This window comes from Filomicrobium sp. (genome assembly GCF_025698805.1).
Lineage (GTDB): Bacteria > Pseudomonadota > Alphaproteobacteria > Rhizobiales > Hyphomicrobiaceae > Filomicrobium > Filomicrobium insigne.
Window position 1 is genome coordinate 115,344 of the sequence record NZ_JAILWT010000002.1, and the last position, 461,373, is coordinate 576,716.

A 461,373-nucleotide genomic window follows, 5' to 3' on the forward strand; every position below is an offset into this window, starting at 1 on the left:
AAATTCACGGGCAAGGGCTACGGTGTTGAAAAGACGATCGCCTGCTCGTTCGCAGACACTGCTCTTAAGCGTTCCATCGCTCGCTGGGCGCGCGAAAAGGGCGTGAAGCCTCACGTCGGACCGACCCATCACAAAACGAAATCAGACCGTGACCTCCTGGTTAAGTGCAAAGCCTGGGCACGCGTCTGTAAGTAAACTCAACGCAAGAGCACGAAAACAATTAGAGGGCTCGCAACCGATTCAATCTGGTTGCGAGCCCTCAGCTTATTTCCGGTCGCGAGCATTGCGGCCAATCTCAGTGATTGTTCAGAGATTCCTGCTTTTGAGCCGCAATCGCGTCCTTGTCGTTGACGCTGGCATATTCCAGCGTCGCGTCATCGACATATGCCGTATTGCCGGAGGGCGCGAAATCAGGCCCGAGGACATCGACAATCGTTGGGTTATCCTGCGTTCCCTTGTGAAGCGACCAGCCTTCGACAACCTGCGCACGCGATGAGTATTGCGCGTCCTTCTCAAGAAGCAGTTCGTGCAAACCCTTGAGCTTATAGTGGGGAACAGCCGCCATGAGATGGTGTGGCAAATGGTAATCCATGCCAAACGGGAACACGGCATAACGCACGAACGGATTAACAAGGAAAATGCGCGAATTCGTATAACGACCCCGATCGGCATTGCCATGCTGGACCCACTCCCGCAGAATCATGAATAACGGAAACGTCGAGAACAAGGGCAGGATCCAGAAAAGCCCGAAGTAGCCCCACATAGGCATACCGCCGCTGTAGTATTCCCCGAGGGTCAAACCGCTGTACAAAATAGCCATGAAGGACAAACGGCTGATAGCGGTCGCGCGATGCGAAATGATCGGGTCAAGCCGGCTCTTCGCGAAGGCGTCGTCAGGGATCACAGCGTAGTAGACGACGAGCACAGCTGTAGCGACGACGATGATGCCCATCGCCCAAGTCGTCATGGAAGCTGAATCTGCGTATCCGAGCTCTCCCGCAGACAACAAAGCGATCACGGCGAAGGGCACCATTACGGCATAGAGCACACCCCAACGGATCGCCCAGGGCGAACCTGGAGACTTAGGATCTGCATAGGGATTGGTGTCTACGCCCAAAGCGCTGTAGCGCGCGCGCGCCGCAATATAGCTAACCAAGAGAACGGGATTGAGCTGCCGGATAATCCCCCAAACGAGATCGATGTGCGCAACAGGGAAATCCAACCAGTGACCGGAATCTTTGGCTTGCGAGAAATTCGGATCACGCTCCGGATCATTGACGAATTGATGATGCGCAAGATGATGCAGCCGAAACGCATACGTAGACGTGTAAATCGGAAAGGCACCGAACCAATCCGAGGCCAGTTCGTTCAATTTGCGATTCTCAAAGAGAATAAAGTGCGTGCCTTCGTGCACAATTCCCCCGAGTTGGTGCTGGGAAGCCCCAATGACGAAAACCGCTACAACGACCATTGGAATATTCCACCACCATCCGAGTCCCTCCCACGCAACAACGGAGAAACTCCAGACTGTAAGAACAATAGTACCAATGATGATGGCCCATACCTGCGCGATGTACGCAAAGTTGGTGTAATTGTCGCGCTCTTTGAGCGACCGGATCACAGCACGATAATCGCGCTTCGTGTCCATATCTACGTCAGCATCAATACCGTTTTGGACGGCCGTGCTCTGAGATCCCATGACAGTACCCCGAGATCGTTTCTTCACTTCATTAGGCGCCGGGATTTGTGTCCCCGATCAGCGCCCTGGTCTAGCCCCATTACATCAACGTCTTAAAACAAAATATTAAACCTGCATCTCATTAAATCACATGCTTGGCTTAACGTGCGGGCTCTTGCCGCATCAAAAACTCGTGTAGCTGCGCGTTCTAGCCTTCGGCATCTGCCGAAAGTTCCCAGATCAACAAAGTTGTACGCAGCACTAGCCCCTCGCATCGGGTAAAACCGCGTGTAAATGGTGTTTGTTCCATCGCGGACAGACCATTCCAGACTTGGATTAAATGGCCCTTGCCATATTGAACCGCCATCCGCGGTTTTAAAACTTCTGCGACTCCGGCAAACGCAGTGCGAGAAAAAATCCTCTAGCGCGCATTCAAAACCGGCAATTAAAATGGGGGGCGGTAACGCATGAATCTCAGGTCCATTTCAGCAGAACTTATCGGCTCGTTCAGTTGTGTTGCGGCGCTTTTCGCCGCCATCTTATTCGCGGAACCCGCTGGCGGCGGCCTCGTCGCGACGGCGCTGGCACCCGGTCTTGCATTTATCGCCATGTCCTATGCCGTTGGCCACGTGTCCGGCGGCCACTTCAATCCCGCCGTAACACTGGGCCTCGTGGCGGGAGGGCGCTTTGCGCCCGCCCAGGCCCTTGGGTACATCGCAGCGCAACTGGTCGGCGCAATCGCAGCCGCAAGCTTGATCTATGTCATCCGGGCTGGAGCAAGCAGCGGCGACTGGCCGACGTTATCCGCAGCCGCGAGTACTTTTGGCGGTAAGAGCCAGTTTTCGTTGATGAGTGTGATGCTTATCGAATGGCTAACGACAGCACTGCTCGTCATCGTCTTCATGGGGGCCACATCCAGCACCGCGCCCTCAGGCGTCGCGCCCTTGGCGATCGGCTTTTCCATCACCATGTTCCACATAATGGCGTTGGCGGTGTCTAACGCTGCGCTTAATCCAGCGCGCGCTACGGCAGCGGCAATTTTCACTGACGCACATGCTCTGGCTCAGCTTTGGGTGTTTTGGGTTGCCCCAATTCTCGGAGCTGTGACGGGCGGCCTTATCGCCCGATGGCTTAACGAAGAATAGCCACTCTAAAGAGCTTTATGGCTGCATGATTGATCCAGCATATGAAGCTGGGAAGCGATTGATGACAATTCCGCAACGAAAATCCCGTGGCAAATAAGCATAAGATACGGGTTTTTCTTGCGTTGTTGAGGCCCATGTGCAATTGCCATTAACAACTCGGGCGCAGAGGGTAGACCAACATTTTCCCTTACCGAGACCTCAGCCTTCATATCGAATGCTCGCTTGTCTCAAAAAATTTCTGCGCTCCCGACGGCAGGTCCGTGTCGATTGTCCAGGCGTGCCACGTCCGAAATTGGAGTAAATGACTTTTGACGACACTGACATTTGCTGAGCTCGGCCTGAGCCCAAAGGTCCAGGCGGCGGTCGATAGCTCAGGTTATACAACGCCGACACCCATTCAGGCGGCCGCTATTCCCGTTGCTATTCAAGGCCGCGATATACTCGGTATCGCACAAACCGGTACCGGCAAAACCGCATCTTTCACTTTGCCGATGATTTGCCGTCTTGAGACCGGACGAGCGCGTGCACGTATGCCGCGATCCCTGATCCTCGCGCCAACCCGTGAACTTGCCGCACAGGTCGCACAAAGCTTCGAAAAATACGGCGCCAACAACAAGCTCAACTTGGCGCTGTTGATCGGCGGCGTCTCCATGGACGAGCAGACCAAAAAGCTAGATCGCGGCGTAGATGTCCTCATTGCCACGCCCGGCCGCCTGATAGACCATTTTCAGCGCGGCCGCGTCATGCTGATGGGTGTAGAAATACTCGTCATCGACGAAGCGGACCGCATGCTGGATATGGGCTTCATTCCCGATATCGAGAAAATCTGCAAACTCCTTCCGCCGCGCCGTCAGACGCTGTTCTTCTCTGCGACGATGCCACCAGAGATCACGCGCCTCGTGGATCAGTTCATGAATGATCCTATGCGCATCGAAGTGGCCAAGCCGGCAACCACCGCGACAACCATCACGCAGCTGTTCCGGTATTGCCCCGATGGCGAAGACTGGGCCAAACGCGAAGTCTTGCGCGAATTGATGCGCTCTGACGACGTGAAGAACGCCATTGTCTTTTGCAACCGAAAACGCGATGTCGCCATTCTGCACAAGTCACTGCTGAAGCACGGTTTCAATGCCGGAGCGCTGCATGGTGACATGGACCAGAAGAGCCGCACCGAAACACTCGATAAATTCCGCTCTGGCGAAATCACAATTCTCGCAGCGAGCGATGTGGCTGCACGCGGGTTGGATATCCCGGCCGTTAGCCACGTTTTCAATTTTGATCTGCCCTGGCAATCCGACGATTACGTTCACCGCATTGGCCGAACGGGCCGGGCAGGCCGCGAAGGCAACTCAACGTCCCTCGTGACGTTCGAGGACCTGAAGCTCGTGAGCGACATTGAAAAGATCACCGGAACAACGGCGAATTGGATCGGCGAACCTCCCTCCGAGGAGGACATGGCCGACAGCTCTTCAAAGAAGCGCCGCCGCGCACGCGGTCAACGTTCCCCCGAGCGTGGACGTGGGAGCGGCAGAGGAGCTCCAAGACCGTCGCGCAGGAGTTCAAAAGACGAGCAAGCCGTGACCGAACAACCGGTCATGCTAGAAGAAACCGACGCCAAACAAAAGGTCTCAAAACCGAAGCGTGCGCGCAAGCCCGATGCCCCGCCTAAGGCTGCCGCCAAAACCGAAGAGACCGCGTCAGAACCCATCAAAAAGACCGACAGCACCCAAAAGCGCCAACGCGCTATCGCGAAATCCAGCGACGGGAGCGATTTGGTAGCCCCTGCGCAGGGCTTCGCGGACAACATTCCGGCTTTCCTCCGTCGCCCGGTACGTCGGCCAAGCCGCACAGCGACCCCGAAGACCGACCCGGCCCGTGCAAAGGTGCCGAGCGAATAACGCGAAAGAGGAGCAAAACCGATTTCGCTAGAATGAGCTTCCCGGCTGCAGCAGGAATTCCGCTTCCTGCTCAGTAGAATCGCGCGCAAGAATCTTGTTGCGATGAGGAAACCGCCCGAAGCGGGCAATGACGTCCCGATGGGCGACGGCATATTGCGTATAAACATCGTTCCCGAGCGCCCTGATTAGGGTAACGGCCTGCTCCTGATCGGCGATAGATTCACTGTGTTCAAAGGGCAAATACATAAAAACGCGTTGGTCGGTGCTTAAGCCATCGTCACGATCAAACCCGCGCGCAACGACGGCCTTGGCCAACCCGAGCGCACGTTCGTCATACGCAAAGGCACGCTCCGTACCCCGATATAAATTGCGCGGAAACTGATCGAGAGCGACAATCGCAGCAAGAGCAACATATGGGCTCGTCAGCAACACCGCATCAGGTTTACCGAAAATCTCGTCTGGAAGGTCTGAGAACTGCGAGACTATCTCCGCATCAACCTCAGTTGGAGGTTGGAACCAGTCTTTGGGACTGAGCGTATCGAACCAGAATTTGACGACCCTCTGTGCCCAGGAATCCTCGGCAATCTCCGAACCCATTGTACGTGCTCCACGCCAAAGACCAGCAGGTCAGGAAACCTTCAAAGCCGCTAATTTGTCCGCGGCCGCAGGTGCCAGATTGACGCTTTCACCGCAGCCGCAGGCGCTTTGCTGATTGGGGTTGTTGAATACGAAACCGAATGAAAGCTTGTCCTGGACATAGTCCATCTCTGTGCCAAGCAAATACATAATGGCCATCGGCTCGATAAGCAGCTTCACGCCCTTGTCTTCCACAACCTCATCGAACTTGTCCTGAGATTCCGCCCAGGTCATCGTATATTCCATGCCTGCGCAGCCGCCCTTTTTTACGCCGAGCCGCAAGCCGACGATATTGGGCTTCTGAGCCATGATCTCGCTAACGCGCTTCGCGGCGGCATCAGTCAAGGTCATCACCTGAGGACGGGGTCTAGAACTCGTCATGATAGGTAAAATTCCAGTGCTAAATCCTGTATCGGCTACCTCTAATATAGGGGCCACAACCGGATTCTAAAACATGTTCAGTGCCAACCGCGCTTCGTCCGACATCCGGCTCATGTCCCAGGGCGGATCAAAGACGAGATTAACCTTCACATCACCGACACCAGCCACAGCGCGCACGGCATTATCAACCCACTGAGGCATCTCGCCAGCCACGGGACATCCCGGTGCTGTGAGCGTCATATCAATCTCCACGTCACGATTGTCGGCAATATCAACCCGATAGATCAGCCCAAGTTCGTAGATATCCGCTGGAATTTCCGGATCGTACACCGTCTTGAGCGCGGCCACCACGTTGGCCGTCATCTCGTCCAGTTCTTCCTGAGACAAAGACGACCCGGCAACCGGCGTTCCGCCATCCGCAACACTCGGCACAGAAGACTTCACACCCGTTTCAGACACATCGCCCGGCTGCATTTCAGTCGCTTCCACGGATGGCGAAACCACGTCATCGGTGATTGACGTATCGTCCGTCATGTTCCTCACCTCCAATTCAAGCGAACAAGGCCCGGGCACGCTCAAGCGCTTCAGCAAGCGCATCGATTTCTGCCTTCGTGTTGTACATCGCAAAAGAGGCTCGACACGTTGCCGTCACCCCAATGCGCTCCATAAGCGGCTGTGCACAATGGTGCCCTGCACGCACCGCAATGCCCGACCGGTCAATAACCGTCGAAACATCATGCGGATGCAGCCCCTCGACGCTGAAGGAGACGATCGCACCCTTGCCCGGTGCCGTACCATGGATCGTCAGCCAGTTGAACGGCGCCAACCGTTCCTTGGCGTAAGCCGCAAGCTCCGCTTCATGCGCAGCGATGCGATCGCGCCCCACATCCATCATGTAATTAAGCGCCGTACCGAGACCAATAGCCTCCACGATCATCGGCGTTCCCGCCTCGAACTTGTGCGGGCTCTGAGCATAGGTAACCTTGTCACGCGTCACGATCTCGATCATCTCGCCGCCGCCCTCGTAAGGCGGCATCCGATCGAGGTGTTCCGCCTTCGCGTAGAGTACTCCGATACCTGTAGGGCCGTATGTTTTGTGCCCCGTAAACGCGTAGAAGTCGCAGTCTAGATCCTGCACGTCCACCGGCATGTGAACAGCCGCTTGACTGCCATCAACCAGCACCGGGATGCCACGGGCGTGCGCAATCTCGATCACCTGCTTGATTGGCACGATGGTCCCAAGCACGTTCGACATGTGCGTAATGGCGACCATCTTCGTCTTAGGCCCCAGAAGGGCTTCGAACTCATCAATTAGGAATGAACCGTCGTCTGCAATCGGCGCCCACTTCAGCACCGCGCCCCGGCGTTCCCGATGGTAGTTCCAGGGGACAATATTGGAGTGGTGCTCCATGATCGAGAGGACGATCTCATCGCCCTCGCCGACCACCATGCCACCGAACGACTGAGCGACAAGATTGATCGCCCCGGTCGCATTTCGCGTAAAGATAATCTCGTCTGAACTCGGCGCGTTTAGGAATTTCCGAACCGTCTCACGCGCTTCCTCAAATTTGGCTGTCGCCGTGTTCGAGAGGTAATGCAGACCGCGATGCACATTCGCATATTCGAAGCGATAGGTGTGGTCCATCACCTCGATAACCTGACGGGGTTTCTGCGCCGAAGCCCCGTTATCAAGATAAACGAGCGGCTTGCCGTAAACATCACGACTCAGGATCGGAAAGTCGGCGCGAATTTTTTCGACGTCGTAACGGTGATCCTCTGCCGCTCCAACCGCTGCTGCTGTCGATTCACCGCTCATTCTGACCTCTCTGCTTTAGCGTTGTATAAAAGCTGCGCTTGAATAGGGATTGCCATCAGTCAGCTTGCAACCAACCGCGCGCAAACATCTTCAACGCTTCTGCAACGGGCTCGTCTTCCACCGTTTCAATTGCTTCGGCGATAAACGACTCCGTCAGCAACACACGCGCTTTCTCCTCGGGAATACCGCGGGATCGGCAGTAAAACAGCATCTCTTCATCGATTTCTGCAACCGTCGAACCGTGCCCACAAGCCACATCGTCGGCGAAGATCTCAAGCTCCGGCTTGGAATCGAATTCCGCATCCGGGGACAGCATCATGGCCTGTGCCATCTGCTTGCCGTCGGTCTTCTGAGCAGCCTGCTGCACGACGATCTTGCCCTGGAAGATGCCCCGGGCGTGCCCATCGAGAATACCCTTGAAAAGCTCCCGGCTTTCACATCCCGGCACAACGTGATCGACAACAAGCGTCGTATCGATGTGATCGCCACCGCGGCCCAGAAATGCGCCGGACAGATTGAGCTTGGCGTCCTCGCCATCGAAAGTCGCGAAGATCTGGTTCCGCGCCAACGCGATGCCCTGCGTCTGCTGGAAACCGCGATACTCGGCCTCTTTCCCGACCCGCACCATCCAATTCGAAAGATGCGTCACCGCACCCTTGTCGACCGCGCACTTCACGTGCGTCACGTAAGCCTTGTCGCCAACAACGATCTCGCTGGCCGTATTGATCTGTCCTTCGTCCGTAACGCCAGGCAACGAAACGAAAGCTTCGACGATCGTCACTTTGGCGCCTGCACCGACATCAATCACATGCCGGACGGTCGCGGAGAACGCTTCCTTCCCGGCACGTACGTGCACGATGAGCACTGGCTTGGCGAGCTCTGCGCCATCGTGAATACGGACAACAGCTCCGTCACTCATGAACGCGGTATTGAGCGCAAGAGTGGCATCGTCCTTGGGACCCGACGTGCGCGTCAGTCCGGTCTTGCTTTCGCCATTCACCAACGCTGAGGACAAGGGCGAAAACTCCAAGCCCTCGAGGTCCATTGGCGTCGAAAGTTTTGGCCGGTATGCGCCGTTGACGAATACGATCTTGTGCGCGTCGAGCGAGGCCAGCGATCCGAGCGCAACGATAACGTCCGCGATCGTCAACTCCGTGGAATCGCCGATACTCGGCGGAAGTGCTTCCTTCAGCACCTGCCGCAGATCGGTATACTTCCACTCCTCGATACGCCGGTGCGGCAGTCCGAGATTTTCAAATCTATCCGCGGCTTCGCGACGCGCCTTCTGCACGTCTGCACCACCCGGCAAAGTGTCGGCGACAGACTGAAATGCCTCAAGCAAGCCTTGTTCGGCCTTCGTTTTCATCACTGCTAAATTCATTCCGCGCCTCCCGCGCGCACCCGATTAGTAAATCCCGAACTCGGCTCACGCACGATGGTCGCTCCAACAGTCGCGCCCATTAGGCAGCCTGGTATTCGGCGTAACCTGACTTCTCCAGTTCAAGAGCCAGCTCTTTACCGCCCGAACGCTGGATCTTGCCATCCGATAGAACGTGCACCTTGTCAGGCACAATGTGATTCAACAGACGCTGATAGTGCGTGATCACCAGCATCGAACGCTCAGGCGAACGCAGCGCATTCACACCATCGGAAACGACCCGCAGTGCGTCGATGTCGAGACCGGAATCCGTCTCGTCGAGTACGCATAGCGTCGGCTCCAGCAAAGCCATCTGCAGAATTTCGGAACGCTTCTTCTCACCACCGGAGAACCCGACGTTCACCGGCCTCTTCAGCATTTCCACATCGATATTGAGCTCAGCGCCCTTCTCCCGGACGAGCTTCATAAATTCCGGTGTCGTCAGCTCGGGTTGACCGCGCTTCGTGCGAACCGAATTAAGTGCTGTGCGCAGGAACGTAAGACCCGCGACTCCCGGGATCTCCATAGGGTATTGGAACGCTAAAAACACACCTTCAGCCGCGCGCTCATCCGGCGACATATCCAGAATAGACTTGCCGTTCCAGAGGATATCACCTTCGGTGACTTCGTAATCATCACGGCCCGCGAGGATGTATGCCAGAGTGGACTTACCCGACCCGTTGGGCCCCATGATCGCGTGGACTTCACCCGTTGGAACCGTCAGGTTGATCCCCTTCAGGATCGGCTTGTCCTCTTCGATGATCTTCGCATGCAAATTCTTGATCTCAAGCATTTTACAGTCTGTCTCCGTATCTAAGTCCTGAGTGGCGCGCTTCCATCGCGTCCGCACCAAATCCTTGCGCCGCACCAAGACGGCGGTTCATTTTTCTTCGTCAAACATCGAGCGGTAAGGCTTGCCGTTCCAGCGCCACTCCCAGGTCCCTTCGGTCTTGGACTTGGCAAAGGCCGTGAATGCCCAGACGCATGCCAGCACCACAGCAGCCCAAGCCAGCAATCCCACCGTGCGAGTTGCGTCCGTCAGCGACAGTAAAAACGGCAAAGAAGCTAGAGGTAACGCCAGGGAGAAGGCCAGCGTGACAAGCCAGCCTTTCCAGTTCGTCGGCGTGGCGCCATAGCCATGCCTCTTAGGCTTAAACCAATACTCGCCCATGCGATGCCTCAGCCAACGCTTCCTTCCAGCGAGATCCCGATCAGCTTTTGCGTTTCCGCCATGAACTCCATGGGCAACTGCTGCAGCACATCCCGCACGAAGCCGTTGACGATCAACGTCACTGCTTCTTCTTCTGAGAGCCCGCGCTGCATGCAGTAAAACAGCTTGTCGTCCGAGATCTTCGAGGTGGTCGCCTCGTGCTCGAAGTGCGCAGACGAGTTCTTCGCCTCGATGTATGGCACCGTGTGCGCACCACACCGATCGCCGATCAGCAGCGAGTCGCACTGCGTGTAGTTTCGCGAATTGGTCGCCTTGCGATGCGCCGAAACGAGACCGCGGTACGTGTTCTGCGAAACGCCGGCTGCGATACCCTTCGAGATAATACGGCTCGACGTATTCTTGCCGAGGTGGATCATCTTCGTGCCGCTATCGATCTGCTGATGCCCGTTGGAAATCGCGATCGAATAAAACTCGCCGCGTGAGTTATCGCCACGCAGAATACACGAGGGATATTTCCACGTGATCGCCGAACCGGTCTCGACCTGGGTCCAGGAGATCTTCGAGTTCTTGCCGCGACAGTCGCCGCGCTTCGTCACAAAGTTATAGATGCCACCCTGACCGTTGGCATCGCCCGGATACCAGTTCTGCACCGTCGAGTACTTGATCTCCGCGTCATCGAGCGCAATGAGTTCGACGACGGCCGCGTGCAGCTGGTTTTCGTCGCGCATCGGCGCCGTGCAGCCTTCGAGGTACGAAACGTATGACCCCTTCTCGGCGATAATGAGAGTCCGCTCGAACTGTCCGGTTTGCTTCTCATTGATACGGAAGTACGTCGACAATTCCATCGGGCAGCGCACGCCCTCCGGAATGTAGACGAACGAACCATCCGAAAAGACTGCCGAGTTGAGCGCCGCATAGAAGTTATCAGACTTCGGCACCACCGAACCCAGATACTTCTTCACCAGATCAGGATGATTACGCAGAGCTTCCGAGATCGAGCAGAAGATTACGCCCGCTTTCGCCAGCTCTTCCTTAAACGTGGTCACAACCGAAACCGAGTCGAACACGGCATCGACCGCCACGCGTGAATTCTGCACGCCCGCCAGGATCTCCTGCTCTTTCAGAGGAATACCAAGCTTTTCATAGGTCGCGAGCAACTCAGGATCCACCTCTTCGAGGCTTCTGGGACCCTCCGCGTTCTTCGGTGCAGAATAATAATAGAGGTCCTGAAAATCGATCTTTGGATAGCTAACTCGAGCCCATGTCGGCTCCTTCATCGCTTGCCAGCGCTCGAACGCATCCAGTCGCCAGTCCAGCATCCACTGCGGCTCGTTCTTCTTCTCCGAAATGTAGCGGATCGTATTCTCGTCGAGCCCCTTCGGCGCCTTGATCGATTCGATCTGCGTCTCGAAGCCGTACTTATACTGGTCGACGTCGATCTGCTTGACCTGTTCGATGGTCTCGACCGTTGCCATTGCCTTCTCCTCACTTCACTTCTTTTAGGGCGAGCCCCCGGCCCACCACGTTGTTGTCCGTTCCGTTACGCGACCCTTCGCGCAACGCTCGCGCGCCCGGCGACATCCGCCCAGGCGATTAGAAATCGTTCGACATCCTCTGCCGTATTCGTCCACCCAAGACTGATCCGGATCGCGGACTGCGCTGTCTCGGGCTCCAATCCCATCGCTTCAAGCACGTGACTTCGGCCGACCTTGCCTGACGAACATGCGGCCCCCGAACTCACGGCGATTCCGGCCAGATCAAAGCCGATCACGAGGGTCTCCGCGCGACACCCCGGCAGAACAACCGTGCTCGTATTGGCGAGCCTGTCGACGTTCTGGCCAATCACCGACGCATTGGGGGTCTGCGCAGTAACGCCTTCTTCCAATCGGTCACGCAACGCGCTCAACTGCTCGAAAGCAGCAAAGTCTTCGCTCGCCGCACGTGCCGCGGCACCAAAGCCCGCAATCCCAGCGACATTTTCCGTACCGGCACGCCGGTTCTGTTCCTGTCCGCCCCCGGTGAGCAGCGGCACAAAACGTGCACCATCGCGAATGACCAGTGCACCAGTCCCCTTCGGCGCACCGATTTTGTGCCCCGACACAACCAGGTAATCGGCGCCGAATTCCGCAAGATTGATCGGCATGCGTCCCGCTGTTTGGACAGCGTCACACAAAACCGCGACACCCTGCGCGCGCGCCATTTGAAACAGCACTCGACACGGTTGAAGAACGCCCGTTTCATTATTCGCCATCTGCAATGCGAAGAGAGTCCGTCCGCCAGACGCGGCTGCAGTCTCCAACACCCGCGCGCAGGCCTCGGCATCAATCACACCATCGGGGCCAACACCAACCTCGATGACTTGCACACCCCGGTCGGCCGCGCGCCGTGCAGCGGCCAATACTGAGGAATGCTCAACCTGGGACACGATGATCGTATCCCAGCCCATCGCCAGAACAGCACCGGCACCCTCAGTCCCGCTCGCCGTGAAGACCACTTCGCCAGGCACCGCCCCAACGAGCGCGGCCACATCCCGGCGCGCTGCGTCTACGAGCGAACGCGCACGACGCCCTTCGACATGAACCGAGGACGGATTACCGAAATCCTCCAAAGCCGCGATCACAGCCATCTTGGCTTCCTCGCGCAGGGGCGCCGTCGCGTTGAAATCAAGATATGTCCGCGAGACTGTCATTCTGCTGCCGCCACACTTTTCGCCAGAACGGGCTGTGCCAATTTTTCTTCTGGAATCCCGTCCACAACCTCCTGAAGCGTCACCACAGAGAGGAAAGCTGCGATATGCGCGCCCATCGCGTGCCAAAGCTCGTGGGTCAGGCAACGCGCTTCACCCAAACAGCCGCCATCAGGTCCATCCGTGCAGCGGGTCATCCGCGTGCCTTCGTCAACCGCTCGGAGAATCTCGATGACGGTAATCTCGTTTGCGGGACGCATGAGACAGTACCCGCCAGCCCGTCCCCGCACGCTATCCACGAGACCAGCCCTGCGCAGGCGCCCAAAGATTTGCTCCAGGTACGCGATCGAAAGCTGTTGGCGCTCGGCAACAGCCGACAGCGGAATTGCGTCCGCGCCGCCATACTTTGCCAAGTCGGCCAATGCCATGACCGCGTATCGTCCCTTAGTGCTCAGTTCCATTAAACCGTCTCGGAATAATCGCCCTTCGCGCGCACCCCACTCCGTCCGCAAGGTCGGTAGGGCAGCCTCTTGCGCATAAGGCTCATCCATGTGCTAAGAACGCTCGCTCGGAGCTGCCAAAACGAGGCTGGTACTTTCGAACAGTTCTAAACTTGGTTTGAATATGAAAATTCCGAGCCACGAAGTCAAGTATTGGCAGATCAGTGCTACGCCTAAGGTTGCATCGAGGCTCGTAGCAGCCCATTCAGTGTCTGGAGAGTCTTCGCGGGATGCGCTGTCGCTACGGCTACTTGGACCGCGTCGCACACAGTCCCGATAACAGAATTTGGCTACGGAGCCGGTACAACGGCAGCAAAATGCGCCGTTCGAGCGCAATAAGGTTACGTAGCATTCACACAGGATACGCGATCACACATGCCCGAATTGATCATTAACGGACCCGCAGGCCGCCTGGAGGCGCGCTACCACCACGAGTCGGCCAGCGATAGCCCAATCGCCCTGATCCTGCATCCGCACCCGCAGTTCGGCGGAACGATGAACAATCAGGTTGTCTACAGCCTTTACCACACGTTCGTAGAACGTGGCTTTTCGGTGCTTCGCTTCAACTTCCGCGGAGTTGGCCGTAGCCAGGGCTTCTGGGATGGTGGCCCAGGCGAACTCGCCGATGCCGCATGCGCACTCGACTGGCTTCAGCTTGTAAAGCCCGACGCACGCAGTTGCTGGATCGCCGGCGTTTCATTCGGCACCTGGATTGCCATGCAGTTGCTGATGCGCCGCCCCGAGGTCGAAGGCTTCATCTGTGTCGCACCGCCATCCAACTTGTATGACTTCTCATTCCTCGCCCCCTGCCCCTCATCTGGCCTCATGATCAATGGCGACATCGACAGGGTTGTGCCATCCAGCTCCATCGCGGAATTGACCGGTAAGCTCAAAACCCAGCGGGGCATTAAGATCGACCATGAGATCGTGCCCGGCGCCAACCACTTCTTTGAGGGCAAGATGGACGAACTGACCGACATCGTCGGTCGCTACGTCGACATGCGGATGACGCAGATCCCGAAAGAGAAAGAAAAAGCGAAGGCGAGCAAAGAACCTCCGCCGCCTGCCCCCGCGGAAGTTGAGCCGGGCGACGAAGAAGAATAAAAAATCCGCACAACGACGAATAGAGCAAATCCCGGCCCAAATGGCCGGGATTTTTTCTTAGCTCAAATGCTCGCAGGATCTACGAGCACCCCACCAGACGCAGGAAAGCGCACGCCCGTCGTCCCGGGAAACGTAATGGGCAAGCCCTTCAGAGATCTTACCGCCATAAATGCCCACGCCTCGGCTTCAACGCTGTCCCCGTTTAAGCCGGCCACCTCCGCACTGAGGACTTCTCCAGGCAAACGCTCCTGAAGCATGGCCATGAGCGTTGGGTTTTTCCGGCCACCGCCCGAGATGATCCACGCCAGCGGCGCCTCCGGCATAAGCGATCGTGCGCGTGCGATTGTTTCAGCCGTAATGGCCGTCAAAGTTGCTGCGCCATCCTCGATAGACATCCCCGCGACCACATCGAGCGAGAATGTATTGCGATCTAGCGATTTCGGGGCGGACAGCTCCAAATAGGGATACATACAAAATTGCGCGACAGCCGCTTCATCGACGCGTCCCTGCGCGGCTAATGCGCCGCCGATATCACAAGCGCGACCAGCCTTCGCGCGCACCCAATCGTCGATAAGCGCATTCCCAGGCCCCGTATCGAAAGCAATAAGATCGCCTTGGGCGCTGATCCACGTCACATTGCCCACGCCGCCAATATTCACGACGACCGCTGGCCGCGGGGCAAGTTCCGCCAACAGTGCCCGATGATAAACAGGCGCTAAGGGAGCGCCCTGGCCACCTAGCTCCATGTCCCGTGCACGCAAATCATAAACAACCGGGCGGTGCGTCAATTTCGCCAACAAGGCCCCATCGCCAATTTGCACCGTCAAATGATCTTCTGGCCGGTGAAGCACCGTTTGTCCGTGAAAGCCAATGACATCAATATCTGAACGGACAAGGCATGACTTTCGCAGGAAGGCCGACACCGCGCTCGCATGGAGTTCCGTCAGCTCCCGCTCGATATCGGCCAACAGCCCCGGGCGTTCGCAACGCCCGTTGATTGAACGGGCTTGGTCGATGCCTGTCGCCAAACGCTCTCGCATCTCCGGACTGTAGTCAAACGTCATGGAAGCTCCGCTGCGCACAACGCGCTCCCCGTCCGTTTCGATCATGGCCACGTCGATGCCATCCATCGACGTCCCGCTCATAAGCCCCAGCGCCCGTATCATCTCGCGCATATCACCTTGCCCAATCGCGCCTTCCTGTGCATGGTCCCGCACGATCTCTAGATCCAGTCACCAACTCGCCCCTCAAACGGGACCCCAAAAAACAGCGACACCGAAGTAATGTCACAGCCAAAATCGGAATTCCTAAAGATCCTCACCGAACGCGGGTTCATTCACCAGTGTTCCGACAATGAGGCCCTTGATGATCTGGCCAGCCGCAACGAAGTGATCGCTTATGTCGGCTACGATTGCACAGCACCGTCGCTGCACGTCGGCCATCTGATTTCGATCATGATGTTGCACTGGCTTCAGCATACCGGCAATAAGCCCATCGCGCTGATGGGCGGCGGAACTACGCGCGTCGGAGATCCCTCGGGTAAGGACGAAACGCGCGTTATGCGCCCGGTCGAGGAAATCGAAGCCAACAAGAACACGATCAAAGGCGTCTTCGAGCGCTTCCTTAAATTCGGCGATGGCCCTGGCGATGCGATCATGATCGATAACGCCGAATGGCTTGCGCCGCTCAACTACATCGATTTCTTGCGCGATGTCGGCCGCCACTTCTCGGTCAACCGCATGATGAGCATGGACTCTGTCCGTTTGCGTCTGGAACGCGAGCAGGAGCTCTCGTTCATCGAATTCAACTACATGCTGCTTCAAGCCTACGATTTCGTGGAATTGGCCCGGCGCTACCGCTGCAACCTGCAGATGGGCGGATCCGATCAATGGGGCAACATCGTCACCGGCATCGACCTTGGTCGCCGCATGGGCACCCACCAACTCTTCGGCCTGACCTGCCCGCTGCTCACGACAGCGTCCGGCGCAAAGATGGGCAAAACGGCTTCCGGAGCTGTGTGGCTCAATGCCGAACAGCTCTCGCCCTACGACTACTGGCAGTTCTGGCGCAATACCGAAGACGCTGATGTTGGCCGCTTCCTGAAGCTCTTCACATTGTTGCCGATGGATAAAATCGCACGCCTCGGCGCTCTTGCCGGCAGCGAGGTAAACGAAGCCAAAAAGATCCTGGCAACGGAAGCAACAGCGCTCATCCATGGCCGCGACGCCGCAACGAAGGCCGCTGAAACAGCGCGGATCACCTTCGAAACTGGTGCTCTCGCCGAAGACCTCCCCACCGTGGATATTGCAAGGCAGGATTTGGATGTTGGACTGGGAGTACTTGCCGCATTCGTCTCCGCCGGGCTCGTCAAATCCAACGGTGAGGCCAGGCGTCAGATCAAAGGTGGTGGCCTAAGGGTCAACGACACCGCCGTTGCTGACGAGTCTGCAACACTGACGTCAGCAGACCTCTCAAATGAGGGCGTTATCAAATTGTCGCTTGGCAAGAAGAGACACGTCCTGCTGCGTCCAAACTGAACACAGCACATAGCGACGGCGGAGTGCGCTAGTTCTTCGCCGGAGAGGTCTCCGAAGACCAACCATCCACACCCGATTTCGTGGGGGAGTTTCCTCCCCCACGACCGGCATCAGCCGGACTGCTGGAGGAGCGCACCGCTGCTCCGTAATCGCCGCCGCCAGTACGCCCTTGCCGAGGCTGGACGCTCGGAGCCTGAGGCGTCAGCTGGAACATTTCACGGAAAATACCTGGCGCAATCATCGACAACGGATGCACCACGACTTGTGGATTGTCCATCGAGCCCTGAATTGCGTAGGTCACGCCGAAGATACCTTCCTGACGCGGACCTGACAGCAACTCGCCAAGAACAGGAATGGCGCCAAACGCATTGTTGAGCCCCTGTAGCGGCACATAGGTTCCCCCAAGCTCCAACATCTGCCGGCTGTAATCGACCTTGCCGCGAACTGTGGCGCCCTGGAGGGGGCCGCGTAAATACGCGTCCTCAAGCACGAACTGGCCATAACCCACCGAAAACGGTGCGCGCATCCGGTCAAACTGAAAGACCTGCCGCACCATTCGCCGTTTCGCGGTACGCCCCCCATCAATCGATGGTCCGGTAGCATCCGCGCTGCCAGCAACCTCCGAAATAACCGGGTCCCCAAGAACCTGGAAATTATCGACCCACAAAATTCCCGTTTTCTGAGCAGGTCCACGTCCATCGAGATTAACCTCGAGACGCATCGAACCTTGAGTCATGTTGGGATAGAAGCCAACGAGCTTGAACGCTTCACCGGCATCACGCGATGTCGCCAAAAGTTGCCGCCCGTTCGAGCGGTCATTGCGCAACGCGACATCTAACGCCTGCCCGCCGCTGAGCTTCCCCTTAATGTCAAGTGCCGAGAGCTGACCGTTCCGTTCTGAGAGCTTAAGTTTCACCCCCCGCAAATTGACGTCACCGTAGCCCAGAACATTGTCAATTTCGGCGGTTAGGTCGACCCCGGCTTGCTTCTTCTGACGCTCACCCTGCGTCCGCGCACCCGGAATGGAATAGAGTGTGCGGAAGAACGCTCGCCCGTCATATGTCGGACCTTTCGCACGTATCTGCCATACGTTCTTCGAGTCGAGCTTTCCGCTGACTTCTAGCCGCGTAACGAGGTTGAGCCAGAACTTCGGAAACGAAAAACTGACAACCTGCTTCTTCTGCCCAAGCCCGATCACCCCTTCGATGCTCAGATCGTCGCCTTCAAGCCGGAAGTTCTTAAGCTCGCTACGGCCTGACGCATCCTTGACCACATCAAATTCAAGAAACGCACTACGCCCGGTCGGCTTGCGCCACGCAATTTCTTCTATCGCGACGTCGGTGTTGGTCAGATCAGCGCGGAGCCGCACATCGGACTGCGTATTTGAGTGCGGCTGAACAGTTACTTCAACTGCCACGTCACCATGCAATCCATCCCCGAGATCCAACCCGAGTTGTCTGCGATCCGCTTCATCGAGCGTAGCCGTAACGCGAATAGGCGGCTGTTGGGCGTCGGTCGCCCCAAAAATACGTTGCCAATTGAGCTTCGCTAACACGCCCTCGATAAGAACCTCGCCTTGCGCATCGACAGCAGTCTCGCTCAGATCAAAATTGATCGTCGCACCCTTGAGGTCGTATTCGCCGAGCAGATCTTCCGCGCGCCCATCGGTCAAGCGCGCCTTGGCTTTGATTCTGACGTCCTCCGCCTGGAGGTCCTTCAACAGAGGAAAGCTCAGAGTGACGGTACTCGCCACTTCACCGGAGATATTATCAGGTAACGCTTCAGGTTTTCTGAGGTGGTCAAACGCCGGCAATTCAAGCAACGCCAGCATGGCCCCTACTTTGCCGCCCGTTGCAAATGCGACTTCGCCAACCGGTGGCGTTCCATACACATCAGCAATCGTGAAGCGTCCCGATTTGAGACCTAACACGTGGTCAGAACTCACGGGCATCGAGCCATCGGGCACAATCACTTCCAGAGCTTGATTCTCAAGCTTAACTAAAGTGCGCGACAAGGTGATCGGCGCCGTGCCCTCAACGGGCATCATAACGACGTTTTCCAGCGTCGACGCCAAGCTCATCCGATACGTGTCTTGGCTGTCAGGATCCGCTTGTGCGAGATATCGCCCATTGAGGTATCGATATGTCCCCGATTGCAGCACACCATCATGGATCCTGCGGCCAACCCACTGCCGAGCATCCTCCGCCATACCGCGGGGCCAAAGCACTTTCATCGTCGCGATCGGCATCGCGCCAATTTCAGCCTCGAAGTGAGACCCCGCACTCGAGCCCGTGGTAGCAAGTTCGCCCATTAAAGAGACATGCCCACCGCCGGCAGCAATTTCGAACCGATCGAATTTCAGAAGCCCTCGCTCAGGCGCAACCGTTCCCTGAGCATGCCACTTATCAACCGGAAGAGGTGGGATACCAAATTCGGTCGCGCCCAAAACACCTTGCTCGGCAGCAATATCAAAACGCCATCCGCTTTCTTCACCGCTACCCTCACTTTGAGCGACATGCGCCAGCGTCCCCCCGAGCGTTAGGCTGCTGTCGCCCCAACGCAAGTTGGAGGATGCAAGGATTACGCGTTCTGTGGTTGCGTCATACTTGAACGTGAACAATCCTGAATCGACTGTAAAAGGGACCTCCGAGAAACCCGCCAAATCAACACGGCCTTCTCCGATTTCGACCGTTGCTTCACCACCCGCTACGCTACCCTTCTGGTTGAAATCAATCCGGCCGTCGCTCGCAATCGGAATATCAAAATGCTTAAGCACCGCCAATTGCGGCAACGCATCGCCAAGCCATCTCGGAACAAGTCCACGGATCGACGTGGTGAGTGAAATTCCCTTGTCGTCCTGAACGTCCTCCGCTCTGAACGACAACGTCCAAATTTGTCCCTGCGAAGAAATGCGCGCCGAACCCGAAATGATGCTCCGGGTATCGTGATGATCCATATCAACGCTGAACCGTGGCACGCGCCAAACACTCGCCTGTCCGCCCGTATCCAGGACGACCGTCGCATCTCGAAGGCCAATCTCCCGAAGGTAAGATGTGGCTCCGCCTCCGCGTCGCGCGCGTTCCGAAGCCAATTCGACAATACTCGTAAAATCTACGGTCTGCCCGGACGGCTGCGCGCCAGCAGCAACCGTATCCGCGCCCGGCCACGACCGACGCGCGGGAACCGGGGATGGCGCGATGATGCTATCGGAAAGGTCACTTGGAAGGCCAGCCGAGCCACCCGGTGAAAACTTGAGCGATAGACCAGCTTCTTCCGAGTAGAACAGAAACAAGCGCGGTTCGATCAGTTCGACACGAGACGGCGTCGCCTGCAGGCGCCAAAGCGCCGCATAGTTCAACTCCATCGCGGCTTGCGGAGCAGCCACGACGAGATCGCCGTCACGTTCAGAGAATTGCAGGTTCTCTAGCCTGAACTCCAGCGCACCATTGTCCGTTAATGTCACGACAATATCGTCGATCGCTGCATCAAGTCCGGTGAGCTCGGCATTGATGCCCTGCTCCACAGATTTGACGAGAAAGTTCAGAGACACCGGCCCCTGCAGAAGGCGGAAATACAAGAGGCCAACCGAGAGCAGAACGAGCAGAACGACCGGGATGAGGCTCAGACCGCAAAACTTCGCGGTTCCCCGAAGCCACCCCGAGCGCTCTCCATCCGGAAGTTCGCGTGGGCGAACGGGGCCACGAACCGGCTTACGTCGTGGCGCACGCTGCTGTGGCGAATTGTATTGTCGAGGATACCCCTGTCGACGATCCACCCGTCACCTGCTCCGACTATTCACACTGGCACGACTACGGCACCAACAGGTCGCAAATCCGATTCTTCAGGAGCATCACGCACTGAACCTGAAGTAAGCGCGCAATACCCTTCCAAACCGAAGCCGACTATGATGTTTCCGATGCCAACCCACAGGCGCTCTGTCTCGCGCCATCCCCGAAACGGTTCCTTACATAAGAAACCATCCGCACCAGCCTTCGATTAGACCAGATGTGTTGGTCAAAAAACGACGAAAGAAAGGCACTTATCCATGGCTCAAGAAGGTGATCGCGCACCGGACTTCGAACTTTCCGACAGCGACGGCAACACCGTCACTCTGTCAGACCTGAAGGGCCAGCAGGTTGTCCTCTATTTTTACCCGAAAGACGACACACCAGGATGCACCACCGAAGCGCTGGACTTTACTGCCCTGAGCGAGAAATTCGCCAACACCGGCACAATAGTGCTCGGCATTTCACCCGACAGCCCCAGCAGCCACTGCAAATTCCGCGACAAACACGGGCTCACCGTGCGCTTGATCTCCGATCCCGAACAAACAGCGGCAAACGCCTATGGCGTCTGGGTCGAGAAAAATATGTACGGCCGCAAGTTCATGGGTATCGAGCGAAGCACGTTCTTGATCAATAAAAACGGCAAGATCGCCCGCATATGGCGCAAAGTTAAGGTGAAGGAGCACGCCGCCGAAGTCTTGGCTGCTGCCCAAGAGTTGGCACAATAGTTCGGCCTTCTACGCTAGCCTTCCGAAGTCCAGGCGATCCCCCATTTCCACAACTTGTCGCGCTGAAGCCCGCGTGACCTGCTAGGGGAAACATGCTAGAGGCTGAACAAGGGAAAACCGCTTCGGGTTGAAATAAATTTGGAGACGCGTAACCCCTTACGCGCCATTGCACGCGTTCCTGTTGCGTTGAGGTGGAGATCTTTGACGTCATGCTGCCGAATTTTAAAAAGAATGAGACCGAACCACCCAAGCCACCCGCCACACCGAGTGCCGGCGCCCCTTCCCAACCAGCTATACCCCGTTCTGCTACTGCAGGCGCACCCACCAACGGTGACCGTCTCCCGCCATCCATTATCGGCCCGGATTTGACAATCCATGGCAACCTGAGTTCCAAGGGTCAGGTCCAGATCGACGGCGACGTTGAAGGCGACATCCACGGGACCCACATCATCGTCGGCGAACGTGCCCGCATCACCGGCGGCATTCTCGCAGACGAAGTAGTTGTGCGGGGACATGTGATGGGCTCAATCCGCGGCCGTCGCGTTATGTTGCAGGCTCAAAGCCACGTCGAAGGTGACATTTATCACCAAGCCCTCGCCATCGAGCAGGGCGCCTTCTTCGAAGGCAAGTCGCGGCGAAGCGAAGACCCCATGGCGAACGTGACGGAAAGCGAAATGCCCCCGATGCTCGCACCCACTCCGAATTCAGTCGGCTAAAGCCGGCACTGGCACCAATCATGACAAGGGACTTGCCGATAACGCGGCAGGTCCTTTTTTGTTAAGCTGTAGGAGAACAATTTCGGATCTAACCGGAGCCCCGAAACGCTACAGGATCACCGGCAATGTCCGCAGATATCGAAACCGTTGTTATCGGCGCAGGTGTGATCGGCTTAGCGATCGCACGCGCGTTCACGGACGACGGTGGCGAAGTCATGGTCCTTGAACGGCACAAGCTGATCGGCGCCGAAACCTCTTCACGCAACTCCGAAGTCATCCATGCCGGGATTTACTATCCACGCGACAGCATGCGCGCCCGCTTTTGCGTAAGGGGCAAGGACCAGCTTTATAATTTTGCGCAGCAGGCCGGTATTCCCGTCAAGCGCTGCGGAAAAATTCTCGTCGCAACGTCTCCGGACGAAACTCCGCAACTTGATCGGATCTCGGCGGCTGGAAAAGCCAACGGCGTCTCGGATTTGTGCAGCTTGAGTCCTAAGGAAGTGCGGGAGCTTGAGCCCGACATTGCCTGCGTCGCAGCCCTCCATTCCCCATCCACGGGGATAATCGATGCCCACGCCCTGATGCTAGCGCTGGAAGGATTGATCGAAGCTGGAAACGGTCAAGTTGTACTGAATGTCTCCGTCGAGAATTTGTCACAAAACGCGCAGGGTAATTTCGTCGTCACTACGCAAAGTTCAGACGGCGAAACGACGACGCTCACGGCACACAATCTGATTATTGCAGCCGGCCTCGAAGCCCAACATCTGGCCGCTTTCATTCACGGAAAAACGAATGGCAGCTACATGCCCCCGAAGCGGTATCTCGCCAAGGCACACTACTACACGCTGTCGACCCGCGTGCCGTTTAAGCACCTGATCTATCCCGTCCCTCCCCAAGCAGGGCTCGGCATTCATCTCACGCTCGATATGGCGGGTCAGGCGCGCTTCGGCCCCGATCTTACTTGGATCGACCAGGTGGATTACACTTTTGATGACGCGGACGGACGACGCCAAGCCGATTTCGAAACCGCGATCCGCCGATACTGGCCCTCGCTGCCTCAAGCCTCTCTACAGCCAGGGTACACAGGAATACGGCCCAAAATTCATCCTCCCGGAACCTCAACGGCGGACTTTGCAATTCACGGCCCCGAGATACACGGCATCCCGAGACTTATCGGACTCTACGGAATTGAAAGCCCAGGCCTGACCTGCTGCCTATCAATCGCTGACCATGTCAGAAAATTGATCGGCTAAACGTTTAACTGCGATGCCCCGTCGCGAGCCGCCGCTCGAGCCACGCTGAATAGCGGCTCATCCCGAAACAAAAAATCCAGAACACAAAGCCGGCGAAGACATATCCCGTCGCCGCCGTTTGGGGCGAGAACCACTTGGCATCGGACGCAACCGCTTGCTGGACGATCCCCAAAAGATCGAACAACCCGATAATCAATACGAGACTGGTATCCTTGAAGAGCGCAATGAACGAGTTGACGATACCCGGAATGACGAGCTTCAGCGCCTGAGGCAGGATGACGAACCCCATCGTCTTCCAATAAGAGAGGCCTAAAGCCTCCGCAGCCTCGTACTGCCCGCGCGGAATGGCTTGCAATCCACCGCGCACCACCTCCGCCAGATACGCCGCCGAAAACAAAGCAACGCCGATCAAAGCCCGCAGCAACTTGTTGATCGTAAGATCCTCGGGCAGGAATAGTGGCAGCATCACCGACGCGAAAAAGAGCACCATTACCAGCGGAACGCCGCGTACAAACTCAATGAAAAAAATCGCGGGCCACTTGATCAGCGGCAAATCCGAACGCCGCGCTAAAGCCAGAATGATACCGAGCGGAAACGATATCGCGATGCTCACACAGGCGACGACTAAGGTGACAAGCAGCCCACCCCAACGTGAGGTTGGCACAACCGGCAAGCCAAGTGGTTCGGCGCCAGTCAGCAGGAAAAACGCGACGACCGGAAAAACGAGGAGCATATAGGCCGTCAGCCAGATTTTGCCCGGCACCCCCGGCAACATCAGGGGAACAAGCCCGACCAGAGCAAGAACATAGGTGAGATTAACTCGCCAGAGTTCTTCCGTAGGGTAGCGCCCGTACATGAAGATCTGGAGCTTCGCGCTGATAAACGGCCAGCACGCCCCGGCTCCAACCACGTCGCACGCAGATCCGTCAGTACCGGTATACACCGCGTGCCAGACAGCCCAGTCGAGAAACCCCGCGATCACCCAATAGGCCAGAGCGCCGCCTAAGAGGGTCAAGCACGTGTTGCCCCAACTCGAAAACAAGTTTTGATGAAGCCACTGCGTGATTGCGTTCAAGCCTGACGGGCCAACGGGCCTGGATCGGTTAACGGCGGCGCTGCGTACGGGATTCGTTGCCATTTCGCGCTCCTACCGCTCCACCAGCGCCATGCGCTGGTTAAACCAATTCATGAAGAGCGACGTCAGCAAGCTGAGCACGAGATAAACCGACATCGTAATCAAAATGACTTCGACCGCTTGGTTCGTTTGGTTGAGAACCGTCCCAGCAAAAACGGACACAAGGTCAGGGTAGCCGATCGCAACGGCCAAGGACGAGTTCTTAGTCAGATTGAGATACTGATTAGTCAGCGGAGGTATGATGATGCGCATCGCCTGCGGAAAAACGACAAGCCAAAGAATTTGACCTGGTTTGAGCCCAAGAGCGGCAGCCGCTTCCCGTTGTCCCGTAGGGACGCCCATAATTCCAGCGCGAACGATCTCAGCAATGAAAGCACTCGTATAAAGCGACAGCCCCACCAGCAGCGCGATCAGCTCGGGCAACAACGCAATGCCACCAGTAAGGTTGAAGCGGCCCTGAACCGGTGGGTCGAACGACAGCGGCATACCCATGAGCAAAAAGGCAAGGAGAGGAATGCCGACGATGACACCGAGGCTAGGCAGTAGGATCGGCATTTGCCGGCCCGTCTGAGTATGTCGCCAGCGTGCCCAAACCCAATAAGCGATGACACACATCGCCGCTACAAACAAAGAAGCGACAACGACACCGAAGCCCGGCTCCCAATGGACTGCGGGAACATAGAGACCGCGCGAATTGAGGTAGCTCGAAAACGGCAGCGCGAGACTTTCACGCGGTGACGGGAGCGTTTTCAGAACCCCAAAATAGACAGCAAACAACATGAGCAGCGGAGGCAGATTCCGCAGGATCTCGACGTAGGCCGTCGCGAGCTGCGCAATAAGCCAGTTCTGCGAAAGACGTGCTGCGCCGATCATAAAGCCGACGGTCGTCGCGAAAACGATCCCGAGCACCGCAACGAGCAGTGTATTGAGAAGCCCGACCCAAAAGGCCCGGGCGTAGGTCATCGTATTTTCGTAAGGGATTAGGGACTGAGAAATATCGAAGCCGGCAGTACGGTCCAGAAACCCAAAGCCGGACGCAATCCCCTGAGCCTCCAGATTGTTGACCGTGTTAAGAACAGCGCCGTAAACGAGCCATGAGATCAAAGCGACGACGATGACCTGAAAAAGGATGCCCCGCACCTTGGGGTCATAGAAATAGTCAGTGAGTTGCCGTGTTTGCTTCACAGCTCCGTCGCGCCTAGCTAGTTTCGCCACCGTGGCCGCCCCTAACGCCCTTGGTGGGATGCACGCAGATGCCTCCCACCCCTTACACCCAATAAAGCCACCACAATTTCGAGTGGCCCGGCGTTACCGGATCGGCGGTGCATACTGCAATCCGCCGTCCTTCCAGAGTGCGTTCTGACCGCGCGCGATCCCAAGTGGGGATTGCGCACCGACATTGCGAGCGAAGCTATCGCCGTAGTTTCCAACAAGCTTGATGATTTGAAACGCCCAATCGTTATCGAGTCCGATCGCAGCTCCGAATGTGTCTTCTTTCCCAAGCAGACGCCTGATCGACGGGTTGTCCGAGTTCAGCATTGAATCCACGTTCGATTGGTTCACGCCGAGTTCCTCGGCATTGAGCATCGCATTGAGAGTCCATCGAACGATATTCAACCACTGCGGATCGCCCTGTCGCACAACCGGACCAAGCGGTTCCTTCGAAATGATCTCCGGCAAAACAACATGGTCATCGGCTTTGCCCAACGTCAGCCGGATCGCATACAGCTGCGAGACATCCGTCGTGAAGGAATCACAGCGCCCTGCGTTGTAGGCTGCGATCGTCTCCGGCAGCTTCTCGAACACGACCAGTTTGTATTCCATCTTGTTGGAGCGGAAATAGTCGGCGAGATTCTTCTCTGTCGTCGTGCCGGCCTGCACGCAGATGCTTGCCCCCGACAATTCCTTGGCGGATACGACACCAAGCGACCGTTTCACCATGAACCCTTGGCCGTCGTAGTAGTTGATGCCGGCAAAGCTCAAGCCAAACGATGTATCCCGGCTCATGGTCCAGGTCGTGTTACGTGAAAGAACGTCGATCTCACCCGATTGAAGCGCCGTAAACCGCTCCTTCGCCGTGAGCGGTACGAATTTGACCTTGTTCGGATCCTTGAAGATCGCGGCCGAGATCGCTCTGCAAAGATCGACGTCGAGTCCCTTCCAATTGCCCTTGTCGTCGGGCGCGCCAAATCCGGCAAGCCCCGTGTTGACACCACAAAAAAGCTGACCGCGAGATTTCACGGTTTCCAGCACCGATGATTGTTGAGCCGCTGCTGGCGTTGCGCAAAAGAGCACGCCTGCCGTCAGCGCCGCTGCCACTCTCACCAATTGCTTCATCCGATCTCTCCTCCCGCGTTCACAACTGAACAATTCAAAATGGCCTGTGATTTAGAGCCCAGACTGTATGGCCTTGGTGCTGAACCTCCGTGGCGAGCTTAAGGCCGGAGTTTACTTAGTGCTCGAGTATCTGGGACAAAAAAGTACGTGTACGGTCCGACTTTGGCGATGCGAAAAACTCCGCTGGCGGCGCAACTTCAACGATCTCTCCAAAGTCCATGAAGATGACCCGGTCGGCGACCGCCTTCGCAAACCCCATTTCATGAGTGACGCAAAGCATCGTCATGCCTTGTTCGGCCAATTCGATCATGACGTCGAGCACCTCCTTGACCATTTCCGGATCGAGTGCAGACGTCGGCTCATCAAAAAGCATGATGCGCGGATTCATGCATAGGGCCCTGGCGATCGCGACCCGCTGCTGCTGTCCCCCCGAAAGCTGACCGGGAAATTTATGCGCCTGTTCCGGGATCTTGACCCGCTCGAGATAGGTCATCGCGACCTCCTCGGCCTTAGCGCGCGGCATCTTGCGTACCCATTGCGGAGCCAAGCACAAGTTATCCAACACACTTAAATGCGGGAACAAGTTGAAGTTCTGAAACACCATCCCGACTTCGGATCGGATCTTGTCGATCTGCCGAAGATCGTCGGTAAGCTGATGACCATCGACAATGATCTGCCCCTCCTCATGGGGCTCAAGTCGATTGATACACCGGATCAACGTCGATTTGCCGGACCCGGAAGGCCCGCAAATGACGATGCGTTCGCCTTCTTCAACCTCCAGGTTGATATCCTTGAGGACGTGAAAGTCACCAAACCATTTATTGACCCCGACCATTAAAACAGCCGGTAACCCCGCGTCGGCAGTGGATGCATCAAGCCGGCGTGATGGCACTATAAAACTCCCATTTTCAATCGGACCGCCAGGACGCCGAAGAAGCTATCCGCCGTACCCGGCCAGGTTCGCGCTGAACTATGCCGAACCCAGCCCCAAGAGGCAAACAAACACGCAGCAAAATCAACTGCACTCCGTTTGGACAGAGAGCCGGCGACCAAGAAAGACGAGGGCGGGATCAACATCGGGCAGCTCCCGAAGCACCTCAAATCCATTACGCAGATAGAAGGTGCGATTGCGGGATCGATATCCAGTGACGACATGAATTCCTGCGACGCCTGCTGCCTCCGCATCGGCTACAAATAAATCGATCAAACGCCCTCCCAGCCCTGCATTACGATAACTCGCATCCAAATTGATATGCAGGTGAGCTGGATAAGCAGGCGTGAGATCCGCAAACGTCTCAAAAAATGCAATGTCAGAAAATCGGGGAGATAAAGCCGGGTCTTCAAGACAACCCGCAAGGTAGCCAACGGCCTGCCCCGAACTAACGGCCACATAAAACCACTCGGGATAGTGCTCCAGATAGCGGCCAAGCCACCGGTCACGGAAAGCCTCCCGCACAGATGCACTCTCGAAGTGCTGAGTGGCGCTCGCCGCGAAAAAGATAGCATCGATGTCTGCGACAAGGTCCTCCGGTCGCATCACCTCCAACCATCGCTTAAGTTCTATTGGTCCCGTCCCAGACATCCAATCACCAGCCGTGCCCGACGTGCGCCACCGGAAGCAACGCGATTAAATCTCCTATGGCTTGAGCAAAACGAAAAGTTGCAGAGCCTTCTAACGCTTTGCTCCCACCCGCATCACCACCTTGGAGTTCGCTAGCGCAGCATTCGACCACGCACGCGCAACAACCAAACCACAGCTCGAAGCCATGCAAATCCGGCATATCAGCCGTGCAACAGCACCAATAACCTTGCGCCGCAACATTGGCATACCATATACCAATCACAAGAGATGATCGAGCAGCTACCCAGGGGGGTAGCCCAACTGGTCACCAAATTCGCAAAGGAAAAGGCCATGTTGAATTCTGCCACACATCAGAGCCACCTAGCGTTGGGCCGGGTAAAGCACACTGTTCCTCAGCCCCAGAAAAGCTGGGTCTCTGCAGCAATTGAGGGCTTGAAGTCGGGCCGCGCCGCGCAGCATGCTTATTCGCACTTGCGCGCTCGAGGTGTACCGACCCAGGAAGCCGGACGGCTCGTCGTAGATAAGTATTTCGGCCACAAAGCCTAATTGCGACGGCGAGGCCCGACGCTTGGTTTCACTGAAAAAACCGAAAATGTACGGGCTTGTCGGACAGGCCCGTTTTTTTATCCAACGTAAGATTTCCCGAAAGGGCTCCGCCCTCCAACTGCTCTACGCATCAGTTCGCGGTCGCGTAGACCAGCTTTTCGCGAAAATCAGCCGGAAGATCAGCTGGAATCGGTATTGCTTCGACTGGACTTGTAGCATCCGTACGATAAACCTGAACGCGCCCGTAGTTAGGGCTGAAAGGCTCTGACGGGTCATCCGGCTCATTGGCCTGACGGCTCAACGGAAGCGCTTGGCTTTCCATGCCGTCTGCTTCCATCCGCACGCGGCGGTGAGCCGTCGGCTTGCCTTCAGCCGTATAACCGGCAAGGCGCGTTGGTCCCTCGCCAGGCCAAGAATCCGACAGCTGAGCAGTATTAGCCGCACACGCCGCCAACGGAATGGTAAGCGCCAGCACCGCACCGCGCAGCATCCGGCGCTTACGACGCAACGGCATAATGCCGGAACACAACAAACACATACAATTACGCCCTTAGATACGCACAGGCCTCCCCAACAAGGAAACGCGGCCCGCGAAACAAACTCGTGACCATCAGGCACACCGCCGCTCTAACCTTCGGCGAACGGCAAGACAGACCTGAATGCTCCCTATGCAATCACGAACGTAGTTAATGCCCGCCTAAAAGCCGTGCGTATCTGACCCAAATTTCCTGAGGCGGAGTGGGCGCGGATGAAGAAGTTAGCGGGAGTGGGCGGTTAGCCGGCTCCACCGAGCAAACCACTGGCGCGAATACCATCGAACATCGCTTGAACGGCAATGCCTGAGAGGAGCAACCCGACGACCCGCATGAGAACACGCTGCGCTGTGACACCCAGCGCAGCTGAGACCTCCGGTGCTAGGAGCAACAGCACGAGCGTGATCGCCATCACCGCCAAAAGTCCCAGGAGAACCCCAATAATTAAGAGAGTGTTTCCCCCGGCATTGGCCGCGAGCAAAATGCCCCCACTCATTGCGCCAGGACCGGCGAGCAACGGCGTCGCCATTGGAAAAACCGCAAGGTCGTGCTTTTCAAGCGCCTCCTCGCCTTCCGGGACGGTGAGCTTAAAGCCAGTCCCCAACGGGCTGAAAATCATATCCAGCGCGATCAAGGCCAGAACGGCTCCGCCGGCTGTTTGAAGCGCGGCTATAGAAACCCCTAAACGGGCTAGCAACGGCTGCCCTAGAAGCGTGAACACAAACAGGATAAGTGTCGCCAGAAATGCCGCGCGAAGGGCCATGATATTACGCTGGGATCTCGGCAAATTCGCCGTGAACGTAGCGAAAAGTACAGCCGCCTCGACCGGCCCGACGGTCGCAAAGAACGTAGCGAAACTGGCGAGCATGATCTCGAACACGAGGAAGCTCCATCGTCTGACAGCTGCTCTGAAGGGATCTCTACACTTAAGTGGGCACAGAGGACAGAACTGCTAGCAATCTGCCGCGAATGCTGCCAAGCTATTGAAATTTAATAATTTTATTATCAAGAGCGACCAAATCGGTCTACCATCTACTCTGTATCTGACAACGAGCCAACAGACACAAAAGGAGTGATGCATGTCCGATACGGATTTCAGCCGCATGCTAACGGGCTATACACTGACGACAGCCGAAATTCTTTATCGCCTACCCGATCATCCCTCGCTTCTGCAAACCTATCTCTGGCAGGATTACGATCTCCATCCCAAGTTTCCAAAACTGAAGAGCTTTCTGGACTTTTGGGAAGCAAACTTGGACGGCAAGTTATACAAAGTATCCGTCAATCACCGCCACCTCGTTAGCCCAGCGGAGTTGAAGCTGGTAGGCAACGAATTCAAGCTTCACTAACCGCGAACATTTTCGGGCTGACGGCACAGCTATGCGTCGATGGCAAAAAACTCGCCACCGCTCCACACACCCAGCGTGCCGTCCCTCGCGTCAAAGGCTTCGGCCAACGCGAGCAAATCATAAGTAACGGCGCGCGAAACCAAGGCTTCGAGCCGCCCGCGCACGGTCACGTAGGGCTTGCACCCACCATTTTGCACATCATAGCCGAACCGAAGTGGCCGGTCGGGTCCACAAGCAACAATATCGTCAACGTTTGTCCGGAATAGCAGAGTTTGGTCCGCGCCCGCGCCCCTACATTCCATTTCGACAGCCAGAAATGGCGCGTCCTCTACGACGACATCAACCTTCTCAACCGGAGTCACGAGATAGTGGCGGCCGTCCTCGTCTCGCCGCAAAACGCGGGCAAAAAGCTTGACGAGCGGCATGCGACGAATTGGACTATCCTGATAATACCAAGTTCCGTCGCCACCGATCTTCAGCCCGATATCCCCACAATATGGTGGATTCCAAAGCTCAACCGGAGCCGCGACGTTAGCACCAGATCGCGTCAACAGCTCTGCCAAGCCATTGATCCTATTGCCGCCGCCGTTCTGCTGCATCGAACCTATAAACCTTTTCCTTTGTGCAACATCACAGCCCTTACGTAACATTCACTTGACCCGAACTTTACAGGGCTTGATCGTGTTTAACTTAGTCTGACCGGAATCTTTGCGTTATCCAGATGAGCCACCGGATCCCCGACTGGCACCGATACGAGCAATCTAGGCAGCGTTAAATGACAAATATCATTCAGACCGAAGAAGCGATCGTTCCCAAGCTCGAAGCTGCGGCCGAGCGCGTACAAAAAGCTCACCGTGCCGCGGGCAGCGTGATCTTTGGTCAAGAGATGGTCATCGAACGCGCGCTGATCACCATTCTATCAGGCGGTCACGCTCTGCTGATTGGTGTGCCCGGCCTCGCCAAAACGTTGCTGGTCGAGACACTCGGCCGTGTCCTGGGCCTGGACGCCACGCGTGTGCAGTTTACGCCTGACCTCATGCCGTCCGACATTATCGGCTCGGAAGTTCTAGACGAAGTCCCCGGCCAACAACGCTCGTTCCGCTTCATCAAGGGGCCGATCTTCACGCAGTTGCTGATGGCCGACGAAATTAACCGCGCTTCGCCTAAAACACAGTCTGCATTGCTGCAGGCCATGCAGGAACATCACGTCACCGTAGCAGGTGTCCGCCATGATGTCCCCACCCCCTTCCACGTGCTCGCAACCCAAAACCCGCTGGAGCAGGAAGGCACCTATCCGCTCCCCGAAGCACAGCTCGACCGCTTCTTGCTGCAGATCGACGTCGGCTACCCCGACCTCGCTGCGGAGCGTCGCATGCTGTACGCCACCACCGGTCTCGATGACAGTCCCGTTCAGTCTGTGCTCTCCGCCAACGATCTTCTGTCTATTCAGCGGTTAGTTCGACAGATGCCGGTTCCCGACCGCGTCGTTGAAGCCATTTTACGATTGGTGCGCTCCGCGCGCCCTGGAACGGGGGCCAACGAGGAAACCGACCAGTTCATCGCGTGGGGCCCGGGGCCCCGTGCAAGTCAAGCATTCATGCTCGCAATCCGCGCCAAGGCGCTTATCGATGGTCGGCTCGCCCCCTCCGTCGAGGACGTCGTCGCGCTCGCTGACCCAATCTTGAAGCACCGTATGGCCTTGTCGTTCTCTGCACGCGCTGAGGGCAAGGATATCAGTGGCATTATCGCCCGTCTGGCCGAGGCGGCTGCGGAGTAAGCGGATGATCCGGTTCACGAGGCAGACGGCCGCAACCGCCGGAAGCCCAACATTTACCGCTCTGGAAGCGGCATCTCATGAACTGGCAGATCGGTTGCCCGACCTCATGATCGAAGCCCAGCGCATCGCGCACACGGTGGCCCACGGCATTCATGGCCGTCGCCGTGCCGGCCCGGGGGAGACCTTCTGGCAATTCCGGCAGTACCAGCCCAACGATTCCACGACGCTGATTGACTGGCGGCGCACCGCAAGCGCGACACATGTCTATGTGCGTGAACGCGAGTGGGAAGCGGCACATACCGTCTGGCTTTGGCCCGATCTCTCTCCGTCGATGAACTATTCCAGTGCGCTTGCGCCGATGACCAAGCGAGATCGCGCCGTCATTCTCACACTCGCGATCGCTGAATTGCTAGTACGCGGTGGCGAACGGGCCGGTCTGTTGGGCGTGATGCCGCCAACGGCCAGCCGGCGTGCCAGCCGCCGCATCGCTGAAGCCATCGCCGTCCACGGTCACGAAGCGGCTCTTGCTGGCGGTTTACCGCCCAGCGCGCGCCTCTCGAATTTCTCCGGCCTCATCCTGATCAGCGATTTCCTCGACCCCTTGGACGTTATCGCCGAACGCCTCAAGAAACTCGGTTCGAGCCATGTTACCGGCCACCTTATTCAGGTGCTCGATCCCTCCGAAGAGAGTTTACCTTTCACCGGCCGAATGGAATTCGTGGATCCGGAAGACGGTGAACACTGGATCGCCGACCGTGCCGAGAGCCTGCGGGAGCGTTATCAAGCCAAACTAAATGCTCATCGTGATGGCCTGCGCGAAATTACGCGCAGACTTGGCTGGTCGATGATGGTGCACCACACCGACCGTCCGGCTTCCGAACCACTGCTCAATCTCATCATGCAACTGCAGCAGGGAGCGGCAAGCTACCGCTGGCAAACAGCCGGTGTTGGAGGCGCCCCATGACGCTCGGCGCTCTGGCCTTCCTCAATCCATGGCTGTTGCTTGCCCTCGGTACATTGCCCATCATCTATTGGCTGCTGCGCACCGTTCCCCCGCGCCCGCAGCAACTCACATTTCCCCCGACGCGTATTCTCGTCGGGCTTGAAAACCGTGAAAAGACACCCGCGAAGAGCCCCTGGTGGCTGCTGCTGATCCGTTTATTGGCAGCCGCTCTTGTCATCCTTGCGTTGGCTGAACCCATCCTAAATCCGGAACGCAACGCACCACTCGCTGGCGATGGACCTGTCGCAATCGTCGTTGACAATGGTTGGGCCTCAGCACCGGATTGGACCGCGCGACAAGCAATGGTCGACCGGATGATCTCCACGGCAGAGTCGCAATCGCGTCCTGTGGTGATCGTTCCAACCGCGTTTCCAGCGCAGACCTTCGAGGCCAAGATCGAAGCGCCGGCGCAAGCGCGTGCGACGGCACGGGCGATGATGCCCCAACCCTTCGCACCAACGCGCAACGCCGCGGCAGAAGCGCTGTCTAAAACTCTGACGGCTGCCGACGCCAAGGGCGTCAGCGTCATATGGCTCAGCGATGGCGTGGATCATAAGGGCGAGACAACAACCTTCGCCGAGATGATGAACGGCTTGGCAACAAGCGGAACGTTCACGGTCGTCGATGACCCGACCGGGTCCGCGCCGCGCGCGCTCGTAGGCAACGTCGGCACCGGTGGCAAACTCGAGGCTCGGGTTCTTCGTACTGGAACCAACGGGCCTGCGAACGGAATTCTTCATGCCTATTCGACACGCGGTGCCCAACTCGGCTCCGCTCAATTTACCTTCAACAGCGGCGCTTCCGAAACGAAGGCGACCTTCGAGCTTCCCTTAGAACTGCGCAATCAGATCACGCGCATAGCAATTGCCGACTCGCGATCAGCCGGTGCCGTTAGCCTCTTGGATGCGCGATCCCAATGGCAACGCGTCGGCCTCATCTCAAGCGAAACGAGCGAGCAAGCACAGCCGCTTCTGGCGCCGTTCTATTACATCGAGAAGGCGTTGGCCCCGACCGCCGAGATCGTGAAACCTCGCGACGCCAACCTAGCAGCTGGCATCGATCAGGCCCTCGCGCAAAACGTCAGCATCTTGATCTTCGCCGACATCGGTACGTTGACACCGGAGGCGGAAGATCAAGTGAGGACATGGATCGAAAAGGGGGGCGTCCTCGTGCGCTTCGCTGGCCCGCGCCTTGAAAAGGGCGGCGACGATTTGCTTCCGGTTCCCTTGCGCATTGGTGGTCGCACACTCGGAGGCGCGCTCTCGTGGTCCACACCGCAGAAGCTGGCCCCCTTCGACGAGAACAGTCTCTTCGCGGGCCTGACCATCCCCAATGACGTTGTCGTAAATCGCCAGGTTTTGGCCGACCCCGCGCGCCTGACACCTGAGACGCAAGTCTGGGCTCGCCTCGCAGACGGCACACCGTTGGTCACCGCAGACCGGCGCGGCGATGGCATGATCGTACTGTTCCACGTCACCGGAAACTCGGACTGGTCGAACCTGCCGATATCAGGTCTATTCGTTGAACTCTTAAAGCGCGTATCGACGTTGGGCCGACTTGGCGGCAGCTCGGAAACAACGGACGCCCAAACGTCTGCCAACGGGGAAGAGGTCGCATCCGACACGAGCACGTTGGCGCCTCTACAAACACTCGATGGTTTTGGCGTTCTCACACCACCGCCTCCCGCATCGCGCGGCGTGGAAGTTGCAAAGTTCGCCGACACCACCGCGAGTTTGGAACACCCACCCGGCTATTACGGCTCGCGCGGCAGTCCCCGTGCCATCAACATCATTCGCAGCAACGACACGCTTGCACCAATTACGTCTCTGCCCACAGGGGCCGCACACCGCAGCTACGAGAATGCAGAGGCGGAACCCTTGAAACCCTGGCTCCTTGCTGCGGCTTTCGCTCTGATACTCGCCGACATGATCGCAGTGCTTCTCCTGCAATCAGGGGGACGCCTGTTCGGACGCTCCGGTCCCGCCGTCGCGAGATCCGTTGTGGCGATGGCTGTAATCGCAACGAGCCTTGCCGCGACGTTCCATGCCGCTCCTGCATTTGCTCAAGCAGGAGTGCAAGCGCCTCGGCAAAATTCCGCGACCGACGATGCCAAAGCGATGGCTGCCACGAGCAAGGTGACGTTAGGTTATGTCGTCACCGGCGATGCCCAAACTGACGATACGAGCCGCATTGGTCTTGCTGGTCTCTGCCGGGTTCTCGCCTTGCGCACCGCTGTGACTCCAGGCGATCCCATGCCGGTCGATGTCGTGAAGGACGAACTCGCTTTCTATCCTGTCCTCTACTGGCCCGTTTTGGATTCAACCCCCACCCTCCCGGAAGAAACGCTTGCCAAGATCGACGCATACATGAAGCAAGGCGGGATGATCGTCTTCGACACGCGCGACCAAGGCCGCGGAATGCCCGCCGGACTGGGATTTCCCGGCAGCGAATCCTCAGCTCTCCAGAGAATATTGGGCAAGCTTGATATCCCGCGCCTCGAACCGGTGCCGCAGAACCACGTCCTTACCAAGTCGTTCTATCTGCTGCGCTCCTTCCCCGGGCGTTGGGATAGCGGGCAGCTTTGGGTTGAAGCCGGTGGCGTCGCGTCTGCCGAAAGCAATCGTGAGGCACGCCGCGCTGATGGCGTTTCAACGATCCTCATAACGTCCAACGATTTTGCTGCCGCCTGGGCTCTCGATGCGAACGGACGCCCGCTGTACCCCACCGTTCCCGGTGGCGAAGGTCAGCGCGAGATGGCCTTCCGGACCGGCATCAATATCGTCATGCACGCGCTGACAGGCAACTACAAAGCCGATCAGGTGCACGTGCCCGCGCTGCTTGAGCGTCTCGGTCAGTAAGGAAGCTAATGAACTGGTCAGTAGATTTCGCTCCCTTCCTTCCACCGGAGTTCTTCTGGATCGGTGGCGCTCTTGCGCTTGCACTCATCGCCTTGATGCTTATCCGCAAGACGCGCGGCGCACCCCTTCGCGCGCTCGCCGTCCTCGCCATACTTGCCGCACTTGCAAATCCGACGTTACGCGAAGAGCAACGCGACAGCCTCGCGAACGTCGCAATTGTGGTCATGGACGAGAGCACTAGCCAGGCGCTCGAAACACGGCCCGAACAGACCCGCGCCATCCGCCAGGACCTCGAAACCAAACTCGGCAAACTGCCGAACCTCGATGTCAAATGGATCACCGTGAAGTCGCGCTCCGATGGAAAATCGGATGGGACGCGATTATTCCAGGAACTGAATGCGGCACTCGCTGACACACCTCCGGATCGCATCGCCGGCGTGATCATGGTCACTGACGGTCAGGTGCACGACGTTCCTGAGAACGCAGCAGCACTCGGCTTCGAAGCGCCAGTACACGCATTACTCACTGGCCGCCCCGATGAATTCGATCGCCGCATAGAGATCATAACCGCACCACGCTACGGCATCGTCGGCCAGTCTCGGCCGATTGAATTGCGTGTGGTCCAAGCCGGCAAAACTGACGATAAGGACAAGACCGTCACGCTCAAAGTACGTCGCGAAGGCCAACCCGACGAGACACGCCGCACGGTGATTGGCCGCACGGAAACCTTCGACCTCGCCTTCCCGCATGCCGGTACGAACATTCTCGAAGTCGAACTCGAACCGGCACCAGGAGAATTGACTCAGGCAAACAATCGCGCAGTCGTCGCGGCTGAGGGCGTGCGCGAAAATCTACGCGTATTGCTCGTCTCCGGCGAACCACATGCCGGCGAACGGACATGGCGCAACTTGCTCAAGTCGGATGCCGCCGTCGATCTCGTCCACTTCACCATTCTGCGTCCGCCTGAGAAGCAGGACGGCACGCCGATCAACCAATTGTCATTGATCGCCTTCCCGACGCGCGAACTATTCTCGGAAAAGATCAACGACTTCGATCTGATAATCTTTGACCGCTACCAACATCGCGGCATTCTGCAGCTCGGCTACTACGACAACATCGCCCGTTACGTCACCGAACATGGCGGCGCTGTTTTGATCGCGGCAGGCGACGATTACGCAGGCAACGTTAGCCTCTACAGGACGCCGCTCTCACCGATCATCCCGGCGCGGCCAACGGGCCGCGTTGTCGAGGAACCCTTCAAGGCCAGCACCACTGACGATGGCATCAAGCATCCCGTGACCCGAGACCTGCCGGGCCTAAAGGGTAAAGATGGCCAGCCGTCGTGGGGCCGCTGGCTGCGCCAGGTCGAGGTTCAACCCACCAGCGGCAATGTGATCATGAAGGGCGCTGGTAACGAACCGCTTCTGATCCTAGACCGCAAGGGCGAGGGACGCGTGGCCTTGCTAGCCTCCGATCAAGCATGGCTTTGGGCCAGAGGTTACGAGGGCGGCGGACCACATACGGACCTACTCCGCCGTCTGTCGCATTGGCTGATGAAGGAGCCTGACCTTGAAGACGAGCGTCTGATCGCCACTGCAACCGGCCTCAACCTGTCGCTGGAGCGCCGCTCCATGGGCGAGAATATTGCCCCGGTTGAATTGAAAACGCCGGGCGGAGAAACCCGCGAGGTGACGCTCGAACCCGCCGGTCCGGGAGTCTGGCGCACAACGCTCGAAGTGAAGATGCCCGGTCTTTACAAGGCCGAAACGGAAGCCGCACCACCTGCCGGCAAGCTTACCGCCGTCGCCCATGCGGGTGCGGAAGACGTTCGCGAAATGAGCGAGGTCACCGCGACCGACAAAAAGCTGGCCCCGATCATTGAGGCCACAGGGGGCGGTGCGTTTTGGACCAAGTCGTCCGGCCTTTTGGCCTCAGCCGAACCTGACGCCGTCAACCTGCCCCGTATCTCCATGATGAGCAACGCACGCGTGCTGGCAGGCTCCGGCTGGTTGGGGCTCAAGGATCGCGAAGCCTACGTCACGCATGGCGTGAAACTCACGCCGATGTTCACCGGCCTGATCGCATTGGCTGCACTTCTGGCCCTACTTTCCCTCGCCTGGTGGCGCGAAGGCCGTTAGCCGCTTTTTTCGAGCACTATTGTCATCCCGGCATTTATTGCCGGGATCCAACCTACGTCAGAGTGTCTGCGGAAGACGTGGGGCAAAACGCGATAGTTGGCACTTGCTGAACCTTGGATCCCGCGAACAAGTCGCGGGATGACGAATCCAGAAACCAAAGCCGGTTCCAGCAAATTACTCCGGCATGAACGGAATGTCCGTCGCCTCTGGTGTACACCCGAGCTGCGTGAGCAAACAATGTACCTGCCCGCGATGATGCGTTTGGTGATTGAACAAATGCACGACGCAGACCCAACGCGGCTTCGTTAACTCACGCCCTATCGATCCCGAATACCACGTCAGGTCGCCCGAAAGCATCTCTGGCGTCATCGCCTTCGTCCAATCACTAATAATCTGATCGAAAGCCACGCGCTCACCGCAAAGCCCATCCCAATCGTCGAACTGAGCAAGGGAGTCCGGGATCGAAGCAGCCGTCGGCTTCGGCGTCCCCGCCAAACGGCTCATCCAAATCTGATCCCCCCAAAGCAGATGATTGAGGGTGGCGTGTATTGAACCAAAGAATGCGCCTCGCTTCGCCTTTCGCTCATCATCCGAAAGCGCACTTGCTGCATCATACAGGCTCTTGTTTTGCCAACAGTTGTAGCGCGCAAACAAGCGGGCGTATTCGGGCGTGATCATCCATCGTTCCCTTATCTTCTGTTCGCTTTCATCCGATTGCCCTTTGCAAAACAGGGCAATGTCTATAACAATTTGGCTTATTCCGAGGGGCGCCGGACAACTGGCTGAGATCGCGCTAAAGGCTTATTGCTTCATAGCAGCCGTGCGAGCACCCTTTGAACCTGATCCGGGTCATGCCGGCGAAGGGACGGACACGACTGTACCTCCTTTTTCGCCTGACTCGCATTTGTCATCACCGCGCCGTCAGCCCGTTTGGCGACGGCGCCAGCGCGGATTTCACCGGCCCAACAGCGGGCCTGAAGCCGCAAGGCGAATGGAGAGCTAGTATGAATAAAATCACGCGCACTGCCGATCTAATGGTCCCGAAGGTGACGACCGGACCCATCGCAGGCTCGCGCAAGGTCTATTCCTCACCGGAAGGCCATTCTGACGTCCGCGTCCCACTCCGCGAAATCGCTTTGACCGATCCCGCCGAGCCAACCTTCCGCGTTTACGACACCTCCGGCCCTTACACTGAATCCGACGCGGCAATCGACGTGGAGCAGGGCTTGCCCCGCATTCGGACCTCCTGGATTGAGGAGCGCGGTGGCGTTGAGTCTTATGAAGGCCGCGAAATCAAGCCGGAAGACAACGGCAATGTCGCCGGTGCCGCGTTGGCGCGCGACTTCCCCAACAAGCAAAAACCTCTTCGCGGGGCGAACGGAGCTCCCGTTACGCAATTGGAGTTCGCACGCGCAGGCATCATCACGAAAGAGATGATCTACGTCGCCCACCGCGAAAACCTGGGCCGTGAGAAGGCCCTGGAACGTGCCGCCAGTGCGCTTGCCAACGGTGAAAGCTTTGGTGCCGCAATCCCCGAATTCATCACGCCCGAGTTCGTACGGGACGAAGTTGCGCGCGGCCGCGCCATCATCCCCGCCAACATCAATCACCCTGAACTCGAGCCGATGGCAATCGGCCGTAACTTCCTCGTCAAGGTGAACGCCAACATCGGCAACTCCGCCGTCACCTCCTCCGTCGAGGAAGAGGTCGAGAAAATGGTGTGGTCGATCCGTTGGGGTGGCGACACGGTCATGGACCTGTCCACAGGACGCAACATCCACAACACGCGCGAATGGATTCTCCGCAACTCGCCCGTCCCGATCGGCACAGTGCCGATCTATCAGGCTCTCGAAAAATGCGGCGGCGACCCCATCAAGCTCACCTGGGAACTTTACCGCGACACGCTGATCGAGCAGTGCGAACAAGGCGTCGATTACTTCACGATCCACGCGGGCGTCCGCCTTGCCTACATCCATCTGACCGCCGAGCGCGTCACCGGCATCGTCTCGCGTGGCGGCTCGATTATGGCCAAGTGGTGCCTTGCGCATCACAAGGAAAGCTTCCTGTACGAGCACTTCGACGAGATTTGCGACATCATGCGCGCCTACGACGTGTCGTTCTCGCTCGGAGACGGCCTCCGCCCCGGTTCGATCGCCGACGCCAACGACCGTGCACAGTTCGCCGAACTCGAAACCCTGGGTGAACTGACCAAGATTGCCTGGGACAAGGGCTGTCAGGTCATGATCGAAGGCCCTGGGCACGTGCCCATGAACAAGATCAAGATCAACATGGACAAGCAGCTCGCCGAATGTGGCGAGGCGCCGTTCTACACCCTCGGCCCACTAACGACCGACATAGCACCCGGCTACGACCACATCACATCCGGCATCGGCGCCGCCATGATCGGTTGGTTCGGCACAGCAATGCTGTGCTACGTCACGCCAAAGGAGCATTTGGGTCTCCCGAACCGTGATGACGTCAAGACCGGCGTGGTGACATATCGGATCGCGGCACATGCCGCCGACCTCGCCAAGGGACATCCAGCGGCTCAGCTCCGGGACGATGCACTTTCCCGGGCCCGTTTCGATTTCCGTTGGCAGGATCAGTTCAACCTCGGCCTCGATCCCGATACGGCACGGGCATTCCATGACGAAACGCTGCCCAAGGAAGCCCACAAGGTCGCGCACTTCTGCTCAATGTGCGGACCAAAATTCTGCTCGATGAAAATCACGCAGGACGTCCGCGACTACGCCGCAACCTTGAACAGCAAGGAAGCGGGCATGACAGAAATGAGCGAAAAGTTCCGGGAAATGGGCGGCAACGTCTACGTCGATGCGGAACAGGCTGACGCCGAAGCGATCAAACAGAGCAATCGATCGCTAGGTTAAGGCACACGCCCATAGCCGGCACGGCATTCCACACCCAACGAATGCCGTGCTCGGCAGATACAAAAAAGTATGTAAGATTAACATCAGGGCGGCACCTTTTTCGGTCCCACCACTCAAAAAGAATACGAAAAATCAATTTTAAACGGCTAAGTACGGCAGGCGTGTCGTCCCTCCTGCCGTAAACGCCGATCCGGCTATGCAAGTGCATGCCCGGCGGTTAAAACGGAGGAAACACATGCGTTTCAAAGTCTTTTCTGCGTGCGCGGCCTTGGCCACCGTCATGGCGACCAGCCCAGCTTTGGCGAACTGCGACGATGGCGAAATCGTCATTAAGTTCAGCCACGTCGTAAAAGCGACAGGCCACCCCAAAGGCGACGCCGCCACGCTCTTCGCTGAACGCGTGAACAAAGAGATGAACGGTAAGGCCTGCATGGAGGTCTTCCCGAATTCTCAGCTGTTCGACGACGACAAGGTGATGGAAGCCCTTCTCTTGGGCGACGTCCAACTCGCAGCACCCTCGCTTTCCAAATTCGAAGCCTACACGAAGAAATACCGCCTCTTCGATCTCCCGTTCCTCTTTGCTGACCTCTCGGCCGTTGATCGCTTCACAAACAGCAAGTCAGGCAAAGACCTTCTCAACGTCGTAGCGGATAAAGGCTTTATCGGCTTGGGATATTGGAGTTCTGGGCTGAAGCAGTTTTCTGCCAGCAAACCGCTCATCGAACCCACCGATGCAAAGGGTTTGAAGTTCCGCGTGCAAACATCGGACGTGGCCGTCGCCATGATCGAAGCGCTTGGAGCCAACGCGCAAAAGCTGGCATTCAAAGAAGTCTACGGCGCGCTGCAGACCGGCGTCGTTGACGGCCAGGAAAACACTTGGTCGAACATCTACACGCAAAAGTTCTTTGAGGTTCAGGACGGCATCACCGAAACGAACCATCAACTGCTCGCGTACTTGCTCGTCACGTCAAAGGAATGGCTGGACGGACTTGATCCGGATGTTCGCGAACAGTTCCTGAAAATTGCTCAGGAAGTGACGCAAACGGCCAACGACAACGTCGTCAAACAAGAAGCCAAGAACCGCCAAAACATTCTTGATGCAGGCAGCAAGATCCGTACGCTAAGCCCAGAACAACGCAAAGCCTGGGTCGATACGATGAAACCGGTCTGGTCCAAATTCGAAAATGACATCGGCAAAGATGTGATTGATGCCGCTGTGGCGGCCAACAACAGCTAACGCGACAACAAGTGAGAGGCGCCCCGACGGGGCGCTTTTTCGCTATGCCAACAGGCCACCAATTCGGCCTTGAGGGGGAGAAACGCATGCAGACGCTGTCGCGATTTATCACGCGGCTCGAGGAAAACATTCTCGCTCTGCTCTTGGCGTCCATTACGCTGATTTCCTTTACCCAGGTCATCATGCGTTATGTCTTCAATTCGGGTTGGAACGGAGCTCTGGAACTCACCCGCATCCTGTTCGCCTGGATGATTTTGTTCGGGATGAGCTATGGCATCAAAGCCGGAACACACCTTGGCATTGATGCCGTCGTCCGCCTGTTTCCCAAACCCATTTACCGCATCACGGCCTTGTTCGCCGCGCTGGCTTGCATCCTGTACGCGGTCATTTTGTTCAGTGCGGACTGGATGCAGGTGCTCGGCGCGAACACGCGCGGCGGCGCCATGGATTACTGGACGAAGATGTACAAGATCGGGATCGGCCTGGATGATCTGCGCTATCCGGAATGGGTGCAGCAAACCTTTGGCCTTCAGGATCGCGTTCACCGTTGGGTTTCCTACCTGATCTTACCCGTCGGCCTGGCATTGCTCGCCTTTCGTTCCCTCCAAGCCTTCATCGACATCGCGCGTGGCAAACGTGAAACGATTATTGCCAGCCACGAAGCGGAAGATCTCGTGGCATCGACCAAACAATCCATTCGCGAATAAAAGCGCATCGGGGTGAGGCAATGGAAGCAGGGATCTTATTTGCACTCGTTCTCGGTATGCTGTTGTTCGGTGTGCCGATCGCCGTTGCCCTCGGTCTTTCCAGCGTTCTGATCATCGCATTTTTCTCTCGCGACTCGATGTCGTCCGTCGCATTGCAACTGTTCACCAGCTCACAGAACTATACGCTGCTTGCAATTCCCTTCTTCATTCTCGCGTCTACCTTCATGTCCACGGGCGGTGTGGCGCGCCGCATCATCCGTTTCGCGATAGCTGCGGTCGGGCATATACGCGGTGGCCTCGCCATCGCGAGCGTATTTGCCTGTATGATGTTTGCGGCTCTATCGGGATCGTCACCGGCAACTGTCGTCGCAATCGGCACCATCGCCATCGCCGGCATGCGTCAGGTCGGATACACGAAGGAGTTCGCCGCAGGCGTTATCTGCAATGCCGGCACGCTCGGCATCCTCATTCCGCCTTCAATCGTTATGGTGGTCTACGCGGCCGCAACTGACGTGTCGGTCGGTCGAATGTTTCTGGCTGGCGTCCTCCCTGGCATTCTCGCTGGACTGATGCTGATGATCGCCATCTACATTATGGCGCGCGTCAAAAACTTTCCCGCGGAAGAATGGAAGGGATTTCACGAACTCATCTCAGCAGGCAAGGACGCCGCCTGGGGCCTGTTCCTCATCGTTATAATAATCGGAGGCATTTACGGAGGTGCTTTCACACCGACAGAAGCCGCAGCCGTCGCAGCAGTCTACGCTGGCTTCGTCGCTCTCTTCATTTACCGGGATATCGGCCCACTCAAAAACGTCCCTTGGCTTCTGGAAGGAACCGACCATCGCACGCGTGTCGGCTTCTTTGCCTCTGTCTACGCAGGATCTTTTTTTCTCGTTTTCCTAATCTTGTCGTTCTTTTTCCTGCCCGGCGCCGGGCTCGATAATCGAGCGCTCATTGGGGGTAGCGGTGCAATAATTATACTCTTCGCTTACCCTATGCTCCGCGATCCGGAAAGCAGCATAAGCGGCATCCCGCTCACGCTACTAAAAGGCCTCCCGCCCTGGGGGCGCAACACGTGGCTCATCGTGAAAGTCTTCTTCCCGGCGCTCTTTCATGCTGACACGCGCGCATCTATGGTCGACTCATCGAAAACCATCGTCATGCTGATGTTCATCATCGTGAACGCGCTGCTTTTCGCACACGTATTGACCTCGGAGCGTATCCCTCAGGCAATCACGGAATGGATGATAGGAGCCGGCTTCAACTGGTTCACGTTCCTGATTGCAGTGAACCTCTTGCTGCTTGTGGGCGGCCAGTTCATGGAGCCCTCAGGGCTTCTCCTGATCGTTGCCCCAGTCGTCTTTCCCATCGCAATGGAGCTTGGGGTGGACCCGATCCACCTCGGTATCATCATGGTCGTGAACATGGAAATCGGCATGATCACACCACCCATCGGCCTGAACCTGTTCGTTACCTCCGGAATAACCGGAATGAACTTGATTCAGGTCGTCCGAGCCGCTTTGCCGTTCGTTGCAGTCCTCGTGGTGTTCCTGATTATAATCACCTACATACCGATCATCTCAACGTTCCTGCCAACGCTTTTGATGGGGCCGGAGATCATCGTCCGCTAGCTTCCCGTTTCCAGCGCTTCTTGCACTTCCTTCGCCTTGGACCTCTTGAGCTTAGGCTGGAGAACAATGGCAAGGAACGCGATGCCGACAAGAGCGGCAATGATGCCGAGCGTCGTAATCGACGCCCCGGAGCCCATAAAGCGAACGGCGTAGTCGACAATAAGCTGGTACTTGGTCACAGCCAGCGCGGAACCGACGACACCGGCGATGCGTGCAACCGTCTCAATATCCTTGTCGACATCGCGGAAGAAGAAGAACAGCAACAACAGCGCCCAACCGCCGAAGGTCAACATCAACGGCCAAGAGATCGACCGATAGACGGAGTCGAGAGCCGTTCCATAAAGCAAGCCCGACGACTGCAGAAATGCCAAGTTCATGATTGGGAAGAACAACATCGCCACCGCCCCGACCAAAACACCGCGTTCGATCTTAATGATCCAGGGCCCATAGTTTTCGGCAATGCCGCGACGGCGGATCGCCAGCAGCGGGGCAATAAGAAATACCACCAAAAGGAAGAAAATCTTGAACGGCAGCAGCGCCTTGTGAACCTTCACCATCAACGAACGGTTGGCCTCAGGCTCGAACATATTCCGGATAGCCAATCCGAACTGCTTCTGAGCTTGGCAACACGTCGCCGCGTCGACCAACGTCTGAGTTGCAAAGCAATATCGTCGCGACAGTTGCTCAGGGGGCGTCTCGATTAAGGGATCGGGTTCGCAATTGCGCACAAACTGCGACATGCCAGCGCGCGCTTTGCTGCGCGCCACCACATCGCTCAACGCCGTCATCACAGGAACCCGCAGACACGATTGCTGCGCCGAATTGCAGCCCGGCGGATCGCCCGGATCTTCAGCCAGAACTTCTGGTTTTACTTCCCAAATGGAACGAAGTTGCCCACCGCCAAGGCCCCAGCCCGCGCCGACGGATATGGCGGCGACGAGGAGCAGGCCTAATGTAAAGCGCAGCTTGCCCCAGGAGACATGCCGCCAATACATGTCTACGAAGACGCACGATGGCACATAGAACGCCACCAGCGCCAACACACCAAACAGCGGGAAAAAAATAAACAAGTGGCTGTAGAACGTCGCGAGCGAAATCCACGCATCGCTTTTCGCCTGATAGCCAAACTCATAGTAAAGGGCACCGGTCGTGGCGATAAAGGTTGCCCCGAGTATTGTAAAAGCGACTGCAACAAAGATACGCGCGCCTAAAAGCATGGCGGTTTCCCGTGTCCCTGAACTCCCGCAACAGTCATTGTTTGAAGCGGGTTGCTATCCCCGTGACAAGGGCCCGGCAAACATTCCGTGTCCCCCTGAAGCCCCGAAGCCACAACTTTCGACAAATATGCCCAGCCCTAGGGCCAATTGAGGACCACCGAGTTAGTTTTCATAGATCTCGCGACGTGGCGAAGGCCAAACGTATCCACGCGCCCCGCAAATGCTTCTGGACTGGGGTTTGATTAATGTCTCACGCTACATTTCTGAAGGGCTTTATCTCTACTGCCGCCTTCGGAGCGGCGCTGGCATTGGTCCTGTACCTACTCAATACGCGATGGTTTGGCTTTTACGGGCCCGCCACAACGACTCTGGCAATAATCATTCCGCTGATATGGATACTGACGGCCCGCTACCACAGCCTAGGTCTGCGGCGGTGGCCGCTATGGGTCTTTGCTGCCGCCGTCGCAATCCCTGCCATTGTACAGATAGCATACTGGACTGTTTTCTTTTCAAACAAAGACGCCGCAATCCTCCTCGCAATCGGGCGCACCATGATCCTTGAGAAAACGGAAGCGTTTCTAATCTGGCCCGCATTGGCAATCGCAGCCTTTGGCATTTGGCTGGTGTCGCGTGCCCTCGTACACGACTGATATTTCAAACCCTTAGCTATCCCCGCCGCGCAGACCAGCCAAACAATTTCAGCCATGGAACCGCCAGGGCTCAACACGGGTTGTCGTCACACAGTCTACGCTGTGGGATGGGCAAAGGAGAGATGTTATGTCCGCATTGATCCCGGGTAGCCGCGTGTTGGGAGGCATCGCCGCTTTAGTAATGTTAGGCCTTGCCTCAACTTCCGTCAGCGCGCTCCCTCTCAATCCAGCGGTCTCGTCGACCAAGAGTACAGCTGAGAATGATAGCCTTCTACTGAAGGTCGGCCGGCGTTATTACTATGGCGACGGAGATTACTACGCCTATCGGCCGTATCGCTATTATCGGTATCGTCCCTACAGGCGGTATGGGTACGTATACAGCGCCACGCCCTATTACTATGACGACGATTACTACTATCGCCCCTATGTGAGGCGACGCTATCGGGGCGGTCTTTATATTCGGGCTCCCTTCGTGGACCTCTACATTCCCTGAGGGTCGAGCTCAGTGACGTATTTCAGACGCGCAAGCCACAAAAGTTCGCGCGTAACCTCCATGTCGCCCCAAAATCAGCACCAAAACCTCAAATTGTAGGCCACGGTCATCATAGCGCCGAAAAGACGTGATGCTGCTCGACAGGTATCACGCTCACAGGCATGCTGCCCGTGATTCGATGGGAAGAGTCCGTGTCGAGGGTTATCCCTCCTGGACTTAGGGTAATATGGAGGTTGAACGTGTTTGGTCGTAGCGCGAATCAAGATCAGAAGCCCCATGAACAGCCGCTACCTTCAACGTCACACGCAACCCCACCTCAACCGCCCAGTCCCCCGGCTTTTCCATTACCTTCTCAACAACAACAGCCTGCTGGAAACCAACAATCACCGACATCCACGTCGATCATTGGTGACGATCTCGCTATCGTCGGCCAGAAGATCACAATTGTTTCCCAGAGCCGCGTGCACATCAACGGCAACATCCAAGGCGACATTAATGGCAAGGAAGTCGTCGTGGGCCGTAGTGGTAAGGTCACCGGGGTCGTGACCGCACATTCTGTCTCAGTGGAGGGTGAAGTCGACGGTGCCATTCGCGGCAGCAGCGTTACACTCACCTCAACGGCGCGGGTCGAGGGCGACATCCATCACCGTACGCTATCGATCGCCGAAGGCGCACATTTCGATGGCCGAGTGCGCCGTCCAAAAGACGACGCGGAACTCAGCCCGAACTTGGACGTCGCTTCGCTCACTGCTGCTTCAACCAGCAACTAAAAAACAACGATCGAGCCAACACACATCCAAATCAGCCGCGGCAACTAGAGGCCGCGGCCGCGTAACTGTGGCAAAACCGTCTGGCAAGCCATATCAACGCGTATGTCCTGGCCGATAAGCCGGCAGACCTCTTTCTTCACGTTCGGGTTCTTACGAATAGCGTCTGCCGAAACCCGCATTCCATATTCCGCCGCCACCTCAGCGACCCGCTGATCTTCGCAGTACGGCGTTGAGATCCAATTCCCGCCAACCAGTTGGCTGCCGTTACGGCATTCGATACGCGCGTCAGCTGTCGCGCCGAAGCACGTTATTCCCACCAGGCCCAACGCAAACACCAGCATTGGGGTCCTAATTCGTTTTTGCCATGGTTTCATAACTTTCGCCTCCATCTGACGGTGAGCCGACAGAAATTCAGAGCGGAGCTCTGTGCACGTCCAATTGCAAATTCAGCCACTCGGAAAGGTTAAAGTTGCTGCGGCACTGCGGCGTGCAGTCGCGGCTACATCCAAAGTTAAAATTTAAAACGCTGTCTTTTCAAAGATATGCACCCATCAGTTAAATTTAATGGGATTATTTCAGCGTTGACGGCCACATTTCGCGGTGGTCACGTTCGCCCCGTCAGAACAGGTACACATGTTTACAGGTGGGTACGCTCTAATAAGGGCCACGGCAGCAAAGAGTTCTGACGAGTAGCTAAGGGTACATGTGAGGTCATCACTCCGCACCTGCACTGAGGGTACTTTCTAAATTGCTTGATCCTTGGTTTTGGCAACCGGGCCGATCCCCGGTTGGGGGAGATTTTGTGCGCCTGAGCTCTGCCGTGTTTGAGAAAAGGAACGTAACATGCGCAAGCTGATTACAGGGCTGTTCGTCGCTGCTATGTCTTTCGGGGTTGTGGAAGCTCAAGCCTCACAGCAAACCTGGAAATGCGTCGGCGCTTCTTACGTCTGCGGTGGGGCTTCTAAGTCGAAGCTCGGAACGAGCGCCCCCAAGCAGCCGTCCGCAAGCTACAGCACGAAAAAGAAGACCAAAAAGTACAGTGCTAAGAGCTCCGGTAAGAAGACCTATTCCAAGGCAGCCAAGAAATCAGGTTCGTCTAAAACCGCCTATCGCAGCACCGGTCACAAGGCATCCGGCAAGGCGTCCTATTACTGGCAGCCGCAGCGCGTCGCATCCGGTGGCTGGTTTAACCCCAACGCCATGACCGCTGCTCACAAAACGCTGCCCTTCGGTACGCGTGTACGTGTGACCAACCATCACAATGGTCGCTCCGTCGTCGTGAAGATCAATGATCGTGGTCCCTACGTGAAGGGCCGCATCATCGACCTGTCCAAAGCCGCTGCTCACTCGATCGGCATGCAGAACGCAGGCGTTGTACCGGTCAGCATCGAGGTTCTCGGCAAGAGCTGAGCCTAAACAATAAAAAAATCACGAAGACTCTGGGGCGGTGGAACGACGAGTTCCCCGCCTTTTCTTATGAACTTTGCGCCGGACGTAGCATCGTTTCACGCCCACCACATTGACGGCACATAAATCGCTCATCGTGCTGACAATCGAACTCACGATTAAAAATTGCGAGATATTCCGTGCTTGGCGTTTGCCAAGGGCCCGCAAGTAACGGTATTTTCCCGCAAGAAGACAATTCCATTCCGGCTTTTCGCCGGCACCGATCTTGCGCCTCCAGCCCGGCACGTTAATGAGCGATATTCCTCGGCCTTCCCATCGCGACACGGCAATTGCCATACTTCGCACAGCAATGGTCGAGAAGAAGCTGACACAGTCCGAACTCGCTGACGCTGCCGACTGTCATGAAAAAACGGTCCAGAACCTGCTCGCGGGCCGCTCAGTCAGGGACCAGACTCTCTTTGACGTCTGCATGGTGCTGGGCCTTGAGTACGCTGACATAAAAGCCGCTTGGACCGGCTCTGTAGTCTCCGGTCCCATGGAACTTCGTGGTGACGGTGGGCTCGCAGCTCCCGTTTACATGGGCGCTTACACACGGGCAGCGGTCGACCACTACATCGGGTCTTACCTCACTATCCGTCCGGCGTTTTCCAAGCCCGATCTCATTATCGCCTACCGGACACAGATCGTTTGGGACCCAGACTGGCCCAGCCTCTTGTTCGAAGAATTCGATCGGCCGGATGTGAACTTCCAGCATCGGGGAAGGATCTACGTCCCCGCATCCTCGATGTTCATTCATCTCGTGTCATTGACCAAAGGCGCGATGCGTATGGTGATGGTCTCGCAGCTCGATCAAACCGACTATATGCGCGGCATCATCTCCACGCTGAACCGGCAGGGCGCCATGCTCGTGCCCGTTGCGTCACCGATCGTCTATGTGAAAACGGAAACGATAAGCCCTGATCAGCTTGGCGAGATTACATCGGCATCAAAGCACTACGCCAAGTACGCGGAAATTCTGGCCGAGACGGTTCATCAAGGCTACGCCCGTCTCGTCGCCGGCCCCTAAGCGATTGCTGGAACTCAGCCGGCGATCCGATCCCGGGGCTGAGCCTCTCCGGCTTCGCCGCCCTGCGTAGCCGCTTCATCACGGGCATCGAGAAAACGCGCCTTGAGGTCGACAGTCGATTTTACGCCGACATCCGCACGATGCCGGTCTAGCCATTTACTGGCTTCCAGCCTGCCGGCCCGCTGCAAATACATAAAGGTTTCCCAATCCGGTTTGATCTTGGACTCCGGGCTAAGAGAGCTTGTGTAGCGGCCAGCCTCGATGTGGTGGAACCGATGCTTGACCAAACGCGCAAGCCGGCCGCGAAGCCCGAAACGTCCAAAGTGGCCAACCGCCTCACGCGCTGTCTCGATAATCTCGACATCGCGGATCAACGGCGCATTAAACGTCAGCCTGTTGGCATGATCCGCAATTTCTCGCACGCCCGTTGGCAACCCTGATTTCGCCGTAGGATTGAGCTGAACGATCAACGTATCGTTCACAGGGCTCTCACCGGCTAACGTTACGATATCGGGGTTGGCTGAAAAGCCGCCATCCCAATATGCTTTGCCATCGATCTCAACGGCATGATGGATCGTAGGCAAGCACGCTGAAGCCAGCACACTTTCGATTGTGAGTTCGTGATTGCGAAACAAACGCGCACGCCCCGTCGCAATCTCAGTCGCTGCAATCAACAATTGGATGGGTGATCCATCTCGCAAGGCATCGAAGTCGATCGCATCGGTCAGAATCCGGCGCAACGGATCGAAGCCCAACGGATTAAAGTCATAGGGTGACCACAAACTGGCAACCTGCGTGAGTGCAGGTGAACGGCTGAGACTGTAGAGAAATGGATTCATCCGCAGGAGATCAGGTACCCCTGATTTGTAAACGGACTCCCAAACTTCATGCAGTTTAGCGCGTGCCGCCACGCGACCGCCGTTGACCAATCCGCCTGCGAGAGCAACCGCATTCACTGCTCCGGCACTGGTCGCGCTAACCCAACCAATCTCGATATTTTCTTCTTCGAGAAGCCGGTCCAGCACGCCCCACGTAAAAGCACCGTGGGCTCCCCCACCCTGCAAAGCCAGATTAATGGTCAACTGATTTTTAAAAATGCGCACGATTGCGGAGCACCCCCTTCATAAGGCCTTCAACGGCAATGACTAGTGAAGACTACGGACGAACAATAATGCCCATCCAGACCCAGACATGGACGCAGATCGGCCCGTGAGGGCTTGCCCTTAGTGAACTGAAATACGGTTTCCAACCGCCACGCGTCTCTCACCATAGATCAAGAATGGCGCACTGTGCGATCAACTCCACTGCGACACACTAGGTCTTCACAATCACGTTGCCGAGAGACCATAGCTATCAAGATCTGCGCTAGGCATATCCACGCACTATTCCGCCGAACAAAGGCAAATCCTGCTGGAGTGACAAATGGTCTTCGAAGTCATCGACAGTATCTCCCTCGCGTCAGGTGAGGCGAACGAGGATCGCTACGGACATTGCGGCGGACTAATGGCATGGGTCATCGATGGCGCCACTGACGTCTTAGAAACACCACTGATCGGCAGTGGGACCGACGCCGCTTGGTTTGCGGAAGCAGTTCACCGCACTATCTCAACCGCCGCACTAATGCCGCCGGAGCACCTCGACGACTTTCCGGCGCGGATATGCGAAACCGTCGCTGCTGCATTCGATCGCGCAATCACGCGCCAACCTGCCGGCCGGCATGAATATCCGTCTGCGACAACAATGATCATTCGCGCCAATGGTGATCGCGTCGACTATGTCGCGGTTGGTGACTGCGCGTTGATCGCACAAGCCGATGGGAACACGCACACCGTCGGGCTAGGAGGCGCGGAGGCCGGTGATCGGTCGACGGCAAAAGTCGTTGTTAGCCTTCAAGAGCAGAATGCAACTGCCTCACACGACGAGGTGAAAGCGCTCATATGGCCGAAGATTCGAAAACGCCGCGCAAAAATCAATTTGCCGGACGGATACGGTGCTCTGTCCATAACACCACCGCCGCCGAAGTTTGTCGCAACCGGTAGCCTCGATGTCACGCCAGGTGATCATATCTTGATTGCAAGCGATGGCCTCACGCGCTTGAGCGAACTTTACCAACGTTACAAGCCAAACGAATTGATCGACGCCGCAATCACACGTGGCCTAGAGGCGATCGTAAGAGAACTACGCGAAATCGAAATTGCGGATGCGTCTTGCAAAAGCCATCCACGTGTCAAAGCAACGGACGACGCCACCGGAATACTCCTGAAGATCATTTGATCTCGGCGCAATCAAAAATAAGATAACTTTTATTCCGCAGCTTCTTTGATGATTGACTCCAGAAGTTTGTCGACATTCTCCAGCGCTTTGCTGGAAGCTTCCCCTTTCCCTGCTCCCGGTCGGCGATACCCGACATGAACGACACCGGGTTCGGCGGCCGTTTCGTAGACAAACACAATGAACGGGCAAAAGCCGACGTTGGTAGGATCCGCCTCCATCATCTCCCGCGACAGCTTCGCCGAGCAGAATAAAAAGAATTTGGAACCGGTATAAATCGTCTTTGTCGAACCGACATCTCCACCGGTTCGCTCAAGCATTTTGTTCACCTCGCCGCTGTAGTCGATCGTCAATCCCTGATTGATGATCGCACTCTCGACATAAGCGGCAACATCAGCGAACGACTCCTGCGTTGAAACGCTGTTGAACTCTGACGCGCGTACAGCCTGAGGCAGAAAAAACGTTGCCATGAGAATGAGGTGAAACAGCCGTTTCATTTTCTTGTTCTCCGCATTGTCCTGCCCTCGCAACAACCGGCCCGCGGGCACTCACTGTTCGATACCGAGATCCGCAAATTTAAATCGTAGAGACTCCAACGTCTCACCGTTGACACCTTTAATTGTCAGCGCCACCTGCGCGCGCTCCCAGTCAATATCAACGAGACCAAAATTCGCCTCGCTGAATAACGCCGTAAGCAGCTCATCGGTTCTCCCGTCGCGTGACGGCCCATAGGGCCGGTTAAGCGAACTCGCTGTAAGTTCGGGCACGACCTGGCTGCCATTCACTGTCGTATAATAAATCGCCGACGCATGCCGGTCTCCCGAAAGCAGGATCGTACCCCTGGCGCCGACATCTCCCAAGAGCTGCAAAAGACGTGCGCGTTCCTTCGCCAGATTGCCCCAGCGTTCAAAGCCATGACCTTCCGACAAAACCTGTATCGATGAGATCAGGAGACGTATCTTGGCTGGCTTCTTGAGTTCTGCCTCGAGCCACTGCCATTGCGCTTCTCCGAGCATCGTCTGGTCCGGGTCGAAGGACGGTTCATAACGCCCCCAGAACGGGAATAGGTCGCCTTTGACCTTGAGAGCACTCCGAAAGGAACGCGTGTCGAGCATGATAATCTGCACGCGCGCATCATCGGGCCCAAAATATCGCGAATAATAAATCCCACCTGCAGGCTGAGGCGGTGCCATTTTCCAGAAATCGAGAAAGAGCTCAGTCGATAGCTCCCGATGCTGGAAATCCGCGCCTCCGTCATTAAGACCGTAATCGTGATCATCCCATGTGGCGAGAAACGGCAACGCGGCACGCGCTGTTGCGAATTCGGGTTGAACGGCCTGCATGCGATAGGCCTCGATCAGCTCATCCCCACCTGGGCTTTTGATATCCCCATAAACATTGTCGCCGAGCATGAGAAAAAGCTCTGGCCTTTGCTTGAGCCCAAGAACACCTTCCCAAATGGGCTGCGGGTGCAATTGGCTGAGACACGATCCAACCCCGATGCGAGTGAGCCGAGTTTGAGCATCCAATTCGAGCCAGGGCGTTTGCAGCGCAACAGATGTTTCTCGTACAGCTTCGGGAAAATCGGCTTGAGAAGCGGAAACTTCGGGCGTCCGCACCTCGATCTCCGCCGGCATCGATACTGAGCGCGTTGCCGTATCGCCGTCTGAAACGGCCGAGACAATTAGCAGGACCCCGACAACAAGCATCACCAACGGAATGCCAACAGCAAACCAAATCATATTCGAGGAACGAGACTTAGCTACTTGCAGTGTATTTCCCGAATTCGGAGAGGAGTGTGGAGAAGAGGTGTCGGGATCGTCACGCACAAATCGGTCCTCAACTCAGGTCATGCAGCGCCACTCGCGGTTCTAAAATCGCGAGGCGATATCGCAACAAAGTAGGTGCTCAACCGCAAATCAGTGTGACAAGGGCGGAGAGATCCGCCAGCAGAGCGTCCCCACGCACCGCTATGAGATAAAGGCCCCCGGCGATCACCAGTCCGACGACAGCGAAGACCACGCGCCGAACCCACGATGGCATAGCGAGATCGCCGGAAGTCACGATCCGATCGTCAGCATGGTTGTTCATGGCTCTGCCACTCCACGTAGGGGCGATGCACCCGCTGTCGCCATCTGCGGATTCAACCGCGCCACTGGCCGCTCTACGATAGGCCAGTGAACGATCGCAGCAAATAGCCCAAGCGCGATCGAGATCCACCACATCGCATCATAGGACTGGAAGCGATCATAAATCGCGCCGCCAAGCCACACACCCAGAAACGATCCGATCTGATGCGAAAAAAAGACAACGCCGTAAAGCATGGTCAACCATTTCGCCCCGAAAAACGTTGCGATCAGCCCACTGGTTAGCGGAATGGTCGACAACCATAGGACGCCGAGGAGACCACTGAGAATGATAATCGTCGGCCCATTCATAGGCAGATACAGGAAGCCGAAGAAGATGAAGACGCGGCAAATGTAAATGAGGCTGAGCCCGTAGCGCTTTGGCAGTCTGCGGCCCCATTGACCTGCGAGATAGGTCCCCAAAAGGTTACCCACACCGACAGCCGTCAGCCCCCATACACCGATCTCAGGACCCAGCCCCTGATCCGCAACGAACGGCGGCAAATGCGTTGCGTAAAAGATGACGTGAAATCCGCAAACAAAAAATCCGAGATTGAGGAGCCAGAAACTCGGCAGCCGCATCGCTTCCCGGAAAGCCTCGCCTGCCGATTGAGCCGAACTCTGCGTCGCCTCGTAAGTCGCACCTCCGCACAGCGGCCATACGAGCAACAGAATAATCATCGCTGTGCCCGCAAGCACGATGAGGCTTGTCTGCCAGCCCAGCGCCTCCATCAGCAGATGAGAATACGGCAACGCCAGAAGCAGCCCGATGCCTGCACCAATGCCAACCGTCGCGATTGCAGCCGTCCGCTCTTCCGGCGGAGCTGCCCGGCCGACGGCTCCAACGGTCGCGTTGATGCCCGCTCCGGCGACCCCAAGCCCCAAGGCAACGCCAGACCAGATCAGATCCATTTCTGTCTTGGCCCAACACATCAGCAGCATGCCAACCGCCGTCGACACCGCACCGAACACAATGACGCGCCCCGCACCATACTTGTCAGATATGATCCCGAGAAATGGGGCGGCCATGCCCCATACAAGATTAGCCAGCGCAATCGCCAGCGCGAAAGCTTCGCGGCCCAAAGACAACGCCTCGGAAACCGGAACGACATAAAGTCCCATAACCTGCCTGAGACCCATGCCAATCGCGGCAATACTTGCCGCAGACAGAACGAGCAGCCAAAGCGGGCGCGCGTGGAATGGTTTACGCGCCTCAAGGACGGTCATTTTGATGCTCCGGTTTCAATTTGGTGCGACGAGAGTTCAGTCCGTTCGAGTTCGACGATTGGGCCGTTGTTTTTCTTGAGCCCCCGGCCGACAAGATCAATCCGGTCTACGTCCTCTCGGCGCGTAAACCTCAGCAAATTATATCGCGCAAGCACGCCAACGTCCTTTGCAATCGCATAGGAACCCGACGCAATTCCTATAACGGGTATTTTCCCACGTTTACCATCCGCATAAGTCCGCATATTGCGGTGATTATGCCCATGCAAAACGAGCTCGGCGCCATGCTGTTCTAATACCTCTCGAAACTCGTGTGCATCAACGAGTGCACGCCTCGGCGAAGCCTGCCCAGGCAACGGTGGATGGTGTATCAAAACAACACGGACGAGACCGTCTGCACGTAATTTATCGAGAATTCGTCCAAGCGCCGAGCGCTGCTTTTGGCCAACACGACCCGCCGCTACGAACACCGGAGTGGGAATTGCCGAATTGACCCCAACCAACGCGACATGACCAATTCGCCGCACATAAGGAAAGCCACTGTCACCCACTGAAAAAGCGGCACCGTAGCTGTCCGGCGACATGTAGTCGGCCCAACGCTGCACCCCCTCGTCACGGCGCATCGGCACATAGATGTCGTGGTTTCCGGGAATGACACTGACAGCGTCGGGTGAGCCCAGATTTTCTAGCCAGAGACGCGCAGCGGCCAGTTCTTGCGGCAACCCAACGTTCACGAGATCTCCGGTCACGGCGATATGATCCGGCGTCTGCGCCTTCATATCGGCAACGATATCTGCGACGACATCGGCCCGGCACACCCGTTTGCGCGAGCGATGCCAATTGATATAGCCAAGTGCGCGCTTCACATTCCAATGACGCGGTCCGAATCCCGCAATGGGCGAAAGGTGGACATCTGAGATGTGCGCGATCGTTACAGTGTTTTCTCGTACCACCAGCCTGCTCCAGACGGCCCAAATTCATTGCCAGCGAACGGATCTACGTAAAAGGATTAGCCCGTGCCAATATCCTGGATTTTGAAACGCGCGCGCCAATCTTACTGGCGCATGACCCGCCCCCTCACCATCGGTGCTCAAGGGTGTGTCATAGCACCGGACCGCCGAATTCTTTTGATCCGCCATACCTACAGGCCGGGTTGGCACTTTCCGGGAGGCGGCGTTGAAAAGAACGAGACCATCGAGACGGCACTAGCCCGAGAACTGAAAGAGGAAGCCGGCATTCAAATGACGGGGCGCCCCCAACTCTTCGGCATATATGCGAATTTTCGCTACTTTCCCAGTGATCACATTGCACTCTTCGTAGTTCGGGAATGGCAGCAACCCGTCGCCCCGAAGCCAAATTTTGAGATCGCCGAACACGGCTTTTTCTCGATAGACGCCCTGCCAGAACAAATCCACGCCTCAACACGCGCCAGAATTGACGAAATCAAAGGATCTGTATCCGTGGCAGAACTCTGGTAGACAATCCACCTCTACCCACCCGCCAATCGAGCGAAAGAAGCGACAAGAAAAAACCACCCTGAGGACCACACGCTCGTGAATAACCAGCTTAAAGTTGAAGCAGCTCCCGTCATCACCCGACCGGCAGAGCTTTCTGATTTGCCGGAAATTTCGCGCTTACACGCACGCGCATTCGGCCCCGGACGGTTTGCCCGTACGGCTTATCGCGTCCGCGAAGGCCGCACGCCGGTTTCTCCCTATTGTCGTGTTGCCGTTGCAAACGGAGCCATCATCGCGGCCCTCCGTTTCACGGAGATCTCGATTGGCGGAACCACGAGAGCACTACTTCTCGGCCCACTCGCCGTTGATCCGGCTTTTGCCAATAGGGGCTATGGGCGTCAGTTGATCGCTGAAGGCTTAGATTTGGCCCGTGCGAACGACATAGCCCTCGTCATCCTTGTCGGCGATGAGCCCTATTACGCGCGGTTCGGGTTTAAGCCGCTTCCGCCAGGAAGCATCACATTCCCGGGCCCCGTCAATCCGGCACGCATCCTCGGCCTGGAACTTCAAACCGGCGCAGCAGCCAGTTTCCACGGGTTGATCCAAGCCGCCTAAGCTGAAGAACAGCGGCTGGGATCACCGGATCGTCTAACCTCAATCCTCGAACGGATCACGCATGAGGATCGTGTCGTCGCGTTCTGGCGAAGTCGAGAGTAACGTCACGGGGCACTCAATGAGTTCCTCGATATGACGCACGTACTTGACGGCCTGCGCCGGCAAATCCGCCCACGTTCGTGCACCACGTGTGGAAGCTGACCAACCTTCGAACGTTTCCCAAATAGGACGCACGCGCGCTTGCGAGTTTTGTCCTGCCGGCAGACGTTCGATGCGCTCACCGTCGATCTCGTAACCGACGCAAACCCTAACCTCGTCAAAGCCATCGAGAACATCGAGCTTCGTCAACGCGATGCCATCGATCCCACCGACCTTGATCGCTTGTCGCGCGAGCACGGCATCGAACCAGCCACAACGACGTGCCCGTCCCGTGACGGTGCCAAACTCGTGGCCCCGCTCACCCAACGTCCGACCAATCTCATCCGTAAGTTCGGATGGAAATGGTCCAGAACCCACACGCGTCGTGTAGGCCTTGGCAATGCCGAGAACGTATCCAAGATTACGAGGACCAATGCCCGATCCCGTCGCCGCCTGCGCCGCCACCGTGTTCGAAGAGGTGACGAACGGATACGTGCCGTGATCGATATCAAGCAGAGTGCCCTGAGCACCCTCGAACAGAATGCGCTTACCTGCGCGGCGAGCGCTATCCAACAACTCCCACGTGACGTCCATGAAGGGCAGGATCTTCGTCCGCACTTCAGAGAGCTCCGCCATTAGCGCGTCTGCGCCCACCTCAGGCTTGCCCAGCCCGCGCCGCAAAGCATTATGGTGAACGAGAATGCGTTCAACCTTTGGACCGAGGGTGTCGAGGTTTTTCAAATCGTTGATGCGGATGGCACGGCGGCCAACCTTGTCTTCGTACGCAGGTCCAATCCCGCGTCCGGTCGTGCCGATCCGACCGCCTCCCGCAGCTTCCTCGCGCATTTGGTCCAGCTCTCGGTGAAGCGGAAGGATGAGGGTCGCATTCTCTGCAACGCGCAGGTTATCTGCCGAAACGTTCACACCCTGCGCCCGCAGCCGTTCGATTTCGTCGCACAGCGCCCACGGATCGATCACCACGCCGTTGCCGATGATCCCCATCTTTCCTCCGCGCACGACGCTGGAAGGCAACAGCGACAGCTTGTACGTCTGCCCGCCGATAACCAGAGTATGGCCGGCGTTATGACCTCCCTGAAATCGAACGACGATGTCGGCGCGTTCCGACAGCCAATCAACAATTTTGCCCTTACCTTCGTCACCCCATTGGGCGCCAACAACCACGACGTTCGACATCTCGACCCTTCGTAAAAACACCGAAAGCCCCGGCACATGCCGGGGCTTTGAGATACTATAGTGCGTTCTGCCCCGTCTGAAAACGTTTATGAGTGCGACAGACGCTCTACAAGCCGTACAGAGAAAAAAACGCTTTTATAATCAGAATTTAAGAACGCGCTTCCCGTCGCATGCGCATGCCACTGATGGCAAGAACTATGCCGATAAGCCCGACCAGCACGTTGGCTATATCCAGTCCGAGTTCCAACAACTTCATATTGTTGAGCTTTTCCTGGCGCGTTCCACCGCCCTCAACACGCCGGGCCTGCGCGAAACTATCGGCGCCTGGTGAAGCCTGCGGTCGGGACGCCGAACGCTCCTGCTCCGGTGCCGCATTCTCTTCGCCAACGATCCACGAATAGCGCGCCAGCGCATCGCCTTCATGCATCAGTCTGTAGCCAAGCACGCCCGCCGCGACGGCAAACAGGATGAGCCCCAGGAAAATGTATCCGCGCCTGCCCATTCGAGCCTCCCCGATTTACGTAGTCTTGTTACTGGCCGTACATAATCTCGCGTGGCGACGGCCAAGCGACCTTATATCCGAAGTCAATGACCTTCTCTTCATCGACGTCAATCTGACTGTCCCAACTTATGATGCCGCGCTTGTCTTCGAGATTCTGCCGTGTCGGCTTATTCGCTCCGATGAACTCGACCGTAATTCCTTGCTGCTTAGACACTGGCAATTGATCGAGAACAGACAGAGTGATGGCGCGCTCGTGAAGGTTTTTCACACTGATTTTGAATTCACGCCGATCATTACGGGACGAGGAAATCAGACCACTCTCGCCTTGAACCTCTCCTGCAACCGCATAGCGGACACGCACGAGGTCGTCGGTCCCAAAACCAAGTTCCACCTCTTCGTTACCGCTCACCAGCGGCAACCGTCCCGTTCCGACGAACGTTTGATCGCGGAACAGCGAGACCTGTCCCGGCAACAGCGCCTCACGATCGGGTAGCTTAAATTTCGCGTAGAGATAGGCCGTAGGGTCAAGCTTGGGTACGGTCTTCACAACGAGCTGCGGCGCAACGGTATTTTGCGTGAGCTGCACGCGTTTGGTTTCACCCGTATCGGGAACTGAAGTTCGCTCCGAGACGCGATAAAGCGCCTGGAAGGGCGCGTTCTCAACGGTTGCCAGTCGCTGCTGCACTGCAACTTTGCGCGCGACCGCACCCATACGTTCGCGCGAATCCGCAATAACGGCTTCTTCTTGGGGACGGTTTCCGGCATCACCACGACGCTCCATCATCACTTGCGGAGCAGGAGAAGGGGGTGGAAGCGGCTTCGGCTCGACTCTGAAGTCAACAGTAATAGGCGTGAGCTCGGGAGCTGAAGATCCGGCCTTGGGTCGCGTCGTCGAGAGCGTCAACGATACGTCCTCCCAAGCCTCCCCGGTGCGTTGGGTAATGGTAGCACGCCGGACGAGATCCAGGCTTGGCTCAACGGTCTTCGAGCCTGTCGAAAGCCGTGCGTCGTACGACGGCTGCCAGGATGCGCCGCGCACCTGATAACGAACGATCATCTCGGCATCGAGCGCCGTTTGCGCCGCAACCGAGACCTTGATCTCTGTTCGCTCCTCCCTTTTGGGGGCCAGCAGAGCAAGCTCCTTTTGCAGATCTGCGATACGCCGGTCGAGATCTCGAATTTTGACGTTGGCCTCAAGGCGACCGCTCTGTGCGTCGTTCATGCTCGTGCCGATCAGCGCAAAAAGCGCTGACCAATCTTCGCGCGGAACCAAGGCGGACGCACCGGGCTGCGCAGGCTGGTTTGGCAGAGCCGCGAGGTTTTCAATGAGCCTGACTTGAGTGTCATATGCGGAGATCTGACCCTCGATAAGGGTCCTTTGATCCTTGAGCTTCTCGATTTCATCATCGATACGACGACGGGTCGAAGCCGCCGCTTGCGCATCGTCACGAGAGATGAAGATGCGACGGCTGTCGACCGCACCAATTTCCAAGACGCCGCTGGCCTTGCCTTCAACGCGTATTGAACTTGTATCAGCCTGTGCAGGCAGATCCTCGAATACGAGTGTCTGCGCACCGCTGTCCAACTTCACTTTGGCAACGCGCGTCACTTCCGCACCGGAGGGAAAGACCAGCACGCTATCGATCCGCGAGGGAACCTTTATGTCTTCCGCCACCGCTCCCGCGACGGTAACGACGGCAAAAAGGCAGGTGAAAGCAGCGCGCAGCATTGAGTGCCCCTCGTAGTGCTAAGTTTGTTCGGATCGGCCCGAGAAAATATCCCCTCGTGCGGCCTCAAGGCGACCGCATTATGACGACCGGTCCGAAAGGAGCATCAAAATCTTAGTCGGCGCGCCCGCACAACGTGTTTGAGCTGGGAAACCTGCTTCAATACCTCATCAGAAACGGCATCATCGAGCGCGACAACGGTAACGGCTTCGCCGCCAGGGGTCTCGCGCCCCAGGTTAAACGTCGCAATGTTGACCCCGTTTTCTCCCATCAGCGTCCCAAAGTTGCCGATGAAGCCGGGTTTATCCTGGTTGCGCACAAACAGCATATGCTCGCTAAGAGCGAAATCCATATCGATATCACGCACCTGGATAAACCTTGGCCGTCCATCGACGGAGATCGTTCCCGCTACGGACCGCTCATAGCTATCCGTCTTCACCGTCAATTTGACGAAACTCTCATAAACATCGTGCTGAGAACACGTCATCTCTTCAACGGCGATCCCGCGTTGAGCTGCGTTGTGGGCGGCAGACACCATATTCACGTCCGGCATGGACGGACGCAGCAATCCACCCAGCGCCGCAGCGGTCAGCGGCTTCACATTAAGCCCGGCAGCCTCACCGCAATATTCAAGCCGAACACCCTTGATCGCCACGTCCGTTAACTGCCCGGCAAACGAGCCGAGCTGCTCTGCGAGCGTAACGTACGGCATCAATCGCGGCGCTTCTTCCGGCGTAATCGAAGGGAAGTTGATGGCGTTGGTAATCGCTCCCTTCAAAAGGTGGTCTGACATCTGCTCTGCGATCTGCAGTGCGACCTTCTCTTGGGCCTCGCCGGTCGACGCACCGAGGTGAGGCGTACAAATGACGTTGTCGAAGAGGAATAGCGGATGATCTGTTGCCGGCTCATGTTCAAAGACGTCTAGGGCCGCTCCCGCAATGTGTCCGGCACGCAATGCGCTTGCGAGAGCCCCCTCATCAATCAAACCTCCGCGCGCACAATTGATGATGCGAACGCTCGACTTCGTCTTCGCAAGAGCCTCCGCTGACAGGATGTTGCGTGTCTTATCTGTAAGCGGCACATGAAGAGAAATGAAATCCGCGCGCGCCAACAACGCGTCGAGTTCGACCTTCTCGACTCCGAGAGCCACCGCACGTTCTTCCGTTAGAAACGGATCGTAAGCGATCACGCGCATCTTGAGACCGATGGCCCGGTCGGCAACGATTGCACCGATGTTTCCGCACCCGATCACACCAAGTGTCTTGTTGAACAACTCAACACCCAGGAATTTCGACTTTTCCCATTTGCCGGCATGCGTTGAAGCATTCGCCTGCGGGATCTGGCGCGCAAGAGCCATCATCATCGAAAGGGCATGCTCCGCCGTCGTGACCGAATTACCCGAAGGCGTATTCATCACGATGATGCCTTTAGCCGTCGCAGCCTTGACGTCGATATTGTCGACGCCAATTCCCGCGCGCCCGATCACCTTGAGGCGATCCGCAGCCGCGATGACTTTCGATGTCACCTTGGTGGCCGAACGCACGGCAAGTCCGTCGTACGCGCCAATCACTTCCAGGAGACGCTCCGGATCTTTTCCAAGCGACGGGTCAAACGTCACGTCAAGGCCGCGATCCTTGAAGATCTGAACGGCGGTTTCAGAAAGCTTGTCCGTAATGAGGACCTTGGCAGTAGTCATGGATGTTCATCCTAAGAAACGAAACAAAAGGGGAGACACTCAGGGGCCATCCGCGGCCACACGCTGCGTTCAGCTTTCGCGGATGAGATCGGCTATACACCGCTCAAAAGCCCAGTCGAGCCACGGCAGCAGCGCCGCCACATCGGCCGTTTCGACCGTGGCTCCAGTCCAGATGCGCAAACCTGGAGGCGCATCCCGATAAAACGAGATGTCCTTCGCAGCATCTTCAGCATCAAGCAGCGACGCGATGCCTTTGGCGAACTTCGCCTGCCCATCACGATCCAGAGACATCACGCGAGGATCAACGATCTTCAAGCAAACCGAAGTGTTGGAATAAGTTGCCGGATCGTCAGCAAGATTGGCGACCCAATCCGTTGCGTTGACCCAATCGATGAGCACGCGAGCATTCGCATCCGCCCGGGCCATCAAGCCCTTGAGACCGCCTTGATCCAGGGCCCACGCCAAAGCATCGAGATAATCTTCAACGGCCAGCATCGACGGGGTGTTGATCGTCTCGCCAACGAAAATGCCGTCGATGAGCCGGCCATCCTTCGTGAGGCGAAAGATCTTCGGCAACGGCCAGCGAGGGTTATAGGACTCGAGTCTTTCGACTGCGCGAGGGCTGAGGATAAGCATGCCATGCGCCCCCTCGCTCCCCAGCACCTTCTGCCAAGAAAACGTAAGCGCATCGACCTTGCCCCAGTCGATGGGCTGCGCGAAGGCACCCGACGTCGCATCAACCAGGGTTAACCCCGAACGATCCGCCGCGACCCACTCAAAATTGGGAATACGCACACCTGACGTGGTGCCGTTCATCGTGAAAACGACATCGCGCGAGAAGTCTACTGCACTGAGGTCCGGCAACCGGCCGTAATCAGCTTCCAGGCGACGTACATCATCCAGCTTGAGCTGATTGACGATGTCGCTGACCCAGCCTTTGCCGAAGCTCTCCCAGGCTAGGACATCGACACCGCGCTCACCGAGAAGCGTCCACATTGCCGCTTCGAAGGCACCGGTGTCCGAAGCAGGCATGATGCCGATCCGGAAATCGTCCGGCACTTCAAGAACAGCCCTGGTCCGATCGATAGCGAGCTGAAGGCGCGCCTTACCTTCGCGCGCACGGTGGGATCTGCCGAGAAATGCGTCCTTGAGAACCGCGGGGCTCCAGCCTGGACGCTTGGCGCAGGGGCCCGAAGAAAAATGCGGATTAGCCGGCCGAACGGCAGGCTTAGCAAGTGTCGTCATTGTACACTACCCTTCCAAGTAGCAGCCTCCCGTTGGGGGGAGGTGTCCCACTGACGACAATGACAGATCTGATCCGGGTCCGGCAATCTCAACGTTAGGATCATACGACCGACGGGCGACCAGCGCTTTACACCCGTTTAAACATCAAAGCGGGGCAACCGGTCATCCGGTTACCCCGCTCGCATCAGGCCCGTCCGCATATGACCTGACGTCAAAAACCTATTTAGCGATAACAACCGCTGTCAGCGTAGACCATGACAGGCAAGCTTTAAGGTTTATTTAAGCCTCGCCCATCACGCAGCCTCTTGCGAGGCCGCAACACGAACCGCTTCACAAATGTCACCGACGACCGTACCCACGAGCTGTTCGTCATCGCCCTCGGCCATAACCCGGATAACCGGCTCAGTTCCAGAAGGCCGAATAACCAACCGGCCAGTGTTCCCCAGCCGCGTCTGCGCCTTCTCGATCGCCGTTTTCACCCGCTCATCCTCAAGCGGCTTCCCGCTGGCAAATCGAACGTTCTGCAGAACCTGAGGGACAGGTTCAAAGCGCTGGCACACATCGGACACGGGCCGATCGGCAGCCACAGCCACCGCAAGTATCTGCAGCGCTGAAACCAAGCCATCGCCCGTCGTTGTAAAGTCCGACAACACAATGTGGCCGGACTGCTCCCCACCGACATTGAAGCCATGCTTGCGCATGTGCTCCACGACGTAACGGTCACCGACAGGTGTGCGCTGCAGCCCGAGCCCCAGCTCACGCAAATGCCGCTCTAATCCGAGATTGCTCATGACCGTCGCAACGATGCCGCCCGCAGCCAGACGGCCGCGTCGATGCCAGCTCTCCGCAATCACCGCCATGAGCTGATCGCCGTCGACGATACGTCCCGTCTCGTCCACGATCACGACACGGTCGGCATCCCCATCCAGAGCAATGCCGATATCTGCACGCACCTCGTGAACCTTTTCAATCAACGCTTCCGGCGCCGTCGATCCACACTTCAGATTGATGTTACGGCCATTGGGCTCAACGCCAATCTTGATAACCTCAGCTCCGAGCTCCCACAGCACTTCCGGAGCCACCTTGTACCCGGCGCCATGAGCGCAATCGATGACGATCCGAAGTCCGTCGAGCCGCAGGTTTCGCGGCAGCGTCCGCTTAGCGTATTCGATATAGCGCTCTTGCGCACTCTCCACCCGCGTAGCACGGCCGATGTCGTCGGCGGCAGCAAGAAGCTCTGCAGAATCTTCATCAATCAGCTGTTCAATACGCAGTTCCGTCTCATCAGATAGCTTATAGCCATCCGGATCGAACAACTTGATGCCGTTGTCATCGAACCTGTTGTGTGAGGCTGAGATCATCACACCAAGGTCGGCACGCAGCGACCGTGTCAACATAGCGACCGCCGGCGTCGGCATCGGCCCAAGTAGAAAAACGTCCATGCCAACAGACGTAAAGCCAGACATCAACGCCGCTTCCAACATATAGCCGGACAGTCGCGTGTCCTTACCGATCACGACCCGCGGACGATGGGAGTGAGTGCCGTTCTGAAAAACCTTACCGGCCGCCATCCCGACCTTCAGCGCAACTTCCGACGTCATCGGGTGCCGGTTGGCCAAACCGCGAATACCGTCTGTACCGAAATATCGTCGTGACATGGTTCCTACCTGTTCCTGCCGCGCTGAAAAGCGACCATCACGCGTAAGCAATATAGCCGTGCACTAAAGCGCATCATTACGTTGGACGAATGACAACGAAATATCATCCATGTGTTGGATGTCATACGACGTTTAAACAGGATCTCATAACCATCCCCTGCTTTAGAGCGCCGGACTACCCACGGATTAGTTGCAGCAGCAAAGCCTTAAGATATCCATCCCGTCTCGGATCTGGATTTCAATTGTCCAACACGCTTAATAGCCGAAATCCATGAAGAAAAGTTGGCCAACGGCCCTGGCGAGCCCTCAGGGGCTGACCACCGCGATGGAATCGTAGATACCTCAACAAAAGATCCAGCAATCGTCGCGGCTCGCTCCATCACGATCCGCGATGCGCCCAGCCGGCTCCGGATTTCACCAAGAGCCAGATAGGGAGTGAAAGTAGGATGGGATATTTCCTCGCTGTCGCGAACCGCAAGGGTGGTGTGGGCAAATCCACCGTCTCTGTCATGCTGGCGCACGCATTCGCCGTGTGGGGCGGTAAGCGGGTTTTGCTTATCGACCTTGACGCACAGTCCAACTCGTCTTTGATCCTGACCGGAAACGCCCAATGGATTGAGGCCCAAAGGACCTCAAAGAATGTCGCCGCCTACATCGAAGACAAGATGTACGGACAAAACCCAATCTCGGACTACATCCAACGCGGCGTGGGCGATATCGAAACCGATGACGGCAAAGCCCCACCGATCGATCTGCTCGCCGGTTCTCTGCGTTTTGAGGATATGCAGGACGAGCTCATCTCGCATTACTCTCTCAGTGCCCGCTCCTTCCGCATCGCCAAGGAACGCTGCGCCGAGCACTTCAAACGCGCGCTAACCTCCTCAGGGAGGCTGGCTGACATCATTATTCTTGACTGCGCGCCAGGCATCTCCAACGCAACCGCTGCGGCGTTGCGACTAGCGAACAAAGTCATTGTCCCCTTCCGCCCCGACTCCGTCTCGGAATTTGCGGTCGACAAGATTTCGACGATCATCGAGGGCAAGAATGCGCAAGGCGTCGCTGAAATCCCACCAACCGAGCGTCGGTATCGCTGTCTGGCAAATTATGTGCGCCCAGGCGGGCAGGACCAGATTTACATCGAAACGATTTCAGCCGACCATCCCACGCTGAATACTCAGTTACCCATGCTGCCGGATCTGGCGAACGCCTTCTATTGGGCTGAAGAACGTCAGACACTGACAGAAAAGTACGCGTCAGCGCTTTCGCCAATGAACGCGCTTTACAAAGAATTGTCCGCGTCGCTTCCCCTCTGACATCGCGGAAACGGAAACAATGAACGAAACCAAGAAACTCTCCGGCCCCGCCAAGGATCGCTTTTTCAAGCGCTTTTTCACGGAAGCGGGTGGATTAGATGAGCCGACGGCAGACCGCCTGACGGAATGCTCGAAGCAGGTCTTTTCATCAGTGCGCGTGCGCAAGAACGTAGAAGCGCTCAACACCGACAGCACAGCGACCGCGCCCAAGAAGCCATCAACTGACACCCAGGGCACGAGTGGCAAACAAAGCGAACCAGCCTCACGGTCTCGCAAAACAAAGACGCCTCAACCCGTCGCCTCCGAGCCGGCCGTCACCGAACCGGTAAAGACCGAGGTTTCTCTGGCTGAGCAACTTCAAGCACCGCCTCCCGAAACCACCGGGGAAGCAGACCCCTTCGTCTTCGGCCTCGTGCCGGTTTACAAGCGCGAAGGGGCCGAAGGCCTTCTCGTTAAGCTGGCTGAAATCAGATCTGTTGCGCACCTGCGGGCCATGGCGAAGGCCCAGCAGATCGTTTTAGCTCGCGAATTGCGGACGGGTGATATCGACGTCGTCACGCTGCGCGCGGCAATCCTTGAAGCCGTCGAAAAGCGTGTCGCTGACCGCCGCGCTGTTTAACGCCTCACGCTACCGGATTGGCTCAGCCAAGGCGCGCTCATCCCCGAAGAGCGCCGCCATCCAGACTGCGATCGCTTGGCGAGTCGCCGCCACATCATGCACGCGAACGATCTGCACCCCCTGCGCGACGGACGAGAGCGCCGCCGCAATGGATCCCGGCACCCGCTCGCGCGCGACATCCACATTGCAAAGCTGACCAATCAGCTTCTTGCGTGACGCCCCTAACAGCACCGGCACACCCAACGCGTGATAAAGGCTCATCGCCGAGAGCACCGCAACGTTGTGATGCAACAGCTTTGCAAACCCAATCCCGGGGTCAACGATCAATTTGCTGCGGGGAATACCTACAGCTTCACAGGCATGAATTCGCCGCTCAAGAAAGTCGAAAACGTCTATGACAACGTCGTCATAGACAGGGTTGTCGTTCATCGTCTTCGGATCACCGATCGCGTGCATCAGCATGACGGGCAATCCTGTTTCCGCCGCCGTACGTAAGGCATCCGGATCGTACGTCAGAGCCGAAACATCATTGAGAATGTCCGCACCCGCCTCGGCCGCCAGCCGCATGACCTTGGCCTTACGAGTATCGACAGAAATCAGCTTGTCCGTTTTGTCTCGCAACGCTTCCAGCACGGGCAGAACGCGCTTGAGTTCATCGTCGACCGCCACAGCATCGGAGCCGGGACGCGTGGACTCGCCGCCAATGTCGAGGATGTCGGCCCCCTCGTCCGCCAGCTTAAGCGCGTGATCAACGGCAGCCTGTACGGTGTCGTGCTGCCCTCCATCCGAAAAGCTATCTGGCGTCACGTTCACGATCCCCATGATACGGGGACGGTCCATGGAAAGCCCGCCGATACGGGAACGCGGTGTGCCCAGGGCTTCGAATAAATCCGAAGCCGGCAAGGTATGTCGCCCCCAATCACGCTCGAAGAATTCAGATAAGCCGGTCATACGCCGCTCAACGCGCGCACCGTTGCGTTCGATAATCTCCAAAGCTGTGAAGGCCAACGGCCCACCGGCCAATGGCATGCCGCCCCACACCTCCTCCTCGGAGGCCTTCCCACCGTTGGGAATAAACCCGATCGGACGCAGATAAATGGATCGTTGCATACTTCCAGCCTCGTTGTGGTCCTGGACGTAGATCCCGCGACCAGTCGTCAATTGCAAGCCGCCCATCCACGCTTTGGCAAAAAAGAAGCGGCCGCGAGAGACAATCTCGCGGCCGCTTTGATACCAACTCATGGCGGATTTAGATACTTAACCCGGCTGTGGCTCCATGCCGCCCGTATCGGGGTCGGGTTCCTGCCGCGGCCGTACTGCCCGACCGGCTGTCGGTACAGCTGAGCCAGCCGAACCGCCTTCCGAGCCTTCATCATCGGTCCGTCGTACGATCTTCTCGCCACGCAGAAGTGCGTCCACCTCGGCTCCGGAGATGGTTTCATATTCCATCAACGCTTGAGTGATCGCTTCGAGCTTGTCACGGTTGGCCGACAAGACTTCCCAAGCCTTGTTGTAGCCTTCCATGATGATCCGCCGGGTTTCCTCATCGATAACCTTCGCGGTCTCCTCGCTCATGTTCTGCTGTTGCGTGATGGAATGGCCGAGAAACACCTCTTGCTGATTTTCATTGTAGAGCAGCGGCCCGAGCTTCTCGCTCATGCCCCATTCCGTGACCATCCGTTTGGCAATGTTGGTTGCCTGGGTGATATCGCTGGAAGCACCCGTATTAAGGTGATCCTTGCCATAAACGAGCTGCTCCGCGACACGACCACCGAACGCCATGGCGATCTTGCCCTCGCACCATTCCTTCGAGTAGCTGAGCTTGTCGCGTTCCGGCAAGCTCATGGTCACACCGAGCGCACGTCCACGCGGGATGATCGTAACCTTGTGGAGCGGATCATTGCCCGGCACGAGCAGGTTGACGAGCGCATGCCCCGCCTCGTGATACGCGGTCGCGAGTTTCTCTTCCTCGGTCATAGCCATAGAACGGCGCTCAGCACCCATCATGACCTTGTCCTTGGAATCCTCGAACTCGGATTGCGTAACGAGACGTTTGTTGCGTCGTGCCGCCAGAAGCGCGGCTTCGTTCACGAGATTGGCGAGGTCGGCGCCAGAGAAACCTGGCGTTCCACGCGCAATAACGCGAGCGTCGACGTCCGGAGCAATCGGCACCTTGCGCATGTGAACGCGGAGGATCTTTTCGCGTCCCAACACATCGGGATTCGGCACAATGATCTGACGGTCGAAACGGCCTGGACGCAGAAGCGCAGGGTCAAGCACGTCAGGACGGTTGGTTGCTGCGATGATGATGACGCCTTCGTTCGCTTCAAAGCCGTCCATCTCGACGAGCAACTGGTTCAGCGTTTGCTCACGCTCGTCGTTACCACCACCAAGGCCCGCACCACGATGCCGACCGACCGCATCGATTTCATCGATGAAGATGATGCAGGGTGCGTTCTTCTTCGCCTGCTCAAACATGTCGCGGACGCGGCTCGCACCGACACCCACGAACATCTCAACGAAGTCCGAACCCGAAATAGTGAAGAACGGCACGTTGGCTTCACCAGCGACCGCACGTGCGATAAGCGTCTTACCGGTGCCCGGAGGGCCGACGAGCAGACAGCCGCGCGGAATACGACCGCCCAGCCTCTGGAACTTCTGCGGGTCGCGCAGGAACTCGACGATTTCCTGAAGATCAGTTTTTGCCTCGTCAACACCAGCGACGTCATCGAACGTCACGCGTCCATGCCGCTCCGTAAGAAGTTTGGCGCGCGACTTTCCAAAGCCCATCGCACGGCCGGAACCTGACTGCATCTGACGCATGAAGAAAATCCACACCGCAATCAACAGCAGCATGGGGAACCAGTTGAGCAGCACGCTCATGATGGAAGGGACGTCCTCGTCGCGCGGGGCAACCTTAAAATTAACGTCCTTCGCACGCAGGCGCTCAACGAGGCCGGGATCTTCAGGCGCGTAGGTCTGGAACGCACCACCGGCATCTTTCATGGTGCCGGAAATCCGGTTACCTGCGATTGTCGCATCCGCCACCTTGCCCGCCTCAACTGCGGTCAGGAACTCCGAATACGTAATCTCGTCACCGCGCCGGCTCTGCGCAGGATTATTGAACAGATTAAATAACGCCGCCAACAGAACCAGGATTGCTACCCAAATGGCGAGCTTCTGGAAATTTGAGTTCATTTCTGTTCCTTTTGAGCCCGGCGACGGGGGCGTTGCCTGGGCTGTCACATCGGCAGCACGCCTGAGCGAATGCCGACGACCCTCTCGATTACTGCGTAAAGATAGGAGTTTGCCAGGCTATTGCCAAGTTAGACATCAAACACCTTGCCTTGGCCAAAGTGATGATGGGTTACAGGCGGAAAACCCCGCCGAGACAAGACTTGTGCTCCAATATGGGCAAGAAACAGGCCAAAACAATGCGGGCCGACACCCTAGAGTGCCAATGATTTTGGACGATCCTCGCTTAACAGCCCCTTTCACGTAGCTACTCGAGGCTTCCCGCCAGACACCTCCACACCAAGAAATGCAGCCTCGGTTAACCGGCCCTCGCCAGATAAGTTCACGTCCAACGCCCCAAGATACGGCACCGCAACGAGCCGTGCCTCCAACCATAGGGCAGGTAAAGTCGCGGCTGCGCGTGCCGGCAAACCAAAGTCTGCCAAATCTGGCCTCTCACGCTTCAACTGAGCCCATCCGTCAGCTCCAAGAGCCGCAACATAGATAGGATCAGACAGATCAGGGCTAGCGGTGAGCCGGAATCTGCGGTCCCAAATCTCACTCTCACCTGCGTGCAGATAGCGTATCGGCAAACCATAGCTACCCGCTTCGCGGAAAATCCGCACAACAGGCTCGTTCGCTCCGCGTTGCCTCGCCACCTCGATAATGCAACCGCCCAAGGTTGTTGAGGCCATCTCGGCGTTCGCGGCCGCAGTGTCAGCCAAGCTGTCGACAAGCGTCTCGATTTGCGACAACTCCGGATCCGACGCGTCTCCGCCCATTCTGCTCAAAATGGCCTGAAGTCCGCGCACCGCGACCTCGCCCGCATCGCTGAATGCTGCGAGTTTAACGGTGGCATACGCGCCCTCGTTGAAGTTCGCGTTGGCCTCAATCCATTGTCCGGCCGCCTCCGCCACCAGCGCCTGCACACGTTGAAGACGCCGCGCGCTCCGGCCGAGCGCACGGGAGGTAAGTCCCAGCGATGCCAACATCTCGCGGGCTTCGCGCAACCGAACCCGCTCAAAGCGCACATCATCATTGCTGGGATCTTCGATCCACGTTTGTCCATCAGCCTCAAGCGTTGCCTTCAGGCGCGCCTTAGGAACCTCCAAAAGCGGCCTCACGAGCCAGATGCCATCATCCCGCTCGGTCATAGGCATAATACCAGAAAGCCCCTGGATACCGCTCCCGCGTGCCAGCCGCATAAGCAGCGTTTCAGCCTGATCGTCCTGCGTATGAGCTGTAACAAGTGCTGCCCGCGCCCCTTCGCCTTCGGCGCGATGTCGCATCTGTAATCGGGAACGCTCCGCAAGGAGTCCCATCAAGAGCCTGTAACGCTCTTCGCGTGCTGCAGCTTGCACCCCGCTCACAGGCTTCTTACCATCCCAGGTCAGAATGACATGCCCGAAACCGAGCTGAGCGCTGACTTGTCCCACCACCTCAGCCTCATGGCGGGACTCAGGCCGCAATCCATGATCGACGGTGGCAACGAGGACCTCGGGCCTTTGTCCTTCCTCTAATGTTCCGCGCCAGCGCGAAACCAAGTGCATCAGCGCCATGCTGTCGGAACCACCGGAAACGGCAAGCACGAGAAGAGAAAACCCCGTCAACGACGCCAGCAAGAGTGCAATTTCCCGATCAGAGATCGGCGCGTCATCGTTGCCGTTCGCCGTCATGGCATAACCTGCTAGCACCCGGAGCGGCTGCGCTCCGCTGCAGCACGTTCCCGGATATGTTGCGGGGCATTGGGGAACTGAGACGTCAACTCGGAATACGACGAGCAGGCTGCATCCCGCTGCCCAAGCCTATCGAGGCTCATAGCAAGCTTTAACAGACTGTCGGGCGCTTTGGAGCTTTGGCGATAATTCTCGTAGCCTTTCAGGAACGCCGAAGCGGCCGCCTTATACTGCGAGCGTACAAAGTGCGTTTCCCCGAGCCAGTACTGAGCATTTCCAGACAGCGGATCGCTAGGATACCTATTCAAGAAATCTTCGAACGAGGCTTCCGCCGCACCGTAGTCCTGCTGCAGGAGATAGCCATAAGCCGTCTCGTAAAGCTGCTTGGGGTCACCCCCACCCATCGGAGCAGCTGCGACCTGCTGCGCACCAAATCCGCCGTGATTGCCATTGACGTTGGGATTGGTATTGGCAGAGACATTGGCATCCTGACTTAAAAGTCCCCCAATGGGATCTTCCGGAGCAACGTCACTGGTAATCGTCGTCGAGCCAAAGCCACCAAAGTCCTGAAGTCCCGAATCCGACGTATTGGCTGCCACCGCGGGCTGAGAACCCGCTCCACCCATGCCCCGCGGTGGCGCGATGGCTTGGGTGCTGAACCCACCCGAGGACTGCATTTGCCGGGAAAGCTGTTCCATCTGCGCCGTCAGCGCACGAATTTGAGTTTCCATCCCATCGAGACGCGCCGCGTCACTGCCGGACAAGCCGCCGCCCATCCCCGCGCCGGGCACCGTCCCACCACCGGATCGTGACATGCTCTCCAAAGTGCCGATCACAACCCGCATATCCACGAGCTGTTCTTCGAGCTGCTCGACACGCTTCGTAAGCGCCGCGACACTGTCGCCCTGTTGCGCGCCAGCTCCTGAAGAGAAGCTTGCGGCGAGCGCGCCACCAACAAGTGCGATGGCAAATGGCGCGCGGCGGCAATATCGAAGCATTGTAGAAACCATAACTGACCCGCTCATCCCCTAAAGATCTACGAAGTGTTCGTTGTAGCCCTTGGCGCGCGACAGAAGAGCATACCCTCCAGGCCTATCCGCTGCACCGCAGGCCCCATCCGGTCGCCGTCAATAGCACCCCACAATAGCTCGGAAAAGCCAATCAACGCGAGGCGCTTATAGCCTTACCAACTTGCGGGCCCATCACGTTCTTTGGGCCTGTAGTAGCTTTGCCCAATTAAAGGTTGGGAATGGTCTACGCGGCGCTCCAGCACAATCGTAACTGCGCGGCGATTCTGAGCAGCACATTGCGCACTGGAGCAATCCGCGACCCGTTCGCTACGTCCCATGGCAACGACCCTGACGCGATCAGGCGCTATGCCTTCCTCAATCAGCCTGGCGCGCACAGCTTCCGCACGCCGTGCGGAGAGGATCCTGTTGCCGTCTTCGTCCAATGGCTCGTCCGCATGTCCGGCCACGAGAGCACGAACGCTTGTATCCTGCCGCTTGAGCCAGCTCGCTTGTCCGCGCAGCACATTCCGCGCGTGCGCACCAAGATCCGTGCTCCCTTTGGGGAAGAATACACGATCACCAACTGAGCTACGCAAAAGGGTGCTGAGCCGTTCACTGGGAACAAGTTCGACATCTGCATGCGCGGAAGCTTGCGACTGAGAAGAGTTGGCTCCAGGAAGCCGTTGCGGCTGAGAAGAGTTGGCTCCAGGAAGCCGTTGCGGCTCCGTGACTTGTGGGCTCTCCGGGCGGCCATCGCCCATCTGAGAATAGATACGAGCCAGATATTGCCTCGCCGATTCAGCCTCTACCGACTGTGGAAACCGACCAACGAGGCTCTCAAAAGTCATCTGCGCTTCAAGGTGACTGCCGGCCCGATAGGCAGCGATACCCTTGTCCAGCAAAGGCGTCGGATCCGAAATGTGGGAGGACAGCCCACCGCCAACGCCAGTAGAGCCTGTAACTGTAGGTTGTTCGTCCGCGCGAAGAGGCCCTCCTGTTGCGAGCACCAAAGCCGCTAACAGAATCGCTGCACCCTTCACCTTGATTGCTGGAACAGACCGCCACATTTTCTTCGCCCGCTAACGATTGTTGCTCCTGCCCCAACCATCATCACCTGCTGACAAAGTGCGTTGAGTTTGCGGCCAAAGTATGCGGTCATCCGTATGCTCACAGCTTGCTTTTCAACTGCCGCAACACTGTAGCCTAAACGCATCGCACCGGCGGCGAGCACAATCGCACTCGCAAAAACGCCGGTGCAATTACTGTGCGCTGACTTAGCCCGCAACCCGCGAATTCAGCACCGTCTGTGCGCGCCGGTTCTGAGACCAGCACGAAATGTCATTACAAACGGCAACCGGGCGTTCCTTACCGTACGAAATCTTCCTGATCCGCGACGCGTTGATGCCAGCCCGTGCGAGATAGTTACGTACGGTCGTGGCGCGACGCGCACCAAGCGCGATGTTGTATTCGCGCGTACCACGTTCGTCGGCGTGGCCTTCGATCGTAATCGTGTACTGCGGATACTGCTGCAGCCACTGTGCCTGCTTCCGTAAAATCTGCTCAGCCTCGGGCGTCAAATCTGAGCTGTCTGTCGTGAAATAGACGATGTCGCCGACGTTGACACTGAAGTCACGCTGCGAGCCTGGCACCGCGGCACTACCGGGCCCCAATTGAGCTCCGTCCGGCTGCATTTCATTGCTTGCACAGGCCTGCAGCAAGCCGACGGTCAGCACGATGGCTAGCCCACGTGTCAAAGCACGTAAAAAATGCATGCTGGCCATAGAATTTCCTTCTCTGTTCCCGGATCGCCCGAATGGCTCTGAGCCGGCATAGCTTGCGATCTCGCCCTCGGGAATTCCCCAAGCGTTACCGCACTTAATCGTTTCATTGTACGAAATTGTGACCGATTCCAGCGCCGGCTGAAGACAGAGTTGCGTTTTGCGCACAGACGAATTGTCATCTTGAGTAGCTTTTCGTCACCGCCAGTTCTCAGGGTACGTGATCTCTAAGGTCAGAAAAATGAGCGCGATCTGGCGATCAACCCGGATGTGGAAAAGTCTTTTTCCTTAGGGGGGATATAAATACGGCCGGCCAAAGCCAGCCTCTCCAATGAGTCATTGGCGTCCATAAAACGGACGACCCTAGTTCTTGTAGAAACAGACGCTCCCTAAAACGCGAAGAAGGCCGAACTACCACCGCATCTCGCGAGGGCAATTCAGCCTTCTAACTCTTCGCTTACTCCCGAGAAGGGAGCAAACGCCAAGTGCTCTTAGCGAGCAACCTGGGTCTGTGCTGGAACCTCAGCACCGAGCTTCATCGGCGTGTGAGGAACTTCGCGACGGCATGCGCCGAGAGCGACAGCAGCAACAACAGCAGCGATTACGAGAGCGCCCTTCATTGTCATATTCTCCTAGTTTAATCCCTTGGCAAATGCCAAACCTAGCGAGCCACGTGCGCGGTTGCCGGAACATCGGCACCGAGCTTCATCGGCGTATGGGGAACTTCTCGACGGCAAGCCCCCAGCGCGACAGCGCCGACAACCGCCGAAAGGATGATCAGCCCCTTAACACCCTGCATGGCCTTCTCTCCTGATGCATGATCGGCACTAGCCGAATACTGGGGTACCGGTGGAGCGAGTTTCGATCAAGAAGCGAGGCAGTATGTGCACTGTTTTCCCCCCTGCTTGATGCGAAAATACCACTCCGTGTTCAAGGTTCACCAGTGTGCCCACAACGCGCTCACATGACAGTGGATAGCACTGAGGATACGGGATTTTCCCACCTCTGATGCTCCCGGAGCCCAGGCCTCAATTTGAGGTAGATAAGTTAAATTCAGGTTAAGCGGTGTCCCGGTCTGCGTCAGTTCAAAAGAGGCGACCACGCCGGGTCTGACGCAAAGGAAGGCGTTTGTACGATTCGCTCATTGTAGCCGGTGATGTCGACTGAGATGAGCCGCGGACCACCATTCTGCCCCTGCGATTCTCGAAAGAACATGAGCACACGTCCGTTCGGCGCCCAGGTCGGCCCCTCATTGTGGAAGCCTTCGCTCAAGATGCGTTCCCCCGATCCATCTGGGTGCATGACACCGATCAGGAAGCGTCCCATAAGTTGCTTAGTAAACGCGATGTAATCCCCACGCGGCGACCACACGGGCGTCGAGTATCGGCCTGAGCCAAGGCTAACCCGATGAGCGCCACTGCCGTCTGCGTTCATGACGTAGAGTTGCTGATTCCCCTCCCGATCCGACTCGAAAACGATGCGATCACCGTTCGGAGAATAGCTCGGACCTGTATCGATGGCATCGGACGCTGGCGTGAGCCGACGATTCTGCCGTGTCCGCAGATCCATCTCAAAGATGCTCGACCCGCCTCCTTCTTGCAGGCTCATGATGATGCGTTGACCATCGGGTGAGAACCGTGGTGCGAACGTCATGTTGGGAAAATCACCCACCGACTGACGTTGCCCGGACTGAAGGTTCATCAGATAAACGCGGGGGTTCCCACCACCGTAGGACATGAATGCAATCTCTTGCCCGGAAGGAGAAAAACGTGGTGTGAGCACAAGCTCATTACCGCTGCTAAGCCGACGCACGTTGTGCCCATCCTGATCCATGATCGCCAAACGTTTGACGCGTTGCTGCTTCGGCCCGGTCTCATCGATGAACACGACCCGGGTATCGAAGTAACCGGTTTCACCGGTGAGCTTCTGGTAGATCTGGTCCGCAATAATGTGCCCCAGCCGGCGCCAATTTTGACCGGAAGTCGAAAAGCGCTGCCCAGCGAGCTGGCGCCCCGTCGAAACATCCCACAGGCGGAATTCCGCTGTAATCCGTTGCTCGGAGGCTTCGACGACCCGGCCGACGACAAGCGCGTCGGCACGAATAGCCCGCCAATCAGGGAAACGTGGTGCTTGATTGATGTCGCTCACTTGCTCCAGATAAGAAGCAGGCGCCAGGGTCTGGAACAGGCCTGAACTGTTGAGGTCACCCGCAATGACCCCAGCGAGATCGGATCCAAGCTGATTGTCTCCTCCTAGAAAGGCCGGAATCGCAATTGGGATCGGCGCGATCGTCGCCTGCCGCTGCGTACCGCGCAAGCCACCCTCATCCTGCGCCCACGCAGAACCACCAACGAGGGCCAATCCGACCAACACCGTAAGCCCAAGCGCCATAAAACGACCCATGGCAGAGGATCTGCGTTGGGATGCAATTGCAGCGCGATCTGCACATCGGGCTGACGTCATTACGAAAATCCTTCTTGTGTTCTGGCACCTGGCAACGGGTCCCACGAGTGGGACCTTAATGTGGCCGCTCAAAGCATGTGTCTCGGATCGAAGTCCCAAATGATTGTCCGCCACGCGGTATAACGGTCTCGCGGAAGATTAAAGGGCGCGCATTCAGTAACAGCAGCAAGAGCCGCGCGCGCGGCAGCCTGAAAGACCGGATCTGAGCGTCCGTTTTCAACCGTTGGCGGGCCATCCAACGACCCGTCCTCGCGCAACCGCCATCGGACCGTTACCACAATAGCCTCGATACCACCGCCGCCACCTGGCAGCCGCCAGCAATTGCGCAACTGGGCACTGATCTGCCCTTTCAGCAAATCAGCCTCCCGCGCGGTCAACTCATTGCCACGGCCTTCGCGCTCGCCGGCAGTCGGTCCCTCATAATCGGTTGGCTTGCTGGGCGCTTGACCAGAACGCGGAGAACCCCGCTTTTCCGGCGTCTTGTCGATGAGCGCCGCCATGCGATCGGTGAAGGATTCCTTGTTCTTAGCCTCTTGACGTCGCTTTTCCTCAGCGAGCTTCTTTTTACGCTCTTCCTCCCGCTTCTTCCGGGCAGCTTCCTTCTTTTTCTGCTCCGCCTCTTTCTTTTTGCGTTCAGCCTCTTTTTTCTTACGCTCCTGTTCCGCCTTTGCCTTCCGCTCCGCCTCCAATTTCGCAGCTTCTTCAGGAGTGGGCTGTTGCGGTGGCAAAGCCGCAATCTGTTCGGCGATCGGATCCGGCTTTTCCAGCGGAGACGGCTTATCGGGCTTTTCCGCCTTTTCCGGCTCAGTCTTTTCAGGTTCAGGTGGAGGTGCGGCCGCCGGTGGCGGTTCAGCCATTTCAGGCTTCGGTTTGGGCGCTTCTTTCTTGGAAATCTGAGGCTCGGGCTTTTCCTGCTCTTTCGCTTCCAATTCCTTGGCTTGCGGATCGCCCTGCTTCAGCCGCGTGAATTCCGAAACCGTAACCAATTCCGCTTCAATCGTCGGCGATTCCGGCATGGGAAGTTCGGACGTTGAATGAAAGTTCGCGACCGCCCAGGCCAAAAGACCCGCGTGAAGCAAGAGGGAGATAGCGAGTCCGAAGTACACCGCTCCTCAGCCCCCCTCCTCAACCTCAGTTACGAGGGAGATCTTTTTGAAACCACCGGCGCTGATGCGCCCCATAACCCGTGCGACAAGACCATAGTTGGCCCCCTTATCCCCGCGCACAAAGATGGTTTCGTCGTAACCGTTGGCCGCAATCGCTTCGAGCTTGGGCTTAATTTCGTCGAGTTCAACCTTGGACTCGCCGATGAAGACATCCCCCGTTGCCTTCACCGAAACCGCCAAAGGCTCTTTGCTCGACTGAAGCTGCTTCCCCCGGGCCTGCGGCAATTCAAGAGGAACGCCGACCTGCAGCAAAGGGGCTGCCACCATGAAGATGATCAGCAGCACCAGCATCACGTCCACGAATGGCGTAACGTTGATCTCGGCCATCGGTGCACTGCGCCGCGAGCGGCGTCGCCGCCCGGTATTCTGATGGACTGATTTGATACTCGCGCCCATTCTCGAATTCCCTCACTGGCCAACGCCCCAGCCAAAAAACCAGATTAACTGCGCACGTCGATCTGACGAGACACGATGGCCGCAAACTCGTCGGCGAACGCTTCCAGACGATGCGACACCCGCGTCGAATCAGCTGAAAACTTATTGTAGAAGATCACGGCAGGAATAGCGGCGAGAAGCCCCAGCGCGGTCGCGAACAACGCTTCGGCGATACCTGGAGCAACGACCGCCAGATTCGTATTCTTGGAAATAGCAATCGCTTGGAAAGCGGTCATGATACCCCAAACCGTACCGAAAAGACCGACGAACGGAGCCGTCGCGCCAACGGTGGCCAGGAAGAGAAGACGGCTTTCTAAACGTTCCATCTCACGGCTGATGGTGACATCCATCACCTTTTCGACGCGCAATTGAATCCCCCCGAGCGCGCGCGCATTGCCCTCGACCGAACGCTTCCACTCGCGCATTGCCGCGACGAACAGAGCCGCCATGGCGATTGTGTGTCCGCGCGCCAGCGCGTTGTAGAGCTCATCTAGCGATTGGCCTGACCAGAACAGTTGCTCGAACTTGTCTGTTTCCCGCTGCGCCCGTCGAAAGGCGAAGAACTTCTCGACAACGATGGCCCACGACCAAACCGAAGCCAGAACCAATCCGACCATAACGATCTGCACGACGATATGCGCCTGCAGGAACAGCTCGAGAAACGAGAAACCTGCTGCCGGAGCAGCGTGTAAGTTCTGCGTCGTCAGCTCGGTCGGATTCATATTTTCAATTGCTCGCTGTTGAAATCTCTGGGAAGCACACCGGGAAGGGCAGGCAGATGCGCGCTAGGCACCCACCTTGATCCAGCTTTCGATGTGCTCATCGCCTGAGTAAGGCTCCCCGTATTAGGCACCGCTTCTTGCTGGCCAATATGACAAAACAAGGGCTTTAACCGGTACGATGGCCCCAATATAGCGGGTCATTCACCTTGGACGCATCATCGAGCAACCGCCTTACCCGATACGAATTGCCGCGCATCCACGCCTTTTTCCGCGATTTAGCAACTTAGTGCTTATCAGCGCGCTATGAGAGACCGGCCCGGACGAGTTCCCCCAGCCGGAGGGGCTTTCCCGACATCGCTACGAGAACCACGGTCACTACAGCTTCGAAAATCGTCACACCGTCCCGAGTAATTCGCTGGTCCAGCGTTACAGACGCTCCCCCCAGCTCGCGAACACTCGTTTCCACCTGCAGCAAATCATCCATCCGAGCTGGCCTGCGAAAATCAAGCGTCATACGGCGAACGACAAAAGCAGCAGGCTCACTGCTTTGCGATCCGTCAATCAAACCACGCGCATCAATACCGCTAAGGCGGAGGAAGTCTGTGCGACCGCGCTCACAATAGCGCACGTAAGAGGCATGATAGACCACCCCGCCTGCATCCGTATCCTCAAAATAGACCCGGACGGGCAGCACGTGGCGACGTCCATTTTCATCATCGATGATACGCCCGGCAACGTCGGGCCACGGCGTTTCGCCCATCTCTAAGCTCCCATGATATCGAGCGCGACAATTTCTGGCGGCACGCCGAAACGGATCGGCAATCCGCTACAGCCAAGCCCACCAGAAACGACCAAATTCCTATCGCCATCGACGATATGACCGTAAAGGAATCGGCGCCCATAACGTGATGGCACAACCGGCGCATATCCGAACAGACGGACCTGCCCGCCATGAGTGTGCCCCGATATCGTCACCGCCACACGATCCGCCAAATCTCCCATTTCTGCAAAGATATCCGGCTCATGCGCCATCAAAACAACCGGCGCGTCATCCGTCACCTGAGCAAGTGTCGCGGGCAGGTCATGAAGGCCTTCGTACGGAATGGGCGGGTATTGTCCATCGGCACGCCAGGGAGGAAACAACGCCCATTGATCTGCCAAGCCGGCAAGCCAAAACGCTCCATTCTCTGTTTCAAGACGCACGCTATCGTTTTGATAAACAGCAATTCCGACATCCTGAAGTGCAGTACCAACGACCGTCGGACCTGACCTTCTGGTCTGCGCTTCTTCATCCGCCCACCAGTCATGGTTGCCTAGAACCGCATGCACACCGAGCGGAGCCTCTAATCCTTTGAGGACATTGGCCCAATCGCCATTTAAGATCGGTTGCGCATAAGGTATGAGGTCTGAGATCCGTGACATGCGACGGCTGGCGATAAAATCGCCAAGCAGGAGCACTACGTCCGGCTTGAGCGCATTCGTCCGCGCCACAATCTGATGAACGCGAGCAAGGCCCATCCAAGGATCGCAAACGTGCAGATCTGCAATAACAGCCGCGCGCAATCGCAGGCCTTGCGGCCAGGACTTGGGGCGCAACTCGTAGCGACTGACGCGCAGGCGAAACGGCTCGGCCAGCGCATAACCGCCAAACAGCGTTCCGCCGGCGGCCAACGCCAAGCCGCCTTTCAAGAATGTTCGTCGCGTAAGCAGCTTAAAGCCCCGTTCGTCATGTGCTTATGCCCGATAAAACCGTCCCCGGCATGGGGCGTCATCTAACGTAAAAGTTAAGCAAGAACCGTGCCCCTACCGCGCCGACAGAACCCTTTTCCGGCCGAGAAGAGAATTCCCGACAAGTATGGAAAACAATTTGTTAAGAGCCGGATCACGGTCGCGTTCTAACGTCCATCAAAGCGCGCCGCTTTGATCGTCCTCGCCGCCCCCGGCGTCATCATCGAACAAGGGCAAGTCTGGAACGGACTGGCGCTTCGGGCCCGAAAGACCGAGATGGCGGTACGCCTTAAGCGTCAACACACGCCCGCGTGGGGTGCGGCCAATGAAGCCCTGCTGCAACAAATAAGGCTCCACAATCTCTTCAAGCGCGTCGCGAGGCTCAGAGAGAGCCGCGGCCAGCGTCTCGATCCCGACGGGTCCCCCATCGTAATTGTGTACAATGCACGCCAGATAGCGATGGTCGAGTGCATCGAGCCCCTCGTTATCGACTTCCAGCATCCGCAACGCCTTGTCGGCAACTTCCGCATCAATTGCCGGGCTTCCTGCCACATCGCTGAAATCGCGCACGCGCCGCAAAAGGCGCCCTGCGATACGCGGCGTCCCACGCGCCCGGCGGGCAATTTCTCTCGCTCCCTCGGGCAACATTGGCGCTCCAAGAACACGCGCTCCGCGCTCTATAACCCGCTGCAACTCTTCCACAGAATAGAAGTTCAACCGGATGGGAATCCCAAAGCGGTCACGCAACGGATTGGTCAGAAGCCCAGCGCGGGTCGTGGCTCCGACGAGAGTGAATTTAGCCAGATCAATCCGCACAGACCTCGCCGCCGGTCCTTCACCAATCATCAGATCGAGCTGGAAATCCTCCATAGCAGGATAAAGGATTTCCTCAACCGCCGGATTGAGCCGGTGGATCTCGTCGATAAACAAAACATCGCGATCTTCCAGGTTCGTCAAAAGCGCTGCAAGATCGCCAGCCTTCGAAATCACCGGCCCGGACGTCGCGCGAAAACCAACTCCCAATTCTCGCGACATAATTTGCGCAAGCGTTGTCTTGCCCAACCCTGGAGGCCCAGCAAACAACACGTGATCAAGGGCATCCCCGCGCGATCGGGCCGCCTGTATGAAGATCCGCAAGTTGGCGCGCGCCTGCTCCTGCCCGATAAACTCGTCGAGCGACTGCGGGCGGACGCTAGCTTCGAATTCATCCGCACCTTGCTTCGCCGATGTCACCAAGCGTTCAGTCATGTCCAGGTCTCGAAATTCCCCGTCTTCGCTCAGATCTCGGGCGGCTAGCTGTTAATTTCGCCCGGACTTGAACACCTTCCGGGCACCTCTTGCTAGCTCCTAGCATGATTTGCCCGAAACCCTATCCTCGGCCGAAAACTACGCGCTGATGAGCTTGTACCCCGTTGCAGGTCTAACTTGCATCTACCATGTCTTGAGATGGGGAAGATGAAAACATCCGCCCCTGTAAGCTCAGCATGAAGGAAACCATCATGTGTGACTATTCCCTTGAAACCTATCGCACGACACCGGCACGCACCGGCGAGACTTACGAAACCTACCGCTTCCCATCCAGTACGGTTGGCTTCGTTGACGCGGGCGACAAGGAAACGGCGGTCTGCATGTCCTGCGACACGCGTCTCATCATCGAACAGATACCCGAGTTCGTACGTGAGAAGCTGGGCATCGGTCCCCGCGAAGAGGTGACCTTCGTGCGCCTCGAAGAGGGCCCACATCGCGATGGTGTGCGCTTTGCCAATGGCCAGGAAATCAATCTTCAACGCCTAGGGCCAGGGGTGAAGGCATACGTACTTGATGCCCTCGACGGCGAAACGAAGATCGTTAAAGAGGCGGCCACGACCACAGCCTGAGATGGCCGCGCGTCGGTAGCCTTATCGATAAATAAATGAAACTTGGACCTGAGGGCGGATCTGCTTTCCGCCCTTATCTTCGGGATTTTGCGCCGCCGAAACTGGCTCACCCTTCTAGAATACCGCCCGAGATCAACGCGTAACGAACCGCGAGCGATATTAATCCGCCCAGAAAGGCCAGTGGCGCGAAGAGATCCTGATACGGCATATGCAGAACGATCGCTGCGAGGAAAAAGCCAACCACACCGGCAACCGCCGCCTCGATCCAACCGAGCTGACCGCGCAGCAAAATCAAGACGGCAACGATGATGGCCGCGACCGTGGCAGGCGCGACAGACCATAGAAATGCCGAAACGCTGGCGACCCCTGCTGGAGGCAGATCAGCAGGCAACAAAGCCGCAAGCCCTAAGAGTGGCGCAAGGCCAAGTACAATGGCAACGGCAAGTCCGCCGAAGAAAGGACCGACAAGCATATATCCAAGAAACGACCAGAATGCCCGCTGTAGATTGCTGGCTTTATCCATAACGAATTCCCCAGTTGGTCATTGTGACAGCCCCGGCTAACGCGCCAATTCCTTCAGCCCCCGCCGCAGCAATTGCGCCGTATCGGCCTCCCCGCCAAGCTCCTGCGAAGCAACCGCAACAGCTTGCGCAGCCTGAGCTGGCGCATAACCCAGATTTGTGAGTGCGGATATTGCCTCCGCCACGGCGTTTCCTTCGACCGCCGACATCGTCACGCCGCCGGCCTCAGCACCAGCTGGCGCACCTTTGAGTCCGGCAACCGATAGGCCGGGCGCCTTGTCTTTCAGCTCAGCAACAATGCGTTGTGCCAGTTTCTTGCCGACACCCTGCGCTTGCTCAACCGCACCCCAGTTTCCCAGCGCGACAGCATTTGCGAGATCCTGAGGGCTCAAAACACCGAGAACGGCCAGCGCAACCTTCGCACCGACGCCCTGCACATTCTGTAAGGTCCGAAACCACGTCCGCTCGACCTCGCTTGCGAAGCCGTAAAGTCGGATCGCGTCCTCGCGCACATGAGTATCGATCGTCAGGCTTGCTTCTTCCCCGACCTTCAGCCCCCTAAGCGCGCGTACCGACGCCTGTACTTCATAGCCTACGCCGTTGACGTCTAGAATGAGGAAGCTCTCGCCGATAGCGTCGACCTTCCCACGCAATTTGCCGATCATGTCGTCTCCTATGACGCCGCTGCACGCAGCGCGCGCAAAGCCCGTGCTTGTGGGCTCGTACGATGATTGGCATGGCAAATAGCAATGGCAAGCGCATCCGCCTCGTCGGCACTGCCGAACTTCGCTTTCGGCAACAGGAAACCGATCATCGCCTGGATCTGCTTCTTGTCCGCATGGCCAGTCCCGACCACCGACTTCTTGATAAGGTTGGGAGAGTATTCCGACACGCGAAGCCCTCTCATCGCAGGGGCCAGCAGCGCCATGCCTCGGGCCTGCCCAAGCTTCAGCGTCGCGCGCGCATTATCGTTGACAAACGTCTCTTCAACGGCGGCCTCTTGCGGAGAGAAACTGGCGATAACCCCACAGATTCCCTCGTAAATCTCACGCAGGCGGAATGCCAACTCCTCGTCGTTGGTAGACGCTATATGTCCCGACGCGACGTAGGTGAGGCGCACCCCGTCGCTTTCGACGACTCCCCAGCCGGTACGCCGCAAGCCTGGATCGATACCGATAATGCGTGCAGTTCTCTGTGACATGATCTTTGGCATATCACAGCTTCTGATTCGCGAGCTTACGCACGCATACGCGCAGCCCCTTCTTCCGGAAGGATGATGCCGGACAGCCTCTTATGCGGCGGTCAACTTGCTCAGAACTTCTTCCGAAACTTCGAAGTTGGCATACACGTTCTGCACGTCATCATCGTCTTCAAGCGTGGAAATCAGCTTGAGAATGCTGTTGGCATGGTCTTCGTCAACTTCAGTCGAAAGGTTGGGCCGCCAGACCGCCTTGACGCTCTCTGCCGCACCAAGCTTCTCTTCCAGCGCTGACGCAGCGCTGCCGAGATTGTCGAAAGTGCAAGTGATCAAGTGCCCGCTATCATCGGAAGCGGCATCATCCGCGCCCGCTTCGATAGCTGCTTCAAGGATGTCATCTGCCGAACCAGCTTCTGTTGCGTAGCGAATTTCGCCCAAGTGATCGAACATGTGCGAGACCGAACCCGTTGAACCGAGATTGCCGCCATGTTTACTGAACGCGGCACGTACCGCAGCGCCGGTACGGTTTCGGTTATCAGTTAGAGCTTCAACGATCACGGCCACGCCGCCTGGTGCATACCCCTCATAGCGGACGCTTTCAAAGGTATCAGCGTCCGCACCCTGCGCCTTCTTGATGGCTCGTTCGATGTTGTCCTTCGGCATGTTTTCCGCGCGCGCAGCCTGAATGGCCAAACGTAACTTGGGGTTCATGCCTGGATCTGGCGAACCGCTTTTGGCCGCCATCGTGATTTCACGCGCGAGCTTGGTGAACGCCTTCGCCCGGGCAGCGTCCTGCTTGCCCTTGCGGTGCATAATGTTCTTGAACTGTGAATGGCCGGCCATTCCTTGCGCTCCTTGGGCTCTGCAACGGCGTCGCGTGCGTCCCGGTCTCAATAGGACAGACGCAAATCGCGGCAAACGCCGAATATTGACTGTGGTTGCCTGTTTCTGCGCGAGGTAAGCCGTGCCGGTCAAGGGCCCAAGGTCCTGCCTCTAACGGAATAGGCCGTTCAACTGAGCCAGAATTCCGGCTCGGAAGATTGCAGAACACCACCCAAACGCACAGCCTTGACCCGTGTCGCCAAGCCCGTGCGGTCATCGATTTCAACCGCTAGACCTGAAACCGTCGCCGGTCCGTCGGATGGTTCAAACCGCTGCCGCGGGATCCGTGTCCTGAAGCGATTGATGGGCTCCTCCACCTGCATACCCAGAACAGACTCGTAATCGCCGCACATCCCAGCATCCGACATATATGCCGTACCGGACGGAAGAATGCGCTCATCCGCAGTCGGTGCATGCGTGTGTGTACCGACGATCACACTAGCCCGTCCGTCAAAATAATGCCCGAACGCCTGCTTCTCACTCGTCGTTTCAGCGTGAAAATCAATCAAAATGACATCTGCGCCTTGCCCCAAAGGACAGGCCTCAATCTCAGCATCCACAGCGTTGAAAGGACAATCCATATCAGCCATGAAGACACGTCCGAGCACGTTGACGACAAGCACGTCGGCGTCGTTCCGTGCCTTGAAAAGCCCCGCCCCGCGCCCCGGCGTTCCCTTGGGAAAATTGACGGGTCGGATCAACCGGTCATGCCGCTCAATGTAGACGAGCGTTTCCTTTTGATCGAAAGCATGATTACCGAGCGTAACGACATCGGCTCCGGCATCAAGAAGCTCCGTCAGAATGGATTCGCTGATCCCGAAACCGCCGGCCGCATTCTCACCGTTTATGACCACGAAATCGAGATCATAGCGCCGCCGCAGCTCCGGAATGGCGGCAATCGCCGCCTTCCGTCCTGACCGCCCAACAACATCACCGAGAAATAAAAGCCGCATCCGTCAGTCGCCGCACCGGATCGGGCCACTGGGTGTCAGCACCCAATCAACGCGCTGGTCATAATTGTCGTGTGGCACGGCATCAACTTTCATCTCATCAAGAGCGAGGCCAACCGTCACGACAGACTTCTTCGCCTTCAGTTCCGCGAGAGTGCGATCGTAAAAGCCGCCGCCATAGCCGACACGGTAGCCGCGCGTGTCAAAAGCTAAGAGTGGAACCAGGACGACGTCCGGAATAGCTACCGGGGCGTCATCCCGCGGCTCCATGATGCCCCACATTGCCTCTTTCATGTCGTCGCCCGGCTTCCAGGCCCGGAAAATAAGGGGCTTCGCCTTCCCGACCATGACCGGCAGCGCCAACGTGCACCCCTCGTCCATCAAACGCAGCATCAGCGGCGTCGCGTCGAGTTCCTCGCCAAAGGGCGCAAAACCTGACACGACAGATCCCGGAGCGGGTTGGCAAAAACTGAGCCCGTGTTCTGCTAGACGTTGCGCCACCTCTGCCCCGGATTCGAGAACAACGCGCGCACGCGTCTTCTTACCCGCAAGGCGCAATTGCTTTTTCGCCTCTCGCAGCTCCTGGTCGTCTAAGTTTACGTCGGTAAAAGTCATTCTTTCCCCTTGAAGCAAAAATGGCAGGAACAATCCATGCCAAAAAGCACTACCGTCTCATTCCACGTCGTCGGTGAATGAGCTCCACATGCTCGCGCAACAGTGAGCGTGCGACCCTTGCTTCAAGGAGCCGCGAAGGCCGTCGGAACGTTTTGATCTCGCCGGGTCCCTACAATGTAGGTGGGCGCCGTATATCCGGGACCACGGTCCCGGTCAGGGACAGCTCCCTGGCGGATCTTATAGGCCCTGGAGATTCGTTGTTCCTAACGCACCCCGCAGCGACGCTTAATGTAGGCGATTGAGAACTAATGTTAAAGTGGGATGCGTGAGGAGGAAATTCGGAGACGCGCATCAGATTATTGGCTTGAGCTAAAACAACGAGCCCCGCCCACCACCTTACAAAAATAGCGGCTGTCTCTATGCGAATACCTAGGACGCGGCTTTTACCTCGGCTGCGGAGCTAGCCTCCCGAACAATCTCGGAATCTTGACGCGTTTTGAGTTCTTCGCGCAAATCGAAAAGTTCGTCAGCCGTCACCAGCGCCGCCATCATAAGCAGCCGGATATCCCCAACTTGACCAAATTCCTTGGCGAGCCGCTCGACCTTGTCACCTACAAAATTTGCAAGTTCGCCCAGGCGCTGCTCTTGGCCATCTGCGCAGTCTAACTTGTATAAACGCCCATTAATGGTCGCTTGGACCTGTCCCATGGCCACCCCGCTGAAATTTGCTGCTTGGCAGCAGCGGACACTCGAATACGGGAGCGAATCACGACTTTTTCTCAAGTAATGTATGAAGAGAATCGAGTACCCAATCAATGCGGTTAACCGCATTCTCATTGATCGCCTCAAGCTCAGCGATCCGTTTCTTTGCCGCCGTAAGCTCTGCGCGCAGACTATCACGCTCCTTTTTAAGGGCCCGTGCTTCAGTTTCGAGCTTCTTCAGCGTTACCCCTGATTTGCTCGCCTTGCGGGCGGTTTTTGCAGGGGCCGCACGTTTGGTTGTCTGCTGGTCCTTCTTGGCCATAAGCCCACCCAAATTCCGCTGTCGGAGCGCTTTTGCCAATCATGCGCGGCCACTTTCCCGAAGGATAGTCGATATCCACAAAACAATGACTAGCGAACCAACCTTCTAACTCACCGTATTCCAACGATCCGGCAGCCCCGCTTCCCCCTCAGAATACGTGAGCGCTACGTAAACCTACGGGGCACCGCTGCGCACACTAGGGGACACGCTCTAACAGCGTCAACGAACAAAGCCGTCGCCGTCAATCATACTTCCAAAGTGCGACTTTAAGTGCGGCAATAATGTCTATTACACATTGACAGTAGTGGCTCCGCCTAAGTTAATTGGGCCGCTTCAACTAAGCTTACCCGTCTTTTTGCCCTCTGATCAGTCGCGTCGGTTCAATACGACCGATGCGATGAGTAGCCACGAAGAAGTTCTGCAACCGCTCCGGGAGAAAAACAAAATGACTGTCAAAGTCGCGATCAACGGTTTTGGACGCATCGGCCGCAACGTTCTGCGCGCCATCGCCGAAAGCGGGCGCCAGGACATCCAGGTCGTGGCCATCAACGATCTCGGACCGGTCGAAACCAACGCGCATCTGCTGCGCTTTGACTCTGTGCATGGTCGTTTCCCAGGCGAAGTCAAAGTCAACGGGGACTCCATCGATATTGGCACCGGCCCCATCAAAGTGACCGCAATTCGCGACCCAGCCGAACTGCCGCACGCGGAACTTGGCGTTGATATTGCCCTGGAATGCACAGGTATTTTCACCAAGCGTGAAAAGGCTGCCGCCCACCTCAAGGCAGGTGCCAAGCGCGTGCTCGTCTCCGCACCGGCCGAAGGCGCCGACATCACCGTCGTCTATGGCGTGAACCACGACAAGCTGACGGCGGATCACCAGGTCGTTTCGAACGCCTCCTGCACGACGAACTGCTTGGCCCCTGTTGCCAAGGTTCTGAACGACTTCGTCGGCATCCAGAAAGGCTTCATGACGACGATCCACGCTTACACGGGCGATCAGCCGACGTTGGATACGATGCACAAGGATCTCTATCGGGCGCGCGCGGCTGCTTTGTCGATGATCCCAACCTCTACGGGCGCGGCAAAAGCGGTCAGCCTTGTGCTGCCGGAACTTGCCGGCAAGCTCGACGGCGTTGCCATCCGCGTACCCACGCCGAACGTTTCCGTTGTCGACCTCAAGATCGTCGCCAAGCGCGAAACCAATGCTGAGGAAATCAACGCGGCCATTGTCGCGGCTTCTTCTCAGCAACTCAAAGGCATCCTCGGCACAACGGCACTCCCCAACGTATCGATCGACTTTAACCATGACGCCCATTCAGCGATCTTCCACCTTGATCAGACGAAGGTCATGGATGGAACGTTGGTGCGCGTTCTGGCCTGGTATGACAATGAGTGGGGCTTCTCGAACCGCATGACGGACACTGCCGTCGCCATGGGCAAGCTCATCTGAGCAAAAATATTGCGGGACAGCCAAGTCGGAACCAATCGGCCTGACTTGGCTTTGCCACACCGTGACGCTAAGTCGTCAAACCAAAATTCAGATAGCAGGTTGTCCACGGAGGACGTCCAAAATGACCGAAAGACTTGAAGACATCGCGACCGCAATGGTTGCCCCTGGAAAAGGCATTCTCGCCGCGGACGAAAGCACCGGCACAATCAAAAAGCGCTTCGATTCAATCGGCCTCGAATCCACCGAAAACGCCCGTCGCGATTATCGCGAAATGCTGTTTCGCACCGAAGAAGCGATGCGAAACTACATTTCCGGCGTCATTCTCTTCGACGAAACCCTGCGACAGAAAGCAGCAGACGGGACGCCGCTCGCCGAACTCATCAGGTCTTCCGGCGCAATCCCGGGCATCAAAGTGGACAAGGGCGCAAAACCGCTCGCACTGAGCCCGGGCGAGCAGATCACAGAAGGCCTCGATGGCCTGCGCGAACGCCTCGCCGAATACTATGACCTGGGAGCCCGCTTCGCGAAGTGGCGCGCCGTAATCACCATCGGCGACGGCCTGCCGACTTGGAATTGCGAGAACGCCAACGCCCACGCACTGGCCCGCTACGCGGCCCTTTGCCAGGAAGCGAAAATCGTTCCGATCGTCGAGCCGGAAGTCCTGATGGACGGACCGGGCGCAACCCACGACATCGACCGCTGCTATGACGTAACCCACAAGGTGCTGCGCATCGTCTTCCGCGAGCTGCACGCCGCCAACGTCAATCTCGAAGGCATTGTGCTGAAGCCGAACATGGTCATCGCCGGCCAGAAGTGCTCAAAGCAGGCAAGCCCCAATGAAGTGGCGGAAAAGACTGTCAAATGCCTGAAGGCAACCGTCCCCTCCGCTGTCCCTGGCATTGCATTCCTGTCAGGCGGGCAGTCTGGCGAAGAAGCGACACGACATCTCTCCCTCATGAATGAAATCGGCAACCTGCCCTGGGCTTTGACCTTCTCGTATGGTCGCGCCCTTCAGGCAGCCGCACTGCAGGCTTGGGGCGGCAAAAGTGAAAACGTCGCCGCTGGCCAACGTGCGTTTGCTCACCGCGCCAAGATGAATTCGCTGGCTGCGCTCGGCAAATGGCAGGACAAACTTGAGGAAGCCGCCTGAGATCAGCGGTCTCGGCAAGGCTGAAGAGCTTCAACAAAACAAAAGAGGCGAGCGGTCATCCGCTCGCCTCTTTGCTTTTTTAGCAGAAGAAGAACCCATCAATCCTTCGGCTGCGCGACGACGCGCAGATATGGAAGCGGCGACTTCCAACCTTCAGGAAATTTCTGCTTGGCTTCTTCGTCCTTGACGGCAGGAACGATGATAACGTCCTCGCCTTGTTTCCAGTTCACCGGCGTCGCAACCTTATGCTTCGCTGTGAGCTGGCAGGATTCCAGAAGGCGCAGAACTTCATCGAAGTTGCGTCCCGTGCTCATCGGATAAGAAAGCATTGCCTTGATCTTCTTATCAGGACCGATGATGAAAACGTTGCGCACAGTCTGGTTATCCGCAGCAGTACGACCTTCCGAGCTCGAACCGGCATCGTCAGGCAACATATCGTAAAGCTTGGCGACCTTGAGATCCTTATCGCCGATCATCGGATAGTTGACGGCATTGCCCATAGCCTCCTGGATGTCCTTTTTCCAAAGAACATGCTGCTCGACGGGATCAACACTGAGTCCGATGATCTTGGTATTGCGCTTCGCAAATTCGTCAACGAGACCAGCCATATATCCTAGCTCAGTCGTGCAGACGGGCGTGAAATCCTTAGGGTGCGAAAACAGCACGGCCCAGCCATCACCCATCCATTCATAGAAATGGAGCGGGCCCTCAGTCGTATCGACTTCAAAGTCAGGAGCCGTTGATCCGATGCGTATTGACATTGGTCTACCTCTCAACACTCATTATGGCTTCCTCCCTCCACGGTGACGGGACTTCCATCACTGTGATGCGACGAGAGAAAGAATTTGCGCGAACACTTAACCGTGAACGTACCAATCAAGCTGTCTGCTCCGGACAACCAATATATTTGCCTTGTCCGAAAGTTGCTTCGCCGGAAGACGCATCCTTAGCACGACTTAGCACAAAGTGCAGATGTAGCACCGCGAAGACAGCTTTGAACCGACGAAAAAATATTCCGGCGCAGAGCAAACTTAACTGGCCTTGCATGGCCCCTATTCTGCCGTTTTCACGTCAGAGTTAGGCACAATTGGAAGTAACTGAGAAAAATATGGGCGCCCCACTCCAACCACGCAATTGCCAATTCTATCTCGTTCTGACCGTCGGGCCTGATGGCCAGGCGCTTGAGCGGTTGCAACCTGTCTTGGCGCATAAGGCACCGGCATCGATCCTCGTCACACCGGCGGAAGGATCGACGCTCGAGCCTCAGGAGGCACTCCCCATCGTCCAAGCCGGTCAAGCGGGCGGGGCCGCCGTTCTCATTGCGAACGATCCACAGCTGGCCCGCACAATCAAAGCTGACGGCGTCCATCTCGATTGGTCTGAGGATATTGATCAACGCTACGAAGAAGCGCGAGAAATTCTTGGGCAACGTTTTATCGTGGGTGTCGATGCCGGACGCTCGCGTCACCATGCCATGTCGCTGGGTGAAGCCGGCGCCGATTACGTCGGCTTTGGCATCCCGTCATTCGTCGAGGACCGCCTCAAGGCTAAGGAACGCCAACGAGAACTAATCGCATGGTGGGCCGAGATCTTCGAGATTCCCACCGTTGCTTTCGACGTGGAAGATCACGAAGCCGCAGCAGGTCTGGCAAAAGCCGGCGCTGATTTCGTCGCACGTCGCTTACCGCCAGGACTATCTCCCGCCGACCTTCAGAATTGGGCAACCCAATGCGAAGTGGCGACTGAGATGCCCCCCATAAACGAATAAGACGAGAACTGCAGCAGAGAGATAGGCAATGTCACCGCGCTCTATCGGCATACTCTTCCTGGGTGTCGTCGCTCAGATCAACGCGGCGCACGCCGAAACCAGTTCCTGGTCATTCCGGCCACCCGGGACTGAAACAAAACCATCCGTCGCCAAGACGGAGGCGAAGCCCAAAAGCAAGACCACAAGCACCCACTTCAAGAAGCAGGTGCCAGGCCCCGAAATAAAGGACTCGGCAGGCCCCAAACTCAACGCCACTGGGGAAGACGCATATATCGCTTTCGACCAGGGCAAATACCTAACCGCGTTAAAGCTGGCCGAAGCCGCTGCCGCGAAAGGCGAAGCGGCGGCTCACACGTTGATCGGCCGCATTTACAGTGAGGGGCACGGCGTTCGTCCTGACAACGAAGTCGCCGCGCGGTGGTATACGCGTGGGGCAGAACTGGGCGACGTCAATTCCATGTTCGCCATCGCCATTATGCTAGCGGAAGGGCGAGGCGTCGAAAAGGACCTCGCAGCCGCGGCCACCATGTTCGAAAAGGCCGCGCAAACGGGACACCCGGAAGCAAACTACAATCTCGGTTTGCTGTTTCTGAACGGCACCGGCAAGCCAGAGAACCCCTTGAGAGCTGCCAAGCACATCGCATACGCTGCAGAGCAGGGCGTCGCCGCGGCACAATACGATCTAAGCGCTCTTTATCAGAGTGGCACCGGCGTCGAACCGGACGCTTATCAGGCGGCAACCTGGATTTCACGTGCCGCCGCTCAGGGAATGGCAGCAGCGCAATATGACTATGCTGTCATGCTGTTGAGCGGCAAGGGCATCAACAAGGACGAACCCAAGGCGATTGAACTGCTGACAGCCGCCGCCGAGAAGGGGATCCCTGGCGCACAGAACCGCCTCGCGTATGTGTACGGGCAAGGCGTTAAGGTGAACAAAAGCCAGATCGAAATGGCAAAATGGCGCTACATCGCCAAAGCCAGCGGCTTCGAGGATAAGAAGCTTGATGAGGTCGTCGGCAAGCTACCAGCCGATATCCGCACCAAAGCCGAGCAAGCTGCCGTGTCCTGGCGGGAACAAGTCGAAGTGGCTATGCCAAGCCAGTAGGGGCATGACGTTTTGCCCGGACCGCTTGCCAAGCCCCTTGCTTGCCGTTAGAGGCTTAGCCACTAGCAAAACCCATGTTGTCGAACCAGTTCGACAGGTTTCTGATCAGCACGTGATCGTGCGCGCCGGCCCTAGCCGCGCTGCTCCCTCATATTGCGTGCGCCTCTTTCATTCGCCTGGATTAAATCGAATGCCCGCATCTGCCCTGATGAATGTCATGATGACCGCCGCACGCAAGGCCGGGCGTAGCCTGTCGCGCGACTTCGGTGAGGTCGAGCAGCTTCAGGTCTCGGTCAAAGGGCCCGCCAATTTCGTTTCAGCCGCCGACCACCGCGCTGAGGACATCATTTATAAGGAGCTCCTCAAAGCTCGCCCTGGCTACGGGTTCCTGATGGAGGAGCGCGGCCTCGTCGAAGGTGTCGACAAAACACATCGCTGGATCGTCGATCCATTGGATGGAACAACGAACTTTCTCCATTCCATTCCCTTGTTCACGATCTCCATCGCGCTGGAACGGGAAGGTCAGCTCGTCGCGGGCCTCATTTACAATCCAATCTCAGACGAACTTTACACGGCCGAAAAAGGCAAAGGTGCTTTCCTCAACGATCGGCGCAGGCTGCGCGTAGCTGCGCGGCGCAACCTGAACGACACAGTCGTCGCCACTGGAATTCCGCACCGTGGCCGTCCGGGCCACAAACTCTTCCGCCGGGAACTGACCGCCACCATGGAGCATGTTGCCGGCGTTCGGCGCACCGGATCAGCCGCGCTCGACCTTGCGTGGACCGCGGCCGGTCGCTTTGATGCTTTCTGGGAGCGCAACCTAAAACCGTGGGACATGGCGGCCGGTATCGTCATGGTACGCGAGGCAGGCGGATTGGTAAGCGACCTGTCAGGCGCCGATCAGATGTTGGAAAACGGTCATATCCTCGCAACAAACGGCACGCTGGCAAAAGAACTGCTTCCTGTAATCCAGTCGGCACAGGATACTGCCGTATAAAGCATAGTTCGGTGTGTATCTCGCGAAAACCGGGCGTCAGAGAAGATCTGAGCACGATGTTGCCCGTTTCCGCAGGCAAGAGGGTAGGATAAGGTCCGCCGCATCGACAGGCCGAAACTGCGGAGACTTGTAGATGGCAAAGAAGCGAAGGTCGGAATACGGCTCCGCGCAACTGCATCGATCACTGACACCGCCAGGCGTCTTCTTGATCCGGATGCTGATATTCCTGACTCTGGTGGCTTTCATCGGAGCCATCCTCTACCAGCCGCTCCTTGAAGCGATCATGCACAATCCGGCACTGAACGGCTTGATCCTCGCCGTGCTGGTGTTCGGTATCTTCTACGCTTTCGGCCAAGTCATCAGGCTCTATCCCGAAATCCGCTGGGTGAATGCATTCCGGATTGCCGATCCCGGAATTTCAATTTCACACCAGCCGCGCCTTCTATCGCCTATGGCGACGATGCTGCGCGACCGCACCGGGTCACTCTCGCTCTCAACGGCATCCATGAGCTCAATCATGGATTCGATCGGCTCTCGTCTTGATGAAGCCCGCGACACCGGACGCTATCTTGTCGGCCTTTTGATTTTCCTCGGCCTGCTCGGCACCTTTTGGGGTTTGCTGGAAACGATCAAGTCCGTCGGCACCGCGATTGGCACCATAAGCACCGGCGCGGAAAACACCGGTCAGTTATTCGGCGACCTCAAAGCGGGTCTCGTCGCGCCACTACAAGGCATGGGAACGGCCTTCTCGTCATCACTGCTTGGTCTTGCGGGCTCCCTCGTTCTGGGGTTCCTCGAGCTACAGGCCAGCCAAGCGCACAACCGGTTCTACAACGAGTTGGAAGAATGGTTGTCGGGTATCACGGAATTGACCCCCGGTACGAGCGCAGACGCCGTCAACCGCCAACTGTCAGCAACGCTTTACGATATGCAGCGCGTGCTCGAAGAGCTCAACGAGCGAATGAGCCAGAATGGCGGCATCGTACAGCAGGCAGGAGCGGGTGAGGAAACAGTCGCGGAACTCGCACGGGGCGTAAATCAACTCGTGAACCAGATGCGGGCCGAACAGAAAGTGGTTCGCGAATGGGTGGATGAGCAGGCATCCCAGCAGGCCCTCGTCACAGACTCTCTACGCGAACTGGCACAGAACCTGGGCCGCCGGAAAGGTTAGACCATGGCGCACGGGCGCGGGCGACGCGGAGCCGAATATTCTGAGTTCTGGCCTGGGTACGTTGACGTCCTGTCGACGTTGCTCCTCGTCATGACGTTCTTGATGTCCATCTTCATGCTGGCGCAGTTCTTCGCAACACAGGAAGTAACGGGCAAGGACACCGCTCTCAAACGCCTCAACCTGCAGATCGCGGAACTGACCAACTTGTTGTCCCTTGAGAAGGGCCGCACCAAACAAGCCGAGGACGAACTTGCAGCTCTGCAAGCGACCCTTGCCTCATTGCAGGAAGAAAACCAGAAACTGAGCGGCTCTGCGCTATCCGGCGATGAAGCAGCAAAACTTGCTCAGGGCAAAATCGTTTCCCTAACCGAAGACCTCGAAAATCAGAAAGATATCTCTTCCGAAGCCCTCGCAAAAATTGATCTTCTTAATCAGCAAATTCTCGCGTTGCGCCGACAGATCGCTGCGTTAAACGATGCTCTCGAAGCCAGCGAAGCAAAGGACCGCCAGTCTCAGGACCGCATCAAGGATCTGGGCGAACGCTTGAACGCAGCCCTCGCCCGCCAGGTGCAGGAGCTCAAACGCTATCGCTCGGATTTCTTCGGACGCCTACGTGAACTGCTGGCAGGCCGAAAAGATATCCGCGTTGTCGGCGACCGCTTTGTATTCCAATCAGAAGTACTCTTTCCTTCGGGAAGCGCAGACATGTCCGTCGAGGGGTTGGCTGCGATGGACCAGCTAGCCTCCGCCATCAAGGAACTTGAGCGCCAAATTCCCAGCGAAATCGACTGGGCGCTACAGGTTGACGGTCATACGGACATTCAGCCGATCGCAACCGCTCAATTCCCCTCGAACTGGGAGCTTTCGACCGCGCGTGCCATTTCAGTGGTGCGCTATCTCGTAAGCCGCGGCGTCTCGCCAAAGCGACTCGTTGCAGCCGGTTATGGCGAGTTTGCACCCATCGAAACGAGCCAAGACCTCGAATCTATGCGCAAGAATCGTCGCATCGAGTTGAAGCTAACCAACCGCTAAACCTGCGGTTGCCAGAGGTCTGAGGCTTACCGTGCACCTGCCGTAAGTGCCGTTATATCGGCCTTTCCGCACTGCAACAGATGGGCCGTATACGGTTGCAAGTGGCACATTCAGGCCACTAACCACCGTACTTTGCTGCCACACTTAACTAAAAATTTGAACTTTCATTCGCTTTCGTCGCATACCCGGTGTCTGCAACTGCGTTATCGTTTTGTCATATTTCGCAAGGAATGGCTGGAAGAGTCGAAAAATTTAGCGGAAAAGACTATCTTATTGTGCAGTGCGCAATGCGAACGGCAATGCTGCACACGACACTCGAAGGATACCGCGATGAACTACCAAGCCTACGAGATTGCGCATGCGATGCTTTCGCCGTGGCGCGCTCTGGCGCAGGGAATGAAGCTGCAGCTTCAGCTCCCCTACAATCCTCTAGCCTATACACACTTCGGTAAGTCTGCCGCAGCCGCCATTGACGTGTTCGAAAGCGTCACTCGCCGCTACGGTAAGCCGGAGTGGGCTATCGAAACGACCAGAATTCATGGACTGACGGTACCCGTCGACATCGACGTAGTCCTCTCAAAGCCGTTCTGTAATCTCGTACATTTCCGTCGGGACCCGTCGGAGGCCGGCAAGCGTTATGATCCGAAGGTGCTGATCGTCGCACCGATGTCTGGACATTATGCGACGCTTCTGCGCGGCACGGTCGAAGCCATGCTTCCCGAGCATGATGTCTACGTCACCGATTGGATCGATGCCCGCGAAGTCCCTGTTACTGAAGGCAAGTTCGACCTCGACGACTTTATAGATTATCTGATCGACTTCATCCACTTCATCGGCCCCAAAACCCACGTCCTTGGCGTTTGCCAGCCTGCCGTTCCAGCTCTTGCCGCTACGGCACTCATGGCCGCCGATGACGACCCGATCCAGCCGTTGACGCTCACTCTGATGGGCGGCCCGATCGACACGCGCCGCAACCCAACAGTCGTCAACAAGCTCGCGGAAGAAAAGCCGATCGACTGGTTCGAGCAGAACGTGATTTCATACGTTCCCTTTCCCAATCCAGGCTTCATGCGGCCGGTTTATCCTGGCTTCGTACAGCTCTCCGGCTTCATGACGATGAATCTGGAGCGGCACACGAAAGCGCACTTCGAGCTGTTCGAGAACCTGGTTAAGGGGGACTGCGACTCCGTCCGCCAGCACAGAACCTTCTACGAGGAATATCTCTCTGTGATGGACCTCACCGCCGAGTTCTATCTGCAGACTGTGAAAACAGTTTTCCAGGAACACGGCCTACCGAAGGGCACGATGAAGCACCGCGGTCGGACTGTCGATTGCAGCGCCATTGAACGCACCGCGCTTCTCACCGTGGAAGGCGAACGCGACGATATCTCGGGGCTCGGACAGACCGAGGCGGCTCACGATCTGTGCAGTTCGATCCCTCCGGATGAGCGCTACCACTACGTTCAGCCGGGCGTCGGCCATTACGGCGTTTTCAACGGCACGCGCTGGAGAACCGAAATCCAGCCCCGCATTCGCGAGTTCATTCGCACAACCGAGTTTAAGCGCCGCACCTCAACGGGTGTCGGATTGCCCTATCGGAGCTTGCAGGACATCCGTGAAGACGTCATCGAGTGGGATGGAAACGAAGAAGTAGTGACAGAAGCAAAGCAAAGTTGACGCGTTCAAGCCCCCTAGGGAACCACAGCGCTACATCACTCGGCCGCTTCGGCCTCGTGCCCCTCGAACTGTAATGATGCCAGCCGGCTGTAGAGCCCTCCGGCCTCAATAAGATCGCGGTGCCGACCGGTTTCCACAATGCGCCCCTCGTCAAGAACGAGAATGCGATCAGCCTTCTTTACGGTGGCGAGCCGGTGAGCGATGACGAGCGTGGTGCGGCCCGCCATGATGCCTTCCAGTGCACGCTGAATTGCGGACTCGCTTTCCGCATCGAGCGCGCTCGTCGCCTCATCGAGAAGCAGGATCGGGGCATCTTTTAAGAACGCGCGTGCGAGCGCGATGCGTTGCCGCTGACCACCGGATAACAAAACACCCCGTTCGCCCAGCTGCGCGTCATAACCTCCCGGCAGCGCCTGAATAAATTCATCAGCCTGGGCAGCGATCGCCGCACGCTTGACCGCCTCCAACGTTGCATCAGGTGTCCCGTAGCGAATATTCGCTGCGACCGTATCGGCAAACAGAGCAGTGTCCTGAGGGACCAAAGCCATCCGCTGCCGCAACTCCGTCAGAGAAGCCGTCTTAATATCCACGCCATCGACTTTGATAAGCCCGGACGACGGATCATAAAATCTCAGAAGCAGAGAAAAGATCGTTGATTTTCCAGCACCCGACGGCCCCACGAGAGCAACATTTTCACCCGCCGAAATGCTCAAACTGATATCGCGAAGCGTGGCATCGGCCCCACCTTCCGCATACGAGAAGTTGACCCCTTCAAAGGCAATGTCACCACGTGCCGGTGTCACAAGCGGCGTAGGCTGCGCCGGTGAATTTATCTCAGGTTGAACAGCCAGGAGTTCCGTTAAGCGCTCCGCAGCACCCGCAGCCTGACTGATCTCACCCCAAACTTCTGACAATGCCGTCAAAGCCGCGCCGGCAAAGATCGCATAAAGGACGAACTGTCCCAACGTGCCGCCGCTCAATTCGCCTGAAACAACCTTGCTGGCGCCAAACCACAACACACCAACAACACTGACAACGACCAGTAGGATCGCCAGCGCCGTCAGGCCAGCGCGGGCAACGAGCCTTTGGCGCGCGGCTTCGAAAGAGGCCTCGACTTCCTGGGAGTAGCGCCCGGCGACTTCGGTCTCATGGCCGAAGGCCTGCATCGTTTTGACGGCCCCCAGGTTCTCCGCCGCGTATGCAGACGCGGTAGCGAGACTGTCCTGCGCTTGACGTGACAGGCGGCGAACAACCCGACCATAGGCCACCAGCGGCACAACAATCGCTGGAATGGCAACAAGTACGAGTAAGGAAAGCTGAAAGCTCGTGACCATCATCATGATCAATGCACCGATCAGCATGATGGTGTTTCGAGCTGCCTGACTAAGTGCAGTCCCGGCCGCCGCCTTGATTTGCGTAGTATCGGCCGTCAACCGGCTCATGACCTCGCCCGAATGAGAACGGTCGAAGAAGGAGGGGCCAAGCTTGGTCAAATGCGCAAAGACATCCGCTCTCAGGTCACTGACGACACGTTCACCCAGCCAGTTGACGTAGTAGAAGCGCGCTGAACTGGCGACGGCAAGTACCGCGCCAATAATAATCAGCATCGCAAAATACTGACCAATAAGCGTGCCATCTGCGCCGCCAAAGCCGTGGTCAATCATCCGCCGAACAGCCAGCGGCACACTCAGCGTCGCCAAAGCGGAAACCACGAGAGCAACACAGGCAAGGATGAGGAAAAGTTTGTATCGCCGAAGATAGGGTTTCAGACCCAGAAGCGGTTTGAGCGAGCGTCGCCGGGTTGCTTCGCCATCCTGCTCTGTTTGTGTCTTGGTCACGTCGGCATAGCCTGTCATTTTTCGCGCCCGGCGGACGTCTGCAGCCAGAAGCTGCCCCCCAGATACCTAATTACTTATGCAGATATGCCCGACCAACTCCCTGATCTCAAGTACCGTGAGCTCCCATGCGCCGCAGGTGACGTCATGTCGCCGTCACAAACGACGACTTGTGCACGGCCGCAATAAGGATTATGAAGACCCACGAATTTCCTGAGCAATGCCGATCTATGGCCCTTGCAGCTCCCATTTTGGGATGCCGCGCCTGCGAACATTTGGACTAGACCGATGAACAAAGATCCCGATTTTCACCCGCATTACCATCAGATCAAAGTCGTCATGACGGATGGCAGCGAGTTCGTCACGTATTCGACCTATGGTGCTGAAGGCGATACGCTTGCCCTCGATATCGACCCGTCGACGCACCCAGCCTGGACCGGCGGTGACCAAAAGCTCACGGACCGTGGCGGCCGCCTGTCTCGCTTCAAGAAGAAGTTCGACGGCCTATTCTAAGACTGCGCAAGTCTGAAGACACCACTCAACAAAAAGCCCGGCAGCAAAAGCTGCCGGGCTTTTTAATTTAATAGCGAGTACGACTGGGAAATCAGTTCCCGAAGGCTTGGCGGAGCCGTGACATCTGCTGAATCACCGGATTGGCCGGGATCACATCCTCTTCAGCTTCGGCTTCCGCCGTGTCCATCGCCATAGCACGGTCCAGCTGGACAATCCGATCGTGCAAAGCAAAGCTCGCTTCGATCAGATTGCGCAGGCCTTCCGGCAAATTCTCATAGCCCTTTGTGTGCTGAGGGCGACCAACAGCCTGTAGCTTCACCCGACTACGCTTCTTGCGCGCATCTTCGGGAGAAATCTCACCTTCCTTCAGCGCGCGGCGGATCAGAAGCCATGATGCAAGGTCAAGCAAACGGGTCGTCAGGCGCATGCTCTCGGTCGCGTAAAGTACCGTGGACGTACCCTTGAGAGCCTTGGCATCAATGCGTCCAGCGCCGTCGAGATAAGCAGCGGCTTCTTCTACGAGCCTCATACCTTGCCGGAACACTTGGTCGAACTGTTGGGAAGCCTGAAACTTCTCTCCAAAGAGGACCGTCACGCCGCTGGACTCAGCAGCATCGAACGCATAAGGGCCGTTGCTCATGACACACTCTGACACAACCAGTTACAAATTGATGACGTCACTATAACGCTAAACGTAGTGAGGCCATAGTTAACAACCGCGCCAAAATAGCGGCAGGCTCAAAAAATGTGAGTGGATTAAAAAAATGAGCCGCTCGAAGGGCGGCTCAAAAAGTCAACAGGGAGGCGTCAAACAGAGTGGACAGTACCACTCAATCCAGAAGCACTGGATGCGCCAAACTATAGGCACCCCATACCTAACAACTGCCTAACGCTGAGTTCGAAATTGATACTATCTGTAATCACTCAATTGAGAGGTCAGTCGTTGCTAACGATTGCTTTACCATATCCTCAATTTTCACCTACCCCCCACGATAAGCATACTCCGACTAGCTTTTGAAAATGGCACTCGCCGCCTGTTCGTGCGCCCGCTTAACTTCAAGCTCCGTCCGAACCCTGACGATTTCTTCTTCCAGTGCTGTGATCCGCGCCTGAAGTTCATCGATCGAAAGTGCTGTCAGATCTTGTTTGAACGCCTCGACCGGCCGACGTTGTGCTTCATCCCAATCCATCATCGCCTCCTTCATAACGCGCGACTTGCTGGCTCATCATGCTGGCATGCCGCAAGGCTTGCCTCAACCATCGCGCTCGGGCATTCCTGCCAGGAGAATTGAAAAGACCAAATGAACCGCGAAGGACCACAGCATGACCGGCATCCCGCAATCCATGAACTTCATCAACTGCAGCGACAAGGGTGGTCCCGAGGTTCTGAAGCTAGACTCGATGCCGACACCGGAACCAGGCCCAGGGCAGGTGCTGATCAAGGTTGAGGCGGCAGGCGTCAATCGCCCCGATCTCTTACAACGTCAGGGCTTGTATCCTGCCCCCAAGGGTCACAGTGAGACCCTTGGGCTTGAAGCGGCTGGTACGGTGGTGGCCCTTGGCCCGAACACACATCACTTCAAGCCCGGCGACAAAGTCATGGCGCTGCTCAACGGCGGCGGTTACGCGCAGTATTGCCTTGCCGAGGAGGCGACATGCCTGCCAATACCTGACGGCCTGCCCATGATCCAAGCCGCCGCCGTGCCAGAAACCTTCTTCACGGTCTGGCACAATGTCTTCGAACGCGGCGGACTGAAGGCCGGCGAATGGTTCATGATCCACGGTGGCACATCCGGTATCGGTGTCACGGCCATCCAACTCGCCAAAGCCTTTGGTGCGAAGGTCATCGCCACAGCGGGATCGGATAGCAAATGCCAAGTCTGCAGCGAGCTCGGCGCGGATGCCGCGGTGAATTACAAAATGGACGACTTCGTCAGTGTCGTGAAAACTGTCACGGACAAACGCGGCGTCGATGTCATCTTGGACATGGTCGGCGGTGACTACATCGCCAAAAACATCGCCTCACTTGGAGACGATGGACGCCTCGTCAATATTGCCTATCAGAAGGGATCAAAGGCCGAAGTTGATTTCATGCGGGTCATGCTGAAGCGTCTGACGATTACCGGCTCCACACTTCGGATACGCCCAACTGACGTCAAAAGCCGCATTGCTCGTTCCCTCGAACAAAACGTGCTCCCGTTATTGGCTGACGGAAGCATCAAGGTCGTCATGGACTCGACCTTCCCTCTCAACGAAGCAAGCAAAGCCCATGCGCGCCTCGACCAAGGCGAACACATCGGCAAAGTCGTCCTGACGGTGTAGCGGGCGCTATAAGCTAGGTGGAGGGTCGCAAACGTGGCCCCTCCCAACGGGGGCCTACCAGCGCAACTCAGTCATAGCTGCAATAGGTCGGGCAGCAGGATCGGGAAATAACGTTTCGAGCTGGGCGGCATCCAAAACCGCTCCCCTTACCATATGCACGGCACTGGCAACGTAGACCGCTGCGATGTCTGCTGCGACGGCACCGGCGATATCCGTTTTCACGCCATCGCCGATAGCAAGCAAACGGTCCCGCGCGATCGGATGACCCTTGAGCGCAGCAAGCCGTTCCTCAGCCATACTGTAGATCGGCGCAAATGGCTTTCCGGCATAGGACACGTCTCCGCCGAGTTCCTCATAGGCGTTCGCCAACGCGCCTGCGCAATAGATGATACGCCCACCCCTTTCGACCCTGACATCGGGATTAGCGCACACCATCGGAAGCGTACGCTGCGCAAGACCAGAAAGCAGCTCCGCATAGTCAGTCGGAGTTTCACTCGTATCGTCGAACAAGCCGGAGCAAACGACGGCCTCAGCGCTTTCCGCGTCAACCAATTGAACATTGAGCCCGCCGTAGAGGCCAAGGTCCCGTTCGGGTCCAAGATGGAAGATCCCTTTTGAACCGAACGCTTCGATCAAGTGTCGTGTCGCGTCGCCCGACGTAACGATCACGTCGTAGGCATTGCGTGGAACACCAATCTGATCGAGCTGCGCCTGAACCCCCTCCATCGTCCGTGGGGAATTCGACAACAACAGTACCAGCCCGCCTTGGTGTCGGAAATTCTGACACGCAGTGACGGCCTCCGCATAGGGCGTAACGCCGTTGTGCATGACACCCCAGATGTCGACGAGCCATGCGTCCGTTTCAGCAGCAAGGGGCTCGATCGATCTGATTAGAGAGATCGACGCATGAGGGGAGGCTGTCATAGAGCTGTTACCGGAGATACTTGGAGAAGACACGTCGCGCAGAGTGCGGCGACGACAAAAGCCGCCACCGCACTAGCCTGGAACTGCAATAAAGATCAAGCCGCGACGTGACCGTTCTTCCCGGATTCGAGCGCGCCGCGCTTCACCGGTCGCGGCCCGCCAAACATATGGCCTTGGCCAAACAGAACGCCGAAGCCGAAGATGCGGGCGGCAACCTGCTCGTCGTCAATCCGGCCAACTACGAGCGTAAGCCCGATGTCAGCCAAATGGCGGCAAATATCCCGAGCCGGAATAAGCGTCTCGCCAGCCATCAAGCCATCGAGAAATACACTTGCATCAAGCTTGGCAAAGTCGAACCCGATAGCTTTGAGCTCCGCGAAATCCATATCGAGGTCCGTGACAGACCCAATCGCGTAGCGGAACCCGAGACTGGCCAGATCAGCCAACGTCGCGCGTTCCCGTTCTCCGAAGGCACGAACATCGGCCTGCGAGAAGGTCATAACCAGCTGACCGGAAAAGTTCTCACGGGCACGGTAAGCATTCTCGACGCCGTCCAGGAATTTGTCCGCGTTGAGGGACTCGCCGCTGATCTTCGAAAAGAGCGATCCTTGCCGTCCACGGCACTCAAGTTGCAAGGCCACCTGAGACGTCCGCTCAATATTGACCCGATCAATAATCGGCAGAATGGCGCGGCCCGCGTAACCGTCACGGTCGTCATAGACGTCCAGCACGTCACCGCGCTCATCGCGCAGCCTCAGGGACACTTCGAAATGACGCGGCTTGCGGTCCTTGAGGGTGAGAATCGGCTCCAGCAGAACATCAACCCGGCCGGCCACCAAAGCATCTTTAATCGACTGAATACGCACCTCACGGCCCGCAGGGGCTCCGCCACGCACAGGTTGATCCGTAGATCGCATCGAGTTTGCTGCCGATTTCAAGGCATCGACGGACTGGTTCACGGCTCCTTCCGAACGCCGGCGTCCAAAACCACCGTTCGCGGCTTCTGCAGCATTTACCTCGTCCGCAAGCTTCTTGATCATCGCCTGCAGCATTTCTACGTCGCCTTCCCGCGCACGGACTGCTGGCGTCGACGCGGCCAAGTCAGACGACCCGGCCGCGCGCGATTTTCCATCATCAGAGGAGAGAGAAGGAGAATTGCGCATGGGAGGCGGCTTGGCCAAATCTGCCGATAAGGGGGGCGGCACAACGGGCTGATGACCACGCACCCCATGACCTGGACTATCCCGGCGTGGCTCTGGCCGTGATGCAAACTCCGGCAATGCAAAGTCAGCTGTGCCAAATTCCGGACGATCCACGGGCGCGCCATCACCCCGGCGCCGAAGCCGGGGTGGAGAACCAACAGGTTTCGCCGAAAATCTGGGGTTGGCGTTGCGAGAACCACATCCACTGAGTTGGCGCCCAACTGCTCAATCTGATCTTCCAGTTGGGAAATCTGCGACTTCATCGCATAGACGGCCCTGCGCCCGCGCACGATCGCGTGCAGCGCCATCAAACAAATGAGAATCACCACGGACATCGTAAGTGACGTCCACACATCCAGACCGCCGTGCAGATGCGCTGCAGTGCCCAACGCAAACGTAAACAGCGCCATAGACACGAGAACAAGGGCTTCCGCAAACCGCCCTTTGCCGGCCGGCCTGGTCCTTCTTCCTTGCTGTGTCACTTCCATAACCTGAGGCCTCATCGACCGCGTAATTCCGATTCGCTTGCTTAGAAGCATCGGAAGACCTGTGAAAAATGGCAACGCTCCTAATCAACCCTGTCACCAGATTTCTTTAACTAGCGGCGACCTTTGCGCTACGTGACAGCGTCGATTGGCGGAAGTGCAACACTCATGCGGCCTACAGACCACTTTCCGAGCATTTAGCAATCCAAGCTCTACTCTTGACCTCAGGAGAGAGATTTCAAAGCCCCAAGCGCCCGGTCGCGAATGTCCGTCAGCTCGTCGATTGTCGCGATAAGCGACGGTGCTACGATCATCGTGTCGTTGATTACGCGCACATAAAGATCGTGATCATGGAAAGCCCGTTGCAGTAATTCATAACCGCGCACGCCCGGACCACGCGCTGATGGCTCAATATCGATGCCGCACATCAATCCGATCGGGCGGATATCGAGAACGATGGGCATGGATTGCATTTCCATCATCACGTCCGCAAACACCTCTTCCAATGTGCTGGCACGTTCGAACAACGCCTCATCGCGATAGATATCGAGCGTCGCCATCGCCGCTGCAGTCGCGAGAGGATGACCGGAATACGTATATCCGTGGAAGAACTCAGGCGCGTGTTCCGGTCCGGTCATCAGGGCTGCATGGATATCCCCGCACACAAGCGTGCCTGCAAACGGAACGGCACCGTTCGTCACGCCCTTCGCAAAGGCAATGATGTCTGGCGTAAGCCCATACCGCTCCGAAGCAAACCCATATCCCGTGCGGCCAAACGCCGTGATCACCTCATCGAAAATCAGAAGAATGCCGTGACGCTTGGTAATCTCGCGCAGCCGCTCCAGATACCCCTTGGGCGGCGGCAGGCACCCCGTCGACCCCGCGATCGGCTCGACAACAACCGCCGCGATATTGCTGGCGCCATGCAGCGCAACGAGTTGCTCAAGCTCATCGGCAAGTTCACGGCCCCACTCCGGCTCACCTATAGCAAACGACTGATGCTCCCGGTCATACGTACACCGGAGATGATCGATACCTGGGAGCAGCGTCCCAAAATCCCGCCGGTTTGCGGGCACACCACCCACCGACAAGCCGCCGAACCCGACACCGTGGTACCCGCGCTCCCGCCCGATAAAACGGGTGCGTTGGCCTTCTCCGCGTTGCCGGTGATACGCGAGCGCGATTTTCATCGCGGTATCCACGGCCTCACTGCCTGAATTTGAAAAGAAGACGTGATCCAGCCCCACCGGCGCGAGCGCTGTCAGCCGATTGGCCAGCTCAAACGCCTGCGGATGCCCGAACTGAAAAGCTGGAGCATAATCGAGGCGGTAAGCCGCCTCCTTGATCGCCGCCGCGATCTCTTCGCGGCCATGCCCGGCGTTGACGCAATAAAGCCCCGAGGTCGCATCGATGACCTGACGGCCGTCGCTCGTCGTGTAGTGCATGCCTTTGGCACTGACGACCATGCGCGGACGGCGCTGAAATGCACGATTTGCCGTGAACGGCATCCAATAGGCCGCAAGATCGCTCGGCTCATTCTTCAAGTGCTCTGCCACACGTATCATCCATGAGAGTTACGAAAGCGGACGGCATGAGCCGCCAAATCCACCCACTTCAATATCTTGGATCGAAATTAGCAGTATGACGATAAGTGGGATATGCGATCTTAGCGGAATACCCATCCACCGTTAATTCGTCGTCATGATCCAACGACACACGCCCCCGTCAGCCTCACGTAACGCCAGTGTTTGCGGGCCCTACCGGCTTCTCTGAACCGCCGAGGCAAATACAGCCGGACAATTCTCAGGCCTCTGCCCAATTCGTGCCACGCCGTGGCCAAGGCCCGCCCAGAATCGTCCCCTCATTTAGATCTCGTTAGCCGAATCGGCGTGCTATGGTCACGCCTGGGCGCACTCTTAAAAGTCCTGGCGTATCACGGAGGAGAACAGCCCTATGTTGATGAGTGTTGTTGACGAGTTGCATCTGGACGCCGTCTATCCTGAGTTGCAGGGGGCACGTGTCCTGATTACGGGATTGAGTGGCTCGTGCGGTATCGACATTGCGCGTGCGTTCGCCGACCATAGTGCCCGCCTCGTCGTACGTGCGGCTGAAGAAACTCCTGAAATTGATGAGATCGCAACGCTGCTGAACCAATCGGCGGCGGACCTTCGGCTGTTTACGGACCCGGACGCGGCGGACGCGAAGGGCGCCGTTGTGTTCACCCAGGGCCCCGCGCAGAAAGCCTTTGGCGGCCTCGATACCGTGATCAACCTCATCTCCGTCAGCCGTGAGGACTTCGCCGATTGCACTGATCTCGAGGACATCGAGAATGCGATCGCAGCTAAGATTTCCGCCATGACGCGCATGAGCCATGTGCTAGCGAACCGGATGCGCCTGACCCTGACCGAGGGCTCGATCCTCAACGTCATCGCGATGCCCCAAACAACCGACCCGGGCATGACCATGCTGCTCGGCATGCTGCGCACCGCCATCGCAGCTTATACGCGGCAGGAAGCAACGAAGTGGGCTGACAACGCGATCCGGATTAATTCAGTCGTGCCGAAGGCCGTCGACCCCTTCCAATATGACGACGACGAATGGTCGGACATGGGAGAGCCGGACGTTGCCGCGCTCGCCTTGTATCTCGCTTCCCGCAAAGGCAACCGCCTTTCAGGCCACATCTTTGAAGCGACGCAGATCACGACAGGGGGCCGGTAACGGCCTCGCTGTTCCCGACCCATCTCCGAGAAGGCCCCCGTTTTGGCTAACGGACGAAAGGACGACGCCAAATCGATGAACACCACCCAATTTCCACTTGCCGGTAAGTGCCGCTGCGGCAACGTCCACATTGAGATCGCGGCAGCTCCCATCATGACGTCGGCGTGCCACTGCCGGGGCTGCCAGCGAATGAGCGCCAGCGCCTATTCCCTGACAGCGATGGTCCCGGCGCAAGCTTTCCGCGTGACAGCCGGTGAACCGGAGAAGGGTGGCATCAAGGGCCCGCAACTCGATCACTACTTCTGTCCCGACTGCAAGACATGGATGTTTACACGCATTGTCGGCATGGCCGAAATCGTCAACGTCCGCCCCACGATGTTCGATGATTCGAACTGGAGCCGCCCCTTCATTGAGACGATGACAGCCGAGAAGCTGCCATGGGTGGAAACACCCGCGCGTTATAGCTACGAAGGTTTTCCACCGCCAGAAGACTTCCAGCGCCTTCTGGATGCGTTCACCGCCGACCAGTGAAACGCGGCGCTCGGGATCATTCCTTCCGCAAAATTTTGTCCATCGCTTTGCCCTGCGCCAGCTCATCGATGAGTTTGTCCAGGTAGCGGATTTCACGCATGGTCGGCTCTTCGATATCCTCCACGCGGACACCGCAAACCACGCCTTTGATCAAGGCGCGCGACGGATTGATTTTGGGAGCCTCAGCAAAGAACGCTTCGAAGTCCGTCTGCTTTTTCAGTTGAGCCTGAAGCTCCTTCTGGCCATAGCCCGTCAGCCAGGAGATGATCTGATCGACCTCCGCTTTCGTGCGCCCCTTCTTTTCTGCTTTCGCAACATAAAGCGGATAAACGCTCGCGAAGCTCATTTCATAGATCCGGTGTTTCGCCATGCGTTGCTACTCCTGGGCTCCCGTTGTTCAATTGTACTCTGTACTTGAGGGTGTACTCTGTGCTTGAGGGTTATGGGAGAACCTCTGACAAAGGCAGCCGCATCTTTGAAGCGACGCAGATTACGACAGAGGTTCGCAACGGCCTCGCTGATCCCGGCCTTTTCCAAGAAGCGCCAGAGGCGGGCCTAATCACCTTGTCAGCGAGTCGCAACGTCAGCATCGCTCGGCTTCAATCGACTGTAAGGCCGACACATAGATATCGGGTGGAACCGGCAGCCGCCAGTGGCGGCACGCCATTAGCACCACCGGCCAGTGGCCCGTCTGGATCGCGGAAAGTTCAGCGTGGCCACCTACACTCTTGCAAGCTTCGGCAACTCTCTCCAGGAGATCGCGACCTTCCTCCCGGATAGGCAGGTCTGTGACCGAGCTACCGTGGATGCCTGAGTTGACATAGAGGTGCACCTCAGAATCCGCGTCCGGCGTCCATAGCTGCATAGTGCAGTGCTCGAGCTTGTCCTCGCTCATCCGCGCCATCCGTGTTGCAAGATCGGGGCGTCCGAGCGCACGCGTCCACATCGCCAGCAAAGGCACCAGCGTACTGCCTGCTGTCGCCTCCTCAAAGTACCCCTGCGCCCGATCCCGCGGATGCTCGATCAAGTCGGTGTACTCCGTGAAACAGGTGGGATAGCGGCCGTTGAAACGCACGCAGAAATCATGACGATCGGCCATCGTCTCAAGCCAGCGTAGCACGCGGTGGCCATCGATCTCCCCGCCCCACAGGCAGAGAAGGAGGAAGAGGGTTATATCTGTTACTTGATCATCGCAGAGCGGCAGATGCAGCGCGCCATTACTCTCGATCATCGACATGCCAACATCAAGCAGGCGTGTCACTTGTTCCCTAATCCGCTCAACGACATCCTTGTCCTGCCTCCCGACAATCCAAGTGAGCAGCAGTCCCGTCATGGCAACACGCCCGAGCATGTCGAACAACTTCAAGCTGACATCAACTGCGGTTCGCGACGCAACCGCCATCGCAAGAGCGTCGCGGGCCATAACCGCCGGTGCTATTTTCTTGTCGATCAGCTCTGACGCGATGATCAGATGCACTTGGATCAGCTGATTAAAGACGCGCACAAGCGCGCGGTGCTCCTTTCCCGGGTTTCCGATAAGCGGCCTTAGTAGCTCCCAGGCGTTAAGTACGGCCAACTCGCTCGCCCGGTAGGGTGCCTCCAGATTTCCAGTATCGCGGCTCCAAACGTAGAGCACCCAAAGACAGATGTAGATCTGCCGGCCAGCACGCACACGCTGCTTGGCACTCGTTCCGGCAGCCTCACGCAGTCGCACGACAAGCTTCGCGAAGTGCCTGTACGCGACCTCGGGCTCGTCGAGCAACGCTACCGCCTTCTGGAAATCGGAGCGAAGCGGGCGCGGTAGGATCTCCTCGCGGAGGATACCTTCGAGAAGCAAGCTAGCAAGCTTGTCGCCGTTCCATTCCTCAAAACTAACCCGTTCGTTCGAATGGTCCTTGACGTAGCCCTCAAAGTTATCACGCACCTGCTCCTGCATGTCCCCGCCCATACACAGACAGATGATGACATGCAGCTTCGTATAGCGAGCCGGAATACGGTTGCGGATGTAGACGTCAAGAATCTCATTCAAGGAACTTCGCACGCCCTGGGGCGTGCCGTCCCAATCCTGGCGCGTGAGATCGCCTTTCTTGATGACAAACAGGTAAACTTTGCGCTCATCATTGACGGACGGACTCAGCGCCGCCACATCAACACCATTTTGCGTCGTCCCCCGACCAGGGCGCGAATAGACGGTGTAGCCAAGTTCGGACAGCAGGTCGGGCAAGATCGCATCAAGCTCCTCCCGCTCGCGCAGGGAAGCCAGATATTCTCTGAGAATCAACTTCATGATACCATCCGTTCCCCCCGGAACACGCGCAGAATCATGTCGAGACCGACTGGATCGACCGTTTCCATACGAGGCCACTCGACGCTATGCTCGAAAGTCTTCAGATCCATTTCGATCGTCCTCGTCACGCCCTCCGCTTCCTCGACGAGCGTGACCAGTCGGTTACCGTGTAAGAGCGTGGAGCGATGCACGAGCGTCCAGAGGATTGACTGGCTCTGCGCCTTCTTCGCCACCTCCCTGTTGAAGTCAATCATGCGGATGCGCTCAAGCTGCCGACGGTACCCTGACGGATGCAGCTCCTTGATCGTTCCGGCCTGCTCAAGACCAGTGAGATAGTTATCCGCGCGCGCCAAAACCGCCTTCACGTGGTCATGCGCTGCGTCAGCAGTCTCAATCCCCTCGAGATATTGGCGCATAGCGCCGCCGTAGTTGACCAACATCGGATCGAACAGAAGATCCTGGATCATTTTTGCGAGCTCACCCTGTGCAGTGCGCAACGCCGAGACAAGCAGCGATCCAGCAACGAGGGGCTGGAGAAATAGGTAGCCAACGGCCTTGCGGCACACAAAATAGATTTGCTGCTCGGTTAGGTCGAGCGCATTGAAATCAATCGTCATCGGTGCATCTTTGCGACCCTGCTTGCGCACGATATCCGTAAGCGCCTCGCAGAGATGCCGGTTGGCCGACAGAAGCCATTTTACGGCCATTTCGCCGAGCAACGGTGCATCATCGGTCACTGCCACCGCGAAACTTTTGAGTTGATCCGGTGCTATCGCTCCGTCCAAATGCACAACTAGGTCAGTGACAAACGTAACCGCCTGCTCTCCGAAGTTCTTGCGAAAAAGCTGATAGAGGGCCGTATCGAGACAGTCGATAGTTCCCTTGTTGCTCGGGTCGACACGGAGTAGAGCCGACAACAATAGTCGAACAAGGTCGGGATTAATACATCTTGTGGCTTCGAGAAGTGCGGCAACCGCTGCACGAAGGGTGAGGTCACCGCCGCCGGCAAGGGCCTTTCCGAGAACAGTCAATGCTTCGGGCGTCAGCTGCACACCTCCGCTCTCGAAGATTCGTACCACAGCACTAACGGTGTGCGCGCGAAGAACGTCGTCGCCGCTAGCCGTCAGCACCGAAGCCAACATGGCGACTGTCGCAGACCGGTCAGACACATTATCGTGTGGCAATCTGGACAGCGCAGTCAGCGCTGAGAGGCGCCGCTTATCGTCGAATTCCGCAACTACCTTGCGCGCGAGTGGAAGATCTTCCTTGGCCTGCAGCGCAAACGCTAGGTGAGCGGTCGCGAGCGCATCGCCACACCGCGCATCTTTGATGATTTCGTCCGCGCGGGCGGGATCCGCTGCGCACCAAGCTATGAGCGCGGTATTCGGCATATTCGCGGCCAGGTCTTCGCCTCCCGTCTCCACAAGCTTCGCTACGCATGCGAGCATCCGCGACACCTGAACATTCTCGAGCCGCGGCATTGCCCTGCAGTAGAAGTCCACCACCGGAAAAAAATCTTGCCGGGATAGCCGTGCATGGGAACCATCCTCGATGAGGGCGATCAGATCGATCCGACCTTCGTTGTGCCGCTGCACACACGCGTCAAGTAAAGCCGCACCATCGGACCCTCCCCACTCGATGCTCTCAAGCAGCATGCCGGCGCGAAACCGAGCCTCGATGGACTGCAGATCAATCGGCATGATTTATGCTTTCGCACGAAAATCTAATTCGCATTGGCTGCCTTCCATCGGTGATTCTTTTAAACGCAACACACCACATGATGACTTTTCAGCGCATTTGCCGCAATCAAGCGCCCCGCTTGCTATGCTGATAGAGTCAGTTCAACGTGTCTGCTGGCATCAAGCGAGTCGGCAACGCATTGACCGAGGATAATGCCAAGTACACCCCTACTCCCCCTGCGAAACCGCAGCCCCATTTCCTGAAGTAATGAACGTTGAAAGTCTCGCCAAGCGCTCCTCAAACTCGGAGAAGGTGGCACCTTTGGCCCCGCGCTCATGGGAGAGGACCTGCTGCGCGAAGGTTCGCATCGCGAATCTGCCAAAAACGCTAGCCAACGGACGTAGACAGCCTCGCCACTATCGCGAACTTGGCGCCATCATGTTCTCGACGATACCAGAGGTACTCGCGTCAAAACTCGCCTCACGCGCAGGATAACCCTCGAAGGATTTGACGAAGGTTTCCACAATGCCCAGCGCATGTGGTTCGCCCATGAGCGGTTTTCCTGCCCCTCGTCAAAACCGCGCGCCTCGGGGAAACGTTCGAAGTTTGCACTCGGAATGAACGTACCGCTCGTGTTATCCTCGCACGTTGCTCGTTTGACGCTTTTGCGAAATGCAGATCAGTAGAGGGCGGCCATGGAATTAATTGCGCAGTTGGCGGATTGGAGTCTGCTAGTCTTTGCGCTCTTATTGTTTGTCGTTGAAGTTATTGCCTACGTCACTGGATATCGGCTCGGTCAGCGTCAACGTGCGAACTCTAGTGGAGATGCTGAAGGCGTCGGGTTCATCGTCGGTGGCATACTGGGCCTACTTGCGTTCGTTCTGGCGCTCACTCTGTCTTATGCGAATACGCGTTTTGCGGAACGGCGGCACGCAACGCTGGAGGAGGCCAACGCAATAGGTACGGCTTGGCTGCGAGCCCAAGCAATTGATCACCCGCGCGGACACGAGATCGCCAAACGGCTCGAGGAATACACGCGTGAGCGCAAGCGCTTTCAGCAAGCCCATCGGCAGTCGGCCGAACTTGAAGAAAGTAACAAACGCACATCGAACCTGCAGGCTGAGATCTGGGAAGATATGGCCGCTATCTCGCGCGAGCGCACCGACCCAATCGTTGCCGCACTGATGCAAGCCCTCAATGACACTTTTGACATGAGCACCGCCCAACGCTTCGCTCACGAAGCAAAGTACCCACCGCAAATGTTCTGGCTGCTGATCGGGCTCGCGCTAATTTCGGTGAGCGCGCTTGGTTATCAGCTCGGTTTAAAGGGGCAAAAGACCCACCTTCTTGTCGGCATTCTGATAGCTGTTTGGACAGCAGTCATCGTTGTCATACTTGACATCAGCGCCCCAAGAATCGGGTCAATTCGCACTGGTACCGCCGTTTATGACTGGACGCTCGAGGGGTTTAAGGTAAACCCGTAAACGTCCCAGGTACTTATTTCCCCTGCGAAACTGCAGCCTCTGCGCCTGAAGCAATGGACGTAGACAGCCGCGCCAAGCGCTCTTCGAACTCAGAGAAGGTGACGCCCTTCGCGCCGCGCTTATGGAAAAAGACCTGCTGCGCGAAGGTTCGCATGGCCGATGTGCCAAGCGCCGCCGAGATCAATGAGTTGGGCAGTTGCTGATCGAGGCCGAAGCGCATCGCACGCTTGAGCAAAAAGCTTGGCAACTCCGGCGCTAGCGCAACATCAGGAGCAGGCCCCATATGCAGGAGATGGTCGGCAATCACCTGACCGGCGCGACGCCCGAAGTGGAAGGCAAGGCGAATGCCGCCGCCCGTCGCGGGCGACACCATGCCGGCAGCATCCCCCACGAGCATAACGCCATTCCCGGCCCACGGTTGCACCAATCCACCGCACGGGATGCGCCCGGCACGACGCCCCACCAGGCGCGCCTTGCCGAATTGAAAAATGCGGTCCGTATAGTTCAGGAACTTTCCTACGTCGGGACGCCGCCCGGGTCCGACGGCGAGACCCGCCTGGACGACGGTAGGCGCGGACGCGACCCAAGCCAGATAGCCGGCAGCGATCTCCGAGTTGAGAAAGCAGTGCAGGAAGCGCGGGTCGATATCGCAGAGCCCCTCGTACTCATACTCGACACCGGTGAGAAAGCGGCTGTTGCGCCCCAGCCCGAAGTGCCGGGCAACGGCCGAGCGCGATCCATCAGCCCCCAGAATATAACGGGCGCAGATGTTGAGGTTACTCAGCCGGAAGACGTCGCCTTCGCGAGCCGCGCCCTCAAAACGTGTCTTCCAGAGCAGATGCACTCCCGCCCGTTGCGCCTCGTCGGCCAGCCACCTCAGGAGGTTCGCCGTGTCGGTCGTCAGAAAGAAGTATCCCGGCGCGAAAAGATCCACGTGCTTGAGATTGGGGGCGTAGAGCCGGACGCCATAGACGCGACGGGTCAGCGCATGCGGGATGTCGATTTCCTCGACAGCTTCTTTGACAAGGATGCCGGTCGTCGCCACGCGATGGCCCGCGCCGTGCTTGGCATCAAGCACCGCCACCTTGAGGCCGCGCATCGCTGCCGTTCGCGCTGCGACGAGACCTGCGAAGCTGGCCCCGACGATAACGAGGTCATAGGACGCTGCGGCAGGCAACATGGCGGATCTCCCATCCAGACGTTGTCGATCAAGCGACGATGGAAGGAAATTACGCGGTATACGCGAAAAGAGTGGGGCTCGATGATGGCCGTTCTGCGTCAAGCGGAGGTAATGAGACGGGCTTTCCGCGTTTCGACAAACAAGCGGAAAGCCCTAGGGTCACGCGCCATGAGAGATGAGTCTTCAGGCCCGAGTTTCCTCTGCGGCGAGCACAGGATAGTCCGTATATCCGGCGCGGCCAGGCGTGTAGAACGTCGCTTCATCCGGCGCGTTGAGAGCCGCGCGACGGCGCACACGCTCCGGCAAGTCGGGGTTGGCAATAAAGCTCTGCCCGAACGCAACGGCAGCCGCCGTCCCTTCCGCGATCACAGCCGTAGCGCTGTCCGCATCGTATCCTCCAGCCACGATCATCGGACCGCTGAAACATCCGCGCGCCAGCGCCACCACATCTTCCTCGACCGTGTTCGCAGTCGGCCGCATCACATGCAGATAAGCAAGGTCACGCTTATCAAGTTCGGCGATGTACTTTTCATAAAGGGGCACCATCTCGTCTTCTTCGATGCCATTGAATTGGTGGCCCGGACTGACCCTCACCCCGACACGGTTGGATCCAACCTCGGCGATCACAGCGTCGATAACCTCAAGCGGCATCCGAATACGGTTTTCAATAGAACCGCCGTAACGATCCGCACGCTTGTTGACATTGGTGGAGAGAAACTGATGCAGCAGGTAGCCATTGGCACTGTGCACCTCGACACCGTCAAAACCGAGGTCGATGGCATGACGCGCCGCCGTCGCAAACTCCTTGGCGGTTGCACCAATCTCATCCGTCGCGAGCGCCCTTGGCACGTCGTGCGCGACGAAGCCGCTGGCGTCGGTGTAAATTTGCCCCGGAGCAGGCACCACGCTCGGCGCCACCACGTCGGCTTTCACGCCGCGATTAGCAGCAGCTGCGACACGACCGACATGCCAGATCTGACTGACAATCTTCGATCCTGCGCCATGCACCGCATCGACGATCTCTTTCCAGCGCACCATCTGGGCCTTGGTATGTAGTCCCGGCGTCCGGGGATAGCCCATCCCCTGAAATGAGGCCTGGGTCGCTTCCGTAATGATGAGGCCTGCGCCCGCGCGCTGAGCATAATATTCGGTCGCAAAATCTGCCGGCACACCCATCTCATTGGCACGAGAGCGCGTCAGGGGCGCCATGACAAATCTATTCTTGAGTTTCAATGCGCCGAGTTGGGTCGGCGTGAAAAGGACATCTGAAGCCATCGTGTTCATCCCCGGCTGGTTCTAAAAACTGTTCCGGCAAGATGACTCGCGGGATGGCCCACGAACGTCTCGCCACCGAGGGACGTAGGAAGCTGGTTCTTTAGTTCAATGATACCGAACAATAGAATAACCGTGAACAGCAAATGCCCGGCGGCGGCGCGACCGTTCCCAGGTTGGAAAAAATTAAGCTTTCATCCTTACCGAACTTGTCCTCTACGAGCTTAGGCCTCAAATCGGCATAATCGTCAGGTAGACGGCCATTAAAGCTGCAATCTTGCGGCCAAAGCCCTTGACAATATTCCCCAGCCTCCCTTATTCACGGCACGCCTGCTGGCACTCAAAGCAAGTGAGTGCTAACAGCGTCACCCAGATGGGTTGACCGGACGGCGTAGGCCGTGCCGCATTTTTCGTTTTTTGAACTCTCATTGAAGAGTTCCGCTTCAAAGCAAACGGAGCCTCCGCAATATGAAATTCCGTCCTCTTCACGATCGTGTCGTCGTAAAGCGCGTCGACAGCGAGACCAAGACTGCAGGTGGCATCATCATCCCTGACACCGCCGCGGAAAAGCCTCAAGAAGGCGAAGTCGTCGCGGTCGGCCCAGGCACCCGCGGTGATGACAACGAACTCATCGCCCTCGACGTCAAGAAGGGTGACCGCGTGCTGTTCGGCAAATGGTCGGGCACCGAAGTTAAGGTCGACGGCGTTGAGCTGTTGATCATGAAGGAAAGCGACATCATGGGCGTTATCGAGAAGTAAGCGCCCGGTCCCTCCTCAAATTTTGAATTCAATTCCTCCGGCCTGTTCCGGACCAAACTCTCCAGGAGACAGCAAACATGGCTGCTAAGGACGTACGCTTTTCGGCAGATGCCCGCGAGCGCATGCTGCGCGGCGTCGACATCCTCGCCAACGCGGTGAAGGTCACGCTCGGCCCCAAGGGTCGCAACGTCGTCATTGAAAAGTCTTTCGGTGCACCGCGCACTACGAAGGACGGCGTCACCGTTGCTAAGGAAATCGAACTCGAAGATAAGTTCGAGAACATGGGCGCACAGATGCTGCGCGAAGTCGCTTCCAAAACGAACGACATCGCTGGCGACGGCACCACCACCGCCACCGTTCTCGCACAGGCTATCGTTCGTGAAGGCCTGAAGTCGGTTGCCGCTGGTATGAACCCGATGGACCTGAAGCGCGGCATCGATAAGGCCGTTGTCCAGGTTGTCGAAATCATCGGCAAAAAGGCAAAGAAGGTCAAAGACTCGAACGAAATCACCCAGGTCGGCACCATTTCCGCAAACGGTGAAATCGAAATCGGCGAGATGATCGCTGAAGCAATGCAGAAAGTCGGCAACGAAGGCGTCATCACGGTTGAAGAAGCCAAGTCGCTCGAAACCGAACTCGACGTCGTCGAAGGCATGCAGTTCGACCGCGGTTACCTCTCGCCGTACTTCATCACGAACGCCGAGAAGATGATCGCCGAACTGGACGATCCTTATATCCTCATTCACGAGAAGAAGCTTTCCGGTCTCCAGCCTCTGCTCCCCGTTCTCGAAACGGTTGTGCAGACAGGCAAGCCTCTCCTCATCATTGCTGAGGACATCGAAGGCGAAGCCTTGGCGACCCTCGTCGTCAACAAGCTGCGTGGCGGCCTCAAGGTTGCTGCCGTCAAGGCTCCCGGCTTCGGCGATCGCCGCAAGGCCATGCTTGAGGACATCGCGACCCTCACGAACGGTCAGACGATTTCCGAAGACCTCGGCATCAAGCTCGAGAACGTCTCCATCGACATGCTGGGCCGTGCTAAGCGCGTGACCATCACGAAGGATGACACCACGATCGTTGACGGCGCAGGCAAGAAGAAGGACATCGAAGCCCGCGTTTCGCAGATCAAAGCACAGATCGAGGAAACGACGTCCGACTACGACCGTGAAAAGCTCCAAGAGCGTCTCGCAAAGCTGGCTGGTGGCGTTGCTGTCATCCGCGTCGGCGGAGCGACCGAAATCGAAGTTAAGGAGCGCAAGGACCGCGTTGACGACGCACTGAACGCGACCCGCGCAGCCGTTGAAGAGGGCGTTGTTCCTGGCGGCGGCGTCATGCTGCTCAAGGCATCCGCAGCCATCGACGTCGAAGGTGACAACGAGGACCAGGAAGCTGGCATCCAGATCGTTCGCCGCGCACTGCAGGCTCCGATCCGCCAGATCGCAGATAACGCTGGTGTTGAAGGCTCCATCGTCGTCGGCAAGGTGCTCGAAACTCGCGGTCAGTCGTTCGGCTATGACGCCCAGAACGACGAGTACGGCGACATGCTCGAAAAGGGCATCATCGACCCGGCTAAGGTTGTGCGCACCGCACTTCAGGACGCCGCTTCGATCGCCAGCCTGCTGATCACCACCGAAGCTGCTGTTGCTGAGGCTCCGAAGAAGGACGCTGGCCACAGCCATGGCGGCGGCGGCATGGGTGGAATGGGCGGCATGGGTGGAATGGACATGATGTAAGTCCATCCCCGCTCACTTTCTGAGCCATTACGATTTGGCCGTCCGCAGGAACCTCTTGCGGACGGCCATTTTTTTTCTCACGCGATGTTGATCTTCACGCACCCCACTGTCGTCGGGTCGAGATCCAGTTTTCACTAGAACGCCACAAATTTGCCATGCCAGCGCCCCGCGGCACCGCACAATCCGGCCCGTGGTTTGCCAGCTGAAAAGACCGTCAACAGCGGTTATGACAGGAGCGGGGACCTAGGCAGCACACAGCTGTAGGTCTGCACAAAAAAACATTATGCCCCGGAGAAATTACGTGCTGAGCGACTTGAGGAACATGCGCGCGCGAGCCCCCTTGCCCCGAGCCCGAACGCGTCCGATGGCATGCGATCATATTTGGAGAACCACCATTATAGTGGCGCTATGCGCGAGCGTCCCCATGTCGGCCATCGCGCAGCCCGCTGACGCACCAAGCCAGGTAAGGTTACAACTGAAAAGCCTCGCTTACCCAGTCGATGCCGAAGTGCTCTACGGCCTGTCCTCCGGACCAGGCGCCACCGCCACCAACGTTTCCGTGGCAACGCAGGCCGGCAGTGGCACGCGGACGTTCCTGGTGTCTCACCAGGGAACGCTCCGAATAACGCAGGCTGACGCACCAAACCTTCATCTTGAAAATATCAATTGCGAAGGGGCAGTCGCGAGCACTGACGTTGCTGCACGTATGGCCGTTCTAGCGATCGTTTCTGAAGACGCCGTGTCCTGCACATTTGCGAACAGCACCACGGTCGCAAGCGCCCCCCCAACAGATCAGACAGCGACTCTGACCCAACAGACCCTACAGCGAACAGCAACATCAATCGCGGGCAGCATGCCTGCTACGTCGAATCGTGTGTCAGAGCGTCTGTCCGCCTCCATGGTTCGCAAAATTCCGGTCCCGCAAGCAACGGGCCAATCCTCGAATGAAGAAAATCAGCGCACATCTTCATTGCAGATTCCGTTGACGGGAACCGCCGACGGCAATGCCGGCAACGCGAAATTTTCAACCGCGCTGTCCGACCTGGCCGACGCCAAGGCGCGCGAACAAGGCGAGAAGATCCGTGATAGCGGCTTGAACTTGCAAGGCATCACGGTCGCAAGATCCCGCTTCGACGGGTGGATTGAAGGAAATGCGGGTTACGTTCGCGATTCCCAAAACAACACCTCTGACGCATTCTCCAATCTCGCGCTTGGTGCGGACTATCGGCTCAACCAACGCTGGCTGCTCGGCATGATGGGCACTTATAACAATATCGATTCCGAGACGATTGCATCCGCTCCCGACATCAGCGGTAAAGGCTGGATGGCGGGCCCATATGCCGGCTATAAAATCAACCGCCAGATGTTTGTCAGCCTGAAAGCTTTGCGAGGCGTTGGAGAAACCAGATACTTCGCATCACCCGATAGCGCGTTGACGGCCGATGGCCTCGAAACAAACCGCTGGCTACTCGACGCGACGCTCTCCGGCAACTTGAAGTCTGGCAATTGGACCTTGAGCCCTACCGCGCAATTCAGCCATTTTGCCGAACAGGGCCATCAAGTCGTCGGCGGCGATTCAACAATCCGAGCAAAAGCCGATAGCGAACGCTTCCTCATCGGTCCGCAAATCTCTTACGAGTTCGCCCCCTCTCAATCCACGCGCGTCACGCCGCGTGCCGCCGTCAAAGCCCTTTGGCAAACGGAAGACATCAGTATCGATGAAGAGGCGATGGAAACTTTGAAAAACGAAAGCCTCAGTGCACGCGTAGAAGCCGGAATTGCTGTGACGTCCCCTGAAGCCAAATTGGACTTTTCAGGAAGCCTGGAAGGATTTGGTGGTGATGAAACCAGCAAGGCTGCTACCGGCAAGGCCACGCTGTCTGTGCCGCTGAACTAAGAGAAATAAGAGTGTTTAACCCCATCCTGGCGTCAGTGACGGCGCCAAGTCTCACATATATGCGATCATCGTTTTGCGCAGTCCGCCAGCATCTTGTCACGCTGTTGCGCCGATTCTTTCATCGCTGACGGCGAAACGCTGGCGCACCATTGCATGTGCTCAGGCACGTTGGAATGCCAAGCCGGGCCGGTAAAACCACACCTCAACCGTTCGTTTTCCTGCTGTTGCTTAAGTGCAGTTGCCGCATACCATTTGCAGCTCGACTGCGCCTGCGCGGCAGCTGGTAACAGCATCGTCCCCGCCGCAATAGCACTCATCACAAATGCAGTCGTCATCCGAACCAAAGTCATATCCCGTGATCCTCGCCCGGTCGTTGTAATAGTGGAGTTCACTACGAACTCCTCGGTGTTGCCGTACATCATTCGCTCTTATCGCTGACCGGAGTGGCCCAATCTAACCCGTTTCTCCACCGAAACGCGCTGAAGGCAGCTCCATTGATAAGCTCAGCGGCGACTGATGCCAGCATGCAACACCTCGTTATGGGCAAGAGTACAACGGCCAATGTGAACCGCGACTGAATTCCCCTCAGCTACTCCTGAAGCGAAAAAACGGCGGGAATTGAGGCACTACGCGATGTTTGTTCCACAGCTGGAGCGGCTTGTTGCATCTCATAGCGAGACGGAATCGCGTACACCATCGGTTCCGATCCCGAACCTCCCGCCTTTGCGAGTCCCATGGTTGTCGCCCACACCAGCGCAAAATCAACGCTTCATGCACCCGACATGGACTCTGCGCAACGCATCCTCGAAGATGTGTTCGGCTATAAGCACTTCCGTTCGCACCAGAATGCGATCATCGGGACGTTGCTGAACGGTGGGGATGTTCTGGCCCTCATGCCTACGGGCGGTGGCAAGTCACTATGCTACCAGATCCCGGCATTGGCACGTAACGGAACGGGCGTCGTCGTCTCGCCCCTCATCGCTCTCATGCAGGATCAGGTTGACGCCCTTAAGATCCTGGGCGTTAACGCCGCTTACCTCAATTCGACCCAAACTTCTGCCGAACAACGCGAAATTGCGGCCTCCATTTCGCGAGGCGAACTCGATCTTCTGTATGTTGCGCCGGAGCGCCTGCTTCAGGACCGTACGCTCACCCTTCTCGAACGCGCCGACATTGCCCTCTTCGCAATCGATGAAGCGCACTGCGTCTCACAGTGGGGTCATGACTTCCGCCCCGAATATCGCCAGCTCAAAGTGTTGGCCGAGCGGTTCCCGAATGTGCCCCGTATCGCATTAACGGCCACGGCGGACGAGCGCACACGCGACGAAATCATCACTGAGCTTCGTCTAGAAAAGGCCGATCGTTACATCGCCAGCTTCGATCGCCCAAACATCCGCTACCGTATCGCCGAAATTGGCTCGGTCAGCGCTCGCGAACGGCTCTGGAATTTCATCGAATCCGAACACCCAAAAGATGCCGGCGTCGTCTATTGCCTATCGCGCCGTGCCGTGGAAGAGACCGCCGCGTGGCTTCAGCGTAAGGGCCGCGAAGCGCTCGCATACCATGCGGGCCTGCCGGCCGAGACACGCGCCAGTGCTCAATCGCGCTTCCTCAATGAAGATGGCCTTATCATTGTCGCCACCATCGCCTTTGGCATGGGGATCGACAAACCTGACGTCAGGTTTGTCGGCCACCTCAGCCTGCCGAAATCCATCGAAGCCTATTATCAGGAAACCGGCCGCGCTGGCCGCGACGGAGAACCTGCCAACGCGTGGCTGGCTTACGGTCTGCAAGATATCATCCAGCAACGCCAATGGATCGCGGCGAGTGAAGGCTCGGAGGCTTTCAAACAAGTTCAACGGGGAAAGTTGGACGCGCTGATTGGGTTGGCCGAAAGCCCTGGTTGCCGCCGGCAAGCGCTGCTCTCCTATTTCGGAGAGACGCTGAGCGAGCCCTGCGGAAACTGCGACAACTGTTTGGAGCCCCCAGCAACCACGGACGGCACCGTTCTCGCGCAGAAGGCCCTCTCGACCGTCTACCGCACCGGCCAAAGATTCGGTGTTGGCTACCTGATCGACATCCTCTCAGGCAAAGCCGAAGAGCGCGCAATTCGGCTCTCTCACGACAAGCTCTCCGTGTTCGGGATCGGCAAAGATGTGGACGCTACAGAATGGCGCGGCCTGTTTCGTCAACTCGTCGCTGCCGGCTTGTTAACCGGCGACGAAGAAGGACGTGGGACTTTGGCCCTCACAGACAAGGCGCGTCCGTTATTGCGCGGCGAACAAACGTTCCTGATGCGCGCGGCAGCTCCCGCACGACCACGAGCGAAATCTCGAAGCAGCCAAGGCGCACCGAAGCTCACGGTCTCCGAAACGGACCAGCCGTTGTTTGAAGCGCTCAAGGCACTGCGCATACGCCTAGCCAGCGCGGCTAAAGTGCCCCCTTACGTCATCTGTCATGACCGTACGTTGGCCGAACTCGCACAATTAAAACCGGCAACGCTCGACGCTCTCAATAACATCACCGGCCTTGGAGCCAGCAAGATACGCCGCTACGGTGACGCCTTGATCCAGACAATTACAAATTTCCAACCCCATCCCATGCTGCAAAACAGGCTGGGTGCCAGCGTCAACGCAACATTGGCCTTGCATATTCAGGGGCTCGCCCCAGAAGCGATTGCCGCTGAGCGCAAGATTGAACTAGCGACCGTACACGGCCATTTCGCAGACGCCATCGAAGCCGGACTGCTGACTGCCGAAGACGTACTTGAGCTCGACGCATCGGATATCGATGAGATCCACGCCGTCTTTGACCGTCTCGACACACTGGAAACAGGCAAGCTCGGACCAGCCTATGCAGCGCTCGACAGCCGCTACGATTACGGTGTCCTGAAATGTATTCTGGCAGAACTTGCCTGAACCCACGCGCTTAATGCTTACGCTTCCAGCCTGGCCATAATCTCATTTTGCGCTTGGCGCGTACTAGGCGTCCACTGGGCAACATTCGAGGCAACAAAGTTCGCCTGGGATTTCAAAATGACCCCGTCGTCAAGAATCTTCAGGCCGTTCGCGCGAAGCGTTGTGCCTGTCGACGTGATATCGACAATGAGGTCCGCGCTTCCAGCCGCAGGCGTGCCTTCCGTCGCCCCAAGACTCTCGACAATGCGGTAGTCGGTGAAGCCCTTCGCGGAGAAAAAACGACGCGTCAGATTCACATACTTCGTAGCGACGCGGAACCAACGGCCGTGACTTTCCCGAAACCCACCCGCAATCTCATCCAGATCCGCCATAGTGGAAACGTCGAGCCAGCATTGAGGAACAGCAACAACGACATCGGCGAAACCGAAGCCTAACGGCTTAAGAAGCTCGACGCGTGTTTTCCAATCGGAAATCCGCTCGCGAACGAGATCTTCCCCGGTAACGCCCAAATGCGCCTTGCCGGATTTGAGGTTCGCCGCAATTTCTGAAGCTGACACGAACGCGACATCTACGTTAGCAAACCCTTCAATCTCTCCGCGATAACCGCGCTCATTGCCGGTCTTGCGCACATTGAGCCCGCTCTCGCGGAATAGCTCCAGGGTCTGCTCCATGAGCCGCCCCTTTGAGGGCAGCGCAATCTGCAAGCGTGTAGTCAAAGCCTCGCCTTCTTTACCCATGGCCTACCCCCGCACCGCGGCCAACAAGCGTTCTGTATGAACCGCGCCACCAACAGCCGGCACATCGTGCGGCGCCCCACACATCCGAATGAGCTTGTCATATCGACCGCCACCGGCAACCGGGCTCGCCTCCCCAAGCATCGGGACTATGACCTCGAAAACGAAACCGGTGTAGTACTCAAGCGTCCGGCCGAACTCGGCAGAAAAATCTGCATGAACGACGTCAACACCCGCTTCGGTCAACAATTGCAGGCGTCGGTGATAAGCATCGAGCGCATCCGAAATATCAACGCCCTCACTGCCCATTAGATCCTTGAGCCGAGCACCCGCAGCACGCGCAGGCGCCGTCACACCGATATAACTGCTGATCAAAGCCGCCGTGCGTGGAGACAAGGGTTCGGCACGCTGATCCGCCACCACCATCAGAAGGTTGTCCGTGACCTCCCCGACGGTCCGTGCTCCAACGATCTCAATATCTTCGGAATCGAGATAATTCGACACAAGCTGGACAGCCTCATCCGGCTTCTCGGGATCGAGCTGAGCCAGAAGCTCATTCGGCACCCCGCCTGGCGTGTCGGCGGGCGATTGCGTCAAGCGCATCAGCTCCGTACGAAAGGCGTCCGGACGCCAGAACTGGTGCATAAGGCGCTGCCGCCACCGCGCCGGCATGTCAGCCGCCTCGAGAAGAGCACGGAATAGCCCAAGATCGCCGATCCGGAGCTTGAAGTCTTTCAGACCCGCCGTGCGCAGGCCCTCGAACACGAGAGCCAAGGTCGCGGCATCCGCTTTCTCGCGATCGGCAATACCGAATGACTCGATACCCGCCTGCCGGAACTCGCGGGGATGTGCAGCACCCGCGCCCACTGGCTGAAACCGAAATGCCGTACCGTTGTAGCAATACTTTGCCGGACGATCGCCATTCCGATGGCGCTCGATGTGCAGCCGACATGTCGGCACCGTAAGATCAGGCCGTAGGCAAAGTTCATCGCCATCGGGATCTAGGAACACATAGCTTCGCCCTCTCAGCGACTCTCCGATCACATCGAGATAGACGTCGGCCGGCTGAATAACCGCAGGTGCGACGGCCTCGTGCCCCGCCTTGATAAACACCCCAAGGAGCGTTCTGGCCTGCTCTTCGAGAGCTTCGAATTCGCGTGCTGTCTCTGCGACCATTGTCGACCGGCTTTATTTTTTCTCGTTACAGGACATCGGATGGCGATCAATCGCTTTGAGGAAAGTGCCGCGCCAGCACCTTGCGCACTTCCTCTTCCAAGGCAACCTCGCTAACGGAGAATTGCGCCGGACGCGCTTCTTTCCATTCTTTATTGTCAGCAATCGATTGCGCCGCGAGCGCACCTTCGATCAGGTCCTTGATTTGGACCTCGCCCTTTTCGCGCTCATCCGATCCCTGGATCACGACGCAAGGACTACCGCGCTTGTCGGCATACTTCATCTGCGCCTTCATGCCCGACGTCCCGAGATACATCTCGGCGCGGATACCAGCGCTTCTAAGACGTTGCGTCAGCGCCTGATAATCCGAGAGGCGGTCACGATCCATAACAAGCACGACGACGGGGCCGGGCACATCGCCTTCAGCTCCGCGGCCCAGCGCGTTGAGCGCCGCTTGTAAGCGAGAGACGCCAAGGGAAAAGCCGGTCGCAGGAACTGTCTTCCCGGTAAAACGCGCAACAAGGTCGTCATAGCGACCACCGCCGCCGACAGACCCGAAGCGGACGGGCTTGCCATCATCACCCGTCACTTCAAACGTGAGCTCCGCCTCAAAAACCGGCCCTGTATAATATTCGAGCCCCCGCACGACAGACGGATCAATCTTCACCCGATCCGAATAGCCCGCCGCAGAGATGAGCTCTGCGATTTGCGCCAGCTCTGCACGCCCCTCCTGACCGATTTCGCTGTTCTTGAGAAGTCCATCGAGTTCGGCGAAGGGATCTTGTCCATCTTTTGCCGGCACAACAAACGCTCTGATCGCTGAGATCGCGTCCTTACTAAGGCCAGCACCCTTCGTGTAGTCGCCCGACTCATCGAGGCGACCTTCGCCCAGAAGCTGTTCGACACCGGCCAATCCCAGACGGTCCAACTTGTCGATCGCCCGCAACACCGTCAGACGGCGTCCGGCATTCTCCTCACCCGCAATTCCCGCAGCTTCCATAATGCCGTCCAGAACCTTGCGGTTATTTACCTTGATGAGGAAATTACCGCGCGGGACGCCCAACGCTTCCAGCGTATCCGCAGCGAGCATGCACATCTCGGCATCTGCCGCGACGCTTTCGGTCCCAACGGTGTCGGCATCAAATTGCGTGAATTGGCGGAACCGGCCCGGACCCGGCTTTTCGTTGCGCCAGACCGGCCCCGTGGCATAACGACGGAACGGCTTCGGCAGGCGGTCGAAATTCTCGGCAACGTAGCGAGCCAGCGGTGCCGTCATGTCATACCGCAGGCTGAGCCACTGCTCGTCTTCATCCTGGAGCGAGAAGACCCCTTCGTTCGGCCGGTCGCTATCCGGCAGGAACTTACCCAGCGCATCCGTATATTCGAACGCAGGCGTCTCTAGCGGCTCGAACCCATAGTTCTCATAAACCTTGCGGATGCTGGCCAGCATCGCATTCTGCGCCCGGATTTCAGCGGCTTCGATGTCACGAAGCCCCTTCGGCAGACGTGCGCCAGGGCGGTTATCTTTAATTTTCTTGGCCATGAGAAGAAATTAGCTCTTCGGTTTCCAATTGGTTGCATCAACTTCCCGCTCCCACCGCGCCAGACATTGCCCGCCCCTCAAGAGAAGACGAACAAAGGCGTGCCGATCATGCCCACTCGCAACTCTGAAGACTTCAGACCTTGGAGACTGGGGATCGGTGCGCAGGCGGAGGGAAACCGACGGTTACAATCGCGGCTTCGCTTATCACGGCTCGCCGCATGGCGCAAAGCCGCAGGCGGCCTAGCGCTCGCCTTAGCTAGCCCAATTCTCGCCTACACGGGGAAAATTAGGCCGAGATTCACCAAACACGTCGCTCAAAGCACGCGCCCCTCTTAGGCTTCAGGTGAATACCCAGGCCGCAGAGGCGGATGCGCGAAGGGACGGATCGGCGTCGCATAAGCCCTGGCGGCGGGGATCGACACGATTTGACGCTCCGGCCACCTGAGAGCCGTCAGCTTACCGCCGAAGACGCACCCCGTGTCCACGCACAACGTGTTGTTGAGCCAGTCGGCTTCTGGAACAGGCGTGTGGCCGTAAACAATGGTCGTCTCGCCGCGATATTCCGCAGCCCAGTGATAGCGAATGGGCAAACCGAATTCATCGGTCTCCCCACTCGTCTCGCCATACAGACAAAACTCGCGAACTGCTCCACTGACACGCCCCATCATCTCTTCTTTGATGCCTGCGTGAGCCACCGTCAGTCTGCCGTTCTCCAACCACAAGTGGCTTACGAGCCCGTCAATAAAGTCGCGGACCTCATCACGAAGCTCGTCCTGCTCGACTTCAAGCTGACTGATGGTTTGAGCAATGCCGTGCCCCGGCTTGACGTTGCGTCCGTTGAGCCAGCGCAACAGTTTCACGTCGTGATTGCCTGGGACGGCCAAGGCCTGCCCCTGTGCGACCATATGCATGACGATGCGGAGCACATCCGGCGATGCCGGCCCACGATCGACCAGATCACCCACAAAGATCGCACGCCGCCCCGCAGGCGTGCGTGACACGACGCGACGGTCTCTTCCTCCACCAGTAATTTCGATGGTGTAGCCGAGTTTGCTCATCAAGCCGATAAGCTCATCCACACACCCATGCACATCACCGATGATATCGAACGGACCGTGCTCACCACGATTATCGGTGCGAGTTGGCACGCGCTCAACGCAAGCGTTAGCGATCTCTTCCTGTGAACGTAAGACATGAACGTCCAAGAAGCTTTCCTTGCTGATCTGAGGAAGGCTTCGCTGCAGAAGCTGAACCTGCTTCACCACCTGGTCGTCATCTTCCGGCGCGAGCACGATGGCGACCGTTTGCGCATAGTGGGATTTGGCAATGTGAATCAGCATGGCCCGCTCGTCCCGCTGCAGAGCGTTGCGAGCCTCAACGACCGTCAAACAGCGTCGTTGCAGTCGTGTGTCGAGAAACTGTTCGATGCTTTCAGGAAGTACGCCACCCGGGAGGAGACCGTCCTCAACCGAGACAACCTCCGAAAGCCCGAACTGGCTCCGTACAAACCCCGATGGCCCAGACCCTGGAGCAGCTATCACAACAACAAGACAGAAGTCTGGGATCGTAATCTTCATCACGGCTTCCTCGCGGCGCCGCACGTCCCACAACGAGAACCATCAAAAAAACAAGTAAACCGGTTCGCGCGCGGGCTCATCAACGCTCCCAAGGTCTCAAACATAACTACGCGCCCAGCATCGAAAAACAAACGCGCCGAAGTGCAGCGCTTGTCGGAAGCCGGCTGGTGAAAGTTCATACAGAAAAACGCTTGGGCAGATGACAGAGGTAAGACGTGTTCAACGCGACATCGCACAGGCTGATGTAATCAGCCGTAATTTGACGACAGCAGTACGACGAAAATGGCTGAAGCTTCGTTGTAACGCAACCTATTGCGCGTCCGCCTCCAGGTAATCATCGGGTACATAGCGCGGCGGCTCAGGCACATCAGAGACGAATTTGGCAAGTCCTTCAAGCCCACGCGGCACGGGGCCGCCAAACGCCCAATCCAACAATTCGACGGTATGCGCAATGGGGATATCCATACCTTTTTCGAGTTGCGAGATGCAGCCAATATTGCCCGTCGCCACAAGGTCCGGCTTCGCGTTTCGGATGTTCTTGACCTTACGCTCGCGAAGCTGCCCGGCAATCTCCGGCTGCAGAATGTTATAGACGCCCGCCGAGCCACAGCAGATGTGGCCTTCGGCAATGTCAGTCACCGTATAGCCTGCCTTGACCAGCAACTCTTTCGGCTCATCCGTAATACGCTGACCGTGCTGCATCGAACAGGCCGAATGATACGCCACCCGCAAAGATGAATAGCGCTTGGGTGGACCCAGTTCATATCCGGAAAGAAACTCCGTGATATCCCGCGTCATCTCCGAAATGCGTTTGGCCTTTTCGGCGTACTCCGGATCATGGCGCAGCATGTGCCCATAGTCCTTAACAGTCGTGCCACAACCCGACGCATTGATGATGATCGCATCAACCGGGGCCTTTTCCATTTCGTGTAGCCAAGCATCGACGTTGCGCCGTGCCTGTTCCAGAGCCTGCTCTTCCTGACCCATGTGATGGACCAGAGAGCCGCAGCAACCAGCGCCGTTGGCAACAACAACATCAACACCACGTCGTGCCAGCAAGCGGATCGTCGCATCGTTGATATCTGGCCGCAAAACCTGTTGTGCGCAGCCTGCCATCATGATGACCCGCGCGCGCCGCTTGGCATCCGTCGCAGCCGTGCCGGGCCCCTCATAACGCGGAGCCGGCGGAATCGACTGAGGTGCCAGCTCAATCATGGAGGCGAGTTCCTTCAGGCCCAGTTTCCGCATCACGTTGACGAACGGACGTCCCAACGGAACCAATTTCAACGCAAGCCGGAAACGGTCGGGGTAAGGAATGACGCGGGACAGAAGCCAGCGCATTGCCCGATCTTTCGGCGTCCGTGTGCCAGTCTCGTTGATGTGCACGCGTGCCATATCGACGAGATGCATGTAGTCCACACCGCTCGGACACGTCGTCATGCAGGAAAGGCACGACAGACAGCGGTCAATGTGATGCTGGACTTGCGCACCCGCATCCCGGTTTTGCTCAAGCATGTCCTTGATAAGATAGATACGACCGCGCGGAGAATCGCGCTCATCTCCCAGAACCACGTAGGTCGAGCACACAGCCGTACAAAACCCGCAATGCACGCAACGCCGCAATATGCGTTCCGCCTCCGCAATTCGCGGGTCGCTCAACTGCTGCGCGCTGAAATTAGTTTGCATTCCGTTCGTCCTGCTTCCGGTTTGACCGGCTTATCGATTAGAAGCTCGCGTACATACGCCCGGGATTGAGCACGCGATAGGGATCAAAGGCATCCTTCAACCCACGCATCAGTTTCTCCACCGCCGGAGCTTGCGGCTGAAAGACTTCCACTGAGGCCCGAACCTCCGGCTCGGCACGGATCAGCGTGGCGTGTCCGCCATTCACGGCTACCGCCCGGCGAATATCAGACGCGCCTGCATCGGCACTTGCAGGCACTTCGACCCAGATCAACCCGCCTGACCAGTCGTAATAGGCCTCTGCCGGCATATGGCGCTTGATCGCGGCGACAACCTTAGGCCCGGCCGTCGGAGCTGTGGAGATGCGCCACAAGCACGTGTCGCGATTGTAGGGCATCACAGACAGATGACGTAGCTCGCCCCAAAAGCTCAAAGAATCCGTCGTATCCAGAACAGCCGGATCGCCATAAACTTTGAGCGCATCTTTTAGCGCTTCCGAACGGTAACCGATTGAACTGCGGAAATTCTCGATGCGCAGCGCTGTAATCGAGCGGCCCTGACGTCGAAGCCCTTCGTGTTCCAAGCGACGCGCTAACGCTTGCGACAGATGCACTGCGCCCGACACCTCATAAGGCAGCCGCATCGCGGCACACATGACTTCAGTGCCGATATCATCAGGCAAACCGAAATAGACTAATGTTGCCGCCGCCTCAGGCCATGGCAGAACCTTGAACGTAACCGCGGTCAGCACCGCTAACGTGCCCCAACTCCCCGCCAATCCCCTGCAAAGATCGACACCGGTAACGTTCTTCATCACGCGGCCACCCGCGTGGAACAACTCGGCACGGCCATTCACCGCCTCGATACCCAACAGGTTGTCGCGAGCCGCCCCCGCGGTAATCCGACGGCTACCCGAGGAATTGGAAGCGAAGATTGAACCGATGGTCTGCGTGCCGCGCGGTCCTCCGGTCGTAGGGCCAAGATCAATAGGCTCGAATGACAACATCTGTCCGTTAGATGCCAAGGTGGCCTCAACCTGAGCCAACGGCGTACCGGCCTGAGCCGACATCACAAGCTCCGTCGGCTCGTAGAGCCAAATCCCTTGCATCGCAGCGGTCGTGAGCTGAGCCGCAGCCTGGAACGGCCGGCCAATAGCCCGCTTCGAGCCGGATCCGACGATTTCCACCGACATCTGCCGATCGATCATCGGTAAGAGCATGTTCTGCAGTTCCCAGCCGGCGGCGGGTCGCATCAATTTACTCAATGGGGTCTCCTCAAACCGGGCGCCTCTTAAGAGGGTGACCGGTCATGCAACGTCTTTGGCCTGCTGAGTGTCGTTCAACGGAAATACTTTGCCCGGATTCAGCAACCACTTGGGGTCAAACACGGTCTTGACGCGGATCTGCACCGTTAGGTCGGTCGCGCTGAATTGATCGTTCATCAAATCGCGTTTTTCGACGCCGACGCCGTGCTCGCCTGTAAGACATCCACCTACCTCTACGCAGAGCCTGAGAATATCGGCGCCAGCAAGCTCTGCGCGTTCCGAAGAACTTGGGTCATTGGCATCATACAAAATGAGCGGATGCAGATTGCCGTCGCCAGCATGGAAGATGTTGGCGACCTTCAGACCATGTCCCTCGCAAATTTCGCCAATGCGTCGGAGAACATCGGGAAGCCGCGAAAGTGGAATAGTCCCATCCATACAGTAATAATCCGAGATTCGACCAATGGCGCCGAACGCGGACTTGCGTCCCTTCCAAATTTTCGCGCTTTGCTCTGCGCTTTGACTGATCAGGATGCTTGTGGGACCAAAAGGCTCCGCGATTGCTTGAATACGCCCCAGCATTTCCGAAATCTCATCATCCGAACCCTCAACCTCGATGATGAGTAACGCCTCGACATCAAGCGGATAGCCAGCCTTCGCAAAGGCTTCGCAAACCTCAATGGCCGGCTTGTCCATGAATTCCATAGCCACCGGAACGATGCCAGCACCGATAATACCGGCGACACACGCGCCAGCCGCTTCGCTTGAACCAAAGCCCATCAGCATTGGCCGCGCACCTTCCGCGGCTTTCAGAATCCGCACTGTCGCTTCAGTGACGATACCGAACTGCCCCTCAGAACCGATCATAAGGCCCATAAGGTCATAACCTTCGGCATCAAGATGCCCGCCACCCAGCTCTATGACTTCTCCGTCCATGAGCACAACCTTGAGGCCAAGGACATTGTTGGTTGTCACACCGTACTTAAGGCAGTGCGCCCCACCGGAGTTCATGCCCAGGTTGCCTGCGAGCGTGCACGCCAACTGGCTCGACGGGTCCGGGGCATAAAAGAACCCCTCAGCAGAAACAGCACCGGAAATGCCAAGGTTGGTAATACCAGTTTCCACACGTATGAAGCGGTTGTCGTAGTCAATCTCCAGAACCCGGTTCATCCGCGATACACCGACAACAACCGCGTCTTCCACCGGAAGCGCTCCTCCGCACAGGGATGTCCCGGCTCCACGCGCAACAACCTTGATCCCTTCACGATGGCAATATTTGAGAATGCGGGACACTTCCTCGGTCGTCGTGGGGAGTACAACGGCCAGCGGCATGCACCGGTAGGCGGTAAGACCATCCGTTTCGAAGGTCCGCCGGCCTTCCTCATCGGCAATGACCGCCTCCGCACCAGCAAGAGCGGTAAGGTCCTTAATGATCTGCTGCGATCGCCCCAGCACGGAAGCATCCGGCGTAGGCATCTGCAAATGAGTCATGCGTAAGTCTCCGCGATCGGAATTGCGCCGATCGACTTCTGTCCCCTGAAAATCCTTGTGAGAGCGGCCTGCCATAGCGTCGAACGACGCGGCGTATTAATTTTTGCACGCACACACGCAGGCAGCAAGTTTACCACACCCTGAGGATAGCAAGAAATTTACATTGCGCCAGCCGATCAACCCAGTCCCAATTTGTATTAGGGCCTTGCTCCCACCAGCGAATTCCCGGAACAATGGACCCGGAACATAAATGGACATAAGAGGTTGATTGGACGCGCGAGCCGTCCACGCCGGAATAGATGACAGGAACACCCAGCATGCATTTGAAAATGGCCGCCAACGTTCTTATCGGTGTGGCGACCTTTGCCCTCTGCTGTACTCCGGCCCTAGCCATCACGCGATGGATCCCCTTGCCAGTCGCGAAATCCGTAGCAATCGATACCTCTCAGCCAGGGCCGAACATCTCACGCGGAGCAGTTGTCTATAAAAATTGCCGGGCATGTCATGACATTGGCCAGGATGCCGGAACACGCGTTGGCCCCGATTTAACAGGCATCGTAGGCAGACCTGCCGCCGTCCTCGAGGATTATACCTATTCAAAAGCCATGCACGAGGCCGGGAAGGAAGGTTTGATTTGGTCCCGTGATCTTCTCGATCAGTATCTCTCTGCGCCGACCAAGTTCATTCCCGGAAACAAGATGGCCTATATCGGGTTGAATGACGCGGAAGCGCGGCGCAACCTGATCGCCTACCTCGCAACATTCGAGATCATTGGCCGCGCACCTTGGGAGCCGGTCGAAATTACAGCTCCGTTACCCGACCAACGTCCATGAATCAGCAATCCAGTGACCGCGACTTTTCGGGCCCCCCACCCGAGCCGGCAGCGCCATGTGTTGGCCTGTTCGTCACCTGCCTCGTCGATCTATTTCGGCCCAGCGTAGGCTTTGCGGCTGTAAAGCTCTTAGAAGCCACGGGCTGCAAAATAGTTGTCCCACGCGAACAGACATGCTGCGGCCAGCCCGCCTATAATTCAGGCGACCGAAAAACAGCCAGAAGCCTCGCTCTGCAAACGATCGAAGCATTTAAGGACTGTGACTACGTAGTCGCGCCCTCGGGCTCCTGCGCGGGCATGCTGAAATCCCACTATCCGTCCCTTTTGGCTGACGATCCATCGGCACACGACGACGCCCTGCGCTTCGCCGCTAAAGTCTACGAATTGATCTCATTTCTGTCCGACGTCCGCGGCATGGTCAGTGTCCCAGGCGCCTACACCGGCACAGTCACCTACCATGACAGCTGTTCAGGGTTGCGCGAACTAGGCATCAAGGATCAACCCCGTCGCCTGCTGAAATCCGTCGAGGGACTGGAACTTGTCGAAATGGCCGAATGCGAAACCTGCTGTGGATTCGGCGGAACATTTTCGGTCAAATTCCCCGATATCTCCAATGCCATGGTTGAACGTAAAACCACCAACATAAGTGCATCGCAAGCACCACTGCTTCTCGCTGGAGACCTCGGTTGCCTCATGAATATCGCGGGTAAACTGAGCCGACAAGGCTCACCCGTCGGATGCCGTCATATCGCCGAAGTGCTTGCCGGAGAACTATCCGATCCCGTAATTGCTGCACCTTCACGCTAATCCGGCTAGCCAATAAGTCTTGTTGCCCGCGGACGGGCTTTAGGACAGCTTTCTTCTGTCATGCAGCCAACCACGCGCACCTTCAAAGCGAACGCCCGCGAAGCCCTTGGCGACGAACAGCTACAGACAGCCCTTGCTGGGCTGCCCACGGGCTTGGTCGCACAGCGCGCCGCGGCACGCGCGCGACTGCCGGAATTCGATGAGCTGAGAGACCTCGGCCGCGATATCCGCAACCACACGCTGGATCATCTCGATCAATACCTGGAAATCTACGAAAAGAATGCCATCGCAGCCGGCGCGCATGTGCATTGGGCCGCGACCGGCCAAGAAGCTTGCGACAAAATTTTAGAAATTTGCCGGGAGGCGAACGCGCAACTCGTCACCAAGGGCAAATCCATGGTGTCCGAGGAAATCGGCCTAAATCACGAGCTTCAGAACGCGGGTCTCGAAGTCGTCGAAACCGACCTAGGAGAGTACATCCTGCAAATCCGCGGGGAAACGCCAAGCCACATCATCGCACCGGCGATCCATCTCACCCAGGGACAGGTCGAAGCTGATTTTCGACGCGAGCACAGCGACCTGCCACCTTCCCGCGACCTTAAGGAACCTGCCGAACTCGTAGACGAGGCCCGCCAGATCCTGCGCCAGAAATTTCTCACCGCCGACGTCGGCATAACGGGCGCGAATTTCCTGATTTCTGAGACCGGCTCTTCAATCATCGTGACCAATGAAGGCAACGGCGATCTCACCCAATCGCTCGCCAAGGTGCACATCGTCCTGGCAACGATCGATAAGGTCGTTCCAACGCTCGAAGACGTATCCGTACTGCTTCGCCTTCTCGCGCGCTCAGCAACAGGCCAGGACATCACGGCCTACACGACCTTTTCCACCGGCCCGCGCCGTCCGAGCGATCCTGACGGCCCCGAAGCCTACCATGTCATCTTGCTAGACAATGGCCGTAGCGAATTGCTGGCATCTCAGTTTCGCGAAATTTTACGCTGCATTCGGTGCGGTGCATGCATGAACCATTGCCCTGTTTATGGCGCAGTCGGAGGGCATGCCTATGGTTGGGTCTACCCTGGTCCCGTCGGTGCGGTGTTAACGCCAGGCCTCATCGGTATCGAACAAGCTGCGAACCTACCCAACGCGTCGACGTTTTGCGGCCGCTGCGAATCCGTCTGCCCGATGCGCATCCCGCTTCCCGGCCTGATGCGGCGTTGGCGCGAGGTCGAATTCGAACAGAATAAGACATCGTTCCAGGCGCGACTAGGCCTCAAGCTGTGGGCTGCCTTCGCAAAACGCCCGTGGGCCTATCGTCTCGCATCTCGCTTCGCGGCCTCGTTTCTCCGCCTGCTCGCAGGAAGCCGCGGTGCGGTACGCAATCTGCCCGGTGCGGGAGGTTGGACAAAAAACCGCGATATGCCAGCCCCCCAGGGCCGGACGTTCCAACAGCTGTGGAACAAGAGCAAGCGGGAGCTCTCCAAATGAGCCGCGATCAGATTCTTGCAAAGGTCCGAGCCGCGATCTCTGACGCAACACCACAGCTTCAGCGCCGAGCAGCCGCCGAAGCCCGTGTCGCCAAGCCGTCGCGTAGCGCACCACCATTGCAACGCGTCTCACGTCCGACACAGGAACTGATTGAAGTCTTCAAATACGAGTTGGGCCGGCAATCAGCGAACGTGATCGAGGCACAAGGTTCGATCCCTCAATCTATCGCGGCCTACCTGCAAGAAGCCGCTCTCCCACCAACACTACGTTGCGGTTCAGATTCGCGGCTCACACGACTGCAATGGCGCGACGCGCCCACGCTGGCGCTTCAACATGGCCCCGCCGCTGCCCAAGACGGCATCGGCCTATCCCACGCGTTTTGCGGAATTGCCGAGACGGGCACACTCGCATTGTTGTCCGGGCCGGAGAATCCCGTAACCCTCTGTTTCCTGCCCGATACACATATCGTCGTTGTCCGCCGCTCTGACATCGTAGCAAGCTACGAAGACGCCTACGTTCGGCTCAGACACCTGCTCGGCGAGCGGCGTATGCCGCGAACGCTTAATCTTATTTCAGGGCCTTCCCGCACTGCCGACATCGGCGGAAAAATCGTCATTGGCGCGCACGGTCCGCGGCGCCTGTGTGTCGTAATCGACAACACAAACTAAACGCACTTGAAACTAATCGATTTCGCGGAACGCCACTTACTTCCGCTTGCAGGAACGCAGACACTTGATGAGCTGCGCGTCACACTTCGAACTGTCGAGCGAGGCCTGTCGGGTGCGGCATTTGTTGTGCTCTTCATGACATTTGGCGCAGCCATCGGCAGCAGCCGTCTCAGCAAAGCTAGCAACAATAACCGCCAACCCGGCTGAAAGGCAAAGCCCCGCGAGCCCCAAGAATATTGCGCGTCGTGTCAAATCGAGCCTCATCAGATCTTGGTTTGAAAGAACACCGCATCGGCCAAGCTGCAGGCCAAAAATGAAATGCGCCACCCATGCGGATGACTCATATCGCAGGTTCGATGAACGTGACCTGAACTTGCAATCAAACACAACCTGGGGATGCAACAACCCACAGCGAGCCTTTAGCCTCGCCCGTATCAAAGCGAACGAGCTACATCGCGGTCTCAGCAAAGACCCACGAAATATCGCCAGCCCACGCACCGTGATACTTTTCGAGAAGCTGATCAGCCACCGTACGACGCGAATCGACGATGTCTTCTAAAGGCGCCAGATATTGTCGTTCATCTGCGCCCGATGAATCGCAGAAATTGCGATTGGCGAGCCCCTTAGCGGCCAACTCAACCATCTCACGCGCAAGGTCAGCAACATGTCCGCCACGGAAGGGCGTCTCAAGCGCCAGCCTGGGGACCTCATCACGGAGTTTCTGACGCTCGTCCGCCGTCCAATCTTTAACGCGGTCCCAAGCCGCATCCAGCACATCAGCGTCATAGAGCAGGCCAGACCAAAGCGCTGGCAGCGCATTGATCATCTCCACCCGGCCGCCATCTGCGCCCCGCATTTCCAGGAACCGCTTCAAGCGCGCTTCTGGGAAAAGCGTTGTTAAATGATCCGACCAGTCATCCAGCGTCGGAAGAATGCCCTCCAGGCCGACAAGCTTACCAGCGAGAAAATCTGCGAAAGAAGCGCCCGCGACGTCGATGTAATGTCCGTCGCGGTAAACGAAGTACATCGGCACCTTGAGCGCATAATCGACAAAGGCCTCGTATCCCATGCCCTCTTCGAAAGCGAACGGCATCATGCCCGTACGATTGGGATCGGTATGACGCCAGATCTCGCTCCGCATTGATTTGAAGCCGTTTGGCTTGCCTTCCGTGAATGGCGATGAGGCAAACAATGCCGTTGCCACCGGCTGCCAGGCCAACGCAACCCGAAGCTTTTTGACCATATCCGCTTCGGATCCAAAATCCAGATTGGCCTGGATGGTCGCGGTCCGATACATCATGTCGAGGCCACGCGTTCCGACCTTCGGCATATAGCTAGTCATGATGCCGTAACGCTTTTTTGGCATCCGCGGCATGTCCTCGAAGGTCCATGTCGGCGCAAAACCGAGGCCCAGGAAACCAAGTCCGAGCGGCCCGCCGGCACGGTGGCATTGCTCCAGGTGCTGCTGCGTTTCAGCTGCCGTTTCATGAACGGTACGAAGGGGTGCTCCGGAAAGCTCAAACTGCCCACCGGGTTCGAGACTGACCGTTGCTCCAGGCTCACCAATCGCACGTTTCAATGCGATCATGTTGCCGTCTTCAATAATGGGTTCCCATCCGCAGCACTTCATGAGCCCGGACATCAGCGCGTTGATGCCGGTTTCGCCGTCGTAAGCAACGGGTTGCCGCGTCGCTCCATGAAACACGAACTTTTCGTGTTCGGTTCCTATGCTCCAGGCGTCACGCGGCTTTTCGCCGGCAGCAATCCAGGCGACAAGATCATTGCGTGAGTTAATCGTTTCGCTCGGCGCTGCGTCCTGACGGGTCGACATAAAGGGCCTTCCGCATTTCTATTCTTACGCCCGCTGAGCGCACGAAGGAGACCTCGTACCAGCGCAGGCTTTAAACCATCGCCATAGGAAGTCGGAATCTGCGAGTTATGACGAGGCGCCGCGACGCGCACAAGCCCTACAATCAGTGTTAACGAGATTGCGAACACGGTCTGAGCCGCACGGACTTCAGGCCCAGTCGCCAAGAACGGAATTAACAAGGCTCAACGCAGCAACAGCCGCCGTGTCTGCACGCATGATTCTTGGGCCCAATGAAATCGCAGTTGTATCAGAGCGTCCCAGAAGAAGAGTCCGTTCGGTGGCATCGAATCCGCCCTCCGGGCCCACCAAAACGGCCACAGGTCCCGGTGAGATCTGCTGCAGCGCGGCAAGTGGGCTGGCCGTTTCGGCTGCTTCATCGCAGAAGATGATCCGACGAGATCCATCCCACCCCGCGAGTAAATCTGAAAACTTGACCGGCTCATCGACGGCCGGCAGCGCCAAGATGCCGCACTGCTCTGCCGCTTCGATGACGTTGGATCGCATCCGCTCAAGGTTGACCCGCTCAGCAATCGTACGCCGTGTAATTACCGGTCTGAGCCGCGCGGCACCGAGTTCAACAGCCTTTTGCACTATGTAATCGAGCCGCGCGCGCTTCAGCGGGGCAAAAACATAGTGGAGATCGGGCCCACTCTCCTGCGGACGGACCTGTTCGTGCACGATCAAGTTGCATCGACGCTTGCTAACGTCGCTGACAGCCGCACGCCATTCCCCGTCGCGGCCGTTAAAGATGAGAATTTCATCCTCATTCTTGAGCCGCAATACGTTGATGAGGTAGTTCACCTGCTCATTGGTGCAGGTAATGGTCGCGCCAGGAGCGAGCGCCGCATCGACAAAGAGACGCTCTGCATTGAAATCATGTACTGCCATGTGCGGGTGATACCCGAGACCGCGCCGAATTGACAATTGCTATAGTCGGCGCACACCACTTGCCTTGCCCTGAAAGCCACACGTCATGCCCAACAACGCAACGTCCGGAAAAATTCCTCCCTTAGACCCGACGGTCGCGGATGCGGTTCCGGGCAATTGGGTCGACCGCTACGCGCCGTCCGCGTGGAGGCCCTACCTGCGGCTCGCGCGTGCCGACCGCCCGATCGGGACGTGGCTTCTGCTGTTTCCCTGCTGGTGGTCGCTGGCGCTCGCTGAACTGAGCGAAGGCGCCAGCTATCCAAATCCTTGGCACCTTGCGCTCTTCGCTATTGGAGCCTGGGTCATGCGCGGCGCTGGCTGCGCCTATAATGACTATGTCGATCGTGATTTCGATGCCCAGGTCGCCCGCACACGATCACGCCCAATCCCATCCGGGCAGGTCTCCCCGAGCCAAGCCTTGGTTTTCGTCGTGGCCTTATCGCTCGTCGGCCTGCTCGTTTTGCTCCAATTCAATGCGTTGACGGTAGCCACCGGCATCGCTTCGCTTGCACTCGTCGCGCTCTATCCGTTCACAAAGCGTTACACCTACTGGCCTCAATTCGTGCTCGGACTAACCTTTAATTGGGGTGCACTCGTCGGCTGGACGGCAGCGATAGGTTCGTTCGCTTGGCCCCCATTGCTCCTGTACGTGGGATCAGTGGCATGGACCATTGCCTATGACACGATTTACGCACACCAAGACAAGGAGGACGATCTGATGCTCGGCCTCAAGTCTACCGCTATCCGCTTCGGAGAGCACACGCGCAACTGGCTGGCCGCCTTGTTCGCATTGACCGTCATTCTATGGACGGCAGCCGCTCTCGCTTCTGGGGGTGGTACGGCTTCGCTGATCGCAATGGCAATCATAGCGGCACATTTCATTTGGCAAGTTCGAACGCTGGATATTTCTGACAGCGACAATTGCCTTGAACGGTTCAGGGCAAATCGCGTTGTCGGCGTAATATTTTTCGCCGGCATCCTGGCTGAGTTCGTCCTCGCGGCGCTTGGGTTAGACCTATAATTCAAGGCCCCAAAAGCAATGCGGCACGGGGAAAGCGTTCTCCCGTGCCGCACCTACGCCGTCCTGTTGACGAACATCACCGTCTTCCGCGGTGGATGTTCACACCATACACCGGATCACTTCAGACCAAGTTAAAGAAACGTTCTAAAATTCGCTGCTCTCCGCTCCGTTATGAACCGATTTGCGGCAAACACATTCACAGCCCATCCCCGCGGGGCTTGCTCAAGTCCCGCAGCTCAGGCAGGAAGAAATCTAAAAGAAGCTCACTGGCTTCGTGGTCCGTCTAACCAAGCGCAAAGGATCTCTCGACAATGAACGCCGACAAATCCGTTACGCCGAAGCAACTTTTACACCTCGTCTTCGGGGGAGAAGTGAGCACACTCGATAAGCCTGAGTTTAAAGACCTGAAAAACCTCGATATCGTCGGAATTTACCCGAACTACGCCGAGGCCCACACGGCGTGGAAGGCCGCCGCCCAACGCACAGTCGACAATGCCGAAATGCGTTATTTCGTTGTTCACCTACATCGCCTCCTCGAACCCGATGCAAGCTCTGCATAATAGTTCCGAACATCGTCAGACCGACGCCGCTACTGCGAACGCAGTCGTTCGCACTCGAAAGGAGATCGTGTGAGCAAGGCCAGCACCGGCACGCCTCCGAAGGGAGCGAAGGCGCGCAAACGGGTCGCTTTCGACGCGAACTCGCGTCTACTGATCTCACGCTTTCTCAACGATTGGGTCTGGCCCCGCTGGCACAGCCTTCTCTATGCCCTTGTATTGACCGCCTGCCTCGCTGCGATCACCGGAGGCTATCCGATGATCATCAAGCTATCGTTCGATACCTTGATGAAGGAGCAAACCGGAACGCTGCTACCCATCCTTCTGGGCATTATCGCAATTACCGTCGCACGCAGCATTTTCATGTATCTGCAGACGGTATCGACCCAACGCATTGTCCAGCGCATGGGCACCGACATTCAAAAGGCGGCGTTCACCCACCTTATTGAAGCTGATTTTGCTCGTCTTTCACGAGAATCCCCAGGCCACCTGCTCTCGCGACTGACTAACGATATCAACATGATACAACAAGCCGTGCAGGCAACGGTGAACACGGCGGTGCGCGACGTTTTGATGGTCGTCGCGCTCGTTATCTCGATGTTCTATCTCGACTGGCTGATGTCATTGTTTGTCCTGGGCGTTTATCCGATTGCAGCGCTGCCGATCGCCATTATTTCCGAACGTCTTCGCAAGGTCGCAAAGCGCACGCAAAGCCAACTCGGTGATCTGACATCCTTGTTGTCCGAGAAACTTTCGGGATCGCGACTGATCAAAACCTTCAGGCTTGAGAACTATGCATCCGAAAAAGTGCACTCTAGCTTTGAAGAGGTCTTCAAACTTCGCATGAAGGCGTTGCGCAATCGCGCCCGTCTTGACCCAATGCTAGAAGCGCTTGGGGGCTTGGCCGTCGCTGGGGTCATCGCCTTCGCCTATTGGCGTATCTCCAGCGGAATTTCGACAGTCGGCGACTTTATGGGCTTCATCACGGCGTTGCTGATGGCCGCCCAGCCCATCCGTTCGCTCGGTAATTTGTCGGGGAAGATCCAGGAAGGGTTGGCGGGTGCCGAAAGCCTTTATGGACTGCTCGACGAGAAGCCTAAGATCATTGATGTCCCGGACGCCGCAACGCTCAAGGTAACTGGCGGAAATATCCGCTTCGACAACGTTGCTTTCGCCTACGACAGCGCCCCTGACGCGCCTGCCCTCCGCGGCATCAATGTCGATATCCCAGCAGGAGCGACCGTCGCTTTTGTCGGCCGGTCGGGTGCGGGGAAATCCACACTTATCAACCTAGTCCCCCGCCTCTTCGATCTCACCGGGGGGACCATATCTATCGACGGCCAAGATATTCAGCAGGTGCGGCTCGCGTCCTTGCGCGACAACATCGCCATCGTAAGCCAGGACGTCACCCTCTTCGACGACACCATTCGCGCCAATATCGCGCTAGGTCGTCTCGATGCGAGCGACAGTGACATTGTCGCTGCCGCCAAGGCCGCTGCCGCCCATGACTTCATCATCGCTCAGCCCAGTGGCTACGACACACAGATCGGTTCAAGCGGACAACGTCTTTCGGGCGGACAGCGTCAGCGTCTCGCTCTGGCCCGCGCCATCCTTAAAAATGCTCCGATCCTTTTACTCGATGAAGCCACAAGTGCACTCGACACAGAGTCAGAACGTCTGGTCCAGGAGGCCTTGACCCACTTCACCTCAAACCGCACGACATTGGTGATCGCGCATCGGCTGTCGACCGTTCAGAATGCCGACCTGATTTGCGTTATGGACGAAGGCCAAATCATCGAACTGGGCAACCACACAGACCTGATGGCGCAAGACGGCACCTACGCAATGCTCGCCAAAACCCAGTTGGTGGCCGACCCGGTCTTGGTCGACGATCCAGCGGCAGCTGGCTAGGAAACCAATACCCGCTTACTCACGCTGGAGCACGCGGTCAACGAGCCGGTTGGCCCAGCGATTGGACTGGTATGATTCCTTAAGCTTTTCGCTGTCGTAAACGGTCTCGACCCACTCGAAGAAGGGCATCGGACGCTCAGCGGTATCCGCAAGATACCGCTCGAAAAACATATCGAGAATACCCGTATCTGCTTGGCGGATATGTCCATATTTGAGCGACAACTGCTTCAGCGCCTCATCGATCGGCTGATGCCCGCGAACATGCTTGTAGAGGACGCTCATGAGGCCCGCACGGTCCGCGCCTGATTTGCAATGCATGACCATCGGATATTCGATTGTTTCGAACATCTCCCGGGCAGCGAGAATATCCTCACGGGAGGGTGCGGCCCGCGAACGAATCGTAAAGTTCACGAGATTGAGCCCAAGCTCTTCACATTGCTTGCGTTCATGCCAAAAGCTGCCGCAAACACGCTCCCCGCGCAAGTTCACGACGGTTTTGATGCCCATCCGCTTGAAACGCCGGAAATCGTGCGGAGCAGGCTGCGCACTGCGCCATGCCTCGGGAGACAAACGATGCATGTTCAAATAGATCAGGCGAAAAATACCGTGATCGATGAATAACATATCGAGATAGGACGCGTGCGCGCCAAACCGGCGGCGCAACCATTCGGGAGAATGATCGATAAGTCCGTGGCGCCAAGCCATCGTGACGCGCTTGACCGCGCGTTTCGCACGTTTGGCCAACCCTGCCATGCTGCCTTCCGAAAGAACCCGATTGTCAGCCACCGCGTCCGGTATTAGAGCAGATCACCTGTAGAAAGTCACAGGTGCACGCCCACTACCGGCACGCCGCCCCAATCCTAAGACTGGACCTAACCCCGCTTGCACCGAACACGTGTAATATTGAGCCGCATCATATAAAGGCTTTGCGACGCAACATCGATTGCTAACCAGCCGGTATTATGCGCTATAGGATGCGACTGCAAGGGTCTTCGCTCCGCCAACCTCGACGAGTTTGTCAACTCCGCTCAAGCTAAGACAAGCAGGTTAATGGCACTTTCGCCGAAATTGAAAACAACCCTGGGACGTGCGGGCGGTAGAATAATCGCCCGAACCATAAGGCTTGTTGAGCAAACTTCGACATTTGTGGGCGAGCCTCCCGACCTCCAAGAACGCATGCGTGCCCTCCATCCAGCAATTATGGCTTGTTGGCACGGGCAATTCATGATGCTGGCCAGCCCGGCCCCCAAAGAGCTGCGTTTTGCCGCAATGGTCGCGCGCCACGGTGACGCAGAATTGGTTGGCGAAGCTATGAGCCGCCTCGGGCATCAGCTGATCCGCGGCGCCGGCGCGGGGGACCGCCGCAAAGACCGCGGCGGAGCCCATGCCCTGAGAGCCTCCCTCAAGGCCCTCGCAGACAATACCAACATCGTAATGACGGCCGACGTTCCACCGGGCCCCGCGCGCCGCTGCGGTCAGGGGATTATCACGCTCGCACGCCTTTCCGGTCGCCCGATCCTCCCCATTGCCGCCGCCACATCCCGCTACCATGCCCTCGACACATGGAGCCGAATGACTATCAATCTGCCGTACTCCACATTTGGCTACGTATTGGGCGACCCAATTTACGTTCCGGACGATGCCAGCCCTGAGCAAATGGAACAGCTACGGCAACGGCTGGAGACGGCTCTCAATAACGCAACAGCACGCGCCTACGAATTGGCCGGAGCTGATCCTGCACGCGCCACCCCCCCCGGCGCAGCGGATCCTTCAACACCTCCGGTCCCTGCCGGTTTTCGACTCAAGTCGTATCGGGTCGCGACACGCATAATCCAGCCGGTAGCACCGCTCATTCTTCGGTTCCGGGAAAACAAGGGCAAAGAAGACCCAACACGCCGCAACGAGCGCTTCGGACAATCGAACCTAGCGCGGCCGGAAGGTCCTTTAGTGTGGATCCACGCGGCAAGTGTTGGCGAAACCAATGCGATCCTGCCTGTCGTCGATACCCTCACAGCGTTACGCCCTGACGTACGCTGTCTACTGACCACAGGCACCCTGACGTCGGCACGGTTGGCGGCGCAAAGGTTGGGACCAAACGCGTTCCATCAATTCCTCCCGCTCGACTCACCAGAATATGCGCGCCGTTTCCTAGAGCGATGGCAACCGGACGTCGCTGTACTCACGGAATCAGAAATTTGGCCGAATTTGATTTTGGAGGCACACGCCCGGGAAATTCCTCTCGTCCTCGTCAATGCGCGTATGTCCAATCGCAGCTTCAAGCGCTGGCGACGCAATACCAGTATGGCAGCAGCGCTCTTCACGCGATTCGATCTCGTCCTCACTCAGAACGACAAATTCGCGCGCTGGTATTCGGAGCTCGGCGCACGCCGCGTCCGCTCGATCGGCAATCTGAAAATCGATGCACCGCCACCACCAATAGATCAGGCCGCGTTCGACGCCCTTGCCGCAGCCGTCAACAGCCGCCGCGGCTATGTCGCAACCAGCACCCACGAAGGCGAAGAAGAAATCATCGGCGAAGCACATCGCCGATTGGCCAATGAATTCGAGGGCTTCCTGACATTGCTGGCCCCACGCCATCCTGAACGTGGAACAGCGATAGCCGAAGCGCTGAAAATGAACGGCCTGAACGTCACCCAACGCTCCGAGAATAAGCTGCCGGACACGCGAACAGATGTTTATATCGCCGATACGATCGGCGAACTGGGCACGCTTTATGCTCTCGCACCGATCGCCTTCATCGGCGGTTCGCTTGTAGACAAAGGTGGGCAAAATCCGATTGAAGCCGTCCGTCATCACGCAGCAGTTCTCACCGGCCCGAGCTGGCACAATTTCCGCGACGCCTATGACGCGCTAAAGCGCCACGACGCGATGCGCGAAGTGCGTTCCTCCGAAGAACTCGCTGCGGCCGTAGCCGAACTCATGCACGACGATGCCAAGTTGAATACCATGCGCGCGAACGCCGATCTGGCCATCGGAACGTTATCAGGCGCCCTAGACCAGACCATCGCGGCATTACTCCACTACCTCCCCGACCAGGAAGGAATGAAGCGTGCCTCTTGAGGAACCTTCATGGTGGTATGGCAATCAAACGAGCGACTGGCGGGCAAACGCGCTCGAACCAGTTGCAGGGATTTACGGCTGGGCCGCCGAACGGCGCTTCAAAAAAACGCAACCCTTCCGGTCCGAGCTCCCTGTTATCTGCGTCGGAAATTTCACGGCTGGCGGCACAGGCAAAACGCCCATGTCGCTCTTGCTGGCTGAACTCCTGACACAACTTGGCGAACGCCCAGCGTTCTTATCACGCGGTTACGCTGGCCGCATTGCGGGCCCGGAATGGGTGGACCCTCACCGGCATTCCGCCATCGACGTAGGCGATGAACCCCTGCTGCTGGCCAGCTCAGCTCCAACCATGATCTGCCGGGATCGGCCTGCCGGAGCACGCGCCATCCTCACACGTGAGCCGCGTCCCACGGTCATCATCATGGACGATGGTCTGCAGAACCCATCGTTGGAAAAAGACCTGCGCCTTGCGATCGTGGATGGCGCGCGCGGCATCGGCAACGGTCGGGTTATTCCGGCCGGGCCTCTACGCGCACCTCTCCAATTCCAATACGCAATGACCGACGCTGTGATCGTGAACGGATCACAGCCGCCCCACGACGACGATCGGCAGTCAAATACCGGAACCGGAGTTCTTGACCGCTTGCGCCACCGCTTCCTAGGCCCCGTGCTCGTTGCCGAACCCGAACCTGCGGGAGATATTTCCTGGCTAGCCGACACCCCCGTCATCGCGTTCGCGGGCATCGCAAACCCGCACCGTTTTTTCTCGCTCCTAGAAAGATTGGGCGCAACCGTACTCGCCAAGTTGGCGTATCGCGACCATCACACTTTCACTGACAGCGAAGCGGAAAAATTGCTCGCGCAAGCTAAGGCAAGCGGCGCTCAGTTGGTGACAACCGAAAAAGATCTGGTCCGGATGACCCCAGAAGGGAACTCGGCAATAGCCCGCCTACGGCAGTCAGCGCGTCCACTACCCATCCGACTACAGTTTAAGGAAAACGATCTGTCTCGCATGAGGGCGCTGCTCGAAGCCGTCATCGCAGACAGTAAACTGCCCGCATAAAGCAATCATGTCCGGGGCGCCCTCAGACCTTGCCGTTGACTTCCAGATAGCGACGGAAAGAAATCTCGGGAGAAGCATAGGCTTCCTGAAGCTCAACACTCCAGTACCGCAGCTCATTGAGAGCAATCGGCTGCCCAGTTATAGCGCAACGCACAAAATCACCCGGCGAAGTGACCTGAAAGTCACCGCCCTGATACTTGACCTTCGCCTCATCCCGCGGGCCGAAAAACTTCTCAAACCGGTTCATTGGAACTCCCTGCCCGGCAATGGTGCCGAAGCCTCAGATTGATTGCCCGTTGTCGGACACCCGTCAAGTCGTCCCTTTCGCGCAAGCACCACTTCAGGACCCAGTGCTGGTCATGTTTTTCGCGTGAGGGCTAACTTGGGAACCCCCTCGACGAATTGCTAGAATAGGCTTCCCTGATCAGATTTGCGAGCCGCGCGTGACGGCCGGCGCTCGTCCTTCGGTTTCTCAATCGTCATCTCAGAGACTTTCGACGGCGCAGGCTTATCCGCTTGCCCTGGATCCCCTGTTACGTTTGCCATAACTCGTCCATCGGCAAACTCGATCTCGATGCTCTGCTGCGGCACAATCTGGGCCGCTTTACGCAAAGTTTTACCTTTTGCATCACGCACCAGCGCAAAACCACGCGCCAGAACCCCTTGGTAACTAAGCGTATTTAAAAGCTTCCCCTGTGAATCGAGCATCCGACGACGGTTAACGACCGCATTCGCGAACGCAGCATGACTGCGGGCGACAACCCCCACAAAGATCTCTTGCCCACGCGTTAATCGGCTGCGCAATGCCGAAGGACGCAAACGCCCGCCGACGCTTTCAAGCCGCGTACGCCTCTGGCCAGCCGTACGCAAAAGCGCATGACGCGCGCGATTGTCACACTGCGCCAATCGTTCGCGATCTCGGGCAATCCGCATTTCGACGAGGCGCGGCACCAGCCTTCCGGAGATCCGGGCGTGGCGCATCGCATGCAGGCTGGTGTTGGAGATCAATCCGCGACCCAAGCGACGCTCCACATCGTCGAACTGCTGTCGCGCCGACAAAAGAAGGTTCTCGCGGCGCGGCAACCCACGTGCCGCCGCGCGCAAATGCGCCCGTGCACTCTCAACGCAACGGCGGACCGTATGCTGCGCACGGAGCCCGTATTCTGCCGTCCGCTGCACGAGATCGCCGAACTTTGGTACAGCCCATTCCGCAGCCTTCGTGGGCGTAGGAGCCCGCGCATCCGCGGCAAGGTCAATCAGGGTCCAGTCTGTCTCATGCCCGACCGCCGAGATAACCGGCAGCGCACTGTCGGCCACGGCCCGCACGACGATTTCCTCGTTAAAGCCCCACAAGTCTTCAAGACTGCCGCCACCCCGCGCGACGATGATCACGTCGGGCCGTGGTACCGGCCCACCTGCTTTCAGCTGATTAAACCCACGGATCGCGGCAGCGACTTCCGGCGCGCACCCTTCGCCCTGAACCCGAACCGGCCACACAATGGCGCGGGTCGGAAACCGCTCATCGAAGCCATGCAACATGTCACGGATAACAGCACCAGACGGACTTGTGACGATACCAACGATGCGTGGCAGGAACGGCAGCGGCACCTTACGGGCCTCGTCAAACAGTCCTTCCTCAGCGAACTGCTTTTTCCGCGCTTCCAGCAAAGCCATGAGCGCGCCCACACCGGCCGGCTCCAAGCTCTCGATAACAAGCTGATACTTGCTCTGGCCGGGAAACGTCGTCACACGCCCAACAGCGATCACCTCCATGCCCTGTTCCGGCTTGATCGCTAACCTTTGCGCAACGCCTTTCCACATGACGCCAGCGATTACGGCGCGATCATCCTTAAGGTCGAGATACAAATGGCCGGATGCCGGGCGGGAAATGCGGCCCAATTCTCCGCGCACGCGCACGTGCTCAAACTCGTCTTCCAGCGACCTTTTGATCGCGCCCGACAACTCGGACACGGAAAACTCCGGCGCATTACCCGCCCCTAAGCGCTTATCTGACAGGGTTTCGGTCACGAATCAGTCCCGGTTTGTTAACTGCATCAGCGATGATACATCATTGAATAATGGCAGCAGACGCTCGGTAACACATGACGTGAACCTACAGCGATCCTGAAAAAGTGAAAAACTAAGGGCCCGCAACGAACATGAACGTCCTACTCATCGGCGGTGGTGGCCGCGAACACGCCCTCGCATGGGCGCTATCAGCAAGCCCCCTGCTCGACACATTGTATTCTGCTCCAGGCAACGCCGGAATAGCCGATGTCGCGCAGTGCGTTGATCTGAAGGTCGACGATCATGAGGCCGTCGTTACCTTCTGTAAGGACAAAGCAATAGACCTCGTTGTCGTCGGTCCCGAAGTGCCGCTCGTTGCCGGATTGACCGATACGCTGACAGCCGCCGGCATTAAGTGCTTTGGCCCGTCCGCCGCCGCCGCCCAGCTTGAAGGCTCCAAAGGCTTCACAAAAGACCTTTGCCGGGCCATCGGCATCCCGACAGCCGCTTATGCCCGCTTTGATAGTGCTGACGACGCAAAAGCTTACGCAGCACAACAACCTGTCCCCATCGTTGTCAAAGCTGACGGCCTGGCCGCAGGCAAAGGCGTCATCATCGCGCAGACCCAGGCCGAAGCTCTCTCGGCAATCGACAGCCTGTTCACAGGAAACGCCAGCGGAGCCGAAGTCGTCATCGAGGAATTCCTCACCGGCGAAGAAGCGAGCTTTTTCGCCCTCGTTGACGGCGAACACGTCCTCGCCCTCGCGACCGCCCAAGACCACAAACGCGTGGGAGAGGGCGACCAAGGCCCTAACACCGGCGGCATGGGGGCATATTCCCCCGCTCCTGTCATGACGGATGAACTCATCACGCGCACCATGGATGAGATCATCAAGCCGACGGTCGCGGAAATGGCCCGACGTGGAACACCCTTCAAGGGCGTCCTATTCGCAGGGCTTATGATCACGGACGAAGGTCCCAAACTCATCGAATACAATGTCCGCTTTGGCGATCCCGAGGCGCAGGTTTTAATGCCCCGGCTCAAATCCGATCTCCTTCCGGCTCTCATCGCCTCAGCAGACGGCGTCCTCGATCGTTTCGATCTGCGCTGGCATGACACTGTTGCCCTCACGGTCGTCCTGGCCGCCAACGGCTATCCCGGAACTCCAGAAAAAGGCAGCGAGATCAAAGGCATTGATGCCGCTTCTGCAATCGATGGTGTGACCGTATTTCACGCTGGCACCGCCCGTGACGACACCGGGCGCATCCTCGCCAACGGCGGACGCGTTCTTAATGTCACGGCCGTCGGCAAAACCGTCCGCGAAGCACACGATAGAGCCTATGAAGCCGTGAGTCGCATCGACTGGCCGGGCGGCTTCTGCCGATCAGATATCGGCTGGCGCGCTTTGGCGCGCGAAACTTCGGACACAGAGGCTTGATGAACCGCGCAGCTACCATCATCTCGCCATCGTGCGAGAAAGTAATGTCATGACGTTCCGACACCCGATGAGACCGGCAGCAAAGTGACAACCTCTCTAAGTAGCAGGGATCTGACGCGCGCACCGCGCATTGGGCTGGCGCTCGGTGGCGGCGGCGCGCGAGGTTTGGCGCACATTCTTATGTTGGAAGTCTTCGACGAGATGGGGTTACGCCCCCAGCTCATTGCCGGAACCTCCATCGGCGCCATCTTCGGCGCGGCATACGCCTCCGGCTACACCGCAGCGCAGATCCGCACCCATACAGAGGAAATCCTGAAAAGCCGGCTAGAGATCCTTCGCCAGGCTTTCAGCGCGCGCCAGGAGCCTCTCCAGCGCTTCATGAATGTATTCCAACTGCGATCCTCAATCTTCAACGCGGAAGCATTGCTCGACCTGATCATGCCGCCACGAACGGCGGCAGACTTTGCGTCGCTCGAGATCCCATTGAAGGTGATCGCATCGGAATTCAGCGAACAAAAACAGATGGTTTTATCGGAAGGACCACTCTTGCAGGCGGTCGCGGCAAGTATGGCGCTCCCCGGCCTGTTCACGCCGGTCGAAATCGACGGTGCCATTCTGCTGGATGGCGGCCTCGTCAACCCGCTCCCCTTCGATGTCCTCGCAGAAGACACAGATATCACGATCGCAATCAACGTAACGGGGGCCGGTCGGGTCGCGAGTGAGGGCAAGCCCAGCGCCTTCGAGGCGATCGTCACATCCCTGCAAATTCTACAGCAATCCATCGTTCGCGAGAAAGTGCGAACCCGGAAGCCAGATATTCTGATCGATGTCGAAGTCGGCAACTTCCACGTACTCGAATTTCATAAACTGGACAAAGTTCTTGAGGCCGCAGCGCCCGCCAAAGCGAGACTTCGCCAACAGCTTGAGCGCATTCTTTTTGCTGAACCCGCCGACGTCAGCGAACCTGACCCTGAGCCCCAACCTAAATTGGAAGAACCCGAACCCGCTAGGCGGGCCCGCCTAGCCGAACGGCTCCTGGGTCGCCGCTAGCGTCAAGGCCCGGCATCATCTCCGCGCGGCAAAAAAATCGCGTAGAAGTGCCCCCGTGCGCTCTTCGTCAAGCCCACCGTAGACCTCCGGCGCGTGGTTGCACGTAGCCTGAGCAAACACCCGGGCACCATGCTCCACACCGCCTCCTTTCGGATCGCCCGCTCCGAAATAAAGCCGCCGGATACGGGCAAGGGAAATCGCTCCAGCGCACATGGCGCACGGCTCTAACGTGACGTAAAGGTCGCAGCCTAGGAGCCGTTCTGAACCAAAGGCCTCGCATGCGGCGCGAATCGCGAGGATCTCAGCATGGGCCGTAGGATCGGCAAGTTCGCGGATACGGTTACCTGCCGCACTCAAAAACGTACCATCCGGTGCAGCGACAACGGCTCCCACGGGAACTTCTCCACGCTGAGCCGCAGCGTTGGCTTCCGCCAATGCGCGTTCCATGTAGCGGCTGCCCCGCATCGATGTCATAACAGCGCGTCCTTCAATTCGAACAGAAATCGCAAATGCCTAAGGCGCCTACAAAACGACGTCCGAACATTATCAGCAAGGACCGGCAGACACACGCCAAGCCGGCACGCAAGGTGAAGGCGGAGGCACGTTCAAAACCAACCTCCGCGGACGCGGCAAAATCCACCACGCGCAAGTCTGCTGAACGCCCCACCGCAGCCAAACCCGCTCGCACGCCGGTCCGCAAGAAACAGCGTGGACCAGGACGCGCGCCGGAGCCTGCTGCAGGACAAAACGACCCTATGCGCATCGCCAAGGCGATTGCCCGTGCAGGACTATGCTCGCGGCGTGAAGCCGAACGCTGGATTGCCGAAGGCCGTGTCCGGCTGAATGGCAAATTGCTAAACAGCCCCGCCGTAACGGTAACCTCTTTGGATAAGATTGTCGTTGACGGCAACCCACTACCGGACGCCGAGCCCGTACGTCTATGGCGCTATCACAAGCCGAAAGGTCTCGTCACGACGCATCGCGATCCGGAAGGCCGTCCTACAGTATTTGACAGTCTTCCGCCTGAGTTGCCGCGTGTTGTCTCCATCGGCCGTCTAGACTTCAATACGGAGGGCTTGCTGCTTTTGACCAACGACGGCGCGCTGGCCCGCCATCTCGAATTACCGTCCACGGGCTGGTTACGCCGCTATCGCGCACGCGCGCACGGTCGCGTAACACAAGCCGACCTCGACAAACTGAAAGACGGCGTGGAAATCGAGGGGGTTCGCTATGGCCCAGTCGAAGCGACGCTCGATTCAACGCAGGGTGCCAACGTCTGGCTCACACTTGGCCTGCGCGAAGGCAAAAATCGCGAAGTGCGCAAAATCCTCTCAAGCCTTTCGCTCGATGTAAACCGCCTGATCCGTGTGTCCTACGGACCGTTCCAGTTGCTCGACCTTGCTCCCGGAACCACCGAACCCGTGAAGCGACGCGTCCTCGCCGACCAGCTTGGCGCGAAATTGACAGAGGAACTGGGCCTCGCAGCACCTGACCCTGACCGCATCGGCCGAGGCCATAAACCCGAGGGCAAAGCAGCGAAACCAAAAGGCCAGTCGGAATGAATGGCCTACCCTCAAGGGGGACGCCATGCGTATCGTAGGCGGGCGTTTCAAAGGGCGCACTTTGGTTGCTCCTCAGCACGGAGGCACGCGCCCCACCTCGGATCGCGTCCGCGAGTCCGTATTCAACATTCTCACGCACGGCATCGAAGGCCCTCCATTGGAGGGCGCACGTGTCATCGACCTCTTCGCCGGCACGGGAGCACTTGGGGTGGAAGCCCTTTCACGCGGCGCTTCTTATGCGCTTTTCGTCGAAGACAACGCCGATGCCCGCGGGCTTATTCGCAGAAACATCGAAGCCTTCGGCCTGCAAGGCATAACCCGCATCTTCCGGCGTGACGCCACCCGGCTTGGCCCAGCCGCAACGCGGGACAGCTACGCCTACGCCTTCCTTGACCCGCCCTACGACAACAAACTCGGCGAAGCCGCACTCACAGCCCTTCATGAGGGAGGTTGGCTCTCTCCCGGCGCAATCATCGTCCTTGAAGAACGCGCAGGCGTAACAGTCGATCTGCCATCTGCCTTCGAACTTATCGACGAACGTACATATGGCGACACCACGGTTCATTTTGCCCGGCTAATCTCCGAAACAGCATGACGAGGATCCACCCGTGAACATACGCTGGCGGGATAAAACGCACGGCGGTTTGAACGGATGGCTCGAAGCGGCCCTGTTCGTCATCGCGATCTCCGCGTTGACCGTACTCTATGCAATTGCCCAGGCCGCCGGCGCGCATATGTCTGTCTTCATCTTCTACACGATGGCCGCCTCGGCTGCCGGAATGCTGGCGATCACGGGGTGGGGCAAAGACGCAGGCGATGTCATCCTGACGCGTCAGAGCTGGGTGTTCGGCACCGCCACCGTCGGCCTCGAAGCCCTATATTTCCTCCTGCTGGGTATCCTAACACCCGCCGAAGCTAGCCTCGCTTTGCGCTTGGCTGTGCCCGTGTCGCTTGTGATCGGCTGGCTGTTTTTTTCTCGCACCATGACGAACCGCATTTGGTTCGGTGCGGCCATAATTATTGTCGCCGTTATCCCGATCCTCTGGGGCTTGGACAATGCGCGCATATTTTCCGCAACGTTACTTGCACTCGCCTGCGCACTTGTCGTCTCAATAAAAACATTCGCCAGCGAATTTCATCCCTGGAACCGGCGCGCTGAAACGGTACGCGAAAAACTGCGTGTCACAGGCTTGGTCGTCCTGGCGACAACGCTGATCGCAGCGACCGCGTTGATCTGTTCGGTCTTTCTGGTTTTCTATGGCATTCTCCCAGCCAACCCGATGACACCTGAACCCGCCGCCTTCTGGCACGTGCCAACGCTTGCCCTCGCCCTTTTCTGCGGCGCGCCTGTATTCATCGCCATGACGTATTTAACCTTCTCCTCCGTGGTAAAAATCGGCACAGAAAGCTTCCTGGGAACCAGTGCCTTGACACCGTTTAGCGCACTGGCGCTCGAAGCATTGGCCGCAGGGTTCGGCATCCTTGCCGTCCCGAACTACGACTGGAAATTGATCCCGCTCATATTACTCGGCGTCGTCGGCGTCTTTATTGTCATCAGCGGCCGTCACAAATCGGCCCCCCCCCGAAATTCCTGCCCGATAAGGGGTGGCAGGTAAGCGTGTCGGGGGCTATGAAGCAGGCAGCAAAGTCATCCGGGATTCAGATACATGGCCGCCACCCGTCCAATCGTCATAGCCCCCTCGATTTTATCGTCCGACTTCGCCCGCCTGGGCGAAGAGGTTCGCGACATTGATGCCGCTGGGGCTGACTGGATCCATCTCGATGTCATGGACGGCCATTTCGTGCCCAACATCACCTTTGGACCTCCCATTATCAAAGCCATCCGCAACGCCTCGCCCAAGGTCTTCGATTGCCATTTGATGATCGACCCGGCCGTTCCCTATATCGAAGCGTTCGCGGAAGCCGGTGCGGACATCATCACGGTGCACGTTGAAGCCGACACCCATCTCGACCGCTCGCTGCAAGCAATCAAGGCTCTCGGAAAACGCGCGGGCGTCTCGCTCAATCCGTCGACACCTGAAAGCACGATCGAGTACGTTCTCGACCGCCTCGACCTCATTCTGCTGATGACCGTCAATCCAGGCTTCGGCGGCCAGGCTTTCATTCCTGCCGTGGTGGAGAAGGTCCGCCGCGTCAAACAGATGATCGGAAACCGCCCGATCGACATCGAGGTTGATGGCGGCGTCACACCGGAAACAACCGGCAAGATTGTCGAAGCAGGCGCCAACGCACTCGTCGCCGGTTCTGCGGTGTTCAAAGGCGGCACGCCTGCTCACTACGCGGCCAACATCAAAGCGATCCGGGACGCAGCAACGAACGCCCGCTCGATCCCCTGTTGAGGAGTGGCAATGGCGGTAGAAACCCCGATCTGCGATTTCGGCTGGAAAGCTCCGAACTTCAAGCTACCCGGCGTCGACGGCAAAACCTACAGCTTGGCCGACCTGCGTGGAGAACGTGGCACGCTGATCATGTTCATCTGCAATCACTGCCCTTACGTGAAAGCAGTGATCGACCGTATCGTCCGCGATGCCAATGAACTCAAGCCCCTGGGCATTGAGAGCGTCGCAATTTGCGCGAACGATTGGCGCGCATACCCCGATGATTCATTCGAAAACATGAAAACCTTCGCCGCCCATCACAACTTCACGTTCCCCTATCTCCACGACGAGACACAATCCGTCGCCCGGACCTATGACGCCGTATGTACGCCGGACTTCTTCGGCTTCGACGCCGATCTCGGCCTTCAATATCGCGGCCGCTTGGATGCGTCCCGGAAAGAAACCGGCCCCGCCGATCTGCGCAGAGACCTTTTCCTCGCAATGAAGCAAGTGGCTGAAACAGGCCAAGGCCCACGTGAACAGATCCCCTCGGCGGGATGCTCAATAAAATGGCGGGAAAGCTGAATGGTTCGCGCAGTTGTTTTCGACCTCGATGGCACCCTCATCGACAGTGCCCTCGATATCCACGCCGCGGCCAATCGCGTCCTCCGCGAACAAGGCCTCACTGAACTCGATCTTCCGACATTGAAATCATTCGTCGGCGAAGGTGTCCGGGTCTTGATGCAGCGCTGTCTCGATCATGCGCACGCCAGCACCAGTCCTGAAGACATACAGCAAGCCGTGGCTCGCTTTCTCGAGATTTACGCTGAAGACCCGGCAAAGCACACAGTCATCTACCCTGGCGTGCAAGACCTGCTTGCGAAGCTGCAGAGCCGCGGCGACCGGCTGGGCATTTGCACAAACAAACCTGAAGCGATAACGCGCACGGTCCTGAAGGACCTTGGCCTCACAAGCACATTCAGAGTCGTGGTCGGGGGCGATACGCTGCCAACGCGCAAGCCGGACCCGAGCGGCCTGTTGGCTACAATCGCGCAACTCGGAAGCAAACCGGACGAAACGATCTACGTCGGAGATAGCGAAGTCGATGCTGCGACAGCCCAAGCCGCTGGCGTAAAATTCGTGTTGTTCACGAAGGGCTATCGCAAGAGCCCCGTAGCCTCGATCCCCCACTGGCGCGCACACGATACGTTTGCCGAGATCGAAAGCGCGCTTATCACGAATGACGCAACGGCGAACGGATAACGCGCGTTAGCGACGCCCGAACAAACGCTCGATATCCGAGAGCTTCAACTCCACATACGTCGGACGGCCATGATTGCATTGGCCCGAAAACGGTGTGGCTTCCATCTCGCGCAATAAAGCGTTCATCTCGCTCGCGGTGAGCCGGCGACCGGCCCGCACGCTGCCATGACACGCCATCCGCGACGCCACGGCTTCCAGCCGGGTTTTCAGAGCGCTGTCATCCGACTCGCTAAGGATCTCATCGGCAAGATCCCGGACAAGACCATCGACATCGGTGTCTCCTAGCAGCGCAGGCACTTCACGTACGGCCACCGCGCCGGGACCAAACCGGTCGGCGACAAGGCCAAGCTCTAAAAGTTCATCCGCCTTCTCGGCTAAGGTTTCAGCCCCTTCCTCGCCCAGTTCGACGATAACGGGGATCAAAAGCCCCTGTCGCGCCACGCCACCTTCCGTCAACATCGCCTTGAGCTTCTGATAGACAAGACGCTCGTGCGCGGCGTGCTGATCAACGATGACAACGGCGTCGCGTGTCTGCGAAACAATATAGGTCTCGTGCAATTGCGCCCGCGCGGCGCCAAGCGGGCTATCCATGAGGTCTGCCCGGGCAGGTTCCGCATCCGCCGACGCATCCGCACCTGTTGCCGAGAATGCAGTAAACGCTGCCTGAACCGGCTCGGCAAAGCCATGCACCCTGCCCTGCGGACTCTCGAAGTCCGATAGGGGTGAGCTGCTAGGTACAGAGGCCACGCGTGAGGAAACGCCAGACCACGCTGCCCCGGTAGTCCGTGACGGTGCCGCCGGTTCCACGGGCCGCAATGTTGCGATCGTATCCTGCCCGCCCCGCGCCGACGCACGATGCCCTGCACCTTCCAAAGCATGCCGAATCGCACCGATCATGATGCTGCGCACCGTTCCAGCATCACGGAACCGGACTTCCGTCTTAGCTGGGTGCACGTTAACGTCCAGCTCACGTGGATCGACGTCAACAAAGAGAGCAACGAGAGGATGACGCCCGCGGGGTACCGTATCTCCGTAGGCAGCGCGAAGCGCTCCAACCACCAGCCGATCTTTCACAGGCCGTCCATTGACGAACAGAAACTGTTGAGAAGCATCCCCGCGATTGAGTGTGGGCAGTCCCGCAAATCCCGCCACGCGAACGCCGTCCCGTTCTCCGGCGATCTCCAAGGCGTCTGCGAGAAAATCGCGCCCCATAATCCGGCCGAGGCGCTGCAAAAGTCCGTCCGCATCGGCCTTGCACGCTGGCAGCTTGAGACTGGCCCGTTCGCCAGTCACCAGCGTGAAAGCGACCTGGGGATGCGCCATCGCCAACCGTTTGACGACATCGGAGACTGCAAGATTCTCTGAGCGCTCGGACTTCATGAATTTCAGGCGAGCTGGTGTCGCAGAGAAAAGATCCGTCACCTCGATACGGGTTCCCGAATTGATCGCTGCGGGCCGAATAGGACCCTTGGCACCCCGGTCAACGATGATAGCGCAGCCTGAGCTCCCGCCCCGCTCCTGCGTAACAATCTCCAGCCGCGCAATCGAACCGATGGAAGGAAGCGCTTCCCCGCGAAACCCGAGCGTTCGAATATCGAAGAGATCTTCCTCGCTGAGTTTGGACGTCGCGTGACGTTCGACACAAAGCGCCAGATCTTCCGCACTCATGCCGCAGCCGTCGTCGCTCACACGGATCAACGACAAGCCACCGCCTGCGGTCACAACCTCGACGTCGCGGGCACCCGCGTCGATCGCGTTTTCGACAAGTTCCTTGACGACGCTCGCCGGCCGTTCGACGACCTCGCCGGCCGCGATACGATTGATTGTTTCAGGCGAGAGCTGACGTATCGACAAACCGAGAAATCCCTCTTCGTCGAGTACCCGGAACGCCGCTGCGGATCAGATACCGGCGTCGAGCCGTTTACGCGTGAGGATTTTCGCCAATTCGACAGCGGGTTGATCGAACGGATCGATGCCCATAATCCGCCCGGCGAGAATCGTTTCGAGCATAAAATGCATCAAAATCCCGCCGATCGCACGCTCATCGAGGCGATCCACATCAATCGTGCGAACCGGCCGCCCAGCCTGCGCGAGCGCTTCCGGTAACGCCGCCGCTTGCGCAGCCACGATATCCCCAACATGGCGGCCCGCCATGTAGTCCGCGCCAGCCTGCCGGGCCATCTCGGCATCCACGACCGGCCCATTGCCAACGGTGGCAACACGGACAACCGTGACCCACAGTTCAGGCGGCCCATCCATGAAAAACTGAAGCTGGGAATGCTGATCAAGCGGTCCGACTGCCGCAATCGGGCATGTGCCTTGGCCATTCTTACCCAGGCTCTCCGCCCACAGCTGAACGTACCAATCTGCCAACCTTCCCAGACGGTCGGCGTAAGGCATGATGACGCTAAGCCGAACGCCCTTTTCTTTGTTAAGCGCCACGGCTGCCGCTGCTGATACGGCCGGCGCGAAGTCGGCTGGACGGCGTGCGTCCAGCATCTTCTGGACCACATCGGCGGCCCCCTGCCGCACAGCGAACGCATCGAGCCCACGCGCCATCGCCGGCATTAATCCGACGTTCGTGAGGCACGAATACCGCCCACCGATCCCGTCATGATGCGCAAGCATCGGAATGCCGTGTGCCGCAAAGAGGGAACGCAACCCATTGCTTTTACCCGGCTTATCCTCCTCCGTAATCCCGAGGAACAACTCCGGGATACGGGCCTCGAGCCCTGCCGCTTTGACTGCGCTGAGCGCCGCAATGGCCTGCGCGAGCGTTTCAGTTGTACTACCCGACTTCGATGTCACAACGAAACGCGTTGTCTCTAGATCAAGGATGTCCAGCGCACCGGACAACGTCGCGCCGTCGAGATTGTCGTAAAAGCGCGTCCGAGGACGTTTGCGTTGATCGGGAGCTGCACCGCCGGGAATATTCCATCCCGCAAGCTGAGCCAAAGTTTGCCCGCCAAGCCCCGAACCGCCAGTCCCGAAAAAGACAATCAGCCGGGCCCCCTCGCTGAGCCGCGCGAGAGCTGCATGGGCTTCATCAAGATCCGCCGTCTCTTCGGGAATATTGAGAAGAGGCAGCCGCCCCGTCTTGTAGTGGTCTCTCAGCTTGGCGAGTTCGGGCTCGGCACGTTTGAGATACCGGCTCAGCAAATGCTCGGACAAACCATGTCGGCCAATGACCGTCTCCATGCAGCCGTCGATCGAAATACGAAAGGGTGCGCAGCCTTCAGCTGATGCTGAATTCTTGCTGAGAGAAACAGGGTTGGTCATCGAGCAATCCCGGATTGGTGAAACGTGTGTGTCCACCTAGCCCGTTTCTGCGGCCACGCCAAGGCACAGGAATCTGAGCCGCAAATAGTAACGCGGGGCAAATTGCCCCGCGCTCTCAAAACAAAACATGCAACCCGCTGCAAAATAAAGAGAAAATACTCACCCTCTCGGAGCCAAACCAGCCGGCTTGCCAACGACGGTAACGATGAGATCGTTGAGGTCGAGAAACCGTTTTGCCGCCTGCTTGATGTCTTCCAAGGTTACCGCCTCAATCTGCGCATTACGCGTATTCACATAGTCGATGCCCATGCCCTCGACCATGATGCCCAGAAGCTGGCTGGCAATCTTCGCGTTGCTATCAAACCTCAATGCATAGGAGCCCGTCAGGTAGTCCTTGGCGTTCTTAAGATCCTCTTCGGTCGGGCCGGTTTCCACCATCTTCTTAAGCTCCGCACGGATGACATCGAGAGATTCCGCGATCGCCTCGTTCTTCGTCGCAACGCTTCCCAGGAAGATCGCCGAATGATCCATCGGGCTTAGATAGCTGTAAACGGAGTAAGCAAGCCCGCGCTTTTCACGCACCTCTTCCATCAACTTCGAGGCAAACCCGCCACCACCGATGATGTGGTTCAAAACGAACGCCGACATGAAGTCTGGATCTTTGCGCTTCAACCCGCCAAGACCGAACACTGCAACAGACTGCGGAACGTCCATTTCCGTAACGGTCAGACTTCCCTTCTTAGGCGGCGCGACATCCGACACGGAATTCAGTTTCGCCTTCTGCGGCAGATCCCCAAAAACTTCGTCGAGCAGCTTGGCGAGCGCGTCGGCATCAATATCGCCGACTGCCACAACCTTTAGATTCTCCCTAGCAAAGATCCTCGAGCGATAGGCTTCAAGATCATCGCGCGTGATACTGGAGATCGTCTCAAGCGTTCCATCCTTAGGCTTGCCATACGGGTGGTTCGGGAAAGCCGCAGCATACCATGCGTTGCCAGCGACGCGATCCGGGTCACGCGACGCGTAAACAATGCTCGCCTTAAGCTGCCCGCGAATACGTTCAATGGCATCATCATCGAAGCGCGGCTTCGTCAACGCCAACTTCAACAGTTCCATCGCCTGCGGACGGTTCGCAGAGAGAGTTTCAACACTGCCGTAGAACGTGTCGCGACTATCCTCATAGGACATGCGCATGGCGATATCTTCCATGCGCTCCTGGAACTCCGCCGACTTCAGATCACCCGCGCCCTCATCGAGCATCGCCGAGAGAAAATTAGAAACGCCTGCCTTGTCGGCCGGATCCTGCGAGCTGCCGCCCGTAAACGCAAAGCGCAGCGCAACGAGCGGGACAGAGTGTTCTTCGACGAGCCAAGCTTCGATGCCGCTGGCACTTTTAACGGTCTTGATATCCATAGCTTGAGCAGGCCTGCTGAGCGCGACGATGTTAAGGAGAAAAAAAACGGCGAGGAGATTTACGAAATTGACACGGGCAACAGCACGAACGCGCAACCCGGCTTGTCGCAATAGGCTCATGACTTCTCGTTCCCTTGTCAACCGCGTGGCGATGCCGTAGCCGACGCCCGTTTATTGGACGTGCCAGGATCGTTATCGGCCTCGGGCAGAAGCCGTCCACTCACAGACTGCCGAATGTCGAGGCTTTTCTGTGCAGCCTTCTGCACATCCGCCGCGGTAACTCGCTCAATGGCCGCTGGCCATTCCTCGATATCTTCGATGCTCTGGCCGACGACTAAGCCCCAGCCATAACGCCGCGCCATATTTGACTGATTGTCGCTCTCGTACACGTAGTCCGCCGTCAGGCCCATCTTGGCCCGCCTCAGCTCGTCTTCGGTAACGCCGTTCTTCGCGACATCTGCAATAACCCGATCAATCTCAGCTTCTACCTGATCAAGATCGGAGCCGTCAGCCGCGATTGCGTAGAGCGCAACCTTGCCGCTATCGAGCCCATCACCGTGATACCAGCCACCCGCCGACGAAGCGATTTTCTTGTCGACCACAAGCGACTTGTACAGTCGGCTTGTCGACCCGTTGGCAAGGATCCGGACGAGAACGTCGAGCGACTCGGCCTCACCTTTCTGCGCCTTCACATAGCTAGGCGCCAGATAGTAACGATGGAAGGAAGCTTTACCTGCCCGCGGATCCGTGAGCACCAGCTCGCGAGCTGCAAGCTGCGGTGGCTCGACAGGACGGAGACGATTTGCACCCACCTCGGGGTTAGAAGGGATTTTACCGTAAGTTTCTTCAGCGAGCTTGCGCACCTCGTCAACGCCAACGTCCCCAGAGACCACCAGGATCGCGTTGTTCGGCGCGTAGTAGTGTTTGTAGAAATTGAGAGCATCTTCCCGATCGAGCCGCGCAATCTCGTGCTCCCAACCGATCACCGGAATGGCGTAGGGATGTGAATAATAAAGCGTGGCATCCATCTGTTCAGACAAAATAGCTGAAGGGTTGTTATCGACACGACTGCGGCGTTCTTCGAGAATAACGTTGCGCTCGGTCAAAACCTCATTGTCGGTAAGCCGAAGATTGACCATGCGGTCCGCTTCCATCGACATCACTTTGGCAAGTCGGTCCTTCGCGACGCGCTGGAAATAGGCCGTCGTATCCTGGCTGGTGAAGGCATTGTCCTGCCCACCCAACCTAGCCACGATCTTGGAAAATTCCCCAACCGCTATCTTGTCGGTGGACTTGAACATCAGGTGTTCGAGAAAGTGAGCGATGCCGGATTCTCCGCGCGGCTCGTCAGCAGCACCGACGCGATACCACACCATGTGCGTCACGACCGGCGCACGCTTGTCTTCGATAACAACCACCTGCATGCCATTGGCGAGTTTGAATTCGTTGGCACGAGGAGCAGCGTGGGCGGAAGTAGCGGACAACATCGTTGCGAGCATGAGAGCCGTCACTAAGCTGGAAACCAAAAGGGGAAAGCGGCACGAAGCCAGAATGCGCATGAGTTCAGATCCTCAAAGGTCCGGACATCGGCGCGCTATGAAGGACAAGCTCAACCTCCAAACGCGCATTTCAAACCCGGCTACGGAAGCGAAGCAAATCGTAACCGATTTACCGTGCACCTATCGAGTCGAAGCCTCCGAGGATGTCGGCATTCAGACCTGCCTTGTCAAATGACAACGCGTCCATGTTCCCACGGAATTGGCGCTGCTACATAGCTACGCCACACGCATAAGAGATTATTTTAACTGAATAAATATTATTTGATAACGATGCGCTGCGTTACCTGGCATGAGCACCTCAACCACGCGCCATGACGCCCCACGATGCCAAGCAAAATAATCTGGGGTCAGAACGCCGGCCAGAATGCCCTACTGCGCGTTCCACTCTTTCATGGCTGAAAGAACCGACTTGCGGCAGGGACCCAATGGCCCAGAGACCGAGTCTGCGTCGGCGCGTCCCATGGCAACAGCCGTATCATAGTGCTTCGCGCAATACTCTTCCTGCTGCTTCTTCAACATTTCCTGGTCGACCACTTTGGCTCGGTCAGGATCGTTAATCGCAGCAAGAGAGATATCTTCCGGTGTCTGAGCTGGAGCATTGGGATCAGGCAAACGGGCCAAATCCGGAGGCACGACCAATGGGCTCCGCGATTCCATCTTAGGCGTTGTACGGGTCGTAGGCGCGTTCATGCCCATTGCATCGAAGATCTTACCTTCGAACTGGACATCGCCTGGCGAGCAGCCAGCCGAAGCAGCGGCAGCGAAAACGCTCAGTGCGGTCAGTAAAGCCCTGATCCGTCCGACAGATCTCATTTCCGAATCTCCCTGGCCGCAAGAGGTGGATCGCGTTAGGCGAGCCCCGGCCCAACCTCTGCAGCATCGAGCGCTATGACGTCTTTGCGGCGTCTTTGCGACTCGTTGCCCAGAAATCATACAAGAGGCCGATTACCCCAGCAACTATAGCGACATCTGCGACATTGAAGACATACCAGTAGAAGCCGAAGGCATGCAGCGAAACAAAGTCGGCTACGCCCCCGATCACCAGCCGATCGATGCCATTTCCAATCGCTCCTCCGATGATCAGACCTAGGCTTAGAGCGAGAACGGCGCTCCCGGTGGAACGCGCTGACCATATCCACAGCGCTATGCTGGCCACGGCAGCAAATGCCGCCAAAGTGGCCTGCCAAGCCGGATGAGCCATATCGAGCATAGAGTAGCTCACACCGGTATTCTTCACGAAGACCAGATCGAGAAACGGGAGCACGACAACCCGCCCTCGCTCTTCTAGGTTGTAGTGGGCGATAATCCACCACTTGCTTACTTGGTCGGCCACCAAGGTGATGAGCGCCGCCCACAGCGTCCACCGCGAGAACGCGCCCCAAAACCATCCACCGGAGTGTTGATCGCCCGTCATCACCACACGCCCTAACCTAACCCTGGCCTGCGCCAGCAGCATCTATCTCACGCATCGCGGCGGCATCCCGCGCCGAAAGATCGGGATAGGCAGGATCAGATCCGACATCGTCAGTAATACGCCATGAGCGCGCGCATTTGCGTCCCTCAGCACGCTTCGGCACGACACCCACACCGGCAACGTCGGGGAGCTTGAAAGCATCTTCCGGCGCTGAACCACTGACCAGTTCTGCCCCACTCGTGATAAAGGCCTCCGCGAGGTCTACATCACGCAGCGCAGCCAAGGTATCCGCGTTGTCGACATAGACGACGGGAGCCGCTTCGAGACTGGAGCCAATGCGTTTCGCCGCGCGCTCCAATTCCAACGCCCCTGTCACCACCCGGCGCACCTTTCGGATGTGGTCCCACTTTTCATCAACCGCTTCATTCCGCCAAAGCCGCGAAATCAGCGGAAAGTCTTGCAGGTGAACCGAGCTGTCTTCGGACGGATACCGCTCCAACCAAGCTTCCTCCGCCGTAAACGACAGGATCGGAGCAAGCCAAAGCGTCGTCGCCTTGAAGATCTCATCGATAACACTAAGAGCCGCACGTCGGCGCATACTGGACGGCGCATCACAGTAAAGCGCATCCTTCCGGATATCGAAGTAGAATGCCGATAGATCCGTGTTCAGGAATTGCGCGAGCAGATAAACAACCTTCCGGAAATCGTACTCCGCATAAGCCGTCCGCACTTCCGGCCCCATCTCGGAGAGCCGATGCAGCATCAGCTTTTCGAGTTCGGGCATATCGGCGAGTTCAACGCGGTCTTCCTCGCGGAAATGCGAGAGCGCGCCCAACATCCAACGGATGGTGTTACGCATTTTCCGATAGGTCTCAGAAAACGTCTTGAGGATTTCGGGGCCGATCCGCAGATCATCCGAGTAATCCGACGCCGCCACCCACAAGCGCAGGATATCAGCACCCGACTTGTCCATGACGTCCTGCGGCGCGGTTACATTGCCCGCCGACTTGGACATCTTCGCGCTCTTCTCATCGAGCACGAAGCCATGGGTCAGGACGACGTCATAAGGCGCATGCCCCCGCGTACCGCAGCTTTCCAGAAGCGAGGAATGGAACCAGCCGCGGTGCTGATCCGACCCCTCAAGGTACATCACACGATCATGGCCACCGGCGGAAGCCCGATGGATATTGGCGAGTCCCGGAAAATGCACGGGGTCTTCCATTGTGAACGCGTGCGTGGAACCGGAGTCGAACCACACATCCAGAACGTCACGCACCTGCTCCCACGCGCTCGGATCGTCGACGAGACCATCGAGGAAACGCTCTTTCGCCCCCTCTTCAAACCAGACGTCCGCGCCTTTTTCCGCAAAAGCATCGGCGATCCGCTTTTGCAGTTCGTCCGATTTCGCAAAGCCGGGGCCGGGAATAATTTCATCGGTTTCCGTGTTGCGGAAGACCGTGATCGGCACGCCCCACGCGCGCTGACGCGAAACCACCCAATCCGGGCGGTTGACGATCATGCCTGTGATGCGGTTCTCACCAGCAGCCGGCACCCACTCAACGCGCTTGATCTCCTCCAGTGCCGTCTCGCGCAACGACTTGTTGCCGGCAGCCGCAAGAGGTCGGTCCATGGCAATGAACCACTGCGGTGTATTGCGGAAAATGACCGGCTTCTTCGACCGCCACGAATGCGGATACTGGTGCTTGAGGCGGCCGCGCGCGATCAGCGCACCCGCCTCTGCGAGCGCTTTGATGACGGCGTCGTTGGCATCGCCCTTATCGCCGTTTTCCTTGAGCACACGTTTGCCCGTGAACCCAGGCGCTTGATCCGTCAGCACACCGTCCGCATCGACCGTGAACGGGATCGTCGTGTCGATGTCGCGGTCCCGTAGAGACTTCTGCCGCGCCGTCCAGATGTTGTAGTCGTCCGCACCATGTCCCGGCGCCGTATGTACGAAGCCGGTTCCTGTATCATCGGTAACATGGTCACCATCGAGCAGCGGGACATCGAAATCGTAGCCCTTGCCGCGAAGCGGATGCGCACAAATCTGCGCACCACCCAATTTGGCAAAATCGACGTCACCGAGCCGTTCAGAGCTTTCAACCTTGGCAGCCTTCATCACGTCAGCTGCAAGCTTGTCCGCAAGTACAAACGTGTCACCGGATTTGGCCCAATTGCCTTCCGGCGCTGCCGTAACTTCGTAGAGCCCATATGCGATTTTCGACGAATACGAGATCGCGCGGTTCCCAGGAATCGTCCACGGCGTTGTTGTCCAGATGACGACCGATGACGACAGCAGCTTTTGCGAGACGGGATCATCTCCAGACTCCCCAACACTGATGATCGGAAACTTCACCCAGATCGTGTCGGACTGATAGTCCTGGTACTCAACTTCCGCTTCCGCGAGCGCCGTCTTCTCGACGACCGACCACATCACCGGCTTCGAGCCGCGATAGAGCTGACCGCTGCGCGCGAACTTCATCAACTCGTTGGCGATCGTCGCCTCAGCGGGAAACGCCATCGTCGAATAGGGATGTTCCCAATCGCCGATCACGCCCAGTCGTTTGAATTCCTCGCGCTGCACGTCGAGCCACTTCGCAGCAAAGGCCCGGCATTCAGCACGGAACTCATTGACCGGCACTTCATCCTTGTTCCGGCCCTTGGCACGATACTGCTCCTCGATCTTCCATTCGATCGGCAGGCCGTGGCAGTCCCAGCCCGGCACATAGTTCGAATCGTGCCCCAGCATCTGCTGGCTCTTGACCACGAGATCCTTGAGGATCTTGTTCAGCGCGTGCCCGATATGAATGTTGCCGTTGGCATATGGAGGGCCATCGTGCAGCACGAACTTGTGCCGTTCCTTCGCCTCCGCGCGCAGCTTGTCATAAAGCCCGATCCGCTCCCAACGCTCGAGCAATCGGGGCTCAAGTTTCGGCAAGCCCGCCTTCATGGGAAAGTCAGTCTTCGGCAGATAGAGTGTTTTCGACCAGTCGCGTGCTTCCGTGGTCGTCGCGCCTTCGTTATCGCCTTGGCCAGTCTGTTTCGCCATTTGTCCTTCACGCCGGGCGGCGTTCTTTCCAGTGTTTATGGGTTAGCCGCCTTCTAGCAACGCTGCCGCCGCTGTACCAGCACCATATCGGCACATTAGGAATTCGCTTGGTAAATCGCACGGTTCAACGCCGCGGAGACGGGCCTGAGCGACCGCGCCGGGTTTTGACCGGTCCGAGGTCGAGCGACGGCACGGCCCAATCGGTTTTCTCTTCCATGTCACCACCGTCCCGCGCAGTCGGGTGAAAGACGCCATATCCCAGCGTCGCAATGCGTCGCTCTGTTGATTCGTGCACGCGACGCACTGCAAACGTCCAAAGCGGACTGAACAGGAGTGAGAGCACAATAACCGAGATAGCAAGCTTGTAGCCGACAGGATCGAAAACCTGATTCGCCAAGCCAACAGCGGCCAGCACAAACGAAAACTCTCCGATCTGGCCCATCACGAGACCGGCCTGATAAGCCGTTTTCCACGGCAAGCCGACGCGATGAAGGATGACAATGTTGGCGACGGATTTCAGCAGAAGCGTCCCAACCACGAAGACCGCTACCAGACCGGCATTCTCAATGATGAACTCGACGTCGAGCAAGAGGCCGATGGCCACAAAAAACAACACCATCAGAACGCCTTGGATCGGCTCCATCGCGCGTATCGCCTCTGTGCGAAGTGTTGTTTTGCCGATCAGCAACCCCGCAAGAAACGCTCCATAAGCCGGCGACATTCCCGCAACGCCCGTAAGCACGGCGGCTGTGCAGCAAATGAGGAGCGCAACAAGCGTAACCAACTCTACGCGCCCCAGGATATTCTCCTGCCAAGGGAACGGCAGCTTCCCGCCCTTGCCGAATATGCGGATGAAAAGGGCCAACCCTGCGAACGCACCAACGACCTTAAGGAGCGTTGAAAGCTCCAACGACGCCCCAGGTACGAACGAGTTCGCGATGACCAACATCGGCACGATCGCGATATCCTGCGCGATCATAACCGCGACGACGATACGCCCGAGGTCCGTGCGCAATTCGCCAAGGTCATCCAACAGCTTCAATGCGACAGCCGTCGATGACATGGTGACAACAAAGGTCATCAGAACGATCTGTTCGGGACGCCACTCAAGGATAACGCCAAAAAGCGCTAGCGCACCGAATGCTACGATGATCTGCCCCGCCACCGTCAAAACGGCGGGCCGAAGATCATCGATGAACGCCTTTAGGCTGACTTCCATGCCGATGACGAACAGGAGAAACAGCACGCCGAATTCAGCCGCCAAGGGCACCGCATCCACTTGCGGCATAAATCCGACACCAGCCGGACCAAGCGCTACGCCTGCCAGAATATAGCCCACCATCGGCGGCTGCTTGAGCCAAGCCATAAAAAGACCGGCCGTAACGGCCGCTAATGTGATGATGGCGATCGCCAACAAAAACGGGAGCTGGTCTTCCACGTGACCCGCATTCCTTATGTATCTAAAAAATCTAAATAATCGGCGGCTTTTCACGCACGGCCGACAGGATCGCACGGGCCTGCACGCAATCTTCGACAATTTGCGCCTTCAGCGCATCGAAGGTTTCAAACCGCTTATCTTCACGTATGAAATCAACGAACTCGATGGCAATTTCACGATCATAAAGATCGCCCTGAAAATCCAGGATAAAGACCTCTAGCCGAACGGGACCGTCATCGGCACTCGGTCGAGTTCCGAAATAAGCTGCGCCATCGTGTATTTCGTCGCCGATGACCACACGCGCGGCGTAAATGCCGTGTCGTAGAGCTGTCCCGCGCGGCAACTCAACGTTTGCCGTCGGAAATCCCAGCTCGGTCCCAAGCTTTTGTCCACTGATGACTGGTGCGGCAACGCGCCACCAATGGCCCAGCGCATGCGCAGCCCCACGAACATCGCCTTGAGCCAGATGCAGCCGAATGGCAGTCGAAGAAAAAACTTCGCCCTCCTCGGCTTGCTGATTGATCACGCTCACGCCAAATCCGTGTTTCTCCCCAGCCTGACACAATGACTCAGGCGTGCCCGCACGGGCCTTGCCGAAGCGAAAATCGTAGCCGATTACCACATGCGCGACGTCATAAGTCCTGACGAGAATTGTTTCGACGAACTGATCCGCCGACAAGCCGGCGAGCTCAGCATTGAAGTCGAGAACAGCGACAAGATCGAGCCCGAACAGCTCAAGCAACCGCAATTTTTCCGAGAGCGGTGTCAGGCGGAAATGCGCCTCTTCGGGATGAAAAAACTCGCGCGGCTGCGGCTCAAAGATGACCGCACCCGCCTTCCGCGACAACGCCTTGGCCGTCTTCACGGCCTCTGCAAGAAGCGCCTTGTGTCCGCGATGCACGCCGTCGAAGTTGCCGATCGCCAGCACGGCGCCTCGTGCAACGTCCGGCACCGGAAGACTACCGTGAACCACCAGCATGCGGCCTGTTCCCATTCATCAGCACACCAATGTGCGCGTCAGCGTGAATAACCCTTACAGCACGTCACCGCTGTGCGGACGCAAACTACTCCGGGCGTCCCGGCACCATCATCATCGCCTCGCCATCGAGAACGACTTTGCCGTTAACAGAACAGGTGCAATCGAATCGCGCGCGCTTCTTGGATGGGACGAGATCAACAACGACGACCTTCGCCGTCACGGTATCACCAATCCGTACAGGGGCTTTGAAGTTGAGCGTCTGGGAGACATAGATCGCGCCTGGCCCGGGCATCTCCATGCCAAAGACCGTCGAAATGTAGCTGGCCGTCAATAACCCGTGGGCTATGGGCTCTTTGAAGATTGTTGTGGCGGCGTATTCACGATCCAGATGCACCGGGTTGCGATCGCCCGAGACCTCCGCGAACGCCGCGATGTCAGCCTCTTGAACCGTTTTCTCGAAGGTGGCCTCCATGCCGAGCTCGAGGTCCTCGAAGTAATATGCTTTTCGTGTCACCACCGTCATCAATGCCCTTTTCGGTGCCTGCACCTTAGCTGTCGATGCATTCGCACCGCGATTTAGCCCGCGCACCCTAATGGCCGCTTCGCATACGAGCAACACGCTCATTCACACGTCATTGACCAAAAAAGTTACAAAGCTGGAATAGGCACAAAGGGCCATTCCGCACTATATTTCCGCTTATTGGGTTTGGTCTCACAGGCAACGCGCGGCGTGCTGTTGCATCCACCTCCGACGCCAGCTGTTGCAATGCGCTAAGTATTCAATGTATTGTGCAGATCCTCCCGTTAATTCATTCAGCCTATTGGCCCGCGCGGACGTCTCCACCGCGCGCGGACCGGAGAAACTCTTATGAGCGATCGTAAGCCGTTGATGCCCAAGGCCACTGCCGTTTGGCTGGTCGACAATACCGCCCTGACGTTTGAGCAGATTGCCGAGTTCTGCGGACTACACGTGCTCGAGGTCAAGGGCATTGCCGACGACGATGTGGCGCAGGGCATCAAGGGAATGGACCCCATTACCTCCGGCCAATTGACGCGCGATGAGATCGTGCGCGGCGAAGAGGACCCCAATCATCGCCTGAGATTGGCTGAACCCAAGGTCAACATGCCGCAGGTCGCGACTCGAAAAAAAGGTCCGCGCTATACACCTGTCTCGCGTCGTCACGATCGGCCGAATGCCGTCCTCTGGCTATTGCGCAACCATCCGGAGCTCAAAGACAGCCAGATCATGCGCCTCGTCGGCACCACTAAGCCGACCATCGCCCAGATTCGCGATCGCACACACTGGAATTCGGCCAACTTGGTTCCGCAGGATCCGGTAACCCTCGGCCTGTGCTCCCAGATCGATCTCGACAATGAGGTCCAGAAGGCCGCGAAACGCACCGCTAAGGAACGTGAAGCCGCCGGTCTTCCGCTGGAGCCAGGTGGCAGCCTGTTGCCGACTGACGAAACGACCGACCTCAACGAGACTCCGGCTCCAGCCGACGAATCCGAGAGCGAGGAAGAGGCACGCATGTTTGCGAAGCTTCAACAGCTCTCCGGCAGCAATACGTCCGACGAAGACGAAGAAGAAGAGGGCGAAGACGAAAAATCTGAGGAAACGCCCGAAGCTTCCTCTGATGAGGGCTCAGGGACTGACGAGGATTCAGAGACTGAAGAAGATGAAGAAGATTCAGAGCCTCGCGATTCGTGAGTTCCTTAAAGCGGTCGATATTTGCGGCCTAAACAATTTTGGCCTGCGCTAGCCCCCGCAGCTCCAGAACAGCTTTTATCTCTTCAAGGATCGCCGGGTCATCGATGGTGGCGGGCATCGCCCAGGCCTGTCCGTCAGCCATCTGCCGCATCGTTCCGCGCAGTATCTTGCCCGAACGCGTCTTCGGAAGACGATTGACCACCATTACGGTCTTGAAAGCCGCGACCGGGCCGATGACGTCCCGCACGAGTTGGACGACCTCAGCCTCCACTTCGGAAGCCTCCCGATCCACACCGGCGTTCAACACAACAAACCCCGCGGGAAGTTGCCCTTTGAGCGAGTCTTGAACGCCAATCACCGCACACTCGGCAACATCTTTGTGCTGCGCGACGACCTCTTCCATCTGTCCCGTCGAGAGACGATGCCCAGCGACGTTGATAACGTCATCCGTACGCGCCATCACATAAACGTAACCGTCTTCGTCAAGGAACCCGGCGTCTGAGGTCGAATAGTACCCCGGAAACTGCGTGAGATAGCTGCTGCGAAAACGCTGATCATCCTGCCAAAGCGTGGGCAAACATCCTGGGGGCAACGGCAGTTTGATCGCGATAGTCCCTTGCTTGCCGCACGGTAGCAAATTTCCCACCTCGTCCAACACGTCGAGAGCATAGCCCGGCATCGGCACTGTCGGAGAACCATACTTGACTGGCAACAGTCCGAGCCCAACCGGATTGCCGGCAATCGCCCAACCCGTTTCCGTCTGCCACCAGTGATCAATCACAGGAACTTGCAGCTTGGTTTCAGCCCATTTCAGGGTTTCCGGATCAGCTCGCTCGCCGGCAAGGAAGAGAGTACGCAGACTTGAGAGATCATAGTCCCGAACAAGGTTGCCTTCCGGATCTTCCTTCTTAATTGCGCGGAATGCCGTCGGAGCCGTAAACAAAGCGGACACTTTGTGCTGGGAAATCACGCGCCAAAAAGCACCCGCATCCGGTGTCCCGACAGGCTTGCCCTCATAGACCAGCGTCGTCGCACCGTGAAGCAGCGGCGCATAACAGACGTACGAATGCCCCACGACCCAGCCAACATCGGAAGCCGCCCAGAAAACCTCACCAGGTGCGATGTCGTAGAAATTGGGCATCGTCCATTTTAGAGCCACCATGTGGCCGCCGTTATCGCGAACGACCCCTTTTGGCTTTCCAGTCGTACCGGATGTGTAAAGTACGTAAAGCGGATCGGTCGCCTTTACTGCGACGGGACCGACAGTCGCCCCATTCCCACGCTCGAGCATTTCCTGCCAATCGAGATCGCGACCGGGAATCAAAGTGGCTTCTGCCATCGGCCGCTTGAGAATGAGACAATAACGCGGTTTGTGTTGCGCACGTTCAATCGCAGCATCAATAAGCGGTTTGTAGGGAACAACACGGCTGCCTTCGATCCCGCAGGACGTAGAGAGAATAGCAACAGGTTTGGAATCATCGATACGGGTTGCCAATTCAGCCGCTGCGAAACCGCCAAAAACCACCGAATGAACAGCCCCGATGCGGGCGCACGCCAACATGGAGATAACCGCTTCCGGGATCATCGGCATATAAATGACGACCCTGTCGCCGGTCCTGACCCCAAGTTCGATGAGGACATGCGCCAAGCGTGCAACTTCTGCCGTCAGTTCAGTGTAGGAGAACGTTTTGACGGTTCCCGTAACCGGGCTGTCGTAGATGAGAGCCGTTTGATCACCGCGTCCCGCTTCGACATGACGGTCAAGACAGTTGTAAGCGGTATTGCACTCGGCCCCAGCGAACCACGCCCCATGATGCCCCGCGTAGGGATCGTGTACTTTGTCCCAAAGACGATACCAGGAGATGTCCTTGGCTGCCTCGGCCCAAAAACCTTCAGGATCCCTCTTCCACGAGTCGTACACCTCAAAATAACGGCTCTGCGAGGATGTCATTACGGCGCGCTCCCATGGGAATTGTTTGATTATTCCGCTATGAGAGCACTGCGCACCCCTCAAGCGCAATAATTTCTGCGCCTTCCCGACGTCGCAACACGCACACCCAGAGATACGTCACCCAATGCTCAGGCACACGTGCCGCCTCGCCAAGAGCCGATGATCACCGACCCCTACTTTTACGCTGTAGCAATTCCCGCAGTTTTCCTGATGGGGCTCGCCAAGGGCGGCTTTTTAGGCAGCCTCGGCGGGTTCTCAGTGCCGATCATGGCCTTGGCCATTTCTCCCGTCGAAGCTGCTGCCATCATGCTTCCAATCCTGATTGTCATGGATTTGATCGGCGTCTACGCCTACAGGCGAGAATTCGACCCGGTGAACTTGCGCATCCTGCTACCGGCCGCGGTAATTGGCGTCGGCATAGGTTGGGCCACTGCCGCCATCGTAACCGAATCTCATGTGCGGCTTATCGTTGGAGTCGTAGGGCTCGTCTTTAGCCTCGACTATTGGATAAAGTTGCATGGACGCACAGAATCAGCCAAAGGCCCGAACGTTCTCAAGGGTTCATTTTGGGGTGTCGTGGCCGGATTCACCAGCTTCGTCAGTCACGCTGGCTCGGCGCCGTTTCAGGTCTACATGCTGCCACAACGGCTGCCGAACGCCGTCTTTGTGGCGACTTCCGTCATGTTCTTTACGACGGTGAACCTCGTGAAGGTCATCCCTTATGCAGCTCTAGGCCAATTCAGCTTGGCAAACATGTCCACAATGGCGGTGCTCTTGCCGTTAGCCCCCATAGCGACACTTATCGGTGTATGGCTGACACGCAGAATTCCACAGGAGCCCTTCTACCGAATCGCCTACGCATGTCTGCTTTTGATTTCGCTTAAGCTGATTTGGGATGCCGTCAGTGCGCTGCTTTGACGAACGCCTGTCAGGCGAAAGACCATCAGACAGCGCAACCAGCTTGCAGCCAACGTTTCATCACACTCAAGGCCGCCAACCCGATCCAAATTACTCAATGAGCAATGGGGTAAGAGCGATAAGTGTCATAAGTATCCAGAGGCCGATGCTGTCTAATCTGCTCGGACTGCTCATTGCTACGTCTCCGCCATCCTAAGCCGACGCGCACAATTCCAAAAATATCACGTATTCATAACACGGCAATTGCCACCTTGAGAGTATGGAAATGTATATCACAGATTTATCGCACGTGTCCTCAATCGCCTCACCCCAACCTTGAAGAGACGCTCAATGCACTGGTCATATTGCCGGAAAACGACACCTCGTGCATTGATAACTCCACGGGTGAATGACAAAACCACACGCCCATAACGCCGGAACGCCCTGTCCATGCTCGGTTAGATAGCTGGGCTTATTTGAATCGAACATACTGACCCTGGTGAAAGATGTCCGCCAATCCTTTTGAGCAGAACCTCGACAAGAATGCAGCCAATTACCAGCCGCTGACGCCGCTCACATTCTTGTCACGCGCGGCGCTCGTTTATCCCCGGCACACCGCCATCATTCATGGCAAGCAACGTACGTCATATGCCGATTTTTACGCCCGTAGCCGACAACTCGCTTCCGCCCTTGCAACACGCTACATCGGCAAGGGGGACACTGTATCCGTAATGCTGGCCAACACGCCGCCAATGCTTGAGGCACACTACGGCGTCCCAATGATCGGCGCCGTCCTTCACTCGATCAACACCAGGCTGGACGCCAGCGTTATTGCGTTCCAACTCGACCATGCCGAAGCCAAGGTATTGATTGTCGACCGCGAGTTCGCTGCCGTAGCGCGAGAAGCTTTGACGCTCGCAACAGTGAAACCACTTGTCATCGACTACAACGATCTGGAATTCCCCCAGGATGGCGAGCCTCTGTCCTATACGGATTACGAGGAATTCATCGCGAAGGGTGATCCGAGCTTCCAATGGAAGATGCCGGACGACGAGTGGGACGCCATCGCCCTCAACTACACATCTGGCACCACCGGCAACCCCAAAGGCGTCGTCTACCATCATCGCGGCGCCGCCCTGATGTGCTATGCAAACACGCTGGCAACCGGCATGCAGGCGCATCCCGTCTACCTCTGGACCCTGCCAATGTTCCATTGCAACGGCTGGTGTTTCCCGTGGTCGCTTTCCGCCGTTGCAGGAACGCACGTTTGCCTGAGATGGGTCCGCGCTAAAGGTATGTACGACGCCATCGCCGACCACCGCGTCACTCATCTCTCCGGCGCTCCGATTGTGATGTCGACGCTGTTGAACGCAAACCCGGATGAAAAGCGCGAAATTACCCACCGCGTCGCCTTCAATCACGCCGCAGCACCTCCACCACAGGCAGTTCTCGACCGCATGGTCGAAGCAGGCTTTGATCTAACGCACCTTTATGGGCTCACCGAGACCTACGGGCCGGCAACAATCAACGAGTGGAATTCTGAGTGGGATAATCTCAGCCCGGAAGCCATCGCACAAAAGCGCGTACGCCAGGGTGTCCGTTACGTTGCGCTCGAAGGACTCACGGTGCTCGATCCTCTGACCATGCAACAGGTTCCCGCGGATGGAGAATCGCTTGGCGAGGTCATGTTCAGTGGCAACATCGTCATGAAAGGCTACCTGAAAAACACCGAAGCGACCGAAGAAGCATTTGCTGGTGGATGGTTTCACTCGGGCGACCTTGGTGTCCTGCATCCCGATGGCTACATCCAGCTGAAGGATCGTTCAAAGGACATCATCATATCCGGCGGCGAAAACATCTCTTCGATTGAAGTCGAAGACGTGATCTACAAACATCCCTCTGTCGCGTATTGCGCCGTCGTCGCGAAGCCCGACGAAAAATGGGGTGAAACGCCCTGCGCATTCGTTGAGCTGAAGCCGGAGACATCCACCACGGCGGAAGACATCATCGCATGGTGCCGCGAGCGGCTCGCTCATTACAAGTGCCCGCGCTACGTCGTCTTCTCTGAAATCCCGAAGACTCCCACCGGAAAGATCCAGAAATTCAAACTGCGTGATATTGCGAAGGCTGACTAACTGGCGGTCTCTAGAACAGCCGCCAGATAACCAGAAACCCCGCGCTTAATCCCGCAAAGCCAAGGCCCGCCAGAGCTTTCACTGGGTTGTCCTCAAACAGCTCAACGGCCTCTCGCAAGCGCGCCGTGTTCAGCGTCCACCAATTCGCGCGTGTCTTTAGCGTCCGATCGTGGGCAAGATGCAGGATATCGAACTGCAACCGCACCTTGGCCAACACAGAACGCTGAACGAGCGCATAGTTGCCCCGCTCGAATGCCTCTGCTTCGATCGGGCCGGACAGAAAGCCTTGAAGTGCGAGATCATTCCGTATCGCAAGCCCTTCCAGATAAGGCCGCTCGACATAAGCGCTGCCGTACATATCAATAAGAAGGCGAGCCAAATCGAGCTTTTGCGACTCAGGCAAGCAGAACGGTTCTCGCCCGAGCACCCGATAGCGATGTTCGACAGCGGCAAAACCGTACATCGCATCGCGCATATTCCAGTGCACGAACCGCATCATGCGATTGGTCGCCAGAAAATCGAAAAACTTGGCAAGCATCGCGCATTCGAGCTCTTCGATCCGACTCAGAACCTGGATCGGACCAAGCCTTCGTAGCTCGGCCTCGATATGAATCGAAAAGACGCTAGTTTCGCCGCTTTCCAGATGCCGAGCCGCTATGGCTGTAACACACGGTGACCCCAGCGCCTCTTCCGCATCGAAACTCTGACAAGCATAGTGAATGATGAAGACACTGGATGGGTGTGCGAACAGGCCGGCAAGCTTATCGCGAGCCGCTCTTTGTCGAACTGGATTGGGTGCGGGCATCCCTCAAGATCCATCTGACGCGCGCCACGAATCAACAGCGCGCTCTTGAAGGAGCATTCCGAATTACACAGCGATTGCAAGCGCCAGCCGATCACACCGGGCAGTCGTCAGGCACAACGAACCCACGTGACGCTACGCGCTACATGTCGGCCAGCTTCGCCTCACCGCACGATAGCGAAATTCAACCGATGCAACCATTACCCCGCATCAGTTCATCCGCAAAAAATAGAAAGCCCCGGCGCATCGCACAGGGGCTTCGAACTTCAATGGCGTGTAACGTGTTTTAAACGCTCGATCTCTTCCTTGATCTTCAGTTTTTCGCGCTTGAGGCGTCTGATCTGCAGGTCATCAGACCCTGGTCTCCCCAATTCATCACTTATCTGTCGGTCGAGCAGGCGGTGCTTCTCTGTGAGCTCAGCGAGATGACCTTCAAGCGACATCGTGACCCTCCGTTTGAGGTTTCAGGCATGGTTATCGTGACAGATAGGTGACATGTTGTCTATGTCCACCCTACCGCTCCCGTTAATTGCCGTTAAACAGTTTTGCCCGTCTCTATCGAAATACGCCGAAAGGGAGGTGGCACCTACATTATCCCCAACCGGATTGCTGCTTTAGCTAGCCTCGGGTCCCCCTCAGAAACCGCGTTCACGGCTTGCGAAATCGTGCAAACGCGACAATATTGCGCGCGCCGTGTTTGATGGCGGCAAACTCAAGCGGCGTGGTGAAATGCAGCGGGAACGCGAACGAGAACTCCGCGAGGAACTTGTGCAGTTGAGAGAGCAACATCGGGCACTCGACGAGGAAATCGTTGAGCTCGAAAGCTCGGCTGCGGTCGATCAACTTCTGATCAAACGGCTGAAACGGAGAAAACTCGCAATCAAGGATCGCATCCAAGTCATCGAAGATCAGTTACTGCCCGACATCATCGCCTAAAGATCCGTTTCAAGATTACCGAACCACCGGCATCTCTCACGCGTTTAGTGAGCCAAGACGCCTGATACGCAAACTTGGTCCCTCGGTAATGACACACTCGGCTCACATCGCAGAACGTTGGCTTTATCCAACGGACGCGGGTCTGTATTGCGAACCCGGCGATTTCTTCATCGATCCCCATCTCCCCACTCCGCGCGCCGTCATCACCCATGGTCACGCCGATCACGCCCGTGCAGGCCATGACGCTGTTCTGACAACGAGCGAAACCGCAGCGATCATGCGCCTCCGCTACGGTCCCGATGCCGTCGGCCGGTTCGAAACGGTCGCATACGGCGAAACACACCGTATCAATGGTCTCGACCTGAAACTCGTGCCCGCGGGCCACATATTGGGATCCGCCCAAGTCGTACTCGAGTATCAAGGAAGTCGCATTGCTATTTCGGGAGACTATAAGCGCAGCCCAGACCCGACGTGCGAAGCGTTCGAGCCCATAAACTGCGATGTTTTCGTCACCGAAGCGACCTTCGCACTTCCGGTATTCCGTCATGAAGTAGCGCAAAAGGAAATTCAGCGATTGCTGGCATCCCTGCGCTTGGAACCCGACCGGCCGCACCTTGTAGGCGTTTATGGCCTGGGCAAATGCCAGCGGGTAATCAAGCTCCTGCGTGAAGAAGGCTACGATGATCCGATATGGCTGCACGGCGCCCTCGTCAGCCTCTGCGATCTCTATAAGGACCTAGGCCACGATCTCGGCGACTTACGCGTCGTCGATACGGAAAAACCGGGCGGTACCGCACAAGGCATCATTATGTGCCCGCCATCTGCGCTCGGAGATCGCTGGTCGCGTCGCTTTCCCGATTCGGTATCAGCCTTCGCCAGTGGCTGGATGCGGATCCGTGCGCGGGCCCGGCAACGCGGCGTCGAACTGCCGCTTGTCATATCTGACCATGCGGATTGGCCGGAATTGATCGGAACCATCAGAGAAACCGGCGCCGCGGAAATCTGGGTCACGCACGGACGCGATGACGCCCTCGTGCATCAATTGTCTCAAATGGGGGTCAAGGCCAAGGCGCTCGCCTTGGTTGGCTTCGAGGACGAAGCGGAGTAGGGGGCATATGCAGCGTTTTGCCAACCTCGTTGACAGCCTTGCCTTCACGCAAAGCCGCAACCGCAAACTGTCTCTGCTGACGGATTACTTTCTGACCACCTCCGACCCCGACAGAGGCTGGGCACTCGCCGCACTAACGGATGGGCTCCCTCTGCGGGTCCCACTAAGGCGGATCCTACCAGAAATCCTGGCCGATATAGTCGATCCGGTCCTGTATCACTTGTCGCGGGACTACGTTGGCGACACGGCCGAAACGGTCGCACTGCTATGGCCGGATCGGCCGGAATACCAACGCGATGGTGCGAGAGTAACTCTTGACTCCGTTGTCACTGCGTTCGCGACCGCACCCAACTCGAGCCACGCAGAAATCCTGAAAGGGCTGCTTGACGCGCTTGAACCGTCCAGCCGTTTTGCACTTCTCAAACTCCTCGGTGGCGCCCCGCGTGTTGGCGTATCAGCGCGCTTGGCAAAACTCGCATTAGCCCAAGCCTTCGAGCAGCCCGTTTCTGAAATCGAGGAATCCTGGCACGCAGTTGACGCTCCCTACCTCGCATTGTTCGACTGGCTAAACGGCGATGGACCACGCCCCGACCCGGGCGGACGTCCCGTCTTCCGCCCGATGATGCTCGCACACCCGATCGAGGATGAAGACCGCACGAAACTTGATCCCGACGATCTGCTCGCAGAATGGAAGTGGGATGGAATCCGCGTTCAAGTCGCAGCCCAGATAGGAGAGGTCCGTCTCTTCTCCCGAACCGGCGATGACATCTCTGCAGGCTTTCCCGACATTGTGACAGCCTTTACTGGGCGAAACTGTATTCTGGACGGCGAGCTATTGGTTGTCCGCGAGGATGAAGTCGCCCCCTTCAACGATCTCCAGCAACGCCTCAATCGCAAGACGGTCTCAGCGCGCATGGTGCGCGACTACCCGGCACACATCCGCCTGTACGATTCACTCCAAATCGACGAAAAAGATCTGCGCGACCTGCCGCTCATCGAACGACGCAAACGTCTTGAGCACTGGCATCGAGCGCATCCACCATTGTCGACAGACCTGAGCCCGCTCGTCCCCTTCAACACCTTCGATGAACTCACCCACCTCTGGCAGAACACGCGCGCCGAAGGCATCGAGGGATTGATGCTGAAGCGCAAGGACAGCCCCTACCTTTCCGGACGCCCCCGGGGCCATTGGTGGAAATGGAAGCGAGCCCCCCTCACCCTCGATTGTGTCCTGATGTACGCGCAGCGCGGCTCCGGCAAACGGTCATCGTACTATTCCGATTACACGTTCGGCGTCTGGCGGGACGCCCCCGACGACGGAGCAGAACTCGTCCCCGTGGGAAAAGCCTACTCGGGTTTCACCGACGCAGAGCTTTTGGAACTGGATCGCTTCATCAGATCGAACACGACCGACCGCTTCGGTCCCGTGCGCGCTGTCTCCCCCAAACTTGTGCTCGAGGTTGCTTTCGACGCACTGCAGAAATCAACGCGACACAAATCCGGCATCGCGATGCGCTTTCCCCGCATCGCGCGCATACGCTGGGACAAGCCCGTCAGCGAAGCGGATACGCTGTCACGTGCGCAATCGCTTCTGAAAGCCCCATCGCTCGATAAACGAGGCTAGCCTTCGTAGAAGCGTACAGCTTCGCCGGATGCGGCAGGAGCAAGCTCCCCTTCCCACATGGCGCGATGTCCGCGCACGATCGTGCCGACGGGCCAACCCGTGACCGTCACGCCATCATAGGGCGTCCAACCGCACCGGCTTTCGATCCAATCGTTCCGGATTGTCTCCCGCCGCTTCATGTCGACGATTGTTAGGTCGGCATCGTATCCAACTGCAATCCGGCCCTTTCCACGAATTCCGAAAAGACGTTGCGGACCATGGCTCGTCAGATCAACGAAACGTTGCAGCGACAAACGCCCTGCGTTCACGTGATCCAACATCATGGGAACCAAAGTCTGCACGCCTGTCATGCCGGAATGCGACGCGGGGTAGGCGTGATCCTTCTCCTCGCGAGCATGCGGGGCGTGATCTGACCCCAGCACATCAACGACACCGGATGCCAACCCCCGCCACAACCCTTGTCTGTGCGTATCGTCCCGCACCGGTGGGTTCATCTGCGCATACGTACCAAGACGCTCATAACAATCAGGCGCAACCAATGTCAGATGATGCGGTGTGACTTCGACACTCGCCCATTCCTTATGGTCTGCCAAAAAAGCCATTTCATCGGCCGTCGAAATATGGAGCACATGCACGCGTTTTTTGTGCTTCTCCGCTAACGCGACAAGTCGCTTAGTCGCCATCAAAGCGGCTTCCGGATCTCGCCAGACAGGGTGCGAACTCGGATCACCTGCCAGCCTGAGATCCTTGCGTTCGTTGAGCCGCATCTCGTCTTCAGCATGAAACGACGCGCGCCGGCTGAGTTTGGCAATAATGTCATCAAGCGAAGGATCGTCTTCGACCAGGAGGTTGCCCGTCGAGGAGCCCATAAAGACTTTGATGCCCGCAGAACCCGGCAATCGCTCAAGCACAGGAATATCTTCGATATTTTCCCGTGTTCCACCGACGAAGAAAGCAAAGTCGCAAAACATCCGGTGGCGCGCACGCGAAACCTTATCAGCCAAGGCCTCGGCACTTGTCGTCAGGGGATTGGTGTTTGGCATCTCGAAAACGGCAGTCACTCCGCCCATCACGGCCGCGCGGCTACCCGTCTCAAGATCTTCCTTGTGCGTTAGACCCGGCTCTCGGAAATGCACCTGTGTGTCAATAACACCAGGGAGAATCGTGAGCCCCTTTGCGTCGATCACCTCGCCAGCGGCATCAGCCGCTATCGAACCGAGTTCGACAATCCCCCCGTCGCGTATACCAATGTCGCGCACACTCTCGCCGTCGTGGTTGACGACGGTGCCCCCTCGCACAACGACATCGTATATTGCTGGCATGCGCTTCTCCTGAGACCGCGATATAAATGGAAGATTGAGAGCATCCGACTTGCCCCGATCCGTCCTCCCGCATACGTAAACTGCTAGATTACCGCAACCCTGGACATACCATGGCTCAATTAAAGTCTGCCTTCCTACCCGATCGGGGCGTCGTCAGCATTGTCGGACGTGACGCACAGACGTTCCTGCAGGGCATCGTCACCAACGATATGGGTCTCCTGGCGACCCAGCAGGCGATATATGCCGGCCTGCTAACGCCGCAAGGAAAAATCCTGTTCGATTTCTTCGTTACCAAAATCGAAGGCGGCTACATTCTGGAAGTTGCACGTAGCCAAATCCCAGCGTTGATACAGCGGCTTAACCTTTACAAACTAAGGTCAAATGTCGAGATAACCGACTGCTCCGCAGAATATACGGTCACAGCGATCTGGGACGACGGCATTGACGCGATGCCCAAGGATGGTTCGGTCATCGCGTTCCTCGACCCGCGTCTGCCCACGCTTGGCTTCCGGGCCCTCTTGACGCTCGCAAACGACAAAATACCAGCCGAGATCGGAGCAGACCCGGCTCCCCGAGAAGATTACGATGCACATCGCATCACACTCGGCGTTCCTGAAGGCGGTAAAGACTACGAGTTCGGCGACGCGTTTCCCCACGAAGCGCTATTCGACCAACTCAACGGCGTGTCCTTCTCGAAAGGCTGCTTCGTGGGCCAGGAAGTCGTCTCACGAATGCAGCACCGGGGGACAGCGCGTAAGCGTATCGTACCTGTCGTCGCTGACGGCTATCTGCCTGATCCGGGTTCAGAGGTGCGCGCAGGCACGGCGGCAATTGGGACCCTGGCGAGCACGTCGGGCAACCGTGCCCTGGCACTCTTGCGCATCGACCGCGCGGCAGAGGCCGCTAGCAAGGGCGAACCCTTGCTTTCAGGCAATACCCACATCCGTATCGATCTTCCCGATTGGGCAACGTTCAAAATTGCGGCCTCTGCGGATTAAAGCTGAAATGGCGAAACAAACAACGCGCTGTCCTTGGGTCGGCATCGAAGACGCAGAATATACACGCTACCACGACGAAGAGTGGGGTGTACCGAAGTTCGGCGACCGTGAGCTTTTCGAAAAGCTTGTACTGGAGGGCTTTCAGGCCGGCCTCTCCTGGCTGACCATTTTGAGGAAGCGACAGAACTTTAGGACCGCCTTCGATGACTTCGACGCCAAGAAGATCGCCGCATACGGATCCTCGGACATTAGCCGCCTGATGGCTGACGTAGGAATTGTCCGGAACCGCAGCAAGATTGAAGCCACGATATCCAATGCAAGGGCGTACCTTGAATTAAGCCGCCGACAGAGCTTGTCGGATTTCCTTTGGGGGTTCGTCGACGGAAAGCCGATCATCAACAAACACACCGAGTTCGGAGATGTCCCAGCGCAGACCGATATCTCGAAACGCATTTCGAAGGCACTGAAAACCGAAGGGTTTCGCTTCGTTGGCCCAACGACCGTCTACGCGTTCATGCAGTCGGTGGGCATGGTCAACGACCACCTTGTCTCCTGCCATCGGCATGCACCCTGCGCGAAGCTACAACGCGCCCTCAACAGCAAGAACCGCTAGCCTGCACACGAATGACCCCAAAACAGCCCAAGAAAACCCCAACAGCGAAGACCGCGATCTCACGCAGCTCTCAACCGCCTCCACGCGCTTGGCAGCGCATGCTTTCAGGCCGTCGGCTGGATCTCCTCGACCCCTCACCATTGGATATCGAGATCGAGGATATCGCCCATGGTCTCGCCCGCGTCGCGCGTTGGAATGGTCAGACCATCGGAGACCACGCGCTATCGGTAGCCCAGCATGTGCTGATCGTCGAAGAGATCGCCACCAATCGAAATCCAAAGTGGTCATCCGCATGGAAGCTGGCGACATTGCTCCATGATGCGCAAGAATACGTTGTCGGCGACCTCATTAGCCCCTTCAAGACCGCGATCGGTCTCGACTACAAAGCTTTTGAGATAAGATTGAACGAAGCTATTCACCTTCGCTTTGGCTTACCACCAAATTTACCGGACGAAGTCGCCACGGAAATAAAATCTGCTGATCGGATCGCGGCCTATTTCGAAGCAACGGTTCTTGCTGGCTTTGAGCGAAACGAAGCGGTGAGATTTTTTGGAAAGCCCAGCGGTATTTCCGCGGCTCTACGCATGCGTCTGGAAAAACTCACACCTTTCCCTGCCGCCGAAGCACAAGATCTTTTCCTGCGCCGTTTTGCACTATTATCGAAGCATCCAACGCCACGCTGAGCTGACAGCATATCTGCGTTGTACTGCGCAACTTAGTCCTACAAAACGACAAGTCGGCGCCATAAACATACCGCGGTATCGAGCGAATACCGCCACGACGAACTAAGGCACAATTTGGGAACACTCGCATGATCAGCGAGTTAGCATCATTTTGTACAAAACACCTGTTCTGAAAAACGCCATGATCGGCCTCTAGCTCGACCCAATCACAAGAATGCGAGAGACCGCATCGGAGAGCCTCATATGACGTCTCAGGCAAACCTGCGCCACCCAGAGATGCCCACCTCGGTACCGAGGGGTCCCTTGCGAACCTCGATGCATCTGGAGCAGTCGACCGTCGAGATCGAACTCAACGCAGCTATCATCGCCGTCACGAACGATGAGCCCGTTGTGTTGACGGTCAAAGACGCGGCCGACGCTGCCGGAGCAACAGAAGGTTTGCCATTTGGACCATTTTCACCCATCGATCACAGAACGTTAGAAATCGGTTTGCGCTCGTGGGTCGCAGATCAAACAGGCCTGGAACTCGGTTATGTCGAACAGCTGTACACGTTCGGGGATCGAGGCCGGCACGCACAGGTCGGCGACACAAGACCTCCTGTCGTATCCATCGGCTATCTCGCCTTAACGCGCGCACTCCAGGCGGAAGGTCTTCAGTCTGGAACCTGGCGAAGCTGGTATCATTTTTTCCCTTGGGAGGATTGGCGCAAAGGCCGCCCTGAAATTCTCGACAGTGTCATGGAACCGGAACTCCGCCGATGGGCCCAAAGCAACCAGGGCAGACCATCATCGGCTCGTCCGCTCGACCGCAATCAACGCATACGCGTATGCTTCGGTTTTGATGGCGTTGCCTGGGACGAAGAAAAGGTTCTGGAGCGCCTCGAACTCCTCTACGAAGCTGGGCTCCTTGCCGAAGCTCATAGGGATCGCCCCGAGGCAGCGTCGCTGATGAACGTGCCCGAGCGGACGCTCGGCAGTCCGATGCGTTTTGATCACCGCCGTATACTGGCAACAGCGATCGGTCGTGTACGCGCAAAAATTAAATATCGGCCGGTCATCTTCGAACTGATGCCCGACGAGTTCACGCTCTTCGAATTGCAGAAAACTGTGGAAGCTATTCTTGGCCCACATCTGCACAAGCAAAACTTCCGACGCCTCGTCGAAAGCGCCGGCCTCGTCGAACCGACAGGTCAAATGAAGACGCGGACCGGTGGGCGTCCCGCCAAACTCTTCAGCTTCCGTCGTGAAGTCCTACTGGAACGGCCTGCTCCGGGCGTCAGAGTGAAACCGCAGCGCGTTTAAGACGCGCTGCGATTGAACCTTGCCCGAACGTGGTGGTCCGTTAGGACGGACCACCAGGATTGTCGACGGCAACGACGCCTTTCCCGGAAGGCGGCCAATGCTTAACGACCTTTACCGTCGTCCCGACACCGACCAACGTCGCGAGATGCATCACATGCGAGTTCATCATGCGGAAGCAGCCTGATGAAGCCGCCCGCCCAATGGACTTCGCGTCATTGGTCCCGTGAATTCGATAAAGCGTATTACCAAGATAGATCGCTTTTGCGCCAAGCGGGTTACGCAACCCGCCAAGCATCTTTTTCGGCAATTCGGGCTGGCGCTTCCGCATGTCAGCCGGTGGGTGCCAATCTGGCCAAGCCGCAACACGGCTGACCTGCTCGGTACCCGTCCACGAGAAGCCTTCGCGGCCCACTGATATGGGATAGGTGTAGGCCGCAGTCGGCGACAGCACGTAGTAGAGCTTTCGCGCCTTGGTATCGATAATCACGGTGCCAGGCTCTTCATCACTGACGAAAGAAGTCGTCTGTGGAGCCTTGGCGGCTATGTGTGGGCGCGCGCCCCCGGAACGGACCTCATTTGAAGGTCGCCGTTTTGGGCGCGGTTCGCCATAATAGTCGTCGTAATACCCACCATACCCGCCGTACGAATTATATCTGGGCGGCTGATATGCACCCTGATACTGCGGAGATGAGTGAAAAATCGGCTGGCCATTCTCCCACGTGATGCCGGATTGGGCCGCTACCGGAGAACTAAATGCGAATCCTGCGATCGCAGCAATTGCGAAACGGCGTTGCAGCACGGGAACTCTCCATCTTACTCGTTGCGCCGATCTCGACAGAGCGCAGACAAGCCTCCCTCCGATGACCGACAACCTGCATAAAGATGGGGGGAAAATGCCATGCCCGCAAGGAACGTTCCGATCCCAAAAAATTGATCGGTATCCGCATCTTGAGCGCTCAAGCAAATATAGATTGATTACTTGCCCATGAGAGATCGGGCGTAGACAGTTTTAGTCATGTTGTGCAAAAGTGTGCCACGTGCCATCAGCCCCAATGGCAAGGCGATACCACGTCCATTTGCCAGATTTGATGATTGCTGAAGCCTGCTCTGGACCAACCATCCTATAAAGTTCAACTTTTTCACCCGGCGTGAATTGAGCGGGCGGCTTCTCCGACATGTAGGGCCAAACGTAGACCGCATTGTTTTCAAGATCCGGCCCGATAGGAAGCTTCGCGGGCGGCCCTTGCAGTATTTCGCCAAGTATCGAGAGGATCTCAATCCCGTCCCCGGCCATGTTCGCCTTCCAATATGCGATCGGATCACTGTTCGCATCCAGACCAAAGTCCGGACGCAGCTCGTTCCATTCGATAGCCGTTCTGAGTTCGTCAAAATCGCCGCGGACTACACCTGCAAGGATCGCATCCCGCATTTCTTGCACGGCAATGGGCAACTCCCCCAAAGGAACACGCACTAACTCTGGCTTTTTCTCCCCCTCGGACTGTGGCATCTCGGCCTTCTGAGACGCCACGACGCCCGCTGTAGGTTCCGCCAATACGCCCGCCGTAAGGCCCGCACAATAGACAATGCTAGACAGCCCAACTAGGAATAGCCGTCGAAACCTACGCCAGGGGGACTGGGCGGCCAATATCGGGAGGAACAGCGATTGAGGGATTACACGACAGGCACTAACATTCTTGGAAGAACGCGACATAGATCTGCACATAATCAACTACTCCCCCACTTAAGTGTGACGGCTTCGCGCCTACGCTCCGTGGCAACCGACAGTATACCCGGACACGCGCACTGCCACTGTGGCGTTCCTCGGTGGCCCACCCAATGAGCTTTATCCCAAATCCGCTAATCATCCCGATCGGAATGTTCATTGGCATTCTTGTGGCCGCTCCGGTGGGACCGGTCAATGTGTTGTGCATTCAGCGCACACTTGCCCATGGTATGGCCGCGGGAATCATTGCCGGCATCGGCGCAATGCTGGGCGACGGTCTGATTGCGCTATTCGCAGCGTTGGGCGTCGGCGCAATTACCGGCGTCGTCGATTACCATCGCGCGGCAATCCAGATCATCGGCGGCTTGGTGCTACTGTATTTTGGTTGGCGGCTTTACGCACATGCGCCACCTTATACACGCCCCCAGAACGGCGCGCCCAATGGCGGTCCCCTGCGCAACTACGTCTGGGATATCCCGAAAACGTTTCTTCTGACGGTAACGAATCCAGGCGCCGTCCTAGGTCTCTTCGCCATCTTTGGCGGCGCGAGCACGTTCGTCGAAGTCCGCGGCCCCGGCGAGGCCTTTCTGATGGTCGGCTCCGTCATGCTTGGCTCCCTGTCCTGGTGGATCGGGCTCTCTTACATGGTCGGCCGAATACGTAACATTTTCAAGCCAGAGCATCTCACGCGCATCAACCTCTGGGCCGGGATCCTACTCATGGGATTCGGCCTCGTTTTGATCGGCGAGATCGTCTTTAAATTGATAACCGCGCTAATTCATTAGTGGCGTGATTGGCGAAGCGTGAACTCGCCGAGCTTGACACGTTGTTCCAGTGATCCGGCCATTTTTGCGACCGCATCTTCGCCAAACAAGGTTACGAGATCTGTCATCGCAGCAAAGATAGCTGCGTAAGCCATCAGTTCGGGGGCAACCCCGCTTTCCTCACCCTCGTCCCACGCAGTCAGAATTAGCTGCAATGCCCGCACGGTATCATCACTTGTATCGATACTTGGGTCAGTCCATTCTGCTGTCGGCATGCTTGTGTCCTCCCGTTACTGCAATTGGCAAACGGCTCCCCTAACCGTCGCAATGACCGGACCGCGAGCACACGGAACTGCGCGACCGACATTCGTATGGCTGTAGCACGCCGCTTTGTCGGCGGGAGTTGGCAAAACAATTCATTGTAAACCGCTGATGTAGAAACCGCCCATGCTGATGACCAAGCGACGTGTTAGGGATAAGCTTTCACAAGGCTCTCCGAGAGCTCCACGCCCTCAACAAGAAAGCGATCAACAGCCGTCTTCGCTGACTGAGTGCAAGCATTATAAGTGCGGCTGTAACTATTGTAGCCTTTATTGAAACTGCGCGTTAGCTGTGCGCGGCGGAGCGCGCTCGAACCTTCAGCATTAATGAGATCACGCATCTTGTCTCGCCAGAGCTGATCCTCTCCGGCGCCACATAACTCGCGCAGATAGTGCACCGCACCCAGTATTTCGGACAGCCTCATCAGCTTGTCGTCATAAGGTTTCACTTCCGCTGCGTGTGTCCCAAAGCCCGCCGACCCAACGACACCGAGAGCAAGAAGGATCGCCGCACTCCGTAAGCGCCACCTCATCACTTGCGTTTGTCCCTCCATGAAGTCGGATCACCTTTCCCCGCGGCGTAATCCCGCCTGAAGCACTTCGTCATACAAATACGCCCACGCTGACCGAATCACATCCTCCGCTCCGCTCGTCAGACGATACTGTTCGAGTTCGGCAAAGGGAACGAACCTAGCTTGCGCAGCATCGCTCGCCGCAACCGGCACTGCTCCAGCCCTTATCACACCCGCAAACACGCTGAGCTGATATGTAGTCGATCGGCTTCCATCCGGCCCGAGGCTTTCAATCTCACGCTCACAGAAGCACCCCAAAATCTCAGGTTCCAGACCGGTTTCTTCGCGAACTTCGCGGATAGCCGCAGCCTGAGGGGCCTCCCCGGCACAAATATGACCACCGGGAAAACTCCAATACCCTGCAGCAGGCGGATGCTCACGCTCGACGAGCAAAACCGATCCGCCCTCGAAAATAACGGCACTAGCCGCCAAAACGACTTTTCTCTGCGGCACCGACATGCGCTCTAGCCTACGTTCCTTGACCCGACGCAATCGCAGCAGGCATGGTATTTTTCTAATGCGACTCTACCATACGAAACCATGTGTTCACGCTATACCCTGACATCACCGCCTGAAGCTGTTCGGACCCTTTTTGGTTATGCGAACGATGCAGGTTTTCCACCCCGCTATAATATCGCGCCGTCGCAACCGGTCGCGATTGTCCGTCATGGCCTGCGCGGTCAGCGGGAATTGGCATTGGTTCGGTGGGGGTTGATCCCACCCTGGGTCAAGGACCCGATGAACTTTGCAATGCTCATCAATGCGCGCGCCGAAACCGCAGACGTAAAACCGTCATTCCGCAGCGCCCTCCGTCACCGCCGCTGCCTTGTGCCTGCTGACGGATTTTACGAATGGACCGGACGCGCTGGTGCCAAACAACCCCACCTGATCAAACCAAAAAACGGCGGGCTCATTGCTCTCGCCGGGCTTTGGGAACATTGGCTGGGCGCCGATGGCAGCGAACTGGAAACGATGGCCATTCTGACCACAACGGCCAATGCCGAAATGGCGGCAATCCACGAACGTATGCCGGTCATTCTTACGCCCGATCAATTCGATGAGTGGCTCGATTGTCGTTCAGGCCGGTCTCAGGAAGCCAAAAAGCTGCTAAGTCCGCTTCCTGATAGGTCTCTGGAGATTACGCCCGTTTCCAAAGACCTGAACAATCCCAGGAACGACTTTCCTGAAGTCCAGCGCAACATGCCTGACACGTTATTGTAAGGACGCAGCCCGCTTGGCACCGCCACATTCGCCACACCTGCTTGGTAAATTGAACAAATCAATTGCGAATACTGTCTGCCCCCTCGCTTCCCAATTCGAGTGCGGTTAATCTGCCACGGCCCAGACGCGCAATTTACCGAGTGAGTTCAGGGCGATTAGAGCGATGGCCATAGGGCGCATTGCTTGATGTAAGCGAGCAGAACCCCGCGTATCGGGAGAGTGAGTATGGGCTACAGAGGCGAAGACCTGGATTTGCGCACGACGCGAACCTGGAGTGGTCGAGGTGAAGGCGACTCTGACACAGCCGGCCCCGACGCGATTTTGGATCCTCTTGCATCCCCACCTGACGGCCACGGTCCGATATGGGTCGATGACCTCCTGCTCTCCTGTTGTAACCACGCCTATGAAATCGCGCTCGCCCACCGCTCGGGCGAAGTGCGTATCGAGCATCTGCTGTACGCCCTGACCCGCGTCGAAGAAGCCGCTGAAGTTCTGGAAAGCTATCGCATCAGGGTGGCCAGCCTTCGCCGCGAGTGTGGCATCGTTATAGCTGTCGAGCTTCCCGTTGGATTGGACGGAGAAGACAGCGCGCCGCGGCGCCAGCCAGCCCTTGAAGACGCGCTCCGAACCGCAGCACACTTGGCCTTCCGCCGGAAGAGCCCGGCGGGCGTTGCCGATCTCCTACAGGTCTTCGTTGATCTGCGACCGGATCTTCCAGGCCTCGACCTCCTCCATCGCTTTAGCTTGGTCAACAATCGCGACTACTATCGCTCGCGCTCATCTGCCTTCGAGCCGGACTACAACGATTATTCGACGCCGCGGGAGCGTCCACGCCGCCCAGCGCGACCAAGTTATCCAGACGAGCATTTTCCGTCCGCCAGTGCGGTTCGCTACAACATCCCCCAACCGCTCAACGACAACACACAAAACGCACGCCTGGACGCTCTCGTACGCATGATCCAGACGTTGAGCGATGACCTCGCAAAAGACCGCGACAATCTCACGTCTACCTTCAAAAAACTGCAACGAGACCTCGGAAACCCACCAACGTCCGGTGCGTCATCTACCGTTATTGAAAGTATCTTTGAAAAGATTGCCACCCGCCTTGATGCACTGGAACAAGTGGTGCGAGAAGAAACCGGCGAGTCAGGACGGTCGCTCTCAGCCGTTTCCGCGCGATTGGAATCTGTCGAAAATCGCATCGCCGATAACCGCGACACAGGCGTTGACCTGGGCCCAATAGAAGACCGGCTTGGCGAAATCGAATCCGCCTTCCTGAGCCTGAGCAGCGACACCGATACGGCCACGCGGATTGATGCACTCGAAGCGACCTTAGTCGCAAAGCTTTCAGAAGCAGAAGAACGGGCCAATGCCGCAACCAACACCCAATTGGAAGCTCGAGCCCACGTTCTATCGGTAATTGAAAGCAGCCTCGCCGGACTTACGACAAGCCGCGAAGCCGCGCAGGCACTCCGCGAAAAAAATGCCCAGCGTCTCGAAGCCATAGAGACACTACTCTCGCGGCAGACACAGCCAATCGATGACACACGCCAAGCTGACCTGCTCAAGCTTGATGAAGTGCATCAGGCCATCATGACGCTGAATGAGAACCAGCACACGCTGGCTATGGCCATCCAGGCCTTCCGTTCCGCAAGCGTTGAACATGTCCAAGCGATCGAAACCCGCCTCGCGCGTATCGACGCCAGCAACGAGGCCCCGGTCGCGCAGCTTCACCGCATGTCTCAACGCGTCGACGATCTACATCGCGCAGCGCTGGAACGCGATCATCGCCGAAATCGCTTCTGGTATTGGCTGTTCGGCACAAACGACTGGCTCGCGGCAAGCTGGCCAAACCCGGTAAAGCAAACCGAAGAAGACCTACGCGCCATCAAGGACAGTGCATCGTCAACGTAGCGATTGAGCATCACACCCTCGGTCGCGGCGCAGCGGCTCGTGTCAACCGGTCATTGATGGCCTCACCCAAGCCGGTATCGGGAATAGGCATCACAGCGATAGCTGAGACCCCGGGCTGGTCGAGTTCTCTCAGGCTCGCGAATAATCGCACCGCCGCCTCCGTGAGATCTCCACGCGCGCTCAAATTTAATACTAGCCCGTTATGTTCGGGCACGTTGGGGCCGAACGCCAACAGCGCCTCGCCCTTTTCGGGTCGCTCCACATTGAGTCGAACCCGAGCAGCCGGCGCGTAATGGCTCTCCAACTGGCCGGGCGACGTCGGCGTTTCCGTTGCGCCCTCGACCCGCGAGATCGGCGACCCAATCGTTTCCTCAATAAGATCGGTAGCAATCGCCCCAGGGCGGAGCAGTCGAACAACCTCTCCAGAACAATCGACGATGGTGGACTCAAGTCCGACCGTTGCAGGCCCGCCGTCCAGGATCAAATCGACGTCATCACCAAGATCCGCTGCAACATGCGCTGCGCACGTCGGACTAACCCGCCCCGACCGATTGGCAGAAGGCGCCGCAACGGGAACTTGAGCCTCCGCAAGAAGAGCCGTCGCAAGCGGATGGCCCGGTACGCGAATGGCAACCGTATCCATACCGGCGCTCACAAGGTCGGAAAGGCCGCTGTCCGCGCGCCGTTGAAGTACCAGCGTCAGCGGACCTGGCCAGAACGCGGCGGCCAAGACCTTCGCGACAGGCGTCATTATTGCGTAGCGTTCTACCGTGGCGACATCCACCGCGTGCACAATCAGCGGATTAAACCGAGGCCTGCCCTTCGTAGCAAAAATGGCGGCGACAGCATGAGCTTGCGTTGCATCTGCGCCAAGTCCGTAGACGGTCTCGGTCGGAAACGCCACAAGCCCACCCGCGCGGAGCACGGCACCCGCTTTTGCGACGGCCTGTGCGTCGGCCTTCTCGATATTCATCGACTAAATTGTCCCACAGCTCCGCCTCCAGTCTTGCCGATCCGGTCATTGCGAATAAGCTCGCGGCAAGACACGTCGCCGACACGGCGATATCCATACCACTCCATGAGGCTGCCCATGACCTATCAGGCTCCAGTAGACGACATCATGCACGTCCTCAAGTCGGCAGTCGGTCTGGATGACCTCATTGAGCGCAATTTCTATGATGATCTCGATGCCGACACGATCCGCGCAATCATGGAGGAGGCGGGCCGTTTCGGTTCGGAGGTTCTCTCGCCCCTTAACAGCGAAGGGGACCATAAGCCGAGCGCTTTGAATGGCGGAAAAGTCACGACGCCACCGGGCTGGAACGAAGCCTATCAGCAGTTCACGGCCGCAGGCTGGAGCGCCTTGCCAGGGCCTCAACAATATGGGGGCCAAGGCCTGCCGGAAATCGTCTCCATGGCGGTAAGCGAGATCTGGAATGCCGCCAACCTATCCTTCGGTCTCTGCCCTCTGCTGACCCAGGGCGCCATCGGAGCTCTTGAGGCTGGCGGCTCTGATGTGCTGAAGGAAACCTATCTACCCAAACTCGTTTCAGGGGAATGGACCGGAACCATGAACCTGACCGAACCGCAAGCTGGGTCCGATCTGGCTGGCATAAAAACGCGCGCAGTTCCCCAAGACGACGGCACGTACCGTATCTTCGGCACAAAGATCTTCATCACGTACGGCGAACATGAGCTGAGCGGCAACATCATTCATCTTGTCCTTGCGCGGTTGCCTGATGCGCCCCCTGGCACACGCGGGATCTCTCTGTTCCTCGTACCGAAGTTCATCGTCAATGACGACGGATCACTCGGTGAACGCAATGACGTCATCTGCACCGGCTTGGAACACAAGCTTGGCATTCACGGCAGCCCGACGTGCGTCATGACATTCGGCGAACAGGATGGTGCGATTGGCTACCTCGTCGGGGATGAGAACCGCGGCCTCAATTGCATGTTCATTATGATGAATGCCGCACGCCTCGCCGTTGGCGTTCAGGGTGTCGCCGTCGCTGAACGCGCAACCCAACAGGCCATTGCCTATGCAGAGGAACGTCGACAGGGCCGCAGTCCGCAAAATCGCGATGAGATGGTCCCCATCATCCAGCATGCCGACATACGTCGAATGCTCCTGGCCATGAAGGCCATGACGCAGGCGTCCCGCGCGATCTGCCTCGTCACCGCGCGCGAATTCGATTTGTCCAATCGCGCAGCAACGCCAGAAGAGCGCGAGCAGGCCGCCGCACGCGCAGCATTGCTCACCCCCGTGGCCAAAGCATTTTCGACCGATATTGGCTGCAAAGTCGCTTCACTTGGAGTGCAGGTTCATGGCGGCATGGGATTCATCGAGGAGACGGGCGCCGCGCAGTATTACCGTGATGCACGAATCCTGCCGATCTATGAGGGCACTAACGGTATCCAGGCAATCGACCTCGTCACCCGCAAATTGCCGCTCGGCGAAGGCCGCGTCATGAAAGCGTATCTCGCTGAACTCAAACAGATCGTGGAAGCCGTATCCGCATCGAACCAGCCCGAATTCGGCGCCATGGCAAAGCGGCTGGAGGAAGCCGTCACCGCGCTGACGGAAGCCTCCATCTGGATGGGCGAACAGCTTGGCCAGGATCCGCAGAAAGCCCTCGCCGGTGCCACGACGTATTTACGCTTATTTGGGATCACCGCAGGCGGGTGTTATCTTGCAAAAGGCGCGTTAGCCGCTGCGCGTGATGGCACTCAAAGTTCCCCCCATGTCGCAATCGCGCGCTTCTTCGCCGAACAGATCGCGACAACAGCCCCGGGTCTCGCATTGACCGTTACAGCAGGAAGCGATGCTGTGCTCGGCCTTGAACCGACCGCGCTCTCCGCATGAGCAAACTCGTCGAAGGTCAGGTTACAAATCACGTCCAGGTGCTGCGTCTCTCACGGCCAGAGAAGAAGAACGCGATCAATGCAGAAATGTATCGCGCTCTTTCTGACGCCTTGGAACACGGCGATGCGTCGGACGATGTCAGGGTCCATGTCATCGTCGGCAGCGAAGGCACGTTCTCGGCAGGCAACGACCTGACGGATTTCTTGAAGACCGATGAGAACCGCGATGACGCCATGGCCGAGGTACTGCGCTTCATTCACCTCCTGCCCCACATCCGCAAACCGCTGCTCGCAGCCGTTGACGGACTCGCGGTGGGCATCGGAACCACATTGCTGTTCCATTGCGATCTGGTGTTCGCCAGCGACCGTGCCACCTTTTCAACCCCCTTTGTTGATTTGGGTCTCGTACCCGAAGCAGGATCAAGTTTGCTCGGACCACTGCAGCTGGGCTACGCGCGTGCATTCGAACTTCTCGTTCTTGGCAAACCCTTCTCTTCTGAACGAATGCGCGAAGCAGGTCTCATCAATGCCGTCGTGCCGCCGGATGAACTGGAACAGGCAGCGCTCGCAGCAGCTGCGGGCCTGGCGGCAAAGCCTCCTCACGCGCTCGCGATATCTCGCCGCCTGCTCCGGGGAAATCCAACCACCGTCCAAAATCGCATCCGAGAGGAAGCCGAACACTTCGCTGAGCGCCTCAAAGCACCCGAAACTGTTGAAGCGCTGACAACATTCACACAAAAACGGCCGCCAAATTTCTCAAAGTAACAATCATTCGGCTGAAAATAGCCCAACGGAAGTGCTAGCCTGAGGGAGAGAGAGGAATATGGCTAGCGGGATGAGATTGAAGCGCCTGAAACACTTTGTGAGCCTAGTCATGGTCATCGGCCTCGTGTTAACGGCATCCGTCAATCACGCCGGCGCCAACTGGCTGACCAAGCTCTTGAAGGAGGCCGGTGACGCTGGCGTCGACGCCGGCCGCATCGGGAGCAAGCTCGCCGTGACGTCCCTCGATGACGCCGCGTCCGTCGTCTCAAAACTCCCCCACGCACCCGGAAGTGTCGCGCTCGCGACCCACGCGACACCCGAAGGCCACTGGAAATTTGTCAATCGCAAGGGCGAAATCTTCACGGCCGGAAACGCCGACGAGATGACCCGTGTTGTCCCCGCACTCGCCCCGGAACTGGCAGGCAGCAGCCCGGGACTCGCACTCTATCTGTCCGAAGAAACGCTCTTCACCCAGCGCCAACTGCTTCGAGACTTGCCCGAAAAGGCAAAGCTCCATGTCGTGGTGGATGGAAAAGCCTATCCTGTGTTGCGCCGGGTGGGGCCAAAGGATTCCGCCCTAGTTGAAGTTCGCCCCAACGTCGTACTCGAAGCGCAGGACCGAACGCTGTTCAAGGAAGCGATTTGGCAGCTCTCCCGGAACCTGTCGAAAGCCGACGTGCGCATTCTGTCCATGACGGAAGCCGGCCCACGCACTTTAGGGGCATCACGAAAATTCGACAAAGCCGGACGATCGGTTCTAGTCGAACCTATAGATCCCAATCACGTCATCACAAGCCTTGATGCATTGCGGGGGCAGACGGTCGTCGTCACGGGGCGCGTCGAGGGCAACATGCTCAACGTGAAACCGATCTCGGGCATCTCACGCAACATTCCGCTGGAGAATTTGAAGTCGGCAGCCGCAGCAAACGACATCAATCTCGTCGTGCTCGCAACGTCGTCTCCCGCACAGCCAGGCAGCCGCAACTGGTTCTGGCAATCAATAGAGGTGAGCGGCCTGCGCGACGCACTGAAACGAGCCACATACGCTGACTTTCTTGATGCCCTCGGCGCCCAGCATGGAAAGCTTGAGCTCTCTGCAACCAAACAGAGTTCATCACGCATTCGGATCGATGCCGTTCCATACGATCACACCCCCGGCACGCAAGATATGTTCGGCGACATCCTTGGAGAGGTGGTTTCAAACGTGACAGGAAATGTCGCCACCGCCGCGGTCGAAGCACACGTAAACTCACGGGAACGGCAAACGGAACTGGACCTGCGCATCATCCCGAACATTCCCTCTACGATCCAGTTCGCTTATCTCTTCAGCCTAGTCGCCGGACTGATTGGGTTTAATGTCGTCCGAGACTGGTGGGCCCGTGTCTGGCCAAAAATGAAGCGGGAAAGCTTTGCAAACACCGCGGGCTACTATGCGACGCGGATCTTGAAACTGGTGGTGTTTTTGATTGCGTTTATGCCCCTCGTTGGCGTGCCCGCGGCTCTCGTGAGTATAATACAGCAGCTTTGGGCCATCGTAACTTTGCCCTGGCGCATTCTGACCTGGATATTCGGCTTCAGGCGAACCGGCGACGCCCAATAGCAACCCATGCTCCGCAATAACAAATGGGGCGGATGTGATCCTAGAGACGAGCCATGGCAAACCTCCATTCCAAGACATTATTTGTAACGGGCGCCAGCCGTGGCATCGGCTTGGCGATCGCGTTACGGGCAGCACGCGATGGTGCCAACGTTGCCATTGCCGCCAAAACGGCTGAGCCCCATCCGAAACTCGAAGGCACGATCTTCTCAGCCGCTGAAGAAATCGAAAAGGCAGGTGGCAAAGCCTTGGCGATCCAATGCGACATCCGCAGTGAAGAGCAGATCGAGGAAGCCGTCGCGCGCACCGCGAAAACCTTCGGCGGCATCGACATTTGCGTAAATAACGCGTCGGCGATCTCGCTAACACCGCTTGCGGAGACCGAGGCAAAGCGTCTCGATCTCATGTACGCCATCAACACGCGCGGGACATTGCTCGTCACTAAAGCTTGCTTGCCCCACCTCAAGCTTGCTGCCAATCCGCATGTGCTGATGTTATCGCCACCGCTTGACATGCAGCCGCAGTGGTTTGCCGGGCATGTTGGCTATTCCATAGCCAAGTATGGCATGAGCTTAGCGGTTCTCGGGCTGGCGCGCGAACTGGCGCCCGATGGGATCGCAGTCAACGCCCTGTGGCCGCGCACCACCATCGCGACCGCTGCCATCCGCAACGTTCTCGGAGGCGACCAATTGATCAATATGAGCCGCACCCCGGACATTTTGGCGGATGCAGCTCACCTGATCTTCTCTCAGCCGGCCTCGGAATTCACCGGCAACTTCCTGATCGACGACACGTTTCTATACGAAACGGGCAATGTAACGGATTTCGAAGGTTACAGCGTTACGCCAGGCCAGATGCTCGCTCCGGATTTCTTTGTACCGGCCAGATCCTTGCCGCCGCCCGGGGTGAACATCGCCCCCGCCGCCATACTTTCAAAGCTAGGAACCAAAGCCTAGAAAGGTCGAAACGACTGGCTTTCTTCGCGTTGGACGTAATTTTAGTCTAGCATGGCCTGAAGCCTCGCCCGCCAAACGAACAGGTTCCTCAAAGGACAGCGCTCGCCGACATGTCGACACTCCTCGTTACGCACCCCTCGTTTCTCAATCACGATACGGGCCCCGGTCACCCCGAGCGTCCCGATCGCATGCGCGCGATCGATAAAGTACTCGCCCATGAGTACTTCACCGACTTGACGCGTAAAGAAGCCCCCATGCGCGACGATGTCGAAGAACAAATCCTTTTGGCGCACCCAACGAGCTATTTGGCCCATATCCGCGCTCAGCGGCCCGGAGAGGGGGAAGGACGCATCTACCTCGACGGCGATACGCTGATGTCGCCGGGAAGTTGGGAAGCTGCTTTGCGGGCCGTTGGAGCCGGTTTAATGGCCGTTGATGAAGTGATGGACCCAGCGTCAGACATCAAGAACGCTTTCTGTCAGGTCCGTCCTTGCGGCCACCATGCCGAAACGGACAAGGCCATGGGCTTCTGCTTGTTTGCCAATGCCGCGATCGCCGCGAAATATGCACGCCAGAAACACGGCGTTGAGCGCGTCGCCGTTGTCGATTTCGATGTCCACCATGGCAACGGCACTCAGGACATCTTCTGGAGCGACAAAAACCTGTTCTTCTCCTCAACGCACCAGATGCCGCTTTTTCCAGGCACGGGCGCGCTCTCGGAGACCGGAGTCGGCAATATCTGGAACGCCCCTTTACGCAGTGGCGATGGTGGCGAACGATTCCGCGAAGCCATGGAAAGCCGTATTCTCCCGGCACTGAAGAACTTCTCGCCGGACCTGATCATCATTTCCGCGGGCTTCGACGCCCATGAAGCCGACCCGCTGGCGAGCTTGCGCCTCGTGGAAGCCGACTTTATGTGGGTTACAGAGAAACTCACCGAAGCGGCTGACCGCCATTGCGATGGTCGGATCGTTTCGCTTCTCGAAGGGGGCTATGATCTGACAGCTCTCGCCCGTTCCGTCGCAGTCCACGTTCGCACCTTGATGGACGCGGCTGAATAAACGACGTTTTCCCGAATCAACGTAAAACGCCCCAAGTTTAAGGACGAACAACCGGACATCCATGACCACCAATCAGAAATCAGAGCCGCAAGCCGACATTGCAAGTATGACCTTCGAGCGTGCCCTCAAGGAGCTCGAAACGATTGTCGGCCGACTGGAACGCGGGGATGTGGAACTCGAAGAGTCCATCACGATATATGAACGCGGAGAGGCTTTGAGAGCCCACTGCGACAAGCTTTTGCGGCAAGCGGAAGCGAAGGTTGAGAAGATCACTCTGGACACGAACGGGAATCCGGCCGGCACCGAGCCGCTCGATCCCACATAAACCGAGCTTGAAAGTCCGCGGCGATCGGCTCACGACCACGTGCTTTTCATCTGCGCTCTGCACAGATAGTGTGGCCGTTCGACGCAAAGCCGGCTCGATCCGCTCGCTCCGCTTCTCGTTAGCAAAGATCGCAACCTAAAAGACCTTATCGTGCTATGCCGGTACAAATGCTTTAAACCGGCCGTTTGAATGCAAACTAAGCAAGGAAGCGTAGTAAGAGCGTGCCAACGACACCGTTACTCGATCTCATAAAGTTCCCCGAGGACCTACGGGCGCTTCCAGAAAGCGACCTCAACCAGGTCGCCGACGAGCTCCGACAGGAAACAATCGACGCCGTCTCGGTGACCGGCGGCCACCTGGGTGCCGGACTGGGTGTAATCGAGCTAACCGTTGCCCTCCACTGGGTATTCGACACGCCACGTGACCGCCTCATCTGGGACGTTGGTCACCAGACATACCCCCACAAGATTTTGACCGGGCGCCGCGACCAGATCCGCACACTGCGCCAACCTGGCGGCCTGTCCGGTTTCACCAAGCGCGATGAAAGTCCTTACGACCCATTCGGCGCCGCCCACTCCTCAACGTCGATTTCTGCCGGCCACGGCATGGCCGTGGGACGGGATCTCGCAGGCAGAGATAACAATGTCATCGCCGTTATCGGCGACGGCGCGATGTCGGCGGGCATGGCTTATGAGGCGCTCAACAATGCCGGCGCCAGCGACGAGCGCTTGATCGTCATCCTCAACGACAACGATATGTCCATCGCGCCGCCTACAGGCGCGCTATCATCGTATCTCGCCCGCATCACATCCAGTGGCACCTACCTCTACATGCGTGACATCGCCAAGCAGTTGGCGAAACGTCTCCCAAAAAGTTGGGAACGTCGCGCGGCGCGCGTTGAGGAGTACACCCGCCACCTGTGGCAGGGTGGGATGTGGTTCGAGGAGCTCGGCTTTTATTACGTCGGCCCCATTGACGGTCACGATCTGAGCCAGCTGCTCCCCGTCCTGAAAAACGTGCGCGATGCACGCCAGGGCCCAATCCTGGTGCATGTCGTCACCAAGAAGGGCAAAGGCTACCCGCCGGCTGAGGAGTCCGAGGACAAGTACCACGGCGTTGGCAAGTTCAACGTCATTACCGGAGCACAGGACAAACCGAAGTCCAACGCGCCGAGCTACACCAAGGTCTTCGCCAAAAGCTTAGTCGAGGAAGCACGCAGAGACCCAAGCATCGTTGCTGTTACCGCGGCCATGCCTTCCGGAACGGGATTGGACCTGTTCGGCGAAGAATTCCCGAACCGTATGTTCGATGTCGGCATCGCGGAGCAACACGCTGTCACCTTCGCCGCCGGTCTGGCGACAGAAGGCTTCAAACCTTTCGCCGCGATTTATTCGACGTTCCTTCAGCGCGCGTATGACCAAGTCGTGCACGACGTGGCGATCCAAAAGTTGCCTGTGCGTTTTGCGATCGATCGTGCAGGGTTCGTCGGCGCTGACGGTCCGACCCATGCCGGCTCATTTGATATTGCGTTCCTCGGCTGCTTGCCTGAGTTCGTCATCATGGCCGCAGCCGACGAGGCCGAGCTTAAGCACATGGTCGCCACCGCGGTGACAATCGACGATCGGCCTTCCGCCTTCCGCTACCCACGCGGAGACGGCGTCGGCGTTGAACTTCCCGAGCGCGGCATACCGCTCGAAATTGGCAAGGGTCGCATCCTGCGCGAAGGCTCGACGATTGCGATTCTTTCGCTCGGCACACGGCTCGCGGAATCTCTCAAAGCCGCCGAACAGCTTGCAGCATTTGGCCTGTCAGCCACCGTGGCCGACGCACGCTTTGCCAAACCGCTTGACAAAGACCTCGTGAATAACCTCGCGCGCAATCACGAAGTGCTTATCACTATTGAAGAAGGCTCCGTTGGTGGTTTCGGCAGCTTCGTGTTGCAGCACTTGGCCGAAAACGGCCTGCTCGACAGTGGACTGAAAGTCCGGCCAATGGTGATGCCCGACATCTTCGTCGATCACGCCAAACCTGACCAAATGTATGCGAACGCTGGGCTGGCCGCGGCAGGCATCGTGGAAACGGCCTTCAAAGCGCTCGGCCGGGAAAACCTTTTGATGGACTCATCGGACCGCGCCTGATCCCGTTCGAATGGTTGTCCGCGTTGTAGTGGCCTGCCACTTACATGGCAGCCATCGCCTGTCGCGTGACGGCGTTGTTATTCAAATTTATATCGCGACAAAATCGCGTCTTTTCTGCCGCCTTCATACACGCGCACACCCATTTCCTAGTCTTTTTTAGGTGTTGCGTCAGACGCGGCTTTCCCTTCCGCCTCGGATTTTCCTCCATCCTCCTTGGATTGTTTCGCATTGCTATCCGCTTTAGATGTTTCCGGCTTTTCAGCGCTCTTATCAGGGTCGGGTTTCTTTACGACCTTCGTATCGTTTTCAGTATCTTTGGCCTTCTTGTCCTTACCCTTTTTCTTTTTGTCCTTTTCACTTTCAGGCCCGTAGTCCGCCGGGCAGGTTTTGTGGACAAATTTATTGATCTCTTTGACCATTTCGCTGTGAAAGATCCCGAGCGTATCTTCCAGCTTTGCTGTCGTCCAAACGAGCCCCTTGAGCAGCGTCGGACCGTCCAGCTCCTTCAATCCGACCCAGGCCTTCTTCACGCGCCCCCCCTCGAACTTCAGCTTCGGCTTCAAAACAGCGCGTACCGGCTCGATCCCGTTTCCGGTCTCCACATCGCAATGCACAACATGCGGCCGTGCTTCGAATGTGAACTTAGGCTGCGTCAGGGCTTTAACAATAACTCGCTTCGGGATGCGCACGCTCACTTTGCAGCGCGCATCACCAAACGACCATTTGATCTGTTTTGAATCGGCGCCTTCTTTGATCTTAGCCTTGCCCCACGTCTTCCCAAGGTCGCACTTGAGAGCACCCTTTTCCTTGGGCTTATCAACGATAAGCCGACATATCTGGGCTTCGCAGGCTTTGCGGCCGTCCTTTTCATCGTCGGTTTCTTCGAGAGCCACCGCCGGTCGGACAGCCAACGCACCAACAAAAATGCCAAAAGCCATCAACTGAGCGATACGTGAGCCTTGCTTGACACACGACTGAGACCGGGACATCACAAAACCCTTTGATTGTTTCTCGCCAACGCTCTAGACCTCGAAAAAGCGGCGGACTGGCGGCAATCGGCCGGCATGCGCCGGTACAATCGCGTGACGCGAAATCCAACGCGTGCGACGAGTGATCCAAAGCGCCGTAATACGGCAGGTAGAACCCAGTAGGAGGGGATGAGAATGAGCATTGATCTTTCTGGTGCGGGTGGCCATCCGGACATGGACTACAATGAGCACGCGCGTACGTACCGCGCATTCCTCCGTGCAACCCAGATTATGGTCGTACTTCTAGTACTTTTGTTGGCCGGTATGGCGATATTCCTGGTCTAGCCTTCATTAGATTTTGCCTATATGGTTTGGCAAATGAAGAGGGATAAACGCTAGTCGGTTATTCAATAACCGAGGACCCCATGACGGGTTCGCGTTCCACGCGAGCCCGTTGTTTTTTATACGGAAGGGATCGCCGAAAAGGCCACCCAAGCACAATCGGACTTTTTTTATGGTCACCATCGCGGTCACACCAGAAGCTTCAAATGAACCCCGCGTTGCCGTGTCCCCCGATACGGTGAAAAAATTCGTTGCTGCTGGATGTACGGTGGCAATCGTAAGCGGTGCCGGATTGAGGTCGAGTTTTTCCGACGACGCATACAAAGCACAAGGCGCAGAAATAGTTTCGTCGCCCAATGATGCGTTACCGCGCGCCGATATCCTCCTGAAAGTGCGGCGTCCCTCACCCGAAGAATTTAATACGCTCAAACCAGGCGCCATCGTCGTCGCGATGCTTGATCCCTACGGACAACGCACTGAAATCGAGACGTTGGCCGCCACCAAGGCGACCCTCTTCGCGATGGAATTGATGCCGCGCACGACACGTGCGCAGGCCATGGACGTTCTCTCTAGTCAGGCAAACCTTGCTGGCTACAAGGCCGTCGTCGATGCTGCTTCGAAATTTGGCGGCGCACTGCCGATGATGATGACGCCCGCAGGCACCGTGCCAGCGGCGAAAACCTTCATCATGGGCGTTGGTGTTGCTGGTCTCCAGGCTATCGCGACCGCGCGGCGGCTCGGCGCCATTGTTACCGCAACTGACGTCAGACCCGCGACCAAGGAACAAGTGCAGTCTCTCGGCGCCAAGTTCATCGCCGTTGAAGACGAGGAATTCCTCCAGGCACAAACAGCGGGCGGCTATGCAAAGCAAATGTCCGCGGCCTATCAGGCAAAGCAGGCGGAACTTGTCGCAAATCACCTGAAGACCCAGGACATCGTCATCACCACCGCGTTGATCCCTGGCCGCCCAGCCCCACGTCTAATCACGAGCGACATGGTGGCCAGCATGAAACCTGGCGCCGTCATTATTGACCTCGCAGCGGAACGTGGCGGCAACTGCGAACTCACGAAGCCGGGCGAGACCATCACCACGGCAAACGGCGTAAAGATCATCGGTCCGATTAATTTGGCCGGCACCGTTCCCGTAAATGCCTCCAACCTTTACGCGCGGAACTTAGCCGCCTTCGTGGACCTGATGATCTCCAAGGAAGACAAATCACTCGCAATCGATTGGGATGACGAGCTCATCAAGGGCACGTTGATCGCCAAGGACGGTGAAATCGTCCATCCCAGCCTCACGGAAAAGACAGCCTAGGGAACGGAACTAGACGATGCACAAGCCCACCATCTCAGCACTCCGGAACAGTACCCTTACGCTCGCCTTTGCAGTGTTCGCGCTTTCCGCCTCAGCTCTCCCCGCCGCGGCAGCAGGAGGTGGCGACGTCGCACCATGGGTCTATCAGATCATGGTGTTCGTGATGGCGATCTTCGTCGGCTACTATGTGGTCTGGAGCGTGACACCGGCCCTGCACACGCCGCTCATGTCGGTCACCAACGCCGTGTCCTCCGTTATCGTCGTCGGTGCACTGCTCGCTGTCGGCATCGAAAGCATCGCCAACGGTGGACTAGCCGCAAAGATCTTTGGCTTCCTCGCTCTCACGATGGCTTCCGTCAACATCTTCGGTGGCTTCCTCGTCACAAGCCGCATGCTCGCCATGTACAAGAAGAAAGAGCCGAAGCGTTGATTTCACGCACCTTGTGCGATTGCAGATAACCTCTTGGGTGCTTTCCTAAAATGTCCGAACCGATGATTCCCACCGACCTCGTCGCGATTCTTTATCTGATCTCCGGCGTGCTCTTCATCCTGGCGCTGCGCGGCCTGTCGCACCCCGAAACGTCACGCCGTGGCAACCTGTACGGCATGATCGGCATGGCCATTGCCATTGTGACGACGCTCACTCAGCTTAAAGGCGGCGATCAGCTGCTGACATGGGTTCTGATTGCACTCGGCTTGGGAATCGGTGGCGTAATCGGCGGCAAAATTGCCCGCGATATTCCGATGACGTCGATGCCGGAATTGGTTGCCGCGTTTCACTCGCTCGTCGGCCTTGCAGCTGTCTTCGTTGCGGCAGCAGCTGTCTACGCACCAGACGCATTTGGCATTCTTCAAGTTGCAGGCGATCCGAATAGCGGCATCAAGGCCGCCAGTCTGGTGGAAATGTCTCTGGGCGTTGCCATCGGTGCGATTACGTTCACCGGCTCCGTCATCGCATTCTCGAAGTTGTCCGGAAGAATGTCAGGCGCCCCGATTATCCTGCCTCTGCGCCACGTCATCAACGCAGGTCTTTTCGCAGCCCTGGTTGTGCTCATCTACATGTTCGTGGTTTCCGGCGGCGACGATAAGCTGTTCTGGGCCATCACCGTCATCTCGCTACTGTTCGGCGTGCTGATCATCGTGCCCATCGGCGGCGCGGACATGCCCGTCGTCGTCTCAATGTTAAACTCGTATTCGGGGTGGGCCGCAGCAGGTATCGGCTTCACTCTGGGCAATATTGCTCTCATCATCACCGGCGCATTGGTTGGCTCTTCTGGCGCGATCCTGTCCTACATCATGTGCCGGGGCATGAACCGCTCCTTCATATCGGTCATTCTCGGCGGCTTTGGCGGTGAAGTTGCTGGCCCTGCAGGTGGAGGCGGCGAACAGCGGCCCGTGAAGCTCGGCTCAGCTGAGGACGCGGCCTACATCATGAAGAACGCCCAAAAGGTGATTATCGTCCCGGGCTATGGCATGGCCGTCGCGCAAGCTCAGCATGCGCTGCGCGAACTCGCGGACGCTCTGAAAGAAGCTGGCGTCGAGGTTAAATACGCAATCCATCCTGTCGCCGGTCGTATGCCGGGTCACATGAACGTCCTGCTCGCTGAAGCCAACGTCCCCTATGACGAGGTTTTCGAATTGGAGGACATCAACTCCGAATTCCAGCAGGCTGATGTCGCTTACGTCATCGGCGCGAACGACGTCACCAATCCGGCTGCTGAAGATGACCCCTCATCACCCATTTATGGTATGCCCGTGCTTCAAGTTTGGAAGGCTGGCACCGTCATGTTCAACAAGCGCTCGTTGGCCTCCGGTTATGCCGGCATCGACAATCCGCTGTTTTATCGTGACAACACCATGATGCTCCTTGGTGATGCCAAAAAGATGACGGAAGAAATCGTCAAAGCGATCGACTGACGAAAGGGCCCCGTAAGGGTAGGCCACATGCACCTGCTCAAACGACCACTTTCAATTTTGGTCGCATTGCTTCTCGTGGGCTATGCCGCGGCCGCTGCAGGCATGTTCTTTCTTCAGCGCAACATCCTGTTCGACACCGTTGATACCGGCAATCTGGCGACAGCCGGAACGCTCGCCATCGAGGGGAGCACGCGTATTGTCATCAAGACGAGTGACGGCGAGGAACTCGCTGGTTGGTATCTGGCCCCTCAAGCTGATCAGCCCGTGTTCCTCTTCATGCACGGCAAGCGAGGAGAACTCGAACAACGCGACGAACGCTGGCGCAAAATTCGCGACCACGGCGCCGGAGTCCTCGCGTTCTCGTATCGCGGATTTCCAGGTTCAACAGGCGCACCGAGCGAATCCGGTCTACATTTGGATGCCTTCGCCGCTTATAACTGGCTTCGCGAAAGACATGCCGCTGAAGACATCGTACTTCACGGCTATTCACTCGGCACAGCCGTCGCTATCCACCTCGCGACGGAGGTTCCAGCCAGCGCATTGATCCTGGAAGCGCCCTTTACAGCAATCGTGGATGTTGCCGCCGAACGTTACCCTTGGTTACCCGTTCATTTTTTGATGGTCGACCAGTTCAGATCCTACGATGAGATCCAAAACGTCAAAATGCCGCTCCTCATCGTTCATGGAAACCAGGACAAGTCGGTTCCCTATGAGCAGGCACAGCGGCTTTACGCCCGCGCCAACGAGCCAAAGACCTTCGTAAGTATGCCTGGCAGCACTCACGTGTCACTAGTGCAAGACGGTCTTTACAGCCACATCTGGTCGTTTCTGCAACAGGTGCGACAACGAATGCAGTGAAATCAACCATGTTTGATTTACTGTTAGCACATACAATCTTCTCGACTCGCTCGACTGATGTATCCTCTAGCGTTGGCAGCGTTGCAAGACGAGGCCGGCAACTAGCGAGGAGGTCAATTGAAGAGAACTCTGTCCGCTGCAACGGCATCCGTGCTCATCGCCATATTGTTCGTGGCGTCAGGAGCGGTCGCCGGAAAGACTGCGATCAAGGCTCCAAATGAGGTCACAATCGCAGGTCTGACGGTACAGTGTCAGGATTTCCGAGGCAGACACGTTACAACTCTGAAGGTGGATGAACTGGGCGACGTCGGACGTGCCTGGGTGGTGAACATGACGCCATTCATTGTCATGGACTCCCATCTGCTTATGCAGTTGCCCGTAAAGTTACAGCTATTTTTCTACGCACACGAATGTGCGCACCATATTTTAGGGCATTGGTACACGCCATCTGTGAACAACGAGATCGAAGCCGACTGTTGGGCCATCCGTTACGGCCGTGACACAGGCCTTTTTCGCCGCCAAGAGGTGGCCGATTTCGCACCCTGGTTAGCGGCGAGTAAAGGGTCTCGCTTCGGACATTTACCCGGTCCCCGCCGCGCCCAATCGTTGCTGGAGTGCTTTGATAACGCGGAGCCGTTACTCCTCAGAAGTGAACAAAAAACGATGTTTGTGCGTTGAGATTTTTGCAGGCACTGCCCGCATTGTGAAGATGAGGCTAGGCAATAAGAATTCCCACCCGCACACTCAAGCTTGCTGGGCGTACTAGCTTGCTTGAGCTGTGACAGAATCCCAGGCGAAATGAATCCATGTCTTTTGTGCTGAGTACCATCGCAATTATCGCTGTGCTGGCCCTAGTGGTCATGGTGGGCGCTCCCATCGTTGAGCGCGCACTAATGTATCATCCGGTCGGTAACCGTGTTCGTCCCGCTTCCGCGGGCCTTCCGAACGTTGAGGAAGTGTTAATCAACACCCCCGATGGCCATACCCTCGTGACTTGGTATGCGAAAGCCGAGCCGGGACAGCCGACAATACTTTATATCCACGGCAACTCCGGAACCCTAGCGGATCGGGCCGAACGTATCGGAGCGTTCACGAAACGTGGGCGCGGAATCATGATGATGGCCTATCGTGGCTATTCCGGCTCTACAGGACGGCCGTCGGAGCTAACCAATATCGCGGACGCAAAGTTGGCTTATGAAACCTTGATTGATAAGGGTGTGGCGGCTGACGATATCGTAATCTACGGTGAGTCAATCGGAACCGGCATTGCCGTCCGCGTCGCTGCCGAAAATTCCACTGCAGGCTTGATCCTGGACGCCCCCTACACATCAATCGTTGACGTCGCAGAGATCTGCTATCCGTATCTCCCCGCGCGCCTGATGATGCGGGATCGCTATGAAACAATGCGTTATATTGGCGACGTCCACACACCACTCTTGGTGATCCATGGCGAACAAGATGCGATCATTCCAGTAGAAATGGGTCGCCGAGTCGCACAATCAGCCTCCGGCCCAACCGAAATCGTCACATTCCGCCGCGCGGGCCACACTGACCACGGCAAATACGGCTCCTACGACGTGGTAAATGATTGGATCGACCGCATAGCCGTCAAACCATCGATATCGGCGCAGGAAGACCGCGTCGCCGGATAACAGCTAAAACGCGACGCACAAACGCCAACGGAATAACGGGCACCGGTTACAGTCAACCGGCGCCCGTTATGTTGTATAAAACCCATTACGGGCCGTTGTCAGGCGTTCTCGCGCGATACAACCCGCTTAGCGAGCGGGACGCGCAACCTTACCAGGCAACAATCCTTCGCGCTGAGCGCGCTTACGAGCCAGCTTACGAGCCCGACGCACCGCTTCAGCCTTTTCACGAGCCTTCTTCTCGGATGGCTTTTCGTAATAATTCCGGAGTTTCATCTCACGGAAGATGCCCTCACGCTGCATTTTCTTCTTGAGCGCCTTGAGAGCCTGATCGACATTATTGTCGCGAACGAGAACCTGCACGCGAATCCCTATCCTTTTGTGCGGTCAGAGTTTTTAAACTTCAACAAGGCAAAAAGCCCGGACAGTCGTGGCCGGGCCATGCACTTGCTTCACGAATTTAACCCGTTTGGTAGCAGACGGACACCGCTTTGTCCACCAAGACGGCAACAACTTCCACCACGCACCTTACTTGCCTGAAAGTGCCGAAAGACGGGTCACATGGCCCATCTTGCGGCCCGGTCTTGCTTCGTTCTTCCCGTAGATATGGAGGCAGGCCTGCGGCTCAGCAGCCAGCTCGGCCCATTGCTCCACATCAGCACCGATCAAATTTGTCATGACCGCATCGCTGTGACGCGCAACGCTCCCGAGAGGCCAGCCGGCCACGGCGCGAATGTGATTTTCAAACTGGCTGACGCCGCACGCATCCAGCGTCCAGTGTCCGGAATTATGAACCCGCGGGGCGATCTCATTGATGATGAGCGGCTCCGGCTTGTCCTTCCCCAGATAAAACATTTCGACCGCGAGCAAGCCGACGTAATCGAGCGCCTCAGCCACCCGCGCTGCCATAGCACGAGCCTTTTCACATACCTCCGCAGGAACCGGTGCAGGAACCGTAGAAGTATCCAGAATTCCGTGCTTGTGACTGTTGAGTGGTACGTCGTAGACGGCCGTCCGACCATCGATACCGCGAACGCACAAAACAGAAATCTCGCAATCAAACGGTACCACGCCCTCCAGCACGGCAGGCGCACGCCCAATAGCATCAAGCGCCCAATCCGATTCTTCCGCCGACGTGATCCGGACCTGCCCCTTTCCATCATAGCCGAACCGACAGGTCTTCAAGATCGCCGGTGTCCCCAAGGTCGCCAGGGCATCTTCCAGGTCATTCAAATTGTCGACGTTGGCAAAAGGAGCAACGGGCAGGCCGATATCGGACAGAAACCGCTTTTCGACCAACCGGTCCTGCGCAACTTCAAGTGCGCGCGCTCCTGGGCGAACCGGACGGACTGCGGCGGCCGCAGCAGCCGCACCAAGCGGGACATTCTCAAACTCATAGGTAACGACATCGACGGTCTCGGCAAATGCCGTAATGGCCCCGAGATCTTCATAAGGGCCAACCGTCGTCGAAGCGGCAACGTCAAAAGCAGGCCCGGATGTGTCCCCAAAAACATGCACGCGAAAGCCGAGCTCTGCTGCAGAGACCGCCAACATGCGCCCAAGCTGCCCCGAACCCAGGATCCCGATGACCGATCCCGGTGGGAGTACTCCGGTCATAGCGCAGCCCTTCCGGTTGGACCGCCGTCATCAGGTGCATCAAATTGGTTAGTCATTGCGCTCCGGAACCTCGCCCACAGCTTCCGTCTGAGCTCTGCGCCATGCTGCCAGTCGCGCGCCAAGAGCCTCATCACCAAGCGCCAGGATCTGTGCCGCCAATAAGGCAGCATTCGCCGAACCCGCCTCGCCAATTGCCAGTGTACCGACCGGTACCCCCGCCGGCATCTGAACAATTGAATAAAGGCTGTCCAAGCCAGCAAGCGCCTTGGAACATACTGGCACGCCAAGCACCGGAAGCGTCGTCAACGCCGCGACCATACCCGGTAAGTGCGCAGCCCCACCAGCACCCGCAATAATAACTTTGAGACCACGGGACTGGGCGTTGCGCGCATAGTCGTACAGGCGGTCCGGCGTCCGGTGAGCCGAAACGATCCGAACCTCATGGGGAATCTGAAGCTCATCAAGCAGCGCCGAGGCACGTTTCATGGTTTCCCAGTCTGACTGGCTTCCCATGATAATACCGACCTGTGCCTGTCGGCCTGCCTGGTTTTGCGCGCTCATCGTCCCATTAGCAGCACGTACGGAGAGTAATTTAAGCTCCCACCGCCCGCTGCTCCCAGCGTTCAGGAAAACGCGGGTTCTAGACGTTGGGGCCGGTCAACGCAAGCATCTGTTCGGCCTCATACAAGGTTATAGTTTTGCTGCAACGCAGCGAGCTTCAATCTATCTCCGATGCCAACGTGCAGAGAACGAAAAGCCGAAACGACCTTCTTAAATTTTGCGCTTTCTCCAATGGCCCATTCCTAACTTTAGAAAGCCACAATACAGAACTGTAAAAGGCTGTCTTCACACGGAAAAATTGGTGGCCCGCCCACTTTCTCGGCGGCTTTTGAGCGCGCGAACCTGACGCAAAAAGCGCACCGCAAACTCTCATTTCTCCTTCAAATTCCGCGCAACCTCCCCTATATTACACTTGGTTGACAATGCTCGTTGCGAGCATAAGACACAAAAAGCACTTCGCGCGTCGTGAGCTACATTGAAAATACTCAATGTGAGCACATCGAATCGACGATGATGAAGGAGGAGCAGTGATCATGGCAAACCTTAACGCCCCGGACCTTGGGCTGGTCCGCACCACAAATGAGCGTTTTTCGGAAGTTCCGCGGCCTGAATTCCAATTCACGCCGGAACTCGCCGCGGAAATGGCACCGCTCTACGAAAAGGTAAAGCATGTCGTCACCCCGATGGAGTGGCCGCACTACGCGCCGCTGATCAAGGCCATCAACGTGATGAAGAAAGAGCGCAACGCCGTCGTTCTCGCTCACAATTACATGACGCCGGAAATCTTCCACTGCGTGGGAGACTTCCGCGGCGATAGCCTTCAGCTCGCGCGCGAAGCTGCAAACGTCGACGCCGATGTCATCGTCCAAGCTGGCGTGCACTTCATGGCTGAGACGTCCAAGCTGATGAACCCGAACAAGACGGTTTTGATCCCGGATCTCGAAGCCGGCTGCTCGCTTGCATCATCCATCACCGCAGAGGATGTACGGGCGCTGCGCGAAGCCTATCCCGGCGTCCCCATCGTCACATACGTGAACACGTCAGCAGCCGTAAAAGCCGAGTGCGATATCTGCTGCACCTCATCCAACGCTGTGAAGGTCGTCGAAAGCCTCAACGCACCGCGCGTACTTCTCATTCCCGACGAATATCTCGCAAAGTACGTTGCGACTCAGACTGACGTCGAAATCATCGCGTGGAAAGGCCGCTGCGAAGTCCATGAACGCTTCACAGCGAACGAACTGGAGGCTCTGCGTGGCGATGATCCCGGAGTAAAGATCATCGCGCATCCCGAATGCCCGCCCGACGTCATCAACACGGCGGACTTCACCGGATCAACGGCGGCCATGATCAATTGGGTGAAGGACCACCAGCCTAATAAGGTAATCCTGGTTACAGAGTGCTCGATGTCGTCCAACGTCGCAGCCGAAGCACCGAACGTTGAATTTGTCCGGCCATGTAATCTGTGTCCGCACATGAAACGCATCAGCCTTGAAAAGATTCTCGATAGCCTCGTTTACATGCAGAATGAGGTTACCGTTGATCCTGAGATTGCCGAACGTGCACGTCGTGCCGTTGAGCGCATGGTCAATTTAACAAACTGATCCATCTCAGCCGATTTCGACGCGGCAATCATCGTCGACGTCTGATAGCCAGGGGGACAATTCCCGGAAAGGCTTCACACCGAAATGACCCAATCATCTCGACATGCCGGTGCGGTTGCTGGCTTCAAAGATCCTTCTTGCGAACTCAGCGGCCGGATTGTCATCGTTGGAGCCGGTCTTGCCGGTCTGTTCACCGCACTGCGACTGGCGCCGCGCCCGGTCGTCCTGATCGCAGCCGCACCACTTGGCCAAGGCGCGTCCAGTACCTGGGCCCAGGGTGGTATTGCCGCCGCCGTAGGCGAAGGCGATACGCCCGAAGCCCATGCAGCCGACACCGTTTTGGCCGGTAGTGGCCTCGTAGATAAAGAAGTCGCGCGTATCATCACTGAGGCCGCACCACAGCGCATCCGCGAGCTTCTCAGTTACGGCGTACCCTTCGACCGCGACCTGGCCGGACACTTCGTTCTTTCGCGCGAAGCCGCACACTCGGCAAAGCGCGTCGTCCGGGTGAGTGGTGACCGTACGGGCGCAGCCATCATGCAAGCGCTCATTGCTTCGGCACGCGCAACGCCATCGATAGAAATTCTTGAAAACTACGAAGCCAAAGATCTCGAAATTCGTGACGGCCGCGTAACCGGTGTCCGCTTGCTGCGGAACGATGGTCCCGACCATGCGGATTATGAAGTGATATCCGGCACCGCCGTCGTCATCGCCACCGGCGGCGTCGGAAAGCTTTATGCCATCACCACCAACCCGGCATATTCGCGCGGAGAAGCGCTCGCATTTGCTGCCCGTGCTGGGGCCGTCATTGCCGATCCCGAATTCGTGCAGTTTCACCCCACTGCCATCGACGTGCCGGGAGATCCCGCTCCTCTCGCGACGGAGGCCTTGCGGGGGGAGGGAGCAACTCTCGTCAACCGTGCCGGTGAACGCTTTCTCAAAGCCCTTCATCCCGACGCGGAGCTCGCCCCTCGAGATCTCGTCGCGCGTGCAGTCTTCTCCGAAATCGCGGCGGGACGTGGCGCTTATCTGGATTGCCGCAAGACAATAGGCCTGCGCTTCCCCGACGCCTTCCCCGGCGTATATCAAAAATGTCGGGAAGCAGGTCTCGATCCAGTCAACGATCTGATCCCAATCGCACCGGCCGCACACTATCATATGGGCGGTATCGCAACCGACATGAATGGACGCACGACCGTGGAGGGGCTCTGGGCCGTTGGTGAAGCCGCTTGCACCGGCTTGCACGGTGCCAATCGCCTTGCATCCAATTCGCTGCTTGAAGCTATCGTCGTGGGCGGAAACGTCGCCGAAGACATTGCTAAGATAACCACGCCTACAAAACTTCCCATCAAACTGACGTCCCTGATGCGCGAAGGTTCGAACGTGGAGCCCACGTTGCGCACGGCCCTGATCAAACGTCTACGGCGCACGATGTCCGGCGAGGTCGGGGTTGTCCGTGAACAGTCCGGCCTGCACCACGCCCTCCGGGTTCTCCGTGAAGTCGAAGACCAAGCCGGCGGCGATATCACGTTGGCCAATATTGTACTGACGTCTCGTCTGATCACGACCGCCGCGCTTAATCGCGAGGAAAGCCGCGGCGCACACATGCGCAGCGATTTCCCGGACACATCCCCTATGGCTCGACATTCACTGTTGCGCTTAACGGACCTGGATAAGACGGCAACCATTACCGACATCAGCCGTCAGCCGGACGGAGCCACGTTGACAAACGGTCGGCTCCACCAAAGTTGCCAAATGAGCGGTTGACGGCCCCATGACGACACCAGGGCCGTTGCCCCATCAAACGATTGCACAAGCCGTCGACGCTGCCCTGGCTGAAGATCTCGGGCTGCTTGGCGATATCACATCCATCGCAACGATCGCGCCATCTGCGCAGGCTGCCGCCTGGATCGCCACGCGCCAGCCAGGAGTCATTTCCGGCATCAGCCTAGCCGAATACGCTTTTCGCGCATTGGACCCTGAAATCGATTTTCGGATCGAAGCAGACGACGGCGACAGCGTCTTTCCCGGAACGCCGATAGCTCAAGTGTCAGGAAATGCCCGCGCTATATTAGGCGCAGAACGCGTTGCCCTGAACTACCTGGGCCGGCTCAGCGGCATTGCCACCCTCACGCGCGATTACGTCGATGCCATCGAAGGGACTTCCGCCACCATCGTGGACACACGCAAGACGACGCCAGGCCTGCGTGCGCTGGAGAAATTTGCAGTGCGGTGCGGCGGGGGCCAAAACCATCGCTTTGGTCTATTCGATGCAATTCTGATCAAGGACAATCACATCGTGGCCGCTGGCGGTCTGTCAGCGGCTATCGAACGGGCTCGCACCACCGCTGGTCACATGGTCAAAATCGAAGTGGAAGTAGACACCCTTCAACAGTTGCGCGAAGCGATAACACATCGCATTGATGCCGTTCTCCTCGACAACATGCCCCCTGCAATTTTACGTGAAGCCGTCGCGATTGCTCGCGGACGCGTGCTACTGGAAGCCTCGGGTGGCGTTAATCTAACGACGGTGCGCGCGATCGCGGAAACCGGTGTAGATCTGATCTCCGTCGGGGCTTTGACACACTCGGCCCCGGTACTCGATCTAGGCCTAGATATGGGTTATTCCGACGCGTAAGCTACGCTTCCAACGCTTGCTTTTTTGCCATGTTCGCCGTCCATTTGAGAGGCGTGTACCGGCTTCAGGCTGTGATCAATTAAGCGGACCAGACATGAATCATGGATGATATTCTTTATTGGATTGTCGGATGGGCGATAATCGCCATTACCGCTTCCGCAGCGGCGGGCATCCTCTCAGCAGTCAAAAATCGGGACTACTCATTCTGGATGGCGTGGTCGTTCCTGCTACCACCTCTAGTTCTGGTTCTGCTATTCCTGCCCCGCTTCAAAGGGGAGCGGCCTCGTCGCCCCACCCTCGACGAACAGGAGAAGCACTGGTAGCTGCTTCTCCCTGCAATCTGGAGCTTAGCCGACGCCTTTCTCGCGAAGCGCAGCCTGCGCGGCCGCTAAGCGTGCAACCGGCAACCGGTAAGGCGAGCAGGAAACATAATCGAGCCCCGCTTCATGGAAGAAACGGATTGAGGCCTCATCCCCCGCGTGCTCCCCGCAAATACCGATCTTCAAATCGGGCTTCACACGTCGACCACGTTCGGTCCCAATCTGGACCAACTCACCAACTCCAGACACATCGATGGAAACAAACGGATCCATCTCAAGGATACCCGCCGACGTATAAGTTTGCAGGATCGGCCCGCCGTCATCGCGTGATAATCCGAGGCAGGTTTGTGTGAGGTCGTTAGTACCAAACGAGAAGAACGCTGCGCCTTCTTCTCCGGCGGCGATCTCGTCAGCCTTCAACGCGCATCGCGGCAGCTCCACCATCGTGCCGATCTCATAATCAAGCGAGACGCCATGCTCCGCTTCGACTTCCCGCGCGATCCCTCGGATCACATCCGCAAGGATATCGAACTCCCGACGGTATATGACGAGCGGGATCATGATCTCAGGCTTGACGGGAGCACCCGTTTTTTTACCCGCCGCGATAGCCGCTTCGAAAACGGCTCGCGCCTGCATCTCGGTGATTTCCGGGTAACGGATCGCTATACGGCACCCGCGAAAACCCAACATCGGATTGAACTCCGAAAGTTCACGCACACGCGCACGAAGCTTCTCAACGCTGATGTCGAGAGCCTCCGCAACTGAGGTCAACTCACTGCCCTCATGCGGCAAGAACTCGTGCAAGGGAGGATCGAGCAGACGGATCGTGATAGGCAGACCAGCCATCGTCTCGAACAGTTGCTCGAAATCGCCGCGTTGCATCGGCAGAATGCGATCCAACGCCGCCCGGCGCCCCTCTTCGTCTTCAGCGCAGATCATTTCCCGCATCGCCAAAATGCGGTCGGCCTCGAAAAACATATGCTCTGTACGGCAAAGCCCGATGCCATCCGCACCGAAGATGCGCGATTGCTCAGCATCTCGCGGCGTATCAGCATTGGCGCGAACCCCGAGCCGGCGAAACTCGTCTGCCCATGACATGAGCGTTCCAAAGTTCCCGGACATTTCCGGCTGGCGCATCTTCACACGCCCGTGCAACACTTGCCCCGTGCTGCCATCAATCGTGATGACATCACCCTCTTTCAGAAGGGTGCTGCCAATCTTCAATGTGCGGGCGCGCGCATCGATCTGCAGCGCACTCGCGCCCGATACGCACGGCCGACCCATCCCGCGCGCCACGACCGCGGCATGGCTGGTCATGCCGCCCCGTGCCGTCAGGATGCCTGCAGCAGCGTGCATGCCGTGGATGTCTTCCGGACTCGTCTCAACCCGCACGAGAATAACATCGATCCCCTTCGCCTTGGCCGCCTCGGCGTCCTCAGCGTGAAAGACGATCTCACCGACTGCCGCACCGGGGGATGCCGGCAAACCGTTGGTCAGGACATTTTTCTCAGAGTCCGGATCGATTGTCGGATGCAGAAGCTGATCAAGATCCGCTGCATTCACCCGCATCACGGCCTCTTCCCGGCTGATGAGCCCTTCTTCGGCCATCTCCACCGCGATACGGAGGGCAGCTTCCAGCGTGCGCTTACCCGATCGCGTCTGCAGCATCCAAAGTTTGCCGTCCTGAATCGTGAACTCGATATCCTGCATATCCCGGTAACGGGTCTCGAGCTTATCGAAGACAGCAACGAGCTCGGCAAACATCCCAGGCGTCAGAGCCTCTAACGACGGCTGGCTACTGCCCGCCTCTATGCGTGCAGCTTCCGTCAAATGCTGTGGCGTCCGGATTCCGGCAACAACATCTTCGCCCTGGGCGTTGACAAGAAACTCACCAAATATCTCCTTCACCCCCGTGGACGGATTGCGTGTGAAAGCCACACCTGTTGCGCTGGTCTCGCCCATGTTGCCGAACACCATGGCCTGCACGTTGACGGCCGTTCCCCAATCATCGGGGATGCCGTGAAGGAAACGATAGGTTTTGGCACGCGCATTCTGCCAGGAGCCGAATACCGCGCTGATTGCACCCCAAAGCTGCTCCCCCGTATCCTGCGGGAAAGGACGGTCGATAGCATCGGCGATAGCCGCCTTGTAGGATTCAATAATCTCCAGCCAATCATCCGCCGTCAGCTCGGTGTCGAGCTGCATGCTATTGAGGTTCTTGAACGTTTCCAGAATGTCCTCGAACACCCCGTGATCGACCCCGAGCACGATATCGGCATACATTTGAATGAACCGGCGATAGCTGTCGTACGCAAATCGCCGGTCGCCGGAGCGCCGCACGAGCCCTTCCACGGTCTCGTCATTGAGCCCGAGGTTCAAAATAGTGTCCATCATACCAGGCATTGAGGCCCGGGCGCCCGAGCGCACAGACACGAGCAGCGGGTTATCCGTATCGCCGAATTTCGCCCCAACGATACGCCCGATCGTTTCCAACGCCTCGTCGACTTGCGGAGTAAGGCTTTCCGGCAATTTCCGCCCCGCCTCGTAGTAAGCGGTGCAAACGTCCGTCGAAATCGTAAAGCCGGGCGGCACCGGCAAACCGAGGTTTGCCATTTCCGCGAGGTTGGCGCCCTTCCCTCCGAGAAGCGTTTTCATTCCTGCATCGCCATCCGTGCGATCAGCACCAAACAAATAGACCCAGCGAGGCGCAGAAGTGGGCGCAGTGTTCATGGTCTTGCTCCAAGCAACATCGAGAGGAAGGCGGGCGGCAGACACACGACGAAAATCCGGTCTGTCTCGGATGGGAGACTGCCTAGCAGCGCACGGCGTTTGATTGAAGTCTGTAATTTGTCATTTGCTCTGCGACCACATGTCGGGGCTCGTCAAATGGTCGATGTTATTCGTGTAATACTCCTTGAGGGTTCGGCTGATAATCTCACTTTCGTCTGGCCGTTTAGGACACGACAGCTTTCGGCCTCTTTGCGAATAGGCCTCCGTCAGCAATTGCGCTAAACTCACGGCAAATCCCACCCCTTCTCCCCTTACATCAACCCTGGGACTGTTTAGCCGATGACCTCCGCCTTGCCAGAAGTCCTCAAACGCATCGATGCGACGCATGATGAACAACTCAAACGCCTGTTCGAGTTGCTCTCAATTCCAAGCGTTTCAACCGATCCGGCCTATGCGGCACAATGCCAAACCGCCGCCGAATGGTGTGCAAAGACGCTCGCAGACTCTGGCTTTGACGCAGATGTAAAAAAGACAACCGGTCATCCAATGGTCGTCGCCCACGACCGTCCCAAGCGTGACAAATCCAAACCCCACCTTCTCTTCTACGGCCACTACGATGTTCAACCGCCCGATCCGCTTGAGCTCTGGAAGTCGCCACCCTTCGAGCCACGCATTGCCACGGAAAAAGGAAACGGCAAGGTCATCGTCGCCCGCGGTGCTGAAGACAACAAAGGTCAGCTGATGACCTTCTTTGAAGCCGCGCGCGCCTGGAAAGAGGTGAATGGCGAACTGCCCGTTGCCGTCTCAGTCCTCATCGAAGGGGAAGAGGAATGCGGCTCACCCTCGCTACCAGGCTTCCTGAAAAAGCATGGCCGCGAAATTAAATCCGACCTCGTCCTGGTTTGCGATACCGGGCAGTGGGACCGCGACACTCCTGCAATAACCACAATGCTGCGGGGTCTGGCCGGAACGGAAATCATAGTCCGCGGCCCCGCCCGCGATCTCCACTCGGGCCTCTATGGTGGCATAGCCGCGAACCCCATCCGTGTTCTTACCGGCATCTGCGGCGCCATGCACGACGCAAACGGCCGCGTAAAGATCGCTGGCTTCTACGACGGCATCAAAAAGCCCTCGGCACGTCAGCTCAAACAGTGGGCCGCGATAGATTTCGACGCGGGCGACGTCCTGCGATCGATCGGCCTCGACACGCCCGCTGGCGAGAAACGGCACTCACCGCTGGAGCAGCTCTGGTCCCGCCCAACGTTGGAATTCAACGGCATCAAGGGTGGCTATCAGGGAGCAGGATTCAAAACCATCATTCCGGCCGAAGCGTCCGTAAAAATAACGTGCCGGCTCGTTCCGGGCCAGGACCCGGAAGCAGTCATCGAAGCTCTGCATGCATTCGTACGCGAACGTCTTCCCTCTGACTGCAGCGTAGAATTTGTCGGAAGTCATGGCAGCAGCGCGATTGCATTCAATACTGACACGCCGGCCATCAAAGCCGCAGCCACCGCTCTCGAAGACGAGTGGGGCAAACCGGCGGTACTCATGGGCTGCGGCGCATCTATTCCAATCGTCACCGCCTTTAAGGACGCTCTCGGGATGGACAGTTTGTTGGTTGGCTTTGGTCTCGAAGACGACCGAATCCACTCGCCGAATGAGAAGTACAATCTCCGCAGCTTCAAGAAGGGTACACGGAGTTGGGCGCGCATCCTTGACCGGCTGGCGGAAGCCGCCTGAGCGCTCACTGAGGGAGGGACAATACAACGATGACGCAACGCCGTTCCCTAACGTTCACGCTGCTTAGCGCCGTGATCCTAGCCACGTGCTTGTCCGCGACAGCAGAGGCGCAGCGCCAAACCTATGAGAGTAATCGGACGAGGCAGGATCGCCCCGGTGACTTCGATTACTACGCGCTCGTCCTATCTTGGAGCCCGACATACTGCGCGGACCGCACCGGCGATCGGTACGAACGTCAATGCGATATCCGTGCAGCCCGGCCGTACGCATTCGTGTTGCATGGCCTTTGGCCCCAACATAATCGCGGCTATCCCGAACGTTGTTGGACGAGGGATAAGCCCTGGGTCCCCAAACCCGTCATCGATCAGATGCTGGACATCATGCCGAGTCCCGCGCTGGTCATACACGAATACAAGAAGCACGGAACCTGCTCGGGCTTAGATGCGCGCGGGTACTACGACCTCTCGCGTCGCATGTTCGAGTCGATCAAAATCCCGGCGCGCTACATCCAGCCGATGGAAGCGCAGCTTGTTTCCCCAGATGACCTTATTGACGAGTTCGTCGCAGCGAACCCAGGAATGAAGCACGACATGTTGGCCATCTCCTGCCGAGGGGCTGGAAATCGCCTACGTGAGGTCCGCATCTGCTTCTCGAAATCAGGCTCCTTGCGACCGTGCGGCGCAAACGAGAACCAGCATCGGATGTGCCGGGCTCAACGCATGTATGTCCCGCCTGTCCGTGCGACGGCGGCGGCCTCCACAAACAACAAAAAATCTATGCGCGAGCAAGATTCGCCTTTGCCTGGCCCACGCTGACACGGACACCAAATTTGCGGCCCAGCGAGCCACGAATTCGCTTGCAAAATCAGCCAGTCACAATTGGCGAATCGAAAAGGTGGCGCACCTGTGGATAGCCGGTGCGTTCTCCATCAGTGAGGCGTTAACGTCCTAGTTCAACGCCTCACTTTTTCGCGATGCTTCCCCAGTGATTCCACTTGAACCACTAACGGGACGTATCAATGCAAGATCCGCGCAAAGCCAACGCCACGCCTCGCGATCCGGCGACTCCTCCGCCGCTTCCGCCGCGTTCTGAACCTCGCGTTGAGCCACGCCCAGAACCTCGTGTTGAACCGCGCGTTGAACCTCGTTCGGAGCCACGCATCGAATTGCGCATTGAACCCGTGGCAGACGATGCTGCAGGTGATCACAAAGTCCCGACGTACCTCGCGCTTCCAAAACGGCAGGCCGTCTATTTCGGCGTCGCTGGCTTCGTAGCAGGTATCGTCTTCTGGCATGCCGTCGGATTCTGGACTGTTGTACAAAACACCGTCTACCAGGGAACCGATGATCGCTTGTCGAACGTTGCCGATGCTCAGCCAACAAACAAAAGCTCAGGAACATTCGCCGACGCGATAGACCGTGCCATCTCGCAGGCCACTCCGCCGAGTGAAGCGACTCCCATCACAACCGGGGCAATCTCGCTAGAAAAGAACGCCGAACGACTGGGTGGAAACGAGGGCCAGGCAACGGCTCCAGGGCAAACGAACTGTGCCAGCTTCACACGAGACCGCGCTACAGGCGAAATCTTGAGCCGTCCCTGCACCGAAGCCGAACGTTCACTGCCGCACAATCCCGAAGGCACACGCGAGAATTTTGCCGTGGAACAGGCACGCGCGCCGGCTGGAACAGGAAGCCGCTGGTCGACGTACACAGCCCCAAAGAACTAATAAAGAAAAGCGAAACGAAAACCTCATCGGCGTAGACCTTGTCTCTTCGCCGATTTTTGTTTATGCCGCCGCGCGTTTGCCCGAGCGCTCTGCGCACCACGCTATCGGCACACGCACCACGTAGCCATGGCCTGGTGCATTTTGCATGCGTTCAAGCTGCATCGGATCGAGGCTCCAACCTCGCGCGATCTGCAAGACATGGTCCTCTGTCGGATAGAGCACCATCTCTCCGCCCGCATCACCACTCCTTTCTCGTACGCCTCTGAGTTCAAAGAGGCGTAAGCCCAAGGAACGCTCTTCCGGGGTGACACGTCCCTTGTTCCAGACCACGCCTTCGTCGCTCACAGCAAAGCCACGTACCAACTTGCCTTGTCGCACCCGCCCCCAGGCAAAGAAATCGAGCAACGGATAGGTGAAGAAGTACTGCACATCGTCAAACGACTGACCCAATCGCAACATCAACGGCGTCAGCTTATCGACAAAGGCGGGCCCGACCGGATGCGGGAGCGTGAGACCGATGACGAATGTCCATCCCTCAACCGGAGGACTGAGGAATAAATGGGTGGCACCAAGGCGATCATCGTAGACCGTACCGATGCCAGCGTTCCAATTCGCCTTCTCACCGTCGCTGAAACCAAGAAGTTCAGCAACGCGCTCAACGTCAGTAGAGTGGATAGCAAGCCACGCCATCTTGTAGCCGAAGGGCTTCGGGGCATCAGGGTCGTTCTCAAAAACGATCACCTGTGGCAGCATTTTCGGCGCAACCCACACTGCCGCGATTGTTATTGTCGCGACAATGAAGCCTGCAATCACGAATGCGACGACCATTCCCACCCTCGCGTGGCTGCGCTCGGCTAGTTAATGCGCCCATCTCGCAAACGGCAATACATGCGAAAGCGAGAACTGGGGATGAGTCGACCACGTGAGAGCGCGTCGATGACGGGAGAGATAGCTGATTCGTCTGGCGAAGCACGCTGTGTGATGGAGACCAGCTCCAAGCCACGCCCGGCAGCGGGGTTAGAGAGCCGACAGCAGATACAGAGCTGGCCTCCGTCGAGTGGGCGCCAAGAGAGAGGGCGATAGACGCAGACCACCCGATCACCAAACCGGAACGCGCGATACGTCGCTTCTTAATACATCGCACCTAACGGTCTGCAGTCTGATATTTACGGCGAATATAAGCCCGTAGTTTGACAGATTGACAACACCCCCGGAAACTCCATGAAGCCATGACACCCTTGATCTGAGCCGGTGCATAACTCGGCCGGGTTATCTGGCGGGCAAGACTTACGGCGATGCCGTCTAGGCCCACCACAAATCAGGCTTTAGATAAACGAACGCCCGGCTCTCGGGGAAGAACCGGGCGTCGCGTTCTAACAGGAGACGTATCTTAGATTATGGCAGGGCCACCGTTGCCTTGAAGACAAACCGGTCATCGCCAAGATCACCAAACTGGTCGGTGTCCGTACCCCAGTAGCGGAAGTCGAGAGTCAGCTGTTCAACAGCGAGCGAGAGACCAGCGTTCCAATACGTGTAGTCGGAGTTCGCTACGTCCTCGTTCTCTTTATAACCAAGCGTACCGCTGATGGATGGATCGAAGATCCAGACCTTTGGCAGCGCGTAACCGAGGGTACCCTCGACAGCGTGGCCAGGGCCGATCTCAAACGTGTCGTCTGGCGTATAGTAATAGGTTACGCCAGCACTCAACTTCGGCAGGATTTCGCCGCTGACGCCAGCCTTGAATTCCCAATAGTCGACGTCAACGTTAGCGGTCTGACCAGCATAACCATAGTAAATGACACCAAAATCGAAGGTTGCCGGACCAAGGACCGGCTTAATGCCGAAGTACAGGTCGACTTCTGCATCTGAAGATGTGAAGGCCTGATCAACCTTTGCAGCCCAAACACCGGCGTAGAAGATTCCGTAGGACGCATCCGCACCAGCGAACCACGAAGGATCTTCACCGCTCTGCGAAACGCCGCGGAAAACATAGTCGGACATCAAGCCGCCATTGACGGACCATTCAAATTTCCGGCCCTCGCTTGCGACAGGAGCATCCTTAATGCTTCCGTCGCGCTCATAGCGCTCAAAACCACCTGCAACAGCCGTTGTGGCACCGATCCCGAGTACCAACGCCGCCACGGCTGCCCTGCGAACAAATTTCGAAGTCGTCGTCATGATATGGTTACACCCCCCGGGTTCACTGCGGCCCGATCCTCCATTGAATCTGCCGCGACCATGATGGATAGGAAGCGCAAATCAGCTGGAGGAAACAAGTCCTAAGTCGATCCGGACACAACGCTTGAGTGGAAACTGTGCTGATGGAGCAACACGCACAGTTAACTGAACAACAATTGCGCATAACTCGACTGCGAGCAGTGCAATTTTGAAATGAAGCAAGTCTGTTTATTGGGCAGTGTGCACATCAAATAGACGAGAATTCATTTTTGATTCGGGCTCAAGAAGAGGCACCGCAGCCACAGCTTTTCGCTCCCTCGCCAAGACCGCAAGATCTACCCACAGAGTCCCAACACATTCTTCATTGCGACGCGTCACAAAGCACCGAACTTCTTCGCCCTCACCATCCGTAGATGCTTCACACGTCGCACTTGGCAAATATGATCCTCCGCACGACAACGGCGGCTTAACCGAGCCTATCCCGCCAAAGGAACGACAGTTCATCATGAGCACCACCGCGACCGGCACACCGGATACTGTACTAATTACCGGCGCAGCACGCCGGATCGGACGCGCCCTCGCGCTTGATCTTGCACGTCATGGCTGGCGTGTGGCTATCCATTGCCGCCATTCTCGCGGCGAGGCTGAGGAGCTGGCCCACGAGATCACAACTCTCGGGAGCTCAGCTGCGGTTCTGGATTGCGACCTTGCCGACAGCGACGCCGTTGCCAAGTTGATACCGCGCTGCGCGGATGCCCTCGCTCAGCCGGTATGCTTGATCAATAACGCGTCGGCATTCCTTCCGGACTCGGTTGCAGAGATGACCGAAGAAATATGGAACACACATCTTGATATAAATCTTAGGACGCCAGTATTTCTTGCGCGTGCCCTCTATGTTGATCTTCCCTCCGATAAACAGGGCAATGTCATCAACATTATTGATCAACGTGTTTGGCGCCTGACTCCCGAGTTCTTCTCATATACGATTTCCAAATCCGGGCTCTGGACGGCAACACGTACTCTTGCTCAAGCCATGGCGCCGCGCGTCCGCGTCAATGCGATCGGACCGGGGCCGGTCCTCAAAAGCATACATCAAACAGATGCTGACTTCGCGGCTGAAGCAGAGAGCACATTGCTCGGCCGCGGACCAACCCCGGAAGAAGTGGCTGCGGCCGCCCGCTTCATCCTGGCCGCACCGGCGCTAACAGGCCAAATGATCGCGCTAGACGGCGGCCAGCATCTGACATGGGCGAATGAGCCTCGCTCAGGCGTAACTCAGCCCAACAAAGGGTAGTTGCCGCGCTTTTGTAATAGATCAGCCCTCTGATCGCCTTATTTCTTCCCTGCACTACCCAAATTGATGCCGGATTATTGATCGATACAATCCAAAGACCGGACGTTGAGGGGCGGAAAGCAGGCCAGTCGTCAACCAGCCCTTAACGTTAACGGAATAGATAGTTTTGTCATGGGCGTGTAAGCCGCCAACGCCCTTCGCAAGAAGAAGCCAGAACGCCCGAAGGTGTTTGATATGCTAACCCGTCTCGCAATCCCGGCCCTCATTGCCATGTCTGTCCTATACGGCACGGCGCCAGCATCTGCTGCCCGTTTGCCGGGGATTAAAGTGGCACCCAACAACGTGGTGCCAGCCTGCGCGACACCAGGGCGCCTCATGGCATTCCTGCGATCACGCAATACCCGCATGAACCCGCGCTATGACAAAATCGCCGTCTCCTACATGCGTCATGGCGAACAACTCGGGATACGGTGGGATATTGCGTTCTTTCAGATGCTCGTTGAAACGGCGAACCTTGCTTACACAGGCGACGTGGACGCATCACAGAATAATTTCGCCGGACTTGGCGCAACCGGTGGCGGCGTAAAAGGCGAACGTTTCCGGGACGTCGACAGCGGCGTGCGCGCGCATCTCGAACATGTACTCATGTACACTGGCGAAACGATCCAAAATCCCGTCGCGGAGCGCACTCGGAAGGTTCAGGAATGGAATGTCCTGACATCCTGGCAGCGCAGCATTCGCGGCCCCATGACGTTCTCTCACCTGACCACCAAGTGGGCGCCGAGCGATCGCGGCTATTCCGACGACATCAAATCAATTGCCGACCTGTTCTATCAGGGAGAGTGCAATAGACCGGATCCCGAACCTCAGCTCGTCGCCCTTGCGCGTGGTGGCAAGATGACCACGGCCGCAGCCAAAACACCGCCTGCCACTCAGAAGCCCGCGACGGCCAGCAGCGCCGACTTAGTAGCATCTGTTATCAACCGTAACCGCGCTCAAGCTGCTGACCCCTCAGGACTGGGCGCACCTCCCGCTGGCGGATCATCAAACAAGCCCGCACCAGCAGCAACTCTAAGTCCCGACGCACCCGCAGCGGACGCGAAATCTGTAACAGTGCTCAATTCTCCGGGCGCGAAAGAGAACGCCCCGACCAAGACCGCAATGGTCGCGAACGAAGCAAAGAAAGCAGCGCCCGCAAAGTCCGAGCCAGACAAATGCCGCGTATGGACTGCGAGCTACGGTGGTGCGAAGGCCATCATCATCAAGGCCGTCAATAACGACGTCGTCAACTACACGGTTCTGGACGTCAATGCCGGCAAAGAGAAACGCGAAGCCGAGGCTTACATCGCGGCCTACGCCAAGGGAGGCGAAACCCTCGAAGAGTTCTCCAGCGCTTCCGCCGCTCTCGATAAGGCCTTCCAACTTTGCCCTGAAGGCTAAAGGATAGACCGGCAGGGTCTTTCCCTACCCCGAGTACCGTGATCGCCAGGGTCACCGGCAGCGTGTTGACATTGCGCCTTCGCATGTCACTTTCATAGTCAAACTGAGCCGCGAAGCAGGGCAATCACACCCCGCGCAGGCTCTTTAGATCTTTCTGACACGTCGGTGCGTAACAAGTTCCTGATGCACGGGGCCCTGCAAGGGAGACCCGCAATTCTGGTTCTAGGAAACTGAGCGAATGGACTACAGCGGCTATACAGTCGGACGCATTCCCAAGCTCACGCGGATCAAATCTCCGCGCGACATTGACGGCATTGAATTCGTCGATGGTGTCGCCGAGGTCGAAGTGCCTATCGAATTGCTCGATCAGATGCCCATTAAGAACTATGAACGCCTCGACAGCCCACGCCTTAACGCGGTTCTTCAAGCCATTCGCCGTGAGGGCTACAGCAGCCTCGATCCCATCATCTGCCGGGTCGGAGCCCTCGGAAACTGGGTGGTCATCGACGGCGGTCACCGCATCACAGCAGCCAAACGGATACATAAAGAATTCTTTACGAACCTGTGGGGCTCAAAGATCGGCGATCTGACGTTCATTCTCTTCAAGACACCCCTTAGCTACTCCAAGCTGACGCAAGCGCGTGGACGTCGAGCAGGCGCCGCGAAAGAGGCGAGCGAACCCCAGACGGAAAAGTAGCAGCTCGCGCTTTTGCGCCTGAATTATTGCGCCGGTTTGGACATATAATTGACCGCGGCAGTTGAGAGTGCGCCGCCAAGCACGCAAGGGATTCCGAACTGGAGTTGGCCAAGTACGCTTGCCGCGACACAGCCCAACGCCAAGGCGGTTGTTCCAGCTTGGCCCCACGTCCCCCAATCCCGGTTCCACTTGGGGCCCTTCGTCTTAATCTCATCAATTTGCTTCAAAGCGGCTTCGCGCAGACTGCTCAATTCATAAAGCTCTGCTGCCTCGATCACTTCCTGAAGTTGCCGGCGCACAGCTTCGTCTTCATGGTCCATCTGGGATTTGGCCAGATCGAGCAAGTTCTTATCGCGTGCCGCATTGCTGGCGAACGTCCACTTGGCCATCGCGCCGATGGTCAGCTTTTCAACGTCATTCTTCTCTTCCGCCCATTTAAGAACCGACACAATGCGGATCACAGGGTCCCACTCTCCCGTGGCGAAGTAAAAACCCCATAAAACATCAATCACATAGGGATCATCTAGCTCAAGCTTGTCGAGAGTCTTGCCACCTCCATAGAGGTACTTCTTGATGAGCACCTTCCGAGCCGGCATACGCTCTATGAACTGGACGAGAAAGGCTTGCCAGTCCGGTAAGCCCGAATAGGCGATGGCCTTAACCAGAACGACCTGTTCCACCGGCGGCATGGGGAACATCTCGGCGATCAGGTCGGTCGCCTTTACCCGGTTGCTGCCGATAACGCCTGCAATAAACCCCGTATAGATTCCCGCCTTTTCCGGATCGCGTAAAAGCCCGTGCCGGACCATCGCATGGACCGCGGCTGGAACCTTCGATGGCTGCTTGTTCTCGCGATAGTCATTGATGAATTTGAGAACGCCTTCAGACGTCGCAAAGGGATCGGACGCGAGCGAACGTTGCGTGCCGCGCATGCCCTCGCTCGACACAGGTCCAGCAGCAGCTGACAATCCGGCAAGCCCCGCAAATAGCAATAGGACCGCTCTGCGCACCCACGATTGCCGTATACCCCTTACGGGTCGCAGCAATCGGCGCGACACTGGATTCTGTTTTTCTGACGGCCTGATCGCAGATAAACGCACTGCGCGAACCGCGTTGAGAACCTGCAACAAAAGCCCCCGGCGATTATGGACAGCAGGACTTGCCGATATCGGCAAGGCCTTTCACTGCACATGCACCAATGGCGGTTTTGTGGCTCTTTGCCGCGAGATCACGTTAGCGGCCTTTGAAATTGGCCGGACGTTTACCGAGAAACGCCTCCAAACCCTCGCGGAAGTCCTCGGACATATAGCAGCTCACGATGAGATCATCGTCCTGAACCTGGGAGGCCGTCCGTAACCTCCGCAAACCTTCTTTGGTTGCACGAAGCGTCAAGGGGGCGTGACTTGCGACAACATTCGCTAGCGCAGCCGCGCGCGACATCAGGCTCGCGTGATCATCCAATAGCTCAGAAACGAGCCCGGACGCCAAAGCCTCATCAGCCTCAATCAAACGCGAAGTAAAAATAATCTCTTTGGTCCGGGCTACCCCGATGAGATCTGAGAGGCGCGCAAGATTGGCCACGGAAAGGCAGTTGCCGAGCGTCCGCGAAATCGGAAAGCCGAACCGGATATCCCGCGAGGCAATGCGCAGATCGCAACAGGCAGCAATAGCGGCACCGCCCCCGGTGCAAGCCCCGGCAATAGCCGCAACCGTTGGAACCGGGCAGCGCTCGATCGACCCCAACACGACATCCATCGTCCGTTCGTAATCGAGCGCATGCTGCGGCGTCGTAAAATCGCGAAACTTGGAAATATCGGTTCCAGCTGCAAACGCCTTTTCCCCCGCGCCGGTCACAACCAGCGCCCGGACGTCGCCGCCTGGGACAATCCCTTCGAAAATGGCTTGGAGCTGAGCATACATCGTGAAAGTCATGGCGTTGCGCGCCTGCGGCCGCGACAGCGTCACCCAACCAATGCCATCACGAACCTCCAACGTAACTTGGCCGTCATTGTTATTGGAATTGTCGCTCATATCCGTGCCATCTCCGCGTTTCTGTTAGGCCGACGCATCCCTCCCAATCGCAGGTATCTCGCGGATCGGCAAGACTTGCACCCACCGGCATCATCAGACTTCTGGCTTACTGGCCCAGGTCCGAAGTTCACCGGAGTTTAAGGCGAGCCTAATAGGCGAACTTCAGAATCAAAAAGGGACACAAGAGACTTAGTGTTGCTGATGTAATTCAAATAATGAAATTTGCTCGCCACCCGGCAGAGAATACCGACGAATTTATCGATCATCACACGCGCTTGACGCCGGCGTCGCGACAGCCAATGTTGCCTGCATGCCCAATCAGAACGCATCCCAGGGCGGAGGCGGAGCGGCCGGCAGCAAGCCGACGCACCGCTCCGGCCCGGAAGTCATCGCTGAATATCTTAAAACGCTCCCCGCGGCACCTGGCGTCTACCGCATGCTGGACCGACACGGGGAGGTTATTTATGTCGGCAAGGCGCGTTCTCTAAAGTCACGCGTTTCCAATTATACGCGTCTCGGCGGCCACACGAATCGCATCGCGCGCATGATCGCCGCCACAGCCGCGATGGAATTCGTCACGGTACGCACGGAAGCAGAAGCTCTGCTCCTGGAAGCCAACCTGATTAAACGCTTCCGGCCCCGCTTCAACGTGCTTATGCGCGATGACAAATCATTTCCGTTCATCCTGCTCGCCCGCGACCACCGAGCTCCTCAAATTCTCAAACATCGCGGAGCGCGAAATCGTAAGGGCGACTACTTTGGCCCCTTCGCTTCCGCTGGCGCGGTCAACCGCACCATCAACATGCTCCAACGCGCGTTCCTGCTGCGCTCATGTAGCGACAGCGTCTACGAGAGTCGCACACGGCCATGCCTGCTCTGGCAGATCAAACGCTGCTCCGCGCCGTGCACCGGAGAAATCAGCCTCGAAGACTACGAAAAGCTGGTTGATGAGGCGGTGCGCTTCTTGCGCGGTGAAAGCCAAACCGTCCGTCAGATGTATCAGGCGTTGATGCAGGAAGCATCCGACAAGCTCGAGTTTGAGCGCGCAGCGACCTACCGCAACAGACTATGGGCTTTGGCACACGTAACTGCTGATCAGTCCATCAACGCTGCCGGGATCGAAGAAGCCGACATTTTCGCCGCGCATCAGGAGGGAGGACAGACCTGCATTCAGGTCTTCTTCTTCCGTGCTGGTCAGAACTGGGGAAACCGCGCTTACTATCCCAAAGCAGACCGATCGCTCGAGGCCGATGAGGTGCTAGGTGCCTTCATCGCTCAGTTTTACGATGACAAGCCGATCCCCCGCATGATTCTGGTTTCGCACGATCTGCCCGAACGCGACCTGCTCACAGAAGCCCTCTCGACCAAGGCCGAACGGAAAATCGAGATCCTGACGCCGAAGCGCGGCCCCAAGGTCGAACTCGTGGCCCACGCCCAGGCGAACGCGAAGGAAGCTCTCGGCCGCAAAGTCGCCGAAACGGCATCCCAGCGCGAGTTGCTGAAGGGACTAGCCGAACGTTTTGATCTCGATTCCATGCCGACCAGAATTGAAGTTTTTGACAACTCCCACATCGCCGGCACCAACGCCGTCGGCGCCATGATCGTCGCGGGACCTGAGGGATTCTCGAAATCCCAGTACCGGAAGTTCAACATCAAGTCGGACACGCTCACACCTGGTGACGACTACGCCATGATGCGCGAGGTGCTGACCCGACGCTTCAAAAGGCTCGTTGACCCGGCTGGGACAACCGCTGAAGCCGAGAAAACCACAGAGCTAACAAAAGATTACATCGTCGAAGAGCCCGGTACACGCATACGCGCGCCCGATCCCATGCCGCTTGCAGAACGCGGTTCCAACTCTCTGGCATTCGCCGCCTTGCGCGCGCAAAACGGAGAGCCAGAGCACGCCGAAGAACCTCAAGCCACGTTAGAGGAGAATGACGAACGGACCGCCGCCGAAAAAAAGATACCCGACCTCGTTCTCATCGACGGCGGGGCAGGCCAGCTCGCCGTCGCCCGCGAAGTCTTGGCGGAATTGGGCCTCCACGACATAGCACTGCTCGGCGTGGCCAAAGGTCCAGACCGCGATGCCGGCCGCGAGCACTTCCATAAGCCTGCGGGAGGCCCACCGGTCATGCTCGAACCGCGGGACCCTGTACTTTACTTCGTTCAGCGACTGCGTGACGAGGCCCACCGCTTCGCCATCGGCACCCACCGCGCCAAACGCGCGAAGGCCTTCAGCGCCAACCCGCTCGATGAAATCGACGGCATCGGACCAACGCGGCGACGCGCCCTGCTAACGCACTTCGGATCGGCCAAAGCTGTCAGCCGCGCGGGTGTCGAAGACCTCAAAGAGGTTCAAGGCATCTCAGCCGAGATGGCCCAAAAGATCTATGACTTCTTTCACGAGCGCCGCAGCTGACCGACCTTCTTGGTAGGGTCTTTGCGCTCTGCTAGCGGCTAAGGCGCATATAGCCGGACGCCCCGCCACCATCCAGCGACGCACTCAGCCGGCTGCCGCGCAAGGTAATGAAGATGGAACCCGAATAGTTGTATTCGGCATTGTGGAAGCTACCGGAATACTTGTTCGATCCGACCCGCCGGATAACGGCCGTCTGCACAGCACGCCCTGACGGCGTCGCACACACGGCATGCATATTATAGCTCTCACTGGAATAGCGGTTGAAACGTACGCGGCACCGGACCTGTTGGGAGTCCCCCGAGGGCAGCATGACCGTCCCCACACCGTTCCAGGATCCACCAAGATCAGACTTGCGGCTTTGCGCTGGCGCCGCCGCGGTAATTGCAAATAACGCAACCACGGCGTAGATCGCGGCAACATACAATGAATGAATTCGGGACATGAAAGAGCTCATAGCCAAACCTCGCTTGCAACTGCTCAGGTTCTAAAGCCGTTTCGCCACCTCCCCGTTCCAAATTATGCACCACTATCTCAGACGCACCTACAGATATTCAGGCCGCTCAGAACGACCTCCCAGCTGGAGAGAACTGACGAAGAGAGCGCCTCACCATTGACGTCGCCTTCAGGTGATGCTCTTTCCAGCTTCATGCTTCACTCTGCGTCGCGCGCCACTGTGCTGAACATTCCCAACTGTCTGACTTTCGCCCGCATCCTTGCGGTGCCTGCGCTGGTGCTGGCCCTCTACTATCTTGATCCAGTTACAGCTCATTGGACGGCATTCGCAATTTTCGTGCTGGCCTCAATTACGGACTGGCTGGATGGATATCTGGCCCGCATCTGGAGCCAACAATCGCTCATCGGCGCAATGTTCGATCCGATCGCGGATAAGTTGCTGGTGGGCGCCACCCTCATGATGCTCATCGCGGATGGCACGCTTTCCGGAACGGCCGTATTCGCCGCCGTGATCATCTTGTGCCGTGAAATACTTGTTTCCGGGCTTCGCGAGTTTCTCGCCGGTCTTCAGGTAAGGGTACTCGTAACGCAATTAGCCAAGCTTAAGACGGTCCTGCAGATGGTGGCATTGGCCTTGTTGCTTGCCGGTCCGGCCATGGGCGGCCCGACGTCGCTCACCATGCAGGCGGGGCTCGTCTTGCTATGGCTGGCGGCTATACTTACCCTCTGGACAGGCAGTGATTACCTAAGTGCCGCAATCCGGCATGCAACGAGTGAACGAAATGACTGAAAATTCAAAACCCATCAAACTCATGTATTTCGCCTGGGTGCGCGAAAAGGTGGGCCGCGCCGAAGAACACATCGAACCACCCGAAGATATCGCAACGGTCGGCGACCTCATGGGCTGGCTCAAGGGCCGCGGTCCCGAGTATGCCGCCGCTTTCGAACGCGCCGATGTAATCCGCGCCGCAATCGACCACACGCACGCCCGCTCCGACGCGCCCATCGCCAGTGCCCGCGAAATCGCGTTTTTTCCGCCCGTGACAGGGGGCTGACCTAATGGCCGTCCGCGTCCAGACTGACGATTTCGACGTCGGTGCCGAAATGAAGGTGTTGACCAAAGGGCGCACCGACATCGGCGCCGTCGTGACATTCACGGGTACAGTGCGCGGAAACACACCCGATACCCCGATTTCGTCGATGACGTTGGAACATTACCCCGGCATGACGGAAACCGAACTCGAGCGTGTTGAAGCGGAAGCGGCAGCCCGTTGGCCACTAGCTGCCAGTCTTATCATTCACCGCTACGGCACGTTGAAGCCGGGCGACAACATCGTACTCGTCATTACCGCGTCCGCCCACCGGCAGGCAGCCTTCCAGGCCGCCGAATTCCTGATGGACTACCTGAAGTCCCGCGCACCTTTCTGGAAAAAAGAGACCGATGATGAGGGGCGCGGTGAATGGGTTGATGCGCGCGAATCCGATGACAAGGCTGCAGCTCGCTGGCAGACACCCAGCAAAGTAATTACCTAACATTAACTAAAAACAAGAACGAGATCAGCGGCTTAAGGAGTCAGCGAATCCGTTTGGCTTTGGCACAGCCATTAACGTTAAGCCTTCGTTAACCCGCATACGTTAAGACAAGTAAAAACCCGATGAAGACCCGGAAATAGCCATCTTCAGCGGGAATATTACCGGTCTCGATTCCAAATGAACCGTATCGCGTTAGACGGGGGTCCAGCCGAAATGGGTTTACGGTTTGAGCGCTCCATTGCGTGTGCGCTCGTTCTTGGTGTAGCTTCAATATTCTTAAGCGCGGCGGCTTCAGCGGCGCCACAAGCCGCGCCTGCAAACCAGGCTGCGCCTGCGCAATCCGCTCCACACCCCGACCAAAAACGCACGCGCTTCATCATCGCGCTGGAACGCCGCAGCACCTATCAGGTGTTCTCGCTGGCCAATCCTAATCGCGTGGTCGTGGAGCTGCCCGCCGTCGGCCTTCGCCTACCACCGCTTCCGAAAAACGGTCCGGTAGGTCTGGTAAGCGGCTTTCGGGGAGGCCGCTCCGGCCCCAAGAAGTCAAAGGTTATCATCCGCGTCACAGAGCCGGTCTTCGTCGAAACGGCGAAGCTGGAGATGAAAGACGGCAAGGAGCCCCAGCTCGTTCTCGATATCGTCTCGCTCGCCTCGGCGCCCGTCACACCAGTGCACACCGCGAGCGCAGCTCCGGCTCCAAAACCCGAACCCGATTTTGATAAACCATTCGGATTGGGCGCCTCCGACCTCTTGCCGCGCCCGCCGCAACCTGCACAGCGACCGGATGCCATCGAAAAGCGCACCGCAAAGCAGCTCATCGTCATAGATCCGGGACACGGTGGACATGACTCCGGCGCCCAGAAAAACGGTGTCGTTGAGAAAGATGTGGTCCTCGCGTTCAGCCATACCCTACGCAAGAAGCTCGAAGAATCGGGCCGCTACCGCGTACTGATGACTCGCGAAACCGATGAGTTTATCCCGCTCGGAGACCGCACAGCCTTTGCCGAACAGCACAATGCGAGCCTCTTTATCGCGGTTCACGCGGATTACGCGCGTTCATCGGCGCGCGGGGCAACGATCTACTCGCTTCGTCCGTCTGTCGCCGAGCGGCTGAAATCGAGCGCACGTGCGCGAGCCTCCGACATCGACATCCCCGAAAGCAAATTCGCAGCAATCGACGCGCGGGATTCTGACATCGTCAAACGCATGCTTGCCGACCGTGCAACCGCCGCCGTCGAGGTCACGCACCACCGTACAGACCTCTTCTCGCGCTCCGTCGTCGAATATATGGGGGACTCGACCAACCTGCGCAGCAACCCTCACAAGACAGCTGCCTTCAAGGTTCTGAAATCTGCGCTTGTACCTTCAGTTCTGATCGAGCTGGCCTACGTCACCAACAAGAGTGACGCAAAGCTGCTCATGTCTGAAAGCTGGCGCCGGAAGGTATCTGACTCCATCGCTGAGGCCGTCGACAACTACTTCGCCTTGAGCATCGCAAAGATCCCGATGTAACGCGCAGTCGATTTACAGACATACCGAACAAACAAAAGGGCTGATCGTCCATCGATCAGCCCTTTGAATTTATCTGGCCGGCCTACCCTCGCACTGGCTTACCGGCAAGGCTCAGTTAGGCGGGACTTGGAGGGTAATGCGGTTTGAGACGCCAGAGGAGCAACAACCAGTCGAATTCGAGATGACGCGGGTGGATCTGGAAAACTCGTGAAACAAATCTCAGCGGAACCAGACGTGGATGAAGGCGCGTCAGCATGGGCCACTCCATCTTCGTGAAGGTGCCGCGACCGAGGCCCAACCAAGGGCGACCAAACGGCAGCATCGCAGCGCACGCTCCACCCCGCTCAGCCGGGGACGGCTGGCATGGAGACGACTACAATGTCTGAAATTCGGCTGTCGAGGCGATCCAGGATGCGATTGTGAGAAGGCAGTGCCTGTAAGGCTGCCGAACGCTCCCTCGGGTGGGGTCATCCGTACCCACCACGCGCTCGGCAAGTGCCAGCCGGACTTGTGCCGGCCTGTTAACGGCAACAACAAGGGCAATTGCCCCCCTTTTGTCCTTAACGCGCACTCTCGCAGGCGCCACCACACAGCGGTGGCAAGGACTAACTCCTCACGAGTCAACAACTTAAATGATTCGCCCCGTATTTTCATGGGCATTGTGCGGCGCACGCTGATCAACACCGCAGGCGCGTAAAGGCCGCAGCCCTTTTTTATAGGGCCGCGGCAGGCATTTAAGCCTCTTCGCGCTCAGCCTCTAGGGCTGCTTTCTGAACCGCCTTCTGAACCTTCTCGAAGGCACGCACCTCGATCTGTCGAATACGCTCGCGGCTCACGCCAAACTCACCAGACAGATCTTCAAGCGTCGAAGGATCTTCAGCCAATCTCCGGGCCTCGAAAATCCTCCGCTCCCGCTCATTGAGAGTCGAAAGCGCCTCGGACAGATAGCTGCGGCGCATGCCGAGCTCTTCCTGTTCCGCAAGCTGCTCTTCCTGATCCGGAGCATCATCAACGAGCCAATCCTGCCATTCACCCGAATCCGGTTCAGCACGGAGCGGAGCATTGAGCGAAGCATCACCACCCAGACGCCGATTCATCGAAATCACGTCTTCTTCGGTAACGCCGAGCTTCGTTGCGATCGCCTTCACCTGGTCAGGGCGCAGGTCCCCGTCCTCCAGAGCCTGCAACTGGCTCTTGGCCCGGCGCAGGTTGAAGAAGAGCTTCTTCTGCGCCGCTGTGGTGCCCATCTTCACAAGGCTCCACGAACGCAGGATGTACTCCTGGATCGAAGCACGGATCCACCACATCGCGTAGGTCGCGAGGCGGAACCCGCGATCCGGATCGAAACGCTTCACCGCTTGCATCAAGCCGACGTTGCCCTCGGAGATCACCTCACCGATCGGCAAACCGTAGCCGCGATAGCCCATCGCAATCCGGGCAACTAAGCGAAGGTGCGACGTGACGAGCTTGTGAGCCGCTTCGGAATCTTCATGTTCCTGCCACCGCTTGGCGAGCATGAACTCCTCGTCCGGCTCGAGCATCGGGAATTTGCGGATTTCTTCCATGTACCGGGACAGTCCAACCGATCCGCCGCTGACTGTCGGAAGAGTTTTACTGGCCATCGCGTAACCCCACTTTCCAATGCCCGCCGACCACCATTGTCGGCTCTAGCAAACGTTTCGAAGGCGCCCAGTCCGTTGCAAGGGCCGGGAATGTATTTAAGTGCTTATCCAAGCAACGCGCGCCCAGCAATGAACATTGCCGTGTTATTGACGTAACAAGCCGTCACAACTCCTTGAAGTGATACGCAGTTCTTCGCATTCGGTTCCCTCTCAAGAAGTGATCGGACCGATAAGCTAATCTGTAGCTGACGACATCTGCGAGAATTGCCATTTGCCGGTCGAGTAGCGGCCGGGAATGGCTATTCGCCAAATCCCATTTCAGCGGAATTTATTCTAGCACAAACTTCAGCGTCCGTGCACGCACGGTCGTTTAGCCCCAACATTGTTTTAAGCCATGTTCCAGGTTCAGTTTCCGGCTTCCAGGCATTCAACAAGCCGGACCATATCGTCGGGCAAAGGGCTCTCAAATGAGAGCTGTTCGCCGGTAACCGGGTGTTCAAACGCCAATTCTGCGGCGTGTAGAGCTTGTCGCCCCAACCTCTCGAGTGCCGTTCGCGCTGCTGGCCCTAGCCGACGCGCGCTCGCTTTGAAGCCACTACCATAAACCGGATCCCCCAGAACTGGATGCCTGATATGCGCCAAATGCACGCGAATTTGATGTGTGCGGCCTGTTTCGAGCACCAAACGCATCAGCGAAACGAGTTTCGGCGCAGAAGGAGCATCGAACGTCCGCAGAACCTCATAATGGGTCACCGCGTGCCGACCTTCCTCAGGTGCGACAACAGCCATTTTTGTGCGGTTTTGCGGACTGCGGCCCAGATTCGCCTCGATTTGCCCCCGATTGCGATCGGGCTCTCCCCAGGACAACGCGATATAGGAACGGCGTAACCGCCCATCAAGTCCATGAGACACGAACTGCTCAGCCAGACCTTGGTGAGTTGCATCGTCTTTTGCGACCACTAAAAGCCCTGAAGTATCTTTGTCGAGCCGATGCACGATCCCTTGCCGTTCTGGCCCGCCAACAGCAGAGAGACTCTCGCCGCAATGCGCGATAAGCGCATTAACCAGCGTCCCGGAGGAATGCCCGGCTCCAGGATGCACAACGAGTCCGGCCGGTTTGTCTACGACAATGAGATGCGCGTCTTCATAGACGATATTCAGCGCAATGGGCTGAGCACGCGGGGGTTCCGGCACAGCGTCAGGCACTATAATTCTATATGCCTCGTCGGCTTTGATACGCTCACCGGGATTGCTGAGAATCCGCCCACCGGACCAAACCGCTCCCTCCCGCACGAGCGCCTGGATACGCGAGCGGCTGAAGTTTGGAAGCTTCCCCACAAGCCACTTATCGATCCGCTCACCGACGTCTTCGGCTGAAGCGAAAAACTCGCGCACGTCGCTCTCCGCCGTCTTGTCTTCATCCACCTTCACGAATTTCTCTTTCACCTGCGGATACACGTAACGCGCACGCCACGTGAGCCGGACGTTTTTTCAATCATGCGCCAAAACAGAACGCGACGTGTCGATTCTATTTCCTTGATCAGCGAAGCAGCCTAAACTATACGAGCCGTCTGCCAACAGTGCACACGTCCCGTTCGTCTAGTGGCCTAGGACGCCAGCCTCTCACGTTGGAAACACGGGTTCGAGTCCCGTACGGGGCGCCACTATATTTGTTTTTATTTATTTTCCGCCGATCTGAGCCAGAAGAACCTAGTCCATACCCGACTCGGCTCTACGATTTACTGAGCCGAGAAAGCCATCGCGCTTCGATTGTGAGCGGGAGACATGGAAGAACTGGGTAAGTTCCCGTGCTGGCTTTTCTCACCACAGTTGGATTTGATGTCACCGATGCGCCAGTGCAGGATCTATAGCCCTGAGAGCAATTCGGAAATTCACAAGACATTCTAATCGGAGACCTTCTCCTGCTTGTCGTCCGGCTGCGAAAGATAGCCCATGTCCCACAATGGACCTTCCTCCATTCTCGTATTTGACGTGAATGAAACCCTGCTCGATATCACGACGCTCGAACCTCTGTTTGATCGCGTCTTCGACGACCCGGCGATTTTGAGAGAATGGTTCGCGCAGCTTGTCCTCTACTCCCAGACCATGACCCTGTCGGGCCTGTACACGCCATTTGGCGAATTGGGCGTGGGAGCGCTCCGCATGCTCGCGTCAATTCACGGAAAGACGCTCGTCGACAGCGACATCGATGAACTGAAAGAGCGGATGAACGCGATGCCGGCGCATGCCGATGTCGTGCCGGCGCTAGCACAGCTACGCGATGCAGGATTTCGGCTTGTGACACTGACAAATTCAGCGAGCGCAGCTTCGCCAACACCACTTGAATGTGCAGGTATCGCCGAATTCTTTGAACGCTCCTTCAGCGTCGACGCGGTTCAAAAATTCAAACCAGCCCCCGAAGTCTACCGACTGGTCGCTGAAAAATTGCACGTCGAGCTATCTGACATTTGCCTCATCGCGTGCCATGTCTGGGATACGATTGGTGCGCAGGCTGCTGGCTGTCGTGGCGCCCTCATTACACGCCCTCACAATGCCGTTCTGCCGGCGGCACGAGTGCCGATCCCTGATCTGATTGCGCCAGATCTGAGCGACCTCGCCGATCAAATCATTAAGCGCTGGCAGACTCAGACCACACGCTAACGCTTCCGCGCCACGAGAAACAATCGAGGGTCCTTCCGCCCCGATCCGTGACGGCCACGCTCGATGATTTCAAATCCCGCCGCAGCAACCTCGCGCTCCAACTCCTCCGCTGAGAAAAACGCGACGTAGGGTGCTTTCCCGAAGAGCTGCATGACAGGGACTCCGAAACGAACAATCGAACTCATTTCATTGAGGCACGGCGTCTTCGAGATAAAGAGCCCTCCTGGCTTCAGGATACGATGCACGCTCTTCAACGCGGCTTCGCGCTCATCGAGAAGGTGCAAAACATTGAAGCCCAAAGCCGCGTTGTAGGTCTCATCCGGCCACGGCAGATCATCAGGTGTCGCCACATCGAATGACACATTCGAGACGCCCTCGACCGCAACTTTCTCGCGCACAATCGCGATCATTTCACTCGAGATATCGGTCGCGGCGATCTGCGCCACGGAAGGAGCAAGCCTGAGCGCCGTCGTCCCGGTTCCGCATCCGAATTCAAAAGCGACATCGGTATCTTTCAGGTAGTCGCGGGTACGCTCGAGCGTCCGGTCGTAGCCTGCCATATCGGAAATCGAACCGGCGGCATATTTGCGCGCAGCACGATCCCAGAAGCGGGCATTGTTAAGGGTACGGAACATGAGCAGCCTCCTATGAGCCGCCGCTCACTAGCATATGCGTGAAATTTTGAAATTGCGGAAAATTGCAAGTCACATATACAAAAATGCATGAAGACGATGGATTGGAACCGAGCTCAGGCTTTCCTCGCGACCGCAGAAGCTGGATCGCTCTCGGCTGCCGCACGACAGCTCGGACTGACCCAGCCGACCCTGTCCCGCCAGGTTGCCGCCCTCGAAGCTGAACTCGATGCAACGTTGTTCGAAAGGGTCGGCAAGAAACTCGTTCTGACCGAAACCGGCATGAGCCTTCTGGAGCATGCACGCACCATGGGTGAAGCCGCAAACGCCTTGACCCTCGCTGCCTCCGGGCACACTCAAGCGATCGAAGGCCGCGTCAGCATTTCCGCCAGTGACGCTTACGCCGCTTATATCCTTCCAGACATCGCAGAACGTATTCGCGAGGAAGCCCCGCAGATCACGCTCGTCATCATATCCCGCAACTCATTGAGCGACTTGCGCCGGCGCGAAGCGGATATAGCCATCCGCCACGTACGGCCCGACGAAGACGGTCTTGTCGGCAAACTTGTTCGCGAGAGCACAGCGAACTTTTACGCATCTCAATCTTGGCTTTCACGCAATGAACGCCCCAAATCCATGGCGGACATAGCTCAGTACCTCATCGGGTTCGAAGATACCGAACGCTTCGCCCAATTCATGCGCGGCATCGGCATTCCTGCGACGGAAGACGGATTTCGGCTCGTATCGGAAAACTCGGTCGTCGTCTGGGAAATGGTCAAACGCGGATTGGGAATTAGCGCCATGATGCGCGAGATCGCCGAACGCACCACGGGCATCGTCGAACTATTTCCCGAAACCGAAGCCGCAAAGGTTCCCGTCTGGCTAGTAACCCACCGCGAGCTGCGCACAAGCCGGCGGATCCGGGTCGTCTATGACATCCTGGCCGAGGAACTGACGCGCCTGACGTAAACGTCTTTAGCACGTCGCGACGAGGTCCATGAAGCGCTAGAGACCTGCAAAAAACTGAATCACCATCGCGTTGACCAGATCCACGAAGAAGGCCGACACCAGCGGTAAGATGATGAGCGCGAGCGGCGCCGGTCCATGATGCTTCGTCACCGACGACATGTTTGCGATCGCAGTGGGCGTTGCGCCAAGGGAAAACCCGGCGAAGCCCGCACTCAAAACCGCAGCGGTATAATCGGCTCCGGTGAACCGGTACACGACGAACAAAATAAACACCATCGCGGCCACGACCTGTAGGATCAAAATCCCGACCAAAGGCCCACCCAGACCTGCGAGCGTCCAAAGCTGCATGCTCATAAGCGACATCGCCAGGAATACGGAAAGACAGTAGTCAGAGACGACTGCAAGCGCACGTGTGCCTCCTGGCCATGGCAACGTCGGAAAGAGATACGGAATAGTGTTGGCCATTACGATGGCGACAAGCATGCACGGCACAAAGAGAGGAAGCGTCAAACCAAGGTCAGAGATCCACTGATTTGCTAGGTAGCCGAGCAGCACGGCAACGTGCGCAGCCAGGATAGCGCGCATAAGCTCGATGTGGTCGATATCCGGCTCCCCTGGCCCCGGATCTTCGTCAGGAAGCCCAACAATAAGAGTATCGTTGTCACTCGCCTCAAGCTTGTCCCGCTCAATCAAGTACTTTGCAAGCGGTCCTCCGATAAGCGCCGCAGCCACAAGTCCGAGCGTAGCCGCAGCGATACCGATTTCCTCGGCCGCAGCGAAACCAGACACGGAGGTGATTGTTGGCCCCCACGCGATAGCGGTGCCGTGTCCCCCGATAAGCGAAGCCGAACCGACAAGCACGCTGACGCTCGCGGGCAGACCAAAAAGGCTCGTGCCCAGGAAACCAACCGCATTCTGGATCAGGATGAATATCACGGTAAGCGCGAGCAAAATCCCGAGAAGGCGACCGCCGGCCAGCAGATCCGAGAAACGCGCATTGAGACCGAGAGTAGCGAAGAAAATCACGAGCAACTGGTCACGCACGATGAGATCGAACGTAATCTGCGTGCCGGAGACCAAGAAGTACACCCACGTGACAAGGGCAGCCATCAAGCCGCCCGCCACGGGTTCGGGAATGTTGTAGTCGCGCAGAAAAGGGACGCGACGCGTCAAGAACGCACCGACAAAAAAGACGATTATACCGCACGTTACGGCCGGAAATGCTGGAATCTGCATGCTACCCGAGAATTCTGTCTCAGCGAATGCGCGCTGCTGACCAACGTCTCAACTTTGAATTCGCAACCTGAGAAACAGCCAGCGCGATCTGCAGCCCAGACTGCCTCACACGGAAAAAGGGCGGCGATGCTAGGCGCCACCCTTCAATCGAGTTCGTTAGCGCTCTCAGCCCCGTCTCACACCGCTTCCACAATGCAATACTCTAAGCCTCGTTTCCAGCCCTTGGATAAGCGAGATGCTATTCCAAAAATACGAGCCGTTCACTCACAAGAGCACTTTGCTGAAGCTGCGCATGGAGGGGCCGGAGCGGCAACACAGATGCCTTTAGCCGAGCCCTGTCCCTTACACCAAACATCACAGTCGAACTTGTCGGGGTGGCCAACATCATCGCTGTGCGCGTGAACGACATCAACCCCAGGATTGGATTCAACAAGCAGGGTATCCGAGAGGCAAGCTTCGCCGAACATCCTGCCGTTTGGATTCCCGTCCTTATCCGTTCCAACGTGACAGCCTGCGGCACCAGGATTTACTCCGTCAGTATCGGACCAGTAAGTCATCTCGCCCTGCTTCCAATCATCAGGCTTGAAACTGAAAACACCCAAGGCACCCGCCATACCCTTGGCGCCTACAGAGGGGCCATGGCCTTCGTCAGCCATCGCAGAAAAAGCCGTCATCATCGACAAAGCAGACAACATAAAAATCGTGAACAATCGAACCATAGGGGTTTCCCTTAAAAGCGTGGTCACACGCTAACGACAGCTGGAGTTTTCTAAAGCCTCGTCGGACTTGGCATCACAACGTGGGAAGCGGTTTATCACGAACCCCATTTTGTGAAGCTTACATACCCTTTTTATGGAAAAGCAGACATTAAGCTGCCCAATGCAGCCACAACCGTTTTAACGAAATCGTTTCATTAGAACGTTCAAAGCAAAGTCAGCCAGCAACGCCATGACAAGTGCGACGGCGCCACAGAGAAAGATCAGGCTGTAGTTCTCATCGGTATGACTGAACAGAAATGCGTATCCGTAAGCACCAAGAGCCTGAAACAAAGCGTATGCCATAGCCGTACGCCCCCATGCGGTGCGTTGCGCAGCATAATTATGGGGGAAGATCTCACAGACCCGACCGAACACGATCGGCACAATGCCAGGCGTGAAGGCACCCAGAATGACAGCCGTTACACCGATCACCAGCCAATGCTCGCTAAAGGCAAGGAACGCCGCAGCTATGGCCTGTAGTGCTAAGACCACACGGTAAGCTTGCCGAAATCCGATTTCATCCGCGAGGTAGCCACAGACTATTGGTCCTGCTGTCGCGGCCAGCCCATAAGCGACCCAATATACCGATCCGATTTCCGCTCCACGGCCAAGTCCGCGCGCAACATAGTCAACGAGCAGGATCATCGCCGGCACAATGCCGAGGGCATTCAACGCATATTGCGCATAAAGAACACGCAGGGCGATGCGCTCCTTCGCCTTCTCAGCCCCCGTTGCGACCTCCGTGGTGGAAGGGGGAGTAAATGCAGGCCACCCAAACCAACTGATCGCGGTCAGAATGATCGATAAAATGCCCAATCCGATCCAGGGCTCGCGGACTCCAAACTGAAGCAGTGCGGGGATGAGAGTGCCGGACGACGCGATGCCAAGACCTATGCCCAAAAAGATCATGCCACCGGCAAAACCGCGTCTGAGCACTGGAATGTGCGGCAGCACCGTCGTCGCCACCAGCACCATGATGGCGCCACCGGCAAAACCTGAAAGAAAGCGCCATGCGAAAAACCATGACACCGAGAGCGGATAGGCACACCCAAAAAATGCGGCCGTAGCCAATATCATGGACGCCCGCAGCGCGAGCCGGTTGGACAACATCGTGCCCATACCTTTGCCGGCGAAAGCTCCGATCAGGTACCCGGCCAAATTCGCAGCGCCAAGCGCAACGGTTGTGGCAGAGGAAAACCAGTTAGCATCGATGAGTGCAGGAATAAGTGGCGTGTATCCAAACCGGGCAAGACCGATTGAAACGAAATTCGCCGACAAACCGGCAATCGTCGCAAACCAATCCGAACGGCTAAGAGTAGTCCTCGCAACCTCTTGCGGAGAACTCGCGGAATTTTCTGACATGCTGATGAAGCTTTCCCCGTTGTGAGCACGCCCTGGGTTGCCGCTAGAGAAATGTCCAACCGACAAAACCGACTACGTTCGGTCTTGCCTGGAACGATCACTTGTCAAACTGGCGTGCCTCGGACGGCGGAAAGGCAGGAAGTTGGATGTTAGACAAGCTGACACCTCACGCCCAATGACATGAAGCCATACCTATCTGACGAAGCATCATGACGCGCGTTTCGAACAAAACGCACGTGAGTGTTACACCTCACACGGCCAAACACTTTGCGAGATTAGCGCTCGATAACCCATTGAGTAACCGCCTGATGATAGTTCAGCATTCCCGGTACTGTCTTATGCGTCTTGAGATACTTGAATCCAGCGTTCTGCAACGTTCGGTTCGGACCAACATTAAACGCGTTTGGCTCGCAGAAGAGGCTCTTGAGCTTGAGCTTCTCGAAATAGGTATCGACGCTAAGACGAACGCACCCTGAGCCCACACCCCGCTGCCTGAGGTCCGCCTCCGTGATATGCAGATGCATGTTCGCACGCTGCCCAAAAACGATTTTGTCGCAACTTGAAAAGCCAATCGGCCTACCATTCTGCAACCATATCAAAAAGTACCGGGCACGCTCATCCAAGGGCAGCAGGAGATCGGTTTGAAATCGCTCGCGCCACACGTCCGGACTGGGGAGGCGCGTCGGATCGACACCAAGAAGATCCAGATATTCCGGCGTCGATCCGTGAAAATACTCAATGACCAAATCGACTTCTGCCAATGCCATTTCTCTCACGATGATCGACATCCGGTCTCCCTCTAGTTGCATCCGATTTCCAATCCAATCGGGACGCCATAAAGAATTTCAAACACAGGATTAACAATGAAACCCGCCCATCCTAACCACCTCACTATTAGTCATTGATCCGTGACGAATTTGGCGTAGCCTAGGACAGAGAATTCGTCTGCGGCAGACAGATGGGAAGCTCTCATGGAACTCGACGCTCTTTTCCTCGCAAGGCTCCAGTTCGCGTTCACCGTAGCCTTCCACATCATCTTTCCCACCTTCACGATCGGGCTCGCGGCATTTATCGCGACGCTGATGATCCGTTGGCATTGGACGAAGCGCGACTATCTTTACCAACTCGCGCGCTTCTGGACGAAAATCTTCGCCGTGTCCTTCGCGATGGGCGTCGTCTCCGGCATCGTGCTATCCTACCAATTCGGTACAAACTGGAGCGAATTCTCGCACCGGGCCGGCAATATTATTGGCCCCCTGCTCGGCTACGAAGTCCTGACAGCATTTTTCCTTGAAGCAACCTTCCTCGGAATCTTGCTGTTTGGCTGGAATCGCTTTCCGCCGAAACTTCACATCACAGCGGCAATATTGGTCGCAGTGGGGACATCACTCTCTGCCTTCTGGATTCTGGCAGCCAACAGCTGGATGCATACGCCCACCGGCCACGTCATGAAGGACGGGATCGCCTCACCCGTCGACTGGTGGGCGATCATATTCAATCCAAGCTTTCCCTATCGCTTCTCACATATGTTCACCGCGGCCTTCCTCACCACATCGCTCGTCGTGCTCGCGGTCGGCGCGCGCTACCTGATGGCACGCGTCTACATAGAAGAAGCAAAGACCATGATCCGCATGGGGCTTGGCATGGTCGCGATCCTTGCTCCGCTACAGCTCATTATCGGCGACATGCACGGCCTGAACACGCTGGAACATCAGCCGGCAAAAATCGCCGCCATGGAAGCTCACTGGGATGGTTCGAAACCCGGCGCCTTGGTCCTGTTCGCGTTGCCAAATCAGGCCGAGGAGCGCAACGATTACGAAATTTCGATCCCACGAGGCGCAAGCTGGGTTCTTCGCCACGACCCGGATGGCTTGTTTCCGGGTCTGAAGGATTTCAAACCTGAGGATCGCCCCCCCGTCACACCCGTCTTTTTCGCATTCCGCGCCATGGTGGGCATCGGCTTGCTGATGATCGCAATTGGATTTGTAGGTGCTTGGCTCTGGTACAGGGGCCGATTGTTTGAATCGCGCTGGTATCTCGGCTTCGTACAACATTGCTGGCCGCTGGGCTTCATCGCCATTTTGGCTGGCTGGTGGGTCACCGAAACCGGCCGTCAACCCTGGCTCGTACAAGGCATTCTGCGCACCGCGGACGGCGTCTCGCCCATCGGACTAACAACGGTCCTGACGAGCCTTATCCTGTTCGTGCTGGTTTATTCGAGCGTATTCTCCGTAGGCATCTACTACATCAACCGCCTGATCGCGAAAGGTCCGCAACCTTCCATTATCTCGGGAGATGAAACTGCTCCCGGCGTTCCCTCGCGGCCACTCTCAGGCGCCACGGGCGCAGCGCGCGAAGCAACAACTGAATCGGGGCAATAGCTATGGATGACATGACATATTGGCTACCCGTGGTGTGGGCCGCCATTCTCGTCGTTGCCGTCGCGGCCTACGTCATCCTCGACGGTTTTGACCTCGGCCTCGGAATCCTCTTTCCATTTTATAAGACAGAAGAGCATCGCGACGTGATGATGAACACCGTCGCACCCTTCTGGGATGGAAACGAAACATGGCTGGTTCTCGGCGGTGTAGGAGTGCTCGTCGCATTCCCGATGGCCTACGCCATTATTATGCCTGCGGTATACTTGCCGATCATCATCATGCTGCTCGCCCTGATCTTCCGGGGCGTCGCGTTCGAATTCCGCTGGGTCGCCAAACCCGATCATCATTCTGTATGGGACGTCGCTTTCGCCGGCGGCTCGATCGTCGCCACCTTTGCTCAGGGCGTTGTCTTGGGCGGGATCCTCCAGGGCATCACCGTCGAGAACAATGCTTTTGCGGGCGGCGCTTTAGACTGGCTGCGTCCCTTCCCGATCTTTATCGGCCTTGCCCTGATAGCAGGATACGCGTTGCTGGGAGCCACCTGGCTCTTAATGCGCACCGAGGGGGAAGTCGCGAGCCGCGCACGCGAGCAAGCCAAGGCTCTGCTACCGATCGTACTCGTAGCGATGGGGATCGTGAGCTTGTGGACTCCTTTGGCAACCGAACACGTTGCCGAGGTATGGTTCTCCTGGCCCAACATCCTCTACTTATCGCCTGTTCCCATCCTGACAGCATTCGCAGCATGGATCTGCTGGCGTAGCCTCGTAACGGGCGACGAGCTCACGCCGTTTATAGCGACGATTGCCCTGTTCATGCTCGGGCTTATCGGGTTGGGGATCTCCAACATCCCTTACCTAGTACCACCGTCAATAACCTTCTGGCAGGCGGCTGCACCACCTGAGTCACAAATCTTCACTTTGGTCGGTGTTATGATCATGCTGCCGTTGATCCTCGGCTACACGATCTTCAATTACTGGACATTTCGCGGAAAGGTCCGGCCTGGAGAAGGCTACCACTGAAGGCATAAACGTTGATGAATAAAGCCCACCTTGTTCCAAGGTGGGCTTCCTTAAATTGCGGCATGAGTGAAGCTGTTTGCTCGGTCAGTCTGCGCGGTCGAGGCGGGTAATACGCTCCAAAAGACCGCCCCTTGGACGGTCTCCTTCTGTACCTTCATCCTGCGTTGAGATATCGGACGCTCCGGCAGAGGCAGCATTTGTCTTCGCGCCCTCGTCACCCTGATGATGATCCTCCGCCGAACCATTGTTCCTCGTAATCGAAACCTCAGCCGGTTGACGAGGTATGTTACCGCCCAATGCTTTCAAAAATCCCGAAGCGCGCGACATGTCACCAGAGCTCCTGGATGACCCTTCGCCGCTTGCCTCGCTACTACGATCAGGACTGACACTCAGGCTGCCTATACGGTCACTCAACGACCGACGAGCAGCAGCCTCAGACGTCGATGGTGAAGAAGAACTAGCCGCACGACGCGTTTCTCCGCCCGCCGATGCACCACGCGCGGCGCCGAGACGCCGCATCTCCTCCGTATAGTGCGCAGCCTGCAACGCTGTGCGTTCATTGGCCGCCGCAATCTCCGACTTGAGTCCCTGGATCTTCTGTTCTTGATCCACCGTTTGCGCTTCAAGCGTGGCAATGCGCGCCTGCATAGCAACCTTACTTTGAGCCAGAGACTTGTGTTCCCTCTCCGCTTCCTGATAGACGGCCAGCCCGGCCCTTAAACGGCCAACCTCAGCAGCTTGATCTTCTGATTTAGCCTTCAGCGCACGGATCTCATCTTCAAACCGTGCACGCTCCTGTTTCCCGGCCTCGGCAGAACTTTTCGACGACCGCAGCGCCGTCTCCGCTTCCTCCAGCTCGTTGCGAAGACGGCTGATCTCCTCCTCCGCGCGGCGGACCTTGACCGGGGTCATATCGGCACCTTCGTCCGATCCTGCACCCATCGCATTACCTGCGCGCGCAAGCAGTCCTTCAAGACGTGTGATCTGAGCGGCCTGATCACGCGTCTTGGCCTTAAGCGCCTCTAGCTCGGTCCGCAGTGCAACCTCGTCCTCGACATCCGACGACTTGCGCATCCCCAGGCCCATGCGACCACGCAGAGAGCGCACGTTCAACGCTGCTGTCAGCCGATGCACCTCATCTCGTGTTTGCGAATTGAGATGCGTTGCGTCCTCAAGTGAGCGAGCTTGCTTCTGGGTTGTCTGCGCAAGCGCGCCAATCTCTCGATCACGTTGCATCAGTAGCTTACGCGCCTCTGCGAGACGCTGCTCGACCTTGGGCAAGCGATCCATGATTGTCTGCTCAAGTACACGCCGTGCATTCTCGTACTCTTCCTGCGAAGTATGGAAGCGTTCAACTTCGCCCTCAAGCCCGCTAATAACGGCATCCCTACGGTTGATCTCAACACGCTGCCGTGCCGAGGCCAGCGTCGCCTTTTCAAGCTTGTACTCGAGCTCATGAATGGTCAGGGCATAGTCCGCACGCAACCGGTCCTTATCGGCGCGAATTTCTGCTTCGGTTAGCGGCATAGCGCGCTTGAGACGATCAACCGCCAGCCGCTCGGTACGGCGCCGATAAGCCGGCACGATCAGCAATCCGATAAGGGCAGCGATCAGAAAGCCGAGCGCGATCAGCATGAACGACTGGATCGATATCACCCGCTCATCCTCGGCTTTTTCTCAACATCAACTTCGTAACGCCTCGGCATCATGAGCGAAGGCACTCCACGTGTTTCCCCGCAACCCACCGGCTACTGGTCCAAATGGGACCGTGTTCCAGTACGACCATACAGCCTCATGTGGAAAGAGGAAATCGCGACGGTCACACCCTTAGAATGGATTCCAAGTCGGCGACCGAGTGTACTTCAGATACCCAATATTCGCACCCAGCCGAAGCCCCACTCCCGCGCGAATAGGCGCCATCGTGACATGCTCATAAGTCTGGAACTGAATACCGACGCCGCCAACCACATAAGCCGACCCCTGTACGCCACCGAAACGATGATAAATATCCGACGGGTCTCTCATGTTGTATACGAGCACCATTGTCTTGGAACCGTCACCACCGAAATCGTAACCGACGGATGGCCCTTGCCAGTAGACTTTGTGAGTTCCCCAACGTCGCGTGTGTAGACGCCCCTCGCCGTAGCGCAAACCAGCAACGAATGCGCCGCCTGCGTCTTCCCCAAGAATATAGCCGTTAGGGCGGCCCGATTGCTTGAATGCATATTCTATGACGTTGGCCAGCCCCTTGCTCACAGAACCAAAAAACTGATGCCCCGCACCAAGAATTTCATTCTGGCTGTAGGTTCCACCACCGTCGTCTTGTGGATAGTTACGGGGAGCACGGTCATCATAAGGCTCGTCGGCATACTGGCCAGGCCCGCTATCGTAGCGACCATTGTCGCGATAATCACGGCCGCCGCTATCGTAACGGCTTGTCCGGCTGCCATAGTCCGGACCATTGTTATACGCACTCCCCGAACCATACCCGCCACCCGATTGTGGAGACTGATATGCATCGTTCGATCGGTAAGTATCGTTCGAGCCGTATGTGTTGTTAGGGCGGTACGCCTCGCCGGATCCATACGACTGGCCGCCGCCATCTCCGGAATACCCGCCCCCGTTTGAATAACTTCGGTTCGACGGTCCCTGAGTCGGCGTGCCATACCGCGAATCAGCCGCGACGGCATCAGGATCGGGTGCCTCTCGATAGACGTCGTACTGGGAACCCGAATAACTATCCTGCGCATCGGCGGCGCCCGCATAAGCGAACGCAAGCGCGAAACCCAATGCTAACGTCGCGAACCGCGCCGTCCAATATCCAAGCATCTTTTTAATCCGATAGATCTGGGTCAATGAGCAATTGAACGCGCGCCGACTTATAGTGAACGACGCAGCCAATAGCGTTAATGAATCTTTGCTCGGAAGTTGTTACCAAAGTGTGGCCGAGCGCGATGCCGGGGGGCCACACCAGCCTGGGTTTCGCCCCCGAGCTACCCTGAAACCGCAGGAACGGACAATTCGCACCCTGCGGAGCCTTTGCATCGGCGCGCAACGCCGTGTATTTCTGCGGTTCTATAGGATTTACGAGCGGCCCCCGTTTGGCTCGCGTCGCCACGCTTCTGATACGCTGGCGAGCCGCCGCTTTACTCCAGAACTGATCACCGATGCCCGCGGTAAACGGGCCGACGAGGGGGCACCGAATGGGTGAAATTCAGACACCAACCGATCTTGAGCTTGCCGCCTTGATCTCCAGCAAGATCTGTCATGACATCATCGGTCCGGTTGGCGCAATCTATAACGGCCTCGAAATACTCGACGAAGACGATGATGCCGAAGCCCAGTCCTACGCGCTCGATGTCATTCGCAATGTGACCGAACAGGCTTCTGCGCGCCTGCAATTTGCACGTTTCGCATTTGGTGCTGCGGGGTCAGCCGGAGCACAGATTGATCTGCGGACGGCCGAGCAGATTTCACGCGCCTATGTCGGTCAACGCAAGCACGTCCTGAATTGGGTCGGACCGCCCGGCCATATGGCCAAGGACAAAGTCAAACTGCTCCTTAATATGATCTCCTCGGCAATCACCGTTCTGCCGCGCGGTGGAGAGATCCGCGTTTCGATCGAAGGAGAGTTGGAGCAACCAGCATTCGCACTGCGCTGCACAGGTACCGGCGCACGCCCGCCGCAATACCTGACCGAGTTCGTCGCCGGAGAAGAGCCCACCGAATTCAACGCTCTCAATATCCAGGCGTACTACACGTGGCGCTTGTCTGAAGCCACCATGATGCGACTAGAGATTATCAAGGACGGCGACGACATCATCATTTCGGCGGTACCGTAGGCATAGGCGAACCAGGGCGCAGGTTGTTCGTAACAAAACCTAAACTTAACCATTTGCCGAGAGCATTGCCGCGCCTTCGATACTGCCGCTAGGCGTGGCGTTCCCCTTGATGCTGAGATTTCATCCATGCAGTGCTGTCTGGTCATCGATGACGCCGAACTCGTTCGCAGAGTCGCGAGTCAGTTCCTCGAGCGTGCGGGTTATATGGTGATCGAAGCTGAAGACGCTCAACAAGCTCTTCAGACCTGCACCGCTCGGATGCCTGACCTTATCCTCTTGGACTGGCAGCTTCCAGGAATGAGCGCGCATGAATTCCTTGAAGGGCTGCGTGGGCTCTGCCCTGCAGGCGGCCCGCAGATCCTCTACATGATGACCGAATTCGACATCAAAGATCTGACACGCGCCCATGCCGCCGGCATCACAGATTTCCTGCTCAAGCCCTTTGATCGGCAGACACTGACCGCAAAGCTCGATCAGTTTGCCCAAGCCAGACTTGCATCCACTTGAAGTACGACACTCCGACCAGGGACAAATCCTCGTCGCTATCCCTATCCGTAGAGGAAATCGGCCTAGCCCTGTCGTTCCACGACTGCTAATTCACGACCTCAGCATTTCACCCGAGGTTTGCCTGGCCGTGCTACGCGTCGAGCACTTAAAGATCCCGGATTTGCCGCCCCTGACGTTCATCGTCGCGGAGGGGCATTGCCTCGCGGTTGAAGGCCCGTCCGGTTCAGGCAAAACACGACTGCTGCGCGCCATAGCCGATCTTGACCCGACGCCTGGGCAGATCTTCCTGGACGGAGCCGAACGCGGTGAGATGCCGGCACCAAGGTGGCGTTCGATGGTGCGCTACGTCGCGGCAGAACCGGCCTGGTGGACACCAACGCCGCGTCAGGCCTTCCCCGCTGACGAAGGCGCATTGGAAAAAGTTGAACGCGCGATGACCAGCCTGGGCCTGGGCCCGGAACTCATCGACCGCCCCATCTCTCAACTCTCAACAGGCGAACGGCAGCGTTTGGCCTTGTTGCGCGCACTCGTCGATGAACCGAGAGTTCTGCTCCTGGACGAACCGACATCGGCTCTTGATGCCAGACATGCAGCACTCGTTGAGGAACTGATACGCTACCAGCTCATCAGCAATCGTGCGGTGATCATCGTAAGCCATGACGACGCTCAGATCGCACGTCTCGCCGATGCGCGCCTTCAACTCGGACCTACGAACAATACGAAGGCACGAGCCTTGAGGGGTCCGCAATGACCTACATCGATCTTAGCGTCTGGGACCTAGCACTCGCCGCCGCGCTTATATTGCTGAACGCCGCCATCTCATGGGGCTTCCATTTGGGACTGGGGCGCACGCTGGCCTTCAACACTTTGCGAATGGTGCTGCAGCTCGCGTTGATCGGCTACGTGCTTGGCTGGATTTTCGCCCAATCCAACCCGCTGTGGACTGCACTCATCGCCGCGATCATGATCGCTGTCGCTGGATACGAAATCCGTGCACGCCAGTCCCGGCGCTTTACGGGGTTTACGAGCTACCTGCTCGGCTCGGGCACGCTCTTATTCGTTGGCACACTCACCACGATCTACGCGGTCGCGGCCATTATTGGTCCAAATCCATGGTACGACCCGCGCTACATTCTACCAATCTTGGGAATGGTGCTTGGCAACACCATGACCGGCATTGCCCTGACACTAAACACGCTGACAGAATCGGCCGCCCGCGACCGCGCAGCAATAGAAGCCAGATTGTCCTTGGGTCACAGCCGCTTCACAGCTCTGAGCGAAACGCTACGACAGGCCCTGCGAACCGGAACGATGCCAATCCTCAATGCAATGGCGGCATCTGGCGTCGTCAGCCTACCAGGCATGATGACGGGACAAATCCTCGCCGGCCTCGACCCCATCGAGGCGGCGAAGTATCAAATCATGATCATGTTCATTATTGCCGGCGCGACGGCCCTCGGCGTTGTCATAGCCGGTTATGCAGCCGCGCTTCTCCTCTCAGACAATCGACACCGTTTGCGCCTCGACCGTCTTGAGAAAGAAGCCTAAGCCCGCAGATCAGCCGTCCCAGCAAACGTCGGCTTCGGCACGGCACGTGTATTCATCAAAGATAATCAAGTCCAGGAACAGCTCGCACGACACGTCCTTTTTGCCCGTGCGATATTTTGAGATGCCCCGTTCACTCGTCCATTCCTTGATGTACTTGTCGAGGAGATCCTTAGCGTCTTTGGTCGGCCCGTCTTTGCCATAATCATTGACCGAGAACGCAAGGCGCGTGCACTTGGCCTGCGCGGGAGCGACGACAATGAAGGAAAGTGCGATCGTCGCCAGGACGGCCGACAACATCGATGCACGCGTGGACATGGCTGTACCCTGGAAAAATTAACCCTGTTCATCTCCTATAGACGCCAGCGTTTGGCGTGCCTAGAGGCCCAAACGGGTTTCCCCATGGCAATTGCAGCAGGACAACAGCTCAATCCTAGCGGGAAAGCAAAAGCGCCGCTCCCCAATACCAGGATAGCGGCGCTTTGTAGGTCTGAAACCGGCAGATCAGTTCATATACGGCGAGTCGCCACCATGAAAGGCAGCCGGGCTATCAAAGAAAAACCCGTGATCGAACGGCCCCATCACGCTCTGCTGATCAACGGAAGGATCACGATAGCTGTTAACGCTACCGAAAATCGAACGGGCATTGCCGTAGGTATTTACAGTGTCGCTATAGTTGTATGAGTAGCCGCCACGGCGCTTCACATACCCCTTAACCTTTACACCACCGCCACGATAGTAGCTCGATTTTGGGTGAGCGCCTTCAGCGCTAGACCAGCGAGACCGCGAACCGGCCTCTGCGGACACTGAGAAAACGGCAAAACTACACAGCAATGCCGCCAACACACACAAACGCATCATAACTCGACCTCACTCACATTGACGTTTAGCCGCCACACTAAACCGGAACTCGTCAGCACTCTGTAAAGAACCGGAAACAATGTCTACGGTTCCAGGTTGTACAGTCTCCATGCATATATGGGGCTGGCCCGAATCGAGCATATTTGCCATAGGAATTATAATTCATTAATGCGTTATCTGTCTGTCGCATAATGCGTTTACTCGACGATTGCTGGTTCAGACGAATCTTCATCCGAACCAACATCGTCACCCTCAAGCTCTTTCGGGAGTTGCATGAATTATGGATATCGTTTCTCTGCTCGTTCAAGCACTAGGTGGGGCTATCGGTGGAAACATCGTCGGTCAGCTCTCACGCGCGCTCTCAACAGGCACGCTCGGCAACACCGTTCTGGGAGCTATCGGCGGCGCGATTGGCGCTTATGTCCTCCCCAAACTTGGCATTCCCGCACAGGCCATTGATCTTGCCGGCTCCGTTGACTGGCAGCAGATCTTGAGCCAATTGGGCATGGGTGCCGGTAGCGGCGCCATCATTTCGGGAATTATCGCGGCGATCCGCAACGCAACATCACGTAGCGCATAGGCAGAAAAAAGAGAGCGGGCGCTTCTCGGAAAGAGAAACGCCCGCTCTCTTGTGAAATCAATTTCACCGACTATTTGCAGGCTTTTTGGTGCGCAACACAATGCGTACCGAACGTAGCCCCTGTGCAAGTCATGTTCACCTGCCCCGCCGGTTTCCAGCTATTGGCGCTGATCTGGTTTTTTAGCGCGGCGTTGGCCATGAACTTCGCCAGATCCTCTGTGATCATGGTCGCCTCACCACCGGCGCGGACGCAATTTCCCGCCTGAGCACCGGTGCTCACACAGCAAACTATTGAAACGAATGCAGCTGTCAGAATGTGAATCCGCATAGCCCACCTCATATGGGATGTATTGATCGTATCGTTTTAGAGATCTTACTTTTTACAAATGGTCGAGGTGCCGTAACACTCGTACCCAAGACCGCCTTGCTTGCATTTGTATTTACGGGGGCCAAAATCATAGCCACTCGTCTTGCCGGTTGCCATCCACTCGGCCCACGCGCCCCAATCCGTTGCCTGAAGCAGCACTTCATCAACTTGGAACTTGGCGCCATCTAGGGATCCGGCGGTACCTTGTCCGGCCTTCTTGAAGCACTCACGCGCTTCCACGTCAGCCGACAATAGGCTCATCCCCACCATCAATCCGACGCCGGCAGAGAACGCCATCGCGAACTGCCTGAGCTTTGTCATAACTCGTCTCTCCTGATGTTTGCGAAACACGTCCGCACAACCAGTCACATTGCATGAAGTGCGGTCGGTTGCACATCGCATGCCCACACGTTTCGGTGGTTGGAGTACTCTTTTCATCACGCGCGTTGCGCACATGCGACAAGCGCTGCCGCGCCCCATTAGGCTCGCAAGAGTAACAAGAGCCGCTCTTTCAGGCGCCGTCTGGAGCGTCTGAGACAACGTCGAACCAGGGACCACATCGAGTGGACCCGGCTCACTGAGCCATTTGCAGATTAATCGCTTTGGGGCCTTTGCCGCGACGGTCCGGCTCCACCTCGAACGACACCCTCATGCCTTCGCCGAGTTGGCCAATACCAGAGCGCTCCACCGCGGTAACGTGAACAAACACGTCAGCCTGCCCCTCATCCGGAATAATGAAACCGAACCCTTTTCGGCCGTTGAAGAACTTCACTGTCCCAGTCTGCCGCATATCGAACCACCTATTCGGAACCGAACGCGATTATCGTCGCATGTAGCAGGTGAGCCCGAATGAAATTCCCGACCAAAACACGCGGGAAACAAATCAACTCTAATTGGCCCATCGCATTACTACAGAACAACGGAGCGGATGGATCCCAAACAATTACAGAATAAGAAACTGAAAATTGGGCAGCAGGCACAAGACCCTCCCGACGCTCAATTCGTGTGTTTCTTGGGGTTAGTCCAAAACTTTTTGAGTATCCGCCCTCGCCACAAGGGACGCAAGATTAAATAATAATCAAAAATGGATTATTTAGATTAATTACTTTAGCGCAAATGGGGGCTATTTAATTGCTAGAGCCAGCCAGCCAAGTGAGGTGAGAACGCGCTTCACGAGACTGCGCAAGCCTCTCGGCCAGAAAAGGCAATATCTTCCCGAGATGTGCATCAAGAAAATAGGGAGGATTGATGATGAGCAGTCCACTACCATTTAAGCGCTGCTCGTCACCGGGCCGATGCACGAAAAGCTCCGCGCACAAAAGCTTGTCGATACCCAGCTGAGCAACCCGCTGCTTCATAGTTTCAACGGCCGGCAGCCCTTTGATAGGATACCACAGCAGATAAGTGCCTGTCGCAAAGCGCCTGAGTCCATCCTTCAACCCGCTCACGAGCCGATCAAGCTCTCCCGCCACTTCGAACGGTGGATCGATCAGGATGACGCCCCGTCGCTCCTTCGGCGGCAACAGGGATCGCAGCGCAATCCAACCATCAATGTTCAAGATTTTCACGCGCACGTCGCCACGCAGAATTCTAACGAGTGCCGCGTAATCCTCAGGATGCAACTCGTTGACGACCAGAGAGTCCTGCGCGCGCATCAACCCCCGCGCCACCAATGGACTGCCGGGATAACAACGCAACTCTCCGTCTCCATTCACGGACCGTATGCTTGTGAAATAGGGCGCAAGAAGTTCTTTGATGCCGTCGGGAAGATCTTGCCCCCATAACCGTCCGATACCCTCGCGCCATTCACCGGTTTTGCCGGCAGCCTCAGAATTGAGATCGTATTGCCCAATCCCCGCATGGGTATCAATAACGCGAAACGGAGAAGCCTTTCGTTTCAGGTATTCAATGACGAGACTGAGCGTCACGTGCTTGATGACGTCGGCGAAATTCCCCGCATGATAAACGTGACGGTAATTCATCGTTCTATACCGGCAAGAATCTCATGGGAGGACGACAACCAACCCGCCGCATTCTTCCGCAACAGAAGCTCCCCAAACCATACGACCATGGCCAAGTATCAGGCTTTCTTTTCCCAACGGCCATCGCCGTTCTGCTGCCAGTAGGTCACTGTACACCCCGCTGATTTTGCAGCTTTCCACTGTCCGCGCGCGTGGTCCAAGGCTTCGGGGTCCCGACCATCGAACATAAAGACGATGCGAACAAAACCATCAAATGTGCTCGCGCTCGCCCCATCGACAAGAAAACGAACCCCAGCGCCGTTTGGCGTATCATCATCCGTCGTCAGATATATCGGCTGTAATTCGCTGTGCCCATCTGCCCTGCGCCCATGCGGCAGAAAACTGTCATCGCGATAAGTCCAAAGCGCCAGATCCAAGGCTTCGAGCCGTTCTTCTGAACCCGATTGGACCACAGCGCGCCAGCCACGCTCGATCGTCTTCTCAAGCAAGCTCGGCAACACCCGCTCAAGAGGCTGACGCTCCAGATGATAAAATAGAACTTCAGTTCCGATTTTAGCCGCGCCCGCCCCGCCGTTTACCGATCAAAATGAGCTCCACCCGGTCTTACGCGACGCCATTCAAACAGCCACTGAAAACAACGAACGACGCCGTGGAGCTGGCTAGACAGCTCTTGAACGGGACCGGAGTATAAACTATTTAACCATGTCCGGAACGGCGCCAGACACTCGGCTGACGTCCGTGTGGGCGGCGAGCCTTCGGAGAAGCGCTTGCGCTCCCGGGGCTCCCGCCCACTGCGTTCCGCTAAACCCTCGTTCCAACTAGAATCCGACGATTTGATCCGCCGGCATCAACTCACTGATTGTTGGACTTCCGCCACTTCGAATATTCGCCGCGCGTCATATGACCTTCACGGTGCAATGCATCTGCACACACCCGCGATAAACGCTTGCCATTCGTACGCATGCAGCTGTCCAGCTTCTGCGATCCGACTTCGTAGCCATTGCACAAGCGACTGTAATCACCGCTGCACGCCACTTTCACGGCGTCCGAAACTTTTCGCGCCTCCGCACTGCCTACGAAGACCGCACTTGCAACGGCTAGTCCAGCAATCGCCAAACCCGCCGATCGGGCAAACTGCATCTTCGATAGAACTGCAAATATCTTCATATGGTGTCGATCCTTTACCTGCACCTGTTCTGACTTCGCATCGCCGGCACAATGCGAAGATCACGTGATTGATCTTCCCCTGGCATAGAACTCACAAACTCAGCTCTTCGACGCAACGCCCACAGTAAACAACTCCCGCGCCTCTAACGCTTCTTGGACGGCGCATACGGATTCTCACCTTTTCTGAGATTGAGGCGGATAGGTACTCCGGGCAAGTCGAACGCACTACGTAGACTGTTGGTTAGGTAACGCAGATAACTGCGCGGCAACTCATCTGGCCGTGAACAAAATGCAATAAACGTCGGTGGTCGCGCCGACGGTTGCGTTATGAATCGAATTTTGATGCGACGTCCGGCGGCTGCCGGCGGCGCATGACGAGCTAACGCTTCTTGCAGCCAACGGTTCAAATCGGGCGTACCAATTCGCCGGTTCCAGGTCGCATAAGTCTCAAAAATCGCATGTGTCAGCTTGTCGAGCCCGCGTTCCGCCAACGCTGATATCATGACCAATTTAACGCCTGGCACCTGCGACAGACGTTCATTGACCGTCTCACGTAGCGCTTTGAGCTGGGCCTGTTTGTCCGTAACGAGATCCCACTTATTGACCGCGATGACGAGCGCCCGGCCTTCCTGCGTGACCATGTCTCCAATCGTCAGATCTTGATGCTCGAACGGACGCTCCGCATCGATCATCAAAACAACGACTTCTGCAAAACGTATCGCCCGAATCGTATCGCTGGCCGACAGCTTTTCGGCCAACTCATTGATCTTTGCTTTGCGTCGCAAACCCGCCGTATCGAATAGGCGAATGCTCCGGCCATTAATGGTGACATCGCTTGAGATGGTATCTCGTGTAAGCCCCGGTTCGGGCCCCGTGATCATGCGGTCTTCACCCAGCAGCGCATTGACCAGAGTCGATTTTCCAGCGTTTGGCCGGCCGACAATAGCAACCCTTAGCGGTCGCTCCAGGTCCGCCACCTCCGGCTCAGAACCACGCTCACCCTTTCGGGTCTTAAAATTCGCTTCGAGGCCGAGCGCCGACATCACGTCATCGACAAGGTCAGCGATCCCTTCGCCATGCTCGGCCGAAATCGGTACCGGCGCACCCAAGCCAAGTTCGAAGCCCTCGAAGAAGCCATCTTGCCCCGCACGTCCCTCGCATTTGTTGGCAACCAAAATCGTGGGGCGCCCAGACCGGCGAACAATCTGCGCGAATGCCTTATCCGCTTCCGTCACACCATCGCGTGCGTCGATCACAAACAGCACGACATCCGCCAGTTCAATCGCACGCTGGGACTGCTCGCGCATGCGTGATTCAATGGAACCGGCGCCGGCCTCTTCCAATCCCGCGGTATCGATTATCCGGACGGTATGGGAGCCAAAGTCCGCAACACCATCTCGGCGGTCCCGCGTCAGGCCCGGCATGTCTGAAACAAGCGCAGTTCTTCGCCCCGTAAGCCGATTGAACAATGTCGACTTACCGACGTTCGGACGGCCAACGATAGCGATAGCCGGCGCATTGGTAGATATTTGGTCCGCCATCAACGTTCCTGCACCGGCCTACTATGTACGGACCCGGCTTTTGGTACACACGCCACAAGATTAAGGCCGCACCGATGGATTAACACCCCGGACACGGTCGAGTAATGCTCAAATACCAAAAAACTTCGATCGCTACGAGAAATCAATTCAGCGCCACCAGATGCGCATCGTCGCGGAGAATAAACATGCGTCCCTGAGCCACGACCGGCGCAATGAATACGGGGCCACCAACGCTCTGCTGAGTATTGACCTTGCCGGTCTTGGCATCAACGCTAACAAGCAATCCCTTATCGGATGCTAGCCACAGCTGGCCGCCGGCAAGTGTCGGGCCAGACCACGTTTTGGCACCAGGTAGCTTCGTCGTCCAACGCACACTGCCATCGGTCCGCGTGATGGCCATGAGCTGTCCCGACGTGTTCACAACGAAAACACTGTCACCCGCGACCCAGGGACGTTGCGTGCCCGGGATGTTAAGCGACCAAAACCGCTCCCCCGTCGTCGCACTGGTGGCAACCATACGCCCGGCATGCCCGATGGCATATACTGTCCCCGTATCAATTGCCGGTGTCGCGGTATCGCTCAACGATGCGAGTTGCGATGTCCCGCGGGTACGCGCCAAGTTCTCGGTCCACAACAACGACCCATCGGCAATCTTCAACGTCATCAAGTCACCGGATGGATAGGGAACGGAAACAATCTCGCCATCTACCGCCGGACTAACGTTCATGACGAGACTTGCCTGTTGCGGCAAGCCACGAACAGCCCAAAATTCACTGCCATCGGCACCCGACAGGCAATAAAAGCGACCATCCATACTGATGATGAACAGCCGATCCCCGGATGCCGTAGGCGCCGCACGAACGGGCGTACCGAGCGTTTTTTCCCAGATCACTTTACCTGATGCCGGATCGAGTGCGGCGATCTTTCCAAAACCGCTGACGGCATATAGGCGGCCATTCTCAGCCGCGATACCGCCACCGTAGCCGCCCTGCGCACTTGAAGACATCGCAAACGCCGACATGAAACCGCTGCCTGCATTGGCTTCGGCTTCTGGAACCAGGGAATAGCGCCAGATCGCAGAGCCACCCGTCGCAGCAAACGCGCTGACGTTCCCACTAGCGTCTAACGCGTAGACGCGCCCCTGATAAACGACAGGGCTCGCCGTGACGCGCCCCTTGGAGCTCGATCCGTCACCCGTATCCGCCGTCCAGATCTGCTTGACGCTGGTATTAAGAACAAGATGGCCAGGCGAGTTATTAGGGTCTCCGCCAGGTTGTCCCCAGTCCTCATTGACGCGCGGCGGCGGCAAGGCGACAGGGGTATCAGCGGAAGCAAGCTCACCGACAACCTTCTCTTGAGCGTTCAAGACAGGCAAACGTCGACCGGGCAGAGGCTGCTGCTTCTCAGAGAAGGGATTAAGTTCTGAGATTTTCGGTAAGCTCGGCATACTGTCCGCGCACCCGGCCAAGCCAAGCCCGAAGCCGCCTGCAATAATGAGCGCAAGTGCACGACCGATCATTCCGTAGTCCCCTACTTGCCTGCTTCCTCCGGCTGGCTTTTCGCCTGGCCGTCAGAAACCGACTTGGCCTCCTCGGCCTTTTTGTCGTCGCCAGCTGCCTTACCCTGACCCTCCGTAACAGGATCCGATTGCTTTGACGCTTTCATGTCCTCAGCAACGATACTCTCCATACGGATACGGGCGCGCTCCTGAATGCTAGGCGGCGCCTCGGGATCCCCGAGGACAGACTCAAAATATTCGCGCGCTTCCTTTGACTTCCCGGCACCGAGCGCGGCCAGACCAAGCAATTCGCGTGCGCTATGGCGCCAAGCGTTGCCAGCACCCGTCAAGTCGGTGAGCCGATTCTCCATCTCGGTCCAGTCCGCTTTCCCCAATTGAATTGCGGCAACCTGCAAGCGAGCGAAATCCCGAAGGAGAGTATCAGCGCCGGCGTCGTTGGCCACCTTCTCAAAAGTCGCGAGAGCTTCCGTCTCTTTACCCGCTTCTAGATGCGTTGCAGCGAGCTGCAATTCAGCGAGCGTGGCATAGCCCTTGGGCGCAGTCTCGACGACCTTTTCGAAGTCTTTCGCAGCTTCATCAAGCTTATTGGAAGTCGCCTGTTCCAATGCGACCTCGTACTGTGCCCCGGCCTCCTGGGCGATCGACAGCGTATGAGCGCGCCACCACTGGTACCCACCGACAGCGGCGAGAACCAAAACCACACCGGCAATTATAAAGATGCCGTAGCGTTGCCAGATCCGCTCGAACTTTTCTCGCTCGAGCTCCTGTTTGATTTCGCGCAAAAAGGAGTCGTTACTGTCGACCATTATCGCTTATGCCCTTGGGGTTGAGATCACTGCTTCTGCCGAACGCGCGATCAAACTTTGCGCATCCGATACATACACCCGACTTGGGCATAAATACCGCACCGTGGCAACAACACAACCAACCGTCGTGACAACGCTGGGGTTTGTCGCACCAAAGATCCGTTTGATCCCACTCAAGGACCACAACGCTCAGGCATACCGCAACCCTAAGTCAGCCCAAGCACATTCACCACTAGGTGGTTGGGTTTTTGGGCTTTTTCGTGGCTCTTTGGGTTAGCCCCGCTTGGCATTGTTCGAGCCTTCTCCCCCAACAACCTCCGGAGAACCGCCCGTCGCACCGGACTTCATCTCATAGGTGTGTTTTGTAGACGGAAAACTGCGGGCCCGGACCTCATCGGCATAAGCCGCAATCGCTCCTTCGATCGCTTCCCCGACCCTGCCGAATTCCTTAACGAATTTAGGAACACGCGGCGACAGCCCCAACATATCCTCCATAACGAGAATTTGACCGTCGCAATCGGCGGAAGCGCCGATACCAATGGTCGGTATGGGAATGGCATCCGTAATCCGCCGGGCCAGCGGCTCCGCAAGGGCTTCTAGGACCACGGCGAAAGCCCCGGCCTCAGCAACCGCGCGGGCGTCGTCTTCCAGGACCTCCCACTGCTCCCGCTGGCGCCCCTGCGCCTTGAAGCCGCCGATAACATTGATTGATTGGGGCGTGAGGCCGATGTGCGCGAGCACCGGCACACCGCGGTCAACCAGATAACGGATCGTCTCCGCCATCCGGCGCCCGCCTTCCAGCTTCACTGCTCCGCAGTTTGTTTCCTTCATCACCCGCGCCGCGTTCCGGAATGCGATCTGCGGACTTTCTTCATAACTACCGAAAGGCATATCTACGACAACCAGCGCCCGCTTAGATCCGCGCACCACCGCCTTACCGTGCATGATCATCAGATCCAGCGTCACCGGTACCGTTGTCTCGAAGCCGTGCATAACCATGCCAAGGCTGTCCCCCACCAGAAGGAACTCGCAATATTTGTCGGCAATTGCGGCCGTGTGCGCATGATAGGACGTCAGCGATACGATCGGCCGTTGTCCCTTCAGGTTCGCGATATCTGGCGCCATCAGCCGTTTAACCGAGCCCTGCCCGGGAAAAGATTGCGAAGACATAAATTAGCTACTCCGGTGTCGGATCATCGTGATTGCGCTTTGATGGTGACTGGGCTCTGGAAAGCATGGCGATCACGGTCGCCGCTAACGCATTCCTCTTCAAACCCCATTCACTCTAACCCGTCGAGGCGAGACGTTACATACGCCTTACCGTCAATCAGGTCGCTCCCTGGTATACCAGACTTTGACGCGTACGCCTGAAAATTGAGCAGTCCGGAGCCGGCACGTTGAACTTCGGCAACATGTTGCCAGCGACCTGACATTCAGAATGAGGATCGAGTTGCATGATCGCCAAGCCGCCTGATAACCAAAAAAGGTGCGAGCAGTAACCGACGGTTAGCCATCGGATTCCTATACTGCCAGTAATATTTTGCGTTCGCTTTTTTTGAGATGGGTTGATTTGCTTATGACGGGGATGGGGTCGCCGACACGGCGCAACTGGAAGCCTCGTGGGCTCCTGTTAGGGTTAACGCTGGCACTCCTAGCTGGCATTGCTCCGATAACTGATGCTACTGCGAAAAAGCGCTCGAACACGCCGCAAAGTTCGGCTGAAGAAGTCTCCGGGCCATTAACGATCGTGGTCTCGTTACGCCGACAACGGCTACACATCTTCGACGCAAACGGACTCGTTTCTTCTGCGCCTATCTCTTCAGGCCGCGCAGGCTACCGCACCCCAAAAGGCATCTTCACGATCCTGCAAAAGCGTCGCCGTCACTATTCGAACCTGTATGGTGGCGCGCCCATGCCCAACATGCAGCGTCTGACGTGGTCGGGCATCGCTCTCCACGCCGGCCCGTTACCCGGATACCCAGCGTCACACGGCTGCATTCGACTTCCGAGCAGTTTTTCCAGATATCTCTTCGGCCTAACAAATCTCGGTGGTCGCGTTATCGTGACGGATGAACCGGTGGCCCCGGTCCGGATCGCCCATCCAGCGCTTCTGAAACCCTTGCCGCCAGGCAACCCGCCAGCCACCGTACAAACAGCTAGCTTGGTTCAAACTGCTGGCCCTGGCGCGACGCCCCACAGCACAGATCTTCTCCTTGGTGTAACGGCGGCAAATGCAGCCGAAACGCTTGGCAGTGAAAAACGCACCCGCGCATCCGTCGCCGCAGCCCGTGCACAGGAGTTGATTGATCTTGAAGCAACTCTCACCCGGTGCCGCAACGAAGAACAGGAGATCGGGGCCGAATTGACGTCAGCCAATCTCGCATTGCGCTCCGCCATCGAGGCTGTAAAAACCGCGGAAGTGGAACTGGGCAACGTCCATGGTCTCATCGATGCGACCGCATCAGCAAAAAGCAAAACGGCCGATGAAATGCTCGCGTTCATGACAAAGAACGCTCAGGTCGAAGGTGAGGAGGCCATCGCAAAAGCGATGGCTGAGGAAGACACCCTCGAAACAAAAATGTTGGAACAGATTGCCACTTACGAGCTTGCTCTAAGTGATGAAAAAAACTTGCGACGCCTGATCGGTGACCGGCGGTTGGCTGCCGGTCAAGCCAAAGACCATCGTGACGGCATTCTGAGACGGCACATCGCTGCCCGCAAAGCGGCAGTCGCAGCATCAGCCGCGCTGGACAAGGCCAAGAAAGCTGATGCGCGTCGTGATAAGCCGATCTCAATCCTACTGAGCCGGAAAGCCAGCAAGATGTATGTGCGTCAGGGCTACGACGACATTTTCGAAGCTGCCATTGAATTTCAGCATCCGGATGCGCCGGTCGGCACGCACGTCTTTACGGCGCTGGCTTATACGGAAGACGGTGCGGATTTGGAGTGGCATGCGGTGACGGCAACGACACGCAGCGTCTCTAGGAAATCGTCAAAGACGAAAGGCGAAGTAATCCAGACGGCCAACCTTCCAAAGCAGACACCAGGGAACGCAATCGAACGGGTCAACATTCCCCAGGAAATCCGTGATCAACTCGCCGAACATTTAAAGCCCGGCTCCTCCATCATCATTACTGATGAAGGCAGAAGTTACGAAACCGGCAAGTACACGGACTTGATCGTAGAGTTCCGTTAAGAGCTCAGTGGCCGCCACGTGAGCGGCCACCCAGAACCCGCTTCCGCTCAGGTTCCGCCTGCCCCACCAACCAGCGGCACGCCGATTAGCCACGCATGTCCCCAAAACAGCATCGCCGCATAAAGCCCAAGACCCAACACAACCACGAGAACATCGTTGATCACCGGCGCATTAGCGCCACCTGCCCCCATGTTTCCACGGTGTTTGAGGCTAATCCGGTCGTAAACGGCATACGCCAGGAAGCTGCCGAATAGGACGATCGAAGCGACATCCCCATTGGCCAACAGGTGCGCCAGAGCCCAAATCTTGATCGCCACCAGCATGGGATGCTTCACCGCCGCCCGAATGCGTGAGGGAATATAGGCGGCCACGAGGAGGATCATCGCTGGCAGCATGAGGGTGAATGCCACGTGCCGCGTCCATGTGGGCGGATACCAGAGTATCGGGTTCTTTGATCCCAACATGGCCTGCATTTTTGCGAAGCCGAGAACGATCATCACAAAACCGATAAGGGCCACAATGGAGAACACTCCCTTGTAGCCCATCTCGCCAAATCTCACTGCGAGACCATCGCGCAATGGGCGGTTCGTTGGCACCAGATGGATCGCAAAAAAAAGCGCAAGCCCGGCTATGAGCAGCATCATCGTCAGTGTTCTCCCCTCGATCGAGACACGGTGTAGAAACGCACATCAGACGCGGCGATGCATGTCCACCGTCATTAAGCTCCAGGTAATTCCTTGGCTGAATACCTGAATTCTGCCGCAAAAGCTGCCTCCACCTTTTCTTCACGGCAATCGGATAAGCTGTGGAAATCTACACGTATTGCCGAAATGCGACATGCAGTATAATTTCACCTCACGGGAGGGTTGAGGGACCCAATCGTGGTTTATGTGGCAATAAGCTAGGGCCCGGGCTGCGGCGGCGATGGGCCGGGAACGGTGTTCGTGCGTACTCGCTCACCCGAAGCCACGGGATGCGCCGTGGTCTGCCGACTCCTCACCGATCGCCGGTCGGAGGAGGGGCTATGATGTCCCTGTTCCGCGGCTCAGCCCGATCCGACGAGGAAACCAAGGCACGGGCGACCGCCCCGCCTCGCATGCGTCGCCGCCTCAATCCATTACAGCGACAGGCCGAACACCCCCCGACGCCAACAGTACCTTCTGACGTCGAATGGCGCCTTGAGCAGGAATTATCTGCTGTTTTGTCCCGTCGACCGATGAGACATCGTCACTTCGACGATCAGACAGAACGTTCGCACGCCTACGCAGACATCGAAGCCCCCGAACCTCCAGCGCGTACATTGCCCTTCGTCGGGCCGCATCCTTCAACCTTGAATCAGACGATCGAGGAAACGGGAGAGACAGACAGCCTCTTTTTCGTAGACGAGTACGCAGAGGAAGAGGTTTGGCCCAACACAAAAAATGCGGGCGCTAGATCATCGGATCTTGAGAATACGAACTGGCTGCTCACCGCGCGACGCGCGCGGCGCAATCGTGGCCTTCGCCGTATCGCGTCCTGGCTTATCACAATCATCGTAGGCGGTTTTATTATCTCGATCGCAGCCGCGATCCTGTTTGGAATTCCAGGCAACGAAAAATTTGCCTTCCGGAAAAACGCCGCTTTGGAAGCTCCGGCCGTTAGCGAACCCACCCGAACTGCGCTGACCAAACCACGGTGGCGACTAGACTGAAACCGGTTAGGGCAGATAGCCCCTGTCGAGATCCATCGTGACGCGATCAAGGCGTGAGCCAGTACCGGACAAAACGTCGGCCTGCCATTTCAAGTGAGTCCCGGCTTGCGGCGAAGTCTTCGAACCGATAGCAAACTTCAGCTGTGCTTTCGCAGGCACCTCAAGTGGCCGCTCCAGTGGAAAATAAAGCTGCTCCCAATGGGTCTTTGCAGCCCCTGGTCCCGTTGAGATGCTCACACCCTCAATCAATTCTGCCTGCCACCAGACAGCAAACCCGTAAACAGTACTCTCCTTACTCACGCTCCAAGAAGCTTCACCGCTGCGGTTTGCCGAATTGTGCTTGCTGAGATCAACGTGATCCCATTGCCGCTGTCCGCCCTCAAGCAACTCGCTCTCGCGCAATCGCCGCACATAGACATTGTTGAGGCTCATTAGCTGAGCGTCCGTCAAATCCAGCCCAAAGCGTTTTCCCGTTTCGCCCCAAACCGTCAGCTCCCGATGCAAACGCGCACCAATCACGGGCTGCACAAATTGCGAGATCGCGCGCGGTATGATCTTGCCCCCCTTCTTGAGGAACCGCCGCCGCGCATCATTCAATGTCGCGATAATGTCTTCTTCAAAGGCGTAGTTGCCGAGCGTTTCGCTGACGATCAGATCTACCTTGGGCGGATCGTACATCTCTGTCGAATGGCACGGCATCAAGTGACAGTTGTCAAAACCGCTACGCGCAATCGTTCGCTCGGCGACGCTGGCCACCTCGCCGACTTCATAGAGAAAGATCTCCTTCGCACCAAGCTGCGCCGCCATCACACCTAACAACCCGGTCCCCGCTCCTATGTCGGCAACAACCGTTTCCCCCGGTTCGATCAGAGCTTTCAACGCGCGATGAAAGGCGACGTTGCGAACGGTATCGGCGATCAATGTACGGTGATATTCGATGCGCATCAGGTCAAATGCTCAGATGAGGGCCACGGATCTGATAAAGGGTCAGCGCCGTAGCAATAGCCAGGTTGAGTGAATCGAGCTTCCCCGCCATCGGAATTTTCACGCGCCGGGAACAGGCTTCCGTCAGTTCTGCTGAGAGCCCTGGCCCCTCGCTTCCCATGACAACCATGACCGGCCCGCGATAAGCAACGTTGCGGAAATCATCGCTCGCACGCAGATGCAGGCCGACAACGTCTCCTGGCCACTGCACGCGCCACGCCAAAAATTCCTCGCGCTGCATCTTCACAAGCGGCGTGGAGAAAATGGAGCCCATCGTGGCGCGTACGCATTCTCGCGAATAAGGATCACAACAATTGCCGACCAGGATAATGCCGCGCCCACCAACAGCATCCACGGTCCGGATCATGGTCCCGAGATTTCCAGGATCACGAACCTCCTCGAGCACAAGCCAAAGATCATCCGCATTTTGTGTGTTGGCGTCAGGCGCGACACCCCAGCGCTGGTCGAAAACGCCGAGCATGGCCTGAGGATTGTCCTTCGACGAAACCTTCGCAAGCACCGCTGAGGAAACTTCCAGAACCTCGGCATGATCCGCCAGGGCCGACTTAATGAGATCGCGCGCAACCGAACCGCTCGCCTCCTGCGGTTCGTAGATCAAGGTCCGCACTTTGAAACCCGCCTGTCGGGCGGTCACAAGGATCGACGCACCCTCCGCAACGAACAGTCCCGTCTCGCGCCGCGCTTTGCGCATATCGAGAGCTCGCACAGCCTTGATGCGGTCGTTCTGTAGGCTGGTGATTGGTCGGGGACGAGAGGCCTCACGGCCGTACGCGCGATCAGTCATCCCGCCACCATCTCACAAAGAGCGAAGTCGGCACGGCGTTACCTCCATGTACGGGAGAGATAGCCAACTCACCGATGGAAAACCGCCCCTCAGATCCTTCCACGACCTGCTCTGCAAGTTGACCGAACGCCAACGCAGACGCGCGGATGGCATACACCGTCAATATGAATGCGGAATTCTCTAGTGCCAGCAAGCGGCTGCAGTCTTCAAGAAAGCCCGGAAGGCTCTGAAACAAATCCCAGGTCTCGTTCTTCGGGCCACGCCCGAACTTGGGCGGATCGATAAGAATGACATGATAGGTGTTGCCGCGCCGGACCTCGCGCGCAACGAACTTGACCGCGTCATCGAGCATCCAACGAATAGGCGCATTTTCAAGCTTGGAAGCCGACTGATTTTCCTTCGCCCACCCGATCGCCTTTTTCGAGGCATCGACGTGAGTAACCTCAGCTCCCTGCGCAGCCGCAATCAGCGATGCCGCGCCGGTGTAACCAAACAGATTGAGGACACGCGGTCGCTCTTTACCGCGCGCGGTGACACGCGCGATGCGTTCCCCCATCCATTGCCAATGCGGTAACTGCTCGGGGAACAAACCGATGTGCCACAAGCCCTGCAGGCGGCAGATCATGCGCGCTTGAAGCACATCGACGGGCCAACCATCCGGCACAGCTTTGTCGATGCGCCATCGTCCCTTTTCCTCATCCTCATCCGACGCGGAAAAGACCGCATGAGCGCGCCCCCAACGGTCCGCCCCAAGCGCGGGCTTCCACAGCGCCTGCCGCTCGGGGCGATCAACGATCACGCTTCCAAACCGCTCAAGCTTACGCCCACCGCCGGAGTCCAAAAGCTCATAGCCTTCGCACCCCGGTGTGACGATCAGTTCGAGCGAATTGCGGTCAGGAGAAGTTGCCATAAAGAACGTGGGTAAGCTGCGGGATGACACAAAACGAAAAGACGTCTCTTCCAAAGACAGACCGATGGATACGCCAAGTTGGCGCCTCCCGCCAAATCCGTCCGAACACACGCTCTTTCAGTTTAGCGGTTGTAGCACCGCTACAAACTCTCGTTCGTGCGACGGATACGGCCCGCTAATAGACGCATAAGCCTCAAAGCGAATTCCGGATCATGCCGCACGAGTTCATGAAACGCGGCGCGGTCAATCGGGAGAACCTCGGTTGGCTCCTCTGCAACGGCAGTTGCGCTACGCGGAGAGCCATCGATCAAACTCATTTCACCGAACACGCCGTTAGCTTCGATGTTTTCCAACACCATGCCACCGGCTTTGATGCTGACGCGGCCTGAACGGACGACATACATGCAGTCGCCACCGTCGTCCTGCACGAAAATCCGCTCACCAGGCGCAAACTGCGCAGCCGCTGCGCCCACCCGCTCAAGAACACCGATATCAATCACCGGCTCGCTCATCTTCCGCCTCGACATCACAGGTTCGAGTGCGAAGCCTATCCCTCAGTCGTAGGATCGACAAGCGAGATAGCCCGCGGAACTGGCCAGTTGGTTGACGCCGCGGGCCAATCCGGATGGTTCACAGATTATTCGACGTCTTCGACCTCTACAGGCCCGCCACCCTTGATCCGCTGCGCGAGAGCCGCTTCAAGGAAGAGGTCGATCTCCCCGTCCAAAACCGCACTCGGATTGCCGCTCTGCACACCCGTCCGCAGATCTTTGACCATCTGATAGGGCTGCAAAACGTACGAGCGGATCTGATGCCCCCAACCGATCTCCGTTTTGGAAGCAGCTTCCGCGTTGGCCTTTTCCTCGCGTTTCTTGAGTTCAAGCTCATACAATCGCGATTTCAACATAGCCCAGGCAATCGCACGGTTTTTGATCTGCGAACGCTCTTGCTGGCTGGCCACGGCGATGCCGGTTGGGATGTGCGTGATGCGCACAGCCGAGTCGGTTGTGTTGACGTGCTGCCCGCCCGCACCCGACGAGCGATAGGTATCGATCCGGCAATCACTCTCGTTGATATCGATATCGATATCGTCATCGACCACCGGATAAACCCACACGGACGCAAAACTGGTGTGCCGGCGCGCGTTGGAGTCATACGGCGAAATGCGCACGAGCCGGTGCACACCTGACTCCGTCTTGAGCCAGCCGTAAGCATCCTCGCCCTTGATCTCTAAGGTCGCCGACTTGATGCCAGCTTCTTCGCCCGGGCTCTCCTCGATCAACGAAACGCGATAGCCGGCACGCTCCGCCCAGCGCATGTACATACGCGTGAGCATCTCTGCCCAATCCTGGCTTTCCGTGCCACCAGCACCGGCATGGATCTCGACAAAGGTATCGTTGCCATCGGCTTCGCCCGAAAGCAGGGCGGAAACGCTACGCCGCTGCGCTTCCTCATCAAGCTTCTTGAGCGCCGCCTCTCCCTCGGCAACAGTCCCCGCGTCGTCTTCCATCTCGCCAAGTTCGATCAGCGTCACGCAGTCGTCGAGATCGCGCTCCAGGCTCTCGTACGAATTGATCGCCCGCTCCAGCGTCTGACGCTCGCGCATCACTTTTTGCGCACGCTTCGGATCTTCCCAGAGGTTGGGATCCTCAGCGCGGCGATTCATTTCATCGAGACGGTCTTTGGCTGTATCCCAGTCAAAGATGCCTCCGTAGGAGGGAAAGCGCCTCTTGGATGGAATCAACGTGCTTTTGCGGTTCAGCGCGCATTGCGGCCTCAAGTGAGTTGAATTGTTCTGAATCTGGCGGTGGATATAGTCACGCCCACCGTGCCTGTAAACGCGACCCATTCACGGGAATATTGCCCGGGTTACCAGAACCCGCCGCGTCCGGAGCCGAAACTGCTCGGTGCAGGACGGCTACTATAGCCGCTGCTCTGGCTGTCGCCCATATAGGCGCCCCCACCATCGGGATCGGAAAATCCAATAATGGAATAGGCGTCGTCAGGCTCTTCGTTCGGCTTGAAAGCCTCCATGATGGCTTGATCGTCACCCGGTTCTGCCCGAAGTCCCGTAGTTCTGTTAACGAGCACAAGCTTGATGCCGGGCGGAATACGGAACGGCGTCGCCGGCTTATCTTGCAACGCATACTCCATGAAGTCACTGAACACAGGGGCCGCCACCTGGCCGCCAGTCATGCCTTTACCCATCGGCCGTGGCGTGTCGTAGCCAATAAACACACCCACGACGAGGTCCGGCGAATAACCTACGAACCAGGCATCCTTCTCCTCGTTCGTGGTACCGGTCTTGCCCGCGAGAGGACGATTGAGCTTCTTCAACCGCGTTGCCGTACCGCGCTGAACGACACCTTCAAGAATTGACGTCATCTGATACGCCGTATGCGGATCGATAATTTGACGCCGATCATCAGGGATTTCCGGCTCTTCTTGCCCCATCCAAGCCCGCGCCGTGCAATCCGGGCACTGGCGCGCATCATGCCGCCATACGGTCTTACCCCAACGATCCTGAATGCGGTCGATAAGCGTGGGATAAACTTTCTTCCCGCCGTTAGCCAGGATGCTGTAGGCCGTCGCCATACGCAGAAGCGTCGTCTCACCCGCACCAAGGGACATCGAGAGTACCGGCAGCAGAGAGTCGTAAATACCGAAACGCTGCGCATACTCCGTGATCAACGGCATGCCCATGTCCTGAGCCAGCCGCACGGTCATCTGGTTTCGCGACTTCTCAATACCGATACGCAGCGTCGACGGTCCGTAGGACTTGTCCTTGTCGTAGTTTTCAGGCCGCCAGATATCCTGCCCAGGCCCCTGCTCGATTTCGATTGGAGCGTCCAGGACGATGCTTGTCGGCTTGTAACCGTTGTCAATCGCGGCCGCATAAACAAACGGCTTGAAGGCGGAACCCGGCTGCCGCTTAGCTTGTATCGCCCGGTCAAACTGACTGATATCAAACGAAAATCCACCAACAACTGCGAGCACACGACCAGTGTGTGGATCCATCGCGACAATGCCGCCACCCACCTCCGGAATCTGCATCAGCGACCATACGCCGGTGATGTCATCCGGGTCCTTGGGAGCGACAAAAACGACATCGCCAACAGATAAGACGTCGGTTACCGACTTCGGCGCCGAACCATTCGATTTCGCCCATTTGACTTCATCGAACTTGAGTTCAACCGCCTCACGTTTATCGACAAGCGACCCATCCTGGTGCTTCTCTGGCTTCAAGCCCACGATCGCCTTTGAGGACTGCGTATCGAGCACAACGCCGATCCGCCAGGGCGCAAGATCCCCAGGTGCATCGACCTTATTAAGCGCCGCACCCCAATCACCCGCGACATCAATTTTAGCGTGCGGACCGCGCCAACCCTTGCGTCGATCTACAGTAACAAGGCCGCTCATGAGAGACCGGCGCGCGTATTTCTGAAGCACGGGGTCGAGCGTCGTGCGCACCGATAGCCCCCCACCGTAAAGCTTGTCCTCTCCGTATTGCGAGAGAAGCGCGCGACGAACTTCCTCGGCGAAGAAATCGGCGGCGAAGATGTGAGCGCCAAACGAGCGAATATTGACCTTTAGCGATTTCGCTTTGGCCTCATCCGCCTGTTCTTGAGAGATATAACCATTCTCCAGCATCTGACCGATAATCCAGTTCCGCCGCTCAACAGCGCGCTCGGTATGACGGAACGGATGGTAGTTGTTCGGTGCCTTTGGCAGCGCAGCCAGATAAGCCGCTTCCTCAATGGTCAGATCCTTGAGCTCCTTAGAGAAGTAATTGAGGCCTGCAGCCGCAACACCATAGGAGCCGATGCCGAGATAGATCTCATTAAGATAGAGTTCGAGAATCTTGTCTTTCGAAAACGTGCGCTCGATACGTATGGCCAGAATGGCCTCTTTGAGCTTGCGCTCCATCGTACGATCGCTCGTCAACAGGAAGTTCTTGGCGACCTGCTGGGTAATCGTCGAAGCACCCTGCACGCGGACCGACTTACCGAGTGCTTTAGCCTCCACCACCTTGAAGACAGCACGGGCCACACCCTGGAAGTCAATGCCGCCGTGTTCGTAGAATCGGCTGTCTTCCGCGGACAAAAACGCGGCAATCACGAGCTTCGGTATTGTGTTGATTGGCACAAAGATCCGCCGCTCTCGCGCATACTCCGCGATTAGAGAGCCGTCATGCGCATGAATCCGCGTCATCACGGGCGGCTCGTACTCAGCAAGCTTTTGGTAGTTGGGCAGATCATCCGAGATACGCATCAAGACGTACCCCGCACCCGCCGAAGCAACGAGAAAAACGACCACAAACGCCGCGAAGCCAAAGCCCAGCACGCTCAATAAAAGGCTCCGCCCGCGGCGCTTCTTGGTCTTTCGGCGCGGCGCGGGTGGGGGTATGGTCGGCGCTCTCATCAGCTCCTAGACCTGCATAAATTGCTCGCGTCGGCCCTGCTCAACGCAACCGCCGACATTTCATTGGCTGGAGACGAATTTAACATGCATTGTGGCATCACGTCGTCGCCGCCTTAGAATTTGAGATACGTACACGCAATGAACGCCACGTTATCAATCATTGTCGTGTGACAAAAAACCTGCCTGATCGCAAGCCCGCGCCATGTCCCATGCAGTATAGATCACGGATTGGTAAATGCTGGGTACAAGCTTCAGTGGGAACGGCGCTCAAAGAAAGCGTCAACCGCGTCAGCAATGGATACCGAAACAGATTCACGCCATTTTTGAGACTGCATCATTTTCTTGTCTTCTGTATTGCTGAGGTATCCAAGCTCGATAAGAACAGAAGGCGTGCGGGTCTGCTTGAGCACCTTGAACGCAGCCGACCTTTGCGGAGACCGCGCCAACCGCAGTTTCTGTCGCATCTCTCCTACAAGCGTCGAAGAAAAATCCGCTGAAAAATTGGCCGTCTCGCGTTTCAGCAAATCCGCCAGAATACTGCGAACCTCGAAGGCGCCCTCCGACTCGTCCGGGTTCAGGCCCGCAACCGCATCAGCGCTGTTTTCCTTCTCCGCCATTCGCCGCGCCATAGCATCCGAAGCTCGCTCTGAAAGAGTGTAGACGGTCGCCCCTCTTACGTACTTGGCTGAATCGGTATCGGCGAGAGCATCAGCATGCAGAGAAATAAACAGGTCCGCCTTTTTCTCTGACGAAAACATCAAACGATCATCGAGGGATACAAAAACATCGTCAGTTCGCGTCATAAAAGTTTGATAGCCGCCGCGCTTCGTCAACTCTCGATGCAGCTGCTTGGCAACTTCAAGAACGACGGATTTCTCGTAGATCTCGCTTCCCCCGAGAGCGCCAGGATCGACACCACCATGCCCAGGATCGATAACGATGACCGGCTGGGCGTTGCGCGGGTGAACCGCTTCGGCGTCATCCACAGGCCTAGAACGGCTCATCGCCCGTTTGCGCGCTCCGCCGGTACCAGTGCCAAACGTCGCTGCGTCCGTTGCGCGCAAAAGCAAATTGAGCTGTACCCCCTCACCTTCCGGAACATTGATCATCTCGGCCCGGGCGATAACAACCGGGAGTTCGGTGTCCATCACGATGCGGGATTTACGCGGTGCGAAGAGCCCATACCGAAAGGCCTTTACCAGCCCTACCCCGGAATGGCCTGCATCAGCGGTCAGCCGAAACGAAACGTCCGGCATATCGATGATGACCCGATAAGGATTGGCCAAAGTGAACACTTCGGCAGGAACCCCAGCTGACAGTGTCAGGCTGAAAACGGTCTCGTCGCGATCACCCTCGACTTTAGCGTCGGTCGCAACAACACTCGCCGCCGCTGGCAACGCGCTGACAACTATCGCCAGCACAATGGCCACCAGCGCCCACATCATACTAAGTCCGCTGCGCCTCGCGATGCGCAATAGTTAGCCCCCCGGCTGACCTTTAACCTTAAAAACAATCGGCTCCCCCGAGCCCACTGTCTTTCGCAAATCCGCGATCGAATCACCGCCTGCGGTGATTCGTGCAAGCCACCGCAGTATCTTCCCATATGTAACAACACGACATGCATTAACGGATTATTTGCCCGCAGACTACAAGCTAGAGCCTATAACTTCATGGCTCAGGCGGGCCCAAGGTCAAGTTGAAGGCCTTGCGCGATTCGCCTGTTCGTCATAAAGAATTGTAATGGTCGTTCGGAATGCGACAGACGGGATGTGACTCGGGTCGCAACTACGGCAGTTACGGCGCTTGCAGCCCACCCTTTATAGCGGATTGGCGCTGACCTTAGCGAGTAGCCGCGCATTTCCAACAACCGGTGGTGGCATCCTCCGTGGTGCGCTCCCGTATCGACCCGTGTGACCGTTTAATTTGGGCCGGTGCCGTTTTTGCGCCGTTATTTAGGCCTGCAACGTTTCTCAGGGACGATCGCTCAGCGCCCCAGGCGAAGATGGTGCTTTTTTTGCGAAGGTCTGCCGCGTGCCAGGACCATTGGCTTCGCAGATCCTGTCTTCTGGTGGGCATGCCCGAGCATTACCGCCCTTTCCTCCCCCTTTTTCAAAAGGGGACTCGTTTCAGCCCGGCGTCGCAATTCGTGGCGCGGCAGCCGGTTCATAAAGCTAAGTAAGCTACGCAATGCCTAATGCACGCACGACCAACCTGAATGCTCAAGAGCGCCGCTCGGCGCTCAGCAGCTGCTGCCGGAATGATTTCGGCCCGGGTCGGACGCGCGACAATCGTTCCACCTCTAACCCCAACCACTTAATCGCCACAGCGCGCATCGCCCCCGTGCGATCGAACCGCGCTGGCCATTCATCCATGACGGCCGATCCGCCAAGCGGGCAAGCCCAGGAAAATCTTCAATGTCAGAAAACAAGATGCTTATTGATGCCGCGCACCCGGAAGAGACCCGGGTCGTGGTTCTTCGCGGAGGTCGCGTAGAGGAATTCGACTACGAATCAGCGGCTCGCAAACAACTGCGCGGCAACATTTACCTCGCCAAGGTAACGCGCGTTGAGCCGGCGCTGCAGGCTGCATTCGTTGACTATGGCGGCAATCGCCACGGCTTCCTTGCCTTTAACGAAATCCATCCGGACTACTATCAAATTCCGATTGCTGACCGCATTGCTCTCCTGGAAGAGGAAGCAGCAATAGAAGCGGAAGAAGAAGCTGAAGCAGACGCGCGCGCCGAACGCATGGCAGCACGCCGCGCCCGCCGCCAGAATGCGACGCCCTCAAAGGACTCGGATAACGACGACGACAACAATACGAACGACGAGTCCGACGAAGCGGAAGACGTCCATGCCGCGTCGTCGGACGACCATGATTGGGACAACGACGGCGACAACGAAGCTTCCGTCGCCGATGATGCTGACGCTGTCACTGCGGATGAAACCTCGGAAGAGGCCGTCCAAGCAGAGAGTGTCGGAAGCAAAGACGACCCAGTAGACCCTCCGTCGGATGAAGACTCCGGGCAACAAAATGGTCCGAAAACGATCGCCATTAACATGGCGCGCGACGAAAGCCTCTCGGAAGAGTTGTCCACAGAAGGCGACAGCGAAAGCTCCGACAGAACGGAAGTTCTGGTGGACGCTGATGTTGCAGAGGCTCTCACCGCCACCGTCTCAGAGGCGCGTCCGAACACAGAGGTGGACGCAAGCCCTGCTGCTCCGGAAGAAGCCGAAGAAATGGCACCTGCGGACGACGACACCGATGGAGATACGACAAACGCATCCGCAGACACGGACGCAATCGAAAACGTCGGCGACAGTGAAGATGCCTTGGAGGAACTGCCCTCCAGGCCACGGCGCTCGCGCCGTAGCTACAAAATCCAGGAAGTTATTAAGCGTCGTCAGGTCCTGCTGATCCAGGTTGTGAAGGAAGAACGCGGCAACAAGGGCGCCGCCCTGACGACCTACTTGTCACTTGCCGGCCGCTACACCGTGTTGATGCCGAATACCGCACGGGGCGGCGGTATCTCACGCAAGATCACCAATCCCCAGGACCGCAAGCGACTGAAGGCCATCGCTACGGAGCTCGAAGTTCCGGAAGGAATGGGCCTGATCATCCGCACGGCCGGTGCCGCACGTACGAAGCAGGAAATCCGGCGTGACTTCGAATACCTGCTGCGTCTGTGGGAAAGCGTGCGCGAACTCACACTGCAATCAACAGCTCCAAGCCTCGTTTACGAAGAAGGCGACCTGATCAAACGTTCGATCCGCGATCTCTACAATAAGGAGATCGACGAGGTCGTCGTGGCAGGTGAAGATGCGCACCGTGAAGCGAAAAGCTTCATGCGCATGCTGATGCCGAGCCACGCCAAGAACGTTACGCTCTATAAGGACGCCGAGCCTCTCTTCACACGCTATGCTATCGAACGTCAGTTGAACGCCATGTTCAGCCCGTTCGTCACATTGCGTTCCGGCGGTTATCTCGTCATCAACCAGACCGAAGCGTTGGTTGCTGTCGACGTGAACTCGGGCCGCTCCACCCGCGAGTTCTCGATTGAAGAAACGGCGCTCCATACCAACTTGGAAGCAGCCGATGAAATCGCCCGCCACCTTAAGCTGCGGGACTTGGCCGGATTGATCGTTATCGACTTCATCGACATGGAGGAGAAGCGCAACAACCGGGCCGTGGAACGTCGGCTCAAAGAGGCGTTGAGGCTGGACCGCGCCCGCATTCAGGTCGGCCGTATCAGCCCGTTCGGCTTGCTGGAAATGTCCCGTCAGCGCCTGCGCACAGGTGTTCTCGAAGGTTCCACGTCGCAATGCCCGCACTGCCAAGGCACCGGCATCATCCGCTCGACTGAATCGATTGCACTCGCTGTTCTGCGCGCCCTCGAAGACGCTGTGATGAACAAATCACGCGGATCGTTGATCGCGAACACCACGGCCGAAGTCGCCTTGTACATTCTCAACAACAAGCGCGACTTCATCATCGACATGGAAGCGCGCCACGGCTTCCCAATCCTCGTTCAGGCTTCGGAAAAAATGGCCGGCGCCAACTTCACGGTCGAGAAAGGCTCCGCCCCCGCGCAGGCCCCGACCCCACGGCGCGCGGATCGCAGCGCGGTCAAGATGGATTGGAACTTCGACGAGGCCGAGGTCGTCACGGAAGCTTCTGACAATTTCGACAATGAAGATGGGAACGACGAAGCAACCGGTTCGGGCGAAGAGGACAACGGCCGGCGCAAACGGCGGCGTCGGCGCCGGACGCGCCGCGGTGGCAGCGAACGTTTGGCCAACGCAGCCGACACAAGCGCCAGCGAGAACCTCGTCGAAGCATCAGACGATATGGATGAAGACGAGCAGGATACGTCCACATCAGACGATGGCGAAGCCAGCGATGACACCACAATAGAGTCTGCTGACGGGTCCTCGGAACGCCCCTCACGTCGTCGTCGTCGCGGGCGCCGCGGTGGCCGCCGCAACCGTGAACGCAACCGGACAACGGCAGAAGGCGAAGGCGAACACGCAGACGGTACACAAGATGCCGCCAGCGAAATTCCCGGCCTCGGCCCCCAACCCTCGATTATCGAAATCTCGACCGAACCGCGTGCAGAGGCTGAACCCACACCGGTGCGTGAGAAGGCCGAGCCATCATCAGAAACCGTCATGAGGGTGACGGAGCCCGCATCGGAAACTGTTGAAGCCGTAATACCACCGGCTGAACTACAGCAATCCGTTACGGAAGAAGTCACCACCGAAACGCAAAACGAACCTGCCGCGTCAGTCCAGGCCCCCGAAACCACGCCGCCAGTCGAGGCCGAAGCTCCGGTTGCCACGAAGGATAAACCGGTTCCCGTCGTCGCTGCTGAAGAACCTAGAGCCCCTGAATCAACACCGGCTCCGAATGGAGGGCTGCGTCTGCAGCGTGTAATTATGGGGCCAGACCGTTCCGTAGAAACAGGCCTCGATGCGACCTTGGAGCCATCCGAAGATAAGCCCGCGCGCAAAGGCTGGTGGCAACGTAAACTTCTGGGAAGCGACAGCTAAGCTGTCCCGCCTCTAAATCGCGAGAGCAATCGGGCTGATCTCAGATCAGCCCGATTTTGTTTGACCCACCATTAAAGACGCAAAGCAAAACGACCCTTGGCATCGGTGGGAAATGCCAAAGGGCCGCTTCGCGGGTGCCACGAGCCAATAGCCTCAGGACCGGAGGCCTAGGGACTGGGGATTGGCCCGCACGGGGGGAGGCACCTTAGCTTCGCAGGAAAACGACCAGGGACCCGCCGAACTCCGCTCGGCCGAAACTCGCGCGAACGCGACACCAGCGCTGTTACCGAGGAAACAGCCCGGCAATGTTCATCCGCGGGCCGTCGCGTCGTTGATAATTGAAAGCGCCGTCGCCCCGTCAACCTGACGCGGCAAGGCATTGAAATTGCCTTGCTTACTGAGCGCCTCTTCCAACGTTTCCTGGAATGTGCCCCGGTCAACCTCGATGGTACCGAACTGGCGCAAATGATCCGTCACAAACTGCGTGTCCAGCAACGTGAAATCACCCGCAATCAATCGCGCGACAAGATGTATGAGCGCAATCTTCGAGGCGTCGCGCTCCGTCGAAAACATGCTTTCGCCGAAGAAGGCACTCCCCAGCGCCAAACCGTATAGCCCGCCAACCAGCTCATCATCGCGCCAAACACCGACTGTGTGGCAGTACCCCAGTTCAAAGAGTTCGCGATAAAGCGTGCGGATACGCGCATTGATCCACGTAGAGCGCCGCCCAGGCTTGGACGCTGCACACCCCGAAATAATGGATTCGAAATTGTCGTCGATTCTAACGACAAACGGCGTGCCCCGCACCGTCCGGGCCAACCGCTTCGGAACATGCACCTCATCCAGGGGCAGAATCCCACGCTGTTGGGGCTCAATCCAATACAACGCCGGATCGGCCGCACTTTCGGCCATCGGAAAGATGCCGCAGCTGTAGGCCTTCAGCAAAACCTGCGGCGTAATCTCAATCATTATGTCGTCGTGTGAAGTCACCGTTGGGCGACCTCCTTTGGTTCTCAGCGACAACAGAACAACGTCATCGCTTTCAATCAAACCAAAAGATTAGGGCTTTCCGAGGAATTTTTCGAGCCAGTGAATGTCATAAAGCCCATTTGCGATATCTGGCTGTCGAATCAACTCGTTAAATAGCGGGATCGTGGTTTCGATGCCATCAATCACGAATTCCGACAAGGCGCGTTTGAGGCGCATCAGGCACTCGTTACGCGTCTTACCATGCACGATCAGCTTCCCAATCAAGCTGTCGTAGTAGGGTGGAATTCGGTAGCCTTGATAAACACCGGAATCGACGCGCACGCCCAGACCTCCTGGCGGATGCCAGTAGGTGATCTGACCTGGCGAGGGCCGGAAAGTACGCGGATTTTCCGCGTTGATCCGGCATTCGATGGCATGCCCGGCGAATGTGATGTCATCCTGCGTCAGGCTGAGCTGAGACCCGGAGGCCACGCGGATCTGCTCCAGAACGAGATCAATCCCGGTGATCGCTTCGGTAACCGGATGCTCGACCTGAAGCCGCGTATTCATCTCGATAAAATAGAACTCACCATCCTCGTAGAGGAATTCTACGGTCCCGGCGCCACGATATTTAAGCTCCCGCATGGCATTCGCCACGACATCGCCGATCCGCGCGCGCGCCGCTTCGTTGAGCGCGGGAGAAGGCGCCTCCTCCCAGACTTTCTGGTGGCGCCGTTGAAGCGAGCAATCGCGCTCACCCAAGTGGATAGCGTTGCCTTGTCCGTCACCGAAGACCTGGATCTCGATATGACGGGGCTTTGTCAGATACTTCTCGATGTAGACAGCATCATCGCCAAAGGCCGCCTTAGCCTCTGTCCGAGCTGTTGACAGGGACAGCGGAAGCTCAGCTGCGGTCATCGCAACCTTCATACCGCGTCCACCACCGCCGGCGGCAGCCTTGACCAGCACCGGGAAACCCATCGCCTCAGCGACCTTCATGGCTTCCGCTTCACTGGAGACACCGCCATCCGACCCCGGAACCACCGGAATTCCAAGCCGCTTCGCGGTCTCCTTGGCAGCGATCTTATCGCCCATGATCCTGATATGCTCAGACGTGGGTCCGATGAATGTGATGTTGTGTTCTTCGAGAATTTCAGCGAAACGCGCGTTCTCGGACAAGAACCCATAGCCGGGATGCACAGCATCTGCCCCGGTAATCTCACACGCGGCGAGCAGGCGGGGTATATTCAAATAGCTATCGGATGCCGGAGGCGGTCCAATACACACACTTTCGTCCGCCAGCTTCACGTGCATGGCGTCAGCATCGGCAGTCGAATGGACGGCGACAGTCGCGATCCCGAGTTCCTTGCAGGCTCTCTGGATCCGCAGGGCGATCTCACCGCGATTGGCGATTAATACTTTATCGAACATGGCTATGCACTCGCTGAAGGCTGCTCCGGCAGCTATTCGATGATGACGAGTGGCTCGCCGAATTCGACGGGCTGACCGTTTTCAAAGAGGATTGCAGCAACGGTTCCAGCTTTCGGTGCCGGAATCTGGTTCATCGTCTTCATCGCCTCGATAATGAGCAACGTATCACCCTGGGCAACACGCGTACCCACTTCGATGAATGACGGCGCACCGGGCTCAGATGCACGATAAGCCGTGCCCACCATCGGTGACTTAACCGCGCCAGGATGCTTGCTGGCATCAAGCCCCGGGCTATCTGCAGCTTCAGCTGGAGCAGCTGTCGGAACGCTTGCCATTGCAGGGGCCGCAGCAGCTACGAGACCCGACGTTACGTTAATCTGCCGCGCCACGCGCACACGCAGGCCGCTCTTTTCGATCTCGATCTCGCTAAGGCCCGTTTCGTTGAGCAATTCAGCGAGCTCGCGAATGAGCTGGCTCTCCGCGCTCGTCGTACCCTTTGCGTCCTTGGCGCTCATGCCAATCTGTCCCTTGCTCTGCGGCCGCTTTTCGGGCCGTCCCTTTCGTTTCATCGCTTTTGTGGTTTGCTTGTGAGCTGAACCATCGCCTCAAGCGCCAATTCGTAACCTTTGGCGCCCAAGCCGCAGATCACACCGGTTGAACCGAGCGATACATACGAATGATGGCGATAGGTTTCACGTTTGAAGATGTTAGAAAGATGAACCTCGATGACCGGCAGTTCAGCAGCCTGAAGCGCATCGAGAATGCCAATCGAGGTATGTGTGAAAGCGCCTGCATTGAGAATAATCCCGCGAGCGGCCTCACGTGCTTCTTGAATCCAGTCAATCAGTTCGCCTTCGTGGTTGGACTGGCGGAAAACAATTTCTGCGCCCAACTGTTTGGCGCGTGCAGACGCTAAGTCCCGCACGTCATCCAACGTATCGGTGCCATAAACGGAGGGCTCACGCCGCCCGAGCAAATTGAGGTTAGGTCCATTAAGGACGTAGATTGGCTTGGCCATATCCTATGTGCGCGAGAAGATAAGACCGATGGCTCCGGATCGGTAGTGCACCTGCCCCCGGAAGGTCCTTTCTATGAATACTGCGAAGGGGTCTAACAGTTTTCACCGGCAAACGAAAGTCTGGCCCTGCAACGGCAAGACTGCGTCGGGGAAAAGCCCAAAGAAAGAACCGCAGCAACGCTCCCGATGGAGTTATTGCCGCGGCTCCAACTGTGAATCGTCCCACCCCTAGAAGAAAGGCCATCTTAGGGGGAACACAAGCATACCGTCGCAAAAACGCAGATCAGCAAACTTTGCAGCCGCCGTTGTCACGCGTTTCCTTTACCAATCCAACAAGTTGTTCATATAGATTCTCTGGCGCACCTGCGATTGACTTGTCGGCAACGAGATAGTGAGGCGTTCCATTTATGCCCATCTTCTGAGCAAGATCGCGAACATTCTCGATTTCTTTGGTCACTTCAGGAGACTTCATGTCTTCTTTCAGTTTCGCAACATCAAGACCATGCTTCTCAGCGATCTTTAGCGCATGTTCGCCGTTCATGGTGCCCTTCGCGGCCATAAGAGCGCGATGCATTTCCCAATACTTGCCTTGGGCTTTTGCCGCCAGGGCAACCCGTGAGGCTTCCAGAGATCCCTCAGACAGGATTGGAAGCTCCTTGAAAACAACCCGAACGTTCTTGTCGTTCTCGATCAGCTTCGCCAGCTGCGGAAAACCCCGTTTGCAAAAGCCGCAGTTGTAGTCGAAGAATTCGACCACAGTAACGTCAGCCTTTGGATCACCGATAGCCGGCGCATTTGCCCGCCGGAAGAGAGCCTCAGCATTGTCCGCGATCGCAGCCGTAAACTGCTCCGCCTGCATGGCTTCAAGCTTCGTCTCAAGAGCCGACTGGATTTCCAGGAACAACTCCGGATGAGCAAGCAGATATTCTTTGACGATAGCCTCGATGCCAGCGCGCTGCTCCGAAGAAAAGACCTTCGCCGCCTCAGACTGAGCGCCAGCCTTAGCTTCAGCCGCGCCCGCATCTTTTGTCTGGGCAGTCGCTGCCGGCTCACCCGTCATCACGGCTAACGCCAAGCCGCCTGCAGCAGCAAGGGGAAGCGCTAAGGTCAGGCTTTTAATGCTGAGCAATCCGTTCAGCGCTTTATCCACGAAGTTGGTGGTCATGTGAGTTCCTTGATCGAGGACCGATAATGTCACGGCACAGGGGTGAAGTGGATCTAGACCAACGGCACCGCAGCGGTCTGGGTTTAAGCTGGCGGCTTGTACGTCAGAATGTCGTCGTTCTGTATCCATTCTGGCGAGCCCGGCTTCAACTGGCTTTGCGCCCGCTTCGCGAAGATTTGAGCTTGCTGCAGGTTTCCTTCAAGGAAATATGCCTGCGCCGTCATCGCATCCGCCTGCGGCCGCCTACCTTGATTGTAATACGCCGTCGCAAGCAAGCGATAGGCGCGGGGATTCTTGTCCTCTACGAGGGATTTGCGCAGCAGGCTCACAGATTCCGCGAGGCCACTCTTGTCTCCGGCATTCTGGATTGCCGCCGCTAACTGGACCCGGATAAGACTTGAACCATTCGTCAACTGCAGCGCTTTACGCAGGTGCGGGATCGCCTCGCGAGACTTACCCGACCGCATCAGCAGATCGCCCTTTACCTCGTGGAAATAGGGATTGTTTGGCCGCTCGCGAACAAGTCCATCGATTTCCGTAAGAGCGCCCTCGAGACCTCCTGGACCGCCGCGGAAAAAGCGGGCCAAGCCCCGCGCATAGCGCGCCGGCAGACTTTTGTCCGTCACCGGATAGCGGTTAAACACGGCGGCTGGAGGATCGAGATAGCCCGCCAACTTAGCGCGCATAAGGTCGTGGCGAAGTTGGAGCTCCGCCGTATCCGACTGGCTGTAATACTTGCTACCAGTTACCAAACGCCGCAGCTGATTAAGACGATCCGTCGCCACGGGGTGGCTCCGAACGAAGGGGTCCTTGTGCGTGTCGGAAATGTATTCCTGCTGAGCAAAGCGCTCGAACGTCTCCAACATGCCGCGACCGGATTGCTGCGTAGCATTGAGGTACGACAACCCGGCTTGGTCTGCAGCCGACTCCTGCGATCGGCGCTCTGACAAGAGCGAGCGCATGACCATATCACTGCCGCCGTAGAGAACCCCCGTACCAGCACCGGTTACGTTACTGTCTCCGGAAACACCGCCGGCCACCATGATGCCGATGCCAAGGATCTGCATAAGCAAAGCCCGCGTCTGATCCTTAGCGATACGAGCGCGGAGAGCCGCCATATGGCCACCAGCAATATGACCCGCTTCGTGCGCGATAACACCGATAACCTGATTGGGCGTATCCGCCTGCATAAGCGTGCCAGTATGGATGAACACGTTACGGCCATCGATAACAAACGCGTTGAACGAATCGCTTTTGACGATGCGCATTTGCACCCGCCCGGTTCCCAAGCCTGCAGCCTTGAAGATTGGGCGTGCGTAGTCATTGAGAAGATCTTCAATTTCGGTATCGCGAATGAGCGGCAAGCCCTGCGCCATCGTCGGCGCAACGTTGGCGCCAAGCACGACTGCAGCCAAGCTCACAGCGCGCGCAATCCTACCCGCTGCTCCGCGCCCCAAGACCGTCCCTGCCAACGTTTTGAAAGCAAGGTCCGAAGCTGCTCTAAGGCCCATAAACTCGTCCCCCTTGACCCGGATTCGAACGTCGTTGCGACGGCTTATACCATGATAGATTGGGCTGGCATGCGTTCGTCACACCGATTATAGCTGCGCCCGGTCCCTGCTGGCGACACTGACCGAATTCACCAGCTTCGAGAGGATTATGATCGTTCGATAGACGAGGTCGAATGGTTATTCCCCGAGGACCCAAACCACATAGACCGATCAGCACGCGATAATGGGGCATGATCAAGGCACGGCAATCAATCAACAAGGTAGTGAGCATAAGCCTTCCTGCAAGTTTTTCTGGAAAGACCCAATGAGCGGTGACGACCTGAAATCGGCCTCTAACGTGCGGCCCATGCCCGCAAGTACCGTTCGCGACGCCATCCCTGGACGGCTGGCGGCTGCGAGACGTAGTGAGATCGATAGCTTCATCGTCATGGACGTTATGCGCGCTGCGGCTGCAAAAGAGGCCGCCGGCGAGCGCGTCATTCACATGGAGGTCGGGCAGCCCGCAACCCCAGCCCCCAAAGCAGCGCGTGAAGCGTTGCGTCAGGCCCTCGATGACAACAGTCTCGGCTATACGTTGGCACTCGGAATGGAGCCCTTGCGCGCACGCATTGCGCAGCACTATCAGGACACATACGGCGTCGACGTCCCCGCAGAACGGATCATCGTGACAACAGGCTCCTCGGCCGGCTTTATCTTAGCCTTCCTAGCCCTTTTCGATCATGGCGACACGGTCGCGTTGCCGTCACCAGGCTACCCCTGCTACCGCCAGATCCTGCGGGCCTTGGGTCAACAGCCGGTCATGATCGAAACCGGGCCGAATACGCGTTGGATGCCGACGCCCGAAGCCGTTGAAGCCGCACATTCCGAAAAAGGGATACGCGGTCTGCTTATCGCTTCACCAGCCAATCCCACGGGCACGATGCTTGAGCCGGAGCGCCTCTCTGAGATCTGCGCGACCTGCCAACGCCTCGGCCTCTGGTTCATCTCCGACGAGATCTACCATGGGCTCACCTATGAAGCGCCCGCCGCAACGGCCCTGGCACACAATGACGATGCCATCGTCATCAATAGCTTCTCAAAATACTTCTCAATGACCGGCTGGCGCGTGGGATGGATGGTCGTCCCGGACCGCCTTGTCCGCACAATCGAACGCTTAGCGCAGAACCTTTACATCTCCGCCCCTGCCGCCTCCCAAATCGCCGCTTTAGGCGCCTTCGACGGTATGGAGGAACTCGAAGCCAACAAACGCGTCTATGCGGAGAACCGCGAACTTTTGCTGGCCGGCCTTCCCAAAGTTGGTTTTGATCGCATCGTTCCGGCTGACGGCGCGTTCTACCTGTACTGTGACGTCAGTCATCTGACGGACGATAGCCCTTCCTTCGCAGCCCGAATGTTGAACGATATCGGAGTAGCGGCCACGCCCGGACTGGATTTTGATACCGAAAGGGGTGCGCAATATCTGCGCTTCTCCTACGCAGGTGCAACCAGCGACATGGAAGAAGCCGTAAAACGGCTCACGAACTGGCGGCGCTAAGCAAGCAAACGCTAAGGCCGAAGTCCCTTACGAGGACTCCGGCCTTACCAATCTGGTCACCACAATCGGGAGCTACTGGCTGAGCGTCAGTCGCAGGCGAGATAACCCGTATAGGTAACGATGTTATTGCGCTCGTTGCTCTCATCAATGAGGTTGTAGGGATCAACAACAGCGAAAATGGTGATTCGAGTACGCCCTTGGGCGTCCTTCACGTTATCAACCGTCATGCCGGCAGCAACGCCGGTGAGTTTCTCGATCGCCGCCTGCGTTTCAGCGTTCCACTCACCCGTGGCCTTAAGCTTCTGGTTTTCTTGGAATGATTTCAGCGCACGCTTTGACCCGGCACCCCAATCGCCGTCCACCGAAACAACATAGCCGCGTGACTTGAGGAACGCCTGAATGTCTCGTGCGAGCTTTGCATCCTTTGCCGGATCGGCCGCCGAACTGCTGTCACCGTTCGGCAAGGCGTTGTAATTACGCCCCTTCTTGACCTTCCCAGCGCCAAGCGTGAACTCGATAGCCCGCTGCTCTCGCGGCTCCATCTTCGTGCGCTTGGTGTCCTTCTCGATGAGGTCGATGTTTTCAGGAACATAGACCGCTACAAAACTGCGGAAGAGTTCGTTTGCACCACGCAGGTTGGCGTCACTGTCGCCTTCGTTGCGGATTACCAAACGCCCCGTCGCGAGCGGTTGGCCTTCTTCACAACCTACAAATTTAACCTCTGAATCCGACTTCTGAATTACAAGGTCGGGCGCTGCATGGGCGGCTTGCGCACCCAAGGTAACCGCTGCCAAAAGCCCGCCGCACGCAATAAATCTTCCTGCCATTTTTAACATTACAGTTCCCTCGAGAGCGGAAAAATTGTGCCCATACAGATACGCGCGAACATGCCAGAACCCTTGATCACATAGCAAGCTGCATCATAGAGCCGTGCAACACGTCAGATGTGGATATGTTGCAGTTGAGCCTCGGCCACACATCGGGTTGGTTCACCACGAGCAGGGGGCAAATAACGGGTCCAAACGCCACAACTGGGAACAAGATGCAATTCAGCCACGATCGTCTGATCTCCGCGGAAAGGTCCCAAAAATCTGAAATCTCACAGGGCAGACACAGCGACATCTGGCATCTGAAAAAAGACTCACATTCTCCGAAACGCGATCGAGAACCTAACCAACGGAAACGGCACATGGCAAAAAGAGCAAAGTCAGACATCCGCGTCGGTATCGGTGGTTGGACGTATGAACCTTGGCGTGGTGTTTTCTATCCCGACGGCCTGGCACAGAAGCGCGAACTCGAATATGCGAGCCGTCACCTGACGTCGATCGAGGTCAACGGCACCTACTATGGCTCGCTGAAACCGCCGACCTTCGCCAAATGGTATGACGAAACACCGGATGACTTCGTCTTCGCGCTGAAAGGCCCGCGCTTCACCACCAATAGGCGCGTGCTAGCCGAAGCTGGCGAATCCATTGAGCGGTTCTTCACCAGCGGTGTCATGGAATTGAAGGAGAAGCTCGGTCCCATCAACTGGCAATTCATGGGCACGAAGAAATTCGACCCGGATGACTTCGAAGCCTTCCTGCAGCTTTTGCCGAAAGACATCGGCGGGCATCCGATCCGTCACGCCGTCGAAGTGCGCCACGATAGCTTCAAAACACCAGAGTTCGTAGCCCTCGCCAAGAAATATGCCGTCGCCATCATCACCGCAGCCGATTCCAAATACCCTCAGATCGCCGACATCACCGCGCCGTTCATCTACGCGCGGCTCATGGGATCGAGCGAAAAGGAACCGGCGGGCTACTCCAAGAAGGCCATTGCTGCTTGGACGGAACGGGTACGCACCTGGGCTACAGGCGAAGTGCCCGACGGCCTGAGCACAGTCACCCCGCAATCCGAAAAGACTGGCCGCACGAAAGCTCACGACGTCTTCGTCTATTTCATCAGCGGCTACAAAGAACGAAATCCCACAGCGGCAATGACCATGATCGAAAGGCTCAAAAAATTGGATGAAACTTAGCGAAACTGCGCGGCGTATGTCTCAGGTTTGAAGCCAACGATCAACTTCCCACCGCCCACATCCAGAACCGGCCGTTTAATCATCGACGGCTGAGCAAGCATCAACGCGACAGCCTTCGCTTCATCGAGACTGGTTTTGTCGGCCTCCGGCAGCTTACGAAATGTCGTCCCAGACCGGTTTAAGAGGATTTCCCACCCAACTTTGCCGACCCATTTTTCCAGCATGCTCTTTTCAAAGCCCTGCGTCTTGTAGTCATGAAAAGAGAATGCAACGTCATGCGCATCAAGCCAGGCCCGCGCTTTCTTCATCGTGTCGCAGTTCTTGATCCCGTATATCGTGACAGACTTCGCCATCAACGCCCTCCTCGCGCGATTGCACCAAATTCATCACGTCAGTGATGCCGCAGAAACCCTCGTCCCGATACACATCACGCGTTCATTCCACATCCATTTCCGCCCTACCCCAACAACGCGTCCGACCTTTGACACGCGGCCACGTATCGGTGATTACCAAGGACATCGCGGCAGCCAGCAACCGCTACGCTTGACGAAAGGATTTGACTTTTGACGATCGCCCTCAACGTGGCATTGATCCTGACGACCGCCGTAGCAATCACAATCCTCTTTTCCAAGCGATTGGTAGACAGTCCCACCTACCGGGCCACCGTCACCCCGCTTGCTTCCATTATTGGCTCGGGATTTCTCGTCTCCGTTCCTCTGCTGGCCAGCGTGTTGGGCAACTATGCGCTGTTCGGCATGACCGCGCTGATCGTTTTCGCATACTGCGTAGGAGGCGCAATCCGCTTCAATATTCTCCACGGTGAACCACTTTTCAGGACAGGTCCACGCAACGGAGCCGGATCACTTGCCTATCTCTCCGAACGTATCTCCCACGTCGTGCTCGCAGGAGCCTACTTTGTCTCCGTCGCCTACTACCTCTCCCTCCTCTCGATTTTCCTATTGAAAGGTGTGGGGATCGACGACCCGTTGATGGCGCGCAGCATGACGACACTCTTCCTCGCCTTCATTGGCGGCTTTGGATTTATCCGCGGCCTCCGGGGACTTGAAGGTCTGGAAGAATATGCGGTGGGGTTCAAGCTCGCGGTCATCGCAGCCATCCTCGCCGCCCTCGCCCTTCACAACATTCACCTTAGCACGACGGGCACCTGGCACCTCCGAGATCTGACAACGCACCTGGATAGTGAAGCGATCCGCATACTCTGCGGCTTTGTCATCGTCGTGCAGGGATTTGAAACATCCCGATTTTTAGCGGGCCAGTACCCCCCGGCCCTCCGTGTTCGCACGATGCGAAACGCGCAATTGATTTCCGGCGCGATCTATCTCGCATTCTTCGCGCTTGCGACCGTCATGTTTCAAAACCACTTTGCGAAGGGCGAGGTTGCAGCCATCATCGACATTGTCGGCAAACTGGCGTTCGTGCTACCGATCATGCTGACAGGGGCCGCGGTCGCATCGCAGTTCTCGGCATCCATCGCCGACGCGATCGGAGCTGCCGGTCTCCTTCACGCAACTCTCCCCGAACGTTTCCCGCTCAGTTATTACTATCCCGCGATCGCAACCGTGGCGATTGCCCTTGTCTGGAGCGGAAGCGTTTTCGAAATAATTGCGCACGCCTCGCGCGCTTTCGCGTTTTATTACTTTCTGCAGTGCGTCGTTGCGGGATTCGTGACCTTTGCGGCGCCAGATGTAACGCGTCGCCCAGCACGCTTGGTTTGGTTCGGAAGTCTTGCGGCTATCTCACTCGCCGCTGCAATTTTCGGCATTCCAACTGAAGGCTAAGCCCCCAAAGCTGGCTGCGCTTTCAAGAACCGGAGCTCGAATCTCAAACTCCAGAATCTTTTCACGTCAATTCAGCGATATGAGCCAACTTGTCGGGATTGCGAGTGATATAGATCGCAGCGATCCGTCCATCCGCGATCTCGAATGCTGTGGTCTGCAGAAACTTACCATGCTCCCGACTAATGTAACCGGGTAATCCGTCAATCCAGACAGGCCGGATCAAAATCGCCGACTGCGATACATGTTTCCGATATAGCCCAGCAAACATGCGCAGAACACGGTCGATCCCAACGATTGGATTGCGGAATGCCAACACCTTACCCCCACCATCAGACCTGATGACGACATCGTGTGTCAGTAAGGCACGAAGTCCCTCAAGGTCGCCGTTCGTTGAAGCATGAAAGAAGGCCCGTGCAATACGGTCGCCATCCTCCCGCGCCACTTTAAAGCGTGGCCGGTCCTCCTGAACGTGACGCCGCGCCCGTACCGCAAGCTGGCGTATTGCGGAAGGCTCGCGGTTCAGGGTCTCCGCGATCTCGTCAAGCGGAACCCCAAACACGTCGTGCAATAGAAACGCCGCGCGCTCCAGCGGAGACAGCCGCTCCAACGCCAACATGAGCGTCAACGTCAACTCGTCAAACCGCATATCGTCATTCTCCGGCTCGACGATAGGGTCAGGAAGCCATGAACCGAAATAAGTTTCCCGCCGAGCCCGAGCTGATTTCATGACATCGAGACAAAGCCGCGTAACCGTCCGGTTGAGATAGGCCGCAGGTTCGCGCACATTCGTTCCATCCACACCCGCCCAACGAAGCCAAGCTTCTTGCACGATGTCTTCGGCCTCTGTCATCGACCCAAGCATGCGATAAGCGATGCGCAGCAGCCGCGGCCGCTGCGCTTCAAAAAGATCTGTACTCTTATCAGGCTGCGTCACGCGCATTATCCACGGGGTGAGCGACTCGGAAACCAACTTGAAGCCGGTTCCAGACATTAATGGCACCAATGGCAAGCGTCAGGTTCACTTGTTCAGCTTCGGTAAATTCCGCCTTCACCAGCTCATAGTCAGCATCGGGTGCATGCGTATCCGACAACCGCGTGAGCGCTTCGGTCCAGGCAAGCGCCGCCCGCTCGCGCGGCGTGTAAAGAGAAGACTCACGCCATGCATCAAGCATGTATAGGCGCATCTCAGGTTCACCGTTCTTACGCATGTCGGTGGTGTGCATATGAATACAAAAAGCACAGCCATTGATCTGCGAAGCGCGCAATTTCACAAGTTCGAGCAGACTGTGTTCAAGCCCACAGTCTCTCAGTGCAGTCTCGACGCCCACCATCGCCTTGATTACAGCGGGAGCGGCTTTATGTGGGTCGTTCAAACGCGGTGTCATGATCATCTCCAATCTTGGACGAGGGTTCTGCCCAGTTGACGACGCAGCACCAACGGAAGTGACATGATGCATCGCCTTTTTTGAAAGAGTCAGTCGCGATAAGGTGTCGTGAGCTCTTTTTCATCGGTGTCCACGATGAAGACGGCCAACAGCTTTGCAGGTTCAGTGGCGCTGGCATTGGAGCTAACATCGTGCCGATCTCCGGGATTCTCCGAGAAGCTCTCGCCAGCACGATAGGTCACAACAGGCCCGCCATTGACGGCACTGTTGATTGCGCCTTCAAGGACGGTTGCATAAATAAAGGCCGAACTTGCATGCGTATGACCAGGGCTGGAACCACCCGGGCCATATTCGACAAGAACCGCCTTGATGCTCTTGCCTGGAACATTGGGCAGAACGTGCTCGTAAACAACCGTAACGTTGGCTTTTTCGCCGTGAGCTTTGGCCGGAGCCACGAAAACCACCGCAAGAACCAAAGCAAACAAAAATCTATTCATAGCTACTTCTCTCACTCACCGATGGGTAAATCGCTGCGCTTCAACCTCAAAGACGAGGTCGGAGACCTCGGTGTGACATGAGCCGGCGATTTTTTTGAGATATCCCGCTTCTTCCGAACGTGTGTGCGGAAATAAGCTCAGCAAACGATGCGCACGTCTTGCGGTCGTTTATGAAAACGCTTGAGAAATTAGCGTCGCATCGCAATGCGATTGGCAAAGACCACCAAATAGCTCATCGCGTCTCGTACAAAACGCCACCGCACACCGAGTGATTCTTCCACAGGCATATGCGCGGAGATGTATGCGTTCTATCAGGGAACTGATCTAATCACGCCCGGCAAAAGATTGATCTGATTCGCACGAGCCAAAAATAACTCGTCGTTCCAGGAGCCGGGAAAAATGACGACAATCTCTTCACTTAACAACGCAGCGTTGTCGCTTTTTAAATCCACTCAGCCTGAGCGGATGACAAGCAGAAATACTGAGACAAACGAGCAAGTAAAAGTTGGGAGCGGGATGTCCACGTTACCCGGGGCCGCATATCAACAAGCGGCAGCCGCAGCTGGAAAATTCTCCGTCGAGACAGCGTCACCTTCCCGAAAGGTTATTGCCACCGGAGAAACGACACCTGATGTCGATCCAAATGAAACATCAGGCGAATAGCTCTCTGGTCAACCCACACAATAAATATGTTGGAGCGGCACAATAATATTGGCAAACTCCCCAAAAAATGAGGGAGAAAACATTTGCCGGCGGTGCAAAGTGCTCAAACTCACGACAGCGATGTTCTGTTGGTTACGGGCGGAAGCCGTGGCATCGGCGCCGCGATCGTGCGTGAAGCAGTCGCGCGGGGCTACGCTGTAGGCTTCAGCTACCAGTCGGATATAGCATCAGCGCGATCGTTGGTCGGCGAACTTGCCGCCGAAGGCGGGCGCCTCCAAGCCATTCAGGGCGATGTCGCCGACGCGAGCTTTACCTCTTCTTTTTTCGATGAAGCGTCAGCCCAATTCGGCCCTGTGACCGCCGTTGTAAACAACGCCGGAATGACCGGGCGGATTGGGGCCTTTAGCGAGGTCCCTGTCGACATCCTGCGTCGCACGATAGACGTGAACCTGCTTGGGACGATGTTCATGGCCCAAGAAGCCATCCGCAGATGGCAAGCTGCATCCATTCCCGGACGCCTCGTAAACATATCTTCGGTCGCGGCAACCCTCGGTTCTCCCGGAGAGTACGTCCACTACGCAGCCACGAAGGGCGCCGTGGACACGCTGACCATCGGCCTCGGCAAGGAAGTCGCCGCATCAGGCATCCGCGTGAATGCGGTTGCACCAGGGACAGCTTACACGGATATTCATGGCGCAGGCGGCGACCCTGATCGTCCAAAGCGCATTGTTGCGCGCGTCCCTATCGGGCGCATCGCCCAACCTGAAGAAATCGCAAAAACCGTGCTCTGGCTTCTCTCAGACGAAGCCTCGTATGTGACGGCAACCGTCCTCCGCGTTGGCGGTGGAGTGTAATCGGAACCGAAACAGCTCTAACTTTCCAAGTCTCGCGCGGCTTACGCAGCTATCTGACATTCTGCCTTGTGAAAGGCGTATTCGAGACCTATACGCGCGCTCCCCGGTCAACAAAACCGGCGTGAGCACAACGGTTGGAGTTCCTGAACTCCGCCCGCGCAGGCGGCCTTGCCAGCCCTGTGTACGGAGCCACGACGGGGAGATCGGTTGGGGTTTTAGCTCAGCGGTAGAGCACCGGACATTTGTCCGGAGGTCGTGGGTTCGACTCCCGCAAACTTCACCACTGGATAGCTCAGATGGGTAGAGCATCAGACTGATAATCTGACCGTCGAAGGTTCGAATCCTTCTCCACTGCTGGCCTCAAAAACCAGCTCCACCCTTCCAAGGTGTTGTCCAAACGGGGCCGGGGACCGGAATGCGGAAGGACTGAAAACAACGCTCGTACCTTCGGGCACGAACGAAGCGGAAGGTCCCATGCCGTTTATGCGCCGCCTGATTTCAGGTGACGGCTAAGACGCGTTTGCGCCGGCACGCGGGCTTTAGTCCGTAGGTCCGTGCAACCGCCGCGATGCCCGCTCCCTGCGATCCGCTGCGCGTAGATGCCAGCGGTCCCCGGCTTCATGACCGGCATCGAAAATACCTGTCCCGCGCCATGCGGGACAAAGGCTCAAACAACGAAAGGACGATCGACGCATGCCATAGCCATGCCCGACAGGAGTAACGAACATGCTGATGAAGATTCTCGACGAACTTATGGGCCGCATGCGCTTTCGGGTGCAGGAAAACCAACGTGCCATCGTCTTCCAGAACGGCAAGCTGTTGAGCATTGCCGGACCGGGCGAACATGTCCTGCCGAACTGGCGCAAGAGCCTGGAGGTCGTACCTTACGACATCATCACTGGTGCGGTGTTCAAATCTCCGTACGAGAAGCCCTTGTTCGACAAGCTCCCGGACGTGGCAGCTAAGCACCTGAGCGTCTTTCGCACGGGCCGTACCGAAGTTGCTGTCATCGAACGCGACGGTCGTCCCTTCGACGTTCTTCCGCCAGATAGCAAATTGACCGTATGGGCCGACGCCGGTCCGTGGAGCGCGACGCACATCGACATCTCCACGGACTTGCGCATCGATCCCGACCTCCTGCGGCGACTAGTGCTTGCCGGCAAGATGAACATCATCACCGGCGCCACGGTGGCCGAAGGTCATGCCGGATTGCTCTTCATCGACGGCGTCTACGTCGAGACGTTGGAACCTGGCGTCTACGGCTTCTGGAAGTCCGGGCGGACAGCAACGGTGAAGCAGATCGACCTGAAGCGGCAGTCGGTCGACGTCACCGGCCAAGAGGTACTGACGAAGGATCGCGTGACGATCCGCATCAACCTCGCGGCGGAATACCGTGTGACCGATCCGGTTCTCGCTGTCTCAGCGGTAAAGGACTTTTCGGACAGCCTCTACCGCGCCTTGCAGTTCGCCTTCCGCAAGACCCTTGGCGCACTGAGCCTCGACCAAATCCTTGAGAAGAAGGTAACCATCGACGAGGAGGCCGCCGGCAAGGTGAAGGCAGACATGGCTGCAATCGGCGTTGAGGTCTTGGACATCGCGCTGAAGGACGTCGTATTGCCGGGCGAAATGCGCGAGATACTGAACCAGGTCGTCGCGGCTGAAAAGCAGGCCGAAGCCAACGTGATCCGTCGGCGTGAAGAAACGAACGCAACCCGCTCGCTTCTGAACACCGCAAAGGTCATGGCCGAAAACCCGGTCATGCTGCGCTTGAAGGAGCTGGAGGCTCTGGAGGCAATTGCCAGCAGGGTCGAACGCCTGACGATCCACAACGGCACCGGCGGTTTGATGAACGACATCGTCAAGCTGCGAGACGAATAAAGAGCGGGCCATCCCTCTGGATGGCCCCTCCGCACCCCGCACTCACCCAAGAAACTCACCGATTTCCGCCGCGATTTCTTTTGCATGCGTTTCCAATGCGAAGTGACCGGTCTCGAAAAAGGTCACCCGCGCATCTGGGATATCCCGCTTAAAAGCTTCAGCCCCAGGCGGAAGGAAGAAAGAATCGTTCCGCCCCCACACCGCGAGAAAGCGCGGCTTGTGGGTACGAAAATACTCCTGAAACATCGGGTAAAGCGCGACGTTGTTCTTGTAATCGCCGAACAGGTCAAGCTGTATCGTACCGGCTCCGGGGCGGCTGATATAATAGTCGTCGAGCGTGTAGCCATCCGGGGAAACCTCCGTCTCATCCGGGACCCCGTGAACATATTGCCAGCGCGTCGTTTCCAGCGTCAGCAGTGCCCGAAGCGCGTCGCGATTAGCCTGCGACGCATCCTCCCAATAGGCGCGTATGGGATTCCATCCCTCGCTCAGTCCCTCGACATACGCATTGCCATTCTGGGAGATGATGGCAGTGATCCGTTCGGGATGGCGAACCGCAAGGCGGAAACCAGTGGGAGCGCCGTAATCGAACACGTAGACAGCGAAGCGATCGAACCCGACGATTTCAGTGAAGCGCTCGATCGTATCCGCGATGGAATCGAAGCTATTCACCTTCGGATTATCGGACTGCCCAAAGCCCGGCAGATCCGGAGCAATGATGTGATAGCGGTCGGCCAACAGCGGGATCAGGTCTCGGAACATGTGGCTTGAGCTCGGAAACCCGTGCAACAGCAAAAGTTTCTCAGCGCCCTCCGAGCCAGCTTCCCGATAAAAAACCTTCACACCGTCAACGTCGGTGCTGCGATAATGAATACTGCTCATTTGTCGTTCTCCTAGGTCACTGCCCCTCACGGGCATAATTCACTCACCAAGCCGCGCCTTTAGTTCGGCGTTCTCCGTTTCGAGCATCATGAGACGCTCACGCAGAGGCTCGATCGCCGTCGTGATCTCGGCTTCGGTGAAACGTGGGGTGATGTGCTGCGCGCAGTTCCAGTCGAAAGCTTCAAGGTGAAGTCGAAAGAGTCGTTCAGGCTTCGCCCGATAAGCCGGATCGAGAACCTCTTCGGTAAGGGCGAGATCGTCTGCGAGACCGAGCACCTCAGTGCGTGCGTAAATTTTGAGACGCGCCCGGCGCGCATAGTCCACAAGGATCAGCGCAGCGCGATCATCCGCCTTGAGGTTGCCGAGACTGATGTACTGCCGGTTCCCCCGGTAATCCGCGAACGCCAGCGTCTTTTCGTCGATGACCTTCAGGAACCCCGCCGCCCCGCCACGATGCTGGACGTAGGGCCAGCCGGTTTCCGATACCGTAGCCATGTAGAAGCTGTCGCGCTGCGCGATGAAAGCAACTTCGTTCGGAGTGAACCGGTCGAATGTGCGGTGCCCGCGAAAATCCTGCCAAAGGTGGTCACTTCCCATCTCAGCCTGGACAGCACGAACGCTCGGCGTAATAGCAATGTCGAGAAATCCGTAGACCATAGCGGCTGCCTCTCTTGCTCGTGACTGGGCTCTGAAGACCGGCAACGACAAGATGAGCGTTTCTCCAACATGAAAGAATACGTTATATTTGAGATGAACTATTTCAAATATCGAGAGAAAAAAATGGATCGCTTCGAAGCGATGTCGATCTTCGTGACGACTGTCGAAACTGGAAGCCTCACGGGCACCGGCCGCAAATTGAATATGCCGCTACCGACCGTCAGCCGGAAGCTCGCCGAGTTGGAAGATCACCTTGGAGTTCGTCTCCTGACCCGTACGACGCGCAAACTAACGCTGACGGACTCCGGTACCGACTACTACCAGTCCTGCAAACAAATCCTGGACGAGGTCAACGATGCGGAAAGGAAAGCATCAGGCGAACAAACTGCACCGCGGGGGGAACTCGTCCTCACCGCACCAATCGTATTCGGTCGCCTTCATGTCTTGCCGGTAGTGAATGCGTTTCTCGCAACCTATCCCGACATCAACATCCGCATGTGGCTGTCAGATCGAAACGTTCATTTGCTTGAGAACGATATCGACTTGGCTGTGCGCATCGGCACGCTTGCTGACAGTTCGATGATCGCCAAACGCGTTGGAGCTGTCCGCTATGTCGTTTGCGGCAGCCCCGCCTATTTCGAGACATATGGGCGGCCAAGAACCCCCGCCGATCTCACCGACATACCCTGCGTCACCTTCGATACGCTCAGAGCCTCAGATGCATGGACGTTCGGCGGTCGCGCAAAGGGCCGCCAGCGTAGTATTCGTGTTCAGTCTCGTCTTTCGGTCAATACGGCGGAGGCAGCGCTAGACGCTGCCATCGCCGGCGTTGGCGTCACTCGCGTCCTGTCATATCAGGCTGAACATGCGGTGAAGGAAGGCAAATTACGCGTAGCCTTGGCCGCGTTCGAATCCGAACCTCTGCCCGTCTACCTACTCCATCAAGGCCAAGGTGCCCTGCCCGTTAAAATGCGCAGCTTTCTTGATTTCGCCGGACGGCAGCTTCGTCATCGCCTGGAAAAAATCTCGCTGTAACCTCTATTGCAGGCCCACCGGCCCTAGAGGGATCATCTCGCTATCAGTCCCTCGCCTGCGATCCCTCATCTGGCGCTGGCCTCCGGAAGGCGAGCCGCATCTGCTTTTCGGTTTCGATGAGCATGAAGAACACAACGCCGACAGCGACGGTCAGCATGCCATCTTGCAATGATACCGACTGCGTACCGAAAGCCGCTTGGAACACAGGTAAGTAGGTGATCGCAAACTGCGCGACCGTTACGGTAATGACGCAACCCCAGACAATCGGCGTGCCGCGTACGGCGGCCCACGTAAGTGACGTGCTATAGATATTCCTGATAAAGAACAGATGGAAAATCTCCAGCACGACAAGCGTATTCATCGCCATCGTCTGCGCCAGCGCCGGAGGATAGGACCGACTGGTCGCGTAAGCATAGATACCGAAGACCGCGACCAGGAAAAGCATCGAAATCAATATGATATGCCAAATCAGCCCGCCCGTGAGAAGCGGCTCATCGCGCGGTCGAGGTGGACGGCGCATGGTACCGGACTCACTCGGCTCGAAGGCAAGCGCCAATCCCAAAGTGACGGCCGTGATAAGGTTGATCCAGAGTATCTGCACCGCCGTAATGGGAAGCGCCAACCCGGCAAATAACGCCACGATGATCGTCATCGCCTCACCCGCACTGGTGGGGAGCGTCCAGCTGATGACCTTTTTAATGTTGTCGTAGACCGTCCGGCCTTCACGCACCGCCGCTACGATTGAAGCAAAATTGTCGTCAGCCAAAACCAGTTCGGCGGCCTCTTTTGCGGCTTCGCTACCCTTGCGCCCCATCGCGATGCCCGCATCCGCGCGCTTGAGCGCCGGAGCATCGTTCACCCCATCACCGGTCATGGCGACTGTCAGCCCACGCGATTGCAGCGCGGTCACCAGTCGCAGCTTGTGCCTCGGAGATGTGCGGGCAAAGACATCGGTTGAGACAGCCACTTCAGCAAGAACGGCATCGTCCATTGTCTCAATGTCCGAACCGGTCAAGACGTTCTCGGCGTTCTTGAGCCCGATCTGGGCTGCGATCGCACGCGCGGTAGCGGCATGATCGCCTGTGATCATTTTCACGCGAATACCTGCACCATGGCACGCGGCCACAGCCTCGACGGCCTCGGCACGGGGCGGATCAATCAGCCCGATCAGACCGATCAACGTCATCTGACCGTCGAGATCCGATGTGTTGAGAACCGTGTGGTCCTGAGCCACCTCGCGCACAGCGACCGCGATCACGCGCTGACCTTCTGCGGCGAGCCTTTCCACCATGTCATGCCAGTAGCCCGGGGTAAGCGGGGCGATACCGTTATCAAGAGCCCGTTGGTTCGTACACATCGCCAACACAGCCTCAGGGGCTCCCTTAACGTAAATGCTGGCATGGCCTTCGTGATCGTGATGGAGCACGGCCATGTAGCGATGCGCCGCATCGAAGGGAATAGCATCCGTACGTATCCAGCCGCGAAAGGGTTCGGCACCATCACCGGTAATCTTCCCCGCGAGCACCAACAGGGCACCTTCCATCGGATCACCCTCGACCCGCCATCCGTCCTGCACATTGTGGAGCATTGCGTCGTTGCACAGCGCGGCGGCGCGCGCGAATTCCATCAAGACCGCATGTTCCGGAGGATGGACCTCGGCCTCACGCAAGCGCACCGCGCCCTTAGGCGCGTATCCCTCGCCGGCAACCGAATAGACGTGTCCGGACGCAGCAAGCGCGGCAACCATCATTTCGTTGCGGGTGAGCGTACCGGTCTTGTCCGAGCAAATCACCGATACCGACCCCAACGTCTCGATGGCTGGCAAGCGGCGAACAATCGCGTTCCGGCGCGCCATAGCCTGCACACCAACCGATAGGGTGACGGTCAGCACAGCAGGCAGCCCTTCGGGAATTGCCGCAACCGATAATCCCACCACAGCCATGAAAAGCTCTGAAAATGGGAGGTGGCCGACAAAATAGCCATAAACCAAAAGGGTGGAAGCAATCAGCAGGATGAAGATCGTGAGCCAGCGGGCGAAAATATCCATCTGATGCACGAGCGGTGTGGTCAGCATCTCCACGGTAGAGAGCATCCCACTTATCCGACCGATCTGCGTTGATCCCCCTGTCGCAACGACAAGCCCGCGCGCAGTACCAGCGGTCACGAGCGTACCGCTAAAAAGCATTGAACTGCGGTCACCCAACGCGGCCTCAGGCAAAACCGGCTCCGTTGTCTTTTCTACGGGAACAGATTCACCGGTAAGAATAGCCTCGTCCACATTAAGCCCACGGGCTTCGATCAGCCGTAGATCCGCCGGCACGCGATCGCCCGCTTCGACCAGAACAATGTCGCCTGGCACCAGTTGATCGGCGTCCTCACTGCATCGCCGACCGTCCCTCAACACGGCCGATCGCGGCGCCAGCATTCCCCGGATCGCCTCCATTGCCTGCTCGGCGCGTCCCTCCTGAATGAAGCCGATCACCGCATTCACCAGCACCACCGCCAGGATGACGCCTGTATCCACCCAATGCTGCAAGGCCGCGGTAACGACAGCCGACGCAACCAACACATAAATCAGAATGTTGTTGAACTGGCTTAGGAAGCGCACCAAGGCGCTACGCTTCGGCGGCTCCGGCAAGCAATTGAACCCGTAGTGCTCCAGGCGGCGCTCAGCCTCTTTTGCACTCAGGCCTTCAGCCGACACCCCCATAGCGGCCAGAGCATCGGCGACGGAAATTGCATGGTAAGGGGTTCGCTGTTTATCCGTTGTCATCGTGTCTGGTTTTCCCTCAGCCCTGAAACCAACTCACGAGAACTTGCAGTCCTCAGCTATGAACCAGCTCTCGATATTCCGCAGACCGACATCGTAAATTTCCACGTTTCTTGTGGCCAGACCTGAGCGATCAGGTCTTGGCCTAAAGCCAGCGACGATACTTGAAATAGACGTAGGGCAGGATCGCTGAGAACACCATCAATGCGAGTGCCGTCGGATATCCGTAAGCCTTATCAAGCTCGGGCATGAATTTGAAATTCATACCATAAATAGAAGCGATGAGCGTTGGCGGCAGGAACACGACCGCAGCGACCGAGAAAATCTTGATGATGGCATTCTGCTCGATGTTGATCATGCCGAGCGTGGCATCGAGCAGGAACGTGATCTTCTGCGAAAGAAAACTCGCATGGTCTGCGAGCGAACGTAAATCACGCGCGAGGGTCTTCACCCGCTCGCGTGTCTCCTTGCCGCTTTTTCGCTGAATCGTGCAGTGCCCGAGAAAGCCGATCAGGCGTTCAAGCGTAACAAGACTGTCACGTATCTTCGAGGTTAAGTCCCCCTTTTGACCGATGGTCTCAAGCGTCTTCTGAAAATCTTTGCTCTTGGTCGGCCTGGCGCCTTTGCGCTGGAAGATATCACGCGAAATGGCATCGATATCGCGACCATCCCGCTCTAAAATATCAGCGAGGCGATCGACGATTGCTTCGAGAAGAGCGATCAATACGCCCTCGCCCGTTTCACATCCCATCGGAACCTTTTCGGCGCGCATGGGGAATGTCGTAAAGGCTCGCGGCTCGTGATACCGAATGGTCACCAGCCGGGTCTCCGTCAGAACGAACGTCACAGGCTGCATATCCGGATCATCGCCATCCGCGCGTGCAGGGAGAATTGCTGTCATGAACGCCGCGCCATTCTCATGATAGAGGCGCGAAGAAATTTCTATCTCCTCCATCTCCTCCTTGGTGGGGAGATCGATACCAAGACTTTTTTCGAGTTCTTTTTCTTCCTCATTCGTAGGACTAATGAGATCAATCCAGACCATACTTTCTGGAAGCGTTGACACCTCCTCAACCGCTCTCAAGCGGCCACCCTCATTCAAAAAGCCCCGGATCATCAACGCCTCCTGGTTTCATCGACTCCCGGTCGGAAATCCGCTTACGTTCCAATCGTTCCTGCGGGTCGGAAATCAATGCCCCATTACCTCGACGCCGTCACTCACTCCAGCCTGACCATATCCGCTGGCAGATCACTCCCACTCAATTGTGCCCGGTAGCTTTGAGGTGATGTCGTAGACGACACGGTTGATACCGTTGACCTCGTTGATGATGCACCAGCTAAGTCGAACAGGACTACCGGCGTGCCAGCAGATCGTAATGCGACGACTCGCGCCGAATTCAAATGTAGATACCACGACAAGTGCGCGTGGGAACGCCAAGCCCGAAGGACGGGGTGGCGGGCCTGAGGCCAAAAAACAAGGGATGGGCACACGCCACCCCGCGCTGCACGCGCTCTACTGCATGGCCCGGGAGATCATCCCGCTATCCCACGGTCGCCCCGCCTCAACTATGAGGCGAAGCCGCCATGCAATGCCCGCTGTCCAGCTGATGGGTACCGGCTTCCCACGTGCAGGGGAAGGTGGCGAGGGTCCTTTGTGAGGTCGAGCCACACAGACGTACCGATTAACAAGTTCAAAGTCATTCGCGCTCATCCGCCATCTTGCAAGCAGTCCTTAGCGCAATTCAGATCTTTGACGAGCTGTTTAACTCGCCGCTTCGGCGCAGGCTCGACGCACCGACAGGCGGCTCCCCGAAGGCGATGCGGCGCGTCGTCACGCAACCCGGTGACGCAACAATTTCAATCACTGCATTGTTCGGCGCATTAACAAACAAACGATTGAACACTTTTGGAAATTTCCGATGGGTGAACATCACCTGAGGCAGCTTAATGTCTGCCAGCGTACCCGCCAAGAAATCCGGCAACCGGACAAATTCTGCATATTCAACCCCACGGTCCATACCCGGCGTCGTGAAGAAGAACTCCGGCCGGCGTAGGTCGATCACGCCACCCTTGCTTCGCCGGATCATCTGAAAGAAAAGCCAAGCGAGATCGAATGCTATCCCTTCGTGGCGGTCGAACATGGCGTCCCTGTCGCTGATCCACCGAATGACCAACGGGGATTTCACATCATTTATCAAGTCGAGGACGACTGCTGCGAAAGACGCCACAAGGAAAATCTGACGCAGAAGTTTGAGAGCCGGCTGTTTACGCGCAAGTTCGTCGGCAACAAGCCCAAGCCGCCGATGGAGAGCATCGTAGAAAGCCACGTTTGGTGGCTCTTCCACGGCCCAATCTCGAACAACGTCTTGGAGAGCACCTATTTGCCTCCGCATCTCTCCAACGGTCAAGGCGCTTTTCAAATAGTTGCTCTGGCGCTCCACTACGAAATTGAAACTGAAAGAGACAGGGCAACTGAGATAATCAATAAGCCCATCTGATGGACTTCGGGACGCCTTGATATCCTTCGGTGCAACTGCCGCTATATAAGATGCGATGTTTGCGAATGTGTCGTGGTTCAACAAGATAACAAACGAGAATGCGTCGTTCTGCTTATTGCTGCTGCCAACGCTATAGTCGGATATCACGTTCCACACAGCCGCGGCAGGTATGCCTTCAAACCACCGACGAAAATCGGAATGAACAGTTTGACTGGATTTCTCGATGAGCTGGATGAATCCGATCATGCATATGCCTAAAGCATCATCCCAAACCGTCAGACGAAACAGCAACACACGCAGTTCTCACGAAACGACTATGCATCCGTGTGTTGATGCACATCCGGCTTGAAACAATCGTCAGGGGCAATGGAGCGGGGTTTCTTTTCTCACCGACGCCTTTCGCCCAACACGCGTCTTGAATCGCAGCGAGCTCAGAAACTTTTCTTGCGCTATTCCCCTCCAGAGCCCGCCAGTATATCAATCACTCCCACTCGATTGTTCTAAACCCAGCTAGGTCATTGATATAGATGGGCTTTTTCTTGCTTGATGCTTGGAAAGCCGACGCTCGGGCCGTCAAAAAGTTACGGTGTTGATTTCAAAAGGAAAATCGCCTGAAATTTTTTTTGGGTGGTGTCGACATCTATCGAGGTCGATCAGGCGAAAAACCTTTCCGCGCTCGAAATACATTGCGCTGAATCAGGTTCAGCAAAGTACCGTCACGCACGTATAGCACGTGCTTAGATCGCGAGGTATGGCGGCCGGTGATCGGCCGCAATCAGCCACCCCGCAAATTGAGATCGCGCACGGCGATGAACGCGCGATTGGTTTCTGCGGCCCGACGGGCCTTCTCCTCCAGCACGTCGATCAACGACACCTTGCGTGAGAGGACCTCGTACAGGTCGAGGCCGTCGGCGCAAATTAGATTGGTTTGCCTCCCACGCGAAAACGCCTCCAGCCCGTCGGCCGTGAACCCGGAATTGCTGACGAACAGGCCGCGCGACCAGGACGCTTTGCCTGCGACCTTCCCAGAGAACGTCATCAAGTCGGCGAAGCCAATCTGCGGCCCGTGCCATTTGGCTTCCACCAAGTAGGTCTGCCCTTGCAGCTTGAAGCTGCCGTCGATTTGCTCCCCCACAAGCCGAAATGCACCGCGTGGCGCCAATCCGAAGCCAGCGAAGAGCTCATTCAGAAAGCCCTCGAAACGAAGGCCGCGCGCCTGCGGGTCCAGCTTCGTGATCTCGATGAGATGCGTCGCCAGTTCCTGAGCTTTGGCCGCGCTCAGCGTTCCAGCCATCTGTGGCGGCGGTTCTTCGGCTTTCGGCAGCGCGAAACTGTTGAGAAAGCCGGGATCAAGCAATTCAGGTATCTTGAATTCGACGCCGGGAAGAAGGCTGTTCAGCCGATCGATTTCGGCGCGCGTCAGGGGATTTCCCTTGCCGCGCCGATAGGTCATCGCCTGCCGGACGATCGCCACGATCAGCTTCGTGAAATACGAGCGCCGGTGTTCGAGCGTGGACGTCAGGAGCTGAACGATCGCCGGCCTTTTGCTTCCCGGAACCCAGAGTTCAGCAACACCGGCCTGCGCCGCCGCCAATGGAAAGGCGGTCTTGTTGTTTCCACTTCCCGGCAGGAAATCATAAAAAAGGTCGGCCAGGTCTTCGACAGTCTGCGCTTCGCGGAATGACAGCATAGTTAGTCGCCCTCGGCCTCCTGCATTCGCGCTTCAAGCTCGTTCAGGAACGGAGAGCGCCCCCAATACATCCTCCCGCTGCGCGTATCGACGTAACCAGAGTATAGCATGTGGATTTCATCGCGGGCCCGCGTCAGACCCACATAAAACAGGCGCCGACTTTCCCGCCGAGCCGCAGGTAGTTCGTTGCGCCACGGCAAGCTGCCCAGATCGAGGCCTACCATGATCACTACGTCGTATTCGCAGCCCTTAGCGGAGTGCAGCGTCAAAAGATTCAGATGGAGCGGCGAGCCGTCTCTCCCCCCAAGGCTCGCGAGATCGAGATCAGCCAGCGGCCCGCCAAGGGCAAGTGCCGCCGACATGCGGTCGACCTGTTCGCGCTGATCCGCCAGGCTCGGCTCGGCCGCCATCAAGGCATCGAGCATTCCCGCCCGCAGCGCCGTTAGGAAGTCTCGGGCAAGCCCTTCTTCAACTCGCAGTGACCAGAGGAGTTGAGTAAGGCTTTGCAGTTCCGCGCGGGCCTCCGCATCTGAGATCCGCGCGCGATGGAAGCCGATCCACCGGTCCAACAATCCACGCAACTGCGGCCGCGCTTCACGCCAGCCACCCGCGCACCAGGCCGCGCAATCCTCAATCCAGCTCGTGAGCGCAACCTTGCGATAAGGCGCGGCCGTGTCGACCCGCACAAAATCGAGGCCTGCAGCCGCAACGGCTCCAGCTACCACGTCGCCGGCACGATAGTCCCGATAGAGGATGGCGATGTCGCCGAGTGCACGTCCCGGTTTGGCGGCAAGCGCCGCTGGAATGATCTCGGCGACCGCGTGTGCGGCCTGGCCTTCCACGCCATCGTCGCATTCGACGAAGGCGATGACGGCCTGGCGATCCGGGTCGTTCGATTGGTAGCCGCGAGCCTCACCGAGCGCCATTTCCGAGGCGCTGACAATCCGCGAGGCCGAGCGATAGTTGAGCTGAAGCTGAACGCGCTCGACATCGTCGCGCTCGGCCAGCTCCTGCAGCAAAGCTCCGTCCGCGCCCGTAAAGCCGTAGATCGACTGATCCGGGTCTCCGACCGCAAACAGGCGGACACCCCCATCAAACGCCACACGCTTGACGATGCGGTGCAATGCCACGCCGAGATCTTGATACTCATCGACCGCCAGGACAGGGAATTTCGCATGAAGCAGTGGGAGTACCCAATCGTGCTCCGACACCAAACGCTGGCCAAAAATCACAAGATCATCGAAATCGACGAGACCTGTTCGCCGAAGCTCGGCCTCGTAGCCCTCCGCCCAAGCCGCAAGCTCTTCTTCACTAGTCCAGGCTTCCGATGTCCGGTCGAGGATCGATCGCCGATGACGCCCGAGGTCCATCGGCTTGTTCGGATGGCCAATGCCGAAGAGCCTGTCGCCGACCCGCTTCATCGCCTGGTCGCTCTGCCGTTGTGTTGCGACGCTAAGCGGGAATGGCACCGGCAGATCCGCGAGCCGGCCATAGGGCATCAACAGATGCCGCAGACAAAAACCGTGAACCGTGCCGATGAAAAGGTTCGGTGCCTCTCGCAGGCCCAGCCGTTCCAGCCGGCGCGTTAGCTCGCGTGCGCACTCCTGGCTATAGGTGATGCATGCCGCACCGCGCGGCGCGCGCACATCTTCAGCCATGATCCGGGCGAGCTTGAGCACCAGTGTCTTGGTCTTGCCGCTGCCGGGGCCAGCAAGCACGACGCAATGTCCCGTCGAGTCATAGGCCGCTTGTTGGCCCGGATTGCTGGCCAGGTCAGCCGCTTGGGCTAGATATGCAGCGCTGACGCTACGCAAGGGCATCGCGGATATGCTCCAGCGCCTGCCGGATGTAGTCCGGGCACGTATCCTCGTCGACGTGAGGCGCTAGCGCCTGGGCGAAGCGTCCCTTGCCGATCCGCTCAATGAGTTTGATCAAGCGCTCCTCATCGAGCGTCTCGGTGTCGTCGACCCAGCCCTGTATCAGGTCGCGGGTGCCCTGATTGATCGACAGCTCCTCTTCGATCACCGCCTGCATCGCTTCCGCCAGCCCGCCACAGAACAGCTCCGGCTCAAGCGTGTTGCTATTCACGAAGTAGCCAAATGGCTCGGCGCGGGCGATCACAGCGTCAGCGTCCAGCGGCGTGTAGTTCACGCCGTTCTCGACCAAGCGCAGGACATTGATCAGACGGCGCCGCACCAGCGGTGGATTCGCTCCATTCGGATCACGATCCGTCAAGATGACGTGCGGAATATTCAGGCCGTGCGGACCCAGCAACTTCACGTATGGCGTGAAATTGGTGCCGCTTACCGAGCATACCGTGATGCCCAGCATGTCGAGCGGAATGCCCAGCGACTCGGCGAATGCGGGAATGAGAAACCGCTCGGCATCGCCTTCGACGAGAATGACGCCTCGCGCGAAGAATATCTCGCCGCGGCTGACGTCGATGTAACGCTGGAGGTCGGCCTCATCGCGTTCGGTCAGCGGAGCCGTCGCCGTCGAGACCGCCGTCGTCGCATCCTCGCCGGCGTCGTGCCGGAGCAGCACGATTGAGCGGATCGGTGTGACGCTGGCGATATGCGGCGAGTGCGTCGTGAGGATGGTTGTGAGAGGTGGCGTGTCTTCCTGCTCGTCTGCAGCGCCGCCGAGGAAGTACCGATAGACCAGCCGTTGGACATGCGGGTGAAGATGCGCCTCAGGCTCTTCGACCACGAAGAAGGTGTGGTCGCGCTCGCCATCGGTCACCAAACGATCGAGCTCGAGGCTCTTCAGCGCCAGGAAGATCAGGTTGGCCGTGCCAAGGCTGGCGTCGCCAATGCCCCGCGCGCCATTGTCGATCAGCAGGCGCAGGCTACGCAACAGCGCATCGACCCGAGTTGGAGCTAAGCCGAGCGTGAGCGGAACGGCGTGCTGCTCCCCCGCAATTGCGATCAGGCGGTCGCTGATCCGTTGCGCGGTGGCAACCACCTCGGCATGGCTGGCAAGCTCAGCTTGAGCCTCGTTGACCTGTTCCTGGATTTCGTTGCGAGCGTCTTCGTCGAGCGATGCCGCCAACTGCTCGATCAACGGTCTCAACGGCGAGTTTCGCCAGCTCGACAGGTCTTTCTCGGCATCGCGAAGCGCCACCTGAACGTCGAGCGGCAGCATCCGGCGCAAGGACGATCCGATCGCCATATCGGGATCGTCGCCGCCGAAAATGACGTACTCGTAGTCGGTCAGACTTTCTGGATCGCGGCCGAGATTTGCCTTTGGCTGGAAGCGGTACGTGAGGCGCGCGACCATGGGCGGACCCGGATCCACCACGCAGTCGTTGAGATGCGCCATCAGTCGCGGATCGCCGGTGAAATCCGTTAAATCTACGGAGATTTCGATCGTCTCGCCGATCCTGTCCTCGCCTAGGCCATCCCAGAATTGCTCGAGTCCGAGCTGGCGGTCACGTTCCGACAGTCCGGGATCGAGGATCAGTTGCAGGGCGCGGATGAAGTTGCTTTTGCCGACCTTGTTCTCACCGACAATGACGATGCTCTCGCCCGTCTGGACGTCGATGTCCGAGAAGTTTGCGAAATTGCTTATTTTTATTCGTGATATGCGCACACTTCTCTCCCCCCAATTTTCTTATGCTTGGTCGCCGCGATTGGCCCGCTCAGCAATCGCGGCGCATCGTTCCATGAGTGCCTCGAAAGACTCGGCGTCATCGAGAAGAAGACCGTCGTCGACCATGTGGGCATAGTCGACGCTGAGCGCCTTCAGCGCCTCACCCGCCGGCACGAGGTGAAGGCCTCCATTGACTGCCGCTGCATAATCGATCGGTGCGCGGTCGGCCGCCTTCTCGGCGAAGAACATCGCCTTGTGACGCGCGACAGCGTTCGCCAGCTCCCGATCGGCGAACGCAGCTTGCGCTAGACTAGCGTCGTCCAACCGCACAATGTCATGCCAATGACGAGCGAAGCGTTCGCCACGCAGGCGCTCCTGCAGGCAGAAGACGTGGATCGCGGTCGCCTTCTCCCAGAACGTCCGCTCGGCATGCATCACGCGTGGCCGAGCAGTAGGAAAGACAACACCGTCCACCATACCGGCCGCATCACACACGACATCACGCATGCTCGCGGGTTCGCCCGTTGAGCGCGCGCCGAATTCGAGCATGACGCTCGGCGCCACATAGCCTGAGCCCGCTGTCGTCGCCTCATAGTCGATGAAGAGCTTCTCACTTTCGACTCGGATCGCCGCAGACAGCGGTCCGGCCGCCAATGCCTCGGCGATGACCGGCTGAACGGAATCCGCCACCCATTGCGGCAGACGCTCGCGCACCGCGCTCGTCCAGCGCTTTTCCTCGCTTCGTGTCTTCGGTAGCGCCTCGCCATTATCTCCGACGAGGTCGGGCGCGAGCGCGCGAATGTCGTAGGTCAGATCGACGTCCTCGGAAAACCGCCGGATGACCCGATAGGCTTTGGAGAGCGAAGTGCCGCCCTTGAAGACGAGATGTTCGCCGAGCGGCGAGCCGTAGAGCGTTGCCAGCGCCCACACCACCCATGCATCCTTCTCAAGGAGGTGCGCCGGTCGGCCTGAGCGGTCGGCAGCGACGCCCAAGGCTTCCCGGCGATCCTCGGCCGTAAGGAGCAGGAAGGCGTCAGCCATGCGCGACCTTCCCCACGCTGCGCGCGAGCCAGGTCGGAAGCTGAGGGGCCGCTGCTACCAGCTCGCTGAAAGCGGCAGGCGGCAGCTTCCGCTTCAGTGTCTTGAGGGCCGCCTCGGCCTTCTCCGGCCCGAGCCAGGCGAGTGCTCGCACTGCCTGACCCGCCGGCCGATGTGGCATGGCGAGCTGCCAGCGAGGCGCGTGGCGAAGTTCGACGGTCTGCTTGCCAAGGCTCATCTTCCGGGTGCGCCCCGACGTCAGATAAACCGATCGGACCGGCACTTGCGTCGTAAGTCCGAGGCTGTTGGCGGCGGCGGCGCCGCTCGAGACGATAACTTCGCCACGCTGGGCGGCGAGCGCCTCGACCGCCTGCTCCACCGACGGCGCCCTGGTCCCGAACCGGCTCGTGACCGGCAGGAGGTAAACACCACGGCCGGCCCGGATCAGTTGTCCCCGCTCGGCCAGGCGCGACAGGGCCTGGTCCACCGCGGCGCGATTGCCAAGGTGAAGCAAACTCTTAGCCGCGAGGGGCGTGCCCTCCGGCAGCCGCGTTGCATGCTCCAGAATCTGTTCGGTCAAGCGCTGCATGGCCATGTCTCCTGTCAGAAATATACGCAGTTTTCTGACAGTTTTCAACCGGAACGGCTACGGCCGGCCAGCCCTCATGACACCCGTTAGGTCAAGAACCTGCCAAGCAGGCGGCAGTCCGCGCTACTCGCCAATTTTCAAGGTCGGGATGAAGCCGCCGACGGAACGGTTTTGGTCATAAATATGCAGCGGTAAATCGGCCTTCGGCATCAACACCCTTCCAACCTCAACCGCTGCCGATGTTGGGAGCGCCGGAAAAACGTTGATGGTGGCCTGTTCCCCCTGAACCGCCTTGATCCGATCGAACAGACGCCGAAGGTGACGCTTGAACTCCACGAGATCCTCGGGCCGCCGCATAATGTCGTTGTGCGGATTTTCCGCCGTCAAAGACCAGATAGCAGTATCATCACCGAGTACGGCGCGAATTCGATCGTCCGTCACTGTCGCGCTTAGCGCCAGCTTGAGCGCAACGTTTGCGGCTGCAGGTCCCGAATATTCCTCAACGCGGAAGTTTATAGCAGGTTGGTCGGGCTGCCAGCGCCAGGTCGCGGGCTCCCGATGCCGCTGGTGGACCGTGACCGGGACGATGTCTCCCAAGAGATGCCCTAGCTGGATGAGCAGCGGCTGCGGCGCCAAGGCGAAGACACTAAGCTGTTTGATCTCTTTCTGCTCAATCCGCTCCTTCACCTTGCGACCGAAAACGCGGCGGAGATTATCCTGCTGAACAGTCCAGTAGCTCTCTTCGTGATCAGCGTAGTCACTTCCGACCAGCTCGATATCGATCGTTCTTCCTTCGGCGGGGTGCCTGTCGGGCGGCATGGCCATGAAGATCGAACGGGTTGAAACCAGTGCATCCCGCTGGCCAATATCGGCCGCAAAGCGGAGCACGTGCGCGGCGCGCTCTTGGGCCATGCCGGTAACGATCGCAATTCGATCCTCATGCTCCGCCTTCATCTCAAGAAGGACATCTTCCGGATGATCCGCGAGATAATCGACATCCACGCCCTTATGGTGCTTGGCGCAAAGCAGCATCAGGTTGTTCAGATCTTTTGCGAGCGCGGGTGAGCGAACCGGATCCCCGCGGGGCCCATCGGCGCTATCGGCTACGATGTGGGCGATGAAACCGAACTTCCCATCCTCGCGACCGGCCATGAGGTCGCCGATCAGTTCCTCATTGCATCCCCGGTATTCGCAGCGTCCCCCGGCCTTGGCCCAAAGAGCGGTCTGAACTTTGTGGGGGATTTGCGTTTTTGCCATGGTGAAGTTCCGGTCCGACTCTGTATAGTGTTCACGTTTTATCCTCAAAGCTCAACCGCGCAGTTCGGCAATCCACACGCGGCTCCTGGGCATACTTGGAGGCCGCCTGTGGACCAGCAGACCCTTACCCGCGAGAGCGAGGAATTCCTGGAGGATCTCGCCGAGGAGCTGAGCGTGCCACCTAGCCGCTACGAGCAGGCGGAACGAAGCTACAAGTCCCTGGGAGATTGGCTTCATCGCGATGCTTCGAGCGTCCGGCAATACGGCCCGAAGGTCTACGTGCAGGGGTCGTTTCGGCTCGGCACGACAATCCGTCCCGCGAACGAGGCCGAGGAATACGACATCGACTCAGTCTGCGAGTTTCAGAAGCTGTCCAAGGCATCCCTCAGCCAACAGCAGTTGAAGATCTTGCTCGGTGCAGAGATCGAGGCGTATCGCAAAGCGCAAAGCATGAGCAAACCGCTGCGCGAGGGCCGTCGTTGCTGGGTTCTGGATTATGCCGACGGCGCGCAGTTCCACATGGACGTGGTGCCTTCGGTCCCCAATGGTCAAAGCGCCCGCATCCTCCTGGAGGCCCGGGGCCTCGATGCGCGGTGGACCGCGACGGCGATTGCCATCACCGACAACGAATGCCCGACCTACACTGCCGTCACAGACGATTGGCCGCGCTCGAACCCGAAGGGCTACAGCGAGTGGTTTAAAAGCCGGATGGCCGCTGCCCTGGAACGGCGCAAGCGCATGCTGGCGGAGAGCACACGGGCCAGCGTCGAGGAGATCCCGGACTACAAGGTGCGCACGCCATTGCAGGCCGCCATCATGATCCTGAAACGCCACCGCGATCACAGCTTCGAGCACCGGAAGGAGGAACGGCCGATATCCGTGATTATCACCACCCTTGCGGCACATTCCTACAATGGCGAGGAAACGATCGGCCAGGCACTGGTCGCGATTCTGACCGGCATGGACAAGCATATACTCTGGCACAACAACCAGTATTGGATTCCGAACCCGACCGACCCCTTGGAAAATTTCGCCGACAAATGGGCAGAGCATCCCGAGCGGGCCAAGGCTTTTTACGAGTGGTTGCAGAAGGCCAGGTCGGAATTTGCTCAAGCCGCGGGTTCGAATGACAGGACGCTTATCACCCAAACCGTGGGACGAGGTGTCGGCGGTTCGCTGGCCGATCGGGCAGCACGCCGTCGCCAGCCGCCGGCGCGCCCCACGCTCCTGAAAACCGCATCAGTCGCGCCGGCAAGTGCGGGTCTATCCTTTCCCGACAGGAGTCGCGTTCCAACGAAACCGCAGGGGTTCGGCGGCGCGGGATGATATGGTGGCTCGAAAATCCGGCACGGGCCCGATCCGAACGTCAGGGCGTCGCCGAGCTCGCCGAACGCGTGAGCTGGCTCGGGAACGTTCGATGGTATCTGTCAAATAGCGCCGCGCTCGCCGTTGACTTTGAGATCGACCACGACGGCCAGGGCGTCCCGCTCACGATGACCTATGCCGAATTTCATCCCAACGCCCCGCCTATCGTCGTCCCGCGCGATGGCAGTCGATTGTCGAGTCATCAGTACGGCGCCGGCGGAAACCTGTGCCTGGAACATCGCGCCGACAACTGGGAGACCACGGTCACCGGAGCCATGATGATCGAGAGCGCTCATCGGCTGATTGCCGGTGAACGTGATGGCGAGGGTCCCGAATTGCCCTCGGCGCATTCCGTTTCGATCGGTCAAAGCGTCCGTGGCTCGTATTTCCGGTTCCTGCTGACGTCATCGCTCGAGGAGCGGCTGAAAGCGATCGAACCTGGCCAATCCGTCGAGATCGGCGTGGCGGAGAAGTACCACGGCGAAACGTTCACCGTGACGATCGCCGAGTTCGACGGCGCCACCGACACGCGCGCCTGGCCCCCAGGAATTCGGGAGACGACTAAGCGGGGCCACGCGATTCGCCTCCCGGTCGGAACACCGATGCCAACTGCGACGCAAGACAGCATCGCAACCCTGCTCGGTGATCTCGGGTTCGCGACGATGCGTGAGCAGGCATTGGCCGCGACCGGCGAGATGGACCTGGTGTTGATATCCGGGACCGATATAGCGCACTTCTATGCCTATGATGGTAGTCAGAAGCGCCACTTCGGGCGCTCGCGGATCGTCAACGTCGGCGCAGGCACTCGGCTCCCGGACAATTATGCTGTTCTCGCGACCAAACGCGTCGGCGTCGTCGGCTGCGGCTCGCTGGGGTCCAAGGTAGCCGCCATGCTCGCGCGCTCGGGCGTGCGCCAGTTCACGCTTGTTGATGACGACGTTTTGTTTGCGGCCAACATCGTCCGAAACGAGCTCGGCGCTCCGGCGATCGGTGTTCATAAGGTCGATGCACTGAAGGCCCGGCTCACGGAGATCGCAGGGACGATCGACATCACAGTGCGGCGCGTGGCGCTGGGTGGGCAGGAAAGCGCAGATTCCACCGACTCCGTGATGTCGGCGCTGCAGACCTGCGACCTCATTATCGACGCAACCGCCGACGCCCATTGTTTCAACTTTTGCGCCGCGGTCGCAAAGGGGAGCCTGAAACCCCTCGTATGGGGCGAAGTGTTTGCGGGCGGCATTGGCGGCCTCGTGGCACGCGTTCGATCAGGTCACGAACCCGAACCCCACCTCGCGCGCAACCAGATCAACGGTTGGTGCGAAGCGCATGGCATTCCTGCTCCGCTCGCGGGCTTTGCCGCACCCTACGCTGCTGCGGTGGGAGATGGTGCGCCACCGCTCGTGGCCGACGATGCTGAAGTTGCAATCATCGCGGGACACTTGGCGCGTTTCGCAACGGACGTCCTCATTCAACCCAACGAAAGTGCGTTCCCCGCTCCGGCCTACGCTGTCGGCCTACGCCGAGCATGGATCTTCTCCGATCCGTTCGAGACCTGGCCCATTCAACTCGCCGGTTCTGAACCTTGGAAGGTCGAGCAAGACTCCGCGTCGGCGGCCGAGAGCCTGGAATTGCTTCGAGAACTCCTACCCTCGGCGTTCAATGGTCACGATCAGTCTTCCAAGTGACCAACGAGCCCGCTTTCGCACCTGCCTGAGGCGAGCCGGCAGGCGCGAAATCGGCGGCATCCTAATGGGTGAGCAAGTCGCACCGGACCATTTCCGCATCGTCGATTTCTCCGTCGACGCCATGAGCGGAACGGCCGCTCACTTCGTCCGCAGCCCCGACCATCATGCCGAAGCCCTCGAAACCTTCTTTCGGAAGACGGGATCAGATTTCAAGCGCTTCAACTATCTCGGTGAATGGCATTCCCATCCGAGCTTCCCGGTAATGCCGAGCCAGGAGGACATGATGTCCATGCAAAGCCTGGTGGATGGCGAGCGCGACATCGAGTTCTCTGCTTTGATGATCGTCAGACTGCGATACCTCATTTTCTTCGAAGCCGCCGCATACATGTTCATCCGGCATGGAGTGCCCGGGCATGTCGCACTCACCTCATGACGCCGGCTGCTACCCGCTCTCCCCCGTTTCGCCATTCATCCGCGGCCTTATGATCGGCTGCTCGCGACCGCCTCGGAAATTTTCACCCGCGCGCCCGTTGGCGAGGAGAATGCCGAACTTGGCTCGTTCGCCGAATATCTCGCCTTCTTCCTCGACGGGCCGGCCAACGCTCCACGCAAGCATTGTCGGCACGTTGACGCCCTACGAATAGACAGTCTTGGTATCTGTCCTTGTGGGGGAAAGCCTTCCCCTGCGGCCGAGCCTTTGGTCTCGGCCGACCCCTTCTGCGGGGAGACCCCGCAACGCCCCCTAGAGTGAGAGTGCGGACCGGGTTCGCCGTGACGGGTTGAGGGCTGGGAGAGAGGCTTCCGGCGCCCGTCGCGGAGATCCGCGATGTCCAGAAGAACAGCACCCGCTCGCGCCGGCCAGGACCGGGCGAGCCTCTATGACGAAATCACGGACAAGATCATCACCGAGCTGGAGGCCGGTCGTATCCCGTGGGTCCAGCCGTGGGGCACGGCGGCGGCGAAGGCGCCGCTCGCCATGCCGAGGAACGCCGCCACCGGTCGGCACTATTCGGGAATCAATGTCCTCATCCTGTGGGGCTCCGTCGTCGAACATGGCTTTCCCGGCCAGAGCTGGCTCACCTTTCGCCAGGCGCTGGCGCTCGGCGGCAATGTCCGCAAGGGCGAGCGCGGCACGACCGTCGTCTATGCCGACCGCTTCGTGCCGGACGACGAGAAGCGCCGTGCCCGCGATACTGGCGACGAAGCCCAGGCAATCCCGTTCCTGAAGCGGTTCACGGTGTTCAACGCGGCGCAGTGCGAAAACCTTCCCACCGACATCGCGACCGTTGCGCCGCCACCGCCGCCAGGCCTGATCGAGCCCCAGGTCGAGGCGCTGATCCGCGCCACCGGCATCGACTTCCGCATCGGCGGCAATCGGGCCTTCTACGCTCCGGCGCTCGACTATGTGCAGGTCCCGCCACCCCAGGCCTATTTCGAGCCGATCAACTGGCACCGCACCGCGCTGCACGAGCTCGGCCACGCCACGGGCCATCCGTCCCGTCTCGGCCGCGACCTGACCGGCGGCTTCGGCACCAAGAAATACGCGTTCGAGGAGCTGGTGGCCGAGATGAACGCGGCCTTCTGCTGCGCCTCGCTCGGCATCGTACCGACCGTCCGCCACGCCGACTATATCGGCTCGTGGCTGGAGGTCCTGCGCGAGGACAACCGGGCGATCGTGCGAGCTGCATCCCAGGCGAGCAAGGCGGCCGACTGGCTGCTCGGCTTCGTGCCGGCTGATGGCGCAGAGGTCTCGGCCGATCTGGCGATCGACAGGAGGGCGGCATGATCCTCCTCACGCCCGAGCTGCGCGGGCAGCTTCTCGCCAACGGCCGGCGGCGCGACGTCGACCACATGCCCGTGGTCAAGTTCTTCAATCCGCTCGGCGAAGGCGTCTGGCTCGCCACCGAGCTCGACGAGGATGGCGACACCTTGTTCGGCCTAGCCGATCTCGGCGAGCCGGAGCTGGGCTCGTTCAGCCTCGCCGAGATGACCGCGGTGCGCCTGCCGCTCGGCCTCGGCATCGAACGCGACATCCTATTCGGGGTCGTCTCAGAAAACGGAAAAAATCGTACGCTAAGCTATCCTCAGCCCCATGCTGCAAACAGCCCGCGCAAGGGCAGGCTGTCGATGATGCCGGAGAAAAGTCTGGTGTTACCTGCTACACCCGTGCTCAGGTAATTACTCCTTGGCGGGCCCGGCAGCAGGGGCAGCGCCTTCGGCGGGGCCAGCACTTGGAGCGGCGGCATCGCGCTGCCCCTTCAGCTCGTCCATCATGCGCTGAAGCATCGCCTCGGCCAGTGTCCGGCGCGCCTCGGGATCCAGTTCCGAGAACATCATGGAGATGCAGCGCGGCATCATGTTCTGCATGAAGTCCACTCGATCCTCGGTCCTCATTTCCTTGAACATGCTGTCCATCATGGTTTGCATCATGCGCGGCATATCCTCCGGCGTCATCATGCCGGACATCATTTTCTCCATCATCTTTTTCATCATGCCCATCGGATTGAATCCACCGCCTTGCCCGGGCTGCGATTCGCCGCTTGCTTTGGCGTCCTGGTCTTTCGGTTCCATGTTGGTCTCCTGGTGAATGACTCGATTGGCTCTGCCGTCGCTATGGATTTTCAGCCCGGACTTTCTTGGCCAGCAGCCTCGGGTTGCTCGCACCCACGGTCATGGCGACGCTGATCGCCTCGTCGATCTCGGCGTCGCTGGCCTGGAGTTCCCGCAACACGCCAAGGGCGTATTTCGTGCAGAATTCGCAGCCTGCACCCAGTGCCGCCCCGAGACAGATCAAGTGACGGGTCTTCCGGTCCAATGCGCCCTCGGGACCGTAGACGGCTGCGTGAAAGCGGTTGTAGTGTTCGATGATTTCGTCGTGATTGTGGGCCATGGTTCACTCCTGTTCTGAATCAGTTCGCGCGGACGAAGATTGCCCCATAATGGAAGGGCGGCAACTCGACCAAGGTTTCCAGCTTGAAGCCAGCCGGCTCGACCACCGCGCGGGTCTGCTCCGGCGACATGCGCAGTTCGGTGCTCGGCCCTCGCGGCTGGCCCAGGACGGTCGTTTCTTCGCGCGGGAGGGGATACCAATTGACGATGGCAAAGCGACCGTTCGGCTTTAGGGCGGCGGCGACCTCACGAGCCAGCGCCGCCTTGTCCGGCACGCCGTGAAAGGTGTTCGCGATCAGGACATAATCCGCCGGTGCGCCAAGCAGGCGGCTCAGTTCCATGGCGTCGCCGTGCAGCCAGTCGCAGTTCGCCATCCCTTCGCAAGCTGCTTGCGCCTGCTCCAGCATGTTCGGATCGAGGTCGAATCCGACAACTCGCCCCGGCCCGACCTGCCGGGCAATGGCGGCGGTGAAGTAACCATATCCACAGCCCAGGTCAACGACCGTCATTCCAGGCTCGATGCGCAAGGCCCTGACGACGCCATCGGGGTCGGGCCATAAGGCATGCCACCAGTTCCTGTCGGGCATCCCCGTGGCCGGAAACAATCGATCCTGAATCATCATTCGAGTTCCTTCTTCATTTGCTGATACTCCTCCCGGCTGATTTCCCCACGGGCGTAACGCCGGTCGAGAATCTCTTTTGCGTTTTCTTTTTTGTCACGCATTCCTTCATCACGTATTCCCCACCCGCCGCACATCGGCCCACCCCCGCCTCCGCGGCCGCCGCGGAAGAGGAAGATCAACATCACGACCAGGAAGATCAGCGGAAATATCCACATGAAAGGAAACCATCCCCACGGTCCATAAGGCCACATGATTACACCTCCTCGGCTTCTGCCAACGCCGATTTGGGGTCGGCTGGGTGGCTGGATTGATCGGACAGTCCCGCGACCGGCGTCTGACGCGCGTCCAGCCAACGCATCAGGTCATACAGGATGCGCAGCAGTTCCGGGTCGGCGAGGCAGTAATAGATGAACGCTCCGCGCCGCTCGGCACGAACGAATCCCGCCTCGCGCAGCACGCGCAAGTGGAACGAGACATTGGTTTGCGCCAGGCCCGTCGCGTTGATGATGTCCGTCACCGGACGGCATTCGAGGCCGAGCCCGTACAGGATACGCAGGCGGTTCGGCTCACCGAGCACCTTGAGTGCGGGAATGATCTGCTCTTGGTTGTGTTCGTGAAATTTCATAGCAGTATATTAGTTGCTACGCATATAAACTGCAACTCATATTACGAGCCGACACTTTGAAACGGGCTATGTCAAGATAAGGCATACCCTAACCGGATGTCAGGGTAGCCCAATGGAAGTGTCAGAATAGAACCGCGATTGCAATTAATTGACGTATGCCGCGCAAGGCCATAGATTTCTACCTGACACTTTCAGCTCGGGAGGCATCTTGCAGGGGCATCGCATCGGCTACGTCCGCGTCAGTAGCTTCGATCAGAATCCGGAACGGCAACTGGAACAGGTCCAGGTGGACAAGGTGTTCACCGACAAGGCGTCAGGCAAGGACACGCAGCGTCCGCAGCTCGACGCGCTGCTCGGGTTCGTGCGCGAGGGTGACACGGTGGTGGTGCACAGCATGGACCGCCTGGCCCGCAACCTGGACGATCTGCGCCGCCTGGTGCAGAGCCTCACCCAACGCGGCGTGTGCATCGAGTTCGTCAAGGAGCACCTGACCTTTACCGGCGAGGACTCGCCGATGGCGAATCTGATGCTCTCGGTGATGGGCGCGTTCGCCGAGTTCGAGCGCGCCCTGATCCGCGAGCGGCAGCGCGAAGGCATCGCGCTCGCCAAGCAGCGCGGGGCTTACCGGGGCCGGAAAAAGGCGCTTGCGCCGGAACGGGTGGTCGAGTTGCGACGGCGGGCCGCTGCTGGCGAAAAGAAGGCGCAGCTTGCCCGCGAGTTCGGCGTCAGCCGCGAAACTTTGTATCAGTACCTGAGAACGGAAAGGTAGCCATGCCACGCCGTTCGATCCTTTCCACCGCCGAGCGCGACAGTCTGTTGGCGTTGCCCGATACCCAAGACGAACTCATCCGCCACTACACGTTCAGCGAACCCGACCTGTCACTGATCCGTCAGCGGCGCGGCGAGGCGAACCGTCTGGGGGTCGCGGTGCAGATGTGCCTACTGCGTTTCCCCGGTCAAGGCCTGCTGCCCGGCGCCGCGGTGCCGATGCCCCTGCTGCAATGGATCGGACGGCAACTGCGGCTCGACCCGGCATGCTGGCCGCAGTATGCCGAGCGGGAGGAAACCCGGCGCGAACACCTGCTCGAACTGCGCGCGTATCTGGGCATGGAGTCGTTCGGTCTGGCGCACTATCGGCAGGCTGTCCATGTCACGACCGAGTTGGCCTTGCAGACCGACAAGGGCATCGTGCTGGCCAGCAGCGTCCTCGATGTCCTGCGGCATCGGCGCATCATCTTGCCGACGTTGGATGTTGTCGAGCGCGTCTGTGCCGAGGCCATCACCCGCGCCAACCGGCGCATCTACGATGCCTTGTCCGAACCGCTTTCGGACGCGCATCGCCGCCGCCTCGACGATCTGCTCAAGCGCCGGGACAACGGCAAGACGACCTGGCTGGCCTGGCTGCGCCAATCACCCGCAAAGCCGAACTCGCGGCACATGCTGGAACACATTGAACGCCTCAAGGCGTGGCAGGCGCTCGACCTGCCTTCCGGCATCGAGCGGTTGGTTCATCAAAACCGGCTGCTCAAGATCGCCCGCGAGGGCGGCCAGATGACGCCCGCTGACCTGGGCAAGTTCGAGCCACAGCGGCGCTACGCGACCCTGGTGGCGCTCGCCATCGAGGGCATGGCAACCGTCACCGATGAAATCATCGATCTGCATGATCGTATCCTGGGCAAGCTGTTCAACGCCGCCAAGAACAAGCATCAGCAGCAGTTCCAGGCATCCGGCAAGGCGATCAACGCCAAGGTTCGACTGTTCGGACGCATCGGCCAGGCGCTAATCGAGGCCAAGCAAGCGGGCCGTGATCCGTTCGCCGCCATCGAAGCCGTCATGTCATGGGACGCTTTTGCCGAGAGCGTCACCGAGGCGCAAAAACTCGCTCAGCCCGAGGACTTCGATTTCCTGCACCGCATCGGCGAGAGCTATGCCACGCTGCGCCGCTACGCGCCGGAATTCCTCGCCGTGCTCAAGCTGCGGGCCGCACCCGCCGCCAAGGACGTGCTCGACGCCATCGAGGTGCTGCGCGGCATGAACAGCGACAACGCCCGCAAGGTGCCCGCCGATGCGCCGACCGACTTCATCAAGCCGCGCTGGCAGAAGCTGGTCATGACCGACACCGGCATCGACCGGCGCTACTACGAGCTGTGCGCGTTGTCGGAGATGAAGAACGCGCTGCTTTCCGGCGACATCTGGGTGCAAGGCTCCCGCCAGTTCAAGGACTTCGAGGACTACCTGGTGCCGCCCGCGAAATTCGCCAGCCTCAAGCAGGCCAGCGAATTGCCGCTGGCCGTGGCTACCGACTGCGACCAGTACCTGCATGAACGGCTGACGCTGCTGGAAACGCAGCTCGCCACCGTTAACCGCATGGCGCTGGCCAACGAGTTGCCGGACGCCATCATCACGGAGTCGGGCCTGAAAATCACGCCACTCGATGCGGCGGTGCCCGATACCGCGCAGGCACTAATCGACCAGACGGCGATGATTCTGCCGCACGTCAAGATCACCGAATTGCTGTTGGAGGTGGACGAATGGACGGGATTCACCCGTCACTTCGCGCACCTGAAATCGGGCGACTTGGCCAAGGACAAGAATCTGCTGTTGACCACCATTTTGGCCGACGCGATCAATCTCGGCCTGACCAAGATGGCCGAATCCTGCCCCGGTACGACCTATGCCAAGCTCGCCTGGCTGCAAGCCTGGCACATCCGTGATGAAACCTACTCGACGGCGCTGGCTGAGCTGGTCAACGCGCAGCTCCGGCATCCCTTCGCCGAGCATTGGGGCGACGGCACCACGTCGTCGTCGGATGGTCAGAACTTCCGCACCGGCAGCAAGGCCGAGAGCACTGGCCACATCAATCCGAAATACGGCAGCAGCCCAGGACGGACGTTCTATACCCACATCTCCGACCAGTACGCGCCGTTCCACACCAAGGTCGTGAACGTCGGAGTTCGCGACTCGACCTACGTGCTCGACGGCCTGCTGTACCACGAATCCGACCTGCGCATCGAGGAGCACTACACCGATACGGCAGGCTTCACCGATCACGTCTTCGCCCTGATGCACCTCTTGGGCTTCCGCTTCGCGCCGCGCATCCGTGACCTGGGCGACACCAAGCTCTACATACCGAAGGGCGATACCACCTACGAGGCGTTGAAGCCGATGATCGGCGGCGCGCTCAACATCAAGCACGTCCGCGCCCATTGGGATGAAATCCTGCGGCTGGCCACCTCGATCAAGCAGGGTACGGTGACGGCCTCGCTGATGCTACGCAAGCTCGGGAGCTATCCGCGCCAGAACGGCCTGGCCGTGGCCTTGCGTGAGCTGGGCCGCATTGAACGCACGCTGTTCATCCTCGACTGGCTGCAAAGCGTCGAGCTGCGCCGCCGCGTACATGCCGGGCTGAATAAGGGCGAAGCCCGCAACGCGCTGGCTCGTGCCGTTTTCTTCAACCGCCTGGGTGAAATCCGCGACCGCAGTTTCGAGCAGCAGCGCTACCGGGCCAGCGGCCTCAATCTGGTGACGGCAGCCATCGTGCTGTGGAATACGGTTTATCTGGAACGGGCGGCGCATGCGCTGCGCGGTAACGGTCATGCCGTCGATGAGGCGCTGTTGCAGTACCTGTCGCCGCTCGGCTGGGAACACATCAACCTGACCGGCGATTACCTCTGGCGCAGCAGCGCCAAGATCGGCGCGGGCAAGTTCAGGCCGCTACGGCCGCTGCAACCGGCTTAGCGTACGATTTTTTCCGTTTTCTGAGGCGACCCCTATTCGAGGGCCTGTTTCCGATCTCGGTTTGGGCGGAGGCCGCGCGCCGGACCGGGAGCATCCGAGAGGCCGAACGCATTCTCTTTGCCGCCGATCGAGCGCAGCGGGATAATGGAAGGGCCGGAAGAAGAGAGTGAGAGGGAGGACGGGATTTCCGTGACGGGTTGGAGGTCGAGAGAGAGGCTCTCGGCCGCCCGTCGCGGAGTAAATCCCGATGGCTACTGCAGCTCAAAAGATCGTCCTGTCGTCCTCGCGCGACATCCCCTTCAACAAGCTGGTGCTCAGCCAGTCGAACGTCCGGCGCGTGAAGGCCGGCGTCTCGATCGAGGACCTGGCGGCCTCGATCGCCCGGCGCGGCCTGATCCAGAGCCTCAGCGTCGTGCCCGTCGCCGATGCCGAGGGCAAAGAGACCGGCATGTTCGAGGTCCCCGCCGGAGGCCGCCGCTTCCGAGCGCTGGAGATGCTGGTCAAGCAGAAGCGCCTCGCCAAGATCGCGCCGGTGCCCTGCGTCGTGCGCGAGCGCGACAGCACCATCCTCGCCGAAGAGGTCTCGCTCGCCGAGAATATCGAGCGCGCGCCGCTCCATCCCCTCGACCAGTACCGCGCCTTCCAGGACATGCGCAGCAAGGGCATGAGCGAGGAAGAAATCGCCGCGGCCTTCTTCGTCCCCACCCAGGTCGTGAAACAGCGTCTGCGGCTCGCATCCGTGTCGCCGGCGCTGCTCGACGTCTATGCCGAGGACGGCATGACGCTGGAGCAGCTCATGGCCTTCACCGTGTCGAACGATCACGCCCGTCAGGAACAGGTCTGGGACGCGATCAAGGACGCCTGGTCCAAGGAGCCGTACCAAATCCGGCGCATGCTCACCGAGACCACGGTGCGCGCCTCGGACAAGCGGGCCGTGTTCGTCGGCATCGAGGCCTATGAGGCGGCCGGCGGCGTCACTATGCGCGATCTCTTCCAGTCCGACGATGGCGGCTGGCTGCAGGACCCGGCGCTGCTCGACCGTCTGGTCGCCGAGAAGCTGAAGGCCACCGCCGAGACGATCGCCGCGGAAGGCTGGAAGTGGATCGAGGTCGCGGTCAGCTTCCCCTATGACGCCACGCGCGGCCTGCGCGAGCTGCAGGGCGAACCGCTCGACCTCTCGGCCGAGGAACAGGCGGCGATCGACGCGCTCAACGCCGAGTATCAGAAGCTCGAGGCTGATTACGAAGGCGCCGACGAGCTGCCGGACGAGGTCGATCAGCGCCTCGGCGAGATCGAGACGGCGCTCGCCACCTTCGATACCCGTCCGGTGCGCTTCGAGCCGGACGAAATCGCTCGCGCGGGCGTCTTCATCAGCATCGCCCATGACGGCAGCCTCGATATCGACCGCGGCTATGTCCGGACCGAGGACGAAGCGCCGATCGAACCCGAGGGCGAAACCGGCGTGGAAGCCGGCGGCGATCCGGCGGAGCCGATGGTCCAGCGGGCCGTCATCGCCATCGGCGGCGAACCCGCCGAGCCCGAGGACGAGGACGACGACGTCATCAAGCCGCTGCCGGAGCGTCTGGTGATCGAGCTGACGGCCTATCGCACGCTCGCGCTGCGGAACGCCGTCGCGGAGAATCCGCATGTCGCCATGACCGCGCTGCTCCATAAGCTGGTCTCGGACACCTTCATGACCCGCATGTACACGGGCGCCATGGAAGCCGGGGTGAAGCATATCTTCTTCCCGGCCCAGGACGATGCGCTGAAGGACAGCCCATCCGCGCGCGCTGTGCAGGACCGCCACGCCGCCTGGGCGGGCGACATCCCGAAGGACGACAACGCCCTGTGGGACTGGCTTGCCGCGCTCGACGACGCCAGCCGGATGGCGCTCCTGGCGCATTGCGTCAGCTTCGGCGTCAATGCCCTCTATGAGCGCCCCAACCCGCACAGCGCCGGCGGCGTATCTCAGCACACACTCGACATGCGGCTCGCCCAAGCCGACCGCCTGACCCGGGCGACCGGGCTCGATCTGGTCGAGGCCGGCTGGCGTCCGACCTTCGGCAACTATCTAAACCGAGTGACCAAGCCCCGCATCCTGCAGGCGGTTCGCGAGGGCGCCGGCGAACAGGCCGCGCAGCTCATCGACCATCTGAAGAAGGGCGACATGGCCAAGGAGGCCGAACGCCTGCTGGCCGATAGCGGCTGGCTGCCGGAGCCGCTGCGCGTGGTCGCCGCGGCCGAGGCGTCCACGCCGGAAAACCAGACCAGCGGCGAGGATGACGGGACGGTACTGCCCGACTTCCTCGCGGACGATGACGAAGAGTCCGCCGGCGAAGACGACGAACGCCATCTCGTCGCGGCCGAATGAGCGCGCAGGCGGAGCGGCATCGGTCGCTCCGCCCATCGCTCCAACCCAAGGAGCTGCGTCGTGTCGCAATCCAGCCCGGCGCCCCGGCGCGTCGTTTTTCCAGTATCTCGTGCCTGTGCATGTCGATGTCGAGTACGGCCTGGTCGGCCGCGTGACGATCATCGACGAGACGCCGGTCCGGGACCCCTCCGTCGTCGAGGGCGACCCCGCCCATCTCGACGATGCGGTGCAGGCCGCCGACGACGGCCAGCCCTGGCCGTCCTGGCAGTTCGGCTACTAGCACGACGCCCCTTCGATCCCTCCGAGCCCGGCCCAGCGCCGGGCTTTTTCGTTTCAGGAGCCCGCCATGACCGATTTTCTCACCCGTTTTTCCTGCCTGCTCGACGTCGGCACGGCCGCCAACGCGGCGCGCGCCTTCGAGATCTACACCGCCCTGATCGCGGATAACGCCCGCGATGACCCGCCAGCCGAGCCGTTCCTGCTCTCGCTTTCGCCCGAATACGGACCAGCCCGCCTGTGGCTGCGCGACCCCGGCAGCGCCGACCAACAGCTCGCGATCACCTTCGTGACACGCTGCGCCGAAGCCTTCGGCCTGACCGGGCGCTGGGGATTCCAATGGGCGAACATCGCCTCAGACCCTGTCGTTGACGGCTTCTCCGGCGGCGCCCATGTCCTCGACCTTTCGACCGGCCGGACGCTCGAATGGATCAGCACCGGGCGCTGGCTCGCTGAGCGGATTCCCGAGGGAGGCGCGCGATGAGCATTCCCGACCATGCCCGCGCCAACTTCCAGACGCTGCTGCGCGCCGCGAGCAGCGGCGACCTGGCGCTGATGGAATGCACCGAGGTCGCGACGGGCAAGTCCCGCTACGTCATCTGCGCCGTCGGGCGCGATGACGGCGACTATGTGTTCACCCCATTCGGCCATCTGGCCGACGGCAATCCCTTCGAGCTTTACCGTCCGCCCGAGGCCTCGACCTGAGGACGGACACGCTCGAAGAGGTCCGCGACGATCGCGAGGGCCCTGGCCGGAAACGCCGCGTCGCCCGCCGGCACGACGAAGCTGTCGAAGGCGTGCTTCGGATAGTAGGCGTTCAGCACGGTGACGACACCGTCCAGCCCTGTGACCGCTTTCAGTCCTGCGGTCTTGGCGAAAGCCAGCGCCTTTTCCAGATCATGGCGGACATCGCGGCGGCAGCGATCGTCGCTCCAGCCCCGGGCGACGAGGAATGCCTTCAGCACCAGCTCGGTGGCGATGGCGATCGCGTAGCAGATCTCACGCGCATCGCCGCGATCGGCCGTCTCTGCGCCCGGCAGGAAACCTTCGCCATTGGCGAGGAACACGGCCGCCAGCTCGCGGTCGATGTCGCCCGCCGCTACCAGACCGCGACCTCCCACTGGCCGTTGACCCGGGCGAACCCGATCGGGCGGTTCTGCGGAGCCGCACCGGCCTTCGTCGGGTCCATGACGAGCTGTGTCATGCAGGTCACGCCGGGTCCGACGCCACCCGGCGAGCAGTCGCCGAGCTTCAGCGTCGCACGTTCGAGCAACGTGCCCGTGAACCGGCGATAGCGCCGGACGGCGGCCGTTGCTTCTTCCTCGCTCGGCTGCGCCACGCCCGCGGCCACGGCCGGCGACGCTGCAACGGGCGACGCGGCGACGGGCGAGATCACCGGCCGGAGAACAAAGCCCGCGCCGAATCCGACCGCCAGGCATCCCGCCGCAATGATGCCGATCGCGCTTCCCTTCATGCCGTCTGCCTTCCTCGCCGGCGCGGCGAGCCCGTCGAAGGAGACGCCGTGGCTAATTTTCCCAACCGAGATTAGCGTCCCATCGCTCCCGCCGGAAGCCGGAGCGATGGGACGGGCGCCGACCGCGCCCGAGTGAGAGGTCGGCCGGGACGGGTTTGAGCCCGTCCGGTCGAGAGAGAGCGCCGGGCCGGCTCGTCCGTCTCCCGCTCTTTCGAGGTATCCTCCATGGTCCACGCTCGCGTCTCCGGAGCCGCTTCGGCGGCCTTGCTTCCGCTCGCGTCCGACGCCTCTCCGGCCGCCGCCATTTTCGCCGCCGCCGGTTATCTCCTTCCTCATCTCGAGCAGGGCCGCGCCATCGATGCCGCGATTCTGCGCTCGGCCATGGAACAGGCCTTCGGCGCGTCCGACGCCAGTGGCGCCTGGGACTGGAAGACGGCCTACGACGCCTGCGAGGCGGCGACCGTCCTGTTCCTGCGCAAATACGGAAAGCCGCTTTTCCGCAAAGCCGCGTCTCCGGCTGCACGGCTCGCCGCGCTGAACAAGATCGCCGGCCTACTGCCGACCCACACGCGCCGGTCCGAGGAAGCCCAGGCTTTTCAGCAGTTCTCGACGCCGACCCCGCTCGGTCTCGCGGCCCTGACCGCCGCATCGCTCACTTCCGCCGACCGGGTGCTGGAGCCCTCGGCCGGCGTGGGCCTGCTCGCGGTCCTTGCGGAGGTCGCCGGTTCCGATCTCATCCTCAACGAGTTGGCGCGGACCCGCGCCGATCTGCTCGCCTCTCTCTTTCCGGCCATTGCCGTCACACGCTTCGACGCCGCCCAGATCGACGATCATCTCGATCGGGCCGCCACCCCCAGCGTCGTTATCATGAACCCGCCATTCTCGGTCATGGCGAACGTCTCCGGACGCGTGGCCGACGCCGCTTATCGCCACGTCGCCTCGGCGCTGGCGCGGCTCGCGCCTGGCGGCCGGCTGGTGGCAATTACCGGCGCGAACTTCTCGCCCGATCTGCCGGCCTGGCGGGACAGCTTCGTCCGGCTGCAGGAACGCGGCCGCGTCGTGTTCACCGCGGCGATCGCGGGCGCGGTCTATGCCAAGCACGGCACGACTATAGAAACGCGCCTGACCGTTATCGACAAGGCGCCCGCCGACGATGCGGCTCGCTTCCCCGCATCGCCCGGGGTCGCGCCGGACGTGCCGACGCTGCTCGCGTGGATCGAACGGGACGTCCCGCCACGCCTGGCCGTCGCGCTGCCCAAGGTCAGGCCCGATGCCGCGCCGCGCACGGTTCGCGGCTATCTTGCCCGGGCCGCAGTCGCCACGCCCGCCCGGCGCACGGGCGAGATCGGAGGCGTCCCGCTCGACTACGAGACGGTCGACTGGATGCCGCCCGAAGGTGGCCGCCTGTCGGACTCGATCTACGAGGCCTATGCGCTCCAGTCGATCCGCATCCCGGGCGCACAGCCCCATCCCACCAAATTGGTTCAATCGGCCGCCATGGCATCGGTCGCGCCGCCGAAGCCAAGCTATCGCCCGACGCTTCCAGCCGCAATCGTCACCGACGGCCTGCTGTCCGACGCCCAGCTCGAGACGGTGATCTATGCCGGCGAGGCCCATGGCGAATATCTCACCGGCGCCTGGACCGTGGACGAGACCGGCGATCTCGTGACCGCCGCGCCGGACGGTGCCGCCAATGCTGTTCGCTTCCGCCGGGGCTTCATGCTTGGTGACGGCACCGGCGCCGGCAAAGGCCGACAGTCGGCCGGAATCATCCTCGACAACTGGCTCCAGGGACGGCGCAAGGCCGTGTGGATCTCCAAGTCCGACAAACTCCACGAGGACGCCCAGCGCGACTGGTCCGCGCTCGGCATGGAGCGGTTGCTGGTCACGCCACTGTCGCGCTTCCCGCAAGGGACGTCGATCCGGCTCGCCGAGGGCATCCTTTTTACCACCTATTCTACGCTACGGTCCGACGACCGCGGCGAGAAGCTTTCGCGCGTCAAGCAGATCGTCGAATGGTTGGGTTCCGACTTCGACGGAGTGATTATTTTCGACGAGTCTCACGCGATGCAAAACGCCGGCGGCAGCAAAGGAGAACGGGGCGATGTGGCCCCGTCGCAGCAGGGCCGTGCGGGCCTTCGGCTCCAGCACGCGCTCCCGAACGCCCGCGTCGTCTACGTCTCGGCGACCGGCGCGACGACCGTCCACAATCTTGCCTATGCCCAGCGGCTCGGCCTGTGGGGCGGCGACGATTTTCCCTTCACCAATCGCGCCGAGTTCGTCGAGGCCGTGGAGAATGGCGGCGTCGCGGCCATGGAGGTGCTCGCCCGCGATCTTCGCGCGCTCGGCCTCTACACGGCCCGGTCGCTCTCCTATGACGGCGTAGAATATGAGTTGGTCGAGCACCAGCTCACCCCCGAGCAGACCCGCATCTATGACGCCTATGCCGGCGCCTTCGCCATCATTCACAATCATCTCGACGCCGCGATGCAGGCGGCCAACATCACCGGCGACACCGGCACGCTGAACCGGCAGGCGAAGTCGGCCGCGCGCTCGGCCTTCGAGAGCGCGAAGCAGCGCTTCTTCGGCCATCTGTTGACCAGCATGAAGACGCCGACGCTGATCCGCTCGATCGAGCAGGACCTGGCCGCAGGCCATTCCGCGGTCATCCAGATCGTCTCGACCGGCGAAGCATTGATGGAACGGCGCCTGGCCGAGATCCCGTCGGAGGAATGGAACGACGTGCGCGTCGACATCACGCCGCGCGAATATGTCCTTGATTATCTCGCCCATTCCTTCCCAGTGCAGCTCTACGAGCCGTTCTCGGACAGCGAGGGGAATCTGTCGTCGCGTCCCGTCTATCGCGACGGCCAACCCGTTGAGAGCCGCGAAGCCGTCGCGCGCCGGGAGGAGCTGATCGAACGGCTCGCATCGCTGGAGCCCGTTCCCGGCGCCCTCGACCAGATTGTCCAGCGCTTCGGCACCGATGTGGTTGCGGAAGTCACCGGACGGTCGCGCCGCGTTGTGCGCAAGGGCGAACGTCTTGCCGTCGAGAACCGAGCGGCTTCCGCCAATCTCGCGGAAGCGGCAGCGTTCATGGATGACGACAAGCGCATCCTCGTCTTCTCCGACGCCGGCGGCACCGGCCGTAGCTATCACGCAGATCTCTCGGTGAAGAACCAGCGCCTACGCATCCATTATCTGCTGGAGCCGGGCTGGAAGGCCGACACCGCGATCCAGGGCCTCGGCCGCACCAATCGGACCAATCAGGCGCAGCCGCCGCTCTTCCGGCCGATCGCGACCGACGTGAAGGCTGAGAAGCGCTTCCTCTCGACGATCGCGCGGCGGCTCGACACGCTCGGCGCCATCACGCGCGGGCAGCGACAGACCGGCGGCCAAGGCCTCTTCCGGCCTGAGGACAATCTGGAATCGCATTATGCACGTGACGCGCTGCGCCAGCTCTATCTGCTGATCGTCCGCGGCAAAGTCGAGGGATGCTCCCTTGAACGCTTCGAGGCAGCCACCGGCCTGAAGCTGATGGACGACAACGGCATCAAGGACGAGCTCCCGCCGATCACCACCTTCCTCAATCGCTTACTGGCGCTGACGATCGAGCTGCAGGGCGTGCTGTTCACCTCGTTCGAGCAGCTTCTCACCGCCAAGATCGAGGGTGCGGTCCGAAGCGGCGTCTACGATGTCGGGCTTGAGACGCTGCAGGCTGAAAGCTTCGTCGTGACCGACAGCCAGGTCATCTATACCCATCCCGGCACCGGCGCTGAGACGCGGCTGCTCACCATCACGCGCCGGGAGCGCAATCGCCCGGCAACGCTGGCGCAGGCGTTCGATCACCTTTCCGATCCGCGCGCACGTCTGCTCGTCAACGGCCGCTCCGGCCGCGCCGCCGTGCAGGTGCCCGCACCGTCGATGATGCTCGACGATGGCGAGATCGAGCGGCGCGTCTGCCTGATCCGGCCTATGGAGCATCACTACGCGTCGCTGCGCATGATGGAGGAGAGCCACTGGGAGGAAGCCGATCACGATCGGTTCGCCGCGGCCTGGCAGGCGGAGCTTCGTGATGTCCCGGAATTCTCCGACAGCACGATACACGTCGTCGCCGGCCTGCTCCTGCCGATCTGGAAGCGCCTGCCGGAGGAGTCCACGCGCGTCTATCGGCTCCAGACCGATGACGGAGAACGGATCATTGGTCGCCGTGTCTCCCCAGCATGGGCCGCCAACGCGGCATCCTCCGGCACGAGCTCGCTGACGCCGGAACACGCGTTCGCCGCGCTGATGAACGGCAGGACGATCCTCGATCTCGCCGGAGGTCTCCAGCTTCGCCGTGCCCGGGTCATGAGCGCCTATCGCCTCGAACTGACCGGCTTCACCGAGACGATGCGCGACCGGCTGCGCGCCTACGGCCTTTTCAGCGAGATCATCTCTTGGAAGCTTCGCTTCTTCGTTCCAGTCGACACCAGCGGCACGGCCGTGCTCACCAGACTGCTCGACGCCTATCCGATGCAGCGCATCTCCGAGCAGGAGGCTGCGTGATGGCCCGTCAGGACGCTTCCGATCTCGCGCATCGTCTCGGCCGGCAGGCCGAGGCGGTGTGCCGCCATTATCTCTCCAGTGGCCGCCGCGAAGGCCGCTATTGGCTGGTGGGCGACGCCCGCAACACGCCCGGCCGCTCCATGTACGTTCGGCTCACGGACTCGCCGAAAGGCCCAGCCGGAAAATGGACCGACGCAGCAACCGGCGAGCACGGCGATCTCCTCGACGTGATCCGGGAAAGCTGCGGTCTCGTCGACTTCAAGGATGTCGCCGACCAAGCGCGGACCTTCCTCAGCCTGCCGCATCCCGAGCCGGACGTGCATGCATTTCGGCACCAAGCGCCTGCACCGCACGGATCGCCAGAGGCGGCCCGGCGCCTCATCCGGATGTCACAACCGATCATCGGCACGATCGTGCAAGCGTACCTCCGCGAACGTGCGATTACGGATTTGCGCGGAGCCGAGAGCCTGCATTTCCACCCGCGCTGCTACTATCGTCCGGACGAGCACTCGCCGACCGAGACCTGGCCAGCGATGATCGCAGCCGTCACGGACCTGGACGGCAGGATCACCGGGGCGCATCGCACCTGGCTCGACCCGCGCCGCCGGGACAAGGCGCCTCTCGACACACCGCGCCGAGCAATGGGCGATCTTCTCGGTAACGCCGTCCGCTTTGGCATTGGCGGCGAAGTGATGGCAGCGGGCGAAGGCATCGAGACGGTGCTGTCTGCCCGGCAGGTCCTGCCCGACATGCCGATGATGGCGGCGCTCTCGGCGGCCCATCTCGCCGCCATCCTGTTCCCCGACACACTGCGCCGGCTCTACATTCTGCGCGACGACGATCCGGCCGGTGACGGAGCGCGCGATACATTGGTCGAACGGGCGAACACGGCCGGGATCGAGGCGATCGTCATCTCGCCCCAACTCGGAGACTTCAACGAGGATCTCCGCACGCTTGGCGTTGATGCGCTGCGCAGCCAGACGCGGATGCAGATCGGGCCCCAAGACGTCGCACGCTTCATGGCGCTGGCGGCCTAGCCGGCAAGGAGAACGAGGCGGCGCCGCCGGCGATCTCGCCCGGATGCTTCGGTGTGTCGGAGGGGACCGCGCCTCGGCCTTCGAGAGGGCGATCGGCCCACAAGCCGGCCGGCCCAGCAACGGCGGCGGTCGACTATTTTCCGGCGTGGCCTTCGGCCACTTTCCATCGCGACGCAAAATAGCCGGCCTTCGCCGTCCTCCGCTGACGCTCCGGCCCTGCGCTGCGCTCCGGGTGCAGGGCCAGCCGCCCCGTGGGCTTCGTCGCCATGAAGGCCGCGACGGTCGCGGTCCAACCGACGGAGCATCCCATGAGCGAGCACGACGACTACGAACCGCATCACGAATCCTCGCCAACCGACCACGTCCTCAACGAACTGCAGCTCCACGGCTACCGGCCCTTCGCCGACGAACCCGATCAGCGGCTCCTGCCGGACGGCAACGCGGTCGCAGGCGCGGTCGCCGACATCTTCGACGCCCTGATCGGCACCCTGGAGGATACGCGCCTCGAACCCGACCTCGACGATCTTCTGTGGTCGACCGTCAACGTCTTCCACCGCGCCACCGAACGGATCGCGCGCGAGCTGGACGACAACGAGCAGGCCCAGAAGCGCTCGCAGCGGGAGCAGGATGGCAGCGAAGTGAAATCGGTCGACCTCGAGCGACTGATCGCAGAGGGCAAGACACTCATCGAACGCCAGAGCGCCTTCGAGCTGATGCGCGACCAGTCCGCCGAACACTACGAACGCCACGTCGGCAAAGCGTGGCTCCCGCGCAGTGGATCGAAGGTCAACCATCGCAATCTGACCTCGGCGATGATCGACAGCCGCGACTTCCTGATGGCGAAGAAGCGCGCTGATCAGGAGGTGCTTCTCCCACCGGGCCCGAAGATCGTCGTCACCGGCGGCCTCGACTTTAACGATCACCACCTCATCTGGGCCAAGCTCGACCTGGTGCGCGAGAAGCACCCGGACATGGTGCTGGTCCACGGCAAGTCGCCGAAGGGTGCCGAGAAGATCGCCTCGCTCTGGGCGAAGAACCGCAACGTGCCGCAGATCGGCTTCGCGCCCGACTGGACCAAGCACGGCCGGGCCGCACCGTTCAAGCGCAACGACGAGATGCTGGAGATCGTGCCGAAGGGCGTGATGCACTTCCCCGGCACGGGCATCAACGATAATGTCGCCGACAAGGCCAAGAAGCTCGGCATTCCGGTCTGGAAGTTCGGCGGCGCGTGAGCGCCGCCTCAGCTCAGATCAATTTCCCAGAACTTCAGCACTGCTTCGACCTCGGCCTTTGGATAGTGGAGATAGCCGGCGTTCGCGAGATCGGCGCGAAGCTTGGCCTTGCGCCTTGCGATCTCGCGTTCGACCCGGGGCGTAAATGGCGCGGTGCCCGGCGGCAGAATGCCTGGCCGCTCTGGACTTGGCCAGCTCTGAGGGTAGTGGTGCGGAATCCAGCCGGATCGCACTTGATCCGCTTGTGGCCGCACGGATTCGTGCTCGCACGCCCACCCATAGAGGTGGAACGAGCAGACCCGTAGCATCGCCTTGATTTCGGGAAGCGTGTCGGTGAAGCCCTTCAGCGATGTCGGCAGCCACACCATGTTCGCGACACAGGAGAAGTAGCGCAGGTCCTGCACGACGTTGCTGCGCTGTGCGAACGACGGATCGTCGTAGCCCCAGATATGACAGACGGTCCAATTCTTCGGCTTCGGAGACGCCACATCGAGCGCCGCGACCAAAGCATTGAGCGCGGCCACATTGCCCTCGAACTTCTCGGCGGTCAGACCCGTCGCTTTGCGTGTGTTGGTATAGCGGCGCGTCCAGCCGGCATCATAGAGCGGGCGTCCCCGCGCCGTGTGCGGCGCCCACACCGGCAGATCGCGGAAAGTGTCCGGGTGCACCCACCGCGCGGTTCGCTCAATCAGCTCGACGATTGCGGGAATGTCGCCCCGCAGCGCCTCGTTGCCGTCTGGCACATGAAATCCACTCGCCACCAGTCCCCTGCCGATATTGTCCCTCGGCTGCGCGAGACGTCCGGCTGAAGTCTTGGCACCAAGGCTGTTGAGATAGTCATCGACTACCATTTCAGACGGGCTGACGCACCCCGCTTATCTGCGCTGATCCTTGGTCCGACTGAGCGCTTGACGCCATCAACCCGTGAAGGGTCGGCTATGCGAGCATGCCGCCGCTGCGGCTTCGCCTGCGCGGTGATTGCAGCGCTCAGTCGAACTCTTCGGGCGCCTGTCAGCGGGGGATGGTCCTCCGCTCGAACAGGAGCCGGATCGATGTCTCTCAACGACGCCCACGCCTTCGCCTTCAGCCTCGCCACCACGCTGATGGCCGCCATTATCATCTTCCAGGCCGGCGACGGCACGCTGTCGGTCACGCCCGCCAGCGAATATGACGGCGACACCACCGCCATCATCCACGAGATCGATCCCTTCGCCCCCTGACCGGGGAAACCCGATCGCGAGAGCGGAAATCACCGACGATTTCCGCTCCCGGCGGGTCCACTCTTGCGCTATATTCTGGGCGCGCCGCGGTGGCGGTGGAAGGCGCGACCGTCTGACTTTGTCCTTACGGAGGCCACCGCCATGATCATCCTCGCAATACTTGCATCCGTCGCAGCCATTGGCCTGCTTTGCTGGCTGCTGTTCACGCTGGCCGTCTTCGCGCTGCCGGCGTTCGTCGGCCTGACGGCGGGCGCCTGGGCGCATGGCACGGGCGCCGGCATACCCGGCGCCATCCTGGTCGGCGCCGTCGCCGCGGCTATCACGCTCGCCGCCGGCCATCTGCTCATCGCCTTCGTCCGGCCCATGTGGTTGAAGCTGATCGTGGCCGCAGCCTTCGTCGCGCCGGCGGCGATCGCCGGCTTCCATGCCACCCATGGCATCGTGAAGCACCTCATGCCGTCCGACGCGTGGCAGATCACGTTCTCGGTCATCGGTGCGGTTGCGGTCGGCATCACCGCCTTCGTGCGGGTCGCTGGAATGGCGGCGGCTCCGGGCCCGTCCGGCCGGAACCTTGCGCGGGCCTGATCTTCGTCATCGCCGTCAGGAGGATCAGAGCAGCAATGACCGCGTTCGCTCCCGTCGTCTCATGTCGGAGCGATGGTCGTGTGCGGCGTGCATCGACGCTGGCCCCGAAAGGCGGTCCTCGCTGGAGCGCTGCACGAGCAGAGCCGTGTCTTCGCGGGCACCGGACATCAGGCGCGGCGATCTCCATGCTGGCGGTGGGAAGCCAGGATGCGGCAGCGTCGGCCTGGAGGGAGGAGACGAAGCCGGCGAGCATGCCGTGACGCCGGTTTGGCGATGCGGGGCGGCCGCCACCTTCTCCGTTATCTGACCGTGCCTCGACCGCTCCAAACGGCCTCTTCAATGGCCTGATCTGGCCGAAGGCCGGCTTCGCCTCGATCGCCTATGACGCAACAGCCGCGTCAAGCTTTCTTCCCCTGCCGGCTGCGCCGTCATTCCTCACGGGACAAGAAAGCCCTCCTTGGCTGTCAGGCCCCTTCGGGGTGCGCCGTCGATCGCCTCCGGCCTGCCGATCGCCATCGAGGCCGCAATGGTGCGGGCTCGGGAACGGAAAACGGAGACTTACAATGGCGACCATCGGCACCTTCAAGAAGACCGGCTCGAACGAGTTCACCGGCGAAATCGTCACCCTCAGCGTCCAGGCCAAGAACGTGCGCATCGTCCCCGACCAGCGCGCCAGCGGTGAGAACGCCCCCAGCCACCGGGTCCTGGTCGGCCGCGCCGAAATCGGCGCCGCCTGGTCCAAGCGCTCCAACGAGGGCCGCGACTATCTGGGCCTCAAGCTCGACGATCCGAGCTTCACCGCCCCGATCTACGCCAACCTCTTCGACGACGAGGAAGGCGACACCTTCTCGCTGATCTGGTCCCGCCCCAACGGGCGGCGCGGCGACTGAGGCCCGCGCGAGGCCCCGGCCGAAAAGCCGGGGCCTTCGCCCCTGGCAGGCGGCTCGCCGGAAACGGCTGTGCCTGACCATTTCCCACCATCCAGACCATGGTTTCAGTTTGGCGTTTGGCGGGCGCTGGCGGCTGGCTTCCCGTTCAACCAACCGCAGCGACCAAGGCGACCTGGGAAACGAATCATCTCACATCGAGAGACCCCCTCGCCGTCCGGAAGGCATCTTCTGGGCTGGTCCTGAGCGCCGATTACGACTATTATAGTCGTAGTTTTGGCGTGCGCTTAGGTCCGTGTGGGAGGTGATCATGCATGATCACCGCCCGACAATCGCGGGCCGCTCGTGCGTTGCTGGGTTGGACACAGGAGACGCTCGCAGACAAGGCCCGGGTATCATTGACCGCCTTGAAGCGCCTCGAATCCGAAAGTGGGCTCGAGGTTTACGAGTCGACGCGCGATCAGGTACGCCGAGCTTTCGAAGCGAATGGCGTCGTTTTCCTGAACTCCGACCGTGGCGAAGGAGTGATGGTCGTCCAGGGGAAAGGCGGGGCTCGCCCGCTCTAACCTCGCGGCGACCTAAATATCCTCTCCTGACGAGCGTTGTTGCGCCCGCCCGGAGTGGTTAACAAATCGCTCCAAAATGGATATTGTCGGTGCCCCGGGATCTGGTGAAGCGATTGAACTTTCAAGACGAACCACCGCAGAGCGCGGTGCTCACGAACTATGACCGTGAGCACCTTAAGACGTACCTGCGTCTCCTCGATTCTGAAGCGGACGGTGCGTGCTGGGAAGAAGCCGTCTCAGTCATCTTCGGCCTGGATGCGAGGAAAGACCCGGGACGAGCTGAGCGGGTTTATGCAAGCCATCTCGCACGCGCCAAATGGATGACCGATAACGGATATCGAAACCTGATTCGGGCTAGCTACCATTAACCAGAGGTGATGCAGAAGTCGCATCACCTCACGCGTCCCGCGACCTTCCCAACGCCATGACAACTTGGAATCGTAATTTCCTTGTTGCTCGCCTTCGTGCGGGCGCCGAGGGGAGAGAGCCAAATGCAGGGAGAAGAGAACTGGCGTTCATCGGCGGCATATGACTATCTCGATAGCTTACCGGCTGCCGATTTGGCTTGGGAATTCTTGCGCCGCAATGAAGAGTACCGTCGGGAATACAGCGAGATCGTTGCCATAGCCGATCCGGACGACCCTCGAAAGCAGCGGTTCTCGCAGCACTGGGGGTTATCCTTTCGCCCTCGATCCGAGCGTTCCCGCGCAGGCGTCAGCAATTCCTTGGACGCCGGCAACTGACCCCTTCAAAATTCTTCTGATCTCCTCACCAGCGTTCGTTCCGACCGCAGACACAGAGATCTGCAACATCGAGCTGCCCGCGATACTCGCGGACGGAAGCGCCCGCATTCTCCTTTCCAAAGAGGCTTTTGAGGTCTTGTTCGTCGAGCCATCGCCTCCGCCGCCGCTCGCGGCCATCGTTCTGCTTGATAGCGACACACCTGACCGTCTCGAAGGCGTGGGACGTTTCTGGACGGCGGCAAGCGGCCAGCCGCCGCCGCCCGACAACCGAATTACGCCCAAGCGTCGCGCCAGGCTGCACAGCATGCTGCGAGCCATCGACGGGCATATAGCCGGGGCCACGTATCGCATCATCGGCGAAGTCCTGTTCCCCGCGCATGAGATCGATGCGAAATCTTGGGTCGGAAACTCCGTTCGTGAGACCACCATCCGCCTTGTCCGAGACGGCATGAAGCTTGTTCGGGGCGGATACCGCGATCTCTTACGACGTTCCCGCCGATCGTAGCCGGCGCCCGCCGGTACGAGGGTGTCGATTTTTCCTGAACATCTTCGACATCGTTAGCAGCCTTCCGAAGAGCCACCGTGCCCTGGAGCCGCCGATTGCACTCGGCGGCATCCGATCACCGCACGGAGGTTTCGACGATGGCCGCAAATCAGGCGGGCATACCGCCACGCTTTCTGCGCACGCCTGAGGCGGCGCGATTCCTCGGCCTGTCCGGCCGGACACTTGAGAAGCATCGCACCTATGGGACGGGACCTGCCTTCCGAAAGCTCGGGGGCCGCGTCGTCTACGCGCTCGACGATCTCCAGCGGTGGGCGGCGCGCGGCGCCAAAATCTCGACCTCGGACCCCGGCGCCGGCGGCGTGTCGGCCGCCAAGCCGCAGCACAACGGCGTCGCCGATGTCCTGTCGCACGACGGCTGAGGAATTCGGTCGTGACCTCTCGCCATCAACACCACGGAGAGCGTGCGCAGCTCGATCTGTTTCGAGCGCTGCCCGGCGATCTCGCGCCGCGCGATGCCCAGGACCTGATGGCGTATCCGTTCTTCTCGCTCGCTAAATCGAAACGGCTTGCGCCGATCGACTTCAAGGCAGGCTCAATCATCATTCGTGTCGAGGCTGTCGCCGAGCACGGCATGGCAACTATCTGGGACGCCGACATCCTCATCTGGGCGGCATCGCAGATCGTCGAGGCGCGCGACCTCGGACTGCGTCCATCGCGGCTCATGGCGGCGACGCCCTACGAGATCCTCAACTTCATCGGTCGCGGCGTCAGTTTGCGCGACTACGACCGTCTGAAGGCGGCCTTGGACCGCCTGCAGTCGACCACCGTGGCGACGTCCATCCGCCAGCCGACAGAGCGGCGAATGCACCGCTTCTCCTGGATCAACGAGTGGAAGGAGCGCGCGGACGATCGCGGCCGGCCCCTCGGCCTGGAGCTGATCGTGCCCGATTGGTTCTACGGCGCCGTCCTTGACGACGCGCTCGTGCTCACCATCGACCGCAACTACTTCAAGCTGACCGGCGGCCTCGAGCGCTGGCTGTACCGCCTGGTGCGCAAGCACGGCGGCAAACAGGAGTTCGGCTGGAGCTTCGACTTCCCGCACCTCCACGCCAAATCCGGCAGCCTCTCGCCGCTCAAGCACTTCGCCTACGACCTGCGCGACATCGTCAAGCGCCAGCCGCTGCCGGGCTACCGGCTGACCATCGAGCAATGCATCGGCGGGCCCGAGATCCTGTCCTTCGTCCCGACCGATCCCGACGCGCTCGGCATCCCGCGCCGGCGACGGCGGCCGGCCATTCACCTTGGGGATAACCTGTGAATCGTCTCGTGCTATCGGGGACCGGCACCATCGTGCCATCAAGGACCGGACTCTCGTGCTATCGGGGACCGGAATCGTCGATTCCTCGCGCCGAATCAGCAGCTTGCGAGCCCTCTAACTTCTCTAACTTAGATTCCTTCGGAATCTTTCTAACGGACCGGTGCTTTTCGGCCGTTGTGGACGAGTCCCCGATCGCCAGGAGCGCGCCATGATCGTCGCGCTCCTCAACCAGAAGGGGGGCGTCGGCAAGACGACGCTCGCCCTGCATCTCGCCGGAGAGTGGGCGCGGCAGGGACAGCGCGTCACTCTGATCGACGCCGATCCGCAGGGCTCGGCGCTCGACTGGTCCCAGCAGCGCAGCCGGGAAGGGTTGGAGCGGCTGTTCGGCGTCGTCGGACTGGCCCGCGACACTCTCCACCGTGAAGCGCCGGAGCTGGCCCGCGACGCCGACCATGTCGTCATCGACGGACCGCCGCGCGTCGCCGGGTTGATGCGCTCGGCGCTGCTCGCGGCCGATCTCGTACTGATCCCGGTGCAGCCGTCGCCGCTCGACGGATGGGCCTCAGCCGAGATGCTTACCTTGCTCGGCGAGGCGCGCGTCTACCGTCCCCAGCTCGCCGCTCGCTTCGTCTTGAACCGCTGTGCAGCCCGCACGGTGCTGGCGCGCGAGACTGCGGAAACCCTCTCCGATCACGATCCGCCTCTGCTCGCGACGACCATCGGACAGCGCATCGTCTTCGCCGATGTCGTTCAGACCGGCCGGCTCGCCGCAGAGCAGGATGAGGATTGTCCGGGCGCGCGCGAGATCGCCGGCTTGGCGGCCGAAGTGGCGGGGATCGGCCAATGAACGAGCGATCCCCCCGCCGCGGCTTCGCGACCCGGCCGGCTGATCCGGAAAGCTGGATCAAGGCTCCAGATCGCCAAGCGCAACGCGCCCAGCCCGACGCGGACTTCTCCGCTCGGCTGACAATCGACGTCACCGTGGACATGCGCGGTCGCATCAAGATCGCGGCGTTCCAGCGCGGCCAGACCGTCGCCGACATGCTGCGCGCGCTGTTTGAACGCGAATTTCCGCCCCCCTCAGGAGAAGGACAATGACCGGTCTCAACGTCGAGCCCCCGGGGGTCGGCAGCGCTTCCGCCGCGCTGTCGCCCGAGCACCTCACCCAGGTCGAACTCGTCTGGATCGAGAAGTATACCGAGCACTGGATCCGCTTCGGCCGCGAGCTGCGCGAACAGATCCTCGATCGCCGCAGGCGCATCCTCTACTTCCCTCCCGGGGCGACCTTCGCGTTGGTCCGCTGGGCCGCGAACGAGCACGGCACTGTGCTCTCCCGGCTAGACATCGTGTGCGCCGTCGAGCGAGGCGCGCCCTGCCAGACGGTGCCGACCGTCAAGCCTGGCGGAGATATTCTGCTGCGCGTCGACGGCTGGCCGAAGGTGGAGCTGCTGCTCCAGCTCATCGATGCGATCGAGGATGCCGGCATCGATCCCGCCGAGGTCTCGCCCGACCATTGGCGCCACGTCCACAACCGCCTGGCCGCTGGCGAGACGCCGCGCACCTACACGCCCGCGCACCATCGCGCCTTCCTCCTGCGCCGCGAGATTGGCGCATGACCCGGCTCGCCTACGCCATCACCACGACGGCGGCGGTGTCGCTGCTCGGCGTCCTGTCGATCGTGTCGTTCGCACCGAAGCTGATCTGGAACGCCTCGGCGAGCACCCCGATCGGCCTCTACAGCATCGAGCCGGAGCGGTCCGCGGAAGTCACCGACCTGGTCGCCGTGCGCGCCCCCGAACCGTTGGCCAGCTTCCTCGCCGATGGCGGTTATCTGCCGCGCGGCGTGCCGCTCCTCAAGCGCGTCGCCGCGCTTCCCGGACAACGGGTTTGCCGGACTGGCCTCGCCATCACGGTCGACGCCGTGCCGATGGGCGACGCGCTCGATCGTGATCGCCGCGGCAACCCGCTGCCGGTCTGGCAGGGCTGTCGCGTCGTCGCGCCAGGCGAGCTGTTCCTGATGAACTGGCAGGTCCGCGACAGCCTCGACGGCAGGTACTTCGGGCCGCTTCCCGCGTCCGCCGTGATCGGGCGGGCCACCCCTCTCTACACCGACGAGGACGGCGATGGCCGCTTCGTTTGGCGCACGCCGACGCGGTGACCGTGCGCCCATGTCCAACCCCACCGCACATCCACGGAGGCAATCATGTCCCTGATCGGTCAATTCAGTCGCACGAAATCGGGCTATGCCGGGCGCGTCAGGACGCTTGGCCTCGATATCGAACTCGTGCTCGTTCCCGCCGAGCACTCCGACGCGGAGAACGCGCCGGACTATCGCGTTCATCTTGGCTCGGATGACGATGGCCCTGAGGTCGGCGCTGGCTGGAAGCGCACTGGCGAGAAGGCGGGGGACTACGTCTCGCTGCAGCTCGACGATCCCACCTTCGGCCACCCGATCCGCGCCAACCTCTTTCAGTCGGCTGACGACAAGTCCGCGTGGGGCCTGCACTGGAATCGCCCGCCCAAGCGCGGCGATCGAGACTGAGCGATGGCGGCCCGTCGCCCAAGAGCTGCCGCTGGACGGTTCGAAACCGTCCGGCGCACAGCCTTCCTTCTCCTTTCCGGCCTGGCCATCGCGACGCCGCCGGCGACGATTGCTCATGCACAGCAGGCGTCGGCCGAGCGCGGTTTGCCCGCCGATCCCTATGCCGCCTACGTGGACGACGCGGCGCGGCGCTTCGGCGTGCCGGAAGCCTGGATACGCGCCGTCATGCGCGTCGAAAGCCGCGGCAATGTGCGCGCGATATCGCCCATGGGTGCGATGGGCTTGATGCAGATCATGCCCGACACCTGGGCGGAGCTGCGCGCGCGATACGGCCTCGGAAGCGATCCCTTTGACCCGCGCGACAACATCCTGGCGGGCGCAGCATATTTGCGCGAGATGCACGATCGCTACGGCTCGCCCGGCTTCCTGGCGGCCTACAATGCCGGTCCTGGGCGTTACGAGGACTATCGCGATCGTGGTCGCCCTCTGCCCGCCGAGACGCGGGCCTATGTCGCGATGCTCACGCCGGCCATTGGCGGCAGCGATCTCGCATCCCCCGTCACGGTGGCGGCCGCGGACCCGCTGGCCTGGACGCGCGCGCCGCTGTTCATCGCGCAGCACGAAGGGGCGTCGCGTGCAGGGGGTCGGCACGAGGACGGCGATCCGGCTGCAGCATCACCGCAGCGACCGGAGCGTGATTTCGCGCCGGCTGACCCGCAGACCGGCGGCCTTTTCGCCGTCCGAACCGCTAATGCGGGGCCGCAATGAGCGCGTTCGCACTCCATGCGGCGTTCGCGGGCTCTGGCGTAAGATTGGCGGGAGCCGAGGGGAGCGCAGGCACCACAACCGCACGATGGCAGGATAAAGGGCCGCGATGTGCGGCCTTGGGCGGTTGTGGGTTTTCAAGGGGTTATGGCGCATTTGCGCGATGTGCGCCTGATTGGCGCAATGTGCGCCATACGCGTTTCTGCAACGGTTTCCGCAGCTTTGCGCGATGTGCGGGGCTTCGGCCATGAGCGCGGAGGACGATTTCCGCATACGGCCCGGCCGCATCCGCTCGACCAAGGCACAGCAGGCCCGCCCTTTCATCGCGCAAGCGCTCGCCGCCGCGCAGCGGGCCGGCGGCGCGGTCTCGCGGAAGGGCAGGATCGGCCCCGGCAATCGCTCGCGCTTCGGCCGCGGACAGCGCGCCGCCGTGCAGGCGAACCGTCTGCTTACCGCTCGCTCGCGCGGCGCGGTCATCAAGGCTCGCGTCGTGCGCCACGGCGGCCGCGCAGCGCCGCTCGCGACCCACCTCGGCTACCTGCGCCGCGAGGGCGTTACCCGCGACGGGGAGAAGGCGAGGCTGTTCGGGCCGGGCGGCGGCGACGTCGACCCGAAGGAATTCGCCGAGCGCTGCGAAGATGACCGCCACCATTTCAGGTTCATCGTCTCGCCGGACGATGCGCTGGAGATGTCGGACCTTCGCTCCTTCACACGCGAGCTCGTCGGCCAGATGGAGAAGGATCTCGGCACCCGGCTCGACTGGGCGGCCGTCGACCATTGGAACACCGAGCACCCCCACGTCCATCTGATCGTCCGCGGCGTGCGCGACGACGGCGAGAACCTCGTGATCTCGCGCGACTACATCAAGGAGGGCATGCGTGATCGCGCCCGTGATCTCATCACCCAGGAGCTGGGGCCACGCAGCGATCACGACATCCGCCGCAGCCTCGAGCGTCAGATTGAGGCCGAGCGCTGGACCAACCTCGATAGGCAGCTCGCCCGCGACAGCTATCGGACCGGCGTCGTCGATCTCGCGCCACACCCCGATCGTCAGCCTGACGAATTCCATGCGCTCAAGGTCGGCCGGCTTCGCAAGCTTGAAACGCTCGGGCTGGCAGACGAGATCGGCCCGGGCCAATGGGTCATCGCGGAGCGAACGGAGACGACGCTGCGCGAACTTGGCGAACGCGGCGACATCATCAAGCGCATCCACCGCGGTCTGAGCGAGCGCGGCATCGACCGTGGCGCGGCAAGCTATGTGCTCGCCTCGGAGAGCATCGACGATCCGATCGTTGGCCGCCTTGTTGCGCGCGGTCTCGACGACGAGCTGAAGGGGACGGCGTTCGCTGTCGTGGACGGCGTCGACGGCCGAACCCATCACATCAAGCTGCCGGACCTCGACGCGGCCGGCGACAGCGCACCGGGCTCCATCGTCGAGCTGCGCCGATATGACGATGCGCGAGGGCAGCGCCGCGTCGCGCTCGCCGTTCGGTCCGACTTGGACATCGGCGCCCAGGTCACCGCCAACGGCGCGACCTGGCTCGACCGGCAGGCCATCGCGCGAGAGCCCGCCGCGCTCGGCGGCGGCGGCTTCGGCGTCGAGGTGCGAGAGGCGATGGACCGTCGCGCCGAACACCTGATCGAGCAACGCCTCGCCGAACGGCACGGCCACAGCGTCGTCTTCACACGAAATCTGATCGACACGCTACGCCGACGCGAACTGGACACGCTAGCGAAGAAGCTCGCTGCAGAGACAAGCCGCACCTTCGCCAGGGCTGGGACCGGCGAGTATGTGGCCGGCACCTACCGGCAGCGTTTCGCGCTCGCTTCGGGCCGCTTCGCCATGATCGACGATGGCCTCGGCTTCCAGCTCGTGCCTTGGACGCCGTCCCTCGACCGCCAGCTCGGCCAGCACGTGTCCGGTGTCGCCCGCAATGACGGCGGCGTTGACTGGAATTTCGGACGGAAACGGGGCCTCGGCCTCTAACGCAAATAAAAAAGGGAACGCCGCCATGTCCGCGACGAAGATCCTATGGAGTCAGATCCTCACCGTATTCACGATCGTGCTGTTCACGATCTGGGCGGCCACGCAGTGGACGGCCTACCGGCTCGCCTTTCAACCGCAGCTCGGACCACCGTGGTTCGAGATCGCCGGCTGGCCGATCTACTATCCTCCGGCGTTCTTCTGGTGGTGGTATTTTTACGACGCCTACGCGCCGCCCATCTTTGTCGAGGGCGCCTATATCGCCGCGTCGGGCGGCTTCATCTCTATAGCCGTCGCGATCGGCATGTCGGTGTGGCGGGCCCGCGAGGCGAAGAACGTCGAGACCTACGGATCGGCGCGCTGGGCCAGGCCTGAGGAGGTTAAAGCCGCAGGGCTGCTCGGACCCGATGGAGTCGTGCTCGGCAAACTGGATCGGCATTATCTGCGCCACGACGGCCCCGAACATGTCCTGTGTTTCGCGCCAACCCGTTCCGGCAAGGGCGTCGGGTTGGTGGTGCCCTCGCTGTTGACTTGGCCGGGCTCCGCAATCGTCCACGACATCAAAGGCGAAAACTGGCAACTCACGGCGGGCTTTAGATCCCGGCATGGCCGCGTGCTCCTGTTCGATCCGACCAATCCGAAGTCGGCTGCCTACAATCCACTGCTTGAGGTGCGCCGCGGCGAGTGGGAGGTGCGCGATGTTCAGAATATCGCCGACATCTTGGTCGATCCCGAGGGCTCCCTCGAAAAGCGAAACCATTGGGAGAAGACCAGCCACGCTCTGCTGGTCGGCGCCATCCTCCACGTTCTCTATGCCGAGGAGGATAAGACCCTCGCAGGCGTCGCGGCATTCCTGTCCGATCCACGACGTCCGATAGAGTCGACCTTGGCAGCGATGATGAAGACGGCGCATCTCGGCGAGGCCGGTCCGCATCCGGTCATCGCCAGCGCCGCGCGCGAGCTGCTGAACAAGTCGGACAATGAACGGTCCGGGGTACTTTCGACTGCCATGTCCTTCCTCGGCCTCTACCGGGACCCTGTAGTGGCGGAGGTGACGCGACGCTGCGACTGGCGGATCACTGATATCGTCACCGCCCGACGGCCGACCACGCTCTATCTCGTGGTGCCACCCTCCGACATCAATCGGACCAAGCCGCTCATTCGCCTGATCCTCAATCAAGTCGGTCGCCGCTTGACCGAGGACCTGCAGGCCAAGGCGGGGCGGCATCGACTGCTGCTGATGCTGGACGAATTTCCGGCCTTGGGCCGTTTGGACTTTTTCGAAAGCGCACTTGCCTTCATGGCCGGCTACGGGCTGAAGAGCTTCCTGATCGCGCAGTCGCTGAACCAGATCGAGAAAGCCTACGGCCCGAACAACTCGATTCTCGATAACTGCCATGTGCGCGTCAGCTTCGCGACCAATGACGAGCGGACCGCCAAACGTGTTTCGGATGCGCTCGGCACCGCGACCGAGATGAAGGCGATGAAAAACTATGCCGGTCATCGGCTTTCGCCATGGCTGGGCCACCTGATGGTCTCGCGTTCCGAAACAGCGCGGCCACTCCTGACCCCTGGCGAAGTGATGCAACTCCCGCCGGCCGACGAGATCGTCATGGTAGCGGGAACCCCGCCGATCAGAGCGAAGAAGGCGCGCTATTTCGAGGACCCGCGGTTTCAGGAGCGCGTGCTTCCACCCCCCTCGGTCGTCAAACAGGTGAGTCCATCAAGCGACGATTGGAGCGGGCTGGTGCTGCCGACGGTCCCGGATCTCTCGGCGTCTGCGGCGGCCGCTAATCTTCACGATGAGGACACGACCGGCTCCGAGCGACGCCGCCAGCCAGAGCTGGAGAGAGTTGAACCTGTCGAGAGGAAAACGCCCATCGAGAACGAGTTCGAGATCGATCCGACCGACGACGTGGACGACGACGTCGCCCGGAACAGCCGGTTACGTGACGCCATGAGACAGGTGGCTCGGCAAGCTTCGCTTGATCCTGGCGATGGCATTGAGCTGTAGGAGGCGACCTTGACGAAACCTCCCAAGAAGCAGCGCCTATCCGTGTACCTTGAGCCAGACATTATGAAGGCCTTGGCGGCGCATGCAGCGCGGCGCGGCCATTCGCTCTCCCTGATCGCAGAAGCTGGCATCGCCTCGTTCCTCTCTCCCGACGCGGCCGAGCGGCAGGAGGCCGCCATCGTTAAGCGGCTCGATCAGCTTGATCGGCGTTTGGCGCGCCTGGAGCGCGATCTCGGAATTTCGGTCGAGACGCTTGCCATCTTCGTGCGGTTCTGGCTGACCACGACGCCCGCCCTCCCGGAGCCAGCAGCTCAAGCGGCTCGAGCGAAGGCCGGTGAGCGCTATGAAGCGTTTGTAGCAGCGCTGGGCCGCAGACTCGCCACTGGCCCGAAGCTTCATCAGGAAATTTCGGAAGAGGTTGGTCGCGCGCGTGACGCGGAATAATCGCTCTACTGATCGACGCAAGTAGTCCTCTGTTCCGCCGATTGTCAGTATTCCTTCGCCACAGCACTACTACGACACGCCTGCTGTTGCGCCAGCCAATTATCCGGTTCTTTTAATCATCCCCGATCCAGGGCCGCGCATTGGGCGCGCCCGCGCAAGAACGGGGACGACGTGGCGCACCCTCACCAGAAATCAGAGGCGATCCTTCGTGGTGCGCGCATGCTGCGCACGGCCCTCGGGTCCGCCATCGCCCGGTTTCTGGAAGACCCCGCGATCGTCGAGGTGATGCTCAACCCCGATGGGCGGCTCTGGGTCGACCGGCTCTCGGAAGGACTTTCCGACACCGGTGAGCGCCTCTCGCCGGCCGACGGCGAGCGCATCGTCCGCCTCGTTGCGCACCATGTCGGCGCAGAGGTCCATCCCGGCGCCCCGCGCGTCTCGGCGGAGCTTCCGGAAACAGGAGAGCGCTTCGAGGGGCTCCTGCCGCCGGTCGTTGCCGCTCCAGCCTTCGCGATCCGCAAGCCGGCGGTCGCCGTGTTCACCTTGCAGGACTATGTCGCCGCCGGGATCATGTCAGGCGAGCAGGCCGAGGCCCTGCGCGCCGCCGTCGCCGACCGGCGCAACATCCTCGTCGCCGGCGGCACCTCGACCGGGAAGACCACTCTCACCAACGCGCTACTCGCCGAGGTGTCGAAGACCTCCGACCGCGTGGTGCTGATCGAGGATACGCGCGAGCTGCAATGCGCCGCGCCGAACCTCGTCGCCATGCGCACCAAGGACGGGGTAGCCACGCTCTCCGATCTCGTTCGCTCCTCGCTGCGCCTGCGCCCCGACCGCATCCCGATCGGCGAGGTGCGTGGCGCCGAGGCGCTCGATCTCTTGAAGGCTTGGGGCACCGGACATCCCGGCGGCGTCGGCACCATCCATGCCGGCACCGCGATCGGCGCACTGCGCCGCCTCGAGCAGCTCATCCAGGAAGCCGTCGTCACCGTCCCGCGCGCCCTGATCGCCGAGACCATCGACCTCGTCGCCGTCCTTTCGGGCCGCGGCGCCTCGCGCCGGCTCGCCGAGCTCGCCCGCATCGAGGGGCTCGGTCACGACGGCGACTACCGCGTCACTCCCGCCAGCCCGCCCCTCACAGGAGATCCGTCATGATCCGCAAAACCCTGCGCATTCGCCGTCATCTCGCGACGGCAGCCTCGGTCACCTTCCTCTCGCTCATGCTCGCGCCGGCCGCTCACGCCTCCGGCTCGTCCATGCCGTGGGAAGCGCCCCTGCAATCGATCCTGGAATCGATCGAAGGTCCGGTCGCCAAGATCATCGCGGTGATCATCATCATCGTCACCGGCCTGACGCTCGCCTTCGGCGACACGAGCGGAGGCTTCCGGCGTCTGATCCAGATCGTGTTCGGTCTGTCGATCGCCTTCGCGGCGTCGAGCTTCTTCCTGTCCTTCTTTTCGTTCGGCGGTGGAGCGCTGGTCTGATGACGCTCGGCGTGGACCCCGCCGGCGAGGTGCCGGGCTTCTCGGTCCCGGTGCATCGGGCGCTGACCGAGCACATCCTGCTCGGCGGCGCCCCGCGCTCGATCGCGATCATGAACGGGACTCTGGCAGGCGCCGTCGGACTTGGCTTGCGCCTCTGGCTGGTCGGCCTGGCGCTCTGGGCCATCGGCCATTTCGCCGCCGTCTGGGCGGCCAAGCGCGATTCCCAGTTCGTCGAGGTCGGACGCCGGCACCTGCGCATCCCGGCCTTCCTGTCGGTCTGAGGCGGCGCCGATGATGAACCTCGCCGAATATCGCAACCGCAACGCCCGACTCGCCGACTTCCTGCCATGGGTCGCGCTCACCGGCGAAGGCGTCATCCTCAACAAGGACGGCAGCTTTCAGCGCACCGCCCGCTTTCGTGGTCCCGATCTCGACAGCGCGGTGCCGGCCGAGCTGGTGGCGGTCGCGGGCCGCCTCAACAACGCCTTCCGCCGCCTCGGCTCCAGCTGGGCGATCTTTGTCGAAGCGCAGCGCCACGAGGCGGCGACCTATCCCGCGAGCCGGTTTCCGGACCCGGCGTCGGCGCTGGTCGATGCCGAGCGCAAGGCGGACTTCGAGGAAGCGGGCAGCCACTTCGAGTCGAGCTACTTCCTCACTTTCCTCTATATGCCGCCGGCCGAGGACGCCGCGCGCGCGGAGGGCTGGCTCTATGAGGGCCGGGACCGGGCCGGCGTCGATGCGCATGAGATCCTGCGCGGCTTTGTCGATCGCACCGACCGCATCCTGCAGCTCATTGACGCCTTCATGCCGGAATGCGCCTGGCTCGATGATCCCGAGACACTGACCTATCTGCATTCGACGGTCTCGACGAAGCGCCACCGCGTCCGCGTTCCCGAGACGCCGATGTATCTCGACGCGCTCCTTGCCGACCAGCCGCTCGCCGGCGGGCTCGAGCCGCGCCTCGGCGACATGCATCTGCGCGTTCTCACGATCGTGGGCTTCCCGACCGCCACCACGCCCGGCATCCTCGACGAACTCAACCGGCTCGCCTTTCCCTATCGCTGGTCGACCAGGGCGATCCTGCTCGACAAGACCGACGCCACCAAGCTGCTGACCAAAATCCGGCGGCAATGGTTCGCCAAGCGCAAGTCGATCGCCGCCATCCTCAAGGAGGTGATGACCAACGAGGCGTCGGTGCTGGTCGATACCGACGCCGCCAACAAGGCCGCCGATGCCGACCTGGCATTGCAGGAGCTCGGTGCCGACTATGCCGGCCAGGCTCATGTCACGGCCACCATAACGGTGTGGGACGCCGATCCGCGCATCGCCGCCGAGAAGCTCCGTCTCGCCGAGAAGGTGATCCAGGGCCGCGACTTCACGGCCATGCCCGAGACGATCAATGCGGTCGACGCCTGGCTCGGCAGCCTGCCAGGTCATGTCTACGCCAACGTCCGGCAACCGCCCATCAACACGCTCAATCTCGCCCATATGATCCCGCTCTCCGCGGTGTGGGCGGGACCGGAACGGGACGAGCACTTCGCAGCACCCCCACTGCTCTTCGGCAAGACCGAAGGCTCGACCCCGTTCCGGCTCTCCATCCATGTCGGCGACGTCGGTCACACCCTGATCGTCGGCCCGACCGGCGCCGGCAAGTCGGTTCTGCTGGCGCTGATGGCGCTGCAGTTCCGCCGCTATCCGCGCTCGCAGGTGTTCGCCTTCGACTTCGGCGGCTCGATCCGGGCCGCCGCGCTCGCCATGGGCGGCGACTGGCACGATCTCGGCGGTGGGCTGACCGAGGGGGCCGAGGACAGCGTCGCCCTTCAGCCGCTCGCCCGCATCGACGATGTCGCCGAGCGGTCTTGGGCCGCCGACTGGTTGACCGCGATCCTCGCGCGCGAAAGCGTCACCATCACGCCCGAGGTGAAGGAGCATCTCTGGTCGGCGCTGACCTCGCTCGCCTCGGCGCCGGTCGGCGAACGGACGCTGACGGGCCTGTCGGTGCTCCTCCAGTCCAACGACCTCAAGCAGGCTTTGCGACCCTATTGCGTCGGGGGCCCCTATGGTCGGCTGCTCGATGCCGAGGCCGAGCATCTGGGCGAAACCGCGGTCCAAGCCTTCGAGACCGAGGGCCTGATCGGCACCGGCGCCGCGGCCGCCGTCCTCGCCTACCTCTTCCATCGCATCGAGGACCGGCTGGACGGGCGGCCGACCCTCATCATCATCGACGAGGGTTGGCTGGCGCTCGACAACGAAGGCTTTGTCGGCCAGCTCCGTGAATGGCTGAAGACGCTGCGCAAGAAGAACGCCAGCGTCATCTTCGCCACCCAGTCGCTCTCCGATATCGACGGTTCGGCGATCGCGCCGGCGATCATCGAGAGCTGCCCGACGCGCATCCTCCTTCCGAACGAACGCGCCATCGAGCCGCAGATCACCGCCATCTACCGGCGCTTTGGCCTTAACGACCGCCAGATCGAGATTCTCGCGCGCGCCATGCCGCGGCGCGACTATTACTGCCAGTCCCGCCGCGGCAACCGGCTGTTCGAGCTGGGCCTCTCCGACGTGGCGTATGCGCTTTGCGCCGCCTCGTCGAAGACCGATCAGGCCGCCATCGCCGGCGCCTTCGCCGAGCACGGCCGTGACGGCTTTTTGGACGCCTGGCTCCGTCATCGCGGCGTCGACTGGGCGGCCGACCTCATCCCCAACCTCAACAATAAGGAGACGTCCTCATGATCTCACGCCGTTCGCGCGCGGCCCGGCTCGCGGTCGCCCTGCTCACCACCTCCACCCTCGCAGCCCCGTTCCTGTCTGCGCCAGCCCAGGCGCAATGGATCGTCTACGATCCCACCAACTACGCGCAAAACCTGCTCTCCGCGACGCGCGCGCTCCAGCAGATCAACAGCCAGATCACGTCGTTGCAGAACGAGGCGACGATGCTGATCAACCAGGCGCGCAACCTCGCGAGCCTGCCTTACTCCTCGCTCCAGCAGCTTCAGCAGTCGGTGCAGCGCACCCAGCAGTTGCTCGGCGAGGCACAGCGCATCGCCTACAACGTCCAGAACATCGATCAGGCGTTCCGCACCACCTATGGCAACGCCTCGATGTCGGCGTCCGATCAGCAACTCGTGGCCGATGCGCGCGAGCGCTGGCAAAACACCGTCGGGAGCCTGCAGGACGCCATGCGCGTGCAGGCCGGCGTCGTCGGCAATATCGACACCAACCGAGCCCAGATGTCGGCGCTGGTCGGCCAGAGCCAGGGCGCTACTGGCGCTCTGCAGGCGACCCAGGCGGGTAACCAGCTTCTCGCCCTGCAAGCCCAGCAGCTTGCGGATCTGACCGCCGTCGTCGCCGCCAATGGCCGCGCGCAGGCGCTCACCGAGGCCGAACGCGCCGCAGCCGCCGAACAGGGACGCGAGCAGCGCCGGCGCTTCCTGGCGCCAGGCCAAGGCTATCAGCCGGGCAATGCCCGGATGTTCCCGAATAGCGGCAATTGAGGGCGGCCATGGACGGCAAGATGCTCGCGCGCCTCGGCGCCATCGTCTTCATCGCGGTCGCGGTCACCGCGACCGCAATCGAGATGAGCCGGGACGAGGAGCCGGCGGAGAGCTGGGCCTCCGCCCGGCCGGCCACGACTCCGTCCGATCCGCTGCAGCGTGAGCTCATCCGTTGCCAGGCGCTCGGCGAGGCCGGTGCGCGCGATGCCGCCTGCCTGCAGGCCTGGGCGGAGAGCCGCCGCCGCTTCCTCGCGCCCGGCCAGCCGCGCGCCGAGCGCCTGCCGGACAATCCGCCGGCTCCGACGCCAGCCGATCCGGCCGAGGCGCGATAGGCCATGAACAACACTGGCGTCATCGATCATTTCCTCGAGGTCTTCACCCGCTACATCGATGGCGGCTTCGGCCTGCTCGGCGGCGAGGTGGCATTCATCGCCACCACTCTCATCGTGATCGACGTGACGCTGGCCGCGCTGTTCTGGTCGTGGGGCGCCGACGACGACATCATCGCGCGGCTCGTCAAGAAGACGCTGTTCGTCGGCGTCTTTGCCTACATCATCGGCAACTGGAACAATCTCGCCCGGATCGTTTTTGAGAGCTTCGCCGGCCTTGGCCTCAAAGCATCCGGCACCGGCTTCTCGGTCGCCGACCTGCTGCGTCCCGGCAAGGTGGCGCAGACCGGCCTCGATGCCGGCCGGCCACTGCTCGAATCCATCTCCGGCCTGATGGGCTGGATCTCCTTCTTCGAGAACTTCATCCAGATCGCCTGCCTGCTCTTCGCCTGGGCGCTGATCCTGCTCGCCTTCTTCATCCTCGCCATCCAGCTCTTCGTCACGTTGATCGAGTTCAAGCTGACGACGCTCGCTGGCTTCGTGCTCATCCCGTTTGGCCTCTTCGGCAAATCAGCTTTCATGGCGGAGCGCGTGCTCGGCAACGTCATCTCATCGGGCATCAAGGTCCTGGTGCTCGCCGTCATCATCGGCATCGGCTCGACGCTGTTCTCCGAGTTCACCCAGGGGTTCGGCGGCGCGACGCCGTCAATCGACGATGCCATGGCCATCGTGCTCGCCGCGCTCTCGCTGCTCGGCCTCGGCATCTTCGGCCCGGGCATCGCCTCGGGCATCGTCTCCGGTGGCCCGCAGCTCAGCGCCGGCGCCGCGGTGGGAACCGGCCTTGCCGCCGGGGGCATGGTCGCTCTCGGCGCAGGTGCGGTCGGCGCGGCCGCGACAGGCGGGGCATCGCTGGCCGGCGGGGCCGCGGCCGCCGCGCGCGGCGGCGCAGCCCTCGCGGGTGGCGCCTCGACCGCATACAGCCTCGGCGCGGTGGGTCAATCGGGAGCAGCCGGCGTCGCATCCGGCCTCGGCGGCGTGGCTCGCGCCGCCGGAAGCGCCGCGGCCTCGCCGCTGCGCCGTGCCGCGACACGCGCGGCCGAGAGCATGCGCTCGAGCTTCAATGCCGGAGGGCGCGCGGCCTTGGAATCGACCGGCGGGAGCTCGACCGCGGGGACCATCGGCGGTGACGCCGCTGAGGTCGCACCGGCGGCGAAGGCCGACGGCCCGCCGGCGTGGGCGCAGCGCATGCGCCGCCATCAGCAGATGACCCATGCCGCCCAGGCGACCGCGCACGCCGTGCGCTCCGGCGACCCCCATGGCGGCGGCTCTTCCGTCAATCTCTCCGAAAGCGACCGCTAATGTTCAAACGACCCTCCACCCATTACGGCAAATCCCCTGAACCCGAGACGCCCTACCAGCGCGCCGCGCAGGTCTGGGACGAGCGCATCGGTTCGGCCCGGGTCCAGGCCCGAAACTGGCGCATGATGGCGTTCGGTTCGCTCTTCCTCTCGGCCGGATTCGCCGCCGCGCTGGTCTGGCAGTCGGCGCGCGGCACCGTCGTGCCCTGGGTGGTGCAGGTCGACCGGCTTGGCCAGGCGCAGGCGATCGCACCTGCGGAGGCCGCCTATCAGCCGACCGATCCACAGATCGCTTTCCATCTCGCGCGGTTCATCGAGCAGGTCCGTTCCATCCCGGCCGATGCGATCATCGTCCGGCAGAACTGGCTGCGCGCCTACGAGTTCACGACCGATCGCGGCGCGGCGGCGCTCAACGACTATGCGCGCGCCAACGATCCCTTCACGAGAGTCGGTCGGCAGCAGGTCGCGGTCGAGGTCTCTAGCGTGATCCGCGCTTCACCGGACTCGTTTCGTGTCGCCTGGATCGAGCGCCGCTACGAGAACGGCCAACTCGCCACCACCGAGCGCTGGACCGCGATCCTGACGATCGTGATCCAGACGCCGCGCAACGCCGAGCGCCTGCGCGCCAATCCGCTCGGCATCTACGTCAACGCCATCAACTGGTCACGGGAGCTTGGGCAATGAAGCCGTCTTTCCGTAAAGCCGGAATGCCGGCTTCGTACATTTCCGCCGTCCCGACATTGCGCAAGGGCGCATTGCCGGTCCTGATGCTGGCGGCGACCGCGCTCGCCGGCTGCGCCACCACCAATCCGCCTCCGGAGATCTCCTACGACAATGCTGCACCGGCGGTGCAGACCGTCGATCCGCCCGCACCCGTCACAGTGGTCGAGGTTCCTCGCCCCCTGCCATTGCCTGGCCAGCTCCAGCGCGTCGAGCGGTCGCGGTCATCGCCCGAGCCCAGCGAGCCCACGGCGCGCGTCAACCAGGCCAATGCGGCGGCGCGCGTCCAGCCAGTCCGGGACGGCTTCATCAACTCGATGCAGGTCTATCCCTTCACGCAAGGGGCGCTCTATCAGGTCTACACCGCCGTGGGCCAGATCACCGACATCGCGCTGCAGCCCGGCGAGCAGCTCGTCGGCTCCGGCCCGGTCGCCGCCGGCGACACCGTGCGCTGGATCATCGGCGACACGCTGAGCGGCTCCGGCCCCACGCAACAGGTTCATATCCTGGTCAAGCCGACCCGGCCCGACCTGATGACCAATCTCATCATCAACACCAATTTGCGCACCTACCACATGGAGCTACGCTCGACCGAGCGCACCTATATGGCGTCGGTCTCCTGGCAATATCCGCAGGACCAGCTCATCGCGCTGCGCAGGCAGAATCAGCAGGCGCAGGCCGCGCAGCCGGTGGCGACCGGCGTCGACCTCGCCAACGTCAATTTTCGCTACGCGATCGAGGGGGACCGTGCCCCGTGGCGGCCGCTGCGCGCTTTCGACGACGGGCGGCAGGTCTTCATCGAGTTCCCGCGCGGCATCGGCCAGGGCGAGATGCCGCCGGTCTTCGTGGTCGGACCGGAGGGCAACACCTCCGAGCTCGTCAACTATCGCGTCCGCGGTCACCACATGATTGTCGACCGGCTGTTCGCCGCTGCCGAGCTGCGCTTCGGCGCGGGCCGCGACCAGAAGCGCGTCCGGATCGTCCGCACCGACGGGAGGCCGACATCGTGAGCGAGACGGATCCCCGGAAGGAGGAAGGGCCTGAGGACCGTGCCGAGCCGCTGACCGGCGAGCCCGCCGGCGCTCAGGCGATGCGCCTGCGAGCCGAGCCGCCGCGCGTCACGCGGCTGTCGCGCAGGGTGCTGGCCGGCGTTGGTCTCGTCGCAAGCGTCGGGATCGGCGGCGCCCTCATATACGCCCTGCAGACCCGCGATAGCGGTCGTCCGAACGAGGAGCTCTACTCGACCGAGAACCGCCCGACCGCCGATGGCATCGCGGGACTGCCCCGAGACTACAGCGCCGTACCTCAGCTCGGTCCGCCGCTTCCCGGCGATCTCGGGCGGCCGATCCTCGGCGCCCAGAGCCGGGGCCAGCCGGTGCCGGCGCCGGGTGTCGCGCCGCCGCAGCCCGGCCTCAGTCCCGAGGAGCAAAGGCGGCTTCAGGAGCTTGAATCGGCGAGGACAGCGCGCCTGTTCGCCCCGACCGAGACGCGAAGCGCCAGCCCGGCAGCATCAACGCCGGCTGGGGCCGCCCCGGCAATTCCAGATCTCGCGGGCCTGGGCCTCGCACCGCAGCCGGTGACACCTACCGCCCAGGATCGTCAGAACGCCTTCCTCAACGCCGCCGCCGATCGCCGGACCGTCGCGCCCGATCGCGTCGCCGCGCCGGCGTCACCCTATGTCCTGCAAGCCGGCGCCGTGATTTCAGCGGCGTTGATCACCGGCATCCGCTCCGATCTGCCGGGCCAGATCACCGCGCAAGTGACCGAGAACATCTACGACAGCCCGACCGGTCGCATCCTGCTCGTGCCGCAGGGCACCCGCGTGATCGGGCAATATGACAACAACGTCCAGTTCGGGCAGAGCCGGGTCCTCCTGGTCTGGAACCGGCTGATCTTCCCGAACGGCCGATCGATCGTGCTCGAGCGCCAGCCCGGCGCAGACGCCGAGGGCTATGCCGGTCTGCAGGACGGCGTCGATTATCACTGGTGGGAGCTCGCCAAGGCGGCGGGGCTCTCGACCCTGCTGAGCATCGGTTCAGAGCTTGCGGTCGATGATGAGGACCGGCTGCTCCGCGCCATCCGCAACGGCGGTCAGGACACCTTCAATCAGGCCGGACAGGAGATCGTCCGGCGCCAGCTCAACATCGCGCCGACGCTGACGATCCGTCCGGGCTTCCCCGTCAGGGTGATCGTCACCCGCGATCTGGTGCTTGAACCCTATGGAGGCTGACCATGGCAAAGCTGAAGCTCGGGCCGATCATTGACGATAAGCCGGTCAAGGTGACGATCGAGCTCCCGGCCGCGCTTCATCGTGATCTTGTCGCTTACGCTGAGGTGCTGGCGCGCGAGACCAGACAGGAAATCGGCGATCCTACCAAGCTCATCGTCCCCATGCTGGAGCGCTTCATCGCCACCGATCGCGGATTTTCGAAGGCGAGACGTGAATCACCGTCATCTTGAAGCCTGAGCTGTCTGGTCGATGTCGCGCAGCCAGCGACGCGAGAGTCCACGGGCGAGGCTAAGCAATCTTCGCAGCGCCGGATTGTCGTTGCGCGCAGACCAGATCGCGGAAAACGGAAGGAGATCGGTCGCGAGCTTCCTATAGACGACGCCCGGATATTGGACGCCGATCGTCGCCTCGCTCGTCACCGTCAGACCGCGGCCCATCGCCACGAGATTCATGAGGTTCTCACGTCCGACGGCATGTTGCTCCACTTCGGGATGATGCCCCAGCTCGGCCAGATGCTTCATCAGGTAGTCGTAGATCTCGGGCCCGGGATCGGCGTTCATCACGATGAGCTTCCGATCCTTCAGCATCGACCAGGTGACCTCCCGTGCTGCCGTAAGCTTATCGTCCGCCGGCAGTGCCACATAGACCCCCTCGTTCCAGAGATGCGCCCGGTCGCAATCATCGGCGATCGGCTCGCCTGTCAGAAACGCGACATCCAGTTGGAAGCGTTGGAGCGATGCGATGTGATGCGCCGGGCCGCCTTCGATGACCTCCAACCGAACCGACGGGTGGGCCAAAATATAGGCGCGTACAAGCTCCGACAGGAAGCCTGACGCCAGCGACGTGAAGATGCCGATACGAACAGAGCCGTTTTCGCCGCGTCCAAAGGCGCCGACGTTCGTGACAGTATGCTTGATCTGCTCAATCGCCTTGCGCGCGCCGGGCAGGAACTGGTTTCCGGCCTGGGTCAGATAGACCCCGTTGTGTGAACGTATAAAGAGAGCCACTCCCAACTCGTCTTCAAGATCGCGGATCCGCCGGCTGATTGTGGACTCGGGAAGATCGAGAACCCTCGCCGCGCGACGAAAACTGCCAGCATGAGCAGCGGCGATCACGTATTGTAGTTGACGGAAGTCAATCGTCACACACCGTCGCCGGCGCTCCGGCTCTCGGCCTCCCCAGCGTGCCGAACCGCAAGGCCGCTCGGTCTTAATGCGGCTACCGCGTCTCCTGATCTACAGAGATTAAGCGCGGGGTCGGGCATCTTGGGGTGACCACCTACGCGACCGCCTCTACCTCGAGGCCGGCGGCAACCCATTCGGGATAGCCGTCCTCCAGTCTCCGCACTTGATAGCCTTTCGCACGAAGCGCGGCGACCGCCTCGAATGAAAGGATGCAATAGGGACCGCGGCAGTAGGCGATGATCTCTCGATCTTTCGGGAGCTCGGCCAAGCGCCGCTCCAGCTCTTCGAGCGGCACATTGAGAGCGCCAGGCACATGTCCGAGCGAGAACTCGTCCTCCGGCCGAACGTCAAGCAGCACCACGCTCGACTCGGAAAGGCGGTGGATCAACTCCTCCCGCGACACCGGCTCCAGCATGTCGAGCTTTTCGAAATAGTCCGACACGATTTCCTTCACCTCGGCGCAGTTCTTCTCGGCGTAGCAGCGAAGGGCGCCCAGCAACGAAAGCACAGGGCCATCGCCGAGACCGTAGAGCACCTGTTTTCCCGCTCTTCGGGATTGAACGAACCCCGCCCGGCGAAGCTGGTGAAGATGTTGAGAGGTGTTGTTGACCGACATCCCGGTCAGTTCCGCCAAGCGATCGACCGATCGCTCCCCCTGCGACACATACTCAAGCAGTTCGAGCCGGTTCGCATGTCCGAGGGTGCGAGCCACTTCAGCGAACTGCGCAAAGACCTGTTTTTTCGCCCCGGCCATTGACAAAGCCGCCCTTCACGTTGAATCATTCAAGGAATACATTGAATGATGAATCAGCCAGTGTCAATCCTATGCCTTTGCGGGGGTCCGGTCGACAATGAGAAAACACAGCCACAGGCAAGTCTTCGTCCTTGCCACGGCCCAAGCGCTGTTTCAGACCGCTTCCGTCCTGGTGATGACGGTGGGCGGTCTGGCAGGAAGCCAAATTGCAAGCCGTCCCGAACTGGCGACCGTCCCGATCGCCGCGATGTTTCTCGGCACCGCTATCACGACGTTCCCGGCATCGGCATGGATGGCGAGGGTCGGCCGGCGAGCCGGCTTCCTGCTCGGCGCTACACTGGGCATACTCGGGGGGCTTATCGGAGCCGGTGGCATATGGCTGGGCTCATTGGCGCTCCTTGCTCTCGGCACCCTGCTGGTTGGCGCTTACCAAGCCTTCGCCCAGTTCTATCGCTTCGCAGCGGGCGAAGTCGCGGATGACGCCTTCCGTCCGCGAGCCATCTCCCTGGTGCTTGCCGGCGGCGTCGTCGCCGCATTGCTCGGCCCGATGTTGGGACGCCTGGGCGGCCCCTTGCTGCAACCCGCTTATGTAGGCTCGTTCCTGATCCTTGCGATCGTGTCGCTCGCTGCGTTCGGCACTCTGCTCGCGCTCCGAATGCCGAACATCGCAACCGATCACGTCGATACCGGCAAGGGTCGTCCGTGGGCGACCATCGTCACTCAGCCGGGCTACCTCGTCGCTCTATTCGGGGCTGCCACCGGCTACGGGATCATGATCCTCGCGATGACTGCGACTCCGATCGCGATGACCCATCACCATCATGAACTGACGACGGCGGCTACCGTCATCCAATTGCATGTCCTTGGCATGTTCCTGCCATCGTTCTTCACCGGCACATTGATTGCGCGCTTCGGTGTGCTGCGCATCATGCTCGCCGGTGTGGCTCTGCTCAGCGCCCATGTCCTCATGACGTGGACAGGCACCGGCTTCGGGTCCTTTGCAAGCGCGTTGGTGCTGCTCGGAGTGGGCTGGAACTTCCTCTACATCGGCGGCACGACGCTGTTGACCACCACCTATAGCCCTGCCGAAAAAAGCCGGGCCCAAGCCACGAACGACATGACGATCTTCATCGTCGGGCTTGCCTGCTCCTTCGGCGCTGGAGGCCTTCTCGAGGCGGTCGGCTGGCAGACCCTGAACGGCCTGCTGCTGCCTTGGCTGGCAATAGCTGCGCTCGTCCTCCTCTGGTTCAGCTTCCGAACCTCTGCCGCCGCGCGGTCTGCGCCGGATCTCTCTCCCGCAAGCATTAGAAAGGGTGCTCGATGACCCGCTATCCGCTGTCTACTGTCGTGAAAGCAGTGGGGATTTTATCGATCACGGCGAGCCTCGTGACCTGGGGAACAGACCTCCTCGGGATCGTCGACCCATGTGCCTATTGCCGCGTCAGCCGGTCTATCATCGGCATCTTGGGAGCGCTGATGCTGCTCTCCTCCGCGTCCCACTGGCTACTGCAATATTTGACGACAACGATAGCCGCACTCGGCGTCGTCGTCGCCGGGACGCAGCATTTCAACGCCTGGAATGAAATCTCCAAAGGGCATTTTGATTTCTCTGCTCCGCTGTACGCCAATCACTACCTCCACTTCCTGATGTCCGCCGGAGCGCTGATGACGATCGTCGCTCAGATCCTCCTCATCCACGGCTTGGCTGGACAGCCGCTCCACACAACGAAGAGGCCTGCATGACTGAAACGCTTCTCGAATCCTGCGCCGCAGAGCCGCGCGCGCGCCTCTTTGACCGTTTCGCCAATCTCGCAATAGCGGCCCCAACCGTCCCTTACCCAGCACACAAGACAGTTGAAGAAGGAAAGGCTCTGCGCGGCCAAATGGCCGGAACGTTCACGAAGAACCTTCTGCTGAAAGACAAGAAGAGCCGTCATTTCCTTTTATCGATCCACGAGGATCGAACCATCGATCTTAAGACGCTGCACAAGCGGGTTGGGGCCAAGGGCCAGCTCGGTTTTGCATCAGGGGAGAAGGTAGAACAGTATCTCGGCGTCATACCCGGCGCTCTCACGCCTTTGGGCCTTATCAACGATATTGAGGGTGCGGTTACGGCCGTGATCGACGCGTCTCTCCTCGATGCGGATCAGCTCAACTTCCATCCTCTGATCAATACCGAAAGCACCGGCCTTCGGCCCGACGATCTTTTGACCTTCATCCGCTCATGCGGTCGCGAGCCCATGATCGTCGATTTTGATGAGCCCGTTCCCGATTAGGGGAACGGTCGCACCGCCGGCGCGTCGGAGCTGAGATTTTCTCGCCCAGCGTCCCCCAAACCCTAATCAACTGACCAATGACGAGGAGCGCTTAAATGGCGACCGAAGCCGATACTCAAACCGGACTTTCAACCTTGTGCGTCCATGGCGGCGAGCAGCTAGACGCCAACGGTGGCATCCATACCCCCCTCTACAATCATTCCACCTTCGGCTTCCCATCCACGGAGGCTCTGCTCGATGTCGTAGAAGGGCGCGCAGATGGAAACCTCTATACGCGCTACGGTCTCAACCCAACGATCAAGTCCGTCGAGCGCAAGCTAGCTCTTTTGGAGGGCGGAGAGGCAGCACTGGTCTTCAGCTCCGGGATGGCCGCGGAGGCAGCCACGATTCTGGCCAACTGCCGGAATGGCGATCACATCGTCTGCATAGGCGACGTCTACGGCGGCACCTATGAGCTTCTGGAAAGCAATCTGCCCAACCTCGACATCAACACGACATTCCTCCTCGGCAGCGAGATCGGCCGGCTCGACGACGCCATCACCGACCGCACCCGCATCGTCTTCTTCGAGACGCCCACCAACCCGAACATGGAAGTGATCGACATCGCCGGGGCGGCGAGGGTCGCCAAAGCACGTGGCGTCCTCGTGGTCGTCGACAATACTTTCGCGTCACCGGTCAACCAGTCGCCGCTCAAACTCGGCGCCGACATCGTCGTTCACAGCACCACCAAGTATCTTGGCGGCCACAGTGATCTCACCGGCGGCGTCGTGATTGCGGCCAAGTCGCTGATCGATCCGATCTGGCCATGGCGGAAAAATCTCGGGCAGATGATGGCGCCGGAAGTCGCTTTCCTGCTCGCGCGCAGCCTGCGCACGCTCGTGGTCCGCGTACGTCAGCAGAACGCCAACGCGCAGGCGGTCGCTGAATTCCTTGCGGGACATCCCAAGGTCAAGAAAGTCAACTACCCTGGCCTGCCAAACTTCGCCGGCCACAATGTTGCTGCCGCACAGATGGCCGGTTTCGGCGGCATTCTCAGCTTTGTTTATGACGGTGACGCACAAGCCACAGCCGCCGCCGTCGACAAGCTCAGATACTTCACGATAGCGGCAAGCCTGGGCGGCGTCGAAAGCTTGGTGACGCAACCCATCACAACGACCCACCACGGCATGACGCCCGAGGAACGCGCGCGGCGCGGCATCGTCGATGGCATGGTCCGCCTGTCCTGCGGCTTGGAAGACGCCGAAGACCTCATCGCGGACCTGAAGCAGGCGCTTAGTTAAGCCACGACGCGGGCCGTCGCCCGCACCAGGTCAATTCCGAAGGAGAAGTAAATGTCGGCCATCACACCGATCGACTCGCTGAGATTTTCCGAGGGCGATCTGACGCTCATTGATGTGGCAGCACGACAGTTTGGGCAATCGCGGCTTGAATTCATGCGTGAGGCCGTTCTTGCCTCTGCGCGGCAGGTGTCAGACTACTGGCATTTGGCGGAGGTCCAAGAACGAGCCTACGACGCCTTTATGCCGATCATTTAGGAAACGCCGCTGCTTAGGCGGCTGCGACACGCCCACCTTCTCGGTCGAGCTTGCGCCGTCCTCGTCCGCGGCGCGCCGTCAGGAAGCCGGTTCGCTCTGCTCCTAGGGCGCCCGCGTCTTCCGACGATATTCGATCGCAAGCATTTCCGCGCTCGCACATAGCTCGTCAGCCGCACTCAACGATAGCGCGATGGTCGCTTTACGGCCGTCAAGGGATGACAGAGATCCGCGAATGACCAATTCCACTCCGAGGGGGGTGGGACGTTTGTATTCGATCCTCAGCGAGGCTGTTACGAACCGGATCGGGTCTTGCCCGTGACCCCACTCTAGGCCCCGCTCGCGGAGAGCGAAAGCGGCGGCCGAAGCCGTCCCATGACAGTCGAGCAGTGAGGCGATCATTCCGCCATAGACGTGCCCGGGATATCCGCCGCTGTAGAGGTCAGCCGGCGTGAACCGCGCTACAGTCTCGGTCCCGTCGACATAGCTCTTCAGATGCAGCCCCCGCGCGTTCGCACGGCCGCAGCCATAGCAATGCGCGAACTCTTCGGGATAGAAGTCCTGGATCGCCTTCACGCTCTATCCCCTCCGGATGTCGTGACCGCTCGCGCCTAGACGCGAGATTCAACCGCGAGCCCTGCTGCCCGCCATTCGGGAAATCCATCCTCGAGGCGGCGAGCGCTGATGCCTTTGGCGCGCAAAGCGGCGACGGCCTCATAGGCGAGCACACAGTATGGCCCGCGACAGTAAGCGACGACCTCCACACCCTTTGGTAGCTCACTCAAGCGCTTCTCCAATTCAGCGAGGGGAATGTTGCGAGCCCCAGGAACGTGTCCCGCCGCGAACTCGTCCTCCGGCCGGACATCCAGCACGATAGCTGTCCCCTGCGCCACGCGCTCAGCCAAGTCCGCCCGCGAAACCGGCTCCAGGGAGTCACGGGCATGGAAGTAGTCGTTCATCACGCGGCCAATCTCGGCAAGATTTCGCTCTCCGACTTGGCCAAGCGCCTTTATTAAGGCGACGACTTCAGCGCTGCTGGCAAGACTATAAAGCACCCGCTTGCCCTGACGCTCGCTCTCCACGATGCGAGCCCGCCGAAGGATCTGCAGGTGGCGTGATGTGTTCGCGAAGGACATGCCCGAGAGCGCGGTAAGGTCCTCGACCGACCGCGCGCCCTGCGCGATGTGCTCCAGCAACTCCAGTCGATTTGCGTGTCCGATAGCCTGCGCGATCTCTGCGAGGCTTTCGAAGATCGCTTGCTTCGGTCCAACGCTTGACAAGCCGTCCTCCTAAGATAAACATTCAGCAGAATGATTGAATCAATCTATCACCTCGCTTTATGGAGTGCAAGCTGATGATCCTGCGACAGTTCCTACACGATGATCCGGTTGGCATCTCGTACCTCCTGGGTTGCGGGGGAAAGGCGACCGGGGCTGTGGTCGATCCGGTGGCTGAACCCGACTTCTATCTCGCCGCGGCACAGGCCGCCGGGATGAAGATCGACTATGTGATCGATACGCACGTGCACGCCGATCACGTGTCCACAGGGCGAGCTCTCGCCGATGTTGCGGGTGCAGAATACGTGCTGTCCGAGCGGGCTGACGTGGCCATCCCGTTCAAGAGCGTGAGCGATGGCGACGAGCTTTCGTTAGGCAACGTCACGATCAAGGTATTATCGATTCCCGGGCATACACCCGAGCACATCGCATTGCTTGTCACGGATCGCACGCGCGCCGACGAGCCTTGGTTCGTGGTGACCGGGCATACGCTTATGGTCGGCGACCTCGGTCGCACCGAACTGGCGGTCAGCGCCGAGATAGGTGCGAAGGATCTGTTCAGCAGCGTTCAAAAGCTGAAGGCGCTTCCTGACTACGTCCAGGTCCTGCCCGGTGCCTATGCAGGCTCCGTTTGCGGACGCAGCCTCAGCGCAAACCCCGTATCCACCATCGGGTTCGAAAAGCGGCACAACAAGGCCTTCGGTATCGAAGACGAAGCGGAATTTATCGACTTTATGCTCACCGACATCCCGCCTGCGCCTCCGGAGGCGGCGAGGCTACGCGCCGCGAATTCTGGACGGTCGGCCGCGGTGGCCTGACCTATGAATTCCGCGTCGACAACTTCAGAAACCGTAGTGCTGGGCTTGAAGGAGAACTGGCGTCAGTTCTCGCTTCTCGTACTTATCAACGCTTTCGTAGGCGGCATGGTGGGCATCGAGCGGACAGTCGTGCCGCTGATCGGCTCCGAAACCTTCCACATCGAATCCACGACGCTCATCACGTCATTCATCATCAGCTTTGGCGTGGTGAAAGCATTCGCAAACCTGATCTCCGGCCAACTAGCCGACAGCTGGGGCCGCAAACGTGTCCTCATTGTCGGCTGGCTGATCGGTTTGCCCGTCCCTTTCATGATTATCGCCGCGCCGAACTGGGAATGGGTGATTGCCGCCAACGTTCTGCTCGGCCTCAGTCAAGGCTTTGCATGGTCAATGACGGTCATCATGAAGGTCGATCTGGTTGGGCCCAAAAGTAGAGGCCTCGCAGTCGGCCTCAATGAGTTCGCCGGCTATCTCGCCGTCGGTCTAACGGCATTCCTGACCGGCTACTTGGCCAGTCGTTACGGTCTGCGCCCAGCGCCGATCTATCTTGGCGTGCTCTATGCTATCGCTGGCACGATCCTCTCAATCCTCGTGGTCCGCGATACCAGACACCACGTTAGGCTCGAGGCAAGCGGCATCACGAAGGAAGCTTCGCCTCTCTCGTTCCGGGAGGTCTTTATGTTGACCTCCTTTAAGGATCGCAACCTCTTCTCCGCATCGCAAGCGGGCCTCGTCAACAACCTGAACGATGGCATGAGCTGGGGTATTTTCCCGCTCTTCTTCACCACGCTCGGCCTCGGCGTCGAACGGATTGGCATTCTCAAGGCGGTATATCCGGTCGTCTGGGGCATCGGGCAAATCGTAACCGGTCCCCTTAGCGACCGTTGGGGCCGAAAGGGCTTGATTGTCGCCGGGATGTGGGTTCAGGCGGCGGGCCTGGTTCTGACCGCCCTGACTGGCCGCTTCGAATGGTGGTTCGTCGCCAGCGTTCTGCTCGGGCTCGGCACCGCAATGGTCTACCCGAGCTTGATAGCTGCCGTGTCCGACGCCTCACATCCCACGTGGCGAGCGCGCTCCCTTAGTGTCTATCGCTTCTGGCGAGATCTCGGTTACGCGATCGGAGCGCTCGCGGCCGGCCTTATCGCCGACAGCTTCGGTTTCGCTGCTGCGATTCTCGCAATCGGCGCGCTCACTTTCCTGTCGGGCCTCATCGTCGCGGTGACGATGCGTGAACACCGTTGATCGGCAGACGCCTACCAGCGTCCGAACTCGAGAACAAATATGACCGACATCTACCTCGACTATAACGCAAGCACACCGCTCGACTCCAGGGTCGCAGCCACGATGCGCGCGCTGCTCGACAACCCCTTCGGAAATCCTTCGAGCGGCCATTGGGCCAGCGTGTCCGCCAAGACGATACTCGAACGAGCGCGTGGCCAGATCGCAGCTCTTCTCGGTGCTGATCCGACGGAGATCGTCTTCACGAGCGGCGGCAGCGAGGCCAACAACATGGCACTCAAGGGAACGTTCTTTGCGCTCCGCGACAAAGGCGATCACATCATCACTCAGGCGACCGAGCATCCGGCGGTCCTCAAGCCGCTGCAATTCCTCGAGCGACTCGGCGCAAATGTGACCGTGCTGCCGGTCGACGGAAACGGATTGGTCGATCCAGATGCTGTGCGGCAGGCAATCACCCGTCGCACCATCCTGATTAGCGTCATGCACGCCAATAATGAGACGGGAGCGATTCAGCCGATCGAGGCTATAAGCCGTGTCGCGCGCGATCACGGCGTTCGCTTCCACACCGATGCGGCCCAGTCGGTTGGAAAAATCATTACTCGCGTCAACGACCTTGGCGTGGATCTCCTCACAATCGCGGGCCACAAGCTCTACGCGCCGAAGGCTATCGGCGCCCTGTATGTCCGACAGGGTACGCCGATTGAGCCATTGATCCATGGCGCTGGGCATGAGAACGGCCGCCGTGCCGGCACCGAGAGCATTGTTCTGGCCGCAGCACTCGGGGAAGCAGCGGAACTCGCCGGCGATCTCGAACCGCTGAACCGTGTCCGCGCATTGCGGGATCGCTTCTGGCAGCAGCTCAAGACGATCTTTGGCAATAGCATCGCGCTTAACGGTCCAGAGAACGGGCGCCTTCCAAATACCCTAAACGTTGCCTTCGTCGGTCGCGTCGGCTCGGATGTGCTCTCAGAGTTGCAAGGGGTCGCGGCCTCGACCGGCTCAGCCTGCCATGCCGGGCGCGTCGAGCTATCACCGGTGTTGGCCGCGATGGGAGTGAGCGAGCGAGTCGGCATGGGCGCGATCCGCTTCAGCTTGGGCCGCGGTACAACAGACGAGGAGATTGATGCCGTTATCACCCGCCTCGCAGAAATTCGCTCCGGCACCCCGTAACGGCTATGGTTTCCGAAGCCCCGAGAGCTAGCAGTCCACTGACTGACGCATATGAGCGGTGGCGCGCCAGCAGGTTGGGACAGATCACCGATCGACTTCAGCAGCAAACGTTGAGCGGGTTGATTGGCGAAGTTGACGGTCTTCGCGTGCTCGACGTCGGCTGCGGCGACGGCGTTTTCGCCATAGAGCTGGCCAAACGAGGCGGGATCGTCACTGGCCTCGATCCGGATCCCACCATGCTCCAGGCCGCAGAGGCCCGCGCTCTTAAAGAGGGCATCACCCTCACTCTTGAACAGGGGGAAGCCGGCGCATTGCCGTTCCCGGACGCCGCCTTTGATCGCGTAGTCGCAGTAACGGTCCTCTGCTTTATCCCCGACGCCGAGCAGTCCATAGCTGAGATGGCGCGGGTCCTGAGGCCAGGCGGACGGCTCATTGTAGGGGAACTTGGTCGCTGGAACGTGTGGGCGGCACAGCGCCGAATACAGGGCTGGATGGGCAATTCCGTCTGGCGCGACGCGTACTTTCGGACCGCGTCAGAGCTTCGCCGCCTCGTTACCCGCCACGGCCTTACGGCCTGCGAAACGCGAGGCGCCACCTTCTATCCGCCATCCGGCGCTGCCGCTTCGAGGCTGGCTACAATTGACCCGTGGCTCGGCCGGCGGACGACCTTGGGCGCAGCGTTCATCGCCCAAGCCGCACAAAAGGGTCGCAGGGCGAAATGTCGGCCGCAGTCATTCTCACCGGAAATGTGAACTATCCGATTTGTACGCTATGGTGCGATATTCCCGCACGCAGGCCCACAGGGGCTTCTCACGCTCAATATCTATCGCTTTCTATTGTCATCCATAGCTTAAGGAGGCCAATAGAATGAACTCAGGAGCTACCAACCCAATTTTGCGCAGGACTATCAGACGTCATCAGCTGCGCGAAATGGTACCGCTCGCAGACAGCACTATTTACGAGATGGAGCAGAGAGGCGAGTTCCCGCAGCGTTTTGCCTTGTCCCCGCGGTGTGTCGTCTGGGACCTTGCGGAGGTTGAGGCATGGCTTCTGGAGCGGCGAGCGGCGCCGATCCGGCGCGCTCAACACCCCGACGTGACGAAGCGAAGGACGCGGCCAATCAAAGGGCAGGATCAAGCTCCATCAAAGGCATAGCCGGAGGGAGCAGAATGGGCACGTGCTTTCGGCCTTCTACCCACGCATCCACGATGTCGGACCATTCCTGCATCATGTGGCGGCGCTGAACCTCGTACTCGGCCTTATTGTAAACTCCACGAGACGACCGGCCATCCTCGTGCGCCAAGCACTTCTCGATCCAGTCGCGATTGAACCCAAGCTCGTTGAGCAGTGTCGATCCTGTCCGCCGAAGGTCGTGCACCGTGAACGGCGCCAACGGCAGCCCTTCCTTTTTCGCCTGCTCCACGACGGAATACGTCACGCGATTGAACGTCGCACGCGACATCGGCGCATCGGCATCGTACCGCGAGGGCAGCAGATATCGCGAGTTGCCCGCGCAGGTCTTGAGTGCGATCATGATGTCAAGGGCCTGGCGAGACAGATATACGTTGTGAGCCTTCGATCGCTTCATACGTTCCTTCGGAATCGTCCAAACGGCGTTCTCGAAATCTACCTCGTCCCAGACTGCGTCCTGCAACTCGCTCTTGCGAACCATCGTCAGCAGATACAGCTTCATCCCGAGCCGGATCGTGGGCAGCGTCGCCACCTTCTCCAGTTCCTTGAGCATGATCCGGATCTCGGTCGGAGACAGGGAGCGATCCTTAGGCGCGAAGGTCGCGATTGATGCTGGCCCAACGTCATCGGCCGGATTCGCCACCTTCTCGCCGTGCAGAATGGCGAAGCCGTAAATCTGTTTCAGGATATCGCGCACGTGGATGGCGGTCGCTGGAGCGCCGCGATCGACGATCTTGCCGCAATGCGCGCGCAGATCGTCCGGTGTGATCTCGGTCAGGAGACGATTGCGCCAAACCGAAAGCAGCTCCCGTTCGAAAATCGACCGCCTCATTGCCCGCGTGCTGTCAGCCATCGGCGCGTTGACGAGCCACTTCTCTCCGAATTCTCCGAAGCTCTTTGCTTCCTTCAGGCGTCTCTTCTCACGCTGCTTTTCGATCGCGGGGGAGCGCCCCTCGCTGACGGCCCTTCTTGCATCAATACAGAGTTCGCGAGCGCGAGCCAGTGAGATGCCATCGCGGCCGTACTTCCCGAGGTAAACGGTCTCGCGACGGCCGTTCAGCCGATAGTCTAGGCGAAACGATATCGCGCCGGACGGCATGACACGCACATACATGCCATCCCGATCCGCAACTTTGTACACTTTGCTCTGAGGCTTCAAAGCCTTGATCGCTGCATCCGTTAGCATCTCCGCGCCACCTCCAAAAAAGTACCGTCATGCGGCTTCTGGATAGCTTTGGCGGCAAATTCGCTGCTTTTACAAAGCGTTATAGCAAAAAAAGTACCGTCAAAGGCCTGTTCACCCCTGACGGTACTTTCGTTTTCACAGCTGATCAATATGCGAGAGACCCGTCAGACGGTCCGTCATCGCCGACCTTTACACACCGATAGCAGCCGATAGGTGCCGAGCAAATTTTTCTTTTTCACCAACGGGTTACAGCGTGCTGTAGCGTATTTTCGGATACCCCCGGATGGGCAAAAATCATTCCCACTCGATCGTCCCCGGCGGCTTTGAGGTGATGTCGTAGACGACGCGGTTGATACCGTTGACCTCGTTGATGATGCGGGTCGCTGTACGTCCAAGAAAATCATGGCTGAAATCGAAATAATCAGCCGTCATGCCATCCGTTGATGTGACGGCACGCAACGCACAGACGTGATCGTAGGTGCGCGCATCCCCCATGACACCCACCGTTCGCACGGGCAGCAGAACAGCAAACGCCTGCCAGATGCGGTCATACAAACCAGCCTTGCGAATCTCTTCCAAATAGATGCTGTCGGCATGACGTAGAATGTCGAGCTTCTCCGACGTCACCTCACCTGGAATTCGGATCGCCAAGCCCGGACCGGGGAACGGATGTCGGCCAATGAACGCTTCCGGCAACCCCAGCTCGCGCCCAAGCACGCGCACCTCATCCTTGAAGAGTTCGCGGAGCGGCTCGACCAGTTTCAAATTCATTCGCTCTGGAAGCCCACCCACGTTGTGGTGAGACTTGATTGTTACCGATGGCCCGCCGGTGAACGACACGCTTTCGATAACGTCGGGATAAAGCGTACCCTGCGCCAGAAAATCCGCACCGCCGAGCTTGCGGGCTTCCTCTTCGAATACATCGATGAACAAACGGCCGATGGTTTTGCGCTTTTGTTCCGGATCTGAAACGCCATCAAGTGCGGAAAGGAACGTCTCGCGCGCGTCCACGTGAACGAGTGGGATATTGTACGTGCCCCGGAACAGGCTCACGACTTCGTCCGCCTCTCCGGACCGCAAAAGCCCGTGATCGACGAAAATGCAGGTGAGCTGGTCGCCGATCGCCTCATGGATCAACACGGAAGCAACCGCTGAGTCGACACCACCGGACAACCCCGAAATGACCCGAGCGCCGCCAACCTGTGCACGGATCTTTTCGATCTCGCTGGACCTGAAATGCGCCATGGTCCAGTCGCCCGGCAAGCCTGCAATGCGGTGCACGAAATTGGAAATGAGTTGGGCGCCCCGCGGCGTATGCACGACTTCTGGGTGGAATTGCACGGCGTAGAACTTGCGCGCCTCGTCCGCGATCGCCGCAAACGGCGCTCCATGAGATACAGCGGTTACCTTGAAGCCATCAGGCAAACGTGTGACGCGATCACCGTGGCTCATCCAAACTTGATCTGTGTCACCCTTCGCCCAGACGCCCTCGAACAACGCGCACGCGTCAGTGACCTCTATCTCGGCACGACCGAACTCGCGGGTGTGTCCCCCTTCAACGCCGCCACCGAGTTGCGCCACCATCGTCTGCTCACCATAGCAGATGCCGAGCACAGGAAGACCGCACGTCCAAACCCAATCGGGCGCCCGAGGCGTTCCGGTTTCCGTGACACTCGAAGGTCCGCCTGAAAGAATGATCGCCTTCGGAGTAAGCCGCTCCAGAGCGTCCTCCGCCCGATTGAACGGTACGATCTCCGAATAAACACCCGCTTCACGCACACGTCGTGCGATAAGCTGAGTGACCTGGCTGCCGAAATCGATGATGAGAACGGTATTTGTCATGGAGCACTATGTAAGCAAGAAGTGTCGGGAAAAACGGAGGCGCAAAACGGCGAAACCGCCTGCTTTAGCGCTCGATAGACCATTGCACTCAAGAAGCGTCAAGCAATGCTTTCGCAACCTGCGCGATCCCGCCACAGCTCAGGTATTGGACTGCAGAAGCGCGAGATTGAACGCAGCCACGTAGACAATCCATCCAGCATACAGTCCAAACAAGACGGAAGCAGACTTCCGCAACCCCCAGGACACAAAGATGAAGGCCGCAACGGCGAACAAAAGCGCAAAGATGACATCCATGGCGCTATCGATGCGGTGTCGCTCAAAAAGAACGTAAGGCCACGCCACATTGAGGCCCAACTGCACGAACCAAAGAAGCAGCGCAAGGCCAAGCCCCTGCGCGCGCCACACGATCCACCCAGCCACCGCGATGACCACGTACCAGACGAGCCAGATTGCCGCCAAGACATCGAGAGAAGGTGCCCAATCCGGCTTCACGAGTTGACCATACCAATCCGTCGGCCAGGTTCCGGAATATAGTCCGGTTACAAACGTCGTATTAAAGCCAAGCGCGACAACCGCAGTGATGGCGAGAAAAACGAACAATGAACTCCGGCGTCGCACTGCTGTTCCCCCCAAGCGAAATCCCAGCCATCTCGCGCGAGCTCACTCCGAGCATTTACCCGTTTTCCCGGCGGTACGCGCCAGCTGGGTCAAGACCGTATCGATATGGTCGTATATCCAGAAATGACCGGCCCCTTCAATCCGCTCAACCGAGCAATCGGGGAGTTGTGCACCGAGCCATAATGCAGCTTCCACCGGCACGATCCGATCATCCGTGCCCTGCCAGATGAAGGTGGGTGCATGAATCGCGCCGAAATCCACACCCCAGGGCCGCGCAAAAATATCTAAGTCTGCCAATCCGCCGGCAACGCCTTGCCGCAAGGCTTCGCGCGTCATCTTGATAAGACTCGCCTCGACATGGGGTTGGCTCAACGTCGCCGTATCCGCTGGGTTGAGCAGACGGGCGAAGAGACGTGCGGAAAGCTTGGGCGAAATATTGAAACCACGCGCAGCGACAGCCGCAACGGCGCGAAGCGCTCTCCGCCGTTTCGGCAGCTCCATGAAAAACCTACGCTTGGCGCGGGAGGCATGCACACCGGCGTCGCCCTCCTCCTCACCCAGCGCCGCGTACATATCGGCAATCGGCCCCATCGGACTGACAAGAGCCAATGCTGTTATCCGATGCGCCAAACGGGCAGCGAGCGCCACCGCATAAGGCGCCCCCCCCGAAACCGCGCAAACGGCCATTCGATCAAGCCCTAGGTGATGAGCGATCGCTTCAAGCTGCTCGGCCCGCTGCGCCAGCGTCGGCCGATGATCTACCGGCGAGAGGCCGTATCCCGGCCGATCGGGGCAAATAAGTTGAAGCCCCCGCGCGCGGGCAGCCGGGCCAGCAACCTCGAACATCAAACGCGAAGCAGGTGCGCCGTGGATCGCAAGCACAGGGATCCCGGAAGGATCGCCATAGCGCGTCAGTCCAAAAACGCGCCCGTCATCCAATTGCAGCCGCTGCGGATTGAGATCCTCTGGCTCACGTAACCGCTCCACAACCCCTCCGCCCAAATACAAATGACGGCATTGGCCCCAGGGCCAAACCACAAGGGATATGGATAATGCGCAGCGGCGGCGGACACAAACCTATGCCGTATCCACCGCCGACTTATGATCAAGCTACTTGCTTGGCTCGTTGCGTCGCTTTTTTCTGCGTCGTCTTATTCGTCGTCTTGGACGACTTGGCAGCCCGGACAACCGGACGCTCGACAATACCGAGCCGTTCAACAGCCGCGCCAAGTACCTGCCCCAGCATTTCGCTGTAGCGAACGCCCGCAAAGCCCGCCATCAGGTTGAACTTGCCATCCCAGCACCAGCCGGGGTTGGGGTTCACTTCCAGAAGCTTGATTTCGCCGCGAGCATCCGCCCGAAAATCAAACCGGGCATAGTCTCGGCAGCCTAGCCGCTCGAACAAACGCGAGGAGTGCTCAATGAGCTGCTGTTGAGCAAGGTCATTGAGATTGGCTTCGACATAGCGAATCTGCGTCCAATATGGGCTCTCTGGTTCCCATTTTGATTCGTAGCCCAGAATTTTCGGCAATGACGGATCGAGCCTGGAGTAATCAACTTCCAGGATCGGGAACGCTCTGAGCCCCTGTCCTGGATTGCCGATCATGCCGACAGAATATTCCGATCCCGTCAAATACTCCTGCACGAGGACGGAGCGCTTCGGAAACGACGTCCGCAGCTTTTCCAGGTAATCCATAAGCGCCGTTTCGTCGGTAACGACGGCATCTTTTGTAATACCCTCCGAACTATCCCCCACGTTCGGCTTCAAAATCGCAGGAAAAACCGACGGTAGCGTCGCGCCTTGATCCCCTGGACGCACATACGTTTCAAGCGGCACCGGCACATCGAGCGTCATCGCTGCCGCGCGTACGAGCCCCTTGTCGTAGCAAGCCGCTAACGCAGCTGGTGCACCGCCCGTGTAAGGCAAATCCAGCATCTCAAGCATTGCTGGCACGTGTAGCTCTTTGAAGGGGTCGTTATTGAAACCCTCATCGCAGAGATTGAACACGAGATCGGTCGAAAGCTCACTGAGATCGCGCGCCAAGGTTTTATGGTTGTCGAGAAAACGGAACTCGTATCCCGGCAATTCAGAAAGACCTTCTTTAAGTCGCCGTACCGTATCCAGATCTTCGGCGTTGAAGACGCCATCACGCTTGACTTGATCCGGCAGGCGGGGATCGCCGAGGAGCACCGTCACGTCGAGGCGGTGCGTCACACCTTTTGCCTTGCGGGCAGCCTTAACCGGCGCATCCGCAGTCAGCAGAATGCGCCGCGCCATCATCCCCAAATCCTGCTCCCGGTCCGACACACTCTCGGCGGAGCCATGATCTCGGAAATTGCGGAAGCCGACCTTCTCGAGAAGCGCCGCGATGCTCTCGCGGGTGTAGAGCCGTTCCGCATAGAACTGATCCGCGATGACACCAAGCTCGTCGTGTACGATCACCTCACGAGAAATTAGCCGATCCCGATCTGAGGAGAGAGAACGCTCACGGCACACGAACTGATGCGCATCAATCCATTCCCAGGAGCGACGCTCGAAGTGCTCCGCCATATACCCGCCGTCGGTGATGTCGAGGAAGATCTGCCCCGACGGCCGCAGCATTTTGGCGACGGCAGCGAGCACTTTCTCATCATCGGTCTGGTTCGAGAAATAGCCGAACGAGTTACCCATGATGCAGACGAGATCAAAACTGTTCTCCGGCAACCGCGGGTTCCGCGCATCGCCTTCCTTAAACAGCACGCTCAGCCCCTCGGCCTGCGCACGCTTCTTGGCAAGCCGGATCAAATACCGTGAGCGATCAACACCGGTGACCTTCCGATATCCGCGCCGCGCCAGTTCAAGGCTATGTCGACCTTGGCCGCAGCAAAGGTCGAGCACGTCCTCGGCTTTCTCTAGGCCGGACGCCGTAATAAGGAAGTCGATGTCGCGCGATGTGTTTTCACTGTTCTCGACGACGTCCCCGTCTGTCTTCACGTACAAAGCGTTGAACAGTTTACGCCACCACTCGGACGGCAAGTGCTGTTCGAGATCTGCTACTGGACCGAAACTGGTGCGGGGAGTGGGCCGTTTTACCTTTTTGGGTTTCGCTGTAGGCGCCATCGTATACTGCCGAACCTCCTGAAAGATTTGGCTAAAAAGCTGTTCCATGCCTCTCGATGACCGGCATCACGCCGGCTACGACCTAAGGAGTCGCGACCCCGCGAACCTAAAGGCAGCCGACACATAGGGGAATATTGAAATCAATCAAGTCACTTCTTTGTCGCGAACGGAATATATTTGTGAAAACAGACATTGTGACGAAGCACGAAGATTACACTAAGTATTTCTCGACAATATAGATATGTAGAAACCGTCCGTGCCATGTCGCGCCGGAGTGAGTTGCAGTCCAACGTTATCCCCCGTCGAGGACACCGGCGCATCAGACCCGAGTTGTTGTTGCCATTCGTCTACGTAGTTGATTGGCGTAAAGCCTTCATGCTCAGCGCAAAACCAGCGTACTTGCTCGCTATTCTCTTGCGGCAGGATTGAACAGGTCACATAGACCATGCGACCGCCCGGTTTGACCATTTTGGCAGCCATTTGGAGAACGCTTTTCTGATCTTCGAGACGCGCTGCTACGTTTTCGGGGGAAAGCCGCCACTTCGCATCCGGACGCCGCCGCCATGTTCCCGAACCACTGCATGGTGCATCGACAAAAACAAGGTCGAAGCGGTCACTGAGAGCATCCAACCCGGCCGCATCGCCCGCGTCCATAACCTGAACATTGCGCGCGCCCGCACGTTTCAACCGCTCGAAAATTGGTCGAAGCTGCGTCTTCTCACTATCGTAAGCATAGACCTGCCCCGTGTTCTGCATCGAGGCTGCAAACGCGAGCGATTTACCACCCGCACCGGCACACAAATCCAACACCTGCAAACGCGGTCGCGCTCCGGCCAGAAGCGCAGCCAATTGACTGCCTTCGTCCTGAACCTCAAACCATCCTTTGCCATGAGCCGTTTCGGCTTCCACATTCGGCGCCCGCTTACCGCCTTGCGGCGCCGGGATACGAATCCCAACGGGGGAAAGCAATGTTGCCTCCGCGCCGTATTTTTCTAAAGCCTTGAGGACTTTCTCCCGCGTTGCTTTAAGCGTGTTGACCCTAAGGTCAAGAGGCGCCCGTCGGGCTAAGGCTTCGCCTTCCGCTACGGCGCAAGCCCCAAATGCCCTATCGAATTCCCCGCTCAGCCATTCGGGAAAATCACCCTTTATATGAGCTGGTAAATCGTCCGAAAGAGGCCGATCAAGACCTGCTTGTTCCAGCTCACTTAGAGGCGAGATGCTGTGAGTCGAGCCGTCAGCCAACGCAATCACATCGGCCGCCGTTACGCCCATCGCCTCAGGCGCGGCTCCCACGATCAGCGCACGCGCACTATCGCTCCCCATCTTCCAGGCGATGGAATTTCGGCGTCGCAAGGCATCGTATACGAGATTGCCGATCGCAGCCCTGTCCCCAGAACCGGCGAAACGATGCGAGCGGCCCCAATCGGCAAGCGCTACCGACGCCGGCCTGTGACGCTCAATGACATCGGTCATGACTTCAATAGCGGCTTGTATCCGCGCGCCCGGTCTCACAGCGGAGCCGTGAGCAACGCCGCGACAATCATCACGAACATCGCAACCAGGAAAACAACCCCCAGCCCAAACGCCCAGAATCGCTGGCTCAAGTCATTGCGACCAACATGTATGGTCGCATGTATCAAACGCGAAATAACAAACCCCCACGCCGCGACAACCATCGCAAAATGCACCTGCCCCAGATAAATGGCCAAACCACTCAGCACATAGAACAGGACGGGCGTTTCGAACTGATTGGAGAAGTTGTTGCCGAACTGACGCACAGAGTCCGGCCACGCATGGTTGTCCAACGCAACCTCTCGGACACGCACCTCACCGCGCTTAACGGCCTGATACCGCACCCAGCCGGTCACAAGGCCAAGCACAAGTGTCAGGGTAACTTGCGCCAGGATCGGCCATACCAAATTCACGTTTCGAAACCTCAGCTAACGCCGGGATAGTTAGGACTTTCCCGCGTTATGGTGACGCCATGGGTATGGCTCTCGGACATAGCAGCAGGCGAAATCCGAACGAACTTCGCCTTTTGCTGAAGTTCAGCCACCGTTGCCGCACCGACGTATCCCATTGCCGCACGCAAACCACCAACGATCTGATGCAGCACGCCATCCACCGGCCCCTTGTAGGGAACCTGCCCCTCGATCCCCTCGGGCACCAGCTTCAGCGTATCGCGAACCTCGGCCTGGAAATAACGATCGGCGGAACCGCGCGCCATCGCACCGACCGATCCCATACCACGATACGACTTGTAGGTTCGTCCTTGATAGAGATAGGTCTCGCCGGGTGCCTCGTCCGTGCCCGCAAGCAGAGAGCCAAGCATGACGCATTGGGCGCCAGCCGCGATCGCCTTGGCGACGTCGCCGGAAAACTTGATGCCACCATCAGCAATGATCGGCACACCATGCTTACTGGCTTCGCTCGCGCAATTCGAAATCGCAGTGAGCTGTGGCACCCCGACACCGGCCACGATCCGCGTTGTGCAGATTGAACCCGGGCCGATGCCGACCTTGATGGCGTCGGCACCAGCATCAATGAGCGCAGCCGTCGCTTCAGCCGTCGCCACGTTACCGGCAATCACTTGAACAGCATTGGATTGCTTCTTGATCCGCGCCACCGCTTCAATCACCCGGCTCGAATGACCGTGAGCCGTATCGACGACGATCAAATCGCAGCCAGCATCAACCAGCAGCTCGGTCCGCCGGAAACCGTCTTCGCCAACCGTGGTTGCAGCAGCGACCCGCAGACGGCCTTCGCCATCCTTGCACGCGTTCGGATGTTTCTGGGCCTTCTCGATATCTTTGACCGTGATGAGCCCGATGCAATTGTAGTCATCATCAACGACAATGAGTTTTTCGATACGGTGCTGATGCAGAAGCGTCTTGGCTTCATCCTGCGTCACAGAACGCTTAACCGTAATGAGCTTGTCCTTGGTCATCAGCTCCGAAACGGGCTGCCCCGGATTGCTCGCGAACCGCACGTCACGGTTCGTCAAAATGCCGACCAATTTTCCGGCTGACCGGCCTGGTGACGGAGAGACGACAGGAATACCGGAGATCTGTCGTTCAGCCATCATCTTAAGTGCATCGGCCAATGTTGCGTCCGGCGTAATCGTCACCGGGTTCAGCACGATGCCGGACTCGTATTTTTTGACCATCGCCACCTGCCGCGCCTGATCCTCAGGCTCCAAGTTGCGATGAATCACGCCGATACCACCGGCTTGCGCCACTGCAATTGCGAGACGCGCTTCGGTGACCGTGTCCATCGCCGACGACAGGATGGGGATATTGAGTGAAATCGACTTCGTGACCTTCGACGACACGTTAACCGCGCCAGGCATGATTTCCGACCCTGCCGGGACCAGGAGAACATCATCAAAGGTGAGCGCTAGCCCTGAATCTGAATTGATCGGGCTCAAGGCCATAGGGACCTCCGGGGTTGATCATGATAGCTGCGCGCTCGGCAAATCTGAGCGCCGAGCGAACACTTGATCGCCAGCGCTATACCACTTGCCAGGGATTGCGCAAAGCCATGTGGCTCAGGCTCTTTGATTCCTGTGCACCAGAGGGTGAACACAACCGCTTTCCGAAAGAAGCGATAGGACGGCCTCCGCCAGCACCGGAGCCAGCAGGAAACCGTGCCGATAAGCGCCGTTAACGTGCACGACACGCAGATCCGGCGACACATTAATCCCCGGAACATTGTCTGGAAACGCAGGACGCACGCCGGCTCCGATATCGAGAATCTCCGCCTCCCCAAACGAAGGGCTGAGGCTATAAGCCGCTCCGAGTAACTCAAGAGTGGAGCGAACTGTAACCGGACCACTATCTTCGCTTTCAAGCACCGTCGCCCCAACCATGAAGCGATGATCCGACCACGGCACAACGTAAAGAGGATGCCGGGGGTGAAGCAACCGGACCGGCCGGCTCAGACGGACGTCGGTGCAACGGATTATGAGACGCTCTCCACGAACACCGCGCAGAGTAGGAAGTGCATCCCGCGCAGCGAGACCTCGGCAGTCGACAATCGTTTGATCAGCAGTGATATCTTCTGGCCGCGCTGCACCTGCCGCCCCGAACACGATCTCAACGTCCAGCCGTCGAACCTCATCGAGCAGGAAAGCAAGCGCTGCTGGCGTTTCGACGTGTCCTTCCTCAGCGAAATAAAGTGCAGACGAAAAGCGTCCGGCCAAATCCGGCTCAAGTTCACCAACTTGCGCTTCATCGAGCTTCTCATAGCGCTCCGTCATACGCGCGAAACGCATCAGCTCCGAAGTGTCTCTAGGACTCGCAACGACCAAGCTACCTGAAAACTTTACACCGGGATAAACGTAGCGCCACAACTCGAAGCCCTGCCGACCCAGATCTCGAACAATGGGCGGCGCGGCTTCCGATTCACAATCCGGCGCAAGCATGGCCCCCGCGTAAGAACTCGCCGACTCCGATAGCGGATCGGCATTGCGATCAAAAAGCCGTACGCGCGCACCTGCTCGAGCCAAAAGCAATGCTTGCCATAGCCCCAACACACCAGCACCTAGAACGGTGACCTCTCGGCCCTCAATCCCCGATTGCAATACCCTCACGCCGCGGGTCCGCAGCGCCCTCCAGCTTGCCCTTCTCCAACACCCTGACGATCTGGGTGCCTGACGTCATCAGATCGGGCACGACCTCATGACCAAACGGTTTGACCTTGAGACCTTCCCAGACGGCACTTGGTGCCAACTCGATTTCAAATGACCCGCCACGGCTTCCAAAGTTGATGAGATCAGCCGCGTCCTGCGCGTTCATCTTCCAATCGATCAGCGCCACCAGCGTTTTCAATACGTAAAGGATTATCCGCGATCCACCGACAGATCCGAGTACCGACTCTAAGCGCCCCGCCTCATCGAAGACCATCGTGGGCGACATGGAGCTCCGCGGACGCTTGCCCCCTTGTACACGATTAGCGATCAAGCGCCCCGACTCGTCGGCTGGAAGAAATGAAAAATCGGTCAGCTCATTGTTCAGCAAGAAACCGGAAGCCCACAAACCGGACCCGAAGCCGCCCTCGATCGTCGTTGTCATCGAAATCGCATTGCCATCCCCATCAACAATCGAGATATGGCTGGTACCCGAGCGCTCTTCTGTTGCGTCGACACCGGGTAGGGGCTGCTCGAAGTCCAGGAGTCGTCCCGCGTCAGGCTGCTCCATCGCTTCATCTGGATCAATCAGCCGGCGACGCTTGCTGATATAACTTTTGGCGAGAAGACCATCGGGAATACGGACAAAGGCGGGATCAGAAATATAGCGGTCGCGATCCGCATAGGCGAGCTTCTCAGCCTCGGCAATGAGATGCATAGCAAGAGGCTGCATCCTCTCTTGAGCATCCCCGCCGAGATCATACGCCTCAAGCAACATCAAGGTCTGAGCGATAGTGTAACCGCCTGACGATGGCGGCCCCATGCTGCATATCCGCTTACGCCGGTACGTAAAGCAAATAGGCGCGCGCTCAATAGGGGCGTAGGTCCCAATATCCGTCAGGGTCATATCACCCCCTGCATTGGGCGCTGAGGCAACTGCGTCCACAATCGACTGCGCAATGGGCCCATCTTCGTAAAAGGCCTGTGCGCCATCGTTTGCGAGCACACGGAGTGTTGCCGCGAACTCCGGGTTTTTCAGCGTATACCCGACAGGTCGCGGCCACCCATCTTCGGAAAAGAAATAGCGGCGCGCGGGAGGTGTAAAACGTTCAGCTCCAAACCACGTGAGTAGCAGATTGAGCCGCCGCGAAACGGTGAAGCCGTTCTCAGCCAATTGGATCGCCGGCTCAAAAAGACGTGCCCACGGCAACTTGCCATGACGTTCGTGCAAAAGCGCCATCACAGCCACAGTTCCGGGAACGCCGACACTCAAACCGGAATTGACTGCTTTGCCGAACGGCATACGGGATCCATTTACGAGGAAACGGTCTGGACGAGCCGCGGCCGGAGCAGTTTCACGCCCGTCGTACGTCGTCAATTTCTGCCCGTTTTCGTTCCAATGGAGAACGAAGGCACCCCCGCCAATTCCCGAGGACTGAGGCTCCACAAGATTGAGCACGAGCTGCGTCGCAATAACTGCATCCGCAGCACTGCCTCCGGCACGCAATATCTCCAGACCTGCCTTACTTGCGTAGGGGTTTGCCGCCGCTACCATATACTTCGAGGCGGTAGCCAAACGCTTTTCGACATAGCCGGAATGTGCTTCCGGCGCGCTTCGCGTTTGTGCCAATGCGCCGCTGCCGGACCAAACAAGCGCCCAGACAGCAAGCCCCGTCAGCAATGAAGCAACGAGGTTCCATAAACGAGCCCGGCGAAACCGGAACGGCAATCCCGAGCCCGCTCGTTCAACGCAGAAGCTATATCGAATCCTTAAGTGCATATCTCACTGAGGCTTTTCACGACGTCCGCCCTATCTTGCGGCGCCTTCCGACTCAATGAAAATCTGACCGCATTGGATGCGTCATGCTTCGCACAAAACGTGCGAAAAGCCGGAACGGCGAGAGGGCAAGAATGCCGTTCCGGCTCTGACAAGGCGCGATCTTCACTCCGGCGGGGGTACGCAGGAGACACCGGCCCTGGTGGCGAGTACCAAAGACACCAACGGTGAGGGGCTTGGGGAAGACCCGTTGGCATCTGGCAACGCTCTCGCGACAACCTTTTGAATTTGCTTAGCTTGAGCTGAGACGCATGTCGTATTTGTTCTTCAAACGTTCTTATCCCAGATCTCCCCATGCCGTCAAGGTAAAACAGAACAAAATGGGAACGGGAAATAAAACCAGCCGCCAACGCGAAACGCGCATCTGAAGGGCAAGGGACCCTTACTGACGTTTTCGTGAACGATGAGAAGAGTATCCAGATCAATCTTGCTGGCGTGCTGCTCTAGGATACGGAAGAGGCGATGCGCTCAGGAGGCATCCAATGTCCACATCTCTCGCCACGCAAGCAACCAACCGCATCCCGTATGCCGCTCCACTCCGAATCGGCACGGTCACGCTCCGGGTCCGAGACCTACAATCCATCAGCCGGTACTACGAACACCTCGTTGGGTTGCGCATACTAAGCTCGGATGGCCACACGGCCCATCTCGGAACCCGCGACTCGACACTGCTTAAGCTAATCGGCGATCCAGGCGCGGAACCGCGGCCTCCTGGCGGCGCAGGCCTCTTTCACACAGCGTTTTTGCTGCCCAACCACGGTCAACTGGCACTCTGGACGAAGCACGCAGTCGATAACCGTTTCCTCATTACAGGCGCCTCCGACCACGCCGTAAGCGAAGCTATCTACCTGTCCGATCCCGAAGGTAATGGTATCGAGATTTACGCCGATCGCCCGCGGGAAGAATGGCGCTATGCCGAGAGCCAAGTGAAAATGGTTACCGAACCACTTGACGTCGAGCGTCTGTTGGCATCGGCCTCAGGAACGTGGAGCGGCTTGCCCGATGACGGCGTCATCGGTCACGTACACCTCCAAATTGGCGCACTCGATACTGCTGAGTCTTTCTACGGAACTATCCTAGGTTTCGATATTTCTTGCCGCTATTCCGGCGCCAACTTCTTCGGCTCAGGCGGCTATCATCATCAGCTAGCCACCAACGCGTGGGCGAGCCGAGGCGCAGGCCCACGCCCGGACGGAGCTGCCGGACTCGTGGCCTTTGAGATCCTTGCTGACAAATCTCTCATAGCACCCATCCGACAGCGTGCCCAAAGCGCTGGCGCCCTGACAGCGGAAAGCAATAGCGGACTGACCCTGCGTGATCCCTGGAACATTGAAGTGACGTTACGAACAAACGAAGCAACCAAACCAAAACGGACGAGCCTCCCGCCAGGCTGAGCGTGACAGGCAAGACTTATAGTCATCAAGAGATTATTTTGGTGGTTAAAAAACTATCGAGCAAAACGGTATCGATTGCTCGATTCATTCTGGTTCAATGGGTAAAAGCTGATGCACTCTTACGGACCACCCATGCCTAAAATTCCCTTTCTGGAAGTTTAATGCAGGGACAAATTCCCCCCTGACACTTTCGTGATCCGCCGGAATACGATCATGGCAAGAGTGTGGCTTGGCTGCTCTGCCGTCGAAACCCAAACGCAACTATACGTTCTCTTTACTCGGGACGATCCAAGATCGGCCGGACAGGATTGTCTGTCGTAAATTTTTCTGACGACAGATAGCAACCGCGCGCCGGGACAAATCGTTAAGCGCAAGCCGCAGTTTTTGAGAGAGATGGACGGAGCAATTTGGGATGTCCGCACTGAAGTTCATGAGCCGTAGTATAGTTGTACTGAGCGCCATCCTCGCCACTGCCGCCGCGGCGCCAAGCGCCTCAGCGCAGACGTTGTGGGGTGGCGATAATGAATGGGGCGGGGGCCGTCAAACCGTAACGTTCAACGAACAGTATACGCCAGGCCAGATCATCGTCAGCTTTGGCGATCGCCGCCTGTACCTCATCACGAAACGTGGCCAAGCCATCAGCTACCCAATCGCAATTCCGCGCGAAGACGCACGCTGGCAGGGCACGACCAGTGTTTCCATGAAACGCGAAAACCCGGATTGGCGCCCCACGCCAAGCATGCTGGCCAAAAATCCGCGCCTGCCAAGCTGGGTTCCCGGTGGTCACCCGATGAACCCGCTAGGCGTTCGCGCACTCTATCTTGGCTCAAGCACATATCGTATCCACGGCACGGATGCACCCTGGACGATCGGTACAGCAGCCTCCGCAGGTTGCATCCGAATGTACAATGAGGACGTGCTTGACCTCTACCCGCGTACAAAAATTGGCGCGAAGGTCACAGTGACCTGGGATCGCTTTAAGACCAACAAAGAGTACAACAGCGCGAGCTACAGCGATCAGCAGGGCCGCACAGGCTACTACGACGGCTTTTTCCGTTAATCCCAAAAGCCGAAGTCGAAAGTTATGAAAAAAGGACGGTGCTTTATCGCACCGTCCTTTTTTGTTTGCTGAGAAACGAGAACCCATTGCGTTCCGACCTTAGACCTTAAGGGCCCGCACGTTTATCACCCCGTCCAAGACATGCCACAAACCCACGCGCAAGATTTTCAAGCATGGTCGTGTAAAGCTCGGGGCCGGGTTCAACGTCGATCCCAATCGGATCGAGAACTCCAGTTCGAGCACCGGTCCCCTCGCTGACGGCCTGGAGCACCCGCGAATTGAATTGCGGCTCGGCAAAGATGCAAACCCCGCCCAAGCTCCCAATCCGCTCACGCAACACAGACAATCGCCGAGCCCCGGGCGGGACTTCCGGATTGACGGTCACCGCGCCGGCCGCCCGCAGGCCGAACCGCGCTTCAAAATAGTGGTAGGCATCATGAAATACGACAAAAGGGATATTACGAACTGGGGCCAGTTCAGCCGCGATCACGGCAGAGGTCTGATCCACCTTCTCGGCAAACTTGCGCGCATTGAGCGCGAACGCTTTTGCATGCTGAGGCCAGCGGCGCGAGAACACCTCAGCTAAATGAAAAGCCATTACCTTGGCGTTTTCCGGATCGAGCCAGACGTGCCCATCCACACTGTTTGCGACAAAAGAAGCATTGTCCCCCAATTCGTGCGCATGCGTGTGGTCGTCACCGTGCGTATCGAAGTGACCGCCAAACCGTAGCTTCAGAAGGTGCATCCCCTTCGTTTCAGCGAGCGTCACCACTTCAACCGCCTCAGGAAGGGCCCGCACAATACGCGCCGTAAACGGTTCGACCTGCTCGGAAACGCGTACAAAAACGTTCGTCTTATTGAGTTCGCGCGCGTCCGAGGGTTTCAAAGCGTAAACATGAGGCGAAGCGTTGCCGGAGATCAAAAGTGTCGGCGTTGCTATGCCCTGCATTACCGCTGAGGCAATCGAGTGTATAGGCTTGCTGGTGATGACGACGTTCGACGCATCCTGGGCAACAACCGGTACAATAATGCCGACGTACGCAACCCACGCTAACAACGCACAAAACACGTGATCGGCCACGCTATGGCGCACACCCGCGCACCTTCCAAGGCGCCGGCGCTTCCATTTCACCGGCCTCGGCACAATTTGAGTTGTAACGATTCTAATCCGCCTTACTTTGCGCCGATTAGCACGCGATGCCAAAGTCGCACCCATATTAGTCGCAAACGTTGAAGCCGTCAGACGCACGAAGCTCGTTAGATCAAGGTTGAGATCCATGCTGTTGACCTTATCCCGGATAATTGCTGCGCACCTCGCGGTATTGGCTCTGGTGATTTCGACACCGCTTGCAGCACACCCGCACGTCTGGGTAAGCGTGGAAACGACGCTTGTCTACGACAACGGCCGCATCTCCGGGTTTCAAAATAGCTGGACGTTCGACGATGCCTACACCTCCATGGCAATCGAGGGGCTAGACGCCAACGGCGATGGCAAGTACTCCCGCGACGAGTTGACCGAGCTCGCTCAAGTCAACATCGACGGGCTGAAGGAATTTGACTACTTCACTTACCCCAAACTCAACGACGAAGCTCTGGCTCTCGGTGCTCCTCGGGACTACTGGCTAGAGCACCAAGACGGGATTCTCACCCTTCATTTCTTCCTGCCGCTGGCTGAACCAGTCCTTGCCGCGGCGCCGGGTTTCACCTTCCAGGTATTTGACCCGACCTATTTCATCGCGTTCGACCTCGCGGAGAAAGATCCGATCAAACTCGCCGCAGGTGCACCACCAGAATGCCATATCGATATCGGCGTTCCAAAAGCAGATACGGCTGAAGCGGAAAAGCTCGGCGAGGCCTTTTTCCAACAGTTTGGCGGCGACATCGGTATTGGCCTCGCCAAAACTGTCTCGGTCAAGTGCTCCAGTTCCTAAACACATAACACTGCACCGTCTAAACCGAATCTGATCTCGGCGCATTTGCCCGTAGGAGCCGTACGGACTTTTGCGGTCACCGCGTCCTATTTTGACGCGCGGGTTAACTCTTATCTAAAGACACTCACCGCAGTAGCACACGCACGAGCTAGTCTCTGAACCGAGCACCGATCCACGTCGGCAACGTGAGCCGCCCAGCTCCCAACGACCTAGAGGTCAGCTTGAGTTTCATATGCGCCTGATGCTGCCAGTTCTGTTTGCCGCCTCTGCGCTGATTACAGTGCTCAGCACATCCAATGCGGCCCGAGATCTGATCAGCGCACCGTCATCCGCGGACGCCGAATTAATCGTGATTGAGGTCGAAGGGTGCTTATACTGCAAAGTCTTCCGTCGTGACGTGCTTCCGGGCTATCTGGCGTCCCCGCGCAGCAAGGAAGCCCCTATTCGTTTCGTTGACTACAATACCCAAACCGCAGCAGATCTCCCGCTGAATGGGCCTGTCACCATCGTCCCGACTTTTGTAATGATAAAAGACAACAGGGAAGTTGGCCGATTACCGGGCTACGTCGGCAGAAGCGAGTTCCTCCGGGCTGTGACCCATATGCTGTCTGCGCCATAACTTCGCTTTTCTGTCCTTCCATATCCGTTGCCAAGCCACAGACGATCGGCTTTCATGCCGGCAGTTTTTGTTACGGTGCGGTAGTTCCGGAGACGCAACCCTATGGATCGACGCGAATTTTTGAAGACAACCGGTCTCGCCGCTACGGCAGCTGCCACGACAACAACAACTGCTGCGGCCTCCTCGACGTCTGCGCCGGTCTCCGCACCCGCGATCCTCCCGAACACCCGTGAACTGCACATGGCAATGGCGTGGCCGGATGCCGTATCTGGCCAGGCAGACTGCGCGCATCGCCTTGCCAGTCGCATCGAAGAAGCAACGGACCGTCGTTACCGCATTCGTATCACTGCCGAAAATTCGAATGCAGCAGTCACTCTCGCAAAGGGCGAGGCCGACCTTTACCATGCCAGTGAGCATGACAATGCTGACCTCGACGCTGCTTTTTCGTATTTCGCCGGCCTGCCGTTTTCGGCAGGCTTGGCACCGGGCGACCTAGCAAGCTGGCTCGCCATCGGAGGTGGTCAGGAACTTTGGGATGAACTTGCCGCCGAGCACGGCTTCAAACCGCTGCTGGCCGGACACACCGGACAGTCACCACGTCTCTGGTCGAACCGACCTATTGGGACCTTGGGTGACTTCAAGGGCCTGCGCATCTCGGCTTACGGTCCAACGGCCGACGTCATGCGTGCCATCGGTGCCGAAACGGTCGCGATGCCGTCGTACCGGCTCGCGGCCGCCCTGCGTGACCGGGACATTGATGCAGCCGAATTCGGTGGCGCATTGCAGGCAATGGCAGCAGGCGTAGCGCCGGCCGGGAACATTGCTCTGGAAACCGTTTCCAATGGCGCCGGCACGGCCATTACACTGGGCATCAGCACACGCTTGTGGGACGGCATGAGCCAATCCGACCGGACGATCTTTACGGCATGCGCCGGAGAAGCTTACCGGCTGGCGGTCTCTGAAAACGAAGCCCATGAGAAGGTTATTATGAAGGCCCTAACCGATCTGCATGGGGTCACGACCGCGAGCCTGACGGCGGACGCCCGTGCCGCCCTACGCTCGGTTACTGAGGCGGTTGTCGCGACTCTCGCTTCTACGACTCCGCGTGCCCAGCGCGTTAATGCGAGCTACATGGCCTTCCGCCGAACGGTAAGCCCATCGGATCTGGCGACGCCTTCAACTGAGATCCCTCTTGTTTGAAGTTAACGCGCTGCAAAAACCGGAATTTTTCATCGCTTTTGTCGGAAAGGGGCGTAAACTGCCGGTCCAATGGCGAACCCAAATCAAAGGCCCGAAAGGAGTCATTGAAAAATGAGCACCGACTATACAAACGATGTGGCGCGTTACGCCAAAAACGTCAACGAACAAGCCGTTGCCGGCATTGTCAAACATTTGGGCATTGCTCTACGCGGCAGAGATGCGGCACTAGTGTCGTGCTCAAGCAAAGACGAACTCGCGCGGGTTCGTGATGGATGGCTGAAAAAGAAGCTCGGATTGACGGACGACGACAAGGCGCTCGACGCGGCAATCAATGAGATCTGCACGACCATGAAAGGCGACTCGCAGAAACAGCGCGTGACCTTCTATTACCTGCTCGCTGAGAAGTACAACAAGCTCGATGCTCTTGTCTGAGCGCACATACCTTGCGTGATCGCGTTTTGCTGACCGCAGGCCTTGCGTTTTAATTGCCGCGACCGATTTTGAAGTAAGGGGTATGGAGTAGCTTCCTGCCCCTTAATTTGTTTTATGCAATACTATCCCTTGGCTGCCGATCGGAATACGCGGAGATGCCAAAGAATAAGCCGACCCTGAGCGAAAAATTCGATCTGGCCGAGACGCATGTGCTCCTCACCGGTACTCAGGCCATCGTTCGCCTCGCGCTTATGCAAAAGGCTAGAGATCAGGAAAACGGCCTGAACACAGCTGGTTATGTGACGGGCTATCGCGGCTCTCCCATCGCAACAATCGAACAAGCATTTGCGGCAGCAGGGCAGATCGTTCCCGCAAACGACATCGTCTTTCAGCCGAGCATTAATGAAGATCTTGCCGCGACGGCAATCTGGGGCTCGCAGCAGGCCGAGTTGCGCGGCGAAGGCCTCTTCGATGGCGTGTTCTCCATATGGTACGGAAAAGGCCCCGGCGTCGACCGCTCTGGGGACGCACTCCGTCACGCCAATCACGCAGGGACCTCCGCCAACGGCGGCGTGATCGCACTTATGGGCGACGACCATACGTGTGAAAGTTCCACCTCGGCGCACCAGTCCGAATTCGCTTTCGTCGACGCGATGATTCCGATCCTGGCACCGGCAAACGTTCAGGAGATTCTTGATTTCGGCCTGTTTGGATTTGCACTGTCTCGCTACGCAGGCGTCTGGGTCGGCCTGAAATGCGTAAAGGATAACGCCGAGAGCACCGCATGCGTCGACGGGCGACCCAATCGCGTTGTCATACGCCATCCAGCTCCAACCGAATTTGATATGCCGCCTGATGGCTTAAACATCAGGCTGGGCGATAGTCCGTTGGCGAAGGAGGCACGTCTTCACGAATTGAAACTCGATGCGGTGCGTGCGTTCGTCCGAACGAACGGACTAGATCGAATCATTTTTGAAGGGGGACCAGCTCCACGAATTGGTATCGTCACGGCAGGCAAAAGCTATCCTGAAGTCCGTCAGGCTCTCCACGATCTCGATATAGATGAAACGCGCGCTGAAGAGCTGGGCGTGGCTCTATATAAGGTCGCCATGACATGGCCCCTCGAACCCAAAGCCATGCTGAGATTTGCCGCCGATCTCGATCTCATCATCGTCGTCGAAGAAAAGCGCGCGCTCATAGAACCTCAAATAAAGGAGTTGCTTTATGGGCGCGACGCACGCCCCGTCATAATCGGCAAGCGGGATGAAGATGGCGCCCCCCTGTTCAAGTCATCCGGCGCCCTGGAAACACTGCAAATCGCGCTGGCCATCGGCGAACGTTTGTCAGAACGCACAGGCGACCGCCAGATCTGGAACCGCGTCGCTGAGCTCCATCGATTTGCCACCAACCGCGCGACAGAACCCGAAGCTTTTGAGCGCACGGCCTACTTCTGTGCCGGCTGCCCGCACAATACTTCGACACAAGTCCCTGACGGCGCGCGCGCTTATGCAGGTATCGGCTGCCACTACATGGCCCAGTGGATGGACCGTGCGACCGACGGCTTTACCCAAATGGGTGCCGAAGGAGCCAACTGGATCGGCGAAGCGCCCTTCTCAGCGAGAGACCACGTCTTCCAGAACATAGGCGACGGCACCTTCGTACACTCAGGTTCTCTTGCAATCCGTGCAGCCGTTGTCTCAGGCACAAATATCACTTTCAAGGTGCTCTATAACGATGCCGTCGCGATGACGGGCGGACAACCCCTCGAAGGCGGCATGACCGTCAGCCAGATGGCGGCTCTCGCTCTTGCCGAAGGTGTAGCACGCGTCGATGTCGTGACAGACGATCCGGCCCGCTACAGGTCCATTAACTTGCCGCCAGGCGTCGAGCTCCTTCAACGCAGCAAGCTCGACGCGACGCAGCGCGCGCTGGCCGAAACGCGCGGGGTCTCAGTCCTCATCTATGATCAGACGTGCGCCGCCGAAAAACGCCGCCGCCGGAAACGCGGAACGTTGCAAGACCCAGACCGGCGCGTCTTTATAAACCCGCTTGTCTGCGAAGGCTGCGGGGATTGCGGCGTGAAATCAAACTGCGTCGCGATCGTTCCTCTCGAGACCGAACTTGGACGAAAGCGGGCCATAGACCAATCAGCCTGCAACAACGACTTTACGTGTCTTGAAGGCTTCTGCCCCAGCTTCGTGACACTGCACGGGGCAAAGCCCAAATCCCGGTCGTCGTCAGAAACAAAACAAACCGCGACGCCGACACTAAATCCGGTCGCTTTACCAGAACCGCAGCGGCCGAGCCTCGCCGAGCCCTACGCCATTCTCGCGACTGGAATCGGCGGCACGGGCGTCGTCACGATATCTGCTGTTCTTGGCCAAGCTGCGCATCTTGCAGGCCTTGGCTTCGGAGCCATCGACGCTACCGGCCTAGCTCAGAAAGGTGGCGCCGTCGTTTGCCACATGAGGTTCGCCGCTGAACCGGAGGCAATCAACGCCATCCGGGTGGGAACAGCGGACGCGGACCTGATCCTGGGTGGAGACCTCGTCGTAACGGCGTCAAACAAGGTTCTCGATTGTATTTATCCCAACCACACGGCCGTCGCTGTATCGAGCCATGAAGTTCTAACCGGTGCCTTCACACGCCGACCGGATTTGGCCATCCCCAGCCACCGCTTGATGGACCGCATTCGCCGCCGCTTGAATGGAGCGCCACTGATCAGCGTTGATGTGTACGACCTCGCCGTTCGCAACTTCGGCGACAGCATCTACGCCAACATGATGCTGCTCGGCATTGCCTACCAACATGGCTTCATCCCCGTGCCATCAAACTGCATCGAAGCTGCGATCCGGCTCAACGGCGCCAAGGCTGAAACAAACATTGCCGCGTTCCGGTTTGGACGCACCACGGCCACGAGAGATGAACTTCAAACGGAACATGAGGATCCCAATCCCGCACACAAAGCGCTAACGCTTCGCGAAGCCATTGCGCACCGCGCAGCGCACCTTGAAGCCTACCAGAATGTCACCCTCGCCGAGCGCTATCTCGAACGCGTCGACGCTATCGCCAATCTCGAACAGCATAGAATTCCAGGCTCCCAGACACTTACAAAAGCTGTGGCACACGCTTATTTCAACGTCCTCGCCATTAAGGACGAATACGAAGTCGCGCGCCTATTCACGCAGGGCAGCTTCCAAAACCTCATTGGGCAAAACTTCGACAATATCCGCGCAATGACGTTCCATATGGCTCCGCCCCTCCTTCCCCGCAGGGATCGTGCAACTGGCCATCCTCGGAAACTCGCAATTTCTGGCCGCTGGCTAATGCCGATACTGAAGGGACTAGCCAAGGCAAAACGTTTGCGAGGCACATGGGCTGACCCATTTGCCTACACTGTCGACCGTCGCCGGGAACGCGCCTGGATAACGCAGTATGAGGAGGATCTCGATCTTATCGCCCAACGTCTAAACCACGGCAATTATGCAGCCGCCATCGAACTCGCCGGTCTGCCGCAAACTGTGCGCGGCTTTGGCCATGTCAAAATGGCGGCTTTAGACAAAGCCGAACATCGCGCCAAAGAACTCAGGCAACAGCTACGAGATCGCTCACGGTCCGCAAATTTGGATCGCATCCCCGCGCAATAAAAATTCAAATCACTCATAGACAAAAGCCACGCCAACTAATCTGACGTCATAACTGCGCGCTTTTGGCCTGCCCCTCATTTCACAGAAACGACACTTTGAGGGTGGAACGCAGCGAATTATGGCACCTAGGGTTAGCATCAATGACCGGTTTAATACGTCCCATAACGGCTCTTCTCTGCGCGGCGGCAATCGCCATCATGGGTTCAGGCCTCATGGGCGTGCTCGTGCCCATGCGCGCCACCTTGGCGAACTTTTCCAATATTGAGATTGGTATCCTCGGCTCGTTCTATTGGATCGGCCTGACTCTGGGATGCTTCATTTCTCCTTTCGCCATCTTCCGCGTCGGCCATATTCGCGCATTTGTCGCTTTCACCGCGACCGTCACGATCACACCCTTAGTCATGTCATTGATCTCTGATCCGATGGTCTGGTCGGGACTACGCCTCGTCAACGGCATCTGCTTTGCCGGCATTCAGATGGTGATTGAAAGCTGGCTCGCAGCCGCTTCGACCGATACGACGCGGGGCCGCATTTTCGGGATCTATACGTTTTTAAACCTGACCGTCACCACGATCGGGATGCAATTGATCATCCTGGCGCCCCCCTTGGATTTTCAGCTGCTCATTCTCGTCGCAATCCTGTTCTCTCTCGCCGCCGTCCCCATCGCACTGTCATCGTCGATGGCGCCGTCAACGCCCAAGAGCGTAAAGCTTCATCTGCGGTGGTTGATGCAGATTTCCCCGGCATCTGTCGTGGGCTGTTTTTGCACGGGCGTCACCGGAGGCGCTTTTTGGGCCATGACCCCGCTCTATGCGCTTGAAACGGGCTTCACCCCCGTGGAAGGCGGTGCGCTCATGACCCTAGTCGTGCTCGCGGGCGCCATTGGACAGTTACCGATCGGTTGGCTGTCGGATCGCGTGGGGCGACGGCAGACGCTCGTCGCCGTCTCGTTTGCCGCAGCTCTCACTTGCTTTGCTGTTTTTTCTCTATCGACCAACGGCCGGGACTTGGTGTGGCCAGCTGCGGCCATCTTCGGCATGTTCGCCTTCGCCAGCTATCCGCTTGGCGTCGCCCACGCCAACGATCTGGTGGATAAGAGCGATGCCGTTGCCGTATCCGGCGGGCTTCTTCTGATCTATTCGATCGCCGCCATCAGCGGGCCCCTGTTCGCCTCCGCCGCTATGTACGTGTTTGGCCCACACGCACTCTTTCCATTTATGGCCGCTGTTTACGCACTAACTGCTGTTGTCATTCTGCTGCGGGTTCAAGTTCGCCCGGAATTGCCGGAAGAACATCAGGAAGTGTTCGTTCCCATTGCCCGGACGACACCCGCCGCCTTTGCCCTCGATCCACGCGTCGAGCCCGAAGAGGCCCTCGATGTCAGCGGGCCTGAACCCCCGAATCCGGCAGATTCTCTAGAGCTAGATTCCGCACCGCAGCATTGAGCACCTGATTGATTTTTCAGCACACGACGTGCTGATTTTTCATGTGGTATACCACATCCTCACTTGCGTTCGAGCCGTGGTATACCATAGACTGACCCTCGCGCTCTCCCGAAGAAGAGAGCCGCTCAATATACCCTAGCCGGCTATTTTATTCAGGCCCCACGGGAGGAAACTAAAGTGAAACCAAGTCTATCTGTAACTCTCGGTTACAGTGCCGCCATGGCCGGTGCTGTACTCATTGGAACTTCCGCGATGAGCCCCGCTCAGGCGTGGGAACCCAAGCGCCCAATCGAATTTGTCATCCAAACATCTCCGGGTGGTGGATCCGACGTATATGCGCGTCTGTGGATTGGCATCATCCAGAAATACAACCTCTCACCAGTGCCCATTACGCCGGTCAACATGCCCGGTGGCGGTGGTGCCGTAGCGCTCACCCATTTGAAGAGCAAGGCAGGCGATCCACACTACATGACACCAACCCTGAACAGCGTCGTGACCACGCCGCTGCAGCAGGAAATCCCGGTCATGTATCCCTCCGAGGATCTAACGCCGATCGCTCTGATGTCGATCGATCCTTTCTATCTCTGGACAAATCCCAGCAAGATCAAAACCTGGGCAGAGTTCCAAGAAAAATGTAAGGCTGATCGTCTCTCCTCAACGGGAACCGGTGCCCGCGCTGAAGATCAGATTCACATCAGCCTCCTGCAGCACGCAGCCGGTTGTAAGGATTTCCGCTACATTCCGGCCAAAGGCGGTGGTGAGGTGGCATCCAACGTCGCCGGTGGCCACCAGGACTTCAACGTCAACCAGCCGGCTGAGGCTATGCCTCACTACCCCGATCGCCTCATCCCGATCTTGGGCTTCAGCAAAGAACGCTCAACGGCCTTCCCCGACACCCCGACGCACTGGGAACTCAAAGTCGGAACCGACGGTGAGTATGCCGAGCTGATGGATCTGGAAAACGGCCTCCACCAGATGCGCGGTATCATCGGCCCGCCCGATATGCCGAAGGAAGCTGTCGAATGGTACGAGAACCTTTGGAAAAAGGTCTTCGAGACCGCTGAGTGGCAAGAGTTCATGAAGAACAATGCCCAGCAGCCGATCTTCAAAGGTGCTGACGAATATAAGAAGTGGCTTACGACGTTCGAAAACAATCACGTGAAGATGATGCGTGACGTTTTCAAATGGCCGCTGCGCTCGGATCTGCGTGACCGCAACGGTAAGTAACTGACACACACACGTCGTACAAACCACGAGCTAGAATAAGTCGAAAGAGGCCTCAACATGATGCCCAGCCTTCTAAAGATTAGTCACAGATCATTCGAGATCGGCGTTGCAATTATCTTGGTTGCCTTGGGTATCTTGGTCTTTTTCGAGTCACTTCGACTGAACCCGGGTCTAGGGGATATCGGCCCTGAGCCCGGGTTCTTTCCCTTCGTCTTGACCATAGCAATGTTATTCGGCGTTTTCGTCGTGTTGATTGGTGTGGTGAGACAGCCGGACTTACGCCCATTCTTTGAAGCACGCGAAGAGGTAGTAGACCTCCTCAAAGTCGGGTTACCCATCTTCTTCGCAGTACTCGCGCTGAAATGGCTCGGTCTTTACATCACGGCTGGTCTCTACATGGCTTTCTTCATGGCTTGGTATGGCCGCTTCAAGAGCTATTGGGCACTTGCGGGCGGGGTAATCTTTCCGGTTGCTCTTTGGCTGACCCTTGCCAAGGGTTTCAACATCCCCATGCCTCACAGCATCTTCTACGAAACCGGACTCCTACCCTTCTGACAGACAAAACCTGATCCGCAGCTCAAAAGCTAAGAACACCCTGCGTTCAAGCAACAAGAACGGATTTATAGGGACGATACGTCATGGAAGCCTTCGAACTACTCGCCGTAGGATTCGGCGCACTGGCTGATCCCGCACGCCTTGGGTTCATGATGCTGGGCGTTATCCTGGGCCTTCTCGTGGGCGTACTGCCCGGAGTCGGTGGCACGACCGGTGTCGCGATCCTTCTACCTGTCACCGTGTTCCTGGAGCCAATTTCAGCCCTTGTTATGCTGGCAGGCATCTATTGGGGCTCGATGTATGGCGGTCTGATCACCTCGATCCTCTTTGCCGTGCCAGGGAACCCTTGGTCTGTTGCAGTGATGTTCGACGGAAGACCCATGGCAAAACAAGGCAAAGCACAGCTTGCCATGTCCATCGGGTTCACCGTGTCATTCGTCGGTGCAATGATCGCATCGATCTTGTTCACGTTCTTCGCGGTCCCCTTCGCCGAAATGGCGCTGAAGTTCGGCCCGCCAGAAATGTTCGCCGTTTTGATGATCGCTTTCGGCACCTTCATCGGTATGGGAGGAGCACCAGCCAAGGCACTCATCATGATCGCAGCCGGCTTCCTCCTGTCGACTGTCGGCCTTGACGTCGTCACCGGCCAGCCACGGATGACCTTTGGTAGCATTGATATGCTGCAAGGCTTCCACTTCGTACCGATAACGATTGGTCTGTTTGGCCTTGGCGAAGTATTGAACAACGCTGCTGAGCGCTACAAAGTACAGATTGAGGACTTGACCAAAGCGGCCAAGCTTGGGCTCCACGATATCACCGAGTCCATCCGTCTGATTATGAAGCACTGGGTGCTTGCCCTCTCGTCAGCCCTCCTTGGCTTTATCACAGGGATCCTACCCGGTGCCGGTGCCACCCCAGCCTCGTTCATGGCCTATGGCATCGCACAGAAGACTTCGAAGCATCCCGAGAAGTTCGGCCACGGCGCTCCTGAAGGTGTGCTCGCGCCGGAAGCCGCCAACAATGCTGCCGGTACTGGCTCGATCCTGCCGATGCTTGTCCTCGGTATCCCAGGTTCACCTACGGCCGCCATCCTCATGGCCGGCGTCTTCATGTGGGGCTTCGTGCCAGGACCACGGCTGTTCACTGATCAGCCAGAGTTCGTCTGGTCCTTTATCGCAAGCCTCTATCTGGCAAACGTAGCTGCGGTCGTGATCTGCCTCGTCGCTACGCCGCTCCTGGCAATGATGCTGCGCACGCCTTACGCAATCATGACGCCGATCATTGTCGTGCTTTGCCTGGTTGGCGCTTATGCGATCCAAAACTCAATGCTCGACGTTTGGCTCGTCGTTATCTTCGGCATCCTCGGCTTCATCCTGCGGCGGCTTGAATACCCACTGGCCCCGCTTGTCGTCGCCTTGGTTCTCGGTGCGCCAACCGAAGATGCTTTGCGCCAGAGCCTGATCATGAGCGACGGGTCTCCGTGGATCTTCCTGGAGCGTCCGGTGTCAACGCCAATCGCAATCGTTGCGATCCTGCTATTCCTGTTGCCTCTGTTCCAGATGTTGCTGCGTCGGTTCCGCCGCGGCTCTCCTGAGCAGGCACCCGGAGAATAGTCCCCTTTAGACTACGGATCAGATCAGGGCGGCCTATAGGCCGCCCTTTTTTGTTATCATTTGCGTTAGCCAAATCTCGGTGGCATCCAGATTTCCGCCTATTGCGACACCGTGGTAGAGAAAGAAATGAACGTTTTCTCCCACCTGTCCAAGCTCCACCAAGCCCATAAAACTACAGGCGTTTATCATGACCCGTGAACTCAGCCACTTCATCGGCGGCAACCATGTGCCCGGAACTTCAGGCCGCTTCGGCGATGTCTATTGGCCAATGACCGGCGAAATCGCAGCACGGGTGCCACTGGCAACCACCAAAGAAGTTCGCCAAGCCGTTGAAAATGCAAAAGAAGCCCAAGAGGGTTGGGCCGCAACTAATCCCCAGAGGCGCGCACGCGTCATGATGCGTTTCGTTGATCTCCTCAACCGGGATATGGACAAGCTCGCTGACGTCCTCGCGCGTGAGCACGGCAAGACAATTCCCGACGCTAAGGGCGACATTCAACGCGGCCTCGAAGTCGCTGAATTCGCTATCGGCATCCCACATCTCTTGAAGGGTGAGTATACCGATGGCGCCGGACCTGCCATCGACATGTATTCCATGCGCCAACCGCTCGGCGTCGTCGCTGGCATCACACCATTCAATTTTCCCGCAATGATCCCGCTCTGGAAGGCCGCCCCAGCTATCGCTTGCGGCAATGCCTTTATCCTCAAGCCGTCAGAACGCGATCCAAGCGTACCGATGATGCTAGCGGAACTGTTCATCGAAGCCGGCCTTCCGCCAGGTATTCTCAATGTCATCAACGGCGACAAAGAAGCCGTCGACGCCATCCTTGATGATCCCGACATCTCTGCAGTCGGTTTCGTCGGCTCCTCTGACATTGCCCAATATGTCTATGCGCGCGCGGCCGGCACCGGAAAACGCGTACAAGCATTCGGCGGCGCGAAGAACCACATGATCATCATGCCTGACGCCGACATGGATCAGGCCGCTGATGCACTGATCGGCGCCGGTTATGGTTCGGCCGGGGAACGCTGCATGGCCGTTTCTGTCGCCGTACCCGTAGGCGAACAAGCCGCATCCGCTCTGCTCGAACGCCTCGTTCCAAAAGTCGAAACACTTAAAGTCGGCCCATCAACAAGTGCCGACGCAGACTTCGGTCCGCTTATCTCCAGTGCTCACCTGACAAAGGTCAGAGCCTATGTAGACCTCGGTATCAAAGAAGGCGCCGACCTCCTCGTCGATGGCCGCGATTTCAAAATGCAGGGTTACGAGAACGGCTTCTATATGGGCGGTTGTCTGTTCGACCGAGTCACGCCGGAGATGCGTATCTATCGCGAAGAAATCTTCGGCCCCGTCCTCTCAATCGTCCGTGCAGGAACCTATGACGAAGCCCTGCGTTTGCCATCAGAACATGAGTACGGAAACGGGGTAGCTATATTCACGCGCGACGGTGATACGGCGAGGGATTTTGTCTCCAAGGTCAACATAGGCATGGTCGGCGTCAATGTTCCGATCCCTGTCCCGCTGGCCTACCACACCTTCGGCGGCTGGAAGCGGTCTGGATTTGGCGATCTCAATCAGCACGGTCCCGATTCAATCCGCTTTTACACAAAGACCAAAACGGTCACATCGCGCTGGCCTTCCGGTATCCGCAGCGGTTCGGAGTTCTCCATTCCGACCATGAAATAATCCGTTCGAGAAGTTGCATGGCCGTGTCAATGACACGGCCCCACACGGTCGAGGTGGGTAGATAAACCTAGAAAAACGCGGGGGGCTAGCATGCAGTTCACACCGGATCAGATCACTATCCTGGTCCTGCTTGCCGGCGTCTTCGTCCTTTTGGTATGGGGTCGCTGGCGCTACGATATCGTCGCGTTCGGCGCTTTGATCGTCGCCGTACTTCTCAACGTCGTCCCGGCCGGAAAAGCATTCGAAGGCTTCGGCCATCCGGCCACCGTCATCATCGCGCTTGTCCTCGTCGTTAGCCATGGCTTGGCGGCGTCCGGCGCTGTCGAGCTGCTAGCACGCCACATTACGAACGCCGGACGCTCGATCTCCACTCACATAGCTGTCATGGCCAGTGTGGGGGGCCTTCTCTCGAGCATTATGAACAACGTCGGCGCATTGGCCTTGCTGATGCCCGTCGATATCGAAGCTGCTCGTAAGGCGAAGCGGTCACCGGGACTGACGCTGATGCCGCTCTCGTTCGCAACATTGCTCGGTGGGTTGGTTACACTTATCGGAACACCACCCAACATCATCATTTCGACATTCCGCGAACGCACCGTCGATGCACCGTTTCAGATGTTCGACTTCGCACCGGTCGGCATCGTCCTTGCCGTGGTCGGCATTGCCTTCATCGCGCTGGTTGGCTGGCGTCTCATCCCCACGCCGTCCGACGATAGCAGCGCGTCGTTGAGCACCTTTAAGCTCGATGACTACATTGCTGAACTCACCGTCAATCAGGATTCAAGCATCGTAGGAATGCCACTCCTCGATCTTGAGAAGGCCTGTCAGGACGGAGACTTGACATTGCTCAACGTGATCCGTGGCAAAAATCGCTTACCGAGCGCATCCGGCTGGATACAGATTCAGGATGGCGATGTCCTGCTGGTCGAAACGGCTGCTGAAGCGCTCGATAAGTTCGTGTCCGAACACAAGCTCTCATACGTCGAAGCCGACCACCAACGCGAAAAAATCGAAGGCACCGGACTGGAACTCGTGGAAGCCGTCGTCCGCCCCGGCGCACGTATCGAAGGACGTACCAGCGCCAACCTCAGTCTCGTTGACAATTACGGCATCTGGCTCATCGGCATTCAACGAAACGGCCGCAGGATTGCCTCGCGCGTGCGCCGGACGCCGCTGTCCGCTGGCGATGTCCTGCTATTGCTCGGCCCTCAGCAACGCATCCATGCCTTTCTGGATGCGATGGGCCTTCTGCCCCTCGCTGAACGCGGCCTTGAGGTAAACGCGTCCGGCAAAGCCGCCCTAGCGACGGGAATATTTGCAACGGCCATCGCAGCATCAAGCGTTGGCTGGGTCGACTTGTCTGTCGCACTCGCTCTGGTAAGCACGCTCTACGTACTTACAGGCATAGTCCCGATCAAGCAGCTCTATGACACGATTGAATGGCCTGTCGTCATCCTGATAGGCTCGCTCATACCCATCGGATTGGCGCTCGAAACTTCAGGCGCGACGAACGTCCTCGCAAGTGGCCTCGTCAACGCCGCAAGAGATCTTCCACCGTGGGCGATCCTCACAATCATCATGGCCCTAACGATGGCGTTGTCCGACGTCTTGAACAATACGGCTACTGCCCTCGTCGCGGCTCCCATCGCTGTCGATGTTGCCAGATCATTGGAAGTGAACCCAGATCCGTTCCTGATGGCGGTCGCGGTTTCCGCGAGTTGCGCATTCCTGACCCCCATAGGCCACAAGAACAATACGCTGATCATGGGACCGGGCGGCTATCGCTTCGGTGACTACTGGCGCCTGGGACTACCTCTGGAAATCATAATCCTGGCCGTCGGCGTACCGATGATATTGCTCGTCTGGCCACTCTGAGCATCCTCGACGCACGAGGTATCCTGAAAACAAAAAGACCGCCGACTGTTGTGAACCGGCGGTCCTTTTTTAGTTCGTTTTCCCGCACTCGTTACGCCGCGGCGCGCACCTGGTTGGTCGCGCGCGTGATCTCCGCCATAGCAGCCGTCACACCGCCCTTGGCGTGAGGAACGCCGGCGAGCTCAAGACCCATCTCAACGCCCGACAGAGCACCCATAATCGTCAGATCGTTAGTGTCGCCGAGATGACCAATGCGGAAGACCTTCCCGGAAAGACGGTTCAATCCCGTGCCCAAGGACATATTGAAATTCTCCAGGACCAAGGCCCGGAACGTATCGGCGTTATGACCTTCAGGCATGAGCACACTCGTCACAGCTGGCGAGTAATATTTCGGATCGCGACAAAGGACTTCCAGCCCCCAAGTCTCAACCGCAGCCCGGGTCGCCCGGCCATGCCGTTCATGACGCGCGAACACATTGTCGAGCCCTTCCTCGTGCAGCATCGTGATCGCTGTTTCGAGGCCATAAAGCAGACCGGTAGCGGGCGTGAACGGGAAGAAGCCACTGGCGTTAGAAGCAATCATGTCCTGCCAGGACCAGTAGGACCGCTGCAGCGACGCAGACTTTGCCGCTTCCAATGCCTTCTCGCTCACAGCCGTGAACGAAAGACCCGGCGGCAACATCAAGCCCTTCTGCGACCCGGAGATGGAGACGTCGACGCCCCATTCGTCATGGCGATAGTCCAAGCAGCCGAGCGAAGAAATCGTATCGACCATGAGGAGCGCAGGATGGCCGGCGGCATCCATCGCCTTACGGATATCCTGAATCCACGAACGGCAGCCCGTTGCCGTCTCGTTGTGCACGACGCAAACGGCTTTAATCTCATGCACGGTATCACGCTTCAGGGCGCTCTCAATCGCATCGGCTTCAGCGCCGGTACGCCAATCGGTCGGCAGGAATTCGGGCACCAGACCGATCTTCGCCGCCATGTCCTTCCACAGCGTTGCGAACTGGCCCGTCTCGACCATCAGCACCTTATCGCCGGGCGACAATGTGTTAACGAGCGCCGCTTCCCACGCGCCGGTCCCGGATGAGGGATAAAGAATCACGGGCTGCTTCGTCTTGAAGATCGTCTTTATGCCATTGATGACACGCAGCGATAGATCGGCAAAAGCTTGGCTGCGATGATCGATGATCGTACGCGCCATCGCTTGAATAATACGCTCAGGCACGGGGGTAGGACCTGGAATCTGAAGGAAGTGACGTCCCGGCTGGCGCGTCGTATTCGACATGATATCATCCTAAAGTTTAATAGTGCGGCGCCCATGACAAGCCGCAACGGCAGCGCAGGTCCCTCCTAGGCACAGCGCAAGCCGCAAAATCCGATGCGGCAAAATGCATGCTAAGGCCCAGAGCTATAGGATTTCCGGCAACTGCCAGTCAAGTTGGCGCCATGCGGCACAAAAACCAGGCACACGTAAGATACCCACCAAGCTCCCCGCACCCGCAGTGAAAAAGCCGTTTACGGGTTTGGCGACGAAGGCTAGGCTGCGAAAGGCTCCATGCCTGCCAAATAGCTACTCTACGAATTGTCACATGTGCGCAATTGACTCATACAAAGCGCGCGGCAGGTTAGCTGAGCCGCAACCAGAGCCGAAAACGGCCGGTCGCATAACACCCCACCTTTGGCGTGGGCACTGTTGTCACTTTTTCCTTATGGGAGGAAAAAAATCCTATGACGTCCAAGACCGATACAAAGTCCGTCTCCCGTCGTCGCTTTCTGAAAGGCAGCGCCATTGCTGCTGGTACGGCCGCGGTTGGCACAGTAGCAATGCCCAACGTTTCCCGGGCAGAAACTATCACGCTGAAGATGCAATCCTCTTGGGGTGCATCCGACATCTTCCAGGAGATGGCAAAACAGTACACGGATCGCTGCGAAGCGATGTCCGGCAACCGTCTCAAATTTGACCTTCTGCCCGCCGGCGCCGTTGTTAAAGCGTTCCAGGTTCAGGATGCCTGCTCTGATGGCGTCATCGACGCGGCTCACACGGTTTCCGCATACTGGTACGGTAAAAACAAAGCTGCTTCGCTCTTCGGGACCGGCCCGGTCCTCGGTTGCGACGCGACACAGATGCTGGCCTGGATCCAGTCCAAGGATGGCCGCGAACTGTATCGAGAGCTGACCCAAGATATCCTAGGCCTCGACGTTGTCGGCTTCTTCGCTATGCCGATGCCCACACAGCCACTTGGCTGGTTCAAGAAGGAAATCAAAACCGCCGAAGACATGAACGGTGTGAAATACCGTACCGTCGGCTTGGCAACCGACATTATGCAAGGCATGGGCCTAGCTGTAACGCAGCTTCCCGGCGGCGAAATTGTTCCAGCTCTTGAACGCGGCGTTATCGACGCGTTCGAGTTCAACAATCCGACGTCCGACCGCCAGTTTGGTGCCCAGAACGTTTCCAAGCACTACATGCTGGGCTCCTATCACCAGGCCGCTGAATTCTTTGAGATCATTTTCTCGAAGAAGAAGTTCGACGGCTTGCCGCAGGAAATCAAAGCGATCCTCGAATACGGCGCCGAAGCTGCCAACACGGCAAACTACGCGCTCGCACTCGATCGCTATTCTGCCGACCTGCAGGGCCTGATGAACGAAGACGGAGTTACCGTCGCGCGTACGCCAAAGGCGGTGATGGAAGCACAGCTTAAGAGCTGGGACAAAGTGCTCGAAAAGCTGGAACAGGATGCCTTCTTCAAGAAAGTTGTCGACAGCCAGCGCAAGTGGTCGGAACGTGTGGCGTTCTACTACCTGATGAATGCCGCTGACTATCGTTTGGCCTACGAGCACTATTTCCCAAACAAATTGAAGATGGGCTGACCCGTCTCGGACTGACTTAAACCGGAAGTCGGAAGCTACAGATGTGGCTTCCGACCTATACGTATCGGTCCAATTTTTTGGGGACGCTAAACGGTGCTTTCGTTTATCCGAGCCGTTGACAAATTGTCGACTTGGGTGGGCCACGCGTTTGCGTGGTGCATCATCGCAATGACCTTCGGGGTCAGCTACGAAGTCTTTGTTCGCTACATACTAAGAGCCCCGACCACATGGGCCTTCGACCTCAGCTACATGATGTATGGCGCCCTGTTCATGATGGGCGGCGCTTATACGCTCGCCCGTGACGCCCACGTACGAGGTGATGTCTTCTATCGCCTCTGGCCGAATAGGGTCCAGGCCACCATCGAGTTGGTGCTGTATGTGATCTTCTTCTTTCCAGGCGTTTTGGCATTGATCATCGCCGGTTGGAAATATGCCAGCAAATCCTTCCGTTGGCTCGAAGTCAGCTCCATGAGCCCAGCCAACATCCCCATCTGGCAATTCAAGTTCATCATACCTGCTGCAGGGATACTTCTTCTCATTCAAGGTTTCGCACAGGTCTGTCGCTGCATCATATGCCTGCAGACAGGCTCCTGGCCGGACAAACTGGCAGACGTGGAAGAAACAGAAACGGCCTTGCTCCATCAGGCCGAAGACCACGCAAAATTATCTCAGCAGCTCTCCGGCAACAAGGACGCGCCTAAATGACCGACCCGCAAGTTGCCATCATGATGCTGGCACTCTTCATCTTCGTTGTCATGCTCGGCTTTCCCATCGCCTTTACGTTGATGGCGATGGGCGTGATCTTTGGCTACTACGCCTACTATGATCCTGAACGGATGACGTCGATATTCGACAACCGAATATTCGATTTGTTCGTCAACCAGACGTACTCGGTGATGTCCAGCGACGTGCTGACCGCCGTCCCCCTCTTCCTGTTCATGGGTTACATCGTCGAACGTGCGAACATCGTCGACCGATTGTTCACAAGCTTGCGGATCGCCGCCAAAAACGTTCCGGGGTCGATGGCACTCGCATCTCTTCTAACATGCGCACTATTTGCGACCGCGACGGGCATCGTCGGTGCCGTGGTCACGCTCATGGGGCTTCTCGCCTATCCGCAGATGCTGAAAGCCAAATACGAGCCCAGCTACGCATCAGGTGTGATCTGCGCCGGCGGGTGCCTTGGCATCCTGATCCCGCCGTCGATCATGTTGATCGTTTATTCTGCAACCACCAACGTCTCAGTCGTAAAGCTATATGCCGGAGCGTTCCTACCCGGTTTCATGCTGGCGGGACTCTACATGATCTATGTTGTCACCCGCGCCGTATTGAACCCCAAAATTGCGCCGCCACCTTCCGAAGATGACACAGCCGATATCTCGGGCTGGGCCCTCTACTGGCTGATGCTGACGTCGTTCGTCCCTCTTGCGTTACTGATCCTATCCGTGCTTGGCGCAATTCTCTTCGGTCTCGCCACACCTTCCGAGGCCGCTGCCGTCGGATCGCTCGGAGGACTTGTTTTGGCCGCCGCCTACGGATCCTTGACGTGGGAACGGCTCAAAGAATCCGTTTATCTGACCGTCAGGACTTCAGCCATGGTGTGCTGGCTGTTCGTCGGTTCCTGGACCTTCGCGTCCGTCTTCTCCTACTTGGGTGGAGAAAACCTCGTCAAAGAGTTCGTGATCTCTCTCGACCTCTCGCCAATCATGTTCCTGATCCTAACGCAGATCATTATCTTCCTGCTCGGTTGGCCGCTCGAATGGTCGGAAATCATCATCATCTTCGTGCCGATCTTCCTACCACTGGTGACGCACTTCGGGATTGATCCGCTGTTCTTCGGCATTCTCATCGCCTTGAACTTGCAGACATCGTTCCTCACTCCACCCATGGCCATGGCGGCCTACTATCTAAAGGGGATAGCGCCGCCGCACATACGTCTGACTCAGATCTTCGCGGGGTGTATGCCCTATCTGGGCATGGTTCTGTTGGCGATGGTGCTGTTGTATACGTTCCCAGGCATCGCCCTTTGGATGCCCGAATATTTCTACGGCCATTGATCGATGAGGTAACATGGCGGCAAACGCCGGTGGACTGAATGAGCTGACGGTGACCGAAGCGGCAAGAGCGATCCGCGACGGCACCGTCACGTCCGAAAAACTCACAGAAGCCTGCCTCGCACGGATCGACGAACGTGACGACGCCATTGGCGCCTTCGCGCACATCGACCACGAGTATGCGCTCAAACAAGCCACAGTTGCCGACCAAATCCGCGGCACCGGAAACGGCATAGGCCCCCTTCACGGTGTCCCAATTGCTGTGAAGGACATCATCGATGTCGCCGGTTATCCCAATGAGAACGGTTGCCCGATATTTTCGGGCAACCGACCCCAGCGCGATGCCACCTGCGTGGCCGCGTTACGCTCAGCAGGCGCCATAATTATCGGAAAAACGGTAACGACGGAACTTGCCCTGCTCACACCCTCGACAACAAAGAACCCACTCAACACATCCCATACACCGGGGGGATCATCCGCAGGATCGGCAGCCGCCGTTGCAGACCTAATGGTGCCCGGAGCAGTTGGTACGCAAACCGCCGGCTCAGTATTGCGGCCCGCATCCTACGTCGGCATCTACGGGTTCAAGCCCACATCCGGCCTCGTCTCGCGCACAGGCGTCCTGCAGCAGTCCCACACACTGGATACGGTCGGCTATTTTGGCCGTTCGATTGAAGACCTAGCGCTCTTAACCGATTGCATGGCCGGGTACGACGCTACCGATCCCGCAAGTTATTTTGCAAGTGGCCCAAACGTCGTTGAGCTAGCTGCCAGCAAGCCACCCCTCACGCCAAGCTTCGCGTTTGTGAAAACGCCAGCCTGGGATCAGGCAGATCCTGAAATGCGAGAGGCGTTCACCGAACTGGCCGGCGAACTCGGAGCTCAATGCGACGAGATCGAACTCAACGGCCTCGCTCGCGTCATCGAATGGCAGCGCCTGGTACAGCTCGCGGAGAACGCCTCGTATTACGGACCGCTGCAAGACCGAGCACGCAACCTGTTGTCCGACGAACTGAACGTTCGGCTTGATGAAGGTGTCAAAGTTCCCGTGCGCGCCTATATCGAAGCGATCGCGTCACGGGAAAGGGCGTACGAAGCCATTGCCGAAATCTTCGAGCACTACTCCGTTATTCTCACTCCTGCGGCGCCCGGCCCAGCACCGCATCTCGACGAAGGCATTACAGGCAGCCCGATTTTCAATGGCCTGTGGACCTATCTCGGCATGCCCGCCGTCTCAGTCCCGATTATGGAAGTCAACGGCCTCCCCGTCGGTGTCCAACTCGTAGGACCGCGTCGCGACGACGGCCGCCTTCTCCGCACCGCCAAATGGCTAGTCGAGCATCTGGCTCAACAACCCGCCACCGCGTGAGGCTCTTTCATGTATGACAAGCTGCTCGCAATATTCTCCCTCGCTCTCTACCTCGCATTCATTGCGATCCTCGGATACGCAGTCGAGGGCTGGGATATCAAAATCGTTCTGATTATCACCGGCCTGATGGTGACATACGATTTCTGGCGGGAGGCATTCAGTAAAATCAAGAATGGTAGCAAAGGCCACTAGCCAGCTACCCCACCAAACAGTCAAAAACAAATTGGCCCGGAGATGATCCGGGCCAATTGGATTCAAAACACCTAACGTCTGTCAGCTGCTTAAGTAAGCGCGAAGGGCATTTCCTTACCGGCAAACGCGGCATCGATATTATCGAGAGCCTCGAAACCCATCTGATTTCTGGCTTCGATAGCAGCAGAGCCAAGGTGCGGAAGAAGGAACGTGTTCTCCAGTCCGTAGTAAGCCTCATTGATCTTCGGCTCACCCGCGAACACATCGAGACCAGCATAGCCGAGACGGCCCGATTTGAGCGCCGCGATCACATCTTCGTCCTTCACAAGATCGCCGCGCGCCGTATTCGCAACGATCGCACCCTGCGGCATCTTTTCGATGGCATCTTTGTTGAAGAAATAGCGCGTCTCGGGCGTCGATGGCGCGTTGATCGAGAAGAACTCCGACACGGCCAACAGGCTGTCCAGAGTGTCATGATAGATCGCACCTTGCTCAAGCTCGGGGCTGACGCGAACGATATCGTGATAGTGGATTTCCATATCGAAACCACGAGCACGCTGCGCCAGTGCGCGACCGATCTTGCCGAAACCGAAAATGCCCAGTTTCTTGTTGTCGAGGCGGCGACCGACAAGTTGCAGCGGCGCCCAGCCCGGCCACGACTTCGTGCGGATCATGTGCTCGCCTTCAGAAGCGCGGCGCGCGGAACCGAGCAACAGCAGCATCGCGATTTCAGCCGTCGCCACCGTTACACCATGCGGTGCGTTACCGATCTTAATGCCGCGTGCTTTGGCAGCGTTCAGATCGATATGGTCGAAACCGATCGAGAACGTCGACATGATCTTGATGTGCTCCGGCAGCGCCATAACCGCGGCCTCAGGCATCTTGTCCGTGATCGTGATCATCACAGCGTCGACGTCACGCGCCTTCTCGGCGATCTCCTCTGGAGTCATCTGATGATCGTCTTCATTGAGCACCACCTCATAGTCCCGGTGGGCCCGTTCTTCCACGGCGCTCGGCAGGCGGCGCGTAATTAGCAGGCGCTTCTTCATAGCCGTAACTCCTCCCTCAAATAAGGATTTTTAGTTCAACCAAGCAGCTTGTGCCGCATGCGGCAGGCCCTGACAAGTATTTCGGCTAACAGACGGCGGAAGGCCGCAGCTTGACGCTTTCTTTACCAAGAATTCGGAATCTTGCCTCTGAGCATTACGGAACACGCTCACCCGCTCTCGCAAGCCGGCGCCCGTCCCACCAAGACCCACGCCGGGCCAGCCAAGGGGATCAGACCGATGAAATATATTATCGCTGCCCTGGCGCTTCTGGCCGTTCTCAAGGTCTACGCCCAGGATCAGATTTATCGCTCTGCAACAGCAGATGCGCTGATCGCCGCTTACCGCAACAATGCCATCGCCGCGTGTCAACGCGACCGGCTCAACCAATCCGCCGAATTTGCCGGTCTCGCTTGGTCGAAACCATCATCAATTGCGTTGCAGATTGGTCGCGGCGATCTCGGGGTAAACCTCTGGGAGATCAGCGATACGCGTTGGGATGCGGCATACAAGCAGCCCTATCTGGTGCTCGCACCTGCGGACCCGCAAACCAATCTGAGATGTACCTATGACATCAATATCAACGTCGCGAGCGTGCGACGAAGCGGTGCTTGAAAACGTACACCTCAATAGAAGCGACCTTGGTTTCCCACCAGTTACCATGCATCTCGCGCACTTGCGCCGCTGGTTCACCTGTCAACCTGAATGACGAACTCATCTCGCCAGTGCCGAAACCCTAGGAACCTTCCGCGAAAAAGGTCAGGCCAACTGCTCCGCTGGCCCAACGCCAAATGGGGATCGCGCATCAAGGGGCGAAGACTTATTGTCATCGCGGCTCTCGCAACGGGCTTTTCGCTGACCCTTTTTTTGACAACGCCAACCCGTTACTCCGCAACAACGACGCTCCAGCTTGATCCAAAACACGGCACCCTTTCAAACGACGCCTCGTATGATGTCATCGAAGCCGACGATGCACTTGCCGCAAAAGCTCTCGCTGACATCCGTTCTCACGAACTGGCCTTGGCCGTCGTCGTCCATCTCAAATTACAGGAGAGACCGGAGTTTCTTGATGAGGCTCCGCTGTGGCAACGCATACCCTCCACCCTCATGTCTCTCCGCGGGCAAGAGACATCACAACGCGATAGCCCTCAGATTCAGCAAAAGAATTCGCGCTTCGATTTTATGGACGAAGCCAGAGAAAACGACGACGGCAAAACCTTCGCTATTGATCCGAAACTGAGCCGTTCTGCGGCCACTGTAGCGGCGCTCATCAAAACGCGACGCTTGCGGAATACCCTTTTGATAACAATCACAGCAAAAGCGAGCGATCCCGAACTGGCCGCCCGGATCGCTGATACTGCAGCCGACGTCTACATTTCCCGGAAGCTAGCCCGCAAGAAACGCCTCGCTCAAGAGCGCATGCGCGCCGCGGAAGACCGCATCGCGGAATTGCGTGCACAGATTGGAGCGGCCAAGGCCTCCCCTCAGCCTCAAGCAACGGTACTCGCAAATACAATCGATGCGCCAGATCCCACATTAAAGATCAATGCGCTCACCCAGCAACTCAACGAAGAAATGGAAACCGGGCGGCAAGCCGACACGAGCTTTGGGTTGCACTTGCCGGATGCACGCATTGTCGAGCAGGCGGCAGATCGACCGGTTTCACGCACCTCACAAATGCGCGCAGCAATCGGTTCCTTGGTCACCGGGCTACTGTGTGCAATCGTTTTCACGCTAGTCATTGCATTACTCTCGCCTCGAAAACGAAAGAGTATCTGGCCACCGGCCTATATCGATTTGGCGCTTACCCAACCACGCAATCTACCAATGTCTCACCAGATGCCGCCCACTGCGCGAAAGGTTAGAACTCGACCTCAACGCTCCACTTGAGCGTGGCTTCTGGCGTGTTCTGATTGAGCCCGGCGAGTAATCCGACCCCGATCGTAACGGTCGTGCCCTCGTCCTTCTCTTCACCAAATTCTGCATCTGTATCGATGTCTATTGCGTTGTTTTCGGAACGGTAGGTGTAATAGATCAACGGCCCCATGCGGTGTTGATCGAAGTCGCCAAACAGTACCCGTGTCTCATCCGGCGTCCCACTATTCCCGAGCCGGTCTACCGTACCGTAGGCCTCCAGAGCGAATGCCCAGTTTTCCGTGGCATCGTATTTAATCTGCGTCGCATAGGCGAAATCCCATTTCGGATCGCGTTCGTCAGGATCTCCACCAAAGAAGTGCACGAGCGTCAGGTTAGCTACCGCCGACCACGGTCCATACTGCGCCTCAATGATTGGACCAAACACGACCGAATTAGCGCTACCCGTTTCGAGAGGGTGCTCGACTTCTGTCAGGGCTCCCAACCCAATCCCATGTTTGTTTTTGATCGGAATGAGTATCACCACGCCTTCGACAGCGATTTCGTCGAGCGTAAGCCCCCCAAAGTCATTAGCAAACACCGGCCCCTCAGGGTCGTCCAATCGCTCTTTTTCATATTCGATGCCGACACGCATCCGAAAGAAGTGGGTGAGCGTCATCTCAATTTCGAGCGCATGGCGCTGCTGCGCTACGCTATTGTCATCATACGCGAATTCACCAGGCGCCACTTCCTGATACTGGCGCTTTGGCAGCCCCCACGAATGAGCATTTTGACTTTGAAACTCGACGGTCCCCGGCTCAGCCTCAAGATCCTTGATCTCGAATTGCCCAATCGCCGGCCCGGCATGCACCCCGCCTGCACCCAAAAAGCATAGGCTGGCCATCAGGCCACCGACTAGCCAGCACGCTGACGCCTTCATCCCCCCCCCGGTTCAGCGAAGACCGGAAGACATCCAAGTCTTCCCGAATTTTTCTTACAAAAGATCCCGACGACCGGATCAAAGCGTATTTTCCACAACTCGGCCAGCGCAATAGTGCAACAAGTTCACAGAAAGCCAGCCATCTTGCACTTAATCTGAGCACAATATCTGGCATCCAAAGAAGATCTTGCCGCCGCGAAACTGTTAACCCGTAGTTATCGGTTAATACCTAGAGTTCATGACGGTTCATTCCGATCGAGACAAACCAGAACATGCTCAACGGCTCGTTTAACAATCAGAATACGAAGTCATTAATGTCTGAATACGCATCATTGCTTGGTGATGCGGTATTACGGCATAGAACGCGTGTGGCCGAACACTCGGCGCGTATCGAGACTGAGCTGGCGAATAAGGTCAAATCCGAGTTCATCTCGAATATGAGCCACGAGCTGCGCACGCCACTCAACACCGTAATCGGTTTCTCCAAAATCCTAGCTGAGAATGACCGAAGCAAACTGAGCGATGAGAATGTCGCCGAGTACGCGTCACTGATCCATGACGCCGCCGTGCATTTGCTATCTGTCATCAACGACATTCTCGACATTTCGAAAATGCAGAGTGGCAAGTACGCACTCAATGAGCACGAAATTGATCTCGCTGCTGTACTCGAGGAATGCGTAAAGTCGGCAAAACGGCTGGGCGATAGCAAGAACATCACGCTCGTGTTCCTGTCCCCCCCGAGCCTGACTACGATCCGCGGGGAAGAAAACAAGCTCGCGCAGATCTTTAACAACATCATCTCCAACGCCATCAAGTTCACGCCGCCCGGTGGCACGGTTGTTATTGAAGCACTGCGCAATCCTGACCAGAGCGTAACAGTCCTTGTCCGGGACACGGGCGTCGGCATGAGTGCAGAAGAACTTTCCGTAGCGCTGACCCCCTTTGGTCAGGTCGATGGATCACGCGCGCGCTGGCAAGAAGGAACCGGCCTCGGCCTCACGATCGCCAAGGCGCTAACAGAACTCCACGGTGGCCAACTGCAAATTGAAAGCGAGAAGGAGCGCGGCACCCAGGTCTCGGTGCACCTCCCCTCACCTCATCACGTTTCCATAGCTCAGGGACGCGGCGCCGCCCTCGGCACTTTTATGTCGGGCCCCGACCCTTCGAGCCGGTGACCGGAACAATGACGCCCGGTCTGAACAAAAACGCGGAGCATCTAAAATGCTGAACGGCGACAGCTCCATTGGACGCATCGTATCCGTTACCGGTGGCAAGGCGATCCTTATGCTCGATCCTCCGGCCGAAGGCAGCCCAGCTATGGCCGGCAATCGGCCCGAAATGGGCACATTGCTAGCTATCGACACCTCGAATACGATCGTGCTCGCCATCGTATCCGCATTAAGTGTGCCCGTCCCTGCACAACGGGACGGCGAAGGCGAGATTTGGATCGCTGAACTCAACCTCGTTGGAGAGCTCTCCAGAGATCGCCATAGCGAGACGAGGTTCAATCGTGGTGTTACGAGCTACCCTGCACTTGGTGATCGCGTTCGCGTTGCCGCAAAGAGTGAGTTGCAGCTCGCATTTTACGGCTTCGATTCAGACAGCGTTCGCGTCGGCACGCTCCGCCAGGACAGCACGATTCCGGCTATCATTAAGGTCGATGATTTGCTCGGAAAGCACTTTGCGATCCTCGGCACGACAGGTACCGGAAAATCTTGCGGCACAGCACTCATCCTGCGCGCAATTCTCGACAAACATCCCGCCGCCCATATTGTGCTGCTCGACCCACACAACGAATACGCGAGCGCGTTCCAGGGCCGGGCCGAGGTCATTTCTCCAAGAAATCTGCAACTTCCATTTTGGCTTCTGACATTCGAGGAAGCAGTCGAAGTTCTGATTGGTGACGTTACACGCAAAGCAGAAATCGAAATCCTTCAGGAACTGATCCCGCTCGCGAAAGCACGTTACGGCATCGGCCGAAGCCCGGACGCGGTGAACCAACGGCTACGACGCCCATCGATTGATCCCAGCCGCTACACAATCGACTCACCCGTTCCTTATCGTATTTCTGACCTCGTAAGTCTGATCGACGAACGCATGGGTAAACTCGAGAACAAGCGGGATCTTGCGCCCTATCGTCAGCTCAGAGCACACATTGAGAGCATATCCTCCGATGTCCGCTATGCCTTCATGTTCGGATCAGTCACCGTCTATGACGGGATGGCGCAAATCCTTGGCCGTATTTTCCGTGTACCGGTAGACAACAAGCCGATTACAATTCTGGAACTCACGGGCCTTCCGACCGAAATCATAAACGTGGTCGTTTCCGTCATCTGCCGTATGACGTTCGACTTCGCACTCTGGGGTGAAGGCCAAGTCCCCGTGACACTCGTATGCGAAGAAGCACATCGATACATTCCCGCAAACACCGACCTCGGCTTCGAACCGTGCAAACGCGCCATCGCCCGCATTGCCAAGGAAGGACGCAAGTACGGAGCCTCTCTCTGCATCGTCACTCAGCGCCCCGCCGAGATCGATCCCACGATCCTCTCTCAGTGCAACACCGTGTTCGCGTTGCGCATGTCCAATGATAGAGACCAGAATATCGTGAAGGCCGCAGTTTCCGATCCCGGTTCAGGCCTTCTCGAATTTCTACCCGCGTTGGGGCAGCGCGAAGCAATCGCATTTGGCGATGGTGTGTCGCTCCCCGTACGTATCCATTTTGATGAGCTGCCAGAAGATTGTCTGCCACGCTCAGCCGCCGCGCGGTTTACCCACTGCTGGCAGCAATCTATCGGAGATCAGAAACTTCTAGAGCACATCGTAGAGCGCTGGCGCTCATTGGGCAGCGGCCAAGTAACCGCGACAACCCACGAATTGTTTGCTGAAAGTCTAGCTGTTTCCGACATGGATGACAGGTCGGCAACGTCCCCCTCATACGCATCGACCAGCACCGACAATCTCGACGAAGTCCTTCCAGCGCTCGAAAACATCCACGAACTGCCCGAGCACGCCCCTTACGCACCACGCTTCGCGCAACCGGCCCCGGCGAGCACCGCCAAGCCTCTGCGGCCGCCGGAGCAGACGTCACCCCCACAGCTCCGCGCAGTCCCCCAACCACAGCGCGCCAATGCCCCGCCCGCCACGAGCGCAGCCCTGAAGTCATTGCGTGAACGCCTTATGCAACGCCCACAGCGTTGAAGCTTGCGAGATCTAATTCAAAGCTACGATAAGCTTGGCGGTTTCAGCTCCGCCGAGCTTCCATGGCTGGCGCATCCGAGCTCAAATCGGCGAGCAGCGTTTCGCCTGCGATCGACCTCTGGCCAACCGCAACCATCGTAGATTTTCCCGGGGGCAGATAAACGTCGACGCGAGATCCGAAGCGGATCAGTCCAAATCGCTGCCCGACCCCGACACTGTCGCCCTCATGAGCAAACGTAATGATGCGCCGAGAAACCATCCCCGCGATTTGCACGACCGCGATTTCATCTCCGGTTGGCATCTCGATGACCAGAGCGCGGCGTTCGTTGTCCTCGCTTGCCTTATCGGAAGTGATGTTGACGAATGCACCGGGAATATAAACGGAACGCTTCACGCGTCCGGCCACGGGCACCCGGTTGATGTGCACGTCGAACGGCGAAAGGTGTGTCTCGATCCGCACACGCTCACGATCACCAAGCGCAAGCTCAGGTGGCGGGCGAACCTTTTCGATCGAAGCGATCATGCCGTCTGCAGCCGCAACGACAAAACCATCACGGAGCGGCGTCACGCGGTCAGGGTCTCGAAAAAAATAGGCGATGAAAATCGTGGCAAGCACCGCCAACCAGCCAAGCGGCGACCAAATGAAAAACAGGATCAGAGCCAGGATTGCCGCGACAGCGATAAACTTATGTCCGTCGCGATGAACCGGAACGAAATGACCTGCCAAACTTTCCAAAAAGCTCGATTGCTCGCGCACGTGGCAAACTCCTCTCAGGTAATCACAACCCGCATACCCGTTGGAAAGCTGAAACGCTATTCAATTCGAAAACCGACAATCCGTTTGCGGATCCGCCGGCTTTCAAACCTGAACCTTGTCACGTGAGTTCTCCCGCGCGCCACAGATAAAACGTTAGCGCTACTTGATCGGAAGGGCCTCGAACCGCACCTCACCACGTTTACCTTCGATACGTAGCAACAACGCCTGCCGGCCGCTCGCCTGAACACGCTCAACACTTTCGGCAACTTCCCGCGGCGTGCGCACTTGTTCTTGGCCGGCCTCAACGATGACATCACCAGGTTTGATGTTTTTGCCCGCCGCCACGCTTTCTGGCGCAACCTCCGTGACGATCACGCCATCGACATGGGCATCGACGCTATATTTGGAGCGAAGGTCGTCAGTAAGTTCGCTCAGCGTCATACCCAGAATCGGCCCGGTTTCCCCATCCTCGGCACTTGGCTCATCACCTGACGGAAGGATGCCTGCGTCTCCGGTTTCCTCCGCAAGCTGCCCCACCTTGACCGAAAGCGACATGGCCTTGCCTTGCCGCCATATCTCGACCGGAACAGTCTTCCCAATCCGCGTCTGCGCTACGATCCGTGGAAGCCCGCGCATCGTCGAAACGTCTTTGCCATCGAACGACACAATCACATCTCGCGCTTGGAGGCCCGCCACCGCAGCTGGGCTATCCGGCTCAACGGCTGCAATGAGCGCGCCTTTATTGGGCGGAACGCCCAGGTCCTCCGCAATTTCGTCAGCCACGGTTTGGATACGCACGCCGAGCCAACCTCGCCGTGTCACACCATACAGCTTGAGCTGCTCAATAACATTCAGAGCCGTATCTGAGGGTACGGCAAAGCCAATACCAATGGATCCGCCGGTCGGAGAGATAATAGCCGTGTTCACTCCGATGACTTCACCATCCATGTTGAACAGAGGGCCGCCCGAGTTTCCTTTATTTATGGCTGCGTCAGTCTGCAGGTAATCATCATATGGGCCGGAATTTATGTCCCGCTCCTTGGCTGAAATGATTCCCACGGTGACCGAACCGCCCAAACCAAAGGGGTTCCCGATCGCCATCACCCAATCACCGACCTGAAGCGTCTCAGATGACCCAAACTTCACATCTTTCAGTGGCGTTTTCGGATTGACTTTGAGCAACGCCAAATCCGTTTGGGTATCCTTGCCAACGATCTTCTCGACCTTCAACTTCGACCCATTGGCGAAGTTTACATAGATCTCGTCCGCATCCGCAATCACGTGATTGTTCGTGACGACAAGACCTTCCTTACCGTCCACGACGAATCCCGAACCAAGGGACGAAACGCGTCGTTCGATCCCTTCGTCAGCACCTGGCTGATTGAAAAAATCGTCAAAAAACTCTTCGAACGGCGAGCCCTTAGGTACCTTTGGCAGCGGCACGCCGCGAGGTCCCTTTGCATGCTGGCTGGTGGAAATGTTTACGACTGCATCAATCAGGCGGCCCGCAATAGGCGCAACGCTCTTTGGACCATTCTGAGCTATCGCTCCTCGCCTTGCCCCATCAGCGGCAAGGACAGATAGGGCCGCGATAAAGACGGCAAGAACCATCAAACCACGCAAGGGCGAACAAAAACCAAAACCTCGCATACGGTTGACACTCCCAGGTTAGCGGCCCCAAGCGCAAGTGGCGGAGTACAGCTCTGCGGATATTGTTCACTCTGCCACTGGACCAAAAGAAGGTTTGGCTAACCTAGCGACCCTGTCAATCCGGAGAATTCACTCTTGGCCTGAAACGAGAAACGCCGCCACGAAACCTTCCGTGGCGGCGTCAAGATATGGTTAGAACGAACTCATCCCCGGATCAGCCAAACAATGGCAAAACCAATGGCAACCGCCACCCAGCCGGCCAGACGCAACGACTTCTCCGGCGTCTGGGCAGCCCGGCTGAGCATCGACAGTGCAACCCCAGGAGCGACTGCCCACAATAGCCCTTCGATGACGAGGACAAGGCCTATCGCGACAGCAAGGTCCGTCATATTTCAAAACGCACTTATTGCGGAGCAGGCGATCTCGACGCCGGCCCACTTGGCTGCGCCCCTTGTGGGTTGTTGAAATATTCGAAGAACTGCGAGTCGGGCGAAATCAACATACGTGTATCACCCGGCGACATACCCTTCTCGTAAGCCTGCATCGATCGATAGAAGCCGAAGAAGTCTTCGTCTCTGCCGTAAGCTTCCGCAAAAATTCTGTTCCGCTCGGCATCGCCTTCACCTCGAGTGATCTCGGCCTTTTTCGTCGCTTCAGCCAGAATCACCGTTGCTTCACGATCAGCCGTCGCCCGAATGCGGTTCGCAGCGGCATTACCTTCCGATCGAATTTCCGTCGCCTCGCGCTGGCGTTCGGTCTGCATGCGCCGATAGACGGCTTCCGAGTTCGCTTCTGGCAGATCGGCACGCTTAATGCGCACATCCACGACGCTGATGCCGAGGTCCTTAGCCTCGCGATTCACACGCTCCAGAATCGACGTCATGAGCTCTTCGCGCTTATCGCGGACAAGCTCCTGGAATGTCGCGTTACCGAGCGTATTACGCAGCGAGGACTCGATCACGTTGCTGAGGCGTTGCCGTGCAATCCGCTCGTCCCGCACCGTTTGGTAGAACAGCAGCGGATTGATGATCCGAAAACGCGCAAAAGCATCAACGACAAGACGCTTCTGGTCCGAAGCGATAACTTCCAACGGCTCCGCCTCAAGGTCGAGGATACGCTTATCGTAGAACTCCACCGTCTGAACGACCGGAATTTTCCAATACAGGCCCGCGTCGTTCACAGGCTGACCATCCGGGCCAACCTCAAACTCATTGATCACGTTTACTGGCTTACCGAACTCGAGAACGATCGCCTGCTCGGTCTGCCGTACGATAAATGCCGACAGGTAAACGACGGCCGCGCTGAGACCTGCCAGAATGATCAGAATGGCTAATAGCGTGCGCATTGGCGTTATTCGCTCCCCTTAGCTGCAGTACCGGCGCGTTGGCGCAGCGGTTCAAGTGGCAGGTAGGGGACCACTCCAGAAGTGTTGCCCTTTGAATCCATGATGATTTTATCCGTACCTTGGTAGACCCGTTCCATGGTTTCCAAGAACAAGCGCCTGCGTGTCACGTCGGGAGCCTTACGATATTCCTCGTAGACTTTTTCAAAGCGTGCAGCCTGACCAGTGGCTTCCTGAACAGCCTGCTGCTTGTAACCTTCCGCAGCCTGGAGAATACGCTCAGCCTGACCACGCGCCTCAGGCACAACCTTGTTTGCGTACCCGAAAGCTTCGTTCTGAATACGTTCGTTGTCAGCTTTAGCCGCCTGGACGTCACGGAACGCGTCGATGACCTTCAGCGGCGGATCCACTTTCTGGAGCTGAACGCGCGTCACACGAATACCGGAACCATAGCTATCCAGCGTCTTCTGCATAAGCACGCGCACGTCATCTTCGGTTTTCTGACGTGCACCTGTCAGGATCGGCTGAATATCACTCTTGCCGACAACCTCGCGCATCGCTGCCTCGGCAACCTCTTTCACCGTCTCATCCGGGAATTGCAGGTTGAAAAGATATTGCTCGGCGCCTGTCTGTCCCGTGTTCGGATCCTTGTCCTCTGCCTTAATGCGCCAGAACACCACGAAATCCACGTCAACAATGTTCTCGTCGCCCGTAAGCATCAGGCTTTCTTCGGTGACGTCCCGCTTAGCGACCCCGCGCATGCTACTTACTGAGCGCATACCGATCTCAATGGAGTTCTCACGTGTCACCTTGGGCAACATCACTTCCTCAAGCGGATAAGGCAGACGGAAATGCAGACCTGGGCCTTCCTGACGATTGAACTGACCGAAGCGCAAAACGACGCCGAGTTCGTCTGGCCGCACCGTGAACGTGAAAGCAAAGAAACCAACGAACGCAGCAGCAATCGCCGCAATAAGCAACAAGAGCGGTCCAGGCACCCCACCTGAATGCATGACTTGCTTCATCCGGTCTTGGCCGCGCTTGAGCATTTCTTCCAGATCTGGCTGCTGACCGCCGCCGCCTGGACCATGCTGACCGCCGCCTCCAGGACCTTGTCCCCAGGGGCCGCCTCCGCTCTTCCAACCACCGCCGCCGCCATTTTGATTATTCCAGGGCATACGTCTTAAGCCTCATGTCTGTTGGAAGGCATGGGCGCCAATTTCGCATAGCGATGGCAGCACCACGTGAGAAGTTCATGATCCGTGCGGACATCGGATCAAAAAATATTGTCCGCCCGCTTATAGGGCATCGAACCCTGCGCGCGCAAACAACCGCTTCGAATTTGGTGATGCAGGCGCTGCCGTCAAGACGATATTGCGACCTAAATCCATGCAAACAGTCAAAAAATACGGTTGCAGAGGCAGCAATTAGATCCGATCCATAATTTTTAAGGTCGCTGCGTACTGATCCCGCTCGGTCCTGGGAATGGGCTCCCGGCCAACCTCTCGCCATATTTCAGCATCGAGCGGAGGAAATATTGTGTCGCCTTCTGGCGTCCCGTGCACCTGCGTCCAGTAGATTCTGTCCGCATGATCCAACGTATCCTTATAAATCTGCGCACCTCCGATGACTGCAACCTCGTCTGCGCCGCGCGCCTCCGCCAACTCTCGCGCGAGAGCAAGCGCTGCGTCAACATTGGTAACGACATATGCGCCATCAGCCTTAAAATCAGCGCTGCGGGTTACAACGATATTGTCGCGTCCATCCAAGGGCCGTTTCGGTAGGGAATCCCACGTCCGGCGCCCCATGACGATGGGCTTACCCATCGTCAAACGACGAAACAGCTTCAGATCGGAAGAAAGACGCCAGGGTAGTTCCCCATCGCGGCCAATGACACCGTTCTCCGCAACGGCAACAACAAATGCGACTTTTACCATGAACTCCTCTGGCAATTCAGCCACGATGGGCGTGTCTGACACGCGATGCGGCTAAACCGCTACGTCGGCCTTGATATGCGGATGCGGATCGTAGCCCTGGATCTCGAAGTCTTCATACGTGAAATCAAAAATGTCTCCGACGTCGGGATTGATCCACATTTGCGGAAGAGGCCGCGGACTGCGAGCCAATTGTTGATCAGCCTGTTCCAGATGGTTCAGATAAAGGTGCGCATCTCCCAGCGTGTGAACGAAGTCGCCAGGCTGCAGCTCTGTGACTTGCGCCATCATCATAGTCAGCAAAGCATAAGACGCGATATTGAACGGAACCCCCAGGAAAATATCCGCCGAACGCTGATAAAGCTGACAGGATAAGCGTCCATCCGCGACATAGAACTGAAAGAGGCAATGGCACGGCGCCAAAGCCATATCCGGGACGTCCGCTGGATTCCATGCCGACACAATCAACCGGCGACTGTCGGGATTGGTCCGGATCTGATCGACAACATCGCTGATTTGATCGACCGCACGCCCATCGAGCGTCGCCCATGAACGCCACTGCTTACCATAGACCGGGCCGAGCTCGCCGTTTTCGTCAGCCCATTCATCCCAGATGGTTACGCCATGCTCGCGCAGGTATTTGACGTTCGTGTCGCCGGTTAAGAACCACAACAACTCATGGATGATCGACCTCACGTGCAGCTTTTTGGTCGTCACCAACGGAAAACCCTCGGAGAGATCGAAACGCATCTGGTGTCCGAACACGCTTAACGTGCCAGTTCCAGTACGATCGGTTTTCCGCGTGCCGTGCTGGAGCACACGCGCCAGCAAATCGAGATAATTCTGCATGAAGTCAGCCTAGCCCGATTCCCAGTAGGACCACATCGGTCCATCGGTTTCGATCAATCTCTACGCGGGCACGGGAAACGCCGCGAGATAGGAGATGATCACACCATTATAGACGCCGTGGCAAATGATCGGCACCCATAGGCTCCCCGTCTGCCACAGGAGCCAGCTCAGCACGAGGCCGACGAGAAACACTTCTCCCAGACCAGCCAGCGAATAGCCCGCGTGCAGTCCCGTCCAGGCGACCGTCGTAATCACCGCCGCATTCACAAATCCCAACCGCGATTTCGCCAGCGCCGACTGAAGGAACCCCCGAAACAACAGTTCTTCCGAGAGGGGAGCGCCAATCACGGCGACCAGCGCTAATGCCCACCCCCACGGGGACTGCATGATTTCCCACAACGGTCGGAGATCGCCGACCAGGTCGTCAGGAAAAATAAGAAAAGTCAGCAAAGTATAGACAAGCGTGACACCCGCTATGAACGCGAGGCCGTTCGCGACATCTCGCCACCCTCCCGCAGGCTGGCGCAACGCTAGAACATCGGCGCGCCGCCCCCCGAAGAAGCCGGCAGCGAGAACCGTAAGCCCTATAATAAGAAGCTGTACCAGAAGCTCGACCCAGAGCGATCGGCCTTGCGAATCAGGTTGGCCTTCATTGGCCAGCACAAGAATGCCAAACCCCGCCGCTGCAGCACCAATGAAGATCACGAACGTGGCCAATACCGCCAGAACTGGGCCCCACCCGGTGCGCGCGTGATAGGCCGGTGTATATGGAAAGGCGCGCGCCAAATATGCGAGAGGCATGCCCTGAAACCCTTCTTCTACCTATCCGTTATCCCTTAGGACGCCCAGATAACGGGCTAAAACGGACAAGCTTTATGGATCCGTGAAGACCCGGCGAATCATAATACCGGACGCTGAATTCTGAGGATAAAGCGAAGGCAGAAATGTCACCCTGAAGCATTCGCTCACACGAACTATCGCCTGTGTAGCGGTCCTGCCTTGCAACGACACTTTTTTTTCACTTGCAGCCGTCATATATTCAAATCGCTGGAGCGATCCAGCTATGGCGATAAACGCGGTCGTAATAAGCCGTTCGGACCCGGGGGCGGTACCCGGCGCCTCCACCACATGCCCACGCGCAAAATGCGAAAGAGCCGTTTGGCCGCGTGTGCGTGGGTATCTGATGGGGGCGAAATAGGATCGACGAAGGTGTAAAGGGCTTAGCTTTTGCTCGGCATGGTTCCGCCGTTATCGGGCCGATCATAATAGTTGCAAATGACAACTATGCTGAGGCCGCTGTCGCTGCGTAATGCAGTGCCAAAAGCCTGAACTTGAAGTCCTTATCCTAGCTGGGTAAGGCGCGGTATCGGAGGGCACCGGGCAACAGAAGCCCTCCACTAATTCTTGGCGCACCTTTGGCGAGCGGGGCGCAAAATAATAAGGTTGCGCGAGACGAGATGACGACCGAGCAAACGATCGACTACGAGACCCTGGCGCAGGAAGCCATGCGCGGCGTCGTGCGCACCGTTCTGCAAAAGGCGGCAAAATTCGGCTTGCCGGGCGATCATCACTTCTACATCTCCTTCGAGACACAAGCCGCCGGTGTCGCTCTCTCTAAGAGGCTGAAGGAGAAATATCCCAGCGAAATGACGATCGTTCTCCAGCACCGCTTCTGGGACTTGAACGTTTCGGACGACCGCTTCGAAGTGAAGCTCACGTTTGATGGCATTCCCGAGCGCCTCGTCGTGCCCTTCTCAGCCATCAAAGTCTTCTTCGACCCGAGTGTGCGCTACGGTCTGCAGTTCGAGGAACCGGATTTCACTGCGGACAGCGTGGACCAATCGGTAAGCTCGCTGGAGTCGAACTATTCCAGCCTCAACGGCGATTCAGATCCCGAGCACGCCGAGCCGACATCGCTTGCAAATGCCGCCAATCGGCGTTCGCACAACCGCCGCCGCGATGACAACGCAAAAGAACCGGCTGCTGATGTCGTGAAAAAGCACGCGCCGGCCCAAGAACGCGCATTGAACGGTAACGCAGAGCAATCAGACGGCCTCGAAGCCGAGGCGAATGAAGAAGAAGCAGAACTGCCTGCGACTGTCGGCGCTGAAATCGTAAGCCTCGACGCTTTCCGCAAAAAATAAGCCAGCTTACCCCTAAACATGTTCGGCTCCGTGGCACCACCCGCCGCGGCCGGATTTGTCCTGTCTGGCATAATACCAACGGCGGGGACCGCCTGAGGTGGCGCATCTCGTGCGTCCCAGTATAAATGCGCTTGCAAACAACTCTTTCCGACGAACGAAACCAGCAGTGAGCCGCCCATGACCGCCACAGCCCCCAAGGCAACGCCCCGCACCGAAACAGATACATTCGGCGCCATTGAAGTTCCTGGCGACAAATACTGGGGCGCACAAGCCCAGCGATCACTCGGCAACTTCAAGATTGGCTGGGAGAAGCAGCCGGCGCCCATCGTTCGCGCTCTTGGCATTGTTAAGCGCGCCTGCGCCGAATCGAATGTGGAGTTGGGACGCCTTAAGCCGGACGTCGGCAAAGCCATCGTCAACGCGGCCCAGGAAGTGATCGAAGGCAAGCTGGACGAGCACTTCCCATTGGTCGTTTGGCAAACGGGTTCGGGCACTCAGTCCAACATGAACGCCAACGAAGTGATCTCCAATCGCGCGATTGAGATGCTGGGTGGCGAGATGGGCACGAAGTCTCCAGTCCATCCCAATGATCATTGCAACATGAGCCAGTCGTCGAACGATACGTTCCCGACAGCCATGCACATCGCATGTGCCGAAGAAATCCAGCATCGCTTGCTGCCCGCGCTCCAACAGTTGCGCAATGCGCTGAACGACAAAGCGCAGGCCTGGAAGTCACTTATCAAGATCGGCCGCACCCACACGCAGGACGCAACGCCTCTCACTCTTGGTCAGGAGTTCTCCGGCTACGCACAACAAATAGAAAACGGTATCCAACGCATTGAAATGACGCTCCCGCGCCTCATGGAACTGGCTCAAGGCGGCACCGCCGTCGGTACGGGGCTCAATGCCCCCATCGGTTTTGCCGAAATGGTTGCGGAAAAGATTGCGGCAATCACCCAGATGCCGTTTACAACCGCGCCCAATAAGTTTGAAGCCCTAGCTGCGCACGACGCGATGGTCTTCAGTCACGGCGCCATCAACACCGTCGCCGCCTCACTCTTTAAGATCGCCAACGACATTCGCTTCCTCGGTAGTGGTCCGCGCTCCGGTCTGGGCGAACTGTCGCTCCCGGAGAATGAGCCGGGCTCATCCATCATGCCGGGCAAGGTCAATCCCACGCAGTGCGAGGCCATGACCCAAGTCTGCGTGCAGATCTTCGGCAACAACGCCGCAATCACGTTCGCAGGCAGCCAAGGCCACTTCGAATTGAACGTCTATAATCCGGTGATGGCTTACAATTTCCTGCAATCGGTACGTCTCATGGCCGATGCCACCGTATCGTTCACGGAAAACTGCGTGGTTGGCATCACGCCGCGTGAAGACAACATCAAGGCCGGCCTCGAGCGCTCGCTCATGCTCGTCACCGCCTTGGCGCCCAAGATCGGCTACGACAACGCAGCAAAGATTGCCAAGACGGCGCACAAAAACGGCACCACGTTACGTGAGGAAGCAGTCGGCGGCGGCTATGTGACGGATGCCGAATTCGACGAAATTGTCGACCCGTCCAAGATGATCGGCCCAAAGTGATCCTTAGGAGCCTAGGGGCCGCCCATGACAGGGGGCCCCTACGGATAGGCACCCAAACCATTATCTAATTTGCGGACATACGCGGCGTTGCACCAAAAAATATACTATTCCACACAGACCACTTCGCAAATGCAGCATCACCGCTCGATAAATTTTGGAAGAAGCCAAGTAATTCAGCGACACGTCTCGGAAAGTTATTTCGCACTAGCGAATTAACCTGTCGCCTTATGCACGCGGAGGAATAAGCACAGCAGAACTTCTTGGTTAGGATGAGCATGCGCGCTGGCTACAGTTTGCAAACACAAAATGAGCCAGACCGGAGGAACGCGCAATGACCACAACCCAGACACTGTCCTGGTTAGGTTTCTTTCTCTCCATCGCCGTCGTGATCGCGATCAGCATTTCGATCTGAGTTGTAGGATATGCGATGGCGCAGCAAACTGATGTGTTGCGTTTCGCTCTCTGAGCCATCGCCCCAACAATCTCAGCGCAAATTGCCAGAAATTATGTTGGCTTTCGCCTTTTGCACGCATTGAACTGACGTAGATCTCTGGCAAACCGGACGATCAAGCCTCTATCGTCGAAGCCGGGTTATAAAATACTAGATACGTCCGTCCCAGCCTCAATGCCGCGAGCCATACATGAACTTCCAACAGCTTCGGATCATCAGGGAAACCGCGCGGCGCGGCTTCAACCTGACAGAGGTTGCGGGCGCACTCTACACTTCTCAATCCGGCGTCAGTAAACACATCAAGGACCTCGAGGATGAGCTTGGCGTCGAGTTGTTTGTACGGCGCGGCAAGCGCCTGACCGGCCTGACTGGCCCTGGCGAAGAACTATTAGAACTTGTCGAGCGGCTCCTGCTAGAAGCCGAGAATATCAAACGCATCGCTGATCAATATTCACAAACAGATCGCGGCGAACTCACTGTAGTGACCACGCATATGCAGGCTCGCTATGCGCTGCCCCCCATCGTCGCAAAGTTCAAGCAGACCTTTCCCGATGTGCATCTTGTACTTCACCAGGCCAGTCCGGCCGAAACGGCCTCGATGCTTCTTGATGGCTCAGCCGATGTTGGTGTCGCGACCGACGCTCTGATCGACAATCCCGACCTGATCTCATTCCCCTTCTATTCCTGGCACCATGCTGTCATCGCACCGAAGGGACACCCGCTCGAAAAAGTCACGCCGCTGACGTTGGAAGCGATCGCCGAATATCCGATCATCACGTATAATCCCGGCTTCACCGGCCGCGCCGGTATTGATGCAGCCTTCGCATCCGCAGGTCTCTCACCCGATATTGTCATGGCAGCCCTGGACGCAGACGTGATCAAGGCCTACGTCGAACTCGGCTTAGGCGTAGGGATCATTGCCTCGATGGCGTTCGATCCCACGCGCGATACCAAGTTGACGTTGCTCGATTCCACCCCCCTCTTTCAAAAGAACACCTCGCGGATCGCACTTCGCCGCGGCCGATATCTACGCGGCTTCGTCTACCGTTTCATCGAATTCTGCTCGCCCGAATTGACCGAAGGCCTCGTCCGCTCGGAAACCTCACCATCGGGCAGCAACACCTCCGGCGAATGAGCTAAAAGCAAAGTCTGAAGGTTCGAAATCCGTCGCCACCCCAAAGAGGGTGGACAGCATGTAACTTGGCAATCCCGGGTTTTACAGGCTATCAAAATTCCCAAGACGCCAGAATTGGGAACGGATCGACGCTCATGACCGCCGAAATCATCAATTTGCGCCAAGTCCGCAAAGCCCGTGAACGCGCGCGTAAAGAAGCGCAGGCTGAAGAAAATCGCGCAAAATTCGGACAGTCGAAAACCGAGCGCCAAAAACGCTCATTAGAAGCAGAACACGCGAACCGCCAACTCGACGGTGCTCAGCGTGTCGGATCGCCAGACCACCAACCCTCGACCCCACCCAGCAATCCCAAAGATGATATCCCACCATCAGGTGGTGCGGCCTGATGCGGCCTAAGAAGCGCTCTTTCTCAATTAAGGGGCACCGCACATCGCTTTCGCTGGAAGAGCCATTCTGGGCGGCATTGAAGGAGATCGCGGCCTCGGATGATCGGTCTCTCGCCGATATGGTCGGAAGCATCGACGCACAACGCGGCGACACAGGTTTATCGTCAGCCGTGCGGCTCTACGTCCTTGAGCGCTATCGCGAAGCAGCACGCACCAACAAGCCGAACGAAGAGCCGGCTCATTCAACTGAAAATATCGAACGTTCGCCCCACTGACGCTTTGGCTCGTCAGTTCGTGCCGAGCAATTGCTGGCGCATGATGTCCGACGGCGAGAGTTGGGGTATCTCCCGCGCGGGTCGCGGACGCGGAGCCCGCTGTACCTGAACGGATGGCGGTGGTGGTTCGTTGATGACTGCTTCCGGCGGCACGGGTTGACCTGCTCCCGGAGCAAATTCACCGGCATTGCTACCTTGCCCCGGAGCCGTCTCGATAGGTGGCAACGGTTCTGAAGTGATCACCCCGTTCATGCTGTTAGGCGTAATCGGATATTGAGGGCGCGCGGCGGCAGCGGCGGCCGCAGCCTTAGCCCGCTCTTCTTCAATCTTACGCTGCCGAGCGCGCTCACGCGCCGCCGCTTCTTCATCCAGGCGACGCAAGCGTTCCAGCTCGTTAACGTTGCGCTCCATACGCCGCACAGTCAGCTCGCGCTCCAAGGTATCCGCCGTCACCTTGGGCTCAAGCGACGCCAATTCCGCGACCGGACCGACAAACGTCACAGTTACCGGAGGCCAATCAGCCTCGCCATTGACAGCTGACTTCGCCTGAATGCGCCATTCACTATCAACAGCCAATGCGGCGATATCGAACGTCGTAATGATCTGCGTGCTTCCCTTCGGCGTATCAACCTTGATCGGACTAACCCGAACAGCACCGTCGATAATCTCAAGTGCGACGGAGCGCTTTCCTACCGGCAGTACGCCCTTACCCAGTTCCTGACGCAAAGTCCCCGCGAAGTTGTCGATCGGATCATCCGAGGCCACCAGGGACAGCGCTGAGCCGGTAACAAGAGCCGGATCAAGCCCGTGCACCTTGGCGTCGGTAAAAGTCAGTTCTCCCGAACCGACGAGTGCAGAAACAAGCCCGCGTGGCCCCAGCGCGCGCCCCGTGAACTTGGCATTCGCATCGACTGTGCCTGTTGCGAGCACACGGCCTCCGGCCTTCTGCGAAACGACCTCAGCCAAATTCCCACCTTGCAGAGCAACGTTACCACTGGCGATCACCCCCGCCGGCGCACGCTCCAGTGACAGTTCACCACTGACCCCGCCACCGAGCACCGTTGCTTCCTTGAGTGTGAGCTCAACACGCGATCCGCCAAACGAAACTGTCAGACCAGCATTCTCGGCATGCAGCTCCTCATTGAACATCAACCGGCTGGCCTTCAGCTTGAGCTGACCGGAGAGGTCCACGAGTGGGGACATGTCGAAAGCCTGATCTGAAAAGACCGCGGCATCCGTGACCAATCCTTCGGCCGCCTGCGCAACCTGTGGAAGGCCCGTCCCGCCTGCTGCTGAACGTTGTTGCCCGGGATCCGTGTCTTCAGGCGCCTCCGATCCCTGTCGGGGACGCGCCAGAACAGCGGACATGAGGCCGGGCAGATATGCTGCATCGGTCGTTAAGTCCGCTTCGAGCCGGCGACCGTCGCCTTTCTGGCGCGAAACGGCAATCGAACCCGCAAGCCGCGAGCCGGCAAAAATCATATCCCGCGGCGTAAACACGTAGCGCCCGTTGCTCCGGGTAAACTCAACAACACCCTGCGCCGGGCCCAACTCCGCGCCATCCGCCAGCTCAATGCCGACCAAGCCAAGCACATCGTTACTTTGCCGGGCGTTGACGACAAACTCTCCGGAGATCGCGCTCAGCATATCGCCAGCAACCCCGCTCTTGCCGTCGTAAATCAGCGAAAACCCATCGCCATCCAGCGTCGCCATCGTCAGCATGCCATCATTAGGAACGCCAACAGCCTTCAACAGCCCGCTACCCCCATTCAGCGCTGAATTGGATGTTTCAAAGCCCTCTGCTCCGCCAAGCCAATTTGCCACCCAACGCGCCGCCTTGCCATCCTTGACGCGCACAAGGATATCCGCGGACTTCTCACGCCAATGATCAATGCCGCCATCGAGCCGAAGCTGTGCCTCGACTGACCCTCCGCTGGCCATTCCATCAACGTCAATATCAGCGGCATTGGGCAGGCGTTGCGAAAGAGCGAGGTTGCCTGCAAGCCGAAACGGCGCAAGATCCGACAGCCGTTCGGTAAAGCGCCCCCGAGAAGCTTCTCCGCCTAGCGCGTTCGCAAGCGTAGTCACCGCCTCTTGGTTTTGCGCTCCAATAACGAACCGCAAGGTCCCCTTCGGTGCTTTGGAAGGCTCGGCAATGCTGCCCTCCATGGAAACCGACAGGCCGGACGGAGTTTTAAAGTCCGCGGTGGCGATCTCTATGCGGTTATCCCGCAAGGCAATGTCGGCATTCACATCCTTCAGTTCGTTGGAACCGTTACGCAACGTGTCCGCACGCACACGCAAGCGCACGTCACCAAAATCTCCAGAGAGCCAAGCGGGAAGGACATTATCGCCCGAAGCAGTCTCAACGCTCTTGCTCAAGATGTCGACAATGGCAGGCATTTGAAAATCATTGAGCCCGACCCAGCGCGTATCAATCTCGCGGCCTTCGATCTCCACGGCGAGCCGCTTACCATTTTTGTTCTCACGCCAGCTCACGCTACCTCGGATGGGAACGCCGGAAAATTCGGCACGCGCGTTAGAAAGCTGGAGGCTGGAACCACCCAGCCGCATCTTTCCATCAACGGCAAAGGGCCCATCGCTACTGATGCCACTGGTTGCTCCAGGGCCAAGCGCCCAGGAAATCACGTGTGCCGCGCTCACGCCTCCGACATAGAGATCACCTGAAAAAACCGGCACACCCTCTGTCGCCTCAACCTGTCCGGAAAAATCAAACCGCGCGCCGCCCGGCAACACAGCGCGCATCGTCTTCATCTCAAGAGGACCACCGTTGCGCTGCATCTCTAACAAGACATCGCTCACGGCATCGCCGCCGAGATTGACCTGATCGACCCTAAGGTCCGCACTCACGTCGACGCGTTCAGGAAAGACGTCGATCAATCCGGCAAGAAGTGATTGAGCCGTTTGAACGGGGCCAGTAAAAGCTTGAGGTTTGGCGCCGATTGCTTCACCGTTTCCAGGTGCCCTTCCCGCAGGGGTTTCACCTGTAGGCATTGCCGATGCTTGCGACGGCGTCCCGCCTGCCAATCGGTCAAGATCAAGCCAGCGCGAACTGAGAGACAAATCAATCTGGTGTCGCCCGCCCCATTCCGCAGCCATCTGACCGACGACAATCTGTGGCTGCCCAGAATTTTCAAACGAAGCAACAATTTCGGATAATTGCGCGCCTTGGGGACTGCCTTTCATCTTCGCCTTGAGTTCGGCGAAAGCATCATCCCCCATTTTGTTGATCTGAACCCGCCCCGAGAGATCCCCCTCGATAGCCGGTTGTTCCCAGAGATTGCTCAGTCGAAGATCGACGGCGTAACGATCCTTGCTCGACGGTGTCCGGATTTGTCCATTCAGGCGGACGGTGCCAGCCTGATCCGGCTCAGATGTCGCCAGCCGGATCTGCCGCTCTGTCCCACTCAAGTCAACCGATCCGCGAAACGTATACGGTCCCGCGAGCTGCTTTGCGGCAAGTTCACCGTTAATCTTCGAAAGCCGCGCAACCTCGCCACCACGTTGCAGGTTCAGCGCAACGGCGCCATCGCTGATATGAACAGATTGGAGTTCGACGCCGGTCGGAACGAACGGCAAAGACCCGTAACCGGCGTTAAGTGAACGCCAATTCCCATATCCGTCTTCATTGACTGCAAGTGTGACGCTGGGCCGTTCCAACTCAATTCGCTTGGCCTCTAGCGCACCCTTCAGCAAGGGCGGCACAGACAGCCACATCGTAAAGCTTTCTGCGCTGAACAGCGGCGCACCAGCGATGCCCGTCGTATCGGAAATACGCAGCTTTTCAAACCGAACGTACGGCGCGGGCAACAACCGCAAATTGACATCCCCGCCAACCCGTACGTCCCGGCCGAGAATACGCGAAGCCTCTTCTTCGAAGACCCCGCGATAAACGTTCCAATCAACGAAATGCGGACCGGCGAATAGAGCCGCAAGTGCCAGGATCAGGAGGCTACCGATCCACGTCAGTAATGCGTTCAAAATTTGCCTCCGCCTGCCTGCCTACGTGCCTGGAGCAATAACCACGCACGAACTGCTAACGCAAAATCTCAGCCCCGACATTCTCGCCGTCAACGAACACCATAGCTTATCCGTCCATATCGCGACACGTCACAGTCGGATGCCTGGACGGATTTGCCAAGTCTTACGCTGAGTTTTGGACTCTAAAATGGTGCAACGCCAATCAAGACTTCGACAATCAGCGCTCCGGAGTTTGCTTGATTTTGCGGCAGCGCGGCATAAATCGCTGGTCGCAACCCTTCCCAAATACCCACTGGGCGTCTCGTGACCTCTGTGGAACCGCCGCTCCGCCCGATTGCCGCCCAGCTGAGCGTGCTATATTGGCAAACAATGAGCACGAATCATAAGACGAACACAGCATCGGCTCATATGCCGATCGAACCGCAAGACGACCCACCCTTTGACCTCCCGCCGAACACAGAGTCCGGCGCAGGAACACCTGGGCAGGCCGCACCTGCGCACGCGCAAGGCTCCATATCGCAACGTGCGCTTGCAAAACGCCCGATGTCATCATCGGCAGCGCCATACCTCGATGCGCTCAATCCGGAACAACGTGCTGCGGTAGAAGCTCTTGAGGGGCCCGTCCTTGTGCTTGCGGGGGCCGGCACCGGCAAAACACGTGTGCTCACCACCCGAATCGCCCACATCCTCGAAACCGGTCGCGCCTACCCATCCCAAATCCTCGCCGTAACATTTACGAACAAAGCAGCGCGGGAGATGAAAGAGCGCGTCGAGCGCTTTGTTGGCGGCAGCGTCGAAGGCATGCCATGGCTGGGCACCTTCCACTCGATAGGCGTGAAAATCCTGCGCCGCCACGCCGAACTCGTCGGTTTGAAGCAAGGCTTCACGATCCTGGACGTCGATGATCAGCTCCGCCTGATGAAGCAGGTGATCGAAGCTGAAGGCTTGGACAAGGATCGCTGGCCGGCCCGTCAGCTCGCCGCCTACATAGACCGCTGGAAAAACCGCGGCCTCACGCCAGAAAAGGTGCCCGCCGGCGAAGCTCACGCGTTTGCAGGCGGCAAAGGCCGCGAGCTTTACGCCGCCTACCAACGCCGCTTGAAGGAATTGAACGCCGCCGATTTTGGAGACCTCCTATTGGAAAGCCTCAGGCTTTTTATGGAGAATCCGGATATTCTGGCGCAGTATCACAACCGTTTCCGCTACATCCTCGTCGATGAATACCAGGACACCAACGTCGCCCAATATTTGTGGCTGCGTTTGTTGGCTCAGGGCTCCGAAAAGCCGAACATCTGCTGTGTCGGCGATGACGATCAGTCTATTTATGGCTGGCGCGGAGCCGAGGTCGACAACATCCTGCGGTTTGAACAGGACTTCCCCGGTGCAACCGTCATCCGGCTAGAACGGAACTACCGGTCTACCGCGCATATTCTGGCAACCGCCTCACATCTCATCACCGCCAACGAGAACCGTCTCGGCAAGACGCTCTTCACGGATGGCGCAGCCGGCAACAAAGTCACCGTGACCGGACTATGGGATGACGAAGAGGAAGCCCGCACCATTGCCAGCAACATCGAAGCCTTGGGCAAGCAAGGGCACCGGCTGAACGAGATCGCGATCCTCGTACGCGCATCTTTCCAGATGCGCGTATTGGAAGACCGCTTCATCACGACAGGTTTGCCCTACCGTGTCATCGGCGGCCCACGGTTTTATGAACGAGCCGAAATCAAGGACGCGATCGCCTACCTGGAAGTCACGGCCAATCCAGCGAACGATCTTAAGTTCGAGCGCATCATCAACGTGCCCAAACGCGGCTTGGGGGATAAGTCTGTCAAACGCGTTCGCGAATTGGCACGCGCCAGCGAGATCCCGCTTTTCGCCGCGGCACAATCCATCATCGAAACCGAAGAGTTGTCGGGCAAGGCCCGTCGCTCTTTGAGCGATCTCGTCAGGCAGTTCGAGCGCTGGCGAGCAAGCGCCGCAACCATGCCCCACACAGAGCTGGCCGAACTGATCCTGGACGAGTCAGGCTACACTCAGATGTGGCAAGCGGACAAAAGCCCGCAAGCTCAATCCCGGTTGGAAAACCTCAAAGAACTCGTACGCTTCATGCACGAGTTCGATACGCTACAAGGGTTCCTTGAGCACGTGTCCCTGGTGATGGATATCGACAACGCGAGCGACGGTGATCGCGTCTCCATCATGACGCTGCATGCCGCCAAGGGCCTGGAGTTTGATACCGTCTTTCTAACTGGCTGGGAGGAAGGCGTATTCCCGAGCCAGCGTACGCTCGATGAAAGCGGACAGGCCGGACTGGAGGAAGAGCGTCGTCTGGCTTATGTCGGCATCACCCGGGCCAAGGTCAGTGCACATATCTCCTTCACTCAGAACCGGCGCAATCGTGGTCTCTATCAATCCGCGATCCCCTCACGCTTCGTCGACGAACTCCCGGAAGCTCACGTCGAGGTTGTCGAAGCTAAAACACCGTTCGGTGGTGCATATCAGAATTTTGGTGGGCGCTTCGGAGGCAACCCTTACGGCGCCAGCCGCTTCGATGAGGCCCCAGCGGCATTCCAATCGAGCTACGCGACGCCGGGCTGGCAGCGCGCGCAAAAACAGTGGCAATCAGATTCGACAACGCCCCCACGCCGTCGCGCAGCCCCACGCACGATTGAAGGCGAACTCGTCGCATCCTCAACGAGCGAGTCCTCATTTGAAATGGGAGAGCGGGTTTTCCATCAAAAGTTTGGCTATGGCCGGATCTCGGAAATCGACGGCAATAAGCTCACCATTGATTTTGAGAAATCGGGACGCAAGCGCGTCGTCGACTCTTTCGTCGAGCGCCACTGACACAGAAACAATGAAATCTCTTTGCGAGAAACGGCTCGTTAAGCCGCACGCTTGCCCGTGATCAGATCCCAAGCAATGTTGATGCACTTGGTGCGCTCTTCACGCAAATCGCGATCGGCGGCATCACGGGCGAGATCCGGATGCCAACTCATCCGCAACCCATCAACGATCTTTTTCAACGTAGCTTCAGACACGCTAGCGTTGATCCCGAGCAACTCGTAGGCTTCCGCGGCCGTCTTCGGCACCGCTCCCCGGCCGACACGCGCCCCTTTCGACATGCTGATTGCCGCACTATCGGCGATACGGCGAATGCGCTCGAGATCACGGACAATCGCACGAAGCCCGGCCGACGTGCGCGCTTCCGAAAGCTCGCCCTTATCCGCCTGTTTCAATGAAGCAAGCCGTTGCCGAATGCCCTTCAATTCACCGGAAAGCGTATCACGCAACGGCCCGGCAGATTTCAGGGAGTACACGAGGGACTCGACCTGAAGCAGGAGGGCCGCAACAGAATCGACACCGTTGAAAAAGGTCTGATTATCCGTCCGCGGAAGCTTCGCTGAAAGCTTTGATCGCCACCAACTGCGTGTTGCACTTCCACCAATTACAGTCCGCAACCGCGCAAAACTGAACGGAGTGCGCCACCGGTGGCGTCCCAGAAACCCAAACATTGCCGCCAGCAACGTCAGCGCCAAAGCACCTAACGTATAGGCATAAACCAGCCCGCCCGCCGCCGGGGAAACAGCCGCACCGACATCATGCTCGTAAACCACCGTCTGCCAAGCTTCTTCCGAAATCAGAGCCGTATCTGCCACCAAAATCGCGGAGCTGGCCGCCGAACGCGCGGCCATATCAGCTGCTGCAGCTATAGCAGCATCCGCCGCGTCCGCGGCGATGGCGTCAGGAGGTACGGAAACAGGGTTCGGAACCGTGGGGTGATCCACCAGATTTTGCGCAATATCTGAGAGATCATCGTGCGGATTGAGACGTGCGCCCACCTCTTCGATGGGGGCATACCCCCTGGGAATAATGAAACGCGCTGTCCGCTGCGCATTTCCCTTGTTGGTACGTATCAACAAGTTGAGCTGATCTGCCTCCAACCAGGAAGCGCCAATCGCTTCACTTCGTATCTTCGCGGCAATTTCAACCCACGAAACACTTTTTCCACCGCAAGAGATCGCGAAGCGATAGATCGTCATCGTTTTGCAATTAGGAGAGCCAGCCTCCCGGCATGCCGTATAAGTCCGCTGCTCTTTGTTGCCGAGAATTTCGTACAGCTGCGGTGCGCCTGCCTTAAGGACAACTTCGTTTGCCCGCGTCGTGCAGGAATAGGGCATCTCTAGGCGATCAGCCGCCGACGCGGGGAGGGCGCTCCACGCCGTCACCGACAAAATGCCACAGATTGTCAGAGAGCGACGCACCCAGACCCCCCTATCACTGGAACGCTTCCGCACCGCCGTTTCTGTGTTCCAACCTAGGCACGACTAAGGCAGTTTCACGCAAAATTGCATGAAGCTGTGAATCACTGTTCTGCCAAATACTACATGATCCGACGCCACAGGAATGCCGTCGAAGCAACGCTATGACACCATGAATCGTCTTTACACGCCAAATAAGTTCGACGGGAAAATCACGGAGTCTTGCATAACTACCGCGTTTATCCGATCAAACCGTCACAGAGATCGCTTGTTTTAGGATGTATAGTCGCTCGCATAAACTCGACAGCAGCGGAGTTGCATCCTAAACACTACCCTCGTGGGAGAGGGAAACAGCGATAACAGTTGACGGTCCGGCAAGGAATCCCGTTCCGAACGTCATATTATTGCGTCTGAGACTTATCGGGAGGTTGTGTGTCATGTCCCCGGTCAACGCTGCGGCTCAGGAAGAACCGCAAATCGTCGTGCGTGAGGATTCGCCCTCGGGATCACCATTGACCCCGCCGACCAGCACCTACATGGCAACTGCGCTACCCCAAAACGGCGTAGACATCCTCAAACCCGATGACGAACGCCCGCGCGAACGTTTTATTCCGATCACGCGTTTCGCCCTCATCGACCGGCTGACATCACCACAGGCCTGGGGCGCGGAAGAAGCACGAGTGGCCCGTCGTTTCTTTCATTATCTCGACTACTGGCGTCATCAGCTTTACGGCGCGCGTCTGCTTGAGCTGGAGCAGACTTACGAACCGTTCAGCCCAGATACCGATCTGTTGCTGACACGCAAATACAGCCGCGATGAACTGCGACAGATGCAAAAACGCTTCGTCTCGGAAATGGAGTCGATTCTCGAACAAGCAAATTACGAGCGCCTTGACCCGTCCGTGATCACAGAAATCCTGAGCGAGGCGACCCACTACGGCCTCGACTTGCGGGTCGACTTTTCGTTGTTCGAAGAATGCTTGATCTATTATCGCGGCGCTTCAACACGCAAAGATCAACGCCGCAACCTGCGCAAATTCCTCCGCAAGGAAGAATTTCACGTGCCGATTTTTCAGCGACTGTTCCTGCTCTTCAAATTAAAGCCGCTCGACCGACACATCCGCGAGATTATGGAAAAGGAAAAGATCTCGCGGAAGGAAGCAGAACGCATGGCAAAACGTCTGCGCGCGAATCTGCCCTCCGCCGTCAATGAAGACGACATCTACATGAAGCTCTTCAAAAACATCCCGCGGTCGGATGTCGAAATGGTGTTTCCGAACACCACCGTAAAATTCCGTTTGATGGATAAAATTACTTTAGGTGGCACCGGCGCGTTTGGCGTCGGCATGAGCACGTTCGCCGCCGCCGGTAAAGTTGGGCTCCTACTCACCAACCCGATCGTTGCAGGCGGCGCGATCTTGGGGTTAGGCGCGGCCCTGTTCCGCCAGGTCAGCAACTTCTTCAATACAAAGCAGCGCTACATGGTCATCATGGCGCAGAACCTTTACTTCCACTCCATGGCCGACAACCGCGGCGTTATGATCAAGCTCGTCGACCGCGCCGCGGAGGAAGACGTAAAGGAAGAAATTTTATTGTATTGCGTCCTGGCCAAAGAACAGGCACATCGCAACGATCTGAAAGCTATCGATCTTGCGATAGAGCAATACCTCAATTCGAGCTTCGGCGTTGATGTCGATTTCGATCTGGAAGACGCCTTATCGCGACTGATAGCAGACGGCCTCGTTACCGAGGACGCCGACGGTTACCTGCATACGCTGCAGCCGCGCGAAGCGGCCCAACACCTTGATGCCAAGTGGGACATGTTCTTGGATCTGCTCCCCGATATTGAGCATAACGAGGGTCGGGAAATCCGGACGGCGGACCCGGTCCCGGAACCAACTGCAACAGCCACGCCGGCGGAACAACACGCATAATGTACGCAAACGCGCCTACTGATACCGACACCTCTAACGACCTGACCCAACACCGCGCGACGACCCTTTCCGCGATCATCTCAGACCGGGATCTGGCTTATCGACTGGCCAGCGTACTGGAAAATCTGATCGAACCTCAACCCACCGCTCTGAGCCTCTTCGAAGAAGCCGGAAAGGGCTGGCGCATCGAGGCCTACTACGATAGCCAGAGCGACGCGGAAGCTGCGGCTGCCGGCGTCGAACCCGCTCTGGGAGCCCCTGCTCCACAATTTACCCTCGCGCCTGTGCCTGAAGCCAACTGGGTGGCGTTGTCCCAAGCAGCACTTCCCCCAGTCACAGCGGGTCGCTTCACGGTTCACGGCAGCCACGACACCCATCGCGTCGGACGGGGCCCTGGCGCCATCTTGATTGACGCGGGCGAAGCTTTCGGCACCGCGCATCATGCCACGACCTACGGCTGCCTTCTTGCGATCGACCGTCTGACCCGGCGGCGGCGATACGCCAACGTCCTGGATTTGGGATGTGGTTCCGGCGTGCTGTCCATTGCGGTGGCTCGTGCACTTCCCGCAACAAAGATCCTGGCGAGCGATCTCGATGCGCAGTCCGTCCACGTCGCCGCGGCCAACATCGCTGCAAATAGGGCTCACGATCGCATCTCAACAATCGTCGCCTCCGGACTGGAGCACCCGCGACTACGGGCCCCCCAAAACTTTGACCTGTTGATCGCGAATATTCTCGCAGCCCCGCTCATCATGCTGTCCGGATCAATTGCGCGCGCGACAAAACCCGGCGGCCATCTCATCCTCTCCGGCCTCCTCACGCATCAGGCTCCTGAAATCATCGCAGCCTACCGGGCGCGCGGTTTCTATCTTGAGCAACACAGCCGCATCGCCGGGTGGTCAACCCTCGTCATGCGTCGCCTCAACGACAGACCGATATCACCGCATCACTAAACCGGCGGGGTCGTAACGGCTCTTCGCCATGCGCGGATATTGCGATAGATGCGCATCTCGCTCTACCATCACGCTCCCCAAGCCAACGGCACTTGCGCCGTGAACTGAAGTGCCATCCATGTTCCAGACTTTTGAAACACGTAGCGATCCAACCTTAGCCGCGGCTCGCGTATCGCGGCTGCGTGAAGAGATGCAACGCCGTAAGCTGGACGCTTATCTCATTCCGCGCGCCGATGAACACCAAGGCGAATATGTCCCCCCGTGCGCCGAACGGCTGCACTGGCTGACGGGCTTTTCGGGAAGCGCCGGATCCGCTGTGGTGACGCACGACACCGCCGCGGTTTTCGTAGATGGGCGCTATACGGTTCAGGCGCGGCAAGAGGTCGACACGAAAATCTTTGAGATCGTGCCTATGGCCAAAACACGGGCGGAAGATTGGATTCCGCAGAATTTATCGTTCGGCGCGCGCATTGGCTTCGATCCCAAACTGTTCACGATCGCGCAGATAGAACGTCTGCAAAGCCGGCTGAAACCGCACGGCATCAAGGTGACACCCGTCGCGACCAACCTTATCGACAAGCTCTGGGGGAAGGATCGCCCCGCCCCGCCAGCCGGCCCCATCATTCCGCACCCTTTGGAATTCGCCGGAACGTCATCCGCAGACAAGGTCGAAGAAGTGCAGAAGCGCCTAGCTGATGATGAACAGGACGTCGTTGTTCTGACGAGTCCGGATTCCATCGCTTGGCTGCTCAACGCCCGCGGCAGCGATGTCGCGCACAACCCAGTCTTCCTGTCTTTCGCGATCGTGCCGCGTCGCGGCAAGGTCGAGCTGTTTGTCGACCCGAAGAAGGTAGACAAATCACTCCGCGAACACTTGCGTCCGGTAGCCAAGATATTGGCGCCCGACAAACTCGCCGAACGTCTCTCTGACCTTAAATCGCAAAAGAAACGGGTCCGGCTGGATCCCAATGCGGCAAGCTGGTTCTTTGCCCAAAAGCTTGGCGGTGCGCGACGGATAGCCCGCGGGTCCGATCCGTGCACTGCTTTGAAAGCCATCAAGAACGCTACGGAAATAGCAGGGATGCGGATGGCGCATGAACGCGACGGCGTTGCTGTCTCACAGTTCCTATGCTGGCTTGACCGAGAGGCGGCGAAGGGCTCCCTCGATGAAATCACGGCGGCTCAGACCCTGGAAGACTTCCGGCGTCAAACAAACCTGCTGCGCGAGATCAGCTTTGACACCATCTCCGGCAGCGGCCCCAATGGGGCTATCGTCCACTACCGCGTCAGCACGCAGAGCAACCGCCAGCTGAAACAGGGAGAACTGTTCCTCGTCGATTCCGGTGCACAATATCAAGACGGTACGACAGACATCACCCGCACGATCGCAATCGGAAAGCCAACCCGTGAGATGATCGAACGCTTCACCCGCGTCCTCAAGGGGCACATCGCCATCGCAACCGCGAGTTTCCCCAAGGGCACATGCGGCCGCGATCTTGACCCTATGGCCCGCCGCGCATTGTGGGAAGCCAGCCTCGACTACGACCACGGCACAGGCCACGGCGTGGGGAGCTTCCTCTCTGTGCACGAAGGCCCCGCTTCAATTTCTAAGGCCGGCGCAGTACCCCTGCAGCCCGGAATGATCCTCTCCAACGAGCCCGGTTATTATAAAGAAGGCGCCTACGGCATCCGTATTGAGAATTTGGTTCTTGTTCAGGAGCCGAAAAAAATCAGCAGCGGCGATCGTGAGATGTTGTCGTTCGAAACACTGACATTGGCGCCCATTGATCGGCGCCTCATCGATCCCGCGCTGCTGACGGACGAAGAAAGGGCCTGGCTCAATGCCTACCATGACAGAGTACGCATAACTCTGTCTCCGTTGGTAGATCGTGAAACCAAGGCCTGGCTGAAAGCAGCCACAGCTGCCATTTGATACAGAACGTACGTCTATGCGACCAAGTTAACGCGCAGACGCATCAGCCATTCCGATCAACTCGAGCACCGCTTCACGGTCGCCATCAAGCTGTGGCGCCGGCCGCCGCTTACGTGGATCGTCGAACCCCGTGACCTTGATTGGGTTGCCAGCCATGCGAACCGTTCCCGCCACGGGATCGTCCGTACGAATAATCATATTCCGGGCTGCGATATGCGCATCGTTGACGACCTGTTCGACGTTGTTGATCGGCCCGCATGGTACGCCGGCATCCCCAATAACGCGAAGCCACTCCTCAGCGGAACGCGTGACGAGCGTCTTCTCCAACTCAACTTTCAAACGCTCGTGATTTTGCGTTCTGAGATCGTTAGTTTCAAAATCCGGATCAGCCATGATGTCCGGCCGCTCCAACGCTCCGCACAGCTTTTCAAACAGCGTCCGATTACCTGCAGCAACGATGATGTGGCTGTCCTTTGTCGCGAACGCCTCAAAGGGCGTTATGGAAGGATGGCGGGCACCCAGCGGCTGAGGAACAACCCCATCTGCGAGGTAGCGCCCAATGGCATTCTCTAGGATAGCGACTTGGCAATCGAGCATACCGACGTCGACCATCGCGCCCTTGCCCGTCCTCTCGCGATCGTACAACGCCGACATGATACCGGCGAAACCAAACAAACCGGCCGTGATATCACCGATGGAAGTCCCCACGCGCGTTGGGCCTGCCTCCGGATAGCCCGTAACGCTCATGATGCCGCCCATACCTTGGACAACCATGTCATAAGCCGCGCGCGAGCGATAAGGGCCCGTGTGTCCGAACCCGGAAATAGCAGCATAAATAAGCTTGGGATTGATATCCTTCAGACGGTCCCATCCGTAACCGAGTTTCTCCATGGTTCCTGGACGGTAGTTCTCAACAAGCACGTCTGCCTTGGCGACAAGCTTCTCGAAAATCGCACGGTCATGATCATCTTTGAGATTAAGGGCAATGCTCTCCTTGCCGCGATTAAGCGACATGAAATAGGCCGACTTGCCGTTGATGAAAGGTCCAAATTCACGGGCGTCATCTGCGGTAGCAGGAGCTTCGACCTTGATAACCCGTGCACCCATGTCCGCCAGCACCATCGTCGCATAAGGGCCTGCGAGGACCCGCGTAAGATCAATTACCAACAGGCGGTCTAGTGGGCCGGTTCTGGTCATTCTTATTGTCTCCAATTCAAATGACGCACAGTTCACATATGAAGCGAACTGTGCGTCTCAGGTCGTGTGTCGTGTTTAAAGTTCCGGCCCCATGAGAAGGTCAGGCAGCCATGTCGCGATCTCAGGAAAGATGCAGAGAATGACGATTGCCAACACCATGCACACCACATAGGGCAGAGATCCACGCAGGATCGACGACAACGGTACGTCTGGTGCTATCCCATTGATGACGTAAAGGTTCAATCCTACGGGCGGCGTAATCAGACCGATTTCCATATTGATGGTGAGGATCACCGCGAACCAGTAGGGATCGAAACCAGCCGACGTGATGATCGGCAAAAGGATGGGCGCCGTCATAAGAATGATGGCGACCGGCGGCAGAAACATACCCGCAACGAGCAGGAACACGTTGACAGCCGCCAACAGCACCCACCGATTGACTTCGAGATCGCTGATCCATTGCGCAATCGTTTGCGTAACAAACGTTGACGACAAGGTGTAAGCAAACAGCTCCGCCGTCCCGATGATCATCATGATCATGACGGACTCGCGGACCGAACTCCGAAACATTGCGACGATAGGGCCTGCGCGCCACATTCGGTAGATGATCACCGCCAGCAGCAGACAGAACATAGCCCCCGCACCAGCAGCCTCCGAAGGCGTAGCGACACCGCCATACAAAACGAACAGCACGCCTGCGATAATTGCCAGGAACGGCAACACGCGCGGCAAAGCCTCAAATTTTTGCTTCAACGTGAAGTTCTGCGTCAGATCGCGTAGGCCAAGTCCCTTCATGCGGCACGCAATCAGCGTCCAGATCATGAACAGGGCGGTTAGCATAAAGCCTGGAAGCAACCCGGCCAGGAACAATCGGCCGATAGATGTCTCGGTGGCGATACCGTAGACAATCATCGTCACGGACGGCGGAATAAGAATTCCAAGCGTACCGCCCGCCGCGATCGAACCGGTCGCAATGTCATCCGGATAGCCGCGTTTGCGCATCTCCGGGATGCCCATTTTGCCGATAGCAGCGCACGTCGCGGGCGACGAACCGGAGAGAGCGGCAAAGATTGAGCACGCGCCGATATTGGATAGCACCAAGCCGCCCGGAACACGATTGAGCCAACGGTCCAGCGCTTCGTAAAGATCCTTACCTGCCGGGCTCGACGCAACAGCCGCACCCATCAGGATGAACATCGGAATCGAGACGAGGCTGAACGAATTGAGGCCGCCAAAGAAGGTCTCACCCAATATTCCGAGAGCCTGCGGACCTTCAACAATTAAGAGCGTGCCAATGGAGGCTGCTCCAAGCGCAAACGCGATCGGCATACCCGTCGAAATGAGAAACAGGAGCGCGAGAAGTATCAGGACGCCAATTTGAATCGGTTCCATCAAGAGGCCTCCCGCGTCGACGTTTCCAATTCCGAGCTTGTCAGCGATCGGCCATGGAACAGCTTAATCAGCTCAGAGATATACTGGAGGCACAAAAGACCAATGCCGAGAGGCAGCGGAGCCAGCGGAATCCACAACGGTAGAGCCCACACCGTATCTGTGCGCCAACCATGCGCCCAAGCTTCGTGAAAATAGGTCCACCCAGAATAGGCGAGCAAGGCGCAGAATATGAGACTGATAATCCCGCCAGTCAGCTCAAGCACAAATCTTGCCCGTCCACCCAGCATAGACGGTAATAGATCGACACCAACATGGCCGCGCTCCAGCAACACATAGGGCGCTCCCAGGAACGTCGAGGCCATCAGCGAATAGATGACGAACTCTGTCTGCCAAACGGTGGACTCGTTGAACAGATATCGCAAGGTAATCAACTGGCACACGACGATCACCGCCGCTGCAAGAAGGAGCATCGACAGCGCGCCCATGAGGCGGGAAATTCCGTCGACGACGCGGGTGAACAGATTCAACTCATCCTCCGTGGGGCCGATCGCGGATAATCCCATCGGGACGACAGGAAATCTTTCAAGATGTTCGAGCCCGCCAAGCGACAATGACGTCTAGATTTAAGTTAGCCGGTGGGCCATCTGCCTGTGCCCACCGGCTAATATTTTGCATTGCAGAGTTTTTGTTCGGCAACGCCGTGCCTACTCGACGGCCAACGCCTTGTCGATCAGCTCTTTGCCACCTTCGACCTTCTCGGCAAATACCTTGTACGAGCTTTCCTTAGCCTTCTCGAGCCAAGCATCGTAGTCGCTCTTCGACATTTCGACGACCTCGACATTCGCTTTCTTGAAGGCCTCGATCATCTTGTCGTCGAGCTTCTTCGCCTCTCCAACGAAGTACTCTTCAGCCTTCTTGCCGGCGTCCATAACGGCCTTCTTCTGCGCATCATTGAGCTTGTCGAAGCTGCGCTTCGACATCAGGATCGGCTCATACATGAACCAAAGAGCATTCGCGCCCGGCGCCGTTAGGCACTTCACCTGCTCATAAAGGCGATAGGAAACGAACGAGCCCGATGACGTGTTCGTCGCATCCAAAACACCCGTTTGCATACCAGTGTAAATTTCAGACGAAGGCATGGACGAGATCGAAGCACCTGCAGCAACGAGCATCTGTTCAAACGCCGGACCTGCCGCGCGTGTTACCTGCCCCTTGATGCTGTCGGGATCCGTAATGCAATTTTTCTTTGAAGCAAAGGCGCCGGCCAGCCACGCATCCGAAATCACCACGACGCCAGCATCGTTGATGATCTTCTTGATGTCCTTCATGAAGTCGGAACTGTTCATGCGCTGCGCGCGCTCGTGGTTTCGGACGAGACCCGGCATAAGCGTCGCAGAGAACTGCGGATGACGGCCCGATGCATAGTCCAGCGGGAATGCGGACATATCGAGCTGGCCCTTCGTCAGCGCGCCCCACTGCTCTTTAGGCTTGTGCAGCGAAGCCCCCGGATAAATCTGAATCTTGAGCCCTACGTTCGCCTTTTCGACTTCACGCGCGATGATCTGAACCATCTCATCGCGGGGATCGCCCTTACCGCCCGGCCACTGATGGGAAGCTTTAAGAACGGTATCCGCCTGGGCAACAGTAGCGGCGGCTAGCAGAGTCGTGCCGGCAAGGCCAAGTACGGCCAGTGTGGATCTCATTGGTTCCTCCCTTGAGATACGCTTTTATTTATCGAAACCTTGAATGCGGTATAGTGCAGCGCATGGGTGGTATTCGTAGCGTCCGGGTGTATACATAGCAAGATAAAAGCCGATACATTGCAACAAAATTTCCAGACAAAGAAATGTGGCAAAATAAAATACATTGAAAAATCAATATATTATGAGATGGGCGTGTCCGCACTCTGATATAAGACTTATGTATACAGACACGAAAGGCGCGCCATGCTTCACAAGAACGCCGATGATATAAGACAGACCCTGGAAGACGAGATCGCGAGCGGTGAGCACGCTCCGGGCACGCGCCTCGAAGAACTTGTTTTAGCCAAACGTTTTGGAGTCTCCCGAACACCCGTACGCGAAGCGTTGCGCATTCTGTCCGCTTCAGGGTTGATCGAACTGAAACCACGCAAAGGTGCAACCGTTGCACCACTCAGCTTGGAACGTCTTGTGGAGATGTTCGAGGTGATGGCGGAGATGGAAGGAGTATGCGGAACAATTGCCGCCCGCCGCATGACGACGTCCGAACTCACTTTCTTGCGTCATCAGCACTTCATCTGCGCGGAAGCCGCGCAGTCCGGTGATGCTGACCATTACTACGCGGAAAATGCTCGCTTCCATGCACTCATTTATGCCGGTTGCCACAACGAATTTTTGATCGAGGAAGTCCAACGACTGCGACGGCGGTTGCAACCCTATCGACGGCTGCAATTGCGCCTGAAGGGACGTATTGCCGATTCATTCGCCGAGCATCAAGCAATCGTCGAAGCTCTCGACGCGGGAGAAGAAGAAGCCGCCGGACGACTACTCAAGGCGCATATATCCATCCAAAGCCATCGTTTCGCAGACTGGGTTTCTGGACTGAACGCCACCCGCCTGGTGCCGGAAACGACGTAAGCCGCGCCACCTTTTCAGGTGGCGCGACCTCGCGAATATGCCTCATCATCCCATTCGCCCATCGGCTTACTTGGCGCCGTTAACTAGTTTATCGATTACTTAGCGCGCGAGCTTATTTCCAACTGTCGCGCCGGCCATCACGCCAACGGCGGTTGTCACCGTTCCAATAACGCCGATTATTCCAGTTTCTTCGCGCCGTGTATCCGTACACACGAGGTCTGTAGGCACGTTCCGTGTAACCATAGACCCGAGGCTCAACGACTCTAGCCGAGCGGTCTGCCCGGTTGCAGCCCCAAAAAGCTTTATGTACGGGGGCCGAATATCCACTTGCTTGGCTTTGAATAGCCGACTGCGCAGGACTTGCGATTGAAGGACCAACGTAACCAATCGAGAGCATCAGACCGGCCACGGCACTAGCAACAATTGCACGCATCCTCGAACTCCTCACATGAGTTGGCGATGCGCCCATAACGAACTCACGGCCATAAGGATCCATACTTTCAAGAAAAAAGTGCTCTCGCCGCGCCCCGATCATCCGCGCGCTGGTTTTTTCTCCAGAGGAATAGGAGAACGCGCCACTGCTCTATCCTGAAACCAAACGTCCTCTAGAGCACCGAAAAAGCTGCGCGCCCCGATCCTGAGATTTCGCACGGCATAACCACCTTCTTGCACGACCAATGTCGGCAAGTAGAGCTGGCCGATGCGCTCGGCAATACTTTTCAGACCCGCAGTAGAAACCTCGAACGAACCCGTCGGATCTCCCTTCATGATGTCGAGACCGAACGACACGACAAGATACGAGGGGCGGAACCGCAAAACCGCGCGAAGAGCTTCGTCAAGAACGCGTAAATACCGCGCATCATCGACGGGCGGCTCTAAGGGCCAATTGCGATTGAAACCTTCCCCTGCCCCCTCTCCGCGCTCATCGCCGTATCCTGAAAAGTTCGGATACGCGTGTCGCGGATGACCGTGAATCGAAAGTGTCAGCACATCTGCACGATTGTAAAAGATGTCCTGCGCCCCATTGCCGTGGTGATAGTCGATATCCAGAAGAGCGACGCGTTTCCCACCGGCAGCAAGATAATTGGCAGCGATTGCCGAATTATTCAGAAAACAAAAACCTCCAAAGATACGCCGCTCGGCATGGTGGCCCGGCGGCCGGCAAATCGCATAAGCAAAGCGCTCACCATCAGCGACCAACTCCGCCGCAGTCAACGCCACGTCGACGGCACGTCGTGCTGCTGGCCACGCGTTATGGGTCAATGGCGTAAACGTATCTGCACAGAAATACCCCGCCCGATCTTCAAGGGCCTTCGGAGCCCTTTCCGGTCTGCGAATAGGAAATACCTCGGGATAAACGATCGCCTTCTCATCGAGCCGCGCACAAACGGCCCGCAAGTAAGAAACGAGTTTCGGATCGTGCACAGCAAGGATATGCCGGTCCGGAAAATGTTTAACCGGTATCCGCTCGGTGGCCACGCCTTCCAGCCCACGCAAGATCTGGCGGACCCGCACAGGCCTCTCGACGTACCCCTTTTCTTTTAGATGATGGATTACGTGACCATCTGAAACGACGATCTTGATTGGTCGAATACGCCCCACCGTCGCGATGCGCTTGGGCGGGGAAACACGCTTAGGAATACGCAACCGAACCGGATCGTCGCGGAACGAATTCGCGACACGCTCGACGAAAGCATCGCCAGGCTCGTAGCCATATTGCGTCTGTAAAATCCGCCGGACGGCGCGTCGCGCCTGTGCACGCGAAAGTTTCGGCACACGTCCCAGCGGGTCAAGAACGAGCGTTGTCAGATAATAGGCATTGCGCGGGTTAGGTGTAACGTCCCATTCCGTTCCCTCGATAATCCGCGCGCCATAACGCTCGTAAAACTTCCAACGCTTACGATTGATTGGTAATCGAGAAACATCTTCCAGCTTGTCGGCATCCACCGGAGGAATATCAAGAAGAAGCCCGCGCGCGCCTTTCGCAATGAGCAGCTCCCGAATTGCTTCGTAAAGCGCTCCTCCGATACCACGCTGCGGTCGTTCAGGATCGCTTGCGATGTACTGGAGATAACCAAACCGGATCTCGCGAAAATAAAAAACGAAGCATAGCCCCGTGAGCGAGTTCTTGCGGTCAAGAGAAACCAGCAGGATCGGCTCAAAATCGAGTTGCGCGCGATTCTCGAGAAATCGAACGATCCGATCAATTCCCTCGGGCTCGTAGGGAAAGGCATGACGAAAAAGAAGCCGCGCCGAACGAAGAATCTCTACATCGGCGGGACTGGTCGTCTCGACCACATGACGAAAGCGGATCATTTCAGGATGTGCGACCGCAATGAATGAAAAACAAGTATTGCACGACGCGCCAGTCCATCCAAACAGCCGCTGAATTTAAGGGAGCAGGATAAACGGGCAACCACACTAGCCGCCCGTCAAACCAAGCCAATCATCTTCCGAAAGCACGGTAACGCCAAGCTCTCGTGCTTTGTTCAACTTAGAGCCCGCATCCGCACCGGCAACGACATAGTCGGTCTTCTTAGACACCGATCCCGCCACTTTAGCTCCGAGACGTTCCGCCTGTGCTTTCGCCTCGCTGCGAGTCATTTTCTCGAGGCTTCCTGTAAAGACGACAGTCTTGCCTGCAACGGCGGTATCGCTCGCGACGGTCTCGACCGGTACGGTCCGCACTTCTTTGTGGAGCTCCCGTAAAACCTCAATGTTGTGGGGTTCCGCAAAGAACTCGGCAATCGCTTCGGCAACGACCTTGCCGATGCCATTGATATTGACGAGATCGGCAAACGCCTCGCTGGCCTCGTCCTGCCCGGCGGCACGCATCTGCGCTTCAAAATTTTCTAGGGTGCCGTAGCTGCGCGCGAGAACCTTGGCTGTCGTTTCCCCCACGTGCCGGATACCTAGCGCATAAATAAAACGATCCAATCCAATTTCACGGCGCGCTTCGATGGAGGCGAACAACTTTTGCGCCGATTGCGGCCCCCAGCCTTCCCGTTCTTCGATCTTCAAATCAGCTTGCGTATCTTTGTGCTGCAGCCGGAAAATATCGGCAGGAGACTGAATTAAACCGTCACGATGAAAAGCCGCGATCGTCTTTTCCCCGAGCCCTTCGATATCGAAGGCGTTGCGGGAAACGAAGTGCTTCAACCTCTCGACTTGCTGCGCCTCGCAGATGAGCCCTCCTGTGCACCGCCGGACAACGTCTCGGCGCCCGGATTTCTCATCCGTTTCCCGCACAGCATGGCTGCCGCACACGGGGCAGACTTTCGGGAATTGATAGGCTTCAGCACCTTCCGGCCGCTTCTCTAAAACGACCGATACGATCTGCGGGATCACGTCACCGGCCCGCTGCACGACTACGGTATCGCCAATACGGATATCCTTACGCGCGATTTCATCCTCGTTATGCAGCGTGGCGTTTGAAACAACCACCCCACCAACCGTAACCGGCTCAAGTTTGGCAACAGGCGTGAGTGCGCCTGTGCGACCCACCTGAATATCAATGTCCCGCAGGATCGTCATCGCCTGCTCGGCGGGGAATTTGTGAGCCGTTGCCCATCGCGGTGACCGCGAAATGAACCCCAGGCGCAATTGATAATCGAGCCGATTGACCTTGTAGACGACACCGTCGATATCGTAATCGAGTCGCGCACGATCCATGGCCAGTTGCTGATAGTAAGCTAGGAGTTCTTCCGCACCGGCACACAGCGTCATGCGCGGATTTATCGGCAATCCCCAGCGTCCCATAGCCTCAACGACGCCGGATTGCGTCTCCGTAGGTAGACTGCTCGCCTCGCCCCATCCATAAGCGAAAAACCGCAACGGTCGCTTCGCGGTAAGCTTCGGATCGAGTTGCCGTAGGGACCCTGCCGCCGCATTGCGCGGATTCGCAAAAATCTTAGCCCCGGAAGCCGCCTGCTGTACGTTGAGATTTTGAAAGTCGGCGTGATCCATAAATATCTCGCCGCGGATATCGATGGTCTCCGGGACATCCTTGCCCTTCAGCACATGCGGAATACTTTTGATGGTCAACACGTTGGCTGTTACGTTTTCACCTTGGGTCCCGTCACCACGTGTTGCCGCTTCGACAAACCGGCCCCGATCATAACGCAACGATATCGACAAGCCATCGATCTTAGGCTCTGCCACAAGTTCAAGCGGCGCGTCCTCTACCAAGCCCAAAAAACGGCGAACCCGGCCAACAAATTCAACAACATCCTCATCCTCGAACGCATTATCGAGCGAGAGCATCGCCACACGATGGCGAATCTTTCCAAAACCCTCAGACGGCGCCATACCGACTCTCTCTGAGGGAGAGTCGGCGCGCCGGAGTTCAGGAAATCGCGCTTCGATAGCTTCGTTCCGGCGACGCAAGGCATCATAGGCCGCGTCCGATATTTCTGGATTATCCTGCGCATAATAAAGCGCATCGTGGTGGGCGATCTCTCGCGCAAGCCGCTCCAACTCGCTAGCCGCTTGCCCCGGCGTCAGCGCCTCAACATCGATTTTGCGCAAGTCCTCGTCAGCCATGCTTACCGCCCGATGTGTTCGATTCAGTGCCGGTCCGCGCACGGCACCACCATCTGACGTCAGTAGCGAAAACCGAACGACCGCAATAGCTTATCGAACACCCAGACGGGGCCGATCAACAGAAATTGCGCATCCTTGAAAAAAGAAGGCCGTCGGCCCTCAATTTTATGGCCGACATACTGGACCACCCAAAGGATGACGAACAGTCCCAGTGCGATCAGCCAAACCGGAACGGGAACATAGGCGTGCAATAACTCTATGACGCCCAGGCAAAGCAACGTAAACACAACCATCACAAGCCCTGCCGACACTGAACGCCTAAAATAATAGATAGCCGCCGGTATCGCGGCAAACAGAAGCCATCCGCCTGGAAGCCGTTTCAACGCATCCGGAACGGGTAATTCCGTCACGAGCGCTACGACACAAAAGAAGATGAGCGGTACTGCAAGATAGTGAAGACGACGATTTGTCGGGTCACGATGATCGCGTTCGTATTCGGCAAGCAGCCGATCGATACGACGCTCTGTCTGCGGTGAGGACACGGGACAAGCACCTCCCAAAAGCGAGCCTCTCTACGCACGTCGCTCTGAATCTGGCTCCCGCAAATGACCGGGAAAACCCAGAACGCATCGCGCCATGATAGACTCATTACCATTGCCGCCCAGAGCCAAACTCTGGCGCGACATCGGCAGGTTCGCTTTTAGTAGATTTGGTCTTCCGACACGGCAGTCAATGGGCGCGTCAACCGCCCAACGACAGCTTAGGAAGGCTCTTCCACGCTTGTGATAGCCAGGAGCCGCTATCCTCACGCGGCGCAAGACCATCCGAAGCGAGCAACGCATAAGCGTCCTTGTACCACTTCGAATTCGGGAAGTTATGGCCAAGAACAGCAGCCGCTGTCTGCGCTTCCTGCTTAATACCCAACGCCATATAGGCTTCCGTCAAACGCATCAAAGCTTCTTCAACGTGTGCGGTCGTCTGGTAATCCGTCACAACGGTTTTAAAGCGATTGATGGCCGCGATGTAGTTATTACGCTTGAGATAATAGCGTCCGACCTCCATCTCCGCGCCAGCCAAAGTATCTTGGGCGACGCGAATGCGGTTCTCCGCATCCTTGGCATAGGGACTGTCGGGATAGCGTGTTCGCAATGTCTGAAGTTCGGCCAGCGCCTTCCGAGTAGCGGACTGATCCCGGTTTGGCCCCTTCATCTCGTCGAAGTAGGACGACGCGATAATGTGGTGGGCCAACGCCGCTTCTTTCGTACCGGGATGCATGGTCGTGTAGCGCTGTGCCGAAGCAACCGCCTCAGGCGCCTTACCGGCCTTGTAATAAGCATAGGCGGCCATCACAATCGCCCGCCGGGCTTCCGGGGCATAAGGGTGATCGCGATCCAGATCTTCGAACTTCTTAGCCGCGCGTTCGTACTTGCCGCGCGACAATAGCGAGTCGGCCTCCGCGTACATCTTTCCCGGAGGATCAGGATTGAGCGCCTTTGAGATATCATTGGACGATGCACATCCAGCCAGCGCCAGGACGAGGCCAATTATGGCGCCCCCTGTCAGCTGCCGCAGGCGTACAACGCTGGCCCCGCGGACGTGAACTGGACTTTGCCGATTATGCAAGATCATCCCTGCCCTACCTCGCGGCCTTGAAAGTCCCGCGATCCAAGGGAAAGCCCAAAGCCTCACCCAAGACCGGAAGTTTCAAAAAACTGCGCCTCTTTTCAAATTCTTCCCAGCCAGCCCGCATGACGCCGTGACTCGACATGCCAAGCGCCTAATCGAGGTCATTTAAAGGGCATTCTGCTCCGAAGCAAAGCATTTACCCCGTACCCATCACGTTATCCAGTGGACCCGGGTCGCGCCCCAGAACAACGATTATCCTATGTCAATTGAGACGATCCCAAAGCAGCAACACTATGGCAACGCGTAAAAAATCGCGTTGAAAGTAAAATTCACGCGTCCCTTGATGCATCCTGGAAACAGCTCCGGCGACGAAAAACGAGCCTCAAAGCCAATCAAAGCGCGCACGACGTTGGCTCATCTTGAAAGCCCGCCACAGAGGACGAAACCGCCCACAAACAAAAACCGCCTCCCAGTGGGAGGCGGCTAAGTAAATCAAGAGACCTGGATTGCCACGTAGCGACACGCCGGCGCTTTGAAAGCCGGGTTTAATGCGTACCTTCGGCAAAAACTTCAGGGAAGCTGACATTGACAGGGACAACATCGCGGACGCGCGGAGCGTGAACGATGGTCCATGCATATTCGTCTGCGAGAAGCGCCTGCAAAACGGAAGCATTCAGGCGGTGACCACCACGAACTGAACGGTATTTGCAGAGCAGCGGATGGCCAGCTAACGAAAGATCACCAACCGCATCGAGCATTTTGTGACGCACGAACTCTTCAGGATATCGAAGCCCCTCAGGGTTCATCACCTTATCGTCGCCGATCGCCACCGTGTTGTTGAGGTTGGCACCCAGAGCCAAACCGTTCTTCCAGAGCCTTTCGACATCACTCATGAAACCGAACGTACGTGCCCGCGACAGCTCATTGCGGAACACACCCGGCGTCATTTCGTAAGCGAGGCGCTGACGGCCAATAAGCGGCGTGTCGAAATCAATCTCGATGTCGAGATGGAAGCCCGAGTGCGGCATAATTTCGCCGAAACAATCACCATCTTCGACTCGGATAGGCTTCAAGACTTTGATGTAGGTCCGTGGAGTCTGAAGCTCAGTTACCCCAACCTCATCGATCGCCTCGACGAACATGGCGGAACTACCGTCCATGATCGGCACTTCCTTGCTATCGATCTCGATGTAGCAGTTGTCGATGGAAAGTCCGCGAAGAGCGGCAAGAAGATGTTCGACGGTACTCACAGTATTGCCGTGATCGTCGCCGATAACCGTACATAAGGTTAGATTTTTAACTTGCTGCACGTTAGCGGGGATGTCTGCGATGACTCTACCGCGTTTCGTGACTAAGAAACGGAGGCCAGTATCAGCTTCTGCTGGATGAAGCGAAACCGATACTGGCGCTCCACTGTGCACCCCCGTGCCTGTGAGCTCGATCTCGCGCGCAATTGTAGTCTGACGCGCGCCGATGAATCGATTCGACATGTCTGTCGTCCCTCGTATCTGCCCCGGCAAAGGTCGCCACTTCCCAGCCCCGGCGACCTGCCACCCCCGGTCGAAATTCCCTGCCTAAACCCTTTGGTGTTGGTTCTTGATTGGCGCTTCCCGGCGCTGCTCAAGAAGGTTCAGGAAGAGTGAACTTGACCGTTAACAATTGAACGATACCCGCCAGCCACAGCCCGCACAAATCACGCTTTCTTACACTGTGTTACCTAATCGTTTCAGCGTGGATTGAGGGACAGAAAAGCTCTCTGCATCACCGGAGAGAGCGCCGGCGAGCGTTAAATTACCGTGACATTACAGAATGTTACGACCGCCTACGCGTATCAGAACGCGACTGTCCGGATACTGAAGGTAATTCACTTCCAGCGACCAAATCATCCCGATCGCCAGCATCCTGAAAGCTTTCTTCGCTTGCCTGTGCGTCGTCAGAAAACGAATCACCTTGCCGCCAGCCCAAATTTGTCAGCCGTCCGAACAACGAGCTCATCCGCGCCGCTGCAGGTGAGCGCGCCTCTTCATCTCCGGCCCCCCCACGTTTAGCTCGATATTCGCGCTGTCCGACGATTGGAAAATCCTCGACTTGCGGCATCCGTGGCCCGCGTCGAATCTCTCTCGGGCGCTGCGGTGTGAATTGCCCCTGCGCCGCGGAGTTCTGGTGCCCACCGTCAGGCTGCCCCTGTTTGGGAGCACCACCAGGGAAAGGTGGCAACCCCTCTTCGATGACGACATTCCCAGGAGCCGTCCAAGCTCCCCGCTCACCCCGCTGTCCGCCACTGCTCGCAGGTGCGGAAAGTGTTTGCTGCATAGCCGCAGCGAGCTCACGCTCGAAATCTTTTTGCCCCTGCTCGGGCAAGGGCGGCGGATTGAATGCACCAGATCCGAACACACCACCGGACCTATCCGGGACCGGTGGCGGCATCTGATATTGATCGGAATATTGGTCGCCGTAATCGCCTTCACCCGATTGGCCAACCCTATTGACCATGCCTGAAGCGACAATCGAAACTCTCACGCGATCACCAAGGCTTTCATCGAAGGTCGCGCCGACGATGATATTCGCGTCGGGATCAACCTCTTTGCGAACCCGTGTCGCTGCTTCGTCGACTTCATAAAGCGTGAGATTCGGCCCGCCACTGATCGAAAGCAGCAACCCCTTGGCGCCCTGAAGGCTGACATCATCGAGCAGCGGATTATGGATAGCCTCTTCGGCCGCGGTTATCGCCCTGCTCTCGCCTTCAGCTTCGCCCGTTCCCATCATAGCAGCGCCCATGCCGCTCATGACAGCGCGAACATCCGCGAAATCAAGATTTATGAGGCCTTCCTTGACGATCAGATCGACGATGCAGGCAACACCGGAATAAAGAACCTGGTCCGCCAGCAAAAACGCTTCTGCGAACGTCGTTTTCTCATTCGCGATGCGGAACAAATTCTGGTTCGGAATGACGATCAGCGTATCGACGTTCTCGCGCAGCTCAGCGATACCCGTCTCGGCCATCCGCGCGCGGCGACTTCCCTCGAATTGGAAGGGTTTTGTAACGACGCCAACGGTCAAAATACCAAGTTCACGCGAGATGCGCGCAATCACGGAAGCTGCACCGGTGCCCGTACCACCACCCATACCGGCAGCGAGAAACACCATATGGGAACCGGTAATCTGCGCGCGGATCTCATCAATCGCTTCTTCCGCAGCAGCTTGGCCGATCTCGGGACGCGCGCCGGCACCCAAACCTTCCGTAAGGTTTGTGCCAAGTTGTATACGGTGTTCTGCACTGGAGGCAGCCAAAGCCTGCGCGTCGGTATTCGCCGCCACGAAATCGACGCCGGTCAACCCCGCCGCGATCATGTTATTGATCGCGTTGCAGCCCGCACCGCCGATACCAATCACGGTTAGCCTGGGTCTCAGATCCGTGAGCTTTGGCAGTTGCAGATCAATGCTCATCGCGTTCCCGCCTTGCCTGAAGCGGCCGCCCGGTCAAATGACGACCGGCCTCGTTGTTTATGTCTACAGCCCACGGCTTACCCCGCGCTAACGTCACAAGCCCGGCACTCCTGTAGAGAGCGCCTCACAAGGCCTCCATGAGCCACTGACCGACACGCCCCAGATAGCTCTTTGGCGGCGCTGATTTCGGAACATCATAGGCCATCGTCTCTGCCCCAGAGACCGTGCTGGCCATAAGCAAACCAGCCACGGTGGAAAAAGCAGGTGTCGACACGTTCTGCGGCAATCCTGAAATGGCCATAGGCCGGCCAACACGAACCGGTGCGCCAAAAATATTTGCTGCATAGGGACCAATTCCGACAAGTTCGCTGCCGCCGCCGGTGAGAACGATTCGCCCGCAGGCATACGGACGCATGCCACTACGGTCGAGCTGCGTGGCCACGCGGGCAAGCAACGCCTCAACCCTGGGCGCCACGACACGGGCGAGTTGCGCCTTCGTCGCCTGATACAGCCCCCCGTCCTCCTCGTCCGCGAGCGCGTAAGAAAACGTCTCGTGCTCGTCCGATTGTGCTCCGATCATTGAACCATAAAGCGCCTTGATTCGCTCGGCCTCTGCAAGTGGCGTCTGCAATGCGCGAGCGATATCGTAAGTAATCAGGTCGGCTCCGAGCGGAATGACGCTCGCGTGCAGAAACTGGCCATTTGCGAAACAGGCGATCTTGGTTGTGCCGCCGCCGATATCAATGCACGTCACGCCCTGTCGCTGTTCTTCTTCGGTCGTGACAGCCAAAGCGCTTGCATAGGGCGACGCGACGACACCGGAAATCGACAGATAGCAACGTTCGATCATGACCATCAGGTTGCGAAGAGGTGCCTCTTCCGCAGTCACCGTATGCAGATCGGCCGTCACACGGCGCGCCGCCATTCCGCGGGGATCGCTGGCACCCGTGTTGCCATCGAGGCGATAACCGATGGTGTTCATATGCACGAGGCGCCGTCCGTCACGTTCTGCGAACGAGCGTCCTCCAGCCATCAGGCGGCCTATGTCCCCCGCCTCAACGACACCGCTCTCGATCTCCGCATTAGCTGCAAACGTCTGAGACTTGAGCTCACCACAACCAACGCTGACGTGCACACCTTCCAGGGTGACGCCCGCCATGCGCTCAGCTTTGCCGATTGCCGCACGCGCGCAACGCTCTGCTTCGTCTAGATCCGTGATGATTCCCGCTTGAGTACCGCGCGCAGGCTGCACACCCAGGCCAACGATCCGTATATTTGCTGGCCCGGCCTCTCCGGGAGATATAGCCGCTATGAGACAAACGGTTTTGGAGCTGCCGACATCGACGACGCCGATGACACCGCGCCCTCTTACTTGTTGACGATCTGCTCTCAGCACGTTCCACCTCAATGATCTGAGCACGCTGGGACGCCTATCAGCCTCGCGCCCTCTGCTTTAGCCTGCCCGCATGATCAACTCACGAATACTCCGCGGCTCGACATCCGTACCGGCTTCTTTCACGAGAGTCCGAACAGCGATACGGCCAGAGGTCCGCACATCGATTACGGAATGCCCCGCGGCCAACACCGCGGCAAAGTCCGGCCACGCTTTGAGATCCGCCAGAGCCGTGGCTTCGCCAGTTGCAGGCAACTCAATTTGATTCCCATCCACCAGATGCAACCGCCATCTACGGCCGGCGACACGCTCCGCCTGTTGCAGCGCTCCGGAAAGATCGGCATGCGCCGATAAAAGCGCCATGAGTGCCGAGGCTTCCTTCGCCGCACCCTCCCCGGCAATTTGAACAAGGCCGGATGGAGCGGTATGCCGCTCGGCAGCCGACAAGACCCGTCCCTCGCGATCAACGATCAACAGATCCTTTCCATGCTGCCACAACGCATACGGAACCCGTTCTGTTATCTCGACAATCATTTGATCCGGGTAAACGCGCGTGATCGACGCCCGCTCCACCCAGGACAACTCTTCAACCGCACGACGCGCCGCCGCAAAATCGAAGCTCAGAACAGATCGGGCCTTATCGAGTCCCAAGGCATCAAAGACATCGCCATCTGGCGTAAAACGATGACCCTTAAGCGTGACCTGATCGATGCCGAATCCACTCCAACCGACAACGCGATCCAACTCAGCACTGACTGAAGACATCGTCCGAGTCTGTTCTCCGCCTTGCGTCAGTATCCAGAACAAACCGATCCCGACGAGCCCCGCAATGGCGATGCTTGTGACACGCAAAGCCACAGAAACCCGGCGTGGACGCGCCCGCTCGTTGGGCCAATCATAATCAGGAAGGGAACCAGCATCATCCGAATGAGGCGACGCTGCGCGAGCGCTCCTAAACAATCCGGAAAACGCACCTACCTGTTGCAACTTGCGTCCTCGATAATCCAGCGAACCAACTCACCGAACGACCATCCTGCGTGGGCCGCGAGCTCCGGCACCAAAGAAGTCGTCGTCATACCTGGCTGGGTGTTAACCTCGAGGCACACCAGTTCACCGGTACCGCCGGGCGTATCGTCAAAGCGGAAATCAGCTCTGCTCACGCCGCGGCACCCCAGCGCCTGATGCGCCGCCAATGTGCATTTCCGTATAGATTGGTAAATATCTGGTGAAAGCTTTGCAGGAACTTGATGGCGAGACCCGCCAGCCCCGTATTTTGCCTGATAATCATAAAATTGGAGACCTTCGGCGGGCAAAATGTCGGTGACGTCGGTCACGAAATCACCAATGACCGCACACGTCAGTTCCCGACCGGCCACATAACGCTCGACCATCACCACGTCGTCCAGGTCGCCATCCTCACCGATCCGAACGGGAGGCGATTCGTCGGCCTTCTGCACGATAACGACGCCGACGCTGGAGCCCTCCGTCAGCGGCTTGACCACGTATGGCGGCGGTAGCGCATGTTCTGCCATGGCTTGCCGTCGTGTGACGATGACTGCGTTCGCAACAGGGATGCCGGCCGGCTTCATCACGGCTTTGGCCCGCTCTTTGTGCATAGCGAGTGCCGAGGAAAGAACGCCCGAATGAGTATAAGGAATTTCAAAGCATTCAAGAACGCCTTGCACGCAGCCGTCTTCACCGAACTTTCCGTGAAGCGCGTTGAAACAAGCTTGCGGCTTCACCTC

General features: G+C 58.3%; 428 protein-coding genes, 3 tRNA genes, 2 other RNA genes, 2 pseudogenes and 1 riboswitch (2 of these 436 running past the window's edge). Of the genes and pseudogenes, 215 read left to right on the top strand and 220 right to left on the bottom strand.

All coding sequences use genetic code 11. The features are described from left to right. Positions 1–195, top strand: partial view of a hypothetical protein gene (locus K5845_RS04255; protein ID WP_046475837.1) — the 3' portion only. It extends 93 nt beyond the left edge of the window; the window shows 195 of its 288 coding nt (coding positions 94–288); its start codon lies beyond the left edge, outside the window; it ends in the stop codon at positions 193–195. 100 nt (positions 196–295) lie between these two features. Here K5845_RS04255 and K5845_RS04260 read toward each other — a convergent pair whose 3' ends face one another. Beyond that, positions 296–1,699, bottom strand: a complete 1,404-nt coding sequence (locus K5845_RS04260) for a fatty acid desaturase family protein (protein ID WP_287958459.1) — start codon at positions 1,697–1,699, stop codon at positions 296–298. A 446-nt stretch (positions 1,700–2,145) separates the two neighbouring features. On the opposite strand from K5845_RS04260, the gene K5845_RS04265 reads away from it, so the two are divergent. After that, entirely contained in the window at positions 2,146–2,823 is a 678-nt protein-coding gene (locus tag K5845_RS04265; RefSeq protein WP_046475833.1) for an aquaporin, read from the top strand. 308 nt (positions 2,824–3,131) lie between these two features. Then, a complete protein-coding gene (locus K5845_RS04270; protein WP_287958460.1) occupies positions 3,132–4,721 on the top strand; it encodes a DEAD/DEAH box helicase in 1,590 nt (529 codons plus the stop codon). Between the two features lie 27 nt (positions 4,722–4,748). Here K5845_RS04270 and K5845_RS04275 read toward each other — a convergent pair whose 3' ends face one another. From K5845_RS04275 to K5845_RS04320, 10 genes are all read right to left on the bottom strand, one after another. Then, positions 4,749–5,318, bottom strand: coding sequence for a DUF924 family protein (locus K5845_RS04275; RefSeq protein ID WP_046475828.1), 570 nt, complete (start codon positions 5,316–5,318; stop codon positions 4,749–4,751). Between the two features lie 30 nt (positions 5,319–5,348). After that, positions 5,349–5,738 carry a Fe-S cluster assembly scaffold SufA gene (sufA, locus tag K5845_RS04280; RefSeq protein ID WP_076605267.1) on the bottom strand — a complete coding sequence of 130 codons (390 nt, stop codon included), beginning with the start codon at positions 5,736–5,738 and terminating at the stop codon, positions 5,349–5,351. A 66-nt stretch (positions 5,739–5,804) separates the two neighbouring features. Then, complete coding sequence (locus tag K5845_RS04285; RefSeq protein WP_425284159.1) at positions 5,805–6,227, bottom strand: SUF system Fe-S cluster assembly protein; 423 nt, start codon at positions 6,225–6,227, stop codon at positions 5,805–5,807. A 61-nt stretch (positions 6,228–6,288) separates the two neighbouring features. Continuing rightward, on the bottom strand, positions 6,289–7,554 hold the full coding sequence (locus K5845_RS04290) for a cysteine desulfurase (protein ID WP_046475822.1): 1,266 nt from the start codon (positions 7,552–7,554) through the stop codon (positions 6,289–6,291). Between the two features lie 55 nt (positions 7,555–7,609). Then, positions 7,610–8,935 (bottom strand): Fe-S cluster assembly protein SufD, encoded by a 1,326-nt coding sequence (gene sufD, locus K5845_RS04295; RefSeq protein ID WP_244512381.1) that lies wholly within the window; start codon positions 8,933–8,935, stop codon positions 7,610–7,612. A 79-nt stretch (positions 8,936–9,014) separates the two neighbouring features. Beyond that, the gene (gene sufC, locus K5845_RS04300) at positions 9,015–9,764 is read right to left on the bottom strand and encodes a Fe-S cluster assembly ATPase SufC (RefSeq protein WP_090227594.1); all 750 of its coding nucleotides are present in this window, start codon (positions 9,762–9,764) and stop codon (positions 9,015–9,017) included. An 87-nt stretch (positions 9,765–9,851) separates the two neighbouring features. Continuing rightward, positions 9,852–10,142, bottom strand: a complete 291-nt coding sequence (locus tag K5845_RS04305; RefSeq protein WP_046475815.1) for a hypothetical protein — start codon at positions 10,140–10,142, stop codon at positions 9,852–9,854. Between the two features lie 8 nt (positions 10,143–10,150). Then, positions 10,151–11,617 carry a Fe-S cluster assembly protein SufB gene (sufB, locus tag K5845_RS04310; RefSeq protein ID WP_046475811.1) on the bottom strand — a complete coding sequence of 489 codons (1,467 nt, stop codon included), beginning with the start codon at positions 11,615–11,617 and terminating at the stop codon, positions 10,151–10,153. A gap of 65 nt (positions 11,618–11,682) precedes the next feature. Next, complete coding sequence (locus K5845_RS04315) at positions 11,683–12,831, bottom strand: cysteine desulfurase family protein (protein WP_287958461.1); 1,149 nt, start codon at positions 12,829–12,831, stop codon at positions 11,683–11,685. After that, positions 12,828–13,379, bottom strand: coding sequence for an Rrf2 family transcriptional regulator (locus K5845_RS04320; protein ID WP_244512382.1), 552 nt, complete (start codon positions 13,377–13,379; stop codon positions 12,828–12,830). The genes K5845_RS04315 and K5845_RS04320 overlap by 4 nt, the downstream gene beginning before the upstream one ends. 324 nt (positions 13,380–13,703) lie before the next feature. Between K5845_RS04320 and K5845_RS04325 the strand changes: the two genes are divergently transcribed. After that, positions 13,704–14,432 (top strand): alpha/beta hydrolase, encoded by a 729-nt coding sequence (locus K5845_RS04325; protein ID WP_046475803.1) that lies wholly within the window; start codon positions 13,704–13,706, stop codon positions 14,430–14,432. A gap of 62 nt (positions 14,433–14,494) precedes the next feature. Here K5845_RS04325 and K5845_RS04330 read toward each other — a convergent pair whose 3' ends face one another. Beyond that, positions 14,495–15,649: an anhydro-N-acetylmuramic acid kinase gene (locus K5845_RS04330; RefSeq protein WP_348270694.1), complete on the bottom strand. Its 1,155-nt coding sequence runs from the start codon at positions 15,647–15,649 to the stop codon at positions 14,495–14,497. 66 nt (positions 15,650–15,715) lie between these two features. On the opposite strand from K5845_RS04330, the gene tyrS reads away from it, so the two are divergent. Then, a complete protein-coding gene (tyrS, locus tag K5845_RS04335) occupies positions 15,716–16,969 on the top strand; it encodes a tyrosine--tRNA ligase (protein ID WP_287958462.1) in 1,254 nt (417 codons plus the stop codon). 28 nt (positions 16,970–16,997) lie between these two features. Here the strand turns inward: tyrS and K5845_RS04340 are convergent, their stop codons facing one another. After that, positions 16,998–20,744 carry an AsmA-like C-terminal region-containing protein gene (locus K5845_RS04340; RefSeq protein WP_287958463.1) on the bottom strand — a complete coding sequence of 1,249 codons (3,747 nt, stop codon included), beginning with the start codon at positions 20,742–20,744 and terminating at the stop codon, positions 16,998–17,000. Between the two features lie 270 nt (positions 20,745–21,014). Between K5845_RS04340 and bcp the strand changes: the two genes are divergently transcribed. From bcp to K5845_RS04355, 3 genes are all read left to right on the top strand, one after another. Continuing rightward, complete coding sequence (gene bcp, locus K5845_RS04345) at positions 21,015–21,482, top strand: thioredoxin-dependent thiol peroxidase (protein WP_046475797.1); 468 nt, start codon at positions 21,015–21,017, stop codon at positions 21,480–21,482. 209 nt (positions 21,483–21,691) lie between these two features. After that, on the top strand, positions 21,692–22,198 hold the full coding sequence (locus tag K5845_RS04350; RefSeq protein WP_287958464.1) for a bactofilin family protein: 507 nt from the start codon (positions 21,692–21,694) through the stop codon (positions 22,196–22,198). A gap of 125 nt (positions 22,199–22,323) precedes the next feature. Continuing rightward, the gene (locus tag K5845_RS04355; RefSeq protein WP_287958465.1) at positions 22,324–23,451 is read left to right on the top strand and encodes an NAD(P)/FAD-dependent oxidoreductase; all 1,128 of its coding nucleotides are present in this window, start codon (positions 22,324–22,326) and stop codon (positions 23,449–23,451) included. A gap of 4 nt (positions 23,452–23,455) precedes the next feature. Here the strand turns inward: K5845_RS04355 and K5845_RS04360 are convergent, their stop codons facing one another. From K5845_RS04360 to K5845_RS04380, 5 genes are all read right to left on the bottom strand, one after another. Beyond that, complete coding sequence (locus K5845_RS04360; protein WP_287958466.1) at positions 23,456–24,589, bottom strand: amino acid ABC transporter permease; 1,134 nt, start codon at positions 24,587–24,589, stop codon at positions 23,456–23,458. 9 nt (positions 24,590–24,598) lie between these two features. Continuing rightward, complete coding sequence (locus K5845_RS04365) at positions 24,599–25,801, bottom strand: amino acid ABC transporter permease (protein WP_287958467.1); 1,203 nt, start codon at positions 25,799–25,801, stop codon at positions 24,599–24,601. Between the two features lie 93 nt (positions 25,802–25,894). Then, positions 25,895–26,923 (bottom strand): amino acid ABC transporter substrate-binding protein, encoded by a 1,029-nt coding sequence (locus tag K5845_RS04370; RefSeq protein WP_046475778.1) that lies wholly within the window; start codon positions 26,921–26,923, stop codon positions 25,895–25,897. 115 nt (positions 26,924–27,038) lie between these two features. Beyond that, a complete protein-coding gene (locus K5845_RS04375) occupies positions 27,039–27,758 on the bottom strand; it encodes an amino acid ABC transporter ATP-binding protein (RefSeq protein WP_046479785.1) in 720 nt (239 codons plus the stop codon). Between the two features lie 180 nt (positions 27,759–27,938). After that, complete coding sequence (locus K5845_RS04380; protein ID WP_287958468.1) at positions 27,939–28,505, bottom strand: GNAT family N-acetyltransferase; 567 nt, start codon at positions 28,503–28,505, stop codon at positions 27,939–27,941. A 330-nt stretch (positions 28,506–28,835) separates the two neighbouring features. Here K5845_RS04380 and K5845_RS04385 point away from each other — a divergent pair, with 330 nt between their 5' ends. Continuing rightward, the gene (locus tag K5845_RS04385; RefSeq protein ID WP_139165299.1) at positions 28,836–29,051 is read left to right on the top strand and encodes a hypothetical protein; all 216 of its coding nucleotides are present in this window, start codon (positions 28,836–28,838) and stop codon (positions 29,049–29,051) included. A 130-nt stretch (positions 29,052–29,181) separates the two neighbouring features. Here the strand turns inward: K5845_RS04385 and K5845_RS04390 are convergent, their stop codons facing one another. Next, positions 29,182–29,589 (bottom strand): hypothetical protein, encoded by a 408-nt coding sequence (locus tag K5845_RS04390; protein ID WP_287958469.1) that lies wholly within the window; start codon positions 29,587–29,589, stop codon positions 29,182–29,184. A gap of 236 nt (positions 29,590–29,825) precedes the next feature. Next, positions 29,826–30,464 (bottom strand): MarC family protein, encoded by a 639-nt coding sequence (locus K5845_RS04395; protein WP_046475761.1) that lies wholly within the window; start codon positions 30,462–30,464, stop codon positions 29,826–29,828. 199 nt (positions 30,465–30,663) lie between these two features. On the opposite strand from K5845_RS04395, the gene K5845_RS04400 reads away from it, so the two are divergent. After that, positions 30,664–30,933 carry an usg protein gene (locus K5845_RS04400; RefSeq protein WP_046475758.1) on the top strand — a complete coding sequence of 90 codons (270 nt, stop codon included), beginning with the start codon at positions 30,664–30,666 and terminating at the stop codon, positions 30,931–30,933. Between the two features lie 29 nt (positions 30,934–30,962). Here K5845_RS04400 and K5845_RS04405 read toward each other — a convergent pair whose 3' ends face one another. After that, positions 30,963–31,532, bottom strand: a complete 570-nt coding sequence (locus K5845_RS04405; protein ID WP_046475755.1) for a DUF1285 domain-containing protein — start codon at positions 31,530–31,532, stop codon at positions 30,963–30,965. Positions 31,533–31,708: 176 nt separating this feature from the next. Here K5845_RS04405 and K5845_RS04410 point away from each other — a divergent pair, with 176 nt between their 5' ends. From K5845_RS04410 to K5845_RS04425, 4 genes are read left to right on the top strand one after another with little or no spacing between them, the layout of a single operon-like run. Further along, positions 31,709–32,710: an AAA family ATPase gene (locus K5845_RS04410; protein WP_090227615.1), complete on the top strand. Its 1,002-nt coding sequence runs from the start codon at positions 31,709–31,711 to the stop codon at positions 32,708–32,710. Positions 32,711–32,714: 4 nt separating this feature from the next. Further along, positions 32,715–33,674, top strand: a complete 960-nt coding sequence (locus K5845_RS04415) for a DUF58 domain-containing protein (RefSeq protein WP_046475748.1) — start codon at positions 32,715–32,717, stop codon at positions 33,672–33,674. Then, positions 33,671–36,571, top strand: a complete 2,901-nt coding sequence (locus K5845_RS04420; protein ID WP_090227618.1) for a DUF4159 domain-containing protein — start codon at positions 33,671–33,673, stop codon at positions 36,569–36,571. The genes K5845_RS04415 and K5845_RS04420 overlap by 4 nt, the downstream gene beginning before the upstream one ends. 8 nt (positions 36,572–36,579) lie before the next feature. Next, entirely contained in the window at positions 36,580–38,709 is a 2,130-nt protein-coding gene (locus tag K5845_RS04425; RefSeq protein ID WP_287958470.1) for a hypothetical protein, read from the top strand. 174 nt (positions 38,710–38,883) lie between these two features. Here the strand turns inward: K5845_RS04425 and K5845_RS04430 are convergent, their stop codons facing one another. Next, a complete protein-coding gene (locus K5845_RS04430) occupies positions 38,884–39,387 on the bottom strand; it encodes a DinB family protein (RefSeq protein WP_287958471.1) in 504 nt (167 codons plus the stop codon). Between the two features lie 75 nt (positions 39,388–39,462). Next, positions 39,463–39,592: riboswitch (TPP riboswitch) on the top strand. Positions 39,593–39,713: 121 nt separating this feature from the next. Between K5845_RS04430 and thiC the strand changes: the two genes are divergently transcribed. The 4 genes from thiC to K5845_RS04450 all read left to right on the top strand — a co-directional run bounded on the left by thiC (position 39,714) and on the right by K5845_RS04450 (position 45,172). Then, entirely contained in the window at positions 39,714–41,597 is a 1,884-nt protein-coding gene (gene thiC, locus K5845_RS04435; protein WP_046479783.1) for a phosphomethylpyrimidine synthase ThiC, read from the top strand. A 235-nt stretch (positions 41,598–41,832) separates the two neighbouring features. Continuing rightward, positions 41,833–42,834, top strand: a complete 1,002-nt coding sequence (locus K5845_RS04440) for a TRAP transporter substrate-binding protein (RefSeq protein WP_287958472.1) — start codon at positions 41,833–41,835, stop codon at positions 42,832–42,834. A gap of 86 nt (positions 42,835–42,920) precedes the next feature. Then, positions 42,921–43,541, top strand: a complete 621-nt coding sequence (locus tag K5845_RS04445) for a TRAP transporter small permease (protein WP_046479782.1) — start codon at positions 42,921–42,923, stop codon at positions 43,539–43,541. A 20-nt stretch (positions 43,542–43,561) separates the two neighbouring features. Next, positions 43,562–45,172 carry a TRAP transporter large permease gene (locus K5845_RS04450; RefSeq protein ID WP_090227626.1) on the top strand — a complete coding sequence of 537 codons (1,611 nt, stop codon included), beginning with the start codon at positions 43,562–43,564 and terminating at the stop codon, positions 45,170–45,172. Here K5845_RS04450 and K5845_RS04455 read toward each other — a convergent pair. After that, the gene (locus tag K5845_RS04455; protein ID WP_287958473.1) at positions 45,169–46,389 is read right to left on the bottom strand and encodes a hypothetical protein; all 1,221 of its coding nucleotides are present in this window, start codon (positions 46,387–46,389) and stop codon (positions 45,169–45,171) included. The two genes, K5845_RS04450 and K5845_RS04455, sit on opposite strands and share 4 nt — an antisense overlap. A gap of 245 nt (positions 46,390–46,634) precedes the next feature. On the opposite strand from K5845_RS04455, the gene K5845_RS04460 reads away from it, so the two are divergent. The 3 genes from K5845_RS04460 to K5845_RS04470 all read left to right on the top strand — a co-directional run bounded on the left by K5845_RS04460 (position 46,635) and on the right by K5845_RS04470 (position 48,302). After that, the gene (locus K5845_RS04460; RefSeq protein ID WP_090227631.1) at positions 46,635–47,039 is read left to right on the top strand and encodes a hypothetical protein; all 405 of its coding nucleotides are present in this window, start codon (positions 46,635–46,637) and stop codon (positions 47,037–47,039) included. A 127-nt stretch (positions 47,040–47,166) separates the two neighbouring features. After that, complete coding sequence (locus K5845_RS04465) at positions 47,167–47,532, top strand: hypothetical protein (protein ID WP_046475724.1); 366 nt, start codon at positions 47,167–47,169, stop codon at positions 47,530–47,532. A gap of 239 nt (positions 47,533–47,771) precedes the next feature. Then, positions 47,772–48,302: a bactofilin family protein gene (locus tag K5845_RS04470; protein WP_170832424.1), complete on the top strand. Its 531-nt coding sequence runs from the start codon at positions 47,772–47,774 to the stop codon at positions 48,300–48,302. Positions 48,303–48,346: 44 nt separating this feature from the next. Here K5845_RS04470 and K5845_RS04475 read toward each other — a convergent pair whose 3' ends face one another. Then, entirely contained in the window at positions 48,347–48,643 is a 297-nt protein-coding gene (locus K5845_RS04475; RefSeq protein ID WP_046475721.1) for a hypothetical protein, read from the bottom strand. Between the two features lie 502 nt (positions 48,644–49,145). Between K5845_RS04475 and K5845_RS04480 the strand changes: the two genes are divergently transcribed. Both K5845_RS04480 and K5845_RS04485 read left to right on the top strand, forming a co-directional pair. Further along, positions 49,146–49,712: a septal ring lytic transglycosylase RlpA family protein gene (locus K5845_RS04480; protein WP_046475718.1), complete on the top strand. Its 567-nt coding sequence runs from the start codon at positions 49,146–49,148 to the stop codon at positions 49,710–49,712. Between the two features lie 286 nt (positions 49,713–49,998). Next, positions 49,999–50,775, top strand: coding sequence for a helix-turn-helix domain-containing protein (locus K5845_RS04485; RefSeq protein ID WP_046475715.1), 777 nt, complete (start codon positions 49,999–50,001; stop codon positions 50,773–50,775). Between the two features lie 14 nt (positions 50,776–50,789). Here the strand turns inward: K5845_RS04485 and K5845_RS04490 are convergent, their stop codons facing one another. Beyond that, positions 50,790–51,878: a patatin-like phospholipase family protein gene (locus K5845_RS04490; RefSeq protein WP_244512384.1), complete on the bottom strand. Its 1,089-nt coding sequence runs from the start codon at positions 51,876–51,878 to the stop codon at positions 50,790–50,792. A 319-nt stretch (positions 51,879–52,197) separates the two neighbouring features. Here K5845_RS04490 and K5845_RS04495 point away from each other — a divergent pair, with 319 nt between their 5' ends. Then, positions 52,198–53,049, top strand: a complete 852-nt coding sequence (locus K5845_RS04495) for a protein phosphatase 2C domain-containing protein (RefSeq protein ID WP_287958474.1) — start codon at positions 52,198–52,200, stop codon at positions 53,047–53,049. Positions 53,050–53,078: 29 nt separating this feature from the next. On the opposite strand, the gene K5845_RS04500 is transcribed toward K5845_RS04495, so the two are convergent. The 5 genes from K5845_RS04500 to K5845_RS04520 form a co-directional block, all read right to left on the bottom strand. Continuing rightward, positions 53,079–53,543, bottom strand: a complete 465-nt coding sequence (locus tag K5845_RS04500) for a DUF302 domain-containing protein (RefSeq protein ID WP_076605364.1) — start codon at positions 53,541–53,543, stop codon at positions 53,079–53,081. A gap of 51 nt (positions 53,544–53,594) precedes the next feature. Then, a complete protein-coding gene (locus K5845_RS04505) occupies positions 53,595–54,788 on the bottom strand; it encodes an alkaline phosphatase D family protein (RefSeq protein ID WP_287958475.1) in 1,194 nt (397 codons plus the stop codon). Between the two features lie 166 nt (positions 54,789–54,954). Then, positions 54,955–55,137: a hypothetical protein gene (locus K5845_RS04510; protein ID WP_046475703.1), complete on the bottom strand. Its 183-nt coding sequence runs from the start codon at positions 55,135–55,137 to the stop codon at positions 54,955–54,957. Continuing rightward, positions 55,134–56,399: an MFS transporter gene (locus K5845_RS04515; protein ID WP_046475699.1), complete on the bottom strand. Its 1,266-nt coding sequence runs from the start codon at positions 56,397–56,399 to the stop codon at positions 55,134–55,136. The genes K5845_RS04510 and K5845_RS04515 overlap by 4 nt, the downstream gene beginning before the upstream one ends. Further along, positions 56,396–57,349, bottom strand: a complete 954-nt coding sequence (locus K5845_RS04520; RefSeq protein WP_287958476.1) for a metallophosphoesterase family protein — start codon at positions 57,347–57,349, stop codon at positions 56,396–56,398. The genes K5845_RS04515 and K5845_RS04520 overlap by 4 nt, the downstream gene beginning before the upstream one ends. A gap of 63 nt (positions 57,350–57,412) precedes the next feature. Between K5845_RS04520 and K5845_RS04525 the strand changes: the two genes are divergently transcribed. After that, a complete protein-coding gene (locus tag K5845_RS04525) occupies positions 57,413–57,874 on the top strand; it encodes an NUDIX domain-containing protein (protein WP_287958477.1) in 462 nt (153 codons plus the stop codon). A 75-nt stretch (positions 57,875–57,949) separates the two neighbouring features. Beyond that, positions 57,950–58,468, top strand: coding sequence for a GNAT family N-acetyltransferase (locus K5845_RS04530; protein WP_170832425.1), 519 nt, complete (start codon positions 57,950–57,952; stop codon positions 58,466–58,468). Positions 58,469–58,507: 39 nt separating this feature from the next. Here K5845_RS04530 and K5845_RS04535 read toward each other — a convergent pair whose 3' ends face one another. From K5845_RS04535 to glmM, 6 genes are all read right to left on the bottom strand, one after another. Next, entirely contained in the window at positions 58,508–59,800 is a 1,293-nt protein-coding gene (locus tag K5845_RS04535) for an adenylosuccinate synthase (protein ID WP_046475688.1), read from the bottom strand. Between the two features lie 148 nt (positions 59,801–59,948). Further along, on the bottom strand, positions 59,949–60,302 hold the full coding sequence (locus K5845_RS04540) for a hypothetical protein (protein WP_046475685.1): 354 nt from the start codon (positions 60,300–60,302) through the stop codon (positions 59,949–59,951). A gap of 28 nt (positions 60,303–60,330) precedes the next feature. Beyond that, positions 60,331–62,031: a mucoidy inhibitor MuiA family protein gene (locus K5845_RS04545; RefSeq protein ID WP_287958478.1), complete on the bottom strand. Its 1,701-nt coding sequence runs from the start codon at positions 62,029–62,031 to the stop codon at positions 60,331–60,333. 104 nt (positions 62,032–62,135) lie between these two features. Then, the gene (serA, locus tag K5845_RS04550; RefSeq protein WP_090227650.1) at positions 62,136–63,725 is read right to left on the bottom strand and encodes a phosphoglycerate dehydrogenase; all 1,590 of its coding nucleotides are present in this window, start codon (positions 63,723–63,725) and stop codon (positions 62,136–62,138) included. Positions 63,726–63,794: 69 nt separating this feature from the next. After that, on the bottom strand, positions 63,795–64,970 hold the full coding sequence (locus K5845_RS04555; RefSeq protein ID WP_287958479.1) for a phosphoserine transaminase: 1,176 nt from the start codon (positions 64,968–64,970) through the stop codon (positions 63,795–63,797). Positions 64,971–65,263: 293 nt separating this feature from the next. Further along, entirely contained in the window at positions 65,264–66,628 is a 1,365-nt protein-coding gene (glmM, locus tag K5845_RS04560; protein ID WP_287958480.1) for a phosphoglucosamine mutase, read from the bottom strand. Positions 66,629–67,074: 446 nt separating this feature from the next. On the opposite strand from glmM, the gene K5845_RS04565 reads away from it, so the two are divergent. Beyond that, on the top strand, positions 67,075–67,941 hold the full coding sequence (locus tag K5845_RS04565; RefSeq protein ID WP_046475667.1) for a ParA family protein: 867 nt from the start codon (positions 67,075–67,077) through the stop codon (positions 67,939–67,941). Between the two features lie 19 nt (positions 67,942–67,960). Continuing rightward, complete coding sequence (locus K5845_RS04570) at positions 67,961–68,560, top strand: hypothetical protein (protein WP_046475664.1); 600 nt, start codon at positions 67,961–67,963, stop codon at positions 68,558–68,560. Between the two features lie 9 nt (positions 68,561–68,569). On the opposite strand, the gene folP is transcribed toward K5845_RS04570, so the two are convergent. The 15 genes from folP to ruvB form a co-directional block, all read right to left on the bottom strand. Next, positions 68,570–69,802, bottom strand: a complete 1,233-nt coding sequence (gene folP / locus K5845_RS04575; RefSeq protein WP_287958481.1) for a dihydropteroate synthase — start codon at positions 69,800–69,802, stop codon at positions 68,570–68,572. Between the two features lie 15 nt (positions 69,803–69,817). Next, on the bottom strand, positions 69,818–71,758 hold the full coding sequence (ftsH, locus tag K5845_RS04580; RefSeq protein WP_046475661.1) for an ATP-dependent zinc metalloprotease FtsH: 1,941 nt from the start codon (positions 71,756–71,758) through the stop codon (positions 69,818–69,820). Between the two features lie 296 nt (positions 71,759–72,054). Continuing rightward, positions 72,055–73,470, bottom strand: a complete 1,416-nt coding sequence (tilS, locus tag K5845_RS04585; protein ID WP_287958482.1) for a tRNA lysidine(34) synthetase TilS — start codon at positions 73,468–73,470, stop codon at positions 72,055–72,057. Positions 73,471–73,481: 11 nt separating this feature from the next. Continuing rightward, positions 73,482–74,480: a tol-pal system protein YbgF gene (ybgF, locus tag K5845_RS04590; RefSeq protein ID WP_052743591.1), complete on the bottom strand. Its 999-nt coding sequence runs from the start codon at positions 74,478–74,480 to the stop codon at positions 73,482–73,484. Positions 74,481–74,653: 173 nt separating this feature from the next. Then, positions 74,654–75,547: an OmpA family protein gene (locus K5845_RS04595; protein WP_287958483.1), complete on the bottom strand. Its 894-nt coding sequence runs from the start codon at positions 75,545–75,547 to the stop codon at positions 74,654–74,656. 207 nt (positions 75,548–75,754) lie between these two features. Then, positions 75,755–76,252: a peptidoglycan-associated lipoprotein Pal gene (pal, locus tag K5845_RS04600; RefSeq protein WP_046479773.1), complete on the bottom strand. Its 498-nt coding sequence runs from the start codon at positions 76,250–76,252 to the stop codon at positions 75,755–75,757. A 497-nt stretch (positions 76,253–76,749) separates the two neighbouring features. Continuing rightward, complete coding sequence (locus K5845_RS04605) at positions 76,750–76,878, bottom strand: hypothetical protein (protein WP_280136717.1); 129 nt, start codon at positions 76,876–76,878, stop codon at positions 76,750–76,752. 41 nt (positions 76,879–76,919) lie between these two features. Beyond that, positions 76,920–77,057 (bottom strand): hypothetical protein, encoded by a 138-nt coding sequence (locus K5845_RS04610; protein ID WP_170832427.1) that lies wholly within the window; start codon positions 77,055–77,057, stop codon positions 76,920–76,922. A 281-nt stretch (positions 77,058–77,338) separates the two neighbouring features. Then, positions 77,339–78,661: a Tol-Pal system beta propeller repeat protein TolB gene (gene tolB, locus K5845_RS04615; protein ID WP_287958484.1), complete on the bottom strand. Its 1,323-nt coding sequence runs from the start codon at positions 78,659–78,661 to the stop codon at positions 77,339–77,341. Between the two features lie 128 nt (positions 78,662–78,789). After that, positions 78,790–79,827 (bottom strand): cell envelope integrity protein TolA, encoded by a 1,038-nt coding sequence (tolA, locus tag K5845_RS04620; protein ID WP_046475657.1) that lies wholly within the window; start codon positions 79,825–79,827, stop codon positions 78,790–78,792. A 6-nt stretch (positions 79,828–79,833) separates the two neighbouring features. Beyond that, on the bottom strand, positions 79,834–80,283 hold the full coding sequence (locus K5845_RS04625) for an ExbD/TolR family protein (RefSeq protein ID WP_046475655.1): 450 nt from the start codon (positions 80,281–80,283) through the stop codon (positions 79,834–79,836). Positions 80,284–80,327: 44 nt separating this feature from the next. Continuing rightward, positions 80,328–81,044, bottom strand: a complete 717-nt coding sequence (gene tolQ, locus K5845_RS04630) for a protein TolQ (RefSeq protein ID WP_046475652.1) — start codon at positions 81,042–81,044, stop codon at positions 80,328–80,330. 301 nt (positions 81,045–81,345) lie between these two features. Continuing rightward, positions 81,346–81,804 (bottom strand): YbgC/FadM family acyl-CoA thioesterase, encoded by a 459-nt coding sequence (locus K5845_RS04635; protein WP_046475650.1) that lies wholly within the window; start codon positions 81,802–81,804, stop codon positions 81,346–81,348. Positions 81,805–81,806: 2 nt separating this feature from the next. After that, positions 81,807–82,733: a metallophosphoesterase gene (locus K5845_RS04640; protein WP_287958485.1), complete on the bottom strand. Its 927-nt coding sequence runs from the start codon at positions 82,731–82,733 to the stop codon at positions 81,807–81,809. 216 nt (positions 82,734–82,949) lie between these two features. Continuing rightward, positions 82,950–84,020, bottom strand: a complete 1,071-nt coding sequence (gene ruvB, locus K5845_RS04645) for a Holliday junction branch migration DNA helicase RuvB (RefSeq protein ID WP_287958486.1) — start codon at positions 84,018–84,020, stop codon at positions 82,950–82,952. A 251-nt stretch (positions 84,021–84,271) separates the two neighbouring features. Between ruvB and K5845_RS04650 the strand changes: the two genes are divergently transcribed. Beyond that, on the top strand, positions 84,272–84,649 hold the full coding sequence (locus K5845_RS04650; protein WP_046479772.1) for a hypothetical protein: 378 nt from the start codon (positions 84,272–84,274) through the stop codon (positions 84,647–84,649). 106 nt (positions 84,650–84,755) lie between these two features. On the opposite strand, the gene K5845_RS04655 is transcribed toward K5845_RS04650, so the two are convergent. The 9 genes from K5845_RS04655 to K5845_RS04695 all read right to left on the bottom strand — a co-directional run bounded on the left by K5845_RS04655 (position 84,756) and on the right by K5845_RS04695 (position 89,839). Beyond that, complete coding sequence (locus K5845_RS04655) at positions 84,756–85,172, bottom strand: hypothetical protein (protein WP_052743588.1); 417 nt, start codon at positions 85,170–85,172, stop codon at positions 84,756–84,758. Positions 85,173–85,208: 36 nt separating this feature from the next. Beyond that, a complete protein-coding gene (gene ruvA, locus K5845_RS04660; protein ID WP_046475643.1) occupies positions 85,209–85,835 on the bottom strand; it encodes a Holliday junction branch migration protein RuvA in 627 nt (208 codons plus the stop codon). 8 nt (positions 85,836–85,843) lie between these two features. Then, on the bottom strand, positions 85,844–86,383 hold the full coding sequence (gene ruvC, locus K5845_RS04665; RefSeq protein WP_244466785.1) for a crossover junction endodeoxyribonuclease RuvC: 540 nt from the start codon (positions 86,381–86,383) through the stop codon (positions 85,844–85,846). A 78-nt stretch (positions 86,384–86,461) separates the two neighbouring features. Beyond that, positions 86,462–87,211, bottom strand: a complete 750-nt coding sequence (locus tag K5845_RS04670; RefSeq protein ID WP_287958487.1) for a YebC/PmpR family DNA-binding transcriptional regulator — start codon at positions 87,209–87,211, stop codon at positions 86,462–86,464. Positions 87,212–87,378: 167 nt separating this feature from the next. Then, complete coding sequence (locus K5845_RS04675) at positions 87,379–88,203, bottom strand: TIGR00282 family metallophosphoesterase (RefSeq protein ID WP_287958488.1); 825 nt, start codon at positions 88,201–88,203, stop codon at positions 87,379–87,381. Between the two features lie 3 nt (positions 88,204–88,206). Further along, positions 88,207–88,815 (bottom strand): 5-formyltetrahydrofolate cyclo-ligase, encoded by a 609-nt coding sequence (locus tag K5845_RS04680; protein ID WP_046475636.1) that lies wholly within the window; start codon positions 88,813–88,815, stop codon positions 88,207–88,209. 123 nt (positions 88,816–88,938) lie between these two features. Next, a non-coding RNA gene (gene ssrS, locus K5845_RS04685) (6S RNA) lies at positions 88,939–89,100 on the bottom strand. 144 nt (positions 89,101–89,244) lie between these two features. Further along, a complete protein-coding gene (locus K5845_RS04690; protein WP_170832428.1) occupies positions 89,245–89,523 on the bottom strand; it encodes a cell division protein ZapA in 279 nt (92 codons plus the stop codon). A 58-nt stretch (positions 89,524–89,581) separates the two neighbouring features. Continuing rightward, positions 89,582–89,839: a hypothetical protein gene (locus K5845_RS04695; RefSeq protein ID WP_046475631.1), complete on the bottom strand. Its 258-nt coding sequence runs from the start codon at positions 89,837–89,839 to the stop codon at positions 89,582–89,584. Positions 89,840–90,284: 445 nt separating this feature from the next. Between K5845_RS04695 and gap the strand changes: the two genes are divergently transcribed. Next, positions 90,285–91,292, top strand: coding sequence for a type I glyceraldehyde-3-phosphate dehydrogenase (gene gap / locus K5845_RS04700; RefSeq protein WP_046475629.1), 1,008 nt, complete (start codon positions 90,285–90,287; stop codon positions 91,290–91,292). Positions 91,293–91,413: 121 nt separating this feature from the next. Next, positions 91,414–92,442, top strand: coding sequence for a class I fructose-bisphosphate aldolase (locus K5845_RS04705; protein ID WP_046475626.1), 1,029 nt, complete (start codon positions 91,414–91,416; stop codon positions 92,440–92,442). 98 nt (positions 92,443–92,540) lie between these two features. Here the strand turns inward: K5845_RS04705 and K5845_RS04710 are convergent, their stop codons facing one another. Then, positions 92,541–93,203, bottom strand: coding sequence for a peroxiredoxin (locus tag K5845_RS04710; protein WP_046475623.1), 663 nt, complete (start codon positions 93,201–93,203; stop codon positions 92,541–92,543). Positions 93,204–93,550: 347 nt separating this feature from the next. On the opposite strand from K5845_RS04710, the gene K5845_RS04715 reads away from it, so the two are divergent. The 6 genes from K5845_RS04715 to K5845_RS04740 all read left to right on the top strand — a co-directional run bounded on the left by K5845_RS04715 (position 93,551) and on the right by K5845_RS04740 (position 100,192). Further along, positions 93,551–94,210, top strand: coding sequence for a thiamine phosphate synthase (locus K5845_RS04715; RefSeq protein WP_052743587.1), 660 nt, complete (start codon positions 93,551–93,553; stop codon positions 94,208–94,210). A gap of 28 nt (positions 94,211–94,238) precedes the next feature. After that, complete coding sequence (locus K5845_RS04720) at positions 94,239–95,315, top strand: tetratricopeptide repeat protein (protein WP_090227685.1); 1,077 nt, start codon at positions 94,239–94,241, stop codon at positions 95,313–95,315. 190 nt (positions 95,316–95,505) lie between these two features. Beyond that, positions 95,506–96,312 (top strand): inositol monophosphatase family protein, encoded by an 807-nt coding sequence (locus K5845_RS04725; protein WP_170832429.1) that lies wholly within the window; start codon positions 95,506–95,508, stop codon positions 96,310–96,312. Between the two features lie 133 nt (positions 96,313–96,445). Beyond that, positions 96,446–97,483, top strand: a complete 1,038-nt coding sequence (locus K5845_RS04730) for a flagellar motor protein MotA (RefSeq protein WP_046475613.1) — start codon at positions 96,446–96,448, stop codon at positions 97,481–97,483. Positions 97,484–97,486: 3 nt separating this feature from the next. Beyond that, positions 97,487–98,515, top strand: coding sequence for a peptidoglycan -binding protein (locus K5845_RS04735; protein WP_046475610.1), 1,029 nt, complete (start codon positions 97,487–97,489; stop codon positions 98,513–98,515). A 330-nt stretch (positions 98,516–98,845) separates the two neighbouring features. Next, positions 98,846–100,192: a polyhydroxyalkanoate depolymerase gene (locus K5845_RS04740; protein ID WP_090227688.1), complete on the top strand. Its 1,347-nt coding sequence runs from the start codon at positions 98,846–98,848 to the stop codon at positions 100,190–100,192. Between the two features lie 35 nt (positions 100,193–100,227). On the opposite strand, the gene K5845_RS04745 is transcribed toward K5845_RS04740, so the two are convergent. After that, complete coding sequence (locus K5845_RS04745) at positions 100,228–102,048, bottom strand: ABC transporter transmembrane domain-containing protein (RefSeq protein WP_287958489.1); 1,821 nt, start codon at positions 102,046–102,048, stop codon at positions 100,228–100,230. Positions 102,049–102,315: 267 nt separating this feature from the next. Here K5845_RS04745 and rpmE point away from each other — a divergent pair, with 267 nt between their 5' ends. Continuing rightward, on the top strand, positions 102,316–102,540 hold the full coding sequence (gene rpmE / locus K5845_RS04750; RefSeq protein WP_046475600.1) for a 50S ribosomal protein L31: 225 nt from the start codon (positions 102,316–102,318) through the stop codon (positions 102,538–102,540). A gap of 91 nt (positions 102,541–102,631) precedes the next feature. On the opposite strand, the gene rcdA is transcribed toward rpmE, so the two are convergent. Then, positions 102,632–103,180: a protease adaptor protein RcdA gene (gene rcdA, locus K5845_RS04755; protein WP_046475598.1), complete on the bottom strand. Its 549-nt coding sequence runs from the start codon at positions 103,178–103,180 to the stop codon at positions 102,632–102,634. Positions 103,181–103,547: 367 nt separating this feature from the next. Next, positions 103,548–103,733, bottom strand: a complete 186-nt coding sequence (locus tag K5845_RS04760; protein WP_244466784.1) for a DUF1192 domain-containing protein — start codon at positions 103,731–103,733, stop codon at positions 103,548–103,550. A gap of 130 nt (positions 103,734–103,863) precedes the next feature. Between K5845_RS04760 and K5845_RS04765 the strand changes: the two genes are divergently transcribed. Further along, entirely contained in the window at positions 103,864–104,862 is a 999-nt protein-coding gene (locus K5845_RS04765) for an NAD(P)H-quinone oxidoreductase (protein WP_287958490.1), read from the top strand. Between the two features lie 54 nt (positions 104,863–104,916). Here the strand turns inward: K5845_RS04765 and K5845_RS04770 are convergent, their stop codons facing one another. The 4 genes from K5845_RS04770 to aptA all read right to left on the bottom strand — a co-directional run bounded on the left by K5845_RS04770 (position 104,917) and on the right by aptA (position 109,029). Further along, positions 104,917–105,786 (bottom strand): TIGR01459 family HAD-type hydrolase, encoded by an 870-nt coding sequence (locus tag K5845_RS04770; protein ID WP_287958491.1) that lies wholly within the window; start codon positions 105,784–105,786, stop codon positions 104,917–104,919. A 95-nt stretch (positions 105,787–105,881) separates the two neighbouring features. Further along, on the bottom strand, positions 105,882–106,838 hold the full coding sequence (locus K5845_RS04775; RefSeq protein ID WP_287958492.1) for an EAL domain-containing protein: 957 nt from the start codon (positions 106,836–106,838) through the stop codon (positions 105,882–105,884). A 2-nt stretch (positions 106,839–106,840) separates the two neighbouring features. After that, positions 106,841–107,476, bottom strand: coding sequence for a hypothetical protein (locus K5845_RS04780; RefSeq protein ID WP_287958493.1), 636 nt, complete (start codon positions 107,474–107,476; stop codon positions 106,841–106,843). A 221-nt stretch (positions 107,477–107,697) separates the two neighbouring features. Next, positions 107,698–109,029, bottom strand: coding sequence for an omega-aminotransferase AptA (gene aptA, locus K5845_RS04785; protein ID WP_502814123.1), 1,332 nt, complete (start codon positions 109,027–109,029; stop codon positions 107,698–107,700). 397 nt (positions 109,030–109,426) lie between these two features. Between aptA and K5845_RS04790 the strand changes: the two genes are divergently transcribed. Further along, entirely contained in the window at positions 109,427–110,191 is a 765-nt protein-coding gene (locus tag K5845_RS04790) for an SDR family oxidoreductase (protein WP_046475588.1), read from the top strand. 75 nt (positions 110,192–110,266) lie between these two features. Then, positions 110,267–110,722: a GFA family protein gene (locus K5845_RS04795; protein WP_046475586.1), complete on the top strand. Its 456-nt coding sequence runs from the start codon at positions 110,267–110,269 to the stop codon at positions 110,720–110,722. A 16-nt stretch (positions 110,723–110,738) separates the two neighbouring features. Here the strand turns inward: K5845_RS04795 and K5845_RS04800 are convergent, their stop codons facing one another. From K5845_RS04800 to K5845_RS04815, 4 genes are all read right to left on the bottom strand, one after another. Beyond that, on the bottom strand, positions 110,739–111,092 hold the full coding sequence (locus K5845_RS04800) for a DUF2200 domain-containing protein (protein WP_287958495.1): 354 nt from the start codon (positions 111,090–111,092) through the stop codon (positions 110,739–110,741). 213 nt (positions 111,093–111,305) lie between these two features. After that, entirely contained in the window at positions 111,306–113,009 is a 1,704-nt protein-coding gene (locus K5845_RS04805) for a hypothetical protein (RefSeq protein WP_287958496.1), read from the bottom strand. Further along, a complete protein-coding gene (locus K5845_RS04810) occupies positions 113,006–114,709 on the bottom strand; it encodes a hypothetical protein (protein WP_287958497.1) in 1,704 nt (567 codons plus the stop codon). The genes K5845_RS04805 and K5845_RS04810 overlap by 4 nt, the downstream gene beginning before the upstream one ends. Before the next feature lie 396 nt (positions 114,710–115,105). After that, positions 115,106–115,240 carry a hypothetical protein gene (locus K5845_RS04815; RefSeq protein ID WP_287958498.1) on the bottom strand — a complete coding sequence of 45 codons (135 nt, stop codon included), beginning with the start codon at positions 115,238–115,240 and terminating at the stop codon, positions 115,106–115,108. Between the two features lie 144 nt (positions 115,241–115,384). Here K5845_RS04815 and K5845_RS04820 point away from each other — a divergent pair, with 144 nt between their 5' ends. Further along, positions 115,385–116,173 carry a bestrophin-like domain gene (locus tag K5845_RS04820; protein ID WP_287958499.1) on the top strand — a complete coding sequence of 263 codons (789 nt, stop codon included), beginning with the start codon at positions 115,385–115,387 and terminating at the stop codon, positions 116,171–116,173. Positions 116,174–116,186: 13 nt separating this feature from the next. Here the strand turns inward: K5845_RS04820 and K5845_RS04825 are convergent, their stop codons facing one another. Together K5845_RS04825 and K5845_RS04830 are read right to left on the bottom strand one after the other, a co-directional pair. Continuing rightward, positions 116,187–117,353: an NAD(P)/FAD-dependent oxidoreductase gene (locus K5845_RS04825; protein ID WP_287958500.1), complete on the bottom strand. Its 1,167-nt coding sequence runs from the start codon at positions 117,351–117,353 to the stop codon at positions 116,187–116,189. Between the two features lie 183 nt (positions 117,354–117,536). Beyond that, the gene (locus K5845_RS04830; protein ID WP_287958501.1) at positions 117,537–118,628 is read right to left on the bottom strand and encodes an alkene reductase; all 1,092 of its coding nucleotides are present in this window, start codon (positions 118,626–118,628) and stop codon (positions 117,537–117,539) included. 465 nt (positions 118,629–119,093) lie between these two features. On the opposite strand from K5845_RS04830, the gene K5845_RS04835 reads away from it, so the two are divergent. The 3 genes from K5845_RS04835 to K5845_RS04845 all read left to right on the top strand — a co-directional run bounded on the left by K5845_RS04835 (position 119,094) and on the right by K5845_RS04845 (position 123,011). Then, positions 119,094–119,384 carry a co-chaperone GroES gene (locus K5845_RS04835; protein WP_046475572.1) on the top strand — a complete coding sequence of 97 codons (291 nt, stop codon included), beginning with the start codon at positions 119,094–119,096 and terminating at the stop codon, positions 119,382–119,384. A 77-nt stretch (positions 119,385–119,461) separates the two neighbouring features. Then, the gene (groL, locus tag K5845_RS04840; RefSeq protein ID WP_046475566.1) at positions 119,462–121,114 is read left to right on the top strand and encodes a chaperonin GroEL; all 1,653 of its coding nucleotides are present in this window, start codon (positions 119,462–119,464) and stop codon (positions 121,112–121,114) included. 424 nt (positions 121,115–121,538) lie between these two features. Continuing rightward, positions 121,539–123,011, top strand: a complete 1,473-nt coding sequence (locus K5845_RS04845) for an autotransporter outer membrane beta-barrel domain-containing protein (RefSeq protein ID WP_170832431.1) — start codon at positions 121,539–121,541, stop codon at positions 123,009–123,011. 65 nt (positions 123,012–123,076) lie between these two features. Here K5845_RS04845 and K5845_RS04850 read toward each other — a convergent pair whose 3' ends face one another. Beyond that, positions 123,077–123,433: a hypothetical protein gene (locus K5845_RS04850; RefSeq protein ID WP_090227717.1), complete on the bottom strand. Its 357-nt coding sequence runs from the start codon at positions 123,431–123,433 to the stop codon at positions 123,077–123,079. Positions 123,434–123,745: 312 nt separating this feature from the next. Between K5845_RS04850 and recQ the strand changes: the two genes are divergently transcribed. Then, positions 123,746–125,929, top strand: coding sequence for a DNA helicase RecQ (gene recQ / locus K5845_RS04855; RefSeq protein WP_046475556.1), 2,184 nt, complete (start codon positions 123,746–123,748; stop codon positions 125,927–125,929). A gap of 17 nt (positions 125,930–125,946) precedes the next feature. Here recQ and hisG read toward each other — a convergent pair whose 3' ends face one another. The 7 genes from hisG to K5845_RS04890 form a co-directional block, all read right to left on the bottom strand. Beyond that, positions 125,947–126,666, bottom strand: a complete 720-nt coding sequence (gene hisG / locus K5845_RS04860; protein WP_046475551.1) for an ATP phosphoribosyltransferase — start codon at positions 126,664–126,666, stop codon at positions 125,947–125,949. 3 nt (positions 126,667–126,669) lie between these two features. Further along, positions 126,670–127,839, bottom strand: coding sequence for an ATP phosphoribosyltransferase regulatory subunit (locus tag K5845_RS04865; protein WP_046475546.1), 1,170 nt, complete (start codon positions 127,837–127,839; stop codon positions 126,670–126,672). A 46-nt stretch (positions 127,840–127,885) separates the two neighbouring features. Beyond that, positions 127,886–129,379, bottom strand: coding sequence for a histidine--tRNA ligase (gene hisS, locus K5845_RS04870; RefSeq protein ID WP_090227719.1), 1,494 nt, complete (start codon positions 129,377–129,379; stop codon positions 127,886–127,888). A gap of 332 nt (positions 129,380–129,711) precedes the next feature. Continuing rightward, on the bottom strand, positions 129,712–130,956 hold the full coding sequence (locus K5845_RS04875) for a metallophosphoesterase (protein ID WP_287958502.1): 1,245 nt from the start codon (positions 130,954–130,956) through the stop codon (positions 129,712–129,714). A 309-nt stretch (positions 130,957–131,265) separates the two neighbouring features. Beyond that, positions 131,266–132,642 carry a glycolate oxidase subunit GlcF gene (gene glcF, locus K5845_RS04880; RefSeq protein WP_046475537.1) on the bottom strand — a complete coding sequence of 459 codons (1,377 nt, stop codon included), beginning with the start codon at positions 132,640–132,642 and terminating at the stop codon, positions 131,266–131,268. 37 nt (positions 132,643–132,679) lie between these two features. Beyond that, positions 132,680–133,903 (bottom strand): FAD-binding protein, encoded by a 1,224-nt coding sequence (locus K5845_RS04885; RefSeq protein ID WP_090227724.1) that lies wholly within the window; start codon positions 133,901–133,903, stop codon positions 132,680–132,682. Between the two features lie 42 nt (positions 133,904–133,945). Then, positions 133,946–135,394 carry an FAD-binding oxidoreductase gene (locus tag K5845_RS04890; protein WP_090228527.1) on the bottom strand — a complete coding sequence of 483 codons (1,449 nt, stop codon included), beginning with the start codon at positions 135,392–135,394 and terminating at the stop codon, positions 133,946–133,948. A 317-nt stretch (positions 135,395–135,711) separates the two neighbouring features. Between K5845_RS04890 and K5845_RS04895 the strand changes: the two genes are divergently transcribed. Genes K5845_RS04895 through K5845_RS04915 form a run of 5 tightly spaced genes read left to right on the top strand, consistent with a single transcriptional unit; the run spans position 135,712 to position 139,396 of the window. Continuing rightward, positions 135,712–136,227: a c-type cytochrome gene (locus K5845_RS04895; protein WP_076605264.1), complete on the top strand. Its 516-nt coding sequence runs from the start codon at positions 135,712–135,714 to the stop codon at positions 136,225–136,227. Next, positions 136,224–137,033 (top strand): (Fe-S)-binding protein, encoded by an 810-nt coding sequence (locus tag K5845_RS04900; protein WP_082100926.1) that lies wholly within the window; start codon positions 136,224–136,226, stop codon positions 137,031–137,033. Before K5845_RS04895 ends, K5845_RS04900 begins: the two co-directional genes overlap by 4 nt. A gap of 60 nt (positions 137,034–137,093) precedes the next feature. Next, positions 137,094–138,521, top strand: coding sequence for a LutB/LldF family L-lactate oxidation iron-sulfur protein (locus tag K5845_RS04905; RefSeq protein ID WP_046475528.1), 1,428 nt, complete (start codon positions 137,094–137,096; stop codon positions 138,519–138,521). After that, on the top strand, positions 138,518–139,189 hold the full coding sequence (locus K5845_RS04910) for a LutC/YkgG family protein (protein WP_046475525.1): 672 nt from the start codon (positions 138,518–138,520) through the stop codon (positions 139,187–139,189). The genes K5845_RS04905 and K5845_RS04910 overlap by 4 nt, the downstream gene beginning before the upstream one ends. 6 nt (positions 139,190–139,195) lie before the next feature. Continuing rightward, on the top strand, positions 139,196–139,396 hold the full coding sequence (locus tag K5845_RS04915; RefSeq protein WP_287958503.1) for a hypothetical protein: 201 nt from the start codon (positions 139,196–139,198) through the stop codon (positions 139,394–139,396). Positions 139,397–139,637: 241 nt separating this feature from the next. Here the strand turns inward: K5845_RS04915 and K5845_RS04920 are convergent, their stop codons facing one another. Next, positions 139,638–141,020 carry a glutamate--cysteine ligase gene (locus K5845_RS04920; protein ID WP_046475517.1) on the bottom strand — a complete coding sequence of 461 codons (1,383 nt, stop codon included), beginning with the start codon at positions 141,018–141,020 and terminating at the stop codon, positions 139,638–139,640. A gap of 186 nt (positions 141,021–141,206) precedes the next feature. Further along, complete coding sequence (locus tag K5845_RS04925) at positions 141,207–141,947, bottom strand: 16S rRNA (uracil(1498)-N(3))-methyltransferase (RefSeq protein WP_287958504.1); 741 nt, start codon at positions 141,945–141,947, stop codon at positions 141,207–141,209. 85 nt (positions 141,948–142,032) lie between these two features. Here K5845_RS04925 and ubiA point away from each other — a divergent pair, with 85 nt between their 5' ends. The 3 genes from ubiA to K5845_RS04940 all read left to right on the top strand — a co-directional run bounded on the left by ubiA (position 142,033) and on the right by K5845_RS04940 (position 145,475). Next, a complete protein-coding gene (gene ubiA / locus K5845_RS04930; RefSeq protein ID WP_046475507.1) occupies positions 142,033–143,007 on the top strand; it encodes a 4-hydroxybenzoate octaprenyltransferase in 975 nt (324 codons plus the stop codon). A gap of 311 nt (positions 143,008–143,318) precedes the next feature. Next, positions 143,319–143,567 carry a DUF4170 domain-containing protein gene (locus tag K5845_RS04935; protein ID WP_046475501.1) on the top strand — a complete coding sequence of 83 codons (249 nt, stop codon included), beginning with the start codon at positions 143,319–143,321 and terminating at the stop codon, positions 143,565–143,567. A 69-nt stretch (positions 143,568–143,636) separates the two neighbouring features. Beyond that, positions 143,637–145,475, top strand: a complete 1,839-nt coding sequence (locus K5845_RS04940; RefSeq protein WP_287958505.1) for an ABC transporter ATP-binding protein — start codon at positions 143,637–143,639, stop codon at positions 145,473–145,475. Between the two features lie 15 nt (positions 145,476–145,490). Here K5845_RS04940 and K5845_RS04945 read toward each other — a convergent pair whose 3' ends face one another. Beyond that, complete coding sequence (locus K5845_RS04945) at positions 145,491–146,228, bottom strand: fused DSP-PTPase phosphatase/NAD kinase-like protein (protein ID WP_076605263.1); 738 nt, start codon at positions 146,226–146,228, stop codon at positions 145,491–145,493. 471 nt (positions 146,229–146,699) lie between these two features. On the opposite strand from K5845_RS04945, the gene K5845_RS04950 reads away from it, so the two are divergent. Further along, the gene (locus K5845_RS04950; RefSeq protein ID WP_244466783.1) at positions 146,700–148,556 is read left to right on the top strand and encodes a glycosyltransferase N-terminal domain-containing protein; all 1,857 of its coding nucleotides are present in this window, start codon (positions 146,700–146,702) and stop codon (positions 148,554–148,556) included. Continuing rightward, a complete protein-coding gene (lpxK, locus tag K5845_RS04955) occupies positions 148,546–149,619 on the top strand; it encodes a tetraacyldisaccharide 4'-kinase (protein WP_090227740.1) in 1,074 nt (357 codons plus the stop codon). Before K5845_RS04950 ends, lpxK begins: the two co-directional genes overlap by 11 nt. 22 nt (positions 149,620–149,641) lie before the next feature. On the opposite strand, the gene K5845_RS04960 is transcribed toward lpxK, so the two are convergent. Then, positions 149,642–149,866: a DUF2093 domain-containing protein gene (locus tag K5845_RS04960; RefSeq protein ID WP_046475492.1), complete on the bottom strand. Its 225-nt coding sequence runs from the start codon at positions 149,864–149,866 to the stop codon at positions 149,642–149,644. 158 nt (positions 149,867–150,024) lie between these two features. Further along, positions 150,025–151,647, bottom strand: coding sequence for an exodeoxyribonuclease VII large subunit (gene xseA, locus K5845_RS04965; protein WP_082100923.1), 1,623 nt, complete (start codon positions 151,645–151,647; stop codon positions 150,025–150,027). A gap of 131 nt (positions 151,648–151,778) precedes the next feature. Between xseA and purD the strand changes: the two genes are divergently transcribed. Beyond that, positions 151,779–153,065 (top strand): phosphoribosylamine--glycine ligase, encoded by a 1,287-nt coding sequence (gene purD / locus K5845_RS04970; protein WP_287958506.1) that lies wholly within the window; start codon positions 151,779–151,781, stop codon positions 153,063–153,065. A gap of 84 nt (positions 153,066–153,149) precedes the next feature. Continuing rightward, entirely contained in the window at positions 153,150–154,115 is a 966-nt protein-coding gene (locus tag K5845_RS04975; protein WP_287958507.1) for a patatin-like phospholipase family protein, read from the top strand. Positions 154,116–154,130: 15 nt separating this feature from the next. Here K5845_RS04975 and K5845_RS04980 read toward each other — a convergent pair whose 3' ends face one another. Then, the gene (locus tag K5845_RS04980; RefSeq protein ID WP_046475484.1) at positions 154,131–154,589 is read right to left on the bottom strand and encodes a nucleoside deaminase; all 459 of its coding nucleotides are present in this window, start codon (positions 154,587–154,589) and stop codon (positions 154,131–154,133) included. A gap of 35 nt (positions 154,590–154,624) precedes the next feature. Here K5845_RS04980 and K5845_RS04985 point away from each other — a divergent pair, with 35 nt between their 5' ends. From K5845_RS04985 to gph, 6 genes are read left to right on the top strand one after another with little or no spacing between them, the layout of a single operon-like run. Beyond that, entirely contained in the window at positions 154,625–155,677 is a 1,053-nt protein-coding gene (locus K5845_RS04985) for a pseudouridine synthase (RefSeq protein WP_502814124.1), read from the top strand. 25 nt (positions 155,678–155,702) lie between these two features. After that, positions 155,703–156,272 (top strand): 16S rRNA (guanine(966)-N(2))-methyltransferase RsmD, encoded by a 570-nt coding sequence (gene rsmD / locus K5845_RS04990; protein WP_287958508.1) that lies wholly within the window; start codon positions 155,703–155,705, stop codon positions 156,270–156,272. Positions 156,273–156,285: 13 nt separating this feature from the next. Next, complete coding sequence (locus tag K5845_RS04995; RefSeq protein ID WP_287958509.1) at positions 156,286–157,293, top strand: hypothetical protein; 1,008 nt, start codon at positions 156,286–156,288, stop codon at positions 157,291–157,293. 51 nt (positions 157,294–157,344) lie between these two features. Beyond that, positions 157,345–158,037 (top strand): ribulose-phosphate 3-epimerase, encoded by a 693-nt coding sequence (gene rpe / locus K5845_RS05000; RefSeq protein ID WP_046475476.1) that lies wholly within the window; start codon positions 157,345–157,347, stop codon positions 158,035–158,037. Positions 158,038–158,046: 9 nt separating this feature from the next. Further along, complete coding sequence (locus K5845_RS05005; protein WP_287958510.1) at positions 158,047–158,601, top strand: thioredoxin family protein; 555 nt, start codon at positions 158,047–158,049, stop codon at positions 158,599–158,601. Beyond that, on the top strand, positions 158,602–159,279 hold the full coding sequence (gph, locus tag K5845_RS05010; protein ID WP_287958511.1) for a phosphoglycolate phosphatase: 678 nt from the start codon (positions 158,602–158,604) through the stop codon (positions 159,277–159,279). It begins immediately after the preceding gene. Between the two features lie 6 nt (positions 159,280–159,285). On the opposite strand, the gene mutL is transcribed toward gph, so the two are convergent. The 4 genes from mutL to K5845_RS05030 all read right to left on the bottom strand — a co-directional run bounded on the left by mutL (position 159,286) and on the right by K5845_RS05030 (position 165,530). Further along, complete coding sequence (gene mutL, locus K5845_RS05015) at positions 159,286–161,133, bottom strand: DNA mismatch repair endonuclease MutL (RefSeq protein WP_287958512.1); 1,848 nt, start codon at positions 161,131–161,133, stop codon at positions 159,286–159,288. Between the two features lie 45 nt (positions 161,134–161,178). Then, positions 161,179–162,558 (bottom strand): phosphoglucose isomerase-related protein, encoded by a 1,380-nt coding sequence (locus tag K5845_RS05020; RefSeq protein ID WP_082100917.1) that lies wholly within the window; start codon positions 162,556–162,558, stop codon positions 161,179–161,181. Between the two features lie 159 nt (positions 162,559–162,717). Then, positions 162,718–164,091, bottom strand: coding sequence for a M16 family metallopeptidase (locus tag K5845_RS05025; protein WP_287958513.1), 1,374 nt, complete (start codon positions 164,089–164,091; stop codon positions 162,718–162,720). A gap of 17 nt (positions 164,092–164,108) precedes the next feature. Further along, positions 164,109–165,530, bottom strand: a complete 1,422-nt coding sequence (locus tag K5845_RS05030; protein ID WP_287958514.1) for a M16 family metallopeptidase — start codon at positions 165,528–165,530, stop codon at positions 164,109–164,111. On the opposite strand from K5845_RS05030, the gene K5845_RS05035 reads away from it, so the two are divergent. After that, positions 165,529–165,705 carry a hypothetical protein gene (locus tag K5845_RS05035; protein WP_160298672.1) on the top strand — a complete coding sequence of 59 codons (177 nt, stop codon included), beginning with the start codon at positions 165,529–165,531 and terminating at the stop codon, positions 165,703–165,705. The genes K5845_RS05030 and K5845_RS05035 overlap by 2 nt on opposite strands. Positions 165,706–165,899: 194 nt before the next feature. Here K5845_RS05035 and K5845_RS05040 read toward each other — a convergent pair whose 3' ends face one another. The 6 genes from K5845_RS05040 to K5845_RS05065 form a co-directional block, all read right to left on the bottom strand. Further along, positions 165,900–166,343 (bottom strand): hypothetical protein, encoded by a 444-nt coding sequence (locus K5845_RS05040; RefSeq protein WP_287958515.1) that lies wholly within the window; start codon positions 166,341–166,343, stop codon positions 165,900–165,902. Positions 166,344–166,416: 73 nt separating this feature from the next. Continuing rightward, entirely contained in the window at positions 166,417–166,944 is a 528-nt protein-coding gene (gene lspA / locus K5845_RS05045; RefSeq protein WP_046475451.1) for a signal peptidase II, read from the bottom strand. A gap of 16 nt (positions 166,945–166,960) precedes the next feature. Continuing rightward, entirely contained in the window at positions 166,961–169,993 is a 3,033-nt protein-coding gene (ileS, locus tag K5845_RS05050; protein WP_287958516.1) for an isoleucine--tRNA ligase, read from the bottom strand. Positions 169,994–170,117: 124 nt separating this feature from the next. Continuing rightward, a complete protein-coding gene (locus K5845_RS05055; RefSeq protein WP_090227764.1) occupies positions 170,118–171,431 on the bottom strand; it encodes a cation:proton antiporter domain-containing protein in 1,314 nt (437 codons plus the stop codon). A gap of 31 nt (positions 171,432–171,462) precedes the next feature. After that, positions 171,463–172,410, bottom strand: a complete 948-nt coding sequence (locus K5845_RS05060; protein ID WP_046475443.1) for a bifunctional riboflavin kinase/FAD synthetase — start codon at positions 172,408–172,410, stop codon at positions 171,463–171,465. A gap of 85 nt (positions 172,411–172,495) precedes the next feature. After that, entirely contained in the window at positions 172,496–172,933 is a 438-nt protein-coding gene (locus K5845_RS05065) for a MaoC family dehydratase (RefSeq protein ID WP_046475440.1), read from the bottom strand. A 345-nt stretch (positions 172,934–173,278) separates the two neighbouring features. Here K5845_RS05065 and K5845_RS05070 point away from each other — a divergent pair. Beyond that, positions 173,279–174,001, top strand: a pseudogene (locus K5845_RS05070) (DUF1013 domain-containing protein); the annotation flags it as partial. A gap of 148 nt (positions 174,002–174,149) precedes the next feature. On the opposite strand, the gene K5845_RS05075 reads toward K5845_RS05070, so the two are convergent. Beyond that, on the bottom strand, positions 174,150–176,072 hold the full coding sequence (locus K5845_RS05075; protein ID WP_090227770.1) for a propionyl-CoA synthetase: 1,923 nt from the start codon (positions 176,070–176,072) through the stop codon (positions 174,150–174,152). Positions 176,073–176,231: 159 nt separating this feature from the next. Between K5845_RS05075 and K5845_RS05080 the strand changes: the two genes are divergently transcribed. Next, positions 176,232–176,990 (top strand): sulfite exporter TauE/SafE family protein, encoded by a 759-nt coding sequence (locus K5845_RS05080; protein ID WP_287958518.1) that lies wholly within the window; start codon positions 176,232–176,234, stop codon positions 176,988–176,990. 485 nt (positions 176,991–177,475) lie between these two features. Continuing rightward, positions 177,476–179,104 (top strand): acyl-CoA synthetase, encoded by a 1,629-nt coding sequence (locus K5845_RS05085; protein ID WP_287958519.1) that lies wholly within the window; start codon positions 177,476–177,478, stop codon positions 179,102–179,104. A 10-nt stretch (positions 179,105–179,114) separates the two neighbouring features. Here the strand turns inward: K5845_RS05085 and K5845_RS05090 are convergent, their stop codons facing one another. Both K5845_RS05090 and K5845_RS05095 read right to left on the bottom strand, forming a co-directional pair. Further along, complete coding sequence (locus K5845_RS05090; protein WP_046475419.1) at positions 179,115–179,909, bottom strand: hypothetical protein; 795 nt, start codon at positions 179,907–179,909, stop codon at positions 179,115–179,117. Positions 179,910–180,172: 263 nt separating this feature from the next. After that, positions 180,173–180,349: a YdcH family protein gene (locus K5845_RS05095; protein WP_076605261.1), complete on the bottom strand. Its 177-nt coding sequence runs from the start codon at positions 180,347–180,349 to the stop codon at positions 180,173–180,175. 286 nt (positions 180,350–180,635) lie between these two features. On the opposite strand from K5845_RS05095, the gene K5845_RS05100 reads away from it, so the two are divergent. From K5845_RS05100 to K5845_RS05110, 3 genes are all read left to right on the top strand, one after another. Continuing rightward, positions 180,636–180,842: a YdcH family protein gene (locus K5845_RS05100; protein ID WP_046479752.1), complete on the top strand. Its 207-nt coding sequence runs from the start codon at positions 180,636–180,638 to the stop codon at positions 180,840–180,842. An 88-nt stretch (positions 180,843–180,930) separates the two neighbouring features. Beyond that, positions 180,931–181,950, top strand: coding sequence for a ligase-associated DNA damage response exonuclease (locus K5845_RS05105; RefSeq protein WP_046475414.1), 1,020 nt, complete (start codon positions 180,931–180,933; stop codon positions 181,948–181,950). Positions 181,951–181,957: 7 nt separating this feature from the next. Beyond that, positions 181,958–183,574 (top strand): cisplatin damage response ATP-dependent DNA ligase, encoded by a 1,617-nt coding sequence (locus tag K5845_RS05110; RefSeq protein WP_287958520.1) that lies wholly within the window; start codon positions 181,958–181,960, stop codon positions 183,572–183,574. Here the strand turns inward: K5845_RS05110 and K5845_RS05115 are convergent. Then, complete coding sequence (locus tag K5845_RS05115) at positions 183,571–184,896, bottom strand: dihydroorotase (protein WP_090227777.1); 1,326 nt, start codon at positions 184,894–184,896, stop codon at positions 183,571–183,573. The genes K5845_RS05110 and K5845_RS05115 overlap by 4 nt on opposite strands. Before the next feature lie 110 nt (positions 184,897–185,006). On the opposite strand from K5845_RS05115, the gene ygfZ reads away from it, so the two are divergent. The 4 genes from ygfZ (at position 185,007) to K5845_RS05135 (ending at position 188,492) form a co-directional block, all read left to right on the top strand. Next, a complete protein-coding gene (gene ygfZ, locus K5845_RS05120; protein WP_046475402.1) occupies positions 185,007–185,894 on the top strand; it encodes a CAF17-like 4Fe-4S cluster assembly/insertion protein YgfZ in 888 nt (295 codons plus the stop codon). A gap of 7 nt (positions 185,895–185,901) precedes the next feature. After that, complete coding sequence (locus K5845_RS05125; protein ID WP_287958521.1) at positions 185,902–186,507, top strand: DNA-3-methyladenine glycosylase I; 606 nt, start codon at positions 185,902–185,904, stop codon at positions 186,505–186,507. 98 nt (positions 186,508–186,605) lie between these two features. Then, positions 186,606–187,190 carry an HD domain-containing protein gene (locus K5845_RS05130; RefSeq protein WP_046479751.1) on the top strand — a complete coding sequence of 195 codons (585 nt, stop codon included), beginning with the start codon at positions 186,606–186,608 and terminating at the stop codon, positions 187,188–187,190. A gap of 276 nt (positions 187,191–187,466) precedes the next feature. Continuing rightward, positions 187,467–188,492, top strand: coding sequence for an NUDIX hydrolase (locus tag K5845_RS05135; RefSeq protein ID WP_244512410.1), 1,026 nt, complete (start codon positions 187,467–187,469; stop codon positions 188,490–188,492). A 40-nt stretch (positions 188,493–188,532) separates the two neighbouring features. Here the strand turns inward: K5845_RS05135 and K5845_RS05140 are convergent, their stop codons facing one another. Next, positions 188,533–189,291 (bottom strand): L,D-transpeptidase, encoded by a 759-nt coding sequence (locus K5845_RS05140; protein WP_046475392.1) that lies wholly within the window; start codon positions 189,289–189,291, stop codon positions 188,533–188,535. 210 nt (positions 189,292–189,501) lie between these two features. Further along, the gene (locus K5845_RS05145) at positions 189,502–190,044 is read right to left on the bottom strand and encodes a hypothetical protein (protein WP_287958522.1); all 543 of its coding nucleotides are present in this window, start codon (positions 190,042–190,044) and stop codon (positions 189,502–189,504) included. Between the two features lie 284 nt (positions 190,045–190,328). On the opposite strand from K5845_RS05145, the gene K5845_RS05150 reads away from it, so the two are divergent. Further along, the gene (locus K5845_RS05150; protein ID WP_046475389.1) at positions 190,329–191,000 is read left to right on the top strand and encodes a LysE family translocator; all 672 of its coding nucleotides are present in this window, start codon (positions 190,329–190,331) and stop codon (positions 190,998–191,000) included. Here the strand turns inward: K5845_RS05150 and K5845_RS05155 are convergent. From K5845_RS05155 to K5845_RS05165, 3 genes are all read right to left on the bottom strand, one after another. Beyond that, a complete protein-coding gene (locus K5845_RS05155; protein WP_046475385.1) occupies positions 190,997–191,254 on the bottom strand; it encodes a hypothetical protein in 258 nt (85 codons plus the stop codon). The two genes, K5845_RS05150 and K5845_RS05155, sit on opposite strands and share 4 nt — an antisense overlap. 194 nt (positions 191,255–191,448) lie before the next feature. Next, on the bottom strand, positions 191,449–191,832 hold the full coding sequence (locus tag K5845_RS05160) for a TIGR02301 family protein (RefSeq protein ID WP_046475381.1): 384 nt from the start codon (positions 191,830–191,832) through the stop codon (positions 191,449–191,451). 30 nt (positions 191,833–191,862) lie between these two features. Then, a complete protein-coding gene (locus tag K5845_RS05165; RefSeq protein WP_287958523.1) occupies positions 191,863–192,330 on the bottom strand; it encodes an NUDIX hydrolase in 468 nt (155 codons plus the stop codon). 81 nt (positions 192,331–192,411) lie between these two features. On the opposite strand from K5845_RS05165, the gene K5845_RS05170 reads away from it, so the two are divergent. Next, entirely contained in the window at positions 192,412–193,092 is a 681-nt protein-coding gene (locus K5845_RS05170) for an SOS response-associated peptidase (RefSeq protein WP_090227792.1), read from the top strand. A 225-nt stretch (positions 193,093–193,317) separates the two neighbouring features. Continuing rightward, on the top strand, positions 193,318–195,006 hold the full coding sequence (locus K5845_RS05175; protein WP_287958524.1) for a Clp protease N-terminal domain-containing protein: 1,689 nt from the start codon (positions 193,318–193,320) through the stop codon (positions 195,004–195,006). Between the two features lie 10 nt (positions 195,007–195,016). Here the strand turns inward: K5845_RS05175 and K5845_RS05180 are convergent, their stop codons facing one another. Beyond that, a complete protein-coding gene (locus tag K5845_RS05180) occupies positions 195,017–195,979 on the bottom strand; it encodes an L-threonylcarbamoyladenylate synthase (RefSeq protein WP_046475369.1) in 963 nt (320 codons plus the stop codon). Positions 195,980–196,096: 117 nt separating this feature from the next. On the opposite strand from K5845_RS05180, the gene K5845_RS05185 reads away from it, so the two are divergent. The 7 genes from K5845_RS05185 to dxs all read left to right on the top strand — a co-directional run bounded on the left by K5845_RS05185 (position 196,097) and on the right by dxs (position 204,713). Continuing rightward, positions 196,097–197,872, top strand: coding sequence for an acyl-CoA dehydrogenase family protein (locus K5845_RS05185; protein ID WP_287958525.1), 1,776 nt, complete (start codon positions 196,097–196,099; stop codon positions 197,870–197,872). Continuing rightward, positions 197,869–198,636 (top strand): crotonase/enoyl-CoA hydratase family protein, encoded by a 768-nt coding sequence (locus K5845_RS05190; RefSeq protein ID WP_046475361.1) that lies wholly within the window; start codon positions 197,869–197,871, stop codon positions 198,634–198,636. The genes K5845_RS05185 and K5845_RS05190 overlap by 4 nt, the downstream gene beginning before the upstream one ends. A 58-nt stretch (positions 198,637–198,694) precedes the next feature. Further along, a complete protein-coding gene (locus tag K5845_RS05195; RefSeq protein ID WP_287958526.1) occupies positions 198,695–200,236 on the top strand; it encodes a hypothetical protein in 1,542 nt (513 codons plus the stop codon). 53 nt (positions 200,237–200,289) lie between these two features. Beyond that, positions 200,290–201,189: an SDR family oxidoreductase gene (locus K5845_RS05200; RefSeq protein ID WP_046475355.1), complete on the top strand. Its 900-nt coding sequence runs from the start codon at positions 200,290–200,292 to the stop codon at positions 201,187–201,189. Positions 201,190–201,299: 110 nt separating this feature from the next. Continuing rightward, positions 201,300–202,250, top strand: a complete 951-nt coding sequence (locus K5845_RS05205) for a histone deacetylase family protein (protein WP_046475352.1) — start codon at positions 201,300–201,302, stop codon at positions 202,248–202,250. A gap of 61 nt (positions 202,251–202,311) precedes the next feature. Further along, entirely contained in the window at positions 202,312–202,575 is a 264-nt protein-coding gene (locus K5845_RS05210) for an exodeoxyribonuclease VII small subunit (protein ID WP_046475349.1), read from the top strand. Between the two features lie 221 nt (positions 202,576–202,796). After that, a complete protein-coding gene (gene dxs / locus K5845_RS05215; protein WP_046475345.1) occupies positions 202,797–204,713 on the top strand; it encodes a 1-deoxy-D-xylulose-5-phosphate synthase in 1,917 nt (638 codons plus the stop codon). Between the two features lie 146 nt (positions 204,714–204,859). On the opposite strand, the gene K5845_RS05220 is transcribed toward dxs, so the two are convergent. Next, positions 204,860–205,702 carry a hypothetical protein gene (locus tag K5845_RS05220; RefSeq protein WP_287958527.1) on the bottom strand — a complete coding sequence of 281 codons (843 nt, stop codon included), beginning with the start codon at positions 205,700–205,702 and terminating at the stop codon, positions 204,860–204,862. A gap of 174 nt (positions 205,703–205,876) precedes the next feature. Between K5845_RS05220 and K5845_RS05225 the strand changes: the two genes are divergently transcribed. The 7 genes from K5845_RS05225 (at position 205,877) to K5845_RS05255 (ending at position 211,765) form a co-directional block, all read left to right on the top strand. Then, positions 205,877–206,026 carry an aa3-type cytochrome c oxidase subunit IV gene (locus K5845_RS05225; RefSeq protein ID WP_139165303.1) on the top strand — a complete coding sequence of 50 codons (150 nt, stop codon included), beginning with the start codon at positions 205,877–205,879 and terminating at the stop codon, positions 206,024–206,026. A 169-nt stretch (positions 206,027–206,195) separates the two neighbouring features. Then, a complete protein-coding gene (locus K5845_RS05230) occupies positions 206,196–207,338 on the top strand; it encodes a Re/Si-specific NAD(P)(+) transhydrogenase subunit alpha (RefSeq protein ID WP_287958528.1) in 1,143 nt (380 codons plus the stop codon). Positions 207,339–207,354: 16 nt separating this feature from the next. Continuing rightward, a complete protein-coding gene (locus K5845_RS05235) occupies positions 207,355–207,768 on the top strand; it encodes a proton-translocating transhydrogenase family protein (protein ID WP_076605260.1) in 414 nt (137 codons plus the stop codon). 50 nt (positions 207,769–207,818) lie between these two features. Further along, positions 207,819–209,255 (top strand): NAD(P)(+) transhydrogenase (Re/Si-specific) subunit beta, encoded by a 1,437-nt coding sequence (locus tag K5845_RS05240; RefSeq protein ID WP_425284152.1) that lies wholly within the window; start codon positions 207,819–207,821, stop codon positions 209,253–209,255. A gap of 27 nt (positions 209,256–209,282) precedes the next feature. After that, positions 209,283–210,113 carry an alpha/beta hydrolase gene (locus K5845_RS05245; protein WP_287958529.1) on the top strand — a complete coding sequence of 277 codons (831 nt, stop codon included), beginning with the start codon at positions 209,283–209,285 and terminating at the stop codon, positions 210,111–210,113. 117 nt (positions 210,114–210,230) lie between these two features. Continuing rightward, a complete protein-coding gene (locus K5845_RS05250; RefSeq protein ID WP_139165304.1) occupies positions 210,231–210,791 on the top strand; it encodes a hypothetical protein in 561 nt (186 codons plus the stop codon). 128 nt (positions 210,792–210,919) lie between these two features. Continuing rightward, on the top strand, positions 210,920–211,765 hold the full coding sequence (locus K5845_RS05255) for an alpha/beta hydrolase (protein ID WP_287958530.1): 846 nt from the start codon (positions 210,920–210,922) through the stop codon (positions 211,763–211,765). A gap of 126 nt (positions 211,766–211,891) precedes the next feature. Here K5845_RS05255 and rpsU read toward each other — a convergent pair whose 3' ends face one another. From rpsU to purE, 3 genes are all read right to left on the bottom strand, one after another. Beyond that, entirely contained in the window at positions 211,892–212,137 is a 246-nt protein-coding gene (gene rpsU / locus K5845_RS05260; RefSeq protein ID WP_244465087.1) for a 30S ribosomal protein S21, read from the bottom strand. Positions 212,138–212,290: 153 nt separating this feature from the next. After that, positions 212,291–213,379, bottom strand: a complete 1,089-nt coding sequence (locus K5845_RS05265; protein WP_090227813.1) for a 5-(carboxyamino)imidazole ribonucleotide synthase — start codon at positions 213,377–213,379, stop codon at positions 212,291–212,293. A gap of 48 nt (positions 213,380–213,427) precedes the next feature. Next, the gene (purE, locus tag K5845_RS05270) at positions 213,428–213,940 is read right to left on the bottom strand and encodes a 5-(carboxyamino)imidazole ribonucleotide mutase (protein WP_046475315.1); all 513 of its coding nucleotides are present in this window, start codon (positions 213,938–213,940) and stop codon (positions 213,428–213,430) included. Positions 213,941–214,473: 533 nt separating this feature from the next. Between purE and nadA the strand changes: the two genes are divergently transcribed. From nadA to K5845_RS05290, 4 genes are all read left to right on the top strand, one after another. Continuing rightward, entirely contained in the window at positions 214,474–215,541 is a 1,068-nt protein-coding gene (nadA, locus tag K5845_RS05275; protein WP_090227817.1) for a quinolinate synthase NadA, read from the top strand. 84 nt (positions 215,542–215,625) lie between these two features. Beyond that, a complete protein-coding gene (locus K5845_RS05280) occupies positions 215,626–217,308 on the top strand; it encodes an L-aspartate oxidase (RefSeq protein WP_287958531.1) in 1,683 nt (560 codons plus the stop codon). Between the two features lie 7 nt (positions 217,309–217,315). Beyond that, a complete protein-coding gene (nadC, locus tag K5845_RS05285; protein WP_287958532.1) occupies positions 217,316–218,179 on the top strand; it encodes a carboxylating nicotinate-nucleotide diphosphorylase in 864 nt (287 codons plus the stop codon). Positions 218,180–218,280: 101 nt separating this feature from the next. Continuing rightward, on the top strand, positions 218,281–218,502 hold the full coding sequence (locus tag K5845_RS05290) for a hypothetical protein (protein WP_046475304.1): 222 nt from the start codon (positions 218,281–218,283) through the stop codon (positions 218,500–218,502). Between the two features lie 24 nt (positions 218,503–218,526). On the opposite strand, the gene ppdK is transcribed toward K5845_RS05290, so the two are convergent. Further along, entirely contained in the window at positions 218,527–221,229 is a 2,703-nt protein-coding gene (ppdK, locus tag K5845_RS05295; RefSeq protein ID WP_287958533.1) for a pyruvate, phosphate dikinase, read from the bottom strand. Between the two features lie 339 nt (positions 221,230–221,568). Between ppdK and K5845_RS05300 the strand changes: the two genes are divergently transcribed. The 3 genes from K5845_RS05300 (at position 221,569) to K5845_RS05310 (ending at position 224,695) form a co-directional block, all read left to right on the top strand. Further along, positions 221,569–222,969: a dipeptidase gene (locus tag K5845_RS05300; protein WP_287958534.1), complete on the top strand. Its 1,401-nt coding sequence runs from the start codon at positions 221,569–221,571 to the stop codon at positions 222,967–222,969. A gap of 29 nt (positions 222,970–222,998) precedes the next feature. Beyond that, positions 222,999–223,784, top strand: coding sequence for a ribonuclease T2 family protein (locus K5845_RS05305; RefSeq protein ID WP_052743579.1), 786 nt, complete (start codon positions 222,999–223,001; stop codon positions 223,782–223,784). A gap of 203 nt (positions 223,785–223,987) precedes the next feature. Then, positions 223,988–224,695, top strand: coding sequence for a hypothetical protein (locus K5845_RS05310; protein ID WP_287958535.1), 708 nt, complete (start codon positions 223,988–223,990; stop codon positions 224,693–224,695). Positions 224,696–224,755: 60 nt separating this feature from the next. Here the strand turns inward: K5845_RS05310 and K5845_RS05315 are convergent, their stop codons facing one another. Both K5845_RS05315 and K5845_RS05320 read right to left on the bottom strand, forming a co-directional pair. After that, positions 224,756–225,523, bottom strand: coding sequence for a hypothetical protein (locus tag K5845_RS05315; RefSeq protein WP_046475296.1), 768 nt, complete (start codon positions 225,521–225,523; stop codon positions 224,756–224,758). A gap of 567 nt (positions 225,524–226,090) precedes the next feature. Then, entirely contained in the window at positions 226,091–226,873 is a 783-nt protein-coding gene (locus tag K5845_RS05320; RefSeq protein ID WP_287958536.1) for a TorF family putative porin, read from the bottom strand. Between the two features lie 505 nt (positions 226,874–227,378). Here K5845_RS05320 and K5845_RS05325 point away from each other — a divergent pair. The 3 genes from K5845_RS05325 to K5845_RS05335 all read left to right on the top strand — a co-directional run bounded on the left by K5845_RS05325 (position 227,379) and on the right by K5845_RS05335 (position 230,304). Beyond that, positions 227,379–228,167, top strand: coding sequence for an SDR family oxidoreductase (locus K5845_RS05325; RefSeq protein WP_046475293.1), 789 nt, complete (start codon positions 227,379–227,381; stop codon positions 228,165–228,167). A gap of 234 nt (positions 228,168–228,401) precedes the next feature. Continuing rightward, positions 228,402–229,607: a glucosaminidase domain-containing protein gene (locus K5845_RS05330; protein ID WP_046475292.1), complete on the top strand. Its 1,206-nt coding sequence runs from the start codon at positions 228,402–228,404 to the stop codon at positions 229,605–229,607. 238 nt (positions 229,608–229,845) lie between these two features. After that, on the top strand, positions 229,846–230,304 hold the full coding sequence (locus K5845_RS05335; RefSeq protein ID WP_046475290.1) for a ParB N-terminal domain-containing protein: 459 nt from the start codon (positions 229,846–229,848) through the stop codon (positions 230,302–230,304). Positions 230,305–230,327: 23 nt separating this feature from the next. On the opposite strand, the gene K5845_RS05340 is transcribed toward K5845_RS05335, so the two are convergent. After that, positions 230,328–231,236, bottom strand: coding sequence for a hypothetical protein (locus K5845_RS05340; RefSeq protein WP_046475285.1), 909 nt, complete (start codon positions 231,234–231,236; stop codon positions 230,328–230,330). A 301-nt stretch (positions 231,237–231,537) separates the two neighbouring features. Next, positions 231,538–232,335, bottom strand: a complete 798-nt coding sequence (locus K5845_RS05345; protein ID WP_046475282.1) for an enoyl-CoA hydratase/isomerase family protein — start codon at positions 232,333–232,335, stop codon at positions 231,538–231,540. Positions 232,336–232,645: 310 nt separating this feature from the next. Between K5845_RS05345 and uvrC the strand changes: the two genes are divergently transcribed. Then, the gene (gene uvrC / locus K5845_RS05350) at positions 232,646–234,757 is read left to right on the top strand and encodes an excinuclease ABC subunit UvrC (protein ID WP_287958537.1); all 2,112 of its coding nucleotides are present in this window, start codon (positions 232,646–232,648) and stop codon (positions 234,755–234,757) included. Between the two features lie 31 nt (positions 234,758–234,788). On the opposite strand, the gene K5845_RS05355 is transcribed toward uvrC, so the two are convergent. Beyond that, on the bottom strand, positions 234,789–235,199 hold the full coding sequence (locus K5845_RS05355) for a hypothetical protein (protein WP_052743576.1): 411 nt from the start codon (positions 235,197–235,199) through the stop codon (positions 234,789–234,791). A 168-nt stretch (positions 235,200–235,367) separates the two neighbouring features. On the opposite strand from K5845_RS05355, the gene pgsA reads away from it, so the two are divergent. The 4 genes from pgsA (at position 235,368) to K5845_RS05375 (ending at position 238,255) form a co-directional block, all read left to right on the top strand. Next, positions 235,368–236,000 (top strand): CDP-diacylglycerol--glycerol-3-phosphate 3-phosphatidyltransferase, encoded by a 633-nt coding sequence (gene pgsA / locus K5845_RS05360; protein WP_425284153.1) that lies wholly within the window; start codon positions 235,368–235,370, stop codon positions 235,998–236,000. A 13-nt stretch (positions 236,001–236,013) separates the two neighbouring features. After that, entirely contained in the window at positions 236,014–236,265 is a 252-nt protein-coding gene (gene moaD / locus K5845_RS05365) for a molybdopterin converting factor subunit 1 (RefSeq protein ID WP_046479740.1), read from the top strand. A gap of 4 nt (positions 236,266–236,269) precedes the next feature. After that, entirely contained in the window at positions 236,270–236,743 is a 474-nt protein-coding gene (locus tag K5845_RS05370) for a molybdenum cofactor biosynthesis protein MoaE (protein ID WP_287958538.1), read from the top strand. Between the two features lie 213 nt (positions 236,744–236,956). Continuing rightward, a complete protein-coding gene (locus tag K5845_RS05375; RefSeq protein ID WP_287958539.1) occupies positions 236,957–238,255 on the top strand; it encodes an N-acetylmuramoyl-L-alanine amidase in 1,299 nt (432 codons plus the stop codon). A gap of 734 nt (positions 238,256–238,989) precedes the next feature. On the opposite strand, the gene rpoH is transcribed toward K5845_RS05375, so the two are convergent. Together rpoH and K5845_RS05385 are read right to left on the bottom strand one after the other, a co-directional pair. After that, on the bottom strand, positions 238,990–239,877 hold the full coding sequence (rpoH, locus tag K5845_RS05380; RefSeq protein ID WP_090227849.1) for an RNA polymerase sigma factor RpoH: 888 nt from the start codon (positions 239,875–239,877) through the stop codon (positions 238,990–238,992). 405 nt (positions 239,878–240,282) lie between these two features. Then, positions 240,283–241,308: an RluA family pseudouridine synthase gene (locus tag K5845_RS05385; RefSeq protein WP_046479738.1), complete on the bottom strand. Its 1,026-nt coding sequence runs from the start codon at positions 241,306–241,308 to the stop codon at positions 240,283–240,285. A 157-nt stretch (positions 241,309–241,465) separates the two neighbouring features. On the opposite strand from K5845_RS05385, the gene K5845_RS05390 reads away from it, so the two are divergent. Together K5845_RS05390 and K5845_RS05395 are read left to right on the top strand one after the other, a co-directional pair. After that, a tRNA-Glu gene (locus tag K5845_RS05390) sits at positions 241,466–241,541 on the top strand. A gap of 289 nt (positions 241,542–241,830) precedes the next feature. Continuing rightward, on the top strand, positions 241,831–242,538 hold the full coding sequence (locus K5845_RS05395) for a haloacid dehalogenase type II (protein ID WP_287958540.1): 708 nt from the start codon (positions 241,831–241,833) through the stop codon (positions 242,536–242,538). Here the strand turns inward: K5845_RS05395 and K5845_RS05400 are convergent. Continuing rightward, positions 242,535–243,173, bottom strand: coding sequence for a class I SAM-dependent methyltransferase (locus K5845_RS05400; RefSeq protein ID WP_287958541.1), 639 nt, complete (start codon positions 243,171–243,173; stop codon positions 242,535–242,537). The two genes, K5845_RS05395 and K5845_RS05400, sit on opposite strands and share 4 nt — an antisense overlap. An 87-nt stretch (positions 243,174–243,260) precedes the next feature. On the opposite strand from K5845_RS05400, the gene K5845_RS05405 reads away from it, so the two are divergent. Beyond that, a complete protein-coding gene (locus tag K5845_RS05405; RefSeq protein ID WP_090227855.1) occupies positions 243,261–244,139 on the top strand; it encodes a LysR family transcriptional regulator in 879 nt (292 codons plus the stop codon). A 36-nt stretch (positions 244,140–244,175) separates the two neighbouring features. Here K5845_RS05405 and gltS read toward each other — a convergent pair whose 3' ends face one another. The 4 genes from gltS to K5845_RS05425 form a co-directional block, all read right to left on the bottom strand. Then, a complete protein-coding gene (gltS, locus tag K5845_RS05410) occupies positions 244,176–245,375 on the bottom strand; it encodes a sodium/glutamate symporter (protein WP_287958542.1) in 1,200 nt (399 codons plus the stop codon). Positions 245,376–245,635: 260 nt separating this feature from the next. After that, on the bottom strand, positions 245,636–246,094 hold the full coding sequence (locus tag K5845_RS05415; protein ID WP_287958543.1) for a hypothetical protein: 459 nt from the start codon (positions 246,092–246,094) through the stop codon (positions 245,636–245,638). Positions 246,095–246,271: 177 nt separating this feature from the next. After that, positions 246,272–247,495: a YbfB/YjiJ family MFS transporter gene (locus tag K5845_RS05420; protein WP_287958544.1), complete on the bottom strand. Its 1,224-nt coding sequence runs from the start codon at positions 247,493–247,495 to the stop codon at positions 246,272–246,274. 275 nt (positions 247,496–247,770) lie between these two features. Beyond that, complete coding sequence (locus tag K5845_RS05425) at positions 247,771–248,283, bottom strand: GNAT family N-acetyltransferase (protein ID WP_046475250.1); 513 nt, start codon at positions 248,281–248,283, stop codon at positions 247,771–247,773. A gap of 183 nt (positions 248,284–248,466) precedes the next feature. Between K5845_RS05425 and K5845_RS05430 the strand changes: the two genes are divergently transcribed. Further along, positions 248,467–249,876 (top strand): cytochrome ubiquinol oxidase subunit I, encoded by a 1,410-nt coding sequence (locus K5845_RS05430; RefSeq protein WP_046475246.1) that lies wholly within the window; start codon positions 248,467–248,469, stop codon positions 249,874–249,876. Positions 249,877–249,878: 2 nt separating this feature from the next. Continuing rightward, the gene (gene cydB, locus K5845_RS05435) at positions 249,879–250,895 is read left to right on the top strand and encodes a cytochrome d ubiquinol oxidase subunit II (RefSeq protein ID WP_287958545.1); all 1,017 of its coding nucleotides are present in this window, start codon (positions 249,879–249,881) and stop codon (positions 250,893–250,895) included. An 84-nt stretch (positions 250,896–250,979) separates the two neighbouring features. Here cydB and K5845_RS05440 read toward each other — a convergent pair whose 3' ends face one another. Beyond that, positions 250,980–252,551, bottom strand: a complete 1,572-nt coding sequence (locus K5845_RS05440; protein ID WP_052743574.1) for a coiled-coil domain-containing protein — start codon at positions 252,549–252,551, stop codon at positions 250,980–250,982. 171 nt (positions 252,552–252,722) lie between these two features. Further along, positions 252,723–253,724, bottom strand: a complete 1,002-nt coding sequence (locus tag K5845_RS21190) for a DUF1134 domain-containing protein (protein ID WP_052743573.1) — start codon at positions 253,722–253,724, stop codon at positions 252,723–252,725. Between the two features lie 374 nt (positions 253,725–254,098). Between K5845_RS21190 and chpT the strand changes: the two genes are divergently transcribed. From chpT to K5845_RS05465, 4 genes are all read left to right on the top strand, one after another. Then, positions 254,099–254,737: a histidine phosphotransferase ChpT gene (gene chpT, locus K5845_RS05450; protein WP_046475237.1), complete on the top strand. Its 639-nt coding sequence runs from the start codon at positions 254,099–254,101 to the stop codon at positions 254,735–254,737. Positions 254,738–254,863: 126 nt separating this feature from the next. After that, on the top strand, positions 254,864–255,244 hold the full coding sequence (locus tag K5845_RS05455; RefSeq protein WP_090227863.1) for a response regulator: 381 nt from the start codon (positions 254,864–254,866) through the stop codon (positions 255,242–255,244). Between the two features lie 127 nt (positions 255,245–255,371). Beyond that, positions 255,372–255,995, top strand: coding sequence for an ABC transporter ATP-binding protein (locus tag K5845_RS05460; RefSeq protein WP_082100906.1), 624 nt, complete (start codon positions 255,372–255,374; stop codon positions 255,993–255,995). Then, entirely contained in the window at positions 255,992–256,792 is an 801-nt protein-coding gene (locus K5845_RS05465; RefSeq protein ID WP_046475231.1) for an ABC transporter permease, read from the top strand. Before K5845_RS05460 ends, K5845_RS05465 begins: the two co-directional genes overlap by 4 nt. 9 nt (positions 256,793–256,801) lie before the next feature. Here K5845_RS05465 and K5845_RS05470 read toward each other — a convergent pair whose 3' ends face one another. Both K5845_RS05470 and K5845_RS05475 read right to left on the bottom strand, forming a co-directional pair. After that, positions 256,802–257,107, bottom strand: a complete 306-nt coding sequence (locus K5845_RS05470) for a hypothetical protein (protein ID WP_046479734.1) — start codon at positions 257,105–257,107, stop codon at positions 256,802–256,804. Between the two features lie 186 nt (positions 257,108–257,293). Continuing rightward, complete coding sequence (locus K5845_RS05475) at positions 257,294–257,650, bottom strand: hypothetical protein (RefSeq protein ID WP_052743572.1); 357 nt, start codon at positions 257,648–257,650, stop codon at positions 257,294–257,296. A 280-nt stretch (positions 257,651–257,930) separates the two neighbouring features. Between K5845_RS05475 and K5845_RS05480 the strand changes: the two genes are divergently transcribed. Next, positions 257,931–258,230: a hypothetical protein gene (locus K5845_RS05480; protein WP_046475228.1), complete on the top strand. Its 300-nt coding sequence runs from the start codon at positions 257,931–257,933 to the stop codon at positions 258,228–258,230. Between the two features lie 373 nt (positions 258,231–258,603). Here the strand turns inward: K5845_RS05480 and K5845_RS05485 are convergent, their stop codons facing one another. The 9 genes from K5845_RS05485 to panB form a co-directional block, all read right to left on the bottom strand. Then, entirely contained in the window at positions 258,604–258,918 is a 315-nt protein-coding gene (locus K5845_RS05485; RefSeq protein WP_076605258.1) for a hypothetical protein, read from the bottom strand. Between the two features lie 253 nt (positions 258,919–259,171). Then, the gene (locus tag K5845_RS05490; protein ID WP_046475222.1) at positions 259,172–259,387 is read right to left on the bottom strand and encodes a cold-shock protein; all 216 of its coding nucleotides are present in this window, start codon (positions 259,385–259,387) and stop codon (positions 259,172–259,174) included. A 337-nt stretch (positions 259,388–259,724) separates the two neighbouring features. Continuing rightward, complete coding sequence (locus tag K5845_RS05495) at positions 259,725–260,579, bottom strand: 23S rRNA (adenine(2030)-N(6))-methyltransferase RlmJ (protein ID WP_090227868.1); 855 nt, start codon at positions 260,577–260,579, stop codon at positions 259,725–259,727. A gap of 98 nt (positions 260,580–260,677) precedes the next feature. Then, the gene (locus K5845_RS05500; RefSeq protein ID WP_046475217.1) at positions 260,678–261,130 is read right to left on the bottom strand and encodes a DNA polymerase III subunit chi; all 453 of its coding nucleotides are present in this window, start codon (positions 261,128–261,130) and stop codon (positions 260,678–260,680) included. 301 nt (positions 261,131–261,431) lie between these two features. Then, positions 261,432–261,746: a hypothetical protein gene (locus tag K5845_RS05505; protein WP_052743571.1), complete on the bottom strand. Its 315-nt coding sequence runs from the start codon at positions 261,744–261,746 to the stop codon at positions 261,432–261,434. A 143-nt stretch (positions 261,747–261,889) separates the two neighbouring features. After that, positions 261,890–263,287, bottom strand: coding sequence for a ribosome biogenesis GTPase Der (gene der / locus K5845_RS05510; RefSeq protein WP_046475211.1), 1,398 nt, complete (start codon positions 263,285–263,287; stop codon positions 261,890–261,892). A 142-nt stretch (positions 263,288–263,429) separates the two neighbouring features. Continuing rightward, a complete protein-coding gene (locus K5845_RS05515) occupies positions 263,430–264,806 on the bottom strand; it encodes an outer membrane protein assembly factor BamB family protein (protein ID WP_046475207.1) in 1,377 nt (458 codons plus the stop codon). An 11-nt stretch (positions 264,807–264,817) separates the two neighbouring features. Then, positions 264,818–265,612, bottom strand: coding sequence for a tetratricopeptide repeat protein (locus tag K5845_RS05520; protein ID WP_046475205.1), 795 nt, complete (start codon positions 265,610–265,612; stop codon positions 264,818–264,820). Between the two features lie 273 nt (positions 265,613–265,885). Beyond that, entirely contained in the window at positions 265,886–266,782 is an 897-nt protein-coding gene (panB, locus tag K5845_RS05525; protein ID WP_046475203.1) for a 3-methyl-2-oxobutanoate hydroxymethyltransferase, read from the bottom strand. A gap of 406 nt (positions 266,783–267,188) precedes the next feature. Here panB and K5845_RS05530 point away from each other — a divergent pair, with 406 nt between their 5' ends. Continuing rightward, positions 267,189–268,808 carry a L,D-transpeptidase family protein gene (locus K5845_RS05530; protein WP_287958546.1) on the top strand — a complete coding sequence of 540 codons (1,620 nt, stop codon included), beginning with the start codon at positions 267,189–267,191 and terminating at the stop codon, positions 268,806–268,808. A gap of 47 nt (positions 268,809–268,855) precedes the next feature. Here the strand turns inward: K5845_RS05530 and K5845_RS05535 are convergent, their stop codons facing one another. Then, entirely contained in the window at positions 268,856–269,452 is a 597-nt protein-coding gene (locus K5845_RS05535) for an NnrU family protein (RefSeq protein ID WP_046475199.1), read from the bottom strand. Between the two features lie 380 nt (positions 269,453–269,832). On the opposite strand from K5845_RS05535, the gene K5845_RS05540 reads away from it, so the two are divergent. Then, positions 269,833–270,498 carry a hypothetical protein gene (locus K5845_RS05540; protein WP_287958547.1) on the top strand — a complete coding sequence of 222 codons (666 nt, stop codon included), beginning with the start codon at positions 269,833–269,835 and terminating at the stop codon, positions 270,496–270,498. 6 nt (positions 270,499–270,504) lie between these two features. Here K5845_RS05540 and K5845_RS05545 read toward each other — a convergent pair whose 3' ends face one another. The 7 genes from K5845_RS05545 to K5845_RS05575 form a co-directional block, all read right to left on the bottom strand. Further along, on the bottom strand, positions 270,505–271,443 hold the full coding sequence (locus tag K5845_RS05545) for a class I SAM-dependent methyltransferase (RefSeq protein WP_046475195.1): 939 nt from the start codon (positions 271,441–271,443) through the stop codon (positions 270,505–270,507). Positions 271,444–271,447: 4 nt separating this feature from the next. Then, entirely contained in the window at positions 271,448–272,287 is an 840-nt protein-coding gene (locus tag K5845_RS05550) for a TrmH family RNA methyltransferase (RefSeq protein ID WP_046475193.1), read from the bottom strand. Further along, positions 272,280–273,197, bottom strand: a complete 918-nt coding sequence (locus K5845_RS05555) for an RsmD family RNA methyltransferase (RefSeq protein WP_287958548.1) — start codon at positions 273,195–273,197, stop codon at positions 272,280–272,282. Before K5845_RS05555 ends, K5845_RS05550 begins: the two co-directional genes overlap by 8 nt. A 140-nt stretch (positions 273,198–273,337) precedes the next feature. Beyond that, positions 273,338–273,709, bottom strand: coding sequence for a Crp/Fnr family transcriptional regulator (locus K5845_RS05560; RefSeq protein WP_046475188.1), 372 nt, complete (start codon positions 273,707–273,709; stop codon positions 273,338–273,340). Between the two features lie 125 nt (positions 273,710–273,834). Further along, positions 273,835–274,966, bottom strand: a protein-coding gene (gene prfB / locus K5845_RS05565) for a peptide chain release factor 2 (protein ID WP_139165305.1) whose coding sequence is annotated in 2 segments (ribosomal slippage) — positions 273,835–274,896 and positions 274,898–274,966 — 1,131 coding nt in all. Because the reading frame shifts where the segments join, the coding sequence is not laid out codon by codon here. Between the two features lie 100 nt (positions 274,967–275,066). After that, a complete protein-coding gene (locus K5845_RS05570; RefSeq protein ID WP_082100901.1) occupies positions 275,067–277,619 on the bottom strand; it encodes a penicillin-binding protein 1A in 2,553 nt (850 codons plus the stop codon). A gap of 251 nt (positions 277,620–277,870) precedes the next feature. Beyond that, the gene (locus tag K5845_RS05575; RefSeq protein ID WP_287958549.1) at positions 277,871–279,064 is read right to left on the bottom strand and encodes an N-acetylmuramoyl-L-alanine amidase; all 1,194 of its coding nucleotides are present in this window, start codon (positions 279,062–279,064) and stop codon (positions 277,871–277,873) included. A gap of 969 nt (positions 279,065–280,033) precedes the next feature. Between K5845_RS05575 and K5845_RS05580 the strand changes: the two genes are divergently transcribed. Further along, on the top strand, positions 280,034–283,168 hold the full coding sequence (locus K5845_RS05580; RefSeq protein WP_287958550.1) for an Rne/Rng family ribonuclease: 3,135 nt from the start codon (positions 280,034–280,036) through the stop codon (positions 283,166–283,168). A gap of 309 nt (positions 283,169–283,477) precedes the next feature. On the opposite strand, the gene aat is transcribed toward K5845_RS05580, so the two are convergent. The 6 genes from aat to K5845_RS05610 all read right to left on the bottom strand — a co-directional run bounded on the left by aat (position 283,478) and on the right by K5845_RS05610 (position 289,262). Then, on the bottom strand, positions 283,478–284,158 hold the full coding sequence (aat, locus tag K5845_RS05585) for a leucyl/phenylalanyl-tRNA--protein transferase (RefSeq protein WP_287958551.1): 681 nt from the start codon (positions 284,156–284,158) through the stop codon (positions 283,478–283,480). Positions 284,159–284,227: 69 nt separating this feature from the next. Then, complete coding sequence (gene accC / locus K5845_RS05590) at positions 284,228–285,568, bottom strand: acetyl-CoA carboxylase biotin carboxylase subunit (protein ID WP_046475184.1); 1,341 nt, start codon at positions 285,566–285,568, stop codon at positions 284,228–284,230. 32 nt (positions 285,569–285,600) lie between these two features. Further along, positions 285,601–286,083, bottom strand: a complete 483-nt coding sequence (accB, locus tag K5845_RS05595) for an acetyl-CoA carboxylase biotin carboxyl carrier protein (RefSeq protein WP_046479726.1) — start codon at positions 286,081–286,083, stop codon at positions 285,601–285,603. 50 nt (positions 286,084–286,133) lie between these two features. Beyond that, complete coding sequence (gene aroQ, locus K5845_RS05600; protein ID WP_046475182.1) at positions 286,134–286,586, bottom strand: type II 3-dehydroquinate dehydratase; 453 nt, start codon at positions 286,584–286,586, stop codon at positions 286,134–286,136. Between the two features lie 283 nt (positions 286,587–286,869). Continuing rightward, the gene (locus K5845_RS05605) at positions 286,870–287,751 is read right to left on the bottom strand and encodes a DsbA family protein (RefSeq protein ID WP_052743570.1); all 882 of its coding nucleotides are present in this window, start codon (positions 287,749–287,751) and stop codon (positions 286,870–286,872) included. Positions 287,752–287,834: 83 nt separating this feature from the next. Further along, positions 287,835–289,262 carry a M48 family metalloprotease gene (locus K5845_RS05610; protein WP_287958552.1) on the bottom strand — a complete coding sequence of 476 codons (1,428 nt, stop codon included), beginning with the start codon at positions 289,260–289,262 and terminating at the stop codon, positions 287,835–287,837. Between the two features lie 346 nt (positions 289,263–289,608). On the opposite strand from K5845_RS05610, the gene K5845_RS05615 reads away from it, so the two are divergent. Further along, a complete protein-coding gene (locus K5845_RS05615; protein ID WP_046479719.1) occupies positions 289,609–290,796 on the top strand; it encodes a pyridoxal phosphate-dependent aminotransferase in 1,188 nt (395 codons plus the stop codon). Positions 290,797–290,882: 86 nt separating this feature from the next. On the opposite strand, the gene K5845_RS05620 is transcribed toward K5845_RS05615, so the two are convergent. Then, positions 290,883–291,623: a peptidoglycan-binding domain-containing protein gene (locus tag K5845_RS05620; protein ID WP_160298671.1), complete on the bottom strand. Its 741-nt coding sequence runs from the start codon at positions 291,621–291,623 to the stop codon at positions 290,883–290,885. 362 nt (positions 291,624–291,985) lie between these two features. Here K5845_RS05620 and K5845_RS05625 point away from each other — a divergent pair, with 362 nt between their 5' ends. Next, the gene (locus K5845_RS05625) at positions 291,986–292,816 is read left to right on the top strand and encodes a DUF72 domain-containing protein (protein WP_046475178.1); all 831 of its coding nucleotides are present in this window, start codon (positions 291,986–291,988) and stop codon (positions 292,814–292,816) included. Here the strand turns inward: K5845_RS05625 and K5845_RS05630 are convergent. Then, positions 292,813–293,169: an ArsC family reductase gene (locus K5845_RS05630; protein WP_046475176.1), complete on the bottom strand. Its 357-nt coding sequence runs from the start codon at positions 293,167–293,169 to the stop codon at positions 292,813–292,815. The genes K5845_RS05625 and K5845_RS05630 overlap by 4 nt on opposite strands. A gap of 210 nt (positions 293,170–293,379) precedes the next feature. Here K5845_RS05630 and K5845_RS05635 point away from each other — a divergent pair, with 210 nt between their 5' ends. Next, positions 293,380–294,615, top strand: coding sequence for an Aq_097 family APC-type transporter (locus K5845_RS05635; RefSeq protein ID WP_287958553.1), 1,236 nt, complete (start codon positions 293,380–293,382; stop codon positions 294,613–294,615). Between the two features lie 61 nt (positions 294,616–294,676). Here the strand turns inward: K5845_RS05635 and K5845_RS05640 are convergent, their stop codons facing one another. The 3 genes from K5845_RS05640 to K5845_RS05650 all read right to left on the bottom strand — a co-directional run bounded on the left by K5845_RS05640 (position 294,677) and on the right by K5845_RS05650 (position 296,497). Continuing rightward, positions 294,677–295,549 (bottom strand): sigma-70 family RNA polymerase sigma factor, encoded by an 873-nt coding sequence (locus K5845_RS05640; protein ID WP_432264124.1) that lies wholly within the window; start codon positions 295,547–295,549, stop codon positions 294,677–294,679. Next, positions 295,536–296,000, bottom strand: a complete 465-nt coding sequence (locus K5845_RS05645; RefSeq protein WP_046475171.1) for a carboxymuconolactone decarboxylase family protein — start codon at positions 295,998–296,000, stop codon at positions 295,536–295,538. Before K5845_RS05645 ends, K5845_RS05640 begins: the two co-directional genes overlap by 14 nt. A gap of 89 nt (positions 296,001–296,089) precedes the next feature. Next, positions 296,090–296,497, bottom strand: a complete 408-nt coding sequence (locus K5845_RS05650) for a cupin domain-containing protein (protein ID WP_046475169.1) — start codon at positions 296,495–296,497, stop codon at positions 296,090–296,092. Between the two features lie 399 nt (positions 296,498–296,896). Here K5845_RS05650 and K5845_RS05655 point away from each other — a divergent pair, with 399 nt between their 5' ends. From K5845_RS05655 to K5845_RS05675, 5 genes are all read left to right on the top strand, one after another. Continuing rightward, complete coding sequence (locus tag K5845_RS05655) at positions 296,897–297,160, top strand: hypothetical protein (protein ID WP_139165306.1); 264 nt, start codon at positions 296,897–296,899, stop codon at positions 297,158–297,160. A gap of 92 nt (positions 297,161–297,252) precedes the next feature. Beyond that, positions 297,253–298,014 (top strand): SDR family oxidoreductase, encoded by a 762-nt coding sequence (locus tag K5845_RS05660; RefSeq protein ID WP_287958711.1) that lies wholly within the window; start codon positions 297,253–297,255, stop codon positions 298,012–298,014. A 209-nt stretch (positions 298,015–298,223) separates the two neighbouring features. Beyond that, positions 298,224–298,297: transfer RNA gene (locus tag K5845_RS05665), tRNA-OTHER, on the top strand. Continuing rightward, positions 298,296–298,370, top strand: a tRNA-Ile gene (locus tag K5845_RS05670). Before K5845_RS05665 ends, K5845_RS05670 begins: the two co-directional genes overlap by 2 nt. 376 nt (positions 298,371–298,746) lie before the next feature. Further along, complete coding sequence (locus tag K5845_RS05675) at positions 298,747–299,892, top strand: slipin family protein (protein WP_287958712.1); 1,146 nt, start codon at positions 298,747–298,749, stop codon at positions 299,890–299,892. Positions 299,893–299,934: 42 nt separating this feature from the next. On the opposite strand, the gene K5845_RS05680 is transcribed toward K5845_RS05675, so the two are convergent. Then, positions 299,935–300,774, bottom strand: coding sequence for an alpha/beta fold hydrolase (locus K5845_RS05680; protein WP_287958554.1), 840 nt, complete (start codon positions 300,772–300,774; stop codon positions 299,935–299,937). 39 nt (positions 300,775–300,813) lie between these two features. Beyond that, complete coding sequence (locus K5845_RS05685) at positions 300,814–301,431, bottom strand: pyridoxamine 5'-phosphate oxidase family protein (RefSeq protein ID WP_287958555.1); 618 nt, start codon at positions 301,429–301,431, stop codon at positions 300,814–300,816. A 123-nt stretch (positions 301,432–301,554) separates the two neighbouring features. On the opposite strand from K5845_RS05685, the gene K5845_RS05690 reads away from it, so the two are divergent. Beyond that, positions 301,555–302,466 (top strand): LysR family transcriptional regulator, encoded by a 912-nt coding sequence (locus tag K5845_RS05690; RefSeq protein ID WP_090227911.1) that lies wholly within the window; start codon positions 301,555–301,557, stop codon positions 302,464–302,466. Positions 302,467–302,509: 43 nt separating this feature from the next. Here K5845_RS05690 and K5845_RS05695 read toward each other — a convergent pair whose 3' ends face one another. The 10 genes and pseudogenes from K5845_RS05695 to K5845_RS05740 all read right to left on the bottom strand — a co-directional run bounded on the left by K5845_RS05695 (position 302,510) and on the right by K5845_RS05740 (position 315,899). Continuing rightward, on the bottom strand, positions 302,510–305,239 hold the full coding sequence (locus K5845_RS05695; RefSeq protein WP_287958556.1) for a cation-transporting P-type ATPase: 2,730 nt from the start codon (positions 305,237–305,239) through the stop codon (positions 302,510–302,512). A gap of 142 nt (positions 305,240–305,381) precedes the next feature. Continuing rightward, positions 305,382–306,353: a magnesium/cobalt transporter CorA gene (gene corA / locus K5845_RS05700; RefSeq protein ID WP_287958557.1), complete on the bottom strand. Its 972-nt coding sequence runs from the start codon at positions 306,351–306,353 to the stop codon at positions 305,382–305,384. Between the two features lie 132 nt (positions 306,354–306,485). Continuing rightward, a pseudogene (locus K5845_RS05705) lies at positions 306,486–306,581 on the bottom strand (GMP synthase (glutamine-hydrolyzing)); the annotation flags it as partial. A gap of 397 nt (positions 306,582–306,978) precedes the next feature. Then, on the bottom strand, positions 306,979–307,581 hold the full coding sequence (locus K5845_RS05710; protein ID WP_287958558.1) for a hypothetical protein: 603 nt from the start codon (positions 307,579–307,581) through the stop codon (positions 306,979–306,981). Between the two features lie 928 nt (positions 307,582–308,509). After that, positions 308,510–309,424, bottom strand: a complete 915-nt coding sequence (locus K5845_RS05715) for a restriction endonuclease (protein ID WP_287958559.1) — start codon at positions 309,422–309,424, stop codon at positions 308,510–308,512. Between the two features lie 2 nt (positions 309,425–309,426). Beyond that, positions 309,427–311,244, bottom strand: coding sequence for an ATP-dependent helicase (locus K5845_RS05720; protein ID WP_287958560.1), 1,818 nt, complete (start codon positions 311,242–311,244; stop codon positions 309,427–309,429). Next, positions 311,231–313,015, bottom strand: coding sequence for an ATP-dependent nuclease (locus K5845_RS05725; RefSeq protein ID WP_287958561.1), 1,785 nt, complete (start codon positions 313,013–313,015; stop codon positions 311,231–311,233). Before K5845_RS05725 ends, K5845_RS05720 begins: the two co-directional genes overlap by 14 nt. A gap of 21 nt (positions 313,016–313,036) precedes the next feature. Continuing rightward, positions 313,037–314,056 (bottom strand): nucleotidyl transferase AbiEii/AbiGii toxin family protein, encoded by a 1,020-nt coding sequence (locus tag K5845_RS05730; protein WP_287958562.1) that lies wholly within the window; start codon positions 314,054–314,056, stop codon positions 313,037–313,039. After that, complete coding sequence (locus K5845_RS05735) at positions 314,049–314,642, bottom strand: DUF6088 family protein (protein ID WP_287958563.1); 594 nt, start codon at positions 314,640–314,642, stop codon at positions 314,049–314,051. The genes K5845_RS05730 and K5845_RS05735 overlap by 8 nt, the downstream gene beginning before the upstream one ends. Before the next feature lie 123 nt (positions 314,643–314,765). Further along, on the bottom strand, positions 314,766–315,899 hold the full coding sequence (locus K5845_RS05740; RefSeq protein ID WP_287958564.1) for an SAVED domain-containing protein: 1,134 nt from the start codon (positions 315,897–315,899) through the stop codon (positions 314,766–314,768). A 108-nt stretch (positions 315,900–316,007) separates the two neighbouring features. On the opposite strand from K5845_RS05740, the gene K5845_RS05745 reads away from it, so the two are divergent. The 3 genes from K5845_RS05745 to K5845_RS05755 are packed head-to-tail and all read left to right on the top strand — an operon-like array spanning position 316,008 to position 319,382. After that, complete coding sequence (locus K5845_RS05745) at positions 316,008–317,225, top strand: nucleotidyltransferase domain-containing protein (protein ID WP_287958565.1); 1,218 nt, start codon at positions 316,008–316,010, stop codon at positions 317,223–317,225. Further along, the gene (locus K5845_RS05750) at positions 317,222–318,949 is read left to right on the top strand and encodes a ThiF family adenylyltransferase (RefSeq protein WP_287958566.1); all 1,728 of its coding nucleotides are present in this window, start codon (positions 317,222–317,224) and stop codon (positions 318,947–318,949) included. The genes K5845_RS05745 and K5845_RS05750 overlap by 4 nt, the downstream gene beginning before the upstream one ends. Further along, positions 318,924–319,382, top strand: coding sequence for a Mov34/MPN/PAD-1 family protein (locus K5845_RS05755; protein WP_287958567.1), 459 nt, complete (start codon positions 318,924–318,926; stop codon positions 319,380–319,382). Before K5845_RS05750 ends, K5845_RS05755 begins: the two co-directional genes overlap by 26 nt. Before the next feature lie 9 nt (positions 319,383–319,391). Here K5845_RS05755 and K5845_RS05760 read toward each other — a convergent pair whose 3' ends face one another. Further along, positions 319,392–319,574, bottom strand: a complete 183-nt coding sequence (locus K5845_RS05760) for a hypothetical protein (RefSeq protein ID WP_287958568.1) — start codon at positions 319,572–319,574, stop codon at positions 319,392–319,394. 201 nt (positions 319,575–319,775) lie between these two features. On the opposite strand from K5845_RS05760, the gene K5845_RS05765 reads away from it, so the two are divergent. After that, entirely contained in the window at positions 319,776–320,735 is a 960-nt protein-coding gene (locus K5845_RS05765) for an ArdC family protein (protein ID WP_287958569.1), read from the top strand. After that, positions 320,732–321,127, top strand: coding sequence for a DUF2958 domain-containing protein (locus K5845_RS05770; protein ID WP_287958570.1), 396 nt, complete (start codon positions 320,732–320,734; stop codon positions 321,125–321,127). The genes K5845_RS05765 and K5845_RS05770 overlap by 4 nt, the downstream gene beginning before the upstream one ends. Here the strand turns inward: K5845_RS05770 and K5845_RS05775 are convergent, their stop codons facing one another. The 5 genes from K5845_RS05775 to K5845_RS05795 are packed head-to-tail and all read right to left on the bottom strand — an operon-like array spanning position 321,128 to position 323,086. Continuing rightward, positions 321,128–321,520: a hypothetical protein gene (locus tag K5845_RS05775; protein ID WP_287958571.1), complete on the bottom strand. Its 393-nt coding sequence runs from the start codon at positions 321,518–321,520 to the stop codon at positions 321,128–321,130. 40 nt (positions 321,521–321,560) lie between these two features. Beyond that, positions 321,561–321,839, bottom strand: coding sequence for a carboxymuconolactone decarboxylase family protein (locus tag K5845_RS05780; protein ID WP_287958572.1), 279 nt, complete (start codon positions 321,837–321,839; stop codon positions 321,561–321,563). A gap of 19 nt (positions 321,840–321,858) precedes the next feature. Further along, a complete protein-coding gene (locus K5845_RS05785; RefSeq protein ID WP_287958573.1) occupies positions 321,859–322,461 on the bottom strand; it encodes a class I SAM-dependent methyltransferase in 603 nt (200 codons plus the stop codon). Beyond that, a complete protein-coding gene (locus tag K5845_RS05790) occupies positions 322,458–322,712 on the bottom strand; it encodes an SHOCT domain-containing protein (protein WP_287958574.1) in 255 nt (84 codons plus the stop codon). Before K5845_RS05790 ends, K5845_RS05785 begins: the two co-directional genes overlap by 4 nt. Positions 322,713–322,714: 2 nt before the next feature. Continuing rightward, on the bottom strand, positions 322,715–323,086 hold the full coding sequence (locus K5845_RS05795; protein ID WP_287958575.1) for an ArsR/SmtB family transcription factor: 372 nt from the start codon (positions 323,084–323,086) through the stop codon (positions 322,715–322,717). 208 nt (positions 323,087–323,294) lie between these two features. Between K5845_RS05795 and K5845_RS05800 the strand changes: the two genes are divergently transcribed. The 6 genes from K5845_RS05800 to K5845_RS05825 all read left to right on the top strand — a co-directional run bounded on the left by K5845_RS05800 (position 323,295) and on the right by K5845_RS05825 (position 330,176). Further along, positions 323,295–323,855 (top strand): recombinase family protein, encoded by a 561-nt coding sequence (locus tag K5845_RS05800; RefSeq protein WP_287958576.1) that lies wholly within the window; start codon positions 323,295–323,297, stop codon positions 323,853–323,855. A gap of 2 nt (positions 323,856–323,857) precedes the next feature. After that, positions 323,858–326,824: a Tn3 family transposase gene (locus K5845_RS05805; RefSeq protein WP_287958577.1), complete on the top strand. Its 2,967-nt coding sequence runs from the start codon at positions 323,858–323,860 to the stop codon at positions 326,822–326,824. Positions 326,825–327,071: 247 nt separating this feature from the next. Then, the gene (locus K5845_RS05810; RefSeq protein WP_287958578.1) at positions 327,072–329,195 is read left to right on the top strand and encodes a ParB/RepB/Spo0J family partition protein; all 2,124 of its coding nucleotides are present in this window, start codon (positions 327,072–327,074) and stop codon (positions 329,193–329,195) included. 109 nt (positions 329,196–329,304) lie between these two features. After that, positions 329,305–329,475 carry a hypothetical protein gene (locus tag K5845_RS05815; protein ID WP_287958579.1) on the top strand — a complete coding sequence of 57 codons (171 nt, stop codon included), beginning with the start codon at positions 329,305–329,307 and terminating at the stop codon, positions 329,473–329,475. A 66-nt stretch (positions 329,476–329,541) separates the two neighbouring features. Continuing rightward, the gene (locus K5845_RS05820) at positions 329,542–329,955 is read left to right on the top strand and encodes a hypothetical protein (RefSeq protein WP_287958580.1); all 414 of its coding nucleotides are present in this window, start codon (positions 329,542–329,544) and stop codon (positions 329,953–329,955) included. After that, a complete protein-coding gene (locus K5845_RS05825) occupies positions 329,952–330,176 on the top strand; it encodes a DUF6117 family protein (protein ID WP_287958581.1) in 225 nt (74 codons plus the stop codon). Before K5845_RS05820 ends, K5845_RS05825 begins: the two co-directional genes overlap by 4 nt. Here the strand turns inward: K5845_RS05825 and K5845_RS05830 are convergent. Beyond that, positions 330,149–330,592 carry a hypothetical protein gene (locus K5845_RS05830; protein ID WP_287958582.1) on the bottom strand — a complete coding sequence of 148 codons (444 nt, stop codon included), beginning with the start codon at positions 330,590–330,592 and terminating at the stop codon, positions 330,149–330,151. The two genes, K5845_RS05825 and K5845_RS05830, sit on opposite strands and share 28 nt — an antisense overlap. Continuing rightward, positions 330,571–330,945 carry a hypothetical protein gene (locus K5845_RS05835; protein ID WP_287958583.1) on the bottom strand — a complete coding sequence of 125 codons (375 nt, stop codon included), beginning with the start codon at positions 330,943–330,945 and terminating at the stop codon, positions 330,571–330,573. The genes K5845_RS05830 and K5845_RS05835 overlap by 22 nt, the downstream gene beginning before the upstream one ends. A gap of 225 nt (positions 330,946–331,170) precedes the next feature. Here K5845_RS05835 and K5845_RS05840 point away from each other — a divergent pair, with 225 nt between their 5' ends. From K5845_RS05840 to K5845_RS05850, 3 genes are all read left to right on the top strand, one after another. Next, positions 331,171–335,493: a strawberry notch-like NTP hydrolase domain-containing protein gene (locus K5845_RS05840; protein WP_287958584.1), complete on the top strand. Its 4,323-nt coding sequence runs from the start codon at positions 331,171–331,173 to the stop codon at positions 335,491–335,493. Next, entirely contained in the window at positions 335,493–336,530 is a 1,038-nt protein-coding gene (locus K5845_RS05845) for a DUF7146 domain-containing protein (RefSeq protein WP_287958585.1), read from the top strand. Before K5845_RS05840 ends, K5845_RS05845 begins: the two co-directional genes overlap by 1 nt. Positions 336,531–336,838: 308 nt before the next feature. After that, the gene (locus K5845_RS05850) at positions 336,839–337,762 is read left to right on the top strand and encodes a DUF2493 domain-containing protein (RefSeq protein WP_287958586.1); all 924 of its coding nucleotides are present in this window, start codon (positions 336,839–336,841) and stop codon (positions 337,760–337,762) included. An 8-nt stretch (positions 337,763–337,770) separates the two neighbouring features. On the opposite strand, the gene K5845_RS05855 is transcribed toward K5845_RS05850, so the two are convergent. After that, entirely contained in the window at positions 337,771–338,613 is an 843-nt protein-coding gene (locus tag K5845_RS05855) for a hypothetical protein (RefSeq protein WP_287958587.1), read from the bottom strand. Positions 338,614–338,814: 201 nt separating this feature from the next. Here K5845_RS05855 and K5845_RS05860 point away from each other — a divergent pair, with 201 nt between their 5' ends. Both K5845_RS05860 and K5845_RS05865 read left to right on the top strand, forming a co-directional pair. Further along, entirely contained in the window at positions 338,815–338,982 is a 168-nt protein-coding gene (locus K5845_RS05860; RefSeq protein WP_287958588.1) for a hypothetical protein, read from the top strand. Positions 338,983–339,123: 141 nt separating this feature from the next. Further along, complete coding sequence (locus K5845_RS05865) at positions 339,124–339,567, top strand: hypothetical protein (protein WP_287958589.1); 444 nt, start codon at positions 339,124–339,126, stop codon at positions 339,565–339,567. A gap of 24 nt (positions 339,568–339,591) precedes the next feature. Here K5845_RS05865 and K5845_RS05870 read toward each other — a convergent pair whose 3' ends face one another. Continuing rightward, positions 339,592–339,735: a hypothetical protein gene (locus tag K5845_RS05870; RefSeq protein WP_287958590.1), complete on the bottom strand. Its 144-nt coding sequence runs from the start codon at positions 339,733–339,735 to the stop codon at positions 339,592–339,594. Between the two features lie 395 nt (positions 339,736–340,130). Here K5845_RS05870 and K5845_RS05875 point away from each other — a divergent pair, with 395 nt between their 5' ends. The 27 genes from K5845_RS05875 to K5845_RS06005 all read left to right on the top strand — a co-directional run bounded on the left by K5845_RS05875 (position 340,131) and on the right by K5845_RS06005 (position 361,177). After that, the gene (locus K5845_RS05875; protein WP_287958591.1) at positions 340,131–340,457 is read left to right on the top strand and encodes a DUF736 domain-containing protein; all 327 of its coding nucleotides are present in this window, start codon (positions 340,131–340,133) and stop codon (positions 340,455–340,457) included. A 311-nt stretch (positions 340,458–340,768) separates the two neighbouring features. Next, entirely contained in the window at positions 340,769–341,020 is a 252-nt protein-coding gene (locus tag K5845_RS05880; protein WP_287958592.1) for a helix-turn-helix domain-containing protein, read from the top strand. A gap of 89 nt (positions 341,021–341,109) precedes the next feature. Next, entirely contained in the window at positions 341,110–341,388 is a 279-nt protein-coding gene (locus tag K5845_RS05885; RefSeq protein WP_287958593.1) for a DNA -binding domain-containing protein, read from the top strand. Positions 341,389–341,511: 123 nt separating this feature from the next. Beyond that, positions 341,512–341,763 carry a transcriptional regulator domain-containing protein gene (locus K5845_RS05890; RefSeq protein WP_287958594.1) on the top strand — a complete coding sequence of 84 codons (252 nt, stop codon included), beginning with the start codon at positions 341,512–341,514 and terminating at the stop codon, positions 341,761–341,763. Positions 341,764–341,899: 136 nt separating this feature from the next. Further along, entirely contained in the window at positions 341,900–342,268 is a 369-nt protein-coding gene (locus K5845_RS05895; protein ID WP_287958595.1) for a DUF2285 domain-containing protein, read from the top strand. A 137-nt stretch (positions 342,269–342,405) separates the two neighbouring features. After that, positions 342,406–342,687 carry a helix-turn-helix transcriptional regulator gene (locus K5845_RS05900; protein WP_287958596.1) on the top strand — a complete coding sequence of 94 codons (282 nt, stop codon included), beginning with the start codon at positions 342,406–342,408 and terminating at the stop codon, positions 342,685–342,687. 11 nt (positions 342,688–342,698) lie between these two features. Further along, positions 342,699–343,586: a replication initiator protein A gene (locus K5845_RS05905; protein WP_287958597.1), complete on the top strand. Its 888-nt coding sequence runs from the start codon at positions 342,699–342,701 to the stop codon at positions 343,584–343,586. Between the two features lie 208 nt (positions 343,587–343,794). Then, a complete protein-coding gene (gene parA / locus K5845_RS05910) occupies positions 343,795–344,433 on the top strand; it encodes a ParA family partition ATPase (protein WP_287958598.1) in 639 nt (212 codons plus the stop codon). Beyond that, positions 344,430–344,684: a hypothetical protein gene (locus K5845_RS05915; protein ID WP_287958599.1), complete on the top strand. Its 255-nt coding sequence runs from the start codon at positions 344,430–344,432 to the stop codon at positions 344,682–344,684. Before parA ends, K5845_RS05915 begins: the two co-directional genes overlap by 4 nt. After that, the gene (locus K5845_RS05920; RefSeq protein ID WP_287958600.1) at positions 344,681–345,202 is read left to right on the top strand and encodes a DUF2840 domain-containing protein; all 522 of its coding nucleotides are present in this window, start codon (positions 344,681–344,683) and stop codon (positions 345,200–345,202) included. The genes K5845_RS05915 and K5845_RS05920 overlap by 4 nt, the downstream gene beginning before the upstream one ends. Beyond that, on the top strand, positions 345,199–345,744 hold the full coding sequence (locus K5845_RS05925; protein ID WP_287958601.1) for a S26 family signal peptidase: 546 nt from the start codon (positions 345,199–345,201) through the stop codon (positions 345,742–345,744). The genes K5845_RS05920 and K5845_RS05925 overlap by 4 nt, the downstream gene beginning before the upstream one ends. 45 nt (positions 345,745–345,789) lie before the next feature. Further along, complete coding sequence (locus K5845_RS05930) at positions 345,790–346,128, top strand: DUF736 domain-containing protein (RefSeq protein ID WP_287958602.1); 339 nt, start codon at positions 345,790–345,792, stop codon at positions 346,126–346,128. Positions 346,129–346,131: 3 nt separating this feature from the next. Beyond that, positions 346,132–346,896 (top strand): lytic transglycosylase domain-containing protein, encoded by a 765-nt coding sequence (locus K5845_RS05935; protein ID WP_287958603.1) that lies wholly within the window; start codon positions 346,132–346,134, stop codon positions 346,894–346,896. Between the two features lie 244 nt (positions 346,897–347,140). Beyond that, positions 347,141–348,880, top strand: coding sequence for a relaxase/mobilization nuclease domain-containing protein (locus K5845_RS05940; RefSeq protein ID WP_287958604.1), 1,740 nt, complete (start codon positions 347,141–347,143; stop codon positions 348,878–348,880). Positions 348,881–348,905: 25 nt separating this feature from the next. Further along, positions 348,906–350,891 (top strand): conjugal transfer protein TraG, encoded by a 1,986-nt coding sequence (locus tag K5845_RS05945; protein WP_287958605.1) that lies wholly within the window; start codon positions 348,906–348,908, stop codon positions 350,889–350,891. A gap of 9 nt (positions 350,892–350,900) precedes the next feature. Continuing rightward, complete coding sequence (locus K5845_RS05950) at positions 350,901–351,335, top strand: CopG family transcriptional regulator (RefSeq protein ID WP_287958606.1); 435 nt, start codon at positions 350,901–350,903, stop codon at positions 351,333–351,335. A gap of 219 nt (positions 351,336–351,554) precedes the next feature. Continuing rightward, the gene (trbB, locus tag K5845_RS05955) at positions 351,555–352,490 is read left to right on the top strand and encodes a P-type conjugative transfer ATPase TrbB (RefSeq protein WP_502814125.1); all 936 of its coding nucleotides are present in this window, start codon (positions 351,555–351,557) and stop codon (positions 352,488–352,490) included. Further along, the gene (locus K5845_RS05960) at positions 352,487–352,819 is read left to right on the top strand and encodes a TrbC/VirB2 family type IV secretion system protein (RefSeq protein WP_287958608.1); all 333 of its coding nucleotides are present in this window, start codon (positions 352,487–352,489) and stop codon (positions 352,817–352,819) included. The genes trbB and K5845_RS05960 overlap by 4 nt, the downstream gene beginning before the upstream one ends. Continuing rightward, on the top strand, positions 352,819–353,100 hold the full coding sequence (locus K5845_RS05965; protein WP_287958609.1) for a VirB3 family type IV secretion system protein: 282 nt from the start codon (positions 352,819–352,821) through the stop codon (positions 353,098–353,100). Before K5845_RS05960 ends, K5845_RS05965 begins: the two co-directional genes overlap by 1 nt. A 10-nt stretch (positions 353,101–353,110) precedes the next feature. After that, positions 353,111–355,549 carry a conjugal transfer protein TrbE gene (gene trbE, locus K5845_RS05970; protein ID WP_287958610.1) on the top strand — a complete coding sequence of 813 codons (2,439 nt, stop codon included), beginning with the start codon at positions 353,111–353,113 and terminating at the stop codon, positions 355,547–355,549. Beyond that, complete coding sequence (gene trbJ, locus K5845_RS05975; protein WP_287958611.1) at positions 355,546–356,310, top strand: P-type conjugative transfer protein TrbJ; 765 nt, start codon at positions 355,546–355,548, stop codon at positions 356,308–356,310. Before trbE ends, trbJ begins: the two co-directional genes overlap by 4 nt. An 8-nt stretch (positions 356,311–356,318) precedes the next feature. Continuing rightward, positions 356,319–356,642 carry a putative entry exclusion protein TrbK-alt gene (gene trbK-alt / locus K5845_RS05980; RefSeq protein WP_287958612.1) on the top strand — a complete coding sequence of 108 codons (324 nt, stop codon included), beginning with the start codon at positions 356,319–356,321 and terminating at the stop codon, positions 356,640–356,642. 3 nt (positions 356,643–356,645) lie between these two features. Beyond that, complete coding sequence (gene trbL, locus K5845_RS05985) at positions 356,646–357,998, top strand: P-type conjugative transfer protein TrbL (RefSeq protein WP_287958613.1); 1,353 nt, start codon at positions 356,646–356,648, stop codon at positions 357,996–357,998. Beyond that, positions 357,998–358,681, top strand: a complete 684-nt coding sequence (trbF, locus tag K5845_RS05990; RefSeq protein WP_287958614.1) for a conjugal transfer protein TrbF — start codon at positions 357,998–358,000, stop codon at positions 358,679–358,681. The genes trbL and trbF overlap by 1 nt, the downstream gene beginning before the upstream one ends. After that, positions 358,678–359,727 carry a P-type conjugative transfer protein TrbG gene (trbG, locus tag K5845_RS05995; RefSeq protein ID WP_287958615.1) on the top strand — a complete coding sequence of 350 codons (1,050 nt, stop codon included), beginning with the start codon at positions 358,678–358,680 and terminating at the stop codon, positions 359,725–359,727. Before trbF ends, trbG begins: the two co-directional genes overlap by 4 nt. Then, a complete protein-coding gene (locus K5845_RS06000; RefSeq protein ID WP_287958616.1) occupies positions 359,724–360,947 on the top strand; it encodes a TraB/TrbI/VirB10 family type IV secretion system protein in 1,224 nt (407 codons plus the stop codon). Before trbG ends, K5845_RS06000 begins: the two co-directional genes overlap by 4 nt. Positions 360,948–360,949: 2 nt before the next feature. Then, positions 360,950–361,177: a DUF2274 domain-containing protein gene (locus K5845_RS06005; protein ID WP_287958617.1), complete on the top strand. Its 228-nt coding sequence runs from the start codon at positions 360,950–360,952 to the stop codon at positions 361,175–361,177. Here the strand turns inward: K5845_RS06005 and K5845_RS06010 are convergent. Both K5845_RS06010 and K5845_RS06015 read right to left on the bottom strand, forming a co-directional pair. Further along, a complete protein-coding gene (locus K5845_RS06010) occupies positions 361,169–362,092 on the bottom strand; it encodes a LysR family transcriptional regulator (protein ID WP_287958618.1) in 924 nt (307 codons plus the stop codon). The genes K5845_RS06005 and K5845_RS06010 overlap by 9 nt on opposite strands. A gap of 133 nt (positions 362,093–362,225) precedes the next feature. After that, a complete protein-coding gene (locus tag K5845_RS06015; protein ID WP_287958619.1) occupies positions 362,226–362,885 on the bottom strand; it encodes an ArsR/SmtB family transcription factor in 660 nt (219 codons plus the stop codon). 97 nt (positions 362,886–362,982) lie between these two features. On the opposite strand from K5845_RS06015, the gene K5845_RS06020 reads away from it, so the two are divergent. The 5 genes from K5845_RS06020 to K5845_RS06040 all read left to right on the top strand — a co-directional run bounded on the left by K5845_RS06020 (position 362,983) and on the right by K5845_RS06040 (position 366,696). Beyond that, a complete protein-coding gene (locus K5845_RS06020) occupies positions 362,983–364,209 on the top strand; it encodes an MFS transporter (RefSeq protein ID WP_287958620.1) in 1,227 nt (408 codons plus the stop codon). Then, entirely contained in the window at positions 364,206–364,628 is a 423-nt protein-coding gene (locus K5845_RS06025; RefSeq protein WP_287958621.1) for a hypothetical protein, read from the top strand. The genes K5845_RS06020 and K5845_RS06025 overlap by 4 nt, the downstream gene beginning before the upstream one ends. Next, positions 364,625–365,161, top strand: coding sequence for a prolyl-tRNA synthetase associated domain-containing protein (locus K5845_RS06030; RefSeq protein WP_287958622.1), 537 nt, complete (start codon positions 364,625–364,627; stop codon positions 365,159–365,161). The genes K5845_RS06025 and K5845_RS06030 overlap by 4 nt, the downstream gene beginning before the upstream one ends. A gap of 95 nt (positions 365,162–365,256) precedes the next feature. Beyond that, on the top strand, positions 365,257–366,441 hold the full coding sequence (locus tag K5845_RS06035) for a trans-sulfuration enzyme family protein (RefSeq protein WP_287958623.1): 1,185 nt from the start codon (positions 365,257–365,259) through the stop codon (positions 366,439–366,441). 51 nt (positions 366,442–366,492) lie between these two features. Next, complete coding sequence (locus tag K5845_RS06040; RefSeq protein ID WP_287958624.1) at positions 366,493–366,696, top strand: type II toxin-antitoxin system TacA family antitoxin; 204 nt, start codon at positions 366,493–366,495, stop codon at positions 366,694–366,696. Between the two features lie 102 nt (positions 366,697–366,798). Here the strand turns inward: K5845_RS06040 and K5845_RS06045 are convergent, their stop codons facing one another. Continuing rightward, positions 366,799–367,269 carry a PaaI family thioesterase gene (locus tag K5845_RS06045; RefSeq protein ID WP_287958625.1) on the bottom strand — a complete coding sequence of 157 codons (471 nt, stop codon included), beginning with the start codon at positions 367,267–367,269 and terminating at the stop codon, positions 366,799–366,801. A gap of 35 nt (positions 367,270–367,304) precedes the next feature. Further along, positions 367,305–367,973 (bottom strand): ArsR/SmtB family transcription factor, encoded by a 669-nt coding sequence (locus K5845_RS06050; RefSeq protein ID WP_287958626.1) that lies wholly within the window; start codon positions 367,971–367,973, stop codon positions 367,305–367,307. Between the two features lie 74 nt (positions 367,974–368,047). On the opposite strand from K5845_RS06050, the gene K5845_RS06055 reads away from it, so the two are divergent. The 5 genes from K5845_RS06055 (at position 368,048) to K5845_RS06075 (ending at position 372,352) form a co-directional block, all read left to right on the top strand. Continuing rightward, positions 368,048–368,788: an MBL fold metallo-hydrolase gene (locus K5845_RS06055; RefSeq protein WP_287958627.1), complete on the top strand. Its 741-nt coding sequence runs from the start codon at positions 368,048–368,050 to the stop codon at positions 368,786–368,788. A gap of 3 nt (positions 368,789–368,791) precedes the next feature. Continuing rightward, complete coding sequence (locus K5845_RS06060; protein WP_287958628.1) at positions 368,792–370,030, top strand: MFS transporter; 1,239 nt, start codon at positions 368,792–368,794, stop codon at positions 370,028–370,030. A gap of 39 nt (positions 370,031–370,069) precedes the next feature. Then, positions 370,070–371,197 (top strand): cysteine desulfurase family protein, encoded by a 1,128-nt coding sequence (locus K5845_RS06065; RefSeq protein WP_287958629.1) that lies wholly within the window; start codon positions 370,070–370,072, stop codon positions 371,195–371,197. Between the two features lie 5 nt (positions 371,198–371,202). Beyond that, the gene (locus K5845_RS06070; RefSeq protein ID WP_287958630.1) at positions 371,203–371,949 is read left to right on the top strand and encodes a class I SAM-dependent methyltransferase; all 747 of its coding nucleotides are present in this window, start codon (positions 371,203–371,205) and stop codon (positions 371,947–371,949) included. A gap of 115 nt (positions 371,950–372,064) precedes the next feature. Next, complete coding sequence (locus tag K5845_RS06075; protein WP_287958631.1) at positions 372,065–372,352, top strand: helix-turn-helix transcriptional regulator; 288 nt, start codon at positions 372,065–372,067, stop codon at positions 372,350–372,352. Here K5845_RS06075 and K5845_RS06080 read toward each other — a convergent pair. The 10 genes from K5845_RS06080 to ggt form a co-directional block, all read right to left on the bottom strand. After that, entirely contained in the window at positions 372,318–373,574 is a 1,257-nt protein-coding gene (locus tag K5845_RS06080) for a tyrosine-type recombinase/integrase (protein ID WP_287958632.1), read from the bottom strand. The genes K5845_RS06075 and K5845_RS06080 overlap by 35 nt on opposite strands. Before the next feature lie 294 nt (positions 373,575–373,868). After that, positions 373,869–375,416: a glutamine-hydrolyzing GMP synthase gene (gene guaA / locus K5845_RS06085; protein ID WP_287958633.1), complete on the bottom strand. Its 1,548-nt coding sequence runs from the start codon at positions 375,414–375,416 to the stop codon at positions 373,869–373,871. A gap of 138 nt (positions 375,417–375,554) precedes the next feature. Continuing rightward, positions 375,555–376,034, bottom strand: coding sequence for a TspO/MBR family protein (locus K5845_RS06090; protein WP_287958634.1), 480 nt, complete (start codon positions 376,032–376,034; stop codon positions 375,555–375,557). A 42-nt stretch (positions 376,035–376,076) separates the two neighbouring features. After that, positions 376,077–377,021 (bottom strand): alpha/beta fold hydrolase, encoded by a 945-nt coding sequence (locus K5845_RS06095; protein WP_287958635.1) that lies wholly within the window; start codon positions 377,019–377,021, stop codon positions 376,077–376,079. Positions 377,022–377,139: 118 nt separating this feature from the next. Continuing rightward, positions 377,140–379,134 (bottom strand): methyltransferase domain-containing protein, encoded by a 1,995-nt coding sequence (locus K5845_RS06100; RefSeq protein ID WP_287958636.1) that lies wholly within the window; start codon positions 379,132–379,134, stop codon positions 377,140–377,142. A 216-nt stretch (positions 379,135–379,350) separates the two neighbouring features. Then, positions 379,351–380,646: an RsmB/NOP family class I SAM-dependent RNA methyltransferase gene (locus tag K5845_RS06105; protein WP_046479699.1), complete on the bottom strand. Its 1,296-nt coding sequence runs from the start codon at positions 380,644–380,646 to the stop codon at positions 379,351–379,353. After that, entirely contained in the window at positions 380,643–381,059 is a 417-nt protein-coding gene (locus K5845_RS06110) for an MAPEG family protein (RefSeq protein ID WP_046479697.1), read from the bottom strand. The genes K5845_RS06105 and K5845_RS06110 overlap by 4 nt, the downstream gene beginning before the upstream one ends. A gap of 11 nt (positions 381,060–381,070) precedes the next feature. Beyond that, positions 381,071–382,567 carry an IMP dehydrogenase gene (gene guaB, locus K5845_RS06115; protein ID WP_090227931.1) on the bottom strand — a complete coding sequence of 499 codons (1,497 nt, stop codon included), beginning with the start codon at positions 382,565–382,567 and terminating at the stop codon, positions 381,071–381,073. Between the two features lie 114 nt (positions 382,568–382,681). Beyond that, positions 382,682–383,725: an FAD-dependent oxidoreductase gene (locus tag K5845_RS06120; protein WP_287958637.1), complete on the bottom strand. Its 1,044-nt coding sequence runs from the start codon at positions 383,723–383,725 to the stop codon at positions 382,682–382,684. Continuing rightward, entirely contained in the window at positions 383,700–385,490 is a 1,791-nt protein-coding gene (gene ggt / locus K5845_RS06125; RefSeq protein WP_287958638.1) for a gamma-glutamyltransferase, read from the bottom strand. The genes K5845_RS06120 and ggt overlap by 26 nt, the downstream gene beginning before the upstream one ends. Before the next feature lie 590 nt (positions 385,491–386,080). Between ggt and K5845_RS06130 the strand changes: the two genes are divergently transcribed. Together K5845_RS06130 and K5845_RS06135 are read left to right on the top strand one after the other, a co-directional pair. Further along, complete coding sequence (locus tag K5845_RS06130) at positions 386,081–386,992, top strand: VOC family protein (protein WP_287958639.1); 912 nt, start codon at positions 386,081–386,083, stop codon at positions 386,990–386,992. A 412-nt stretch (positions 386,993–387,404) separates the two neighbouring features. Next, entirely contained in the window at positions 387,405–388,052 is a 648-nt protein-coding gene (locus K5845_RS06135; RefSeq protein WP_076605361.1) for a L,D-transpeptidase, read from the top strand. A 106-nt stretch (positions 388,053–388,158) separates the two neighbouring features. Here the strand turns inward: K5845_RS06135 and K5845_RS06140 are convergent, their stop codons facing one another. Beyond that, complete coding sequence (locus tag K5845_RS06140) at positions 388,159–389,133, bottom strand: zinc ABC transporter substrate-binding protein (protein ID WP_160298740.1); 975 nt, start codon at positions 389,131–389,133, stop codon at positions 388,159–388,161. A gap of 196 nt (positions 389,134–389,329) precedes the next feature. Between K5845_RS06140 and K5845_RS06145 the strand changes: the two genes are divergently transcribed. The 11 genes from K5845_RS06145 (at position 389,330) to K5845_RS06195 (ending at position 404,283) form a co-directional block, all read left to right on the top strand. Then, positions 389,330–389,983 (top strand): DUF1007 family protein, encoded by a 654-nt coding sequence (locus K5845_RS06145; RefSeq protein WP_046479681.1) that lies wholly within the window; start codon positions 389,330–389,332, stop codon positions 389,981–389,983. A 232-nt stretch (positions 389,984–390,215) separates the two neighbouring features. After that, complete coding sequence (locus K5845_RS06150; protein ID WP_046479679.1) at positions 390,216–390,602, top strand: hypothetical protein; 387 nt, start codon at positions 390,216–390,218, stop codon at positions 390,600–390,602. 102 nt (positions 390,603–390,704) lie between these two features. Next, positions 390,705–391,802 (top strand): twin-arginine translocation signal domain-containing protein, encoded by a 1,098-nt coding sequence (locus K5845_RS06155; RefSeq protein WP_046479675.1) that lies wholly within the window; start codon positions 390,705–390,707, stop codon positions 391,800–391,802. 111 nt (positions 391,803–391,913) lie between these two features. Continuing rightward, positions 391,914–392,234: a DUF2853 family protein gene (locus K5845_RS06160; protein WP_046479672.1), complete on the top strand. Its 321-nt coding sequence runs from the start codon at positions 391,914–391,916 to the stop codon at positions 392,232–392,234. A gap of 155 nt (positions 392,235–392,389) precedes the next feature. Beyond that, positions 392,390–395,881 carry an indolepyruvate ferredoxin oxidoreductase family protein gene (locus K5845_RS06165; protein ID WP_287958640.1) on the top strand — a complete coding sequence of 1,164 codons (3,492 nt, stop codon included), beginning with the start codon at positions 392,390–392,392 and terminating at the stop codon, positions 395,879–395,881. 140 nt (positions 395,882–396,021) lie between these two features. Next, entirely contained in the window at positions 396,022–397,326 is a 1,305-nt protein-coding gene (locus K5845_RS06170; protein ID WP_046479669.1) for an MFS transporter, read from the top strand. Positions 397,327–397,503: 177 nt separating this feature from the next. After that, on the top strand, positions 397,504–398,553 hold the full coding sequence (locus K5845_RS06175) for a Bug family tripartite tricarboxylate transporter substrate binding protein (RefSeq protein ID WP_082101212.1): 1,050 nt from the start codon (positions 397,504–397,506) through the stop codon (positions 398,551–398,553). A 57-nt stretch (positions 398,554–398,610) separates the two neighbouring features. Continuing rightward, on the top strand, positions 398,611–399,108 hold the full coding sequence (locus tag K5845_RS06180) for a tripartite tricarboxylate transporter TctB family protein (protein WP_046479666.1): 498 nt from the start codon (positions 398,611–398,613) through the stop codon (positions 399,106–399,108). A gap of 83 nt (positions 399,109–399,191) precedes the next feature. Next, entirely contained in the window at positions 399,192–400,721 is a 1,530-nt protein-coding gene (locus tag K5845_RS06185) for a tripartite tricarboxylate transporter permease (RefSeq protein WP_046479663.1), read from the top strand. Positions 400,722–400,908: 187 nt separating this feature from the next. Beyond that, positions 400,909–402,408, top strand: a complete 1,500-nt coding sequence (locus tag K5845_RS06190; RefSeq protein ID WP_046479660.1) for a CoA-acylating methylmalonate-semialdehyde dehydrogenase — start codon at positions 400,909–400,911, stop codon at positions 402,406–402,408. 90 nt (positions 402,409–402,498) lie between these two features. Further along, complete coding sequence (locus tag K5845_RS06195) at positions 402,499–404,283, top strand: SLC13 family permease (protein ID WP_046479656.1); 1,785 nt, start codon at positions 402,499–402,501, stop codon at positions 404,281–404,283. A 91-nt stretch (positions 404,284–404,374) separates the two neighbouring features. Here the strand turns inward: K5845_RS06195 and K5845_RS06200 are convergent, their stop codons facing one another. Then, positions 404,375–405,574, bottom strand: a complete 1,200-nt coding sequence (locus K5845_RS06200) for a pyridoxal-phosphate-dependent aminotransferase family protein (RefSeq protein ID WP_287958641.1) — start codon at positions 405,572–405,574, stop codon at positions 404,375–404,377. Between the two features lie 443 nt (positions 405,575–406,017). On the opposite strand from K5845_RS06200, the gene K5845_RS06205 reads away from it, so the two are divergent. The 5 genes from K5845_RS06205 (at position 406,018) to K5845_RS06225 (ending at position 410,775) form a co-directional block, all read left to right on the top strand. Further along, the gene (locus K5845_RS06205) at positions 406,018–407,160 is read left to right on the top strand and encodes a TRAP transporter substrate-binding protein (RefSeq protein ID WP_046479651.1); all 1,143 of its coding nucleotides are present in this window, start codon (positions 406,018–406,020) and stop codon (positions 407,158–407,160) included. Between the two features lie 168 nt (positions 407,161–407,328). Then, positions 407,329–407,865 carry a TRAP transporter small permease subunit gene (locus K5845_RS06210; RefSeq protein ID WP_425284155.1) on the top strand — a complete coding sequence of 179 codons (537 nt, stop codon included), beginning with the start codon at positions 407,329–407,331 and terminating at the stop codon, positions 407,863–407,865. Continuing rightward, a complete protein-coding gene (locus K5845_RS06215; RefSeq protein WP_046479645.1) occupies positions 407,862–409,217 on the top strand; it encodes a TRAP transporter large permease in 1,356 nt (451 codons plus the stop codon). Before K5845_RS06210 ends, K5845_RS06215 begins: the two co-directional genes overlap by 4 nt. Positions 409,218–409,230: 13 nt before the next feature. Beyond that, a complete protein-coding gene (locus K5845_RS06220) occupies positions 409,231–410,583 on the top strand; it encodes an amidase (RefSeq protein WP_287958642.1) in 1,353 nt (450 codons plus the stop codon). A 9-nt stretch (positions 410,584–410,592) separates the two neighbouring features. Further along, positions 410,593–410,775, top strand: a complete 183-nt coding sequence (locus K5845_RS06225) for a hypothetical protein (RefSeq protein ID WP_046479640.1) — start codon at positions 410,593–410,595, stop codon at positions 410,773–410,775. 89 nt (positions 410,776–410,864) lie between these two features. Here K5845_RS06225 and K5845_RS06230 read toward each other — a convergent pair whose 3' ends face one another. Then, positions 410,865–411,824, bottom strand: a complete 960-nt coding sequence (locus tag K5845_RS06230; RefSeq protein ID WP_287958643.1) for a 2-hydroxyacid dehydrogenase — start codon at positions 411,822–411,824, stop codon at positions 410,865–410,867. Between the two features lie 237 nt (positions 411,825–412,061). Here K5845_RS06230 and K5845_RS06235 point away from each other — a divergent pair, with 237 nt between their 5' ends. Beyond that, positions 412,062–412,436, top strand: a complete 375-nt coding sequence (locus K5845_RS06235) for a hypothetical protein (RefSeq protein ID WP_046479634.1) — start codon at positions 412,062–412,064, stop codon at positions 412,434–412,436. A gap of 252 nt (positions 412,437–412,688) precedes the next feature. Then, positions 412,689–413,711, top strand: a complete 1,023-nt coding sequence (locus tag K5845_RS06240; protein ID WP_287958644.1) for a hypothetical protein — start codon at positions 412,689–412,691, stop codon at positions 413,709–413,711. Here the strand turns inward: K5845_RS06240 and K5845_RS06245 are convergent. Then, positions 413,683–414,615 (bottom strand): hypothetical protein, encoded by a 933-nt coding sequence (locus K5845_RS06245; RefSeq protein ID WP_052744077.1) that lies wholly within the window; start codon positions 414,613–414,615, stop codon positions 413,683–413,685. The two genes, K5845_RS06240 and K5845_RS06245, sit on opposite strands and share 29 nt — an antisense overlap. A 314-nt stretch (positions 414,616–414,929) precedes the next feature. Between K5845_RS06245 and K5845_RS06250 the strand changes: the two genes are divergently transcribed. Together K5845_RS06250 and K5845_RS06255 are read left to right on the top strand one after the other, a co-directional pair. After that, the gene (locus K5845_RS06250; protein ID WP_287958645.1) at positions 414,930–415,790 is read left to right on the top strand and encodes a sensor histidine kinase; all 861 of its coding nucleotides are present in this window, start codon (positions 414,930–414,932) and stop codon (positions 415,788–415,790) included. Between the two features lie 46 nt (positions 415,791–415,836). Then, on the top strand, positions 415,837–417,816 hold the full coding sequence (locus K5845_RS06255; RefSeq protein WP_046479622.1) for an ATP-binding protein: 1,980 nt from the start codon (positions 415,837–415,839) through the stop codon (positions 417,814–417,816). A 43-nt stretch (positions 417,817–417,859) separates the two neighbouring features. Here K5845_RS06255 and K5845_RS06260 read toward each other — a convergent pair whose 3' ends face one another. The 8 genes from K5845_RS06260 to K5845_RS06295 all read right to left on the bottom strand — a co-directional run bounded on the left by K5845_RS06260 (position 417,860) and on the right by K5845_RS06295 (position 425,149). Next, positions 417,860–418,573 carry a phosphatidylserine decarboxylase gene (locus K5845_RS06260; protein ID WP_046479618.1) on the bottom strand — a complete coding sequence of 238 codons (714 nt, stop codon included), beginning with the start codon at positions 418,571–418,573 and terminating at the stop codon, positions 417,860–417,862. Positions 418,574–418,732: 159 nt separating this feature from the next. Then, a complete protein-coding gene (locus tag K5845_RS06265; protein ID WP_052744076.1) occupies positions 418,733–420,223 on the bottom strand; it encodes a Do family serine endopeptidase in 1,491 nt (496 codons plus the stop codon). Positions 420,224–420,426: 203 nt separating this feature from the next. Then, positions 420,427–420,612, bottom strand: a complete 186-nt coding sequence (locus K5845_RS06270) for a DUF2065 domain-containing protein (protein WP_090227972.1) — start codon at positions 420,610–420,612, stop codon at positions 420,427–420,429. A gap of 14 nt (positions 420,613–420,626) precedes the next feature. After that, positions 420,627–421,568 carry a protease modulator HflC gene (hflC, locus tag K5845_RS06275; RefSeq protein WP_046479613.1) on the bottom strand — a complete coding sequence of 314 codons (942 nt, stop codon included), beginning with the start codon at positions 421,566–421,568 and terminating at the stop codon, positions 420,627–420,629. A 5-nt stretch (positions 421,569–421,573) separates the two neighbouring features. Continuing rightward, positions 421,574–422,743 carry an FtsH protease activity modulator HflK gene (gene hflK / locus K5845_RS06280; protein ID WP_046479608.1) on the bottom strand — a complete coding sequence of 390 codons (1,170 nt, stop codon included), beginning with the start codon at positions 422,741–422,743 and terminating at the stop codon, positions 421,574–421,576. 249 nt (positions 422,744–422,992) lie between these two features. Next, complete coding sequence (locus K5845_RS06285) at positions 422,993–423,502, bottom strand: dihydrofolate reductase (protein WP_046480864.1); 510 nt, start codon at positions 423,500–423,502, stop codon at positions 422,993–422,995. A 51-nt stretch (positions 423,503–423,553) separates the two neighbouring features. After that, on the bottom strand, positions 423,554–424,348 hold the full coding sequence (locus K5845_RS06290; RefSeq protein ID WP_046479606.1) for a thymidylate synthase: 795 nt from the start codon (positions 424,346–424,348) through the stop codon (positions 423,554–423,556). Positions 424,349–424,408: 60 nt separating this feature from the next. Then, positions 424,409–425,149 carry a CPBP family intramembrane glutamic endopeptidase gene (locus K5845_RS06295; RefSeq protein WP_052744075.1) on the bottom strand — a complete coding sequence of 247 codons (741 nt, stop codon included), beginning with the start codon at positions 425,147–425,149 and terminating at the stop codon, positions 424,409–424,411. Between the two features lie 206 nt (positions 425,150–425,355). On the opposite strand from K5845_RS06295, the gene ssrA reads away from it, so the two are divergent. The 6 genes from ssrA (at position 425,356) to K5845_RS06325 (ending at position 430,326) form a co-directional block, all read left to right on the top strand. Then, positions 425,356–425,747: a transfer-messenger RNA gene (gene ssrA, locus K5845_RS06300) on the top strand. 58 nt (positions 425,748–425,805) lie between these two features. Continuing rightward, positions 425,806–426,492: an SspB family protein gene (locus tag K5845_RS06305; protein ID WP_090227977.1), complete on the top strand. Its 687-nt coding sequence runs from the start codon at positions 425,806–425,808 to the stop codon at positions 426,490–426,492. A gap of 177 nt (positions 426,493–426,669) precedes the next feature. Next, positions 426,670–428,079 (top strand): class II fumarate hydratase, encoded by a 1,410-nt coding sequence (gene fumC / locus K5845_RS06310; RefSeq protein ID WP_287958646.1) that lies wholly within the window; start codon positions 426,670–426,672, stop codon positions 428,077–428,079. A gap of 641 nt (positions 428,080–428,720) precedes the next feature. After that, positions 428,721–429,665 (top strand): CysB family HTH-type transcriptional regulator, encoded by a 945-nt coding sequence (locus tag K5845_RS06315; RefSeq protein WP_046479595.1) that lies wholly within the window; start codon positions 428,721–428,723, stop codon positions 429,663–429,665. 134 nt (positions 429,666–429,799) lie between these two features. Then, complete coding sequence (locus K5845_RS06320) at positions 429,800–430,051, top strand: DUF4169 family protein (RefSeq protein ID WP_046479592.1); 252 nt, start codon at positions 429,800–429,802, stop codon at positions 430,049–430,051. Continuing rightward, a complete protein-coding gene (locus tag K5845_RS06325; RefSeq protein WP_076605360.1) occupies positions 430,051–430,326 on the top strand; it encodes a ribbon-helix-helix domain-containing protein in 276 nt (91 codons plus the stop codon). Before K5845_RS06320 ends, K5845_RS06325 begins: the two co-directional genes overlap by 1 nt. Positions 430,327–430,338: 12 nt before the next feature. Here the strand turns inward: K5845_RS06325 and K5845_RS06330 are convergent, their stop codons facing one another. Next, positions 430,339–434,328 (bottom strand): AsmA family protein, encoded by a 3,990-nt coding sequence (locus K5845_RS06330; protein WP_287958647.1) that lies wholly within the window; start codon positions 434,326–434,328, stop codon positions 430,339–430,341. A 369-nt stretch (positions 434,329–434,697) separates the two neighbouring features. On the opposite strand from K5845_RS06330, the gene K5845_RS06335 reads away from it, so the two are divergent. Then, the gene (locus K5845_RS06335) at positions 434,698–437,178 is read left to right on the top strand and encodes an ATP-dependent helicase (protein ID WP_287958648.1); all 2,481 of its coding nucleotides are present in this window, start codon (positions 434,698–434,700) and stop codon (positions 437,176–437,178) included. Between the two features lie 38 nt (positions 437,179–437,216). Here K5845_RS06335 and K5845_RS06340 read toward each other — a convergent pair whose 3' ends face one another. Beyond that, positions 437,217–438,596, bottom strand: coding sequence for a J domain-containing protein (locus K5845_RS06340; protein ID WP_287958649.1), 1,380 nt, complete (start codon positions 438,594–438,596; stop codon positions 437,217–437,219). A 434-nt stretch (positions 438,597–439,030) separates the two neighbouring features. On the opposite strand from K5845_RS06340, the gene K5845_RS06345 reads away from it, so the two are divergent. From K5845_RS06345 to K5845_RS06355, 3 genes are all read left to right on the top strand, one after another. After that, complete coding sequence (locus K5845_RS06345) at positions 439,031–440,527, top strand: TMEM143 family protein (RefSeq protein WP_052744074.1); 1,497 nt, start codon at positions 439,031–439,033, stop codon at positions 440,525–440,527. Beyond that, positions 440,527–441,480, top strand: coding sequence for a 50S ribosomal protein L11 methyltransferase (locus K5845_RS06350; protein ID WP_287958650.1), 954 nt, complete (start codon positions 440,527–440,529; stop codon positions 441,478–441,480). The genes K5845_RS06345 and K5845_RS06350 overlap by 1 nt, the downstream gene beginning before the upstream one ends. 118 nt (positions 441,481–441,598) lie before the next feature. Further along, positions 441,599–443,413, top strand: coding sequence for an aminopeptidase P family protein (locus K5845_RS06355; RefSeq protein WP_287958651.1), 1,815 nt, complete (start codon positions 441,599–441,601; stop codon positions 443,411–443,413). 27 nt (positions 443,414–443,440) lie between these two features. Here K5845_RS06355 and K5845_RS06360 read toward each other — a convergent pair whose 3' ends face one another. From K5845_RS06360 to K5845_RS06375, 4 genes are all read right to left on the bottom strand, one after another. Next, the gene (locus K5845_RS06360; protein WP_287958652.1) at positions 443,441–444,610 is read right to left on the bottom strand and encodes a CaiB/BaiF CoA transferase family protein; all 1,170 of its coding nucleotides are present in this window, start codon (positions 444,608–444,610) and stop codon (positions 443,441–443,443) included. A gap of 75 nt (positions 444,611–444,685) precedes the next feature. Further along, the gene (locus K5845_RS06365) at positions 444,686–446,002 is read right to left on the bottom strand and encodes a TRAP transporter large permease (RefSeq protein ID WP_046479578.1); all 1,317 of its coding nucleotides are present in this window, start codon (positions 446,000–446,002) and stop codon (positions 444,686–444,688) included. Further along, on the bottom strand, positions 446,002–446,529 hold the full coding sequence (locus K5845_RS06370; protein ID WP_244466781.1) for a TRAP transporter small permease subunit: 528 nt from the start codon (positions 446,527–446,529) through the stop codon (positions 446,002–446,004). Before K5845_RS06370 ends, K5845_RS06365 begins: the two co-directional genes overlap by 1 nt. Before the next feature lie 177 nt (positions 446,530–446,706). After that, a complete protein-coding gene (locus K5845_RS06375) occupies positions 446,707–447,705 on the bottom strand; it encodes a TRAP transporter substrate-binding protein (RefSeq protein ID WP_046479572.1) in 999 nt (332 codons plus the stop codon). A 243-nt stretch (positions 447,706–447,948) separates the two neighbouring features. On the opposite strand from K5845_RS06375, the gene K5845_RS06380 reads away from it, so the two are divergent. Continuing rightward, positions 447,949–448,620, top strand: coding sequence for a GntR family transcriptional regulator (locus K5845_RS06380; RefSeq protein ID WP_046479570.1), 672 nt, complete (start codon positions 447,949–447,951; stop codon positions 448,618–448,620). A gap of 531 nt (positions 448,621–449,151) precedes the next feature. Here K5845_RS06380 and K5845_RS06385 read toward each other — a convergent pair. The 9 genes from K5845_RS06385 to K5845_RS06425 all read right to left on the bottom strand — a co-directional run. Continuing rightward, entirely contained in the window at positions 449,152–450,936 is a 1,785-nt protein-coding gene (locus K5845_RS06385) for a hypothetical protein (RefSeq protein ID WP_287958653.1), read from the bottom strand. Positions 450,937–451,041: 105 nt separating this feature from the next. After that, positions 451,042–453,162 (bottom strand): NAD-dependent DNA ligase LigA, encoded by a 2,121-nt coding sequence (gene ligA, locus K5845_RS06390; protein ID WP_090227994.1) that lies wholly within the window; start codon positions 453,160–453,162, stop codon positions 451,042–451,044. A gap of 59 nt (positions 453,163–453,221) precedes the next feature. Then, entirely contained in the window at positions 453,222–453,704 is a 483-nt protein-coding gene (locus tag K5845_RS06395; RefSeq protein WP_287958654.1) for an Mpo1 family 2-hydroxy fatty acid dioxygenase, read from the bottom strand. A gap of 199 nt (positions 453,705–453,903) precedes the next feature. Next, positions 453,904–454,791 carry an outer membrane protein assembly factor BamD gene (locus K5845_RS06400; RefSeq protein ID WP_287958655.1) on the bottom strand — a complete coding sequence of 296 codons (888 nt, stop codon included), beginning with the start codon at positions 454,789–454,791 and terminating at the stop codon, positions 453,904–453,906. Positions 454,792–455,333: 542 nt separating this feature from the next. Further along, complete coding sequence (gene lpxC, locus K5845_RS06405) at positions 455,334–456,278, bottom strand: UDP-3-O-acyl-N-acetylglucosamine deacetylase (RefSeq protein WP_090228000.1); 945 nt, start codon at positions 456,276–456,278, stop codon at positions 455,334–455,336. A 322-nt stretch (positions 456,279–456,600) separates the two neighbouring features. Continuing rightward, entirely contained in the window at positions 456,601–458,235 is a 1,635-nt protein-coding gene (gene ftsZ, locus K5845_RS06410) for a cell division protein FtsZ (protein WP_287958656.1), read from the bottom strand. A 124-nt stretch (positions 458,236–458,359) separates the two neighbouring features. Then, complete coding sequence (ftsA, locus tag K5845_RS06415; RefSeq protein ID WP_160298737.1) at positions 458,360–459,631, bottom strand: cell division protein FtsA; 1,272 nt, start codon at positions 459,629–459,631, stop codon at positions 458,360–458,362. Between the two features lie 57 nt (positions 459,632–459,688). Further along, the gene (locus K5845_RS06420) at positions 459,689–460,393 is read right to left on the bottom strand and encodes a cell division protein FtsQ/DivIB (protein ID WP_287958657.1); all 705 of its coding nucleotides are present in this window, start codon (positions 460,391–460,393) and stop codon (positions 459,689–459,691) included. A gap of 209 nt (positions 460,394–460,602) precedes the next feature. Continuing rightward, positions 460,603–461,373, bottom strand: partial view of a D-alanine--D-alanine ligase gene (locus K5845_RS06425; RefSeq protein WP_287958658.1) — the 3' portion only. It continues 177 nt past the right edge of the window; 771 of the gene's 948 nt are visible here — the last part of the coding sequence; its start codon lies off the right edge, out of view — the gene reads right to left on this strand; its stop codon occupies positions 460,603–460,605.

Excerpts from the sequence above, each read along its gene's own strand:
- K5845_RS04505 (WP_287958475.1), bottom strand. The coding sequence starts at position 54,788 with ATGATTTGGTTTGCTGTTGGCATTCCGTTGGTGATGCTTGTTGTCGGG.
- K5845_RS05805 (WP_287958577.1), top strand. The coding sequence starts at position 323,858 with ATGCCACGCCGTTCGATCCTTTCCACCGCCGAGCGCGACAGTCTGTTG.
- K5845_RS04320 (WP_244512382.1), bottom strand. The coding sequence starts at position 13,379 with ATGGATGAGCCTTATGCGCAAGAGGCTGCCCTACCGACCTTGCGGACG.
- K5845_RS05485 (WP_076605258.1), bottom strand. The coding sequence starts at position 258,918 with ATGACAAAGCTCAGGCAGTTCGCGATGGCGTTCTCTGCCGGCGTCGGA.
- K5845_RS05090 (WP_046475419.1), bottom strand. The coding sequence starts at position 179,909 with ATGCCCGCACCCAATCCAGTTCGACAAAGAGCGGCTCGCGATAAGCTT.
- K5845_RS05375 (WP_287958539.1), top strand. The coding sequence starts at position 236,957 with ATGGGTTTACGGTTTGAGCGCTCCATTGCGTGTGCGCTCGTTCTTGGT.
- K5845_RS05845 (WP_287958585.1), top strand. The coding sequence starts at position 335,493 with ATGGCCCGTCAGGACGCTTCCGATCTCGCGCATCGTCTCGGCCGGCAG.
- K5845_RS05505 (WP_052743571.1), bottom strand. The coding sequence starts at position 261,746 with ATGAAGATATTTGCAGTTCTATCGAAGATGCAGTTTGCCCGATCGGCG.
- K5845_RS04730 (WP_046475613.1), top strand. The coding sequence starts at position 96,446 with ATGGCAAAGAAGCGAAGGTCGGAATACGGCTCCGCGCAACTGCATCGA.
- K5845_RS06080 (WP_287958632.1), bottom strand. The coding sequence starts at position 373,574 with ATGCTAACGGATGCAGCGATCAAGGCTTTGAAGCCTCAGAGCAAAGTG.
- K5845_RS04950 (WP_244466783.1), top strand. The coding sequence starts at position 146,700 with ATGATGCTGGCCAGCCCGGCCCCCAAAGAGCTGCGTTTTGCCGCAATG.
- K5845_RS05330 (WP_046475292.1), top strand. The coding sequence starts at position 228,402 with ATGCTAACCCGTCTCGCAATCCCGGCCCTCATTGCCATGTCTGTCCTA.
- K5845_RS05105 (WP_046475414.1), top strand. The coding sequence starts at position 180,931 with ATGACACACTCGGCTCACATCGCAGAACGTTGGCTTTATCCAACGGAC.
- ruvA (WP_046475643.1), bottom strand. The coding sequence starts at position 85,835 with ATGATCGGCAAATTGCGTGGGAAGGTCGACGCTATCGGCGAGAGCTTC.
- K5845_RS04900 (WP_082100926.1), top strand. The coding sequence starts at position 136,224 with ATGAATCAGCAATCCAGTGACCGCGACTTTTCGGGCCCCCCACCCGAG.
- K5845_RS05025 (WP_287958513.1), bottom strand. The coding sequence starts at position 164,091 with ATGAGCCTATTGCGACAAGCCGGGTTGCGCGTTCGTGCTGTTGCCCGT.
- K5845_RS04725 (WP_170832429.1), top strand. The coding sequence starts at position 95,506 with ATGCCCGCATCTGCCCTGATGAATGTCATGATGACCGCCGCACGCAAG.
- K5845_RS04985 (WP_502814124.1), top strand. The coding sequence starts at position 154,625 with ATGCCTAAGGCGCCTACAAAACGACGTCCGAACATTATCAGCAAGGAC.
- K5845_RS04540 (WP_046475685.1), bottom strand. The coding sequence starts at position 60,302 with ATGGGCAGGCGCGGATACATTTTCCTGGGGCTCATCCTGTTTGCCGTC.
- K5845_RS04400 (WP_046475758.1), top strand. The coding sequence starts at position 30,664 with ATGTCCGATACGGATTTCAGCCGCATGCTAACGGGCTATACACTGACG.
- K5845_RS06320 (WP_046479592.1), top strand. The coding sequence starts at position 429,800 with ATGACCGCCGAAATCATCAATTTGCGCCAAGTCCGCAAAGCCCGTGAA.
- der (WP_046475211.1), bottom strand. The coding sequence starts at position 263,287 with ATGGCGGACCAAATATCTACCAATGCGCCGGCTATCGCTATCGTTGGC.
- aroQ (WP_046475182.1), bottom strand. The coding sequence starts at position 286,586 with ATGGCCAAGCCAATCTACGTCCTTAATGGACCTAACCTCAATTTGCTC.
- K5845_RS04825 (WP_287958500.1), bottom strand. The coding sequence starts at position 117,353 with ATGTTGCCTGCCGCAGCGTCCTATGACCTCGTTATCGTCGGGGCCAGC.
- chpT (WP_046475237.1), top strand. The coding sequence starts at position 254,099 with ATGGGTGAAATTCAGACACCAACCGATCTTGAGCTTGCCGCCTTGATC.
- K5845_RS05965 (WP_287958609.1), top strand. The coding sequence starts at position 352,819 with ATGACGCTCGGCGTGGACCCCGCCGGCGAGGTGCCGGGCTTCTCGGTC.
- lspA (WP_046475451.1), bottom strand. The coding sequence starts at position 166,944 with ATGACGGGCGATCAACACTCCGGTGGATGGTTTTGGGGCGCGTTCTCG.
- ligA (WP_090227994.1), bottom strand. The coding sequence starts at position 453,162 with ATGGCTGACGAGGACTTGCGCAAAATCGATGTTGAGGCGCTGACGCCG.
- K5845_RS04290 (WP_046475822.1), bottom strand. The coding sequence starts at position 7,554 with ATGAGCGGTGAATCGACAGCAGCAGCGGTTGGAGCGGCAGAGGATCAC.
- K5845_RS04745 (WP_287958489.1), bottom strand. The coding sequence starts at position 102,048 with ATGACAGGCTATGCCGACGTGACCAAGACACAAACAGAGCAGGATGGC.
- K5845_RS06375 (WP_046479572.1), bottom strand. The coding sequence starts at position 447,705 with ATGAGATCCACACTGGCCGTACTTGGCCTTGCCGGCACGACTCTGCTA.
- K5845_RS04415 (WP_046475748.1), top strand. The coding sequence starts at position 32,715 with ATGATCCGGTTCACGAGGCAGACGGCCGCAACCGCCGGAAGCCCAACA.
- K5845_RS05775 (WP_287958571.1), bottom strand. The coding sequence starts at position 321,520 with ATGGAACCGAAAGACCAGGACGCCAAAGCAAGCGGCGAATCGCAGCCC.
- K5845_RS05225 (WP_139165303.1), top strand. The coding sequence starts at position 205,877 with ATGAGCATTGATCTTTCTGGTGCGGGTGGCCATCCGGACATGGACTAC.
- lpxC (WP_090228000.1), bottom strand. The coding sequence starts at position 456,278 with ATGTCGAATCGATTCATCGGCGCGCGTCAGACTACAATTGCGCGCGAG.
- K5845_RS06385 (WP_287958653.1), bottom strand. The coding sequence starts at position 450,936 with ATGATCCGCTTTCGTCATGTGGTCGAGACGACCAGTCCCGCCGATGTA.
- K5845_RS04355 (WP_287958465.1), top strand. The coding sequence starts at position 22,324 with ATGTCCGCAGATATCGAAACCGTTGTTATCGGCGCAGGTGTGATCGGC.
- K5845_RS04370 (WP_046475778.1), bottom strand. The coding sequence starts at position 26,923 with ATGAAGCAATTGGTGAGAGTGGCAGCGGCGCTGACGGCAGGCGTGCTC.
- K5845_RS04420 (WP_090227618.1), top strand. The coding sequence starts at position 33,671 with ATGACGCTCGGCGCTCTGGCCTTCCTCAATCCATGGCTGTTGCTTGCC.
- K5845_RS05265 (WP_090227813.1), bottom strand. The coding sequence starts at position 213,379 with ATGACCGGAGTACTCCCACCGGGATCGGTCATCGGGATCCTGGGTTCG.
- K5845_RS04800 (WP_287958495.1), bottom strand. The coding sequence starts at position 111,092 with ATGGCGAAACACCGGATCTATGAAATGAGCTTCGCGAGCGTTTATCCG.
- K5845_RS06420 (WP_287958657.1), bottom strand. The coding sequence starts at position 460,393 with ATGTCTTCAGTCAGTGCTGAGTTGGATCGCGTTGTCGGTTGGAGTGGA.
- K5845_RS06290 (WP_046479606.1), bottom strand. The coding sequence starts at position 424,348 with ATGCAGAATTATCTCGATTTGCTGGCGCGTGTGCTCCAGCACGGCACG.
- K5845_RS05860 (WP_287958588.1), top strand. The coding sequence starts at position 338,815 with ATGTCTCTCAACGACGCCCACGCCTTCGCCTTCAGCCTCGCCACCACG.
- trbG (WP_287958615.1), top strand. The coding sequence starts at position 358,678 with ATGAAGCCGTCTTTCCGTAAAGCCGGAATGCCGGCTTCGTACATTTCC.
- K5845_RS06035 (WP_287958623.1), top strand. The coding sequence starts at position 365,257 with ATGGCGACCGAAGCCGATACTCAAACCGGACTTTCAACCTTGTGCGTC.
- trbJ (WP_287958611.1), top strand. The coding sequence starts at position 355,546 with ATGATCTCACGCCGTTCGCGCGCGGCCCGGCTCGCGGTCGCCCTGCTC.
- K5845_RS06235 (WP_046479634.1), top strand. The coding sequence starts at position 412,062 with ATGAAATATATTATCGCTGCCCTGGCGCTTCTGGCCGTTCTCAAGGTC.
- K5845_RS04260 (WP_287958459.1), bottom strand. The coding sequence starts at position 1,699 with ATGGGATCTCAGAGCACGGCCGTCCAAAACGGTATTGATGCTGACGTA.
- K5845_RS05630 (WP_046475176.1), bottom strand. The coding sequence starts at position 293,169 with ATGGCGAAGTCTGTCACGATATACGGGATCAAGAACTGCGACACGATG.
- K5845_RS04410 (WP_090227615.1), top strand. The coding sequence starts at position 31,709 with ATGACAAATATCATTCAGACCGAAGAAGCGATCGTTCCCAAGCTCGAA.
- K5845_RS04710 (WP_046475623.1), bottom strand. The coding sequence starts at position 93,203 with ATGTCAATACGCATCGGATCAACGGCTCCTGACTTTGAAGTCGATACG.
- K5845_RS05770 (WP_287958570.1), top strand. The coding sequence starts at position 320,732 with ATGATCCTCCTCACGCCCGAGCTGCGCGGGCAGCTTCTCGCCAACGGC.
- K5845_RS05625 (WP_046475178.1), top strand. The coding sequence starts at position 291,986 with ATGGCAAAAAGAGCAAAGTCAGACATCCGCGTCGGTATCGGTGGTTGG.
- K5845_RS05245 (WP_287958529.1), top strand. The coding sequence starts at position 209,283 with ATGCACCTGCTCAAACGACCACTTTCAATTTTGGTCGCATTGCTTCTC.
- K5845_RS05580 (WP_287958550.1), top strand. The coding sequence starts at position 280,034 with ATGTCAGAAAACAAGATGCTTATTGATGCCGCGCACCCGGAAGAGACC.
- panB (WP_046475203.1), bottom strand. The coding sequence starts at position 266,782 with ATGTCTTCGCAATCTTTTCCCGGGCAGGGCTCGGTTAAACGGCTGATG.
- K5845_RS06295 (WP_052744075.1), bottom strand. The coding sequence starts at position 425,149 with ATGCCTCTCGCATATTTGGCGCGCGCCTTTCCATATACACCGGCCTAT.
- K5845_RS04485 (WP_046475715.1), top strand. The coding sequence starts at position 49,999 with ATGAGCGATATTCCTCGGCCTTCCCATCGCGACACGGCAATTGCCATA.
- K5845_RS04740 (WP_090227688.1), top strand. The coding sequence starts at position 98,846 with ATGAACTACCAAGCCTACGAGATTGCGCATGCGATGCTTTCGCCGTGG.
- K5845_RS06345 (WP_052744074.1), top strand. The coding sequence starts at position 439,031 with ATGTCCCCGGTCAACGCTGCGGCTCAGGAAGAACCGCAAATCGTCGTG.
- K5845_RS04385 (WP_139165299.1), top strand. The coding sequence starts at position 28,836 with ATGTTGAATTCTGCCACACATCAGAGCCACCTAGCGTTGGGCCGGGTA.
- K5845_RS04735 (WP_046475610.1), top strand. The coding sequence starts at position 97,487 with ATGGCGCACGGGCGCGGGCGACGCGGAGCCGAATATTCTGAGTTCTGG.
- K5845_RS04850 (WP_090227717.1), bottom strand. The coding sequence starts at position 123,433 with ATGATGTACGGCAACACCGAGGAGTTCGTAGTGAACTCCACTATTACA.
- K5845_RS04565 (WP_046475667.1), top strand. The coding sequence starts at position 67,075 with ATGGGATATTTCCTCGCTGTCGCGAACCGCAAGGGTGGTGTGGGCAAA.
- K5845_RS04770 (WP_287958491.1), bottom strand. The coding sequence starts at position 105,786 with ATGACAGCCTCCCCTCATGCGTCGATCTCTCTAATCAGATCGATCGAG.
- K5845_RS04440 (WP_287958472.1), top strand. The coding sequence starts at position 41,833 with ATGCGTTTCAAAGTCTTTTCTGCGTGCGCGGCCTTGGCCACCGTCATG.
- K5845_RS04510 (WP_046475703.1), bottom strand. The coding sequence starts at position 55,137 with ATGAACAACCATGCTGACGATCGGATCGTGACTTCCGGCGATCTCGCT.
- K5845_RS04945 (WP_076605263.1), bottom strand. The coding sequence starts at position 146,228 with ATGGCAGGGTTGGCCAAACGTGCGAAACGCGCGGTCAAGCGCGTCACG.
- K5845_RS04895 (WP_076605264.1), top strand. The coding sequence starts at position 135,712 with ATGCATTTGAAAATGGCCGCCAACGTTCTTATCGGTGTGGCGACCTTT.
- K5845_RS04705 (WP_046475626.1), top strand. The coding sequence starts at position 91,414 with ATGACCGAAAGACTTGAAGACATCGCGACCGCAATGGTTGCCCCTGGA.
- K5845_RS04475 (WP_046475721.1), bottom strand. The coding sequence starts at position 48,643 with ATGCTGGTGTTTGCGTTGGGCCTGGTGGGAATAACGTGCTTCGGCGCG.
- glcF (WP_046475537.1), bottom strand. The coding sequence starts at position 132,642 with ATGCAAACTAATTTCAGCGCGCAGCAGTTGAGCGACCCGCGAATTGCG.
- K5845_RS05210 (WP_046475349.1), top strand. The coding sequence starts at position 202,312 with ATGACCACCAATCAGAAATCAGAGCCGCAAGCCGACATTGCAAGTATG.
- K5845_RS06225 (WP_046479640.1), top strand. The coding sequence starts at position 410,593 with ATGTATGACAAGCTGCTCGCAATATTCTCCCTCGCTCTCTACCTCGCA.
- K5845_RS04810 (WP_287958497.1), bottom strand. The coding sequence starts at position 114,709 with ATGCCGATTGATCTGCAGTCCATCGAGGCTCGGTTTCGCGCCGGCATG.
- K5845_RS05150 (WP_046475389.1), top strand. The coding sequence starts at position 190,329 with ATGAGCTTTATCCCAAATCCGCTAATCATCCCGATCGGAATGTTCATT.
- K5845_RS05160 (WP_046475381.1), bottom strand. The coding sequence starts at position 191,832 with ATGAGGTGGCGCTTACGGAGTGCGGCGATCCTTCTTGCTCTCGGTGTC.
- K5845_RS05900 (WP_287958596.1), top strand. The coding sequence starts at position 342,406 with ATGGCCGCAAATCAGGCGGGCATACCGCCACGCTTTCTGCGCACGCCT.
- K5845_RS04905 (WP_046475528.1), top strand. The coding sequence starts at position 137,094 with ATGCAGCCAACCACGCGCACCTTCAAAGCGAACGCCCGCGAAGCCCTT.
- K5845_RS06185 (WP_046479663.1), top strand. The coding sequence starts at position 399,192 with ATGGAAGCCTTCGAACTACTCGCCGTAGGATTCGGCGCACTGGCTGAT.
- K5845_RS05430 (WP_046475246.1), top strand. The coding sequence starts at position 248,467 with ATGGAACTCGACGCTCTTTTCCTCGCAAGGCTCCAGTTCGCGTTCACC.
- K5845_RS05720 (WP_287958560.1), bottom strand. The coding sequence starts at position 311,244 with ATGCCCTTGCGTAGCGTCAGCGCTGCATATCTAGCCCAAGCGGCTGAC.
- K5845_RS04820 (WP_287958499.1), top strand. The coding sequence starts at position 115,385 with ATGGAATTAATTGCGCAGTTGGCGGATTGGAGTCTGCTAGTCTTTGCG.
- cydB (WP_287958545.1), top strand. The coding sequence starts at position 249,879 with ATGGATGACATGACATATTGGCTACCCGTGGTGTGGGCCGCCATTCTC.
- K5845_RS04375 (WP_046479785.1), bottom strand. The coding sequence starts at position 27,758 with ATGGTCGGGGTCAATAAATGGTTTGGTGACTTTCACGTCCTCAAGGAT.
- K5845_RS04570 (WP_046475664.1), top strand. The coding sequence starts at position 67,961 with ATGAACGAAACCAAGAAACTCTCCGGCCCCGCCAAGGATCGCTTTTTC.
- K5845_RS05290 (WP_046475304.1), top strand. The coding sequence starts at position 218,281 with ATGGATGATATTCTTTATTGGATTGTCGGATGGGCGATAATCGCCATT.
- K5845_RS06075 (WP_287958631.1), top strand. The coding sequence starts at position 372,065 with ATGAACTCAGGAGCTACCAACCCAATTTTGCGCAGGACTATCAGACGT.
- hisS (WP_090227719.1), bottom strand. The coding sequence starts at position 129,379 with ATGGCCAAGAAAATTAAAGATAACCGCCCTGGCGCACGTCTGCCGAAG.
- K5845_RS05370 (WP_287958538.1), top strand. The coding sequence starts at position 236,270 with ATGGCCGTCCGCGTCCAGACTGACGATTTCGACGTCGGTGCCGAAATG.
- K5845_RS06380 (WP_046479570.1), top strand. The coding sequence starts at position 447,949 with ATGCTTCACAAGAACGCCGATGATATAAGACAGACCCTGGAAGACGAG.
- K5845_RS05280 (WP_287958531.1), top strand. The coding sequence starts at position 215,626 with ATGACCCAATCATCTCGACATGCCGGTGCGGTTGCTGGCTTCAAAGAT.
- K5845_RS06350 (WP_287958650.1), top strand. The coding sequence starts at position 440,527 with ATGTACGCAAACGCGCCTACTGATACCGACACCTCTAACGACCTGACC.
- K5845_RS06355 (WP_287958651.1), top strand. The coding sequence starts at position 441,599 with ATGTTCCAGACTTTTGAAACACGTAGCGATCCAACCTTAGCCGCGGCT.
- K5845_RS04405 (WP_046475755.1), bottom strand. The coding sequence starts at position 31,532 with ATGCAGCAGAACGGCGGCGGCAATAGGATCAATGGCTTGGCAGAGCTG.
- groL (WP_046475566.1), top strand. The coding sequence starts at position 119,462 with ATGGCTGCTAAGGACGTACGCTTTTCGGCAGATGCCCGCGAGCGCATG.
- K5845_RS06205 (WP_046479651.1), top strand. The coding sequence starts at position 406,018 with ATGACGTCCAAGACCGATACAAAGTCCGTCTCCCGTCGTCGCTTTCTG.
- trbL (WP_287958613.1), top strand. The coding sequence starts at position 356,646 with ATGAACAACACTGGCGTCATCGATCATTTCCTCGAGGTCTTCACCCGC.
- K5845_RS05550 (WP_046475193.1), bottom strand. The coding sequence starts at position 272,287 with ATGACTGATCGCGCGTACGGCCGTGAGGCCTCTCGTCCCCGACCAATC.
- fumC (WP_287958646.1), top strand. The coding sequence starts at position 426,670 with ATGACCGCCACAGCCCCCAAGGCAACGCCCCGCACCGAAACAGATACA.
- K5845_RS04780 (WP_287958493.1), bottom strand. The coding sequence starts at position 107,476 with ATGGAAGTGACACAGCAAGGAAGAAGGACCAGGCCGGCCGGCAAAGGG.
- K5845_RS05645 (WP_046475171.1), bottom strand. The coding sequence starts at position 296,000 with ATGACACCGCGTTTGAACGACCCACATAAAGCCGCTCCCGCTGTAATC.
- K5845_RS05425 (WP_046475250.1), bottom strand. The coding sequence starts at position 248,283 with ATGTCGATCATCGTGAGAGAAATGGCATTGGCAGAAGTCGATTTGGTC.
- rpe (WP_046475476.1), top strand. The coding sequence starts at position 157,345 with ATGGCCGCCACCCGTCCAATCGTCATAGCCCCCTCGATTTTATCGTCC.
- K5845_RS04650 (WP_046479772.1), top strand. The coding sequence starts at position 84,272 with ATGTGTGACTATTCCCTTGAAACCTATCGCACGACACCGGCACGCACC.
- K5845_RS06020 (WP_287958620.1), top strand. The coding sequence starts at position 362,983 with ATGAGAAAACACAGCCACAGGCAAGTCTTCGTCCTTGCCACGGCCCAA.
- K5845_RS06215 (WP_046479645.1), top strand. The coding sequence starts at position 407,862 with ATGACCGACCCGCAAGTTGCCATCATGATGCTGGCACTCTTCATCTTC.
- K5845_RS04555 (WP_287958479.1), bottom strand. The coding sequence starts at position 64,970 with ATGACGACACTTGCTAAGCCTGCCGTTCGGCCGGCTAATCCGCATTTT.
- K5845_RS05315 (WP_046475296.1), bottom strand. The coding sequence starts at position 225,523 with ATGGTCGTCGCATTCGTGATTGCAGGCTTCATTGTCGCGACAATAACA.
- K5845_RS04460 (WP_090227631.1), top strand. The coding sequence starts at position 46,635 with ATGTCTCACGCTACATTTCTGAAGGGCTTTATCTCTACTGCCGCCTTC.
- K5845_RS05940 (WP_287958604.1), top strand. The coding sequence starts at position 347,141 with ATGAGCGCGGAGGACGATTTCCGCATACGGCCCGGCCGCATCCGCTCG.
- K5845_RS05820 (WP_287958580.1), top strand. The coding sequence starts at position 329,542 with ATGACCGATTTTCTCACCCGTTTTTCCTGCCTGCTCGACGTCGGCACG.
- K5845_RS05005 (WP_287958510.1), top strand. The coding sequence starts at position 158,047 with ATGGCGGTAGAAACCCCGATCTGCGATTTCGGCTGGAAAGCTCCGAAC.
- K5845_RS05755 (WP_287958567.1), top strand. The coding sequence starts at position 318,924 with ATGGTCACGATCAGTCTTCCAAGTGACCAACGAGCCCGCTTTCGCACC.
- K5845_RS05310 (WP_287958535.1), top strand. The coding sequence starts at position 223,988 with ATGCAAGATCCGCGCAAAGCCAACGCCACGCCTCGCGATCCGGCGACT.
- K5845_RS06220 (WP_287958642.1), top strand. The coding sequence starts at position 409,231 with ATGGCGGCAAACGCCGGTGGACTGAATGAGCTGACGGTGACCGAAGCG.
- K5845_RS06030 (WP_287958622.1), top strand. The coding sequence starts at position 364,625 with ATGACTGAAACGCTTCTCGAATCCTGCGCCGCAGAGCCGCGCGCGCGC.
- K5845_RS05355 (WP_052743576.1), bottom strand. The coding sequence starts at position 235,199 with ATGTCCCGAATTCATTCATTGTATGTTGCCGCGATCTACGCCGTGGTT.
- K5845_RS04500 (WP_076605364.1), bottom strand. The coding sequence starts at position 53,543 with ATGAAACGGCTGTTTCACCTCATTCTCATGGCAACGTTTTTTCTGCCT.
- K5845_RS05170 (WP_090227792.1), top strand. The coding sequence starts at position 192,412 with ATGTGTTCACGCTATACCCTGACATCACCGCCTGAAGCTGTTCGGACC.
- K5845_RS06150 (WP_046479679.1), top strand. The coding sequence starts at position 390,216 with ATGCGCCTGATGCTGCCAGTTCTGTTTGCCGCCTCTGCGCTGATTACA.
- K5845_RS05515 (WP_046475207.1), bottom strand. The coding sequence starts at position 264,806 with ATGATCGGTCGTGCACTTGCGCTCATTATTGCAGGCGGCTTCGGGCTT.
- ruvC (WP_244466785.1), bottom strand. The coding sequence starts at position 86,383 with ATGCCAAAGATCATGTCACAGAGAACTGCACGCATTATCGGTATCGAT.
- K5845_RS21190 (WP_052743573.1), bottom strand. The coding sequence starts at position 253,724 with ATGCTTGGATATTGGACGGCGCGGTTCGCGACGTTAGCATTGGGTTTC.
- K5845_RS05605 (WP_052743570.1), bottom strand. The coding sequence starts at position 287,751 with ATGACCACCAACTTCGTGGATAAAGCGCTGAACGGATTGCTCAGCATT.
- K5845_RS06065 (WP_287958629.1), top strand. The coding sequence starts at position 370,070 with ATGACCGACATCTACCTCGACTATAACGCAAGCACACCGCTCGACTCC.
- K5845_RS04795 (WP_046475586.1), top strand. The coding sequence starts at position 110,267 with ATGAACACCACCCAATTTCCACTTGCCGGTAAGTGCCGCTGCGGCAAC.
- nadA (WP_090227817.1), top strand. The coding sequence starts at position 214,474 with ATGGCAAACCTTAACGCCCCGGACCTTGGGCTGGTCCGCACCACAAAT.
- K5845_RS05300 (WP_287958534.1), top strand. The coding sequence starts at position 221,569 with ATGACCTCCGCCTTGCCAGAAGTCCTCAAACGCATCGATGCGACGCAT.
- K5845_RS05680 (WP_287958554.1), bottom strand. The coding sequence starts at position 300,774 with ATGAGCAGTATTCATTATCGCAGCACCGACGTTGACGGTGTGAAGGTT.
- K5845_RS05035 (WP_160298672.1), top strand. The coding sequence starts at position 165,529 with ATGAGTTCAGATCCTCAAAGGTCCGGACATCGGCGCGCTATGAAGGAC.
- K5845_RS05960 (WP_287958608.1), top strand. The coding sequence starts at position 352,487 with ATGATCCGCAAAACCCTGCGCATTCGCCGTCATCTCGCGACGGCAGCC.
- ubiA (WP_046475507.1), top strand. The coding sequence starts at position 142,033 with ATGCCCAACAACGCAACGTCCGGAAAAATTCCTCCCTTAGACCCGACG.
- K5845_RS04465 (WP_046475724.1), top strand. The coding sequence starts at position 47,167 with ATGTCCGCATTGATCCCGGGTAGCCGCGTGTTGGGAGGCATCGCCGCT.
- K5845_RS06195 (WP_046479656.1), top strand. The coding sequence starts at position 402,499 with ATGCAGTTCACACCGGATCAGATCACTATCCTGGTCCTGCTTGCCGGC.
- K5845_RS04960 (WP_046475492.1), bottom strand. The coding sequence starts at position 149,866 with ATGAACCGGTTTGAGAAGTTTTTCGGCCCGCGGGATGAGGCGAAGGTC.
- K5845_RS06305 (WP_090227977.1), top strand. The coding sequence starts at position 425,806 with ATGACGACCGAGCAAACGATCGACTACGAGACCCTGGCGCAGGAAGCC.
- K5845_RS05185 (WP_287958525.1), top strand. The coding sequence starts at position 196,097 with ATGACCTATCAGGCTCCAGTAGACGACATCATGCACGTCCTCAAGTCG.
- K5845_RS05690 (WP_090227911.1), top strand. The coding sequence starts at position 301,555 with ATGGATCGCTTCGAAGCGATGTCGATCTTCGTGACGACTGTCGAAACT.
- K5845_RS05865 (WP_287958589.1), top strand. The coding sequence starts at position 339,124 with ATGATCATCCTCGCAATACTTGCATCCGTCGCAGCCATTGGCCTGCTT.
- K5845_RS05470 (WP_046479734.1), bottom strand. The coding sequence starts at position 257,107 with ATGTCCACGCGTGCATCGATGTTGTCGGCCGTCCTGGCGACGATCGCA.
- K5845_RS05325 (WP_046475293.1), top strand. The coding sequence starts at position 227,379 with ATGAGCACCACCGCGACCGGCACACCGGATACTGTACTAATTACCGGC.
- K5845_RS04670 (WP_287958487.1), bottom strand. The coding sequence starts at position 87,211 with ATGGCCGGCCATTCACAGTTCAAGAACATTATGCACCGCAAGGGCAAG.
- purE (WP_046475315.1), bottom strand. The coding sequence starts at position 213,940 with ATGAGCGCGCAAAACCAGGCAGGCCGACAGGCACAGGTCGGTATTATC.
- K5845_RS05545 (WP_046475195.1), bottom strand. The coding sequence starts at position 271,443 with ATGCGCATCGAATATCACCGTACATTGATCGCCGATACCGTTCGCAAC.
- K5845_RS05135 (WP_244512410.1), top strand. The coding sequence starts at position 187,467 with ATGCCCACCTCGGTACCGAGGGGTCCCTTGCGAACCTCGATGCATCTG.
- K5845_RS05415 (WP_287958543.1), bottom strand. The coding sequence starts at position 246,094 with ATGGTTCGATTGTTCACGATTTTTATGTTGTCTGCTTTGTCGATGATG.
- gltS (WP_287958542.1), bottom strand. The coding sequence starts at position 245,375 with ATGCAGATTCCAGCATTTCCGGCCGTAACGTGCGGTATAATCGTCTTT.
- K5845_RS04690 (WP_170832428.1), bottom strand. The coding sequence starts at position 89,523 with ATGGGACAGGTCCAAGCGACCATTAATGGGCGTTTATACAAGTTAGAC.
- hflK (WP_046479608.1), bottom strand. The coding sequence starts at position 422,743 with ATGCCCTGGAATAATCAAAATGGCGGCGGCGGTGGTTGGAAGAGCGGA.
- K5845_RS04430 (WP_287958471.1), bottom strand. The coding sequence starts at position 39,387 with ATGATCACGCCCGAATACGCCCGCTTGTTTGCGCGCTACAACTGTTGG.
- K5845_RS05190 (WP_046475361.1), top strand. The coding sequence starts at position 197,869 with ATGAGCAAACTCGTCGAAGGTCAGGTTACAAATCACGTCCAGGTGCTG.
- K5845_RS04635 (WP_046475650.1), bottom strand. The coding sequence starts at position 81,804 with ATGGGCGAAACGCCGTGGCCCGACGTTGCCGGGCGTATCATCGATGAT.
- K5845_RS06060 (WP_287958628.1), top strand. The coding sequence starts at position 368,792 with ATGAATTCCGCGTCGACAACTTCAGAAACCGTAGTGCTGGGCTTGAAG.
- K5845_RS05785 (WP_287958573.1), bottom strand. The coding sequence starts at position 322,461 with ATGATGATTCAGGATCGATTGTTTCCGGCCACGGGGATGCCCGACAGG.
- K5845_RS04790 (WP_046475588.1), top strand. The coding sequence starts at position 109,427 with ATGTTGATGAGTGTTGTTGACGAGTTGCATCTGGACGCCGTCTATCCT.
- K5845_RS05060 (WP_046475443.1), bottom strand. The coding sequence starts at position 172,410 with ATGCTGGTGGTTCACGGTAGTCTTCCGGTGCCGGACGTTGCACGAGGC.
- guaA (WP_287958633.1), bottom strand. The coding sequence starts at position 375,416 with ATGACAAATACCGTTCTCATCATCGATTTCGGCAGCCAGGTCACTCAG.
- K5845_RS04480 (WP_046475718.1), top strand. The coding sequence starts at position 49,146 with ATGCGCAAGCTGATTACAGGGCTGTTCGTCGCTGCTATGTCTTTCGGG.
- tolB (WP_287958484.1), bottom strand. The coding sequence starts at position 78,661 with ATGGGTCGTTTTATGGCGCTTGGGCTTACGGTGTTGGTCGGATTGGCC.
- K5845_RS05345 (WP_046475282.1), bottom strand. The coding sequence starts at position 232,335 with ATGAGCGACAATTCCAATAACAATGACGGCCAAGTTACGTTGGAGGTT.
- rpmE (WP_046475600.1), top strand. The coding sequence starts at position 102,316 with ATGAACAAAGATCCCGATTTTCACCCGCATTACCATCAGATCAAAGTC.
- K5845_RS04495 (WP_287958474.1), top strand. The coding sequence starts at position 52,198 with ATGGTCTTCGAAGTCATCGACAGTATCTCCCTCGCGTCAGGTGAGGCG.
- K5845_RS05030 (WP_287958514.1), bottom strand. The coding sequence starts at position 165,530 with ATGCGCATTCTGGCTTCGTGCCGCTTTCCCCTTTTGGTTTCCAGCTTA.
- K5845_RS05835 (WP_287958583.1), bottom strand. The coding sequence starts at position 330,945 with ATGAAGGGAAGCGCGATCGGCATCATTGCGGCGGGATGCCTGGCGGTC.
- K5845_RS04595 (WP_287958483.1), bottom strand. The coding sequence starts at position 75,547 with ATGTGGCGGTCTGTTCCAGCAATCAAGGTGAAGGGTGCAGCGATTCTG.
- hisG (WP_046475551.1), bottom strand. The coding sequence starts at position 126,666 with ATGGGTAAAGAAGGCGAGGCTTTGACTACACGCTTGCAGATTGCGCTG.
- tolQ (WP_046475652.1), bottom strand. The coding sequence starts at position 81,044 with ATGAATCCGACCGAGCTGACGACGCAGAACTTACACGCTGCTCCGGCA.
- K5845_RS04445 (WP_046479782.1), top strand. The coding sequence starts at position 42,921 with ATGCAGACGCTGTCGCGATTTATCACGCGGCTCGAGGAAAACATTCTC.
- ygfZ (WP_046475402.1), top strand. The coding sequence starts at position 185,007 with ATGGCTCAATTAAAGTCTGCCTTCCTACCCGATCGGGGCGTCGTCAGC.
- nadC (WP_287958532.1), top strand. The coding sequence starts at position 217,316 with ATGACGACACCAGGGCCGTTGCCCCATCAAACGATTGCACAAGCCGTC.
- K5845_RS05085 (WP_287958519.1), top strand. The coding sequence starts at position 177,476 with ATGTCCGCCAATCCTTTTGAGCAGAACCTCGACAAGAATGCAGCCAAT.
- K5845_RS05930 (WP_287958602.1), top strand. The coding sequence starts at position 345,790 with ATGTCCCTGATCGGTCAATTCAGTCGCACGAAATCGGGCTATGCCGGG.
- tilS (WP_287958482.1), bottom strand. The coding sequence starts at position 73,470 with ATGACGGCGAACGGCAACGATGACGCGCCGATCTCTGATCGGGAAATT.
- K5845_RS05165 (WP_287958523.1), bottom strand. The coding sequence starts at position 192,330 with ATGTCGGTGCCGCAGAGAAAAGTCGTTTTGGCGGCTAGTGCCGTTATT.
- K5845_RS06170 (WP_046479669.1), top strand. The coding sequence starts at position 396,022 with ATGACCGGTTTAATACGTCCCATAACGGCTCTTCTCTGCGCGGCGGCA.
- ppdK (WP_287958533.1), bottom strand. The coding sequence starts at position 221,229 with ATGAACACTGCGCCCACTTCTGCGCCTCGCTGGGTCTATTTGTTTGGT.
- K5845_RS06070 (WP_287958630.1), top strand. The coding sequence starts at position 371,203 with ATGGTTTCCGAAGCCCCGAGAGCTAGCAGTCCACTGACTGACGCATAT.
- K5845_RS05340 (WP_046475285.1), bottom strand. The coding sequence starts at position 231,236 with ATGCGCGGCACGCAACGTTCGCTCGCGTCCGATCCCTTTGCGACGTCT.
- K5845_RS05200 (WP_046475355.1), top strand. The coding sequence starts at position 200,290 with ATGGCAAACCTCCATTCCAAGACATTATTTGTAACGGGCGCCAGCCGT.
- guaB (WP_090227931.1), bottom strand. The coding sequence starts at position 382,567 with ATGGCCTTGAGCCCGATCAATTCAGATTCAGGGCTAGCGCTCACCTTT.
- K5845_RS05880 (WP_287958592.1), top strand. The coding sequence starts at position 340,769 with ATGATCACCGCCCGACAATCGCGGGCCGCTCGTGCGTTGCTGGGTTGG.
- bcp (WP_046475797.1), top strand. The coding sequence starts at position 21,015 with ATGGCTCAAGAAGGTGATCGCGCACCGGACTTCGAACTTTCCGACAGC.
- K5845_RS06100 (WP_287958636.1), bottom strand. The coding sequence starts at position 379,134 with ATGGCGCCTACAGCGAAACCCAAAAAGGTAAAACGGCCCACTCCCCGC.
- K5845_RS05795 (WP_287958575.1), bottom strand. The coding sequence starts at position 323,086 with ATGAAATTTCACGAACACAACCAAGAGCAGATCATTCCCGCACTCAAG.
- hflC (WP_046479613.1), bottom strand. The coding sequence starts at position 421,568 with ATGCGCACGCTATTAGCCATTCTGATCATTCTGGCAGGTCTCAGCGCG.
- K5845_RS06210 (WP_425284155.1), top strand. The coding sequence starts at position 407,329 with ATGACCTTCGGGGTCAGCTACGAAGTCTTTGTTCGCTACATACTAAGA.
- K5845_RS05255 (WP_287958530.1), top strand. The coding sequence starts at position 210,920 with ATGTCTTTTGTGCTGAGTACCATCGCAATTATCGCTGTGCTGGCCCTA.
- ftsZ (WP_287958656.1), bottom strand. The coding sequence starts at position 458,235 with ATGAGCATTGATCTGCAACTGCCAAAGCTCACGGATCTGAGACCCAGG.
- K5845_RS04890 (WP_090228527.1), bottom strand. The coding sequence starts at position 135,394 with ATGACTCATTTGCAGATGCCTACGCCGGATGCTTCCGTGCTGGGGCGA.
- K5845_RS05480 (WP_046475228.1), top strand. The coding sequence starts at position 257,931 with ATGGATATCGTTTCTCTGCTCGTTCAAGCACTAGGTGGGGCTATCGGT.
- K5845_RS04360 (WP_287958466.1), bottom strand. The coding sequence starts at position 24,589 with ATGGCAACGAATCCCGTACGCAGCGCCGCCGTTAACCGATCCAGGCCC.
- glmM (WP_287958480.1), bottom strand. The coding sequence starts at position 66,628 with ATGTCACGACGATATTTCGGTACAGACGGTATTCGCGGTTTGGCCAAC.
- K5845_RS06255 (WP_046479622.1), top strand. The coding sequence starts at position 415,837 with ATGCTGAACGGCGACAGCTCCATTGGACGCATCGTATCCGTTACCGGT.
- K5845_RS05740 (WP_287958564.1), bottom strand. The coding sequence starts at position 315,899 with ATGGCAAAAACGCAAATCCCCCACAAAGTTCAGACCGCTCTTTGGGCC.
- K5845_RS06230 (WP_287958643.1), bottom strand. The coding sequence starts at position 411,824 with ATGAAGAAGCGCCTGCTAATTACGCGCCGCCTGCCGAGCGCCGTGGAA.
- accB (WP_046479726.1), bottom strand. The coding sequence starts at position 286,083 with ATGAGCGCCAAGGACGCAAAGGGTACGACGAGCGCGGAGAGCCAGCTC.
- trbK-alt (WP_287958612.1), top strand. The coding sequence starts at position 356,319 with ATGGACGGCAAGATGCTCGCGCGCCTCGGCGCCATCGTCTTCATCGCG.
- K5845_RS05570 (WP_082100901.1), bottom strand. The coding sequence starts at position 277,619 with ATGAGAGCGCCGACCATACCCCCACCCGCGCCGCGCCGAAAGACCAAG.
- K5845_RS06265 (WP_052744076.1), bottom strand. The coding sequence starts at position 420,223 with ATGCGAGGTTTTGGTTTTTGTTCGCCCTTGCGTGGTTTGATGGTTCTT.
- K5845_RS04910 (WP_046475525.1), top strand. The coding sequence starts at position 138,518 with ATGAGCCGCGATCAGATTCTTGCAAAGGTCCGAGCCGCGATCTCTGAC.
- K5845_RS04515 (WP_046475699.1), bottom strand. The coding sequence starts at position 56,399 with ATGACCGTCCTTGAGGCGCGTAAACCATTCCACGCGCGCCCGCTTTGG.
- K5845_RS04655 (WP_052743588.1), bottom strand. The coding sequence starts at position 85,172 with ATGGATAAAGCCAGCAATCTACAGCGGGCATTCTGGTCGTTTCTTGGA.
- K5845_RS05235 (WP_076605260.1), top strand. The coding sequence starts at position 207,355 with ATGCACAAGCCCACCATCTCAGCACTCCGGAACAGTACCCTTACGCTC.
- K5845_RS05540 (WP_287958547.1), top strand. The coding sequence starts at position 269,833 with ATGATGTCCCTGTTCCGCGGCTCAGCCCGATCCGACGAGGAAACCAAG.
- K5845_RS04535 (WP_046475688.1), bottom strand. The coding sequence starts at position 59,800 with ATGTCGAACGTCGTGGTTGTTGGCGCCCAATGGGGTGACGAAGGTAAG.
- K5845_RS06165 (WP_287958640.1), top strand. The coding sequence starts at position 392,390 with ATGCCAAAGAATAAGCCGACCCTGAGCGAAAAATTCGATCTGGCCGAG.
- K5845_RS04925 (WP_287958504.1), bottom strand. The coding sequence starts at position 141,947 with ATGGCAGTACATGATTTCAATGCAGAGCGTCTCTTTGTCGATGCGGCG.
- sufA (WP_076605267.1), bottom strand. The coding sequence starts at position 5,738 with ATGACGAGTTCTAGACCCCGTCCTCAGGTGATGACCTTGACTGATGCC.
- K5845_RS04545 (WP_287958478.1), bottom strand. The coding sequence starts at position 62,031 with ATGCTGCGCGCTGCTTTCACCTGCCTTTTTGCCGTCGTTACCGTCGCG.
- K5845_RS05945 (WP_287958605.1), top strand. The coding sequence starts at position 348,906 with ATGTCCGCGACGAAGATCCTATGGAGTCAGATCCTCACCGTATTCACG.
- K5845_RS04350 (WP_287958464.1), top strand. The coding sequence starts at position 21,692 with ATGCTGCCGAATTTTAAAAAGAATGAGACCGAACCACCCAAGCCACCC.
- K5845_RS04390 (WP_287958469.1), bottom strand. The coding sequence starts at position 29,589 with ATGTGTTTGTTGTGTTCCGGCATTATGCCGTTGCGTCGTAAGCGCCGG.
- serA (WP_090227650.1), bottom strand. The coding sequence starts at position 63,725 with ATGACTACTGCCAAGGTCCTCATTACGGACAAGCTTTCTGAAACCGCC.
- K5845_RS05455 (WP_090227863.1), top strand. The coding sequence starts at position 254,864 with ATGCAGTGCTGTCTGGTCATCGATGACGCCGAACTCGTTCGCAGAGTC.
- K5845_RS05405 (WP_090227855.1), top strand. The coding sequence starts at position 243,261 with ATGAAGACGATGGATTGGAACCGAGCTCAGGCTTTCCTCGCGACCGCA.
- tyrS (WP_287958462.1), top strand. The coding sequence starts at position 15,716 with ATGTCACAGCCAAAATCGGAATTCCTAAAGATCCTCACCGAACGCGGG.
- K5845_RS06325 (WP_076605360.1), top strand. The coding sequence starts at position 430,051 with ATGCGGCCTAAGAAGCGCTCTTTCTCAATTAAGGGGCACCGCACATCG.
- parA (WP_287958598.1), top strand. The coding sequence starts at position 343,795 with ATGATCGTCGCGCTCCTCAACCAGAAGGGGGGCGTCGGCAAGACGACG.
- K5845_RS05875 (WP_287958591.1), top strand. The coding sequence starts at position 340,131 with ATGGCGACCATCGGCACCTTCAAGAAGACCGGCTCGAACGAGTTCACC.
- K5845_RS05890 (WP_287958594.1), top strand. The coding sequence starts at position 341,512 with ATGCAGGGAGAAGAGAACTGGCGTTCATCGGCGGCATATGACTATCTC.
- K5845_RS05715 (WP_287958559.1), bottom strand. The coding sequence starts at position 309,424 with ATGCTGTCATTCCGCGAAGCGCAGACTGTCGAAGACCTGGCCGACCTT.
- K5845_RS06285 (WP_046480864.1), bottom strand. The coding sequence starts at position 423,502 with ATGGTAAAAGTCGCATTTGTTGTTGCCGTTGCGGAGAACGGTGTCATT.
- K5845_RS05790 (WP_287958574.1), bottom strand. The coding sequence starts at position 322,712 with ATGTGGCCTTATGGACCGTGGGGATGGTTTCCTTTCATGTGGATATTT.
- K5845_RS04275 (WP_046475828.1), bottom strand. The coding sequence starts at position 5,318 with ATGGGTTCGGAGATTGCCGAGGATTCCTGGGCACAGAGGGTCGTCAAA.
- pal (WP_046479773.1), bottom strand. The coding sequence starts at position 76,252 with ATGCATTTTTTACGTGCTTTGACACGTGGGCTAGCCATCGTGCTGACC.
- K5845_RS05180 (WP_046475369.1), bottom strand. The coding sequence starts at position 195,979 with ATGAATATCGAGAAGGCCGACGCACAGGCCGTCGCAAAAGCGGGTGCC.
- K5845_RS04830 (WP_287958501.1), bottom strand. The coding sequence starts at position 118,628 with ATGGCTTCAGATGTCCTTTTCACGCCGACCCAACTCGGCGCATTGAAA.
- ileS (WP_287958516.1), bottom strand. The coding sequence starts at position 169,993 with ATGGCGAAACAGACTGGCCAAGGCGATAACGAAGGCGCGACGACCACG.
- K5845_RS04935 (WP_046475501.1), top strand. The coding sequence starts at position 143,319 with ATGAACGCCGACAAATCCGTTACGCCGAAGCAACTTTTACACCTCGTC.
- K5845_RS05125 (WP_287958521.1), top strand. The coding sequence starts at position 185,902 with ATGGCGAAACAAACAACGCGCTGTCCTTGGGTCGGCATCGAAGACGCA.
- K5845_RS05400 (WP_287958541.1), bottom strand. The coding sequence starts at position 243,173 with ATGTTCCGTACCCTTAACAATGCCCGCTTCTGGGATCGTGCTGCGCGC.
- K5845_RS06360 (WP_287958652.1), bottom strand. The coding sequence starts at position 444,610 with ATGACCAGAACCGGCCCACTAGACCGCCTGTTGGTAATTGATCTTACG.
- K5845_RS04720 (WP_090227685.1), top strand. The coding sequence starts at position 94,239 with ATGTCACCGCGCTCTATCGGCATACTCTTCCTGGGTGTCGTCGCTCAG.
- K5845_RS04835 (WP_046475572.1), top strand. The coding sequence starts at position 119,094 with ATGAAATTCCGTCCTCTTCACGATCGTGTCGTCGTAAAGCGCGTCGAC.
- K5845_RS06250 (WP_287958645.1), top strand. The coding sequence starts at position 414,930 with ATGTCTGAATACGCATCATTGCTTGGTGATGCGGTATTACGGCATAGA.
- K5845_RS06160 (WP_046479672.1), top strand. The coding sequence starts at position 391,914 with ATGAGCACCGACTATACAAACGATGTGGCGCGTTACGCCAAAAACGTC.
- K5845_RS06130 (WP_287958639.1), top strand. The coding sequence starts at position 386,081 with ATGTCCACATCTCTCGCCACGCAAGCAACCAACCGCATCCCGTATGCC.
- K5845_RS04815 (WP_287958498.1), bottom strand. The coding sequence starts at position 115,240 with ATGGGCGAACCACATGCGCTGGGCATTGTGGAAACCTTCGTCAAATCC.
- K5845_RS06365 (WP_046479578.1), bottom strand. The coding sequence starts at position 446,002 with ATGGAACCGATTCAAATTGGCGTCCTGATACTTCTCGCGCTCCTGTTT.
- K5845_RS05555 (WP_287958548.1), bottom strand. The coding sequence starts at position 273,197 with ATGGCAACTTCTCCTGACCGCAATTCGCTCGAACTGATCGTCACACCG.
- K5845_RS04610 (WP_170832427.1), bottom strand. The coding sequence starts at position 77,057 with ATGCAGGGTGTTAAGGGGCTGATCATCCTTTCGGCGGTTGTCGGCGCT.
- K5845_RS05495 (WP_090227868.1), bottom strand. The coding sequence starts at position 260,579 with ATGAATTACCGTCACGTTTATCATGCGGGGAATTTCGCCGACGTCATC.
- K5845_RS05780 (WP_287958572.1), bottom strand. The coding sequence starts at position 321,839 with ATGGCCCACAATCACGACGAAATCATCGAACACTACAACCGCTTTCAC.
- K5845_RS05080 (WP_287958518.1), top strand. The coding sequence starts at position 176,232 with ATGATCACCGACCCCTACTTTTACGCTGTAGCAATTCCCGCAGTTTTC.
- ruvB (WP_287958486.1), bottom strand. The coding sequence starts at position 84,020 with ATGACTGAACGCTTGGTGACATCGGCGAAGCAAGGTGCGGATGAATTC.
- corA (WP_287958557.1), bottom strand. The coding sequence starts at position 306,353 with ATGATCCGGGGCTTTTTGAATGAGGGTGGCCGCTTGAGAGCGGTTGAG.
- K5845_RS05475 (WP_052743572.1), bottom strand. The coding sequence starts at position 257,650 with ATGATGCGTTTGTGTGTGTTGGCGGCATTGCTGTGTAGTTTTGCCGTT.
- K5845_RS04845 (WP_170832431.1), top strand. The coding sequence starts at position 121,539 with ATGTCGGCCATCGCGCAGCCCGCTGACGCACCAAGCCAGGTAAGGTTA.
- sufD (WP_244512381.1), bottom strand. The coding sequence starts at position 8,935 with ATGAATTTAGCAGTGATGAAAACGAAGGCCGAACAAGGCTTGCTTGAG.
- ftsH (WP_046475661.1), bottom strand. The coding sequence starts at position 71,758 with ATGAACTCAAATTTCCAGAAGCTCGCCATTTGGGTAGCAATCCTGGTT.
- K5845_RS06245 (WP_052744077.1), bottom strand. The coding sequence starts at position 414,615 with ATGAAGGCGTCAGCGTGCTGGCTAGTCGGTGGCCTGATGGCCAGCCTA.
- K5845_RS05065 (WP_046475440.1), bottom strand. The coding sequence starts at position 172,933 with ATGACGGTGGTGACACGAAAAGCATATTACTTCGAGGACCTCGAGCTC.
- K5845_RS06005 (WP_287958617.1), top strand. The coding sequence starts at position 360,950 with ATGGCAAAGCTGAAGCTCGGGCCGATCATTGACGATAAGCCGGTCAAG.
- K5845_RS04760 (WP_244466784.1), bottom strand. The coding sequence starts at position 103,733 with ATGATGGATTGGGATGAAGCACAACGTCGGCCGGTCGAGGCGTTCAAA.
- K5845_RS06270 (WP_090227972.1), bottom strand. The coding sequence starts at position 420,612 with ATGACGGACCTTGCTGTCGCGATAGGCCTTGTCCTCGTCATCGAAGGG.
- rcdA (WP_046475598.1), bottom strand. The coding sequence starts at position 103,180 with ATGAGCAACGGCCCTTATGCGTTCGATGCTGCTGAGTCCAGCGGCGTG.
- K5845_RS04315 (WP_287958461.1), bottom strand. The coding sequence starts at position 12,831 with ATGACAGTCTCGCGGACATATCTTGATTTCAACGCGACGGCGCCCCTG.
- K5845_RS05750 (WP_287958566.1), top strand. The coding sequence starts at position 317,222 with ATGATATGGTGGCTCGAAAATCCGGCACGGGCCCGATCCGAACGTCAG.
- K5845_RS05320 (WP_287958536.1), bottom strand. The coding sequence starts at position 226,873 with ATGACGACGACTTCGAAATTTGTTCGCAGGGCAGCCGTGGCGGCGTTG.
- K5845_RS04265 (WP_046475833.1), top strand. The coding sequence starts at position 2,146 with ATGAATCTCAGGTCCATTTCAGCAGAACTTATCGGCTCGTTCAGTTGT.
- K5845_RS05240 (WP_425284152.1), top strand. The coding sequence starts at position 207,819 with ATGTCCGAACCGATGATTCCCACCGACCTCGTCGCGATTCTTTATCTG.
- uvrC (WP_287958537.1), top strand. The coding sequence starts at position 232,646 with ATGCCCAATCAGAACGCATCCCAGGGCGGAGGCGGAGCGGCCGGCAGC.
- K5845_RS05465 (WP_046475231.1), top strand. The coding sequence starts at position 255,992 with ATGACCTACATCGATCTTAGCGTCTGGGACCTAGCACTCGCCGCCGCG.
- trbF (WP_287958614.1), top strand. The coding sequence starts at position 357,998 with ATGTTCAAACGACCCTCCACCCATTACGGCAAATCCCCTGAACCCGAG.
- K5845_RS05650 (WP_046475169.1), bottom strand. The coding sequence starts at position 296,497 with ATGAATAGATTTTTGTTTGCTTTGGTTCTTGCGGTGGTTTTCGTGGCT.
- K5845_RS06040 (WP_287958624.1), top strand. The coding sequence starts at position 366,493 with ATGTCGGCCATCACACCGATCGACTCGCTGAGATTTTCCGAGGGCGAT.
- K5845_RS04920 (WP_046475517.1), bottom strand. The coding sequence starts at position 141,020 with ATGTCGACCCGTCAGGACGCAGCGCCGAGCGAAACGATTAACTCACGC.
- K5845_RS06190 (WP_046479660.1), top strand. The coding sequence starts at position 400,909 with ATGACCCGTGAACTCAGCCACTTCATCGGCGGCAACCATGTGCCCGGA.
- K5845_RS06335 (WP_287958648.1), top strand. The coding sequence starts at position 434,698 with ATGAGCACGAATCATAAGACGAACACAGCATCGGCTCATATGCCGATC.
- K5845_RS05195 (WP_287958526.1), top strand. The coding sequence starts at position 198,695 with ATGGCTAGCGGGATGAGATTGAAGCGCCTGAAACACTTTGTGAGCCTA.
- K5845_RS05610 (WP_287958552.1), bottom strand. The coding sequence starts at position 289,262 with ATGGGCCTTAGAGCAGCTTCGGACCTTGCTTTCAAAACGTTGGCAGGG.
- trbE (WP_287958610.1), top strand. The coding sequence starts at position 353,111 with ATGATGAACCTCGCCGAATATCGCAACCGCAACGCCCGACTCGCCGAC.
- trbB (WP_502814125.1), top strand. The coding sequence starts at position 351,555 with ATGCTGCGCACGGCCCTCGGGTCCGCCATCGCCCGGTTTCTGGAAGAC.
- K5845_RS05535 (WP_046475199.1), bottom strand. The coding sequence starts at position 269,452 with ATGATGCTGCTCATAGCCGGGCTTGCGCTTTTTTTTGCGATCCATCTG.
- K5845_RS05855 (WP_287958587.1), bottom strand. The coding sequence starts at position 338,613 with ATGGTAGTCGATGACTATCTCAACAGCCTTGGTGCCAAGACTTCAGCC.
- K5845_RS05020 (WP_082100917.1), bottom strand. The coding sequence starts at position 162,558 with ATGACCAACCCTGTTTCTCTCAGCAAGAATTCAGCATCAGCTGAAGGC.
- K5845_RS05730 (WP_287958562.1), bottom strand. The coding sequence starts at position 314,056 with ATGGCTGACGCCTTCCTGCTCCTTACGGCCGAGGATCGCCGGGAAGCC.
- accC (WP_046475184.1), bottom strand. The coding sequence starts at position 285,568 with ATGTTCGATAAAGTATTAATCGCCAATCGCGGTGAGATCGCCCTGCGG.
- K5845_RS06155 (WP_046479675.1), top strand. The coding sequence starts at position 390,705 with ATGGATCGACGCGAATTTTTGAAGACAACCGGTCTCGCCGCTACGGCA.
- K5845_RS06400 (WP_287958655.1), bottom strand. The coding sequence starts at position 454,791 with ATGATCTTGCATAATCGGCAAAGTCCAGTTCACGTCCGCGGGGCCAGC.
- K5845_RS06055 (WP_287958627.1), top strand. The coding sequence starts at position 368,048 with ATGATCCTGCGACAGTTCCTACACGATGATCCGGTTGGCATCTCGTAC.
- K5845_RS06015 (WP_287958619.1), bottom strand. The coding sequence starts at position 362,885 with ATGGCCGGGGCGAAAAAACAGGTCTTTGCGCAGTTCGCTGAAGTGGCT.
- K5845_RS05920 (WP_287958600.1), top strand. The coding sequence starts at position 344,681 with ATGACCGGTCTCAACGTCGAGCCCCCGGGGGTCGGCAGCGCTTCCGCC.
- K5845_RS05155 (WP_046475385.1), bottom strand. The coding sequence starts at position 191,254 with ATGCCGACAGCAGAATGGACTGACCCAAGTATCGATACAAGTGATGAT.
- K5845_RS05575 (WP_287958549.1), bottom strand. The coding sequence starts at position 279,064 with ATGATGTGGGCGCTGGTGGCCATTGTGCTGGCGATAGTTGTCAGCGCG.
- K5845_RS05520 (WP_046475205.1), bottom strand. The coding sequence starts at position 265,612 with ATGGTCGACAGTAACGACTCCTTTTTGCGCGAAATCAAACAGGAGCTC.
- K5845_RS04695 (WP_046475631.1), bottom strand. The coding sequence starts at position 89,839 with ATGGCCAAGAAGGACCAGCAGACAACCAAACGTGCGGCCCCTGCAAAA.
- K5845_RS05220 (WP_287958527.1), bottom strand. The coding sequence starts at position 205,702 with ATGTCCCGGTCTCAGTCGTGTGTCAAGCAAGGCTCACGTATCGCTCAG.
- rsmD (WP_287958508.1), top strand. The coding sequence starts at position 155,703 with ATGCGTATCGTAGGCGGGCGTTTCAAAGGGCGCACTTTGGTTGCTCCT.
- K5845_RS05100 (WP_046479752.1), top strand. The coding sequence starts at position 180,636 with ATGCAGCGGGAACGCGAACGAGAACTCCGCGAGGAACTTGTGCAGTTG.
- K5845_RS05420 (WP_287958544.1), bottom strand. The coding sequence starts at position 247,495 with ATGTCAGAAAATTCCGCGAGTTCTCCGCAAGAGGTTGCGAGGACTACT.
- K5845_RS05095 (WP_076605261.1), bottom strand. The coding sequence starts at position 180,349 with ATGTCGCTTGAAGGTCATCTCGCTGAGCTCACAGAGAAGCACCGCCTG.
- K5845_RS05230 (WP_287958528.1), top strand. The coding sequence starts at position 206,196 with ATGGTCACCATCGCGGTCACACCAGAAGCTTCAAATGAACCCCGCGTT.
- K5845_RS06025 (WP_287958621.1), top strand. The coding sequence starts at position 364,206 with ATGACCCGCTATCCGCTGTCTACTGTCGTGAAAGCAGTGGGGATTTTA.
- K5845_RS05490 (WP_046475222.1), bottom strand. The coding sequence starts at position 259,387 with ATGCGGCAGACTGGGACAGTGAAGTTCTTCAACGGCCGAAAAGGGTTC.
- gap (WP_046475629.1), top strand. The coding sequence starts at position 90,285 with ATGACTGTCAAAGTCGCGATCAACGGTTTTGGACGCATCGGCCGCAAC.
- K5845_RS05305 (WP_052743579.1), top strand. The coding sequence starts at position 222,999 with ATGACGCAACGCCGTTCCCTAACGTTCACGCTGCTTAGCGCCGTGATC.
- thiC (WP_046479783.1), top strand. The coding sequence starts at position 39,714 with ATGAATAAAATCACGCGCACTGCCGATCTAATGGTCCCGAAGGTGACG.
- K5845_RS05115 (WP_090227777.1), bottom strand. The coding sequence starts at position 184,896 with ATGCCAGCAATATACGATGTCGTTGTGCGAGGGGGCACCGTCGTCAAC.
- rpoH (WP_090227849.1), bottom strand. The coding sequence starts at position 239,877 with ATGGCCAGTAAAACTCTTCCGACAGTCAGCGGCGGATCGGTTGGACTG.
- K5845_RS04875 (WP_287958502.1), bottom strand. The coding sequence starts at position 130,956 with ATGAAGATTACGATCCCAGACTTCTGTCTTGTTGTTGTGATAGCTGCT.
- K5845_RS04305 (WP_046475815.1), bottom strand. The coding sequence starts at position 10,142 with ATGGGCGAGTATTGGTTTAAGCCTAAGAGGCATGGCTATGGCGCCACG.
- K5845_RS04680 (WP_046475636.1), bottom strand. The coding sequence starts at position 88,815 with ATGACTTTTACCGACGTAAACTTAGACGACCAGGAGCTGCGAGAGGCG.
- K5845_RS06145 (WP_046479681.1), top strand. The coding sequence starts at position 389,330 with ATGCTGTTGACCTTATCCCGGATAATTGCTGCGCACCTCGCGGTATTG.
- K5845_RS05040 (WP_287958515.1), bottom strand. The coding sequence starts at position 166,343 with ATGAGATCTGTCGGACGGATCAGGGCTTTACTGACCGCACTGAGCGTT.
- K5845_RS04450 (WP_090227626.1), top strand. The coding sequence starts at position 43,562 with ATGGAAGCAGGGATCTTATTTGCACTCGTTCTCGGTATGCTGTTGTTC.
- K5845_RS05205 (WP_046475352.1), top strand. The coding sequence starts at position 201,300 with ATGTCGACACTCCTCGTTACGCACCCCTCGTTTCTCAATCACGATACG.
- K5845_RS05560 (WP_046475188.1), bottom strand. The coding sequence starts at position 273,709 with ATGAGCGAGCCGGTGATTGATATCGGTGTTCTTGAGCGGGTGGGCGCA.
- K5845_RS05735 (WP_287958563.1), bottom strand. The coding sequence starts at position 314,642 with ATGCAGCGCTTGACCGAACAGATTCTGGAGCATGCAACGCGGCTGCCG.
- K5845_RS05075 (WP_090227770.1), bottom strand. The coding sequence starts at position 176,072 with ATGACATCCTCGCAGAGCCGTTATTTTGAGGTGTACGACTCGTGGAAG.
- ybgF (WP_052743591.1), bottom strand. The coding sequence starts at position 74,480 with ATGGTTTCTACAATGCTTCGATATTGCCGCCGCGCGCCATTTGCCATC.
- K5845_RS05850 (WP_287958586.1), top strand. The coding sequence starts at position 336,839 with ATGAGCGAGCACGACGACTACGAACCGCATCACGAATCCTCGCCAACC.
- K5845_RS04765 (WP_287958490.1), top strand. The coding sequence starts at position 103,864 with ATGACCGGCATCCCGCAATCCATGAACTTCATCAACTGCAGCGACAAG.
- K5845_RS05620 (WP_160298671.1), bottom strand. The coding sequence starts at position 291,623 with ATGGCAGGAAGATTTATTGCGTGCGGCGGGCTTTTGGCAGCGGTTACC.
- K5845_RS05530 (WP_287958546.1), top strand. The coding sequence starts at position 267,189 with ATGACGGGGATGGGGTCGCCGACACGGCGCAACTGGAAGCCTCGTGGG.
- K5845_RS05175 (WP_287958524.1), top strand. The coding sequence starts at position 193,318 with ATGGGCTACAGAGGCGAAGACCTGGATTTGCGCACGACGCGAACCTGG.
- K5845_RS04605 (WP_280136717.1), bottom strand. The coding sequence starts at position 76,878 with ATGAAGGGCGCTCTCGTAATCGCTGCTGTTGTTGCTGCTGTCGCTCTC.
- K5845_RS05810 (WP_287958578.1), top strand. The coding sequence starts at position 327,072 with ATGGCTACTGCAGCTCAAAAGATCGTCCTGTCGTCCTCGCGCGACATC.
- K5845_RS05765 (WP_287958569.1), top strand. The coding sequence starts at position 319,776 with ATGTCCAGAAGAACAGCACCCGCTCGCGCCGGCCAGGACCGGGCGAGC.
- K5845_RS05675 (WP_287958712.1), top strand. The coding sequence starts at position 298,747 with ATGAAGATTCTCGACGAACTTATGGGCCGCATGCGCTTTCGGGTGCAG.
- K5845_RS04775 (WP_287958492.1), bottom strand. The coding sequence starts at position 106,838 with ATGCTGCAGGCGATGATCAAGAAGCTTGCGGACGAGGTAAATGCTGCA.
- K5845_RS04980 (WP_046475484.1), bottom strand. The coding sequence starts at position 154,589 with ATGACATCGATGCGGGGCAGCCGCTACATGGAACGCGCATTGGCGGAA.
- K5845_RS06180 (WP_046479666.1), top strand. The coding sequence starts at position 398,611 with ATGATGCCCAGCCTTCTAAAGATTAGTCACAGATCATTCGAGATCGGC.
- K5845_RS04380 (WP_287958468.1), bottom strand. The coding sequence starts at position 28,505 with ATGTCTGGGACGGGACCAATAGAACTTAAGCGATGGTTGGAGGTGATG.
- K5845_RS05615 (WP_046479719.1), top strand. The coding sequence starts at position 289,609 with ATGCCCGCAAGTACCGTTCGCGACGCCATCCCTGGACGGCTGGCGGCT.
- K5845_RS05110 (WP_287958520.1), top strand. The coding sequence starts at position 181,958 with ATGCAGCGTTTTGCCAACCTCGTTGACAGCCTTGCCTTCACGCAAAGC.
- K5845_RS05870 (WP_287958590.1), bottom strand. The coding sequence starts at position 339,735 with ATGTCCGGTGCCCGCGAAGACACGGCTCTGCTCGTGCAGCGCTCCAGC.
- K5845_RS05935 (WP_287958603.1), top strand. The coding sequence starts at position 346,132 with ATGGCGGCCCGTCGCCCAAGAGCTGCCGCTGGACGGTTCGAAACCGTC.
- K5845_RS05335 (WP_046475290.1), top strand. The coding sequence starts at position 229,846 with ATGGACTACAGCGGCTATACAGTCGGACGCATTCCCAAGCTCACGCGG.
- K5845_RS04455 (WP_287958473.1), bottom strand. The coding sequence starts at position 46,389 with ATGCTTTTAGGCGCGCGTATCTTTGTTGCAGTCGCTTTTACAATACTC.
- sufB (WP_046475811.1), bottom strand. The coding sequence starts at position 11,617 with ATGGCAACGGTCGAGACCATCGAACAGGTCAAGCAGATCGACGTCGAC.
- K5845_RS06135 (WP_076605361.1), top strand. The coding sequence starts at position 387,405 with ATGTCCGCACTGAAGTTCATGAGCCGTAGTATAGTTGTACTGAGCGCC.
- recQ (WP_046475556.1), top strand. The coding sequence starts at position 123,746 with ATGGTTGTCGCCCACACCAGCGCAAAATCAACGCTTCATGCACCCGAC.
- K5845_RS04715 (WP_052743587.1), top strand. The coding sequence starts at position 93,551 with ATGGGCGCCCCACTCCAACCACGCAATTGCCAATTCTATCTCGTTCTG.
- K5845_RS04865 (WP_046475546.1), bottom strand. The coding sequence starts at position 127,839 with ATGGTCGCAGAGACAGCACGCGAATTCGAAGCTCTCGAAGAGCAGGCC.
- K5845_RS04425 (WP_287958470.1), top strand. The coding sequence starts at position 36,580 with ATGAACTGGTCAGTAGATTTCGCTCCCTTCCTTCCACCGGAGTTCTTC.
- K5845_RS05395 (WP_287958540.1), top strand. The coding sequence starts at position 241,831 with ATGTCCCACAATGGACCTTCCTCCATTCTCGTATTTGACGTGAATGAA.
- K5845_RS05925 (WP_287958601.1), top strand. The coding sequence starts at position 345,199 with ATGACCCGGCTCGCCTACGCCATCACCACGACGGCGGCGGTGTCGCTG.
- K5845_RS04805 (WP_287958496.1), bottom strand. The coding sequence starts at position 113,009 with ATGAAGTTGATTCTCAGAGAATATCTGGCTTCCCTGCGCGAGCGGGAG.
- sufC (WP_090227594.1), bottom strand. The coding sequence starts at position 9,764 with ATGCTTGAGATCAAGAATTTGCATGCGAAGATCATCGAAGAGGACAAG.
- K5845_RS06315 (WP_046479595.1), top strand. The coding sequence starts at position 428,721 with ATGAACTTCCAACAGCTTCGGATCATCAGGGAAACCGCGCGGCGCGGC.
- gph (WP_287958511.1), top strand. The coding sequence starts at position 158,602 with ATGGTTCGCGCAGTTGTTTTCGACCTCGATGGCACCCTCATCGACAGT.
- K5845_RS04625 (WP_046475655.1), bottom strand. The coding sequence starts at position 80,283 with ATGGGCGCGAGTATCAAATCAGTCCATCAGAATACCGGGCGGCGACGC.
- K5845_RS05840 (WP_287958584.1), top strand. The coding sequence starts at position 331,171 with ATGGTCCACGCTCGCGTCTCCGGAGCCGCTTCGGCGGCCTTGCTTCCG.
- K5845_RS05130 (WP_046479751.1), top strand. The coding sequence starts at position 186,606 with ATGCTTTCAGGCCGTCGGCTGGATCTCCTCGACCCCTCACCATTGGAT.
- folP (WP_287958481.1), bottom strand. The coding sequence starts at position 69,802 with ATGAGTTGGTATCAAAGCGGCCGCGAGATTGTCTCTCGCGGCCGCTTC.
- K5845_RS05685 (WP_287958555.1), bottom strand. The coding sequence starts at position 301,431 with ATGGTCTACGGATTTCTCGACATTGCTATTACGCCGAGCGTTCGTGCT.
- K5845_RS05915 (WP_287958599.1), top strand. The coding sequence starts at position 344,430 with ATGAACGAGCGATCCCCCCGCCGCGGCTTCGCGACCCGGCCGGCTGAT.
- K5845_RS04675 (WP_287958488.1), bottom strand. The coding sequence starts at position 88,203 with ATGCGGCTTTTATTTCTCGGTGATGTTGTTGGGCGGTCAGGACGGAAG.
- K5845_RS05655 (WP_139165306.1), top strand. The coding sequence starts at position 296,897 with ATGACGACAATCTCTTCACTTAACAACGCAGCGTTGTCGCTTTTTAAA.
- K5845_RS05695 (WP_287958556.1), bottom strand. The coding sequence starts at position 305,239 with ATGACAACGGATAAACAGCGAACCCCTTACCATGCAATTTCCGTCGCC.
- purD (WP_287958506.1), top strand. The coding sequence starts at position 151,779 with ATGAACGTCCTACTCATCGGCGGTGGTGGCCGCGAACACGCCCTCGCA.
- K5845_RS04325 (WP_046475803.1), top strand. The coding sequence starts at position 13,704 with ATGCCCGAATTGATCATTAACGGACCCGCAGGCCGCCTGGAGGCGCGC.
- K5845_RS06200 (WP_287958641.1), bottom strand. The coding sequence starts at position 405,574 with ATGTCGAATACGACGCGCCAGCCGGGACGTCACTTCCTTCAGATTCCA.
- K5845_RS05825 (WP_287958581.1), top strand. The coding sequence starts at position 329,952 with ATGAGCATTCCCGACCATGCCCGCGCCAACTTCCAGACGCTGCTGCGC.